The 450,554-nt window shown below is 64.3% G+C and carries 410 protein-coding genes and 6 pseudogenes (2 of these 416 running past the window's edge); 207 read left to right on the top strand and 209 right to left on the bottom strand.

The window, feature by feature from the left end:
* On the top strand, window positions 1–232 hold the 3' portion of the coding sequence (locus AC0Z35_RS10740; protein ID WP_046806857.1) for a porin. 878 nt of this gene lie to the left of the window's left edge; only the last 232 of its 1,110 coding nucleotides appear in the window; its start codon lies off the left edge, out of view; it ends in the stop codon at window positions 230–232.
* A 229-nt stretch (window positions 233–461) separates the two neighbouring features.
* Here the strand turns inward: AC0Z35_RS10740 and AC0Z35_RS10735 are convergent, their stop codons facing one another.
* From AC0Z35_RS10735 to AC0Z35_RS10710, 6 genes are all read right to left on the bottom strand, one after another.
* The gene (locus AC0Z35_RS10735; RefSeq protein WP_046806823.1) at window positions 462–1,271 is read right to left on the bottom strand and encodes an RsiV family protein; all 810 of its coding nucleotides are present in this window, start codon (window positions 1,269–1,271) and stop codon (window positions 462–464) included.
* A 32-nt stretch (window positions 1,272–1,303) separates the two neighbouring features.
* Entirely contained in the window at window positions 1,304–2,080 is a 777-nt protein-coding gene (locus tag AC0Z35_RS10730) for a lipoate--protein ligase family protein (protein WP_143215538.1), read from the bottom strand.
* Window positions 2,077–2,352: a lipoate-protein ligase small subunit gene (gene lplB / locus AC0Z35_RS10725; protein WP_046806825.1), complete on the bottom strand. Its 276-nt coding sequence runs from the start codon at window positions 2,350–2,352 to the stop codon at window positions 2,077–2,079. The genes AC0Z35_RS10730 and lplB overlap by 4 nt, the downstream gene beginning before the upstream one ends.
* A 31-nt stretch (window positions 2,353–2,383) precedes the next feature.
* Window positions 2,384–2,848 (bottom strand): GNAT family N-acetyltransferase, encoded by a 465-nt coding sequence (locus AC0Z35_RS10720; RefSeq protein WP_485131945.1) that lies wholly within the window; start codon window positions 2,846–2,848, stop codon window positions 2,384–2,386.
* Between the two features lie 14 nt (window positions 2,849–2,862).
* Window positions 2,863–3,564: a glutathione S-transferase N-terminal domain-containing protein gene (locus tag AC0Z35_RS10715; RefSeq protein ID WP_485131944.1), complete on the bottom strand. Its 702-nt coding sequence runs from the start codon at window positions 3,562–3,564 to the stop codon at window positions 2,863–2,865.
* A gap of 135 nt (window positions 3,565–3,699) precedes the next feature.
* The gene (locus tag AC0Z35_RS10710) at window positions 3,700–4,599 is read right to left on the bottom strand and encodes a DMT family transporter (protein WP_120155070.1); all 900 of its coding nucleotides are present in this window, start codon (window positions 4,597–4,599) and stop codon (window positions 3,700–3,702) included.
* A 123-nt stretch (window positions 4,600–4,722) separates the two neighbouring features.
* Here AC0Z35_RS10710 and AC0Z35_RS10705 point away from each other — a divergent pair, with 123 nt between their 5' ends.
* A complete protein-coding gene (locus tag AC0Z35_RS10705) occupies window positions 4,723–5,190 on the top strand; it encodes an Lrp/AsnC family transcriptional regulator (RefSeq protein ID WP_046806829.1) in 468 nt (155 codons plus the stop codon).
* Between the two features lie 45 nt (window positions 5,191–5,235).
* Here the strand turns inward: AC0Z35_RS10705 and AC0Z35_RS10700 are convergent, their stop codons facing one another.
* The 3 genes from AC0Z35_RS10700 to AC0Z35_RS10690 all read right to left on the bottom strand — a co-directional run bounded on the left by AC0Z35_RS10700 (window position 5,236) and on the right by AC0Z35_RS10690 (window position 8,579).
* On the bottom strand, window positions 5,236–5,727 hold the full coding sequence (locus tag AC0Z35_RS10700; RefSeq protein WP_120155072.1) for a glutathione peroxidase: 492 nt from the start codon (window positions 5,725–5,727) through the stop codon (window positions 5,236–5,238).
* 89 nt (window positions 5,728–5,816) lie between these two features.
* On the bottom strand, window positions 5,817–7,013 hold the full coding sequence (locus AC0Z35_RS10695) for a DUF1501 domain-containing protein (RefSeq protein WP_485131943.1): 1,197 nt from the start codon (window positions 7,011–7,013) through the stop codon (window positions 5,817–5,819).
* Between the two features lie 9 nt (window positions 7,014–7,022).
* Complete coding sequence (locus AC0Z35_RS10690; RefSeq protein ID WP_485131942.1) at window positions 7,023–8,579, bottom strand: DUF1800 domain-containing protein; 1,557 nt, start codon at window positions 8,577–8,579, stop codon at window positions 7,023–7,025.
* 226 nt (window positions 8,580–8,805) lie between these two features.
* On the opposite strand from AC0Z35_RS10690, the gene AC0Z35_RS10685 reads away from it, so the two are divergent.
* Window positions 8,806–9,138: a tetratricopeptide repeat protein gene (locus AC0Z35_RS10685; protein WP_104145663.1), complete on the top strand. Its 333-nt coding sequence runs from the start codon at window positions 8,806–8,808 to the stop codon at window positions 9,136–9,138.
* 27 nt (window positions 9,139–9,165) lie between these two features.
* Here the strand turns inward: AC0Z35_RS10685 and phrB are convergent, their stop codons facing one another.
* A complete protein-coding gene (phrB, locus tag AC0Z35_RS10680) occupies window positions 9,166–10,587 on the bottom strand; it encodes a deoxyribodipyrimidine photo-lyase (protein WP_485131941.1) in 1,422 nt (473 codons plus the stop codon).
* A 344-nt stretch (window positions 10,588–10,931) separates the two neighbouring features.
* Here phrB and AC0Z35_RS10675 point away from each other — a divergent pair, with 344 nt between their 5' ends.
* The gene (locus AC0Z35_RS10675) at window positions 10,932–12,383 is read left to right on the top strand and encodes a CoA transferase (RefSeq protein ID WP_485131940.1); all 1,452 of its coding nucleotides are present in this window, start codon (window positions 10,932–10,934) and stop codon (window positions 12,381–12,383) included.
* 76 nt (window positions 12,384–12,459) lie between these two features.
* Here the strand turns inward: AC0Z35_RS10675 and AC0Z35_RS10670 are convergent, their stop codons facing one another.
* From AC0Z35_RS10670 to AC0Z35_RS10645, 6 genes are all read right to left on the bottom strand, one after another.
* Window positions 12,460–13,008 (bottom strand): peroxiredoxin, encoded by a 549-nt coding sequence (locus AC0Z35_RS10670; protein WP_448706460.1) that lies wholly within the window; start codon window positions 13,006–13,008, stop codon window positions 12,460–12,462.
* 85 nt (window positions 13,009–13,093) lie between these two features.
* Window positions 13,094–14,503 (bottom strand): adenylate cyclase, encoded by a 1,410-nt coding sequence (locus AC0Z35_RS10665; protein WP_485131939.1) that lies wholly within the window; start codon window positions 14,501–14,503, stop codon window positions 13,094–13,096.
* Window positions 14,504–14,536: 33 nt separating this feature from the next.
* A complete protein-coding gene (locus tag AC0Z35_RS10660) occupies window positions 14,537–14,701 on the bottom strand; it encodes a hypothetical protein (protein WP_162941192.1) in 165 nt (54 codons plus the stop codon).
* A 258-nt stretch (window positions 14,702–14,959) separates the two neighbouring features.
* Window positions 14,960–15,367 (bottom strand): DoxX family protein, encoded by a 408-nt coding sequence (locus tag AC0Z35_RS10655; protein ID WP_046806835.1) that lies wholly within the window; start codon window positions 15,365–15,367, stop codon window positions 14,960–14,962.
* Window positions 15,368–15,581: 214 nt separating this feature from the next.
* Window positions 15,582–16,970, bottom strand: a complete 1,389-nt coding sequence (gene dbpA / locus AC0Z35_RS10650) for an ATP-dependent RNA helicase DbpA (protein ID WP_046806836.1) — start codon at window positions 16,968–16,970, stop codon at window positions 15,582–15,584.
* A 235-nt stretch (window positions 16,971–17,205) separates the two neighbouring features.
* Window positions 17,206–17,964: an IclR family transcriptional regulator gene (locus AC0Z35_RS10645; RefSeq protein WP_046806837.1), complete on the bottom strand. Its 759-nt coding sequence runs from the start codon at window positions 17,962–17,964 to the stop codon at window positions 17,206–17,208.
* Window positions 17,965–18,156: 192 nt separating this feature from the next.
* On the opposite strand from AC0Z35_RS10645, the gene xsc reads away from it, so the two are divergent.
* From xsc to AC0Z35_RS10625, 4 genes are all read left to right on the top strand, one after another.
* Entirely contained in the window at window positions 18,157–19,968 is a 1,812-nt protein-coding gene (gene xsc, locus AC0Z35_RS10640) for a sulfoacetaldehyde acetyltransferase (protein ID WP_314364146.1), read from the top strand.
* On the top strand, window positions 19,958–20,935 hold the full coding sequence (locus tag AC0Z35_RS10635) for a bifunctional enoyl-CoA hydratase/phosphate acetyltransferase (protein WP_485131938.1): 978 nt from the start codon (window positions 19,958–19,960) through the stop codon (window positions 20,933–20,935). The genes xsc and AC0Z35_RS10635 overlap by 11 nt, the downstream gene beginning before the upstream one ends.
* A gap of 127 nt (window positions 20,936–21,062) precedes the next feature.
* Window positions 21,063–21,455, top strand: a complete 393-nt coding sequence (locus AC0Z35_RS10630) for a nuclear transport factor 2 family protein (protein WP_120155085.1) — start codon at window positions 21,063–21,065, stop codon at window positions 21,453–21,455.
* A gap of 19 nt (window positions 21,456–21,474) precedes the next feature.
* Window positions 21,475–22,878 carry an NAD(P)/FAD-dependent oxidoreductase gene (locus tag AC0Z35_RS10625; RefSeq protein ID WP_485131937.1) on the top strand — a complete coding sequence of 468 codons (1,404 nt, stop codon included), beginning with the start codon at window positions 21,475–21,477 and terminating at the stop codon, window positions 22,876–22,878.
* 77 nt (window positions 22,879–22,955) lie between these two features.
* On the opposite strand, the gene pdxR is transcribed toward AC0Z35_RS10625, so the two are convergent.
* The 4 genes from pdxR to tauA form a co-directional block, all read right to left on the bottom strand.
* Window positions 22,956–24,488 (bottom strand): MocR-like pyridoxine biosynthesis transcription factor PdxR, encoded by a 1,533-nt coding sequence (gene pdxR, locus AC0Z35_RS10620; protein ID WP_485131936.1) that lies wholly within the window; start codon window positions 24,486–24,488, stop codon window positions 22,956–22,958.
* 177 nt (window positions 24,489–24,665) lie between these two features.
* Complete coding sequence (locus AC0Z35_RS10615) at window positions 24,666–25,493, bottom strand: ABC transporter permease subunit (RefSeq protein WP_104145673.1); 828 nt, start codon at window positions 25,491–25,493, stop codon at window positions 24,666–24,668.
* Window positions 25,486–26,328, bottom strand: coding sequence for a taurine ABC transporter ATP-binding protein (locus tag AC0Z35_RS10610; protein ID WP_046806843.1), 843 nt, complete (start codon window positions 26,326–26,328; stop codon window positions 25,486–25,488). Before AC0Z35_RS10610 ends, AC0Z35_RS10615 begins: the two co-directional genes overlap by 8 nt.
* 67 nt (window positions 26,329–26,395) lie before the next feature.
* Window positions 26,396–27,424 (bottom strand): taurine ABC transporter substrate-binding protein, encoded by a 1,029-nt coding sequence (gene tauA / locus AC0Z35_RS10605; RefSeq protein WP_485131935.1) that lies wholly within the window; start codon window positions 27,422–27,424, stop codon window positions 26,396–26,398.
* A 408-nt stretch (window positions 27,425–27,832) separates the two neighbouring features.
* On the opposite strand from tauA, the gene AC0Z35_RS10600 reads away from it, so the two are divergent.
* Both AC0Z35_RS10600 and AC0Z35_RS10595 read left to right on the top strand, forming a co-directional pair.
* The gene (locus AC0Z35_RS10600) at window positions 27,833–29,554 is read left to right on the top strand and encodes a methyl-accepting chemotaxis protein (protein ID WP_485131934.1); all 1,722 of its coding nucleotides are present in this window, start codon (window positions 27,833–27,835) and stop codon (window positions 29,552–29,554) included.
* A gap of 150 nt (window positions 29,555–29,704) precedes the next feature.
* Window positions 29,705–31,048: an amidohydrolase family protein gene (locus tag AC0Z35_RS10595; protein ID WP_046806846.1), complete on the top strand. Its 1,344-nt coding sequence runs from the start codon at window positions 29,705–29,707 to the stop codon at window positions 31,046–31,048.
* 44 nt (window positions 31,049–31,092) lie between these two features.
* On the opposite strand, the gene AC0Z35_RS10590 is transcribed toward AC0Z35_RS10595, so the two are convergent.
* The 4 genes from AC0Z35_RS10590 to AC0Z35_RS10575 all read right to left on the bottom strand — a co-directional run bounded on the left by AC0Z35_RS10590 (window position 31,093) and on the right by AC0Z35_RS10575 (window position 35,309).
* Window positions 31,093–31,785 carry a response regulator gene (locus AC0Z35_RS10590; RefSeq protein WP_046806862.1) on the bottom strand — a complete coding sequence of 231 codons (693 nt, stop codon included), beginning with the start codon at window positions 31,783–31,785 and terminating at the stop codon, window positions 31,093–31,095.
* Between the two features lie 679 nt (window positions 31,786–32,464).
* Window positions 32,465–33,010 (bottom strand): GTP cyclohydrolase I FolE, encoded by a 546-nt coding sequence (gene folE / locus AC0Z35_RS10585; protein WP_006219193.1) that lies wholly within the window; start codon window positions 33,008–33,010, stop codon window positions 32,465–32,467.
* A gap of 194 nt (window positions 33,011–33,204) precedes the next feature.
* Window positions 33,205–33,861 (bottom strand): response regulator, encoded by a 657-nt coding sequence (locus AC0Z35_RS10580; RefSeq protein WP_046806847.1) that lies wholly within the window; start codon window positions 33,859–33,861, stop codon window positions 33,205–33,207.
* A complete protein-coding gene (locus AC0Z35_RS10575) occupies window positions 33,858–35,309 on the bottom strand; it encodes a cache domain-containing protein (RefSeq protein ID WP_485131933.1) in 1,452 nt (483 codons plus the stop codon). Before AC0Z35_RS10575 ends, AC0Z35_RS10580 begins: the two co-directional genes overlap by 4 nt.
* A 310-nt stretch (window positions 35,310–35,619) precedes the next feature.
* On the opposite strand from AC0Z35_RS10575, the gene AC0Z35_RS10570 reads away from it, so the two are divergent.
* Together AC0Z35_RS10570 and AC0Z35_RS10565 are read left to right on the top strand one after the other, a co-directional pair.
* Window positions 35,620–37,701, top strand: a complete 2,082-nt coding sequence (locus AC0Z35_RS10570; RefSeq protein WP_046806849.1) for a carbon starvation CstA family protein — start codon at window positions 35,620–35,622, stop codon at window positions 37,699–37,701.
* A 19-nt stretch (window positions 37,702–37,720) separates the two neighbouring features.
* Window positions 37,721–37,933 (top strand): YbdD/YjiX family protein, encoded by a 213-nt coding sequence (locus AC0Z35_RS10565; RefSeq protein ID WP_104145677.1) that lies wholly within the window; start codon window positions 37,721–37,723, stop codon window positions 37,931–37,933.
* Between the two features lie 185 nt (window positions 37,934–38,118).
* On the opposite strand, the gene AC0Z35_RS10560 is transcribed toward AC0Z35_RS10565, so the two are convergent.
* A complete protein-coding gene (locus tag AC0Z35_RS10560; protein WP_485131932.1) occupies window positions 38,119–39,060 on the bottom strand; it encodes a hypothetical protein in 942 nt (313 codons plus the stop codon).
* Window positions 39,061–39,518: 458 nt separating this feature from the next.
* Window positions 39,519–39,941 (bottom strand): hypothetical protein, encoded by a 423-nt coding sequence (locus AC0Z35_RS10555; RefSeq protein WP_319301049.1) that lies wholly within the window; start codon window positions 39,939–39,941, stop codon window positions 39,519–39,521.
* Window positions 39,942–40,078: 137 nt separating this feature from the next.
* On the opposite strand from AC0Z35_RS10555, the gene AC0Z35_RS10550 reads away from it, so the two are divergent.
* Both AC0Z35_RS10550 and AC0Z35_RS10545 read left to right on the top strand, forming a co-directional pair.
* The gene (locus AC0Z35_RS10550; RefSeq protein ID WP_104145679.1) at window positions 40,079–40,879 is read left to right on the top strand and encodes a hypothetical protein; all 801 of its coding nucleotides are present in this window, start codon (window positions 40,079–40,081) and stop codon (window positions 40,877–40,879) included.
* Between the two features lie 242 nt (window positions 40,880–41,121).
* The gene (locus tag AC0Z35_RS10545; RefSeq protein ID WP_223265025.1) at window positions 41,122–41,367 is read left to right on the top strand and encodes a hypothetical protein; all 246 of its coding nucleotides are present in this window, start codon (window positions 41,122–41,124) and stop codon (window positions 41,365–41,367) included.
* Between the two features lie 59 nt (window positions 41,368–41,426).
* Here AC0Z35_RS10545 and AC0Z35_RS10540 read toward each other — a convergent pair whose 3' ends face one another.
* The 11 genes from AC0Z35_RS10540 to AC0Z35_RS10490 form a co-directional block, all read right to left on the bottom strand.
* The gene (locus AC0Z35_RS10540; protein WP_485131931.1) at window positions 41,427–41,999 is read right to left on the bottom strand and encodes a cysteine hydrolase family protein; all 573 of its coding nucleotides are present in this window, start codon (window positions 41,997–41,999) and stop codon (window positions 41,427–41,429) included.
* 276 nt (window positions 42,000–42,275) lie between these two features.
* The gene (locus tag AC0Z35_RS10535) at window positions 42,276–42,929 is read right to left on the bottom strand and encodes a DUF6708 domain-containing protein (protein ID WP_485131930.1); all 654 of its coding nucleotides are present in this window, start codon (window positions 42,927–42,929) and stop codon (window positions 42,276–42,278) included.
* Between the two features lie 304 nt (window positions 42,930–43,233).
* On the bottom strand, window positions 43,234–44,028 hold the full coding sequence (locus AC0Z35_RS10530) for a DUF6708 domain-containing protein (RefSeq protein WP_485131929.1): 795 nt from the start codon (window positions 44,026–44,028) through the stop codon (window positions 43,234–43,236).
* Window positions 44,029–44,113: 85 nt separating this feature from the next.
* A complete protein-coding gene (locus AC0Z35_RS10525) occupies window positions 44,114–44,632 on the bottom strand; it encodes a DUF6708 domain-containing protein (RefSeq protein ID WP_485133309.1) in 519 nt (172 codons plus the stop codon).
* Between the two features lie 348 nt (window positions 44,633–44,980).
* Window positions 44,981–48,187 carry a T6SS effector BTH_I2691 family protein gene (locus AC0Z35_RS10520; RefSeq protein WP_485131927.1) on the bottom strand — a complete coding sequence of 1,069 codons (3,207 nt, stop codon included), beginning with the start codon at window positions 48,185–48,187 and terminating at the stop codon, window positions 44,981–44,983.
* A 397-nt stretch (window positions 48,188–48,584) separates the two neighbouring features.
* Window positions 48,585–49,352: an aldolase/citrate lyase family protein gene (locus AC0Z35_RS10515; protein ID WP_485131926.1), complete on the bottom strand. Its 768-nt coding sequence runs from the start codon at window positions 49,350–49,352 to the stop codon at window positions 48,585–48,587.
* A 10-nt stretch (window positions 49,353–49,362) separates the two neighbouring features.
* Window positions 49,363–50,145: a 2-oxo-hept-4-ene-1,7-dioate hydratase gene (gene hpaH, locus AC0Z35_RS10510; RefSeq protein WP_332607725.1), complete on the bottom strand. Its 783-nt coding sequence runs from the start codon at window positions 50,143–50,145 to the stop codon at window positions 49,363–49,365.
* A 13-nt stretch (window positions 50,146–50,158) separates the two neighbouring features.
* A complete protein-coding gene (locus tag AC0Z35_RS10505) occupies window positions 50,159–51,028 on the bottom strand; it encodes a fumarylacetoacetate hydrolase family protein (RefSeq protein ID WP_485131925.1) in 870 nt (289 codons plus the stop codon).
* Window positions 51,025–51,972 (bottom strand): amidohydrolase family protein, encoded by a 948-nt coding sequence (locus AC0Z35_RS10500; protein WP_485131924.1) that lies wholly within the window; start codon window positions 51,970–51,972, stop codon window positions 51,025–51,027. The genes AC0Z35_RS10505 and AC0Z35_RS10500 overlap by 4 nt, the downstream gene beginning before the upstream one ends.
* 42 nt (window positions 51,973–52,014) lie before the next feature.
* On the bottom strand, window positions 52,015–52,395 hold the full coding sequence (locus tag AC0Z35_RS10495; protein WP_120155117.1) for a RidA family protein: 381 nt from the start codon (window positions 52,393–52,395) through the stop codon (window positions 52,015–52,017).
* 136 nt (window positions 52,396–52,531) lie between these two features.
* Entirely contained in the window at window positions 52,532–53,500 is a 969-nt protein-coding gene (locus tag AC0Z35_RS10490) for a Bug family tripartite tricarboxylate transporter substrate binding protein (RefSeq protein ID WP_485131923.1), read from the bottom strand.
* 248 nt (window positions 53,501–53,748) lie between these two features.
* Between AC0Z35_RS10490 and AC0Z35_RS10485 the strand changes: the two genes are divergently transcribed.
* The 8 genes from AC0Z35_RS10485 to AC0Z35_RS10450 all read left to right on the top strand — a co-directional run bounded on the left by AC0Z35_RS10485 (window position 53,749) and on the right by AC0Z35_RS10450 (window position 61,557).
* Window positions 53,749–54,381 (top strand): flavin reductase family protein, encoded by a 633-nt coding sequence (locus AC0Z35_RS10485; protein ID WP_485131922.1) that lies wholly within the window; start codon window positions 53,749–53,751, stop codon window positions 54,379–54,381.
* Entirely contained in the window at window positions 54,378–55,166 is a 789-nt protein-coding gene (locus AC0Z35_RS10480) for an IclR family transcriptional regulator (RefSeq protein ID WP_485131921.1), read from the top strand. Before AC0Z35_RS10485 ends, AC0Z35_RS10480 begins: the two co-directional genes overlap by 4 nt.
* A 661-nt stretch (window positions 55,167–55,827) precedes the next feature.
* Window positions 55,828–58,686 (top strand): hypothetical protein, encoded by a 2,859-nt coding sequence (locus tag AC0Z35_RS10475; RefSeq protein ID WP_485131920.1) that lies wholly within the window; start codon window positions 55,828–55,830, stop codon window positions 58,684–58,686.
* Window positions 58,687–59,154 (top strand): response regulator, encoded by a 468-nt coding sequence (locus AC0Z35_RS10470; RefSeq protein WP_485131919.1) that lies wholly within the window; start codon window positions 58,687–58,689, stop codon window positions 59,152–59,154. It abuts the gene before it with no gap.
* A complete protein-coding gene (locus tag AC0Z35_RS10465; RefSeq protein WP_485131918.1) occupies window positions 59,135–60,292 on the top strand; it encodes a phosphorylase family protein in 1,158 nt (385 codons plus the stop codon). The genes AC0Z35_RS10470 and AC0Z35_RS10465 overlap by 20 nt, the downstream gene beginning before the upstream one ends.
* 113 nt (window positions 60,293–60,405) lie before the next feature.
* Complete coding sequence (locus tag AC0Z35_RS10460; RefSeq protein WP_485131917.1) at window positions 60,406–60,867, top strand: hypothetical protein; 462 nt, start codon at window positions 60,406–60,408, stop codon at window positions 60,865–60,867.
* A gap of 448 nt (window positions 60,868–61,315) precedes the next feature.
* A complete protein-coding gene (locus AC0Z35_RS10455; RefSeq protein WP_485132134.1) occupies window positions 61,316–61,387 on the top strand; it encodes a hypothetical protein in 72 nt (23 codons plus the stop codon).
* 14 nt (window positions 61,388–61,401) lie between these two features.
* On the top strand, window positions 61,402–61,557 hold the full coding sequence (locus AC0Z35_RS10450) for an integrase core domain-containing protein (protein ID WP_485131916.1): 156 nt from the start codon (window positions 61,402–61,404) through the stop codon (window positions 61,555–61,557).
* A 48-nt stretch (window positions 61,558–61,605) separates the two neighbouring features.
* Here the strand turns inward: AC0Z35_RS10450 and AC0Z35_RS10445 are convergent.
* Window positions 61,606–61,869 (bottom strand): annotated as a pseudogene (locus AC0Z35_RS10445) (transposase domain-containing protein); the annotation flags it as partial.
* Between the two features lie 670 nt (window positions 61,870–62,539).
* Between AC0Z35_RS10445 and AC0Z35_RS10440 the strand changes: the two are divergent.
* Window positions 62,540–64,462: a hypothetical protein gene (locus AC0Z35_RS10440; RefSeq protein WP_485131915.1), complete on the top strand. Its 1,923-nt coding sequence runs from the start codon at window positions 62,540–62,542 to the stop codon at window positions 64,460–64,462.
* Window positions 64,463–64,587: 125 nt separating this feature from the next.
* Here AC0Z35_RS10440 and AC0Z35_RS10435 read toward each other — a convergent pair whose 3' ends face one another.
* From AC0Z35_RS10435 to AC0Z35_RS10380, 12 genes are all read right to left on the bottom strand, one after another.
* Window positions 64,588–65,562, bottom strand: a complete 975-nt coding sequence (locus AC0Z35_RS10435; RefSeq protein WP_485131914.1) for a hypothetical protein — start codon at window positions 65,560–65,562, stop codon at window positions 64,588–64,590.
* A 159-nt stretch (window positions 65,563–65,721) separates the two neighbouring features.
* Window positions 65,722–66,036: a hypothetical protein gene (locus AC0Z35_RS10430; protein ID WP_485131913.1), complete on the bottom strand. Its 315-nt coding sequence runs from the start codon at window positions 66,034–66,036 to the stop codon at window positions 65,722–65,724.
* Window positions 66,037–66,387: 351 nt separating this feature from the next.
* Window positions 66,388–67,236, bottom strand: coding sequence for a class I SAM-dependent methyltransferase (locus AC0Z35_RS10425; protein WP_485131912.1), 849 nt, complete (start codon window positions 67,234–67,236; stop codon window positions 66,388–66,390).
* Between the two features lie 106 nt (window positions 67,237–67,342).
* Window positions 67,343–68,518, bottom strand: coding sequence for a CMD domain protein (locus tag AC0Z35_RS10420; RefSeq protein ID WP_485131911.1), 1,176 nt, complete (start codon window positions 68,516–68,518; stop codon window positions 67,343–67,345).
* Between the two features lie 24 nt (window positions 68,519–68,542).
* The gene (locus AC0Z35_RS10415; RefSeq protein WP_485131910.1) at window positions 68,543–69,973 is read right to left on the bottom strand and encodes an acyl-CoA thioester hydrolase/BAAT C-terminal domain-containing protein; all 1,431 of its coding nucleotides are present in this window, start codon (window positions 69,971–69,973) and stop codon (window positions 68,543–68,545) included.
* Between the two features lie 3 nt (window positions 69,974–69,976).
* Window positions 69,977–71,560: an ABC transporter substrate-binding protein gene (locus AC0Z35_RS10410; RefSeq protein WP_314364201.1), complete on the bottom strand. Its 1,584-nt coding sequence runs from the start codon at window positions 71,558–71,560 to the stop codon at window positions 69,977–69,979.
* A gap of 109 nt (window positions 71,561–71,669) precedes the next feature.
* Window positions 71,670–72,686 (bottom strand): ABC transporter ATP-binding protein, encoded by a 1,017-nt coding sequence (locus tag AC0Z35_RS10405; RefSeq protein ID WP_485131909.1) that lies wholly within the window; start codon window positions 72,684–72,686, stop codon window positions 71,670–71,672.
* The gene (locus AC0Z35_RS10400; protein WP_485131908.1) at window positions 72,683–73,696 is read right to left on the bottom strand and encodes an ABC transporter ATP-binding protein; all 1,014 of its coding nucleotides are present in this window, start codon (window positions 73,694–73,696) and stop codon (window positions 72,683–72,685) included. The genes AC0Z35_RS10405 and AC0Z35_RS10400 overlap by 4 nt, the downstream gene beginning before the upstream one ends.
* On the bottom strand, window positions 73,693–74,610 hold the full coding sequence (locus tag AC0Z35_RS10395) for an ABC transporter permease (RefSeq protein ID WP_485131907.1): 918 nt from the start codon (window positions 74,608–74,610) through the stop codon (window positions 73,693–73,695). The genes AC0Z35_RS10400 and AC0Z35_RS10395 overlap by 4 nt, the downstream gene beginning before the upstream one ends.
* Window positions 74,607–75,581 (bottom strand): ABC transporter permease, encoded by a 975-nt coding sequence (locus tag AC0Z35_RS10390; RefSeq protein ID WP_120155148.1) that lies wholly within the window; start codon window positions 75,579–75,581, stop codon window positions 74,607–74,609. Before AC0Z35_RS10390 ends, AC0Z35_RS10395 begins: the two co-directional genes overlap by 4 nt.
* Window positions 75,578–77,065, bottom strand: a complete 1,488-nt coding sequence (locus tag AC0Z35_RS10385) for a SidA/IucD/PvdA family monooxygenase (RefSeq protein ID WP_485131906.1) — start codon at window positions 77,063–77,065, stop codon at window positions 75,578–75,580. The genes AC0Z35_RS10390 and AC0Z35_RS10385 overlap by 4 nt, the downstream gene beginning before the upstream one ends.
* Window positions 77,062–78,051, bottom strand: coding sequence for a LysR family transcriptional regulator (locus AC0Z35_RS10380; protein ID WP_046805849.1), 990 nt, complete (start codon window positions 78,049–78,051; stop codon window positions 77,062–77,064). Before AC0Z35_RS10380 ends, AC0Z35_RS10385 begins: the two co-directional genes overlap by 4 nt.
* A 227-nt stretch (window positions 78,052–78,278) precedes the next feature.
* Here AC0Z35_RS10380 and AC0Z35_RS10375 point away from each other — a divergent pair, with 227 nt between their 5' ends.
* Together AC0Z35_RS10375 and AC0Z35_RS10370 are read left to right on the top strand one after the other, a co-directional pair.
* The gene (locus AC0Z35_RS10375; protein WP_046805916.1) at window positions 78,279–78,701 is read left to right on the top strand and encodes a CopG family transcriptional regulator; all 423 of its coding nucleotides are present in this window, start codon (window positions 78,279–78,281) and stop codon (window positions 78,699–78,701) included.
* A 29-nt stretch (window positions 78,702–78,730) separates the two neighbouring features.
* On the top strand, window positions 78,731–79,906 hold the full coding sequence (locus AC0Z35_RS10370; protein ID WP_485131905.1) for an extracellular catalytic domain type 1 short-chain-length polyhydroxyalkanoate depolymerase: 1,176 nt from the start codon (window positions 78,731–78,733) through the stop codon (window positions 79,904–79,906).
* Between the two features lie 118 nt (window positions 79,907–80,024).
* Here AC0Z35_RS10370 and AC0Z35_RS10365 read toward each other — a convergent pair whose 3' ends face one another.
* Entirely contained in the window at window positions 80,025–80,750 is a 726-nt protein-coding gene (locus AC0Z35_RS10365; RefSeq protein WP_319300823.1) for a carbonic anhydrase, read from the bottom strand.
* Window positions 80,751–80,945: 195 nt separating this feature from the next.
* Between AC0Z35_RS10365 and fdx the strand changes: the two genes are divergently transcribed.
* Both fdx and AC0Z35_RS10355 read left to right on the top strand, forming a co-directional pair.
* Window positions 80,946–81,284, top strand: coding sequence for an ISC system 2Fe-2S type ferredoxin (gene fdx / locus AC0Z35_RS10360; protein ID WP_046805852.1), 339 nt, complete (start codon window positions 80,946–80,948; stop codon window positions 81,282–81,284).
* Window positions 81,285–81,509: 225 nt separating this feature from the next.
* On the top strand, window positions 81,510–81,716 hold the full coding sequence (locus tag AC0Z35_RS10355; protein ID WP_046805853.1) for a hypothetical protein: 207 nt from the start codon (window positions 81,510–81,512) through the stop codon (window positions 81,714–81,716).
* A 106-nt stretch (window positions 81,717–81,822) separates the two neighbouring features.
* On the opposite strand, the gene AC0Z35_RS10350 is transcribed toward AC0Z35_RS10355, so the two are convergent.
* Window positions 81,823–82,356 carry a hypothetical protein gene (locus AC0Z35_RS10350; RefSeq protein ID WP_485131904.1) on the bottom strand — a complete coding sequence of 178 codons (534 nt, stop codon included), beginning with the start codon at window positions 82,354–82,356 and terminating at the stop codon, window positions 81,823–81,825.
* Window positions 82,357–82,505: 149 nt separating this feature from the next.
* Here AC0Z35_RS10350 and AC0Z35_RS10345 point away from each other — a divergent pair, with 149 nt between their 5' ends.
* Window positions 82,506–82,907 carry an Imm1 family immunity protein gene (locus AC0Z35_RS10345; protein ID WP_485131903.1) on the top strand — a complete coding sequence of 134 codons (402 nt, stop codon included), beginning with the start codon at window positions 82,506–82,508 and terminating at the stop codon, window positions 82,905–82,907.
* Window positions 82,908–82,915: 8 nt separating this feature from the next.
* Here the strand turns inward: AC0Z35_RS10345 and AC0Z35_RS10340 are convergent, their stop codons facing one another.
* Both AC0Z35_RS10340 and AC0Z35_RS10335 read right to left on the bottom strand, forming a co-directional pair.
* On the bottom strand, window positions 82,916–83,881 hold the full coding sequence (locus AC0Z35_RS10340) for a 2-hydroxyacid dehydrogenase (RefSeq protein ID WP_485131902.1): 966 nt from the start codon (window positions 83,879–83,881) through the stop codon (window positions 82,916–82,918).
* A 76-nt stretch (window positions 83,882–83,957) separates the two neighbouring features.
* Window positions 83,958–84,953, bottom strand: a complete 996-nt coding sequence (locus AC0Z35_RS10335) for a Bug family tripartite tricarboxylate transporter substrate binding protein (protein ID WP_104143719.1) — start codon at window positions 84,951–84,953, stop codon at window positions 83,958–83,960.
* Window positions 84,954–85,131: 178 nt separating this feature from the next.
* Between AC0Z35_RS10335 and AC0Z35_RS10330 the strand changes: the two genes are divergently transcribed.
* Window positions 85,132–86,031: a LysR family transcriptional regulator gene (locus AC0Z35_RS10330; protein WP_104143721.1), complete on the top strand. Its 900-nt coding sequence runs from the start codon at window positions 85,132–85,134 to the stop codon at window positions 86,029–86,031.
* Window positions 86,032–86,041: 10 nt separating this feature from the next.
* Here AC0Z35_RS10330 and AC0Z35_RS10325 read toward each other — a convergent pair whose 3' ends face one another.
* From AC0Z35_RS10325 to AC0Z35_RS10315, 3 genes are all read right to left on the bottom strand, one after another.
* On the bottom strand, window positions 86,042–86,422 hold the full coding sequence (locus AC0Z35_RS10325) for a DCC1-like thiol-disulfide oxidoreductase family protein (RefSeq protein WP_046805857.1): 381 nt from the start codon (window positions 86,420–86,422) through the stop codon (window positions 86,042–86,044).
* A gap of 83 nt (window positions 86,423–86,505) precedes the next feature.
* Entirely contained in the window at window positions 86,506–87,927 is a 1,422-nt protein-coding gene (locus tag AC0Z35_RS10320) for an HdeD family acid-resistance protein (RefSeq protein WP_485131901.1), read from the bottom strand.
* A gap of 99 nt (window positions 87,928–88,026) precedes the next feature.
* Complete coding sequence (locus AC0Z35_RS10315; protein ID WP_485131900.1) at window positions 88,027–88,722, bottom strand: DUF2239 family protein; 696 nt, start codon at window positions 88,720–88,722, stop codon at window positions 88,027–88,029.
* Between the two features lie 296 nt (window positions 88,723–89,018).
* Between AC0Z35_RS10315 and guaB the strand changes: the two genes are divergently transcribed.
* From guaB to AC0Z35_RS10280, 7 genes are all read left to right on the top strand, one after another.
* Window positions 89,019–90,479, top strand: coding sequence for an IMP dehydrogenase (gene guaB, locus AC0Z35_RS10310; protein WP_485131899.1), 1,461 nt, complete (start codon window positions 89,019–89,021; stop codon window positions 90,477–90,479).
* A gap of 99 nt (window positions 90,480–90,578) precedes the next feature.
* Window positions 90,579–92,171, top strand: coding sequence for a glutamine-hydrolyzing GMP synthase (guaA, locus tag AC0Z35_RS10305; protein ID WP_046805861.1), 1,593 nt, complete (start codon window positions 90,579–90,581; stop codon window positions 92,169–92,171).
* A 201-nt stretch (window positions 92,172–92,372) separates the two neighbouring features.
* A complete protein-coding gene (gene hsdR / locus AC0Z35_RS10300) occupies window positions 92,373–95,750 on the top strand; it encodes a type I restriction-modification system endonuclease (RefSeq protein ID WP_319300806.1) in 3,378 nt (1,125 codons plus the stop codon).
* Window positions 95,751–97,217 (top strand): class I SAM-dependent DNA methyltransferase, encoded by a 1,467-nt coding sequence (locus AC0Z35_RS10295; RefSeq protein WP_319300804.1) that lies wholly within the window; start codon window positions 95,751–95,753, stop codon window positions 97,215–97,217. It abuts the gene before it with no gap.
* Window positions 97,214–98,557, top strand: a complete 1,344-nt coding sequence (locus AC0Z35_RS10290; RefSeq protein WP_319300803.1) for a restriction endonuclease subunit S — start codon at window positions 97,214–97,216, stop codon at window positions 98,555–98,557. Before AC0Z35_RS10295 ends, AC0Z35_RS10290 begins: the two co-directional genes overlap by 4 nt.
* A 5-nt stretch (window positions 98,558–98,562) precedes the next feature.
* Complete coding sequence (locus tag AC0Z35_RS10285) at window positions 98,563–99,480, top strand: restriction endonuclease (protein ID WP_319300802.1); 918 nt, start codon at window positions 98,563–98,565, stop codon at window positions 99,478–99,480.
* A 448-nt stretch (window positions 99,481–99,928) separates the two neighbouring features.
* Window positions 99,929–100,912, top strand: coding sequence for a Bug family tripartite tricarboxylate transporter substrate binding protein (locus AC0Z35_RS10280; RefSeq protein ID WP_314363693.1), 984 nt, complete (start codon window positions 99,929–99,931; stop codon window positions 100,910–100,912).
* Window positions 100,913–100,995: 83 nt separating this feature from the next.
* Here AC0Z35_RS10280 and AC0Z35_RS10275 read toward each other — a convergent pair whose 3' ends face one another.
* From AC0Z35_RS10275 to msuE, 3 genes are all read right to left on the bottom strand, one after another.
* Window positions 100,996–102,024, bottom strand: coding sequence for a methionine synthase (locus tag AC0Z35_RS10275; protein WP_104143727.1), 1,029 nt, complete (start codon window positions 102,022–102,024; stop codon window positions 100,996–100,998).
* Between the two features lie 30 nt (window positions 102,025–102,054).
* Window positions 102,055–103,038 carry a DUF1852 domain-containing protein gene (locus tag AC0Z35_RS10270; RefSeq protein ID WP_046805864.1) on the bottom strand — a complete coding sequence of 328 codons (984 nt, stop codon included), beginning with the start codon at window positions 103,036–103,038 and terminating at the stop codon, window positions 102,055–102,057.
* A 99-nt stretch (window positions 103,039–103,137) separates the two neighbouring features.
* Entirely contained in the window at window positions 103,138–103,719 is a 582-nt protein-coding gene (gene msuE, locus AC0Z35_RS10265) for an FMN reductase (protein ID WP_104143730.1), read from the bottom strand.
* Window positions 103,720–103,862: 143 nt separating this feature from the next.
* On the opposite strand from msuE, the gene AC0Z35_RS10260 reads away from it, so the two are divergent.
* A complete protein-coding gene (locus AC0Z35_RS10260) occupies window positions 103,863–104,795 on the top strand; it encodes a LysR family transcriptional regulator (protein ID WP_319300798.1) in 933 nt (310 codons plus the stop codon).
* A gap of 140 nt (window positions 104,796–104,935) precedes the next feature.
* On the opposite strand, the gene AC0Z35_RS10255 is transcribed toward AC0Z35_RS10260, so the two are convergent.
* The gene (locus AC0Z35_RS10255) at window positions 104,936–105,316 is read right to left on the bottom strand and encodes a MerR family transcriptional regulator (protein WP_120155188.1); all 381 of its coding nucleotides are present in this window, start codon (window positions 105,314–105,316) and stop codon (window positions 104,936–104,938) included.
* Window positions 105,317–105,404: 88 nt separating this feature from the next.
* Here AC0Z35_RS10255 and AC0Z35_RS10250 point away from each other — a divergent pair, with 88 nt between their 5' ends.
* From AC0Z35_RS10250 to AC0Z35_RS10235, 4 genes are all read left to right on the top strand, one after another.
* Entirely contained in the window at window positions 105,405–106,310 is a 906-nt protein-coding gene (locus AC0Z35_RS10250; protein ID WP_413815363.1) for an alpha/beta fold hydrolase, read from the top strand.
* Between the two features lie 6 nt (window positions 106,311–106,316).
* Window positions 106,317–107,432 (top strand): DMT family transporter, encoded by a 1,116-nt coding sequence (locus AC0Z35_RS10245; protein ID WP_319300794.1) that lies wholly within the window; start codon window positions 106,317–106,319, stop codon window positions 107,430–107,432.
* Window positions 107,429–108,145 carry a glutathione S-transferase family protein gene (locus AC0Z35_RS10240; RefSeq protein WP_319300791.1) on the top strand — a complete coding sequence of 239 codons (717 nt, stop codon included), beginning with the start codon at window positions 107,429–107,431 and terminating at the stop codon, window positions 108,143–108,145. The genes AC0Z35_RS10245 and AC0Z35_RS10240 overlap by 4 nt, the downstream gene beginning before the upstream one ends.
* Window positions 108,146–108,225: 80 nt before the next feature.
* Window positions 108,226–108,822 (top strand): TetR/AcrR family transcriptional regulator, encoded by a 597-nt coding sequence (locus AC0Z35_RS10235; RefSeq protein WP_046805869.1) that lies wholly within the window; start codon window positions 108,226–108,228, stop codon window positions 108,820–108,822.
* 126 nt (window positions 108,823–108,948) lie between these two features.
* On the opposite strand, the gene AC0Z35_RS10230 is transcribed toward AC0Z35_RS10235, so the two are convergent.
* The 3 genes from AC0Z35_RS10230 to AC0Z35_RS10220 are packed head-to-tail and all read right to left on the bottom strand — an operon-like array spanning window position 108,949 to window position 112,744.
* Window positions 108,949–109,992 (bottom strand): PDR/VanB family oxidoreductase, encoded by a 1,044-nt coding sequence (locus AC0Z35_RS10230; protein ID WP_319300789.1) that lies wholly within the window; start codon window positions 109,990–109,992, stop codon window positions 108,949–108,951.
* Between the two features lie 14 nt (window positions 109,993–110,006).
* The gene (locus AC0Z35_RS10225; protein ID WP_120155193.1) at window positions 110,007–111,179 is read right to left on the bottom strand and encodes an aromatic ring-hydroxylating oxygenase subunit alpha; all 1,173 of its coding nucleotides are present in this window, start codon (window positions 111,177–111,179) and stop codon (window positions 110,007–110,009) included.
* A complete protein-coding gene (locus AC0Z35_RS10220; RefSeq protein ID WP_104143739.1) occupies window positions 111,176–112,744 on the bottom strand; it encodes a BCCT family transporter in 1,569 nt (522 codons plus the stop codon). The genes AC0Z35_RS10225 and AC0Z35_RS10220 overlap by 4 nt, the downstream gene beginning before the upstream one ends.
* An 81-nt stretch (window positions 112,745–112,825) precedes the next feature.
* On the opposite strand from AC0Z35_RS10220, the pseudogene AC0Z35_RS10215 reads away from it, so the two are divergent.
* From AC0Z35_RS10215 to AC0Z35_RS10205, 3 genes and pseudogenes are all read left to right on the top strand, one after another.
* Window positions 112,826–113,116, top strand: a pseudogene (locus AC0Z35_RS10215) (helix-turn-helix domain-containing protein); the annotation flags it as partial.
* Window positions 113,117–113,185: 69 nt separating this feature from the next.
* A pseudogene (locus AC0Z35_RS10210) lies at window positions 113,186–113,581 on the top strand (PAS domain-containing protein); the annotation flags it as partial.
* A complete protein-coding gene (locus AC0Z35_RS10205) occupies window positions 113,555–113,932 on the top strand; it encodes a PAS domain-containing protein (protein ID WP_413815362.1) in 378 nt (125 codons plus the stop codon). The pseudogene AC0Z35_RS10210 and the gene AC0Z35_RS10205, both read left to right, overlap by 27 nt.
* A 45-nt stretch (window positions 113,933–113,977) precedes the next feature.
* On the opposite strand, the gene AC0Z35_RS10200 is transcribed toward AC0Z35_RS10205, so the two are convergent.
* Window positions 113,978–114,430, bottom strand: coding sequence for a MaoC family dehydratase (locus AC0Z35_RS10200; protein WP_046805872.1), 453 nt, complete (start codon window positions 114,428–114,430; stop codon window positions 113,978–113,980).
* 47 nt (window positions 114,431–114,477) lie between these two features.
* Complete coding sequence (locus tag AC0Z35_RS10195) at window positions 114,478–115,167, bottom strand: TetR/AcrR family transcriptional regulator (RefSeq protein WP_319300782.1); 690 nt, start codon at window positions 115,165–115,167, stop codon at window positions 114,478–114,480.
* Between the two features lie 239 nt (window positions 115,168–115,406).
* Between AC0Z35_RS10195 and AC0Z35_RS10190 the strand changes: the two genes are divergently transcribed.
* Both AC0Z35_RS10190 and AC0Z35_RS10185 read left to right on the top strand, forming a co-directional pair.
* Complete coding sequence (locus AC0Z35_RS10190; protein ID WP_485131898.1) at window positions 115,407–116,495, top strand: alkene reductase; 1,089 nt, start codon at window positions 115,407–115,409, stop codon at window positions 116,493–116,495.
* A gap of 61 nt (window positions 116,496–116,556) precedes the next feature.
* The gene (locus AC0Z35_RS10185; protein WP_485131897.1) at window positions 116,557–117,339 is read left to right on the top strand and encodes an SDR family NAD(P)-dependent oxidoreductase; all 783 of its coding nucleotides are present in this window, start codon (window positions 116,557–116,559) and stop codon (window positions 117,337–117,339) included.
* 89 nt (window positions 117,340–117,428) lie between these two features.
* On the opposite strand, the gene AC0Z35_RS10180 is transcribed toward AC0Z35_RS10185, so the two are convergent.
* The 3 genes from AC0Z35_RS10180 to AC0Z35_RS10170 all read right to left on the bottom strand — a co-directional run bounded on the left by AC0Z35_RS10180 (window position 117,429) and on the right by AC0Z35_RS10170 (window position 118,651).
* Entirely contained in the window at window positions 117,429–117,701 is a 273-nt protein-coding gene (locus AC0Z35_RS10180) for a hypothetical protein (RefSeq protein WP_104143743.1), read from the bottom strand.
* A 75-nt stretch (window positions 117,702–117,776) separates the two neighbouring features.
* On the bottom strand, window positions 117,777–118,181 hold the full coding sequence (locus AC0Z35_RS10175) for an Hsp20/alpha crystallin family protein (RefSeq protein ID WP_104143745.1): 405 nt from the start codon (window positions 118,179–118,181) through the stop codon (window positions 117,777–117,779).
* 29 nt (window positions 118,182–118,210) lie between these two features.
* Window positions 118,211–118,651, bottom strand: coding sequence for an Hsp20/alpha crystallin family protein (locus tag AC0Z35_RS10170; protein ID WP_046805876.1), 441 nt, complete (start codon window positions 118,649–118,651; stop codon window positions 118,211–118,213).
* Window positions 118,652–118,979: 328 nt separating this feature from the next.
* Between AC0Z35_RS10170 and AC0Z35_RS10165 the strand changes: the two genes are divergently transcribed.
* The 3 genes from AC0Z35_RS10165 (at window position 118,980) to groL (ending at window position 121,753) form a co-directional block, all read left to right on the top strand.
* Window positions 118,980–119,615, top strand: a complete 636-nt coding sequence (locus AC0Z35_RS10165; protein ID WP_485131896.1) for a diguanylate cyclase — start codon at window positions 118,980–118,982, stop codon at window positions 119,613–119,615.
* A 140-nt stretch (window positions 119,616–119,755) separates the two neighbouring features.
* On the top strand, window positions 119,756–120,073 hold the full coding sequence (locus tag AC0Z35_RS10160; RefSeq protein WP_219992338.1) for a co-chaperone GroES: 318 nt from the start codon (window positions 119,756–119,758) through the stop codon (window positions 120,071–120,073).
* Between the two features lie 57 nt (window positions 120,074–120,130).
* Complete coding sequence (gene groL, locus AC0Z35_RS10155; RefSeq protein ID WP_120155201.1) at window positions 120,131–121,753, top strand: chaperonin GroEL; 1,623 nt, start codon at window positions 120,131–120,133, stop codon at window positions 121,751–121,753.
* 200 nt (window positions 121,754–121,953) lie between these two features.
* On the opposite strand, the gene AC0Z35_RS10150 is transcribed toward groL, so the two are convergent.
* On the bottom strand, window positions 121,954–123,567 hold the full coding sequence (locus AC0Z35_RS10150) for an NAD(P)/FAD-dependent oxidoreductase (RefSeq protein WP_485131895.1): 1,614 nt from the start codon (window positions 123,565–123,567) through the stop codon (window positions 121,954–121,956).
* Window positions 123,568–123,628: 61 nt separating this feature from the next.
* Window positions 123,629–124,666, bottom strand: coding sequence for an MBL fold metallo-hydrolase (locus AC0Z35_RS10145; RefSeq protein WP_485131894.1), 1,038 nt, complete (start codon window positions 124,664–124,666; stop codon window positions 123,629–123,631).
* A gap of 156 nt (window positions 124,667–124,822) precedes the next feature.
* Here AC0Z35_RS10145 and AC0Z35_RS10140 point away from each other — a divergent pair, with 156 nt between their 5' ends.
* The 3 genes and pseudogenes from AC0Z35_RS10140 to AC0Z35_RS10130 form a co-directional block, all read left to right on the top strand.
* Window positions 124,823–125,440: a TetR/AcrR family transcriptional regulator gene (locus AC0Z35_RS10140; RefSeq protein ID WP_485131893.1), complete on the top strand. Its 618-nt coding sequence runs from the start codon at window positions 124,823–124,825 to the stop codon at window positions 125,438–125,440.
* A 93-nt stretch (window positions 125,441–125,533) separates the two neighbouring features.
* Window positions 125,534–125,779, top strand: a complete 246-nt coding sequence (locus tag AC0Z35_RS10135) for an AbrB/MazE/SpoVT family DNA-binding domain-containing protein (RefSeq protein WP_485131892.1) — start codon at window positions 125,534–125,536, stop codon at window positions 125,777–125,779.
* A gap of 19 nt (window positions 125,780–125,798) precedes the next feature.
* Window positions 125,799–125,954: pseudogene (locus AC0Z35_RS10130) on the top strand (VapC toxin family PIN domain ribonuclease); the annotation flags it as partial.
* Between the two features lie 62 nt (window positions 125,955–126,016).
* Here AC0Z35_RS10130 and AC0Z35_RS10125 read toward each other — a convergent pair.
* A complete protein-coding gene (locus tag AC0Z35_RS10125; protein ID WP_485131891.1) occupies window positions 126,017–126,649 on the bottom strand; it encodes a hypothetical protein in 633 nt (210 codons plus the stop codon).
* Window positions 126,650–126,977: 328 nt separating this feature from the next.
* Between AC0Z35_RS10125 and AC0Z35_RS10120 the strand changes: the two genes are divergently transcribed.
* The 6 genes from AC0Z35_RS10120 to AC0Z35_RS10095 all read left to right on the top strand — a co-directional run bounded on the left by AC0Z35_RS10120 (window position 126,978) and on the right by AC0Z35_RS10095 (window position 135,750).
* On the top strand, window positions 126,978–127,691 hold the full coding sequence (locus AC0Z35_RS10120; protein ID WP_046805883.1) for a gluconate 2-dehydrogenase subunit 3 family protein: 714 nt from the start codon (window positions 126,978–126,980) through the stop codon (window positions 127,689–127,691).
* Between the two features lie 6 nt (window positions 127,692–127,697).
* A complete protein-coding gene (locus AC0Z35_RS10115; RefSeq protein WP_046805884.1) occupies window positions 127,698–129,473 on the top strand; it encodes a GMC family oxidoreductase in 1,776 nt (591 codons plus the stop codon).
* A 12-nt stretch (window positions 129,474–129,485) separates the two neighbouring features.
* Complete coding sequence (locus AC0Z35_RS10110) at window positions 129,486–130,802, top strand: c-type cytochrome (RefSeq protein WP_046805885.1); 1,317 nt, start codon at window positions 129,486–129,488, stop codon at window positions 130,800–130,802.
* 222 nt (window positions 130,803–131,024) lie between these two features.
* Complete coding sequence (locus tag AC0Z35_RS10105; protein WP_082134545.1) at window positions 131,025–131,600, top strand: P-loop nucleotide/nucleoside kinase family protein; 576 nt, start codon at window positions 131,025–131,027, stop codon at window positions 131,598–131,600.
* Window positions 131,601–131,683: 83 nt separating this feature from the next.
* Window positions 131,684–133,483, top strand: coding sequence for a VRR-NUC domain-containing protein (locus AC0Z35_RS10100; protein ID WP_485131890.1), 1,800 nt, complete (start codon window positions 131,684–131,686; stop codon window positions 133,481–133,483).
* Entirely contained in the window at window positions 133,480–135,750 is a 2,271-nt protein-coding gene (locus tag AC0Z35_RS10095; RefSeq protein ID WP_485131889.1) for an ATP-dependent DNA helicase, read from the top strand. Before AC0Z35_RS10100 ends, AC0Z35_RS10095 begins: the two co-directional genes overlap by 4 nt.
* Here AC0Z35_RS10095 and AC0Z35_RS10090 read toward each other — a convergent pair.
* The gene (locus tag AC0Z35_RS10090) at window positions 135,728–137,263 is read right to left on the bottom strand and encodes an MFS transporter (protein WP_104143757.1); all 1,536 of its coding nucleotides are present in this window, start codon (window positions 137,261–137,263) and stop codon (window positions 135,728–135,730) included. The genes AC0Z35_RS10095 and AC0Z35_RS10090 overlap by 23 nt on opposite strands.
* Window positions 137,264–137,377: 114 nt before the next feature.
* On the opposite strand from AC0Z35_RS10090, the gene AC0Z35_RS10085 reads away from it, so the two are divergent.
* From AC0Z35_RS10085 to AC0Z35_RS10040, 10 genes are all read left to right on the top strand, one after another.
* Window positions 137,378–138,262 carry a LysR family transcriptional regulator gene (locus AC0Z35_RS10085; protein WP_485131888.1) on the top strand — a complete coding sequence of 295 codons (885 nt, stop codon included), beginning with the start codon at window positions 137,378–137,380 and terminating at the stop codon, window positions 138,260–138,262.
* 102 nt (window positions 138,263–138,364) lie between these two features.
* A complete protein-coding gene (locus tag AC0Z35_RS10080; protein WP_219992349.1) occupies window positions 138,365–139,846 on the top strand; it encodes an amidase in 1,482 nt (493 codons plus the stop codon).
* Between the two features lie 303 nt (window positions 139,847–140,149).
* Window positions 140,150–141,763 carry a methyl-accepting chemotaxis protein gene (locus AC0Z35_RS10075; RefSeq protein ID WP_046805891.1) on the top strand — a complete coding sequence of 538 codons (1,614 nt, stop codon included), beginning with the start codon at window positions 140,150–140,152 and terminating at the stop codon, window positions 141,761–141,763.
* 7 nt (window positions 141,764–141,770) lie between these two features.
* A complete protein-coding gene (locus tag AC0Z35_RS10070; protein WP_485131887.1) occupies window positions 141,771–142,304 on the top strand; it encodes a chemotaxis protein CheW in 534 nt (177 codons plus the stop codon).
* On the top strand, window positions 142,301–143,740 hold the full coding sequence (locus AC0Z35_RS10065; protein WP_485131886.1) for a CheR family methyltransferase: 1,440 nt from the start codon (window positions 142,301–142,303) through the stop codon (window positions 143,738–143,740). Before AC0Z35_RS10070 ends, AC0Z35_RS10065 begins: the two co-directional genes overlap by 4 nt.
* Window positions 143,733–144,419 carry a chemotaxis protein CheW gene (locus AC0Z35_RS10060; protein ID WP_485131885.1) on the top strand — a complete coding sequence of 229 codons (687 nt, stop codon included), beginning with the start codon at window positions 143,733–143,735 and terminating at the stop codon, window positions 144,417–144,419. The genes AC0Z35_RS10065 and AC0Z35_RS10060 overlap by 8 nt, the downstream gene beginning before the upstream one ends.
* Window positions 144,416–146,737 (top strand): response regulator, encoded by a 2,322-nt coding sequence (locus tag AC0Z35_RS10055; RefSeq protein WP_485131884.1) that lies wholly within the window; start codon window positions 144,416–144,418, stop codon window positions 146,735–146,737. The genes AC0Z35_RS10060 and AC0Z35_RS10055 overlap by 4 nt, the downstream gene beginning before the upstream one ends.
* Window positions 146,734–147,744, top strand: coding sequence for a chemotaxis response regulator protein-glutamate methylesterase (gene cheB / locus AC0Z35_RS10050; RefSeq protein ID WP_219992354.1), 1,011 nt, complete (start codon window positions 146,734–146,736; stop codon window positions 147,742–147,744). The genes AC0Z35_RS10055 and cheB overlap by 4 nt, the downstream gene beginning before the upstream one ends.
* 33 nt (window positions 147,745–147,777) lie before the next feature.
* On the top strand, window positions 147,778–148,803 hold the full coding sequence (locus AC0Z35_RS10045) for a diguanylate cyclase (protein WP_046805897.1): 1,026 nt from the start codon (window positions 147,778–147,780) through the stop codon (window positions 148,801–148,803).
* Window positions 148,804–149,153: 350 nt separating this feature from the next.
* Window positions 149,154–150,437: a cystathionine gamma-synthase family protein gene (locus AC0Z35_RS10040; protein ID WP_485131883.1), complete on the top strand. Its 1,284-nt coding sequence runs from the start codon at window positions 149,154–149,156 to the stop codon at window positions 150,435–150,437.
* Between the two features lie 54 nt (window positions 150,438–150,491).
* Here the strand turns inward: AC0Z35_RS10040 and AC0Z35_RS10035 are convergent, their stop codons facing one another.
* Window positions 150,492–152,012 carry an MFS transporter gene (locus tag AC0Z35_RS10035; RefSeq protein ID WP_485131882.1) on the bottom strand — a complete coding sequence of 507 codons (1,521 nt, stop codon included), beginning with the start codon at window positions 152,010–152,012 and terminating at the stop codon, window positions 150,492–150,494.
* Window positions 152,013–152,152: 140 nt separating this feature from the next.
* On the opposite strand from AC0Z35_RS10035, the gene AC0Z35_RS10030 reads away from it, so the two are divergent.
* The 6 genes from AC0Z35_RS10030 (at window position 152,153) to AC0Z35_RS10005 (ending at window position 157,229) form a co-directional block, all read left to right on the top strand.
* A complete protein-coding gene (locus tag AC0Z35_RS10030) occupies window positions 152,153–153,019 on the top strand; it encodes a LysR family transcriptional regulator (RefSeq protein ID WP_120155235.1) in 867 nt (288 codons plus the stop codon).
* Between the two features lie 139 nt (window positions 153,020–153,158).
* Window positions 153,159–154,151, top strand: coding sequence for a tripartite tricarboxylate transporter substrate binding protein (locus AC0Z35_RS10025; RefSeq protein ID WP_485131881.1), 993 nt, complete (start codon window positions 153,159–153,161; stop codon window positions 154,149–154,151).
* 28 nt (window positions 154,152–154,179) lie between these two features.
* Window positions 154,180–154,893 carry a class II aldolase/adducin family protein gene (locus tag AC0Z35_RS10020; protein ID WP_485131880.1) on the top strand — a complete coding sequence of 238 codons (714 nt, stop codon included), beginning with the start codon at window positions 154,180–154,182 and terminating at the stop codon, window positions 154,891–154,893.
* Window positions 154,894–154,991: 98 nt separating this feature from the next.
* Window positions 154,992–155,573 (top strand): TetR/AcrR family transcriptional regulator, encoded by a 582-nt coding sequence (locus tag AC0Z35_RS10015; protein ID WP_120155242.1) that lies wholly within the window; start codon window positions 154,992–154,994, stop codon window positions 155,571–155,573.
* Window positions 155,574–155,656: 83 nt separating this feature from the next.
* Window positions 155,657–156,760, top strand: a complete 1,104-nt coding sequence (locus AC0Z35_RS10010) for an alkene reductase (RefSeq protein WP_485131879.1) — start codon at window positions 155,657–155,659, stop codon at window positions 156,758–156,760.
* 82 nt (window positions 156,761–156,842) lie between these two features.
* A complete protein-coding gene (locus AC0Z35_RS10005) occupies window positions 156,843–157,229 on the top strand; it encodes a nuclear transport factor 2 family protein (RefSeq protein ID WP_104143781.1) in 387 nt (128 codons plus the stop codon).
* A 57-nt stretch (window positions 157,230–157,286) separates the two neighbouring features.
* Here the strand turns inward: AC0Z35_RS10005 and AC0Z35_RS10000 are convergent, their stop codons facing one another.
* The 7 genes from AC0Z35_RS10000 to AC0Z35_RS09970 all read right to left on the bottom strand — a co-directional run bounded on the left by AC0Z35_RS10000 (window position 157,287) and on the right by AC0Z35_RS09970 (window position 166,984).
* Entirely contained in the window at window positions 157,287–157,973 is a 687-nt protein-coding gene (locus tag AC0Z35_RS10000) for a GntR family transcriptional regulator (protein WP_046805930.1), read from the bottom strand.
* A gap of 204 nt (window positions 157,974–158,177) precedes the next feature.
* Entirely contained in the window at window positions 158,178–159,164 is a 987-nt protein-coding gene (locus AC0Z35_RS09995) for a tripartite tricarboxylate transporter substrate binding protein (RefSeq protein ID WP_046805901.1), read from the bottom strand.
* A gap of 81 nt (window positions 159,165–159,245) precedes the next feature.
* Window positions 159,246–161,177 carry an acyl-CoA synthetase gene (locus AC0Z35_RS09990; RefSeq protein WP_485131878.1) on the bottom strand — a complete coding sequence of 644 codons (1,932 nt, stop codon included), beginning with the start codon at window positions 161,175–161,177 and terminating at the stop codon, window positions 159,246–159,248.
* Window positions 161,178–161,194: 17 nt separating this feature from the next.
* Window positions 161,195–162,328 (bottom strand): acyl-CoA dehydrogenase family protein, encoded by a 1,134-nt coding sequence (locus AC0Z35_RS09985; RefSeq protein ID WP_485131877.1) that lies wholly within the window; start codon window positions 162,326–162,328, stop codon window positions 161,195–161,197.
* A gap of 9 nt (window positions 162,329–162,337) precedes the next feature.
* On the bottom strand, window positions 162,338–163,534 hold the full coding sequence (locus tag AC0Z35_RS09980; RefSeq protein WP_485131876.1) for an acyl-CoA dehydrogenase family protein: 1,197 nt from the start codon (window positions 163,532–163,534) through the stop codon (window positions 162,338–162,340).
* An 18-nt stretch (window positions 163,535–163,552) separates the two neighbouring features.
* Window positions 163,553–164,737 carry an acetyl-CoA C-acyltransferase gene (locus AC0Z35_RS09975; protein ID WP_485131875.1) on the bottom strand — a complete coding sequence of 395 codons (1,185 nt, stop codon included), beginning with the start codon at window positions 164,735–164,737 and terminating at the stop codon, window positions 163,553–163,555.
* 123 nt (window positions 164,738–164,860) lie between these two features.
* Window positions 164,861–166,984, bottom strand: coding sequence for a 3-hydroxyacyl-CoA dehydrogenase NAD-binding domain-containing protein (locus tag AC0Z35_RS09970; protein ID WP_485131874.1), 2,124 nt, complete (start codon window positions 166,982–166,984; stop codon window positions 164,861–164,863).
* Window positions 166,985–167,178: 194 nt separating this feature from the next.
* Between AC0Z35_RS09970 and AC0Z35_RS09965 the strand changes: the two genes are divergently transcribed.
* The 4 genes from AC0Z35_RS09965 (at window position 167,179) to sodC (ending at window position 171,611) form a co-directional block, all read left to right on the top strand.
* On the top strand, window positions 167,179–168,108 hold the full coding sequence (locus tag AC0Z35_RS09965; protein ID WP_485131873.1) for a LysR family transcriptional regulator: 930 nt from the start codon (window positions 167,179–167,181) through the stop codon (window positions 168,106–168,108).
* Between the two features lie 60 nt (window positions 168,109–168,168).
* Window positions 168,169–169,572 (top strand): AI-2E family transporter, encoded by a 1,404-nt coding sequence (locus AC0Z35_RS09960; protein ID WP_485131872.1) that lies wholly within the window; start codon window positions 168,169–168,171, stop codon window positions 169,570–169,572.
* A 124-nt stretch (window positions 169,573–169,696) separates the two neighbouring features.
* Window positions 169,697–170,941, top strand: a complete 1,245-nt coding sequence (locus tag AC0Z35_RS09955) for a DUF445 domain-containing protein (protein ID WP_485132133.1) — start codon at window positions 169,697–169,699, stop codon at window positions 170,939–170,941.
* A gap of 145 nt (window positions 170,942–171,086) precedes the next feature.
* Window positions 171,087–171,611 (top strand): superoxide dismutase family protein, encoded by a 525-nt coding sequence (gene sodC, locus AC0Z35_RS09950; RefSeq protein ID WP_046805909.1) that lies wholly within the window; start codon window positions 171,087–171,089, stop codon window positions 171,609–171,611.
* 95 nt (window positions 171,612–171,706) lie between these two features.
* On the opposite strand, the gene AC0Z35_RS09945 is transcribed toward sodC, so the two are convergent.
* The 9 genes from AC0Z35_RS09945 to AC0Z35_RS09905 all read right to left on the bottom strand — a co-directional run bounded on the left by AC0Z35_RS09945 (window position 171,707) and on the right by AC0Z35_RS09905 (window position 183,476).
* The gene (locus tag AC0Z35_RS09945; RefSeq protein ID WP_485132132.1) at window positions 171,707–172,462 is read right to left on the bottom strand and encodes a glutathione S-transferase family protein; all 756 of its coding nucleotides are present in this window, start codon (window positions 172,460–172,462) and stop codon (window positions 171,707–171,709) included.
* Window positions 172,463–172,830: 368 nt separating this feature from the next.
* Complete coding sequence (locus tag AC0Z35_RS09940; RefSeq protein WP_485132131.1) at window positions 172,831–174,096, bottom strand: MFS transporter; 1,266 nt, start codon at window positions 174,094–174,096, stop codon at window positions 172,831–172,833.
* Window positions 174,097–174,266: 170 nt separating this feature from the next.
* Window positions 174,267–175,058: a type I methionyl aminopeptidase gene (gene map, locus AC0Z35_RS09935; RefSeq protein WP_046805911.1), complete on the bottom strand. Its 792-nt coding sequence runs from the start codon at window positions 175,056–175,058 to the stop codon at window positions 174,267–174,269.
* On the bottom strand, window positions 175,059–175,301 hold the full coding sequence (locus AC0Z35_RS09930; protein WP_046805912.1) for a ParD-like family protein: 243 nt from the start codon (window positions 175,299–175,301) through the stop codon (window positions 175,059–175,061).
* A gap of 193 nt (window positions 175,302–175,494) precedes the next feature.
* On the bottom strand, window positions 175,495–177,408 hold the full coding sequence (locus tag AC0Z35_RS09925; protein ID WP_319300713.1) for a B12-binding domain-containing radical SAM protein: 1,914 nt from the start codon (window positions 177,406–177,408) through the stop codon (window positions 175,495–175,497).
* A 112-nt stretch (window positions 177,409–177,520) separates the two neighbouring features.
* Window positions 177,521–178,192 (bottom strand): DUF2894 domain-containing protein, encoded by a 672-nt coding sequence (locus AC0Z35_RS09920; protein ID WP_485132130.1) that lies wholly within the window; start codon window positions 178,190–178,192, stop codon window positions 177,521–177,523.
* A 148-nt stretch (window positions 178,193–178,340) separates the two neighbouring features.
* Complete coding sequence (locus AC0Z35_RS09915) at window positions 178,341–178,991, bottom strand: OmpA family protein (protein WP_046805914.1); 651 nt, start codon at window positions 178,989–178,991, stop codon at window positions 178,341–178,343.
* On the bottom strand, window positions 178,988–182,611 hold the full coding sequence (locus AC0Z35_RS09910; RefSeq protein WP_485131871.1) for a DUF802 domain-containing protein: 3,624 nt from the start codon (window positions 182,609–182,611) through the stop codon (window positions 178,988–178,990). Before AC0Z35_RS09910 ends, AC0Z35_RS09915 begins: the two co-directional genes overlap by 4 nt.
* Window positions 182,612–182,621: 10 nt before the next feature.
* Window positions 182,622–183,476, bottom strand: a complete 855-nt coding sequence (locus AC0Z35_RS09905; protein WP_485131870.1) for a DUF3348 domain-containing protein — start codon at window positions 183,474–183,476, stop codon at window positions 182,622–182,624.
* Between the two features lie 388 nt (window positions 183,477–183,864).
* Between AC0Z35_RS09905 and AC0Z35_RS09900 the strand changes: the two genes are divergently transcribed.
* From AC0Z35_RS09900 to AC0Z35_RS09880, 5 genes are all read left to right on the top strand, one after another.
* Window positions 183,865–185,094, top strand: coding sequence for a helix-turn-helix domain-containing protein (locus tag AC0Z35_RS09900; RefSeq protein ID WP_485132129.1), 1,230 nt, complete (start codon window positions 183,865–183,867; stop codon window positions 185,092–185,094).
* A gap of 32 nt (window positions 185,095–185,126) precedes the next feature.
* The gene (locus tag AC0Z35_RS09895) at window positions 185,127–185,759 is read left to right on the top strand and encodes a Vgb family protein (protein WP_046807488.1); all 633 of its coding nucleotides are present in this window, start codon (window positions 185,127–185,129) and stop codon (window positions 185,757–185,759) included.
* A gap of 281 nt (window positions 185,760–186,040) precedes the next feature.
* Entirely contained in the window at window positions 186,041–187,165 is a 1,125-nt protein-coding gene (locus AC0Z35_RS09890) for a TRAP transporter substrate-binding protein (RefSeq protein ID WP_046807489.1), read from the top strand.
* Window positions 187,166–187,184: 19 nt separating this feature from the next.
* Window positions 187,185–187,811, top strand: coding sequence for a TRAP transporter small permease subunit (locus AC0Z35_RS09885; RefSeq protein ID WP_104143796.1), 627 nt, complete (start codon window positions 187,185–187,187; stop codon window positions 187,809–187,811).
* On the top strand, window positions 187,808–189,901 hold the full coding sequence (locus tag AC0Z35_RS09880; protein WP_485131869.1) for a TRAP transporter large permease subunit: 2,094 nt from the start codon (window positions 187,808–187,810) through the stop codon (window positions 189,899–189,901). Before AC0Z35_RS09885 ends, AC0Z35_RS09880 begins: the two co-directional genes overlap by 4 nt.
* 149 nt (window positions 189,902–190,050) lie before the next feature.
* Here the strand turns inward: AC0Z35_RS09880 and AC0Z35_RS09875 are convergent, their stop codons facing one another.
* On the bottom strand, window positions 190,051–191,376 hold the full coding sequence (locus tag AC0Z35_RS09875) for a hypothetical protein (RefSeq protein ID WP_485131868.1): 1,326 nt from the start codon (window positions 191,374–191,376) through the stop codon (window positions 190,051–190,053).
* A gap of 224 nt (window positions 191,377–191,600) precedes the next feature.
* A complete protein-coding gene (locus tag AC0Z35_RS09870; RefSeq protein WP_485131867.1) occupies window positions 191,601–192,350 on the bottom strand; it encodes an SDR family oxidoreductase in 750 nt (249 codons plus the stop codon).
* 103 nt (window positions 192,351–192,453) lie between these two features.
* Between AC0Z35_RS09870 and AC0Z35_RS09865 the strand changes: the two genes are divergently transcribed.
* A complete protein-coding gene (locus AC0Z35_RS09865) occupies window positions 192,454–193,371 on the top strand; it encodes a LysR substrate-binding domain-containing protein (RefSeq protein ID WP_485131866.1) in 918 nt (305 codons plus the stop codon).
* 114 nt (window positions 193,372–193,485) lie between these two features.
* Here the strand turns inward: AC0Z35_RS09865 and gstA are convergent, their stop codons facing one another.
* Window positions 193,486–194,100: a glutathione transferase GstA gene (gene gstA / locus AC0Z35_RS09860; RefSeq protein WP_046807493.1), complete on the bottom strand. Its 615-nt coding sequence runs from the start codon at window positions 194,098–194,100 to the stop codon at window positions 193,486–193,488.
* A gap of 100 nt (window positions 194,101–194,200) precedes the next feature.
* Here gstA and AC0Z35_RS09855 point away from each other — a divergent pair, with 100 nt between their 5' ends.
* Complete coding sequence (locus tag AC0Z35_RS09855; protein WP_485131865.1) at window positions 194,201–195,148, top strand: LysR family transcriptional regulator; 948 nt, start codon at window positions 194,201–194,203, stop codon at window positions 195,146–195,148.
* Between the two features lie 162 nt (window positions 195,149–195,310).
* Window positions 195,311–196,111 (top strand): DUF169 domain-containing protein, encoded by an 801-nt coding sequence (locus AC0Z35_RS09850; RefSeq protein WP_104143803.1) that lies wholly within the window; start codon window positions 195,311–195,313, stop codon window positions 196,109–196,111.
* Here AC0Z35_RS09850 and AC0Z35_RS09845 read toward each other — a convergent pair.
* Window positions 196,108–197,169 carry a LysR family transcriptional regulator gene (locus AC0Z35_RS09845; RefSeq protein ID WP_485131864.1) on the bottom strand — a complete coding sequence of 354 codons (1,062 nt, stop codon included), beginning with the start codon at window positions 197,167–197,169 and terminating at the stop codon, window positions 196,108–196,110. The two genes, AC0Z35_RS09850 and AC0Z35_RS09845, sit on opposite strands and share 4 nt — an antisense overlap.
* A 162-nt stretch (window positions 197,170–197,331) precedes the next feature.
* Between AC0Z35_RS09845 and AC0Z35_RS09840 the strand changes: the two genes are divergently transcribed.
* Both AC0Z35_RS09840 and AC0Z35_RS09835 read left to right on the top strand, forming a co-directional pair.
* Entirely contained in the window at window positions 197,332–198,516 is a 1,185-nt protein-coding gene (locus AC0Z35_RS09840) for an MFS transporter (RefSeq protein WP_485131863.1), read from the top strand.
* A gap of 81 nt (window positions 198,517–198,597) precedes the next feature.
* On the top strand, window positions 198,598–199,266 hold the full coding sequence (locus AC0Z35_RS09835; RefSeq protein WP_485131862.1) for an HAD family hydrolase: 669 nt from the start codon (window positions 198,598–198,600) through the stop codon (window positions 199,264–199,266).
* 72 nt (window positions 199,267–199,338) lie between these two features.
* On the opposite strand, the gene AC0Z35_RS09830 is transcribed toward AC0Z35_RS09835, so the two are convergent.
* From AC0Z35_RS09830 to AC0Z35_RS09785, 10 genes are all read right to left on the bottom strand, one after another.
* Window positions 199,339–200,298, bottom strand: coding sequence for a DMT family transporter (locus AC0Z35_RS09830; RefSeq protein WP_485131861.1), 960 nt, complete (start codon window positions 200,296–200,298; stop codon window positions 199,339–199,341).
* A 162-nt stretch (window positions 200,299–200,460) separates the two neighbouring features.
* Window positions 200,461–201,339: an AraC family transcriptional regulator gene (locus tag AC0Z35_RS09825; protein ID WP_485131860.1), complete on the bottom strand. Its 879-nt coding sequence runs from the start codon at window positions 201,337–201,339 to the stop codon at window positions 200,461–200,463.
* 234 nt (window positions 201,340–201,573) lie between these two features.
* Window positions 201,574–202,926 carry an RNA polymerase sigma factor gene (locus tag AC0Z35_RS09820; RefSeq protein ID WP_485132128.1) on the bottom strand — a complete coding sequence of 451 codons (1,353 nt, stop codon included), beginning with the start codon at window positions 202,924–202,926 and terminating at the stop codon, window positions 201,574–201,576.
* On the bottom strand, window positions 202,845–203,288 hold the full coding sequence (locus AC0Z35_RS09815) for a VOC family protein (RefSeq protein ID WP_485131859.1): 444 nt from the start codon (window positions 203,286–203,288) through the stop codon (window positions 202,845–202,847). The genes AC0Z35_RS09820 and AC0Z35_RS09815 overlap by 82 nt, the downstream gene beginning before the upstream one ends.
* Window positions 203,289–203,328: 40 nt before the next feature.
* Window positions 203,329–203,739 (bottom strand): YciI family protein, encoded by a 411-nt coding sequence (locus AC0Z35_RS09810; protein WP_046807500.1) that lies wholly within the window; start codon window positions 203,737–203,739, stop codon window positions 203,329–203,331.
* Window positions 203,740–204,085: 346 nt separating this feature from the next.
* Window positions 204,086–204,505, bottom strand: a complete 420-nt coding sequence (locus AC0Z35_RS09805; protein ID WP_485131858.1) for a PIN domain-containing protein — start codon at window positions 204,503–204,505, stop codon at window positions 204,086–204,088.
* Window positions 204,502–204,753 carry a FitA-like ribbon-helix-helix domain-containing protein gene (locus AC0Z35_RS09800; RefSeq protein WP_046807503.1) on the bottom strand — a complete coding sequence of 84 codons (252 nt, stop codon included), beginning with the start codon at window positions 204,751–204,753 and terminating at the stop codon, window positions 204,502–204,504. Before AC0Z35_RS09800 ends, AC0Z35_RS09805 begins: the two co-directional genes overlap by 4 nt.
* A 96-nt stretch (window positions 204,754–204,849) precedes the next feature.
* Window positions 204,850–205,203, bottom strand: coding sequence for a YciI family protein (locus AC0Z35_RS09795; protein WP_046807504.1), 354 nt, complete (start codon window positions 205,201–205,203; stop codon window positions 204,850–204,852).
* A 158-nt stretch (window positions 205,204–205,361) separates the two neighbouring features.
* Window positions 205,362–206,417 carry an OmpA/MotB family protein gene (locus AC0Z35_RS09790; protein WP_485131857.1) on the bottom strand — a complete coding sequence of 352 codons (1,056 nt, stop codon included), beginning with the start codon at window positions 206,415–206,417 and terminating at the stop codon, window positions 205,362–205,364.
* Window positions 206,414–207,304: a motility protein A gene (locus AC0Z35_RS09785; protein ID WP_485131856.1), complete on the bottom strand. Its 891-nt coding sequence runs from the start codon at window positions 207,302–207,304 to the stop codon at window positions 206,414–206,416. The genes AC0Z35_RS09790 and AC0Z35_RS09785 overlap by 4 nt, the downstream gene beginning before the upstream one ends.
* A 287-nt stretch (window positions 207,305–207,591) precedes the next feature.
* Between AC0Z35_RS09785 and AC0Z35_RS09780 the strand changes: the two genes are divergently transcribed.
* From AC0Z35_RS09780 to AC0Z35_RS09770, 3 genes are all read left to right on the top strand, one after another.
* Entirely contained in the window at window positions 207,592–209,904 is a 2,313-nt protein-coding gene (locus AC0Z35_RS09780) for an NYN domain-containing protein (protein ID WP_485131855.1), read from the top strand.
* Between the two features lie 36 nt (window positions 209,905–209,940).
* On the top strand, window positions 209,941–210,447 hold the full coding sequence (locus AC0Z35_RS09775) for a 2-thiouracil desulfurase family protein (protein ID WP_485131854.1): 507 nt from the start codon (window positions 209,941–209,943) through the stop codon (window positions 210,445–210,447).
* 283 nt (window positions 210,448–210,730) lie between these two features.
* Entirely contained in the window at window positions 210,731–210,931 is a 201-nt protein-coding gene (locus AC0Z35_RS09770) for a hypothetical protein (protein ID WP_223264826.1), read from the top strand.
* 141 nt (window positions 210,932–211,072) lie between these two features.
* On the opposite strand, the gene AC0Z35_RS09765 is transcribed toward AC0Z35_RS09770, so the two are convergent.
* Together AC0Z35_RS09765 and AC0Z35_RS09760 are read right to left on the bottom strand one after the other, a co-directional pair.
* Complete coding sequence (locus tag AC0Z35_RS09765; protein ID WP_485131853.1) at window positions 211,073–212,050, bottom strand: Bug family tripartite tricarboxylate transporter substrate binding protein; 978 nt, start codon at window positions 212,048–212,050, stop codon at window positions 211,073–211,075.
* A gap of 123 nt (window positions 212,051–212,173) precedes the next feature.
* The gene (locus AC0Z35_RS09760; RefSeq protein WP_046807508.1) at window positions 212,174–212,797 is read right to left on the bottom strand and encodes a hypothetical protein; all 624 of its coding nucleotides are present in this window, start codon (window positions 212,795–212,797) and stop codon (window positions 212,174–212,176) included.
* Between the two features lie 172 nt (window positions 212,798–212,969).
* On the opposite strand from AC0Z35_RS09760, the gene AC0Z35_RS09755 reads away from it, so the two are divergent.
* On the top strand, window positions 212,970–213,584 hold the full coding sequence (locus tag AC0Z35_RS09755) for a TetR/AcrR family transcriptional regulator (RefSeq protein ID WP_319300655.1): 615 nt from the start codon (window positions 212,970–212,972) through the stop codon (window positions 213,582–213,584).
* Window positions 213,585–213,726: 142 nt separating this feature from the next.
* Here the strand turns inward: AC0Z35_RS09755 and AC0Z35_RS09750 are convergent, their stop codons facing one another.
* Together AC0Z35_RS09750 and AC0Z35_RS09745 are read right to left on the bottom strand one after the other, a co-directional pair.
* Complete coding sequence (locus AC0Z35_RS09750; RefSeq protein ID WP_485131852.1) at window positions 213,727–214,707, bottom strand: tripartite tricarboxylate transporter substrate-binding protein; 981 nt, start codon at window positions 214,705–214,707, stop codon at window positions 213,727–213,729.
* 191 nt (window positions 214,708–214,898) lie between these two features.
* On the bottom strand, window positions 214,899–215,294 hold the full coding sequence (locus AC0Z35_RS09745) for a hypothetical protein (protein WP_052946131.1): 396 nt from the start codon (window positions 215,292–215,294) through the stop codon (window positions 214,899–214,901).
* Between the two features lie 111 nt (window positions 215,295–215,405).
* Here AC0Z35_RS09745 and AC0Z35_RS09740 point away from each other — a divergent pair, with 111 nt between their 5' ends.
* The gene (locus tag AC0Z35_RS09740; RefSeq protein WP_120155308.1) at window positions 215,406–216,284 is read left to right on the top strand and encodes a LysR family transcriptional regulator; all 879 of its coding nucleotides are present in this window, start codon (window positions 215,406–215,408) and stop codon (window positions 216,282–216,284) included.
* A gap of 81 nt (window positions 216,285–216,365) precedes the next feature.
* Here the strand turns inward: AC0Z35_RS09740 and AC0Z35_RS09735 are convergent, their stop codons facing one another.
* The 7 genes from AC0Z35_RS09735 to AC0Z35_RS09705 form a co-directional block, all read right to left on the bottom strand.
* Complete coding sequence (locus AC0Z35_RS09735; protein ID WP_485131851.1) at window positions 216,366–217,760, bottom strand: M20 family metallopeptidase; 1,395 nt, start codon at window positions 217,758–217,760, stop codon at window positions 216,366–216,368.
* On the bottom strand, window positions 217,757–218,794 hold the full coding sequence (locus AC0Z35_RS09730) for an ABC transporter ATP-binding protein (RefSeq protein ID WP_485131850.1): 1,038 nt from the start codon (window positions 218,792–218,794) through the stop codon (window positions 217,757–217,759). Before AC0Z35_RS09730 ends, AC0Z35_RS09735 begins: the two co-directional genes overlap by 4 nt.
* On the bottom strand, window positions 218,791–219,780 hold the full coding sequence (locus AC0Z35_RS09725) for an ABC transporter ATP-binding protein (protein ID WP_485131849.1): 990 nt from the start codon (window positions 219,778–219,780) through the stop codon (window positions 218,791–218,793). Before AC0Z35_RS09725 ends, AC0Z35_RS09730 begins: the two co-directional genes overlap by 4 nt.
* Before the next feature lie 2 nt (window positions 219,781–219,782).
* Window positions 219,783–220,700, bottom strand: coding sequence for an ABC transporter permease (locus AC0Z35_RS09720; protein WP_485131848.1), 918 nt, complete (start codon window positions 220,698–220,700; stop codon window positions 219,783–219,785).
* A gap of 1 nt (window position 220,701) precedes the next feature.
* Window positions 220,702–221,619: an ABC transporter permease gene (locus AC0Z35_RS09715; protein ID WP_046807225.1), complete on the bottom strand. Its 918-nt coding sequence runs from the start codon at window positions 221,617–221,619 to the stop codon at window positions 220,702–220,704.
* Window positions 221,620–221,699: 80 nt separating this feature from the next.
* Entirely contained in the window at window positions 221,700–223,289 is a 1,590-nt protein-coding gene (locus AC0Z35_RS09710; protein ID WP_485131847.1) for an ABC transporter substrate-binding protein, read from the bottom strand.
* A 108-nt stretch (window positions 223,290–223,397) separates the two neighbouring features.
* Window positions 223,398–224,207 (bottom strand): GntR family transcriptional regulator, encoded by an 810-nt coding sequence (locus tag AC0Z35_RS09705; protein WP_046807223.1) that lies wholly within the window; start codon window positions 224,205–224,207, stop codon window positions 223,398–223,400.
* A 214-nt stretch (window positions 224,208–224,421) separates the two neighbouring features.
* On the opposite strand from AC0Z35_RS09705, the gene AC0Z35_RS09700 reads away from it, so the two are divergent.
* The 3 genes from AC0Z35_RS09700 to AC0Z35_RS09690 all read left to right on the top strand — a co-directional run bounded on the left by AC0Z35_RS09700 (window position 224,422) and on the right by AC0Z35_RS09690 (window position 227,813).
* Complete coding sequence (locus AC0Z35_RS09700; RefSeq protein WP_120155312.1) at window positions 224,422–225,618, top strand: pyridoxal-phosphate-dependent aminotransferase family protein; 1,197 nt, start codon at window positions 224,422–224,424, stop codon at window positions 225,616–225,618.
* A 31-nt stretch (window positions 225,619–225,649) separates the two neighbouring features.
* Window positions 225,650–226,714, top strand: coding sequence for a serine hydrolase domain-containing protein (locus AC0Z35_RS09695; RefSeq protein WP_046807221.1), 1,065 nt, complete (start codon window positions 225,650–225,652; stop codon window positions 226,712–226,714).
* Window positions 226,715–226,802: 88 nt separating this feature from the next.
* Window positions 226,803–227,813, top strand: a complete 1,011-nt coding sequence (locus AC0Z35_RS09690) for an aldo/keto reductase (protein ID WP_485131846.1) — start codon at window positions 226,803–226,805, stop codon at window positions 227,811–227,813.
* Here the strand turns inward: AC0Z35_RS09690 and AC0Z35_RS09685 are convergent, their stop codons facing one another.
* Window positions 227,814–228,407, bottom strand: coding sequence for a TetR/AcrR family transcriptional regulator (locus AC0Z35_RS09685; protein ID WP_046807219.1), 594 nt, complete (start codon window positions 228,405–228,407; stop codon window positions 227,814–227,816).
* 216 nt (window positions 228,408–228,623) lie between these two features.
* Between AC0Z35_RS09685 and AC0Z35_RS09680 the strand changes: the two genes are divergently transcribed.
* From AC0Z35_RS09680 to AC0Z35_RS09670, 3 genes are read left to right on the top strand one after another with little or no spacing between them, the layout of a single operon-like run.
* Window positions 228,624–229,829, top strand: coding sequence for an efflux RND transporter periplasmic adaptor subunit (locus AC0Z35_RS09680; RefSeq protein ID WP_120155318.1), 1,206 nt, complete (start codon window positions 228,624–228,626; stop codon window positions 229,827–229,829).
* A gap of 40 nt (window positions 229,830–229,869) precedes the next feature.
* Window positions 229,870–233,019 (top strand): efflux RND transporter permease subunit, encoded by a 3,150-nt coding sequence (locus AC0Z35_RS09675; protein ID WP_219992389.1) that lies wholly within the window; start codon window positions 229,870–229,872, stop codon window positions 233,017–233,019.
* A 5-nt stretch (window positions 233,020–233,024) separates the two neighbouring features.
* Window positions 233,025–234,530 carry an efflux transporter outer membrane subunit gene (locus tag AC0Z35_RS09670; RefSeq protein WP_485131845.1) on the top strand — a complete coding sequence of 502 codons (1,506 nt, stop codon included), beginning with the start codon at window positions 233,025–233,027 and terminating at the stop codon, window positions 234,528–234,530.
* Between the two features lie 49 nt (window positions 234,531–234,579).
* Here the strand turns inward: AC0Z35_RS09670 and AC0Z35_RS09665 are convergent, their stop codons facing one another.
* Together AC0Z35_RS09665 and AC0Z35_RS09660 are read right to left on the bottom strand one after the other, a co-directional pair.
* Window positions 234,580–235,920 carry an MFS transporter gene (locus tag AC0Z35_RS09665; RefSeq protein ID WP_120155324.1) on the bottom strand — a complete coding sequence of 447 codons (1,341 nt, stop codon included), beginning with the start codon at window positions 235,918–235,920 and terminating at the stop codon, window positions 234,580–234,582.
* Between the two features lie 144 nt (window positions 235,921–236,064).
* Window positions 236,065–237,702, bottom strand: a complete 1,638-nt coding sequence (locus AC0Z35_RS09660) for a GMC family oxidoreductase (protein WP_485131844.1) — start codon at window positions 237,700–237,702, stop codon at window positions 236,065–236,067.
* A 215-nt stretch (window positions 237,703–237,917) separates the two neighbouring features.
* Between AC0Z35_RS09660 and AC0Z35_RS09655 the strand changes: the two genes are divergently transcribed.
* On the top strand, window positions 237,918–238,829 hold the full coding sequence (locus AC0Z35_RS09655) for an IclR family transcriptional regulator (RefSeq protein ID WP_485131843.1): 912 nt from the start codon (window positions 237,918–237,920) through the stop codon (window positions 238,827–238,829).
* Window positions 238,830–238,914: 85 nt separating this feature from the next.
* On the opposite strand, the gene AC0Z35_RS09650 is transcribed toward AC0Z35_RS09655, so the two are convergent.
* Together AC0Z35_RS09650 and AC0Z35_RS09645 are read right to left on the bottom strand one after the other, a co-directional pair.
* A complete protein-coding gene (locus AC0Z35_RS09650; RefSeq protein ID WP_485131842.1) occupies window positions 238,915–240,096 on the bottom strand; it encodes a low temperature requirement protein A in 1,182 nt (393 codons plus the stop codon).
* A 215-nt stretch (window positions 240,097–240,311) separates the two neighbouring features.
* Window positions 240,312–240,740, bottom strand: a complete 429-nt coding sequence (locus tag AC0Z35_RS09645; protein WP_046807211.1) for a VOC family protein — start codon at window positions 240,738–240,740, stop codon at window positions 240,312–240,314.
* Between the two features lie 148 nt (window positions 240,741–240,888).
* Here AC0Z35_RS09645 and AC0Z35_RS09640 point away from each other — a divergent pair, with 148 nt between their 5' ends.
* From AC0Z35_RS09640 to AC0Z35_RS09595, 10 genes are all read left to right on the top strand, one after another.
* Entirely contained in the window at window positions 240,889–241,296 is a 408-nt protein-coding gene (locus tag AC0Z35_RS09640; RefSeq protein ID WP_046807210.1) for a carboxymuconolactone decarboxylase family protein, read from the top strand.
* A 9-nt stretch (window positions 241,297–241,305) separates the two neighbouring features.
* The gene (locus AC0Z35_RS09635; protein ID WP_485131841.1) at window positions 241,306–241,917 is read left to right on the top strand and encodes an LON peptidase substrate-binding domain-containing protein; all 612 of its coding nucleotides are present in this window, start codon (window positions 241,306–241,308) and stop codon (window positions 241,915–241,917) included.
* A 32-nt stretch (window positions 241,918–241,949) separates the two neighbouring features.
* The gene (locus tag AC0Z35_RS09630) at window positions 241,950–242,834 is read left to right on the top strand and encodes a ParB N-terminal domain-containing protein (protein ID WP_046807231.1); all 885 of its coding nucleotides are present in this window, start codon (window positions 241,950–241,952) and stop codon (window positions 242,832–242,834) included.
* 169 nt (window positions 242,835–243,003) lie between these two features.
* Window positions 243,004–243,684, top strand: coding sequence for an RraA family protein (locus tag AC0Z35_RS09625; protein ID WP_046807208.1), 681 nt, complete (start codon window positions 243,004–243,006; stop codon window positions 243,682–243,684).
* Window positions 243,681–244,883, top strand: a complete 1,203-nt coding sequence (locus tag AC0Z35_RS09620) for an aminotransferase class I/II-fold pyridoxal phosphate-dependent enzyme (RefSeq protein WP_485131840.1) — start codon at window positions 243,681–243,683, stop codon at window positions 244,881–244,883. The genes AC0Z35_RS09625 and AC0Z35_RS09620 overlap by 4 nt, the downstream gene beginning before the upstream one ends.
* 39 nt (window positions 244,884–244,922) lie before the next feature.
* Window positions 244,923–245,744, top strand: coding sequence for an ABC transporter substrate-binding protein (locus AC0Z35_RS09615; protein WP_485131839.1), 822 nt, complete (start codon window positions 244,923–244,925; stop codon window positions 245,742–245,744).
* Window positions 245,745–245,775: 31 nt separating this feature from the next.
* Window positions 245,776–246,465, top strand: coding sequence for an amino acid ABC transporter permease (locus AC0Z35_RS09610; protein WP_046807206.1), 690 nt, complete (start codon window positions 245,776–245,778; stop codon window positions 246,463–246,465).
* A complete protein-coding gene (locus AC0Z35_RS09605) occupies window positions 246,458–247,147 on the top strand; it encodes an amino acid ABC transporter permease (RefSeq protein ID WP_046807205.1) in 690 nt (229 codons plus the stop codon). The genes AC0Z35_RS09610 and AC0Z35_RS09605 overlap by 8 nt, the downstream gene beginning before the upstream one ends.
* Window positions 247,148–247,158: 11 nt before the next feature.
* Window positions 247,159–247,893, top strand: coding sequence for an amino acid ABC transporter ATP-binding protein (locus tag AC0Z35_RS09600; RefSeq protein ID WP_104143844.1), 735 nt, complete (start codon window positions 247,159–247,161; stop codon window positions 247,891–247,893).
* 34 nt (window positions 247,894–247,927) lie between these two features.
* Window positions 247,928–248,887 (top strand): LysR family transcriptional regulator, encoded by a 960-nt coding sequence (locus AC0Z35_RS09595; protein WP_104143846.1) that lies wholly within the window; start codon window positions 247,928–247,930, stop codon window positions 248,885–248,887.
* An 83-nt stretch (window positions 248,888–248,970) separates the two neighbouring features.
* Here AC0Z35_RS09595 and AC0Z35_RS09590 read toward each other — a convergent pair whose 3' ends face one another.
* From AC0Z35_RS09590 to AC0Z35_RS09570, 5 genes are all read right to left on the bottom strand, one after another.
* Window positions 248,971–249,384: an I78 family peptidase inhibitor gene (locus AC0Z35_RS09590; protein WP_046807203.1), complete on the bottom strand. Its 414-nt coding sequence runs from the start codon at window positions 249,382–249,384 to the stop codon at window positions 248,971–248,973.
* A gap of 157 nt (window positions 249,385–249,541) precedes the next feature.
* A complete protein-coding gene (locus AC0Z35_RS09585) occupies window positions 249,542–252,781 on the bottom strand; it encodes an error-prone DNA polymerase (RefSeq protein ID WP_485131838.1) in 3,240 nt (1,079 codons plus the stop codon).
* A gap of 10 nt (window positions 252,782–252,791) precedes the next feature.
* On the bottom strand, window positions 252,792–254,261 hold the full coding sequence (locus AC0Z35_RS09580) for a Y-family DNA polymerase (RefSeq protein WP_104143847.1): 1,470 nt from the start codon (window positions 254,259–254,261) through the stop codon (window positions 252,792–252,794).
* Complete coding sequence (gene imuA / locus AC0Z35_RS09575) at window positions 254,191–254,895, bottom strand: translesion DNA synthesis-associated protein ImuA (protein WP_046807200.1); 705 nt, start codon at window positions 254,893–254,895, stop codon at window positions 254,191–254,193. The genes AC0Z35_RS09580 and imuA overlap by 71 nt, the downstream gene beginning before the upstream one ends.
* A gap of 105 nt (window positions 254,896–255,000) precedes the next feature.
* Window positions 255,001–256,491: an amino acid permease gene (locus tag AC0Z35_RS09570; RefSeq protein ID WP_104143849.1), complete on the bottom strand. Its 1,491-nt coding sequence runs from the start codon at window positions 256,489–256,491 to the stop codon at window positions 255,001–255,003.
* Window positions 256,492–256,749: 258 nt separating this feature from the next.
* Here AC0Z35_RS09570 and ypfH point away from each other — a divergent pair, with 258 nt between their 5' ends.
* Window positions 256,750–257,454 (top strand): esterase, encoded by a 705-nt coding sequence (ypfH, locus tag AC0Z35_RS09565; protein WP_219992399.1) that lies wholly within the window; start codon window positions 256,750–256,752, stop codon window positions 257,452–257,454.
* A 7-nt stretch (window positions 257,455–257,461) separates the two neighbouring features.
* Window positions 257,462–258,271, top strand: coding sequence for an IclR family transcriptional regulator (locus tag AC0Z35_RS09560; protein ID WP_046807854.1), 810 nt, complete (start codon window positions 257,462–257,464; stop codon window positions 258,269–258,271).
* Between the two features lie 173 nt (window positions 258,272–258,444).
* On the opposite strand, the gene AC0Z35_RS09555 is transcribed toward AC0Z35_RS09560, so the two are convergent.
* From AC0Z35_RS09555 to queE, 11 genes are all read right to left on the bottom strand, one after another.
* Window positions 258,445–259,239 (bottom strand): SDR family NAD(P)-dependent oxidoreductase, encoded by a 795-nt coding sequence (locus tag AC0Z35_RS09555; RefSeq protein ID WP_485131837.1) that lies wholly within the window; start codon window positions 259,237–259,239, stop codon window positions 258,445–258,447.
* A gap of 1 nt (window position 259,240) precedes the next feature.
* Window positions 259,241–260,218: a Bug family tripartite tricarboxylate transporter substrate binding protein gene (locus AC0Z35_RS09550; RefSeq protein WP_485131836.1), complete on the bottom strand. Its 978-nt coding sequence runs from the start codon at window positions 260,216–260,218 to the stop codon at window positions 259,241–259,243.
* Window positions 260,219–260,373: 155 nt separating this feature from the next.
* Complete coding sequence (locus tag AC0Z35_RS09545) at window positions 260,374–262,101, bottom strand: thiamine pyrophosphate-binding protein (RefSeq protein ID WP_485131835.1); 1,728 nt, start codon at window positions 262,099–262,101, stop codon at window positions 260,374–260,376.
* A 20-nt stretch (window positions 262,102–262,121) separates the two neighbouring features.
* Window positions 262,122–262,955 (bottom strand): hypothetical protein, encoded by an 834-nt coding sequence (locus AC0Z35_RS09540; RefSeq protein WP_485131834.1) that lies wholly within the window; start codon window positions 262,953–262,955, stop codon window positions 262,122–262,124.
* Between the two features lie 309 nt (window positions 262,956–263,264).
* A complete protein-coding gene (locus AC0Z35_RS09535) occupies window positions 263,265–264,686 on the bottom strand; it encodes an efflux transporter outer membrane subunit (RefSeq protein ID WP_485131833.1) in 1,422 nt (473 codons plus the stop codon).
* A 63-nt stretch (window positions 264,687–264,749) separates the two neighbouring features.
* Window positions 264,750–265,667, bottom strand: coding sequence for an HlyD family secretion protein (locus tag AC0Z35_RS09530; RefSeq protein ID WP_319300581.1), 918 nt, complete (start codon window positions 265,665–265,667; stop codon window positions 264,750–264,752).
* Window positions 265,668–265,669: 2 nt separating this feature from the next.
* On the bottom strand, window positions 265,670–265,882 hold the full coding sequence (locus tag AC0Z35_RS09525; RefSeq protein WP_046807861.1) for a DUF1656 domain-containing protein: 213 nt from the start codon (window positions 265,880–265,882) through the stop codon (window positions 265,670–265,672).
* A complete protein-coding gene (locus AC0Z35_RS09520; protein WP_314365695.1) occupies window positions 265,879–267,954 on the bottom strand; it encodes an FUSC family protein in 2,076 nt (691 codons plus the stop codon). The genes AC0Z35_RS09525 and AC0Z35_RS09520 overlap by 4 nt, the downstream gene beginning before the upstream one ends.
* Window positions 267,951–268,424, bottom strand: a complete 474-nt coding sequence (locus AC0Z35_RS09515; protein ID WP_046807863.1) for a MarR family winged helix-turn-helix transcriptional regulator — start codon at window positions 268,422–268,424, stop codon at window positions 267,951–267,953. The genes AC0Z35_RS09520 and AC0Z35_RS09515 overlap by 4 nt, the downstream gene beginning before the upstream one ends.
* A 165-nt stretch (window positions 268,425–268,589) precedes the next feature.
* Entirely contained in the window at window positions 268,590–269,033 is a 444-nt protein-coding gene (gene queD, locus AC0Z35_RS09510; RefSeq protein ID WP_046807864.1) for a 6-carboxytetrahydropterin synthase QueD, read from the bottom strand.
* A gap of 28 nt (window positions 269,034–269,061) precedes the next feature.
* A complete protein-coding gene (gene queE, locus AC0Z35_RS09505) occupies window positions 269,062–269,694 on the bottom strand; it encodes a 7-carboxy-7-deazaguanine synthase (protein ID WP_046807865.1) in 633 nt (210 codons plus the stop codon).
* Between the two features lie 92 nt (window positions 269,695–269,786).
* Here queE and arfB point away from each other — a divergent pair, with 92 nt between their 5' ends.
* From arfB to AC0Z35_RS09490, 3 genes are all read left to right on the top strand, one after another.
* Window positions 269,787–270,203, top strand: a complete 417-nt coding sequence (arfB, locus tag AC0Z35_RS09500; RefSeq protein ID WP_046807866.1) for an alternative ribosome rescue aminoacyl-tRNA hydrolase ArfB — start codon at window positions 269,787–269,789, stop codon at window positions 270,201–270,203.
* A gap of 95 nt (window positions 270,204–270,298) precedes the next feature.
* Complete coding sequence (locus tag AC0Z35_RS09495; protein ID WP_046807867.1) at window positions 270,299–270,658, top strand: ArsR/SmtB family transcription factor; 360 nt, start codon at window positions 270,299–270,301, stop codon at window positions 270,656–270,658.
* A 7-nt stretch (window positions 270,659–270,665) separates the two neighbouring features.
* The gene (locus tag AC0Z35_RS09490) at window positions 270,666–271,718 is read left to right on the top strand and encodes an alkene reductase (RefSeq protein ID WP_120155353.1); all 1,053 of its coding nucleotides are present in this window, start codon (window positions 270,666–270,668) and stop codon (window positions 271,716–271,718) included.
* Window positions 271,719–271,852: 134 nt separating this feature from the next.
* Here the strand turns inward: AC0Z35_RS09490 and AC0Z35_RS09485 are convergent, their stop codons facing one another.
* Window positions 271,853–272,821: a CPBP family intramembrane glutamic endopeptidase gene (locus AC0Z35_RS09485; RefSeq protein ID WP_485131832.1), complete on the bottom strand. Its 969-nt coding sequence runs from the start codon at window positions 272,819–272,821 to the stop codon at window positions 271,853–271,855.
* Between the two features lie 206 nt (window positions 272,822–273,027).
* Here AC0Z35_RS09485 and AC0Z35_RS09480 point away from each other — a divergent pair, with 206 nt between their 5' ends.
* Complete coding sequence (locus AC0Z35_RS09480) at window positions 273,028–273,402, top strand: MAPEG family protein (protein WP_046807893.1); 375 nt, start codon at window positions 273,028–273,030, stop codon at window positions 273,400–273,402.
* Window positions 273,403–273,486: 84 nt separating this feature from the next.
* Here AC0Z35_RS09480 and AC0Z35_RS09475 read toward each other — a convergent pair whose 3' ends face one another.
* The 10 genes from AC0Z35_RS09475 to AC0Z35_RS09430 form a co-directional block, all read right to left on the bottom strand.
* Window positions 273,487–273,921 (bottom strand): carboxypeptidase-like regulatory domain-containing protein, encoded by a 435-nt coding sequence (locus AC0Z35_RS09475; RefSeq protein WP_120155357.1) that lies wholly within the window; start codon window positions 273,919–273,921, stop codon window positions 273,487–273,489.
* Between the two features lie 132 nt (window positions 273,922–274,053).
* On the bottom strand, window positions 274,054–274,824 hold the full coding sequence (locus tag AC0Z35_RS09470; RefSeq protein WP_485131831.1) for an NRDE family protein: 771 nt from the start codon (window positions 274,822–274,824) through the stop codon (window positions 274,054–274,056).
* Window positions 274,825–274,827: 3 nt separating this feature from the next.
* Complete coding sequence (locus AC0Z35_RS09465; protein ID WP_485131830.1) at window positions 274,828–276,810, bottom strand: FUSC family protein; 1,983 nt, start codon at window positions 276,808–276,810, stop codon at window positions 274,828–274,830.
* A 20-nt stretch (window positions 276,811–276,830) separates the two neighbouring features.
* Window positions 276,831–277,313 carry a YbaK/prolyl-tRNA synthetase associated domain-containing protein gene (locus AC0Z35_RS09460; RefSeq protein WP_046807890.1) on the bottom strand — a complete coding sequence of 161 codons (483 nt, stop codon included), beginning with the start codon at window positions 277,311–277,313 and terminating at the stop codon, window positions 276,831–276,833.
* Window positions 277,314–277,401: 88 nt separating this feature from the next.
* A complete protein-coding gene (locus AC0Z35_RS09455) occupies window positions 277,402–278,139 on the bottom strand; it encodes a response regulator transcription factor (protein WP_143215612.1) in 738 nt (245 codons plus the stop codon).
* 283 nt (window positions 278,140–278,422) lie between these two features.
* Window positions 278,423–279,892: an efflux transporter outer membrane subunit gene (locus AC0Z35_RS09450; protein WP_411266421.1), complete on the bottom strand. Its 1,470-nt coding sequence runs from the start codon at window positions 279,890–279,892 to the stop codon at window positions 278,423–278,425.
* Window positions 279,893–279,922: 30 nt separating this feature from the next.
* Complete coding sequence (locus AC0Z35_RS09445) at window positions 279,923–281,068, bottom strand: ABC transporter permease (protein ID WP_104143866.1); 1,146 nt, start codon at window positions 281,066–281,068, stop codon at window positions 279,923–279,925.
* Window positions 281,065–282,060, bottom strand: coding sequence for an ABC transporter ATP-binding protein (locus AC0Z35_RS09440; RefSeq protein WP_240434097.1), 996 nt, complete (start codon window positions 282,058–282,060; stop codon window positions 281,065–281,067). Before AC0Z35_RS09440 ends, AC0Z35_RS09445 begins: the two co-directional genes overlap by 4 nt.
* Window positions 282,057–283,037 (bottom strand): HlyD family secretion protein, encoded by a 981-nt coding sequence (locus AC0Z35_RS09435; RefSeq protein WP_485131829.1) that lies wholly within the window; start codon window positions 283,035–283,037, stop codon window positions 282,057–282,059. The genes AC0Z35_RS09440 and AC0Z35_RS09435 overlap by 4 nt, the downstream gene beginning before the upstream one ends.
* A 2-nt stretch (window positions 283,038–283,039) precedes the next feature.
* Window positions 283,040–283,837: a TetR/AcrR family transcriptional regulator gene (locus AC0Z35_RS09430; protein WP_485131828.1), complete on the bottom strand. Its 798-nt coding sequence runs from the start codon at window positions 283,835–283,837 to the stop codon at window positions 283,040–283,042.
* A 166-nt stretch (window positions 283,838–284,003) separates the two neighbouring features.
* Between AC0Z35_RS09430 and AC0Z35_RS09425 the strand changes: the two genes are divergently transcribed.
* The 3 genes from AC0Z35_RS09425 (at window position 284,004) to AC0Z35_RS09415 (ending at window position 286,508) form a co-directional block, all read left to right on the top strand.
* A complete protein-coding gene (locus AC0Z35_RS09425; protein WP_046805031.1) occupies window positions 284,004–285,041 on the top strand; it encodes an NADP-dependent oxidoreductase in 1,038 nt (345 codons plus the stop codon).
* A gap of 24 nt (window positions 285,042–285,065) precedes the next feature.
* On the top strand, window positions 285,066–285,746 hold the full coding sequence (locus AC0Z35_RS09420) for a type 1 glutamine amidotransferase domain-containing protein (protein ID WP_046805030.1): 681 nt from the start codon (window positions 285,066–285,068) through the stop codon (window positions 285,744–285,746).
* A 165-nt stretch (window positions 285,747–285,911) separates the two neighbouring features.
* Window positions 285,912–286,508, top strand: coding sequence for an HD-GYP domain-containing protein (locus tag AC0Z35_RS09415; protein ID WP_120155361.1), 597 nt, complete (start codon window positions 285,912–285,914; stop codon window positions 286,506–286,508).
* A gap of 75 nt (window positions 286,509–286,583) precedes the next feature.
* Here AC0Z35_RS09415 and AC0Z35_RS09410 read toward each other — a convergent pair whose 3' ends face one another.
* Together AC0Z35_RS09410 and AC0Z35_RS09405 are read right to left on the bottom strand one after the other, a co-directional pair.
* On the bottom strand, window positions 286,584–288,179 hold the full coding sequence (locus AC0Z35_RS09410; protein ID WP_120155363.1) for a glycerol-3-phosphate dehydrogenase/oxidase: 1,596 nt from the start codon (window positions 288,177–288,179) through the stop codon (window positions 286,584–286,586).
* Window positions 288,180–288,270: 91 nt separating this feature from the next.
* Entirely contained in the window at window positions 288,271–289,134 is an 864-nt protein-coding gene (locus tag AC0Z35_RS09405; RefSeq protein ID WP_485131827.1) for a DeoR/GlpR family DNA-binding transcription regulator, read from the bottom strand.
* Window positions 289,135–289,346: 212 nt separating this feature from the next.
* Here AC0Z35_RS09405 and AC0Z35_RS09400 point away from each other — a divergent pair, with 212 nt between their 5' ends.
* The 6 genes from AC0Z35_RS09400 (at window position 289,347) to AC0Z35_RS09375 (ending at window position 295,385) form a co-directional block, all read left to right on the top strand.
* Window positions 289,347–290,432: an ABC transporter ATP-binding protein gene (locus AC0Z35_RS09400; RefSeq protein WP_485131826.1), complete on the top strand. Its 1,086-nt coding sequence runs from the start codon at window positions 289,347–289,349 to the stop codon at window positions 290,430–290,432.
* Window positions 290,432–291,520, top strand: coding sequence for an ABC transporter ATP-binding protein (locus AC0Z35_RS09395; RefSeq protein ID WP_219992410.1), 1,089 nt, complete (start codon window positions 290,432–290,434; stop codon window positions 291,518–291,520). Before AC0Z35_RS09400 ends, AC0Z35_RS09395 begins: the two co-directional genes overlap by 1 nt.
* Complete coding sequence (locus AC0Z35_RS09390; RefSeq protein WP_314355602.1) at window positions 291,517–292,407, top strand: ABC transporter permease subunit; 891 nt, start codon at window positions 291,517–291,519, stop codon at window positions 292,405–292,407. The genes AC0Z35_RS09395 and AC0Z35_RS09390 overlap by 4 nt, the downstream gene beginning before the upstream one ends.
* Entirely contained in the window at window positions 292,400–293,212 is an 813-nt protein-coding gene (locus AC0Z35_RS09385) for a carbohydrate ABC transporter permease (RefSeq protein WP_046805024.1), read from the top strand. Before AC0Z35_RS09390 ends, AC0Z35_RS09385 begins: the two co-directional genes overlap by 8 nt.
* Window positions 293,213–293,224: 12 nt before the next feature.
* Window positions 293,225–293,533, top strand: a complete 309-nt coding sequence (locus AC0Z35_RS09380) for a DUF2160 domain-containing protein (protein WP_046805023.1) — start codon at window positions 293,225–293,227, stop codon at window positions 293,531–293,533.
* Window positions 293,534–293,654: 121 nt separating this feature from the next.
* Window positions 293,655–295,385 carry an ABC transporter substrate-binding protein gene (locus AC0Z35_RS09375; RefSeq protein ID WP_046805022.1) on the top strand — a complete coding sequence of 577 codons (1,731 nt, stop codon included), beginning with the start codon at window positions 293,655–293,657 and terminating at the stop codon, window positions 295,383–295,385.
* A 42-nt stretch (window positions 295,386–295,427) separates the two neighbouring features.
* Here AC0Z35_RS09375 and AC0Z35_RS09370 read toward each other — a convergent pair whose 3' ends face one another.
* Together AC0Z35_RS09370 and AC0Z35_RS09365 are read right to left on the bottom strand one after the other, a co-directional pair.
* Window positions 295,428–296,090, bottom strand: a complete 663-nt coding sequence (locus AC0Z35_RS09370) for an arylsulfatase (protein WP_485131825.1) — start codon at window positions 296,088–296,090, stop codon at window positions 295,428–295,430.
* Between the two features lie 181 nt (window positions 296,091–296,271).
* The gene (locus tag AC0Z35_RS09365) at window positions 296,272–297,168 is read right to left on the bottom strand and encodes an NAD(P)/FAD-dependent oxidoreductase (protein WP_485131824.1); all 897 of its coding nucleotides are present in this window, start codon (window positions 297,166–297,168) and stop codon (window positions 296,272–296,274) included.
* A gap of 246 nt (window positions 297,169–297,414) precedes the next feature.
* On the opposite strand from AC0Z35_RS09365, the gene AC0Z35_RS09360 reads away from it, so the two are divergent.
* Complete coding sequence (locus AC0Z35_RS09360; RefSeq protein WP_485131823.1) at window positions 297,415–298,542, top strand: acyl-CoA dehydrogenase family protein; 1,128 nt, start codon at window positions 297,415–297,417, stop codon at window positions 298,540–298,542.
* A gap of 121 nt (window positions 298,543–298,663) precedes the next feature.
* Here the strand turns inward: AC0Z35_RS09360 and AC0Z35_RS09355 are convergent, their stop codons facing one another.
* From AC0Z35_RS09355 to AC0Z35_RS09330, 6 genes are all read right to left on the bottom strand, one after another.
* The gene (locus AC0Z35_RS09355; RefSeq protein ID WP_485131822.1) at window positions 298,664–299,668 is read right to left on the bottom strand and encodes a tetratricopeptide repeat protein; all 1,005 of its coding nucleotides are present in this window, start codon (window positions 299,666–299,668) and stop codon (window positions 298,664–298,666) included.
* Window positions 299,669–299,693: 25 nt separating this feature from the next.
* Window positions 299,694–300,071: a DUF2784 domain-containing protein gene (locus AC0Z35_RS09350; RefSeq protein WP_046805018.1), complete on the bottom strand. Its 378-nt coding sequence runs from the start codon at window positions 300,069–300,071 to the stop codon at window positions 299,694–299,696.
* A gap of 37 nt (window positions 300,072–300,108) precedes the next feature.
* Complete coding sequence (locus tag AC0Z35_RS09345; protein WP_046805017.1) at window positions 300,109–300,684, bottom strand: restriction endonuclease; 576 nt, start codon at window positions 300,682–300,684, stop codon at window positions 300,109–300,111.
* Window positions 300,685–300,723: 39 nt separating this feature from the next.
* A complete protein-coding gene (locus tag AC0Z35_RS09340) occupies window positions 300,724–300,969 on the bottom strand; it encodes an RNA-binding S4 domain-containing protein (RefSeq protein ID WP_485131821.1) in 246 nt (81 codons plus the stop codon).
* A 29-nt stretch (window positions 300,970–300,998) separates the two neighbouring features.
* Window positions 300,999–301,757, bottom strand: coding sequence for a DUF502 domain-containing protein (locus AC0Z35_RS09335; RefSeq protein WP_485131820.1), 759 nt, complete (start codon window positions 301,755–301,757; stop codon window positions 300,999–301,001).
* 168 nt (window positions 301,758–301,925) lie between these two features.
* Entirely contained in the window at window positions 301,926–302,393 is a 468-nt protein-coding gene (locus AC0Z35_RS09330) for a winged helix-turn-helix transcriptional regulator (RefSeq protein WP_046805042.1), read from the bottom strand.
* 134 nt (window positions 302,394–302,527) lie between these two features.
* Here AC0Z35_RS09330 and AC0Z35_RS09325 point away from each other — a divergent pair, with 134 nt between their 5' ends.
* The 4 genes from AC0Z35_RS09325 (at window position 302,528) to AC0Z35_RS09310 (ending at window position 309,541) form a co-directional block, all read left to right on the top strand.
* Window positions 302,528–303,829, top strand: coding sequence for a D-amino acid dehydrogenase (locus tag AC0Z35_RS09325; protein WP_046805014.1), 1,302 nt, complete (start codon window positions 302,528–302,530; stop codon window positions 303,827–303,829).
* A 130-nt stretch (window positions 303,830–303,959) separates the two neighbouring features.
* Window positions 303,960–305,084 (top strand): metallophosphoesterase family protein, encoded by a 1,125-nt coding sequence (locus AC0Z35_RS09320; protein ID WP_485131819.1) that lies wholly within the window; start codon window positions 303,960–303,962, stop codon window positions 305,082–305,084.
* Window positions 305,081–307,708, top strand: coding sequence for an AAA family ATPase (locus AC0Z35_RS09315; protein WP_485131818.1), 2,628 nt, complete (start codon window positions 305,081–305,083; stop codon window positions 307,706–307,708). Before AC0Z35_RS09320 ends, AC0Z35_RS09315 begins: the two co-directional genes overlap by 4 nt.
* A gap of 951 nt (window positions 307,709–308,659) precedes the next feature.
* Complete coding sequence (locus AC0Z35_RS09310) at window positions 308,660–309,541, top strand: DMT family transporter (protein ID WP_485131817.1); 882 nt, start codon at window positions 308,660–308,662, stop codon at window positions 309,539–309,541.
* A 253-nt stretch (window positions 309,542–309,794) separates the two neighbouring features.
* Here the strand turns inward: AC0Z35_RS09310 and AC0Z35_RS09305 are convergent.
* Window positions 309,795–310,661 (bottom strand): annotated as a pseudogene (locus AC0Z35_RS09305) (hypothetical protein); the annotation flags it as partial.
* Between the two features lie 399 nt (window positions 310,662–311,060).
* Window positions 311,061–312,047 carry a Bug family tripartite tricarboxylate transporter substrate binding protein gene (locus tag AC0Z35_RS09300; RefSeq protein ID WP_046805010.1) on the bottom strand — a complete coding sequence of 329 codons (987 nt, stop codon included), beginning with the start codon at window positions 312,045–312,047 and terminating at the stop codon, window positions 311,061–311,063.
* Between the two features lie 556 nt (window positions 312,048–312,603).
* Between AC0Z35_RS09300 and AC0Z35_RS09295 the strand changes: the two genes are divergently transcribed.
* From AC0Z35_RS09295 to AC0Z35_RS09215, 17 genes are all read left to right on the top strand, one after another.
* Window positions 312,604–315,519 carry a monovalent cation/H+ antiporter subunit A gene (locus AC0Z35_RS09295; RefSeq protein WP_485131816.1) on the top strand — a complete coding sequence of 972 codons (2,916 nt, stop codon included), beginning with the start codon at window positions 312,604–312,606 and terminating at the stop codon, window positions 315,517–315,519.
* Window positions 315,519–315,863, top strand: a complete 345-nt coding sequence (locus AC0Z35_RS09290) for a Na+/H+ antiporter subunit C (RefSeq protein WP_046805008.1) — start codon at window positions 315,519–315,521, stop codon at window positions 315,861–315,863. The genes AC0Z35_RS09295 and AC0Z35_RS09290 overlap by 1 nt, the downstream gene beginning before the upstream one ends.
* Entirely contained in the window at window positions 315,860–317,491 is a 1,632-nt protein-coding gene (locus AC0Z35_RS09285; RefSeq protein WP_046805007.1) for a monovalent cation/H+ antiporter subunit D, read from the top strand. Before AC0Z35_RS09290 ends, AC0Z35_RS09285 begins: the two co-directional genes overlap by 4 nt.
* Window positions 317,491–317,973, top strand: coding sequence for a Na+/H+ antiporter subunit E (locus AC0Z35_RS09280; protein WP_046805006.1), 483 nt, complete (start codon window positions 317,491–317,493; stop codon window positions 317,971–317,973). The genes AC0Z35_RS09285 and AC0Z35_RS09280 overlap by 1 nt, the downstream gene beginning before the upstream one ends.
* On the top strand, window positions 317,970–318,257 hold the full coding sequence (locus tag AC0Z35_RS09275) for a K+/H+ antiporter subunit F (protein ID WP_046805005.1): 288 nt from the start codon (window positions 317,970–317,972) through the stop codon (window positions 318,255–318,257). Before AC0Z35_RS09280 ends, AC0Z35_RS09275 begins: the two co-directional genes overlap by 4 nt.
* Window positions 318,254–318,595 (top strand): monovalent cation/H(+) antiporter subunit G, encoded by a 342-nt coding sequence (mnhG, locus tag AC0Z35_RS09270; protein WP_046805004.1) that lies wholly within the window; start codon window positions 318,254–318,256, stop codon window positions 318,593–318,595. Before AC0Z35_RS09275 ends, mnhG begins: the two co-directional genes overlap by 4 nt.
* Window positions 318,596–318,873: 278 nt before the next feature.
* Window positions 318,874–319,380: a hypothetical protein gene (locus tag AC0Z35_RS09265; RefSeq protein ID WP_485131815.1), complete on the top strand. Its 507-nt coding sequence runs from the start codon at window positions 318,874–318,876 to the stop codon at window positions 319,378–319,380.
* Window positions 319,381–319,494: 114 nt separating this feature from the next.
* Window positions 319,495–320,343 carry an HAD family hydrolase gene (locus AC0Z35_RS09260; RefSeq protein WP_046805002.1) on the top strand — a complete coding sequence of 283 codons (849 nt, stop codon included), beginning with the start codon at window positions 319,495–319,497 and terminating at the stop codon, window positions 320,341–320,343.
* 10 nt (window positions 320,344–320,353) lie between these two features.
* A complete protein-coding gene (gene tadA / locus AC0Z35_RS09255) occupies window positions 320,354–320,845 on the top strand; it encodes a tRNA adenosine(34) deaminase TadA (RefSeq protein WP_046805039.1) in 492 nt (163 codons plus the stop codon).
* Entirely contained in the window at window positions 320,842–321,882 is a 1,041-nt protein-coding gene (locus AC0Z35_RS09250; RefSeq protein WP_120155386.1) for an LD-carboxypeptidase, read from the top strand. The genes tadA and AC0Z35_RS09250 overlap by 4 nt, the downstream gene beginning before the upstream one ends.
* A gap of 80 nt (window positions 321,883–321,962) precedes the next feature.
* Window positions 321,963–323,567, top strand: a complete 1,605-nt coding sequence (locus AC0Z35_RS09245; protein WP_046805000.1) for an ABC-F family ATPase — start codon at window positions 321,963–321,965, stop codon at window positions 323,565–323,567.
* A 190-nt stretch (window positions 323,568–323,757) separates the two neighbouring features.
* Window positions 323,758–324,987 carry an MFS transporter gene (locus AC0Z35_RS09240; protein ID WP_314355615.1) on the top strand — a complete coding sequence of 410 codons (1,230 nt, stop codon included), beginning with the start codon at window positions 323,758–323,760 and terminating at the stop codon, window positions 324,985–324,987.
* A 121-nt stretch (window positions 324,988–325,108) separates the two neighbouring features.
* Window positions 325,109–325,879, top strand: a complete 771-nt coding sequence (locus AC0Z35_RS09235; RefSeq protein ID WP_046804998.1) for an ABC transporter ATP-binding protein — start codon at window positions 325,109–325,111, stop codon at window positions 325,877–325,879.
* A 95-nt stretch (window positions 325,880–325,974) separates the two neighbouring features.
* Window positions 325,975–326,973: an ABC transporter substrate-binding protein gene (locus tag AC0Z35_RS09230; protein ID WP_219992424.1), complete on the top strand. Its 999-nt coding sequence runs from the start codon at window positions 325,975–325,977 to the stop codon at window positions 326,971–326,973.
* Window positions 326,970–327,743: an ABC transporter permease gene (locus AC0Z35_RS09225; protein ID WP_046804996.1), complete on the top strand. Its 774-nt coding sequence runs from the start codon at window positions 326,970–326,972 to the stop codon at window positions 327,741–327,743. Before AC0Z35_RS09230 ends, AC0Z35_RS09225 begins: the two co-directional genes overlap by 4 nt.
* 135 nt (window positions 327,744–327,878) lie before the next feature.
* Complete coding sequence (locus AC0Z35_RS09220) at window positions 327,879–328,709, top strand: transporter substrate-binding domain-containing protein (protein ID WP_485131814.1); 831 nt, start codon at window positions 327,879–327,881, stop codon at window positions 328,707–328,709.
* Window positions 328,710–328,744: 35 nt separating this feature from the next.
* A complete protein-coding gene (locus AC0Z35_RS09215; RefSeq protein ID WP_485131813.1) occupies window positions 328,745–329,332 on the top strand; it encodes an IMPACT family protein in 588 nt (195 codons plus the stop codon).
* A 60-nt stretch (window positions 329,333–329,392) separates the two neighbouring features.
* Here the strand turns inward: AC0Z35_RS09215 and AC0Z35_RS09210 are convergent, their stop codons facing one another.
* The 6 genes from AC0Z35_RS09210 to movA all read right to left on the bottom strand — a co-directional run bounded on the left by AC0Z35_RS09210 (window position 329,393) and on the right by movA (window position 333,700).
* On the bottom strand, window positions 329,393–329,767 hold the full coding sequence (locus AC0Z35_RS09210) for a thioredoxin family protein (RefSeq protein WP_006219735.1): 375 nt from the start codon (window positions 329,765–329,767) through the stop codon (window positions 329,393–329,395).
* A gap of 172 nt (window positions 329,768–329,939) precedes the next feature.
* On the bottom strand, window positions 329,940–330,962 hold the full coding sequence (locus AC0Z35_RS09205) for an LLM class flavin-dependent oxidoreductase (RefSeq protein ID WP_485131812.1): 1,023 nt from the start codon (window positions 330,960–330,962) through the stop codon (window positions 329,940–329,942).
* Window positions 330,963–331,175: 213 nt separating this feature from the next.
* On the bottom strand, window positions 331,176–331,700 hold the full coding sequence (locus tag AC0Z35_RS09200; protein WP_485131811.1) for a hypothetical protein: 525 nt from the start codon (window positions 331,698–331,700) through the stop codon (window positions 331,176–331,178).
* Window positions 331,697–332,428 (bottom strand): multinuclear nonheme iron-dependent oxidase, encoded by a 732-nt coding sequence (locus AC0Z35_RS09195; RefSeq protein WP_485132127.1) that lies wholly within the window; start codon window positions 332,426–332,428, stop codon window positions 331,697–331,699. Before AC0Z35_RS09195 ends, AC0Z35_RS09200 begins: the two co-directional genes overlap by 4 nt.
* 50 nt (window positions 332,429–332,478) lie before the next feature.
* The gene (locus tag AC0Z35_RS09190) at window positions 332,479–333,564 is read right to left on the bottom strand and encodes a multinuclear nonheme iron-dependent oxidase (RefSeq protein WP_485131810.1); all 1,086 of its coding nucleotides are present in this window, start codon (window positions 333,562–333,564) and stop codon (window positions 332,479–332,481) included.
* Window positions 333,565–333,631: 67 nt separating this feature from the next.
* Window positions 333,632–333,700 carry a methanobactin-like peptide MovA gene (gene movA, locus AC0Z35_RS09185; RefSeq protein WP_485132126.1) on the bottom strand — a complete coding sequence of 23 codons (69 nt, stop codon included), beginning with the start codon at window positions 333,698–333,700 and terminating at the stop codon, window positions 333,632–333,634.
* Between the two features lie 325 nt (window positions 333,701–334,025).
* Between movA and AC0Z35_RS09180 the strand changes: the two genes are divergently transcribed.
* Window positions 334,026–335,219, top strand: coding sequence for a hypothetical protein (locus AC0Z35_RS09180; protein WP_485131809.1), 1,194 nt, complete (start codon window positions 334,026–334,028; stop codon window positions 335,217–335,219).
* Between the two features lie 54 nt (window positions 335,220–335,273).
* Here the strand turns inward: AC0Z35_RS09180 and AC0Z35_RS09175 are convergent, their stop codons facing one another.
* Entirely contained in the window at window positions 335,274–336,566 is a 1,293-nt protein-coding gene (locus AC0Z35_RS09175; RefSeq protein WP_046804993.1) for an NCS2 family permease, read from the bottom strand.
* A gap of 111 nt (window positions 336,567–336,677) precedes the next feature.
* On the opposite strand from AC0Z35_RS09175, the gene tsaD reads away from it, so the two are divergent.
* Window positions 336,678–337,709, top strand: a complete 1,032-nt coding sequence (gene tsaD / locus AC0Z35_RS09170) for a tRNA (adenosine(37)-N6)-threonylcarbamoyltransferase complex transferase subunit TsaD (protein WP_046804992.1) — start codon at window positions 336,678–336,680, stop codon at window positions 337,707–337,709.
* Here tsaD and plsY read toward each other — a convergent pair whose 3' ends face one another.
* Window positions 337,710–338,354, bottom strand: a complete 645-nt coding sequence (gene plsY, locus AC0Z35_RS09165; RefSeq protein ID WP_046804991.1) for a glycerol-3-phosphate 1-O-acyltransferase PlsY — start codon at window positions 338,352–338,354, stop codon at window positions 337,710–337,712.
* A 180-nt stretch (window positions 338,355–338,534) separates the two neighbouring features.
* Between plsY and surE the strand changes: the two genes are divergently transcribed.
* The 10 genes from surE to rlmD all read left to right on the top strand — a co-directional run bounded on the left by surE (window position 338,535) and on the right by rlmD (window position 348,459).
* Window positions 338,535–339,293, top strand: coding sequence for a 5'/3'-nucleotidase SurE (gene surE, locus AC0Z35_RS09160; protein WP_046804990.1), 759 nt, complete (start codon window positions 338,535–338,537; stop codon window positions 339,291–339,293).
* A complete protein-coding gene (locus tag AC0Z35_RS09155; protein ID WP_046804989.1) occupies window positions 339,278–340,102 on the top strand; it encodes a protein-L-isoaspartate(D-aspartate) O-methyltransferase in 825 nt (274 codons plus the stop codon). The genes surE and AC0Z35_RS09155 overlap by 16 nt, the downstream gene beginning before the upstream one ends.
* 17 nt (window positions 340,103–340,119) lie before the next feature.
* Complete coding sequence (locus AC0Z35_RS09150) at window positions 340,120–340,980, top strand: peptidoglycan DD-metalloendopeptidase family protein (protein WP_046804988.1); 861 nt, start codon at window positions 340,120–340,122, stop codon at window positions 340,978–340,980.
* Window positions 340,977–341,756 carry a 3'-5' exonuclease gene (locus tag AC0Z35_RS09145; protein WP_046804987.1) on the top strand — a complete coding sequence of 260 codons (780 nt, stop codon included), beginning with the start codon at window positions 340,977–340,979 and terminating at the stop codon, window positions 341,754–341,756. The genes AC0Z35_RS09150 and AC0Z35_RS09145 overlap by 4 nt, the downstream gene beginning before the upstream one ends.
* Before the next feature lie 189 nt (window positions 341,757–341,945).
* Window positions 341,946–342,578 (top strand): hypothetical protein, encoded by a 633-nt coding sequence (locus tag AC0Z35_RS09140; protein ID WP_485131808.1) that lies wholly within the window; start codon window positions 341,946–341,948, stop codon window positions 342,576–342,578.
* Window positions 342,579–343,000: 422 nt separating this feature from the next.
* On the top strand, window positions 343,001–343,753 hold the full coding sequence (locus AC0Z35_RS09135; protein ID WP_104143884.1) for a TorF family putative porin: 753 nt from the start codon (window positions 343,001–343,003) through the stop codon (window positions 343,751–343,753).
* A gap of 214 nt (window positions 343,754–343,967) precedes the next feature.
* Window positions 343,968–344,405, top strand: a complete 438-nt coding sequence (locus AC0Z35_RS09130) for an Imm51 family immunity protein (RefSeq protein ID WP_223264833.1) — start codon at window positions 343,968–343,970, stop codon at window positions 344,403–344,405.
* 57 nt (window positions 344,406–344,462) lie between these two features.
* Entirely contained in the window at window positions 344,463–345,377 is a 915-nt protein-coding gene (locus AC0Z35_RS09125) for a LysR substrate-binding domain-containing protein (RefSeq protein ID WP_485131807.1), read from the top strand.
* Between the two features lie 105 nt (window positions 345,378–345,482).
* Window positions 345,483–346,763: an MFS transporter gene (locus AC0Z35_RS09120; RefSeq protein WP_485131806.1), complete on the top strand. Its 1,281-nt coding sequence runs from the start codon at window positions 345,483–345,485 to the stop codon at window positions 346,761–346,763.
* Between the two features lie 121 nt (window positions 346,764–346,884).
* Entirely contained in the window at window positions 346,885–348,459 is a 1,575-nt protein-coding gene (rlmD, locus tag AC0Z35_RS09115) for a 23S rRNA (uracil(1939)-C(5))-methyltransferase RlmD (protein WP_046804982.1), read from the top strand.
* A gap of 30 nt (window positions 348,460–348,489) precedes the next feature.
* On the opposite strand, the gene cueR is transcribed toward rlmD, so the two are convergent.
* Both cueR and AC0Z35_RS09105 read right to left on the bottom strand, forming a co-directional pair.
* A complete protein-coding gene (cueR, locus tag AC0Z35_RS09110; protein ID WP_046804981.1) occupies window positions 348,490–348,882 on the bottom strand; it encodes a Cu(I)-responsive transcriptional regulator in 393 nt (130 codons plus the stop codon).
* Window positions 348,883–348,898: 16 nt separating this feature from the next.
* A complete protein-coding gene (locus tag AC0Z35_RS09105; RefSeq protein WP_485131805.1) occupies window positions 348,899–351,178 on the bottom strand; it encodes a heavy metal translocating P-type ATPase in 2,280 nt (759 codons plus the stop codon).
* Between the two features lie 163 nt (window positions 351,179–351,341).
* On the opposite strand from AC0Z35_RS09105, the gene AC0Z35_RS09100 reads away from it, so the two are divergent.
* From AC0Z35_RS09100 to AC0Z35_RS09090, 3 genes are all read left to right on the top strand, one after another.
* Window positions 351,342–351,542, top strand: a complete 201-nt coding sequence (locus AC0Z35_RS09100; protein ID WP_120155402.1) for a heavy-metal-associated domain-containing protein — start codon at window positions 351,342–351,344, stop codon at window positions 351,540–351,542.
* Between the two features lie 179 nt (window positions 351,543–351,721).
* The gene (locus AC0Z35_RS09095) at window positions 351,722–352,450 is read left to right on the top strand and encodes a glutathione peroxidase (RefSeq protein WP_046804978.1); all 729 of its coding nucleotides are present in this window, start codon (window positions 351,722–351,724) and stop codon (window positions 352,448–352,450) included.
* 246 nt (window positions 352,451–352,696) lie between these two features.
* The gene (locus tag AC0Z35_RS09090; protein WP_046804977.1) at window positions 352,697–354,133 is read left to right on the top strand and encodes a dihydrolipoyl dehydrogenase; all 1,437 of its coding nucleotides are present in this window, start codon (window positions 352,697–352,699) and stop codon (window positions 354,131–354,133) included.
* Window positions 354,134–354,268: 135 nt separating this feature from the next.
* Here the strand turns inward: AC0Z35_RS09090 and AC0Z35_RS09085 are convergent, their stop codons facing one another.
* The 3 genes from AC0Z35_RS09085 to AC0Z35_RS09075 form a co-directional block, all read right to left on the bottom strand.
* A complete protein-coding gene (locus tag AC0Z35_RS09085; RefSeq protein WP_046804976.1) occupies window positions 354,269–355,159 on the bottom strand; it encodes a 23S rRNA (adenine(2030)-N(6))-methyltransferase RlmJ in 891 nt (296 codons plus the stop codon).
* A 13-nt stretch (window positions 355,160–355,172) separates the two neighbouring features.
* Window positions 355,173–355,922, bottom strand: coding sequence for a glycerophosphodiester phosphodiesterase (ugpQ, locus tag AC0Z35_RS09080; protein ID WP_485131804.1), 750 nt, complete (start codon window positions 355,920–355,922; stop codon window positions 355,173–355,175).
* Window positions 355,923–356,042: 120 nt separating this feature from the next.
* A complete protein-coding gene (locus AC0Z35_RS09075) occupies window positions 356,043–357,335 on the bottom strand; it encodes a M20/M25/M40 family metallo-hydrolase (protein WP_485131803.1) in 1,293 nt (430 codons plus the stop codon).
* Between the two features lie 366 nt (window positions 357,336–357,701).
* Between AC0Z35_RS09075 and AC0Z35_RS09070 the strand changes: the two genes are divergently transcribed.
* Window positions 357,702–359,666 carry a SurA N-terminal domain-containing protein gene (locus AC0Z35_RS09070; protein ID WP_485131802.1) on the top strand — a complete coding sequence of 655 codons (1,965 nt, stop codon included), beginning with the start codon at window positions 357,702–357,704 and terminating at the stop codon, window positions 359,664–359,666.
* A 48-nt stretch (window positions 359,667–359,714) separates the two neighbouring features.
* Here AC0Z35_RS09070 and AC0Z35_RS09065 read toward each other — a convergent pair whose 3' ends face one another.
* Window positions 359,715–360,365, bottom strand: a complete 651-nt coding sequence (locus tag AC0Z35_RS09065) for an arylesterase (RefSeq protein WP_485131801.1) — start codon at window positions 360,363–360,365, stop codon at window positions 359,715–359,717.
* Between AC0Z35_RS09065 and AC0Z35_RS09060 the strand changes: the two genes are divergently transcribed.
* Window positions 360,364–361,041: an ABC transporter ATP-binding protein gene (locus tag AC0Z35_RS09060; RefSeq protein ID WP_046804971.1), complete on the top strand. Its 678-nt coding sequence runs from the start codon at window positions 360,364–360,366 to the stop codon at window positions 361,039–361,041. The two genes, AC0Z35_RS09065 and AC0Z35_RS09060, sit on opposite strands and share 2 nt — an antisense overlap.
* Window positions 361,042–361,073: 32 nt before the next feature.
* Here AC0Z35_RS09060 and AC0Z35_RS09055 read toward each other — a convergent pair whose 3' ends face one another.
* From AC0Z35_RS09055 to AC0Z35_RS09045, 3 genes are read right to left on the bottom strand one after another with little or no spacing between them, the layout of a single operon-like run.
* The gene (locus AC0Z35_RS09055; RefSeq protein ID WP_120155411.1) at window positions 361,074–362,057 is read right to left on the bottom strand and encodes an ABC transporter substrate-binding protein; all 984 of its coding nucleotides are present in this window, start codon (window positions 362,055–362,057) and stop codon (window positions 361,074–361,076) included.
* 25 nt (window positions 362,058–362,082) lie between these two features.
* The gene (locus AC0Z35_RS09050) at window positions 362,083–363,729 is read right to left on the bottom strand and encodes an ABC transporter permease (protein WP_120155413.1); all 1,647 of its coding nucleotides are present in this window, start codon (window positions 363,727–363,729) and stop codon (window positions 362,083–362,085) included.
* 13 nt (window positions 363,730–363,742) lie between these two features.
* Complete coding sequence (locus AC0Z35_RS09045; protein ID WP_485131800.1) at window positions 363,743–364,819, bottom strand: ABC transporter ATP-binding protein; 1,077 nt, start codon at window positions 364,817–364,819, stop codon at window positions 363,743–363,745.
* A 245-nt stretch (window positions 364,820–365,064) separates the two neighbouring features.
* Here AC0Z35_RS09045 and AC0Z35_RS09040 point away from each other — a divergent pair, with 245 nt between their 5' ends.
* The 3 genes from AC0Z35_RS09040 to AC0Z35_RS09030 all read left to right on the top strand — a co-directional run bounded on the left by AC0Z35_RS09040 (window position 365,065) and on the right by AC0Z35_RS09030 (window position 367,210).
* Window positions 365,065–365,973, top strand: coding sequence for a LysR substrate-binding domain-containing protein (locus AC0Z35_RS09040; RefSeq protein WP_219992436.1), 909 nt, complete (start codon window positions 365,065–365,067; stop codon window positions 365,971–365,973).
* A 12-nt stretch (window positions 365,974–365,985) separates the two neighbouring features.
* Window positions 365,986–366,708 (top strand): phosphoserine phosphatase SerB, encoded by a 723-nt coding sequence (serB, locus tag AC0Z35_RS09035; protein WP_120155420.1) that lies wholly within the window; start codon window positions 365,986–365,988, stop codon window positions 366,706–366,708.
* A 196-nt stretch (window positions 366,709–366,904) separates the two neighbouring features.
* Window positions 366,905–367,210: a hypothetical protein gene (locus tag AC0Z35_RS09030; RefSeq protein ID WP_104143899.1), complete on the top strand. Its 306-nt coding sequence runs from the start codon at window positions 366,905–366,907 to the stop codon at window positions 367,208–367,210.
* A gap of 51 nt (window positions 367,211–367,261) precedes the next feature.
* On the opposite strand, the gene fabV is transcribed toward AC0Z35_RS09030, so the two are convergent.
* Window positions 367,262–368,452 carry an enoyl-ACP reductase FabV gene (fabV, locus tag AC0Z35_RS09025; RefSeq protein ID WP_485131799.1) on the bottom strand — a complete coding sequence of 397 codons (1,191 nt, stop codon included), beginning with the start codon at window positions 368,450–368,452 and terminating at the stop codon, window positions 367,262–367,264.
* Between the two features lie 132 nt (window positions 368,453–368,584).
* The gene (locus AC0Z35_RS09020; protein WP_485131798.1) at window positions 368,585–369,544 is read right to left on the bottom strand and encodes a DMT family transporter; all 960 of its coding nucleotides are present in this window, start codon (window positions 369,542–369,544) and stop codon (window positions 368,585–368,587) included.
* Window positions 369,545–369,611: 67 nt separating this feature from the next.
* Here AC0Z35_RS09020 and AC0Z35_RS09015 point away from each other — a divergent pair, with 67 nt between their 5' ends.
* From AC0Z35_RS09015 to AC0Z35_RS08985, 7 genes are all read left to right on the top strand, one after another.
* Complete coding sequence (locus AC0Z35_RS09015) at window positions 369,612–370,517, top strand: LysR family transcriptional regulator (RefSeq protein WP_046804968.1); 906 nt, start codon at window positions 369,612–369,614, stop codon at window positions 370,515–370,517.
* 412 nt (window positions 370,518–370,929) lie between these two features.
* Entirely contained in the window at window positions 370,930–371,976 is a 1,047-nt protein-coding gene (locus tag AC0Z35_RS09010; RefSeq protein WP_046804967.1) for a TRAP transporter substrate-binding protein, read from the top strand.
* A gap of 82 nt (window positions 371,977–372,058) precedes the next feature.
* Complete coding sequence (locus tag AC0Z35_RS09005) at window positions 372,059–372,679, top strand: TRAP transporter small permease subunit (protein WP_046804966.1); 621 nt, start codon at window positions 372,059–372,061, stop codon at window positions 372,677–372,679.
* The gene (locus AC0Z35_RS09000) at window positions 372,676–373,959 is read left to right on the top strand and encodes a TRAP transporter large permease (protein WP_485131797.1); all 1,284 of its coding nucleotides are present in this window, start codon (window positions 372,676–372,678) and stop codon (window positions 373,957–373,959) included. The genes AC0Z35_RS09005 and AC0Z35_RS09000 overlap by 4 nt, the downstream gene beginning before the upstream one ends.
* A 128-nt stretch (window positions 373,960–374,087) precedes the next feature.
* Window positions 374,088–374,771, top strand: coding sequence for a DUF2848 domain-containing protein (locus tag AC0Z35_RS08995; protein ID WP_046804964.1), 684 nt, complete (start codon window positions 374,088–374,090; stop codon window positions 374,769–374,771).
* A gap of 91 nt (window positions 374,772–374,862) precedes the next feature.
* Window positions 374,863–376,212, top strand: a complete 1,350-nt coding sequence (locus AC0Z35_RS08990) for an amidase (protein ID WP_485132125.1) — start codon at window positions 374,863–374,865, stop codon at window positions 376,210–376,212.
* 38 nt (window positions 376,213–376,250) lie between these two features.
* Complete coding sequence (locus AC0Z35_RS08985) at window positions 376,251–377,057, top strand: putative hydro-lyase (RefSeq protein ID WP_104143903.1); 807 nt, start codon at window positions 376,251–376,253, stop codon at window positions 377,055–377,057.
* A gap of 100 nt (window positions 377,058–377,157) precedes the next feature.
* Here the strand turns inward: AC0Z35_RS08985 and AC0Z35_RS08980 are convergent, their stop codons facing one another.
* The 4 genes from AC0Z35_RS08980 to AC0Z35_RS08965 all read right to left on the bottom strand — a co-directional run bounded on the left by AC0Z35_RS08980 (window position 377,158) and on the right by AC0Z35_RS08965 (window position 381,395).
* Window positions 377,158–378,228, bottom strand: coding sequence for a porin (locus tag AC0Z35_RS08980; RefSeq protein WP_104143904.1), 1,071 nt, complete (start codon window positions 378,226–378,228; stop codon window positions 377,158–377,160).
* 390 nt (window positions 378,229–378,618) lie between these two features.
* Window positions 378,619–379,920: a TRAP transporter large permease gene (locus tag AC0Z35_RS08975; RefSeq protein WP_104143905.1), complete on the bottom strand. Its 1,302-nt coding sequence runs from the start codon at window positions 379,918–379,920 to the stop codon at window positions 378,619–378,621.
* Window positions 379,913–380,413 carry a TRAP transporter small permease gene (locus tag AC0Z35_RS08970; protein WP_046804960.1) on the bottom strand — a complete coding sequence of 167 codons (501 nt, stop codon included), beginning with the start codon at window positions 380,411–380,413 and terminating at the stop codon, window positions 379,913–379,915. The genes AC0Z35_RS08975 and AC0Z35_RS08970 overlap by 8 nt, the downstream gene beginning before the upstream one ends.
* 7 nt (window positions 380,414–380,420) lie before the next feature.
* Entirely contained in the window at window positions 380,421–381,395 is a 975-nt protein-coding gene (locus AC0Z35_RS08965; protein ID WP_104143906.1) for a TRAP transporter substrate-binding protein, read from the bottom strand.
* A 278-nt stretch (window positions 381,396–381,673) separates the two neighbouring features.
* Between AC0Z35_RS08965 and nudC the strand changes: the two genes are divergently transcribed.
* The 3 genes from nudC to AC0Z35_RS08950 all read left to right on the top strand — a co-directional run bounded on the left by nudC (window position 381,674) and on the right by AC0Z35_RS08950 (window position 386,852).
* Window positions 381,674–382,444 carry an NAD(+) diphosphatase gene (nudC, locus tag AC0Z35_RS08960; RefSeq protein WP_046804958.1) on the top strand — a complete coding sequence of 257 codons (771 nt, stop codon included), beginning with the start codon at window positions 381,674–381,676 and terminating at the stop codon, window positions 382,442–382,444.
* Window positions 382,445–382,635: 191 nt separating this feature from the next.
* Window positions 382,636–383,145: a winged helix DNA-binding protein gene (locus AC0Z35_RS08955; protein WP_485131796.1), complete on the top strand. Its 510-nt coding sequence runs from the start codon at window positions 382,636–382,638 to the stop codon at window positions 383,143–383,145.
* Window positions 383,146–383,225: 80 nt separating this feature from the next.
* On the top strand, window positions 383,226–386,852 hold the full coding sequence (locus AC0Z35_RS08950) for a hydantoinase B/oxoprolinase family protein (protein ID WP_485131795.1): 3,627 nt from the start codon (window positions 383,226–383,228) through the stop codon (window positions 386,850–386,852).
* A 37-nt stretch (window positions 386,853–386,889) separates the two neighbouring features.
* Here the strand turns inward: AC0Z35_RS08950 and AC0Z35_RS08945 are convergent, their stop codons facing one another.
* Complete coding sequence (locus tag AC0Z35_RS08945) at window positions 386,890–387,924, bottom strand: C45 family autoproteolytic acyltransferase/hydrolase (RefSeq protein WP_485131794.1); 1,035 nt, start codon at window positions 387,922–387,924, stop codon at window positions 386,890–386,892.
* Between the two features lie 167 nt (window positions 387,925–388,091).
* On the opposite strand from AC0Z35_RS08945, the gene glnH reads away from it, so the two are divergent.
* The 3 genes from glnH (at window position 388,092) to glnQ (ending at window position 390,317) form a co-directional block, all read left to right on the top strand.
* The gene (gene glnH / locus AC0Z35_RS08940; RefSeq protein WP_104143909.1) at window positions 388,092–388,844 is read left to right on the top strand and encodes a glutamine ABC transporter substrate-binding protein GlnH; all 753 of its coding nucleotides are present in this window, start codon (window positions 388,092–388,094) and stop codon (window positions 388,842–388,844) included.
* 91 nt (window positions 388,845–388,935) lie between these two features.
* A complete protein-coding gene (glnP, locus tag AC0Z35_RS08935) occupies window positions 388,936–389,592 on the top strand; it encodes a glutamine ABC transporter permease GlnP (protein WP_046804953.1) in 657 nt (218 codons plus the stop codon).
* The gene (gene glnQ / locus AC0Z35_RS08930; protein WP_046804952.1) at window positions 389,589–390,317 is read left to right on the top strand and encodes a glutamine ABC transporter ATP-binding protein GlnQ; all 729 of its coding nucleotides are present in this window, start codon (window positions 389,589–389,591) and stop codon (window positions 390,315–390,317) included. The genes glnP and glnQ overlap by 4 nt, the downstream gene beginning before the upstream one ends.
* A 183-nt stretch (window positions 390,318–390,500) precedes the next feature.
* Here glnQ and AC0Z35_RS08925 read toward each other — a convergent pair whose 3' ends face one another.
* From AC0Z35_RS08925 to AC0Z35_RS08905, 5 genes are all read right to left on the bottom strand, one after another.
* Window positions 390,501–392,795: a RelA/SpoT family protein gene (locus AC0Z35_RS08925; protein WP_046804951.1), complete on the bottom strand. Its 2,295-nt coding sequence runs from the start codon at window positions 392,793–392,795 to the stop codon at window positions 390,501–390,503.
* Between the two features lie 21 nt (window positions 392,796–392,816).
* Window positions 392,817–393,020 carry a DNA-directed RNA polymerase subunit omega gene (gene rpoZ / locus AC0Z35_RS08920; RefSeq protein ID WP_006219679.1) on the bottom strand — a complete coding sequence of 68 codons (204 nt, stop codon included), beginning with the start codon at window positions 393,018–393,020 and terminating at the stop codon, window positions 392,817–392,819.
* 44 nt (window positions 393,021–393,064) lie between these two features.
* The gene (gene gmk / locus AC0Z35_RS08915) at window positions 393,065–393,697 is read right to left on the bottom strand and encodes a guanylate kinase (protein ID WP_485131793.1); all 633 of its coding nucleotides are present in this window, start codon (window positions 393,695–393,697) and stop codon (window positions 393,065–393,067) included.
* A gap of 115 nt (window positions 393,698–393,812) precedes the next feature.
* Window positions 393,813–394,832, bottom strand: coding sequence for a c-type cytochrome (locus AC0Z35_RS08910; protein ID WP_485131792.1), 1,020 nt, complete (start codon window positions 394,830–394,832; stop codon window positions 393,813–393,815).
* The gene (locus AC0Z35_RS08905; RefSeq protein ID WP_104143910.1) at window positions 394,829–395,539 is read right to left on the bottom strand and encodes a c-type cytochrome; all 711 of its coding nucleotides are present in this window, start codon (window positions 395,537–395,539) and stop codon (window positions 394,829–394,831) included. Before AC0Z35_RS08905 ends, AC0Z35_RS08910 begins: the two co-directional genes overlap by 4 nt.
* A gap of 227 nt (window positions 395,540–395,766) precedes the next feature.
* Here AC0Z35_RS08905 and AC0Z35_RS08900 point away from each other — a divergent pair, with 227 nt between their 5' ends.
* Complete coding sequence (locus AC0Z35_RS08900) at window positions 395,767–396,537, top strand: SDR family oxidoreductase (RefSeq protein WP_046804948.1); 771 nt, start codon at window positions 395,767–395,769, stop codon at window positions 396,535–396,537.
* A gap of 103 nt (window positions 396,538–396,640) precedes the next feature.
* On the opposite strand, the gene AC0Z35_RS08895 is transcribed toward AC0Z35_RS08900, so the two are convergent.
* Window positions 396,641–397,237, bottom strand: coding sequence for a C40 family peptidase (locus AC0Z35_RS08895; protein WP_485131791.1), 597 nt, complete (start codon window positions 397,235–397,237; stop codon window positions 396,641–396,643).
* 370 nt (window positions 397,238–397,607) lie between these two features.
* Between AC0Z35_RS08895 and AC0Z35_RS08890 the strand changes: the two genes are divergently transcribed.
* Together AC0Z35_RS08890 and AC0Z35_RS08885 are read left to right on the top strand one after the other, a co-directional pair.
* Entirely contained in the window at window positions 397,608–399,170 is a 1,563-nt protein-coding gene (locus tag AC0Z35_RS08890) for an AMP nucleosidase (protein ID WP_370512749.1), read from the top strand.
* A gap of 132 nt (window positions 399,171–399,302) precedes the next feature.
* Entirely contained in the window at window positions 399,303–400,862 is a 1,560-nt protein-coding gene (locus tag AC0Z35_RS08885; RefSeq protein ID WP_046804946.1) for an amino acid permease, read from the top strand.
* 27 nt (window positions 400,863–400,889) lie between these two features.
* On the opposite strand, the gene AC0Z35_RS08880 is transcribed toward AC0Z35_RS08885, so the two are convergent.
* The 3 genes from AC0Z35_RS08880 to AC0Z35_RS08870 all read right to left on the bottom strand — a co-directional run bounded on the left by AC0Z35_RS08880 (window position 400,890) and on the right by AC0Z35_RS08870 (window position 404,155).
* On the bottom strand, window positions 400,890–402,056 hold the full coding sequence (locus AC0Z35_RS08880; RefSeq protein ID WP_485131790.1) for an NAD(P)/FAD-dependent oxidoreductase: 1,167 nt from the start codon (window positions 402,054–402,056) through the stop codon (window positions 400,890–400,892).
* A 121-nt stretch (window positions 402,057–402,177) separates the two neighbouring features.
* Window positions 402,178–403,074, bottom strand: a complete 897-nt coding sequence (locus AC0Z35_RS08875) for a LysR family transcriptional regulator (RefSeq protein ID WP_046804944.1) — start codon at window positions 403,072–403,074, stop codon at window positions 402,178–402,180.
* Window positions 403,075–403,222: 148 nt separating this feature from the next.
* Window positions 403,223–404,155 carry a YicC/YloC family endoribonuclease gene (locus AC0Z35_RS08870; RefSeq protein ID WP_046804943.1) on the bottom strand — a complete coding sequence of 311 codons (933 nt, stop codon included), beginning with the start codon at window positions 404,153–404,155 and terminating at the stop codon, window positions 403,223–403,225.
* 181 nt (window positions 404,156–404,336) lie between these two features.
* Between AC0Z35_RS08870 and rph the strand changes: the two genes are divergently transcribed.
* Window positions 404,337–405,071, top strand: a complete 735-nt coding sequence (rph, locus tag AC0Z35_RS08865) for a ribonuclease PH (RefSeq protein WP_046804942.1) — start codon at window positions 404,337–404,339, stop codon at window positions 405,069–405,071.
* A gap of 84 nt (window positions 405,072–405,155) precedes the next feature.
* On the opposite strand, the gene AC0Z35_RS08860 is transcribed toward rph, so the two are convergent.
* Window positions 405,156–406,529, bottom strand: a complete 1,374-nt coding sequence (locus tag AC0Z35_RS08860; RefSeq protein ID WP_485131789.1) for an MmgE/PrpD family protein — start codon at window positions 406,527–406,529, stop codon at window positions 405,156–405,158.
* Between the two features lie 29 nt (window positions 406,530–406,558).
* A complete protein-coding gene (locus AC0Z35_RS08855) occupies window positions 406,559–407,719 on the bottom strand; it encodes an acyl-CoA dehydrogenase family protein (protein ID WP_104143913.1) in 1,161 nt (386 codons plus the stop codon).
* Window positions 407,720–407,952: 233 nt separating this feature from the next.
* Between AC0Z35_RS08855 and AC0Z35_RS08850 the strand changes: the two are divergent.
* A pseudogene (locus tag AC0Z35_RS08850) lies at window positions 407,953–409,392 on the top strand (methyl-accepting chemotaxis protein); the annotation flags it as partial.
* Between the two features lie 165 nt (window positions 409,393–409,557).
* Here AC0Z35_RS08850 and AC0Z35_RS08845 read toward each other — a convergent pair.
* A complete protein-coding gene (locus AC0Z35_RS08845; RefSeq protein ID WP_255444458.1) occupies window positions 409,558–411,405 on the bottom strand; it encodes an EAL domain-containing protein in 1,848 nt (615 codons plus the stop codon).
* A gap of 203 nt (window positions 411,406–411,608) precedes the next feature.
* On the opposite strand from AC0Z35_RS08845, the gene rdgB reads away from it, so the two are divergent.
* The 5 genes from rdgB to ntrC all read left to right on the top strand — a co-directional run bounded on the left by rdgB (window position 411,609) and on the right by ntrC (window position 417,827).
* Window positions 411,609–412,232: an RdgB/HAM1 family non-canonical purine NTP pyrophosphatase gene (gene rdgB, locus AC0Z35_RS08840; protein ID WP_046804938.1), complete on the top strand. Its 624-nt coding sequence runs from the start codon at window positions 411,609–411,611 to the stop codon at window positions 412,230–412,232.
* Window positions 412,233–412,250: 18 nt separating this feature from the next.
* Window positions 412,251–413,471: a radical SAM family heme chaperone HemW gene (gene hemW / locus AC0Z35_RS08835; protein WP_046804937.1), complete on the top strand. Its 1,221-nt coding sequence runs from the start codon at window positions 412,251–412,253 to the stop codon at window positions 413,469–413,471.
* A 184-nt stretch (window positions 413,472–413,655) separates the two neighbouring features.
* Window positions 413,656–415,068, top strand: coding sequence for a type I glutamate--ammonia ligase (glnA, locus tag AC0Z35_RS08830; RefSeq protein ID WP_006219661.1), 1,413 nt, complete (start codon window positions 413,656–413,658; stop codon window positions 415,066–415,068).
* 192 nt (window positions 415,069–415,260) lie between these two features.
* Window positions 415,261–416,325: a nitrogen regulation protein NR(II) gene (gene glnL / locus AC0Z35_RS08825; RefSeq protein WP_046804936.1), complete on the top strand. Its 1,065-nt coding sequence runs from the start codon at window positions 415,261–415,263 to the stop codon at window positions 416,323–416,325.
* Complete coding sequence (gene ntrC, locus AC0Z35_RS08820; RefSeq protein WP_046804935.1) at window positions 416,325–417,827, top strand: nitrogen regulation protein NR(I); 1,503 nt, start codon at window positions 416,325–416,327, stop codon at window positions 417,825–417,827. Before glnL ends, ntrC begins: the two co-directional genes overlap by 1 nt.
* Before the next feature lie 75 nt (window positions 417,828–417,902).
* Here the strand turns inward: ntrC and AC0Z35_RS08815 are convergent, their stop codons facing one another.
* Window positions 417,903–418,817 (bottom strand): LysR family transcriptional regulator, encoded by a 915-nt coding sequence (locus AC0Z35_RS08815; protein WP_046804934.1) that lies wholly within the window; start codon window positions 418,815–418,817, stop codon window positions 417,903–417,905.
* A 178-nt stretch (window positions 418,818–418,995) separates the two neighbouring features.
* On the opposite strand from AC0Z35_RS08815, the gene AC0Z35_RS08810 reads away from it, so the two are divergent.
* The 3 genes from AC0Z35_RS08810 (at window position 418,996) to AC0Z35_RS08800 (ending at window position 421,807) form a co-directional block, all read left to right on the top strand.
* Window positions 418,996–419,694 (top strand): pirin family protein, encoded by a 699-nt coding sequence (locus tag AC0Z35_RS08810; RefSeq protein WP_485131788.1) that lies wholly within the window; start codon window positions 418,996–418,998, stop codon window positions 419,692–419,694.
* 103 nt (window positions 419,695–419,797) lie between these two features.
* Window positions 419,798–420,703, top strand: a complete 906-nt coding sequence (locus tag AC0Z35_RS08805; RefSeq protein ID WP_046804932.1) for a pirin family protein — start codon at window positions 419,798–419,800, stop codon at window positions 420,701–420,703.
* 126 nt (window positions 420,704–420,829) lie between these two features.
* Window positions 420,830–421,807, top strand: a complete 978-nt coding sequence (locus AC0Z35_RS08800) for a Bug family tripartite tricarboxylate transporter substrate binding protein (RefSeq protein ID WP_485131787.1) — start codon at window positions 420,830–420,832, stop codon at window positions 421,805–421,807.
* Between the two features lie 60 nt (window positions 421,808–421,867).
* On the opposite strand, the gene AC0Z35_RS08795 is transcribed toward AC0Z35_RS08800, so the two are convergent.
* The 3 genes from AC0Z35_RS08795 to AC0Z35_RS08785 all read right to left on the bottom strand — a co-directional run bounded on the left by AC0Z35_RS08795 (window position 421,868) and on the right by AC0Z35_RS08785 (window position 425,477).
* Window positions 421,868–422,644 carry an ABC transporter ATP-binding protein gene (locus AC0Z35_RS08795; RefSeq protein ID WP_104143983.1) on the bottom strand — a complete coding sequence of 259 codons (777 nt, stop codon included), beginning with the start codon at window positions 422,642–422,644 and terminating at the stop codon, window positions 421,868–421,870.
* Between the two features lie 5 nt (window positions 422,645–422,649).
* A complete protein-coding gene (locus AC0Z35_RS08790; protein WP_314355644.1) occupies window positions 422,650–424,320 on the bottom strand; it encodes an ABC transporter permease subunit in 1,671 nt (556 codons plus the stop codon).
* A 113-nt stretch (window positions 424,321–424,433) separates the two neighbouring features.
* Complete coding sequence (locus tag AC0Z35_RS08785; RefSeq protein ID WP_046804928.1) at window positions 424,434–425,477, bottom strand: Fe(3+) ABC transporter substrate-binding protein; 1,044 nt, start codon at window positions 425,475–425,477, stop codon at window positions 424,434–424,436.
* Between the two features lie 262 nt (window positions 425,478–425,739).
* Between AC0Z35_RS08785 and AC0Z35_RS08780 the strand changes: the two genes are divergently transcribed.
* The gene (locus tag AC0Z35_RS08780) at window positions 425,740–426,516 is read left to right on the top strand and encodes a ferredoxin--NADP reductase (RefSeq protein ID WP_006219651.1); all 777 of its coding nucleotides are present in this window, start codon (window positions 425,740–425,742) and stop codon (window positions 426,514–426,516) included.
* Between the two features lie 79 nt (window positions 426,517–426,595).
* On the opposite strand, the gene AC0Z35_RS08775 is transcribed toward AC0Z35_RS08780, so the two are convergent.
* From AC0Z35_RS08775 to AC0Z35_RS08765, 3 genes are read right to left on the bottom strand one after another with little or no spacing between them, the layout of a single operon-like run.
* Window positions 426,596–427,561 (bottom strand): Bug family tripartite tricarboxylate transporter substrate binding protein, encoded by a 966-nt coding sequence (locus AC0Z35_RS08775; RefSeq protein ID WP_104143920.1) that lies wholly within the window; start codon window positions 427,559–427,561, stop codon window positions 426,596–426,598.
* A 42-nt stretch (window positions 427,562–427,603) separates the two neighbouring features.
* On the bottom strand, window positions 427,604–427,990 hold the full coding sequence (locus AC0Z35_RS08770) for an AtuA-related protein (protein WP_485131786.1): 387 nt from the start codon (window positions 427,988–427,990) through the stop codon (window positions 427,604–427,606).
* The gene (locus AC0Z35_RS08765; protein ID WP_485131785.1) at window positions 427,987–429,345 is read right to left on the bottom strand and encodes an acyclic terpene utilization AtuA family protein; all 1,359 of its coding nucleotides are present in this window, start codon (window positions 429,343–429,345) and stop codon (window positions 427,987–427,989) included. The genes AC0Z35_RS08770 and AC0Z35_RS08765 overlap by 4 nt, the downstream gene beginning before the upstream one ends.
* 96 nt (window positions 429,346–429,441) lie before the next feature.
* Between AC0Z35_RS08765 and AC0Z35_RS08760 the strand changes: the two genes are divergently transcribed.
* From AC0Z35_RS08760 to AC0Z35_RS08740, 5 genes are all read left to right on the top strand, one after another.
* Window positions 429,442–430,356 (top strand): LysR family transcriptional regulator, encoded by a 915-nt coding sequence (locus AC0Z35_RS08760; RefSeq protein WP_046804924.1) that lies wholly within the window; start codon window positions 429,442–429,444, stop codon window positions 430,354–430,356.
* A gap of 109 nt (window positions 430,357–430,465) precedes the next feature.
* Window positions 430,466–430,852 carry a Rid family detoxifying hydrolase gene (locus AC0Z35_RS08755; protein WP_046804923.1) on the top strand — a complete coding sequence of 129 codons (387 nt, stop codon included), beginning with the start codon at window positions 430,466–430,468 and terminating at the stop codon, window positions 430,850–430,852.
* Between the two features lie 38 nt (window positions 430,853–430,890).
* Window positions 430,891–432,981, top strand: a complete 2,091-nt coding sequence (gene recG / locus AC0Z35_RS08750) for an ATP-dependent DNA helicase RecG (protein ID WP_046804922.1) — start codon at window positions 430,891–430,893, stop codon at window positions 432,979–432,981.
* A gap of 82 nt (window positions 432,982–433,063) precedes the next feature.
* A complete protein-coding gene (locus AC0Z35_RS08745; protein WP_046804921.1) occupies window positions 433,064–434,014 on the top strand; it encodes a LysR substrate-binding domain-containing protein in 951 nt (316 codons plus the stop codon).
* Between the two features lie 193 nt (window positions 434,015–434,207).
* The gene (locus AC0Z35_RS08740) at window positions 434,208–434,708 is read left to right on the top strand and encodes a Dps family protein (RefSeq protein ID WP_046804920.1); all 501 of its coding nucleotides are present in this window, start codon (window positions 434,208–434,210) and stop codon (window positions 434,706–434,708) included.
* Window positions 434,709–434,881: 173 nt separating this feature from the next.
* Here the strand turns inward: AC0Z35_RS08740 and AC0Z35_RS08735 are convergent, their stop codons facing one another.
* Window positions 434,882–435,478 (bottom strand): RBBP9/YdeN family alpha/beta hydrolase, encoded by a 597-nt coding sequence (locus AC0Z35_RS08735; RefSeq protein WP_120157478.1) that lies wholly within the window; start codon window positions 435,476–435,478, stop codon window positions 434,882–434,884.
* A gap of 371 nt (window positions 435,479–435,849) precedes the next feature.
* Here AC0Z35_RS08735 and AC0Z35_RS08730 point away from each other — a divergent pair, with 371 nt between their 5' ends.
* On the top strand, window positions 435,850–436,977 hold the full coding sequence (locus AC0Z35_RS08730; protein WP_046806307.1) for a branched-chain amino acid ABC transporter substrate-binding protein: 1,128 nt from the start codon (window positions 435,850–435,852) through the stop codon (window positions 436,975–436,977).
* Window positions 436,978–437,142: 165 nt separating this feature from the next.
* Here AC0Z35_RS08730 and AC0Z35_RS08725 read toward each other — a convergent pair whose 3' ends face one another.
* The 4 genes from AC0Z35_RS08725 to ugpB all read right to left on the bottom strand — a co-directional run bounded on the left by AC0Z35_RS08725 (window position 437,143) and on the right by ugpB (window position 441,548).
* Entirely contained in the window at window positions 437,143–438,231 is a 1,089-nt protein-coding gene (locus tag AC0Z35_RS08725) for a sn-glycerol-3-phosphate import ATP-binding protein UgpC (protein WP_046806306.1), read from the bottom strand.
* A gap of 49 nt (window positions 438,232–438,280) precedes the next feature.
* Window positions 438,281–439,132 carry a sn-glycerol-3-phosphate ABC transporter permease UgpE gene (gene ugpE, locus AC0Z35_RS08720; protein WP_046806305.1) on the bottom strand — a complete coding sequence of 284 codons (852 nt, stop codon included), beginning with the start codon at window positions 439,130–439,132 and terminating at the stop codon, window positions 438,281–438,283.
* Between the two features lie 21 nt (window positions 439,133–439,153).
* Entirely contained in the window at window positions 439,154–440,035 is an 882-nt protein-coding gene (ugpA, locus tag AC0Z35_RS08715; RefSeq protein WP_046806304.1) for a sn-glycerol-3-phosphate ABC transporter permease UgpA, read from the bottom strand.
* Window positions 440,036–440,234: 199 nt separating this feature from the next.
* On the bottom strand, window positions 440,235–441,548 hold the full coding sequence (gene ugpB / locus AC0Z35_RS08710; RefSeq protein ID WP_046806303.1) for a sn-glycerol-3-phosphate ABC transporter substrate-binding protein UgpB: 1,314 nt from the start codon (window positions 441,546–441,548) through the stop codon (window positions 440,235–440,237).
* Between the two features lie 193 nt (window positions 441,549–441,741).
* Between ugpB and proC the strand changes: the two genes are divergently transcribed.
* The 7 genes from proC (at window position 441,742) to AC0Z35_RS08675 (ending at window position 448,532) form a co-directional block, all read left to right on the top strand.
* Window positions 441,742–442,575: a pyrroline-5-carboxylate reductase gene (gene proC, locus AC0Z35_RS08705; RefSeq protein ID WP_485131784.1), complete on the top strand. Its 834-nt coding sequence runs from the start codon at window positions 441,742–441,744 to the stop codon at window positions 442,573–442,575.
* Complete coding sequence (locus tag AC0Z35_RS08700) at window positions 442,572–443,126, top strand: queuosine precursor transporter (RefSeq protein ID WP_046806301.1); 555 nt, start codon at window positions 442,572–442,574, stop codon at window positions 443,124–443,126. The genes proC and AC0Z35_RS08700 overlap by 4 nt, the downstream gene beginning before the upstream one ends.
* 473 nt (window positions 443,127–443,599) lie before the next feature.
* Window positions 443,600–444,715 (top strand): high-affinity branched-chain amino acid ABC transporter substrate-binding protein, encoded by a 1,116-nt coding sequence (locus AC0Z35_RS08695; RefSeq protein WP_046806300.1) that lies wholly within the window; start codon window positions 443,600–443,602, stop codon window positions 444,713–444,715.
* A 190-nt stretch (window positions 444,716–444,905) separates the two neighbouring features.
* The gene (gene livH, locus AC0Z35_RS08690; protein WP_006222168.1) at window positions 444,906–445,832 is read left to right on the top strand and encodes a high-affinity branched-chain amino acid ABC transporter permease LivH; all 927 of its coding nucleotides are present in this window, start codon (window positions 444,906–444,908) and stop codon (window positions 445,830–445,832) included.
* Window positions 445,832–447,067, top strand: a complete 1,236-nt coding sequence (locus AC0Z35_RS08685) for a high-affinity branched-chain amino acid ABC transporter permease LivM (RefSeq protein ID WP_485131783.1) — start codon at window positions 445,832–445,834, stop codon at window positions 447,065–447,067. Before livH ends, AC0Z35_RS08685 begins: the two co-directional genes overlap by 1 nt.
* Window positions 447,064–447,831 carry a high-affinity branched-chain amino acid ABC transporter ATP-binding protein LivG gene (gene livG / locus AC0Z35_RS08680; protein ID WP_046806298.1) on the top strand — a complete coding sequence of 256 codons (768 nt, stop codon included), beginning with the start codon at window positions 447,064–447,066 and terminating at the stop codon, window positions 447,829–447,831. The genes AC0Z35_RS08685 and livG overlap by 4 nt, the downstream gene beginning before the upstream one ends.
* Window positions 447,831–448,532, top strand: a complete 702-nt coding sequence (locus tag AC0Z35_RS08675) for an ABC transporter ATP-binding protein (RefSeq protein ID WP_046806297.1) — start codon at window positions 447,831–447,833, stop codon at window positions 448,530–448,532. The genes livG and AC0Z35_RS08675 overlap by 1 nt, the downstream gene beginning before the upstream one ends.
* 77 nt (window positions 448,533–448,609) lie before the next feature.
* Here the strand turns inward: AC0Z35_RS08675 and cuyB are convergent, their stop codons facing one another.
* Together cuyB and AC0Z35_RS08665 are read right to left on the bottom strand one after the other, a co-directional pair.
* A complete protein-coding gene (gene cuyB / locus AC0Z35_RS08670; RefSeq protein ID WP_219992474.1) occupies window positions 448,610–449,353 on the bottom strand; it encodes a cysteate racemase in 744 nt (247 codons plus the stop codon).
* A 1-nt stretch (window position 449,354) separates the two neighbouring features.
* A protein-coding gene (locus tag AC0Z35_RS08665; RefSeq protein WP_485131782.1) for an N-acyl-D-amino-acid deacylase family protein crosses the window boundary here: on the bottom strand, window positions 449,355–450,554 show its 3' portion. It continues 282 nt past the right edge of the window; only the last 1,200 of its 1,482 coding nucleotides appear in the window; the start codon falls outside the window, past its right edge; its stop codon occupies window positions 449,355–449,357.

Genomic DNA, 450,554 nt, shown 5'->3' with positions numbered 1-450,554 from the left:
CGTGCCGTTGGGCGCCAGCAGCATCCTGGCGTCGTGGCAGCGTGCCGACCCGAACGGCAACCCGCTGACCGCCGGCAACGATTCGACGATGAACGTCTACAGCATCGGCTACACGTACAACCTGTCCAAGCGCACCAACCTGTACGCGCTGGGTTCGTACGCGACCGACTTCGCGTTTGTTGACGGCGTCAAGAGCACCGTCGGCATCGTGGGCGTGCGCCACCGCTTCTAAGCCATCGCGGCAGGCCGGCGACGCGCGCCGCCGGCCCGTTCTTGCCGCGGTTGCATTGAGCGGACTGGGCGTCTTACCCGGCCACAGACGCGAAAAAAGCGGCCACCTCCCTAGCTCCACTCTCAGTCCGCTCACCCGAACCTCGGCCTGCACAAGGCCTTGCGCCGCGCTGAGCACGCATCCTTGACCGGCATTGGGCCATGCGCCCGTTGCCGGTCTTGGCATTGGCCTATGACGTGGGCAGCAGTTCCGGCTTCAGGATGCCGCGCAGGTCGGCATAAGGGATGCTTAGTTCCGGTTCGCCGTGCGAGTAGGGCGCAATCGAATAGGCGTCGTATTTGACGACGATGCCGTCGCGCGTCAACGCAAAGTTGTCGCTTTCCTGGAAGGGCCACATCTTGTTGTAGGCGGCGGGATCGCGCTTGGCGTCGGGGTTGCCCGTCAGCCATTTGGCATGCGCGCGCTGCAAGGCCGCAACGTATTCCGCGCGCCGGCCTGGGATCAACGCTTCATCCAGACTCATGACGCGGCCGCGCGAACGCTCCCAGTTCAAATACTGCGTGGCCGGAATGCCGTGCGCGGCGCCCGTCAAAAATTGCTCGGTGTGCAATTCAATCGCCACGATGTCGCCCACCGTGTCTTTCACCGACGCCTTGAAATACGTGGCGTCGCGGGCGCGCGCGGTCGACCAGAAGTATTGGGTGTATTCCGACAGCGTGTTGTAGGGGCCACGCCGATTGGCATCGGTGCCGGTCATGTAGGCCAGCACGTGGTCCACCAACGCCGTCAATTTGGGTATGCCCGGAAACGCCACGCTGTCGATTTCAATGCGCGGGCAGTCGCCTTCGCAGCCCGGTTTGTTCGACGCCCATTTGATCCGCTCGGTGGACAGGTCGCCCACTTTTTCCGGGGTGGTCGAAGCGGGCGCGGCCAGGGTGATGTTGGCAGGCGGCGTACTGCCGCAGCCGGCCAGCGCCAACAAGGCCGCGCCCAGGATCAGACCGCTTATCCCGCCTGGCGGCGTGAATGTGCGACGCATTGAACTACCTCCACAAAATCAAGATCTTGCCGTCAAGGCACCACGCCCGTCCACTCGGGCGTCGAGAACTTTTCATCGGCTTGCTGCTGGGCGCGCGCCAGCGTGTCGCTGCCGATTTGCCCCGGAGTCAGACGATGCAGGCCGGCAAAAGTTTCCAGCATGCGCTCGATGATGACTTCGCGCGCCAGACCGGTCTGCGTGCGCAGCGGGTCCACGCGTTTCTTCGCGCTGGTGGTGCCTTTGTCGGACAGTTTCTCGCGGCCAATGCGCAAAACCTCGACCATTTTATCGGCGTCGATGTCGTACGACATGGTCACGTGGTGCAGCACCGCGCCCGCACGTCGGGCTTGCGCCGCGCCGCCAATCTTGCCGATGTCGGACGCGATGTCGTTCAGGGGTTGATACCAGGCCTTGATGCCCAGGCCCTGTAACGCCGTCAAAACCCAGGCGTCCAGGAATGCATAGGATTCCTGGAAGCTCATGCCGTGCACCAGGGCTTGCGGCGCGCTTAGCGAATAGGTAATGGAGTTGCCCGGTTCGATGAACATCGCACCGCCACCGCTGACGCGGCGCACGACTTCAATGCCGTGGCGCTTGGCGCCGTCGGGGTCCACTTCGTTTTTCAGCGATTGGAAACGGCCGATAACGACGGCGGGCGCCGCCCATTCCCAGATGCGCAGCGTGGGCGGGCGCTGGCCCGCGCCCACTTCATCGGTAATGACAGCGTCCAGCGCCATGTGCAGCGACGGCGCCTGCGGGCCTTCGTGGATCAATTGCCAGTCGTAATCGTTCCAGTCGGTGCGCGTCATGCAAGCGCCCTCCGCAGCACCACGGCCACGGCTTCGGCCGAAAAGCCGAACAGTTCGGCATCGGCGGGCAGGGCGGATTGCACCGCCACCGCCAATTCCAGTTCGCCGGCATCGGCCGGCATGCCGTTCAAGCCGCTGTTGATGGCTTCCAGCGCTTCGGGCGGCTCTAGAAAGAAGTCGCCGCTGATGCGTACGTTGGCCAGGCGGCCGTCGCGCACTTCCAGATCCGCGACAACCAATTTGCCGCCGGGGACTTTGTATTCGCCATGCATGGGCGCTCCTTGCGAAATCAATGAACAAAAACTACAGGTTCAGCTTCATGCCGTCGTGGCTGGCCGTAAAGCCCAGGCTTTCGTAGAACCGGCGCGCATCGGGGCGCGCGCGGTCGGTCGTCAGCTGGACCAGGCCGCAGCCCTGAGCGCGGCACTGGTCGATGGCCCATTCGAACATGGCGCGCCCCAGACCCTGGCCGCGCGCCGACGAGGCGATGCGCACGCTTTCGATCTGGCCGCGCCACAGGCCCAACCGCGACAAGCCGGGTATGAACGATAACTGCAAACAGCCGACCAGGTGTGGACCTTGCTCAACCACGGCAAGGAACTGGTTGGAATCCTGCGCGATGGCGGCGAAGGCGGCCGTGTAGCGCGGGTTCAGCGGCACCGAGGCGTCTTCGCGCTTGGCGCCCAGCTCATCGTCGGCCAACAGGGCCACGATGTGCGGCAGGTCTTCCCAGCGCGCGCGGCGAAAGACCAATTGCGGATCGGACATCGCAGGGCTCCTGGCTAGCGGGCAAGGTTCTGCGCGGTCTGGCCGAACAGAATGCGGCGCGATTCCTCATCGCTGATGGACGGCGCGGTGTTGACGCTGTCGGCCAACGCGTACGCGCGCTGCGTGGCGGGGCGTTGCGCGATGGCGTTGAACCAGCGTTGCAGATGCGGGAAGTCGTTCAGGTCCTGACCCTGCTTGGCATGCGGCACGATCCACGGGTAGGCCGCCATATCGGCGATGGAGTAGTCGCCCGCCACGAATTCGCGGTCGGCCAGACGCTTGTTCAGCACGCCGTACAAGCGGTTGGTTTCCTTGACGTAGCGGTCGATGGCGTAGGGGATGCGCTCTTGCGCGTAGCCCGAGAAGTGATGATTCTGGCCGGCCATGGGGCCAAGGCCGCCCATTTGCCAGAACAGCCATTGCGACACTTCCGCGCGGCCGCGCAGGTCGGCCGGCAGGAACCGCCCGGTCTTTTCGGCCAGATACAGCAGGATGGCGCCCGACTCGAACAGCGACAAGGGCGCGCCGCCGTCGGCCGGTTGCTGGTCGACGATGGCGGGGATGCGGTTGTTGGGCGCGATGGCCAAAAATTCGGGTTTGAACTGATCGCCGCGGCTGATGTTCACCGGGTGAATCTTGTAGGGCAGGCCGGTTTCTTCAAGGAACAGCGTGATCTTGTGGCCGTTGGGGGTGGTCCAGTAATAGAGATCGATCATGGGGTGCGTCCTGGGAATCAAGGCGCCGCCGGCCGTGCCGGCGGGTGGAAGGCCATGATAGCGGCAGGCATTGTCGCCGGCCCCGAATAACCGGGGCCGGGGGCGGGTTTCTTGGCCGCCACCAACCCCCGCGCCTTACACCACCCGGTGGGAGCCGCCCGGCAGCCGCCACGTCCAGTTCAGGCTGACGCCGGCGGCGGCCACGAAGATCATCGCCACGCCCACCACCTGCATGGGTTCCATGCGTTGGCCGTAGACGACGAGGTCCAGCAGGATGGCCACGGCGGGGTAGATGAAGCTGAGCGCGGCGGTGGACGTGGTCGGCAGCTTCTGGATGGCCGAATACATCAGGATGTACATCAGGCAGGTATGCACCAGCCCCAGCGCCACCAGATAACCCCATTGCAGCGGCGCGGTCGGGACGGCGCTGAAATCCGCCATCGGCAGCAGCATCACGGCGCCCAGCGTCACCTGAACCAGCGCCAGCACCTGCGGCGGCACGCCCTTCAAGCGCTTGACGATGACTGCCGTCACGCCATACAGCGCGGCCGCGCCCAGGCCCAGCAGCAGGCCCGACAGATAGGCCTGGCCGCCCGCGTGCGTGTCCGTCAGGCGCAGCACCAGCAGCAGGCCGGCAAACGCCACTACGGACCACGCCAGCTTGCCGCGTGACGGGCGTTCGCCCAGGAACAGCACGCCCAGCCCGATCAAAAAGAAGGGCTGCACGTTGTAGACCGCGGTGGCCAGGGAAATGGACGCCAGCCGGTAGGCCGAGAACAGCAAGACCCAATTCATGACCAGCGCGGCGCCGGCCACCAGCGCCAGGAACAGCGTCTTGCGCGTGAACAGGCCGGGCTTGAGCAGGCCGCGCGACCAGCAATAGATGAACAGCGCCATGGCCCCGAACAGGCAGCGAAAGAAAACGACGTTCCAGGCGCTTTGACCGGATTCCAGGACAAACACGCCCAGGGTGCCGGATAAGGTCATGGCGGCGGCCATTTGCGCCAGGCCAAGGCGTTCTGATGCGGGGGTCATGAGGGGGTCTCCATCGGCCGTCTGGCCACGTTCTTGATGGAGAAATTATCCCAGGCGCATCGATGCGGTTATATGATGAATGCGTGGCGCTTTCATCCGCTAACCTTCATTTAGGTGAATTTTATGCAGAACGACCTAAAAAACGAAAACCCGGTACTGGATGGTATTGATCGCCGCCTGGTGCAGACCCTGGCGGCCAACGCGCGGACCACCACGGCCGACCTGGCTCGGCAGGTAGGCATGTCGGCGCCTAGCGTGGCGGACCGGCTGCGGCGCCTGGAGGAATCCGGCGTCATCCGCGCCTACACGCTGGATGTGGACCCGGTGGCGCTGGGCTACACGCTCGAAGCCATCGTGCGCATCCGGCCGCTGCCGGGCCAGCTGCGTCACGTCGAAGGCTTGATCGAGGAAATCCCGGAATTCGTCGAGTGCGACAAGGTCACGGGCGACGACTGCTTTATCGCCCGTGTGGTGCTGCGGTCGATCTCGCACCTGGACGGCATCCTGGAACGCGTGACGGAGTTCGCTGAAACCAACACCGCCATCGTCAAGGCGCATACGGTGCGCCGCCGCCTGCCGCCGTTGCGCTAAGGGCGAAGTCCCGGCCGCGTCGTCCCAGCCGCGTAGTCCCAGCCCTTACACCGGGGCCGACAACGCCCGCGCCACGTCGTCCTTCAAACCCGCCGGCGTATCGGTGGGCGCGTAGCGCTTGATGACCTGGCCATCGCGGCCCACCAGGAATTTGGTGAAATTCCACTTGATGCCTTCGGTGCCGAAGACACCGGGCTTTTCGCCCTTGAGCCAGCGGTACAGCGGATGGGCGTCGGCCCCATTGACGTCGATCTTGGCAAACAGCGGAAAGCTGATGTCGTACTGCGTGGCGCAGAAATTACGGATCTCGGCTTCGTCGCCCGGCTCCTGGTGACCGAATTGGTCGCACGGAAAGCCCAACACCGTAAAACCGTCGTCACGGAACGAACGGTACAGCTCTTCCAGCCCCGCGTATTGCGGCGTGAAGCCGCACTTGGACGCCACATTGACGACCAGCAGCACGCGGCCGCGATACGTGTCCAGGGATTGATCCACCCCGTGAATATCGCGGGCGGTGAAATCGAAAATCGTGCTCATGCGGGCTCCTGTGTCGGGCGTTGCGACGCGGGCGCGTCGGTGCGCCAATTGGCTCGTGGAGTGTAGCGCCGCGTGCGCACGCCGGGGTATCAGACCAATCCGATATCCACGGGGGCCACACCCGGGAATACCTGCGCCAGGCGGGCTTTGTCCAGCCCGTACAAGCGCGCGAACAGGCCCGCGAAAACGGCGCGGTATTCGTTCAGAACAGGGTAGTCGCGGTCCTGGAACAGGGTGTCGTGGCGGACAGGGACCTGGCGTCCGGCAATCCGGCCACCGCGCACGTTGCCGCCCATCACCCAATACACGGTGCCGTGACCGTGGTCCGTGCCCTTGTTGCCGTTTTCGCGAAACGTGCGGCCAAACTCGCTGATGACCACGACGGTGGTCTGGCCCCAGGCCGGCCCCATCGCGTCGGCATAGGCCGCCAGCGCGCGCCCCAACTGCCCCAGCCGGCCGGCCAAGGCACCCGTGGCGGCGCCCTGGCCGACGTGCGTGTCCCAGCCGCCCACATCCACAAACCCGACGTTGTAGCGGTCGGTCATGAAGCGGGCGATGCGGCGGATTTCCTTTTCCAGCTTGTCGGTCGACACGGCGTTGCCATTCGCGGCCTGCATTTCGGCGTCCAGTTCCTGCCGGGTGGCGCCCATGACGCGCTGGCCTTCGTCCACGGCCGCGTGCAGGTCCGTGTCGCGGTACATCGCGGCAATGGCGCGGTTGTCGGCGTCGCTCAAGCGGGATTTTCTGTTCGCTCCGCCCAGGTCCACGTTGGGCACGCGGGCATCGCCACGCAAAATTTGCGGCACATCGGAGGTGAACGCGGCGGGGTGCGAACCGTTGGCGCCCAGGGCCAACGTCAAGCGGTTCAGAAACCCGGATCGGTAGTTGCCATCCTTGCGGGCGCCTTGGCCCAGCTCGATGCTGTTCTGCGTTTCGAAGTGGCTGCGGGTCAGGTCCTCGGTGCCGGCAAACGGGACAAAAGCCAGCTGCTTGTTGCGGTAGAACGGCAGCAGGCTATCAGCCAGCGCCGGGTGCAGGCCCCAGCCATCGGCCAGCGGCAGGGCGGCGCCATCGCCCGACCCGGGTCGGGCGATGGCAATGCTGGGGCGCGACTCGTAATAGAAGTCGCTGGACGTGGGCACCAGCAGGCTGGCGGCGTCGTACGCGCCGCGCATGAAGACGACCAGCAGGCGGTTGCCCGGCGCGGCGGGCGCCGCATACAAGCGGCTGCCGCCCAGCAGCAGCGGGGCGGTGGCCATCATTTGAAGCAAGCGGCGGCGGTCCATCGCGTTCTCCTAGCGGCGCATGAATTCTGGCGAGGCCAGCAGGTAGGTATTGGCATCCACGGGTTTTCGGGCCTGGCCCATGGCCTGGCGCGTTGCGGACGACAGGACGCGCAACAGATCCGGGTTGGCATCCAGCAGCGGCGTCGCCTTGGGCAGCGCGACCGGCTCCGGGGCCTCTGTCGTGCGATAAAACGGCTGCGGTGCGGCGGCAATGGCGCGCGCAATTTCAAACCGTTGTGTCATCTGCCCCGAACCCGCCCAGTCAGATTGCGACGTCGGATAGCCGTCGGGCGTGGGGCGTTGGTACATGCCCTGGCCCATCTGTTGCAGCATCGACAACACCGCCTTGGGATTGCGGATGGGCGGCATGTCCGCATAGGTCAATCGCAAAGCAGAAAACACGTAATGCACCGGGTCCTTGAACACGCCGGTCTTCAAGGACTTGGCGAATTCCGGCGAGGCGATCATCGTTTGCAGCGTGGCCGCGATGTCGCCATCTTGGGCCTGAAAGGTTTTGGCCATGCGCGCCACCAACGCGGGCGGCGGCGATTCCCCCACGAAGTACGCGGCCAGTTTGGTACTGACAAAGCGCGCGGTGGACGGGTGGCGCGCCAGCAGGTCGATGGCCTGATCGACCTCGTCCAGGCCGCCGCCGCGAATGGTGTGGCCCAGGAACACCTTGTCCCCGCTATCGTGGCGCGCGGGGTTGAACAAAAACAGCCCCTGCTGGACCAGCCCGGCGCGCAATTCGGGTTTGACCTTGGGCGGCTTGTCGCTGTTATGCACGCCCAGGCCGGTCAGGATGCGCGCCAGTTCCTGCACGTCTTTTTGCGTATAGCCGCCACCCACGCCCAGCGTGTGCAGCTCCATGATTTCGCGCGCATAGTTCTCGTTGATGTGCCCCGCCACATTGCGCGTGTTGTCCAGGTACACCAGCATGGCGGGCGACCTGACGGTGGCGCGCAGCATGTCGCGGAATTTGCCCAGCGCGTGTGGGCGAATGGCGCGCTCTTCGTATTGCGGCAGATACGTGCCCACGTCGCCTTTGCCCGCGAACACATTGAAGTGGTTCATCCAGAACCACGTCATCTGTTCCTGCAAGGGGGCGGGCGAATACAGCGCGCGCCACACGGCGCGGCTGGCGGCGTCCTGGGCGCGCTGCCGCGATATCGCGCGTGCTTCGCGCTGCGCTTGCAGCTTGGCCTGGGGATCCAGATCGCGCGCGTCTTGTCGCAGCTTGCGCTGCCGCGCCTGGGCGTCCTGTTCCGATTCCCGGTTGATGGGCAGTGCATCGATGGCCGACTGCACCTCGGCGGGTAACCGCGCGTGCGCGTCCGGGTGCAACTGCGCATGCAGGTAGCGCTGCGCGCCTATCTCGCGGATGCGAGCCAGCTCGGCGGGCGTGGCGCCCCAGGTGATGCGGTTGACCAGGGCGGCTTCATACGCGCGGGTGTCCTCTTGCGGGGCAGTGGCCGCGGCAGGGGAAGCAGCAGCCGCTGCCACGCTCGCCAGCGCCAGGCACAGCATTGGCACGGCGTTGGTCAGCAGCATTCGTGATCGCATCATGGCGCAAGACCCTGAAAGGGCAATAAGCGGTGTGACAGGATAATCCTCCGAACATTCCCGCGCCGGGCGGTCCTGAAACGCGCGGAAACCGCAATTTTAAGTTCGCTGCCGACCCGGCGCGGGCTGGGGCCATTGCGGCGCTTGGCGGCACGTCGTCCTATCATGGCCGCTTGCAGTCAATAACGCTGCACAAGACGATGCACAAGACGAACGCAGGAGCACGCCGATGGAAGGAATGATCGAACGCCTGGAGGCGATGTTGGCCAAGGGCACCGACAATATGTTGCTGCGATTTTCGCTGGGCAAGGCCTATGCCGAGCAAGACAGCTTTGAAAAAGCCGAAACCCATTTGCGCGCGGCGTTGGAGTTCGACCCCGCGTATTCCGTCGCGTGGAAATGGCTGGGCAAGGCTTGCCTGGGGCGGGGCGACGTAGAGCAGGCGCGCGCAGCGTGGGACCGGGGCGTGGCGGCCGCCCAGGCGCGCGGCGACAAACAGGTCGAAAAGGAATTGCAGGTGTTCATCAAGCGCCTGGACAAGCAGGCGGCGGCGGGTTCGTGATCGGCCGCGCGCCGCGCTTGATCGCATTCACCCCACCGCCGGCAAATTCCCAAACGCTTCCAACGCACGCAAGCGGCTTTGCGCCAGGTCGACGATCGGCATCGGGTAGCCCGCCGCCGCACGCTCCATCGGGCTGGGGTCGTGGATGGCCTTGTCGTCCAGGTCGGCCAGTTCGGGCAGCCATTCGCGCAGGAACACGCCGCGCGGATCGAAGCGGCGCGATTGCGATAGCGGGTTGAAGACGCGGAAGTACGGCACGGCGTCGGCGCCCGTTGACGCGCTCCATTGCCAGCCGCCGTTGTTGGCGGCCAGGTCGCCATCCACCAGCTGCGCCATGAACCACGCTTCGCCCAGCCGCCAGTCGATCAACAGGTTTTTCGACAGGAACATGGCGGTGACCATGCGCAGCCGGTTGTGCATCCAGCCCAGCGCCAGCAATTGGCGCATGGCCGCGTCCACGATCGGAATACCGGTCCGGCCTTGCTGCCACGCGTGCAGGTCATCTGGCGCGTCGCGCCACGGCACGGCGGCGGTTTCCGGCTTCATCGGCTGATGCATGGACAGCGAGGGGTAGGCGGCCAGCAGATGCTGATAGAACTCGCGCCACAGCAGTTCGTTGATCCATGTGGCCGCGCCCGCCTTGCCGCTATCGATCTCGCCGTGATTGGACGCCAGCGCCGCGCGCAGCGCCTGGCCGGGCGACAGTACGCCTGCCGCCAGATAGGGCGACAAGCAACTGGTGGCGGGCAAGGACGGAAAATCGCGTTCGTCCTTATAGGCGTCGATGATGCCGTCGGTGAAGGCGTCCAGCCGGTCTCCCGCGGCAGTTTCGCCGGCGGGCCATAGCGTGCGCACCGCGTCACTGGGCGCGGCGAAGCCGTCGAAGGCGTCCGGCAGCGGGTCGGCCGTCCAATCGGGCGGGGTTTGGGGGCGGGGGGCGGGCACCGCTACCACCGGCGCCGTGCGCAGCCGTTCGCGGCAGGTGCGCGCATACGGCGTGTACACGCGATAACAGTCGCCCTTGCCCGTGGTAACCGTGCCGGGCCGCAGCAGGGTCGCGCCGTGATGCAGCGTCCAATCCACGCCGATGCCGTCCAGCGCGGCGGCCACGGCGGCGTCGCGGCGGCGTTCGTTGATCGCCCATTCGGTGTTGGCGTGCACTTGGGAAATGCCGTGCGCCCGGCAGAAATCAGCAATCGCCTGGGGCGCGTCGCTCCAGTCCGACACCGTCAGCAGCTTCAGCGGAATGCCGCGTTCGCCCAGATCGCGCGACAGTTCACGCAGGTTGCGCAACCAGAAATCCACCTTGGCCGGCGCGTCGCCGTGCTGGCGCCATTGTTCGGGCGCGGCCAGGAACAGCGCAGTCACCGTTCCGTTTTCACGGGCAGCCGCCAGCGCGGGGTTGTCGTGCATGCGCAGGTCGGTGCGCAGCCAGAGCAGCGTATTCATGGAGGGCGATCCCAGGCAAAAAGTGGGCGAAGGGCGATGCCCTGCGTCGAGGCTGGCATTCTATATTGGCCCGCCGCATGGAAGACGATGTAAAAACTACGAGTAGATGTGACGGCGCGGAGTCGCGGAATCGGCGCTTGCCGAGCGCCCGCTCGCGTGACGCCCGGAACCCGCGCCTCTCCTGGGTAGCGTGGGGACGCGAATGACGTCACGCAGCATGTTGCGAGCCTGGCGGCATGGCCTATACCGGTCAAACCATGAAACACGCTGGCGCGAGGTTTGTATTGACGCGCCTGGGCCGCCGCCATGTAATCGATTCAACGACTGAAAAAAAGTTGAACGCTATGGGAAATCTGATGGACCTTCGCCCGTCCTTTCTACGGGGACGCACATCCGCCGCCACGACATCGCGCGACGTCCTGCAAAAGTTGTGGCGTTCTTTCGATTTACCCGACGAATCCCTCGACCACGTGATGCTGACGGGCGCCGAACCGGTGTTGCCGTCTTCGTTCGCTGTGGGGACGGCCGCGCAAGCCAGCATGGCCGCCGCAGCGCTGGCAGCGGCTGAACTCTGGTATCTGCGAGGCGGCTCGCGCCAGCAGGTCAGCGTAGACATGCTGCACGCGGCGCAGGAATGCCGCAGCCACTTCACCATCAACGGCGTCACGCCCAATATCTGGGACCCGATCAGCGGCGTCTACCAGTGCGGTGACGGGGGCTGGGTGCGCATCCATGCCAACTTTGCGCACCATCGAGACGGCGCGTTGGCCCTGTTGGGCTGTCCCGTCGGAGAGGGCACTACGCGCGACGCGGTCCAGGCGGCGTTGAGCCGCTGGAAAGCGCTGGACTTTGAACAGGTGGCCGCCGACGCGGGCCTGGTGGTTGCCGCGATGCGCAGCTTTGACGAATGGGACCGCCATCCGCAGGGCCAGGCCGTGGCGGCGCAACCCTTGATGACCATTGAGCGCATCGGCGATGCCGACCCGCGTCCCTTGCCCAAGTATGGGCACGACGCCCGGCCGCTGAAAGACATTCGCGTGCTGGACCTGACGCGCATCATCGCCGGCCCCGTGTGTGGCCGGGCGCTGGCGGCTTATGGCGCCGACGTGATGCTGGTGAACTCGCCGCAGTTGCCCAACATCGACAACATCATCGACACCAGCCGGGGCAAGCTCTCGGTGCTGGCTGACCTGGACACGGCCGACGGCCGCATCGCGCTGGGCAACCTGCTGCGCAGCGCCCACGTGTTTGTACAGGGCTATCGGCCGGGCGGGATGGCGGCGCTGGGCTTCGGGCCGGAAGACGCCGCACGTATCCGCCCGGGCATCGTGTATGTGTCGCTATCGGCCTATGGCAACGTGGGCCCGTGGGCCAACCGCCGGGGCTTCGATTCGCTCGTGCAGACCGCCACGGGCTTCAACCACGCCGAAGCGCAGGCAGCTGGCCAGGAAGCGCCCAAGCCCCTGCCGATGCAGATTCTTGACCATGCCTCGGGCTACCTGATGGCGTTTGGCGCGCAGGTGGCGTTGGCGCGCCAAGCAACGGAAGGCGGCAGTTGGCACGTGCGCGTGTCGCTGGCGCAGACGGCGCATTGGTTGCGCGGGATGGGCAGGGTGGAAGGCGGGCTGGACTGCCGCATGCCGGACTTTGACGGTTTGCTGGAAACGGAGGCGTCGGGCTTTGGCGAGCTGGTAGCCGTGCGTCATGGCGCGCGCTTTTCGGAAACGCCGGCCCGTTGGACCCGCCCGTCCAGCCCGCCGGGCACGCATCCGACCGTGTGGCCGTTTAACACGTAGGACGTTCCGCGCTCGTGGCCGGAAAATAACGAAGGCGCCGTTTGGCGCCTTTTTTCTTGCTTGCGGAAGTCGCTTCTTATTTGGCCTTTTCCTGCTTGGCCTTCCAGTCGCGCAGCGCGCGCATGGTGTTCGTCACGTGCGACTCGGGGTTCATGTCGGTGAATTCGTACAGGATTTTGCCCTGCGGCGAAATCACGTAGGAAATCCGCTGTGCGTATTCCGGGCGCTTGTCGTGCACGGCGTCATACGACTTCATGATCTTGCCATCGGCATCCGCCGCCACGGCGAACTTGCCACGGCATTCACTGACAGAGAATTTGTTCAGCGTGTCGATGTTGTCCGTCGATACGCCAATAACGGTGGCGCCCAGCGACTTGTATTCGTCGGTGGCTTCGGCAAAGTTGTGCGCTTCGATGGTGCAGCCCTGCGTGAAGGCGGCGGGAAAGAAATACAGCACGACCGGGCCTTGCTTCAGCGCGTCGTTCAACTTGAACGTGAAGACCTTGCCGCCCAGCGAGGCGTCGGTGCTGAAGTCGGGCGCGGGCGCCCCGACGTTCAAGGCGGCGTGGGCAGATGCGGCGGCCAGCAGGCCGCAGAGCATCAGGCTAGAAACAAGGCGCTTCATGGAAGTCTCCAATAATCAATCGTTGGGCGCGCGGCGGTGGGCGGCAAGTGGCCTACTGTAGTCCGCGCGCGGCCCAGGGTCCAGTTCAGTCACGGTTAGGGCCACCGCCTCGGCCGCCGCCATCGCCGCCACCGCCCGGCTGCCGCTGCGGCTGTTCACGCGCCTGCTGTTGCCGCGCCTGCTGCTGTTCGCGGCCTTGTTGTTGGCGGGCTTGTTGCTGCTGCTGTTCACGCGCCTGTTGCTGGCGCACTTGTTGTTGTTCGCGATCTTGCTGCTGCTGGCGCTGCTGCTGATTCCGCTGCTGCTGATCGCGCTGCTGAATCTGCTGCTGAACCCGCTCTACATCCCGCTGCTGCACGTCTTGCTGCTGGCGGTCGCGTTGCTGTTGGTCCCGCTGCTGCTGATCCCCTTGCGGATTTCGCTGCTGAATCTGCTGCTGAACCCGCTCTACATCCCGCTGCTGCACGTCTCGCTGCTGGCGATCGCGTTGCTGCTGGTCCCGCTGCTGCTGATCCCGTTGCGAATTTCGCTGTTGAATCTGCTGCTGGACCCGCTCTACATCCCGCTGCTGCACATCCCGTTGCGCCTGCGTCCCGACCACGGTCTGGCCCGGGCCTCGGCCTTGGTCCGGCCGATGCGGATTCCCGCGATTCGGGTCGGGGCGGTTGTTGTCGCCGCCCGGTCGCCCACCCTGTGGCCCGCGACCGTTATCGGGGTGATCCACAAACGCCTGCGGCGGGCGGCCCTTGTTGTGGTCGTAGAACTGCGCGCGGTTATTGCCCGCTTCGCGCACGTAGTTGCGCTGTAGGTCGGTCGGCGGCGCATGGCGGTCGTTGCGGGCGGCCAGCTCGCGCGGGTCCGCCGCGCGCCGGATGCCGTTCGGCCCGCCGTGATAACTGACGCGGCGGTTGTCGATGTTGTTGACGACCACGGTGTGGTTGTAGACGTTGGTGACCCGCGTGACGTTTACGTTCGTCACCGAGCGGTTGTAGTAGAAGCGGTCGCGCTTCCAGTAACCGCCCACATAGCCCAGCCCGACATAGCCGAAGCCATAATTGATGCCGCCATAGAATCCCACGTGGGGGCCCCAGTAACCGGGGCTCCATACGTACAGCCCATTGGAGAACCCCCAGTATCCGGGCGTCCACAAGGCGCCGTTATAGGGCGCCAGCACCCAGGCGCCGGGCACCCAGAAAAATCCGTAGCGGTTGCGGCTCCAGTAGCCTGGCACCCACAGATAGCCGTCGGCCGGGGCAGGCGGCTGCACATACTGGGGCAAGCGCGGCGGCGGTTCCGGGCTGCGGTCCACCAGCGCAAGATTCGCGGATGCCGGGTCGCCGCCATCGTAGTCAGGAGCGGCGGGCGCTCCCGGCGGGGGCGGCGGGGCGTCGTAGGTTTGCGCCACGGCGGCGCTGCCCGTCGCCAGCAAGGACACGGCAAGAGCGATATGGGCGGCGGCAGGCCGCAGGCGGGAAATCCGGGCTAGGGGCGTCATGGCAGTTCCTTCAGGACGCGTCGACGGCGACGGTCAATAACCGCGGTAGTAGTAATGCGGCGCGGGATACGCCGGGTAGTAATAGTGCGGCGTGTAATACACCGGCGCGGGGCGATAGTACGCCGGGCGGGCCGGCACCACGACGCATCCGGTCAGCGTGCTGGCGATCACCATCATCAACAAAAGGCGCTTCTTCATGTTCTTGACTCCCTACCTGCGCCAGGCGTGTCATACGCCCTTGGTGCGCTGGTAAGGATTAGGCCATACCGGATGGCAGTCGTTCGCCTCTTGTAATCGATCCGAAACAGCTTTCGCGTGACCGATGTTTGCGCCTGCGTGACGGCGCATGTCGTTGGTATCAAACGTTGCGGAAAAAAGAACGGGGCCGCCATGGCGACCCCGTTTTGCGTCACGCCGCGTCACGCCGCGTAACGGCGATGGCGGCAGTGGAGGCGATCAGTTCCAGCGTCCGCCGTTGCCGGCCAGGCTGAAACGGCCGGCGCCCATGAAGGCCAGCGCCAGCGCGGTGAACAGGAACATGCCTTGCAGTTCCAGTGCCCAGCCGCCATTGTTGGTCATGCTGCTGAGCTGCCCGGTGTGCGCCAACAAGATGGCAACCACCATATTGATGGCGATGATCAGGCCACCCAGGCGCGTGTACACGCCAACGATGAGCAGAACGGGCGCGATGATCTCGCCCACGTAGACGCCATAGGCAAGAAAGCCCGGCAGGCCGTGCGAAGACAGCATGCCGCTGATGCCGGTAACGCCATTGCCCATCAATTTGGACAAGCCGTGCAGCAGAATCAGGATGCCCAAAGCCAGGCGCAGGATCAGCTTGCCGGTATCGTCGGACTTGATCATGGTGAATTTCTCTTGTGATGGTTAAAGGAGGACAAGGCTACGTTGGAACCCACCGCGAACCATTGGTTCCAAGCCCACACCGCCGCGCATCCGACGGGGCGGCTGCGTCAAGCGGCGCCATTATGGCAAATGCCCTGCAAAATCATCAAGCTTTCGTCACGTCCTGGCGGTAATTGCTGGCGGTACCGCCGGGCGTATCGAACCCTGCCAAAAATCAGAATTCCTCAAGAAAGCGCATACGGAAGCGCCGGCCCTTGATGTTGCTGTTGGACACGCGCGAAAACGCCTGCTTGGCAATCTGGCGGTCCAGCGCCACGTAGGCGTTGAATTCCGTGATGTTGATCTTGCCCACCTGTTCAAACGTCAGCCCGCCGTCGCCCGTCAGGGCACCCAGCAGGTCGCCCGGGCGCAGCTTGTCTTTCTTGCCGCCCTGGATGCACAGCGTGACCATGGGCGCACGCAAGGGGCGGTCGGCCTTGGGTTTCAGCGATTTGATGTCGCCCCACTTCAAGGGCGAGCCCTGGTATTGCTCAACCAGGTTGGCCCAGCGCATCTCGTCGGGCGAACACAGGCTTAGCGCCAAACCCTTCTGATCGCCCCGGCCGCTGCGGCCGATGCGGTGCACGTGCACTTCGGTGTCCTTGGTGACGTCCACGTTGATGACGGCGCCCAGATTCTGGATGTCCAGGCCACGGGCCGCCACGTCGGTCGCCACCAGCACGGCGCAGCTCTGGTTGGCGAACTGGATCAGGATCTCGTCGCGTTCGCGCTGTTCCAGGTCGCCATTGAGCGCCTGTGCGCTGATGCCGTCGGCTTGCAGGCGTTCCACCAGGTCGTGGCTGCGGACCTTGGTGTTGCAGAACGCCAGCGTGGACACGGGGCGGTAATGCGCCAACAGGCGGGCCACGGCGTCCAGGCGGTCTTTTTCGTCGATTTCAAAGAAGATCTGTTCGATGCGGCTGGCGTCGTGCTGCGCCTCGACCTTGACCTCGGCGGGGTTGCGCAGAAACCGCGCGCTGAGCTTGCGGATGTTGTCGGGGTAGGTGGCCGAGAACAACAGCGTCTGGCGCTTGGTGGGGCAGTGCGAGGCAATGGCCACGATGTCGTCGTAGAAGCCCATGTCGACCATGCGGTCGGCTTCGTCCAGCACCAGCGTGGTCAGGCCGGCCAGGTCCAGGCTGCCGCGTTCCAGATGGTCCTGGATACGGCCGGGCGTGCCCACCACCAGATGCGCGCCGCGCGCCAGCGATTCGGCTTGGGGGCGGGCAGGCGCGCCGCCGCACAGCGTCAAGATCTTCACGTTGGGAATCAGGCGCGCCAGACGGCGCAGTTCCTGTGCAACCTGGTCGGCCAATTCGCGGGTGGGGCACACCAGCAACGCTTGCGGCGCCAGGCGGGTGGGGTCCAGCTTTTGCAGCACGCCCAGGCCAAACGCCGCGGTCTTGCCGCTGCCGGTCTTGGCTTGCGCGATGATGTCGCGGCCTTCCAGGATCAGCGGCAGGCTTTGCGCCTGGATAGGCGTCATTTGCTCAAACCCCAGGCTTTGCAGGTTATCAAGCAGGGCGGGCAGAAGGGGAAGGGTAGAAAAGGGCGTGTTGGTCACAATAGGGCGGTTCGCAAAAACCGCGAAAAAACGAAGTCGACCGACAGTGTAAGCCCTGGAGTGGGCGGACCCTAGCCCGCAGCCCTGGCCCTGGCCACAGCCCCAGCCCCACAGCCCCAGCCCCACAGCCCCACAGCCCAGTCCAGCCCAGCCCAACCCAGCCCAACCCAGCCCAACCGAGCCCAGCCCAGCCCCAGCCCCAGCCCAGCCGCCCGCTGTGCCGCTAGCCCCGCCGCTACCCTTCAGCGTCGTAGGTGCCGGCCAGCGCGCGGGCGGCCTCTTGCATGCGGGGCAGCCAGCCGCGCGCCCCGTCGATGGACAAGCGGGCCACCGGCGCGTGCAGCGCCACGGCGGCGATCACCCGCGAGCCACGCAGGATCGGCACGGCCATGCAGACGATGCCCAGGAGGAATTCCTCGCGGTCAAAGCTGGCGCCTTCCTTCTTGATGGCGCGCAGCTCGTTTTCCAGCGCGCCCACCTCGCACAACGTGTTCGGCGTGTAACGCGGCAGGGGCGCGGCGGCCAGCAGGCGCGCGCGCGCCTCGCGCCGCATGTGCGCCAGAAACAGCTTGCCGCTGGCCGAACAATGCAGCGGCACGCGCGAGCCCGTTTGCAGGTTCACCCGCAGCGGCCAGGCGGTTTCCACGCGGTCCAGGTAAATGACTTCGTCGCCATCCAGCATGGTGCAGTTACAGGTTTCGCCGATTTCGTCGACCAGGCTGTCCAGGATGCGATGGCGTTCACCGCGCAAGGGGGAATTAAGCAGCGTCTCGCGGGCCAGGGCGCTAAGCCGGGGGCCGCTGACATAGCTTTTGCCGGCGGGTTCGCGCAGCAGCATCCCGGCGTCGACCAGCCGCGTCAGGATGCGCAGCACCGAGGGCTTGGGCAGGCCCGTCGCGTCGGTCAGGGCCGCCAGCGACACCGGCGCGTCGGACCGGGCTACCTGTTCCAAGAGGGTCAGCGCGCGTAGCGCGGCAGAGGATTCGTCTTTCATCTTTCAATATTTGAAGATTCAGCTGCCAGGGCGCCATCGTCGTACGGATTTTGCAGAAAATGGAACGCAGTGGGATGGGAAACGCGGGATTTCTCCGGCAGTATCGATTCACCCCGGCCACGATGCAAGCACGATGCGGGCAACCGCCCCGCGTGCCACCTCCCACAGCGCCGGCCTGCCAGGAGAGACACCATGAGCAGCAAGCAACACATGACCCCCAGTGAAGCGTTCGTTGAAACGTTGGTCGCGCAGGGCGTCAAGGACGTATTCGGCATTGTGGGTTCGGCCTTCATGGACGCGCTGGACTTGTTCCCCGCCGCCGGCATCCGCTTCGTGCCCACCGTGCACGAGCAGGGCGCCGCCCACATGGCCGACGGCTATTCGCGCGTGACCGGCCGCCACGGCGTGTGCATCGCCCAGAACGGGCCGGGCATCACCAACTTCGTCACCGGCGTTGCCGCGGCGTACTGGGCGCACAGCCCCGTCGTGGCGATCACGCCCGAAACCGGCACGGCCGGCATGGGCCTGGGCGGTTTTCAGGAAACCGAGCAGCTGCCCATTTTTTCCCGCATCACCAAGTACCAGGCGCACGTGAACCGGCCGGATCGCATGGCGGAATTCACCGCCAAGGCCTTTGACAACGCGATGGCCGAACGCGGCCCGACGCAGCTGAACATCCCGCGCGATTATTTCTACGGCGAGATCGATGTGGCCATCCCCGAACCGCGCCGCGTGCGCCGGGGGCCGGGCGCCGAAGAAGACCTGGAAGCGGCGGCGCGGCTGCTGGCCGAGGCCAAATTCCCGGTCATCGTGGCGGGCGGCGGCGTGCTGTTTTCCCAGGGCCAGGCGGAATGCGTGGCCTTGGCCGAACTGCTGGGCGCGCCGGTCGTTACCAGCTATCTGCACAACGACGCCTTTCCCGCGAGCCACCCGCTGTGGTGCGGCCCGCTGGGCTATCAAGGGGCCAAGGCCGGCATGAAGCTGCTGTCGCAAGCCGACGTCGTGCTGGCGCTGGGCACGCGGCTGGGGCCGTTCGGCACCTTGCCGCAGCACGGCCTGGACTACTGGCCGCAGGGCGCGCGCATCATTCAGGTGGATGCCGACCACCGCATGCTGGGGCTGGTGCGGCCCGTGTCGGTCGGCATCTGCGGCGACGCCAGGCCCGCCGCCGCCGCGCTGACCGAAAAGCTGAAGTCGCGTGACGTCGCTTGCGTGCGCACCAAGGCCGCGCGCGGTGACGACATCGCCTCGCAAAAGGCCGCCTGGGAAGCCGAGCTGGATGGCTGGTCGCACGAACGCGACGACTGGAGCCTTGACATCATCGAACAAGGCGGCGGCCGCATGCACCCACGGCGCATGCTGCGCGAGCTGGAACGCGCGATGCCCAAGCATGTCATGGTGTCCACCGACATCGGCAACATCTGCTCGGTGTCCAACAGCTATCTGCGCTTTGACGAGCCGAACTCCATGCTGGCCGCCATGAGCTTCGGCAACTGCGGCTACGCGCTGCCCGCGTTGATCGGCGCCAAGCTGGGCCGCCCGGACCGCCCGGCCGTGGCCTATGTGGGCGACGGCGCGTGGTGCATGAGCTTTCAGGAATTGCTGACGTGCGTGCGCGAAAAGATCCCGGTCACGGCCGTGGTGTTCCATAACGGCCAGTGGGGCGCGGAAAAGAAAAACCAGGTGGACTTCTATGGCCGCCGCTTCGTGGGCAGCAATCTGCTGAACCCGAATTTTTCCGAGCTGGCGCGCGCCATGGGCGCCGAGGGCATCCGCGTCGAACACGCGGACCAGGTGGGCGCGGCGTTGCAGGCGGCGTGCCAGGCGCAGTCCGAAGGCAAGACCACGGTGCTGGAAATGATGGTCAGCCAAGAGCTGGGCGATCCGTTCCGGCGCGACGCGCTGAAGCAGCCCGTGCGCTTTCTGGATAAGTACAAGCGCTACGTCAACCAGCCGTTCCAGGCGGGCGAGGTGCCGTTGCCGATCGATCCGGTTGGGCGTTAGGGCCAGCCGCCGCCAGAGACCAGGAGCCCGCCGTATGGCTAGCGATCAATTGTTCGCGCCCCTGCGCGATGCCGCGCTGTCGGCGGGCCGTTTGCGCACGGCGGTGGCGTACCCCATGTCGGCCTCCAGTCTGGATGCCGCCGTGCAGGCGCAGCGCGCCGGCCATATCGAGCCCGTGCTGGTGGGGCCGGCGCGCAAGCTGCTTGACCGCTTGGCACAGGCGGGCTTGCGGCCGGGCGACTTCGACATCGTCGACACGCCCGATGACGAATGCCTGGCCGCGCAGACGGCGGCGGGGCTGGCGCGCGACGGCGCCGTGCAGATGTTGATGAAGGGCAGCCTGCATACCGAACACTTCATGGCCGCCGTGGTGTCGCGCGAATCCGGTTTGCGCACGAGCCGGCGCGTCAGCCATGCCTTTGTGATGGGCGTTGCCGCCTACGCCAAGCTGTTCATCCTGACGGACGCGGCGGTCAACATCGCGCCTACGCTGATGGAAAAGGCCGACATCGCGCAAAACGCCATCGACCTGGCGCAAGCGCTGGGCATCGACCGGCCCAAGGTGGCGGTGTTGTGCGCCACGGAATCCGTCAACCCGGCCATGCCCGCCACGCTGGACGCGGCGGCCCTGTCCAAGATGGCCGACCGCCAGCAGATACGTGGCGGCGACATCGATGGCCCGCTGGCATTCGACAACGCCATTTCGCGGCAGGCGGCGCACGAAAAGGGCATTGTGTCGCGCGTGGCGGGCGACGCCGACATCCTGCTGGCGCCCGACATCGAAGCGGGCAACATGCTCTACAAGGAGCTGACCTGGCTGGCCGGCGCGGACACCGCCGGGCTGGTACTGGGCACGCGCGTGCCGGTGCTGCTGACCAGCCGGTCCGACTCCGTGCAGGCGCGCGTCAACAGCTGCGCCATCGCGGTGCTGCACGCCCGTGCCTTGCTGGCAGCACGCGACGCTTGAACCCGGAAAATTCTGGTGCAAGCGATTTGCCGCGTCTGGTTCTAGACCCTGCCACCCCCGCCACGTACCTTGAGTCCAGACGCCCGCGCGCGCTTTGCGACGGGTATTTCGACACAGGGAGCAGGCAATGCCAAACACCGTCACCGCCGACATGCTGGCCGAATTCGCGGCCGCCTGGAACCGCCACGATATCGACGCGCTGATGCGCTTCATGACGCAAGACTGCGTGTTCGAGACCGTCGGCGGACCGGACGCCTGCGGCAGCCGGCACACGGGGGCGGAAGCCGTCCGCACGGCCTTCGCGGCGGCCTGGAAGAACTTCCCGGATGCGCAATGGAACAACGGCCGGCATTGGGTGGCGGGCGATCGTGGCGTGTCGGAATGCACATTCACGGGAACGGCGGCCGACGGCACGCGCGTCGAGGCCGACATGGTCGATATCTTCACCTTTCAAGACGGCAAGATCCGCGTGAAGAACGCGTTCCGCAAGCAGCGGCCCGCATTGCCCGCCCGGGCGTGAGACGCGCATGGATACCCAAATGTCCTTCGACACTACGCGCCCGGCGCCGGCCGCCGCCGCACGCGTGAACGCCTACAACCCCACGTACGACCCGCTGGTGTCGCCACCCGGCCAGGGGCAGGACTACGCGCCCACCTACTGGGTCGCCACCGCGGGCGCACCGCCCGAAGACGATGGCCCCATCCAGGGCGACGTGGATGCCGATGTGGTGATTGTGGGTTCGGGCTTCACGGGCCTGTCCGCCGCGCTGACGCTGGCGCGCGACTTCGGCGTGCGCGCGCTGGTGCTGGACGCCAACCGCGCGGTGTGGGGCTGCACCAGCCGCAATGGCGGGCAGGGGCAGAATGCCTCCGGGCGCCTGTACCGGTCGCAATGGATCGGCCGCTGGGGCATGGATACCGCCAAGCGCCTGGACGCCGAAATCCGCGAAGGGTTCGAATACTGGAAAAGCCTGGTGGCCCAGGTCGATTGCGACGCGCAGCCCGGCGGGCATCTGTACACCGCGCATCGGCAGAAGAAGATGGCGTTCCTGGCGAACGAGGCGCGCGTCATGCGCGAGGTGTTCGGCTACGACGCCCGCATGCTCAGCCAGGGTGAGTTGCGTGAACGCTATGTGCACGATCACGAGGCCGTCGGCGCCATGCACGAGCCCGACGGCGTGGGCGTGCATCCCTTGAAGCTGGCGTATGGTTATTTGCGCCAGGCGCGCGCGCTGGGCGTGCGCGTGCATCCGTCCAGCCCGGTGCTGGGCTGGCGCCGCGACAATGGCGCCATCGCCCTGCAAACCCCGGCGGGTGTAGTGCGTGCGCGCCGCGTGGCGTTTGCCACCGGCGGCTACACGGCGCAGGGCATCAACCCGTTGCTGGACAATCGCATCATGCCGGTGCTGTCCAATTCCATGGTGACGCGTGTGCTCTCCGACGCCGAGCGCGAGGCCGCCGGCCTGAAAAGCACCGTGTTCATCACCGACACCCGCACCTTGCGTTTCTATTACCGCCTGCTGCCCGACGGCCGCATGCAGATCGGCAGCCGTAGCGCCTTGCGCGGCGCCGACGCCCAGCACCCGCGCCACCTGGCCTTGCTGCGCGAGGGGCTGGCGCGCAAGTTTCCGTCGCTGCGTGATGTCGAGGTGGCGTATTCGTGGTGGGGCTGGGTCGACGTCAGCCACGACATGATGCCGCGCGTAACGCAGCCCGACCCGTCCCAGCCCGTGTACTACGCCTTTGGCTACGGCGGCAACGGGGTGGCGTTCTCGGCCCAGGCCGGCAAGCGGCTGGCCCAGCGGATGATGGGCCAGGACGGCGCGCCCTGGAACCTGCCCATCTACGATTCACCGCTGCCCGGGCACCTGTTCGCCCCGTTCAGGCGGCTGGGGCAGGGGCTGCTGTATCGCTGGTATCACCTGCGGGACGAGCATCTGTAGCGTGCACAGGTGTCGTGCATCGGTGGCGGGGCCCCCGTAGCGTGCAAGCTGAACCGCGTGCCGAACGCGGCCCGCGCCTACGCCGCCGCCCGCAGCCGATACCGGCGCACCACCTGCGCCAGTTTTGCGATGCCCGGTTCGATCAGTTCGGGCCGTATCGACGTGAATCCCACACGCAGGAAGTTGCGGGGCGCGTCGGCCCCGTTCATGAAAAAGACGTCGCCCGGTTCCACCACCACGCCCTCGGCCAGCGCCGCCTCGGACAGCTGCGCCGCGTTCAGCCAGGGTGGGCCTTGCAGCCAGCACGACGACGACCCCGTGATGGGCGTGGGCGTGAAGTCGGGCAAGTGGCGGGCCAGCGCGTGCGCCAGTTCCGCGCCGCGCCGCTGATACGCCTGCGATTGCTTGCGCAGCAGTGAATGGTGATGGCCCAGCGAAATAAACAGCGAAAACGCGCGCTGGATGTACGCGGACGGGTGCCGCAGCATCAGCCGGCGCAGCGCGCGCAGTTCGCGGGTCAGCTCGCGCGGGGCAACGATATAGCCGATGCGCAGGCCCGGCGCGAACGACTTCGCCAGGCTGCCGACATAGATCACCCGCCCGTCACGGTCCTGGCTTTTCAGCGCCGGAATCGCGCCTTCGCCCCAGCGGCTTTCGCTTTCGAAGTCGTCTTCGATAATCATGCTGTCGGCCTGTCGCGCCAAGGCCAGCAGGGTTTCGCGGCGTTCCATCGACAGCGTGACGGTGGTGGGGCATTGATGCCCCGGCGTCACAAACACATAGTCGCAGCCCAGCAGATGCGTGCCCGTGCACAGGCCGCCTTCGTCCACCGGCATCGGCAGCAAGTGGCGCGTATGGCTGGCAAAGATGTTGCGGGCGTCGGGGTAGCCGGGGTCTTCCATGCCGACCACGGTGTCTTCGTTGACCAGCAGGTCCGCCAGCAGATACAGGGCGTGCTGCGCACCCACGGTGATCACGATTTCTTCGGCATCCGCCCACACGCCCCGGCGCGGCAATACCTGCGTGCGGATCTGTTCGATCAGCGCGGGGTCGTCGTGCGTGATCAGGTCGGGCGCCCAACTGCGGATGTCCAGTACCGACAGCGCCTTGATGCAGCATTCGCGCCATTCGGCGGTGGGAAACAGGTCTGCGTCGAACTGGCCGTACACAAACGGGTAGGGCTGCTTCTGCCAGTCTTGCGGCTTGGTGATATTGCGCTGTTGCGATGGCCGAAAGCGCAAGCGCTCGTCCCAGCGCACGCGTTGCGGGGCCTCAACGTCCAGCATGGCGGCGGTCGGATCGGGCGCCGAACCCGAATGCCCCTGCATCACCGAATCGCAAACGAAATGGCCGCTACGTTCGCGCGACACCAGATACCCTTCGCTGACCAGCTGCTGGTACGCAAAGACCACCGTGTTGCGCGCAATGCAAAGCTGGTCGGCCAACTGGCGGCTGGACGGCACCGGCATGCCAGGCGGCAGGTGCCCGCTAAGAATGGCCGACACCAGCATCTGGCGCACGCGGCCTTGCAGGCTGAGGTTGGGCGCGCTTTCCCGTTCGAACAGGCGTTCCCACATCACAGGCTTTTGCATCGCGGCCTGGCTGGACATGACGGCTCCTTGTGATGGCGGCGCGGGGCCTCAAGGCAAGGGCCGCCGCGCGATCCGGTAGGTAGGATAGAGGACGCCCCTTTGGGGCGGAATGGGGGATTGCCCTGCCGGGCGCGTGCAGCGGCCGGGCAGGGCAATCGGGGCCGCGCCATCAGCCCGCCACATCGGCCCGTGCGGCTAGATGCGTCCCTTCCAGGGGATGGCAAATTTCTCCACGTATCGCACCAGCAGATCGAAGGCGAAGGCGAATACGCCGATCACGATGATGCCCATGATGACGATGTCGCTGGCCAGAAACTGCGCGGCGTTCAGCACCATGAAGCCCAGGCCCCGGTCCGCTGCCACCATTTCAGCGGCCACCAGCGTGGTCCACCCCACGCCGATGCCGATGCGCAGGCCCGTGAAAATCTCCGGCATGGCCGCCTTCAGGATCACGTGCCACACGATCTGCATCGGCGTGCCGCCCATGGCGTAGGCCGCATGGATCTGTTCGATGGATACCGACCGCACCCCGGCGCGCGCCGCGATGGCCATGGGTGCAAAGATCGCCAGATAAATCAGCAGGATCTTCGGAAATTCCCCGATGCCGAACCAGATGATGATCAGCGGCAGGTACGCCAACGGCGGCAGGGGGCGGTAGAACTCGATGGGCGGGTCGAAGATGCCGCGCGCGTAGCGGTTGACGCCCATCAGGATGCCGACCGGCACCGCCGTGATGCAGGCCAGGAAAAATGCCGAGAACACGCGTGTCAGGCTGGCCATGGCGTGTTCGGCCAAGGTGGAATTGGCCACGCCGTCGGTCATGGCCGACACGAACTTGTCGTACACGGCAAAGGGCGAAGGCAGGAACAGCGGCTTGACCCAGCCGGTGCTGGTCACCAGGAACCACAGCGCCACCAGCGCAATGCTGGTGATCAGGCTGATGTGGCCGCTGTAGCCCGCGCCGGGGGCGCCATAGACCTTGCCGGGGGCGGCCGGCTTGCGGCCCCCGCGCGGTTCACGCATGGGCCGGCTCGCGGGCGGGCTCGTGGGCGGCAAGCTCGTCGCCGTAGATGATGCCAAGGACTTGCTCGCGCATGGCGATGAAGTCGGGGCTGGATTTGATGCGGCGGCCATCGCGGGTCTCCAGGTAGCGCCGGTTGAAATCCGGCGTGAAGGTGTGCGTGATGCGCCCCGGGCGCGGCGACATGACGATGAGCCGCGATCCCAGGAACAGCGCCTCTTCCACGCTATGGGTAATGAAGAAGAACATCTTGTTGGTCTGGCGCCAGATATCCAGCAGCAGTTCCTGGATGGTTTCACGCGTCAGCGCGTCCAGCGCCGCCATGGGTTCGTCCATCAGCAGCATGGCGGGGTCGCAGGTCAGCGCGCGCGCAATGCCCACGCGTTGCTGCATGCCGCCGGACAGCTGGTAGATCATGTGACGGTGAAAGTCCTGCAAGCCCACCAGTTCCAGGTTGCGGCGGGCGCGGGCACGCCGCGTTTCCTTGTCCACGCCTTGCAGCTTCAGGCCAAATTCCGTGTTCTCCAGCACGTTCAGCCAAGGCAGCAGGGCGTGCTTCTGGAACACCACGCCCCGGTCGGCGCCCGGGCCAATGATGGGCCGCCCGCCCAGCGTGATCTGCCCTTCGGTAGGGGACAGAAAGCCGGCAAGCAGGCTAAGCAAGGTGGTCTTGCCGCAGCCCGACGCGCCCAGCGCCACGACGAACTCGCCGGGCTCGATGGTCAGGTTGACGTCTTGCAGCGCGATGACCGGCCCGCTGTCGTGCAAGCCGGGATAAGTGACGCTGACATGGTCCGCGCGCAGCGCCTGGGCGGCGGGCAGGGTCGGGTGGTTCATGCGGATTCCCCTTGTAACGGGACGCCCGCGTCTAGGCGGGCGTCCTTTCCGAAGACAGCCGGGCTACCTACTTGGCCGCCGCCTTCGCGTACTGGTCGGTCACGTGCGGGCTGTAGTCGGTCAGCGCCCGGTCGATCTGCTTCTGGTCCTTCAGGAACTTGGCGCTGGCGTCCAGCGCGCGCACCGCGCCGGATTCCTTGCCGCCACCCAGCCATGTCGGCGACGCCTGCTCTTGCGCGGTCGGGAACACCAGCAGCTTGAGCGCGCCGATGATGTCGTCCGGCTTGCCGCCGATCAGCCGCACGATGCCTTTGACCTGCGGCGAATCGGCCGTCCACTTGGCGCCGTTGGCCTGGTAGTCGGCATAGGACTTGGCCAGCACGCCCGTGAAGGCGGCCATGAACTTCGGGTTCTTCGCCGCCCAGGCGCGGTCCACGACGATGCCGTCGAACGTGGGCACGCTGGCGCGGCCGATGGCTTCGGAATCGGCAATCACCTTGCCGGTCTTTTCGATTTCAGTCAGCGCGGGCGGCCAGACGTAGGCGGCGTCGATGTCGCCGCGCTGCCAGGCGGCCACGATCTGCGGCGGCTGCATGTTCAGGATGCGCACGTCGCGCGGGTTGATCTTCCATACCTGGTCCAGGCCCACCAATAGGTGAAAGTGCGACGTCGATACAAACGGCGTCGCCACCCGCTTGCCCTTCAAATCAGCCGTGCTGTTGATGCCCGAGCCGTTACGCGCCACCAGTGCTTCGGACTTGCCGATGTTGTCCAGGATCCAGAACAGTTGCAGGTCCACGCCGCGCGTGGCGGCCGATGTGATGCCGGTCGACCCCAGCACCCCCACCGGCACATTGCCCGAGGCCAGCGCCGTGGAAATATCCCCGCCGGACGTGAACTGGCGCCAGTCGACCTGGTACCCGGCTTCCTTAAATGCGGCATCGAAACTGCCATCGGCAATGGACGACAAAAACGGGCCCACGATCTGTTGATAGCCCACCACCAGCTTGGTCTGGGCGTAAGCGGGCGCGGCCACCAGCGCAGCGGCAAGGCCGGCCAGGGTGCAGCGGCGGATGAGGCGGTAAATCGCGTTCATGGTGATCTCCGAAAGAGAGTGGGCCGCGCCCCGACGCGACCGGCTTTGTGCCGGTGCGGCCTGGTGCCAGTTTGCCCGGATAGGGCCAGAACGCTAGGTCCAGATGGGCGGTTCAGTAGGTGCCAAAGCGGCGACCCGAGCCGCGCGCGGGCGGGATGTGCCCATGGTGGTTCCCGGCATCGTCCAGCGGCTATCGGCCAAATGCCCGAGGCCCGCGCCAGCGCTCGTCGATAGCACCAAAGCATCGCTTTCGCGGTGACGGAAATGTCATTCATTTGTTAACGATTTGTCGGAGGCGCTGGGATACATTCGTTTCGTCCGACCCAGCGGGCGCGGTGGACACCCCAGGCCCTCAGTCCCCGCTGGCGCGCGTTGCTGCCCCGGGGTCATGAATTCCTTCGAGGTCGTATGTTCACTCACTTGAAAGTCCGCAGCTGTCTGGGCATTTTGCTTGCGCTGTTCTTCACCGGCATGCTGGTCGCCAACGGCGCGGCCTGGCTGGACACACGCTCCAGCAACGCCAAGCTGGGCCAGGTCAACGAAGCCTATTCAATGCGCGTCGTGCCCGTTTACGAGGCCTACACCCTGATGCTGCGCGCGCGCCTGGCGATGGACGCCGCGATGATCAACCGGCAGGTCGGCCGCACCACGGAAAGCGATGACGACGCCGCGCGTGCCGAAGACCTGTGGCGACGCTCGCGCGAGCGGTTCGATGCGTTCGCCAGCGAGGTGCGCGCGCCCGCGTTGCAGGAAAAAGCGGCCCCGGTGGCGGCCGCGTTCAAGCTTTACGACTCGTTGGCCGCCGAACAGTTCGAATCCATGCGCGGCCAGGACGCCCGGGCGTTCGCCTTGCAGATGGACGCGGTGCAGGGCGCCCACTTGGCGTTCGACCACGAAGTGGCCGGCTATCTGCGCTATGTCGACGCCCAGACCAACGGCTTTGTCGAAGCCGCCGCCACCCAGCACGTGCGCGCCAATACGCTGATCGCGGCGCTGCTTGCCGTGGCCGTGTTGCTCAGTATCGGCGCGGCGCTGTTTGTCAGCCGCTCGGTGTTACGCCCCTTGCTGCGCGCCGGCGCGCATTTTCAAAGCATCGCCGACGGCAATCTGACCAACCCGATCGAGATCAAATCGCACAATGAAATGGGTCAACTTTTTCTTGGCCTGCAACGCATGCAGGCCAGCCTGGCCAAGACGGTCGCCGCCGTCCGCCAAAGCGTGCACCAGATCAGCCACGGAACGCGCGACATCGCCGAAGGCAATGTGCTGCTGTCGTCGCGTACCGAACAGCAAGCCGCTACCTTGGAAGAAACGGCGCTGTCGATGGGCCGGCTGGCGGTAACCGTCAAGGAAAACGCCGACAACGCGCTGCGCGCCAACCAGCTGGCCGAAGGCGCGTCGCAGGTGGCGGGGCGGGGCGCGGCGGTGGTGGCCGACGTGGTCGGCACCATGCAGGACATCAGCGCCAGTTCGGCCAAGATCACGCACATCGTGTCGGTCATCGACGGCATTGCGTTTCAAACCAACATCCTGGCGCTGAACGCGGCCGTGGAAGCGGCGCGCGCGGGGGACCAGGGCAAGGGGTTTGCCGTGGTGGCCGGTGAAGTGCGGGCGCTGGCGCAACGCAGCGCGCTGGCCGCGCGCGAGATCAAGCAGCTGATCGCCGACTCGGCCGGCCGGGTGCAGGCGGGCGCGCAGCAGGTGGCGCTGGCCGGCGAAACGATGCGCGAAATCGAAAGCGCCGTGCACCGGGTGACCGACATCATGGGTGAAATTGCCGCGGCATCCAGCGAGCAGGCCCAAGGCATCGACCAGGTGAACCTGGCCGTGTCCAGCATGGACGAGGCCACGCAACAGAACGCGGCGCTGGTCGAGCAGGCCGCCGCATCGGCGCGCGCGCTGCGCGACCAGGCCGAAGGTCTGGCGCAAACCGTCGCCGTCTTCACCGTATCGCCGCGCGTGGTCATCGACATGCCCGATGCGCGTGTGTCGAATGCATCCACGGCAAACCAGACGAACCCGGCCCGGGCGGGGGCGCCGCGCAAGCGCGTGGCGTTGCAGCGCCCGGCAGCGGCGCCCGCGCCGGCGGGCCTGGGTGCGGCCGTGCAGGACGATTGGCAGGTGTTCTGACGAAGCGGCGCCGGAAGGAGGATCTGGCGCCCGCCCGGTAGTATCCGCTGGCCGGTTCCGTGGGGATAGGCCAGCGGTCGATCAACGCTACGCACGTGCGCAAAGCCGGGCAGCCGGTCGGCCGCGTGCCCTCACGACAAGAAGAAAACAATGAGCGATTTCGACATGGTGATACGCGGTTCGCTGGTCAACGCCGATAGCATTCTGGAAGACGGCTGGTTGGGGATCATGGACGGCAAGATCGCGGCAATGGGCAGCCACAGCCCGCCCGCCGCGCGGGATCTGGTGGACGCGCGCGGCTTGTGGGTGCTACCGGGCGCCGTCGACAGCCGTACGTATATCGGCGGCTGGGCCGATGGTTGCGGCATCCGCCGCGCCTCCCGGGCGGCAGCCGCAGGCGGCGTGACCACGCTGGTGGACATGCCTTACGAACACGCCGAGGTGGTCGCCAGCCGCGCGCAGCTGGATGCGATGGTCTCGCGCATCGGGCGTGAGGCGCATGTGGACGTGGCGGTGGCGGGCACCGTCAACACCCAGCACGGCCTGGATGCCGCTGACGCCCTGGCCAGCGGCGGCGTGTGCGCCTTTTCCATTCCCACGTTCGAGCACGAACGCAACCGCTTTGCCCATCACGAAAGCGATTTATTGCAGGCTTTTCAGGGCATTGCGCGCTTCGGCCTGGCGTGCAGCATGCACAACCACGCGCGGCTGACGGCCAGCCGTAACGCGCGGCGCTTGCTGGATGCCGGCCGGGCGGGCAGGGAAGTGCTGGCCCGCGCCAACCTGCCCCTGATCGAAGGCCTGACCACGCGCCTGCTGTGTCGCGTCGGCGCGGCGGCCGGGGTGCGCATGCAGGCGGCGGATGTGTGGTCCGAAGAAGGCTATGCCATGTGCGCCCGCTACCGCCAGGCCGGGCACTGGGTCACCATCGAAACCAGCCTGCGCAGCTTGGTCATGAGCACCGAAGATGCGATGCAGCAGTTTGGTGGATCAGCCGACGACTACCCCTTGCTGCGTCCCAGTGTCGAGGTCGACGCCCTGTGGCGGCGGCTGGCCACCGACATGTGCACCTTCGTGTCCAGCGGATACCAGGCGCGCGGCGACGACGCCGGTGATGACTCGGCCCCCACCGTGGACTACGGGCCCGACCTGCTCTTGCCCGCGCTGTGGTCCGGCTGCGAATCGCGCGGCCTGTCGCCCACGCTGGTGGTACGACTGCTGTCGCAAAAGCCCGCCGAACATTTCCTGCTGGACGACCGCAAGGGCTCGTTCGATATCGGCAAGGACGCGGACTTCGTCGTGCTGGCGCCCGGGCGGTCGGCGGCGCAGCCTGAGCAGGCGTTCGGCCGGCCCTACACCGTGCATGTGTTTGGCACGTGGCGCCGTGGCGAACTGGTGTATGACGGCAGCCAGGTGCAAGGCGAACCGGGCAAGGGCCGTTACCTGCGGCCGCGCGCCACGGTCCGTGAGGAGCGTGGCGCGATGATGATGTGACGCATGAGCCGATGCGCGCCGGGCGTGAGCGCGGCGCGCATTAATCAGTAGGGCGGGTCGCGTTGTTCCAGGACGTAGCCCAGGCCCCAGACGGTGTGCAGCAGGCGCGAACTGAAGGGGTCGTCCATTTTCATGCGCAGCCTGCGCACGGCCACGTCGATGGCGTTGGTGCCACGGTCAAAGTTGATGCCCCACACGTGCGCCGCCAGGTTCATGCGCGACTGCACTTCGCCATGCTTGCGCATCAGCCGTTCAAGCAGCGCGAATTCAATCGCGGTCAGCCGGATGCGTTGGCCTTCGCGCAAGGCCTTGCGGCTTAGCAGTTGCAGTTCAAGATCGCCCACGCGCAAGACGTGTTGCGTGCTGGGCTCGTCGGCCGGTGAGGATCGCCGGTTGATCGCCTTCATGCGCGCGACCAGCTCGCAGGTGGCATAGGGCTTGGCCAGGTAGTCGTCCGCGCCTTCGCTCAAGCCTTGCACGCGGGCTTGCAGTTCGTCGCGCGCCGAGACGATCAGCACCGGCACATTGCTTTCCTTGCGCAGTTCCCGCAGCACGGTGAAACCGTCCATCACGGGTAGCTGCACATCAAGCAGGATCAGGTCATAGGGAAATGTTTTTGCAATGCGTAGGCCGCTTACTCCATCGGTGGCAATGTGGACGATCTGGCCTTGCTCGGCAAGCGTATGGCTCAGTGCTTCCGCCGAGGTCTTGTCATTGTCGATTACGAGGACTTTCATGGGTTGCTGCATCGAATGGACGCCGCTGGCTTGCGGGGCCGCGCCAAGGCGCGAACCTGCAAATTGGCGGTCTTGTGCAAACGGACTGGCGCAACGATTGCAGCGATAAAGCGTGCACGCCAGGCGACCCGTCATGCTGACGGCTAATAACGCTCTTGTGAATTGGAAGAGTCTTAAAAATGCCCCGACCGGCAGGCCGGTCGGGGTAAAGCTGCTGCGAACGGTGTGTCAGATCGGGGGGGGGAAGGCGACGACACCGTTTTTGCTGCGACGACTGCAACTTCAAACAACAACTAGACATCTCACGACGTTCGCTTTCGGAGGCTGTGGCGGCTCCGATTGCTAGGCCGCGGTTCGCAGCGTAATGATTGTGAGGGGGCTGCGAATGACTTCAATGTAGAGCGCGTCGGCGCCCTCCGTTCGCTTGAAAACGGAGGCTTGCGGTGGGGATTTGGGGCGTTTCAATTGCCCGTGATAAGCCGGTCGATTCTGCGAATTCAGGCGGATATCCGGGCGGGTGCGCGCAGACGCTGCAAAACGAGGCGATGGGCTCGAAATGCCATCGCGCAATCCACCGAGCAAGGACGTCGGCGGGTGCTATCTCCGCGGATTCAATGCCAAGTGAAACGGGCGGTGCAGCCAGCTTGGCCGCACCGCCCGTTGTGGCGTGCTGGAACGATCAGCGGATCAGGCTGAGGAATTCGGCGCGGGTGGACGGGTTGTCATGAAATTCGCCCAGCATCACGGACGTGACCATGGACGAATTCTGCTTTTCAACGCCGCGCATCATCATGCACATGTGCTGCGCTTCGATCACCACGGCCACGCCGGCCGCGCCGGTCACCTTCTGCACGGCCTCGGCCACCTGGCGGCTGAGGTTTTCCTGGATCTGCAAGCGGCGCGCGTACATTTCAACGATGCGGGCCACCTTGGACAGCCCCAGCACCTTGCCCGCCGGCAGATACGCCACGTGCGCCTTGCCGATGAAGGGCAGCATGTGGTGTTCACACAGCGAATACAGTTCGATGTTCTTGACCAGGACAATTTCGCGCGTATCGGACGTGAACAGCGCGCCGTTCACGATTTCGTCCAGGTTCTGCGCGTAGCCCCGGCACAGGTGGCGCATGGCCTTGGCCGCGCGGGCGGGCGTATCGGCCAGCCCTTCGCGGCTTGGGTCTTCCCCTAGCGCTTCGAGAATGGCGGTGTAGTTCTTTTCCAATGACATGGGGGACTCCAGGGGCAACACGTTCATCGTGGCATTGTCGCGTGCCGCGTCGGCGACGCGGGAATGCAGGCAAGTCTACCGCAGCGCGCGCTTGCAATCATGGGTAACCCCACGCCATGGGCGGTTCATAGGTGGGTCAGGGCAGGGTAAAAGCCGCATTCATGCGCCGCCCGGTCCAGCCTTCGGTACGCTCGTCAAACCCCCCGGTTTTCCACCGCGTACTTGATCAGTTCGGCCTGCCCGTCGATACCCAGCTTGCGCTTGATGTTCAAGCGGTGCGTTTCCACGGTGCGCACCGACAGGCCCAGCGCGTGCGCGATCTGCTTGTTGGCCTGGCCGGTGGCGATGTGGCGAAGCACGTCGCGTTCCCGTTGCGTCAGCAAGGTGGCCGGTGCGCTGGCCTGCGACAAACGCACCGCGACGGACGCGCTGAAATAGCTGCGGCCTTCCATCACGGCGCTGATCGCCGTCACGATTTCCTCGGCCGGCTCATCCTTGAGCAGATAGCCGCGCGCCCCGGCCTTGACCGCCTGCACCATGTATTCCGGGTTGTCGTGCATGGTCAGCACCAGGACGGCAATCTGCGGATAGCGTTCGTGCAGTTGCGCCGTCAGTTCCAGCCCGCCGCCGCCCGGCATGTTCAGGTCCATCAGCGCCAGGTGGGGCAGGGTGTCGCCAAGCGGGGCTTCGGCCTGGCACGCGGCCAGGAATGCCAGCGCGGCGGCGGCGTTGCCGGCTTCGCCCACGACCTGAAGGCGGGGCACGGTTTCCAGCCGCAACCGCAGGCCGTCGCGTACCAGCGGGTGGTCGTCAACCAGCAACAGTCGAATGGCGTCGGGCGTGGAATTCATGCGGGGCTCGTTGAAGGGGGAGGGGCGGTCGGGGGAAGGGCGGCCGGGGGAAGGGCGGCCGGGGGCAGCGGCAGCCAGGCCTGCAAGGTGGTGCCTTGCTGGCTGGAATGAAAACTCAGGTTGCCTGACAGCGCGTTCAGGCGTTCGCGCATATTGCGCAGCCCGATGCCGCGTCGCGGGTCTTCCTGCACCTGTGCATAGTCAAAACCGCGTCCATCGTCGGTGATGGTCAGGCGCAGATCGTGCGCCGAATAGGCCAACGTCATGTCGGCGCGCGTGGCGTGGGCATGGCGGATCACGTTGGTCAGCGCTTCCTGCGTCACGCGGAACAGCGCGGTGGCGTAGGCGTCCGGCAGCTTCACAGGCTGGCCGGTGGTGGACAGGCGCACGGCCAGCGGCGGCGCGCCGTCCGTGCTGGGAATGGCGAATTCCCTGCCCAGATGTTCCAGCGCGGCGGGCAGGCCCAAGTCGTCCAGCAGGGTGGGGCGCAGATTATGCGAAATGCGCCGCACCTCGCCCACCGCCGTGTTCAGCCGGTCCAGCGCGCCGCCCAGCGGCTTGTCGATATGGGCATGGGCCTGGGGTTCGGCCGGCGGCGCCTGCCGTAATCTTTCCCGGGCGGCTTCCACCGATAGCTTGATCGATACGAGCACCTGGCTGATGCCGTCATGCAGCTCGCGCGACAGGCGCGCGCGCTCGTCCTCCTGCGACCGCACCACCTGTTGGGCCATCAGGCGCAGCTTGGCGTCGGACTGCCGGTGGTCGCTGATGTTCAGCGCCAGCCCACAGGCCGCCACAAACAGGATCGACACCACGGCAATGCCCGCCACCCAGGCGAACATGCTGCGGATGTTGGCCTGCGCGGCGGCATCGATACGCACCAGGGCCTGCTCCACGTCATCCAGATAGATGCCGGTGCCCAGCATCCAGCCCCACCGGTCCAGCACGACTACATAGCCCAGCTTCTCCACGGTCTGGTGCGTGGACGGCTTTTCCCACAGGTAATGCACCACCTCGCCTTGCTGCCCGCCCTGGCGCGCGGCCGCCAACAGGTTCTGGATGACGGCTTGCCCGCGCGTGTCGCGCAGGTTCCAGAGGTCTTGCCCCACCAGCTCGGGCTGGCGCGGGTGCATCAGGTTGTTGCCTTGCAGGTCGTAGACGAAGAAATAGCCATCGTGGCCGAACTCCATCTGCGCCAGCAGTTCCAGCGCTTTCTGGCGCGTGGCTTCGTCGTCGCCCGTGGCCTGCAACGGCGCCACGGCGCTGTAGGCCAGGCTGACATAGTGGCGCAACTCGCTTTCCTTGCTGGCCAGCCAGGCGCTTTCCACCACCTGCTTTTCGCGCTGGGCCAGCTGCAAGCCCTGCACGTAGACGGCCACGGTGATGGCGGCCAAGGCCACCAGCAACGGCACCGCTGCCAGCAGCAGGATCTTCAAGCGCAGCTTCATGGGAATTCTGTCTAAGGGGTAATTGGTGCGCCGCCGCATTGGGGCGGCCTGACGGAGGATGTTGATTAACAGCGAGGATTCACCGGATTCCGCCATTTTATGTTGCGGCGCATTGCGTAGTAATACGTACCCGGATTGCGTAGTTCCGCGCTTGTTGGCGGGGGGGCAAAACGAAATACTAACGCCCGCGTCCAGCAGGACGCAGCGCGGGCGCTTGCGCACCCGCCACCCCACAACAATGAGTCTGCCTTCCGCGAGACGAAAAAAGCGTTTCACGCCACAAGCATGGCGGGAGGCAAGAGGAGCACTTATGCAAACCAGCAGTAAGGGACTGGGTCAGCACCTGGTCTGGCTGGCGGTTGCGGTACTGGGCGCGTTTGCGCTGGGCACCGTGGCGCTGGCCAGAGGAGAGACCATCAACGCGCTTTGGGTGGTAATTGCCGCCGTCTGCGTCTACCTGATCGCATACCGCTACTACAGCCGCTTCATCGCAAAGAACGTGTTCCAGCTGGATGCCTCGCGCATGACGCCGGCCTGGAAGCACAACGACGGCCTGGACTACGTGCCTACTAATAAGCACGTGCTGTTCGGCCACCACTTTGCCGCCATCGCCGGCGCCGGCCCCTTGGTGGGCCCGGTGCTGGCCGCGCAGATGGGTTATCTGCCGGGCATGCTGTGGATTCTGGCGGGCGTGGTGTTCGCCGGCGCCGTGCAGGACTTCACCATCCTGTTCATCTCGACCCGCCGCGACGGCCGTTCACTGGGTGACCTGGTCAAGTCCGAGCTGGGCAAGATCCCCGGCGTGATCGCGCTGTTTGGCGCGTTCATGATCATGGTCATCATCCTGGCCGTGCTGGCGCTGATTGTGGTGAAGGCATTGACGCATTCGCCGTGGGGCACGTTCACGGTAGCCGCCACCATCCCCATCGCGCTGTTCATGGGCGTGTACCTGCGCTACATCCGCCCGGGCAAGATCGGCGAGGTCTCCATCATCGGCTTCGTCGGTCTGATGGCCGCCATCACCTTCGGCCAGGACGTGGCCGCCCACCCGGTGATCGGCCCCATGTTCGATTTCGACGGCAAGGGCCTGACCTGGATCCTGATCGTCTACGGCTTCATCGCCGCCGTGCTGCCCGTGTGGCTGCTGCTGGCCCCGCGCGACTACCTGTCCACCTTCCTGAAGATCGGCACGATTCTTGGCCTCGCGATCGGCATCGTGGTCGTGGCGCCGGAACTGAAGATGCCCGCGCTGACGCAGTTCGTGGACGGCACCGGCCCGGTCTGGTCGGGCAACCTGTTCCCGTTCCTGTTCATCACCATCGCCTGCGGCGCGGTGTCGGGCTTTCATGCGCTGATCGCCTCGGGCACCACGCCCAAGCTCATCGAAAACGAAATGCAGGCCCGCTACATCGGCTACGGCGGCATGTTGATGGAATCCTTCGTGGCCATCATGGCGCTGGTTGCCGCTTGCGTAATCGAGCCGGGCATCTACTACGCCATGAACAGTCCGGCCGCCGTCATCGGCACTACGCCGGACCAGGTTGCACAAGTGGTCTCCAGCTGGGGCTTCGTGGTCACGCCGCAAGACCTCATCCAGACCGCCAAGGACGTCGGCGAAAGCACCATCATTTCGCGCGCGGGCGGGGCGCCCACGCTGGCCGTCGGCATGGCGCACATTCTGCATCAGGCCATTGGCGGCCCGGGCATGATGGCGTTCTGGTACCACTTTGCCATCCTGTTCGAAGCGCTGTTCATCCTGACCGCCGTCGACGCGGGCACGCGCGCCGGCCGCTTCATGCTGCAAGACTTGCTGGGCACTTTCGCGCCTTCGCTCAAGCGCACCGATTCGCTGCCCGCCAACCTGATCGCCACCGGCTTGTGCGTGGCGGCCTGGGGCTACTTCCTGTACCAGGGCGTGGTCGATCCGCTGGGCGGCATCAACACCTTGTGGCCGCTGTTCGGCATCGCCAACCAGATGCTGGCCGCCATTGCGCTGACGCTGGGCACCGTGGTGCTGTTCAAGATGAAGCGCGACCGCTATGCCTGGGTCACGATCCTGCCCACGCTGTGGTTGCTGGCGTGCACGCTGACCGCTGGCTGGCAGAAGCTGTTCCATGCCGATCCGCGCGTCAGCTTCCTGGCCCACGCCAACAAGTACAACGCCGCCATCGCGCAAGGCAATGTGCTGGCGCCCGCGCATTCGCTCAAGGAAATGTCGCGGGTCGTGGTCAACGACTACATCAACGCCGGCCTGTGCGCGATCTTCATGTTCGTGGTGATCAGCATCGTGGTGTTCGGTGTGAAGTCGGTGCAGCGCGCCCGCGCCGAGAACAAGCCGACGTCCCGCGAGACGCCGTACGAAGCGCTGCCGGCCGCCGCCGGCGCCGACTGACCCCGAACGGAGACGCCGCATGCTGTTCAGCAACATGACCTCGGCAGCCGGCGCCGCCGGCCGCTACCTGGGCCAAACGCTACGGTTGATGGTCGGCGTGCCCGACTACGAAACCTATGTCGAGCACATGCGGCGCACCCACCCGGACCAAGAGCCGATGACCTACGAAGCCTTCTTCCGCGAACGCCAGGACGCGCGATACGGCGGCAAGAAGCGAATCGGCTGCTGCTGAGGTTGAGTGAAAACAGAAAACAAGCCCCCGTGTGGGGCTTGTTTATTTTGGGGTGGCGGTGGAAGGCAGGGGATGCCCGACAAGCTGCGGGGTCATTCAACGACCCGAACCTGGGCGCGAATTTCCACCTAGGTACACCGCCAGCCGCGCCTGATAGGCGAAAGAATCGGCATTCGAACTCATCGTTAACTCCGCACTCTGTTCAGGGTGTAAAGCACGTCGCGCCATTCCGCGGTATCCAGCGCCGCGAAAGAACCCAGTAGCCGAGCCTTGCCGGCCACCGCCTCTTGAATGCACTGCTGAATACGTGGGTGCGTTTCCAGATGCGGGTGCACCGTCAGATGCTTCAAGGCAAAGGTCACGCGGTCCGAGGCGTTGCGCAGCCCCAGCGCATGGGTGCGCCGCAGATGCGACAAGACCTTGGCAGCCGCGTGCGTGGCGGGGCCGGGCTTGTCCTGCATTAGGGGCGCCAGCACGCGCGCGTCGGCTGGCATCGGCTGATCGGCCAGCCGCTTCCACGCGGTCAACACGTTGCCAACCAGCGGCGCCAGGTGCTGCGCGTTCATGTCCGCCGTGTCGAAAATCGGCGTCGGCGTGTTGTTGTGGCTGCGCAGCTGCAACAAGCGGCCCGCGCTGTTCGGCACGATCCACTGCGTGATGGGGTTCAACCACGAGCCCATGCGCTCGCGCAAACTAACGGCCAACAACTCCAGCCGCAACGGTTCGAATAGGGGTATGACGCGCTGCGCATCCTGATCGGGCACCAGGCAGCGCTGCGCGAGGTCCTCGGCCAATACAGCCAAAGGCGAAGGGCTGTTCAGCCAACCGCACACCATGCGCTTGCCGCCGATGGGCTCGGCCAGCGCGGTGTTGACCGTCAGGCGCAGCACGTCCCGATCGAACCGTTGGCCCGCTTCAGCCAACGTGATCAGCTTGGGACAGGCGGACGTGTCGTGTGCCAGATCCGCACGCAAAACGGGCGCGATAGCCTCCGCTGCAAACCGCGCCAGCAGCTTGTCGGGATGCAAGGGGCTATCGTCGGCGCGATCAGCCTGGGGATCGATCAACAGATAAAAGCCCTGGTCGGCGTTTCGGGACCGGGCAAGCAAAGCCGCAAACGATGTCATCGTGGCGGCATCCGGCAAGAAGCCGGACAGCGGCAAAGTGCGTGCGTAGGCATAGCGTTGTCCTGGTTGCGCGGCGCGGCCACTAGGGCAGGGCGCCTTTCAAAAAGAAGTGCTGCCAGGCCTAATGCAATATCCATGCCATGCGCGGCGCTGGCACAAAACCCTCAACGCTATCAATGGCTTACGAACGTATCGTGTGTGGCAGCCAGCGTGGTGCAATGCCTGCGATTTGAAATTGACCGGGTTTTAAACGAGAACCGAGCCAGTTCTGGCCCGATAAAAACTAAGCGCCGCCTTATCAACGACTTACGACGGGCCATATTTGGCTCGATCGAGCCAAATGTGGCCCGACAGGTATCGTTTAAGCCCAAACGCGCGGGGCCCGGCTGCCGGGCAAGACTGGCCCGGCGCGCATCCCCGGTCAGGACAGTTTCAGCGCCCGTGCGCCTCCCGCGCGCCTATTCGTCCGACCGCCAAGACTTCCGGCGTGATTTGCGCGGTTTGGGCACCACCCCCAAACGCGGGTCGCGCGCCAGGGACAGCGTCGCCAGACGTGAAGCCAGCGCCTCGAACGCGTCATCCGACTGGGGCAGATACAGCCACTTGCCCAGCACGGGGTGCGGCAACAGGCTCGGCATCTCTTCGCACAGCGCCGCATGACGCTCGCGCGAAGTGCACACCATGACGCCATTCCAAGGCTCATCACGGTCGGCCACCACCAAATACAGCGCGCCATCCAGATACGCGGCATCGCAGCCGAACATCTTCCGTCGTTGATAATTGGCGTCGCGCTCCAGAGGCTCTAGCACCCACAGCAGCGAATTCTGGCGCGCAGCAAGTTGCTTTTTGGGCGGGGCAAAGAGGTCTGACGATGTAGGCATGATGGCAAGTTTATGCCGATCACGCGCGCCGTTCATCCTGGATTTTCATTTAGACTTTTGCGGCTGGCTGTGGCCCGCGAGACCTGGCATACGCTGCAACGTCATCCTTAGTCCCTAGCTAATAAGCGCACCGATCAATGTCTGAACACCACCAATTCATTTGCCCGCGCGACTTTCATTTGCCACCGCCGGATTGGCGCGCGCTGCAAGCGCAACTGCTGAAAGGCGGTTATGTGCTGGAACCGCGAGGCAAGCAAATACCGTATCGCGCCATTTCCAACCTGGTATTCGGGCTGGCCGGCTTGAACGAAGGCTCTTATCAAAATCCGGAAGGCGTTTGGTCAACCGGCGCACTGGTGGCGCGCTACATACAGGCCGGCTATCTGCCCGCCGACCTGCCAATTCGGTACGACGACACCTTGGAAGAAACACTGGCCCTGTTGGCGCAACACGGCATTACCCCCGATCCGCTTTTCGAAGACTACGAAAGCAGCGACTGGCACAGCCCGCAATACTGCCTGGGCCCGGCCGCGCGTCCGTACCTAGGCGCCGACACCCGCGCCGCCCATGACCAGGACCCACGAAATTTCCCGCTGATGCTGCTGGCGTTTGATGGCCCGAATCCGAGCGTTGCCGTCGGTGAAAACCTGTCGGAGCCCTGCCTGCCCGGATCGAACCAACCGCTGGGAGCCATGCCGCCGTTTGATTCGCACGTGGATTTTATCGGCGCAGCGTACAAGGACCCGGCCGCGAAATGGCATTGCGAACAAAACGGCATCGATTATCGAATTCTGGAGCTCGACTGGCGCTACAGCTTGGCAATGGGTTTTCGGATGGTACGCATGGAAGGGCTGGCCGAAGAAGACGCGCATGGCATCGCAGAGTTGATCGGTGATCTTACGGGCCAGGCAATGGTGTGGAGCCACCGGCATTTGTGAGGGCGGGCAGGGTGGCATCACCCATCTTGTGATAAAGGTGTCAGGCAGCATTTCCGGAAGTGTTATTTGCCGTCTGAATCCATTGAAAAGTTCAAGGTAGCTTAATGATAAAAAGTTCTGCACTCTTCGCTTTATCGACCGCGCTCTTGGCGGGATGCGGTCCAAACAAAATCATTGTGGATCTGCCTTCGCCACAGGGCCAATACCACGTAGAAGTTCGCAAATGCGCTGAGCCCGGCGCCATGTCATCGACTTCGCAAACCCAGGTCTCGGTCCTGAAGTCCGGCGTATCAGAAAACTGCCAGTCTGCGGTGAATGCGTTGGCGCAGTTCCAGTCGTATGCGCCCGACGATCAACTGCAACTGGAATGGTTGTCGGAGGCGGAGCTTCGGGCATGGCATCCCGGATTTGATCCAAAGTCCGGGCCGCGTTCCGCTTCGTATAAGGCGGACAACCCGGTCAAAGTGATATTTGCGCCGGCCAAGTGATTTACACCGCAATGTCGTCGCGCGGCGTCCATGGGGGCCGCCGTTCGCGGGCCTGCGCGCTACGTCAGCAACGCCAACGCGTCAACCAGCGACAGCACGGTGGTGCGCGACGCGAACGCGGTGGAAAACAGGTGCTCGTGCACAATCGAATCCGGGTCGTAGCAGCAGTCTTTGACGGTAAACAATCGGTAGTCTGCGTCACTGGCATGCGCAATCGACGACAGTATCACGCCAGTGGACGCAATGCCCACCATCAGCAGCGTATCGATGCCTTGTGCCGATAGCCGCAATTCAAGGTCCGTACCAAAAAACACGCTGGCGCGATGCGCGATGATGATCGGCTCGTCGGGCTGCCGGCCCAATTCAGGGGAAATCTGGTCGCCGGTGAAAAGGCCAAGTTGCTTGATGCCTTGCCCGTTCTTGTTTAGCGGACTGACTTCGGGATAGCCCGGACTGAACCGAATCTGGGCGAAATAGATTTTGATCCCTTGCCGCCGTGCCGCGTCGCAAAGCGCGCGCGTATTCGCTAGCAAGGTGGGCGCGACAGAAGGGAACAGGTTGATGATGTCGGTTTGATAATGCATGACCAACAACGCGCTGCGGGCGGGCACGAGGGTGTCTAGGGTGCTCATGGGCGCGAGCTCCACAAGGCGGACAGTTTCACCGCGGCATACCGCTTTGGTAGTGGCGTCATCGATATCAGGTTCCGGACGGGACTGTATTTTTTAGCACGAGGCGACGGAAACAAGGCAGCTAGACAGCTTACAAATGTCCAGCTAAAAAAGTGTCGGACCGCGTTATTCAGACAGCTTTAGCGGTTGTGCAAGTGAGTTGACTTGGACGCCAAGCTAGGTGCGAATTGGGGCGCGGTCACTGGCGCGGAACCCGGTATCAAGGTTTCCATCTTTCTACCTAGGCGCACTACGCGACTCCGCGTCGATTTGCGCCGGCCACCGGACTTTAGGCGCAAGACGCAGCGCAAGGTTGTAGGGCGGCACTTGGTCTGGATCGTTGAACGTCTCGACGGGAGGCAATGCGTCGGTTCCGTGCTGCATGTAGGCACGGACGTAATCCCAGGAGCTACCCTCGTCTTGCCCGACGCTTAGGGGGAAGCGATCAATAACCTGGTTCGTGCCGGGTTTGACGACGGCGATGGATACGCCCCACGTGAAGATCAGACCGCCTTGCGCGGTGGCGCCGCGTTGGCGCCAGACTTCGGCGCGCAGATGCTGCCAGGGGTAGACCTTTGTGGTGACGTGCCATCGCGACCAAGGTTTCCACCAAATATGGTGGAAGCTATTTACGTAGACATTTCGACGAAGGCGATTAAACCGAATCGGCTCGTCGCTCGGTGTGGATATGTCTATGCGAACAGTCAATGCCGTTATCCAAAGCGCCATTAGAAAACAGGGGATATCCATAAGAAAATATGACAGATCCGGTTTTCTTATCAGCAGAAAGGGTATCGCGAAGAACATCCAGATGAATGGGAAGATGGCCAGGAAAAGCAAAAGTCCACGCATGGTATTGCGCCGGCTCAATTCGAGGTAGATTCCGTTCATTGAGTTAACGACCGGTATCGGAGTGTTCCGCTTGGGCGACGCTGCTGAATCATCCGGCAATTGCAGATCCCGCACCCGCCCGCGATATGGCTTGTCCAGAGCAGGAGTGCTGTGATTAGGGCTTCTTTGCTGCGATGTCAATTCTGGCCTCTCTCGGAAAAAGGGTTCGCGATTGTGCAAGCCAGTTGATCCTCTCTGCGATTACGAACAAACGTCGCGTTAATTCTGTGACTGGACCGCTACGATCAAGGCGAATTTGGGCGCCGCGACGGGCGCGGGCATTGATATCGGGATTTTCATCGTTCTAGCTAGATCCACTACGCGACTCCGCATCCATTTGAGCCGGCCACCTGACTTTAGGCGCAAGACGCAGCGCAAGGTTGTAGGGCGGCACTTCGTCCGGATCGTTGAACGTCTCCACGGGAGGCAATGCGTCGGGCCCGTGCTGCATGTAGGCACGAACGTAATCCCACGAGCTGCCCTCATCCTGGCCCACGCTTAGGGGGAAGCGATCAATGACCTGGTTCGTGCCGGGTTTGACGACGGCGATGGATACGCCCCACGTGAAGATCAAACCGCCTTGCGCGGTGGCGCCGCGTTGGCGCCAGGCTTCGGCGCGAAGATCGTCCCACTTGTAGGCGCGGGTTGTGACGTACCAGCGGGCGAAGGGGTTCCACAATATGTAGTGGAAGCTGTAGACGTAGACCTTGCGGCGCAAGCGATTGAAGCGGATGGGTTCGTCACGGGGAATGGCGGTATCGACCCGGATCATAAAAATGGTCCACCAAAGCATTCCGACCGTAATCGGTATAGCTTTTATAAAGTGAGAAAACCCTGTCCTGCCTATGATGATTTTCGGCACTGCGAATACGAGCCACGCAATGCCGACCAAGGACAGGATGAGCATCAGCCCGCGCAATTTTTGCCCTCTGCGGCTGATTTCCAAGTGAATGTTGTTCATCGAATTGATGGGGGGCGGGGGATGGCGACCGTCAAACCGGAGTACCGCTTCGCCGGGCGGAGGAAGGTCGCGGACCCGGCCGGGATGTGGGGGTATCAAAGCAGGTTTGTCCTGCGTGGTGCTCTTCGCGATTGACATTGCCTTTACGAGAAATCCGGATAATATTTTTTCCGCGCGCTTGATATGCGTAGGTGTGGAGCGGTTCTTGCGAACCGTGCCTTATCTAATTGGCGTTTTGGGCAATAGCGGGGTCGTCTTGGCCACTACGCGACTCCGCATCGATTTCCGCCGGCCACCTGACTTTAGGCGCAAGACGCAGCGCAAGGTTGTAGGGCGGCACTTCGTCTGGATCGTTGAACGTGTCGACGGGAGGCAATGCGTTGGGTCCGTGCTGCATGTAGGCACGGACGTAATCCCACGAGCCGCCCTCGTCTTGCCCGACGCTTAACGGAAAGCGATCAATGACCTGGTTCGTGCCGGGTTTGACGACGGCGATGGATACGCCCCACGTGAAGATCAAACCGCCTTGCGCGGTGGCGCCGCGTTGGCGCCAGACTTCGGCGCGAAGATCGTCCCAGTTGTAGGCGCGGGTTGTGACGTACCAGCGGGCGAAGGGGTTCCACAATATGTAGTGGAAGCTGTAGACGTAGACCTTGCGGCGCAAGCGATTGAAGCGGATGGGTTCGTCACGGGGAATAGCAGTGTCAATGCGAACGCAGAAGAATATAAGGATCACATCCACGAGAAACGCCCCTATCGGCGTGACGGGACTGCCACTCCCAACGGTCCACCAAGCATGTAGGCGGGGTACAGAATCCGCCAGTAAAAAAAAGCCAAAACCCGATATGAAAAGCATCAGGCCGCGCATCTTCGTAGAGCGACGAGATATCTCCAGGAAAGCTCCATCCAACGCGTTAATGACTGGCTGAGAATGAGATCGAACTTCAGAGGTAAATTCTTCAGCGGGCGGCGGCAAGTCGCGCTGCCATCCCAAGTGGGGTTTGTGAAGATTGGGCCGCCTATGCGACATGGGTGGTTTCCATTATTATTTTCCTTACAGGCCGTCAACTCGATGTGCGCACCGATGGGACTATCGATACGCGGTATGAGTCAGGTCCGCGTAGAGTTCAATATCTGATTTGTCCGGCCAATACCTGACGCGCACCGTGGCAGATGTGATGTCACGTTCTAAAAATGCTAGAAGTAGCGTTCCTGCTATTACTGGATCAGCAGGTGAGGGGCCTGTCGTGGCATTGCTATCTACCTCATAGCTGGAATGCCGCTCCGGTGGAGACAGTTTGTGGATGGCCGAAGTGTGGAGTTGGCGTACAACCGCAATATGCTCGCCCTTATAGCTGTGCAGGCCGACGTACATTGCGTAGGCGGATCGAGTGAAATCCCAATTGGGCAAGCAGATTCGATATGCCACCGCTTGGCCCCATATCGAACTTTCACCAGGAATGTCGAGCGTCGGCTGGGGATTATTTAGGAACTTTGCTTCGGCTTCCAATCCCAATATTGCTGCATTAAGAGCGCTGATGGCTATATCTCGGTCACTATTTGCAGCACGGGATTTTTCTGTTGCTACTGTTGGGTCCGAATACGCTGGAATGGACGCGACAGTCTTTGCGCTATTCCACCAAACCGATGGTGTTTCGTCATGATTGCCGAAATAGCAGCGACGGCACCATTGTTCTAAGGCAGTCGATTCCAGCTTTCTTGCGCTTTGAGCCAAGGCATACGCGCAAAGGCCTAATGCGAGCGCGAGACCGAGAAATCCCAGTAGCGAGCTTGAGCCTACATACGCAGCCAAGACGCCCGCTGCGCCACCTAATGCGGCAGACCGGCTTGCCCACACGTGACGAGCGCTGGCGTCAGAGTCGCCGGCACGTTCGTTTCGTTGAGCCGCATACCGATACTGCACTCCCTCCACCACACCTGAGAGCGCAGTGGTCACTCCGCCAAACCGAATCAATCCCTTGCCCAGCGTCAACGCATTCACCGCGCGTACTTCGGCGACAGCGGCTTTCTCCATCGCCCGGGCCACGCTTCTTATTCCCAACCCCGTCGCTTCAATGCTGACGCCCACCACCCCCACCGCGCTTGCCGCCACGCCCGCCATGGCTTCTGGGTATTTGTCTCCCATCACGCGCTCCAGGTCTTGCAGGCTTCTTGCCAGCCCATCTTGCTGAAAGAACAACGCGCCCATGGACAACGCCAAATCCAAGTTCGCCATCCCGCGTATTCCAACAAAGGCGGTATGCGCCCGTAGCTTTGCATCCGCAGCAGTGGTCCGTAGTTGCCCGGCTATTGCATGTGCCTTCGGTTCCAGGCCGCCAATGCCCACCACCACGCTGCGCCAACCGCCTTCCAGGGTCTCCGCCGTGGCGTTGGACATTGCAGTTAGCTTGTTTTTCAGTCCTTCAGCGGTATCCGCCACCCAGAACGTGGCTTTGAATATGTGGTTCTGTGCCGGACCCGGCAGGGTCAGCATGCCGCTGAATATCAGCGCGCGAGCCTTCTTGCCGGTTTCCTTTGCGGCCTTGTCGTATTCCTGGCGCATCTGTTGGGTGAGTAATTCCTGATACTCGCCCAGCGTCAGTTCGATCTGAACTCGCAGCATTTGGACGCGCTCGCACAGCAGCAGGGCGGCTTGATGCACGGTGGCGGCCACGGGTAGAAGCTGTTCTTGCGCCCGTGCGTCCATCGTCAACATCGCGTTGATCATCGCGCCTTGCAGTTGGCCCACCGCGTCTTTCACGCTGCTGCGTAGGTACATCTCGCCTTCTTGCGAGGCCATCACGTCTTTGATTGCGGCATACAGCTTGCCGGAATCATTGGCCTTGAAGCCTTCCGTAAAAGTGGGACGCAGGCCTTCAAGCAGGCGTGCGTTCTTGGCTAGTAGCGCCTGGTACAGAATGCTGTCGGGGTTTTCCAGCAAGGCCTTCCACAGCTGCTGCGTGGGACCAAGATCCGCGCCACCAACCGGGGGCGCTTCGCTGGGGCCGCCGTCCAGGCAGGCTGCCACCATCTTGGTGTACGCCGCTGCCGAGTGCGGATCGGTAGCCGAGTAGTCGTATCGCGCGATGCGCAGCCAGGCCAGGGATTGCAGCCATGCGACATAGCGGGCCGCCATCGTATCTATCAGTCCTTGCCTGCGCTGCCATTCCTTATCGTGCATGTCCTGAAACTGCTTGCGACGCGGCTCGCTGTAGCGTTGTTCCAGGCGTTCGTGATAATCAGCCGTGATGCGCCTGGCTGCGATTTCCGTTTCTCGTGGGACATCCACCGGCGGCAAATGGGAACGCGTGCCCAGCACCGGATGCTCATTATGTTGTCGGCGGTATTCGATGTCTTTTTCGACTTCCTGTACCGCTTGGGTGTGTGCCCAGGTCTTCTCCAACTCTCTGATCTGCACCAGCGCCGCCGATGTAAAAAGCAGATACTGCCGTTCGGCATTGCCCGCCCATGCGAGCCGGTCGTTAATCAGCAAATGGCGTTGTTGATTGAATTCCAACACCGCGCCCACCGGATCGGGCAACGCCAATACCGGCACACCTTGCGGCAGGCCTTGCGTCTTTGCGATGTCGTCGACGTAATCATTCAACGGCACAAACCTGGGGGTACGTGTACGCACGGCATGTCGGCTGCCGAAATCCTCGCCGTCGTAACGGTATTCCCACACGCGATCGGTCAGAAACCCATCCGCGAATTTCAACCCGTGCAATACCGTTTGGGGCGTGTCACGCAACGTTGCCAGGTCCACTTTCAAGAACCGCGCGGATGGCGCCGTCTGCGCCTTGTAGGCATCCAACACCGGCTCAGGCCACCGATCTTGCGAGAACGCGATCCACGCTTCCTTGTAGGCCTTCGTGTCGACGTGTATGAACGAAGCGCGCACGTCGTGCCCTACACCCGTGCAAGCCTTGGACAAGGGGCGGGGCGTGCCCTCGGGCATTCGGTACGGATCATATTGGCGCATGTGCCCGTCGGCGGTGACTTGGTACGCGTGCCAGATTTCCTGATCCAGCAGCACATACACAAACCCTTCGCGCAGTAGGCGATAGTTGCCCGGCTGCATATCGATGCGTACGCGGTCTTGTTCAGGGTCGAACGGCAACGACGTTGACGAAGATGTCCAAGACGGCGAGGATCTTGGCGGCAATGGCGCATCGCGCAGCAACAAGATCGGCATTCCGCTGCGCTCGCAAGCGCGGCAAGTACCTGCTGGCACCGCCATCGTTTCCAACACCGCCAGCCGAGCCTGGTGGGCGAAAGAGCTTGCATGCGAACTCATCATCAACTCCGCGATCAATTCGGCGTGTAAAGCACGTCACGCCATTCACTAGCGTCCAGCGTCGTAAATGAATCGACCCGGCGCTTTCAAAACGAAGTGCTGTGAGGACTAATGCAATATCCGTGCCATGCCGACAGAGAAAAGTAAAACCGTCAACGCTATCAATGACTTATGGGCTATTTGCGCGACGCCGCCCGCGCTGCGTTGCGCCAAGCACCCGGAATTGCCGGAATTTCCAACGCAAAACGGGCCATATCTGGCCCGTTTAAAAATTAGCAGTGCTTTATCAATGAGTTATAGCGGGTCAAATTTGGCTTGATCGGGCCAAATGTGGCCCAGCGGGTTTGCTACGCCCAGAACGAGGCAGACAAGATCGCCGTGCCGATAAACACCCGCCTTAGATGCCTGCGAAGCGCTCCGCCAACGCATCGCAATGCCGCACCAAGATCGCCGCGTCCACGCCGACCGCCGTAAACAAACTCCCTGCCTCGATATAGCGCCGCGCCAGCGCCTCATCGCCCGTCAACACCCCCGGCGCCTTGCCTGCCGCGCGTACCCGCCGGATGGCGCTTTCCACCTGGGCCACCACCTTCGGATGCTGCGGCTCGCCGGGATATCCCAAGCTGGCAGCCAGATCCGCGGGGCCGATAAACACCCCATCGACGCCATCCACCGCAATCATGGCGTCCAGCTTCTCCAGCGCCTCGCCAGTCTCTGCCTGCACCAGCAAACACAATTCCTCTTCGCACCGGTGCATATAGTCCGCCACACGCCCATACCGAGTCGCGCGCATCGTGCCGCTAACGCCCCGCACGCCGCGCGGCGCATAACGCATACCCGCCACCGCGCTTTGCGCCTCGTCCGCGTTCTGCACATACGGCAGCAACAAGGTCTGCGCGCCGATATCCAGATACTGTTTGATCTGCACCTTGTCATTCCAAGACGGGCGCACCACCGGATGGCTCTTATACGCGCCAGCCGCCTGCAACTGCGCCATTACCGTCGGCAGCACCACGGGCGTGTGCTCGGTATCCAGCAGCAGCCAATCAAAGCCGCTGGCCGCGACCAGTTCGGTACTGTTCGCATTCCCAAGCGTGACCCACAGCCCGGTTTGATGACGCTGTTCACGCAGGGCGCGTTTGAACGTATTGATGGGGAGTTCCATGCGCGCCGCCTTATGAAAAATGCACCGAGATGCTGCCCAGCTTGCCGTAGTCGGCATGCAGCGTGTCGCCGCGTTTGACCGCAACGGTGCGTGTGAAGGACCCCGCCAGCACGATGTGTCCGGCTTCCAGCCCGGCGTCGTGCTGCGCAAGCTTGTTCGCCAACCACGCAATACCCAACGCCGGATGCCCCAGCACGGCCGCCGACACGCCGGATTCCTCGATCACGCCATTTTTCAGCAGTAGGGCGCCAACCCAGCGCAGATCAATATCCATCGGCCGCACCGGCCGGCCGCCCAGCACGATGCCGGCACACGCCGCGTTATCGGCAATGTTGTCCACGATGCGGCGCGGATATTTGCTGCGGCCGTCGATCAGTTCCAGCGCCGGCACCACGTAATCCGTGGCATCCAACACATCGAATAGGCTCACATCCGGGCCTCGCAAGGGCTTGCCCAGCACGAAAGCCAGCTCGACTTCCACGCGCGGCACGATCAGCTTGTCGGTGGGAATGGTCTGCCCGTCCTGGAAGAACATCGTGTCCAGCAAATGGCCGTAGTCCGGCTCGTCGATACCGACGGTGCTTTGCATCGCCTTGGACGTCAGGCCGATCTTGTGGCCGCGCAGCTTGGCGCCGTCGGCAATCTTCTGGTCGATATTACGTTGCTGGATGGCGTACGCATCCGCAATCTCAATACCGGGAAACGCCTGGTCCAACTGCGTGGTGGGCACGCCGCTGCGCTCGGCTTCAAGCAGCAGGCTGGCCGCGCGGGCGCGGTCGTCGTCGTTAAGCATGGAAGGCTCCTGATCAGTGCGCGGCGACTTCGTCGGCCACGGGGTTGGACAACACGCCAATGCCGGCCACTTCGACTTCAACCACATCGCCCGGCTTCAAAAAGCGCGGCGGCGTGAAGCGCACGCCTGCGCCGATGGGCGTGCCGGTGGAGATCACATCGCCGGGTTTCAGCGTGGTCCAGATGGAGATGTAGCGGATCAGTTCCGCGAACGGGAACATCAGGTTGTCGGTGGCGTCTTGCTGACGCAGTTCACCGTTCACGCGCGTGTTCACTGTCAGCGGTGCGGCCGGATCGAACTCATCGGCCGTTACCATCCACGGCCCCATCGAACCGCTGGCGTCAAAGTTCTTGCCCTGCGTGACGTTGAACTTGCCGTGTTTGATCCAGTCGCGCACCGTACCTTCGTTCAGGCAGGTCAGGCCCGCGATGTGGCTCCAGGCGTCCTCAGCCGCAATGCGGCGGCCGGCCTTGCCGATGATGATGGCGATCTCGCCTTCGTAATCCAGCTGCTCGGATTCCGGGGGGCGCAGCAAGGGTTCGCCATGACCCACGAACGAACCGGGAAAGCGCGGGAACACGCTGGGGTAGGCGGGCGGCGCGCTGCCGTCCTGGTATTCCTCGTTGCGCTTGCCGTAGTTCACGCCGACGCAGATGATTTTTTCTGGCTGCGGAATCGGCGGCAACAGCCGCACGTCGTTCAGCTTGTGCGTGGCGGGAAGCGAGTCCGCCAATTTGGCCAGCGCGGGCATGGCGTTGGCTTCCAGCGCGTCGCGCAGGCTGTCATAACCATGGCCATGTTGATCCAAGGCCACGATCTGGTCCTGGCCGCGCAACGCACCAAAGTGCGTGCGGCCTTCATGCGTATAAGTCAGCAGTTTCATTCGTCGAATCCAAACAAGCGAGCGGGGTTGTCCACCAGGATTTTCTTAAGCGTCGCGGCGTCGCCCGCATAACGCGCCAACTGGTCCACCAACTGGCCCTCGTCGGGCGTGGGTTTAGTGGAGACGGGATGCGGCCAGTCGCTGCCCCACACCACGCGGTCGGGGTTGGCGGCGATCAGCGCTTGCGCAAGCGGCGTCACGTCGTCCCAAGGCGGGCCGCTGCGTGAGATCTTTTCCGTCAGCGACAACATCACCCAGAAGTTGCCGCGACGTAGCAAGGACTCCAACAACTGCCGAGTCGGATCTGCCGCGCCCGCAGTGGGATCGGCACGCCCCATGTGATCCAGCAGCACCGGAATATCCAGCCGTTCAAACTGCGCCGCCTGCGCCATCATGCCGTCGGGCTCCGGCTGAAACTTGGCGTACCAACCCAGTTCACGAATGCGCGCAATGGCGCGGTCGAACACGGCAGGCGCCATGCTGATGCCCAAGCCCTGGCGCGTGAAGCGCGCCCCGCGCACGCCCGCATCGTGCAGCTTTTGTATGTAGGCGTCGTCACGCTCGGCCAGCACCACCGCATTCGCGCAACCGCGATACGACGGGCCGGCGGCGGCCAGGCCGTCCAACACCACCTGGTGATCCGCGCCATAGGTCGTAGCCTGCACGATCACGCCGCGCTCGATGCCCAGCAGGCGGTGCAGGCCCAGCGCGGTCTCGATGGTGGCGCTGGGCATCTCGTACGCCGCGCCGGGGCGAACCGGGTAACGGTCTGCGGAGCCAAATACGTGAAACTGGCTGTCGCAGGCCTTAGGCGGCAGCCGGATAGCGGGCGCAGTGGGGCGGGGATTGAAGGGTTGGTACTGCGAAGGGGAATGTTGCGGCGCTTGCTTCTGCGACGCTGGATTCTGCACGGCTTGATTCTGTGAACTTTGGCTTTGATTCATTTGGCTCTGAGTCATTTGGCTTTGAGTCATCGTCTGTCTCCCTTACCCGATCACGGCCACAAAATCGCATTCGATCAGCTTGTCGCCATCCAGATCGGCCTGCATCGTGTGCCGTGCCGGGCGGTTCTCCGCATCCGGAAACGCTTGCAGCCACACCGCATTCAGCGCCGCACGCTGGCTGCGGTCGCGCATCCACACCGTCATCTTCGCGATGTGATCCAGCGAGCCGCCGCCCGCTTCCACAATGCGCCGCACGTGGTCGAACATCAGTTCGCACTGGCGCTCCAACGTCGCGCCGTACGCGCCCGTGGCGGGGTCGGTGCCTTGGATGCTGCCCGAATACAGCATGGGCCCAATCCGGCACGCGGCCGGAATGGGGTTCTTGTGGCTGAAGCCTTCGGCGTAAATGCTGCGTCTGCTCATGGCGGGTTCCGTGTGGAAAGAAGAGGGTGGGGCGGCATCGCGGCCATGACCAGGCAAGGCCGCGATGCGTTCGGTTGTCAGGGCGTGGCTGCTGGCGGGTCAGGCCAGGCTGCGGTCCGGCGGCGGTGGTCTGCCCTTAGTTCGCCGTGATGCCCGCACGCTTGATGATCGGCGTCCAGCGCGCGTCTTCCGCTGCCAGATAGCGCGTGAATTCCTCGGGCGAGCTGCCGCGCGCCTCGGCGCCCAGCTCATCAAAACGCTGAATGATCGTCGGCTGCGCCAGAATCTTCGTCAGCGCTTCGCTCAAGCGCTTCTGCACATCCGGCGGCGTGCCCTTGGGCGCAAGCAGGCCCGTAAACGTGGCCGCCTCCATGCCCTGCACACCCGCTTCCGCAAACGTCGGCACGTCCGGCATCGAGGGCACGCGCTTGACCGTTGTCACCGCCAAGGCGCGCAAGCGGCCTTCCTTGACATACGGCAGCGCCACCGAAATCTGATCAAAGTTGAAATCCACCTGCCCGCCCAACAGATCGGTTGTGGCCGGCGCGTTGCCCTTGTACTGCGCCGTCGTCCAACGCGCGCCCGTCAACGACTGCAATAGCTCGCTGACCAGATGATTCGTGGTCCCCGCACCCGGAGACGCCATGTTCAGCTTGCCCGGCTCTTTCTTCGCCAGCGCCAGCAATTCAGCCAGCGTCTGCGCCGGCAAGCCGGGCTTCACCTGCAACACCAGCGGCGTGTACGACACCGAACTGATCGGCGCAAAGTCCCGGTCCCACTTGTACGCATCCCGCTTGAAAATCAGCGGCGAGAACAGCAGCGGCCCGTTCGCCGCCATGAACAAGGTGTAGCCATCGGGCTCGGAGCGCGCCACCTGCTCGCCGGCAATCATGCCGCCCGCACCCGGCTTGTTCTCGACAATAAACGGCTGCCCAAACGCCGCCTGCAAGCCCGGCGCAATCAGCCGCGCCGCCACATCCACATTGCCGCCCGGCGGATAGGGCACCACGATCTTCACGGGTTTCTCGGGCCACGCGGCGTGCGCCATGGAAGTCAGAACGGTCAGCGCCACCGTGGCGCAGGCGCGAAGCGCATTGCGATGCATGGGTTGTCTCCTGGTCGTGTCATCACGTTTTGTTTGTTGTGTTTGACGACACTCTAGAAATTCCCGCGCCGCTGAACAATCCGAATTTCAAGAAAAGTTCCGGATGTTGGACTCTTTTGGCAGGTTGCTTTGTGGGCGGCTTCTGGCCGCACCGCATTTCGCCGCAGAATTACCCTGGGCGCCTATTGCGCACGCGGTTTTATTCATTGTTGAATGTTCAATATCCGGACTACGGAGCCAGACCCACCATGCACTTTCCCGCCAGCGACCTGAACCCCGAACAAACCTACCGCCTGATGAGCGGCATCGTCGTGCCCCGGCCCATCGCCTGGATCAGCAGCGTCAACGCCCACGGCGGCGTCAACCTGGCGCCGTTCAGCTGCTACACCTTCGTCTCAAACAAACCCCCCATGATCGGCGTCAACATCGGCCGCAAAGCCGGCAAACGCAAAGACACCGCTGAAAACATCCTGGCCAACCGCCACTTCGTCGTCAACGTCGGCGACGAAACCCTGCTTGATCCCCTGCACGACAGCGCCCAAGAACACCCGCCCGAAGTCAGTGAAGTCGACGTGCTGGGTTTAAGCGTGCTTCCCGGCGCCGTTATCGACACCCCAAGACTTGCCGCCGCGCCCATCAGCCTGGAATGCCGCTTTCATAGCGTCACCCCGTTTGGCGACACCGGCGCGGAGTTCTTCGTGGGCGAAGTCGTGATGTTCCATATACGCGATGGCCTGCTGCAAGACGGCAAGATCGATACGGCATTACTACGCCCCATCTGCCGCATCGGCGGGCCGAACTACGCATCGCTAGGCCCCATCGTCACCAAGCGCGGTATTCAGCAGACGCCCAAATCCATTATCAAACCGGAGGCCGCGTGAGCGACTCAGAAGATAAAAGCGCGTCCGGCGCACAGACGGTACGCAGGGCCTTGGCGCTGCTGCGCCTGATTGCCTGCGGACAAGAGCGCGGGGTAAGGCTGGTGGATCTGGAACGCATGTCCGGCTTGAATCGGCCCACCGTGCATCGCTTGCTGAAGACGCTGGTGCAAGAGGGCGCGGTTGAACAGGATTCAGAAACGCGACGGTATTTGATCGGGCAAGAGATCAGTTTGCTGGGGTTGGCGCGGACAAGGCGCTTTCCGCTGCTGACACTGGCGGACCCGTATATGAGCGAGCTGGCCGATCAGGTGGGGGATACGGTGTTTTTGAGTATTCGACATGGGCACGATTCGATATGTATCGGGCGGCGGACGGGCAGGCATCCGATACAGGTGCTGTCGATTGAGGTGGGGGTTAGACGGCCGTTGGGCGTGGGGGTGTCGGGGGTGGCGTTGTTGGCTAGTTTGGGAAGGGAAGAGAGTGTGGAGTTGGTGCGGGGGAATGCGGCCAGGCTGGAGGTGATGGGGGAGCGGGTGGAGGATGTGATTGCGCGGGTTGAGGCGGCGCGGAGGGAGGGGATTGCGCATGCGGCAATGGGGTTAATGCCGGGGACTAGTGCGGTGGCGGTGCCGGTGTTGACGGAGGGTGGGGTAGCGCTGGGGGCGATTACCGTGACGGCGATGGCGGAGAGGTTGGGGGTGGAGAGATTTGGGATGGTGGTGGAGAGGATGAAGGCGGCGGCGGGGGGGATTGCGGGGAGGTGGGGGCGGGTGGAGGGAAGATGACAGTCCCCCCTCGGCAGTTACCAAACGAGACAACAGCACGGTCCATGCGTACGTATGGCCGCGCGCTCGGAACCTTAGATTTATCGTGGATCAAAACTAGTAACTAAGGTAACATTTAGAATCTTTGATCGATCTTTGCCTTTGGATCTTTGTTCGAGGCAACGCATTCCTGTTCGATTCGTTAAGCCAATATGTCTCCTTTGCAGTTTGCTTATGCATCTGCTGGGCTAGACTGGTAGAAGTTGCACAGTGACACCGAAAAAGCACGGAGCCGCACTATCCGCATCATCGATTTGGATCCAGAGTGTCACGTACGCAAGCGCTTTCCGAGGTAAAGAGTTTCTATCTTTCAACCTTAGAACGAGATTCGATGTTCCGTACCACTGTCGCGCCAGTAGATGGCCTCACTTTTGGCGCTTGCAGGGCCGTCACGCGCGCTACCATTTTTTAATATTTCGTGAGCAGGCTCCAGCGGCCTGCTCGCTATGGCCGCCTGTTAATTCCTAATTGGTCCAAGCCGGAAGTTCTGCGAAGGGGAAGTTGTGTATCCCTGGAAGGCGAGTGTTATACATCGGAATTCCTGTCGAGAATTGACCGGCGCAGCGATTGTTCGGAATTGCCCTGCATTCGTAGATATAAATACTGTAATTGAATAGAAAAAATGAAAAAAAATCCAAAAATTGGCGATCTCTCTTCAATTTCAGCAAGAAATTTATTACGGGGGATGTTGGCAAATACAGATGTCTCGGATTCAGTCAGACAGCTAGAGAAGATAAGAAGATCGTGTACCGAATCAGACTATAAAATCGCTATTGAGATCATTCGCGAGAGTCCAATATTTTCGGGAAGCTATGTTGGTAGAGATTTCAACAAGAAATTTACTAGGCTTGTGGGTAAGCAGGTCGTATCGGCCTTTTCTCCAGAAGTAATTCTAGAAAAATTCAGAAAAAACAAGAATAAGCTTCTTGATCTCTTGGATATATGTTCAAAAGTTATTGAGGCAACAGCGAGAAGAGATTTTTCTGAAGGGCTACGTCAATGTGGAATACTCGCTGATAATGGTGGTGCGTCTCTCTTCTTACTCAGGAATCTCCATTTCATTAAAAATCACGTCTCCGATGTAGATTTTCTTGGTGAGATCGAAGATGTGTTCAGAGTTTTGTCGGTCAATAATGTTCGCTACATTTCAAATGCGATGAAGGAGCTTAGCAGCGACAAAACCGATTATATAAACATATCTGATCGAGTTAATAGGTCTGAGCCAGGAGTAAGTGTCTTGGTTGCTCAGAGCTTTATCGATCATATTCCTAGAAGTGAGAATGTTTTCGCGCAGACTCTGAATAGCCATTACCTCATATCTCTGCTGGATGCGTTCCTGTACTTCTGCAGACTACAGACAGCACGCCTCCCGTTTGTGCCTCCAGTTGACGACGATATTGTCTCCGCCTATCGGGCGCTTTCGGAAATAAAAATAAAAATAGAAGATATTTATGATGCCTCTGATGAGGTAAAAGGGGCACTTGTATTTAGAGAAGCTTTTTTACTTATCGAGCTGAATCAGTTATGCCAATATAAAACTATTCATGCTGCTTTATACAATAACTTAGAAAATAAAGAAGAGCGAAGAACGCCATACGAGAGGCTATTACTCTGTGACTATTTTGCGAATGTTCGTAAGCTATCGGATATAGGGTCTGTGCCGTATTCGGGTGGGTTTGGAATCGATAGGTATTCTGCCGCGTCAGCATGTCATTTTCAGAATTCTACGGCTTTAATATACGCATTAGAAAGATCGGATGGGCAGCTTGCGGGTGATGATTTGGATTTCGTCCGGCTTATGTCCCGCACACGGGACATAGGGATAATATGTCCTACTCAACATATTGAGAGCATTAAGGCGCGCGCGGCAACAGATGAATTGAAAATAGTTATCCATTGTCTGGCCCATATAAAACAAAAAAGCCAGTTAAAAGAACACGAGCTCAGGGCGGTCTTACAAGGATCGGCTGAAAGAGATTTCGACGGAAAACTGACCGGTCTGTTGAGTTACATCTACAGTGTCTCCCCTTCAGTTGCGGAGCATCTTATTCAGACCGCAGACGAGACATTTTTGAGTAAATTATTTCAGATTATAAAAACGCCCAATGCAGCGATTCAAGAGCGCGCCAACATCTTAGAATGGTACGCGGAAAAAACAGGAGATGTAATTTTCCTGGAGCGAGCTAAAAATCTGAGAATTGATGTTCAAATAAACAAAGAAAGGGGAACGATCGATGATTCTAGAATTTACGTGGATCCGGTGAAATTCACTCAGTGGGTTAATGATCATGTGTCAGATGATTTTGCTATCTTGCTTGAGTCGCTTCCTCAGCCAATTGAGGCGGTTCTCCAGTCTTTGACCTGGGAGAAAGTAAAAACGGGCATTGGGATCTATGAACAGTTAGGAAGCCTAGTTGTTAAATGCTATGAAGAATTTTGTTCAAATAAGATCTATGGCGTCGCGTCGTATCTTGGCAGAAGAATTCGCCATGGAACATTGAAAGGAACGGGTTTCAGTGACGTCGCAAACTTTGTAAAAAATGAGCGGTTTTCAGCGTTATTCGAGCTGAGGGAAATTGAGGATGCTTATAGAGTATGGCTAAAAGGGTATGAGCTGGCACTGGATGAATTGAGAGATAAATATCTTCACATTCACCACAAAGACAAGCCAGAAGGCTTGATATTTCGAGACTTTAGGTCTGCCACTAAACGATTGGCCGCTAATCACCTGCTGTACGACATTATAAAATCGTTTGGCACCAATAAATCTTGCTTGGAGTTGCCTTACATAATTCTAGAGTACTGCTGGAGAATTTTGGAAGAGGATTTGTCCAATATTCGGAAATTCGTGATGGAGAAGAAGGCCAAGCATGCTGTATTCAGAACGGCTGTTTCATCAGCGCCAATTGCGAGGCAACGAGAGCTTCATGAGTTTGGGCAGGAACTGAACTCTTTAACCGCCGAGAGATTTAGGACGATCGCATCTTGGTTTAATAAGCCATCTATTGCATCTCCTAGCGCGGATATTTCCCTTCTATTCAAAGCGGTGGTGTCTGAAGTTAAATCATTGGAGCCTGATTACCACCCTGAAGTAATAGTGAACGACTCCGGATTTATATTAAATGGCGGCACGTATTTTGTTTTATATGATGCATTGTTTATATTGATATATAATGCTGCCCAAAAGGGAAAACCTGACGGGGTTTTGATAATGAATATTGGATTGGAAGAGATTGAAGGCAAGAAGAGGGTTTCTATTAGCCTTGCTTCTGAAATCCGTTCATATGATTGCATCGAGGTGGTCAGAGCTTCAATTCTTACTGCGCTGGAGGGTGATTGTGAAGATGCCCTAGTAGTGGAAGGGCGCAGCGGCATAAAAAAGCTTAGAAGAATGGAGCAGGAGGGCTATATTGAAGACGTCACTTTTAACTTTGACGTGCGCAAGGTTGCCGCTTCATTTTCATTCAAAGTTGATTATTAGATGAAAATTCTTGTTGTTGAAGATGATCTTTTTAAGTTTTCCCGTGTAGCAGAGTTGCTGAAGGAAATCTTTAGCGAGATTGATCTAATACACCACGATAATGTTTTTGGCGCTGTTAATTACCTTAGGTCTGAGGTCCCAGATCTTATTGTGCTGGATATGTCGCTTCCCAGTCATCCCGCAGTGGCTGGGGAAGGTAGCCCCGTATCGATGCCAGCTGGTGGCATAGAAATTATCCTTGAGTTGAAAATTCTTGGCAAGACTCTTATTCCGACGGTAGTGTTAACGCAATACCCGGATGTTGAAATTGAATTTGAATACTACTCGATAGAAAATGCTGCTGGGGTAATAAATTCACTATACGAAATAAAAAAGGTATGGGTTGTTCACTATGACAACGAATCTGCCGAGTGGCGAGAAACGCTAACCGAAGTGTTGAGAACGAAAAATGAAATATCTGTTGATTGAAGATGACCAGAATAAGTACAGAGAGATTTTTGAGTATATAAACTCTATCGATGCTGTCGCGCTGGTTGATGGAGTAGATAACTTATCCGACGCACGTCTTAAAATTCTCACGAAGTCTTATGATCTGATTGTTTTCGATATCTACCTTCCATTGATACATGGGCGGACAGACGAGCAGGACGTATCGGCTGATATTGTCGCGGAGTTTGCAAAAAGCAAGAATTATTATTCCGAGGCGATTGCTATTACGAAATATGAAGATGATGCATTGGTAAAGTCGCCACTCTTCAATGATAATGGGATTACTGTTGTCGCATTCGGGGCGGAAGATAGCCGATGGAAGCAAAGCTTGTTGCAAAAGTTCGAAAAAATAAAAAGTAAACGAAGATTGGACTTCATAGTTTTCTGTGCTCTAGCTAAGGAGAGAAACGGCTATAGATCTACCTCTGCAGTGCTAGGGGAGTTCAAGCAGATTGGGGGCTTGAATTGTCAAGAAATGGCGATCGGAAACTATCGAGGCATGTGTATAACGCCCTCCGGTATGGGGCTAGTAAATATGGCAATAACATGTGCGAAGGCAATTGAGTTGTTTGCGCCAAGAATTGTTTCTATGAGTGGGATTTGTGCTGGAGTGAAAGGCGAGTCTAATCTCTTAGATATAGTAGTTGGACAAGTCTGTTGGGAATACCAGACTGGGAAATATAAGGATGGAAAGTTCTGTCAGGAGCCATATCAAGTGCCGATGTCCCCAGTCTTTCGGACTGACTTGGAGCAACTCGTTGAGCAGCCTTTATTGCTGAAGCGTTTAAAAGAGGATCTTTTCGATACAGAACTCAAGGAGTCAATTGTTCGTATAGCTCCTGTTTCGTCGGGCTCGGTAGTAATAGCAGATGCCGAACGCATGGCCCAGATTGGAGAGCAACACAGGAAGTGGGGTGCATTAGAGATGGAGATGTACGCCATGTATGAAGCCGCGAATCAATCAGTGCTCGCGCCATTTTTCTTTGGAGCTAAAGCTGTGGTAGACATGGGAGATTCGGCTAAAGGAGATGCCCTACATGCTTCAGCATGCGTGATATCCGCGAGATTTGTAGTGGAGGTCATGAGTAATCAGCTTCCTAAGCTTATAGATCAATGAGGCGCTCTCAGCGAACAGGGATGCTGAATACGTAATCTTAAAAATTAATAAATCGGTTCTATAAGCGTGAAATCTACTTTGTTGCAGTAAATATATATTACTAGAGAGGGTGTATGCGTTTAGCGCACGACAAGTCTATAGAGCATGCATGGCGTTACTTTGAGCTCCACGCTAAGCAGCGTATGACAGTGTTTAATTTTTTTTTGGGCGCGACGGGGCTTTTAGCTGCAGGGATTGCTACCGCCATTCAAGGCGGCCGGAGCTTGAATTTTATTGGAATTGTTCTTGGTTTGCTTTTGTCTTTCATCGCATTTATCTTTTGGAAATTGGATCAGAGAGTGTGTGTGCTGGTGAAGCGCGCGGAGGCTGTCATTGCGGCCTTGGAACAGAGCTCCCTAGATTCGTCCTCGCATTTGTTTATTGACGAATCTGCTTTTTTCTTAAAGGATGCGCATACATCCAATGGGTGGAGTCGCCTCTGGACCTATGGGCGAGCATTTCGCACTACGTTTTGTGTGGCAGGGGTGTTCGGAATCTCCGCGTCGTTATTTTGCTCTTATAAATTGTGGTGCTAGCATAAGTTCGCCCTTGAGGTAGACACCAGGCTGTAGATTTTTTTGGATTTCCCTGAGTCGGAAGTTGCCTTCAACAAAGGAGGATTTACGGCTTTGACGTAGGCCTAAGGTACCGTGACACGGGTCTGAATTTGCCTCGACGCTGCAAAAGGCGGCTACCCGACCGACTGCGACAGCCATTGGATCTGGCCACAGAATCGAATCGTTGTTTGGCGGTCGACTTCATTCATGAGGTTCTCTACTGCGGCCGACGGTTTCGGACTCTGAACGTGACGAGGCGAACCGGGAGTGGTTGGCCATTGAGGTAGGCATGCCCTTCCCTTTGACGCTCCTGATTCAGGTCTTGAGCCGTTTGATCAACTGGCTATGGTCCTCCCGATGAAATACGGCTGAATAACGGTCTGGAGATGATCCTAGAGGCTTTACCGAATGGGCTGGCGGTTAAGGTATTGCGATTCGCTATATCCAGCCTGGCAAGCTAAAACAGAACACCTTTATCGAGCGCTTCAATCGAACCTAGCGTAACGTACCGAAGTGCTCGACGCGCCCCTATTCGACAACGTTGAGCGGGTCCAAGCGATTACCGATCAATGGTTGCTCAATTACAACCAAAAACGCCTGCGCGATTCGCTGGGCGCTCTCCCGCCGTTGCAATTCATGCCTCGGTTAACCCTTGCTTCGATCGTCTAATCGGTATGGGCCCGCCCAATACCGTCTTGACGACGGGGAGCAAGTTGCTCAGAACTTGACGTTCCAGGGCAGCAGATCGGCGACGCGGTTAACGGGATAGTCTGCGATCACCAAGAGTACATGACGCAGATAGGCCTCGGGGTTAATCCCGTTGAGCTTGGCCGTTTCCATCAGGCTGTACATCGTGGCGGCTCGTTCACCGCCGCGTTCCGAACCCATGAACAGATAGATTTTGCGGCCGAGAGCGACTCCGCGCAGCGACCGCTCTGCTGCGGAGTTATCGCTTTCAACTTCGCCGTTGGCAAGATAGCGGTAAGGCTACGCGGCTATTCCGGCAGGGAGGCGGTGGGAGTGGAAGAGAACACAGATCGATGCAGCATCGTTTTTTGGTCCTACGTGGCAGCCAGGCGGGTTGCCTGGTGTCGCGCCAGGACCTGGCCGCAGCGGAGCGGTCAAGGGGCAGCGCCGGCGAAGCCGCGCCGCCGGTGGAGGCGCCCTTGACGTCGAGAACGGTCAGGTACGATCGGAAAAAGCAGACAACTCCCCGGGATCTCCTCCTGGAACTTTCAGTACCGGTTCTTAAATGGCGGTCGACTTCAGGTATTCATCGCCCTGGAGTTTTGAGCGTTGAACGCTATTGGATGCAGCCCGTATGCAAGCGCGATGACCGACACATCGCACATACATTTCTCAGTTAAAACGTGGCCCGCATTCCCCGAGACCGGACGCAATGCCTACGCTGCGACGCGCTCTGGATATCGCCTGCCGACGTTGCTCCGGCGCTTGAAGCAGCTCTTCTAGTGAATGCCGTTGTGCGTTACAGAAACCATTCCACGGGTGCCGTAGAGCACTGGCGCTGCGCGGGTTTCTACCATCTTGTCATCGTCCACAGCACGAGCGCAGTATTTGCCGATATGATGGAACACACCGTCAGACGCGCCATGACCGGTGGGGGAAAGCACCGGCGCGGTGGAGCTCTAACATGAACAATAATGTTGGCTCGAAGACGCACGGGAAATTCCGCAAAGCATGGCTGGCCGTGCCTGGCGTCGCGCTTAGCCTCACGCTGACGAGTGTCGTAAACGGGCAAGTCGCAGCGCTGCCCCCAATCCCATTGACACAGTCTACCCATCTAGGGCAAGGCTACGCGCTGGGGGTCGGTTCTATGCGGGCCCAGGCGCTAGCGTTGCCCGAGGTCACCCCTTCCGAGTCAAACCGTGTCGAATATGACCTCCAATACGTAGACGACTATAGCGAGCTCGCCCGAGTGCTGAAAATCAGTGCGGCGGCGTCGTATGGCGCCGGCGGCGTTGGGGGCAATGCACGGGCAAATCTCATGCGTTCGAGCACATTGAGCCGTCGAAACGCATATGTGGCGGTCCGCGCGTTGGTGGAAATTCGGACGGACAGCATATCGACCTACCCCCTCAACGCGAACGCTGTAGCCGCCGCCAGTAGCAGTCCTGAAGATTTCTTTCAGGGATACGGAGACAGTTTCGTCCGCAGCATCAGCTACGGCGGTGAGCTAGCCGCACTGATGGAATTCGCCACGACATCAGCTGCAGAGTCACAGCAGCTGAGGATTGACGTTAAAGCTGCAGCAAGCGGGTTCGCAGGGGCAGGATCATATGATGAAGCCATTCGGACGCTGTCGCAGGGGCGCCGAGTGACGGTTCGCTACGTGCAAACGGGAGGCGATACAGGGCAATTGCTCGCCTTGCTGGCGATTGGCCATATGCCCGCAAGCGGTGGGGTCGATAGCACGGGCGGAGCCGTCGTCCTTACCCCCGAACAACTCATCCGAAGGCTCGGCGAGTTCCTTCCCGAGGTACGCAACTTCCCATCCCAGGCCAAGGCCCTGAGTGGCGAGCTATCGGATTACGGCGCCGTGAGCGGATGGCCGCCGGCAGTACCAAAACCAATCCCTGCCCCGAACAACGGCAGATTGACAGCGGCTGTCGCGACTCTAAGGTTGCTGGAGGAAGAGCTGGCCACGGTTAACGACGGGATGTCGACGAACGAATATCAAAACGCGGCCGCGCTAAATGAGGGTCTGATCCTGAGGAGCTATCTCGACTATGTCAGGCAGCTTGCGGATACTGCGGTGCGACAGATAGCCGCTACGCCGCAAGACAAGTCGAACTGGGTTATACCCACGCGCGACCAGTATTCTGACGAGGTGATGCTAAGCATGCCATCCAACGTTTGGCGTGGCAATGCGGGCGATCAATGCTCAGTCCTCGAACAAGACCTCAGTAGGTTCCGAACTTGCCTACTCGGTCAAAAGGGCGGGTGGACATTCGAGCGTTGGCCTAGAGTTAAGAGCTTTCGTGTCGAGCGTGCAGTGAGCGGTGAATTTATGGCAGTCCGTCAGAACGTGATTGTCCAACCTGGTATGTCGCTCAACTGGGCGGGTTCTATTCACCACCCTCTGCCCACCCCCCTAAATGTCTTTGCCGACCAGCTGTGCGGTAAAACTGGCCCGGATGATGGCCGTCTTGCTCTGTGGAGCGTTATATCTGAGACGAATTTTGGCGGAAATTGTTGCGGATATTCGGCCTCCAATTTCGCGTGCGTCGAATTTGAAAAACCCGCCGAAGCGGTGTATCCGCGACCGGTCTATACGCAGAAAGAAGGGGCCGCGCTTGATGGGGCGATCCGGACGGTTATGCAAGCCGGGGAGCAATATACCGAGTTTGATGTGAAACCGCCTTGTGCAAAGGGGTTTGGTGCATACCTCATCACACAACCCGTTTCAGAAGGGTTCCCGAAGAAAGATCGTGGCTACTATCGTTTCTCGAATGACGGCCTACAAACTGTACGCCACCCAGAAAGTAATGGCGCTGGAACAGAGGACGCCAGAACTCCCGCGATAATTCTTGAAACGGCCTATTGCGCCACATAGACGTAAGCGCCTACCGAACACACCTAATCGGCCCTAGTGTGCTTGACCGGGGCCCCACGTCCCTCGAAGGTCTATTAACCAAAAGTGCGGTTGGAAGGGGGCGAGATTAGAGCAAGTAAGCACAATCAGCCGGCGGGGAGATCGTTAGCTTTCGGCGCGGATTTGTAGTCGCAGCGTAGTCGAATAAAATCGGTCGGCACGTCAACTGATGCCTCGAAAAACGTTGAAAAATCGAAATCAGTCAATTTGTGTGGGGCGACTAATACAGACTCTTGATCGTTTCCCAGAAAGACTATTGGTTGACCCAGTGGCACATTAGCGCATTCATTCCAGTGGCTAAAGTCTAGCGCATATGCCATCAAATAAATTTTCTCCGGCACTCGGGAGTTTGATAGTTGATTGGTCGACCAACCCCAACCAAAATAAAGAATTACGGCTGATACGAATGCGGTTAGTAAAGAATACACCGGGAATAACTGGGTATCTTTGCCTTTAAATTTGGCCCAGCACCAATGCGCTCCGGTGAAGATATGTACCGAGAATAGAAATATCGCTACCGCCAGGACAAACGGAACCAGAAATTTAAGGACCAGAATTGCCGTTGTGAAGATCAATGTGATGGGGAATGCAGAAGCGTCAACGTGAAATATTTCGTTGATGTGTCCTGCAGCTTTTCCGCGAGCATAAAGAACCAATCCGGAAACGATGATGGACACCAAGAACTTGGTAATGGTGAAGCTCCACAGCGACCGTACCACTGCCGAACGCTCTAAGGATATCCCGACGAACAAAGTACACAGAACTACAGCACATAGTCGGAAAGTTAAGGTGTTTTCGCGTGCCCACTCCCAATCACTGCTGGCTGACCGGGTGATCGCTAACATAACTCCAATGACGCCGATTAAACCGAGAGTCCATGTGAGTTCGTATTTCTGCTGGTCTCTTTCGCGATCTTTTGCTGCTATCCACCTACTGAAATCACTATTAATTTCTCGAACGTAGAATTTCAGAGATCTCTGGCTTTCCCGATATAAATCCCTTTCGCTGCCGCTTAATTCTTTATTGATGTTCTCTAAAATATCTTTGGTTGTACTTTTCATTTTGGTCAGAGGAATTGCAAATTTTGTGTGGATTTCGTCGGCCTAGGGTTGTTTTTAAAATTTGCCGAAGAACAGCGAAAGCCTAGCTCAATCGATCTTTTTTGTAATTTCAGTCTCGCGCGTCCTTGGAAAGCCACGGTGGTTTAACTGGGTAAAGCTTTATCCGGTAGTTTGCGCTCGCTCTTTTGATCGCTGTTCGTTCGATCTAGCTTCTTCAAGTAGATCCGTAATCAGTTCGGAAACGGGATGGCAAAGGCTTTCCACCCCACCCATCAAATTTGACATTACGTCCGCGTTTATGGGCGACGCACCCGTCGCCCCCGGCTCATTCACACTATTCCCCACAATCCGAGCAATAGCCCAAATCCCTTGGCAAGCCCGCTCCATCTTCCTCAAATCATCGACCCGCACAAGCGCAAACTCCGGATCATCCGGCGTAGCCCAGCGGTCATAAGTAAAGGGGTGATCATTCATAGCAGCCTCTTTCGTCGTTAGACCCGCGCCCCGCTGTCAATCGGGGTGGGCGGGCGCAAGGCCGGGTTGACAGACCGGTGACAAAAGAAACCGGCGCACGCGAGCGTGCCCCAGCCAAGGCCCGCCCATAGCAGGGACGTGCGTCGGCCTACGGACGTAAAAATGCCGCTATTGCAGCGGCAGTCCGCCTTTTGTCATTTCCAGCTGTCAAACCGGACGGTCATTGGTGTGACCGCAGGGCGAGTATACGGCGGAACGCTACGGAAGCAGCAACGATGCGCGTGACGTTTTTGTCTCGCCCCAAACGACAGTCAAAAAGCACAAAGGACTCCGCAGAGCCCTTCGTCATATTCATGCAGCCACCGGCACAAAAAACCGATCCTTCAACTCCTGCAATCCAATCCGCTCCAACATCTCCGTCAACCTCTCCGCAGGCTTCCGGGTCGGCAAATCCTTAAACTGCGCCACGATCAGCTCATTCTTCATAGAATGCTCCCACCCGACCAACTCCGTCACACTAACCTGATACCCATGCGCTTCCAGCTGCAAGCACCGCAGCACATTCGTAATCTGGCTTCCAAATTCCCGCGTATGCAACGGATGCCGCCAGATCTCCGCCAGCGGATCAGCCAGCGCCGTGCCTTTATTCTTCCTTAGCACAGAAGCCACTTCCGCCTGGCAGCAAGGCACAACGACGATGTACTTCGCCTTCTTCTCCAACGCAAAGTGAATCGCGTCATCGGTGGCGGTATTACAAGCGTGCAACGCAGTGACCACATCAATCGTCGCCGGCAACTTATCCGACGTGATCGATTCCGCCACCGACAGATTCAAGAACGACATCCCGCCAAACCCGAGCCGCTTCGCCAGTTCCTCTGACGACTTCACCAGTTCCTCGCGAGTTTCAATCCCATAAATATGGGACCCATTCCCGACGGCATCTTTCTGTTCCTTGAAGAACAAGTCATACAAAATAAACCCCAAATACGACTTACCAGCCCCGTGATCCGCGAGCGTCACCGCGCCACGTTCTTGTTGCACGTCTTTCAGCAAGGGCTCGATGAACTGAAACAGGTGATAGACCTGTTTCAGCTTACGGCGGCTGTCCTGGTTCATCTTGCCGTCGCGGGTCAGGATGTGCAGGGCTTTTAGGAGTTCGATCGACTGGCCGGGGCGGATGTCGTGGGTTTTTTCTGACATGGGGGAAGGCAAAGCGCCCCGCACGGGGCGGGGCGCGTAGTGGCGCGGAAAGTGTCAGTTTAACGAAAACGCTGATGCGCCCGCAGGGCAGTACAAAAAGCGGGTCTTAGCCTACGGTGGCAAAAACCGGTTCGCCCAGGTTCAGCATCAAACGATTTGCCCAGGCGAAGATCGCGTCCGAGTGCAGCAGGTCCAGCACTTCGCCTTCGCTCAAGCCCGCATCCTTCAATGCCTGGATGCTGTTGGCGTTGACGTCGGCCTGGGCTTCGGTGATCTGGATCGAGAACTGGGCAATCGCCAGTTCTCGCGCCGTGGTGCCGGCGGTGTAGGGGTCTTCGAACACTTGCGCGATCACTTCATTACGCTTGGCCAGTTGTTCGAAGCGCTGTGCGTGGACGGATGCGCAGTACACGCAGCCGTTCACACGCGAGACGACCGTGGAGCCCAGCTCGCGTTCGGCGCGCGACAGGCCGCCTGGGGCGTACATGATGGCGTTGAAGGCGGTGGAGCGCTGGCGCAGGATTTCCGGTTGGTGGACCAGGAACAGGTAGTAGTCCGAGACCTTGGCCTTGGGGTGGCTTTCTTCCAGGACGGCGACTTGTTCCGGGGTGGCGGTGTCGACGTTGACGACGTCGAGCCATGCCTTCCACTCCAGCACTTCGTTGGTGAAGCCGTGGGCCTTGATGACGGCGCCGGGTTCGGTGGCGGCGGTGTTGGGTTCGAAGGGCGCGGGCGGGACGGCGGCGGCGCGGGGGGCTTGGCCTTCCAGGTCTTTCATCGCGGCCAGGCCGGCGACCAGACGGGTCTGGTACGACAGGAAGGCGATCAGTTGCGACAGGGTGACCACTGCGGGCGTGGTGACGCCTGCTGCGGGCAGGGTCTTCAGCGCGGCTTCGTCGCCTTCGACGGGGTTTTCGATCAGCTTGCGCGTGAATTCCAACACGGCAGCCAGGCGCGGGGTGGAGGCGTCTGACGGCGTGCCGGATTCTGCGACGGCGATGTCGGCGGGGGCTGCGTCGGTTTCCGCCAAGCGTGCGCGGTAGTGCGAGGCCAGCAGCGGCGACGGGCTGATGCGGGTGGCGTACAGCGCGACCAGCAGGCGTTCGGCCAGCGACAAGCCGGGCAGTGGCGGGTCGAACAGGGCGTCGTAGCTGCCTTGCGTGGCGGCGGCGACTTTTTCGCGTTGGTGGCGGACCTGAAAAGTTTTGCTGCCGGGCGTCAGGCCGACGAGCTTGTCGACCAGATCATTGACGGCGTCATAGACGATGGGTTGTTGTGCCATGGGGATGTTCTCCTTGGTGTCTGATCAGCTGGCGTTGCCGGAAGTGCTTGTTGACTGTGCGGCAGCCGATTGCGAGCTTGGGGAATCCGAACGTCCCGAATCCGCGCTAGCCGAATTAACCGCAGCCGCCCGCGCCTTCACCGCCGCGTCCAAAAACTTCTTCACGCCTTCCCACGATTCCTGGTCGGCGCGTGCGTTGTCTTTTGGATTCCCGCCGCTGGTGCTGATCTTGCCCGACACGGGGTGAGCGTAGACGAGCTGGGTGGTGGGCACGTACGGGAACAGGATCGAGTGGCCGCCATTTTCGTAGTCGAGCCATTCGACGGGGTAGGGGTGTTTCACTTCGACCAGCTTGTCCTGCACCATCTTCGAATACAGGCTCGACGGCCATGATCCATCGTCGGTGGCCGACAGCAGCATGACCGGGCCTTCGATGTCTTCCACGCGAATGCGGGCGCGGGCGACGGCGTCGGGGTCTTGCAGCGCGGTCAGGATGGCTTTCTCGTGACGATGCGGCGATGGGCCTTCATCGAACGGGGCCCAGGTGGCGGTGCGGTTGTTTTCCCAGACGTGGGGGATGGGCTTGCCGCCCAGCAGCCAGGTCGGACCTTCGCGGCCGATCTTGGGGTCGCAAGCGTTCTGGCCGCTGTGGACGACGGCGCCGGGTACGTAGGCGACGACGGCGGACACTTCCTTGGGGAAGGTTGCGCCCAGCAGCAGCACGAGTTCACCGCCGCGCGACTGGCCGCTGATGGCGACGAAGTCGTGCTTGGGCTGAACCTTTTTGCGCAGCCAGCGCAGGCCGGTCTGGAAGTATTCCAGCGGGGTGTTCGAGATGTAGTCGGACAGGCCCGGTGCCTTGAAGTACGCCAGCGCAAAGGCGGCGTAGCCGCGCGATGCGTATAGCGCCGCGCGGGGTTCGTTGATGCCGCCGCCCGAGCCGTTCAGGATCATGACGGCGGGGTGCGAACCGGGCTTGCTGCCTGCCGGCAGGTACAGCGTGCCGACCAAGCCTTCTTCGCGGACCTCGTGGCGCGTGACGCCGTCCAGCGCCAAGCGTTGCGTGAAGGTGGCTTGCGCCTGCATGTCGGCTACAACGCCGGCATCAGTGCCGCCTTCAACCGCACCCACACGCGCAACCACGTCGGTGACCAAGGCATCGGTCACCGGGTGGTTGAAGTGTTCGCGGCTGGGCGAGTCCACGGGGGCTTGCGACCAGATCAGGCCCATCGGCGACAAACCGGTGTAGTCGCCCGAGACGGGCGCGTCGCGGGTCAGGTCGACCACGCCGTCTTCGCCCGCCGTGTAGGCGGCCTGGGCTTGCCAGATCACGCCGTTGCGGCGGGTGCGCGCGGTGATATGCACCGTTTGGCCGGGTGCCACGTTTTCCACCCGGATCTGGCGCGGCACGTCGATCAAGGCGTCCGCGGGGGTGATGGTCAGGGTCGGCGCCATGGCTTATTTACCGGCCGCGGCGGCGGGTTCTTTGGTGACCATCATGGCGGCCGTGCGGTCGCTGGTCATCGGCGTCACCTTCAAGCCCTTCTTGGTGGCCCAGATGTTCTTGTAGTGGAACAGCGGGATGATGCCGACGTCGTCGGACACCAGCTTGACCGAGTCGCGCAGGATGGCTTCACGCTTGGCCACATCGAATTCCGACGTGGACTGTTCCAGCGCGGCGTCTACCTTGGGGTTGGTGTAGTGGCCCCAGTTGGACGCGCCCAGGCCCTTCTTGGCGTCGACGGTGGCCAGGATGTTGACCAGCGCGTAGCTGGCTTCGCCCGTGCCGTTGCCCCACGCCAGCATGCTGACGGCGAATTCGTTCTTGTTGGCGCGGCCCGAGTACACGGCCCATGGCACCACTTCCACTTGGGTCTTCACGCCGACGCGGGTCCAGAACTGCGCCACCGCCTGGGCCGTTTCCGGGCCTTGCGGGTAGCGGTCATTGGGCACGTGCATGGTCAGCTTGAAGCCGTCGGGAAAGCCCGCTTCGGCCAGCAGCTTCTTGGCTTGCGCGACATCGTTGGGGATGTCTTTGACGTCGGGGTTGTAGCCGAAGGTGCCCTTGGGCATCCACTGGTTGGCTTCAGTGGCCGCGCCTTGCAGGATGCGGTCGGAAATGGCCTTGCGGTTGATGGCCAGGTTCAGCGCCTGACGCACGCGCAGGTCCAGCAGCGGGTTCTTGTCCAGCGGCTTGCCGTTGTTGTCGGTGATGTACTGGTTGGGCGCGGGGTTGAAGCTGGGTTGCAGGATCATCACGCGCAGGCCGTCGTACGGGTACACCGCGATGTTCGGGGCCTTTTGCAGCTTGGCCAGGTCCGACACCGACACCTTGTCGATCACGTCCACGTCACCGGCCAACAGGGCGGCGGTGCGCGACGCGGCGTTGTTGATGTAGCGGTAGTTGACCTTGTCCCAGGTGGCCTTCTCGCCCCAGTAGCCGTCGTTGCGTTCCATGATGACGCGGTCGCCGGGGGTGTAGGACACGAACTTGTACGGGCCGGTGCCGACCATGGCCTTGCCCGAGTTGTAGTCTTCGGTGGTGGACTTTTCACCGACGTGCTTGCTGACGACGTGCACGGATGCCAGGTTCAGCGGCAGGTCGGGGTTGGGCGCCTTGGTCTTGACGATAAGGGTCAGCGGGTCCTTGGCGGTCATCGTGTCGATGGTGCGCAGGTAGCCGGCGTACGTTGCCACGCTGCCCGGCACGGCGCGCGCGCGGGTGTAGGAATAGATCAGGTCGTCGGCGGTAAACGGCGTGCCGTCTTGCCACTTGACGCCTTCACGCAGCTTGAATTCCCAGGTGGTGGGGTCCAGCGGTTTCCAGCTGACGGCCAGGCCGGGTTGAAGCTTGTTCCATTTGTTCTCGATCAGCAGGTCCCAGAAGTGCAGGGCCACCGAGCGGTCGCCGGCGTGGTTGTTCAGCTGCGGGTCCAGGGACGACAGCGGGTCGGCAAAGCCGATCGACAGGTTGTCGGCGGACGCGGCGGCAGAGGCGCCAAGGATGGCGGCGGTCAGGGTCGAAAGAATCAGGCGTTTCATGTTCGGGGTCCTTGGTAGGGGGGGAACGAGTTAAGTGTTCCGAAGGCTGCGTTGTCATTCAGGCCACTGAAGGAATTCAAGGCATTCAGGACAACGCCGCCAATTAGGTTCAGGCCATGTCGTTCAAATGACAGGCGCTTAAATGGTTGATGGCGATTCCCTTCAATGTGGGAACCTCGGTCTTGCAGCGCGGCATCGCATGCGGACATCGCGGATGAAAATGGCAGCCGCCGGGCGGGTTAAGCGGGCTGGGAATCTCGCCTTTGATCGCGGTAAAGATCTTGTGGCGCGACTTCAGGCTGGGAATTTCCGCCAGCAGCGCTTGCGTGTACGGGTGATTGGGGCGCTGGAACACTTCTTCCACGGTGGCCGTTTCCACGACGCGGCCCAGGTACATGATGACGACGCGGTCAGACAGGTGTTCCACCACGCCCAGGTCATGGCTGATGAACAGGTACGTCAGGTTCAGTTCTTCGCGCAGGTCCATGAACAGGTTCAGGATTTGCGCTTGGATGGACACGTCCAGTGCGGCCACGGCTTCGTCGCACACCAGCATGGACGGCTGCACGGCTAGCGCGCGGGCGATGCCGATGCGCTGGCGTTGGCCGCCGCTGAATTGGTGCGGGTAGCGTTGGCGCAGGGCGGGGTCGAGCCCCGCGCGTTCGAGCTGGGCGCTGACGTAGTCGTCAAAGCCCGCGTTGTCGACCAGCCCATGGATGCGGGCCGCTTCGCCCACGATCTCGTCCACGCGCAGGCGCGGGTTGAGGCTGGCGTAGGGGTCCTGGAAAATCATCTGCACGGTCAGGCGCGCGGCGTGGGCGGCGGCCGAGTTCATGTCGGACGGGCGCACGCCGTTGATGCGCACTTCACCGCCCGATGGCGTCAACAAGCCGGCGGCGATGCGGCCCAGCGTGGACTTGCCGCAACCGGATTCACCCACCAGGCCGACGACTTCGCCGGGGTTCACGATCAGGTCCACGTTGTCGACCGCGCGCGTGATGGCGGGCGGCTTGGACAAGCCCAGCTTTTGCATGGCGCGGCCGGCTGCGCCGACCTTTTTTTCGCCAAAGCGCTTGCTGACTTGAGCAAGGTCAATCAGCGGCGTGGGGGCGGCGGATACAGTCATGCCGTCACCTCGTTGTGGATCTGGATAGTCGGATGGAAGCAGCGCACGTCGTGTTCGGGCAGAGCTTGCGTGATGCCGGGTTGCTGGCCACAGGCGGTGGTGGCGCGCGAGCAGCGCGCCGAAAATGCGCAGCCGGCGGGCAGGTGCAGCAGGTTGGGCGTCATGCCGGGAATCTGGCGCAGGCGCTGGCCCCGCAGGTTATTGCTGGGCAGGCTGTCGATCAGGCCGACGGTGTAGGGGTGCTGCGGGCGGTCAAGCACGTCGTCGACCTTGCCGTGTTCAACGATGCGGCCGGCGTACATCACGGCCACGTCATCAGCCAAGCCTGCCACGACCGACAGATCATGCGTAATCCAGATCAGGCTGGTGCCGTGTTGCTGCGCCAGCTTCTGCACTTCAGACAGAATCTGCGCCTGGATGGTGACGTCCAGCGCGGTGGTGGGTTCGTCGGCAATGATCAGGTCAGGGCGGTGCAGCATGGCGATGGCAATGGCCACGCGCTGGCGCATGCCGCCGGACAGTTGGTGCGGGTAGGCCAGCAAGCGTTCTTCGGGGCTGGGGATGCCCATCATGCCCAGCGTGTCGCGGGCCAGCGTGCGGGCTTGTGCCTTGCTCATCTTGTTATGCGCGCGCACGGTTTCGATCATCTGCACGTCCACCCGCAAGACGGGGTTCAGCGTCATCATCGGATCTTGGAAGATCATGGCGATGCGGTTGCCTTGCAACTTGCGCAGTTCACGCGGGGCCAGCTTGGTCAGGTCGCGGCCCTGGAACAGGATTTCTCCGCCGACGATGCGGCCGGGGGCGTCAACCAAGCCCATGATGGAAAAGCCCGTCACGGATTTGCCCGAGCCGGATTCTCCGACCAGGCCCAGGATCTTGCCGCGCTCCAGCGTGAACGACACGTCGTCCACGGCGGGCAGCACGCCCGCGCGGGTGTGGAAGTGCGTGCGCAGGTTGCGCACTTCAAGCGTGGCCGGCGCGCCAGCGAAAGCGGTGCGGTCGGTCATTTGTGAGTCCTTGGGTTCAGCACGTCGCGCAGGCGGTCGCCCACCAGATTGATGGCGACGATGGTGATCAGCAGCGCGATGCCGGGGTAGAAGCTGATCCAGTATTCGCCGGACAGCATGTATTGAAAGCCGTTGGAAATCAGCAGGCCCAGCGACGGTTCGGTCACGGGCACGCCCAGGCCCAGAAAGCTCAAGGTGGCTTCCAGCGTGATGGCGCGCGCGATCTGCAAGGTGCCGATGACGATCAGCGGCGGCAGGCAGTTGGGCAGGATGTGCTTCAACATGATCCGCCAGTTGGGAATGTCCAGGCAGCGGGCGGCTTCGACGTATTCACGGCGGCGTTCCACCAGGGCCTGCCCGCGCGCGGTGCGGGCGTAATAGGCCCATTCCAGAATCACCAGCGTCAGCACCACGTTGCCCACGCCCTTGCCCAGGTAGGCCAGGATCATCATGGCAACCAGGATGGACGGGAACGACAGAATCAAGTCGACCAAACGCATGATGAAGGCGTCGACCTTGCCGCCCGCGTAGGCGGCCAGCAGGCCCAGCAGCGTGCCGACGATGCCGGCGATAACGGCCGAGCCCACGCCCACCATCAAGCTGATGCGCAGGCCGTACAGAATGCCGGACAGCAGGTCGCGGCCCTGGCCGTCGGTGCCCAGCCAGTAGTGGAAAGTGTCCAGGCCGTTCATGGAGCCCGGCGGCATGCGGGAATCCAGCACGTCGATTTGCAGCAGGTCGTACGGGTTCTGCGGCGAGATCCACGGCGCGAAGATGGCGGCCAGGATCAGCAGGGTGGCAACGGTCAGGCCAAACACCGCCGTCTTGGACGACAGGAATTCGGTCAGGTTGCGGCGCCAGGGCGATTCGCGGCGCAGGGCCGGAATCTTGTCAGGGGTTGCAGTGGTGCTCATGCCGAGCCCTCCAGCCGTACCCGGGGGTCCAGCACTTTATAAAGAATGTCGACGATCAGGTTCAGCGTGACGAACAGGCACACGACCACGATCAGGTAGGCGACGATGACGGGGCGGTCCAGCGCGTTCAGGCTGTCCAGGATCAGCTTGCCGGCGCCGGGCCACGAGAAAATGCTTTCCGTGATGACGGCGAACGCAATGGTCGAACCCAGCTCCAGGCCCAGCACGGTCACCAGCGGGATCATCGTGTTGCGCAGCACGTGCACACAGACCACGCGAAACGGCGACAAGCCCTTGGCACGCGCGAACTTCACGAAGTCCAGCGGAATCACGTCGCGTACGCCGGCGCGGGTCAGGCGGATGACAAGCGAAATCTTGAACAGCGACAGGTTCAGCGCGGGCAGGATCAAATGGCGCCAGCCGTCGGCGGTGAGCCACGACCACTGAAAGCCCAGGAATTCCACCGTCTGCCCCCGGCCGCTGGCGGGCAGCCAGCCGAGTGACACGCTGAACGTCATGATGAGCATCAGCGCCACCCAGAAGGTGGGCAGCGAGAAGCCGACGATGCTGCCGGCCATGATCATTTTGGAAAAGCGGCTGTCGGGGTACAGGCCGGCAATCAAGCCCAGCGGCAGGCCGATGATGACGGCCAGCAGCAGCGCGCTGATCGCCAGTTCCAGCGTGGCGGGCAGGCGCTGGATCACCAGTTCAATCGCGGGGATGTTGTAGACGAAGCTGTTGCCCAGGTTGCCGTGCAGCGCCCCGTTCAGAAAGCCCAGGTATTGCTGCCACAGCGGCTTGTCCAGGCCCAGTTCCGCGATGATGCGGGCGCGGTCCACCTGGTCCACGTCCTGGCCGATCAGGATGTCCACGGGGTTGCCGATGGCGTGCAGGCCTACGAAGACGATCAGCGTCATCAGCAACACCACCACCGCCGCTTGCGCGACACGGCGTATCAACCAACCGGTCATTGCGTGGTCTCCGCTTGCGAGGCCGGGGTGGCGATTGCCGCGGGCGGCGGGGCCGGCGTCCATTCATCGCCGAACACTTCCGGCTCGGAAAACGCTTCCATGTTCGCGTAGTACGTTTCGACGTCTTCGCGGTAGAACAGGCCGGCGATGCCTTGCGCCAGGCGCTTGGCGCCGTCGCTAATGGCGGGGATGTCGCCCGAGATCGTGCCTTGGGTCAGCGCTGCGGGGTAGGAAAAGCAGTGCACGCGGTCCAGGCCCGGGCAGGCGCCGGGCACTTTTTCTTGCAATTCAAAGACGGCGCCCAGGTCGGGGGAGTCATGCAGTTCCTGGTCTTCTTCGCCGGGGGGCGGGGTGAACCGGTCGCCCCAGTTGCGCACGTGGGGCGCCAGCGGGGCGAATTCCGGGCGCACGGTCCAGTCGATACGAAAGCCCGTCGAGAAGATCAGGAAGTCCAGCACGAATACGCCTTTGGGCGTGGTGACGTGGATGTCGTCGCCGACCAAGGCCAGATCTTGCACGCCACAGCCCAGGTTGAAGCGGGCGTTCGGGAAGCGCGACACGCGCAAGGTGCTGCCGCGCGGGGGCGGCACTTGGGCGGCGTTGATGTAGTGGCGGATCTTCCACTTCCATTCGTCGGGCAGGGTCAGGTGGCCGTGGGTCAGGCCGGGGTTGCCTGCGCCTTTGCCCTTGTTCACGCGCGGGATGTCGTTGCGGCGGATCAGCAGGTCGACGCTGGCGGCGCCGGCTTCCAGCGCGGTGCCGGCGCTGTCCATGGCGGACGCGCCCGCGCCAACGACGCCGACGCGCTTGCCGGCCAGCGTGGCGTAGTCCATCACGTCGGACGAATGCGCCCAGCGGTCACGCGGCAGTTTCTTGGCAAAGTCAGGCACATAGGCGCCGCCCAGGCCGTCGCGGCCGGTGGCCAGCACCACGCGGCGGGCCAGCACGGTGCTGCGCCCGGCGGGCGATTCGATGTCCAGTTGCACCAGGCGGTCGGCGCGGGGTTGCACGGACAGCACGCGATGCTTGTTGCGCACGTCCAGGTTCAGCACGCGGCGATACCAGCGCAGGTAGTCCATCCATTGCAGGCGCGGAATCTTGTCCAGCGCGTCCCATTCGGCGGTGCCGAATTGCGCTTCGAACCAGGCGCGGAACGTCAGCGCGGGCAAGCCCAGCGCGGGGCCGGTCAGCTGCTTGGGACTACGCAGCGTTTCCATGCGGGCGGTGGTGGCCCACGGGCCTTCGTAGCCTTCGGGCGCCTGGTCGAAGATGGGCGCGGTGATGCCCAGGTGCGTCAACGACGCGGCCGCGGCCAGGCCGGCCATGCCGCCGCCGATGACGACAACGTCCAGTACCTGTTGTCCATCAACCAGACGGGGCGCAACCCAGTTCTTGGCGGGAATTTCCAGCCAGGACAGGTCTTGCCGCAGACGCGCTTCCAGCGCATCCAGGCCTTGCGGCGGGGTGGCAATGGGCAGATTCATAGTGTGGGGGTGTCCAAAACAGGGGCGTCATCACCGTAGATCGACTGCAACAGCGCCGCGTGTTCGCAGGCGTCGTGCAGCACAAAACCGGGCAGCAGGGCGGCGGCGGCTTCGGCCAGGGCGTCGGCCATGGCCTGGCAGGCGGGCGTCAACGGTTGCGATTGCGGTTGCGATTGCGGGGTGATGACCCCGAAGAAAAAAGGAATGTCCAGGTCGATGGGGCGGATCGCCACGCCCGGCATCGGGACGCCGTAAGCGGTGATCGGTTCCAGCACCGACACGCCCAGGCCGGCGCGCACGGCGGCCAGGGCGTTGACGGAAGAATTGGTTTCGATGGTGCCCGGCGCATTGCCGTCCGGCGCCAGCGCGGCGTCCAGGCGGCGACGCAGCCGGTACGGGTTGGCCATGGTGATCAGGCGGCGGCCGGCTAGAAGATGAACGGGCACCACGTCGTGCGCGGCCAGCGGGTCGTCGTCGCGCAGTGCCACGACGCAGGGCGCTTGGGCAATCCAATGCACCGTCAAGCCGCGATGCTCCAGCGGCAAACTGGTGGCGCCCAGTTGCGCGGCGCCGGTCAGCACCGCGTGCACCACGCGTTCGGGCGAGGCGCTGCGCACTTGCACGCGCGTGGCGCCGGTTTGGGATTCGATGCGCTTGAGCGCGTCGGGCAGCAGGCCTGCGGCCAGCGCCGACGTTGCCGCCAGCAGCAACGGCTTGGCTTGGCCACGCGCAATTTCTTCGGCGCGGCTGCGAATCTGCTGCAAGCCGGCCAGCGCGCGTTCTACGTCGTCATACAGCAGAAAGCCCTGTTCGGTAGGCGTGACGCGCGGTCCGCTGCGGTTGAACAGGGCATAGCCGATCTCAGCTTCCAGCTCTTGCAACAGGCGGCTGATGGCCGGCTGCGAGCGCCCAAGCAGGCGCCCGGCAGCGGTGACGCTACCTGTGGACATGACGGCCGCGAAGGCCTCGAGTTGGCGAAGTTCCATCTGTGTTGCTTTATGCTCAGGGCGAATTCTTGCCCGGCAAGTATGCGCGCAGCAAATAGTTAAAAGGCATAAGCAAATTCCCTAATAGGGGATTTCCTTATGCTTTTTCATAACTACGCGTTATTTCAAGGGCTTAGGGACGGAGCGAATGCGCGGGTGTGGCGGGAAAGTCCGTCAAATTGAAACATCCATAGGCCATCCACTTGGATGGTTTTAAGATTCCGTCCATGCCTCCTCGCCCTCCAAGCCTCGCTTCCGCCCCTAAGCCTTCGGACGAAAAGATCACGATCAACCTCGGTTATGTCGACCTGGGGCAGATCGATCTTCTGGTCCAGGAAGGCTTCTACGCCAACCGTACCGACTTGATCCGCACCGCAATCCGCAACCAGCTTGCCGCCCATGGCGACGCGGTGCGGCAGGCGGTCAGCCGAAAAACCTTGGTGCTAGGCATTCAGCACTACACGGCCGACGACTTGCTGGCGGTGCAGGCTGCGGGCCAGATGTTGCAGATCCGAATCCTGGGGCTGGCGACCATCGCGCCCGATGTCACGCCCGAATTGGCGCTTGCCACGATTGAATCCGTGACGGTGCTGGGCGCGTTGCACGCCAGCCCCGCAGTCAAGGCCGCCCTGCGTCAGCGCATCCGCTGACACGTTATTGCCGCTTTAAAGGTCACCCCATGCATCCAGATTTTCAGCAGTTGATGAGCCAGGCCACGCGCCTTACCCGGTCCGGCAACCTGGCCGCGGCCACCGCCGCCATCCAGGCCGCCTTGATGGGCGCGTCGCCCACGGCGGCATCCGCCGCACCGCGCTATGACGAGGCCGATGTCATTGATGTCGAGGCGCGTGAGGTTCCTGCGTCGACGGTAAGCGCTGCCGCGTCGTCTGACTCCGGGTCCCATTCCACCCCCGCGCCGTCCCGGGCTCGGGACGACGACGTCGGGCAAAACCCCCACACCCCCGACACGCCCCGGGCGCCCGGCGAATCTTCGGCCACGCCGGGTGATTACTTCACGGCCGGCTCGTTTCGCAATAGCGCCGGCCAGCGGGCCTACAAGTTGTATGTGCCGCCCGGTGCAAACGGGCAAGCTCGGCCGCTGGTTGTGATGCTGCACGGCTGCACGCAGGATGCCGACGACTTTGCCGCAGGCACCGCGATGAATGAGGCCGCGCGCAAGCAAGGTTTCTATGTGCTGTATCCGGTGCAGCCGCGCGAGACCAATCCGCAAAAGTGCTGGAACTGGTTCAAGCACAATCACCAGCAGGCTGGCAAAGGCGAGCCGTCGATCTTGGCCGACATGACGCGCCACGTCATCGCCGAATATGGCATCGACCCGCGCCGTGTGTACGTGGCGGGTTTGTCAGCAGGCGGCGCGATGGCCGCGATTTTGGCCAACACCTATCCGCAGCTGTATGCAGCCGCCGGCGTGCATTCCGGCCTGGCGGCGGGCGCGGCCACGGATCTGCCGTCGGCCTTGTCCGCCATGAAGGGGATCGGCGTGCGCCCCGGCGCGGCGTCCGGCACGTCGGTGCCGACGATTGTCTTTCACGGCGACCGCGACGCCACCGTGCATCCGAGCAATGGCGATGCGGTCGTGGCCGCCAGCGCCGGGGCGAATGCCCAGGTCCAAAGCCAGCGTGTGGCGGGCGCTAACCGGGGGCGCGACAGCACCAAGCGCGTATATATGGACGCATCGGGCAAGGTGGTGGCGGAATATTGGGTGGTGCACGGCGCGGGCCATGCCTGGGCAGGCGGGTCGCCCAGGGGCTCGTACACGGATGCTTCTGGCCCGGATGCCACGCAAGAGATGCTGCGGTTTTTCTTCGAGCATCCGTTGGCGACGAAGCAGTAAGGGAATAAGGACCCCAGCACTGGGGGTCGTCATTCTTGCTATCCGGTCGCGGCCTTCCAACCGAGGAAGGCCGCGACCGTGCCCACACGGATGAGGCTGAACCATCAGCCCCGCGCGATCAAACCAGCGTCACCTTCCCAGTGGCCAAGTCGTACACGCCGCCCGCCACCATCAGCTTCTTTTGCTCGACCATGCTTTTCAACACCGGCTGCGCGCTCTGTAATCGCTGGACGGCCAAGCGGACGTTTTCAGCGATGGCGGCGGCCAGCAGGTTTTTCGGTTCGCCCTTGCTGGCGCGTTCCACGGCGGGCTTGATGGCGTTGACCAGCTCGGGCAGATGGCCGGGCAGCTCGGCGTTTTCTTTCAGCACCTTTACCGTGGCATCCACCGCGCCGCAATTGTTATGGCCCAGCACCACGATCAGCGGCACGTTCAGAAACTTGGCGGCATATTCAAAACTGGCCAAGCCATCGTCATTGACGAAGTTTCCCGCCACGCGAACGATGAATACATCGCCCGGGTTCTGGTCAAAGGCCAATTCCGGCGCCACCCGGGAATCCGAACAACTGAGTATCGCGGCAATCGGTTTCTGCGTTTTGACGCGAGCCGCCCGGCCCGCTGAAAAGTCCCGCATATTGGGTTTGTTGGCCGCATACCGGGCGTTGCCGGCCAGCAGTCGTTTCAACGCCTCTTCGCCACCAATGTCATTCGACGGGACTTCGGCATAGGCGGTTTCCGCCCAGCCCGTCGCGCCAAAGGCCGCCAGACCCGCCGCGCCCAACAGCAGGCGGCGGCGGGGGTTGTCCAGCGTGGAAGCAGTCAGGCAATCAGCACAGTCGCACATAGGTTTCTCCCAAAGGACAAATGTCCAGAGAATTCGTGCGCAATCATTGTGCGGCGATAACTGTGTTCTGACGCGGTAACCCGTGTGGACTTAACAATTGTTTTGGCTGGCCGGCGCTTGACCTTGCCAGCGTGGGCATCTTTAGACTGGGGTCCTGGTTTGAATGTTCCAAGACCACCCAATAAGGCGGGCCCTATGCCAAAAATCACTGTTCTTCCCCATCCCGATCTTGCTCCCGCCGGCGCAGAGCTGGACGTTCCCGCGGGAACGTCGCTTTGCGACGCGCTGCTGGACCACGGAATAGCCATTGAACACGCGTGCGAACAAAGCCGCGCCTGCACGACATGCCACTGCATCGTGCGCAGCGGTTTCGATGCGCTGAATGAAGTGGAAGAGGGCGAAGAAGACCTGCTGGACCGCGCCTGGGGAGTCGAGCCGCAGTCACGCCTAAGCTGCCAGGCCATCGTCGGCGATGAGGACGTGACGGTCGACATCCCCAAGTACACGGTCAACCATGCGAAGGAAAATCACTGAAGCCAGACGCGGCGCTGCCCGCCGATAGCTCGCCGGCTGAGCGAGGGTTCCCCCCTATTGAAGGGCTTGTTTTCGATCCCTTACATCGGTGTTACGACTCCAACGATAGGATTTGGATATTCGAAACTAGGAGTCCATCATGAATAACGAGAAGCCGACACCCGAACCAAATAAGCGTCGCTGGCCTTTCGGCTATGGGGACGAATCCAATCAGCTGGAGACGTCATGGACTGTTCGGTAGAAGGAAAGGTGGCATTCGCGGACGGCCATTCGTACCATTTCGCCACGGTGGACGCCGCGCTGGCATTTGCCGAATGCGTGAAAAGCTCGCAGCAGCCCGGTCAATGCGCGGCAGCCAATGGCTGTACGCAGACGGTAAAGCTGGAGGATGTGGCGGCGGCGGAAGAGCAGGAGCAGCGGGAAGACCGCTGATCAGCGGCCGGTTTCAGTCGCGCCCCGCTGGGTCATTGCACCCGGGGGCGCGACGTCGTTTGCGTTACCCCGTTTAGCTCACCCCGTTTAGGTCACTCCCTTCACGTCACGCCGTTTGCGACGCCTCTGCGTTAGCCGGACGCACGCTGCCGGGTTTGCCGTAGTACCAGTAGGCACAAAGAAAACCGGCAAGCATACCCGGCAGGCCACCCACAAATAACGGAAACACCATGTCGCGCACGGCGGCGTCGCGGCCGGAGAACGGCAGGAATGCACCCATTCCAAAGACCAGGCCGACCAGCGCTATCTTGCCCAAGGCTTTCCAGTTTGATTGCACCGGCCGTAGCGCGCCGGCCACGATCCCGCACAGCAGCGCGGGAATGACGCCAAACAGATAAAACCAGGGCAGGCCAAAGACCATGATCATCAGGTTTTGGGGCGTTTGCGACAGCACGCTAAGAACCAGCGTGACGGCGATGCCGCCAATGGCGGGCGCGATGAACGCAAACATCAAGCCGCCCGCGAAAATATCGCTGCGTATGCGGTGGCCGGTGTCATCCGGGCTGCGTTGGGTCACCCGATAAACCACGGATGCCACGGTGGCCAATAGCAAAATGGCGGCGGTGATGATCAATTTCATGGCGCCATTCTGGCATAAACCCCAGCTTGCGCCGGCACGCGTTAATGCCGGTAGACTGCTTGCTTTCGCGTCCCGGTTTTAATGGGGCAACGAACCGGCGCCGGCCCATGCGGGTGGCCAGGCGCCAATATCAAGGGGGCATCAACGCTGTGAAAATAAAAAAACTGATTGAAGAACGCCGTCTGGGCGAACGCGTCGCCGTCAGCGAACGCGACGACCCGACCCACGCCGATACGCTGGCCGCGCTGGACCAGCTGGACGGCGCGCAATACAGTTCCGTCGCCTTCGTGACGGAAGACGACACCGTCATGGCGATCGGGGGCGGCGATGGCGCGTTTGTCGTGTCCATTACGCTGGATGACGACGCGCGCATCTATACGCTGATCGACCCGTCGCGGTCCGAAGACCACGATCAGGAAGTGGTGGTGGGCGGGCAGGCGGGCAGCTACCAGCAATACCAATGCGTGGACCGCGACATGGCGAGGGCGGCGCTGCTGCATTTCCACCAGGAAGGCGCGCCGTCACCAGACTTGCAATGGGTTAGCGAGTAGGGCGGGCTTTACACCACCCGCGTCAGCACCTTTTCTTCCCGAAACCAGCCGTCCAGATTGGCCACCATCAACTCGGCCATGGCGCGGCGGGTTTCGTGCGTGCCGCTGGCGATGTGGGGTAACAGCACCACGTTGTCCATGGCGTGCAGGGCGGCCGGGGTCTTGGGTTCATGTTCGAACACGTCCAGCCCGGCGCCCGCAATCCGCTTGCCTTCCAGGGCGCTGACCAGCGCGGCCTCGTCCACGACCGTGCCGCGCGCGATATTGATGAGCCACCCATCGGGGCCCAGCGCTTCCAAGACACGCGCGTTCACCATGTGCTGCGTGGCGCCGCCACCGGGCACCGCCAGCACCAGGAATTCGCACTGCGCCGCCAGCGTTTCGATGTCCGGCACGTAACGGTATTCCGCCGGCGCATCCGGGCGCGGCTTGCGGTTGGTGTACAGAATTTGCATGTCGAAGGCGGCGGCGCGGCGGGCGATCTGCAAACCGATATTGCCCAGCCCCACGATGCCGCAGCGCTTGCCGCTCATGCGGGTGCCCAGCGGAAAGCCTTCGTTGGGCCAACGGCCGGCGCGCACGAAGCGATCGGCTTGGGCGATGCGGCGCGGGGCGGCCAGCATCAAGGCCAACGCCGTGTCGGCGACGCAGGCGTCCAGCACGCCGGGGGTGTTGGTGACGACCACGCCGCGTTCGCGGGCTGCCGCCAGGTCTATCGTGTCGTATCCCACGCCAAAACTGAAAATGCCTTCCAGCGCGGGCAGCGCGTTGATCAGGTCGGCGGTAGCACCAAAGCGTCCGCTGGTGGCGATGCCGCGTATGTTGGCGCCGTGTTCGCGCAGCAGCGCATCGGCGTCGGCGGCTTCCCACAGGCGATGCACGTGATAGCGCGATTCCAGGTCGGCGACCAGATCGGGCAGCAATGGGCCGACCATCAACAGGTGCGGGGCGGAGGAGGGCGTGGAATCTGTCATGGATGCGGCTTATTGGAAGGCTGAAAGAAAATGGCTAAATGAAAGCGACCGGCCCGACCATCGGGCCGGTCAACGATCAATTGGTCTGGATATTACGGGTCTTGATGATCTGCCCATAGCGCGCGCGTTCGCTGGCGGCCAGCTCTTGCAACTGCTGCGGGGTGGAGCCGTGCGCGACGGCGCCTTGCGATTCCAGCTTGGTCTTCATGACCGGATCGTTGGCCACGTCGCGAATGGCTTGCGACAGCTTTTCGATCACGGCGGGCGGCGTGCCGGCCGGCGCCAGCACGGCGGTCCACGAGCCGGATTGCGCGTTCTTCACGCCCGCCTCATCGATCGTGGGCACGTCGGGCATGGCGGGCGAACGCGTGGCGCCCGTGACGGCCAGCGCGCGCAGCTTGCCGCCGGTGACGTAGGGCATGGTTTCCAGTACGGACGCAAACAGCATGTCGACGCGGCCGGCCATCAGGTCGGTCATGGCGGGGCCGCCGCCTTTGTACGGCACGTGCATCAGGTCCACACCCGTTGCCTGTTGGAAAATTTCGCCGGATAGGTGCGGCGCGCCGCCCGTGCCCGAGCTGGCGAACGTGTGCTTGCCCGGTTCCGCCTTGGCCAGCTTGACCAACTCGCCTACGTTCTTGGCGGGCAGGGTGGTGGGCACGACCAGCACGAAGGGCAGGTCCGAAAAGAGCGACACGGGGGCGAAGGCTGTGGCCGGGTCCGAATGCAGTTTGTAGATCCACGGGTTGATCGCCAGCATGCCCGAATTGGCGAACAGCAGGGTGTAGCCGTCGGCGGGCGAACGCGCCACCAGGTCGGCGGCGATCTGGCCGCCCGCGCCGGGGCGGTTGTCCACGACCACGGACGACGCCAGCTTGTCGCCCAACGCCGCCGCCAACAGGCGCGCCGAGATGTCGGTGCCGCCGCCCGGTGAAAAAGGCACGATCAGGTTGATCGGGCGCTCGGGGTACCCGGCGGCCTGCGCGCTGAACGGCAATGCGGCGGTGGCGGTCAGGGCCAGCGCCGCGGCGATGAGCCGGACGCGGTGGCGTGCGATGGGGGTTGTCTCCATATCTTTTCTCTTTTTGGGGTGGGAAACGGCTTGCGCCGCGAAAAATTACCGTGCTGCGGTGATGCTCCTTTGGATCCCTGATGCCGTCGTGCGGCCATTTTTTGCGAGTATAGAAACGGCTTTCGATGGATAGCCGTTCGAGCTATAAATAGCATTGATCAATTCAAGGATTGAATCGATGGAGTTTCGTCAGCTGGAGTGTTTCATTGCGGTAGCCGAGGAATTGCACTTCGGCCGCGCGGCCGAACGGCTATGCATGACGCAGCCGCCGCTGTCGCGCCAGATCCAGTTGCTGGAGCAGGACCTGGGCGTGACGCTGTTCGAGCGCAACAGCCGGCAGGTGTTGCTAAGCGCCGCCGGACGCCGCTTTCTGCGCGATGCCCGTCATTTGCTGGAGTTCTCGGCACGGGCCGCCGCCACGGCGCGGCGCACCTCGGGCGGCGAGGCCGGACATATCACCCTGGGCTTTACCGCCGTGGCGTCCTACCGCTTGATGCCGTCGATGATCATGCGGGCGCGCAAGCTGCTGGCCGATGTTGAAATCCAGCTGCGCGAAACAGTTAGCACCGATCTGGCGCGCTTGCTGGTGGCGCGCGAACTTGACGCGATTCTGGCGCGCAGCGTGCCGCAGCAGGCGGGCATCGAATCGCGTTTGGTCGAGCGCGAGCCGCTGGTGCTGGCCTTGCCCGTGGGATCGCCGTTATGCGAACACGAGACGGTGCCGCTGCGCTTGTTGCAAGGGCAGCCCTTCGTGCTGTATTCGCCGCGTGACGGCAAGTATTTTTACGACCGTATCGTGGGCGCGTTTGGGCTGGCCGATGTGCAGCCGGACTATGTGCAGCGCGCGGGGCAAACCCATACCTTGCTGGCGCTGGTGCGGGCGGGGCTGGGCGTGGGCATCGTGCCGGATTCCGCGCGTGAATTGCGCTTTGAAGGCGTGGAGTTTCGTCCGATCGGCCAGCGCGATCTTTACGCGGATATGTATTTGGCGTGGCACGCCCAGCATGACAATCCCGCGCTGGACGCGTTTCTGGAACGCGTGGTGGGGGTGGATGGCGCGGGGCGCCGCGCGCCGTAGGCCGCCGTGGCTACAGCTGCATCTTGCGCTTGCCCAGCAGCGTCAACGCCAAACTACGGCCGGTACGCATGAACGGGTACAACGCCGTGGACAGGCAGGGGTTGCGGAACACGGCGGCGTTCACGCTGTTGAACAGGTCGTTGCTGGTGCTGATCAGGGCCAGCCGGTTGATGCAATCGGCGCCCCAGTAGTCTTGCCCGTCCAGGTGCAGCAGCATGCCCTGGTTCAAGTCGTAGCCTTGCGCCTTGTAGGCCACGGCCAGGTCCGGGTGGTCGCGCATGTTCAGCAGGTCGATCGGGCCTACCGCTTTCTGCAATTGCAGCATCCGCACGTAGTTCGAGCAGAAGGGGCAGTCTCCGTCGTACAACAGGAAGTTCTTGGAGATGGACATGATGCACCTTGGGTTGAAAACACAGGTCCATTAAAGCGCAATGCGTGCCGCTGTGCGCGGGGCGTTCTGCCAGCCCCCGGCCTTCACCCTTGCGCGGGCGGGCGGCGCGTGGCGGCGTCGCGATCCTGGTCGCGCCAGCGCGCGCGCAGCTGTCCGATCTGGCGCAGCGCCGCTTGCGACATTTTCCACCAGCCGAACGGCCGGGGGTCGGCCAGCATGCTCATGGCGCGCGCGTAGTCCAGCGTCAGCCCGGGCGTCCAGGCCATCGTCAGGGCACGTTTACGAATCTGCGAGGCCACCCACAGTTCCGGCGTCAACAGCAGACGCAGCAATACGCGCCAGCCGGCCTGGCTGCCATGCAGCCGTCCCACCACGCCGTCCAGCGCGGCATCCAGCGCCCGGGCAACCGAGCTTGAGCAGTTGCGGTGAGTCAGGTTGTAGGTGCTGTCCTGGCGATACTGCTGCCAGAAATCGGCCAGCTTCTGCGCGTCGTAATTGCGAAACCGCACGCGCACGGTGGACGGGCACCAGGCCTTGGATTCCGTGGGGTAGTCGGGTTGATACACGCCGGGGATATCGTTTTCGGCGGTGGCGCGCAGCAGGTTGCCGAATTCATCGGGCGAGCGGTCGATTTCGTCGCGCGGGTACAGGCTGATGTAGATGCCTTCCGGCGATTCCAGGGCGGCGTGCCCGGTCGAGATGACGCCGTTGACATCCACGGCCGCAATGTAGCGGTCCACCAGCGGAAGGTTGCGTGTTTGCGCCTTGGCCGAGCCGGACGGCGTCCACACGTGTACCGTCAGCGCGGGCTCGGAGTCGGCGGGCGGGCCATCCCACATGGTGGGGCCAAGGGGGCGGGGCGCCAGTGTCGACCCTGCCTGTGAAGCCGCCGCAGAAACGGGCTCCGACGGCATGAAGTCCGGCGACGGGTTGGAGGCGAACGCCGGGTTCGATGCCAGGTGCCTGACGCGCCGCGCCAGCCACAGCAGCTTCAGGCCCGCGATGCCCAGGAACAGTCCCACGCAATACGGCAGCGTGCCGACATAGTTGGTGGGGTAGGGCTGGAAGAAGAAAATGGCCAGCAGGATTTCTGCAATGCCCCCCGCAAAGGCGTAGCGCCAACGCTGGTAGCGCACCACATACGCGGCCAGGCACTGCAATACGCCGTCGGTCAGGAACAAGGCGCCAAAAATCATCGACAGGGCAAAGTGCCCGTGGTGGTGGCCCGCCAATATCAAGCTGCCGGCCAGCAGCACGAACAGCCCTTTCACATAGCGCAGCACACGCTGCCCGCCCACGCCGCTGGACGCGATCATCAGCGTGGCCAGCCCTTCGATGATGAAGAGAATGGCGAAGGCGTTCAGCGGAAAGTACAGCGCGTTGTCCAGCGCGTCGATGAAAACGAAGATGCCCGCAACCAAGAAAAACAACCCGGCCGCGAACAGGCCCTTCCAACGCTTGCGCAGATAGGGGACTCCCAAGAGCAGCAATACAAGTTGTGGCATGCCTGTGTTTTCCGGTTCAAGAAGGGCGAAGGACGAAAACCGAATCGTACAGAAACTTGATGGCTTTTTTTACCTTTATGGCTGCTGCTGGGGCGGCGCCTAGGGCTGCGGCCGGGGCGTCGTCGGCGCATCCCACGCCAGGCCCATCGCGTAGCCGCGCACGTCTTCCGGCCACGCGGCGACACATTGCGCGTAGCGGTCGCGGTCATCGGCGTACAGCGCGCGGGTGGCTTCTTCAAAGCCGGGCAGGTTGCCGGCCATGCCGGACATGAACCGGTACGCGGCTTCCTGGCGCTGACGTCGCCGACCTTGCGCGTCGTTGTCACGGCGAGCCTGTTCCACCAGCTTGCGCAACGCCACCGACGCGCCGCCCGGCTGCGCGCCCAGCCATTCCCAATGCCTGGGCAACAGCGTCACTTCGCGCGCCACCACGCCCAGCTTGGGCCTGCCGCGCCCGCGCGGCGCCAGGGCGGCGCTGTCGGAGATCTCATTCGATTCGGGGGGGCCGCCGACGGGTGTCACGCCATCGGGCGCCGCGCCAGCGGGCGCCGCGCCGACGGGCGCCGCGCCAACGGGCGAACCGTAGCGGTCGGCAACCTGCGCGTCGGACCCGGACAGGTTCAGGTCCGTCTGCGTGCCGCTGCCGTCTTGATAGACAAGCAGCGCTTGCGCCGCATCGGCGTCCATGGCGCGCTTGACGGCAAGCGCCACGTCGGCCAGCGGCCCGGCGGCAAGTATTCGGTAGCCTTCGAAGGCGGTGTAGGTGGGGGTGGGCGAGTGGTCAGAGACAGTCATGGCGTATGGGTTCCGGTGGCCAATATCGGCTTGGATGCGTCCAACGCCTTTTGTGAAACGGCGGCGGAAACGTGGTGCAATTATGACCCGGGTAAAAATAACCTGTCAATAATATCCGGATAAAAACAGTTGTGGGATTCATGTGTCGGGGCTATAACCCGGGCACTGATTCCGGCACCCATGCGTGCCGGCCTGGCTGCGCCGTACCCTGTAAAAAACCCTGCATAAACCTAGGGTAGACACCTAGAAAAAATCAGCGGGCGGCGTATAATCTTGCTTTGCGCCCGGAGTTACCCATGCGTCTCGTTCAAAAAGCGCTCACCTTCGACGATGTGTTGTTGGTGCCTGCGTATTCCGAGGTGTTGCCGCGCGACACCTCCCTGTCCACCCGCCTGACCCGCAATATCAGCCTGAATATTCCGCTTGTGTCCGCCGCCATGGACACCGTCACCGAGTCGCGCCTGGCTATCGCCATGGCCCAAGAAGGTGGCATCGGCATCATTCACAAGAATTTGACCGCCGATCAGCAAGCCCGTGAAGTGGCTCGCGTCAAGCGCCACGAATTCGGCATCGTGATCGATCCGGTCACCGTCACCCCCCAAATGAAAGTGCGCGACGCCATTGCGTTGCAGCGCCAGCATGGCATTTCGGGTCTGCCGGTCGTTGAAGGCCGCAAGCTGGTCGGCATCGTGACCAATCGCGATCTGCGTTTTGAAGAAAACCTGGATCAACCCCTGCGCAACATCATGACGCCGCAGGAACGCCTGGTCACCATGAAGGAAGGCGCCACGCTGGACGAGGCCCAGGCGCTGATGCACAAGCACCGTCTGGAACGCGTGCTGATCGTGAACGACGGCTTTGAGCTGCGTGGCCTGGCCACCGTCAAAGACATCGTCAAGAACACCGAACATCCGATGGCCAGCAAAGACGGCCAAGGCCAGTTGCGCGTTGGCGCAGCGGTTGGCGTGGGCGCGGGCACTGAAGAACGCGTGGAAAAGCTGGTTGCCGCTGGCGTTGACGTCCTGATCGTCGACACCGCGCACGGCCACTCCAAGGGCGTGCTGGAAGGCGTGCGCTGGGTCAAGCAGAACTACCCCAAGGTTGAAGTCATTGGCGGCAACATCGCCACCGCCGCCGCCGCGCGCGCGCTGGTTGAGTACGGCGCCGATGGCGTCAAGGTCGGTATCGGCCCCGGCTCCATCTGCACCACGCGTATCGTCGCCGGTGTGGGCGTGCCGCAAATCCATGCCATTTCCGAAGTGGCCAAGGCGCTGGAAGGCACGGGCGTTCCGCTGATCGCCGACGGCGGCATCCGCTACTCGGGCGACGTCGCCAAGGCGCTGGCCGCCGGCGCGTTCTCGTGCATGATGGGCGGCATGTTCGCCGGCACGGAAGAAGCCCCGGGCGAAGTCGTGTTGTTCCAAGGCCGCTCGTACAAGTCGTACCGCGGCATGGGCAGCCTGGGCGCCATGACGGACGGCTCGGCCGACCGCTACTTCCAGGACCCGGCCAACAACGCCGACAAGCTCGTCCCCGAAGGCATCGAAGGCCGCGTCCCCTACAAGGGCAGCGTGCTGGCCATCATTTACCAATTGGTCGGCGGCATCCGCGCCTCGATGGGCTACTGCGGCGCCGCCACCATTGACGACATGCGCACCAAGGCCGAATTCGTGGAGATCACCTCCGCCGGCGTGCGCGAGTCCCACGTACACGACGTGCAGATCACCAAGGAAGCGCCTAACTACCGCGCCGACTGATCCGTACAGTCAACTACAATGTCATGCATCACGCACCGGCAGAATCGCATTAACAATCGCGGTTCTGCCGGTGCGGTTTTATTTAATCGGTAGAGCTCAATGCACCAGCGCATCCTCATTCTTGATTACGGTTCGCAAGTCACCCAACTGATTGCCCGCCGCGTCCGCGAAGCCGGCGTCTATTCCGAAGTGCACCCGGGCGACGTCGACGACGCCTTCGTGCGCGACCAAATGGCGCAGGGCTTGAAGGGCATCATTCTGTCCGGCAGCCACGCATCCGCGTACGAAGAAGGCTCGATGCGCGTGCCGCACGCCGTGTTCGAACTGGGCGTGCCGGTGCTGGGCATCTGCTACGGCATGCAGTCCATGGCGCAGCAACTGGGGGGCGTGGTCAGCTTCTCGGACCACCGCGAATTCGGCTACGCCGAAGTGCGCGCGCACGGCCACACCAAGCTGCTGGAAGGCCTGGACGACTTCACCACGCCCGAAGGCCACGGCATGCTGAAGGTCTGGATGAGCCACGGCGACAAGGTCACCGAGCTGCCCCCGGGCTTCAAGCTGATGGCGTCCACGCCGTCGTGCCCCATCGCCGGCATGGCCGACGAAGACCGCCGCTTCTACGCCGTTCAGTTTCACCCCGAAGTCACGCACACCGTCCAAGGCAAGGCCATGCTGGCCCGCTTCGTGAACGAGATCTGCGAATGCCAGGGCGACTGGAACATGCCCGACTACGTCGCCGAAGCCGTCGCCCGCATCCGCGAGCAAGTCGGCACCGACGAAGTCATCCTGGGCCTGTCCGGCGGCGTGGACTCCTCGGTGGCCGCTGCCCTGATCCACAAGGCCATCGGCGACCAGCTCACCTGCGTGTTCGTCGACCACGGCCTGTTGCGCCTGGACGAAGGCAAGCAGGTCATGCAGACCTTCGCTGAAAACATGGGCGTGAAGATCATTCACGTCGACGCCACCGCCCAATTCATGGGCAAGCTGTCTGGCGTTGCGGACCCCGAAGCCAAGCGCAAGATCATCGGCCGCGAATTCGTCGAAGTGTTCCAGGAACAAGCCGGCAAGCAGCAAAGCGCCAAGTGGCTGGCCCAGGGCACGATCTACCCCGACGTCATCGAATCCGCCGGCGCCAAGACGGGCAAGGCCACGTCCATCAAGTCGCACCACAACGTGGGCGGCCTGCCGGACACGCTGAACCTGCAACTGCTGGAACCCCTGCGCGAACTGTTCAAGGACGAAGTCCGCGAACTGGGCGTTGCGTTGGGGTTGCCGCCGCAGATGGTCTACCGCCACCCGTTCCCGGGTCCGGGTTTGGGTGTTCGGATTCTGGGCGAAGTGAAGCATGAATATGCTGAACTGCTGCGCCGTGCCGATGCGATCTTCATTGAAGAATTGCGGAACACCAAGGATGAGGCTAGTGGTCTGACTTGGTACGAGCTGACCTCGCAAGCGTTTGCCGTGTTCCTGCCGGTGAAGTCGGTGGGCGTGATGGGCGATGGACGGACTTATGAGTACGTTGTGGCCTTGCGTGCCGTGCAGACGTTTGACTTCATGACCGCTGACTGGGCGCCGCTGCCGCACCCGCTGCTGGCTCGCGTTTCTTCGCGGATCATTAATGAAGTGCGCGGGATTAACCGCGTGGTTTATGACGTGTCGAGCAAGCCGCCGGCGACGATTGAGTGGGAGTGATCCTGCTTAAGGGTTGAGGTAAGAGAAAAGAGCGCTTCGGCGCTCTTTCCGTTGGGGCATTATTGTCGATTGTGTGGTTTCAGAGACGAGTTATTATTCGAGCCTGGTTTGGTGGCCGATATGTTGCGCTCACACGGGTAATAAATGTAGTTGGATACCGGAAGCGTGTGCATAGTCACTTGATAATGGACTGGGGGGAAGGTGGATTCGTTGAACTTCGGTTTCTTGGCACCGCACAATAAGCAGTTAGTGACCCTCGGTGGCCTTGCAGAGAGCTATTTCCCTAGCGATCCCTCTACAGCAATCGTCAAGCTGCGCCAGTTTGCTGAATTGACGGCGAAGCTAGTCGCTGCCCATCACGCTGTTTATCGTGATGAGCGTGAAACATTCGAAGGAACTCTGCGGCGCCTGTCATACGACCGCCTTATACCGAAGGAGGCCGCTGATATTTTTCATGCGTTGCGGAAGGCCGGCAATAGCGCTGTGCATGAAGCAACTGGCGACCACTCGACCGCTCTTACGGCGCTGAAGTTCGCTTGGTCGCTCGGCATCTGGTTTCATCGGACCTATGGCCGCGCTCCCAATTTTCAGTCCGGTGCTTTTGTGCCACCGCGCAAGCCTGCCGATGCGACGGTTGCCCTGCGCGAAGAGATTGAAAAGCTCAGGCAGAGAGTGGTTGAAACTGAGGGTGATGCGGCTCGCGCTCGCCTTGAAGCTGAGGAACAGGCCCACGCGCGCGAGGCGGTAGAAGCAAGGCTTTTGCGGGAGGCCGAGGAGCGTGCCGCGTGGGAGGAGATCGCCCAGAACATCGATGCCGAGAAGGCAGAGGTCGCAAGTAAGCTCGCCGCACTCCAAGCCAAGGCGGAAGGCGCTCCTCGCTCCGAGGCAGCGCAATTGGTTGAGCGGGGTGAAAAGGCTGCGGAAAAGATCGATCTCGACGAGGCGGAAACACGCGCGCTCATAGACCAGCAACTGCGCGACCGCGGTTGGGAGGTCGACACCCGCGACCTTCGATACAGTAATGGCGTGCGCCCAGCCAAAGGCCGTAATCTCGCCATCGCTGAATGGCCAACAGAAAACGGTCCCGCTGATTACGCTCTGTTTGTTGGCAACACCCTTGTCGGCGTCGTTGAGGCGAAGCGGCGGCGGAAGAACGTGTCCGCTGCGATCGACCAGGCTGAGCGCTATTCGACCGGTATCAAGGACAGCGCTGATTTTAGTTATGCCGGTGGCCCTTGGAGTGAGCACAAGGTGCCATTTGTGTTCAGCGCGAATGGCCGATCCTATCTCAAGCAGATTGAGACGGAGAGTGGCATCTGGTTCCGCGATACCCGCCGCGCCGCAAACCATCGTCGCGCATTGGTCGACTGGCCCACACCGGAAGGCCTGACTGGTCAACTTGAAGTCGATCAGGATGCTGCCCATGTCGCCCTGCAAGCGCAGCCATTCGAGTTCGGATTTCCGCTCCGCCATTATCAGGAAAGCGCGATTCGCTCGATAGAAGCAGCCTTGTCTGCCGAGCAACGCGCCGTGCTGGTCGCGATGGCGACGGGCACCGGAAAGACTAAGCTAGCCATTGCCATGTTGTACCGCTTGCTGTCAGCCAAGCGGTTCCGGCGCATTTGCTTCGTCGTCGATCGCAGCGCCCTTGGTGATCAGACTGAGGGAGAGTTTTCGACCACCAAGGTCGTCTCTGGCAAGACGTTTGCGGAAATCTTTGGCCTCAAGGGGCTAGGCGACGTCACGCCCGATGTCGAAACCAAGGTCCATATCTGCACGATTCAGGGGCTGGTGAAGCGTGTACTGTTTGCTGCCGATGCAACGTCCGTGCCGCCTGTCGACCAATATGACCTGATGGTCATCGACGAATGCCATCGCGGCTACCTGCTTGATCGCGAAATGTCCGATGCCGAGCTGAGCTTCCGTGGGCAGGACGATTACATCTCCAAGTATCGGCGCGTGCTGGATTATTTCGATGCGGTAAAGATTGGCCTGACGGCCACGCCGGCGCTGCACACCACTGACATTTTTGGCGATCCGGTCTTCACCTATTCCTACCGCGAGGCAGTGGTCGATGGGTTCCTGATCGACCATGAGCCACCGATCCGCATCGAAACTGCTCTGGCGCGCGCCGGTATCAAGTTCGAGAAGGACGAGGAGGTTGAACTACTCAACCCACGGACGGGCGAAGTCGATCTAGCCCACGCCCCAGACGAAATTCGTTTCGAGGTCGAGGCATTCAACCGGCAGGTCATTACACGGGAGTTCAATCGGGTGGTCGCGGAGGAGCTGGCGCGGCATATTGATCCGGCGCTACCCGGCAAAACGCTGATCTTCGCCGCCACCGATGCCCATGCGGACATGGTGGTCAGCGCCATCAAGATCGCATTCGCTGAAGCCTATGGCGGCATCGATGACGCAGCTGTGAAGAAAATCACCGGAAGCGTGGACAAGGTGAAGAACTTGATTCGTTCGTTTCGCAATGATGCCAATCCGCAAATAGTGGTGACGGTCGATCTGCTCACCACCGGCATCGACGTGCCGAAAATCACGAACCTCGTGTTCCTGCGCCGGGTGAACAGCCGCATCCTCTATGAACAGATGATCGGCCGTGCGACGCGGCAGTGTCCGGAAATAAGCAAAGAGGTCTTCCGAATTTTCGACGCCGTCGATCTCTATCCGCATCTTCAGCACATGACCGAAATGAAGCCTGTCGTCGTCAACCCGTCGATCAGCTTCGCGCAGCTAATCCGGGAGATGACGGAAGCCGAAAACGATGAGCAGCGGGAGGCCATTCGCGAACAGCTCGCGGTGAAACTGCGCCGTCGGATCCAGAAGCTGACCGACGAAGCAAGGCAACAATTCGAGGCCGACGCGGGTGAAACGCCGGAGGCTATGCTGCAACGGGTTGTGTCGGGCGGTGCAGAGGGTCTTGCTGCATGGCTAAAGGAACGCACCGCAATCGGCCCGATCCTCGATTGGCGGACTGATGGCGACAATCCTGCCCATGTGCCTATTTCCAAGCACGCGGATCAGGTAGTCGATGTGTCGCGCGGTTATGGGAGTGCCGCGAAGCCAGAGGATTTTCTGGACAGTTTCGCCGCCTTCGTGCGCGACAATATAAACTCGATCGCCGCGTTGAAAGTCGTCGTGCAGCGCCCTCGTGATCTGACTCGCGCCGATCTGAAGGCATTGCGCCTTGCCCTCGACTCCAAGGGCTTTTCCGACGCCAATCTGCGCCGTGCCTGGGCCGACGCACGTAATGAAGAGATCGCTGCCTCGGTCATCGGCTTCATCCGTCAGGCCGCACTAGGCGACCCTCTGATTCCATATGAAGACCGGGTACGGGACGCGATGCGCGCGATTATGGCGCGCCGCGCATGGACAGACCCGCAGAAACGCTGGCTCAAGCGGATCGGCGAACAGATTGAAAAAGAAATCGTGGTGGACCGTAGCGCCATCGACAAGGAGCCATTCATCGCCGATGGTGGCTTCAATCGGCTTAATAAAGTGTTCGGCGGGGAGCTGGAAAGCATCCTTGCCGGAATTAATGAAGAATTGTGGAAGAAGGCCGCATAAATGAAAACAACCACCGATATCGTCGCCAAACTCTGGGGACTGTGCAACGTCCTGCGTGACGATGGCGTCACCTATAACGAATATGTGACGGAGCTGACCTACCTGCTGTTCCTCAAGATGTTGGAGGAAACCAGCAAGGAAGATCGGCTGCCGGAAGGGTGGCGCTGGGGCCAGCTCGCCAAGCTCGAGGGCATGGAACAGCTCAATTATTACAAGGCGATGCTGCTGGAACTTGGCAAAGCGAAGGATGAGTTGGTCAGCGCGATTTTCATCGATGCGCAGACCCGCCTGCGCAAGCCGACCAACCTCAAGGCGCTGACGTCGAACATCGATCAGCTCGACTGGTTTTCAGCCCGTGAAGAGGGGCTCGGCAACCTCTATGAAGGCCTGTTGGAAAAGAACGCAGCCGACAAGAAATCCGGCGCTGGGCAATATTTCACGCCCCGGCCGCTGATCGACTGCATCGTGCGCCTGATGCAACCGCAGCCGGGGGAAGTGATCCAAGACCCGGCAGGGGGAACGGCGGGATTCCTCGTCGCTGCCGATCGCTACATCAAGGATCACACAGACGATCTCTATACGTTGACCGAGCAACAGGCCTTCTTCCAGCGGCACAACGCCTTCTCAGGGGCGGAGCTGGTGCCCGATACCCATCGCCTGAGCATGATGAACCTGCTGCTGCATGGCATCGAAGGCGGGATGAAAAATATCGACACGCTCTCGCCCGATGGCGAGGCGCTGCCCAAGGCCAACCTGATCCTGACCAATCCGCCCTTCGGCACGAAGAAGGGCGGGGGGCGTCCGACCCGTTCCGATTTCTCGATTACGGCAGATACGTCGAACAAGCAGCTTGCCTTCGTTGAGCATATCGTGCGGGCACTGGCCCCAGGCGGCCGTGCCGCTGTAGTCATTCCTGATAACGTGCTGTTCGAAGATAATACCGGTCGCCGCCTACGCACATGGCTCATGGACCTGTGTGATCTGCACACGATACTGCGCCTGCCAACCGGCATTTTCTATGCGCAGGGCGTCAAAACCAATGTGTTGTTCTTCCGGCGCGGCAAGAGCGACAAGGGGAACACCAAGGCCGTCTGGGTCTATGACATGCGGGCAAACATGCCCGCCTTTGGCAAGACCCGTCCGCTGACGGTTGCCGACTTCGCCGATTTCGAGGCCGCCTATGGCGCTGATTCCAATGGCAACGCCACACGGCAGGACCAGGGCGAAGACAGCCGCTGGCGCAAGTTCGACCGCGCAGCCATCACCGACCGCAACGACAATCTCGACATAAGCTGGCTTCGCGATACCGAGGCGGAGGCCGAAGAGACGCTGACCGAACCGGAGGATATTGCAGCGGCCATCATCGGCCATTTGAAGGCTGCATTGGAGGAAATTGAAACGCTGTCGGAGGAGTTGGAGCCGGATAGCGTTGACGAGGCTGCTGTCATTGCGGAGGCAGCGCAATGAGTGATTTGCCGCAGGGATGGGCAGAAGCCTGCATTCAGGATATCGCCGAAGTCAATCCGGGACGACTCGGAGATATTGCTGTCGACGCGCAGATTTCATTCGTTCCGATGCCAGCTGTCAGCGATATCGACGGAGAGATAGTCAATCCGTCCATCCGCTCCTATGGCGAAGTGTCGAGAGGCTATACGCAGTTTCGTGAGGGCGACGTGATCTTTGCGAAGATCACGCCATGCATGGAAAATGGCAAAATCGCTATCGCACGTGCATTGGAGGGTGGGGTGGCCTGCGGCTCGACCGAGTTCCATGTCGTGCGGCCATCCGGCGGTATATCTTCCGATTTTCTTTGGCGCTATTTGCGGCAAAAGTCATTTCGGAACGACGCCGAAGCGTCAATGACGGGCGCGGTAGGTCAAAGGCGCGTACCGGCGATTTTTCTCAAAGAGCACAGTGTTGCGCTTCCTCCTCTCCCCGAGCAGCAGCGGATCGTAGCGAAGATCGACAGCCTCACTAGCAAATCCAGACGCGCCCGCGACCATCTCGACCACATCCCCCGCCTCGTCCAAAAATACAAACAGGCCATCCTCGCCGCAGCTTTTAGAGGGGAACTGTGTGTTGAAACTCGGCCGCCGAAACTATTGCCGTTGTCAGAATTTGTAGACTCACTAGATCAGGGTTGGAGCCCCAAGTGTGCAAGCGAGCCAGCGGACGCTAATGACTGGGGTGTCATAAAAACGACAGCGATTCAGCCCGTTCAATTTTTACCGCATGAGAACAAGCGCCTCCCTGCTAGTCTTACGCCTCGGCCGGGGATTGTCATCAACGCTGGTGATGTGCTCATAACCCGCGCGGGTCCGCGCAGCCGGGTCGCCATTTCATGTTTTGTAACCGAAAACTATCCTAAGCTGATGTTGTGCGACAAAGCCTATCGCCTTCGCACCAATCCCGAAATGGCTGATCCCGCGTTTTTGACCTATATGCTTAATACACCTCAGTGTCTTTCAGAATTGGAGGTCATGAAAACAGGCATTAGTGACAGCGGCCTGAACCTCACGCAAGGCAAATTCATGGCGTTGGAAATCCCCGCATTTTCTCTGTCAGAGCAGTCTGAAATTATCCGACGCATTAAATCCGCTTTTGCTTGGATCGACCGGCTCGCCGCCAATACGAGTAGCGCGCGCAAGTTGATCGACCATCTCGATCAAGCCATGCTCACTAAAGCCTTCAAGGGTGAACTGGTTGCGCAAGACCCGGCCGACGAACCCGCCAGCGCCTTGCTCGATCGTATAAGGGAACGCGCCGCCGAGCCAAAGGCCAAGCGCGGTCGCAAGGAGGCTGCCTGATTCCCATGCCCATCCCCGATTACCAAACATTGATGCTGCCGGTCCTGCACCTTGCTGCCACTGGCGAACAGCGCGTAGCCGACGCCGCTGAACGCATTGCCAACGATCTCGGCCTCAGCCCCGCTGAACGCGAGGAGATGCTGCCTAGCGGGCGGCAACGCCTGCTTCACAACCGCATCCATTGGGCAAAGTTCTATATGTCCAAGGCGGGCCTTGTCACCTCTCCGAAGCGGGGGAAATTCATCGCGACGGATGCGGGGCGGGCGCTGCTAGCATCCAATCCCGCGCAGATCGGCGTGAACGAGCTGAAGGAGTATGAGAGCTTCCGCGAGTTTTACAGCGGGCAGAAATCGGCCGATGTCGATGCTCCGCCCGCGGTCATCGTCCCGTCATCCGAAACCGGGACGCCCGAGGAGCAGATTGAGGCGGCCTATCAGGCCGTGCAATCAGCCCTTCGCGCGGAACTGCTTGAACGTATCGTCCAGAACAGCCCGGCCTTTTTTGAGCAACTGATCGTCGATCTATTGATCGCCATGGGCTATGGCGGATCGCACAAAAATGCGGCCACACAGCTCGGCCGTTCAGGCGATGGCGGCGTGGATGGCGTCATCAACGAGGACAGGCTGGGGCTGGACCGGGTCTATGTGCAGGCCAAACGCTATGCAGATACGACGGTCGGCCGCCCCGATGTGCAGGCCTTCGTCGGCAGCCTGGTCGGCCATGGCGCCACCAAGGGCGTGTTCGTCACCACCTCCACCTTCACCGGCCACGCGCGGGACTATGTCAAACACCTTGCCCAGCGGGTCATCCTGATCGACGGGGACCGGCTGACCGACCTGATGATCGAATATGGGGTCGGCGTCCGTGTTAGTCGCAGTATCGAGTTCAAACGGCTGGACGAGGATTTCTTCGCGGACGAGTAACGCGACAGTGCGCACTCGAAAGAGCTTCGGAAAACGCGAGGCCGATGAGTGATGTCCAGCGACAGAAAGCGTTCTCTCGCCTTTTCGCTTATGACCTTCTCGTCCGGGAAATCCGGGTGAGTCTAGTCTGACACCATCGCGAGGTCGACGGTCAGCGGCTGTTGCTGATCAGCTAAGCCGCTTGGCGGTAGACCTTGCAATTAAAAACGGGAGGACTCGAATTCGAGTCCTCCCGTTTTTAATTTGGACTTACGCGGTCTTGCCAGACCGTGCTTGTCGTCACCAGCAAACTAGGGTTATCCGGGATTCTTTATGCTTAAACTTTTGTGAAGAATAAGCGCCAGATGCAGGGCTCCGCCGCGATGAGGCATCAAGGTGGTTCACCGGGGTGCGGCACCTGACGCACCGTACGCAGGATCGCGCGGTGGCGGCCCAGAAGGAGAATCGGATGCTGTTGCGTAGACATTGCCTGGCCGTGATGATGCTGGCGCTGACTGGCTGGGCGACGGGCAGCCAGGCTCAAACGGCGCCTCAGGCCTGGCCCACCAAGCCGGTGCGTCTGGTTGTGGGATTAGCCCCTGGCGGGCTGGTTGATGTGCTGGCGCGCACGGTTCAGCCGCATTTGGCCGAGGGCTTGAAGCAGACCGTTATCGTGGAGAATCGGGGCGGGGCGGGCGGCAACGTGGCGGGCGCCGAGGTGGTGCGTAACGGCGGCGACAACCATACCTTCTTGCTCAATCCTTCGACCACCGAATCGGTCAACCCGCTGATGTTCACCAGCATGCCGTTCGATCCGCAGCGGGACTTGCGGCCGGTTGCCTTGTTGGCCAACAGCCAGTTGTTCCTGTTTGTCCGGTCCTCGCTGGGCGTCGACACGCTTGAAGCGTTCGTCGAATACGCGCGCAAGCAGCCCAATCCACTTAACTACGGGTCGGCCGGCAACGGCACGACGCCGCATCTGGCTGGCGAGCTGCTCAAGCAGGCGACCGGCATGCAGGCCACCCATGCGCCATATCGCGGCGTGGCGCCGGCGATACAAGACTTGGCTGCGGGCCAGATCGACTTTGCGTTTGGACCGGCCACGGTTTTTCCCATGGTGCAAGCGGGCAAGCTGAAGGTGCTGGCGGTGGCGAGCCGGCAACGGGCCGCCGTGGCGCCGGACATACGAACCTTTTCTGAGGCGGGCATTGACGGCGTTTTCGCGGACAGCCTGTTCGGCGTGTATGCCGCCGCTGGTACCCGCGATGATGTGGTCGATCGCATGAACGGCGAAATCAACAAGGTGCTGGCACGGCCGGAGATCAAGGCGCGATTCCTGGACGCCGGCGCCGAGGCGCTACCGCTGAGCGTGGCCGACTACACCGCGCGTGTGCAGGACGAGAAGAAATTGTTCGCCCCATTGATGAAGTCATTGGGGCTGAAGGAACAGTAGAGAAATAAGAAATAAGGAGTCAGACTGCAATTTCGCCGATGCCAGCGCAAAAATGCAGTCTGACTCCATGGTGCAGCTCAGTATCAGCCCAACAGTTCCTTGCGAACGATTTCCGCGCCTTCGCTCAAAGCCAGCAGCTTGCCCTTCGCAATAGCCCGCGACAACGGCGCCATGCCGCAGTTCGTGCACGGATACAGCTTGTCGGCATCCACAAACTTCAGCGCCTTTCTCAGCGTATTGGCCACTTCTTCGGGCGTTTCCACCTTATCGCTTGCCACGTCAATGGCGCCGACCATCACCTTCTTGCCGCGAACCAGTTCAAGCAGATCGATCGGCACGTGCGAGTTGTGGCATTCCAGCGAGATGATGTCGATATTGGATTGTTGCAGCTTGGGGAACGATTCCTCGTACTGACGCCACTCGGACCCCAGCGTTTTCTTCCAGTCGGTGTTGGCCTTGATGCCGTAGCCGTAGCAGATGTGCACGGCGGTTTCGCACTTCAGGCCTTCGATGGCGCGTTCCAGCGTGGCGATGCCCCAGTCGTTGACTTCGTCGAAGAACACGTTGAATGCCGGCTCATCGAATTGGATGATGTCCACGCCCGCGGCTTCCAATTCGCGGGCTTCCTGGTTCAGGATCTTGGCGAATTCCCAGGCCAGTTTTTCGCGGCTCTTGTAGTGGGCGTCGTACAGCGTGTCGATCATCGTCATGGGGCCTGGCAGCGCCCATTTGATGGGTTGCTTGGTTTGCTGGCGCAGGAACTTGGCGTCTTCAACAAACACCGGCTTTTGACGGCTGACGGCGCCCACCACGGTCGGCACGCTGGCGTCATAGCGATCACGGATTCGAACGGTTTCGCGCTTTTCGAAATCGACGCCGTCGAGATGCTCGATGAACGTCGTGACAAAGTGCTGACGGGTTTGCTCGCCGTCGCTGACGATATCAATGCCCGCATGCTGTTGTTCTTGCAGCGCCAGGCGCAAGGCGTCTTGTTTGCCCTCGACCAGCTCTTCGTCTTGCAGTTTCCAAGGCGACCAAAGTTTTTCAGGCTGTGCCAGCCACGAGGGCTTGGGCAGGCTGCCGGCGGTGGAGGTGGGCAGTAGTTTTTTCATGGTCAGGGGTCTCGTCTGTTTTTTGAGTGATTAGTGCGCGTAGTTGGCGGCCCAGCTTTCCAGCACGTGCTTGTAGGGTTTGATGAAGTGCTCTTCCGTGAACTTTCCCTGCTTCACGGCAAGCTGGCTGCGCTCATCGCGGTCATAGACGATCTGCGTCAGCGAGTAATCCTGATTCTTCAGGCTCGGTTGATAGACCTTGCCCGCGGCGGAATTGGCGTTGTAGATCTCGGGGCGGTAGATCTTCTGGAACGTTTCCATCGTGCTGATGATGCTGATCAGCTCAAGGTTCGTGTAGTGGCCAAGCAGGTCGCCCTGAAAGTAAAAGGCCAACGGCGCGGCGCTGCCCGGGGGCATGAAGTAACGGACCTGCAAGCCCATTTTTTCGAAGTACTGGTCCGTTGGCGAGAATTCGCTTTGCTGATATTCAACACCCAGGATGGGGTGCTGATTTTCAGTACGCAGGTACGTCTTGCTGCTTGAGGCGCTGATGCAGATGACCGGCGGCTTGCTGAATCGCTCGGTGTAAGCGCTGGAACCGACAAAGTGCTTGAACAGCTTGCCGTGCAAGTCGCCGAAACCGTCGGGCGAGCTAAAGCTGGATTTGTTCTTGTTGTGCTCTTGCAAAAGCACGCTGAAGTCGTAGTCGCGCACGTACGAAGAGAAGTTATTGCCGACGATCCCATCGATGCGTTCGTTGTTGTGGCGGTCGACGATATTGGTCTTCAAGATTTCAATCAGCGGAAACGCATCACTGCCGCCGTTGGCGGCAATGTTCATTTCAACCGAGATGATTTCAAGTTCGACCGTGTAGCGATCTGCCTTGGGGTTGTCCCAATGCGCCAGACTATTGAAGCGCCTGTCGATCATCTTCAGCGTGTTGCGAAGGTTCTGTTGGCGACTCGCGCCCCGCGCCAGATTGGCGAAGTTAGTCGTGATGCGCGTGTTGTCGGACGGCTGATAATTTTCATCAAAAGGAATGCTCTTGATGTTGAAGGTGAACGCGTTGCTCATGGTGATGGTGTGCTGATTTTGGCGAATGGAATACGGAGCCGGCTGCCGCCAGGCGACGGACGCTATGGCCGCTGCGGGCGGCGTTGAATTGGCTTTGCTTCAGGCTGCTACCGGTTCTTGTGCGGCGGCGGTGCTTGGGTGGCGCATCAATTCGATCAAGGGCAACGCGCGCTGGACCGCCAGTCTGGCCCGTTCGATCAGGGCCATGTCGTGCAGGCGGTAGTCGGCAAAATCCTTGTCGGTCGCGTAGACGCCCAGCGGCAAGGTGCGCGCCTGGAAGAAGCTGAACAAGGGCCGCAACTGGTGATCGATGATCAGGGCATGGCGTTCGCTGCCGCCGGTGGCCGCCAACAAGACGGGCTTGTCGATCAGGGCGTCTTGATGAATGAAGTCGAAGAAGTGCTTGAACAGCCCCGTGTACGAGCCTCGGTAGACCGGGGTGGTCACCACCAGGACGTCCGCTTGTTCGACCGCGCCAAGCTCGCGCTCCACCGTGTCGGGCAATTGAGAGCGCCAGACGGCGCCGGCCAGTTGCGGGGCGAGCTCACCCAGTTCAACCAGGTGTTGTTCGCACGGAATATGGTCGGCGATCAGGTCCAGCAGGTGTTCTGCCAGGGCCGCTGACTTCGAGGGGCGTTGCAGTCCGCCGGAAACTGCGACTAGACGGAGTGGACGTGTCATCTTTGCTTCACATGAATAGAGCTGCCCGGCGCGGCATCTGTCTTTGTGCAGTTGCAGCATCAAGCTGGAACCGCATGCTAGAGGAGGGTAACGATGAAGTAAAATGGTTTTATTTCACCTATCCATGAGCAGGAATCATCTGAATGCTTGAACGCATCCACCTCAGCATCGTCCAGCAGGTCGAAAAGCAAGGGTCCTTGACGGCCGCTGCGGGCGTGTTGAACCTGACCCAGTCGGCACTGAGCCACAGCATGAAGAAGCTGGAAGTGCAGCTGGGCACCGACGTCTGGCTGCGCGAAGGTCGAAGCCTGCGCCTCACCCAGGCCGGCCAATACCTGCTGGCGGTGGCGAACCGCGTGCTGCCGCAACTGGACCTGGCCGAAGAGCGACTGGGCCAGTTCGCGCAGGGCGAACGCGGCGCGCTGCGCATCGGCATGGAATGCCACCCTTGCTATCAATGGTTGCTGAAGGTGGTTTCACCGTATCTGGCGGCGTGGCCCGACGTGGATGTGGACGTCAAGCAGAAGTTCCAGTTTGGCGGGATCGGCGCGCTGTTCGGCTACGAGATCGACCTGCTGGTGACGCCCGACCCGCTGTTCAAGCCGGGCCTGAAGTTCGAGCCCGTGTTCGACTACGAGCAGGTGCTGGTCGTGCCCAAGGGCCATCGCCTGGCAACGGCTGCGTACGTGAAGCCGCAGCAGCTGACGCAGGAAGTGTTGATCAGCTACCCCGTGGACATCGAGCGCCTGGACATCTACAACCAGTTCCTGCTGCCGGCAGGCGTCACGCCCAAGCGCCACAAAGCCATCGAAACCACCGACATCATGGTGCAGATGGTAGCCAGCGGACGCGGCGTGGCCGCGCTGCCGCGCTGGCTGGTCGAGGAGTACGCGGCCCGGATGGACGTGGTGCCGGTACGGCTGGGCGCGCGCGGCATCGCCAAGCAGATTTTTCTGGGTGCGCGCGAAGCGGACAGCGCCATTGACTACGTGCGGGCATTCATTGAACTGGCCCGCCACCCGGGCACCGACGCGCCGACCGCTGTGGCGCAAGAAGCCAATGGACAATCACGGTAGCGCTACAGTGAATGTCGCGACTCCAGCGGGCACGGGATCGTCCTGACAGTCCCAGCTACATTAGAAAGTCACGCAGCGGCGCGGGGTAGAGTACGCATGCATCGAAGATCTGGATGTCGCAATAAACGAAAGCCGAAGGCTCACTCGTGCCTGCCCCCCTCGATCAGCATGCCTCGCAACCGCTGGCGCTGTCTTTCCAGCGCCGCTATCTGCTTCTCCAAGATCGCCAGCCGTTTGCGCTTCGCATCCTTCATATCCGCGCATGCCTTCGCCCCTTCAATCAGCAACATGCAACCCGGAAAGCTGCGAATTTCTTCCAAACTGAAGCCGGTGGCGATCAATCGCTGAATCTGCTTGACCTGAGTGACGGCCACTGCGTCAAAGGCGCGGTAGCCATTCTGGGCACGCGTTGACGCAAGCAAGCCGTGCTGATCGTAGTGACGAATCGAACGTACGCTGACGCCGGTTGCTTGCGCCAGCGCGCCGATCTTGAGCAGGGTGGTGGACTCAGTTTTATTCATGGATCGAACCTTATCACCTAGTGCTTGACTGTGACACTAATGTCAGGCTTTAGCCTGGGCTCTTTCCATTCGAAGGAGCTTCAACATGATGTCTTTCAGCGCTTTCATCCATTGGCGCAAGGGGTTTGCCGCAATGGCCCTGATGGTTCTATCCACGCTGGCGCGGGCCGCAGTAGATCCATACACAGTGACGGCGCCTGATGGCGTGCGCATCGCGGTGCAAGAGGCCGGTGACCCGAACGGTCAGCCCATCATCTTTATTCACGGTTTGCTTGGCAGCCACCTTAGCTGGGAAAAGCAGGTCAACAGCCCTCAGTTGCAGCGCTACCGCCTGATCACTTTCGATATGCGGGGGCATGGCCTGTCCGGGCAACCTGAGCGTGCCGATGCCTACCGTGATGGACGCCGTTGGGCGGATGATCTGGCTGCGGTGATTGCGGGGTCAGGCGCCCGGCAGCCCGTCTTGGTGGGATGGTCGCTAGGCGCAGCAGTTACCACGAATTATCTGGCTGCCTATGGTGACGAGAAAATCGCCGGTGCTATGTACGTGGGGGGTGTCATCGAACTGACACCGGAACAAATCGTGTCGCAGCCGCATGCTTACAAAGGAATGGCATCGCCAGATCTCAAGACGCATCTCGATGCTGAACGCGAATTTGTGGCCCTGTGCTTTGCCACCCAGCCTGACGCGCGGACGTTCCAGCGTTTGCTGGCCAATGCCGCCATGGCTTCCCAGAGCATGCAGAACGCCGTGCATGGTATGTCGCTGAATGCGCCCAAGGGTTTGGGGGCCATGCACAAGCCGCTGTTGTTGATTTATGGCGCGCGTGATGCGTTGGTGCAGGCCCAACCGTCCTTCAATCGCGCCAAGGCCTTGAACGCCGGCGCCATCGGCAAGTTCTACGCAGACTCGGGGCACGCTCCCTTTCTGGAGGAGGCCGAGCGTTTCAACCGCGATCTGTCCGCCTTTGCTGACGCCGCGACGCGGCGTTAGCCGTTCATGTGCCCAGCGCAAATATCAACGCTGGCATGTTTTATGGCGATCGATATAAAATTCCCGGACGTTCTCGGGTACCTGCCACGCACGTGCCTTCGTCAACCCGCTTGCCCCACGGAAGGCCACCGCATGACGCAACTTGCCGACCCCGTCCAGGATGCCCCCGTTGGACCCGTGTCCGTACCCCGACTTCCGCGACCCTCCCGCAAAACCCTCCACGGGCTTTGCTGGGCGGGCATCAGCGTGTTGATCTTTGCCGGCTGGTTTGTGGTGACGCGCTTTAGCGTGACGCGCGAACTGCGGTTGTGGGATGTCACCGCGCTGCGGTTCGGTATCGGCGCTGTAATTCTTTTTCCGGTGCTGCTGCGGGGTTCCGGGCGCATATCCGGCAAACAATGGGGTGAAGGACTGTTGTACGCCTGTCTGTGGGGCATGCCTTTTGTCCTGGCGGTAGCTCTGGGACTACAGCTCACGTCAGCCGGGCGGGCGGCGGCAGTCGCGCCGACATTGATGCCCGTTTTTGTCGGGCTTTTTGCCTGGGTCTTCCTGAAAGAAAAGCAGGGCTGGAGCCGCTGGCTGGGCTATCTGGCCATCGTCATCGGATTGGTCTGCATGATTGCGGGCGGCGCCTCGGCGCACGGGGTGGCGAACCCCGTGGGGATCCTGGCGCTGATTACCGCCGCCGCGATGTGGGCCGTCTATACGCTGCTGTTTCGGCGCAGCGCGCTGACGCCGGTGCAGGCGGCGGCGTTGATCTGCTTGTGGTCGGCCGTGCTGTTTCTGCCGATCTACCTGATTGCCGGCCTCAGCCGCCTTGGTTTGGCGTCGCCCGGCGAAATTGCTTTGCAGGCGTTTTACCAAGGCGTCTTGATGAGCGGCGTGGCCATCGTGTCCTTCAACAGATCCGTTGCGCTGCTGGGGCCGTCCGCCGCCACGGCCATCATTGCCTTGATCCCGGCGGTTGCCGCGCTGACCGCCATTCCCGTCCTGGGCGAGCTGCCGTCGTGGGAAGAGGGCATTGCCCTTCTTGCCGTCGTTGGCGGCGTGCTGCTGGCGGCCCGTCCCAAGCGCAAAGCAGCAGTCCCATCGACCACTACGACAGCGAGACAACAGCCATGATCTGTTTTTACTTTCATCCGACGCCTAACCCCGCAAAGATCGCGCTTTTCCTGGAAGAGACCGGGCTGGAGTACGAAGCCGTGCCGGTCGATACCAGCAAAGGCGAGCAGCACACGCCGGCGTTTCGGGCCATCAACCCGAACGGCAAGGTGCCGGCCATTGTTGACACTGACGGCCCTGGCGGCAAGGAAGCGCGCGTGTTCGACTCGACGGCCATCCTGATCTATCTGGCCGACAAGACCGGCCAGCTTACGGGCACGCCCGAAGATCGGCCTGAGCTGCTGTCGTGGCTGCTGTTCATTGCGTCCGGCCTGGGTCCGTTTTCCGGCCAGGCGGTGCACTTTCAGTTTGCCGCGCCGGATGGTCTGGACTACGCCGTCAACCGTTACCGCCGCGAAGCCGATCGGCACTATCAGGTGCTGGACGAGCATCTGAAGGGGCGCGAATTCATCGTGGGCAACCGCTTTACCATCGCGGATATTTCGGCGTGGGGCTGGCTTGATCGGGCCTCGCGCGTGCGCAAGGGCGCGGAAGATCCGCTGGCGCCGTTTCCGGAATTGAAGCGCTGGTTCGCCGGCGTGGATGCACGCCCGGCGGTTGCGCGCGCCCGGGCGCTCAGCAAAAGCCACCAATGGAAAACCGTCAACGACGACGAGACCAAGCGGGCCTTGTTCCCCTCAAATTTCGCGCCTGCGTCGTCGCAAGCGATTTGAAATGAAGATGCAGAACGAGCGTAATAGAACGACGTCACCATCGTCTGTTTGTTGCACGACACAGCCGCGTAGGGTTGCACATGGCGCGCCCCAAAGAGTTTGACGAAGCGGCGGCGCTTGATGCCGCTATCGAATGCTTCTGGTCGCGCGGCTATGAAGCCACGTCGGTGCGTGATCTGGCCGCTGCCATGGGCATCGTGGGCCCCAGCTTGTACAACACGTTTGGCGACAAGCGCCGGCTGTACCAGCGGGCGCTCGCGCATTACGTCGAGCGCGGCTTTTGCGAACGGGTCAGGCGTTTTGAATCGCAAATGACACCCCGCGAGGCCATCGGCGCGTTCTTTGACGAGATCATCGAACTATCGTTGGCGGACGAGCAGCGCAAGGGCTGCATGATCGTGAACTCGGCGCTGGAGTTGTCTGCGCACGATGCCGAGTTCCAAGAGGCGCTGGCGCTTGTGCTGCGGGATATGGAGGCTTTCTTCCTGCGCTGCGTGCAGGCGGGCCAGCAAGCCGGCACGATCAACGCCACGCAGCCGGCGGATGACCTTGCGCGCATGCTGCTCGGCTTGCTGATGGGCCTGCGCGTGCTGGCGCGCTCGCGGCCGGAACCGGAGTTGCTGCGTGGCCTGGTTCGGCCCGCGCTGGCCTTGCTTGATGACGCCCGCCCGCGTTGATGGCAAAGCCGGACAAACCGGTGGGCTCCCCGCAATAAACCCGGCATTGGCCGATAACCTGGAACTCGCCTACGGAAGCTGGCCGCACGGGCGGTGACGTGTTGAGGCTGTCCGTGCCGTGCTGCCTTATAAATCCAGCACGAGCCTGCTGCCCTTGGCGCTGGACACGCAAATCAGCATCGTCTTTTGCGCGGCCTTTTCCGCGTTGCTGAGATATTGGTCGGCGTGTTCGGCTTCGCCTTCCAGAATGCGGGTCTCACAGGTGCCGCACACGCCCTCGCGGCACAGGCAATCCACCGGCACGGTGCTGTCGCGCTCGATGGCGTTCAGGATGGACTCGCCGGCGGCCACCTCTACGGTCTTGCCGGACTTGGCCAGCACCACCGTGAAAGCGCCGCCGGTTTGCTTGGGCGCGGCGAATTGTTCGACGTGCACGCGCGCTGACTCGATCCCGACCGCTTGCGCGGCGCCGCGCACGGCATCGATCAGTGGGGTGGGGCCGCACACGTAGGCGTGCGCGCCGGGTTCCATGCCGCCCAGCAGGCCCGCCAGATCCATGCGCTGGCCTTTGCTGTCGACATAGAAACGGACGCCATTCCCGCAAAGCCGGGCAAGCTCGTCCCGAAAGGCGCCGTGTTCGTCAGCGCGAAAGGCGTAGTGCAGTTCGTACGAACCACCGCGCCGGTGCAGGTCATGCAACTGCGACATGAATGGGGTGATGCCGATGCCGCCGGCGATCAGGACGTGGTGGCGGGCGGCCTCGTCCAGGGCGAATAGGTTGTTGGGCGCGGTGATGTAGAGTGCGTCGCCTTCGGCCACCTTGTCATGCATAAAGGCAGACCCGCCTTTGGACGGCGTTTCGCGCCGCACGCCGATCTGGTAGTTGCCCAGGGCGTTGGGCGAACTCATCAGCGAGTAAGCGTTGTTGTAATGGCGACTGCCGTCGCGCAGCTGCACGATGATGTGGCTGCCGCCCGTGAAGGGCGGCAACGCGCCGCCGTCCATGGCTTTCAGCGTGTAGCGCTTGACCAGCGGGGTGACGTGCTCGATGCGCGCGACGCGCACGAGCAGGGCCGCTTGGGCGCCAAGGGTGCCGGCGGTGCCGGCGGTGCTGGCGGTGCTCTCCGTGCTGGCGGTGCTCAGGCTGCTCAGGTTGCTCATGTTGCTCATGTTGCTCACGGTCCTCATGCTCGCGCCGTGGCGCGATGGAGCGCGGGCGGGGAAGTGTCGGCAGACAAGGCTTCCTGGTATTCCGTGGCCAGCTTGCGATGAAAATGCACGATGCCGTGCTCGCTGATTCCGCTGCGCTGGCGGTCGACCATGATGCGGCCTTGCCCGCGATAGCCGCGCGACTTCAATCCCTTCTGCACGCTTTCTACCAGTCGCAGGTCTTCAGGCCGAAAAACGTCGCGATACCAGTCCACCAGCTTCTGCTGTTCCTCGGTCAATTCCTTGTTCAGAAAGTAAATGTCGTAGTGCTGCAACGTGACGCCCGCGCTGGCGGGAAATTCGTAGATGACGGTCATGAAGTCGGCGCCCGGTGGCACGTTGAACATCGTGCAGGGCCAGGCCCAGAAGCCTGCAAAGCTGGGGTCCTTCACCGAGGCATCAACCTTGAAGGATTTTTCGGACGATTTCGCCAAGCCGAATTGCAACGTCCAGTTGCCGTGCATCGTGTGGGTGTATTTGTCGACCTGGACAGAGTCCGCAAAGCTGGGGTGCACCGGGCCGCAGTGATAGCACTCCAGGTAGTTGTCGACGATGGACTTCCAATTGGCGGGGGTTTCGGTGACGAAGCGCGCGGCCAGTTGCAGCGTGTCCACCACCGGGCAGGCGGCGCGCAGGCGGGCTTCGAAGCCGGGGAGTTGGTCTTCTACCGACCCCGCGCGCGGGTTCAGGTTGATGAAGACAAAGCCCGCGGCTTCTTCGACCTTGATCGGGACCAGCGTGGCCTTGTCGCGGTCAAAGTTGGGCACGTTGTCGCAGTTGCGGGCGAAGGCCAGCTCGCCATCCAGCTTGAACGTCCAGGCGTGGTACGGACAGGTGATGACGTTTTTGGCTTTGCCGCTGCCTTGCAACAGCTGGTGGCCGCGATGCGGGCACACGTTGTAGAACGCGCGCAGGATGCCGTCGCGGTCGCGCAGCACAATGATGCTTTCACCGATGATGTCGCGCGTTACGTAGTCGTTGGGCTCGGCTAATTCGCTACGATGGGCCACGCAGATCCAGCTGTGGGCAAAGATCTTTTCCTGCTCGTACTGGAAGACGGCGTCCTGGGTGTAATACGGGGCGGGCAGCGTCCAGGCGTTTTCTTCGTCGGCATTGAAGTCGGCGGGCAGCTTGGGGATGCGATTCATGATGATCTCCTGGGAACAAAGGCCGGTTGGGTGGGCGATTCAATCTGATGCGCCGGGATATCTCCGTAGTCCTGCATCAACCAGCGGAACAGGCCGAACAGCTTGATGCCCAGAATGAAGACAAAGGGGATGGCGGTCAGCACCACGGCCGTTTTCATCGTTTCCAAAGACGCCTTGGTGAACAGCATTGCCAGCGGGACCAGCGTCAGTGCAATGCACCAGAAGACGCGGCTGGCGGGCGTGGGGTCTTCGCCTTCCGACAGGTTGCGCGTGGTGGTGGCGGCGACGGCGTAGGCCACGGCGTCGACGTGGGCGGCCAGAAAGACCAGCATGGTTGCCAGGTACAGCGCCAAAAACAGCTTGCCGGCCGGCAGCGCGCTTAGCAGCATTTCCACTGCCGTTTCGCCGCCTTGTTCCTGCAAGACGCGGGGCACGTCGATGGCGCCCGTCATGAACTGGTGCATTGAATAGCTCTCCAGCGCGCCGAAGAAGAACCAGCATCCGGCGCTGCCGCCCAGCAGCAGCGCATAGATCACTTCCTTGATCTTGCGGCCCTTGGAAACGCGCGCCACAAACATGGCCACGCCCGGCGAATACGACACCCACCACAGCCAATAGAACACCGTCCAACCGCGGTTGAAGGCCCCGTCGCCGGCGGGGTCGGTGAACAGGCTCATGCGGACGTAGTTTTGCAGCATCAGGCCCAGGCCATTGACGATGTTGTTGCCGGAAAACTGCGTGGGGCCCACGACCAGCACGACGGCAGCCAGCAGCAGCGCGCCCCAACAGACCAGATGGCTCAGGCGCTTCATGCCGCTGGCGATGCCGATATAGGCGCTGGCCGAAAACAGCGCGGACACGCCGACGATCACGATCACCTGCATGGCGAAGGTGTCGGGCGTGCCGACCAGGCTGGTCAGGCCGCGCGTGAAGGTGGATGCCGTCAGCGCAATGGACACCGTCAGTGCGCCGAACATCGTCAGCAGGAAGATCAGGTCCGCCAGACGGCCGACGGGACCCGTCGCACGAAAACCCGTTATCGCTTGGAGGATAGATGCCAGGTTCAGCCCCGCCTTCTTGCGCACATGAAAGTGGTAGGCCATGGCCAGCGAGGGCAGTGCGTATACCGCCCACGCGCTTAACCCCCAGTGGAAAAACGAATAGCTGATGCTGGTTTCCAGGGCCTCGCGCGTGCCCGACGCGACGTTGAGCCCGGGCGTTTGGTAGTAGTAGGCCCACTCCATCACGCCCCAATACAGCGTCGACGAGCCCATGCCGGCACAGATGAACATGAAGATCCAGGACAGCGTCGAGTATTCGGGCTTGCTGTCACCGAGGCGCACGTTGCCGTATTTGCTGAACGCCAGGCCAATGCAGGCGATGACGCAGCCGAAGACAAACACCTGGATCAGCGAGCCGAATGAACGCGTGGTCCAGTCGAATAGATCGGCCGCGGTGGCGGCGGCTTGCATGGGCCACAGGACCATGGCGATGACGGTGAGCAGCACGGCGGTAAGTGTGCAAAGCGTCAGGAACCCGTCGCGGCGTGGCGCGGCTATTTTCACGTTGTCTCCTTCCTTGCGTCGTTGCGCACGGTATCTTGTCGTGTGTTAACCAGCGGTTTACATTAACCATTGATTAACCCAATGATTGACCCGGACTGTAGGAAGAACCTTGCCCATGCACAAGCTTCAATCGGAAAACGGCGCGTTTGTAACGGGTGGTTTTTGTTTTCGCTGTGTCGGCCGGACGCGGTCGTCATGAAAGAAGACAGCTTTGCGTTCCGCTTGAAAGAGCTGCTTGAACACAAGCAACTGACCCTGCAAGCCGTGGCCGGCGCGCTGAACGTCTCGCGCCCCGCCGTCCATAAATGGACGAAGGGCGGCGAGATCGACTACGAAAAGCTGCGCAAGCTGGCGGCGTTTCTGGGGGTGAACTGGATCTGGCTGCGATACGGCGAGCAAGCGCGGGAAGAGGCCGGTGCAGCAAGCGCCGTGGACATCCCCATGACGGATACGCGCCGCCGCTACATGGCCGACATCATGGAAAGCGAAGCGCGCATGAAGCTGGCGCAAGAGGGCGCGCGCATCGTTACGTGGGAATGGAACCTGATCACGGACGACGTCAGCTACTCGCCCAACGTCCAAGCCGTATACGGCTGGCGCATCGTCAGCAACGACAGCTTCTGGTTGCACGTGCACCCCGACGACGTTGCCATGATGCAGGCCGTCTACGACGAATCCCTGCGCACGGGCAACGCGCACGAATTCGACTTTCGCGTGATCCAGCCGGATGGCGCCCTGCGCTGGATCTCCTCCCGCGCCACGCCCGTGCGCGACTTTGACGGACGCATCGTCAAGGTGGTCGGCATCAGCATGGACAACACCGCCCGCAAGCTGGCCGAGCAATCCCTGCGCGATCAGCAGGCGCGCTTTGAAGCGGTGTTTGAGCTGACGTCGCAAGGCATGGCGCTGCTGGACGCCAACCTGCGCTGCGAATCCGTCAATGGGGTGCTGGCGAGGATGCTGGGGGCCGACCCGAAAGCGCTGCTGGGCGATGGCCTGGCCGGGCTGCTGGCCGATGGCGGCGCGCGCCTGAAGAAGATGCTGCACGGCAGGCCCACCGCCGCGTTTGGCGCAAAAATGCGCGGCAAGGATGGCCGCTGGCTTGCAGTGAACGTGCGGGCGGTGTTGACACGCGGCACGGACGCGGGGGCAGCAGCGTACTTTGCGTTGGCGGTGGAGCAGGGGTGAGCGGGGGAAAGACGCTGCCAGCCCGCCCCGCGCAAACGCCGGTCATCACCCCCCGCGACTCTTCACCACCAAATTGCTCACAAACACCTGCACCACTTCATCTTTCTGATTCAAGGTGGTGGTGCGCGCTTTCACCAAGCCCTGTTCCGGCCGGGTTTTCGATGGCCGCACTTCCAGCACCTCGCTTTCTATCCGCAACTCGTCGTCCGGACGCACCGGCAGCGGCCAGCGCATTTCTTCCACGCCCGCGCCGATGATGCCGCCGGCGGGTTTGAAGTCGCTGGCGACCAGCAGTTGCATGGTCAGCGCGGCGGTGTGCCAGCCGCTGGCGGCCAGGCCTTTGAACAGCGTGACGTTGGCCGCGTCTTCATCAAGATGGAACGGCTGCGGGTCGAATTCCTTGGCGAAGGCCTTGATGCGTTCGCGCGTGACGCGCACGCGGGCGGTGCCGATGAAGCGTTGTCCGGGGGTCAGGTCTTCCAGGTAGTGCACGGCCATGTTGGTTTGCTCCGTCGGTGGGCGTGGCAGGCGTGAATAAGGAAAAATCAGCGGGGGGATTCCGAAGCCAGGGACGCCAGCAATTCACTGCGACAGGCTTCGAGGATTTCGTCGGCCAGCGGCGAGTCATCAGGGCAGGCCCGCGACAGCGCGACGGCGCCGATCACGTGGGCCAGCAAATCGATGCGCTTGGCGCGCGCGCGCTTGGCGGATAAAGGCGGGTCTATGTTCGGGTTTGAATCGGGGTTTGAATTCGCACCCGAATGCGCACGCGAATGCGCGCCCGAATGCGCGCCCGAATCCGGGTCCGCGTTCAGGCCCGAATCTTGCGGCGCAACGTCGTCCTTGGCCAACGCCGCCAGCATGTTCTCGATGCCTGCGGCAAAGGTGGTCTTGACGTCGTCGGACTGGCGCGCGGCGTCGCCGCACAGGGCGGCCATGGTGCAGCCCGCGCTGCGGCCGTCGCGATGGGCGCGGGACAAGTAGATGTTGACGAACTTGGCGGGGTCCATGTCGCCCGTCATCGCCAGGGATTGCGACAACCCAGACGCGGCCGTTTCGGCCATCAGGTCGGCCTTGGAGCGGAAGTGCTTGTAGAACCCGCCGTGGGTAAAGCCGGCAGCGGCCATCAGTTCGGCCACGCCCACGCCGTCGTACCCGCGTTCTCGAAACAGGGTCGATGCGGTCTCGACAATGTGCGCCCGGTTTGCCTGCGCCTGCGCCTTGGTGACCCTCATTTTTGCAACCTCGTTTGATGACACGCCCGCGCGTGCCGGTCTGTTAATGCCATGTGCAGGTGACAAATATACATTGATGTCGATCATCATCAAAGTGCTTGACGATTTAGATGTTGATCATCATCATTAACGCCGTTGGCCGCCCGGCCCGGACCGTAATCCGGACCTGGCCCTGCCGCGATCAGCCCAAGGCCACCGCCTTGCGCACCGCAATCAACCCCTATTTATGGAACCCGACCATGACCGACAACGCTTTGTTCCAGCCCTACACCTTGGGAACCCTGACGCTTTCCAACCGCATCGTGATGGCGCCGCTGACGCGCAATCGCGCCGAAGCGGGCTTTGTGCCCAGCCGCCATGCCGCGACGTATTACGCCCAGCGCGATTCGGCGGGTTTGTTGATTGCCGAGGCGACGCAGATCTCGCAGCAAGGGCAGGGGTATCAGGACACGCCGGGTATTTACACGGCAGCGCAGGTCGAAGGCTGGCAGCAAGTGACGCAGGCCGTGCATGCCAAGGGCGGCAAGATATTCCTTCAGCTGTGGCATGTGGGCCGCGTGTCGCACGTGGACCTGCAAGAGAACGGCGCCGCGCCGGTCGCGCCGTCCGCCATCCGCGCCGAGACCAAGACGTTTGTCAACAATGGCTTTGAGCCGGTGTCGATGCCGCGCGCCTTGGCGCTGGACGAGCTGCCCGGCATCGTCGACGACTTTCGCCAAGCAGCCGCGAACGCCATTGCGGCGGGTTTCGATGGCGTGGAAATCCACGGCGCCAACGGCTATCTGCTTGAGCAATTCGCCAAGGACGGCGCGAACCATCGCGACGACGCGTACGGCGGTTCGGTGCAGAACCGTGCGCGGCTGTTGTTGGAGGTGACGCAGGCGGTGGCCAACGAGGTGGGCGCCGACCGTACCGGCGTGCGCATTTCGCCGGTGTCGCCGGCCAACGGCATTACTTGCAGCGACCCGCAGGCGCAGTACGACTACATCGCTGACCAGCTCAATGCGTTGGGCGTGATCTACCTGCACGTGGTGGAGGGCGCGACGGGCGGGCCGCGTGATGTGGCGCCGTTCGACTACGGTTCGCTGCGCAGGCGCTTTACGAACACCTATATCGCCAACAACGGCTATTCGCTGGACCTGGCCGCCACCCAGCTTGCCCAGGGTCATGCAGACCTGTTTGCATTCGGCCGTCCGTTCATCGCCAACCCCGATCTGGTGCAGCGCCTGAAGACGGGCGCTGCGCTGGCGCAGCTGGACCCCGCCACGCTGTATGGCGGCGGCGCACAAGGCTATATCGACTACCCGGCGCTGGCCGACGCGCGCTGATTGGCGGGCTATCGCCGTTTTCGCGGCGTGCCATCCGCGGACTTACAACGAGAACTGCAAAATGAATTCCTCTACTGTTTTGATTACCGGCGCGTCGTCGGGCATAGGCGCAACCTATGCCGAGCGCTTTGCGCGGCGCGGCCACGACCTGGTGCTGGTGGCGCGCGACCTGACCCGGCTGGAGACGCTGGCTGCGCGATTGCGGCAGGACCATGGCGTGGCGGTTGACGTGCTGGCGGCCGACCTGACGCGCAATGACGACATTGAAGCCGTCGAGGCCAGGCTGCGCGATGATGCCCGCATCCAGATCCTGATCAACAACGCGGGCGCTGCGCAGACCGGCAACTTTGTGGCGCAGACGCCCCAGGCGGCCGGCCAATTGGTGGCGCTGAACACGACCGCGCCCACGCGGCTGGCCAGCGCCATCGCGCCGCGGCTGGTGCAGGCCGGCACCGGCGCCATCGTGAATGTGGGGTCGGTGGTGGGCTTCATGCCGCAGTTCGGCATGGCGGTGTATGGCGCCACCAAAGCCTATATGTTGTTCTTGTCGCAGGCCTTGCATGAAGAGCTGGCGCCCGCCGGCGTCTATGTGCAGGCGGTGCTGCCCGCCGCCACGCGCACCGAGATCTGGCAACGCGCGGGCATCGATATCAATGCGCTGCCGGAAGTGATGGACGTGGGTGAATTGGTGGATGCGGCGCTGGTCGGATTCGACCGCCGCGAGACGGTGACGATCCCGCCGCTGCACGAGGCGTCGCGCTGGGATGCCCTGGACGGGGCGCGCCAAGCGCTGTTGGGCGACATCAAGATGGCCAGCGCGGCCGCGCGCTATCAGGCAGCCTGAGGCGACGATGGGCGGGCGTCGGTGCCGACATGCCCGCCCATCTTTGCGATCGTGGGTGCGCAAGCGACGTCTTGGTGCCCCAGCCAAGGCTATTGAAGCATCGGCGCGCCCAGTCCGATCGCGCCCGTGTTGATCAGCCGTTGCAGATACTGCGTGCCTTCGCGCAACGCCTCGGCGGGGGTTTCCCAGGGCGTGTGCGGGCACGGCATGCACCAGTCAACCAGGATGTCGGTGCATCGCACCACCTGCACCAGCGAAATGAAACCGGCCGGCAACGCGCCTGGTTTTTCCAGCGCGCGCAACGGGATGGCACGTACGCTAAGGACGTAGCCGCGATACTGCGTGATGACGGAATGCTCCATAAGGCCTCCCCCACATGGTGGCTAAAACGCGAAGGCGCCCGGCATACACCGGGCGCAACGTTTCAAGCCTGCCGATCAAGTCACGGTGACAGAGATCTTGCGGGGCTGCGCCTCGCGCAGTCGCGGAATCTGCAAGGTCAGCACGCCGTGCTTCAAGTTGGCGGTGATGTTGTCCTTGTCCAGATCGTGGCCCAGCGTGAAGCTGCGGCGGAACAGCGGTTCGCGCAGTTCGTTATGCACCAGCCGCACCTCGGCCGGCACCTGCACCGCGGCTTCGCCTTCGATCAGCAATTCGTTCGACTGCACCTTGATCGACAGCCTGTCCTTGGACACGCCGGGCAGGTCGGCCAAGAGCGTAATGCCCGTGGCGTTCTCGTAGATGTCCACGGCGGGCAGGGTGGCGGGGCGGTTGGTGTCGTCAGCGACCTTGGCCAGGGATTCCGAGCCGCGCGTGGCGGCTAGTTGGTTGCGTTCTTCCATGATGATCCTCCTGTGTCGTCGGCCAGTGTTCATTGGATGGAAATCAAACGCGGCTTGGCGGACTCGCGTTTGCCGATCGAAATGCAAAGGCAGCCGTCGGTGTAGCGCGCCTGGATGTTCTCTGGATCGGCGTCGGCAGGCAGTTCCACCACGCGGCTGAATCGGCCGCGCGCGCGTTCGCGTGCATACAGGGTGGTTTGCCCGGAAGGTTCTTCTTCGCGGCGTTCACCCGAAATGGTCAGCAGGCCTTTTTCCATGGTGACTTCAAGCGCGTCCGGGTCTACGCCGGGCACAAACGCCACGACTTCAATCGAGTCAGCGCACGCGCCTACGTTCACGGGCGGAAAGTCGCCGCGCGCCGTGGACCGCAGGTTGGAAGGCGCGGTCGAGGATCGCAGGATTTTGTCCAGCTGTTGCAGGGTGTCCAGGGCGGAACTGATGCCGCTATCGAAAAATGGATAAGTTGCCATGTTCGTCTCCCGATAAGGTCTGGTTCAGACGGGCGTAGGGCTTGGCGGCATGGGGTGTCTACGCTGCGCTGCCCCGCCATAGCGCAAATGTGGCATCGGGTTTGCGGGTTTCAAGAGAGGGGGCGATTGAATTCTTCAATCAAGGCGGCGGGAAAAATTGCGGATTTTTAGCGCGGGTGGTGGCCCGCGGGCGGCGTTGAACGGCCGTGGCACGATGCGCCTTTCCCCGCCGGTTGAGCGCCCTGTGAAGACGCGATAAATTCATTCGACACGTTGGTTCGATGGGCATGACCCCACGCGAAATCCGCTTTTGGCAAACGGAGATCCCATGGACATATTCACGACTATCCACACGCACATCGCCGCGCTGGGCCTGCCGCTGTATGCGGTCAGCGCCAGCGCGGTGCAAAAGGCAGACACCCCCATTTTGTTGACGCTGCACTGGCATGGCTTCAAGCCTGACCGGACGGCGATTGCACAGCCGCTGCGTTCGGTGGCGGCGTCGGCCTTGCAGTTGAATCAGCGCTGGAACCACTACGCCGAAATCGACGAAGCCGTGCTCGAAGCCGGATGGCGCTTGGGCGCCTGGGACGTGGAACGCGTGGCGCATCCCGGTTGGTGCCGCCTGAATGCGCCGCTGGAAGAAGCCGTGGCTTGCCGTCGGGCGTTTGCCGACTATTCCGATCTGCCCGGCGGGCAGGAACGCGTAGCGCTTGAGGCGCCGGACCATTCGGCGCTGATGGAGCTGGCCGCGCGCAAGGGATATCTGCGCTGGATGTTCCGGCCGCGCAAGAACGGCATCTGGAATCAGACCGACGCGGATGACGCCACGGTGGACGCCGAGGGCGGCCGTACGCAACCCTGTCCCGTGCATGCCGCGCCCGCCGCCAAGCTGCAAAAGCGCGTGACCTTTCGTCTGGGAAAGGCGGTCGGCATCTGGGTCTGCGGTGATGTACGTCGGTGATGCACGTCGGTGATGCACGTCTCTGATGCAATTTGATTCAATTTGCGGGTCTTGAACTTGCGCGGCCCCGCCCATAAATCCTGATGCGCGCCCGCGAAGGCGCAGTGTTTGGTGATCTGAATTGTTCAGGAGATTGAGTCATGAAGATCCGTCCCCTCTATGACCGGGTAATCGTCAAGCGCATCGAACAGGAACGCAAGACCGCATCCGGCATCGTGATTCCCGATTCCGCGGCGGAAAAGCCCGAGCAGGGCGAAGTCGTGGCGGTCGGTACCGGCAAGGTCGGTCGCGACGGCGCCGTGCAGAAGTTGCAACTTAAAGTGGGTGACCACGTCCTGTTCGGAAAATACGCCGGGCAGACCGTCAAGGTCGACGGCCAGGAACTCTTGGTCATGCGCGAAGACGACGTGCTGGCGGTGCTGGAACCCACGCGCGACACGTTCAAGAAAGCGGCATAACGCGCTTGCCCGAGCCGCTATCAGGAATCTACCCAAGAAATAGCAGGAGCCTTAGAAATGAGTGCCAAGGACATTCAATTTCACGATAACGCGCGCGCCCGCGTGGTAAAGGGCGTCAACATTCTGGCCGACGCCGTCAAGGTCACGCTGGGTCCGAAGGGCCGGAACGTGCTGCTGGAACGCAGCTTCGGCGCGCCCACCATCACGAAGGACGGCGTGTCTGTCGCCAAGGAAATCGAGCTGAAGGACAAGTTCGAAAACATGGGTGCGCAGATCGTCAAGCAAGTGGCCTCGAAGACGGCCGACGTGGCAGGCGACGGCACCACCACCGCCACCGTGCTGGCGCAGGCCATCGTGCAAGAGGGCATGAAGTATGTGGCCTCGGGCATGAACCCCATGGACCTGAAGCGGGGCGTGGACCAGGCGGTGCAGGCGGTGGTGGACAAGCTGAAGGATCTTTCCAAACCCATCTCGACCAGCAAGGAAATTGCGCAGGTCGCGTCCTTGTCGGCCAATTCCGACGAGACCATCGGCCAGATCATCGCCAAGGCCATGGACAAGGTGGGCCGCGAGGGCGTCATCACGGTGGAAGACGGCAAGTCGCTGGACAACGAACTGGATGTGGTCGAGGGCATGCAGTTCGACCGCGGCTACCTCAGCCCGTATTTCGTGACCGACCCCGAGAAGCAGGTGGCGCAGCTGGATGAGCCGCTGGTGCTGCTGCATGACAAAAAGATCTCGAACATTCGCGATCTGCTGCCGGTGCTGGAAATTGCCGCCAAGGCGGGCAAGCCGTTGATGATCGTGGCCGAGGATGTGGACGGTGAAGCGCTGGCCACCTTGGTCGTGAACTCGATTCGCGGCGTGCTGAAGGTGGTGGCGGTCAAGGCCCCCGGCTTTGGCGACCGCCGCCGCGCGATGCTGGAAGATATCGCCATCCTGACGGGCGCCACGGTGATCTCGGACGAGACCGGCATGCAGCTGGAAAAGACCACGCTGGAACAACTGGGCAACGCGCAGCGCGTCGAGGTCCGCAAAGAAGAGTCGGTCATCATCGGCGGCGCGGGCAAACAGGCGGACATCCAGGCGCGCGTGGCGGTCCTGCGCAAACAGGCGGACGAGGCCACCAGCGACTACGACCGCGAAAAGCTCCAGGAGCGCGTGGCGAAGCTGGCGGGCGGGGTGGCGGTCATCAAGGTGGGCGCCGCGACCGAGGTCGAGATGAAAGAGAAGAAGGACCGCGTGGACGACGCGCTGCACGCCACGCGCGCGGCCGTCGAAGAGGGCATTGTGCCCGGGGGCGGCGTGGCGTTGCTGCGGGCGCGCACGGCCATTCACGGCTTGAAGGGCGCCAACGCCGATCAGGACGCCGGCATCCGCATCGTGTTGCGCGCGCTGGAGGCGCCGTTGCGCGCCATCGTCACGAACGCCGGCGACGAGCCCTCGGTGATTGTAGCCAAGGTGCTGGAAGGCAAGGGCAACTACGGCTATGACGCCGCCACCGGCAACTATGGCGACCTGGTGGACCTGGGCGTGGTCGACCCGACCAAGGTGACGCGCACCGCGTTGCAGAACGCGGCGTCTATCGCGGGCCTGATCCTGACCACCGACGCCACCGTGGCGCAGCTGCCGGAGGAGTCCAAGGCACCCGCCGCGCCCACGCCTGAGATGTCGTTCTAAGGGGGATCGGGGTGCCCACCCCGATTCAGTGCGAAAAAAGGGCGCCGGGCAGCAAGGTCAACCTTGCCGTCTGGCGCCCTTTGTCGTGGGGGCTTTGACGTGCGGGGGGGCTTTGGCTCGGAGGGCTTAGCTATCCGGCCTTAGCTTTGGCTATTCGGCCTTAGCTTTGGCTATTCGGCCTCAGCCTTGGCTATTCGTTCTCAGCCTTGGCGGCCCATGATGCTTAGCGCCACGGCTTCGGCAATCTTGATGCCGTCCACGCCCGCCGACAAGATTCCGCCCGCATAACCGGCGCCTTCGCCGGCCGGGAACAATCCCTTGGTATTCAGGCTTTGCAGCGTGTCGTTGTCGCGCTTGATGCGCACGGGCGACGACGTGCGCGTTTCCACGCCGGTCAGCACGGCGTCGTGCATGCCGAAGCCCTTGATGGTCTTGTCGAACGCGGGCAGCGCTTCGCGGATGGCCGTGATGGCAAAGTCGGGTAGCGCGGTGGCCAGGTCGGTCAGGTGCACGCCGGGCGTGTACGACGGCAGCACGGACCCGAATTCCGTGGACGCCTTGCCCGCGATGAAGTCGCCCACCAACTGGCCGGGCGCGCTGTACGTTTCGCCGCCCAGCACAAAGGCCTGCGATTCCCACTTGCGCTGGAAGTCCACGCCGGCCAGCACGTGTTCCGGGTAGTCTTCTTCGGGCGAAATCCCGACCACGATGCCGGCGTTGGCATTGCGTTCATTGCGCGAATACTGGCTCATGCCGTTGGTGACGACGCGGTTCGGCTCCGACGTGGCGGCCACCACCGTGCCGCCCGGGCACATGCAAAAGCTATAGACCGACCGCCCGTTGCTGGCGTGATGCACCAGCTTGTAATCGGCCGCGCCCAGGATGGGGTGGCCGGCGCTGGGGCCAAAGCGCGCCTTGTCGATCAGCGACTGCGGGTGTTCGATACGGAAGCCGATCGAGAAAGGCTTGGCTTCCATGAACACGCCTTGCTCGTGCAGCATCTGGAACGTGTCGCGCGCGCTGTGGCCGATGGCCAGCACCACGTGGTCGGCTTCGATGTGCTCGCCACTGGCCAGCGTGACGCCGGTGACCTGGCCGTTTTCGCGATGCAGCGTTTCCACCTTGCTGGAAAATCGCACTTCGCCGCCCAACTTGGTAATGGTGTCGCGCATGACTTCCACCATGCCCACCAGCCGGAACGTGCCGATGTGCGGCTTGCTGACGTACAGGATTTCTTCCGGTGCGCCGGCCAGCACGAATTCCTTCAGGACTTTTTCGCCGTAGTGCTTGGGGTCTTTGATCTGGCTGTACAGCTTGCCGTCCGAAAACGTGCCCGCGCCGCCTTCGCCGAACTGTACGTTGGACTCGGGGTTCAAGATGCGCTTGCGCCACAGGCCCCAGGTGTCCTTGGTGCGTTCCCGCACCGCCTTGCCGCGTTCCAGAATGATGGGCTTGAACCCCATCTGCGCCAGCACCAGGCCGGCGAACAGGCCACAGGGGCCGGTGCCGATGACGATGGGGCGCTTGGTCAGCGTGGCGGGCGCCTGGGCGACGAATTTGTATTCGGTGTCGGGCGTAGGCTTGACGTGGCGGTCGTCATGAAAGCGCGCAAGCAGCGCGGCCTCGTTTTCCACGTCGATATCCAGCGTGTAGGTCAGCAGGATATTGTGCTTTTTGCGCGCGTCGTAACTGCGCAAAAAAATGGTGAAGCCATGCAGGTCGCTGGCCGGTATGCCCAGTTTCTTGAGAATCGCGGCGGGCAATTCCTCGGGCGTGTGGTTCAACGGCAGCTTGATTTCGGTCAGTCGCAACATGCTTCGGGTCCAGAAGGTGGGCGATCACAACGTCGCCAAACGCGGGATTGTACTGGAGCGATCAGGCGGCGGCGTCGCCGATTCGCCACCAGGGGGAACCCACCTCCGGGGTCTCTATCGCCACCCGGTCCCCCATGACCGGCGTCGTCAGCGCGACGCCTTTGGCCGCTGCCAGCGCGGCAATGCGTTCAAACGGGTCTTCCCATGGGTGCAGCGCCAGATCGAATGTGCCGTTATGAATGGGCAGCAACCAGCGGCCGCGCAGGTCCAGGTGGGCTTGCAGGGTTTCTTCGGGCTGCATGTGTACGAAGGCCCAGCGCTTGTCATAGGCGCCGGTTTCCATCAGCGTCAGGTCAAAGGGGCCGTAGGTGTCGCCGATGGTTTTGAAGCCGTCGAAGTAGCCGCTGTCGCCGCTGAAGAAGACGCGCAGGTCGGCGTCCTGGATGACCCACGAGGCCCACAGGCTGCGGTCGGAGTCGGTCAGGCCGCGTCCCGAAAAGTGCTGGGCCGGCGTGGCGGTTAGCCGAAGGCCGTCGACGTCGGTGGATTGCCACCAGTCCAGTTGTTCGACGCGCGCCGGGTCCACGCCCCAGGCGATCAGTTGGTCGCCCACGCCCAAGGGGGTGATGAAGCGGGCGGTCTTGGCGGCCAGCTTGTCGATGGCGGCGCGGTCCAGGTGGTCGTAGTGGTTGTGCGACAGGATCACGCCGGCAATGGGCGGCAGGTCTTCGATGGAAATGGGCGGGGCGTGAAAGCGCGCGGGGCCGGCCCATTGCACGGGCGAGGCGCGCTTGGAGAACACCGGGTCGGTCAGCCAGAAGCGGCCGCGCAGTTTCAAGAGAATGGTGGAGTGGCCCAGGCGGTACAGGCTGCGGTCGGGCGCGGCTTGCAGGTCGGCCAGGGTGAGGGGGCGCACGGGAATGGCTTGCTCGGGGACCGTGCCACGGGGCTTGGCGAAGAAGAACGTCCACATCAGTTTCACGCCTTGCCAGAAGCCCAGCGACGGGCGCGGCAAGGGGTTTCTAAAACGGCCCTCGTGGTGTTGGGGCGACTGCGGATAGCGGGGCTGGGCAGTGGGGCAGGAGGTGAGGGCGGTCACGGCGGGTTCCAGGGGGCAAAAAATTACACTGCGCAGTGTAGTTTTGTTTTTCTGAAAAGTACACCGATCAGTGTAAAATTTTTCGCACTCCGATCCGCGCATTCCGTCCGCGTATTCCGTCCGCCTATTCCACCTTCCAAAAAGCCGAGCCTGTTCATGTCCAGCCCCCCGACCCGCCTCACTGACCGCAAACGCCAAGCCATCGTGCGCGCGGCGGTGGAAGAGTTTCGGTCGGCCGGGTTTGAGGCCACCAGCATGGATCGCATCGCGGCGGCGGCGGGGGTTTCCAAGCGCACCGTCTACAACCATTTCCCCAGCAAGGAAACGCTGTTCTCGCTGATTCTTGAAGAGCTCTGGGCCACCATTGCGGACAGCGTTTCGCTGGCCTATCAGCCCGACGTGGCGCTGGATCAGCAGTTGCGGCAGCTGCTGATGCAAAAGCTGGACCTGCTGGCGGACCCCAACTTCATCGATCTGGCGCGCGTGGCCATGGCCGAAATCATCCATTCCCCCGAACGCGCCCAGGCCATCGTGTGCCGCATGGGCGAAAAAGAGGGCGGCGAAACGGCGTGGATACGCGCGGCGATCCAGGACGGGCGGCTAATGGACGTGGACCCCGAGTTCGCCGGCCACCAGTTGCAGGGGCTGGTCAAAAGCTTCGCGTTCTGGCCGCAAGTCACGCTGGGGCAACCGCCATTGAGCGCCACCGAGCGTAAGCGCGTGGCGGATTCGGCGGTGGAGATGTTCCTGGGGTGCTACGCGCGGCGCGGATGACAGGGCGCATAGGGTTGCTGCAATCCGATGGCGCAGCCTTGCGCAAGCGCGTGCCTTACATTTTGGTAAGGCACACTTCCAAGGAGCCAGCCAATGCCTTCCGCCACCTTGACTTCCAAGGGCCAGATCACCATTCCGGTCGATGTACGGAACCATCTGGGCTTGCCGACTGGCGATAGAATCGAGTTTGTTCTAAACGAGGCAAGCGGCCGTTACGAAATGGTGCCGGCAACGTACTCGGTTACGGCGCTCAAAGGCATCATCGCGAAACCACGCAAACCCGTCACGATTCAAGAGATGAACGACGCGATCGCCGAGCAGGGCAAGTCAGCGCGATGATCGGCCTGGATACCAATGCGAGACGGTATGGAAGGCAGTGCGTTTGTACGCCGCCTCCACAGCGGATTTTGCAGATTGTCTGATCGAGCGCACCGGACACGAGGCGCTGTGTGAATACACGGCGACGTTTGACGTGAAGGCGGCAAAAGCCACCGGCATGCGCCTGATCAAATAGTCCGTGCGTGATGCATTGGCGGACGCAAAGCACTCGTGTCGTGTTGCGCGACGGCAATCGCCCTAAAACACATTCAACGCCCGCGCCACCCAAAGCGCCAAGCCCACGGCGATGCCGATTAAAAGCGCGCGCCGCAGGCCGCCGCTTTTGGGCACGGCGCCGGGGGACGCGGCGGGGTCCATCTCGACGCGCGCGCCCTGCGCGGCGGCAGTGCTTGGGGGCCTGCCGGTTTCAGCGGCGTCCGGCGCGTCAGCCACCGGCGCAGAGGTTGCCGCTATCGCACCCGCGCCATCACCGTCCGTCTCAATCGTAAACGCAGGTTTGCCAGTGCGCGCAACGTGATCACCCGGCATATCTTCAATCTGCACCCCGGCATTTTTCAGCATGTCCCACAGGCCTTTCATGCCTTCGCCGTCGCGCAGCGCCTCGATGCGTTCGCGGGTGGCGCGCGGAACCTCGTCCAGGCTGTCGTAGTGCCGGCCGTTGACGGTGACCGCGCCGTTGTCGATATCGACCTTGAAGGCTTCGCCGTTTTCCGTGCCGGCGTAGCTCCATTTTTCTTGAACGCTGACGCTGCCCGGCGCGCCGCCCAACAGTTCTTCGATGCTTGCCTGCTGCTCGGGCGTCAAGTTCGTTGTGGAACTCCAGCTGCGCGTTGTCGTCGAACTTTTCCAGATCTTGGTCTTGTCGTTCATGCCTGCCATCCGTGGTGTTCCATGCGCGGAATATACAGAATCCGTTCACCCAGTTGTCAGAAAAGCCCGCATTTTCGGACTTCTTACTTTGTCCTTAAAGCAAAAGACTTTTCCATGTCAAGAATTTTGATCTGATCCGCTCCAATGAGCAGATCAGATGCCTGAATAGGCGCATAATGCAGCACCTTCTCTTGCGTCCCCCATGAAGAGAAGGTTCAGCTTGTTTCTGTAAGTACAGAGCGTGTTGTCACTAGCTCGGCAGTTCGTGTTTCCAGGGTTCATGTTCGGTAGCGCGCTAGGACAACTTGGAAAATTCACGGAGATGTCTATGACAGATGATGCAAAGCCGCGTCGTCGGTTTCTTCAGGCGTTGGCTATCGTGCCGGCGTCGACATTGGCGGTTGGTGCACTGACCACCGGCTGTACCAACGCTGCGGACACCAAGACCGCCGCGCCCGCCAAGCCCTACGAGCCCACCTATTTCACCAAGCCCGAATGGGACTTCATCGTTGCCGCGGTGGATCACCTGATCCCCGCCGACCAATACGGTCCTGGTGCGATTGAAGCCGGTGTGCCCGAATTCATCGACCGTCAAATGGAAACGCCGTTCGGCCACGGCAAGCTCTGGTACATGCAGGGCCCGTTCCACACCGACCAGGTGCCTGAACTGGGCTATCAGCTGAACCAAAACCCGCGCGAGGTCTATCGCCACGGCATCGAAGCCTGCAATGCCTGGTGCGTGAAAACGCACGGCAAGGTGTATGCCGAGCTGGACAAGGCCTTGCAGGAACAGATCCTGAAAGACCTGCAAGGCAACAAGATCAAGCTGGAAACCGTTCCCGCATCGACCTTCTTCAGCTTCCTGCTTTCCAACACCAAAGAAGGCTTCTTTGCCGACCCGATCTACGGCGGCAACAAGAACATGGTGGGCTGGAAGATGGTGGGCTTTCCCGGCGCGCGCGCCGACTACATGGACTGGGCCGACCAGCCCAACGTCAAGTATCCCTATGGCCCCGTGTCGATCTCTGGGGAAAAGGGTTAATCAATCATGGCAATCAAGAAAGACAAAGTTGATGCGGTCCTGGTCGGGTTCGGCTGGACCGGCGCGATCCTGGGCCAAGAGCTGACCGAAGCCGGCCTGCACGTGCTGGCGCTGGAACGCGGCGGCATGCAGGACACCCCCAAGGACGCCGAATACCCCAAGGTGATCGACGAGCTGGCCTATTCGGTGCGTGGCAAGCTGTTCCAGGACCTGTCGAAAGAAACCGTGACCATCCGCCACGGCGTGGACGATGTGGCCGTGCCGTATCGGCAAAATGGTTCGTTCCTGCTGGGCACTGGCGTGGGCGGCGCGGGCTTCCACTGGAACGGCATGCACTACCGCGTGCTGCCCGAAGAACTGGAACTGCGCACGCGCTACGAAACGCGCTACGGCAAGAACTTCATCCCGGAAGGCATGACCATCCAGGACTTCGGCGTGACCTACGACGAACTGGAACCATACTTCTCCAAGTTCGAATACGTGTGCGGCACGTCGGGCAAGGCCGGCAACCTGAACGGCAAGATCGTGGAAGGCGGCAATCCGCTGGAAGGCAAGCGCAGCAAGGAATTTCCGCTGCCCCCGCTGACCACCACCTACGGCGCGCAGTTGTTTGAAAAGGCCGCGCGCGAAGTGGGCTTCAACCCGTATCCCGCGCCTGCCGCCAACGCGTCCGGCCCATACACCAACCCGTACGGCGTGCGCCTGGGCCCCTGTAATTTTTGCGGCTTCTGCGAAAACTACGGCTGCTACATGTATTCCAAGGCATCGCCGCAGACGACGATTCTGCCGGTGCTGCTGAAGAAGACCAACTTCGAACTGCGCACGCATTCGCAGGTCATCAAGGTCAATCTGGATTCGACCGGCAAGAAGGCCATCGGCGTGACGTATATCGACGCCCAGGGCCAAGAGATCGACCAGCCGGCCGACCTGGTGATCCTGTCGGCGTATCAAATGCACAACGTGCGTTTGCTGCTGCTGTCGGGTATCGGCAAGCCGTATGACCCCAAGACCAACGAAGGCGTGGTCGGCAAGAACTACGCCTACCAGATGAACGGCGCGGTCAACGTGCTGCTGCCCAAGGGCACGCAACTGAACCCCTTCGTGGGCACGGGCGCGGGCGGCGTCGGCATGGACGACCTGAACGGCGACCAATTCGATCACGGCCCGCTGGGTTTCGTGGGTGGCGCCAGCATTCGCCACGTGCGTTACGGCGGTCGTCCGATCAAGCAGACGCCCACCACGCCGGGCACGCCGTCGTGGGGCACGGCCTGGAAGGCCGGGGTGCAAGACGCGTACCAGCGCTTCATGACGATCGGCATCTCGGGCTCGGTGATGTCGTACCGCGACGCCTATCTGTCGCTGGACCCGACGTACAAGGATGCCTTCGGCCAACCGCTGCTGCGCATGACGTTCGACTGGCACGACAACGAATTCGACATGCTGGGCTACATGGGCAAGCGCATGGAAACCGTGGCCAAGGCCATGAATCCGGAAAAGCACTTCGTGGCGGTGCGCAAGAAGGGCGCGCGCTATGACACGCGCGTCTACCAAAGCACGCACAACACCGGCGGCGCGATCATGGGCTCGAACCCCAAGGAAAGCGTGGTCAACAAGTACCTGCAAAGCTGGGATGTGCCGAACGTGTTCGTGATGGGGGCCTGCGTGTTCCCGCAGAACATGGGCTACAACCCGACCGGGCTGGTGGGCGCCTTGGCCTATTGGGCCGCGCAGGCGATCCGCGATCAGTACTTGAAGAACCCCGGCCCGCTGGTCCAGGCATAAGGAGACGGAACAATGTTCAAGCAAACCATTGTTGCGGCCTTCTCGGCCCTGGTCGCCAGCGCCGCTTTCGCGGCGGACGGCACGCCGGCCTCGAACGACGCGCAGATGATCAAGCAGGGCGAATACCTGTCGCGCGCCGGCGATTGCATTGCCTGCCACACGGCTGGGGGCGGCAAGCCCTTTGCCGGCGGCCTGGGCATTGAATCGCCGCTTGGCACGATCTATTCGACCAACATCACGCCCGACAAAGAAACCGGCATCGGCAACTACACGTACGAGGACTTCGACCAGGCCGTGCGCCACGGCAAGGCCAAGGACGGCCATTCGCTGTATCCGGCCATGCCTTACACCGCCTACGCCAAGGTCACGCCCGAGGACGTCAAGGCGCTGTACGCGTACTTCATGCACGGGGTCGAGCCGGTCAAGCAGGAAAACAAGGACACGGATATTTCGTGGCCCATGTCGATGCGTTGGCCGCTGACGGTGTGGCGCTGGATGTTTGCGCCGGATGTCGTGAACGGCCCGGCCGCCAGCGACCTGAAGGGCGCGGACCGCGCGGCACTGCTGCGCGGCCAGTACCTGGTTGAAGGCCTGGGCCATTGCAGCACCTGCCACACCCCGCGCGGTTTTGCCTTGCAGGAAAAGGCGCTGAGCGACGCGGACGGCTCGGCCTTCCTGTCGGGCGGCGTGGTCGAAGGCTGGCTGGCCAAGAACCTGCGTGGCGACATGGTCGACGGCCTGGGCAGCTGGACCAAGGAAGACATCGCCGTCTTCCTGAAGTCCGGGCGCAACGGCCATTCGGCCGCGTTCGGCGGCATGGCACAGGTGGTGCAGGACAGCACGCAGCACCTGACCGATGACGACCTGAACGCCATCGCCGTGTATCTGAAGAGCTTGCCGCCGGTGAACAAGGACGCCGCCACCAAGCCCCTGGCCTATGACGAGACCGTGGCGCAAGCGCTGCGTACCGGCAAGGACAAGGGCGATGGCGCCATGGCCTTCCTGAACAACTGCGCGGCCTGCCATCGCAGCACGGGCAAGGGCTACACGGAAACGTTCCCGCAGTTGGCGCTGAGCTCGACGGTGAATTCGGCGGACCCCACGTCGCTGATCCACATCGTGCTCAAGGGCGCGCAGATGCCGGGCACGACGGCGGCCCCGACCGCCTACGCCATGCCGGGCTTTGACTGGCGCATGACCGACAAGGAAGTAGCCGACGTGGTGACCTTTGTGCGCTCCAGCTGGGGCAACAAGGGCGCGGCGGTCAGCGCGGCCGACGTAGCCAAGGTCCGCAAGGACGTCGGCGCGGCAGCGCAGCCGGCGCGCTAAGGCAGTGTGGGAAGTGGCCGCTTTTCGGAGCGGCCATTGACAACAAAGCGCGCCAGGCGCACTGTTGTGCCCATGCGCCAAACCCTGAACGCGTTCGCCGTGATTATTAGCCGCCTTGTCACCAAGGTGGGTTAGCGCGCATCGGTACATCGCCACATAAACCCGCCAACCGGCGGGTTGTTTGTTGGCTCGCCAGGCATGGATTTCCCAGGAGAGCCTTGCATGACGCCGCCGTCCCCGACCCCGACCCCCGCCCAACCCCAGGCCGAAGCCGCAGCTCAAACCGAAGCTCAGGCCCGAAGCCCGTCCTTCACGCCTGCCACCCTGCATTTTCTGTGTGGCAAGATTGCCGCCGGCAAGTCCACCCTGGCCGCGCAGCTTGCCGCGCAACCCCATACGGTGCTGATCAGCGAAGATGCGTGGCTGGCGGCTTTGTATCCCGGCGAGATCCTGGGCATCGCGGATTACGCCCGCTGCGCGGATAGGCTGCGCAACGCCATGGGCAGCCACGTGGCGGCATTGGTGGGGGCAGGGGTGTCCGTGGTGCTGGACTTTCCGGCCAATACGCTGGCGGGTCGGCAATGGCTGCTGGACGTGGCGCGGCAAGCGGGTTGCCCGCACCAGTTGCACTACTTGCGCGCGTCGGATGCGCTGTGCAAAGCACGGTTGCGCGCGCGCAACGCGTCCGGTACGCACGCATTTTCCACATCGGATGCGCAGTACGACGCCATCACCGCCTATTTTGTCGAGCCCGGTCCGCAGGAAGGGCTGACCATCGTGACGCACGCGCAAGGCTGAGAACCGACGCAAGAATGTCCCGGTGCAACGCCGGGCCGCCTGCTATGATTACTGGATAAAACCACAGCTATCCGGCCCGGCCGATGTTTCCCCCGCACCGCTACTACTACCTGCACAATTTTCTCTGCGCCCTGGCGTGGGTCGGCGACCGCTACGCCGACCTGCTGGACGCCGACGAACGCCGTTTCCTGGCAGACTTCCAGGCCTTGCCGCAAGCCTCGCAGGCGTTGATGGCGCGCATGCTGATGCGCCGTGGGCCTTGGTTTCGGGCCAGCCGGCTGGTATACGAGGAAATCGGCAACGCCGCCGACGCCGCCGGGCCGCTTGCCGCGCTGGGCTGGCTGGATGCCGCAGCGCCGATGACGCTGGATGAATTGTTCGATCTGCATACCAAGCCCGAGCTTTGCCGGCTGTTTTTCGGCGCAAGTTCGGGCTCAACGTCGGGCGCAAGTTCGGGCTCAAAGTCGGGCGCAAGTTCGGGCGCAAACTCGGGCGCAAATCCGGGATCAAATCCGGGATCGAATCCGGGCTCAAATTCGGAATCAAATTGCGGCCCAAGCACAGGCCCGCATCACTTCGCCTGCCTCAAACCCTCCGCGCGCAAAGCCGATCTGCTGATCGCGCTGCGTGCCGTGCACGACGCGCCCCGGCCTTATGCCGAATGGAACCCCGCTGCGCAAGAACCCGTCTGGCGCGTCATGGTCGGCGACTTGTGCGAACGCTTGCGCCTGATGTTCTTCGGCAATCTGCACCAGGACTGGTCGGAATTCGTGTTGGCTGACCTGGGCGTCTTCCAGTATGAAACCGTACCGTTTGATGCCTCGTCCCGCGCGTTCCAGACGCGGGCGGACGTAGACGCTTATCTGGCGTTGCACGCCTGCCGGACGGCATTGGAAGAAGGCGCGAACATGCCCGACCTGCTGGCTCGAGTGCACGGCTGTGTCAGCCAGAACCCCTGGCTGGAAAAGCGCCGCGCCAAGGTGCTGCTGCGCATCGGGCAGGCATGTGAACGCGCCCGCGACTGGCCCACGGCGCAAGCCGCCTATGAGCAATGCGCGTACCCCGGCGCGCGCCATCGCCGCATCCGCGTGCACGAGCGCATGGCGCGGTATGACCAGGCGCTGACCCTGGCGCTGCAAGCGCGCGACGCACCGGAAAGCGAAGAAGAAAGCCAGCGCGTGGCGCGCATGTTGCCGCGCCTGTATCGGGCGGTGGGGCAGGGCGGGCCGGCCCGCCCACCCGTCCATGCCGTGCCGCGCACCGATCTGACGCTGCAACGGCCGCCGACGCCGGCTTCGGTTGAATTCATCACGCGCGACCACCTGCATCAAGACGACGCGCCCGTGCACTACGTGGAAAACGCGCTGCTTAATTCCCTGTTCGGCCTGCTGTGCTGGCCCGCCGTGTTCGCGCCGTTGCCGGGCGCGTTCTTTCATCCGTTCCAACGCGGCCCGGCCGACCTGGACGCGCCTGATTTTTACCAGCGCCGCCAAGACCTGTTCGCCGACTGCCTGGCGCAACTGGACACGCCCGAATATCGCGACGTGATCTTGCAGCGCTACGCCGATAAAGCCGGCCTGCAATCGCCATTTGTGTTCTGGGGCGCCTTGTCCGAAACCTTGCTGACGCTGGCGCTGGATTGCCTGCCCCCCGCGCACCTGAAATTGGTTTTCACGCGCCTGCTGCGCGACGTCAAGACCAACCGATCCGGCTTGCCGGACCTGATCCGCTTTTGGCCGGCGCAGCGCCGCTATGAACTCATCGAAGTAAAAGGCCCGGGCGACAAGCTGCAAGACAACCAGATTCGGTGGTTGCAATACTGCGTGTCGCACGGCATGCCGGTGCGCGTATGCCACGTCAGCTGGCAGGAGGGCGCGGCATGAGCTATGCCGTGGCGGTGCGCGCGCTGTGCGAATTCACGGCTCGCGCCGGCGACCTGGACCTGCGCTTTACCCCCGCGCCGACCGGCCTGGAGGGTATGGCCGGGCACGCGGTGGTGACGGGGCGGCGCGGCCCGCAGTACGAGACCGAAGTGTCTTTGTCCGGCGAGCACGAGGGCCTGCTGGTGCGCGGGCGCGCCGATGGTTTTGACCCGGTCTTGAACCAGCTTGAAGAGGTCAAGACGTATCGCGGCCAGTTGGACAGCGTGCGCGACAACCACCGCGCGGTGCATTGGGCGCAGGCGCGGGTCTATGGGCATCTGCTGTGTGAATCGCGCGGGCTGGAGCAGGTGCGCGTGGCGCTGGTGTACTTCAACGTGGTTACCGAAGAAGAAACGGTGCTGACCGAAACGCATGACGCCGCCGCGTTGCGCGCGTTCTTCCAGGAACAGTGCAACCGTTTCCTGGCCTGGGCCAAGACCGAACTGGCGCATCGGCAGGCCCGCGACGCGGCGCTGGAAAAACTGGCGTTTCCCCATGGCGAATTCCGTGCCGGGCAGCGCGACCTGGCCGTGGCCGTGTACCGCACCGCGCGCGACGGCCGTTGCCTGATGGCGCAGGCGCCCACCGGTATCGGCAAGACGCTGGGCACGATTTTCCCGTTGCTCAAAGCCAGCCCCGGCTCCGGCCTGGACAAGATTTTCTTCCTGGCGGCCAAGGGCTCGGGCAGGGCGCTGGCCGTTCAAGCGCTGGACACCGTCAACGCGCAACCCGCCGCGCCCGGCCTGCGCGTGCTGGATCTGCAAGCGCGCGACAAGACCTGCGAGCATCCGGATTTGGCGTGCCACGGGGATTCCTGCCCCTTGGCGCAAGGCTTCTATGACCGCCTGCCCCAAGCGCGCGAGGCGGCGGTGCAGCACGCACGGCTGGATGCGCCCACGTTGCGAGCCGTTGCCCGGGATCACCGCGTTTGCCCGTATTACCTGTCGCAAGAGCTGATCCGCTGGAGCGATGTGGTGGTGGGCGACTACAACTATTACTACGACGCGTCGGCCATGTTGTACGCCATGACGCAGGCCTATCAATGGAAAGTGGCGGTGCTGGTGGACGAGGCGCACAACCTGGTGGACCGGGCGCGTCGCATGTACACGGGTGAGCTGGATCAGGCGTCGCTGTCGGCGGCGCGATATGCCGCGCCCAAGGAATTGAAAAAGCCGCTGGATGGCTTGCAGCGGTCCTGGAATGCGCTGAACAAGAAGCAGGCGGAACGCTATCAGGCGTACGACGCGGTGGCGGCCGGTGTGCTGTCGGCGGTGCAGAAAGCGGTGGGCGCCATCATGGAATACATGGGCCAAACTCCCTTGCCGCAAGACGACCCGGTGTTGACCTTCTACTTCCAGGCGCTGCAATTCATGCGACTGGCGGAACAATTCGGTTCGCACGCTTTGTTCGACGTGACGCTGTCTGACGTGGGCGTGGCCAGCGCCAAGACCCGGCCGTCGACCCTGTGCGTGCGCAACGTGATACCCGCCCCGTATCTGGCGGCGCGCTACGCCGCGGCGCATGCCACGGTGCTGTTTTCAGGCACGTTAAGCCCGCAGCAGTTCTATCGCGACACGCTGGGCTTGCCGCGCGACACGCCCTGGATCGACGTGGCCGCGCCGTTCCAGGCCGAACAGTTGGCGGTGCGGGTGGTGGGCAACGTGTCCACCCGCTATCGCGACCGCGAGCGCTCGCTGGCGCCCATCGTCGACCTGATCGCCACGCAGTACGCCGAACGACCGGGCAATTACCTGGGCTTTCTCAGCAGTTTTGACTACTTACGGCAGGTGTCCGACCTGATGCGCGAGCGCCATCCTGCGGTGCCGATCTGGTTGCAGACACCGGGCATGGACGAAGCGGGCCGGGCGGCCTTCCTGGCGCGCTTCACCGAAACGGGGCAGGGCGTGGGTTTTGCGGTGCTGGGCGGCGCGTTCTCGGAAGGGGTGGACCTGCCGGGCAAGCGGCTGATCGGCGCGTTCATCGCCACGCTGGGCTTGCCGCAGGTCAACCCCGTGAACGAAAACATGAAGCGGGCAATGGACCAGCGCTACGGCGAGGAAAACGGCTACGACTACACCTACCTGTATCCCGGGATGCAAAAGGTGGTGCAGGCGGCCGGCCGCGTTATCCGCACCGAAAACGATGTGGGCACGGTCCACCTGATCGACGACCGTTACCGCCGCGCGAAGGTGCGCGGCCTGCTGCCTAGCTGGTGGCGGGTGGACTGAGCGGCGCGGCAACCGGATCACGACGGCCCAGCAGCAGCGTTATCGCCAGCGCGGTCAGCACCGCGATGACGGCCAGGGCATGCAAGACGTGGCGAAACGCGTTGTCGTAGGCGTGATGCAGCAGCGGCAGCGCATCGGTCAGGGATGCCGGCAGCCGCGCCGCCGCGTCGTCCAACTGCCCCAGCGCCGCGCGGTTGGCGGCCGCGGCCAAGGCCTGCGCCTCGGGCATCGCCACCGTCAACTGCGTCTGGATCAGCAACGCCAGCAGCGCGCCGACCACGGCGATGGCCACGCCGTCCGCCGACACGCGCACCGTATTGAAAATGCCGGTCGCCATGCCGACGTTGCGGGCGTCGACCACGCTGACCGCCATTGCGTCCATCAACCCCCACGGCAAACCGATGCCACACCCTATCAACAGCATCGGCATCCAGAGCGCCGCCGTGCCGGTGTCCAGGATGCCGGCCAGCCACACCAAACCCGCCGCCACCGCCAACAAACCCAGCGCCGACAGCACGCCCGGCCGGAACCAGCGTGTCAGCAACGCGGCCACGAAAGGCACGACCAGCAAAGGCGCGGCCAGGCCGATCATCAGTTGCCCTGCTTGCAGCGCGCTATGGCCGTCGATGCCGATAAAGCGGCCGGGCAGCAGCGCGACCAGCACAATGAACAGGAATGCGGGGGATGCCGCCAGCACCTGCACGCCGACAAAGCGCGGGCTGCGGAACAGGCGCAAGTCCAGCATGGGCCGAGCTACCCGCCGTTCAATCCGCACGAAGGCCACGGCCAGCAGCACGGACGCCAGCAGCGCGGCCAGGACGTGCGTGTCCGTCCAGCCCGCTTCGGGCGCCAGCAGGATGCCGTAGGTGAACAGCCCCAGCGCGCCGGTAAAACTGATGGCGCCCGGCCAGTCGAGCCGGCCTTGCACGGCGCGCGCCGTGGGACGCACGCTGACGGCGACCATGGCGGCGCCCAACACGCCCACCGCACCGGTAGCCAGGAACACCCACTGCCAACCGGCCGCGTCCACCATCCAGCCGGCGGCCAGTGGCCCGAACGACAGGCCCACGCCAAACGTGGTGCCCAGCAGGCTGAACGCGCGGGTGCGCGCCACGCCGTGGAAAAGCGGCGCCAGCGACGACATGGCGGCGGCGAAAGCGGCCGCGCCACCCACGCCCTGCATCAGGCGCAGCAAGTTGATCCAGCCCGTTGTCGGCACGAACGCAATGGCGAAGGTCGTGACGCAAAAGCCCACCAGGCCCAGCAGCCATACGCGTCGCGGCCCGTACAGGTCGGTCAGGCTGCCCGACACCATGATGACGCTGCCGTACGCCAGGATGTAGCCGTTCAAGATCCAATTCAGTTGCACGGGCGTGCCGCCCAGGTCGTGACTGATGGACGGCAGCACCACGGCGGGGCCGGTAAAGCACAGCGGAATCAGCAGTGCGGTCAGGCAGGCCGACAGCAATTGCAGCCAGCGGCGGTAAGGGGGTAAATGGTCGTGGGTGGGCATGGAACGCGCCAGGGAAAACGAAAGGACGGCCAGCTTAGGGCGCGATACATAAAAGAAAAATAGGCTAGGATTCCCGACATTCCGGACACCTATGTCCGTATTGGAGTGCGTCAAATGGATAGCCTTAGCGGCATAGGGGTGTTTGTGCTGGTGGCGCAGGCGGGCAGCTTTGCCGAGGCAGGGCGCGCGCTGGGGGTGTCGCCGTCGGCGGTGGGCAAGAGCATCGCGCGAATGGAAGCGCGCCTGAAGGTGCGACTGTTTCATCGCAGCACACGCCAACTGGCGCTGACGCCGGAAGGCGAGAAATTTCTGGATCGCTGCCGCCGCATCCTGGCCGAGGTCGAAGCGGCAGAGCTGGAACTTTCCGCCGCCTCGGACGCGCCGCAGGGCAAGCTGCGCGTGAGCCTGCCTCGCTACAGCGGCCTGTTTGACGCCGCCGTGGCCAGCTTCATGCGGCAATACCCGCTTGTGAAGCTGGACCTGGACTTCACCGACCGCATGGTCGATGTCATAGGCGAGGGCTACGACGCCGTGGTCCGCACTGGCGACATGGAAGACTCCGGCCTGAAGCGCCGCCGCCTGGGCCCGTTCCGCCGGGTGCTGGCGGCTTCGCCTGACTATCTGCGTCAGCACGGCACGCCCAAACGCGCCGCCGATCTGCTGGGCCACGCCTGCCTGCATTACCGCTATCCCGCCACGGGCCGCCTGGAAAAATGGCCGTTCAAACTGGGGCAGGACGCGCAGGCGCCCGAGCTGCCGTTGACGCTGGTGTGCAACAGCGTGGAAATGCGGATTGCGCTTGCCGTGGGCGGGCAGGGCATTGCCTGCCTGCCGGACTTTACGATCCGCCGCGAGCTGGCGGCGGGACAGTTGCACGTGGTGATGGAAGACCGCACGCGCGGCAGCGGCACGATGTGGGCGTTGTGGCCCGCCAGCCGTCAGGCGTCGCCCAAGCTGCGCGTGTTCATCGACCACCTGGCGCAGCATTTGTTTCCGTAGCGGCGCTGGCCTGCGCCCGCCCAGGTTGCGTAGTATGTGGCCTGGGCGCACTGGCACTGCCTGCCAGTGTGACAACCATCACGATCCTCCGGAGCCTCTCGCATGCCTCTCGCCACGCCGGCCGACGCCGCCAGCCTGAACCCCATCGTCGCCATGTCGGCGCATGCCTTGTCGGACGCGATCCGGCGCCGCGAGCTCTCCTGTGTCGAGGTCATGCGCGCCTATCTGGCGCATATCGACAAGGTCAATCCCAAGGTCAATGCCATCGTCGCGCGCCGCGATGCCGATGAACTGCTGCGCGAGGCCGCTGAACGCGATGCGCAGCTGGATGCCGGCCAGTGGCTGGGCTGGATGCACGGCATGCCCCAGGCGCCCAAGGACCTGACCGCCGTGCGCGGCATGGTCACGTCGATGGGCTCGCTGGTCTACAAAGACCAGGTTACGCAGCACGATTCGATCATCGTCGAACGCATGCGGGCGGCGGGCGCCATCTTCATCGGCCGCACCAACGTGCCGGAATTCGGGCTGGGCTCGCACACGTACAACCCGGTCTATGGCACCACGGGCAACCCCTACAACCCCACCAAGACGGCCGGCGGCAGCAGCGGCGGCGCGGCGGCAGCGCTGGCCGCGCGCATGCTGCCGGTGGCCGACGGCAGCGACTTTGGCGGCTCGCTGCGCAACCCCGCGGCGTTCTGCAACGTGTACGGCATGCGGCCGTCGGCGGGGCGCGTGCCGTTTGGGCCGTCGCCCGAAGTGTTCTTGAAGCAGCTCTCCTACGAAGGCCCCATGGGTCGCACCCCGCGCGACGTTGCAATGCTGCTGTCCGTTCTGGCTGGCTATGACAAGCGTTCGCCCTTGTCCTTGCGTGACGACCCGGCGCAGTTCACTGCCGCGCTGGATGCGGATATGCGCGGCAAGCGCGTGGGGTGGTTGAGCGACTGGAAGGGCTATCTGCCAATGGAGCCGGGCATTCTTGACGTGTGCGCGCAGGGCCTGGCCACGCTGGACACCGTGGGCTGCGACGTGGTCGATTACGACGTGCCGTTCGCCGGCGACCGGCTGTGGCGCATGTGGTTGACGCATCGCCACCTGATGGTGGGCGGGCAGTTCCAGGCGTTGGTGCAGGACCCAGCCACGCGCAAGCTGGTCAAGCCGGCGCTGATCTGGGAAGTGGAAGGCCTGGACGGCATGACGGCGCTGGATGTCTATCAGGCCACGCAGGAACGCAGCGCGTGGTACCAGACGGTGCTGCGCATGTTCGAAGACGTGGACTTTCTGGCGGTGCCGTCCGCGCAGGTGTTTCCCTTTGACGCCACGCTGGATTGGCCCAAGCACATCGACGGGCGCCCCATGGACACCTATCACCGCTGGATGGAAACCGTTACGCCGTGGACGCTGGCCGGCTGCCCGGTCATCAGCGTGCCGGTGGGCTTCAGCCCTGACGGCCTGCCGATGGGCATGCAGTTGATCGGGCCGCCGCAAGCGGACCTGGACGTGTTGCGCCTGGCCCAGGCGTACGACCAGGCCTGCGATTGGGTTGCCGCGTATCCGCCTGCTGCGCTGTGGTCCGCGTCGACGTAGGCGCGGGAACTTCCGATCGGCCGGTCGGCCGTGCGGCCCCAGCCCCGTGCGCCCGTGCCGCCATAGGGGCCTGACCGGCGCCACGCCGCGCCCCAACCGCGCTACGCACCGTCATCCAGAAAAGACAAGCTTTGTAAGCGATCTTTGCTTTTTTCTGACGAATGCCCCATTTTTGCGGGGATTTCCCTAGTTTTTCATGGCTGGGTGGACCGGGCTTTGCAATAATCAGCCAAATTCCCCACATCCTGTCATGGGTTCAGGGTCGGGCGTTGTCGTGTGGCACCACCACAAAGGTCTTCCAGTATGAATAATCTGACTCTTCGCCAGCGCATCTTGGCCAGCTTCATGGTGATCCTGGCCATCATGGCCTTGATGGTGGTGGTGGATTACCGGCGCCTGCTGCACATCGAAGACGAAGTGGTGATGATCAACACCGATGCCGTGCCGGGCATTTACTACAGCACGTCGATCCGGGCGTCGTGGTTCGCGGGCTTTGTCGTGGTGCAAGACGCCTTTAACAGCGACACCGAGCAAGAGCGCCGCGACACGCTGGAAACGCTGCCCAAGAACGATCAGCAGCTGCAAGAAAACGTCGATTTCTACCGCCGCACAATTGCGCGCGACGACGACCGCGCGATGTTCGCGGATTTTGAAAAAGACTTGCAGGAATACAAACGCATCCGCGCCGACATCCTGGCGGCGACGGCCGATCCGCTTGTATCGCGCATGCGGGTCAAGAACGAACTGCGGCCCGCCTTCTACAAAGGGCGCGACATCCTGGCCAAGATGGTGGCCGAAAACAAGAAGCAGGCCGATGACGCCGCCGTCAGCATCAAGTCCGCCGTGGATTCGGCCGAAGTCGGCATGCTGGTGTCGCTGGCGTTCGCCATCGCGGCGGCGCTGGTGTGCGGCTTCTTGCTGATGCGCGCCATCGCCAACCCCATGCGCGACATCGTCAAGACGCTGGAAGCGACCGGCGGGGGTGACCTGACCCGCCGCTTGTCGCTGGCCCGCAAAGATGAATTCAACGCTATCGAAACCGGCTTCAACGGCATGGTCGATGAGCTGACCGGCCTGGTGGGCAAGACGCAGCGCTCGGCCGTGCAGGTCGCGACCTCGGTCACGGAAATCGCCGCCACCTCCAAGCAGCAGCAAGCCACGGCTTCCGAAGTGGCGGCCACCACGACCGAGATCGGCGCAACCTCGCGCGAAATCTCGGCGACCTCGCGCGAATTGGTGCGCACCATGACGGAAGTGTCCAGCGCGGCCGAGCAGACGGCGTCGCTGGCGGGCAGCGGGCAGGTGGGCCTGGCGCGCATGGAAGACACGATGCGCAACGTGGTGGGCGCGGCGGGTTCGGTCAACGCCAAGCTGGCCATCCTGAACGAGAAGGCCGGCAATATCACGCAGGTGGTTACGACGATCACGAAAGTGGCGGACCAGACGAATCTGCTTTCCCTGAACGCGGCGATTGAAGCCGAGAAGGCCGGCGAATACGGCCGAGGCTTTGTGGTGGTGGCCACCGAGATCCGCCGTCTGGCCGACCAGACCGCCGTGGCCACCTACGATATCGAACAGATGGTGCGCGAGATCCAGTCGTCGGTGTCGGCCGGTGTGATGGGCATGGACAAGTTCTCGGAAGAAGTGCGCCGGGGCATGGCCGACATGCAGCAGGTGGGCGATCAGCTGTCGCAGATCATCCAGCAGGTGCAGACGCTGGCGCCGCGCGTGCAGATGGTCAACGAAGGCATGCAGGCGCAGGCCACGGGTGCCGAGCAGATCAACCAGGCCTTGCAGCAATTGAGCGATGCGGCCCAGCAAACGGTGGAATCGCTGCGACAGTCCAGCCTGGCCATCGAAGAACTGACGCTGGTGGCCAACGACCTGCGCAGCGGCGTGTCGCGCTTCAAGATCTGATTCTTCCATGCTGGAAACTGCGTCCTTGCCCAAGCCCAGCGTCGCCCTCGCCGCCAACGCGGCGGCCAGGCGGCTGTATCTGCTGTTTCGCATCGGCGGCGACCGCTATGCGCTGGACGCGGGAGATGTGATCGAGGTGCTGGGCCTGCGCGTCTTCAAGCAAGTGCCGGGCGCCCCGTCGTGGGTGGCGGGCTTGTTGCAATGGCGCGGCGCGGCGGTGCCCGCCATCGACATGAGCGCGCTGGCCGGCCACGCCGACGCGGCGCGCGTGACCAGCACCCGCCTGGCGCTGGTGCGCTATCGGGCAGCCGGGGCGGCGGCCGAGCATGTGCTGGGCCTGATCCTGGAACAGGCCACCGAAACCGTGCATTACGACCCCGCCGCGTTCCAGCCGTTTGCGCTGGATAACGCCAATGCGCGCTACCTGGGGCCCGTGCTGAACGACGGGCAGGGCATGGTGCAGGCGGTGGGCGTGAACGAACTGCTGCCGCCGCCCGTGCGCGCGATGCTGTACCCGGCGGACCGGGAGATCACGCCATGATGCTGGTCGACGAATTCAGCGCCTTGCTCAAACGCAAGATGGGGCTGGATAGCGGCTCCATCGGCAAGGCCGCCGTTGAACGCGCCGTGCGCCATCGGATGGGCGCGGCGGGCGTGGCCGACGAACACGATTACCTGACGCGCCTGCACACCACGCCGGCCGAGATGCAGCAGCTGATCGAAGCCGTGATCGTGCCCGAGACCTGGTTCTTTCGGTATCCGGAATCGCAGACGGCGATGGCCGCGCTGGCGCGTGAACGCCTGTTCGCGGCGGGCGCGCCCGATGACCGCGTGCTGCGCGTGTTGAGCATGCCTTGTTCCAGCGGCGAAGAACCGTATTCCATTGCCATGGCCTTGCTGGACGCCGGGGTGCCCGCTGCGCGTTTCCAGATCGATGCCGTGGACATCAGCGAACGCATGGTCCAGTTTGCGCAACGCGCCGTGTATGGGCGCAACTCGTTTCGCGGCGACGACCTGGCGTACCGCGACCGCCACTTTGCCGAGACGGCCGACGGCCATCAACTATCCGCGCAGGTGCGGGAACGCGTGTGCTTTCGGCAGGGCAACGTGTTCGACAGCCAGTTGCTGCTGGGCACGTCGCCGTATGACTTCGTGTTCTGCCGCAACCTGCTGATCTATTTCGACGGGCCGACTCAGGAGCGCGCGGTGCAGGTGCTGCGGCGCTTCACGCGCGCCGACGGCGTCATCTTCGTGGGTCCGGCTGAAACCAGCTTGCTGACCGCGCGCCGCCTGCCGTCGGTGGCAATGGCGCGCTCGTTCGCCTTCCGTAATCAAGCCATGCCGCCCCAAGCCGATTTGCCCGCGGCGTCCCGGCCGATCGTGCACGCGTGGACGCCGCCCCGACGGCCGGTGGCGCAGGTCCCAACCGGACACCTGCCGGTGCCGCATGCGGCGATTCCGCCCGCTTCGGGGGCGTCGCCGATGCGCTCATCCGTGGCCGGCCCGACCGCGACGTCCGGGTCGACGTCCGGGTCGACGTCGGGGGCGACAAACGCCGCTAGCTGGCAGGCATCGCCCAGCGCGGCGACCGGCGCATCGACCAGCGCATCCCCCAGCCCATCCACCAGCGCATCCCCCAGCGCATCCCCCAGCGCATCCCCCAGCGCCGACGCTTCCCTGCGCCAGATCGCCGCGCTGGCCGACCGGGGCCGCGTGCAAGACGCGCTGGCGCAGTGCCGCGCGCATATCGACATCCACGGCGTCAGCGCCGACGCGCTGCATCTGCTTGGCCTGTTGCAGGATGCGGCGGGCGACTCGCGCGAGGCGCAGGCGTCCTACCGCAAGGCGCTGTACCTGGACCCCACCCACCGCGAGGCGCTGCTGCACCTGGCCGCGCTCATCGCGTCGGCGGGCGATATCGAAGGCGCGCGCCGCCTGCAAGCGCGCGCGGCGCGACAGGAGGCCAGACGTGGTTGAACCCATCGCGCTGCTGTCCGACGTGGACGACTGCTGGAACCGCATCGGCATCCGGGGCGACAAAACCTGCCCGCAATTGCCCGAGCACGTGCATTGCCGCAATTGCCCCGTCTACGCCGCCGCCGCCAAACGCATCCTGGACCGCCTGCCGCCGCAGATGGACGCGTTTGATGGTGATTCGCCAGACGCCGACCACGACAAACCCCATGAAGACGTTCAGATGTCTTCGCTGCTGGTCTTCCGGCTGGGCCGCGAATGGCTGGGCCTGTCGACGCGCGCGCTGGACGAAGTGGCCGGCACGCGCGGCATTCTGGCGCTGCCCCATCGCCGCGACCCGGCAGTGTTGGGCGTGACCAATGTGCGCGGCACCTTGACCGTCTGCGTGTCGCTGGCGCGTTTGTTGGGGCTGGACATGACGCCGGCCCCGCTGGATGTGCGCGAACGCTCGGGCGCCGCGCGCATGTTGATCTTCGGCGGCGCGGGCCGGGCCGTGGTGTTGCCGGTGGACGAGGTGGAAGGGATACACGCCGTCGACCTGGACCGGCTGGAACCGCTGCCGTCGACGGTGCAGGGCGCGGGCCTGAAATATTCGCGCGGGGTGGAGCGCTGCGGCAGCCGCAGCGTGGGCGTGCTGGACGAAACCCAGTTGATGCAAGCTTTGGAACGGAGTCTGGCGTGAACCCGGACGAAATGCGCGACGCCTCGCTGCTTGAGCTGTTTCAGCTTGAGACCCGCACCCAGGTGCAGGTGTTGAACAACGGCCTGTTGGCGCTGGAACACGACCCCACCTCGGCGGCGCAGCTGGAAGCCTGCATGCGGGCGGCGCATTCGCTGAAAGGGGCCGCGCGCATCGTGGACCTGCACCCGGCTGTCCGCATCGCGCACGCCATGGAAGATTGCCTGGTGGCCGCGCAGGAAGGGCGGCTGCGCTTGCAGGCAGACGATATCGACGCCTTGCTGCTGGGCACCGATTTGTTGCAGCGGGTCGCTACGCCGGGCGCGGAGCTGGGCGGTGAAATCGACGAGGTGGTGGTGCGCCTGAGCAGCGCGCCCAACGCGCCGCCGGCCGTGCCGCCGCGCGCGCCCCGGCCGTCGGATTTCCTGCCGCCCATCAAGCGCGTCGAGGACGAGCCGCTGACGGCAACGCCGCCGAGGTCGCCCGATCCGATGCCCTTGGGCGTGCCGGTCTCACCCGCATCGCCCACCCCGGCGCCGGTGCGCCGCAGCTCCGACCAGGGGCTCTCCGAAGGCGAACGCGTGCTGCGCGTCACGGCCGACACGCTGAACAAATTGCTGGGCCTGTCCAGCGAAACGCTGGTGGAATCGCATTGGGTCGGGCCGTTTGGCGCGTCCATGTTGCGGCTGCGGCGCATGCAGGCGGGCGCCGCGCAAGCGCTGGACGGCGTGCGCAGCGCCCTGGCCGGACAGCAGCTGGACGCGCGCGCCCAGGCGGCGCTGGACGACGCGCAGCGCATCGTGGACCAATGCCAGCAGGAACTGATTGAACGCACCAATGAAGTGGATGAATTTGGCTGGCGCATGAGCCATCTGGCGCAGCGCTTGTACGACACCGCGCTGACGTGCCGCATGCGCCCGTTTGCCGACGGCGTGGGCGGCATGGCGCGCATGGTGCGCGACCTGGGCCGATCGCTGGGCAAGCAGGTGCGGCTGGAAATAGACGGCGACGCCACGCAGGTGGACCGCGACATCCTGGAAAAACTGGACGCGCCGCTGATGCACCTGCTGCGCAACGCCGTGGATCATGGCATTGAAATGCCGATGGACCGCATGGACGTCGGCAAGCCGCCCGAAGGCTTGATCCGGCTGTCGGCGCGCCATTCGGCCGGCATGCTGGTGATTGAACTGAGCGATGACGGCTCCGGCATTTCGCTGGATCGGCTACGCGTTGAAGTCGTGCAGCGCAAGCTGACCACGGCGGAAACGGCCGCCCGTCTAAGCGAAGCCGAGCTGCTGGAATTCCTGTTTCTGTCCGGCTTCAGCACGCGCGGCGAAGTCACTGAAATTTCAGGACGCGGCGTGGGGCTGGACGTGGTCCAGACCATGGTGCGCCAACTGCGCGGCGCCGTGCGTGTGCACCAGACGACCGGGCAGGGCACGCGTTTCGTGCTGGAAATGCCGCTGTCCCTATCGGTGGTGCGCAGCCTGCTGGTCGAGGTGCAAGGCGACATCTACGCGTTTCCGCTGGCCTATGTCAGCCATGCCTTGCAGGTGCGCTCGCAAGAGATCGAGCAGCTGGAAGGGCACCAGCACTTTCGCTTCATGGGCCGGCAGGTGGGCCTGGTGTCCGCGCGGCAGATCCTGCGGGGCGGCGAGCCCGCGCCCTCGACCGAGTCCATGGCCGTGGTGGTCGTGGGCGACCACGACAAGCGGTACGGCATCGCCGTTGACCGCTACGTCGGCGAGCGCACGCTGGTGGTGCAAGCGCTGGACCCCCGGCTGGGCAAAGTGCAGGACGTGATGGCGGGCGCGCTGATGGACGACGGCACGCCGCTATTGATCCTGGACGTGGAAGACATGCTGCTGTCGGTACAAAAGCTGATCGAAGGCGGGCGGCTGGCGCGGGTGGACGGCGGTGGCCCCATCGCCCAGGAGCGGCGCCGCAAGCGCGTGCTGGTGGTGGACGATTCCCTGACCGTGCGCGAACTGGAACGCAAGCTGCTGGTGAACCGGGGCTTCGACGTGGCCGTGGCGGTGGACGGCATGGATGGCTGGAACATGCTGCGCGGCGAGGATTTCGACCTGGTCGTGACCGATGTGGACATGCCGCGCATGGACGGCATCGAACTGGTGTCGCGCATCAAGGCCGACCCCAAGCTGCAGGGTTTGCCGGTGATGGTGGTGTCGTATAAGGATCGCGAAGAAGACAGGCGGCGCGGGCTGGATGCCGGCGCTGATTACTATCTGGCCAAGGGCAGCTTCCACGATGACGCGCTGTTGGACGCTGTCGAGGACTTGATCGGGAAGGCACTGACGTGAGAATCGGCATCGTCAACGATATGCAGATGGCGGTGGAAACCCTGCGCCGCGCCATCGCGCTGGAACCGGGGCTGGAAGTGGCGTGGGTGGCGTCAAACGGCGAAGAAGCCGTGGCGCAATGCGCGCGCGACCGGCCCGACGTGGTCTTGATGGACCTCATCATGCCCGTCATGGACGGGGTAGAGGCCACCCGCCGCATCATGGCGGAAACGCCGTGCGCCATCGTGGTGGTGACGGTGGACGTCGCCCGCCATACGGCGCGGGTGTTCGACGCCATGGGCCACGGCGCGCTGGACGCGGTGGACACGCCGGTGGTCAGCGGCGGCGACATGCGTGCCGCCGCCGCGCCCTTGCTGCGCAAGATTCGCAACATCGGCTGGCTGATCGGGCGCTATGGCAACCGGCCCACGCTGACGCCCGTGCCCAAATCGGCGGCGCGTGCCGACGCGCAACGCCTGCTGGTGATCGGCGCGTCGGCGGGCGGCCCGGCCACGTTGGCCCAGCTGCTAGGCGACCTGCCGCTGGATTTTCCCGCCGGCATCGTGCTGGTGCAGCACGTGGATGCCTCGTTCGCGGCAGGCATGGCGGACTGGCTGAACGACCAGGTGCAGCTGCCCGTCAGGCTGGTGCGCGAGGGCGAACGGCCGATGCCCGGCCAGATCTTGCTGGCGGGCACGGACGACCATCTGCATCTGCTGCCCGACGGCACGCTGCGCTACACGCAAGACCCAAAAGAAAGCCTGTATCGGCCTTCCATTGACGTGTTCTTTCACAGCGTGGCGCAGCACTGGCGCGGCACGGCGGTTGGCGTGCTGCTGACCGGCATGGGCCAGGACGGCGCGCGTGGCTTGAAGGCCATGCGCGAGCGAGGCTGCCTGACCATCGCGCAAGACCAAGCCACCAGTGCCGTCTACGGCATGCCCAAGGCGGCCGCCGCCATGCAGGCCGCGGTGGAAATCAAACCATTGGACCAGATCGCGCCGCGCTTGATTCAGGCCTTGGCCTAAGCGCTCGATCCCGTTCGACATCAAGGACTTACCATGCACCCACCTTTCGACAGCGCAGCCTCGGCCGACCTGAACGCGCACGCAGCCATGGTGCTGCTGGTTGACGATCAGGTGATGGTCGGCGAAGCGATCCGGAGGGCGCTGGCCACGGAAGGGAACATCGATTTCCACTATTGCTCGGACCCGTACAAAGCGCTGACGGTGGCGATCCAGACGCGGCCCACCGTGATCCTGCAAGACCTGGTGCTGCCGGGCGTGGACGGGCTGAGCCTGGTCAAGGAATACCGCAGCCATCCGGTGACGCGCGACATTCCCATCATCGTGCTGTCCACCAAGGAAGACGCAGCCATCAAAAGCGCCGCGTTTTCCGCCGGCGCCAATGACTATCTGGTCAAGCTGCCGGACGCCATCGAACTGGTGGCGCGCATCCGCTATCACTCGCGTTCGTACCTGGCGCTGGTGCAGCGCGACGAGGCCTACCAGGCGCTGCGCCAAAGCCAGCAGCAGCTGCTGGAAAGCAATATGGAGTTGCGCCGCCTGACCAATTCGGACGGGCTGACGGGCCTGGGCAACCGCCGGTATTTCGATGAATACCTGAATGCCGAATGGCAACGCGCGCGTCGCGACCAACGCGAAATCAGCATGTTGATGATCGATGTGGACCACTTCAAGGCCTACAACGACACCTATGGCCACATCGCGGGCGACGAGGCTTTGAAGCGCGTGGCCAACACCATCTTCGCCAGCTGCGACCGGTCCACCGACCTGGCCGCCCGCTTTGGCGGCGAGGAATTTGCGCTGGTGCTGCCAGGCTCGCCGGCGGGCAGCGCCAGGCTGGCGGCCGAGAAACTGCGGCGCGCCGTCGAGGCCATGCAGATTCCGCAAAAGGACACGGGCTCAGGCCCTTGGCTGACCGTCAGCATCGGGACGGCCACGGCCATTCCGGTGGCCGACCAACCCTGCACCGACCTGATCCAGGTGGCCGATCGCGGCCTTTACCAAGCCAAGCGCGACGGCCGCAACCGCGTCGTTCCCGGGCAGATGCAAGCGCCTGCCTAGGCGCCGCGACAGGTGAAGCGGGGTTGACGACTTCGCTTCATGCGCGCAAGGCGCTCCAGGCGCGGTAACCGTTTCCAGCAGGGCGAGGGCCGATAGCGACACGCGCTCGGCCAGCTCGGCCTTGCTGAGCCGGCCATCTTCCGGACGGATTTTCATGGTTTTCCAATCGATCGCGTCCAGTTGATGTAACAAGGCAGTGTCTTTCAGGGACAAGTGCGAATGGGAAACAAAGTTTCTCATCAGTATTTCTCATTAATACTGCAAGACATCCCGAGGCGGCTGGCGCTATCGTCGCAGCATGCGACACGCGCCTGCCCGGTCGGCTGGAACCCCGAAGAAAGAGGCACACCATGACGTATTCGACCTATCACAAGAAAGATATCTTTGGCCGTCCGCTGCATGCGGAAACGCAGATGATGTCGTACGGCTACGACCCCTTCCTGTCCGAAGGGGCGGTCAAGCCGCCGGTATTCCTGACGTCCACCTTTGCCTTCCGGTCCGCCGAGGACGGCGCGGCGTTTTTCGACCTGGTGTCGGGCCGCAAACCCTTGCCCCAGGGCGAATCCGCCGGGCTGGTCTATAGCCGCTTCAACCATCCCAACCTGGAAATCGTGGAAGACCGGCTGGCCCTGCTGGACGGGTCCGAGGCGGCGGCCGTGACGGCCAGTGGCATGGCCGCAATCAGCGCCGTGCTGATGGCCTTTTTGCGCCCGGGCGACCAATTGGTGCAATCGCTGCCGCTATACGGCGGCACGGAAACCCTGATTGCCAAGATTTTCCCGGAATGGGGTATTGGCTCGCACCCCATTCAGGACGGGCTGTCGCCCAAGCACATGCGCGCGGCGCTGGAAGCGGCGGCGGCCAAGGGGCCGGTGCGCGTCTTCTACGTGGAAACGCCCGCCAACCCCACCAACGCGCTGATCGATTTCGAAGGCATGAAGAACGAGCTGGACGCCTTCGAAACGCGGCACGGCTATCGCCCGGTCTCGGTGTGCGACAACACGCTGCTGGGGCCCATCTTCCAAAAGCCGGCCGAGCATGGCGTGGACCTGTGCGTGTATTCGCTGACGAAATACGTGGGCGGTCACAGCGACCTGGTGGCGGGCGCGGTGACGGGCAGCAAGGACCTGATCAAGAAGGTGCGCGCGATACGCAGCGCGTTCGGTTCGCAGCTGGACCCGCATTCGTGCTGGATGATTACGCGGTCGATGGAAACCGTGGTGCTGCGCATGAAGCAGGCCGCGCGCACGGCGACCAAGGTGGCGCAATGGCTGGCCGGCAACCCCTACGAAAAGGTCACGCTTTTTCATCCCGAGATGATTGCGGATCGCACGTATCTGGAAGTCTACAAGCGGCAGTGCACGGGGCCGGGCTCGACGTTTGCGTTCGTGCTGGACGGTGGCCGCGAACGCGCCTTCCGCTTCATCAACGCGCTGCATCTGTTCAAGTCGGCCGTGAGCCTGGGCGGCACGGAATCGCTGGTGTGCCATCCCGCGTCCACCACCCATTCCGGCGTGCCGGCCGCCGAACGCGAGGCGGCGGGCGTGTCGGAAGGGCTGATCCGCATTTCGATCGGGCTGGAGCACGAAGAAGACCTGATCGCGGACATGGACAACGCGTTTCGCACGCGCTGAACGCTTGGATGCTTAGGGCGCAGGGGACGGGTTGCGCCACCATACGCAGCCACCCTACGCAGCCACCGCCTGCCGCCGCGACCGGTTCAGCAGCACGAACGCGGCGGTGGCCACCAGCATGACCGTGGCGGTGGCGATGACCGCGGCGTAGCCCGTGTCGAACGCCGTCCGGGCCAACTCGGTCAGCGTGGCTGCCAGGTCGGTGGGCAGGCCTTCGGCCACGATCAACGCTTCGTCCAGGCTGTCGCGCAGTGCGGGGGCTGCTGCCAACGCCGGCGGCACGTCCAGCGTGTTGGCGTACACGCCCGACAGGATGGACCCCATCAGCGTCACGCCCAGCGCACCGCCCAGCTCGTACGACACTTCCTCAATCGATGCCGCCATGCCCGCGCGTTCCGGCGTGGCGCTTTGCATGATGGAGCTGGACGCCGCCGTCATCGTTGCACCGATGCCCAGCCCCAGCACGCTCAGGCTGACCATCTGCGGCAGCACGGCGCCGTCATAGCACAGCAGGTAAGCGCCCATGCCCGCCGCCGAGACGGCCAGCGACAGGAACATCAGCCGAGGTCCGCGCACGTAGGCCAGCAGCCATCCTGCCACGGGGCCGGCCACGAAGGCGGCCAGCGGCAGCGGCAGGATGAACAGCGCGGCCTGGATGGGCGACATGCCCAGCACCAGCTGCAAGCGCTGGCTGAAGACCAGTTCCAGGCCCAGCAGCGCGGCGCCGGCGAACAGCGCGGCGGCGACGCCCGAGCTGAAGGTGGCGTTGCGGAAGATGGCAAAGTCGATCAACGGATAGGGGCGGCGGCGCTGGCGGCGCACGAACACCGTCAGCATCGCGACCCCGGCGGCGCAGGCCAGGCCCGCATGCAGCCACGACGTAGACGCGCGACCCAGTTCCTTTAGCGCATAGGCGCACAGGATCAAGCCGGCCATGACTTGCAGCGACCCGGTCAGGTCCCACGGCCGCGCGGTGGCGGGGCGGCTGGCCGGAATCAGCCGCCAGGCCAGCGGCAGCGCCAGCAGCACAATCGGCACATTGATCAGGAACACCGACCCCCACCAGAAATGCTCCAGCAGCACCCCGCCCACCACCGGCCCCAGCGCCGCGCCGCCCGAGGCCACCGAGGCCCAGATGCCGATCGCCACGGCGCGCTCGCGCTCTTGCGCGAAAGTCAGCCGGATGATGGACAGCGTGGCGGGCATCATCATGGCGGCGCCCACGGCCAGCAGCACGCGCGCCGCGATCAGCGGGGCGGCCGCCGGCGAATACGCCGCTGCCAGCGAGGCCACGCCGAACACCACCAGCCCCATCATGAACAGCCGCTTGTGGCCCAGCCGGTCGCCCAGCGTGCCCATGCCCAGCAGCAGGCCCGACACCACCAGGCCATACACGTTCACGATCCACAATTTTTCAGACGCGGTGACGCCCAGCTCGTGCGTAAGCCGGGGCAGGGCGGTGTACAGCACCGTCATGTCCACCACGATCAATAACAAGGCGATGGACACAATGCCCAGCACCAGCCAACGGCGCGGATCGGCCGTGGCGACAGCGTTCGAATGAGTCCGCTGCATAGTTCTACTCCCTTGAATCCACGCTTGGGTTGTTGCGCCGCAAGGGCGGCTGCCAAGCGCAAGGCACGCATTATCTATCTGTTTATTTGCCTTAAAAAGTTTGATTCCATCTATAAAATAGATGAATTAAGGAGACGCTCATGCAATGGACCCTGGACCAACTTCGGCACTTCGTCGCGGCGGCCGACGCCGGCTCTTTCTCGGCGGCGGCGCGCGGGCTGGGGCGGGCACAGTCCGCCATCAGCACCTCGGTGGGCCTGCTGGAGGCCGATCTGGGTGTGGAACTGTTCGACCGGTCGCGCCGCAACGCCACCCTGACGCCCGCCGGCGAAGTCATGCTGCAAGAAGCGCGCGAACTGCTGCGGCAGGCCGGCGGGCTGGACCAGCGGGCGCTGTCGTTTGCCGCCGGGCAGGATGCGCGCCTGTCGATCGCGCTGGACGAAGCACTGCCGTATCAGGTGCTGGGCGCGCTGGTGGTCGAAGTGGCCGACCGCTTTCCCGCCCTGGAATTGACGCAGCTGAACGGCACCGCCACCGAGGTGGCCGACTACGTGCAGCAAGGCCGCGCCAGCCTCGCGTTCCACTTTGACCGGGGCGACCCGGGCAGCGCGTTCGCGCACCGTTACCTGGGCAATGTGGCGCAGGCGGTGTTCGTGGCGTCGGGGCATCCGCTGACCGAACTGGCAGAGGTCACGCGCAGCGATCTGGCCCGCTATCGGCAACTGGTGATGCAGATGGAAGGCGTGGAAGAGGTGGTGCTGAGCCCGACGGTGTGGCGCACGGACAGCTTCTACAGCATCGCCGGCATGGTGGCGGACGAGCTGGGCTGGGCGATCCTGCCGCTGAACATCGCGGAATACGAAAGCTTTCGCCGCACGCTGGCGCGCGTGCCGTGCGCGGGCCTGTCCTTGCCGATGCTGTCGGTGCGCGCGCTGTGGCTCCAAGGGGCAACGTTAAGCGCGACCGAGGTTTGGTTGCAGGAACGGATGGGGCAATTGTTGGGGTGATGCGAGCTCGGTTCGATGGTGGTCGAAGCGAGCTCAAGCCATACAAAAAATGGCATGGCTAATAAGATAATTTCATTGGAAACGCCATGCCCGCCTGCCGACAATAGCTGCACATAAAAACTCATAACGGAGACAAAACGTGCGACATCCAACGCTCGTCAGGCGCTTGTGCGCGCTCAGTTCCTGTTTTTTGATGCTAGGTTTTGCGACGGCCAGGGCGGATGACTCCTATCCCAACCGGCCGATCACGGTAGTGGTGCCATTCGCGGCGGGTGGAGGCGCCGATGTCGTGGCGCGGTTAATCGCCGCCAAGCTGCCAGCCCATCTGGGAGGGCAGACGGTGATCGTGGACAACAAGCCGGGCGCATCGGGCAACATCGGTGCCAACCAGGTCGCGCGAGGCACGCCCGACGGCTATACCTTCTTGCTGACGAACAGCACGCTTACCATCAACGCGGCCCTGACGATGCGCGGCACGCCGGATGTAAAAAAGAACCTTGCACCGATTTCCTTGCTGGTTTCGGCACCGGTCGCCTTGGGCGTGAACCCGGCAATCGCCGCGAACAACGTACCGGAACTGGTCAGCTATATCCGGCAGAACAGTACCAAGCTGAGCTACTCGTCATGTGGCAACGGCACGCCTCAGCATTTCGCTGGAGAGTCGTTCAAGCGGATGGCGCAGCTGGATTTGGTACACGTGCCCTACAAGGGTTGCGCCCCGGCGATCAACGATGGCCTGGGCAACCAGGTGCCTATCCTGATGAGCACCATCCCGAATCTGGCGCCGCACGCCCAAGCGGGCAAGTTAAGGCTGATCGCCGTGGCCTCTAAAAACCGGGCCTCGTTCCTTCCCGACGTGCCCGCCGTCGCCGAGACCGCGCCTTTCGGCGAACTGGACATCTCCGTGTGGTTCGGCTTGTTCGCCCCGCAGGGTCTGCCTGCGGCCGTGAAGGAAAAATTCCAGGATGCCGTCGTCGCCACCATGGCAGATCCGGCGGTGCGCAAGGAGTTCCACGAGCGCTACTACGAAACCTCGGAAACGGGGGGCGCGGCCATGGCGCGGCAGCTGGACTCGGATATCGAACTGTATGGAGCCGTGGCAAGGAAGGCCAACATTTCGCTCGACCAATAGTCGGATCCCGGCAATCAAAGGAGCCCTTATGAACGACAAATCGCCCATCAATGCCCTCATCGAAGACTTGGTCGTAGCCAACCGCATCCTGGCCCGTTTCGGCGTTCTGGATGGGTTCGGACATGTCAGCGTGCGTCATCCCGACAACCCGGGCCATTTCCTGTTGTCGCGCTCGCTTGCTCCCGAATTGGTGACGGCCGACGACATCATGCAGTTCAACGAGGACTCCGAGCCCGTTGGCGCTGACACGCGCAAGCCATACTTGGAACGGTATATACACGGCGAAATCTATCGCGCGCGGCCCGACGTGCAGGCGGTGGTGCACAGCCATACCCCCTCCGTCATTCCCTTTGCGGGTTCCAACGTGCGGTTGCGGCCGATTTACCATATGGCCGGTTTCCTGGGCGCAGGCGCACCGGTCTTCGACATCCGCTGTTGCTTCGGCGATACCGACATGCTGGTACGCAATCGCGACCACGGTCGAGAGCTTGCCAGTTCGCTGAAACAAAGCCACGTAGCGCTGATGCGAGGGCACGGCTTTGTCACCGTGGGCAACGGCCTGCCAGTGGCCGTCTATCGCGCCGTCTATACCGAAATGAACGCTTCGCTTCAGCAGAAGGCTATCGGGCTGAACGGTGAAATCACCTTTTTGTCGGACGCCGAAGCCTCAATGGCCGACGAGATGATGGCCGGCGTGATGGGCCGGCCATGGGAGCTGTGGAAGAAAAAGGCGTTCGAATGACGGTGCCGCTTCGCGCTGGCTGACCTGACGACCCCGTACGCCGCGCGGTCGTTACACAAACCTAGACGACTGGTCGGTTTTTTCTGTACACTCGCAAAATGAAAAAACCAGCAGCAGAGACGCGACAGCACATTCTTGATGTGACCCGAGCCCTGATGACCCAAAAGGGCTACACCGCCGTCGGCCTGGCCGAGGTAGTGGCGGCGGCGGGGGTACCAAAAGGCTCGTTCTACTACTACTTCAAGTCGAAGGGGGAATTCGGCCAGGCGTTGTTGGACGAGTACTTTGCCGACTATCTGCGGACGGTGGACGGCCTGCTGGCAGCGGATGGCTCCGGCGCAGAGCGATTGCTGGGCTACTTCAAATACTGGGCTGACACGCAAGGCACGGACCTGCCGGACGATAAATGCCTGGTGGTCAAGTTAGGCCCCGAGATGTGCGACCTTTCCGAGGACATGCGCATCGTCCTTCAACGCGGGACAGACGCGATCATTGAACGGATCTCGCGCTGTGTGCGGCTAGGGCAGGACGATGGCTCGATCACGTCAGCCGTGCCGGCCGAGGCTCTGGCCCAGTCGCTTTACGAGCTTTGGCTTGGCGCGTCGCTTCTTGCCAAGCTGAACAAAGCCACCACGCCTTTCGATACCGCTTTCGCAACTACCCAACGTCTGGTCGGGTAGTTTTTTTTGGCTGCCTTGTAGACGACTGGTCAACTATTTTCCGCAGCCGTATCCGACAACTTATGACTTATGACTTATGACCTATGACTGATAACAGCACGCGCACCGATTTGTTTTCCCCTGCACGCTTTGGGGCGATTGAACTGAGCAACCGGATTGTTATGGCGCCTGTCACCCGCAGCCGCTACGGCGAGGACGGCGTCCCGCACGACTTGCACGCCACCTACTACGCACAACGCGCAGGAGCCGGACTGATCATTGGCGAGGCGACGAATATTTCTGCCCAAGGCCGCGGCTATGCCGCGACGCCCGGCATATGGAACGACGAACAGGTAGCGGGCTGGAAGAAAGTCACCGATGCGGTGCACGCCGCTGGCGGCACGATCGTCAGCCAGCTTTGGCATGTGGGTCGCTTTTCCAGTGTGCAGCTGCAACCCGATGGCCAAGCCCCTGTCGCGCCCTCGGCCATTCCGGCGGAAGGCAACACGTATACGGTCGACGGCTTTGTACCGGTTTCCATGCCCCGCGCACTGGAAACCGAGGAAATCGCCGGGATCATCCAGCAATACAAGATCGCGGCGATGAATGCTCTACGTGCCGGTTTCGACGGGGTGGAAGTCCACGCCGCCAATAGCTATCTGCTGGATCAGTTCCTGCGCGACTCCACCAACCATCGCACCGATCGTTACGGCGGCTCGATCGAAAACCGAGCGCGCCTGACGCTGGAAGTCACCGAGGCCGTCGTCAACATCTGGAGTAGCGACAGGGTCGGCATCCGGCTATCGCCAGTGACGCCGGATGCGGGCAACACGCCGCCCGACAGCAACGTGATGGCGATGTACGGGTATTTGATCAAGCAACTGAACCGGTTTGGCCTGGCCTATCTGCATGTTGTGGAAGGCGCGACCGCCACGTCGCGGGAGGTGCCCGCCGGTGTGGATCTGGACGCGCTGAGCGGACTCTTTGCCGGGCCTTTCATCGGCAATAACAACTATGACCTGGAAATGGCCATCAAGCGGCGCGCACAGGGAAAGATCGGTGCCGTGGCTTTCGGTCGGCTGTTTATCGGCAATCCGGACCTGGTCGAGCGCCTGCGTCGTGGCGCGGAGCTGACGGTCGCGCCGCGCGAATCGTATTACGGCGGCGGCGCGAAGGGCTACATCGATTGGCCCAACGGTTCGTATTGAGCGGACCGTCGTTCCTTCCCTTCCGTCGTTCCTTCCCTTCCTTCACCTGCATTTTTCCCACCCCGACTCAAAGGACAACATCATGAGCAAGAACATCAAACCCGTCGCGACCCAAGACTACGATGCCGTTATCGCAGTCGCCCAGAAATACGTCGATGGCCTGCGTCTTGGCAGCGCCGAAGGCGTTGCTCAAGCCTTTCATCCCGACGCCGTGATGTACGGATTCACCAACGGTGCGCTGCTGGGTGGCCCCATCGGCAACCTGTTCGATTTTGTGAAGAAGAATGGTCGGGCGCCTGACATCGCCACGCGCCTGGACGTGCTGGCAATCACGCCGACCACGGCCGTGGTGCGTGTTGATATGGAGAAGGACGCGATCGGCGCGGATTACAACGACTTTCTGACGTTGATCAAGATCGATGGCGGCTGGAAGGTCATCGCCAAGGTCTACCACCAGTTCGAAGGCTGAACCGCCGTGCCGAACTAAGCGGGCGGCGTAGCTGGGAGACGGCCTTGGAAACAGGCTTTAGCTAAGCAACGCCGTCACCAGATCGCTGCCGCCCTGGCTGTCGTCGGTGAAGTTCAGCGCTGTCTGCACGTGTTCCAGATGCTCGTCCATCAGCGCGCAGGCGCGTTCGGTGTTGCCCGCGCGGGCCGCCTCGATGAAGGCGTGGTGCTCTTGCGACGAGCAACTGGCGTCGTGCGAACTTTGGTACAGCACGGTAATCACGGCACTGCGCGCCGACAGCTCGCGCAGCATGCCGGTCAGCACCGAATTGCCCACGGCTTCGGCCAGCAGGATGTGGAAATGGCCCAGCAGCTGGTTGCGCTTTTGCACGTCGCCAGCTTCAAGCGCCGCGCGTTCTTCGGCCAGATGGGCGTCAATGCGGCGGTAATCGGCAGCTGTGGCGCGCGCCACGAATTCCTTGGCCAGCGCGGCTTCCAGGATGCGGCGCACGGCGTAGACCTCGCGCGCTTCGTTCGCGTCGGGCTTGCTGACGAACGCGCCCTTGTCCGGAACGATATTGATCAGCTTGTCCTTGGACAGCATCAGCAGGGCCGCGCGGATCTTGGTGCGGCTGACCTTGTAGACCCGCGCCAGCGCCTCTTCGCGCAGCCGGGTGCCGGGCGGAAGCTTGTGCGCCACGATGGCGGCGGAAACTTCGCGGGCGATATCGTCGGCGCTGGGGTCTGTGGAAACTTCCTGGGTCATGGGACGCGGCTGCGGCGGCCGCAGGGCAAAATCTTCGGGCAGCCAGTCTATCAAAAAGCCGGACAGGAAAGACAAACATTTTTTGCATACAAAGCGCGGATGCAAAACCGCGTCCGGGCGCGCGTTGTGCTTGCATACGCTTTGCCCCCCAGGCCGTCATACCGAGGTGCGCGCAGCCTTATCGCCCGCGCGCACCCCCCGGCGTCAGTCCTTGGCCATCAGACCCAGGTATTCGATCAAGCCCTTTTCCTTCACATAGGTCGCCTGCGCCCACGCCTTGTAGTCTTCGCTGTTGCGATAGGCCGGCTCCTGGTTCAGCTGCTTCATCACGTCCATGCTGGCCTGGTCGAACAGCGCTTTCTTGAACGCATCGTGCAAGGTCTTGACCACGGCCGGGTCCATGCCCTTGGGGCCGGCCAAGCCATACGGGGACGTGGACACGACCTTGTAGCCCAGCTCTTGCGCCGTGGGCACGTCGGGCCAGCGCGTGGTGCGCTTTTCGCCAAAGGTCACCAGCAGCCGCATCTTGCCCGAGTCCACGAACTGGTCCCAGCCCGTGGCGTCGCTTTGCGCCATGACGTGGCCGCCCAGCAGCGCTTGCTGCATGTCGGCGTTGCCCTTGAACGGCACGTGGTTCAGCTTGACCTTGGCGTTGATGGCGATTTCTTCAATCAGCAGATGCGGCGACGAGCCGATGCCCGTGGAGCCGTAGTCGATGGTGCCCGGCGCCTTGCGAGCCGCCTCGATGTATTCGTTAAACGTCTTGTAGGGCGAATCCGAGCGCACGGTGAAGCCGAACGTATAGCCCGACAGCCCGATGATGAAGCTGAAGTCGTTGATCGGGTCCCAGCTGCTTTTCTGCATGTAGGGCATGCGCAGCATAGCCAGCGTGTACAGCGCGATCGTGTAGCCGTCGGGCTTGGCGGTGCGCGCCATGGTGGCCGTGCCCAGCGTGCCGCCCGCGCCGGGGCGGTTTTCCACGATGACCGGTTGCCCCAGGTACTTGGAGGCGTCCTGCGCCACGATGCGCAGGTGGCGGTCGGTCGAGCCCCCGGCCGGGAACGGCACGATCAGGGTGATGGGCTTGGTGGGAAAAGCGGCTTGCGCGCTGGCGGCCAGCGGCACGGCGGCGCCAACGGCGGCAAGCAGCAATGCGCCCAGGCAGGCGCGGCGCAAAGGCATCTTCAGCATGGGTTGTCTCCTGTGGTGTTGTTGTGGTGTGTTGTGGTCGGTCGTCGGTTGTCGCTGAAAGGGCGGGGGGGCGGCGTCGGTTCAGTCGCGCAAGGCGACCTTGACCGGCAATCGCGCCAACGCCTCGCGCAGCTGCTCCTTCAGCGGCGTGGGCGCGTCGGCGTCCGCCTGGACGGCGACATCCGGTTGTGCATCGGCCAGCACGCGGAAGATCTTGCTGTCTTCCGTCAGGCCGGCCGCTTGCAGGGTGCGCGCCACCACGGCCTCTACCGAGACGGCAGTGGCCAGGCGGCGCAAATCGGGTTTGTAGATCTTGCCCACATTGGTCATGGGCATGGCGTCCAGCACGATCACGCGCTTGGGCCGCGCCGGACCTTCGTCCACATGGGCGGCGGCGTAGGCAACCAGTTCGGCCTCCGTGACCTGCATGCCGTCCATCAGCGTGACGAAGGCCACGGGCAGCTCGCCGGCGTAGGCGTCCGGCGCGCCGACCGCCGCGCACAGGTGCACGCCGGGGTGCGTGGCCAGGGCGTCTTCGATGGTCTTGGGATCGATGTTGTGGCCGCCCCGGATGATCAGGTCCTTGGCGCGGCCTTGCAGGTGCAGCCGGCCTTCGTCGTCCATGAAGCCGACGTCGCCGCTGATCAGCCAGCCGTCTTCCGTGAAGGCGCGGGCGGTGTCTTCCGGGTCCAGAAAGCCGGGGATCACATTGGGTGCCTTGAACAGCACCATGCCCGGCGTGCCGGGCGGCAAGTCGCGCGCGGCCTGGCCCGAGGGCACGTCCAGCCCCACGATGCGTACCTGCACGTAAGGCAGCGGGTAACCCACGCAATTGACCGGGAATACCGAGCCGGGCGGGGTGATGGACGATATGCCCGCCATTTCCGTCATGCCCAGGCTTTCGTTTACCTGCAAGCCGAACAGCCGCTTGAAGCGCGCGGCCAGTTCAGCGGGCAAGGGCGCGGCGCCCGTGCGGCAATAGCGTAGCGATGAGATATCGGCGCCGGCCAACGGTATGTCTGCCAGGGCCGCCAAAATCGTCGGCACGCCTTGCAGCGAGGTCGCGCGGTGCTTTTCCACCAGCCGCCAGTAGTTGCGCAGCACCTCGCGGTTGCGCAGCAACATGGGCGTTGGGATGACGGTTTCCACGCCCGCCGACAAGGCCGCCAGCGACGCCGGCAATACGCCCGCCACGTGAAAAAGCGGATAGCCGTTGATGACCACGTCCGTCGGCCCGGCGTTCTGCAACTGCACGGCGGCCCAGGCGGTAAAGACCTGGTTGGCGTGCGTGTGGATGGCCAACTTGGGCGCGCCGGTGGTGCCGCCCGTGTGGAAATACGCCGCCACGTCGCTGGCGCGAATAACGCGTTCGCTAAGCAGGCGGCTGGCGGGCTGCGCGGACCGGTTGGCGTTGAAGTCCAGCGCGTAATCGGGCAGGGCGGGCCGGTCGGACAGCGCTTCGGTGTGGGGCGCCACGCGCAGGATCGTCTGCAAGGTCGGTACGCGGTCGCGCAGGCGCAGGGCCTTGGTCCACATCTCGCATTCGGCCTCGGCACCGTAGGCGATCAGCACCTTGGCGCGCGCCGCCGTCATCAGGGACGCGAGCTTGTCTTCGGTCAGCATCGGGTTCAGCGGCTGGACGATGCCCGCCGCCTCGCCGCCCCACAGCGCCAGGTGGTATTCCAGGCAGCCGGGCAGCATGACCGCCACGGCGTCATCCGCGCGCACGCCCAGGTCGTGCAGCAGGTTGGCCGTCTGGTGGATGCCGTCCAGCAAGTCGCGGTAGCTCCAGCGGATGCCCTCGTCGTCCGGGTCGGCGGATCGCAGGAAGGTCAGCGCGGTCTTGTCGCCGAAGGCCGCGGCCGAGTTGCGGAAGATCTCGTAGGTGCTTTGCACCGTCAGCGTTTCCGCCAGCGGCCGCGCTTGCAGGCGCTGCACGTCGGCGGCGCTGCGCACGGGGAACGGCGCCGAGAATGGGGGCGACAGGGGCGGGGCGGCGTGGGCCTGCGTCATGGTGTGCCGGCCTCCGTTCACGCCTGTGCCAGCGCGATGTAGCGGCGCAGGTGGTGGTCTTCGTCGCCCAGTTGGTGGTCGATCATGACGAGGCGCTTGGCGTAGTGGGCCAGCGGCAATTCCCAGGTCATGCCGATGCCGCCATGCAGCTGGATGCTCTCTTCGGCCACCAGGGTGCCGATGCGGCCGATGGTGAACTTGGCGGCGGACAGCGCGCGTTCGCGGGTGGCGCGGTCCGGGTGGTCCAGCGCGGCGGCGGCGTTGATGACGGCCGAGCGCGCCTGTTCGATTTCCAGCAAGACATCCGCCATGCGGTGCTGCAAGGCCTGGAAGCTGCCGATGGGCGTGCCGAACTGGCGCCGCGTGCGCAAGTATTCCAAGGTGGCGTCGCGGGCGCAGTCCATCGCGCCCACGGCTTCGGCGCACAGCGCCAGGATGCCGCGCCCCACGGCGCGTTCCAGCACCGCATGGCCCGCATCCACATCGCCCAGCAGCGCCTCGGGGCCCAGCTTGACGTTGTCCAGCGTGACTTCCGCCGCGCGCCCGCCGTCGATCAAGCCATAGCCGCGCACGCCCAGCCCGGGCGTGCCGGCGCTGACCAGGAACAGGCTGATGCCCGCTTCGTCGTCTTGCGCGCCCCAGGTGCGCGCCGACACCAGGAACAGGTCGGCATGTTCACCCGCCGTGACAACGGCCTTGGCGCCGTTCAGTACCCAGCCGTCGCCTGACCGTTCGGCGCGCGTGCTGACGCGCGACAGTTCGTAGCCCGAGTCCGGTTCGGCCTGCGCCAGCGCGGCCGTGATGCTGCCCGCGATCAGGCCGTCCACCGCTTCGCGCTGGGCGGGCGTGCCGGCGGCGGCAATCGCGCTGCCCACCATCAAAGCGTCCAGAAAGGGTTCAACAACCAAGCCGCGCCCCAAGGCCTCGAAGACGACGGAGATATCGAAGCCCGCGCCGCCCAAGCCGCCGTCGGCTTCGGTGAACAAGGCGCCGATCGCGCCCAGCTCGGCATAACGGCGCCAGAACTGCTCGCTATAGCCTTGGGGCGATTGGGCATTGCGTTCGCGGGTCGCAAAGTCGTACTGCTCGGTGACAAAGCGGCGCAGCATGTCGGAAAGCATGCGCCGGTCTTCGGTGTGTTCAAAGTTCATGGCCGGCCCTTACAGTCCCAGGATCATCTTGGAAATGATGTTCTTTTGAATTTCGTTGGAGCCGCCGAAGATCGACAGCTTGCGGTTGTTGAAGTACTGCGCGGCGGCGCTGTCGGCGCCTTCGGGGCCGATGGGGGCGGCCTCATGGCCGTCATGCAGCGCTTCGGGCACGAAGGGGCGCGCGTACGGGCCCATCGCGCGGCGGTTCAACGCCGTGATTTCCTGGCGGATCTGCGTGCCGCGTATCTTCAGCATGGAGCTTTCCGCGCCCGGTGCACCGCCGCCTGCCACCGCCGCCACCACGCGCAGGTTGGTGGTGCGCATGTTGGCCAATTCAATTTCCACGCGCGCCAGTCGGGCGGCAAAGTCCGGGTCTTCGGCCAGCGGGCGGCCGTTCTTTTTTTGCTTGGCGGCCACGGCCTTCAAGCGTTCCAGCGCGGCGGTGGACTGGCCCACGCCGGCAATGTTGGTGCGTTCGTAGGTCAGCAGGTACTTGGCGCAGGTCCAGCCGCGGTTCTCTTCGCCCACCAGGTTGGCCACCGGCACGCGCACGTCCGAGAAGAACACCTCGTTGACTTCGTGTTCGCCGTCCAGCGTGATGATGGGGCGCACTTCAATGCCGGGGCTGTTCATGTCGATCAGCAAAAAGCTGATGCCTTCCTGGCGCCGGCCTTCCTGCGACGTGCGTACCAGGCAGAAGATCATGTTGGCGTACTGGCCCAGCGTGGTCCACGTCTTCTGCCCATTGACGATGTAGTGATCGCCATCGCGCACCGCCGTGGTCTTGACCGAGGCCAGGTCGGACCCCGCGCCCGGTTCCGAATAGCCCTGGCACCACCAGTCGCTGCCGTCCAGGATGCGGGGCAGCCAGTACTGGCGCTGCGCGTCGTTGCCGTACTTGATCAGCACCGGCCCCAGCATGCTCAGGCCGAAGGGCACGATGCGCGGCGCGGCGGCCAGCGCGCATTCGTTGTCAAAGATGTACTTCTGCGTGGCGCTCCAGCCGGTGCCACCGTATTGCACGGGCCAGTGCGTGGCCAGCCAGCCTTGTTCATTCAGGATGGCGTGCCACTGGACCATGTCGTCCTTGGTCAGCAGCTTGCCCAGGTTGACCTTGTCGGACAGGCGGCGCGGCAGCTTGGCCGCCAGGAACGCGCGCACGTCGTCGCGAAAGGCGTTTTCTTCGGGGGTGAATTCCAGGTCCATGACGATCCTCAGGCGATATCAAGCATAGATTTCAAACAGGCCGGCCGCGCCCATGCCGCCGCCGATGCACATGGTGACCACGGCGTAGCGGGCGCCACGGCGGCGGCCTTCGATCAGTACATGGCCGGCCAGGCGCGCGCCGGTGACGCCAAACGGGTGGCCCAGCGCGATGGAGCCGCCGTCCACGTTCAGGCGGTCCATGGGGATGCCGAGCTTTTCCTGGCAATACAGCGCTTGCGACGCAAACGCCTCGTTCAGTTCCCACAGGTCGATGTCCTGGACCTTCAAGCCGTGGCGCGCCAGCAGCTTGGGCACGGCGTAGACGGGGCCGATGCCCATTTCGTTGGGCTCGCAGCCGGCAATGGCCAGGCCCCGGAACGCGCCCAGCGGGCGGATGCCGGCGCGCTGCGCCTCGGCCGCTTCCATCAGCACGCAAGCGGCGGCGCCGTCGGACAGCTGCGACGCGTTGCCGGCCGTGACGAACTGGCCTTCGCCACGCACGGGTGCCAGGCCCGCCAGGGCTTCGTAGGTGGTGCCGGGGCGGTTGCAGGTGTCCTGGTCCACGGTGACTTCGCGTTCGCTGACCACGCCGGTGGCGCGGTCGGTGACGGACATGGTGGTGGTGACGGCGATGATTTCTTCGCGATAGCGGCCGGCGGCCTGTGCGGCTTCGGTGCGCGCCTGGCTTTGCGCGGCAAAGCGGTCTTGCGCTTCGCGGCTGATGCCGTAGCGCGCGGCCACGATGTCGGCCGTTTCGATCATGGGCAGGTAAAGCTCGGGCTTGTTGGCCAGGATCCACGGGTCCATGCCGCTGACGCCGTCATCGCGAGTGCGAATCTGGGACACCAATTCCACGCCGCCCGCGATCACGGCCGGCGCGCCGTCCATCACGATGTGGCCGGCGGCCGACGCAATGGCTTGCAGGCCCGACGCGCAATAACGGTTGATGGTGGCGCCGCCCACGCTGACGGGCAGGCCCGCGCGGATGACGGCTTGGCGGCCGATGTTGCGGCCGGTGGCGCCTTCCGGGTAGCCGCAGCCGATGAAGGCGTCTTCGATCATCGCGGGGTCGATGCCGGCGCGATCAACGGCGGCGCGCACCGCGTGCGCGGCCAGCGTGGGCCCGGCAATCTGGTTGAATTCGCCGCGCCCCGCCTTGGTGATGGGGGTGCGGGCGGTAGAGACGATGACGGCTTCGCGCATAAGAGTTCCAGTAAAAAGTAAGGGGCCGTGATCAGGCAGCCGTGCTAAGTGGCTGCGATCCGGTGCAGCGGCCCGGCGCGGCGATCCTGGGCGGCGATCGGGGCTTGCATGGATTGCCCGCGTTCAAGCGCCTTGGTTCAAGCTGGCGAAGGTGCCGCCGGATTCGGCCAGGCGCACCAGCAAGGGCGACGGCTTCCAGAACGCCGGGTCTTCCTTGGCAAAGGCGCGGATGTCGGCCAGCACCTGCGCCGCGCCCACGCTGTCGGCGTAGTGCATCGGGCCGCCGCGATGGCGCGGAAAGCCGTAGCCGGACAGAAACACCACATCCACGTCCGACGGCCGCAGCGCGATGCCTTCGTGCAGCACGTTGGCGGCCTCGTTGACCATGGCGGCCAGATACCGGCGCAGGATGTCCTCGTGGGTAAAGGCGCGTGGCGTAACGCCGACGCGGCGGCGTTCTTCGTCGATGATGGCCAGCACCTCGGGGTCCGGCGTGCCCACGCGCGCGCCGTCGGGATATTGGTAGAAGCCCCGGCCCGTTTTCTGGCCGAACCAGCCGCGTTCGCACAACCGGTCCGGGATCTGCACATAGCGCAGCGCCGGGTCGCGGGTGGCGGCGCGGCGCTTGCGCGTGGCCCAGCCGATGTCGCCGCCCGCCAGGTCCGCCATTTGATACGGGCCCATCGGGTAGCCGAATTCGCGCGCGGCGGCGTCGATGTCATAGGGCGACGCGCCGTCTTCCATCATCATGTCGGCGGCCTGGCGGTAGACGGCCAGGATGCGGTTGCCAATGAAGCCGTCGCACACGCCGGCGCGCACCGGCGTCTTGCGCAGGCGGCGCGCCAATTCGAAGCCGGTGGCCACCGTGTCGGGGGCGGTATGTTCGCCCACCACGATTTCCAGCAGCTTCATGATGTTGGCCGGTGAAAAGAAGTGCAGGCCCAGCACGTCGGCCGGGCCGCGTGTGGCCGACGCGATGCGGTTGATATCCAGGTAAGACGTGTTCGTGGCCAGCACCGCGCCGGGCTTGGCCACGCGGTCCAGCTGCGCGAAGACGGCCAGCTTGACGTCCATGTCCTCGAACACCGCCTCGATGATCAGGTCTGCATCGTCCAGCGCATCGTAGGTGGTGGCGCCGGCCAGCCGCGCCAGCCGAGCATCGCGTTCCTGCGCGCTGATGCGGCCGTTTTTCACCAGTCGGTCGTAGACCTGCGCCACGCGGGCGCGCCCACGTTCCAGCGCGGCGTCGTCCTGTTCCACCATGACCACCGGCAGGCCCGCGTCCAGCACCGACACGGCAATGCCGGCGCCCATCGTGCCGCCGCCCACCACGCCGATCTTGTCCAGGCGGCGCGGCTTGGCTTCCTTTAGTTCGGGGATTTTGGTGGTTTCGCGTTCGGCAAAAAAGGCGTGCACCAGGCCGGCGCGTTGCGGGCTGTCCAGGCATTGCAGAAACAAGGCGCGTTCGGTACGCAGGCCCTCGTCAAACGGTTGTTCGATGGCGGCGCGCACGGCTTCGACGATCTTCGCGGGGGAATACAAACCGCGCAGGGTCTGGGCGACGCGTTCGCCGGCGGCGGCGGCTTGGGCCAGCGCGGCGGCCTTGTCGGCCAGCGCGGCGGTGGCGTCGCGGCTGCGGCGCGGGCCGGCGCCCTGCGCCAACAGCTGGCGGGTGTAGGCCAGCCCGGCCGCCAAGGCGTCGTCGCCGTCGGCCAGCGTATCCACCAAGCCCGCACGCAGAGCGGCGTCGGCCGACAGGTGCTTGCCGGACAGCATCAGGTCCAGCGCCGCCGCCGCGCCGATCAGGCGGGGCGTGCGCTGCGTGCCGCCGGCGCCGGGCAACAGGCCCAGGTTCACTTCGGGCAAGCCCAGCTTGGCGCTGGCCAGCGCCACGCGGTAGTGCGCGGCCAGCGCGACTTCCAGGCCGCCGCCCAACGCCGCGCCGTGCAGCACGGCGACGACGGGCTTGGTGCTGGCCTCAATGTGGTTGCACACGTCGGGCAGCGCGGGCGGCTTGGGCGGTTTGCCGAATTCGCGGATGTCGGCGCCCGCGATGAAGTTCTTGCCCGCGCCCACCAACAGAATGGCGCGCACGGATGTATCGGCCTGGCCTGCCTGGATGGCGTCGGCCAGGTCGCGGCGCACATCGGCGCTCAGGGCGTTCACGGGAGGGTGGTCCAGGGTGATGACCAGGATGTCTTCGTCGCGGCGCGCGTGGGCGGCGCCGGCAGGGCTGCTGTCCGTCATGGGGTCCTTGTCTCCGGTAAGGCGTCCGCCGGGGCGGCGCCTGGGCAAGCCGGTAACGGCTTATCGCTGATCGCTTGTCGCGTATCGCTGATCTCTTATTTCTTTATTCTTTCGCAGTAAAGATGTCTTGACAATGACATCTGGAATTGACACTACGGATAATAAAATTTGACAATGCCGCGCAAGGAGACACCATGGACACCAAATCCCTGACCTTGCTGGTCGACATCCTGGACGCCGGCAACCTGAGCGAAGCGGCGCGCAGGCTCAAGATGACGCGCGCCAACGTCAGCTATCACCTGAACCAGCTGGAACGGTCGGTGGGCATGCAGCTGGTGCGGCGCACGACCCGGCACGTTGAGGCCACGGAGATCGGCCTGAAGCTGTATCAACATGGCCGCAGCATTCAGGACGAGCTGGTGGCGGCGCGCGAAGCCGTCGATACGCTGGGCAAGACGCCGCAGGGCAAGGTGCGGCTGAGCGTGCCCAGTGGCTACGGGCAATTCGTGATGACGCCCTGGCTGCTGGAATTCAAGGCGGCCTATCCCGACATCGTGCTGGACGTGCTGTTCGAGAACAGCGTGGACGATCTGCTGCGCGACGAGGTCGACATCGCGGTGCGCATCATGTCCGAGCCTCCGCAAAACCTGGTGGCGCGCGAATTGGGCCTGGTGCGCTACGTGGCATGCGCGTCCCAGTCCTATGCCGACGCCCGGGGCTTGCCCGAACGCCCGGAAGACCTGGCGCAACTGCCGGTCATCAGCGCCGCCGTGATCGGCAGGCCGCTGCGGCTATCGGCGTATTACGACGGCCAGCCGCGCCAGCACGTGGTGCTGGAACCGACGGTGATTTCCCGCAACTACGCATTTCTGCGCGATGCCATCCGGGCCGGGCTGGGCGTGGGCGTGGTGCCCGATTACGTGGTGCACGACGACATTGCGCGGGGCGAACTGCTGCCGGTGCTGACACCATGGCGTTTAAGCATTTTTGGACGCGGCATGTATATGCTGTACATGCCCAACCGACACCATCCGCGCGCGATTTCGATGCTGATCGAATTCATCCTGGAACGCGCGCAGCGCAGTCACGAAGGGCAGGCCGGCCTGCTGGCGGTGAAGGGCTGACAAGCGCCGGGCACGATACTTGCTGACCACCTCAACCAAAAAACGGAAAGTGGGGGCGGGATGGATAGCGCGACACCGGCGAACAAGACGCCGGACAACACGCGTGACAACACGCGGGATGACACGCGGGATGGCACGCGGGATGGCACGCGGGACGGCACGCGGGACGGCACGCAGGACAGCGCGCGGGACCGCACGCGCGACACCACAGTGCCTGACACGGCAGGCCGCGCAGCGGGCGCCGCCCAGGCGAAGGCCGTGGCGGTTGCGGCCGGCGCGGCCGAGCCAAAATCACCCGAAGAACGCGCGGCGGAAAAGTCGGGGCCGGATGATCGGGCCTCGGACGAAAAAGCCACGGTCCAGGACGCCGGCATCGTCCCCGAGCCCGCGCCTGACGTCACGCACGTCTGGGCCCGCGGCGCCTGTCTGACCACGCTGACCGTGCTGGCCGTGCTGTTCTCACTGAAGATGGCGCAGGAATTCATCGTGCCGGTGGTCATGGCCATCGTGGTCTCGTATGCGCTGGACCCGGCCGTCGCGCTGATGGAGCGCGTCCGCGTGCCGCGCCCCATCGGCATCGTCATCCTGATGGCCGTGATCGCCTTCGGCCTGGCGGGGCTGGTGTATGCCACGCAAAGCCAGGTCACTTCCATCGTGGACGCCTTGCCCGAGATCTCGGGCAAGATCTCGCGCACGCTGGGCGGCTTTGCCAGCGGCGACGGCTCCATCATCGAACGCATCAAGGGCGCGGCCAGCGTGCTGCAGGAAACCGGCGGCATCCCGCCCGGCCGCCAGGTTGTGGTGACGAAGTCGGACGCGGGATTCAGCGAATTCCTGCTGTGGGGCTCCAAGGGCCTGGCCACCTTCCTGGGCCAGGCGACGATGAGCGTATTCCTGGTGTTCTTCCTGCTGCTGTCGGGTAACGCGTTCAAGCGCAAGTTCGTCAAGGTGGCGGGCAAGACCTTGTCGCAGAAAAAGATCAGCGTGCACATGCTTGACCAGATCAACAGCTCGATCCACATGTACATGGCGATGATGCTGGTGACCAATGTGGCGCTGGGCGTGCTGTCGTGGGGGGCGTTTCGGCTGCTGGGCCTGGAAAACGCCGCCACCTGGGCCGTGGTGGCGGGCGCGCTGCACATCGTCCCGTACTTCGGCCCGCTGCTGACGGCGGTGGGCACGGGGGTGGCCGCCTTGATTCAGTTCGGCGAGATCGGGCCGGCGCTTCAGGTGGCGGGCAGTTCGGTTGTGATCGCCTTGCTGATCGGCGTGCTGGTCACCACGTGGATGTCGGGCCGCATTGCCCGGATGAACTCGGTGGCGGTGTTCATGATGCTGCTGCTGTTCACCTGGTTGTGGGGCATCTGGGGCACGCTGCTGTCCGTGCCCATTGCCTTTATCGCGAAGGTGGTGGCCGACCATATCGAAGGGCTGGAGGCCGTGTCGGAGTTCCTGGGCGAATAGCGCTGTTGGTATGCTGACGCCTCGCCACGCCGGAACCGCCATGCCCGAAACTTCCTCGCCCGCCGCCGCGTTCGCCACGCATTCGTCCCTGGCTTCCGATGTGCGCCGCACACAATTGCGGCGCATGAAAATCGCCGCGCTGGCGTTGCTGGTGGCCATGGTGTGCGGCTTCGTCACCAGCCACGTCATGGGCGGACAAGGCGCGTGGGCCTGGGTGCGGGCGTTCTGTGAAGCCGCCACCGTGGGCGCGCTGGCCGACTGGTTCGCGGTAGTGGCGCTGTTTCGCCGCCCGCTGGGCCTGCCCATCCCGCACACAGCAATCATCCCCAGCAACAAAGACCGCATCGGCGACAACCTGGCGGTGTTCGTGCGCGACCACTTCCTGGATCCGGACACCTTGATGGAAAAGCTGCGCGTCTTTGATCCCGCCGCGCGGCTGTCACGCTGGCTGGTGCGGCCCAGGCAGGCGCAGGCTTTGAGCGACGGCGCGCGCCGCGTGGCGCTGCAAACGCTGGACATGCTGGACGACCACGCCGTGCGTGGCGTGATCCAGGAGTTCGTCGTGAAGAACCTGCGCCGTTGGGACGCGGCGGGCACGGTGGGCGAAGTGCTGGGCCTGCTGACGCGCGACGGCCGCCATCAGGAATTGCTGGATGCCGCCATGGAACGGCTGGGCGGCTATCTGGGCCAGGACGAGGTCAAGGATCGCGCGTCGACGCTGTTGGTGAAATTCGCGCGCAAGGAATGGCCGCGCATCATCGCGGCCGTGAACGCGGTGAAGTCGGTGGACGGCATCGCCGACAACCTGGCCGACCGGCTGGCGATGGCGTTGATGGACGAGCTGCGCGACGTGCTGTCCGAACCCGACCATCCCGTGCGCCGCGACTACGAGGCGTGGGTGTTGAACTACATCGAACGCCTGAAGGCCGACCCGGCCTTGTCCGCCCAGGTTGAAGAACTGAAGCAGCGCGCCATTGACCACCCCAAGGTGCAGGAATACGTGCAAGGGCTGTGGGACGACATCCACGCGGCGCTGCGGCGCGATCTGTCCGACGAAGGCTCGGCGCTGGCGGCTCACCTTGAAAGCGCGTTGCTGGCACTGGGCCGCAAGCTGGGCGAAGACCCCGGCCTGCGCGAAGCCATCAACAGCCACGTGCTGGGCAGCGCGCGGCGGCTTACGGGGCGGCTGCGCATCGGCGTGACGGAGCACATCTCGCGCACGGTCAAGAACTGGGACGAACGCCATCTGGTCGATGAACTGGAACTGAGCGTGGGCCGCGATCTGCAATACATCCGTTTCAACGGCACGCTGGTGGGCGGCTTGATCGGCGTGGCGTTGCACGCATTGGTGCTGCTGCTGAATCGTTAACAAGCCTGATGGCTTGTATCAGGAAGGAAGAGTGCTGGCGCGCGTTGGCGCGCCGGTGCTATTGTTTTCTGCGCCATCGGCCAGGCGGCACGGTCGCCGTGGCTGGGCATCCGCACCTTGCGTGCATGATTCCAGGAGGCACTTCATGAAGAAAATCTCGATGCTGGTTGCGGGCCTGACGTTGGCGGGCGCATCCAGCGCGGCCTTGGCCGAAGACGTCACGATGTCGTTTCTGACTGCCGAGGGCCTGGGCAAAAGCGCCGGCACGATTTCCCTGAAGGACACCAAGGGCGGCTTGCAGATCACGCCCCACCTGAAAGGCCTGCCGCCCGGCGAGCATGGGTTTCATGTGCATGAAAAAGGCTCGTGCATGCCAGGCATGGTGAACGACAAGATGGCGCCCGGCGGCGCGGCGGGCGGGCACCTGGACCCCAAGGGCACCAAGGCGCACAAGGGCCCCATGGCCACCGACGGCCATCAAGGCGATCTGCCTTTCATCGTGGTGGCCGCCGATGGCACCGCCAAAAAAGCCGTGGTGGCGCCGCATCTGAAGCTGGCCGACGTGAAAAAGCATGCGGTGATGGTGCACGTGGGCGGCGACAACTACAGCGACACCCCGGCGCCCTTGGGCGGCGGAGGCGGCCGACTGGTTTGCGGCGTGGTGAAGTAGCGCGGACAGGGCGTCAGGGCTGGGCGTCCGGACAGGCTGTGCGGACAGGGCGTGCGGACAGGGCATGCGGGCGCGGCGTCGCCCGCCTGCCAGGGTCAGGCCACGCCGTTGCGGCCGTACAGCCGATAGCCGTCGCGCTCGGTAAGGCGATCGTAGTAGGCCTGCACCGCGGGCAGCGCGGGCTTGTCGAAGGCAGGCAATGACGCCGCGGCGGACAGCGAGGCGGGCGGCGTCGTGGTCGGTGTGGCCGTCGGTGCGGCGGACGGTGCAGCGTTCGTAGCAGCGGGCGCTGCGGCGTTCGGCGCCAGGGACGGCAAAGCGAAGGGCGTGGCGAACCAGCGGTTGACGGACAAGCCGATGGCGATGTCCGCCAGCGTGAATGCGTCGCCCGCCACGTAGGCCTTGGTCGCCGCCAGTCGCGCGTCCAGTATCCCCATATAGAACGCCCATGCCCGGCGCGAGGCGTCGATGCTTGCCGCGTCCTGGTGTGCCTGGGAATGCCGCGCCAGCGCCATGAAAGCGTAGCTCCATGACCGGTTCAGGTCAGTGGCCTGCCAGTCCATCCATTGGTCCACGCGGGCGCGTGTCTTGGGATTGGCGGGGTAGAGCGCATCGCCGCCATATTGCGCCGCCAGGTAGCGGATGATGCTGTTGGACTCCCACAGCACGAAGTCGCCGTCTTCAATGACGGGCACCATGCCGTTCGGGTTCAGCGCCAGAAATTCCGGGTCGCTGGTGGGCCGAAAGCCCGCGCCCCAATCTTCGCGGATGAAAGGCAGGTTCAATTCAGCACAGGTCCAAAGCACTTTGCGCACGTTGATGGACGAAGCTTTACCTAGAATTTTCAGCATCATGCGGGGGCGGCGTATTGGTGGGGGCAGCGCAAATGAAGTGGGCGCAGATGAAGTGGGCGCAGATGAAGTGGGCGCAAATGAAGTGGGCGCAAATGAAGTGGGCGCAGATGAAGTGAGGGCAAATGAAGTGAGAGGCAACTAATGGGGTATGCCATCGGCTTACCGGCGCGAGGACAGGGGCGAGTCTAACGGGCCGTGTCGTGCCCCGCCAGATACAGAAACGCCCACCGACGACCGCAACAGCCCGCGTGGCATTCGTCGTAACGTCCGGCCGGCCAGCTAGCTAGCCACCCAGCCCGCGTGGCATTCGTCGTAACGTCCGGCCAGCCCGCCAGCCCGCCAGCCCGCCTGATGGCAACGCCGCGCTAGGCGCCCGCGCCGACGCTTTCCGGCTGACTGCGCAGCCGCAACACCGGCGACGCGAACAGCACCAGGAACTGAATCACGAACCCCGCCGTGGACGCCCACAGGCACGCTTCGACCCCCACGCGCGCCGCCAGGCCCGCACCGATCAGCGCGCCGACCGGGCGGGCGCCGAACGTGGCGGTCAGGATCACCGCCGACACGCGGCCCAACAGCGCATTGGGCGTGACGGCCTGGCGCAGCGTGGTGGTGGTGATCGTCCACAGAATCGGGCCCGCGCCGAACAGAAAGAACCCCAGGGCCGCCCACACGCTGGACGGGTAGGCCAGGGTGGACAGCAAGATGCCGCTTGCCACCAACGCCGTCAGCGGCCCGGCCGCGATCATCGCGCCGAAGCTCAGCCGGCGCGCCAGCCACGGCGCCGCCAACGCACCGGCCAGCATGCCGGCGCCATACACGCCCAGCGTGATGCCCACGCCCGTGGCGCTCAGGCCCAGCCGGTCGATGGCGTACGCCACGTACACGGCTTGCAGGATGAACCAGGCGGTGTTGAAGAACACGGCGGTGATCAGCACGGGACGCAGCAATGCATGCGCCGCGACAAACGCAGCGCCTTCGCGCAATTGCGCCAGGATGCCGGGGCGCAAGGGGGCGGCACCGGGCGGCGCATCCCGCGCAGGCGCTTCTGCATCAGACCCCGCCTCTTGCGGTAAGCCCGCCAGGCACACCGCCGCCAGCAGCGACAAGGTGGTGGCCAGCACATAGGCGATGGGCGCGCCCATCCAGCCCACCAGCGCGCCGCCCGCCGCCGGCCCGGCCGAGAACGCGCAGCTGCGCGCCAACTCCAGCCAGCGGTTGGCATTGGCCAGGTCGCCGGCCCGCACCAGGCGCGGCACCAGCGCCGGGGCCGATACGTTGTACGCCACGGTGCCCACTGCACCCAGGAAACCCAGCGCCGCCAGCCACGTCAGGTTCAGCGCGCCCATCCAAAGCAGCGCCAGCAAGACCAACAGGCTGGCCGCGCGCACGCATTCGGCCCCCGTCATCAGCGCCTTGCGCGACATCCGGTCGGCCAGGACGCCCGCCGGCAGCGACAGCAGCAGAAACGGCAAGGTCTGCGCCGCTTGCAGCGCGCCGGTCTGCGCGGCCGTGGCGCCCAGCGTCAAAACCGCCACCAACGGGGCAGCGGCCAATGCCATCTGTTCGGAAAACTGGGCGGCCAGGTTGGACGCGGCCAAGCGGCGAAAGGCGGCGGGCAGGGAAGACAGGACGGGCGGGACGGGCATGAAGGGATGGGGCAGGGGCTGCAATCGCGCCGGAAACGGCAAGGGCACGATCATGATCGTGCCCTTGATGGCCTGCACTCCGGTCCTTGCCATGGACCCCGCGACGTTGAGGCGACAGGCCGCGCGGCCCGCCGCAACGGTCACACTTCCCGTCAGGGTATCGGCGGATAGTCGCCGTAGCCGTCGGGCCAGGGCGTCAGCACCTCGTAGCCGGTGTCGGTCACAACCACCATGTGTTCCCATTGCGCCGACAGCGAGCGGTCTTTGGTGACCACCGTCCAGCCGTCCGGCAACTGCTTGGTGGCCGGCTTGCCGGCGTTGATCATCGGTTCAATCGTGAACATCATGCCGGGTTGCAATACCAGCCCTTCGCCGGGGCGGCCGTAGTGCAGCACTTGCGGCTCGTCGTGATAGATCTGGCCGATGCCGTGGCCGCAATATTCGCGCACGATGCTGAAGTGTTCGCGATGCGCCACCGTCTGGATGGCGTGGCCGATGTCGCCCAGCGTGGCGCCGGGCTTGACGGCCATGATGCCGGCGCGCGTGGCTTCGTACGTGGTGTTGACCAGGCGGCGCGCCAAGGGGCTGGGCTGGCCCACGTAGTACATGCGGCTGGTGTCGCCAAACCAGCCATCCTTGATGACGGCCACGTCGATGTTCAGGATGTCGCCGTTTTTCAGCACCTTGGCCGACGGGATGCCGTGGCAGATGACGTGGTTGACCGACGCGCAGATCGTTTTCGGAAAGCCGTGGTAACCGACGTTGGCCGGAATGGCCTTCAACACGTTGACGATGTATTCGTTGCAGATGCGGTCGAGCTCGTCGGTGGTGACGCCGGGGCGCACGTGTTCGCCGATCATGTGCAGCACTTCGGCCGCCATGGCGCCGGCCTTGCGGGCCATGGCGATATCAGCGGCGGATTTGATGGAAACCTTGCGCGCCATTTACGCAACCTCCTGGGCGGCGTCCGGCGTGCGCCGGGACAGCGATGCAATCGTGAAGCCTTCGCTTTGTTCGATGCGGATCAGCAACTGGCAGATGTCCGCGTGGCACATCTCGGGGTAAAGCTCGGACAGCATGCCGATGCGCATCCAGTGTTCAGCTTGGGAATTGATCGAGCGGCTGAGCGCGCTGCTGGCGACACGCAGATTCTCATGCATCTGCTCGGAAATTTTGACGAGGCCCATGAAGGAATGATCCGTATATGGTTTGTATATGGATCGTATAGTACTGCGCGCGACGATCACGTGCAAACGGGGCAAACGGGGCAGACGCGGCAAACGGGGCAAACGGGGAAGACGGGGCAACCGGGGCAATCCGGGCAAATCGGAGCAAACCGAAGCCACCCGGCGCCGGCCCTGGCCGGCGTTCGCCCCGGCTTCAGCCTTGCTGGCTGAGCGCGCGGGCGATGCGGTTTTTCGACACGGTGGTCTTGGGCACCTTGAACGGGAACCACGTACGCACGTCTTCGTCCAGGCCGATGCCATGCATGAAGTTGTAGATAGCTTTTTTCAGCGCGCGGCCCAGCGCGTCGTGGTCCACGCCCGTGGGGTCATGAAAGCCGATGTCGTTCTTGGCGAACGTGACGGGCGGCAGGGGTTGCAGCGTGACGCCGTATTCCTCGGGGTTCTTGCCCACCGGCGAATGCACCGTACAGGCAAAGCGGTGGAAGAAGCCGCTTTGGATACAGTCGTTGGCGAACAGCTGGCGCACGTATTCCAGCGCGTCCACGGTGTCTTGCACCGTTTGCGTGGGAAAGCCGTACATCAGGTAGGCGTGCACCAGGATGCCGGCGTCGGAAAACGCCCGCGTGACGCGCGCCACCTGATCCACCGACACGCCTTTCTTCATCAGGTTCAACAAGCGGTCGGACGCCACTTCCAGGCCGCCCGACACTGCAATGCAACCGCTGTCGGCCAGCAGTTCGCACAATTCCGGGCTGAACGTTTTTTCAAAGCGGATATTGCCCCACCACGAAATGCCCGCGTTGCGGTCGATGAGTTCGGTGGCCAGCGCCTTCAGCGATTTGGGCGGCGCGGCTTCGTCCACGAAATGGAAACCGGTCTGCCCGGTTTCTTGCACGATGGCTTCGATGCGGTCGGCCAGCACCGAAGCGGATGCGCCCTCGTAACGGCCGATGTAGTCCAGGCTGACGTCGCAGAAGCTGCATTTTTTCCAGTAGCAGCCATGCGCCACGGTCAGCTTGTTCCAGCGCCCGTCGCTCCAGAGGCGGTGCATGGGGTTCAGCATGTCCAGCAGCGACAGGTAGCGGTCCAGCGGCAGGCCGTCCCACGTGGGCGTGCCCACTTCGGCAAAGGCCACGTCCGGTTCGACCAGGTTCACGTATTGGACGGCGCCGCTGTCCTTGTCGCGCAGAAACGTGCGCACCAGACGCTGGCGCGAGCGCTTGCCTTGCACGTGTTCCAGCAGCGCCAGCAACGGGCGTTCGCCGGCGTCCAGGCTGACGAAGTCGAAGTAGTCGAACACGCGCGGGTCTTTCAGTTCGCGCAGTTCGGTGTTGACGAAGCCGCCGCCCAGCACGGTGATGATGCCCGGGTCCTGCGCCTTGATGGTTTGCGCAATGCGGAACGCCGCGTATACCGCGCCCGGAAACGGCACCGACAGCAGCACCATCGTTGGCTGATGGCGGGCCAGGGCGTCGATCGTCAGGCCGTGCAGCGTGTCGTCCACCAGCGTGGGCGCGCCGGCCAGGGCGTTGGCCAAAGGGTCGAACGTGGGTTGGCTGCCGGCCAGCGATTCGGCGTAGCGCACGAATTCAAAGCGCGAGTCCACCGCGTCGCGTAGCACATCCGCCAGGTCATTCAGGTACAGCGTGGCCAGGTGCTTGGCCCGATCTTGCAGCCCCAAGGCGCCGAACGCCCAGCCCAGCGGGTCGCCACCGTCTTCGTCCATATAGACGTCCAAGGTGCTGAAACGCGGGCCTTCCGGCAGAAAGTGACGGCCCACGATGCGGTGCGCCAGCGTGGAATCGCGGCCTTGCAAAAACGCGATGGTCGGGCCGATGGTGGCCAGGTAGCGCGGCTGCATCGCCACGAACGCCTGGATGGCGGGCGTGTGCTTTTCAAGCGGCAACGTGGCGATCCGGTCCGCCACGGCGCGCAGGCCGTCGCCCGACAACAGGCGCAACACCAGCGCAAGCGCCAGGTCTTCCTGATAGGCAGTGACCCCCCGCGACCGCAAAAAGCCGGTCAGATAGGCGGTGGAGGGGTAGGGCGTATTGAGCTGCGTCATCGGGGGGATGATCGACAGCACACGGATAGGCAAGGTGGACATGAGGCACGGCGACGGGGCCGTCAAAGCGGGTGGGGGCGATGGGTGGCCGGACGGGGTGGCCGGATACGGATGGGCTTAATTATAGGCAGGGCCGGCAACCCGGGCGCACGGGCTAGCCTTGCCGCGCCTTGGCCCGCGAGGTCTTTTTCGCGGCGCCCGAGCGCGTGCTTTCCTTGGGCGCGGGCGCCGTGGCCGCGTGGATCTGTTCCATCCACATCAGCGCGTCCGTGTACGACAGGAACTGTTGCAGGTAACCGGGCGACAGCTCGCGCATGAGCGACAGCGCGCGGTGCACCAGCTGGTTGGAATTGAGCGGGCCGGCGTTCTTGTGCACCTGCTCTTGCGACTGGCGCACCTGCCGGTCGGCGCTGACGCGCGACCAGACACCGCGAAAATACTCCAGCATCTGCACGTCGGGATACGCCTCGCGCAGGCCAAGCGCATCGCGGTCCCAGGTCGGGTCGTTGTCCGGGGCGTCGGGGTACGTCAGGTAGGCCAGCAGCTGGGTCAGCGCGGCGGGAGCGGATTGGGGGGTGGCAGGGGCGGCAGGCGATGCCTCGGCCGAATCCATCGTCGAAGCGTCCGGCTCCACTGCCTCCAGCAGCTGCGCATAAGCGCGCAGATGCGTGTCCAACTTGTCCTCCAGCTGTTGGCGGGCAAGGCCTTGCAGGGCGGCGGTGCGCCGCGCCATGGATTGAAGAAAGCGAAAGCGCACCGGGTCGAGGCGGTCGGCACCGCTGTCGCCCCAGGCGTCCAGGGTGGCTTGTGCCGCCAGCGTGGGCACGTCAACGCCCGCTGCGTCCGCCGCGTCGGCGGCGCCCGCGGTATCCACGGCGTGGGCGGCCTGGACGGCATTGATTGGGTCCACGGCATCCGCCGCGTCCACGCCGTCCACGCCATTCACGGCATCCACCGCGCCGCCGACATCGTCGTTACTGTTCACGCGGCTTTCCCGGCTCATTGGACGGCTTGGGGATGGGCGTGATTTCCACGCGGCGGTTCTTGGCGCGGCCGGCTTCGTCGGCGTTCGATGCCACCGGCTGCTCGGACCCAAAGGCGGCGGCGAACACGGTGGCGGACGGCACGCCTTCGTCGATCAACGCGCGCGTGACCGTCAGCGCGCGCTGCGCCGACAAGTCCCAGTTGTCCGCAAAGCGGCGGTTGCCTTCGCGCACCTGCTGGTCGTCGGTGTAGCCGCTGACCATCAGGATTTCGTCGTGCGTCTTCAGGTACGCGGCCAGCGGTTCGATCAGTGTCTTCAAGACCTCGCGCCCTTCGGGCTGCAACTGGTCCGAGTTCAAGGCGAACAGCACGCTGCCGCTGATGCCGATGCGGCCGTTGATCAAGGTCACGCGGCCGGCGGCCAGCGGCCCCGCCAGCGCCTGCTCCAGCGTTTCGCGCCGCTGCGTTTCTTCCTGGCGTTGCTTGACCTCTTCTTCCAGCTGCGTCGACAGTTGCAGCTGCACGCCGATCACGCTGACCAGAATCAGCACGAACGCGCCCAGCAGCACCGACATCAAGTCGCCGAAGACGGCCCAGGCCGGTGCGGAGGCTTCGACGCCGCCGTCGATGTCCTCGCTCATGCGATCTGCTCTCCGGCGGTGGCGCGCTGGGTGGCCAGCTGTTGCAGGTTTTCAATGATCTGCTTTTGCGACATCAGGCTCAGGTCCACCACTTCGCGCGCCTGCGCGACGTAGTACGACAGTTGCTCGTCGCCGCGCGCGATGGACTTGTCCAGCGCGGCTTCGATGCGTTGCAGGTGCGCCACCAGCTTGTCGTTGGACTCGCCGAACAGCTGCACCGCCGCGCCGAACGATTCGCCCAGGCTGGCCACTTCCACGGCGCTGCTGGTCACTGCCGCAGCCACATCGGTCAGCTTGCCGGTCTCGGCTTGGACGCGGTCGGTGAACTGCGTGCCCACGCGTTCCAGCAGCTCGGCCGACGAGGCCACCAGCGCATCCACGGCCGTGCGCTGTTCGGCGGCGGTGTGGTTGACGGCGTTAAGCAAGGTGTCCAGCGTTTCCAAGAGGCGGTTGCGCTCTTGCAGCATGTCGTTGTCGCGCACCATGCTGTCGGAAAGCTTCTGGCGCAGTTCGCCGATGACGTCGGCGGCGGCCTTGGGCGCTTCCGATGCGGCTTGCACCAATCGGCCGATTTCGGTGATGGTCTCGCTGGCATGCGCCTGCGTTTGCGCGGTGATGTCGTTGGCGGTTTGCGCCAGCGTGTCGGCAACGGCGGCCAGCTTGCCGGTCCACGCGGCCAAGCGTTCTTCGTCCTTGGCGGCCAGCGCCGCTTGCAGATCGGCGTGGGATTGGTCAAGCGTTTGCAGCAACGATGCCGAATGCTGTTCGAACGTGGCGGCGGCGGCCTCCAGCGCCTGCTGGTTGCCGTCGGCCAGTTGCTGGTTGACCTGCTCCTGGCGCGCCTGGGCGTCGGTCCAGGCCTGGGTGACCTGGCTTGCCGCCGTCTCCAGGCGGGTGGACGCGGTGTCCAGCACGCTTGCCTGCGCCTCGGCCTGCGCCGTGATTGTTTGCGTGGTGTGCGCCAGCGCCTGCGTCAATTCCTGCTGGCGGGTGGCGGCCTGCGCGCCCGCCAATTCCCATTCCTGGCCCAGCGCATCGGCCAGCGCGGCCAGCTTGCCGGTCCAGGCAGCCAGGCGCGCTTCGTCCTTGGACGCCAGCGCGGCTTGCAGATCGGCGTGCGATTGATCCAGCTTTTGCAGCAGCGATGCGCCGTGCTGCTCGAACGTGGCGGCGGCGCTCGTCAGGGCTTGCTGGTTGTCGGCGGCCAGCTTGGCGCTGACCTGTTCCTGGCGCGCCTGCGCCTCGGTCCAGGCCTGCGTCACGCTGCTGGCGGCGGTTTCCAGGCGGGCAGACACGCTTTCCAGCAGGCGCGCCTGCGCTTCGGTCTGGCCGGTGACGTCCAGCGCCGTCAGCGCCAGTGCGTCGCTGATCTCCTGCTGGCGCGCCACGGTATGGTCGCCCGCGGCCTTCCACTCCTGCCCCAAGGTGGCCGCCATGGCGGTCAGCGTGCCGGTCCAGGCAGCCAGGCGTTCGTGGTCCTTGACGGCCAGCGCCGTTTGCAGATCGGCGTGCGACTGATCCAGCTTTTGCAGCAGCGATGCCGAATGCTGCTCGAACGCAGCGGCGGCGGTCGTCAAGGCTTGTTGGTTGTCGGCGGCCAGCTTTTCGGCCACTTCGCTCTGGCGATCCAGCGCGGTGTTCCAGCGGTCCGACACGCTGTTGGCGGCGGATTCCAGGCGGGTCGATACGTTCTGCAGCAGCTGCGCCTGCGCTTGGGCTTGCGCGCCGATGTCGCGCGCGGTGCCGGCCAGCGCGGCGCTGATGGCTTCCTGCCGAGTCGCGGTCTGCGCACCGGCCTGTTCCCATTCAGCGCGCAACGTGGCAGCCGTAGCGGCAAGCGATTCGGTCCAGGCGGCCAGACGCGCTTCGTCCTTGGACGCCAACGCCGCTTGCAGGTCCGCATGCGACTGGTCCAGCGTGCGCAGCAGCGATGCAGAATGCTGCTCGAAGGCGGCGGCGGCGGTGGTCAGGGCTTGTTGGTTGTCGGCAGCCAGCTTTTCGGCCACTTCGCTCTGGCGATCCAGGGCAGTGTTCCAGCGGTCAGACACGTTATTGGCGGCGGCTTCCATGCGGGCCGACACCGCTTCCAGCACGCTGGCTTGCGCGGCGGCCTGGGCGTTGATGTCGCGCACGGTCTGCGCCAGCGTGTCGCTGATGGCCTGTTGCCGGGTGGCGGCTTGCGTGCCGGCCTGTTCCCATTCCTGGCGCAGCGTGGCGCCCATGGCGCCCAGCGTTTCGGTCCAGGCGGCCAGGCGTTGCTGGTCGCGCGAGGCCAGTTCCGATTGCAGCAAACTGTGCGAATCGTTCAGCGTGCGCAACAGCGATGCCGAGTGCTTTTCGAAGCTGGCGGCGGCAGCCGTCAGCGCTTGCAGATTGTCGCCCGCCAGCTTTTCGCTGACGTGTTCCTGGCGCGACAACGCCGCCGTCCAGGCCTCGGACAGGTTGCCCGACGACGCTTCCAGCCGCGCCGACACACCGTCCAGCAAGGCGGCCGAGCGCTGTTCAAAGGTTTCGGCAAAGCGGTCCAGCGAGGCACGCAGATCTTGCGCCAGCGTCTCGCTGGCGCGTTGCTGGCCGGCCAGCGCCTGGTTCCAGATGTCGGCCACATTGCTGGTGGATGCCTGGAAGCCCGAGGTCAGGCTGCTCAGTTGCTGCTGCACGGCCTGTGCCACGGTGTCTTGCAGGCTGGCGGTTTCGCGCGACAGGCTTTCCATCGTGGCTTGCACCACTGGCTGCAAGGCCACGCCGGCAGAGCGCGCGCTTTCGGCCACGCCTTCTTTCATGGACTGCTCCATCACGGCAGCCAGGCGGGCGTACGCCGCCTCGGCCTTGCCCTGGAATGCGTCCTGGCTGGCCAACTGGCGTTCGTTCAGGGAACGCGTCTGCTGTTCCATGCCCTGCATCATGGCTTGCAGGCGGTCAACCAGCGTGGGCATGGCTTCGGCCTGGCGCTGCATGACTTCGGCCTGGCGTTGCAGCAGCTTGAACGATTCTTCGCGCTGATAGCTTTGCGAGTACACGCGCAGCGTGGTGGCGATCTTGGCGTCAAGCAGCTGCGCGGCCTGCACGCGTTCGCGGCGGCACAGCGCGGCCAGCAGGCCCAGCATGGCGGACGTGGCCACGCCGGCAATCGAGGTGCCGAACGCAAAGCCCAGGCCCTTGACCGGCGCGGCGAGCGAGGCGCGGATGGCGCCCAGGTCAGTGGCGCTTTCCAATGCCATGCCGGTGCCGCGCAGCGTCACAACCATGCCCAAAAAGGTGCCCAGCATGCCCAGCAAAACCAGCAGGCCGACCAGATACGGGGCCAGCGCCGGGCCGGGCAAACCCACCCGTTCGCCTTCCACGCGCAGCCGGACGGCGTTGCGCAGGCTGGCCGGTAATTGGTCCAGCCACGAGGCCAGGCTGGCAGGCGGTTCGTTCAGCGAGGTGCTGGCGCGCGCCAGCCCGCTGGTGGCTTGCTGATAGCGCAGCAGTTCCCAAGCGCCCGCCAGATAGCAGACGCCGATCAGCAGCGTCACGGCCAGCGCCAGCGGGTTCGTCCCCGCATAGCCCGCGCCAATCCAGCCCACAACGGCCAAGCCGGCCACAAATACAACGAAATTGATCAGAGTCTTGGACATGGTGTCCTGGTTAGCTGGCGCGAAGGGCGGCAAGCAGCCCTTCGACCGGTTGTAGTCGAACATCCAATTCGGCAAGCAGGACGCTGCGCATATCCTTGCGGAAAACGTCCAGCCAGGCGCCGGGGGTGACAGGCGGTGTTGCGGTTGCCGGCACGGGCGCCTTGCCGTTGCCGTCCTCCAGCTTGGCGGCGCGATCGGTGGGCGGTGCAGCGTCGGCTTCGGCAGCGGGTGCGTCCACGGGTGCATCCACAGACGCATCCACGGGCGCCAACGCCGCCGCCTCGGCCAGCCGCAAGCGCTCGAAATGCCCCTGCAAAAGCTTGGGGATCGCGCCGAACAGCGCGCGTTCCTTGGGCAGCAGCGCCCGGTCCATGATGGCGTCCACCACGGCCAGACGGGTCATCTCGCCATTTTTGGCCGCGACCATTCCGCGCAGACGGCTGCGCAAGTTGCCCACGCTGGTCTCCATCGTGTGCTGCAACGACAGGTAGCGCTGGCGAAAATTCGAGTAATCGGCCTCGGCCTGCTCGACGGCTGCCGACTTCTTGGCCGGCGCCTGTCCCGGCACGATCCGCTTGGCGCTTGTGGCTGCCGTGTCGCTGGCGATGGCGTCGGCCAGCGTCGTGCGCACGCGCGCGCATTCCCGCTCTTCGGCGCTACTGAACATGCGCGCGCCGGGGGCGATCACCGGCGGGCTCGTGTTCAGGGCCGCGGACAGTGCGATCGCGTCCGTCCAACCAAGCCACTGGCTCAAATGGTCGGACAACGATTGCCTGGATTCCGGAACGTCGACATCCGTCAGGCGAGTCAGCAAGCGAATGAGCGTCGGGCCGCTTAAACCTGTGCGCTGTGGGGCTTGCAACATACCACCAGAGTCAAAAAGGGGGGAGTTTACACGCTGGCGGGCCGCCCAAGGGTGGGGGAATCATGGTGACCATGTAAATGGGGTCGCATCCCTTGCCCCCACGCACGCGTCGTGCTTGCCACCAGCGTCGCGCCTGGGCCGAAGGCGCGGGCCGGCAGGGCGGCAGGTGGCGGGCGGCAGCGGCAGGGCCGGGGCTGGCGGAACAGGAGATCAGGCCACGGCCAGCGGTGGTAGATTGATGCGCGGCCGAAGCCAAGGCCGAAGCCCGGACCCAGGCGAGACCGAGGCCAATGCCAAGGCCAAAGCCAAAGCCAAAGCCAAAGCCAAAGCTGAAGCCGATGCCGAAGCCCAAGCCCATACAGGGAAACTTCAGTTGCCTGAGCACTCCATCGATTTGCCGATCACCCGCGCGGCGCGTGCCTTGGCCGCCGGCGACCCGTTGACGGCGCTGAACCAGGTGTCGCTGCGTGACGATGCCCCGGCGCTGGCCTTGCGCGGCATCGCCATGGCGCAACTGGGCGACTTCGCCCGGGCCAACGCGCTGTTGCGCAAGGCCGCGCGTGCCTTCGGGCCAGCCAACCCGGCCGCGCGCGCCCGTTGCATCGTGGCCGAAGCCGAAGTCGCCTTGGCCTCGCGCGATCTGGCGTGGCCCGAAAAGTCGCTGGCCGCCGCTCGCACCGCCTTGTCCGTCCACGGCGACCCCGTCAACGCCGCGCACGCCGCCTACTTGCAGGCGCGGCGGCTATTGCTGCTGGGTCGCCTGGACGAAGCCGACCGGGCCCTGGCCGGCGTGGACGCCCCGGCCATGCCTGCCGCGTCCCGCGCGATCCACGAATTGATCGCGGGCGGCATCGCGCTGCGCCGGCTGCGCGCGCACGACGCCGCAGCGGCGCTGGCCCGTGCCGAGCACGCCGCGCGCCAGGCCGGCGTGCCCGCCTTGGTGGCCGAAGTGGACCACGCCGTGCAGGCGCTGCACGCGGTGGCCGCCCGTCACGTCACGCCGGACGGCACGCGCGACCTGACGCTGGCCGACGCCGAGGCGCTGCTGGCGTCCCCGGCGCTGATCGTCGACGCGTGCCGCAATGCCGTGCGGCAAGGCGAACGGATCGTGCCTTTGGCCAGCCGCCCGATTCTGTTTGCCTTGGCGCGGTTGCTTGCCCAGGGCTGGCCACACGACGTCAGCCGCGAATTCCTGATTGCCCGCGCTTTTCGCACCGGCTTTCAAGACGATTCGCATCGCGCCCGCCTGCGTGTGGAAATCGGACGCTTGCGGACCGCGTTGCGGCCATTGGCGGCGGTGACCGCCACGCGTGACGGCTTTGCGCTGCGACCCCACGCCGATCTGGGCGTCATCGTGCTGGCGCGTCCGGTCGACGTGGCCGACCGGGATCACGCCGCAGTGCTGGCTTGCCTGGTTGACGGCCAGGCCTGGTCCAGCTCGGCCCTGGCGCTGGCGCTGGGCGCCAGTCAGCGCACCGTGCAGCGGGCGTTGGATGCGCTGGCCGCGTCGGGCCAGGTGCTGCCGCTGGGCCAGGGCAGGGCGCGCCGCTGGACGACGCCCAGCGTGCCGGCGTTCACGACAAGCTTGTTACTCCCCACTCTCATGCCCGGTCAGTAGGATGAAGTTTCCCCTCTTTCAAGGAAGCAACCATGAAACGAAGCCAAGCTGAAATCGTCCGTGAATACGGCCCGTTCCCCGGTGCCGACGCCGTGCATGGCGTCAGCTACGACGGTCGCCATGTGTGGGTCGCGCTGGGCGAAAAGCTGATCGCGCTGGACCCTGAGTCCGGCGAAACCCTGCGCACGCTGGACGTCGTGGCCAACGCCGGCACGGCCTTCGACGGCAAGCATCTCTATCAGATCGCCGAAGGGAAAATACAGAAGCTTGACCCGGTCAGCGGCAAGGTGCTGGCAAGCATTCCCGCGCCGGGCGGCGGCGATGACTCGGGCATGGCCTGGGCCGACGGCTCGTTGTGGGTCGGGCAGTACCAACAACGCAAGATCCACCAGGTGGACCCGGAGACGGGCCGCGTCCTGCGCACCATTGATTCGAACCGCTACGTGACCGGTGTCACGTGGGTGGACGGCCAGCTGTGGCACGGCACCTGGGAAGAAAACGCACGCGAACTGCGGCGTCTTGAGCCCGACACGGGCGCCGTGCTGGAAAGCATCGACATGCCCGAAGGCGTGGGCGTGTCGGGTTTGGAATCCGACGGCGCCGACCGCTTTTTCTGCGGCGGTGGCAACGCGGGCAAGGTGCGCGCCGTGCGCCGCCCGACCTGATCCACCCGCACGCCGAACGACGTTCTTGCCCGCGCGCCGCCATGTCCGCACATGGCGGCGCGCTTGTTTATCGCGGCCAAACGCGCTAGGTCCTTCGGCTAGGGTAAGTCCTGACAAACAGCTGATTGTCAGCCGTTAGTCAGGAAGGTTTAATCAGCAAAAAGTTGCAACGCAGTCGTAGCCCCGACACCGGGAAGCTCGCAGCAGGCGTTTCCCCGCGTCCCCCGCAGGTGCAGTTACTACACGCTGGTCCATGTAGTCCACCAAGGAGACAAGTAGCCATGCAACACGTCACAAAGCCCCGCCGCAAGTTCATCTCGGGCGCTGCCGTCGCCGGCGCCGCCGCACTGGGTTTCCCTGCCGTGACACGGGCGCAGAATGCGCCGGTTTCATTGCGGTTCCAAAGCACCTGGCCCGCCAACGACATTTTTCACGAGTTCGCGCGCGACTATGCGCAAAAGGTCAACGACATGGCCGGCGGCCAGTTGAAGATCGAAGTCTTGCCGGCCGGCGCGGTGGTCAAGGCGTTCGACCTGCTGGACGCGGTATCGGCCGGCACGCTGGACGGCGGGCACGGCGTCGTGGCCTATTGGTACGGCAAGAACACGGCCGTGGCGCTGTGGGGCTCGGGGCCGTCATTCGGCATGGATGCCAACATGTTGCTGGCCTGGCATGAATACGGCGGCGGCAAGGAATTGCTGACCGAAATCCAGAAGGCCATGGGCGTGAACGTGGTGTCGTTGATGTACGGCCCGATGCCGACGCAGCCGTTTGGCTGGTTCAAGCGCCCGGTCACCAAGGTGGAAGACGTCAAGGGCGTGAAGTTCCGCACGGTGGGCCTGGCCATCGACATGTACACGGCCATGGGCGCGGCGGTGAACGCCTTGCCCGGCGGCGAAATCGTGCCGGCGCTGGATCGCGGGCTGCTCGATGGCGCCGAGTTCAACAACGCGTCGTCCGACCTGGCGCTGGGCTTTCAAGACGTGTCCAAGATCTGCATGCTGCAAAGCTTTCACCAAAGCGCGGAGCAGTTTGAAGTGCTGTTCAACAAGGCCAAGTACGACTCGCTGCCGCCGCACTTGAAGCACGTGCTTAGCTACGCGGCGCAGGCCAGCAGCGCCGATATGTCGTGGAAGGCGGCAAACCGCTATTCGCAGGACTACATCAAGCTGCAGAAGGAACACAACGTCAAGTTCTACAAGACGCCGGACGCCATCTTGCAGCAACAGTTGAAGATCTGGGACGAGATGATCGCCAAGCGTTCCGCCGAGAATCCGCTGTTCAAGAAAGTGCTGGATTCGCAGCGCGCGTTTGCCGAGCGGGTGGGGCGTTGGCACGGGGATACCTCGGTCAATTACCGGATGGCCTACAACCATTATTTTTCGCGCACCAGCAAGCCGGCCTGACCTTATCCCAGGCCCATCGATGCTTCGTCTTATCCGCCTGATCGACCGCGTCTCCACCTTCGTCGGCAAGACCTTTGCCTGGCTGATCGTTGTGCTGACCCTGCACGTGTGCTGGGAGGTGGCGGCGCGGTATCTGCTGAACCAACCCAGCGCGTGGGCGTTCGACATGCAGATGATGTATTACGGCGTGCTCTTCATGATGGCCGGCGCCTACACGCTGGCCAAGAACGGGCACGTGCGCGGCGACATCCTCTACGGCTTTCTGCCGCCGCGCGTGCAGGCGGGGTTGGACGTGCTGCTGTACCTGGTGTTCTTCTTTCCCGGCGCCATCGCGCTGGTCTGGGCGGGCTGGTATTACGCCGGCTACTCCATCGCCATCGGCGAGCATTCCTCGCTGATGGCCAACGGACCGCCCATCTATCCGTTCAAGGCGTTCATCCCCGTGGCGGGCGCGGTGTTGCTGCTGCAAGGCGTGGCCGAGGTGCTGCGTTGCGTGCTGTGCCTGCAACGCGGGGCGTGGCCATCGCGCGAGGAAGATGTCGAGGAAGTGGACGTGGACAAGCTCAAGAAAATGGTGCACGTCAAAGACGAGGACATCGTCCAGCTTGACCGCTACGTGACCCCGCCCGGGGAGCCGCGCCGATGAAAATCCACAAGGCCTTGTGGTTCGGCTTGTCGTGCATCGGAATCGTGCTGCTGATGATCGCGTTCCTGACGCCGTGGGGCGAACTGACCACGGGGCACATCGGGCTGTTGATGCTGGCGCTGATCGTGGTGGCGATCATGCTGGGCTTTCCCACGGCGTTCACGCTGATGGGCATGGGCGTGCTGTTCACCTTCCTGGCGTACTACATGCAAAGCGCCGACGCGGGTCGGTCGGTGGGGCAGACGCTGGACCTGATGGTGCAGCGCACGTACGCCACGATGACCAACGATTCGCTGATTTCGATTCCGCTGTTCGTGTTCATGGGGTACCTGGTCGAACGCGCCAACCTGATCGAAAAGTTGTTCCGGTCCATGCATCTGGCGCTGGCGCGCCTGCCGGGCGCGCTGGCGGTTGCCACGCTGGCCACGTGCGCGATCTTCGCCACGGCCACCGGCATCGTCGGCGCGGTGGTGACGCTGATGGGGCTGCTGGCCATGCCCGCCATGTTGAAGGCGGGCTACAGCGTGCGCCTGACGGCGGGGTCGATCACGGCGGGCGGCTGCCTGGGCATCTTGCTGCCGCCGTCGGTGATGCTCATCGTCTACGGCGCGACCACCGGCGTGTCGGTGGTGCAGCTGTACGCGGGCGCGCTGTTTCCCGGCATCATGCTGGCCGGCCTGTACATGCTGTATGTGATCCTGGTGGCCAAGCTGCGTCCCGACATGGCGCCGCCGCTGCCCGTCAGCGAACGCGGCGTGCCGCTGTCGCCCGAAGCCAAGACGCTGGCCGCCGCCGGCTACACGCGCGCGTTGTCGGGCATGGTGGCGGCGCTGTTCAAGGGCCGGCGCAATCACGGGGTGCCGTTCGGCTTCATGCTGCGCAACCTGGTCACGGTGCTGGCGCCGCTGGCGCTGACGGTATTGCTGGTGGCCGTGGTGCATCACGGCGTGACGCGTCCGATCGTGGAATACGACATTCCGGCGGAATTGCAGTTGGGATCGGGCGGGTTTGATTCCGGCCTGAGCGAGCCCGGGGCGGACGGCTTGGCAGAGCCGCCGGGCGGGGGACTGGCGGAGCCACCCATCGGGGGATTGGCGGAGCCTCCCATCGGGGGACTGGCGGAGCCACCCATCGGGGGACTGGTGGAGCCACCCATCGGGGGGCTGGCGGAGCCACCCGTCGGGGGACTGGCGGAGCCACCCATCGGGGGACTGGTGGAGCCACCCGTCGGGGGACTGGCGGAGCCACCCGTCGGCGGGTCGGCGGCGCCTTCCGCTGGTCAATTGGCGGAACCGCCATCGCCCGGCGCCGCGGACTCGTCCGCCTCTGCGTCCCGCCCCGCACCCACCGGGTTTTGGATATTCGTCGCCGTCTGCGCGGTGGTGCTGGCCGTGTTCTATGCCGCCCTGACGTGGGCGCGGCTGGAAATCTTCAAGATGCTGATGGGCTCGTTCTTCCCTTTGGCAGTGATGATTGCCGCCGTGCTGGGCTCGATCGCGTTCGGCCTTGCCACCCCCAGCGAAGCGGCCGCCATGGGGGCCATGGGCGGGGCCTTGCTGGCCTTGGCCTACCGCCGGCTGAACCTGCCCGTGCTGCGCGAATCCGTATTCCTAACCGCCAAGACCACCGCGATGGTGTGCTGGCTGTTCGTGGGCTCGTCGATCTTTTCCGCCGCGTTCGCGCTGCTGGGCGGCCAGCGCATCATTGAAGAATGGGTGCTGTCGCTGGGCTTGACGCCGATTCAGTTCCTGTTGCTGGCGCAGGTCATCATCTTTTTGCTGGGCTGGCCGCTGGAGTGGACCGAGATCATCGTGATCTTCATGCCCATCTTCGTGCCCCTGTTGAATGCCTTTGGTATCGACCCGCTGTTCTTCGGCCTGCTGGTGGCGCTGAACCTGCAAACCGCCTTTCTGTCGCCGCCCGTGGCCATGTCGGCGTTCTATCTAAAGGGCGTCTCGCCGCCGCACGTGACGTTGAACCAGATCTTCCTGGGCATGATGCCGTTCATGGGGATCCAGGTAGTGGCGATTTTCCTGTTGTACGTGTTCCCGGGCATCGGCATGTGGCTGCCCACGGTGCTGTATCGCTAGGCCGGACGATCCGTGGTGGCGGAATGTGCCGGCGCTGTGTCGGCGCTGTCTCGACGCTGTGTCGGCGCATTGCCGGTGCTTTGCCGGCGCTGTGCCGGTGCTTTGCCGTGCATTGCCATGCCCACGCCTTGCCGATGCTTCAGTCGCGATTACTCGCGCACCAGATACGCCTGCCCACCCGGTGCCAGATACGGCGTCAGGTCCTTGAACGGCACCGTGGCGTGCGTGCCCAGGCACACGCCCATCGCGTGGCCCACGCCGGATACCGACAAGGTCAGCACGCCCGGCGCCTCGGTTCCCAAGGCCAGATAGCTGGGCCAGAGGTCCGAGCATTCCTTCAGCGAATCGTCGTCACCGCCCTCGATCTTCATGTCGGCTTGCGGCGCGCGGGCCTTGTCGATCAACGCAAGCAGCGCGGGGCTGGCTTCGCGCCATCCGTTTTCGCCCGGCACGTACGCATCCAGCACGCGGTTCCAATCCAGGTATTTGCCTTGAAGCAGGTCGAAGGTGTAGGGCTCGAAATGGTTGTTGGGGTGCGCGCCGCCGCAGTACAGGCTGCCGGATTCGGTCACGGTCATCAGCGCGGTGGATAGCCATTGCACGGTGATGGCTTCCTCGTCATAGCTGCCCAGCGTGCCGGCGGCCGGATTGTCGTTGGTGTAGGCAGACGCCTTGCAAGCCAGCGCCGCCAGGCTCATCTGCCAGTGGCGCTGTTCAAGCAGCGCGTTGACGCGGGCCATCACCTGAGGATCGGGGTGGCGGCTCAGGCGCGGGTAGCTGAACTGTGTGCGGGGGTCGCGCCACATGCGGTAGGCGACGGCGCCGGTGCCGCTGTCAGCGCCGACCGGCACGGCGTGGCCGGCCAGCTTCAAGGTCTCGTAGGGGGCGTTGTTGGCGTTGATGCTTACGCCGTGATCGATGCCGCTGCCCATGCCGCCGCTGATCGCATCGGTAACGGCCTGCCCGCTGCCCGGCGCCAGCGCGCGAGGGTCGTACCGCGCCACGCGCCGCAGCGCGAAGGCGCGTTGTTTGCCCGTGCGGGCATCGACCCAGTGGCCGCGATACCCGTCGCCGTCGCGGTGCCCTTGCCAGGTGGCGGCTGCGGCGGCCTCGGCGTCCGGGGCAATGCCCGCTTCCTGTAGTTCATAAAACGGTCGCGGTTCCGCCAGGGCTTCGGGCGGGCCTTGCAAGGGGATGTCGACGCCGTGCTTCGGATAGAAATACCGGCCCGTCCCGGGGCTGCCGTCCGCCCCTTGACCCTCCAATTCCATCACCACCTCGCCCGCGCCTTCAAGCGTGCCGACGTAGACGGTGCGTAAGCGGGTTTCGGCGGGTGCGGCCGCCACGGCACCGGCCGCCGCGGCATTGGCCGCCACGGCACCGGCCGCCGCGGCACCGGCCGCCTCAACGTAGAGGGGCGATGCGATCAGCGCCAGTGCGGCAAGCATCAGACGGACAAGCGGGATAGGGAACATGGCGCAGTGTGGAAGACGGATGACAACGGGATGATAGCGGCCGCGTTCAGTCCGGATCACCGGCAGTGTCAATATCGTCACTTGCCAATCGGTGTGACGCCAGCAAAAACCGGCCCGCCTGGCTGCGCGAGGTATGCGCACGGCGGCTGGCGGGCACGCCGACCGCCGCGACCGAACGCCTGTGCAAGCGCGCACTGCGGTCGGTCGGGCCGTAGCGGCTGCGTTCAAAGCTGGCTCATGCCGCCATCCACGATGATTTCGGTGCCCACGATAAACGCGGATTCCGGCGCCGCCAGATGCAATACGGTCGAAGCCAGTTCCTGCGGTGTGCCGAAGCGGCCCAGCGGGATCTGCGCCTGGATGCCGGCGGCCGTCTTTTCCAGGGTGGCTGCGTCCAGGCCCAGCTTGCCGTAGATCGCGGTCGCGATCGGGCCGGGGCTGACCACGTTCACGCGGATGCCTCGGGGCAGCAGCTCGGCCGACAGCGTCTTGGCCAGCGAGATCAGCGCGGCCTTGCTGGCGGCGTAGATACTGGAGGCCGGCATGCCGATGTGGGCGTTGATCGAGCCGTTCAGCACGATGGACGCGCCCGGGTTCAACAGCGGGTCCAAGGCCTGTAGCTGAAAGAACACGCCCTTGATGTTGGTGTTGAAAGTTTGGTCCCACAGGTCTTCGGTGGCCTCGGCCAAGGTCGCAAACTTGGCGATGCCCGCGTTGACGAAAACGGCGTCCAGCCGCACGTCCGCGTCTTTCAGTGCCTGGGCCAGCGCAGCCGAGGCGCCCGGCGCGCCGGCCACATTGCGGATGGCCAGCGTGTTGTTGCCCAGCGTGGCCCGCGCGGCTTGCAGCGCGGCTTCGTCGCGGCCCGTGACGATGACGCGGGCGCCTTCGGCCGCAAACGCTTGCGCTGCCGCCAGGCCGATGCCGCTGGTGCCGCCGGTGACCAATACGGTCTTGTGTTCAAAACGGTTCATGGTGATCTCCTTGGGAGTCGTTCGATAAGGTGTAGCCATGTTGCGCCTGGGGCGGCGCTTTGTCGTACCATCTTTCGAACGAACACGTTCGAAGGAATTGCACATGTTGACCGCCCATGAACTGGCGCTGCTGGAAGCCATCCGGGACAGCGGCAGCCTGTCTCGCGCGGCGGTAAAGCTTGGCCGAGCGCCATCGTCCGTGTCGCACGCGGCCCGCCAACTGGAAGAGCGCTTTGACGCGCTGCTGTTCGACCGCCGCCGCTACTGGCTGCAATTGACGCCCGCCGGGCAGCTGCTGGCGGACGAAGCCGCGCGGCTGATGCTGGACGTGTCCCGGCTGACGCAACGCGTCAAGCAGGTAGCCAGCGGTTGGGAAGATCGGCTGCATATCGTCAGCGACGAGATCCTGGAATTTGAATTGATGTCGCCGTTGATACATGCGTTTGATCGCCTGGATTCCGGGGTGAGCCTGCGCTTGACGCATGAGGTGCTGGGCGGCACGTGGGAGGCGCTGCGTGAAGGCCGGGCCGACCTGATTGTGGGAGCGACGAACGAGCCCCAAGCTATGCCGAATCTTCAGTGGGCGCAATTGGGGGCAATGGAATGGTTGTTCGCGGTGGCGCCGCGCCATCCCCTGGCCAAGCTGAAAACGCCCTTGCGGCAGGACCAGATTCAGCAGTACCGCGCGGTGGTGGTGGCGGACACGTCGCGCGGGGCGGCGGCGCGCGGCTATGGCCGGGTCAGCGGTCAGCCGGTGCTGGCCGTGCCCAGCATGCGCGCAAAGATCCTGGCGCAGCGCGACGGCCTGGGCATAGGCTGGGTGCCGCGCCACCGTGTGGCGTCGTTGCTGGCGCGCGGGGAATTATTGGAAATGGCCACCGAGACACCGCGTGAACCGAACATGCTGTACCTGGCATGGCGCGGCGGTCACGAGGGCCGCGCGTTGAAATGGTGGCTGGAGCAGTTGCGCCAGCCCACCATGGCGGCGGCGCTGATGCGGGGCGTGGATGCGTTTCGCTGATGTGCGAGTCCCGGCCCGTTAATCCGGCACATCACAGGGCACATCACAGGGCACATCACAAGGCACATCACACGGCACATCGCGCTGGCATGACACGGCGCGCCACATCGTCCGTCAAACTGCGCGGGCGATGCCTTCGGCCGCCAGCGCCGCCTGCACACTCGGCCGCATTTCAATGCGCGCCATATAGTCAGCCAGCACGGGTCGGCCCGCCAGATCGATGTCAAAAAACCGGGCCCATCGCAGCACGGCATACAGGTAAGCGTCGGCCACGCCAAAGCGGTCGCCAAGCAGGAAGGGCACAGATTGCAAAACGCCCGCCAGATAATCCAGCCGCTTTTCCACCCGGGCCTGCCACCACTGGCGCGCCTCGGCGGGCAGGGCCCGGTTGAACAGCGGGCCAAAGCCGCCATGGATCTCGGTGCTGATGAAGTTAAGCCATTCCTGCAAGCGGCTGCGGTCCCAGGTGCCGTTGGGCGGCGCCAGCCCGGCTTGCGGGTTCAGGTCGGCCAGATATTGCACGATGGCGGGTCCTTCGGTCAGCACTTGCCCGTCGTCCCGTTGCAGCGCGGCAACGTAGCCCTTCGGGTTGATCGCCAGGAAGTCGTCGCCGTCCTCGGTGCGCTTGGTTTGGTTGTTCACCCGCACCAGGGTAAAGGGCAGATCCAGCTCGCGCAGCACGATGTGCGGCGACAGCGAGCAGGTGTCGGGGGCGTAGTACAGCTTCATCGGTCGGTCCTTCGGTTCAGCAAGAAGGGCAAGCATGAGGCCGCGCCAGGCATGCGTAAAATTACTTCTTCAAAAATGTGAAATAAGCAGAGCTGATGCCATGATGAACCTGATGCACTGGCGGCTGGTGTTGGCCGTGGTGGACGCCGGCAACATCACGCACGCGGCGGCCGACGTGGGCATGACCCAGTCCGGCGCCAGCCAGGCCATCGCCAATCTGGAAGACATGCTGGGTGCGCCGCTGTTCACGCGCGACCGTCGGCAGACGCTGCCCACGGCATTGGGCCTGCGGGTGGCGGACGAGGCGCGGGCCATGCTGGATGCGCTGGGGCGCATTCAAAATATGGCGCAAGACGCGTGCGGCACGGCGCGCGGCACCTTGCGCCTGGCCAGTTTTCCGATGGTGTTTTCCACCATCCTGCCGCCGGTGCTGCGGCGTTTTCGGCAGCAGCATCCGGGCATCGACGTGGTGTCGCTTGAAGCCTCGGATGACGAAGTCGAAGCCCTGCTGGCGGCGGGCACCGTGGATGCCGGCGTGGTGTTGAACGCCGCGCCCGGGCGGCACGTGTGCCCGCTCGGGCAAGACGAATGGATGGCGGTGCTGCCCGCCGCGCATCCGCTGGCCCGCGCGGGTAACGCGGTCGACCTGGCGGCGCTGGCGGCGCAGCCTTTCGTGCTGGCTACAGGCGGATGCAGCGTGCACGCGCAGAGCGTGGCGCAGGACGCCGGCCTTGCCATCGATGACGTGCGCGCCACCGTGCGCGACTGGAGCAGCGCCTTTGCGCTGGTGCGTGAAGGCGTGGGCGTGGCGCTGGTGCCCGCGCTGACCCTGCCTGAAAACCGTCGCGGCCTGCGCGTGCTGCGGCTGGCGCAGCCCTTGTACCGGTCGTTCGGGCTGGCGGCATCGGCGCAAGCGGCCGACAGCGCGCCGGTTCAGGCCTTGTTTGCAATGTTGCGATCTCAACAGGAGGACCGGCCCGCGCCTGCGCCTTTGTCCGCGCCTTTGTCCGCGCCTTTACTCGCGCCTGTGCCCACGCCTTTGCCCTGAGGCCTTTTCCTGATGATCGTGGTCGTCATGCGTGCCGAATTTGCCACATGCTTGCGGCGCGCCGATGCGTGTTTGCCTTTAAGCTGCGACGGATAAGCGGATCGCCACCAACGTCGATGCGCCAAACTCGATGCGCCAAACACAACAGTCCCAAGGACGGATATGGAAGAGACAACAACAAACGCGGCCATGCACTGGCCGCAACTGGTGGACGACCTGAACAAGCTGCTGCGCTTGAAGACCACCGTCATCGGCATGAAGCTGTTCGAAGACGAGGCCGACATGGCCGGCATCAAGGGATTGCGCCGGCCGCAAGCCACGCACACCACGGATCAAATCGTGGGCATGGCCGCGCGGCTGGGGTGGACGGTGGGCATCACCGGCAACGATCTGGTCGGTGCGCAGTGCCGCGCGGTGATCGGGCTGGGCCCGCAAGACGAAGACTGGAAAAGCGGCAAGGATTACGTGGGCGTGTGGCACGCCACCGAAGCCGATGCGCGGGCACGCCAGGAAGCCTTGTCCTGTGTGCCGGCGGGCAAGTATCGCGGGCTGGTGGTGTCGCCGCTGGCGTCGGGCCGGCTCAACCCGCCCGACATCTGCCTGATCTACGCCACGCCAGGGCAGATGATTATTCTTATCAACGGCTTGCAGTGGAAGAACTACCGCCGCTTTGACTGGAGCGTGGTGGGCGAGACCGCCTGTGCCGACTCCTGGGGCCGGGCGCTGGCCACGGGTGAACCCAGCTTGTCCTTGCCCTGTTTTGCGGAACGCCGCTACGGCGGCGTGCCCGACGAAGAGATGCTGATGGCCCTGCCGCCGCGCTACCTGCCCATTGCCATCGAAGGCATGAAGGCACTGGCCGCCAACGGCTTGCGCTATCCGATTGCCCCGTATGGCATCCAGAACGACGTGCGGGCCGGCATGGGCGTCAGCTACGCACAGCCGCCCGCGCGCGGCGCTTAGAGGGGGTGGTGCAGCGCATCGGCAAAGGCGCGGGCGGCGGGCCCCAATGGCATGTCGATGCGGTGCGCCAGGTACGTCTCGGTCTCAACCTGGCTGCCGCGTCCCAGGCTGTGGGTGGGCAGGCGCACCAGCCGGCCTTCGGCCAGGTCGCGCTCTACCTGCCACAGCGGCAGACGGCCCCAGCCCAGGCCCGACAAGATCAGTGCGTGTTTGGTGTCCTGGCCGCTGACGCGGCAGGTCTGCGGCGACAGCACGGCAAAGTCGCGTCCTTCACTTAAGCCGGACGGATCGGCTTGCACGATCTGCAAGTGGTCGGCCAATTCCGGGGCGCCCAGCATGGCGTTGCCCGCCGGGTTGCTAGCCGGGTTGCCGCTCGGGTTGTCGCTCGGGTTGCTAGCCAGGTTGCTAGCCAGGTTGCTAGCCAAGTCGCCGGCTGCGTCGCCGGCTGCGTCGCCCGCCGCGTTGCCCATCGCGTTGCCCATCGCGTTGCCCATCCGGTAGCCCACCACTTTGCGCGCCAAAGGATGGCCGGCGCCGACCACCGCCACCATCTGCACCGACGACAAGGCCTGCACGGCGATCCGTGGATGGCGGAAGTGCTCGCCCGCAATGATCCCAAGCGTATGGTTGCCCGACAGCAGCGCGTCGATGGGACCACCCAGCGGCAAGACCGCCACGCGCGTGGCCACTGTGGGATAGGTGGCGCGCATGGCCTTCAGCGCCGCGCCCACGTCGGCAATGGGAAACAAGGTGTCCACGACCAGTGACAGTTCCAGTTCGACCCCCGTGCCCATACCCTGAGCACGAGCGCGCATGGCGTCCACCCGCAGCAGGATGTCGCGCGCGTTGGCCAGCAGCGCCTGGCCTTGGGGCGTCATCACGGGGCGATGGCCGGCGCGGTCGAACAACGTCACGCCCAATTGCTGTTCCATATTCGCAATGGCGTGGCTGACCGCCGACTGCACGCGGGACAGGCTGCGCGCGGCCGCGCGAAAGCTGCCGGCATCGGCCACGGCGACGAACACACGCAATTGGTCCAGGGTCAGGGCATCTATCATCGGGCGGGCCGGTGGCCGGTTCGGTTCGGTTCGCTTCGCTTCAGGCCGGCTAAATTGGGCGGCTTGATCTAATCGATCGATCATTCTCATCGAAAAATAATCACTTCTCAAGATCGCGCGGGGCGGGCATGCTGGCGCCTTCGCATGGGTAATGAGGCAGGCATGAGCCAGGTTGAAACCCGTTGGGCCGGTGTGGGGGCCATTGTGGGCGCGGGCGTGGTGGCGTCGCTACAGGTGGGCAAGGTCATCATTGCCGCGCCGCTGTTGCGCCAGGACATGGGCCTGGATCTGGCGTCGATCGGCACGCTGACCGCCGTGTTTTCCCTATTAGGCGTCGTGGGAGGCATCGCCGCCGGCGGCGTGATCGCGCGTTTCGGCGCGCGCCGCATGCTGCTGCTGGGCTTGTTGGCCACGGCGCTGGGCACGGCCACGGGCGCCATCGCGCCCAGCTACGCGCTATTGCTGGCGTCCCGCGTGGTCGAAGGCCTGGGTTTTCTGATGATTACCGTGGCCGGCCCGGCCGCCTTGCAGCGCCTGGTGTCGGCGTCCGGTCGGGATTTTGCCTTTGCTCTCTGGAGCTGCTACATGCCCACCGGCATGGCCATTGCCATGCTGGCCTCGCAGGCGTTCGAGCATTGGCAGGCAGTTTGGTGGTGCGCGGGCGCGGCAGTGATCGTGTCGCTGGCCAGCGTGGCCGCGCTGCTGCCGGCCGGGGAAGCTGCTGCGCCCGCGCCCTTGTCCTGGCGCGGCATGCGGCAGGATACCGTTGATACGCTGAGCGCGGCCGGGCCGGTGCTGCTGGCCTTGTCGTTCACGCTCTACAGCCTGATGTTCTTCGCGCTGTTCACCTTCCTGCCGGTGCTGCTGATGGATCAGCTTGGCCTGACGCTGGCCCAGGCGGGCCTGTACAGCGCCATCGCCAGCGCCGCCAACATCGTCGGCAACCTGAGCGCGGGCGTGCTGCTGGCGCGCGGCTGGCGGCGATCCACCTTGATTGCCTGCGCCAGCGTGACGATGGGCGTGGTGGCGCTATTGATTTTCCGTTCCGTGCTGCCGGCCATGCCGACCTTTCTGCTGTGCGTACTGTTCTCGGCAGTCGGTGGCCTGATCCCCGCCACCTTGCTGGGCACGGCGCCGCTGGTCGCGCCGCGTCCGGCGTTGACGGCGGCGTCGGTCGGGCTGGTGATGCAGGGAAGCAACCTGGGGCAGGTGATCGGGCCGGTCACCGTGGGCGGCGTGATCGACCGCTACGGATGGAGCGCGGCGTCGACCATCGTGCTGGCGGCGGGCCTGGGCGGCGTGTTGATCGCGGCCGCGTTGCGGCGCGTGCGTGCGGCACGCTTGTAGGGCGCCTATCATGATGGCCATCCCGTGCACGCCAAACCCATGCACGCCAAACCCATGCACGCCAACATTGCAGGAGCCGATATGCAGCCGTCGACCCCCCGCCTGGTCATCTTTGATTGCGATGGCGTTCTGATTGATAGCGAAATCATCGCCGCGCGCGCGCAGTCACGCGCGTTGGCCGAACATGGCATTGTGATCACGCCCGAAGAGGCCGCCCGCCGCTTCGCCGGCATCCCCGATGCCGACATGTGGCAGACGCTGCAAACCGAAAACGCGTGCACCTTGCCCGACGGCTTCGCCGGGCAGTATGCCGACCGCCTGGCGCATACGTTTCGCCAGGAACTGCGCGCCTTGCCGCATGTGCACGAAACAGTGGCGGCGTTGCGAAAGCGCGAGCTGGACCTGTGCGTGGCGTCCAGCAGCACGCCGCCCAAGTTGGAAGCGGCGTTGAAGCTGGTCGGCCTGTGGGAAGCCTTCGCGCCCCACGTATTCAGCACGGCGCAAGTGGCCAAGGGCAAGCCCGCGCCCGACGTGTTCCTGTTCGCCGCGCGCCAGATGCGCGCGGCGGTTCTGGACTGCGTGGTGGTGGAAGACAGCGTGCCCGGCGTACGCGCCGCCCGCGCTGCGCGCATGCGGGCGGTGGGCTACGTGGGCGCGTCGCACAACGGGCCGGACCAGCGCCAGCGCCTGCTGGACGAAGGCGCGTTTGCCGTCATCGACGATCTGAGCCAGCTGTCGGATCTGCTTTAGCGGCACGGGCACACGCGCGTCGGCCCCGATCCGCGATGGCGTCGCGGCCACCCTGCAAGCGTGCCGGACCCGCTATAGCGCCACGGGGACCGGCACCGGCTTGACGCGCACCGCGCGCAACACGCCCACGATCAGGCACGCAATGCCCACCATTGTCAGCGGCTGCGGCATCGTGCCGCGCAGGATGAAGGCGTACGCCAGCGCGGCCAGCGTTTCGAAGACGATGAGCTGGCCGGCCAGCGCGGTGGGCAAGCGCTGGCTGGCTTCGTTCCAGCACAGCGTGCCCAGCCAGGAGGCGAACAGCCCGATGGCAATCATCAAGCCCAGGAAGCGTTCCGGGTTGGGACCCAGCGGCATGTCAAAGCCGCTATCGGCGGCGGCCATGCCGATCCACAGCAACCCGTAGCCAGCCAGCGCCAGCGGCAACGTCGCCAGCCCTTGCGCGGCGGCCCAGGTGCTGGGGCTGCGGTCTGGGTGCGCCCGCAGCCAGTCGGCATTGCGCAGCGGATACCAGGTCCAGCAGGCGACGGCCACCAGCGCCAGCAGGGCGCCCTCTGCGTAGCGCGACAAGTCGGCATCCGCGTCCTGGCGCAACGCTTGCAGCTCTACCTGGTTGACGCAGCCGATGCCGAACGCGATCAAGGCCAGCGAGGGGGCCAGCCGCTTCCACGGCAGTTTGCCGTCGCGGCGCGCGTTACGCAGGTTGGCGCACACGGCAATCACGACCGGCAGCGTGCCGATGATCATCGTGGGCACTGGGCCGCCCGCGCGTTGGATGGCGCTGGCCAGGCACAGGTAGTACAGCAGGTTGCCGATGGCGGCCAGTTTCAGCGCCTCGATCCAGTCGGCACGGCGCAGTTGCCGCAGCCGGTTGCGGTCCAGCCATGCCAGCGGCAGCGCAATCAGGCCAAAGGCCAGGTAGCGCGCCACCGATTGCAGCGCGGCCGGATATTCCGGCAGCAGCAATGGCCCCACGAATACCAGCCCCCACATCAAGCCCGCGGCCAGCGCGTAAAGGGTTCCTGCCCACATGCCTAGCTCTCCTGCGTATCGATGGGGCAGTCTAGCCAGGGCGGGCCGGTAAATCTTGTACCAGATTGCGGTGCGGCCGGCGCGTGCGCGCAGCCGCTGGGCGCTTGGCGCTTGCGGTGGGTCCTTATCCTGTTCCGGATTCGAAGGTGGGCGCGCGCCTGCCTATCGGCGCACCTGCTTCTGATAGCGGGCGGGCGTCACGCCGTAGCGGCGTGAAAATGACCGGGTCAAATGCGCCTGGTCGGTCAGACCCGCTGCCAGCGCCACCTGCGCCGGCGCAATGCCATCGGCCAACAGGCGCTTGGCTTCGAACAGCCGCAGTGCCATCAGCATCTGCTGCGGCGTGGCGTGATAGTGCGACTGAAAGCGTCGCAGGAAATGAAAGGGGCTGAGTCCGGCCACCGCCGCCAACTCGTCCAGCGTCAAGCGGCGCGAAAGGTTTGCCCGCAGATAGTCGATGACAGGCGCAAAGCGCGGCGCGCCCTCGGTCGGTGCGTTACTCGGCACCCGGGCGTGACGGCGGAATTCATGGACCAGCGTATACAGCGCGCTGTCGAAAGCCAGCGGTTCATGTGCCAGCCATAAGCGGTCGAGCAGGGCGGTGACGCGCTGCGCGCTGCCCGCGTCATGGCCGACGGCCGCGTTGAACCACCAGCCGCTTTCGCCAGATACCCGCGCCACCACGTCGGGGTCGATGTACGCCATGCGATAGCGCCAGCCGCCCACCGTTTCGGCGCGGCCGGTGTGCAGTTCGTCGGGGTTCATCAGCACGACCGAGCCCGAAGGCGCCAGGTGGTCCGCACCGCGATACCGGAAGCGTTCGACGCCGGATTCGATGGCGCCCAGTCCATAGGCTTCGTGCGTGTGGGGTTCGAAGGCGTGGCGGATGATGTGCGCGCGGTACAGCTCCACGCCGGGCTGATGCGCGGCGCGGCGGAATTCGGCGCGGTCATTGGGATGATCGAACGCCGCCGGCACGCCCGTCAGCGCGGGGGCGTCGGGGGTGGGGGAAGACGGGGAGGCGGCGAGCGGGGAAGCCATGGTTCGGATTTAAGCACGGTCCGGAATCGGTGGATGCGTCGGCGTGTATGGAGCCAATGCAGGCCCCGGGCCAAGGGGAAGTCGGAGCCGAAGTCGAAGTTGAAGCCGGAGCCGAAGTCGAAGTCGAAGTCGAAGTCGAAGTCGAAGTCGAAGCTGTAGCCGTAGCCGTAGCCGAAGCCAAAGTCGAAGCCGGAGCCGAAGTCGAAGCCCGAGCCGAAGTCGAAGACAAAGCGGCTAGTCCCGCATCGCTTTCGCGCGCCCCAGCAACAGTTCGCGTTCGCGAGCATTGCGCGTCATGCCTGCCGCGCGCTCGAATTCTCCGTGCGCTTCCGCTTTGCGGCCTAATTTGGCCAGCAGGTCGCCGCGCACGCTGGGCAGCCAGTGGTAGTTGGCCAGCGCGGGCTCGCCGGCCAGCGCGTCGACCAGATCCAGCGCCGCTTGTGGCCCGAACGCCATGCCCACAGCCACGGCGCGGTTCAGCGCGACCACGGGCGAGGGCACCAACTGCACCAGCGCGTCATATAGCGCAACGATGCGCGGCCAGTCGGTGTCGCCGGGCGTTGCCGCGCGCGCGTGGCAGGCGGCAAGTTCGGCTTGCAGGACGTAAGGGCCGGGCAGCCCGCCCAGCGCGGCGGCGCGGGCCAGGGCGGCCAGCCCGCGCCGGATCAGCAAGGGGTCCCAGCGGGCGCGGTCCTGGTCCATCAGCAGGACGGGCCGGCCCTGGGCGTCCGTGCGCGCGTGCAGGCGCGAGGCTTGCAGTTCCATCAATGCCGCCAACCCGTGCACCTCGGCCTCGTCCGGGCTCAGTTCGGCCAGGATGCGCCCCAGGCGCAGCGCCTCGTCGCACAGCGCCGGGCGCGTCCAGTGGTCGCCGGACGTGGCCGAATAACCTTCATTGAAGATCAGGTATATGACTTCCAGCACAGAGGCCAGCCGCGCCCCGCGGTCTTGCGCGGCGGGGACTTCAAACGGCACGTTGGCCGCCGTGAGGTTGCGCTTGGCGCGCACGATGCGCTGCGCAATGGTGGATTCCGACGCCAGGAACGCGCGGGCGATCTCGGCGGTGGACAGCCCGCCCAGCAGCCGCAACGTCAATGCCACGCGCGCGTCGGTGGACAGCACCGGGTGGCAGGCGGTGAACAGCAGGCGCAGCAGGTCGTCGCCGATATCGTCCTGGCGCGCGGCGTCCAGCGCATCGACAAAGTCGGGCTCCACGTCCGCCTGCAAGGCTTCAAGTTCGTGGCCGATCTGCTCGTGCTTGCGGGTGTGCAGCGCGTCCAGCCGCAAGCGGTCGCGGGCGCGGTTTTTTGCGGTCGTCATCAGCCAGGCTCCCGGGTTGTCCGGCACGCCGGTGTCGGGCCAGCGTTCCATGGCGGCCACCAGCGCATCCTGCGCCAGTTCTTCGGCCAGCCCGACGTCGCGCACCAGCCGCGCGACGCCGGCGATGACGCTGGCGGCCTCGATCCGCCAGACCGCCTCGATAGCGCGATGCGTGGCCGCTTGTGTCATGCCTGTCCGGTCTGATCGGTTTTGTCGGTTTGGCCGGATTGCTCGACGTGGCCGGGCTCCATGTAGACCAGCTCCCAGATATGGCCGTCCAGGTCCTCGAAGCCGTGCCCGTACATGAAGCCGTGGTCCTGCGGTTCGCGCGGCGCGGTGCCGCCAGCCGCCACGGCGCGGGCCACCAGGTCATCAACTTCGGCGCGGCTTTCGCAAGACAGGCAGAGCAGCACTTCCGTTGCCTGGGTGGCGTCCACCAGCGGCTTGCTGGTGAAGCCCTTGAAGAAATCGCGCGTCAGCAACATGGCGTAGATGTCGTCGCTGATGACCATGCAGGCGCCCTGGTCGTTGGTGAACTGCGGATTGAAGCTAAAGCCCAGTTGCTTGAAAAAGGCTTGCGATTTCTGCATGTCGCCGATGGCGAGGTTGACGAATATCTTCTTGGGCATGGGGGGTCTCCGGGAAGGGGCGGTGGGATCAAAGGCGGGTTCAGCGGGTGGGGCCGGTCAAGTCACGAAAGCGTTCCACTTCCTTGCTGGGTTCGAATTCGTCCAGCTCAAAAAGTTGGCGCACTTCAATCTCGCAGGGCTGGCCGGGAAAGGGCTGCGGAAAGCGCAGCGCCCATTGCATCGCTTCCTCGCGCGAGCGCACTTGAATCAGGGTGTAGCCGGCAATCAATTCCTTCGTTTCCGCAAACGGCCCGTCGATGACCTGGCGCTGGCCGTCCAAGTACTGTACGCGCCAACCTTTGGACGTGGGGTGCAGGCCGTTGGCATCGAGCAGCACGCCGGCCTTGGCCAAGGCTTCGTGGTACGCCAGCATCGAGGCCAGCAGGCTTTCGTCGGGCATCATGCCGGTTTCGCTGTCGGGCGTTGCCCGGACGAGGATCATGAAACGCATGGGTCTCTCCTTGATGGGGTGGGTATCAAGACGACGAACGGCGTTCCTTCAAATCGACATCGATCGACATCAATCCGCAAATATTCGGGTAACTACCAGGATCAACAGCTTGTTACCAAGGTGCAGCCCTGGTTGCAGCCTGTCCCCATACACTGCCAGCGTTTCAAACCCCTTGCCTTGAATATCGACATGAGAATGCTCTGTAGTTTTGCCTTGCTGGTTTCGCTGCTGTCCGGCTGCGCCGTTTACACCCCCAGTGGGTCCGTGGTGGTTGATCCGCATGACGGTGGTGGCCGGGGCGGCTTCTGTCCGCCGGGGCAAGCCAAGAAAGGCAATTGCTGACGCGCTACGACTGCCAGGGATCGATCACTGAAACGCCCGCCGCCGTAAAAGGCGCCACGTCCCGCGTGGCGACGCTCATGCCGTGCGCAGCGGCGGTGGCGGCGATGTATACATCCGCCGCGGCAATTGCCTGACCCGAGGCCCGCGCACGCGCCATTAAAGCCGCATATTGCTGGCTTGCGGCGGTGTCGAAAGACAGCACGCGCCCGGCAAATAACGCCAGCACTTGTTGCTCCAGGCTGTCTTGCAAGACGTTGCGGCGTTTGCCGGCAGGCATGCAGGCCACGCCAAAGCGCAATTCGGCAACCGTGACCGCCGATAGAAACAGGGTTTCCAGCGGCTGCCTGTCGATCCAGGCAATGACGGCATCGGATGGCGCCTGGCGCAGCGGCTCGGAGATGACGTTGGTATCCAGCAGAATCATTCGAACCTCGGCGGCGCGGCAGGCGTTTTGTCGCGTTGGTCGAACAGGGCGGCTTCCTGGTCTGTCAGTTTGGCTTGGTTGCCGATACGCGCAAGCAGCGAACCCAGCTTGACCCGACCTTCGGGTTTGACGGCATCTTCCAGAATGGCGCGCACCTCGGCTTCGGTGCTGCGGCCATGCTGGGCCGCCCGCACGCGCAGCGCGCGGTGCACTTCGTCGGAGATATTCCTGACAGTCAACATAGGCATGATGCGTTACGTCCATATGCATTCGATGCATGCAGTTTATGTAAGTGCAGTCATTCGTGCAAATGGTGGGGGTGTCGTAATGACGACACTGCGTGTTCACATGAAACACGGCCCAAGCTCCCGGACTTCCACCGTGGCCCATTCGGCCGCCGGGCACTCGGCCGCCACGGCCAGCGCTTCTTCGCGCGTGTCCACCGTCAGCAGGAAGAAGCCGCCGATCATTTCCTTGGCTTCGGCAAACGGGCCGTCCATCAAGGACCGCTCGCCGTTGCGGACCTGTAGCCGGACGCTTTCGGATTCCGACTTCAGCGATTCGGCGCTGACCAGCAGGCCCCGGCCTTTCAGGTCTTCGGCGTAGCGCACCATTTGCGCGTAGGCCTCGCGGCCTTCGTCGGGCGTGCGCTGGGCGCGTTGGCCTACGGGTTCTACGATCAGCAACATATAGGACATGGTTTTTCCCGGTTCTGGCCGACAGGCCGATGGGGCGAGCTTAACGCCGCCGCGCGGCGCCACGCCACCCCAGGCGTGAGGCTTTTGTCAGCCTTTGCGCCGGGGAATCAATGGCAAAAAAAAACCGGCTGGGCCGGTTTTTCTTTGACAAGACACGCTCAGGATCGCGCGGCTGCGCTGTCCGCCGTGGCGGCCGGCTTGGGTGCTGCCGGCATAGGTGCGGCCGGCTGAGGCGCGGCCGTTTTCGCAGCGGGCACCGTCGCAGCCGTTGCCGCCTTGTCCCCGGTCGCCGGCGCCGAAGACGGCGCGGCCTTGGCGGCGATCTGCTTGGGCGCAATGTCCATGATCAGCTCGACGCGGCGGTTGGCGGCGCGGCCGGCCGGCGTGTCGTTCGATTCGATGGGCCGCGTTTCGGCATAGCCCACCGCGCGCAGGCGGTCGGCGGCCACGCCGTCGCGCACCAGCTCGCGCAGCACGCTGGTGGCGCGACTGCTGGACAGTTCCCAGTTCGAAGCGAACTGGCGCGTCTGGATCGGCACCGGGTCGCTATGGCCTTCCACCGACACCTGGTACGCGTTCTTGTTCAGGATGGTGGCCAGGCGCTTGATCACGTCCAGACCGGACGGGCTCAGCGTGGCCTGGCCGGACGGGAACAGCAATTCATTGCTGATGCGGAAGCTGACCGACTGCTCGTTGATGATCACGTCCACCGACTTGGCCAGGTCGCCCAGGCCCAACGATTCCTTGGACGGCGCCTTCAGCGGCGGCGCGGCATCGGCCACTTTCTCGCCGTCCTCGGCGGGGGCGGCGTCAGCCGTGGCGGCAGGGGCGGGCGGCTCGGCCCAGCTGGCCGGAATGGCGACGGCGTCGAACTCGGCGTATTCGCCGTCGTACTTGGGCAGCCCGGCCGTGGCCAGCGTGCCCACCAATTCAATCGGCTTGCCCGATGCTTCCGTCGGCTGGCCATGCAGGCGCGAGACGGCCAGCATCACCACCAGCATCGCCAGCAGCAGGGTGATCAGGTCCAGATAGCTCAGCAGCCAGTTCTCGGCGTCTTGCTCGGGCGTTTCGTCCACGTGCCAGCGCGCGTAGCGGTCCTTGCGGTCGCTTTTGCTGGGGCGCCAGCCGCTGTTGTCCGCCGCTTTCTGGGCGCGCAGTTGGGCCTGGCGGGCCTGTTCGATCCGCTGCGCCAGGGAAGGTGAAATCAGGCTCATTGACGCACGGCGGCCGGACGGGTGATGGACACGGGCTGCGCGGCGGCTTGGGTGGACGCGGGGACCGGCTTGACCTGGCCTTCCGTCTTGGCCTTGGCCTTGGCTGCGCCCTGGCCGCCGTCATAGATTTCGTCTTCAACGTGCAGCACGAACGAATTGAGCGTTTCGCGCACCATGGCCGGGCCGCGCTTCTCGCACATCATCGAGATGCCTTGCAGCACCATGTTCATGGATTCGACGCGACGGGCGGTGCGGCGTTCCAGCTTCAGCGCGATGGGCTTGCAGATCAGGTTGGCCAGCAAGATGCCGTAGAACGTCGTCATCAGCCCCACGGCCAGATGCTGGCCGATCATCGTCATGCTGCCGTCGCCCAGCACGGCCATCAGATTGATCAGCGCCACCAGCGTGCCCAGCATGCCGAAGGCGGGCGCGAACGTGGCCAAGACGCGGAACATCTGCGCTTCGGCCTGCTCGCGGGCGCGCAACCGCGCCACGCGCCATTTCAGCACTTCAATGATCTGGTCTTCGGGGGTGTTGTCGATAATCAGCTGCACGCCCGTGCGCAGAAACGGGTTCGACACCTTCTTCAGTTCCTGCTCGACCTTGTGCACATCCGTGTTCATCCACAGTTGCGCCATGGACACCAGCTCTTCGATGTCGCGTTGCTGGTCGTGCTGGTCGTTGCGGAACACGGTGCGCACCAGCTTGAAGATACGCAGCACTTCCGGCAGCGGATAGGCGATGAAGAGCGCCGCGCAGGTGCCGCCCAGCACGATGGCCAGGCCGGGCAGGTTCAGGTACATGCTGGCGTCGGTGGCGGACAGCGCCACGACGATGACAAGGGTAAGCAGGCCGACGGCGGCGCCGATGAGGGTAGACGGATTCATGGATCTTGCCCGAAGGGAATGGCACGCCGAGCCGGAATGCCGGATTGTCGGGAATTCTAGCCAGCGCGCGGCCGAGTCAATCCACCGGAAAGCGGGGGGAAAGGGCCGGTAAGCGCCGGCTTAAGGGATGCTGTCAGGAACCCGATCGGCCGCGTTGAAAATAGGGCCGGGTCGAGGTGGCGCGTGGGGAAAATTGCGCCAAGGCGGGGGGGTGAAGCCGGATATGTATATCATGAGCGCTATCTGGCGGCCCGAAGCACGTGGCCGCCGCGGCTTTGGAGAAGAAAATGACTACCCCCAACGAAAACGTCAGCATGGCGCTTTTCTGCGACTTCGAGAACGTGGCGCTGGGTGTGCGGGACACCAAATACCAGAAGTTCGACATCCGGCCCGTGCTGGAACGGTTGCTGCTCAAGGGCAGCATCGTGGTCAAAAAGGCCTATTGCGACTGGGAACGCTACAAGGAATTCAAGGCCCCCATGCACGAGGCGAACTTCGAGCTGATCGAAATTCCGCACGTGCGCCAATCGGGCAAGAATTCGGCCGATATCCGGCTGGTCGTGGACGCGCTGGACTTCTGCTACACCAAATCGCACGTCAACACCTTCGTGATCATCAGCGGCGATTCCGACTTTTCGCCGCTGGTGTCCAAGCTGCGCGAGAACAACAAGAAGGTGATCGGCGTCGGCGTCAAGCAATCCACGTCGGACCTGCTGATTGCCAACTGCGACGAATTCATTTTCTATGACGACCTGGCGCGCGAAGGCCAGCGCACCGCCGACGCCCGCCGCGACAATCGCGGTGGCGCCGCCGCAGGCGCCGCGCAGCGCCGCACGCCTGACGAAGAGATTCGCCGCAAGGAAGAACTGGAAGCCCGCAAGACCCAGGCCGTCGACATGGTCGTCGAGACCTTCGAAGCGCTGATGGCTGAACGCGGCGACAGCGGCAAGATCTGGGCGTCGGCGCTGAAAGATGCGCTGAAGCGCCGCAAGCCGGATTTCAACGAGTCGTACTACGGCTTTCGCGCCTTCGGCAACCTGCTGGATGAAGCGCAGTCGCGCGGCTTGCTGGACGTGGGCCGCGAAGAAAAATCGGGCACGTACGTGTATCGCGACAGCATCGACGCCGCGCCGCCGGTGAACCGCGCGGCCAATGGCAACGGTGGGCGCAACGCGCCATCGCGCCAGGCTGTCGTGGCGGATGCCGACGACGCGCAAGGCGACGCCGCCCAGGAAGAATCTCAGTCCCAATCCCGCTCTTCCCGCAAATCGCGCGGGGGCCGCCGGTCGGGCCGTGGCACCGGCTATTCGGCTGAGCAGGGCGCCAACGATGCCGGCGGTGAGACGCTGGCGCAGGACGAGTCTGCTTCGTTTGACGCCGATTCGGCCTCGCCCGTTGCCGCCGACGCCGATGAAACGTTTGCCGCGCCGCAGGCTTCGCCGGTGGCGGGTGTGTCCACAGAGGATGATGCGTCCACTACCGAGCAAGCCCCCGTCGCCACGCGTGAGGGTGAGCGCGAGGGTGAACGCCAAGGTGAGCGCGATCGGAGCCGTGGCGGACGCGAAGGCGGGCGAGATCGCGGACGCGATCGTGGCCGGGACCGTGGGCGCGATCGCGCCCGTCACGGCACGCACGTAAACGCCCTGGCCAGTGAGTCGGCGGTGGGCGAATCGTCGCCGGGGAACCCGTCGGACGACGTCCAGGCCAATACTGCCAAGGCCGCCGACGCCGCCGCTGCTGCGGCCACCGCGGCAGCGGCTACCGCCGCAACCGCCGCCGCCGCCGAGCAAGCCGCGCAAGCCGCCGCTCTTGAAGCCGCCAAGGTTGACGCCATGCGCGCCGATGCGCTGGCCCGTGCCCAGGCGTCCAAGCCTGTGCAGCCGTCGCGCCTGCCGCCCATGCCGACGCCGTTGCCGCAAGCACGCCAACCGCTGCCGGCCGTGAATATTGCCGAGTGGACGTTTGTTGAAGCGCCCGCCGAGGCGCGCCGCGAGCCGGGCAACAAGGCGCCGGCCAAGGTCACCGACCCGTTCGAGGGCGCCGTGCTGCGCCGGATCACCGAACCGGCTGCGCCCACGTCCGCTTCCGCATCGGAATCGTCCAAGCCGCAAGCCAAGCCTGCCGCCAAGTCGGCAGCGAAGACGCCGGCCAAGTCGGCGGGCAAGTCAGCGGCCGATACGACGGCTGAGACGGCGTCGGACAAGGCCGCCGGTAAGGCAAGCCACACGGCAAGCGATACGGCAAGCGATACGGCAAGCGATACGGCAAGCGACACGGCAAGCGATACGGCAAGCGATACGGCAGCCAAGTCCGCGGCCAAGACGGCAACGAAGACGCCGTCCAAAACCGCAACCGGGACCGCAACCGGGACCGCAACCGGCACCGCAACCGGCACCGCAACTAAGACCGCAACGAAAACCGCAGCCAAGACCGCAACGAAGTCGGCCTCCAAAACCGCGGCAAAAACGGCAGCCAAGCCAGCCGGCAAGCGCGCGGCGCAGTCGGCCGATAACGCCGCGCCGGCCGACGCGGATGCCGCGCCCGCCAAGTCGGCCAGCCGTACGCGCCGCACGCGCAAGTCGGACGACTCGGCGTCCTGATTCGTCAGGGCGTCATCGTCAGCCTGGGGCTTGCCCATGCAATATGTGCTCATCAGTTGGTGCCTGTTGGGCAACCCCGTGCGCTACGACGGGCGCGGGGTGCCTCACGGTGACGCGGTGCTGGCGCGCTGGCGCGACGAAGGCCGGGTCGTGCCCGTCTGCCCGGAGGTGGCGGGCGGCATGCCCGTGCCGCGCCCGCCCGCTGAAATCGAAGCGGGCAAGCGTGCCGCCGACGTGTTGGCCAGCGGCGCGCGCGTCATCGCGGTAACGGGGCAGGATGTCACGGTGCCTTTCGTGCAGGGCGCCCATGCCGCGCTGGCGCTTGCCCGGCAACACGGCATTCGCATTGCCGTCTTGAAGGAAGGCAGCCCGTCTTGCGGCAGCGGCTATGTCTACGACGGTCATTTTGCTGGCCGGCGCCAATCCGGCGTGGGCGTCACAGCTCAATTGCTGACCCGCGCCGGCGTGCGCGTCTTCAGCGAAAAGCAATGGGCGGACGCCCAGGCGTGGCTGGCACAGCTGGAGGCCCAGAATGTGGGCTAGCGTTGGCGTTCTGCTGCTGCTGGGAGGGCTGGCGTTGGTGGGTTTGGTGGGGTTGGTGGCGGCCTCAGCTGTCCGCGCATCCCGCAAACGGCTCGGAATGCAAGCCGGCAGCGATTCCGGCGCAACGCAATCCGCCGCTGGGCGCCGGTCGCTTTGGTGGAATTCGTCGCTTTGGTCGAATTGGCCGCGTCGGTGGAATTCGTCGCGCTCTTCGCATCCCTTACATTCATCACGATCGTCACATTCATCACGATCGTCACGTCCACTGCCGCGCCTTGCCGCCGTGCTGTGCCTGGCCCTGTCCGCATTCTTCTTTTACGCCTGGTATGCGTTCTACTGGAAGTGGGACTTCAATGAGTTGGGCCGCTACTACGATCCGGTCGAGCAGGTGGTCTACACGTCGTCCGGCTTTGTCTGGATACTGCCGGCGACTTTGCTGCTGGCCGCCGGCGTGGCCTTCATCTGGCGCGGTTGGCGGCGCTGAGCGGTCCGCCTTGCATGCGCGAGGTGGCCGCCGTTGCGGCGCGTATGCCGCAATTCCATGGCATACGTTCGGCATATGTTCGGCATGCGTTCGGCATGCGTTCGGCATAGGTTCGGGATTTTTTCCGCGTTCTTTCCCCGCCTATTCCGCGCGGATGTTCGCCGCCTTCACGATCTTGCCGTTGTCCACGTATTCGCGTTGCACCTGAGACGCGAATTGCTCGACGCTGCCCGGCGACATGATGTTCAGCGCATCCGTCAGCGGCTTGCGGATGTCGGGCATGGCCGCCACCTTGTTGATCACCGCGTTCATGCGCTGCCGAAACTCCGCGCTGGTGGACGCCGGCGCAAAAAAGCCGAAGGTGGACGTCATGTTCGCCATCGGGTAGCCCAGTTCGGCAAAGGTCGGCGTCTCGGGCCAGCAGGGCAACCGCTTGGGCGATCCCACGGCCAGCAGCTTCAGCTTGCCTTCCTGGATCAGCGTATTGACGGGGGCCGACGCGTTGACCAGCATCAGCGTGAATTGCCCGCCCAGCGCATCGGGCACCATCTGCGCCATGCCCTTGTAGGGCACGTGCGTGATGCGCACCTTGGCCTGCCCGTTGATCTGTTCCAGCATCAAATGCCCCAGCGACCCCACGCCCGCCGTCGCCAGCGACAAACCGTCCGGGTCCGCCTTGGCCTGGTCCACCATGTCCTTGAAATTCTTGCCCGTGAACTTCGGCCCGCCCACCAGGTACACCGGCGAATACATCACGGCGGCCACCGGCGCCAGGTCCTTCAAGGGGTCATACAGCGTCTTCATCACGTGCGGCGACAGCGTAACCGGGCTGACGGCGGTAAAGCCCAGCGTGTTCTCGTCGTGGGCGCGGGCAACGGCATTCATGCCGATCATGCCGCCCGCGCCGCCCCGGTTTTCAACGACGACCGGCCGCGCCAATTCCGTGGCCAGCTTCTGGGCAAACGCGCGCGCGGTGTTGTCCACGATGCCGCCCGCCCCGTAAGGCACGACGATGGTCAGCGCCTGTGGCTTGGCGTCGGCCTGGGCCAGGGCGGTGGATGAGACGGCGCAGGCCGCGCTGAATGCGCAAAGCCCCGCAAGCCGCTTGAAATTCAACATGGCTTCCCCTTGGTGTCGCGGCTGGGTCGCCGCGGATGTCGACGGCGCGGTAAAGCAACGCGCCGGCATGCAGTGTGTGCAGGCCGGCGCGCGGGGACAATCGGGATTACCCGGAAAGCGGCATCAGTTGGCGCGGTAGCCCCGGCTGCTCATGCACGAATCCAGCGAATGGTTGTAGGTGTCCACCATGACTTGCGTGGTCCATTGCGTGATGGTGGCCGGGTCGTACCCGCTTTGGTTCATGGCCCAGCGCTGGCATTCGGCTGTGGCATTGGCCTGCGCCGAACTGACCTTGGGCGCTGCTTCGTACTGCACCGGCTTGTATTGCGGCTCGGGTTGCGCATAGGCAACGGGCGGTTCGGCGTACAGCGGCGCGGACGTCAGCGGGGCCGAATACACCGGCGGCGCTGCGTAGACCGGCGCGCCGTACACCGGGCTGGTGTAGGCCACGCCGGGCGACGCGTAGACGCTGGTTTGTGCGTAGGTCGGGCCGGAATCGGCCGCCAGCAACAGGCCCACCGCAGCCAGCGCAAAGGCGCCGCCGACCCACCATCCGGCCGAGCTGCTGCCGCCACCGCCGTGGTGGTGGTAATTATTACCACCGTAGTAACCGCCGTGATAGCCGCCGCCGTGGTATCCACCACCGCCGCCACCCCAGCCGCCGCCGTGTCCGCCCGCCATCACGGGCGCACTTGCCACGGCAAGCGCCAACGCTACGACACGCATCCGGCCTGTAAACCGTTTCATGATCTTGCTCCTGTCCGCCGCGCGCGGGATTACGGTCAATATGCACACGGCGATAGCGTTACTTTACTGCTGCGCGGGCACCAAAAGTTGTTGCAAAAGCTACGGGGATTTCAACTGACTTCAAAACGATTCAGTGGCGAAAAGCGGGGAAGCGGTGTACTTTCTCGCGATGATGACGGCACGACCCCTTTCTACACCGCAAGACAAGCGTCTTACCAAAGGCGAACGCACCCGCCTACAGCTACTTGAAGTTGCCGCGGCCGAGTTCGCGGAGCGCGGTTTCCAGCACACGCGTATCAGCGACATCGTGGCTCGCGCCAGCGTGACGCAGCCGGTGTTCTACCAGTACTTTTCCAGCAAGCAAGCGGCCTACGATGAACTGGTCGGCATGTTCGCGCAACGCTTGCGCCAGGCGATTACCGAAGCGCGCTTGCCCGCCGGACTGGAAGGCGCCGAATTGGCCGAGCGCATCCAGGGCGGCGTGCTGCGTTTGCTGGGCATCTTGCAGGAAGACTCCAACCTGACACGCATCGGTTTCTTCCAGGTGGCCGAGGCGGAAGCGCTCAAGGATGAGCTGGTGACGATGATTGCCGACAACGTCCGCGCCGAGCAGCAGGCCGGCCTGTTCCGGCCCGAAATATCCCCCGACTGGTTGGCGCAGTCCTTGATGGGCATCATCGAACGTTTTACGCGCCAGATGCCGGATGCGCCCCAGCAGCATGCGATAGCGGAATTCATTACCCGGCTGCTGCTCGATGGCATCCGGCATCAACGACCAGCCTCCTGACGGGGGTTTTTTTTTGGCGCCCGTTTTTATCGGCCCCGGTTTTTTTGGGGCCACAGTTACACCTGGCTCTGTGCGCGTGCAAGGGGATTGTCCTGGCATTCGCGGTGGCGGCGCCGGGCAGTGCGCCGCCCCGCGCCCGCCGTCATTCCACCCGAGCGCCCGAGGCCGCGACCAGCTTGCCCGCCGCTTCCCAATCCGCCTTCAGCAGATCCTGAAACTGCGCGGGCGTCTTGGCGTCGGCCTCCACCCCCAACGAGGCCAGGCGCGCCTGCACCTTCGGGTCCCCCAATACCTTGTTCACCGCCGCGTTGATCTTGTCGCGTTCGGCGGCGGGCAGGCCGGCGGGCGCCAGCAGTCCCAGCCAGGAATCGAAGGCGTAGCCGGGCAGGCCGCTTTCGGCGACGGTGGGCAGGTCGGGCGCGAAGCGCGAGCGGGTCTTGCCCGTGTAGGCCAGGAACGTCACGCGCGGGTCGTTGCGATAGGCGGTTACGCCGATGGTGGCGGCGGTGACGGCCTGGACGCGGCCGGCCAGCAGTTCGGTGACGGCGTCGCCGGTGGACTTCATGGGAATGTGCTGCATCTGCGCGCCCGAGGCGGCCAGGAACGACGCCATGCCCAGGTGCGACGCGCTGCCGTTGCCGGCCGAGGCATAGTCGTACGCGCCGGGTTTGGCCTTGATGGCCTGGATGAAGTCGGCGGTGGTCTTCGCGTTCAGGCTGGAGGACGCCAGGATGATGTAGCCGGTGTTGCCCAGGTACGCCACGCCGGTGAAGTCTTTGTAGGGGTCGTAGCTCAGGTTCTTGTACAGATAGCCGGCAATGTTGTGGCTGGCGGCGGCCAGCACCAGGGTGTTGCCGTCGGGGGTGGCGCGCGCCACCTGCGAGGTGCCCACCGTGCCGCCCGCGCCCGCGCGGTTTTCCACCACGATGGACGCGCCCAACGCCTGACCCAGTTCGTCGCCGATGGCGCGTGCAATGGTGTCCTGCACGGCGCCCGTGCCGTAGGGCACGACGATGCGGACAACGCGCTGTTCGGCGTGCGCGGCGCCGGCGCCGGCCAGCGCCAGGGACAGGGCCAAGGTAGTCAGGGTGGTGCGGCGTACGGCTTGGAATCGGGTAGGCATGACAGCGGCTCGTTGGGATAGGCCCGCACCCCGTGTTGAGGCGGGCGAAGGCGTTGGACTCTAAAGAATCGCGTGGCGCCCGCCAACGATTTATTTGCCGCTTGTTTATAGCCGCCGGGGATATAGCCTCCAAGGGAATAGGCGCCGAGGAATAGGCGCCGAGGAATAGGCGCCGGGGATATAGCCCCCCGTCAGGCCCAGGTCTCATGCAGATGCGCCCATTGCGGCTGCCCATCGGCGCCCGCCATGAACAGCGCGCTGGCGCGCCGCTGTGTGGCGCCGCCGTTCCAGGCGTGGCGTTCGCGATACGTCAACAGCGCCGCGCCGGCGTCCGCATGGCGCACGGCCAGCTCGTCGATCTGGATCTTCAAGCCGGGGCGCAAGCCGCGCAGTCCGGCGAACAAGGCGGGCAGGGCGCCGGGCGGCAGCCGCTGCCCGTCTGCGGTAATCATGCTGAACTCGGGCGCAAAGGCGTCCAGCAGGGCGGCCAGCACCGGCGGCGGGGTATCGGCGTTGCCGATCCATTGCTCGATGCGGGCGTGGGCGTCCAGCGCCAGGCGCAGGCTAGGGGTAGACAGGTCGGTCATGAATAAGGCCGTGTAATCAACAAAGAACGCCATTCTAGAAATTTCGATGTCGCGGAAACACCGCCAGTGGGCCGATATACTGTTCGTGTTTTTTTGACAATGAAGCGGGCCATGATCAATCTGAATCGTCTGTCGATGTTCGTCGCCGTGGTCGATGCCGGTTCGTTCACGGCGGCGGCCGATGCGTTGGGCACGACCAAGGCCGTCGTCAGTTTCAACGTCAAGCAGCTGGAACAGGAATTGGGCGTGGCGCTCTTGACGCGCAGCACGCGCCGGTTGGCGCTGACGCAAGCAGGCGAGGGCTTTCATGCTGACTGTGTGCGCCTGCTGCAAGACGCGGACGCGGCCGTGGACCAGGCAAGATCCGGCCAGGCGGCTTTATCGGGCAGCTTGCGCGTGACGGCCTCGGTGGACTACGGCAACCGTGTCGTCGTGCCCGCGCTGGCAGCGTTCGCGCGTTTGCACCCGGCGCTTCGGGTGGGTTACCAGGCCAGCTCCACGCAAGCGGATCTGATCGGCGAACGCCTGGACGTGGCGATCCGCGTGGGGGCGCTGGCGGACTCCAGCTACCGCGCCACGCGCATCGGCGAATTCAGGCTGCTGTTGGTGGCCAGCCCGGCGCTGCTGGCCGAACATGGCGCGCCGCGCTCGCTCCCGGCGTTGGCCGCCTTGCCTTGGCTGGCCAACCGGCCGGGTCGCATCGACCATTGGCGGCTGACGGACAGCAAGGGGCGCGACCACGCGCTGCGCGTGGCCCCTGTGGCGCATGCGGATACCGCGTCGGCGCTGTTGGCGTTTGCCGAGGCCGGCTGCGGCGTGGCCGCCTTGCCGGATTGGTTGCTGGAAGAGCCGTTGGCGCGTGGCACGTTGCAGCGGGTGATGCCGTCGTACACGTTGCCGCGCCAGCCGGTGCACGCCGTCTATCCCGACACCCGCCACGTCAGCGCCAAGGTGCGGCGGTTCATCGATTTCCTGCGAACGGGGAAGTAACGCGCGGCCCACCCGAAGCCCAACCCCAAGCCCAACCCCAAGCCCGCTCCAAGCCCGCCCCGCGCCCAGTCTCGGAAAACCTCAGCGCGACAGCGGTGGCGTGTCGCCCGCGCCCAGGTCCCAGTACAGGCCCGTCATCAATCCCAGCGCCTGGCGCAGCAGTTCGGGCGGCAGGTGTTCGTTGGGCGCGTGCTGCGAGCAACCGGGGTAGGAATGCGGCACCCAGATTGTGCGCAGGCCCAGCACATCCGTGAAGATGTCGTTGGGCAACGAGCCGCCCAGGTTGGGCAGCAGCGCCGTCTTCTGGCCCGACGTGCGTTCCAGCGAATCCACCGCCCATTGCACCCAGGCATCGTCCGGATCGATGCGCGTGGCGCGGAACATGGATTCGCGCGTCAGCGCAATCTTGACCATCGAAAAGCCGTGGCTGTCCAGATGCCGGCGCAGCGCCGGGATCAGGTCGTCCGGGTCCACGCCGACCACAAAGCGCAGCTGGCAACGCGCCCAGGCGCGCGGCGGGATGGCGTTAACGGGCGTTTCCGGGTTGCCGGTCTTGTAGGCCAGCACTTCAAACGAGCACCAGCCGAACACGCGCTCGGCGGGCGACAGGCCAGGTTCGCCCCAGTCCGGTTCGATCTCGGGGCCGTCCGAGCCGCCGTCCACCTGGCAGTCGGCCAAGGCGCGGCGCACGGCGGCGGGTAGTTCGGTCGGCACCCATTCCGGAATACGGATCTGCCCGGTGGGCGACACGATGGTCGATATGGCGTGCGCCAGCTGAATGCCGGGGTTGGAAATCAGCCCACCCCAGTTGCCCGAATGGTGGCCGCCGGCCCGTGCCTCGATAGACAGATCAATGTTCAGGCTGCCGCGCGCGCCCAGAAAGATAGTCGGGCGCTGGGGGGCAAGACGCGGGCCGTCGGACGCAATCAGCAAGTCGGCCGCCAGCATGTCGCGATGGTCGGCGCACAGTTCGCGCAAGCCCATCGAGCCCGTCTCTTCGCCCATTTCAATCAGATACTTGGCGTTGAAGCCCAGCTTGCCGCGCGCTTCCAGCACCAGCCGCAGCGCTTCCATGTTGACGGTGTGCTGCCCCTTGTTGTCGGCAATGCCCCGGCCATACCAGCGGCCTTCGGCTTCGGTCAGCGCCCAGGGCGTCAAGCCTTCCTTCCATTCCTTTTCCAGCCCACGGATAACGTCGCCGTGGCCATAGCCCAGCACGGTGGGCAGGGCGGCGTCTTCGATGCGCTCGGCGTACAGGAAGGGCGCCAGCGCCTTGGGATGCGTCAGGGTGCGGCAGGTGAATCCCATCGCCTCGAAGGCCGGGCGGATCTCGGATTCCAGGTAGTCGGCCAGCACGGCGGCGCGCTCGGGGTTCTGGCTTTCGGTGGGCAGCGCCAGGCGCCGCGCCAGCAGGGCGCGGAAGGCGCCCGAATCAAAACACTGTTCTGCTTGGGCGATGGCTTGCTCGCGGGTCATGAGCGGGCTCCGGTGGAGTTGGGAATTGAAGAGGGGAGGGACGCAGAAGTAGACATGGAAGCAGATGCCGCGGTCGATGCAGCGCCGGATTCAGGATACAGATGGCAAGCCACCACGGACCCGTCACGCAGCGTCAGCGCGGGCCGCTCCACCTTGCATTGCGGCATGGCATGTTGGCAACGCGGGTGAAACGGGCAACCGGGCGGCGGATGCAAGGGGTCGGGGAACGACAGGCCCAAGCCCATGTCCGGAATGCCCAGGCCCGGTTCGGGCGTCAGCACCGACGCCAGCAAGGCCTGCGTATAGGGATGGTGCGGGTCGTGAAACAACTTGGCCGTGGGCGCCGATTCCACCACACGCCCCAGGTACATCACCGCCACATGCGTGGCGATGTGTTCGACCACCGCCAGGTTATGGCTGATGAACACATACGTCAGGTTGAACTCGCGCCGCAGTTCCATCAGCAGGTTCATGATCTGCGCTTGCACGGATACGTCCAGCGCGGATGTCGGCTCGTCGCAGATGACGATTTCCGGGTTCATGACCAGCGCGCGCGCAATCGCCACGCGCTGGCGCTGGCCGCCGGACAGCTGCCCCGGCGTGTTGTGCGCCAGCCGGGGCGGCAGGCCCACGCGTTCCAGCATCTCGATGGCCTTGTGCATCTTGGGGTTGGCGATGCCGTGCACCTCCAGCGGCAGCGACACGATGGACGCGATGGACCGGCGCGGGTTCAAGGACGAATACGGGTCCTGGAAAATCGGCTGCACCCGGCGCGCCAGCGCGCGGCGGTCCATCTGCCGGATGTCTTGGCCGTCCAGCTTGATGGCGCCGTCGCTGGGCGGCGTCAGGCCCAGCAGCATGCGGGCCAGGGTGGATTTTCCGCAGCCCGATTCGCCCACGATGCCCAGCACCGCGCCGCGTTCCACGGCCAGGTCCACGCCGTTGACGGCGTGCAGCGTGCTGCGCGGCCGGAACATGCCCGAACGGATCGAAAATTGCCGGCTGACGGCTTCGGCTTGCAACAGCGCGCTCATGCCAGGACTCCTTCTTCAACGCGGATGCAGCGCCATTGTTGATGCGGCGGCTGGCCGTGCACGGGCACGGTGTCGCGGCATTGCGGCTGCACGTAGCGGCAACGGTCGGCAAAGGCGCAGCCGCGCAGCTCGCCCACCAATGACGGCACCACGCCGGGTATCGTGCCCAGCGATTCGCCGGGCGGGGTGCGGCCGGGCACGGGGATACAGCCCAGCAAGCCCTCTGTATAGGGATGGCGCGGCGTGGCGAAGATCTCCTTGACCGGGCCTTCCTCGACGATCTGCCCCGCATACATCACCGCCACCTGCTGTGCAATGCGCGCCACCACGCCCAGGTCGTGGGTGATCAGCACCATGGCAATGCCAAGCTCGGCCTGCAAGTCCGCCAGCAAGCGCAGGATTTGCGCCTGGATGGTGACGTCCAGCGCCGTGCTGGGCTCATCGGCAATCAGCAGTTCCGGGCCGCACATCAGCGCCATGGCTATCATCACGCGCTGGCGCAGGCCGCCGGAAAGCTGGTGCGGATATTGCGTCAGGCGTTGTCCGGCCGAGGCGATGCCCACCTTTTCCAGCAGTTCCACCGCGCGGTCGCGCGCCTGTTGCTGGCTGGCATGGCGATGGTGGATGTAGTGTTCGGTCAGTTGCTCGCCGATGGCGTAGGCGGGGTTCAGCGCCGTCATCGGTTCCTGGAAAATCATCGCCATCTTGCTGCCGCGCAGCGCATTGATACGCCGGCTGCGCGCGGTGGACAGGTCTTCGCCCAGCACCGCCAGCCGGCGTGTCGTGCGCTTGGCCGCCTTGGGCAACAGGCCCATGATGGCCAGCGACGTCATCGATTTGCCGCAGCCCGATTCGCCCACCAGGCACAGCGTTTCGCCGCGCTTGACCTGGAACGACACGTCGCGCACCGCGTGCAGCGGCCCGCGCGGCGTGGCGATGTCGACCGTCAGCCCTTGCACGTCCAGCACAATTTCTTTGTCGGCCATGGTCAGGCCCTCTCTTCAGGCGTCAGCAGTTGATGCAGCCCGTCGCCGGCCAGGTTGATCGCAAAGATCAACACCGCCAGCGCCGAACCCGGAATGGCGATCAGCCAGAACGAAAAGAACATGTACGCCTTGGCTTCGGAAATCATCAGCCCCCAGGACGGCAGCGGCGGCTGCACGCCCAGGCCCAGGAACGACAGCGAGGCTTCCAGCAAGATGGCGCTGGCCGCTTCCAGCGTGGCAATCACGATCAGCTGCGGCACCACGTTGGGCAGCACTTCGCCCCACACGATGCGCCACGTGGACGCGCCAGCCGCCTGCGCCGCCGCCACGTATTCCAGCGACCGCACCTGCTGCGTGGCGCTGCGCATGACCACGGCGTAGCGGTCCCATTTCAAAAAGCCCAGCACCAGGATCACCACCCACAGCGAACCACCGACGATGGCCACCGTGGCCAGCGCCACCAGGATCACGGGCATGGACAAACGGGTGGTGATCAGGAACGACACGGCCATGTCGACCTTGCCGCCGAAGTAGCCGGCGGCCATGCCCATGGCGGTGCCGATGATTCCGGATATCAACGCCACGCTGACGCCGATCAACAGCGAAATGCGCGCGCCGTAGAACAGGCGAGACATATAGTCGCGGCCCAGCTGGTCGGTGCCCAGCGGATGCAGCCACGTGCCCTTGGCGTACCAGACGGGCGGCGCGGTGCGGTAGGCCAGGTCCTGAAAGTACGGGTCGTGCGGGGAAATCCACGGCGCCAGCAGCGCGATCAGCACGATGATGAGCAGGATGCCGCCACCGGCCAGCAGCGCCTTGTTGCGGCGCAGCCTGCGCCAGCGCAAGGTGGAGGCGGACAGTTCCAACGCGGCGGGGGCGGGCGCGCCGGGAACGGAGGGGGTGAGAATAGGCGTGGTCATGTCAGGACACCCGGATGCGCGGATCGAGCCACGCGTTGGCGATATCGGCGGCTAGCGTCAGCAGCACGTACAGCACGGACAGCAGCAGCACAATCAGCTGCATCACCGGATAGTCCTTGTACGTAATGCTCTGGTAGGCCAGATAGCCCAGGCCGTCCAGCGCGAAGATGGTTTCGATGACGACCGAGCCGCCCAGCAGGTAGCCCAACTGCACGGCGGCCAGCGCCACAACCGGCACGATGGCGTTGCGCAGTGCGTGCTTGAAGATGATCTTGCGCGCGGGCAGCCCCTTGGCGCGGGCGGTGCGGATGTAGTCCGCGCCCAGCACTTCGATCATGCCGGCGCGTATCAATCGCATGAAGGCCGGCGCCACGTAGTAGCCCAGCGCAATCGCGGGCATCACGAAATGCTGCCAGGTGCCGCTGCCCGACACCGGCAGGATGCGCAGCGATATCGAAAACAGCATGATCAAAATCAGCGCAAAGAAAAAGTTTGGCAGCGCCTGGCCCAGCACGGCAATCGCCAGGCACACGCGGTCGATCACGCTGCCCTTGTAAATGGCGGCCAGCACGCCCAGCGGAATCGACACCAGCAGCGCAAAGCCCAGCGCGCCCATGCCCAGCAGCAAGGTGGTTTTGAGCTTGGACAGAATCAACGGCCCGGCCTCGGTCTTGAAGTACACCGACGTGCCGAAATCGCCCTGCATGATGTGCCACAGCCAGTCGGCGTATTGCACCACCAGCGGCCGGTCCAGCCCGTAGGTCTTGCGGATCATGTCGATATCGGCCTGACGCGCGCCTTCGCCGGCCAGCGCCAGCGCCGGGTCGCCCGACAGGTGCAGCAGCAGGAACGCCAGGATCGATACGGTCAGCGCCACCAGCGCCGCCAGGCCCAGGCGCCTGATCGTGAAATAAAGCATAGGACTTCCTCTAACGTTTCAGCCCGCCGGACGGGCGTGGCGCCCGCCCGGCGTTACCCCGCGCGTGACTTCCCGCGTGGCTACTTCCAGCTCATGTCCCAGAAGCGGACCAGTTCGTCGGAATACGGCTTGAAGTTCACGTCCTTGGTGGCGACGTAGTAGGCGGGCAGCGTCCACAGCGGCACCGCGTAGGCCTTTTGCGCGATCAGGTCCAGCGCTTCTTTGTAGGCGGCCTTGCGCGCCTCGCTGTCGATGGTGTGGTCGCCCTTGTTGAGCAGGTCGCGCACCTTGGGGTCGCGCGTGATGTCGTCATTGCCGAAGGCGAAGTACACGGGGGTGGACGCCGACACGTCGTTGACCAGGTTGGAACCCCAGGTCTGGTGGGTCAGCGACGCCTTGTTGGCGCGAATCATGTCGCGCATGGCGGCGTACTGCAAGAAGTTGAGCTTGGCGCGGATGCCCACGGCTTGCAGGTAGTTGATGATGGCTTCGGTCTGGTTGCGCTCGCGGTAGGCCACGATGTCGATGTCGAAGCCATTGGCGTAGCCCGCATCGGCCAGCAGCTTCTTGGCCAGCGCCGGGTCGTACTTGTAGGTGGGCGCGCCGTCTTGCGTGCAACCCACTTGCGAGGGCGTGCAGATGGTGTTGATCAGCCCGCCGCCTTCGCCCACGATGTTTTTCAACATGGATTCGCGGTCGATGGCGTGGATGATGGCCTTGCGCACGCGCTCGTCTTTCAGTTGCGGCGCGGGGGTGCCGTCCTGGATGTTCATCTGCATGAACACGATGCGCATGGTGTTGCCGGTGACCATTTGCAGGTTAGGCATCTGGCCCAGCTGTTCGGCCTGGTCCTTGGGCACGCTCATGATCAGGTCTTCGCCGCCCGAGATGACTTCGGCCATCTGCGTCTGGCGGTCGGGGATGAAGCGGATGACCACCTTGCCAATCTTCGGCTGCGCCTTGGGCGAGTCCTTGAAGTAGTCGGTGTTGCGTTCCAGCGTGATGGATTTGCCGGGCTGATAGTCCACCACCTTGTACGGGCCGGAGCCCACCGGCTTGGCGTTCATGCCCTTGGGGCCGACTTCCTGGTAGTACTTGGCGGGGTGGATGGCGGCGGTGGTGGACAGGTATTCCTTGGCGCCAGGGAAGGGTTCCTTGGTGGTCAGGCGCACCTTGTATTTGTCGATTTTCTCAACCTTGTCGATCCACGACACGTTCTGCTGCGTGACCGCTTTGTTCTTCGGGTCTGCCACGTAGTTCAGCGTGTACACCACCGAGTCGGCATCGAACTCTTCGCCGTTATGGAATTTCACGCCTTCGCGCAATTCGAATTCCATGGTCTTGTCGTCGATCTGCTTCCAGCTTTTGGCCAGCTGCCCCTTGTACTCGTTGGTGACGGGGTCGCGGTACAGCAGCGTGTCCCAGACGTTGGCGGCGATGATGACGCCGATACGCACGTTGTTGAAGTACGGGTCGACGCTTTCAGGCGCCTGGTCGTACGCCATGCGCAAGGTGTCGTCTTTCTTGCCCGCCAGCGCGGGCTGGGCGGCAAGGCCGGCGCAGGCGAAGAGGGCGGCGGCGACGGCGGCGCGTAGTGGGCCGTGCAGCGGAAGGACGCGGTGGGTGCGGGGTCGGGCGGGTGAGGCAGGTGTGAAGCGACTATCAGCCATGGTGAAGGCTCCTGTGGAAGGCACTACATGTACTGCGTATCCATCATCTCGCTCCGGGCCGCGCCACCCTGGTTTTATCGTTATCGTCCTTGCGCTGGGAGGGCAGGCTCAACCAGAGTCGGACGACGGCGCGGTCTTGGGCGCCGCATTGGCGTTGATGCTTGCATCGGCGTTGATGCTTTTCAGCGCGGCCTCGCACTTGCGCTGCAAGTGCTGCCGCATGATGCCGGCCAGCCGGTCGGCGTCGCGCGCGTCCAGGGCCTCGGCCATGTCGATGTGTTCGCGCATGGCCAGATCCCATTTCTGGCGGTTCTCGTTCGACACGAACCGCAGGTTCTGGATGCGCGCGTTCTGCGCGTCGTACAGCTGCTTGAGCAGGCTGTTGTGCGAGGCCAGGCTGATGCGTTCGTGAATTTCGCGGTTGGTATGAAAGTACGTGGGCAGGTCATGGCGTGCGTGGCTAGCCATCATTTCGTAGGTCAGCGCACGGATCTCGGCAATTTCAAGATCGGTGGCGCGTTCGCACGCCAGCCGGCACGACATGGCTTCGAGCCCGCCGATCACTTCAAACGCTTCACGGATATTGGCTTCCGACAGCGCCACCACCTGCGCGCCACGGTTCGGTTCGATCTGCACCAGGCCCTCGGCCGCCAGCACGCGAAACGCTTCGCGCATCGGTGTGCGGGACACGCCCAACAGGTCGCACAGCGCGCGTTCGTTCAGGCGGGAGCCGGGGGGGAATTCCCCTTGGATGATGCGTTCGCGCAGCGCCCCGGCGACGGCCCCGGGCAGCGTGCGGCCGTTGCCGGCAACGCGCGGCGCCGGCGACACGGCCCCTTGCGGCGGCGCGTCGGGCAGGGCGGAATCGGCGTGTGCCGACCCGGCCAGATCCGGCAAGAGGCTAGGATTGCTGCTCATTGGTATACCAACTTTTCCCCGAATTTTTTTAGACTATAAACCCCGCGCAGCGACTTCAATCATGGGTGTATACCCTAGGTTATCGGTGCAAAAACAATGGGATAGAGTGGCGCATGCCGCAAGTCCGCCTGCTCGGCCGGGGCTGTGTCAAAAGCCGTTTGAATCGCCGCGCATCTTTCGTTGGTATACAAATAATTCCACTGTGGGGCTACGCATGCTTTCCCTGAATTCCCATTTGTCCGGCCGGCACTTCTTGCAGATTCCGGGGCCCACCAACGTGCCCGACCGCGTCTTGCGCGCCATAGACCAGCCCACCATCGACCATCGTGGCCCCGAGTTTGGCGAGCTGGGCCGCGCCGTGTTGGAAGGGTCCAAAGCCGTTTTCCAGACGCAGTCGCCCGTGGTGATTTTTCCGTCGTCGGGTACCGGCGCCTGGGAAGCCGCGCTGGTCAACACGCTGTCGCCCGGAGACCGCGTGTTGATGGTGGAAACCGGCCACTTCGCCAGCTTGTGGAAGAAGCTGGCGGGCCGGCTGGGCCTGGACGTGGACTACATCGAAAGCGACTGGCGCCACCCCGTGGACCCCGATGTGATCGGCGCGCGGCTGGCCGAAGACACGCAGCAGCGCATCAAGGCGGTGTGCGTGGTGCATAACGAAACGTCCACCGGCGTCACCAGCAACATTGCCGCCGTGCGCGCCGCGATCGACCGCGCCGCGCATCCCGCGTTGCTGATGGTGGACACGATATCGTCCTTGGGCTCCATCGATTACCGCCACGATGAATGGGGCGTGGACGTTACCGTGGCCGGCTCGCAAAAGGGCTTGATGCTGCCGCCCGGCCTGGCGTTCAACGCCGTCAGCGCGCGCGCGCTGGCCGCCGCCGATACCGCCCGGCTGCCCCGTTCGTATTGGGATTGGCGCGAAATGCTGACGGCCAATGCCAAGGGCTATTTCCCCTACACGCCGTCGACCAATCTGCTGTATGGCCTGCACGAAGCGCTGGCCATGTTGCAGGCCGAGGGCTTGCCGCGTGTCTTCGCGCGCCACGAACGCCATGCCCGCGCGACGCGGCTGGCGGTGGCCGCGTGGGGGCTGGAACTGTTAAGCCTGGACCCGGCTGCCCACAGCCCCGCGCTGACCGCCGTGATGATGCCCGAAGGCCATGGCGCCGACGCGTTGCGCAAGGTCATTCTTGAACGCTTCGATATGTCGCTGGGGCAGGGCCTGGGCAAGCTGTCCGACCGCATCTTCCGCATTGGGCATCTGGGCCACTTCAATGACTTGACGCTGTGCGGCACGCTGGCCGGCGTTGAAATGGGGCTGGCCGCCGCCGGAGTACCGCACCAGGCGGGCGGCGTGCGGGCCGCGATGGAATTCCTGGCGCGCGCCCCGGATGGCGTGGCGGCTTAAGACCAAGACAAACACAACGACGAGGGAAACCATGAACACGCTGATGCAGCAGGCGATCCAATTCGCCAATGAACACGAATCCACCTGGGACCGCAGCGTCAAGGGCAACTTTGGCGTGCACCTGAACGACCCGCCGCCCTGGAACCGCCTGCTGGGCCCCATCCATGACCGTGGCCCAGTGTCGGGCGTGGTGGTGGTGGACGGCAAGACGGTGGCCGAATGGGGCGAGCCCGAACGCGCCGACCTGACCTTCAGCGTGGCCAAGCTGTACCTGGCGATCCTGGCGGGCGTGGCACATGACCGTGGCCTGTTGCCCGACGTGGACGAACCCGTGGGCAAGCGCGTGCCGGGCATCGGCTTCGATGAAGGCCAGAACGCCGATATCACCTGGCGCCACCTGCTGCAACAGACCAGCGAATGGGAAGGCGAACGCTTCGGCGTGTCCGACCAGGCCGATCGCTATCGCGCCGTGACTTTCGGCGTGCCGCCCGATGGCAAGAAGGGCGATGCGCGCCCCTTGCAGCGCCCCGGCACGTATTGGGAATACAACGACGTGCGCATCAACCAGTTGTCGTACGCGCTGCTGCACCTGTTCCGCAAGCCCTTGCCCGACGTGTTCCGCGAAGCCGTCACGCGCCCCATCGGCGCCAGCGAAGATTGGCAATGGGTGGGCTACGACACCGCCTGGGTCGAGATCGACGGCCAGCGCATGCCGTCCGTGCCGGGCGGTTCGCATTGGGGCGGCGGCATGTCCATCAGCGCGCGCGACCAGGCGCTGATCGGCCAGATGCTGCTGAACGACGGCCAGGCCAACGGCAAGCAGATCTTGTCGCGCGAATGGATTCAGGCCATGCGTACGCCATGCGCCATCGCGCCGTATTACGGCTACCTGATCTGGCTGAACGATCAAGGCCGCGTGTTTCCCAGCGTGCCGGCCACAAGCTTCTTCGGCGTGGGCGCGGGCAGCTCGTTCACGTGGGTGGAACCGGAACGCAAGATGGTGGTGATTGTGCGCTGGCTGAATTCCGCCCACGCGGATGCACTGTTCGGCAAGATCCTGGCGGCGGTGGATGCGGACAAGGAAACGCAGGTGTAGGATAAACGCCGCGCGAACCGCCGCCACGGGGTTCGCGCCGCGTCGACTTCATCCGCGTCGACTTCATTGATCAGAAAGGAATCGCCCCATGAAATACCGCCGTCTGGGTTCCAGCAACCTGCGCGTTTCGCCCCTGTGCCTGGGCACCATGATGTTCGGCGAACAAACGCCGGACGACGAGGCCGCGCGCATCGTTGCGTCGGCGCGTGACCATGGGGTGAACTTCATCGATACGGCCGACGTCTACAACGAAGGCCGCTCGGAACAGGTGGTGGGCAAGCTGCTGCAAGGGCAGCGCCACGACTGGGTGCTGGCCAGCAAGATCGGCAACGTGGTGGGCAAGGGCCCGAACCACTCGCATTATTCGCGTCAGTGGCTGATGCGCGGCGTTGAGCAAAGCCTGATGCGCATGGGCACGGATTTCATGGACATCCTGTACCTGCACCGCGACTTTCACGAAGAAAACCTGGAAGAAGCGCTGTGGGCGCTGGGCGACCTGATCCGCGCGGGCAAGCTGCGCAGTTTTGGCCTGTCGAACTTCCGGGGATGGCGCATTGCCGAGGTGATGCGGCTATGCGAAAAGATGGGCGTGCCGCAGCCGGTGGTGTGCCAGCCGTACTACAACATGCTGAACCGCGGCCCGGAAGTTGAAATCTTGCCCGCTTGCAAGCACTACGGGCTGGGCGTCGTGCCCTACAGCCCCATCGCGCGCGGCGTGCTCACGGGCAAGTATCTGCCGGGCCAGGCGCCTGCCGCCGATACCCGTGCCGGGCGTGGCGACCGCCGCATGCTGGCCACGGAATTTCGTGAAGAGTCGCTACAGATCGCCCAGCAGCTGGTGCAGCACAGTGCCACGCGCGGCGTGCAGCCGGGCCATTTTGCCACCGCCTGGGTGTTGGCGAATCCGATCATCACCGGCGTGATCGCCGGCCCCCGCACGGTGGCGCAAATGGAAGACTATTACGCCGCGCTGGACGTCACCATCACGCCCGAAGACGAAGCTGTCGTAGACGGCTGGGTCATTCCGGGCCACGCGTCCAGCCACGGCTACAACGACCCGAACTACCCGTTCTTCGGTCGCCCCGTCGCCGGCGCCTGATCAGGCCGGCGCTGCCGCAACCGGTGCGCGCACCGGTTCGCCGGCGATGCCGTGCAGCATCATCTGCTCGACCACGGACGCAATGCCCAGCCGCGCGACGCGCCCGCGTCGTTCGGCGTCCACCATGCTGGTCAGCACGCCAATGAACATTTCCGTCAGCGCCGCCGCCGTGATGTCCACGCGGAAGGCGCCTTCGCGCTGCCCGCGCAAAAAGAACGCATCCAGCGATTCCTGGTAGCCCGACCAGCTGTTCATGATGTCGGGCTGCTGCTCGTTGTCGGGCTTCCAGTTGTACATCAGGAACGCAGTCAGTTCCTTGTGCGCCATGTTCTGGTGGATCAGCGTGTGCAACGCCTCGCGCGGCGGCGCGGTATCCAGATGCGAATCCGCCAACGCCTTCTTCATAACGTGCGCGCAATGCGTGGTAAGCCGCAGGACCAGTTGGTCCCGCGTCTGACAGAAGCGGTATAGCGTCGCCTTGCTGACGCCCACGGCCTTGGCCAGTTCCTGCAACGTGGCGCGCGGCTGGTCCACCATCGCCAATGCCAACGCCACTAAAAACCGCTCGTGCCCTTGCCCAGCTTCGTCCGCCATTGTTCGCCCCTGTCTGTGTGTCCAATCCCCATTGCCGCGTATTGGAGCATGCGAGATTCAGCTTGTGCAAACTTTTGCGATTTTGACAAGTCAGGCCTTTTAAAACCTTCTTAATGATCTTTTGATAATCAAATGAATCTTTATTGATTCAAATCAATCGTTCAGGTAGCATCCGCAGCTTGGTGAAAAAACAGTGCCGCGGGCGCAAGGTAAAAAATGAAGAATCAATTGAAGCGGCGCTTGCCCTTGACGGTATTGGGTTCGGTGTTGGCGATGGCCTTGGGCCTGGCCGGTTGCGGCGGTGAAAACCCCAGCCAAGCCCAGGCCGACACGCCACGCGCGGTGCAGGTGGTGCAGGTGCAACCGCAGCGCTACGCGCTGTCCAGCACCTTGCCGGGTCGCGTGGAGCCGGTGCGCGTGGCCGAAGTGCGTGCCCGCGTGGCCGGCATTGTGCTGTCGCGCAACTTCGAGGAAGGCGCGGATGTGAAGGCGGGCGACGTGCTGTTCCGCATTGACCCGGCGCCGTTCAAGGCCGCGCTGTCGCGCGCCCAGGGCGAACTGGCCAAGGCCGATGCCGCCGTGGCCGACGCGCAAGCCATCCTGAAACGCTATACGCCGCTGGTGAAGATCGAAGCCGTCAGCCAGCAGGACTTCGACACCGCCACCACCACGCTGAAAAGCGCGCAGGCCGCGCGCCGGTCCGCGCAGGCCGATGTCGAAACCGCCCAGCTGAACCTGGATTACGCCACCGTCAAGGCGCCGATTTCCGGCCGCATCGGCCGGGCGCAGGTGACTGAAGGCGCGCTGGTCGGCCAGAACGAAGCCACCGTCATGGCAAAGATCCAGCAGCTGGACCCCATCTACGTCGACTTCAACCAGCCCGTGGCCGACATGCTGCGCATGCGCGCGGCGTTGCAGAACGGCAGCCTGGGGCAGGGCGAGGGCGCAAGCATCTCGATCACCGTCGACGGTACGGACCAGAAACGCAGCGGCAAGCTGCTGTTCTCGGATATCGCTGTGGACCGAACAACCGGCCAGGTGTCGGTGCGCGGCGAGTTCGCCAACCCCGATGTGTTGCTGTTGCCCGGCATGTATGTGCGGGTGGAAACACAGCAGGGCGTGGACCCCAACGCCATCCTGGTGCCGCAGCGCGCGGTCACGCGCAGCACCGACGGCAAGCCGCAGGTGATGTTGGTGGGCAAGGACGACGTGGTGGAATCGCGCCCCGTGCAGACTGGCACGATGCGCGGCTCGGACTGGCACATCGTCGACGGTCTGGCGGCGGGTGACCGCGTCATCGTGGGCGGCGCGTCGGCCGCCGTGCCGGGCCAGAAAGTCAGCGTGGCACCGGCGGCCGAACAAGCACGCGTCGCGGCCGCCAAGCCGGCTACAGACCCGGCTTCCGCCCCGGCCGCGAACTAAGCAGCCGCCCGTGCCCCGCGTGCATACCCAAAGGTAAATCATGTCCAAGTTTTTTATTGGCCGCCCCAATTTTGCATGGGTGGTGGCCATCTTCATTTCGCTGGCGGGCCTGTTGGCGATTCCGTCGCTGCCGGTCTCGCAGTTTCCGGTGGTGGCGCCACCCCAGGTGACGATTGCCGCCACCTATCCCGGCGCGTCGGCTTCGGTGCTGGTCGATTCGGTGACCAGCGTCATCGAAGAAGAGCTGAACGGCGCCAAGAACATGCTGTATTACGAGTCGTCCAGCAGTTCCAGCGGCAGCGCTGAAATCACCGTGACCTTCGAACCGGGCATGGACCCGGACCTGGCGCAGGTGGACGTGCAGAACCGCATCAAGAAGGCCGAAGCGCGCCTGCCGTCGGCGGTAACGCAGCAGGGCTTGCAGGTGGAGCAGGCCAGCTCGAACTTCCTGATGATCTACGCCCTGACGTACAAAGGCGAAGACGCGCACAAGGACGTGGTGGGCTTGTCCGACTACGCCGCGCGCCACATCAACAACGAAATTCGCCGTGTCAAAGGCGTGGGCAAGGTGCAGTTCTTTGGCGCCGAAGCGGCCATGCGCGTGTGGATCGACCCGCAGAAGCTGCTGGGCGTGGGCCTGTCGGTGGCGGACGTCAATGCGGCCATCGCGGCGCAAAACGTGCAGGTGCCGGCCGGCAGTTTTGGCAGCCGCCCGGGGTCGCCGGAGCAAGAGCTGACGGCCACGCTGGCGGTGAAGGGCATGCTGGATTCGCCGGAAGAGTTCGGCAACATTGTGCTGCGCGCAAACGCGGACGGCTCGGTGGTGCATCTGTCGGACGTGGCGCGGCTGGAAGTCGGCCGCCAGAGCTATGACTTTGAAACCCGCTTGAACGGCAAGAAGTCGGTGGGCGCGGCGGTGCAGCTGGCCCCGGGCGCCAACGCTATCGACACGGTCAAGGCCGTGAAGGCGCGCTTGCAGGAATTGTCCGCCTCGTTCCCCGAGGACGTTGAATTCTCGGTGCCGTTCGATACGTCGCAGTTCGTCAGCGTGGCTATCACCAAGGTGGTGCACACCTTGCTGGAAGCCATGGTGCTGGTGTTCCTGGTGATGTTCCTGTTCTTGCAGAATTTCCGCTACACGCTGATTCCCACCATCGTCGTACCGGTGTGCCTGCTGGGCACGTTCGCGGTGATGTCGGTGCTGGGCTTCTCGGTCAACATGATGACGATGTTCGGCATGGTGCTGGCCATCGGCATCCTGGTGGACGACGCCATCGTGGTGGTCGAAAACGTGGAACGCATCATGGCCGAAGAGGGCCTGCCGCCGCGTGAGGCCACCATCAAGGCGATGGAGCAGGTGTCGGGCGCCATCGTCGGTATCACGTTGGTGTTGTCCGCCGTGTTCCTGCCGCTGGCCTTCATGAGCGGTTCGGTCGGCGTGATCTACCAACAGTTTTCGCTGTCGTTGGCGGTGTCGATTCTGTTCTCGGGCTTCTTGGCGCTGACCTTTACGCCCGCCCTGTGCGCCACGTTCCTCAAGCCCATCCCCAAGGGGCACCACGAAGAAAAGAAGGGCTTCTTTGGCGGCTTCAACCGCATGTTCAACCGCCTGACCGGCCGCTTCGAAGCCTTGAACTCGCGCCTGGTCAAGCGCACCGGCCGCTATATGGTGATCTACGTCGCGATCGTGGCGGTGCTGGCCGTGCTGTATGTGCGCGTGCCGGAATCCTTCGTGCCGGCCGAAGACCAGGGCTACGTCATCGTGGACGTGCAGTTGCCCCCGGGCGCCACCTACAAGCGCACCGACAAGGTCGTGGCGGACGTCGAGCAGCACCTGATGTCGCTGGACGCAATGGGCGACGCCTTCACCGTGATGGGCTTCAGCTTTTCGGGCACCGGCCAGAACGCGGGCATTGCCTTTCCCACGCTGAAGGACTGGTCCGAGCGCGGCAAGGGCCAAGCCGCGTCCGATGTGGCCGCAAGCGTGAACCAGCGCTTCGCGGCGATTGATGACGGCTCGATCATGGCGGTGAACCCGCCGCCCATCGACGGCCTGGGTAATTCGGGCGGCTTTGCGCTGCGCCTGCAAGACCGGGGCGGGCTGGGACGCCAGGCGCTGACCGATGCGCGCAACCAGCTGCTGGCCAAGGCCAACAGTTCGCCTGTTATCGCGTACGCCATGATGGAAGGCCTGGCCGACGCGCCGCAGTTGCGCCTGGACATCGACCGCCAGAAGGCCGAGGCGCTGGGCGTGGGTTTTGACACGATCAGCACCGCGATCTCGTCGGCGTATGGCTCGGCCACCGTCAACGACTTTGCCAACGCCGGGCGCTTGCAGCGCGTGGTGGTGCAGGCCGACGTGCGCGACCGCATGACGCCCGAAAGCATCCTGATGCTGAACGTGCCGAACAAGTCGGGCGGCATGGTGCCCTTGTCGGCCTTCGTCAAGACCGATTGGGAAAATGGCCCGGTGCAGATTTCCCGCTACAACGGCTACCCGGCGTTCAAGATCGCGGGTGACGCGATGCCGGGGCACAGCACGGGCGAGGCCATGGCCGTCATTGAAAAGATCGTTTCCGAATTGCCCAATGGCATCGGCTACGAATGGACGGGCTTGTCCTATCAGGAAAAGTTTGCCGGGGCGCAGGCGCCCATGTTGTTTGCGCTGGCGTTCCTGGTGGTGTTCCTGCTGATGGTCGCGCTGTACGAAAGCTGGGCCATTCCGGCATCCGTGATGCTGATCGTGCCGATCGGCGCGCTGGGTTCGGTGTTGGCGGTGACGGTGCTGGGCATGTCCAACGACGTGTACTTCAAGGTGGGCCTGATCACCATCATCGGTCTGGCGGCCAAGAACGCGATCCTGATCGTGGAGTTTGCCAAGAGCCTGCTTGAACAGGGTCACTCGCTGGCGGACGCCGCCATCCAGGCCGCCAAGCTGCGCTTTCGCCCCATCGTGATGACGTCGCTGGCGTTCATCCTGGGCGTGGTGCCGCTGGCGCTGGCCAGCGGTGCGGGCGCGGCCAGCCAGCGCGCCCTGGGCGTGGGCGTGATCGGCGGCATGCTGACCGCCACCTTGCTGGGTGTGATTTTCGTGCCCATTTTCTTTGTCTGGGTGCTGTCGCTGCTGCGCAAGAAAGGTGGGCAGCCCGCCCCGGACGCCTTGCCCGCCCAGCGCGCGACCCAGGAGTGAACGTGATGATGCAAACTTTTTATCCCCGCAGCCTGGGCGCGCTGCTGTTGACGGCGGCGCTGGCCGGGTGCTCGATGGCGCCGGTCTACCAACGGCCGGACGCGCCGATTCCGACCCGGTTCCCGGCTGACGGGAACCCGGCTGGCCAGGCATCGGACGGAGCTTCGGCCAATGCCGCCCCCTCAGCCGCCGGCACGCTGGATTGGCAGACTTTCGTCACCGACGATGCGTTGCGGCATCTGGTGGCCCTGGCATTGGACAACAACCGTGACCTGCGCCAGGCGGTGCTGAATATCGAAGCGGCCCGGGCGCAGTACCGCATCGAGCGCGCCGACCGGTTGCCGGGTATCAACGCGCAAGGCTCGGGCACGCGCCAGCGGGTGCCGGGCGACCTGAACAGCACGGGCAGTTCCGCCGTGCAAAGCAGCTATCAGGCGGGCATCGGGCTGACCTCGTTCGAGATCGACCTGTTTGGCCGTGTGCGCAGCCTGTCGGATGCGGCGCTGCAAACGTATCTGGCCACCGAGGAAACCGCGCACGCCACGCGCATCAGCCTGGTGGCCGAGGTGATCCAGGCGTATCTGACGCGTGACAGCGCGATGCGCAAGATGCAGGTCACCGAACAAACGCTGGCCAGCCGCGAGGCGTCGCTCAACCTGATCGTCAAGCGGCGCGAAGCCGGCACCGCCACGGCGCTGGATTATCAGGAAGCGCTGGGCCTGACCGAGCAGGCGCGCGCCGAACGCGAGCGCATGGAACGCGAAGTGCGCCAGGCAGGCAACGCGCTGGGCCTGTTGGTGGGCGTGAACGACCTGCGTCCGTATCTGCCCGCGCAGCTGGCCACGTCCAACGTGTTGGTGCAGGACATCGCGGCGGGCGCGCCGTCCGAATTGCTGGAGCGCCGGCCGGACATTCTGGCCGCCGAACACGAGCTGCGTTCGCGCAATGCAAGCATCGGCGCGGCGCGCGCGGCGTTCTTTCCCAGCATTACGCTGACCGGCCTGTACGGCTCGTCCAGCGCGGATCTGTCCAACTTGTTCGACGGCGGGCAGCGCGCGTGGTCGTTCATGCCGCAGATCACCTTGCCGATCTTCTCGGGCGGGCGCAATGTGGCCAACCTGGACCTGGCGACGGTGCGCAAGGACATCGCGGTGGCCAAGTACGAAGCCACCATCCAGACGGCATTCAAGGAAGTGGCCGATGCCCTGGCCGCCACCGACACCCTGCAACGCGAGGCCGCGTCGCGCCGCGCCTTGGCCGAGTCCAGCCAGGAAGCGATGCGCTTGTCTGAAGCGCGGTATCGCGGCGGCGTCGACAGCCATCTGCGCTATCTGGATGCGCAGCGCAGCGCCTTCACCGACCAGTTGACGTACATCGACATCAGCACGCAGCGGCAGATTGCGCTGGCGACCTTGTTCAAGGCGCTGGGCGGCGGCTGGCCCGGCGTGCAGGCGCCGCATGCCGGCGCCGGCGGGGCGGCGGCCACCAGCGCCGACCCCGCTGTGCGGTAGGCAACGCAATCAGGCCGCCTGGGTCGACCGTATCCCAGGCGGCCTGACCTCACGCCTTGCGCCATCCCGCGCCGGGAATCGGCGGCGCCGTGTTGCCGGTGGCTTCGGTCACCGGCTTGCCGCGTCCGATCAGCCAGGCGCACCATGCCGAGACCGCGCCGGCGAACAGCACGTACAGGCAGATCAGCCACGGCTGCCCGCCGCCCGTCTTGAGCAGCGCGGTGGCGATGATGGGCGTGATGCCGGACGCGAAGATACCCGAGAACTGATAGACGAACGAAATCCCGGTGTAGCGGACCTTGGCGTCGAACAGCTCGCAGAACAGCGCTGCCTCGGGGCCGTACACGGCGGCGTAGAAGATGCCGAACGGGATGATGATGGCCAGCCAGATCAGCATGACGCTGCCCTGGCTGTTCAGCATCAGCCAGAAGCCGGGGAAGGACGCCAGCGCGGTAATCAGCGAGCCCCAGAAGTACACGCGGGTGCGACCGATGCGGTCGGACAGGCGGCCGAAGAACGGAATGAAAAAGCACATCACCAGCGCCGCGGCCATCACACCCGTCAGCGCCTCGGTGCGCGTGATCTGCACGGTTTGCGTCAGGTACGAAATTGAAAACACGCCGAACACGTTAAAGAACACGCCGTCGATATACCGCGCGCCCATGCCTTTGAAGACGTTGCCCGGGTAACGCTTGAGCATGTCGAAAAACGGAATGCGGCTTTCGGCATTGTTGGCCTTTACCGCCGTGAACTCGGGCGTTTCCTTGATGTTCAGCCGGATGTACATGCCCACCATCACCATGGCGGCGGACGCCAGGAAGGCAACGCGCCAGCCCCAGGCCATGAACTGTTCGTCGGTCAGCAAGGTGGACAAGAGCGCCACGGTGCCCGAGGCCAGGCACAGGCCGATTGCCAGGCCGATCTGCGGCAGCGAGGCGTAAAAGCCCTTTTTGCCCGGTGGCGCGTATTCATAGGCCATCAACACCGCGCCGCCCCATTCGCCGCCCAGGCCGATGCCCTGGAACACGCGCAGCAGCAGCAACAGGATGGGCGCCCATAGCCCGATGGTTTCGTAGGTGGGCACCAGGCCGATCAGGAAGGTGGACACGCCCATGATCATCAGCGTCATCACCAGCATGCTCTTGCGCCCGATGCGGTCGCCAAAGTGTCCGAAGATCAGCCCGCCCAGCGGCCGCGTCACAAAGCCCACCGCGAAGGTGGTGTAGGCCAGCATGGTGGATACCAGCGGGTCGCCCGTGGGGAAGTACAGCTTGTTGAACACGATGCCGGCCACGACACCGTAAAGAAAGAAGTCGTACCACTCGATGGTGGCGCCGATCAACGATGCGGTGACGACCTTGCGTACCGCGGCTTCGTTTTGCTTGGACATTGCAGTCTCCTTTGGTGAAGGCGGGGGCGCTTCTGTTGTCGCCCGCGTGCCGGTCTGACTTCAGGTTCGTCGTTCACATCCTTGTTGATTGCTTAAAACACGCGGCCGCAAAATCAGCCGCCAGTACAGCAAGTCGCCAGTACATCAAGCAGCGACCAGATCCGCCCGCCGCCGCGCCAGCTTGAAATCCTCCAGCATGAAATCCGCCGCGCGTTCGGCCAGCATCACCACGGGCGCGTTGGTGTTGCCCGATACCAGCGTGGGCATCACCGAACAGTCCACCACCCGCAGGCCCTGCACGCCGTGCACGCGCAGGCGTTCGTCAACCACCGCCAGCGGGTCGCTGCGCGGACCCATCTTGGCGGTGCCCGATGGGTGAAAGATGGTGGCGCCGTATTCGCGGCAGAAATGCAGGATCTCGTCGTCGGTGCGTACGTTGGGGCCGGGCCGGAATTCGCGCTTCATCAGCGACGCCAGCGGTTCCGTTGCCGCCAATAGCCGCGCATGCTTGACGGCGGCCACGGTCATGCGGCGGTCCAATTCCGTGGACAGGTAGTTGGGTTGCATCGAGGGCGGTTCGAACGGGTCGGCCGCGCGCAGCCGCACGTAACCGCGCGATGACGGGCGCAACTGGCAGACCGAATACGTGCATCCGGAAAAGGGGTGCACCTTGCCGCCGGCCATGTCGGCGGACAAGGTGGCGAAGTGGTACTGCGTGTCCGGCGTGCGGCTGGCGGGGTCGACCCGGCAGAACAGTCCGCCCTGGTTGATGCCGACCGCCAGCGGGCCGCTTCGGAACAGCAGCCATTGCAAGCCCATGCCCACGCGCCCGTGCAGGCTGCGCAGCTGGTCGTTGGTGGTGATGGGCCGGGTGGTTTCGTAGATCAGGCGGATCTGAAGATGGTCTTGCAGATTTTCGCCCACGCCGGGCAGGTCGCGCACGACGCGGATGCCGAACTGGCGCAGCAGCGCGGCCGGGCCCACGCCGGACAGTTGCAGCAGCTGGGGCGATTGCAGCGCGCCCGCGCACAGCACCACTTCGCGCCTCGCGCGCAGCGTGCGCACTTGCCCGCCTTGCCGGTATCGCACCCCGCAGGCGCGTCCGCCTTCGAACAGGATGGCCATGGCATGCGCACCGGTTTCCACGCGCAGATTGGGCCGGTCCCGCGCGGGCCGCAGATAGGCCACGGCGGTGGAGCAGCGGCGGCCGCGCCGCGTGGTCAGCTGGTAGTAGCCCACGCCTTCTTGCTCGCCCGTGTTGAAGTCCTGCACGGGGGGCACGCCCATGGTCCGCGCGGCGGCGATCATCGCTTCGACCAGCGGGTGGGGCGTCTTGATGGACGTGGCGCTCAAGGGGCCGTTCACGCCCCGGGTCGGCCCCGCGCCCAGGTCGTTGTCTTCCAGTTTGCGAAAGTAGGGCAGGCAGTCGTCCCAGCCCCAGCCGGGGTTGCCCGCGCGTTGCCAGGCGTCGTAGTCGGCACGCTGGCCACGAATGTAGATCAGGCCGTTGATTGCGCTGGAGCCGCCAAGCGTGCGGCCGCGCGGCCAGTAGATGCGCCGGCCCAGCATGTTGGGATCGGGGTCGGTGTAGTAGCCCCAGTTCACCACTTTGTGGAACATGGTCTTGCCGTAGCCGATGGGGATGTGGATCCACGGGTAGGTATCCCGGGGGCCCGCTTCCAGCAGGCAGACGGCGTGCGCGCCATTGGCGCTAAGCCGATTGGCCATCACACATCCGGCCGAGCCGGCGCCCACCACGATGACATCCACGGTATCGGACATATCGCCTTGTCTCCCTGTCGTCGCATCGCCGTCGCGACTGACGTCACCGTGTTCGCAAGCAATGGTGACGGCGCGTTTTCCCTGCTTGTCGCGGCGGGACGCACTTATATACTGGTTTGATGCGGCCGGTTTGCGTTGCGCACCCGGCTGTCATCTGTGGCGATTCTAGGAAGCAGGCGCGTACAACAAAGCACAACACGCGTGGGGGCGGACAAATGGAACGGAACATGCAACTTCGGTTTCAAAATCGCAGTGCAGCATCGGCGCCGGAGCCGTCGGCGTCCGGGCATCCGGCGTCCGGGCATCCGGCGTCCGGGCAGCCGGCGTCCGGGCACCAGCAACAGCAGCACCAACATCAACAGCAAGAGGCAGCACGCTCGTTACGGGCGTTGCTGGTGCTGGACCATCTTGCGCGCGCCCAGCATCCGCCCACGTTGGCGCAGCTGGCACAGCGGCTGGACATGCCCAAGACCACCTTGATGCGCTTGCTGGCGGCGATGCAGCGCGCCGGCTTCGTGGCGGCCACGCCGACCGAGCAGGGCTATGTGCCGGGGCCGCAAGCCACATCGCTGGCGCTGGCCACGCTGAGCGCCTCGGCGTTCACCCGAGCCTGCCGTGCCGTGCTGGCGCAGCTGGTGGGCACGCTTGGCGAAACCTGCAACTTGACCGCGCCTGACGGCGACCGCGTGGTCTATATGGAACGCGTGGAAACGTCGGAGCCCCTGCGGCTGTTCTTCGCGGTGGGCAGCCATGTGCCGATGCACTGCACCGCCAGCGGCAAGCTGTTTCTGGCGTCAATGAGCCGGCTGGAACGAGGCCGGGTGCTGGCGCGGCTGCCGCTGACGCGCAACACGCCGCGCACCTTCACGGACCCGACGAAGCTGGACGAGGAACTGGAGCGCCTGGCCGCGCGCGGCATCGGCATCGATAACGAGGAATTCGTGCGCGGCATGAGCGCGGTGGCGGTGCCGATAAGAGACGCCGAGGACCGCGTGGTGGCGGCGGTGGCCTGCCACGCGCCCACGGCGCGCGTGATGCTGGATGACTTGCTGCGCGCCGTGCCGGTGCTGCAACGCGCGGCGCAGTCGCTGCACGAGGTGCTGGCGCTGCATCGCCCGGGCGTGTGACGCTGCGTTGCGGCATCGGTGGACGCGCGGGTCTGTGCGGCGACAGCCCCGTCGCAAGGCCCTTCGATGCTTGCGCGCTGGACGGCTACACGGTGACGGGCGAGGCCGCCCGGCGCCGCGACACGCTTTCCCACACGGCCACCAGCACCATGATCAGCGTGGTCAGCCCGCCCACCATCAGGTTGTCGGTAACGGTAGACACCGGCGCCAGCACCGCCAGCAATACCAGCCCGGCCAGGTGCGATAACGGAAAGCGCGCGTACACCACCGTCTTGTAGATGCCGTTGCCCAGCAGGTACAGCGCCGGCCCGCCCAGCAATGCGGCGGCCGCTGGCGTGGTGATGCGGCCATCGGGGTGCAGGATGACCAATTCGTTGGCCACCGCCGACACGATCACGCCCGCGATCAAAATCACGTGCACATAGTGAAAGATGGCGCCCATGCGGCCCGGGTCGCTGGAATGCACGATGGCGTGGCTGCCGTCCTTGCTGCTGGTGTCGAAATACACCCACCACATGGCCGCCGTTCCCAGGAAGGCGGCCAGCAGCGCGATCAGCGTGGGGATGTCCCAATGGCCACGGTCGCCCAGCGTGGCGCCCGTGATCAACAACGTTTCGCCCAGCGCCACGATGACGAACAGCTGGCAGCGTTCGGCAATATGGCCGCCCTCGATGGTCCAGTCGCTGGTGTAAGAGCGCCCCAGGCCGGGCAGGCGGAACCCGAACATGGGCGAAATATATTCGCAGGCCACGGCCACTATCCACAGCACCAGGCGCGCTTCGCCGGACGCCAGGCCGCCCGCGATCCACAACACCGCCGAGATGCACAGCCAGCCCAGCATGCGGCGGAAGTTGTCGGCCAGCGGATGGTTGCGCCCCAGGTGCAGCACGATGAACACCGTGCGCCCGACCTGGATCATGGCATAGCAGATGGCGAAGATCAGCCCGTTTTCGCCGAACGCGTCGGGCAGCACGGCGGCGGCGATCAGGCCGACCAGCATCACCGCGAACAGCATGACGCGCATGGGGATGGCGTCGGGGTCGAACCAGTTGGTGACCCAGCACGTGTACTGCCATCCCAGCCAGACGGCGAACCACAGCACCAGCGCGTGCACCGCGCCCATCAAGGTCAGGTCATGCAGCAGGCTGTGCGAGAGCTGGGTGACGGCAAAGACGTAGACCAGGTCAAAGAACAGCTCGACGAAGGTGACGCGGGCTTCATGGCCGTCTCGGCGGCGAAGCAGCGTGGCGCTGGCTAGAAAAGTCATGGCGGGCGCTTCCTGTAAAAAGGCGCGCTGCCAGAGTACTGCAAGGCTCGGCGGGCAATTGCAAAACTTATCAAAGGCGGCCCCGGCCGGCGGCCCGGCGGCCCGGCGACCCGGCGACCCGGCGGTCCTGTGGCCAGGATCATGGCGTCGGTGCCGGCGTACGGGTGCCTTCGCGCGTCCGTGCGCCGGTGCGTCCGCCCGCGCGCCGCTGCGGATCAGTGCGTCATCTTGCCGCCGCTGACCATCCAGCGCGTACCGTAGCGGTCCACCAGCGCGCCGTATGCCTCGGCCCAGAACGTTTTTTGCAGCGGCATGGTTACGTTGCCGCCTTCGGCCAGTTGGTCAAATACCCGCTGGGCATCCGACACTGTCGGGTACAGCAGCGCCAGCGCCATGCCTTTCTTGCCTGTGTACGGGTGGCCGCTGGTGGCGTCGCTGCCCAGCAGCGTCTGCTCGTCCAGCGCCAGCCGGGCGACCATGATGCGGTCGGCGTCCTCGGGGGACAGGGCGGGCATGGCGGCATCGGCGGGCGCGTCGGCGTAGCGGATCAGGGCGTCAAGGCGTCCGCCCAGCACACGCTCGTAAAAGCGCATGGCGTCGGCGCAGTTGCCGTCAAAGCTGAGATAGGCGGATAGCTGGGGCATGATGGTTCCTGGTTCTACGGCGGACAGCTGCAAGAAACGCCGTCGCACTATGATGGAAGGCCCGACCCGCAATACCGCACGGCCCGGCAACCTACGCACTGTAGCCGGTTGGGAAGGATGCCGGGCGGCTTCATAAAGGAATGGCGACATGAGCACGGTAAAACTGCTGACGGACGACGAGGTCCGCAAAAGCCCCGAAGCATGGGCGGTGTTTGAAGACATCCGATCCACGCGCAAGTCGGACTTCGTGAACAACTTCTGGCGCGCGCTGGCCAACGACCCGGCGCAATTGCAGCGCGTGTGGTCGCAACTTAAACAGGTCATGGTCGCCGAGGGCGAACTGCCGCCGCTCGTGCGCGAGATGATCTACATTGCCGTGTCCACGGCCAACGGCTGCTCTTACTGCGTGCATTCGCATACGGCGTCGGCCAAGGCCAAGGGAATGACCCCCGGCCAGCACGCCGAACTGCTGGCGGTGATCGGCATGGCGGCGCAGACCAACGCCATGGTGACGGCCATGCAGGTGCCGGTGGACGCCGCCTTCGACATCAAATAGGAGCCGGCCATGGCGCTGATTCCGCTGTTTCCCTTATCCAACGCGCTGTTTCCCGCCGGCGTGCTGCACCTGCGCATCTTCGAGGTGCGCTATCTGGATATGATCCGCCGCTGCATCGCGGAGGGCAGCGAGTTTGGCGTGGTGGGTTTGCTGGCCGGCAATGAAGTGCGTTCGCCAGAGGGCGTTGAGACCCTGGCGCCGGTCGGCACGCTGGCGCGCGTGGTGGCGTGGGAGGCGCCCATGCCCGCGTTGCTGCAAGTGCGCTGTATTGGCGGCAGCCGGTTCCGGCTGTTGTCCAGCAAGGTGGCAAAATACGGCCTGTGGATGGGCCAGACCGAGCCCATCGCCGACGACCCGCCCACGCCCGTGCCGGCGTCCATGCAGCCCAGCGCCGATGCCTTGGGCCGGCTGGTGGCGCAATGGCAGCAAGAGGGCGTGCCGCCAGACAGGATGCCGCTTGCGCCGCCGTTCCGGCTGGACGACAGCGGCTGGGTGGCGGATCGCTGGTGCGAACTGCTGCCCTTGCCGCCGGACGACAAGGCCCGGCTGCTGGGCCTTGCGGACCCGGTGGCACGGCTGGCGGCGGTTCAGGATCTGCTGCGTGGCCAGGGGCTGACGTAGCACTGCTTGGCAAGATAAACCAATTGGACACCATGGAAATCAGGATTGACGAGGGCCTACGCGCCTATATAGACCCTTTGACCGAAGACGAGCACGAGGCACTGGAGCGCAGCCTGCTTGCCGAGGGCTGCCGCGATGCGCTGGTGCTGTGGGGCGACCTGCTGGTGGACGGCCACAACCGTTATGCCTTGTGCAAGAAGCACGGCATCGAATTTCAGACGCGTCAGAACACCACGTTCAAGTCGATGGAAGACGTGCACCTGTGGATGATTGAAAACCACCTGGGCCGACGCAGCGTGTCGGACTTCCAGCGCGGCGTGCTGGCGCTGCGCAAAAAAGAAATCCTGCTGGCGCGCACGCCGCCGGAAGCCGCGACGCCGCCGGAAGGCGAAGCGGAGGACGGGTCCCCGCCTTGGGACGAATCCGACGCGCCGCCCAGCGTGGATGGCGCGCCGCGCCTGCCGCCCAATATCTCGTGGACGCCGCCCGTGCCCAGCCGCCAGGCATTGGCGCGCGCCGCGCGCATCAGCAGCAATACGCTGGGCCAGATCGAAAAAATCCAGAAGGACGCCGCGCCCGAACTGGTGCGCGCCGTGAAAGAGGGCGCCATTTCGATCAACGCGGCGGCGGCGGTGGCCTCGTTGCCGCCCGAGCGTCAGGCCGCAGCGGTGGCCGGCGGCAAGAAAGAGCTGCAACAGGCCGCCCGCGAAGTGCGTCTGGCCAAGGCCCCGCCGCCGCGCGAAGCCCCGCCCGAAGTCCCCATCGAGCACATCGCGGATCTGCCCGCCGAAGTGGCCCGCCTGCGCGGGGTGTTGGCGCGCGTGACCGAAGAACGCGATCAGCTGAAAAAGAAGGTCATGCACCTGACGATCGCGCTGTCCGAGGCGCGGGGCGCCAGCAATGGCGGGGATGATTGACGGGGATTGGCCCGGGTTGATCAGGGGAAGGGATAACCCTTAACGTCCGGATATAAGAAAAAAATTCGTGGTCGGCTGGGAATTTATATCGTTTTGAGGAAAGGCGGCCGGGGCCTTGTAATGCGTATTCGCTTAACCGCTAGACGCATCCACCCCCATCGACTTTCTTATGACTCCCATCGGATTTCGCATTCTTTCCCGGTCGGCCCCGGCCGTGGCCGCCGACGTACTGGCCGGCTTTGCCGATATCGGCTCGGCCCAGATCAGCGACTGCATGAACCGCCTTTACGGCGTGGCGGACTTGCGTCCGATGCACGGCGGCACGCGCCGCATGGTCGGCCTGGCGCTGACCGTGAAGACGCGGCCGGGCGATAACCTGATGATCCATCAGGCAATTTCCATGGGCGGGGCAGGCGACGTCATCGTGGTCGATGGCGCCGGCGACACCAGCAACGCGCTGGTCGGCGAACTGATGATGATGGATGCGCAGTCGCGCGGCATCGCTGGCTTTGTCATCGACGGCGCGGTGCGCGATGTGGACGTCTTCGGCCAGGGTGAATTTGGCTGCTTTGCGCGCGGCGTTGCGCACAAAGGCCCCTACAAGGACGGCCCGGGCGAAATCAATGTGGCGGTATCGGTCGGCGGGCAGGTCGTTCACGCCGGGGATGTCGTCGTGGGCGATGCCGATGGCGTGGTGGTAATTCCCGCCGAACACGCGGCCGCCGTGCTGGCATTGGCGCAAAAGAAAGAAGCCGACGAAGCCGTCGCCAAGGAAAAGCTGCGCGCGGGCACGTACACCAAACCCTGGTTGGCCAAGACCATTCTTGAAAAAACCGGGGGTGCACAATGAGCATCATTGCCGACCGCATCAAGCGCATCAAGCTGTCGCCCAGCGTTGCCGCGCGCGCCATCATTGCGCAGCTGCGCGAACAGGGCCGCCGCATCATCGACCTGACCATAGGCGAGCCTGATTTTTCAACGCCCGAACATATCCGCCAGGCGGCCACGGCCGCGATGAACCGGGGCGAAACCAAGTACCCGCCCGCGCAGGGCACCGTGGCGTTGCGCCGGGCCGCGCGCGCGCAGTTGCTGGATGCGACCGGCGTGGACTATCCCGTGGCGCGGATCATCGTCAGTACCGGCGCCAAGCAAGTGATTTTCAACGGCCTGGCCGCCACGCTCAATGACGGCGACGAGGTTCTGATTCCCGCGCCGTTCTGGGTGTCTTACCCGGATATGGTGCTGGTCAATGGCGGCGTGCCGGTGGCGGTGACGACGTCTCCCGCGTCGGACTACAAGGTCACGCCGCAGGCGCTGGAAGCCGCCATCACGCCGCGCACCAAGTGGCTGATGATGAACGCGCCCAGCAACCCCACGGGGTCGGTCTATACCGCCGAGGAATTGCGCGGGCTGACCGATGTGCTCAAGCGCCATCCGCACGTGTGGTTGATGACGGACGACATCTACGCCCGCCTGAATTTCACGGGCGAGCCCACGGTGCATCCGTTGCAGGTGGCGCCCGAGCTGGCTGACCGCACGCTGGTGGTCAACGGCGTGTCCAAGGCGTACGCCATGACGGGCTGGCGCATCGGCTATGGCGCCGGGCCCGACGAATTGATCAAGGCGATGGCGATACTGCAATCGCAAAGCACGTCCGGCGCGTCGTCCGTCAGCCAGGCGGCGGCGCTGGAAGCGCTGTCCGGTCCGCAGGATTGTGTGGCGGAATTTGCGCGCATCTTCCAGCAACGCCGCGACCTGGCCGTGGCCGAGCTGTCCGGCGCGCCGGGGCTGACCATCGTGGTGCCGCAAGGCGCGTTCTATGTGTTCCCGGATTGCTCGGGCCTGCTGGGCAAGAAGACGCCCTCGGGCGAGGTGATCGCCACCGACACCGACTTGACGCATTACCTGCTGCGCGAAGCGGGCGTGGCCGTGATCGACGGCAACGCCTATGGCGCGCCGGGCACGTTCCGTTTGTCGTTCGCGGCATCGATGGACGATATCAAGCAAGGATGTGCCGCGATCCGCGAGGCCTGCGCCAAGCTGTCGTGAATGCCGTTTGACCAACACAACATACAAGGGGAATCATCCATGAAACGTCATACTTTTTTTGCAGCTTGCCTGGGCCTGGCCACGTTGGCCGTCGGCGCTGCCGCGCAAGCAGATCAGGTCGAGGACATCAAGGCGCGCGGCGAACTGGTTTGCGGCACGCTGGGCACGTCGCAGCCGTTCAGCTTCCAGGACGGCGCCACGCGCCAGTTGGTGGGCTATGACGTGGACGTGTGCAAACTGGTTGCCGACAAGCTGGGCGTGAAGATCAGCTACAAGCTGCTATCGGTGGCGGCGCGCGTGCCGGAGCTGAACGAAGGGCGCGTGGACATCCTGGCCGCCAACCTGGGTTATTCGCCGGATCGCGCCGAACAGATCGCGTTCAGCCACGCCTACTACGTCAGCCCGCAAAAGCTGCTGGTGCGCAAGGATTCGGGCTTTGATTCGATTGACGCGCTGAACGGCCGCCGCATCGGCGCCACCAAGGGTTCCAGCTCGGAACGCGAGATCAAGCGCATCCTGAACAAGTCGCAGGTGATTGGTTATGGCGACAGTTCGGCCACGTATCTGGCCTTGCAGCAAAAGAAGGTGGACGCGCAGTTTGCCTCTGAACTGGTGCTGGTGCGGCTGGTGCTGCAAAGCCCGCCCACGGCGCCCGTCAGCGTGATTGCCAAGTCGGTGTTCGACGAACCCTGGGGCCTGGGCGTGCGCAAGTCCGAGCCGCGCATGCTGCAAACGGTGAACCAGGCCCTGGACGAAGCCGAAAGCTCGGGCGCGGCCGCCAAGCTGTTCGACAAGTGGTTCGGCCCGACCACCCCCTACAAGCTGGAGCGCGGTTTCAAGATCGGCCCCATCGCCGGCTGATGCCCGCGCAACCGCCAGGGGCCGACGCTTTATGAGCCTGCTAGACGCTTCCCAATACCAGCTGCTGTTCAGCGGCATGGTGGTCACCGTGCAACTGTTCTTCGTTGCGTGGGTCATGGCCTTCGCCATCGCGGTGACGCTGGTGGTGGTGCGCGCCACCAACCTGGCGCCGTGCCGCTGGGTGGTGGACGCGTATGTCGAATACCACCGCAACGTGCCGCTGTTGGTGCAGGTATTGTTCTGGTATTTCGGCATGCCCGAGCTGCTGCCCGAAGGGCTGCGAATGTGGCTCTACGATCACAACGCCGAGATGTCGCTGGCGGCGATTGCGCTGGCGCTGGGCTCGGCCGCGTACATCGCCGAGGACATCCGCAGCGGCCTGCGCGCCATACCGTGGACGCAGTTCGAGGCGGCGCGCGCGCTGGGCGCGAGCTACCTGCAATGCATGCGCTTCGTGATCGTGCCGCAGGCGCTGCGCATTTCCATTCCGCCCTTGGTCGGCCGCGCGTTGCTGCTGTTCAAGAACACCAGCGTCGCGATGGCGATCGGCGTGATGGAGCTGACCTACCAGGCGCGCGAGATCGAAAACGAAACCTATCGCACCTTCGCCACCTTCGGTGCGGCAACGATCATGTACCTGCTGGGATCGTTCCTGATCATGGCGGTGGGGTCGCGCATCTACGCCCGTTATCGTTTGAATCGCGGAGGCCACGGTGCTTGATCTGCTGTCGCAATACTGGCCGACGCTGCTGGTCGGCCAATACCCCAACGGGCCCCTGGGCGGTCTGGCGCTGACGCTGATCCTGGCGGCGCTGGGGCTGCTGATGTCCTTGCCGCTGGCGCTGCTGATTGCGCTGGCCCGCGTCAGCCCGTTCGGCGCGCTGCGCGTAGCCAGCAAGGCGCTGGTCAACATGGTGCGCGGCATGCCGCTGCTGATGCTGATCTTCTGGGCGTACTTCGTGGTGCCCAAGCTGACGGGGCAGGTGGTCAGCGGTTTCTGGACGCTGATTTTTGCGCTGGTCGTCTACGAAAGCGCCTATCTGTCGGAGGTGATCCGGTCGGGCATCGAGGCGGTGCCGCGCGGCCAGATCGAGGCGTCCCGGTCGCTGGGCGTGGGTTACTGGACCACGATGCGCAAGGTGGTGCTGCCGCAGGCGCTGTTTAACGTGTTGCCCAGCATGACCAGTCAGTTCGTGTCCACGATCAAGGAAACGTCGCTGGGCTACGTCATCAGCGTCAATGAACTGACGTTTGCCGCCAACCAGATCAACAACCTGGTGCTGACGCAGCCGCTGCAAGTGTTCGGCATCCTGGCCATCATCTATTTCCTGGTGTGCTTCAGCCTGAGCCGCGGCTTGAGCTGGCTGGACCTGCATATCCGCCGCTCGCGCGCCATGGCTTAACGGAAAGAATCATGATCAAGCTTGAAAAAGTGAACAAGTGGTATGGCGAACATCACGTGCTCAAGGATGTCGACCTGTCGGTGGCGCGTGGTGAAGTGCTGGTGGTGTGCGGGCCGTCGGGTTCGGGCAAGTCGACGATGATCCGCACGGTGAACCGGCTGGAACCCATCGAAAAAGGCCGCATCCTGATCGATGGGGCCGACATCTACCAAAAGGGCGCCAACTTGAATGCGCTGCGCCAGAAGATCGGTTTCGTGTTTCAGCAGTTCAACCTGTTTCCGCACATGAGCGTACTGGAAAACGTGATCTTCGCGCCGGTCAACATCCGCAAGCAGCCACGCAAGCAGGCGGTGGAACTGGCGCGTGCCTTGCTGGAACGGGTCGGGTTGTTGAACAAGATCGATGCCTATCCGGGTTCGCTGTCGGGCGGTCAGCAGCAACGCGTGGCGATTGCCCGTGCGTTGGCGTTGCAGCCGCCGGTGATGTTGTTCGACGAGCCGACCAGCGCGCTGGACCCGGAAATGGTGGGCGAGGTGTTGCAGGTGATGAAGGGCCTGGCCAAGGACGGCATGACGATGGTCTGCGTGACACATGAAATGGGTTTCGCGCGCGACGTCTGCGACCGCGTCGTTTTCATGGATGGCGGCGAGATCCTGGAGGTCGACACGCCCGAGCGCTTTTTCAGCGCGCCGTCGCATCCGCGCGCGCAGCGCTTCCTGGCCGACATCCTGCATCCGCGCGGCTAGCGCCGCCTGCCGCGATGGTAATGTGAGGGTTTCCATGCGTTTCGCCTCGACCGCCGCGATGTACACCCTTAAACAGCTAGAGGCTTTTTACTGGAGCTCCGAACTGGGCAGCTTCAGCGCATCTTCCCGAAAACTGCACACGACCCAATCGGCGGTGGCCAAGCGGGTGGGCGAACTCGAAGCGTTTGCGGGCTCGCCCTTGTTCGAGCGGCGCGCCAAGAAACTGGTGATGACGCCGCAAGGCCGCAAGCTGTTCGAACTGGCGCGCGAGATGCTGGACCTGAACAGCCGCATCGTGCAGAACATGGCCGACCCCGCCAGTTTCGAAGGCGTGGTGCGGCTGGGCGTGACCGAACTGGTCGGCATGACCTGGCTGGCGCGGCTGATCAACCAGATCAGCCAGCGCTATCCGCGCGTGCAGCTGATGCCCGAGATCGACGGTGGCATCACGCTGTACGAACGGCTGGAACAAGACCAGTTGGACCTGGCCATCATGCCGGGGCCTTTCTGGAGCTACCAATACGACTGCACGCACCTGGGCGCCGTCACCAACGTCTGGATGGCCAGCCCCGCGCTGGACATTGATTTCCAGGCGCGCTTGTCACCCCAGGACCTGGCGCCGTATCCGGTGATTTCGCAGCCGACCAATTCCGCGCTGTCGCATCTGTATGACGCCTGGTTCGCGGAACAGGGCTTGCCCGTCAAGCGGGTGTTGACCTGCAACAGCCTGGGGATGATGGCGCAGTTGACGATGCTGGGGCTGGGCATCAGCTATCTGCCTGGCGCCTACTTTGCGCCGCTGGTCGAGCGCGGCGCGCTGTGCCAGTTGAATGTGCAGCCCGATCTGCCCACGATCAATTACTACGCGGTGCACAAGAAAAACATCGTCAACCCGATTGTGTCGCGGGTGATCGACATTGCGCGCGAGGAATGCGCGTTCGAAGTGGCGGGGGCATTCCTGCCCCACGTGCCACCCACGCCGCCCGCGGCCTGAGGCGGCCTGCCGGGGCGGGGATGGCGGAATGGGACGGGGATGGGCGCGACGGCCGGCGCCGTCTTGCCTTGGATGCCGCCGGATCAGCCGCAGCGAATCGCGGTCATGACGTCTTTGTCATCCACGATCAGGTTCAAGCGGGTGGCGTTGTATTCCATGGTCACGAGTTGACCGGGGCGCAAAATGCGCGCCGTGCTGCTGCCGCTGCGGGTACGCAGGTCTTCCATGGTAGAGGTCGTGGCCTTTTGGCCGATCTGCGATTGCAGCGCGGCCGCATCGCAAGTCTTGGTGCCGTAGCCCGGCATGGCCGAGCCGCCTGCCGACCCGCCATAGGATGAGCCGCCGAAAGTAGAGCCACCGGACGCGCTGGATGCGCCGGAAGAGGAAGACGCGCTGGAGGAGCTGGATGCCGACGACGCGCCGGACGAAGACGTCCCGGTATTGGCGCATGCGGTCAGGCTGGCAATCAGAAGGAAAGGGATCAGCTTGCGGATCATGTAAAGCTCCTTACAACTACTCGACGACGAAAAAGCCATGATAGACCAGCCTTGGCGCGCTGTAATCAGGGATCAGCGAGCACCTGAAATCTGATCGGTTTTGGCGTTGGTTTGCCCCGTGGGCATGCCGATTCGGGAACTTGACAAGCGCGTGACGTCAATGAAAATTCCGGCTATGCGCCGCCAGGCCGCCCAGCAGGTCGGACAGGTCCACCAGGCGTTGGGCGATCAGGTGGCGGATGCCGTCGACGCTTTGCCAGGTGCCGTAGACGCCCAGCAGTTTGGCCCCGAGTAGTTCGCGGCGTTGGCGTTCGATCAGGTCGGGGCGGACGACGACGTTGACGGGGCCGGTTTCGTCTTCCAGGGTTACGAAGATGACGCCCTTGGAGGTTTGTGGCCGTTGGCGCACGGTGACGATGCCGCAGGCGCGGGCGACGCGTTTGTCGGGGTAGCCGTTCAGGACCTCGGCGGGTTGGAAGTTGCGAGCGGCCAGTTGGGGGCGTAGCAGCGCGACCGGGTGGCTGTGCAGCGTCAGGCCCAGGCTGCGGTAATCGGCGGCCACGGTCTGGCTTTCGGACGGGGCCGACAGCTGGGGGGCCTGCGTTTCGACGATGGCGGCGTCGCGCAGCAGGTCGCGGCTTTGTACGCTGGCGGCGGCTTCCCAGCTGGCTTGGCGGCGGTGGCCGGCCAGCGTGCGCAGCGCGTCGCCGGCGGCCAGCACGTTCAGGTCGTGGCGGTTCAGGGTGGCGCGGCGGGCCAGGTCGCCGGTGTCGGCAAAGGGCGCCTGTGCGCGCGCCTGTTCGATGCGCCGGGCGGCGTCTTCGCGCATGCCTTGCAGCAGGTTCAGACCCAGCCGCACGGCCGGGCGCGCCTGGTCGGCAGGCGGCGAATGCGGGCGGGGGCGGCGCCGGGCGCCGGGGTGGTCGGCGGGCAGGGCTTCCAGCGCGGATTCCCAGCCGCTGACGGTGACGTCGGCGGGCAGCACACAGACGCCGTGGCGGCGGGCGTCCTGCACCAGTTGGGCGGGGGCGTAGAACCCCATGGGTTGGGAATTGAGCAGGGCGGCCAGGAAGGCCTCGGGTTCGTGGCGCTTGAGCCAGGAACTGAAGTACGCCAGCAGGGCGAAGCTGGCGGCATGGCTTTCCGGGAACCCGTATTCGCCAAACCCCTCGACCTGCCGGAACAGCGCTTCGGCGAATTCCAGCTTGTAGCCGTGCGCCAGCAGGCCACCCACCAGCTTGATGCGGAATTTGTCCACGCCGCCCTTGCGTTTCCAGGCGGCCATGGAGCGGCGCAACTGGTCGGCCTCGCCCGGGGTGAAGCCGGCGGCCACCACGGCAATCTGCATCACCTGTTCCTGGAAGATGGGCACGCCCATGGTGCGGCTGAGCACGCCTCGGACCTTCTCGCTGGGATAGGTTTCGGCTTCCTTGCCCTGGCGGCGGCGCAGGTAGGGGTGGACCATGCCGCCCTGGATCGGGCCGGGGCGCACGATGGCCACTTGCACGACCAGGTCGTAGTATTTGCGCGGGCGCAGGCGGGGCAGCATCGTCATCTGCGCGCGTGATTCGATCTGGAACACGCCCACCGTGTCGGCCTCGCAGATCATGTCGTAGGTGGCTTCGTCGCCTTCGGGTATGTCTTGCAGCGCCAGCGGCCGGCCCCGGCGCTGGCCGGCCAGTTCCAGCGTGCGGCGCAGGGCGGACAGCATGCCCAGCGCCAGCACGTCCACTTTCAGCAGTTTCAGCGCGTCCAGGTCGTCTTTGTCCCATTGCACGACGCTGCGGTCCTGCATGGCGGCGTTTTCAATGGGCACCAGCCGCGACAGCTTGCCGCGTGAAATCACAAAGCCGCCGGGGTGCTGCGACAGGTGGCGTGGAAAGCCCATCATGGTTTGCGCCAGCGACGCCCATTGCCGCGCCACGCGCGATTCCGGGTCCAGCCCGCAGGTGCCCAGCGTGCGCAGCATTTCCTTTTTGCCGTCCCACCATTGATGGGCGCGCGCCACCGCGTCGATGACGCCCAGGTCCACGCCCAGTGCGCTGCCGGTGTCGCGCAGCACACTGCGCGGCCGGTACGAAATGACCACGGCGGTCAGGGCGGCGCGGTCGCGTCCGTATTTGTCGTAGATGTACTGGATGACTTCTTCGCGGCGCTGGTGTTCGAAGTCCACGTCGATGTCGGGAGGTTCGTTGCGTTCCTTGCTGATGAAACGTTCAAACAGGTTGTTGCCTCGGGCCGGATCGACGGCGGTGATGCCCAGGCAATAACAGACGGCGGAGTTGGCGGCGGACCCCCGGCCCTGGCACAGGATGCCCTGGCTGCGCGCGTACTGGACGATGTCGTAGACGGTCAGGAAATACGCTTCGTAGTGCAGCTCGCCGATCAGGTCGAGTTCTTTTTCGATCTGGGCTTCGACGTTTTCCGGGACGCCGGCAGGAAAGCGGCGGGCGGCGCCGGCCAGGGTTTCCTGGCGCAGATAAGAGGCGGGCGTGTGGCCGGGCGGCACGACCTCGTCGGGGTATTCGTAGCGCAGTTCGTCCAGCGAAAACGCGCAGCGGCGCGCCACCACCAGGGTCTGCGCCAGCGCGTCGGGCGGATACAGGTTGGCCAGGCGCATGCGGGTGCGCAGATGCTGCTCGGCATTTTCGGACAATTCGTAGCCGCACTGGGCGACGGTCTGGCGGGTGCGGATGCCGGCCAGCGTGTCGTGCAGGGGCTTGCGCGACCGCACATGCATCTGCACCTGGCCCACCGCTACGACGGGCAGCTCGGCCTGGCGGGCGGCGTGTTCGACGGCGGCGCGGTGCTGGTCGTCGCGCGACCGGTACAGCAGGTTCAAGCCGACCCAGGCGCGGTTGGCAAACACGCGTGCCAGCCAGCGCGCCTGCTCGGCCAGGCGGTCGGCGTCGGTGCCGTAGGCGGGCGTCAGGATGGCCAGGCATTCGGGTAACTGGCGCAGGTGTTCGTAGCCCTTGGGCGGGTGGGTCAGGTCTTCGGGGGCCAGCTGGTATTCGCCCTTGGGGGCGCGGGTGCGGGCCAGCGTGATGAGTTCGGACAGGTTGCCGTAGCCTTCGCGGGTTTGCGCCAGCAGGGTCAGGCCCAGCGGGGCGGCGTCGGGCGCGGCGCGCAGCTGGAACGTGGCGCCGATGATCAGCGGCAGCTTCTGGGTCTTGGCCTCCATGTGGGCGCGAACCACGCCGGCCAGCGAGCATTCGTCGGTCAGCGCCAGCGCGGCGTAGCCGAGTTCCGCCGCGCGCGCGACCAGTTCTTCCGGGTGCGAGGCGCCTTGCAGGAAGGAAAAGTTCGACTGGCATTGCAGCTCGGCGTAGCCGGGCAGGGTGGCTAACGCAGCGGGGTCGGCCGGGTCGGACGGGTCGTAGGGATCGTCTTGCATGGGGCCGGCCTTAAGCGTACAGCCCGTGCAGGAACCAGCGCGCGTGTTCGGCGTCGCGTTCGCGGTAGATCCAGTAGCGCGCCGCCGCCGCGTCTTCGGCAACGAAGTAATCGCGCACGGTCAGGGCCGGGTCCCACCAGCCGCTTTCGATGCGTTCCGGCCCGCGCACCAGCCGCAGCGGCTGGCCGCCGTACTGGGGGCGATGACCCGACAGCTTCAAGGCCAGCGGCGTTTCCAGCAGCCAGAAGGGGCGGTCAAGCAAGGGCGGCAGGGGCTGGGGCGGGCGCGGGGTGGCCAGCGCATCGCCCCAGGAATTGGCGGCTTCGGGGCGGTGGTCGGGCGTGGGATGGGCATGGCGCACCTGGTCGCGACCCAGCCGGGCCACCAGCAGATCCAGCAGCCGGGCGTGGTCGGCCGCAGTGCCGCCGGGCTCGGGAAACAAGGTGGTGCTGACGGCGGGCTGTTCCACGGTGTCGGGCGCCAGCAGCGATACGGCGATGACGGGCGCTTCCAGCGTGACGTGGTTCAGCTTTTCGCGCAGCAGGTGCAAGATCTGCGGCGCCTGCCAGACCGGTTGCGCCAGCGCCAGTTCCAGTTCGGTGGGCGGGCGGGCATGGCGGCCGCGTTCGTGTTCCATGCAGAGCACCACGCGGCGCACCGCCAGTTGCCGGGCGGTAAGCCAGCCGCCCAGCTGCTCGGCCAGGCGGCGCGCCACTGCCAGCACGGCGTCGGTGTGCTCGACGTAGTCCATGAGTTCGATGCGCCGGGAAAACTGGTTGGGCGGTTCGATCCAGCGATACAGTTCGGGCGCCTGGCCATAGGCGGCGTCCAGGGCCGGCAGAAGGTCGGGCGCGCTGCGCCGTTGCAGGCCGGCGCGCGGCAGGGCGCGCAGGTCGGCCAGGGTATGGCAGCCGATGTCGCCCAGCCAGTCCAGCCGCGCCTGCGCCTGGGGCAGCAGCGCCACTGGCAGGGCGTCCAGCCGGCGGGCCAGCGTGGGCAGGGTGAGCGTGCGCCGGGGCATGCGGCGGCCGGCCCGATGCGCCAGCAGCCAGGCGCCCCGGGCCGTGGGCGCCATGCCCAGCGACACGCGCAGGTCCAGCGCTTGCAGGGTGGCGCGTATGCGCCGGGCAAGCGCGCGCGGGCCGCCAAAGAACATCAGGCTGGCGCCCACGTTCAACAGCACGGTGTCGGCATCGCCCAGGGCAATTTCAGGGGTGTATTGCAGCAGCGCCAGCGCCGCGCCGTGCAGGGTGTCGGCTTCGGCTTGGGGCTGGCGGGGCAAGAGCTCGACCTGGGGGGCGATAACGGCCGCGCCGGCGCGGCGCATGCCCGGTTTGACGCCGGCCTGGCGGGCGGCGGGGGTGAGGGCGGCAACGCGTTCCTGGTCCAGGACGGCGAACGCGTGCCCCTCATGCGGCCAGTGCGGGCGTAGTACGTCCAGCGGCAGGCAGCGCAGGAAGGCGGCGATCCAGAGGCGCATGGCGGGGAGAAGACGGCGTAAGCGCGCCGGGCTCCAGGCCCACGTACAGCGGGGTGTCGCAGACAGGCCCCCGGCGCTTCAGAATATGAACGGATAAACCGCCCGGGGCCGGCGCAAGCGCCAGCCGCAACGGGGCGGGGGTGGCGTTTTGCGCGGCGCTGGCCGGGCGGATGGCAATGAACAGCAGGTCGCTGGCCTGGGCCGCCAGATGCAGGCGGCGCAGGGATTCGGGGCGCACGTGCGGCAACCAGCAGATCAGGGCGCCGCAACTGCCGTTTTTCAGGATTTGTTCCGTTGCCCACAGGGTGTCGACGGGTTTTTGCGGCGCCACCCACAGCAATTGCCGGGGGTCCAGCCGCCAGCTCATCCAGCTGGCGATGTGGGGCACGTGCGGCGGCTGGACCAGCGCAATGGGGCGGCGCGTTTCCAGCTGGGCCAGCGCCGGGCGCAGCAGGCGGATTTCGCCCACGCCCGGATGCGGCGTCAACAGTTCGATAAGAGACCCCAGCGGCCAGCCGCCGTCCGGCAGCTCGGCGGAAAGCGAAGCGTGCCCGGTAGGCAGGTTGCGCGCGGCGCCTTTAGCCAACTGGGTGGCGCGCCACAACGCGGGATGGATGCGTTCAGGAGTCATCATTACTGTATGAATATACAGTATTGTAGCTTCCTTTTTGTCGCCCTTCGGTGATCCCTTTGCTGCCCTTTTGTCACCCTTTTCGGGTGTCGGTCCGTCCGGCCAGGCCTATCCCCGATCCAGATCCAGCCCGTAAAAGCGCATGTCGCCGTAGCGCACCCAGCGCGATTTCTTCACCACGCGATGCCCGATCCACAGCGCCAGGAACAGCGGAATGGCCAGATACGTGGACACCACCCCGATCCAGTCGATGCGATCCTGCAAGAACGCCTGGTAGTTCTGGCCCAGCGTCACCACCAGGCACAGCACAAAGGCCAGCACCGGCCCAAACGGGAACAGGCCGGCCTTGTAGGGCAGGTCGGCCGTGTCGTAGCCGTGCCGCACGTAGCCCCGGCGAAAGCGGTAATGGCTGATCGCGATGCTTAACCAGACGATGAATTCCGTCATGCCCGCAAAATTCAGCAGCCAGATATAGACGGCCTTGGGGCTGTAGACCACGCTGAACAGGCACAGGCAGGCCAGTGCCGTGGTGGCCAGCAGCGCGTATAGCGGCACGCCGCCAGGCGTCAGCCGCTTGAACAGCGCGGGCGCCTGGCCCTCGGCCGCCATGTTGAACAGCATGCGGGTGGCGGCGTACATGCCCGAATTGCCGGCCGACAGCACCGACGTCAGGATCACCGCGTTCATCACGGTGGCGGCCGACAGCAGGCCGGCATGCTGGAACACCAGCGTGAAGGGGCTGACGGCAATGTCTTCCACTTCGTTGCGCAGCAGTTGCGGGTCGGTATAGGGCAGCAGCAGGCCGATGATCAGAATGGCCAGCACATAGAAAAGCAGGATGCGCCAGAACACGTTGTTGATGGCGCGCGGCACGTTGCGGCGCGGGTTTTCGGATTCGCCGGCGGCCACGCCCACCAGTTCGGTGCCCTGGAAGGAATAGGCCACCACCATGGCCACGCCGACCCAAGTGGCCGCGTTGCCCACGAAGGGCGCATCGCCGATGGTCCAGTTCACCAGGCCGACCTGATCGCCGCTGTGGATGATGCCCACCAGCATGCCCAGCCCGACGGCGATAAAGCACAGCACCGCCACCACCTTGATGATGGCGAACCAGTATTCGGCCTCGCCGAAGCTGCGCGCCGAAAACGCGTTCAGCCCGAAGGTCAGTGCCAAAAAGGCCACGCTCCATATCCAGCCCGGCGTGTCCGGCAGCCAGTACGCCATGACCAATTGGGCGGCCACCACGTCCACGGCGACGACCGTGGCCCAGCTGATCCAGAAATTCCATCCCAGCGCGAAGCCGAAGCCGGGGTCTACATAGCGCGACGCATAGGTGCAGAACGACCCGGACACCGGCATGAAGGTGGCAAGCTCGCCCAGGCTGGTCATGATGAAGTAGACCATCAGGCCGATCACCAGGTAGACGAGCAGGGCGCCGCCCGGCCCGGCTTGCGCGATGGCCGCGCCCGAGGCCACGAACAGGCCGGTGCCGATGGCTCCGCCCAGCGCTATCATCGTCAGGTGGCGCGCCTTGAGCACGCGGTGCAGCTGATTCCGGCTAGCGGGAGTCGCGCCAGAATCGGGGGTTTGTGTTTGCATTGCAGGGGGTCAAGGGGCCGCCGTGGCGGCATTCAGGCAAGGGGTGGGCGGGGTCTGGTCACGCTGGTGGCGACCAGGCAGCCAGGCGACCAGGCAGCCAGGCGACCAGGCAGCCAGGCGACCAGGCAGCCAGGCGACCGTCAGCCGGTCGCCACGCGGCCGCCAACGCCAAGCAGGCCGCCAACGGTAAAGCCGCGCATTTTACAATGCGGCCATCGCGGCGCAGTCCAGCGGCCCGGGCCAGCACGGAGCAGTTTCATGGCATCTACCGAATCTCTTGAATTCCTACCCGAGGCGGGCGTCGACGTGCGCCAGTTGTTCATCCTGCTGCACGGCGTGGGCGGGTCGCCCGATAACCTGCGGCCCTTGGCCCAGGCCGTGCGCGCGGCCTTCCCGACGGCGGCGGTGCTGGTGCCCGAGGGTTTCGAGCCCTTTGACGGCGGCAACGCCGGGCGCCAGTGGTTTTCGGTACGCGGCGTGACCGAAGATAATCGCGCCGAACGCGTGGCGGCGGCCATGCCACCCCTGGAAGCCTATGTGCGCCAGGCGCAGGCCCGCTTCAAGCTATTGCAGTCGGACACGGCGATCGCGGGCTTTTCGCAGGGCGCGATCATGGCGCTGGAACTGGTGCAGGCCCATGACGGCATGGCCGGCCGCATCATTGCGTTTTCGGGGCGCTATGCCCAATTGCCCAAGACCGCCCCGCAATTCACCACCTTGCACCTGCTGCATGGCGCCGACGACCCGATCATGAACGTGTCCCACATCCAGGCGGCCCAGGCCCGGCTGGAGGCGCTGCATGGCGATTCCACTATCGATATCGCCAGCCACGTCGGCCATGAACTGCATCCTGCGTTGATCGAACGCGCCATTGTCCGCTTGCAGACCTGCGTGCCGCTGCGCAGCTGGGAAGCGGCGCTGGGCCTGAACCAGACGCCGCCCGACGGCACTACGCTGCACTGATCGCGCGATGAGCACCGCGCGTTCTTCCGTGCCGGCCTCGCCGCGCGCCGCCGATTCCGTGGGTGGCGCGCAGAGCATTTTCCGGGTGCTGCGCCTGTTGAAATACGTGGGCGCCGCGCCCGCGCGTGGCGTGGGCTTGAGCGATGTCGTGCGCGACATCGGCCTGACGCCGCCCACCGCGCACCGCATGCTGTCGGCCTTGCTGCAAGAGGGTTTCCTGTCGCTGAACCCCAAGCTAAAGACCTATAGCCTGGGGCGCGAGTCTTACATCCTGGGCCTGGCAGCCGAAAGCCGCCATGGCATCAAGGCCATCGCCGAATCGGCCGTGTTGCGGCTGGCGCAGTCTACGGGCGATACCAGCTTTCTATCGGTGCGCTCGGGCCACGAAGCGGTGTGCGTGGACCGCAAGACGGGCGACTTTCCCATCAAGATCCTGACCCTGGAAGTGGGCCACCGGCGGCCGCTGGGCGTGGGGGCGGGCAGCCTGGCGCTGCTGGCGTTTTTGCCCAATGACGATATCGACCGCGTGCTGGCTCGTTACGACGCCACCACCGCGCCCGACCTGCCGTCCACCGACATGCTGCGCGAGGACATCGCCGCCGCGCGCAAGCAGGGCTATGCGCTGAACCCGGGGCGCATCATCCCCGACATGCTGGGCGTGGGGGTGCCGGTATTCGACCGTGAACAGAACGTGGTGGCCGCGCTGAGCGTGGCGGCGATCCGCTCGCGGCTGTCGGGGGCACGGCTGCATGATGTGGTGGCCGCGTTGCAACGCGCCGCGTCCGAACTGTCGGCGGATCTGCTGCCGCGCGCCTGAGCGCAGGCAGGTCGCAGCCCCAGCCACAACCACAGCCCCGACCCCAGGCACAACCACAACCACAGCCCCAACCCCAGGCACAACCACAGCCACAGCCCCAACCACAGCCCCAACCACAGCCCCAGCCACAACCACAGCCCCAGCCCCAACCCCATCCGGCGCCACAACCCCGGCTATCGCCCCGCGCACGCCTTGCCGCCATCGACCGGCAAGCACACCCCGGTGATGTATTTGGCCTCGTCGCTGGCCAGGAACAGGGCGGCATGCGCCACGTCCCAGGCGTCGCCCATCCGGCCCATCGGGCTGGCGGCGTTGCGGCGGCGGCGCATTTCCTCCACATCCTGGAACTGGCCGGCAATCTGCTGGTAGATCAGCGGCGTATCGATCACGCCGGGCAGCACCGCGTTGACGCGGATATTGTCCGGCGCGTAGCGCACCGCCAGCGACCGGGTCAGGTGGTTCAGCCCCGCCTTGGCCGCGTAGTAGGACGTGTACGGATAGGTGTTGACCTGAATCGAGGCCAGCGACGAAATGTTGACGATGCAGCCGCCGCCTTGCGCCAGCATGGCCGGCAGCACGTGCTTGCAGGTCAGGAACACGCCGGTCAGGTTGGTGTCCAGCACCCGATGCCAGCTTTCCTCTGACGCCTCGATGGGATCGCCCATTTCCGTAATGCCCACATTGTTGTGCAGGATGTCGATGCGGCCGGCCTCGTCCAGCACCCGCGCCACCACGGCCTGGATCTGCGCCGACTGCGTCACGTCGGCCACCAGCGCGCGGCACTGTCCGCCTTCGGCCTGGATGACGCGTTCGGTTTCCTGGGCGGCCTCTGCCCGCACATCCACCGCGTACACGCGTGCCCCTTCGCGTGCGTAGAGGGCGGCGGCGGCCTTGCCGTTGCCACATCCCGGCCCCGACGACCCCGCGCCGAACACCAGCGCGACCTTGTCCTTGACGCGTTGTCCCATGTCATTGCACCGAGATGTGGGCGAAGTCGGCCACCTTCTTCCACTTGGACACGTCCGCCTGGATCATCGCGCCGAACGCATCCGGCTTGTCCGCCACCACATAGGCGCCCACGCCCGCGTACTTGGCCTGCACGTCCGGGTCGGTCAGCGCCTTGCGCGATGCGTCGTTCAGCTTGGCCAACACATCCCTGGGCAGGCCGGCCGGGGCCAGCAGGCCGTTCCACATTTCGGCGTCGTAATCCGGCAGGCCCACTTCGGCAAAGGTGGGCACGTCGGGCAGTTGCGGCAGGCGCGCCTTGGCCGCCACCACGATGGCCCGCAGGTTGCCCGACTGGATGTGCGCCATGGACGAGGCGGCGGTGTCCCACAGTATCGGCACCTGTCCGGCGATGACGTCGTTCAAGGCCGGCCCCGTGCCGCGATACGGCACGTGCATCATGTCCAGGCCCGACAGCGATTTGTAGTACTCCATGGCCATGTGCGTGGCCCCGCCGTTGCCGGATGACGCATACGAATACTTGCCCGGCGCGCCCTTGACCAGCGCAAAGAACTGCGCGTAGTCCTTGGCCGGAAAGTTCTTGTTGACGACGATCACACCCGGCACACGGATGATCTGCGTGACGGGAGTGAAATCCTTGACGGCGTCGTAGGGCAGGTTCTGGTACACGGCCGAGTTGGTGCCGTTGGTACTGGATGTGCCCAGCAGCAGCGTGTAGCCGTCGGGCGCGGCGGACGCCACCGCGCGCGTGCCTACCGTGCCGCCCGCGCCGCCCCGGTTTTCCACCACCACCGGCTGGCCCAACTGCTTGCCCAGCGCTTCGGCAAAGATGCGGCCCACCACGTCGGACGTGCCGCCCGGCGGGAACGGAACGATCAGCCGCACCGGGCGGTCGGGGTAGTTGGACTGCGCGGCGGCCGCGCCCGACAGCGATACGGCAAGGGCCGCGGCCGCCAGGGTGATCCAGGTTCTTCTCTTCATGATGTTGTCTCCTTGCTTGATATTGTTGTGCGTCCGGTATTTGCGCGGATACCAGGCCTTGTGCCGGCCTGTGTGTCCGCTACGGGGTTGCTGCTACCTGCGTTCTGCTATCTGCGTTCTGCTGTATGCGTTCCGCCGTGTGCCCAGGCCGAAGATCATGCGATGCGGTCGCCGGGCTTGATCTTCGCCGCGCGGCTGTCCACCCCTGGCAGCATGTGCGCCGGGTCGCGCGTCACCACAACGTCCAGGATGGTGGGGCGGTCCTTGCACGCGTACGCGCTGGCCAACGCCGCCTGGATGTCGGCGGGGTCTTCCACGCGGATGCCGTTGCAGCCCAGCGCGCGCGCCACATTGGCGTAGTTGGTTTCCACCAGGTCCGACGATTGATAGCTGCCGCTGCCGTACATCAGATGCTGAAGCGCCTTGATATACCCCGACGCCGCGTTATTCACCACCACCAGCGTGAAGGCCAGGCCCATGCGCACCGCCGTTTCCAATTCGCCCAGCGACATATTGCAGCCGCCGTCCCCCGTCAGGCTGATGACTTGCCGACCCGGCGCGGCGGCCGCGGCGCCGATCGCGCCGGGAATGCCGTAGCCGATGGACGCAAAGCCCCGGTCCGGCACGAAGCCGCGCCCGGCGCGCTTGGTGTCGAACAGCAGGCCGCCCCAGTGCGCGGCAAAGCCGCCGTCCGCCACCAGGATGCCGTCTTCGGGCAGCGTCGCGTTGATCTCGTGCATCAGTCGCGCCATGCCGATGGGGCTATCCGGCGACGTCAGCTTGCTCTGCACGGATTCGCGCCACGTGTGCATCGCCTGGCCGACTTCGTCCGCGTAGGCTTGGCGGTCCGTTTGCAGCGGCTGGTCGGCCATGCGCTGGGCCAGCTCTTGCAGCGTGGCGCGGGCGTCGCCCCACAGACGCAGGGCGGGCGTGGTCGTGCGGTCAAATTCCTCGGCCACGATGTCCAGATGAATGACGGGGGCGCCGGCGCTCAACAGCTCGTAGCGGCGCGTGGCCACTTCGCCCAGCTTGCAGCCCACCACGAACAGGCAGTCGGCCTTGGCGATGAAGTCGTTGGCGATGCGGCTGTAGCGGCCGAACAGGCCGGCGTTAAGCGGGTCGCTGCACGCGATAGCGCCTTTGCCGCTCATGGTGTGGGCCACCGGGATGTTGAAGCGCTGCGCGAAGGCCTGCACTGCCGACGCGGCGTCGCTGATGTGCACGCCACCGCCGCACAGCATCAAGGGCCGCGCGGCGCCGGCCAGCATGCTGGCGGCTTGCGCCAAGTCGTCCGCGTCGGGACGGCAGCGCAGCGCCGGCGCGCGGCGGGTGTTGGCGCTGGCGTAGAACGCGTCGGCATCAAAGGCGTGGACCGCATGCGCGATGTCTTCGGGCACGTCCAGCACCACGGGGCCGGGGCGTCCGCTGGTGGCGACGGCGAAGGCGCGCCGTACCAATTCCGGAATGCGCTCGATCATCTCGATGCGCAGCACATCTTTCACCACCGGCCGCAGCACTTCCAGCTGGCGCGCTTCCTGCGTCATGTTCTTCCACGAATGCAGACGGTGCGAATCGCCCACCAGCGCCACCAGCGGCGTGCCGGCGTTGAAGGCTTCGGCCAGGCCGGTGACCAGATTCGTGGCGCCCGGCCCCAGCGTGGCGTCGCACACGCCGGGCCGCCCGGTGACCTTGGTGTAGGCGTCGGCGGCGAACACGGCGCAGCGCTCGTCGTTGATCAGGTGATGGTTCAGGTTCAAGCGACGCACGGCGTCGTAGAACGGCAGCAGCTGAAAGCCGCCCATGCCGAACATCAAGCCGACATCGTGCGCGGCGAACATGCGTGCGATGGCTTCGCCGCCCGTGATTTCCAGTTTTTCCGACATGCGAGGTGTGCTCCTGAGTCTTAAGTGTTGGCGCGCCCGTTGAGCAGGGCATCGATAAAGGTTTTCAGTGGGGTGCCGACGCGGCCGCCCAGATCACGGGCGCGCGCGTTGGCTGACGAGATCACGCCTTCGTCGTAGCAGGAGCGCGCGTCGCCGATGCAGGCGCTATCGGCCGACACGGTCAACGCGGCGATACCGCGCTGCTGCAACAGCGGCAGCCGGCCGGTGCCCGCGCCGTCACGGCCCATGCCGGCATCGTTGAAGGTGACCAGCCGGGGCGCGGCCCTGACGCCGTCGGTTTGCAGGCCGGCCAGGCGTTCGCCGTGCGATGCCGTGACGGCAATGCGGCCATCGTCGCGTTGATCCAGCAGCGATACGGAGTCCGCGCCGATGACTTGTGGCGTGCCATCGGCCGCCGCCCGCAACACCATGCGGGACTCGTTTTGCAACGTGGGCAGCGGGTAAACGGCTGACGACAGGGCCAGCCGCGCGGCGGCCTCGGCCACGCGCATGCCGGGCACGCAGCCCAAGGCCTGCGCCCGTAAATTGACGTGGCTGATGACGCCGCGGCGCAGCATGTCCGCGCCGTCGCCGATGCGGCAACTTTGATAGTCGGCGGTGGCGGCGGGCACGCCCCAGCGTTGCAGGTCCGACAGGCCGGCAATGCCCGCTTGCCGCAGCCCCAAGCCGGCGTCGTTCAGGATCACCGCCCGCACCCGGCCGCGCGCGGCGCAATAGGCGGCATAGCGTCCGCCGTGGGACCCGGCGATCACCACGCGGCCGGCGTCCGCGCTGCCGAGCTTGGTGATGCTGTCGAGCACACTGGCGTCGATTGTCGTGCCGTTTGATTCCATATTATGGATTTGTTTTATCGCGTTGCTGCCCCGGCGGGGCGAAGGCGAAGGGCGGGAGCCCCAGCTTGTCTCGTATCTTGATGTAGGTATGCACCGGATTCTACGGGCGCGAAAAGCCGTACGGCAATAATCCATCCATATTATGGAAATGGATTTGATGGGCGTGGCGAATCGGGATGGGCATCGCGGCCCGGCGCTGGCTCGGCGTGCTTCCGGCCGGCCGCGACAGGACGAAAAAAAGCGCCCGGTCGGGCGCTTTGGAATGCCGCCGCCTGCCAGGCGGGGCGTTTGTGCGAGAGGCGCGTCGGGCTACTTTTCCCAGCCGCCGCCCAAGGCCAGGAAAACGGCGATCTGGTCGCTGCTAAGTTCGGCTTGCGAGGCGGCCAGAGCGCTTTCGTTGGTGGCCAACGTACGTTCGGCGTCCAGCACGGTCAGGTAATCCGTCTTGCCGTACTGGAACAGGCGGCGCGCTTGCGAGGCCGCTTCGGCGCTTTGGTCGCGGGCGGCGCGCAAGGCGGCGTCACGGTCCAGCTGGCGGGCGTAGACCACCAGCGCGCTTTCCGTTTCGCGCAGCGCGTTCAGCACCGTGGCGTCAAAGCGCGCCACCGCCGCCTTCGTGCTGGCTTCGGCTTCGGCGATGCGGGCCTGCACCGCGCCCGTGTTCGGCAGGGTCCACGAGATCAGCGGACCCACGCTCCAGCTGAACGTGCCCCGGTCGCCGAACATGGCGGCCGGGCCGCCCGATGCGGCGGACAGGCCCAGCGTGACCTTGGGATACAGGTCGGCGGTGGCCACGCCGATGCGCGCGGTAGCCGCCGCCAGCGTGCGTTCGGCCTGGCGAATATCGGGGCGGCGGCGCAGCAGCTCGGCGCCATCGCCCACGGGGATGGTGTTGGTCAGGCGCGGCGCGGCGGCGCATTGCAGCAAGGATGCGGGGATGTCGTTCGGCGTTTGTCCCGTCAGCGCGGCCAGGCGGTACAGCGCCGTGCGCTGCTGCGCCTGGAAGGGCGGCAGGTTGGCCTGCAATTGTTCCAGCTGGCTGCGGGCACGCGTCACGTCCAGCGTGGTGCCCCGGCCGGCGCGCTGCAAGCGGCTGACCGCGTCCAGCGATTCCTTTTGCACCTGCACGGAGTGCTGGGCCGAGGCCAGCTGCATGCCCGCCGCGCACATGTTGGCGTAGGCGCGCGCGGTTTCGGCGGCCACGGTCACGCGGGTGGCATCGTAAGCGGCCTGGGCGGCTTGCGCATCGCCGGTGGCGGCTTCGATGGCGCGGCGGATCTGGCCGAACAGGTCCAGCTGGTACGACACGCTGGCGCCCGCGGAATAGGCCCAGTGGTTGGGCGGGTCGATCCCGGGTTGCAGCTCCTGCAAGCCGGACACATGGCCGAACGTGGGCGACGCATTCACGCCGATGCCGGGTTGCTGCTGCGCCTGCGATTCCTGCACGGCGGCCTGGGCACGCTCCAGATTGGCGCTGGCCACGCGCAGGTCGGTGTTGGCGGACAGTGCCTTTTCCACCAGCCCGTCCAGCACGGGATCGTTATACAGACGCCACCAATGGCCGGTCACTGCTTCCTGTGCAAACACCTTGGAGCCTGCCTCGACGAAGGGGGCGGCCGCGCTCTGTCGCTGGGCGACCGACGCGGCGGGCACCTGGTAATCAGGGCCCACGGTGGTGCATCCGGCCAGCGCAATGGCCAGCGTCAACGGCAGAAGAAATTTGGTGTTCATGGCAGCTACGGCTTGGCGTTGATATGAGAAGAAAGAAGGGTTGATGGGCGCGCGGTGCGGGGGTCAGCGGTTGGCGGTGTCGGCGGCGGCTTGCCGCGGTGCGGGCGTGGGGTCCACCGACACGGTGGCGGTCTGGCCGGCGACCAGTCGCACGCCCTCGGGCACGTCGTCGATCTTTACGCGCACCGGAATGCGCTGCGCCAGGCGCACCCAGTTGAAGGTCGGGTTCACGTTGGGCAGCAGGTTGGCGCCGGTGCTGCGGTCGCGGTCGGCAATGCCCATCGCGATGCTTTCGACGTGGCCGCGAATGTGGCGCGAATCGCCCATCAGCGTCACCGTGACGGGCGCGCCTTCGTGGATGCCGGGCAGCTTGGTTTCTTCGAAGTAGCCTTCGACGTAGAACGAGCCCGCGTCCACCAGCGCCATCACGCCGCGGCCCGCCGTGGCGTACGACCCCGCGCGCAGATCCAGGTTGGTGATGCGGCCATCGCTGGCGGCCACCACGCGGCTGCGTTCCAGGTTCAGGCGCGCCGTGTTCAGTTGCACCTGCGCCTGCGCCAGCGCGGCCTCGGTCTGCTGCACCTTGGTCTGGCTTTGCTCGACGGCTTCGGCGGCGACCAACTGGCCCAGCGATCGGTTGCGCTTGGCGTCGCGCAGCGCCTGCTCATGCGCCACCTGCTGCGAACGCACCGACGCTTGCGCCTGATCAAACGCCAGCTGGAAGCGGGCACGGTCAATTTCAAACAGCAAGTCGCCCGCCTTGACGTCCTGGTTGTCGTGCACGGGCACGCTGGTCACCAGTCCGGATACGTCGGGCGCCACTTGCACCACGTAGGCCTTGACCCGGCCGTCACGCGTCCAGGGCTCGACTTCATAGTGCACCCACAACTGCCAGCCGGCGTAGGCCGCGGCAGCGACGACGATGGCCGTCACCGCGAACTTGCCGATGGCGGCAGGGCGAAGGGCGTTGGGAAGTTTCATACCTATCTCTGAAGAAAATAAGGGGAAATGAGCGACACGCCATACAGCAGCACCACGAACAGCGCCAGATCAAAAAGCGCGGGGTGCCACACCAGGCGATACAGTCCGATGCGCGCCAGCACGCGGCGCAAGGCCCAGGCCACGCCCAGCGTGACCACGCCCAGCACCAGCAGCCAGGGGAAGTAAATGCCGTACAGATTGAATTCGCCGATCATGATGCGTGGCCCTCCATGGTGGGATGGGCGGGTTGGTAGTCGGGGGCGTCGGGAAAGAACGCGCGGCGGATGCCCACCAGCGCCACCACCGCGCGGTCGCGCGCGGCCACCCCTTGCGGCGTGGCGGCCACGCTGGACAGCGCGCGGTCGATTTGCGCCAGGAACTCCGGCGTCTTTTCCCCCACGCGCCATGCCGAGCGCGCGCGGAAAAACTGCGCCAGGCTGTTCAGCACCGGCTGGATCGTGGCCTCGGCCATCGGCAGGTGACGACGCGCGCGTTGCAATTCGGTGATGTCGCGGCCCACGCGCAGGTCCTTCAACGCGTCGGCGGCAACCAGGTCGTCGGGCCGCTCGGCCAGCGCCAGGCGCGGCTGCAACAGGCCGATGCGATCCAGCATGCGGGCGGTGTAGGTATGGCGCGACGGCGCGCGCGGCGAGCTGGCCAGCGTGGCCAGTTCTTTCCAGTTGGCGGCCTGGATGCGGCGGGCGCTCCAGTCGGCGCTGACCGTGCGGAAGATGGCGGCGATGATGGCCGCCGTGGCCACGCCCATGCACTGCGCCACCTGCGTATCGATAAACGACACGATGTCGGCGGTGTTGGTGTCTTGCAGCGCCATGGTGCCTAAAAAGCCGAACAGCATCGCCATGGCCTTGCCGGTACTGGCGGGGCGCGCGATGAAAATGCCCAACACGAAGGCGGTGGGCAGCATCGACAGCGCCAACATTTCAAACGAATGTATGGCGGGCATGATGCCCAGCAGGTACAGCGCCGACAGCGGAATCGAATACACCGTGTAGGTCAGGAACTGCATGATGCCGGGCACCGGGTTGTCCTGCGACGCAAAGAAGCAGCTGAAGATGGCGGCCATCAACGCGGCCGTGGCGCCGTTGCTCCAGGCCGTGCCGATCCAGAATGCGCAGCACACCGAAATGGCCACGCCCGCGGCCAGTGCCGACAGCAGCGCCATGCCGTGGTCGCGGTGCAGCGCGGCGTTGGGGTCGCGGGCAGGGCGGGCGTGGTGCATCCCGCCCCGCATCGACCCGCGCCGTGGCGCGCCTTTCAGGCCGGCGTGGATTTCGCGGCGCAGCGCCAGGCATTCGTCGTAGGTATCGATCAGCTCGCGCAGCCGCGTCATCAGGCTGGCCAGCAGGGCGTCGCGCCAGGTGGAGTGGCTGTCGATGGCGGGCGTGGCATGCGAGACGGCCGCGCGCAGTTGCACGGCGGTGTCGTGCGAGGCCTGGGCGCCGGCATTGATCCATTCTGAAATATCGTTCAGCAGCGCGGACACCGTGTCGGGCAAAGGCTGGTCATTGGCCTGAAGCGCGCGCAGGCGGTCTTCCACGGCCGAGACGGCCGGCGTCAACGCCGAAATCTGGTCTTGCATCGCGCGCACCGCGCCGGACGTCCAGCGCAGGTTGCTGGTGTCGAACGGCACGTGGGTGGACAGCAGGCGCAGCTGGGTGATGTCGTTGGCCAGCACGCGGCGATCGCGGTCGCGCTGTTCGGCGGTCTTGCCGCTTAGCGTGTCGTGCATCCAGTTGCGGGCGTCGCGCACGGCCTTGTCCAGTTGCAGCGTCAGCGCGGGCGCCAGGCCACGCGGCAGCACAATGCTGTGGACCAGCGTGGCGCACACGATGCCCAGGCTGATCTCTTCCACGCGGGCCAACGCCGTGTCGAACACCAGCGACGGGTCCGTCACGCTGGGAAACCCGATCATGGCGGCGGTGTAACCGGCCAGCATGAACAGGTACGACCGGGGCGTGCGGTCCAGCACCGACATGTACAGGCAGGCGCCTACCCACATCACCATGGCGGCCGTCATGACGACGGGCGAATTCGACAGGCGCGGCACCATGTAGACGGTGGCGGCCGACCCGGCAAACGTGCCGACCAGCCGGTACAGCGCCTTGGAACGCACCGCGCCCGACCAGGGCTGCGCCACGACATAGGCGGTGGTCATCGCCCAGAACGGACGCGGCAAACCAATGCTGTAGGCCAGATAAAGCGCCATGATGGCGCTTAGGTAGCTCTTGAGCGAAAAAATGGTTTCGCGGACGTTCGGCAATTTCACGATGCGTTGTCCTGTTGATGGGCCCCGGCGCCGCGTCCCAGCGACACACTCAGCGCGTCAAATACGCGCAGACAGGCTTGCAGGTCGGATTCGCTGACGCCGTTGAACAGACGCCGGCGCAGTTCCACCAGCACGTTTTCGACCTGAGCCCGCAGCGCATGGCCGGCTTCGGTCAAATGCAGGGTTTTGGCACGGCGGTCATGGGTGTCTTCGCGGCGTTCCATCAGGCCGGCGGCCACCAATTGATCCAGCACGCGAACCAGGGACGGGCCCTCGACGCCCAGCGCCTCGGCCAGCGCGCCCTGGCGCACGCCGTCTCCCAGGCGGCCGGCCAGGATGACGGGCCAGGCGGTGGCCTGCGACAAACCGTAGTCGGCCAGCGCCTTGTCGGCAGCGCCACGATAGGCCCGGGACAGCACCATCAGGTTGGCGGTGGTGGCCATGAGTTGGGAGTCGGAAGGAGTGTTCATGGAAATCGATTGTATCCTATCTATTAGCTTACTAATAATTGAATATGGCGAATATCTCCATTGATTTTTCCAATCGGTCAGATCAGTGCGGACTTTTCCATGGGCGGAAAAATGGGGCCGCAAAGGCGGCCCCAGGCCATTCAGCCGGGCAATGACCGGCGCGGATTACGCCGCGCAGTCCGCCCAGCAGTTGGGCGTTTCGTACAGGCGCACGCGGGTCAGGCGCAGGTCGGCGCCATAGTGGCCGTGGTAGTGCGGGGCCAGCGTGTCGAAGACGATCTTGGCCAGGTTCTCGGCCGTGGGGATGCGGTCCAGCACCACGGTCTTGTGGTCGGGCAGGGTATCCAGAAAACCGCGCACGGCGGCATCGCCCTCGAACACCAGGAAGGCGTGATCCCAGACGTCCACGATGTGGGTCTTGGCGATGTGCTTGATCTCGGAAAAATCCATCAACATGCCGTTGTCGGATTCGCCCGGCGCCTGCACCACGTCGCCCGTCAGGGTGATTTCAAGCACATAGCGGTGGCCATGCAGATTGCGGCACTGGCTGCGGTGGTCGGGGATGCGGTGGCCGGCGTCGAATTCCAGCCTGCGGGTCACGGAAATCATCGCGCGGTCCGCCGCGCGTGGGGGTAAATCATGGAATGCCTATGTATTTGTGGGTCTGCAAACTCAGCCGCCATTGCGGATGCTGCATACAGTACTGAACGGCCTTCTCGGTGTTGGCCACGCGCGCGGGGCCGTCCATGGGTTGCAGGAAAAAGTGTTCGAAATCCAGGTGCGCAAAGGTCTCGGGCAGGGCGTTCAGCTGCGGGTAGACCAGCTTCAATTCATGGCCGCGGTCAATGACGATGGGCGCGGTGCCCTTGGGGCTGACACAGATCCAGTCGATGCCGGCGGGCGGCTTGACGGTGCCGTTGGTTTCGATGGCCACGGTAAAGCCGCGTGCGTGGATGGCGGTCAGTAGCGGCGCGTCCAGTTGCAGCAGCGGTTCGCCGCCGGTGAAGACGACGTAGCGGTCTTCGGTGCCGGGGCCCCACGTGGCGGCGATGGTGTCGGCCAGCAGGTCCGGCGTGGCAAATTTGCCACCGCCTTCGCCGTCGGTACCGATGAAGTCGGTGTCGCAGAACGTGCAGGCGGCGCTGGCGCGATCGCTTTCGCGGCCGGTCCACAGGTTGCACCCCGCAAACCGGCAAAATACCGCCGCGCGGCCTGCATGGGCGCCTTCGCCTTGCAGGGTCTTGAAGATTTCTTTGGCGGTGTAGGTCATAGAGGTTGCTGGCTAGGGGTTGCTAGCCACCCAGGGTCAGCATCAGAATCGGGCAAAAGCGGAATATTTTACTTGGTATAGACTCCCGGCCTATGTTTCATGTCCAAGATTCCCTGTATATCGACGAACGCGACCTGACGTTCAGCATGATCCGCGCCCAGGGCGCGGGCGGCCAGAACGTCAACAAGGTGTCCAGCGCCGTCCACCTGCGCTTTGACGTGCGGGCCTCGCATCTGCCGCAAGAGGTGCAGGACGCGCTGTGCGCCGTCAGCGATCACCGCATCTCGAAAGACGGTGTCATCGTCATCAAGTCGCAGTCGTTTCGCAGCCAGGAAAAGAACCGGGCCGAAGCCATCGAACGGCTGGTGACGCTGGTGCGCAACGCCATCCAGGTCGACAAACCGCGCCGCGCCACCAAGCCCACCCGCTCATCGCAACGCCGCCGTGTGCAGCGCAAAGTGCTGCACGGCGAGGTCAAGCGCCTGCGGGGCCGCGTGCAGGGCGATTAAGCAAAAACAAAGCCGCAAAACCTTGTTGCCCGAAGGGGCATGACTACATATCGAACTTCTTCGATTTAAGATTCGATAAATTGCGATATACCAATATGACCCAACCCGCTTCCGCTTCCGCATCGTCCGCAGGCCAGACCGGCGCAGAGCCCGGCATTGATGCCGACGCCATCATCAAGGCGTTGGCCAATCCGGTGCGGCGCGACATTCTTGCGTGGCTGAAGACGCCGCATGCGTACTTCGAGGAACGTCCGGGCCACACCTTCGAACACGGGGTGTGCGCGGGCCACATCGACGACCGCTGCGGCTTGTCGCAGTCAACCGTGTCCTCGCACCTGGCGGTGTTGCAGCGCGCGGGCCTGATTACGTCGACCAAGGTGGGGCAGTGGGTCTTTTTCCGTCGCAATGAAGTTGTGATTGCCGCATTCCTGCGGCAGTTGAACCAGGATATGTAGGAACTTCATGAGCAAGCTGTTTGAACCCCTGCGCGTCGGCGCGTTGACCCTGCGCAACCGTATTGTCATGGCCCCCCTGACGCGCCAGCGCGCCAGCGAAGGCCGCGTCCCCAACGACCTGATGGTCGAGTACTACACCCAGCGCGCGGGCGCCGGCCTGATCTTGTCGGAGGCCACCGCGGTGACGCCGCAAGGCGTGGGCTATGCCGACACCCCGGGCCTGTGGTCGCCCGAGCAAGTGAAGGGTTGGCGCAAAGTCACCGCCGCCGTCCACGACAAGGGCAGCCTGATGGTGGCCCAGCTGTGGCACGTGGGCCGCATTTCCGACCCGATCTTCTTGAATGGCGAGCTGCCCGTTGCGCCCAGCGCCATCGCCGCCGAGGGCCACGTCAGCCACGTGCGCCCCAAGCGCGCCTATGTCACCCCGCGCGCGCTGGAAACGGCCGAACTGGCAGGCGTGGTTGACGCCTACCGTCACGGCGCGCAAATGGCCATGGAAGCCGGTTTCGACGGCGTTGAAGTGCACGCCGCCAACGGCTATCTGCTGGACCAATTCTTGCAGGACAGCACCAACCACCGCACCGACCAGTACGGCGGATCGCTGGAAAACCGCGCCCGCCTGCTGCTGGAAGTGGTCGATGCCTGCGTGGCCGTCTGGGGCGCCGACCGCGTGGGCGTGCACCTGTCGCCGCGCGGCGACGCGCACACCATGGGCGATTCGGACCCCGCCGCGACCTTCCTGTACGTGGCCACCGAGCTGGGCAAGCGCGGCATTGCGTTCGTGTGCGTGCGCGAGCATGAAGGCCAAGACAGCCTGGGACCGCGCATGAAGGCCGCGTTCGGGGGCGTCTATATCGCCAACGAGGGCTACACGCGCGAATCGGCCGAAGCGGCCATCGAAGCGGGGCGCGCCGACGCCGTGGCTTTTGGCGTGCCGTACATCGCCAATCCGGACCTGGCGCGACGCTTTGAACTGAATGCGCCGCTGAACACGCCGGTACCGTCCACGTTCTACGCGCAGGGCGCCACCGGCTACACGGACTACCCGGCGCTGCCGTAAGTCCCGGTGCAGGTTGCGCTGTTGCGCTGCCCGCGCCTACATCCGCGCCATCCCCCCGCGCCATTCCCCGGGCCATCCCCGGGCCATCCCCCGGGCCATCCCCCGGGGCTGTCAACGTCTCAGGCGCGGGCCGGCTAGAACACCGCGCGCATCGGGTAGGTAAACAGCCCGAAGTGCGCGGCGTTCAGGCCCAGGTGCGCCAGCACCGCCGCTGCCAGGCCACCGTAGCGATAGGCGACGCCGTAAGCCACGCCGGCCATCGTGGCCAGCAACATCCATTGCCAGCCGCCGGCAAAGTGCGCCAGCCCGAACAGCAGCGCGGCAACACCCAATGCCGCCCAGCCGCCCCAACGCCGATTCCTCCAACACGTGGCCAGTTGCTGCTGCACATAGCCGCGAAACAGTGCTTCCTCGGCCACCGTCACCAGCAGCGCGTTATTGATCAGCCAGATCCAACCGGTGTCGGGCCACTTGGGCGCCCAGCCCACCACGCCCAGCGCCAGCGCAAGGCCCAGGCAGACCAGCACGGCCGCCGCGCACGCCAGCAGCGCTGCTGCCAAAGTCCGGCCGACTATGAGGACGGCAATGCCCCCCGCATTGCCGCCCGCGTGGCTTCGCGCGTCGCTGCCGACAGCGCGGCCCGCGTCCGCGCCCACGTAGCCGCCCACGTAGCCGCCCACCATGGGCGGCGCCAACACCAAGATCACCCAGAACGCGACCAGCGGTTTATCCAGATTCAAGTACATGCCAAACGCCACGGCATCCGCGCTAAGCGGGGCGGGCGCGATGACTTGCGGGTTGTGAAAGCCCGGTATCAGATGCAGAAAAAGCGCGGCGGCCAGCAGCACGAACAGTAGATGGCCGAAAAGGCGCAGGGCGGGCGGGGGCGTGGCGGGGGAATTGGCCTGGAAAGTCGGCCTGATGCAGACGGCGGCCAAAGCCAACAGCGCGGGCGCGGCCAGCGCCACCGGCTCGATCACCCCATCCTTCCACGCCCACGCCCAGGCCGCCGCCAGGGGCAGCAGCGCCCAACGCCGCGTGGCGGGCGGCCAAAGCATCAAGGCGGCAAAAAACAAGGCGGGCCACGGACTATACAAAGGCATGGATGCGTTAGGGCGGGGAATGCGAAGCGCAAAGTGTAAGGCCCGAGCCGGCGGGCAAGCGCGACATGGCACTAAGAACCCACGCAACGCTGCACCGGCCAACACCGGCCTTTTCATTTAGCCGCATTCGGGCGACCATGCCGCAGCGGCGGCGACGTGCCCGCCCCGTATCCGGCCCGGTTCACGTGGCCGCAACAGGAGTCGATATGAAAATGATTGCGTGGTTGATGTTGGCGGCGGCCATTTTGCCGTTCGTCTCAACAATTGTGGCGAAGGCGGGCGGGCAGAAGTTCGACAACAACGACCCCCGGGCCTGGCTGGCGCGCCAGGAAGGATGGCGCGCGCGCGCCAATGCGGCCCAGATCAATACGTTTGAATCGCTGCCGTTCTTCTACGCGGCCGTGCTGTTCGCGCTGTACACGCAGGCGCCGCCCGCCCACGTTGCTACGTTGATGGCGTGCTGGTTGGGCGTGCGTCTGGGTTACCTGGCGATGTACCTGGCAGGCTGGGGCGCGCTGCGTTCGGTGGTGTGGACGATCAGCGTGGGCTTTGTCATCGCGATCCTGTTTTCCGGCGTCTGAGCGGGGGGGGCTGGTCGTGACGGGGGCATCACTTCCAGGCCTTCACTTCCAGACCGTCGCTTCCAGACCATCACTTCCAGACCATCACTTCCATTCAAATACCGCGCGCCCGCTGCCCGCGCCTTGCACGTTCACTTCGCGCTCTTGCGCGCGGCCTTCGTACGTTGCCGAGACCTTGTAGGTGCCCGCGGGTAGCTTGATCAGCATGTACGGGCCTTCGGCCGTGGTCTTCAAGACTTCCTTGCCTTGCGCATCGCGGATGACCACGGCCACGCTGGCCACGTAGTCGGCCTTGCCCTCGCGCTGCGCCGCGAAAGTCAGCGACAGCGGGTAATCCTTGGCGGCGGCCTTCATGGCTTCCGATTCATCAATGCCGATACCGCCGCTGATGTACTGCACCGAGCCCTGGTGTTGGACCGCCGGCAGCGCAGCCTGCGCCGTCGACAACACGCCCGCAATCGCCATGCTGCCCAGCGCCATCATGGCCGACATGGTGCAGCGTTCAATGCGTTTGTTCATCTGATTCTCCTGAAGTGGACGAGTACGTTTCGACCTGGGCGCCGGCAAGGAGTTCGCAGCGGTGCGTCTGCAAGATCAACCGATTGTTTCCGCCGCGCGGCCGGCAAGCCCGGCCAGCATATCCCCGCGCGCTTAGGCTTTCCAGTCGAACGCCAGGCGGCTTTCGCCGCTAAGCGTGCCGTCAGGTGAAAAGCGGCGTTCGTCCAGCTGACCCGAGCCCCCGTCGAACAGAACCAGCACGCTGGAACTGCGCGTTCCGTAGTCGGGGCTGACGATGAACGGGCTGCTCAACAGCCTTTCGCGGTCGGGCGGCAGGCCGGTGGCGGGCATGTCGTCGTCCGTGGCGGTCTGGCGGTCGGCCAGCGCGTCGAACAAGGCCGGCAGATCGGGTTGCGGCGAGCGGCCCAGCACATCGGTAAACGCCGTCTTGGTCCGGGCGAGCTTGGGCCAGGGCGTATCCAGCAAATGGTTCGACAAGGCGTAGATGCCGGGGTCAAGCGCGCGCGGCGGGCCGTCGCGGTTGCTCAGGTACCAGGCCTGGCGTGTGTCGCCCACGATCAGGTTGAAGCCGTTGTACGCCTGGTCCGATTCATGCGTGCGGGCCAGGTAAACATCGGGCGGCTCGTCGCCACGCAGATAGTCTTCAACCAGCGCTCCGCGCGACGGGGCCGGGTTCAGGTGTTTGCCCGGTTCGCGATAGTTGGTCACCAGTGCGAAGCGGCCGCGCGTGGTCACGCCCATCCAGGTGCCGCCCGCCAAGCCGTCGCGGCCCGCGTAGACGGTGGGCGCATCAGCCCATTGCGCTATCGGATGCGTGGGCCGCGCGTGGAATTCGTCGCGATTGGCGGCGATCAAAACGGGAATGCCCGACAAGGCGTGCAGGGCCAATACGGCAAGACACATGGTTCAAACCTGGTGGGAAGTTGGGTGGGGTGGGCGCACGCCCGGCGTTGTTGCAGCAAATTCCGGACCAGTCAGCGCGGCGCGCAGGTTCTCGATCTCGGCGGCCACGTCGGCCAGGGCGGGCGTTGGCGCGGTGATGGCAGCGTCCGGCGGCGGCGTGCCGTTGGCCACCGCCACGCTTAGCGCATGCAAGGCCTGCGCAAGCAGCCCGACCTGGGCGGCAGTGGGCGCGGGCTGGCCGGGCGGCAGCGACCAGGCGGTGTCGGACACCGCGTTGGCCACGCGTTCCAATGCGACCTCAACCGGCCACCACGCCAGCGCCCGGCGGCTGACCAGGCGGGGCTCGGACAAGCCCCGTTGCAAGGCAATGCGCAGGTCCGACAAGCTGGCGTAGGCCCGCGCGCGCAACGCATGGCGGTTGGCGGCGTCCGCCTGGAACACGGTGTTGACGTAGGCGGCCAGTGTGTCCATCGCGGCGGAAACCGCGTGGTCCAGGTTGTTGCGTTCGATGCGTATCCAGGGCAGGTAGCCCACCAGCAACACGATGCCGGCGGCCACGCCCACGTCGATCAGCCGGGCCAGCGCGATGGCCCACGAGCCTGGCTGCAAGGCCCCGATCAACAGCATCAGAATCGGCACCAGAATGGCGGAAAACAGGCCGTAGTTGCGCCGGATGGACCACGGCAGCAGCGACGCCAGCACCGCCACCGTCAACAGGCTGGCGACGCCGTTCTGGTCCACGGCCAGCACGGTGGCGCTGATGGCCACGCCCACCACGCTGCCGCCACAGCTTTGCAGCGCGCGCGCAAATACCGAGCCAAAGTTCGGCTTGAAGATCACCACGACGATCAGCGGCACCCAGTACGAACGCGGCAGCGATGCGGCCAGCGCCACGGCTTCCGCCGCGATCAGGCACAGGCCCAGCCGGACCAGGTAACGCACGGTCGTCGGGCCGGGGCGATAGGTGCGGGCCAGCACGCGCCACGGCGTGCGCGGCGGCGCGGGCGTCAAGCCATCCAGCGGGTCCACGTCGGCCGGCTTGACCCCTTGCATCAGGGGCAGCGCCTGGGCCAGGGCATCCGCCAGCTGCGGCATGCCGGCCTGGCGCAAGGCGGCGATGTCGTCATCCGGGGCGGGCTCGCGGTCATTTTCGACACGGTCGGCCAGGTGGTTCATCACGCGCGCGCAGGTGGGCGGCAGCGGGCGCCCCGCACGCGCCAGCGCCAGGGCGGCATTGGTCAGCGGGGTGCAGGCTTGCAATTGGGCCGCCAGCCGGGCCAGGCGCGGCGATGGGCCGGCGGCGCGCCCGCGTGCCGCCAACACGGTGTCGTAGGCGGTGGTCATGGCCGCTTCCATGTCGCGCCGCGCGATCATCGTGCGCGACGTGCCAATGGCGGAAAACAAGGCGGCCAGCTTGCGGTAGGCCAGCGCGACGGCGGCGCGTTCCGGAGCGATCGGGTTGATGACCCAGCCCACCAGCGTCAACCCCAGGCCGAACAGCCCGCCCGTGCCGACCAGCACGGACGGCAGCCACGGCGGCAGGGTGGACGTCAGGCTGGAGCCGACGATGACGTACACCGCGAATTGCAGCGTGGCCACCGCCGCGATGTTGTTGAAGGTGCCGACCAGGCTGGCAATCAGCACCAGCACCGTCATGGCGGCCGATGTCCACAGCCCGTGGCCGGCTACCAGGTTGCCCAGCAGGTAACCCAGCGCGCCGCCCAGCACGGTGCAGCCGATGGACAAGGCGCGGTTGCGATACGGGCCGCCGTTGTCGCCCGTGATGGCCGGCAGCGCGCCCAGCGCCACCAGCGCAGCGGCCGCGCCTTGGCCCAGTGCCAGCCCCACGGCGCAGGGCAGGCCGATGGCCAGCGCCGCGCGCAGCGCCACCCAGCGGCTGACGGGCGAAGGCTCCATGTGCGCCAGGCTCATCAGCCAGCGCATGTTGGCGCCGCGCGCGCCGTGGCGGGTCAGGGGGCGTGACACGGTGGCCTCATGGCGGGGCGTCAGGGCTTGATCAGCGGCGCGACGTCGGGCGCCGCCAGCCGGAAGTAGTCTTCCGTGTTCAGCAGGATGGATGCGTCCAGGCGCCCTGCGTTGAACACGATTTCGTCGTGGCGGCTGCGCAGGCTGGGGTCCACCAGCAGGTGCAGGTCGGGGTTGAACGAGAAGGGCGGGATGGCGCCGATTTCGCAGCCGGTCAGTTCGCGGGCCAGTTCCTGCGAGGCCAGCGATGCTTTCTTGCCGCCCGCCGCGCGCGCGATGGCGTCCAGGTCGGCCTGTTTGTCGGCCGGAAACACGGCCAGGACGTTCTTGCGCAGGTTTGACGAGATCTTCACCCGGCAGACCAGCGCCTTGGCGCCCTGGCTGACTTCGGTGCCACGGATGGCGGCCACTTCGACCGAGCGGCCGGCGGCGGGGTGGTGGATCAGGCGATGGCGGGCCTGGTGCTGGGCCAGCAGGGCTTGCAGGCGTTCAAAGACTTCCATATCGATGGCGGCAAAGGGGGTGGGGATGGACGGCGGGCCCGGGCTTGGCGCACCCGCCCCGCAGTCGCATGATACGCCCGCGCCGGGGTCAGATTTCGCCGGTGAAGGCGTAGCCCCAGCCCCACACGGTGCGAATCGGCAGCTCTACGTTCACGTCCTGCGCCTTGCGCCGCAAGCGGCTGACCACCACGTCGGTGCGGCGCACCGATTCACGGCCCGCCTGGGCGTCCGAGCCGGACGCGTCGCCACGCGGCAACCGCTTGTCGGCCGACGTCGTCAACCTGAGCAGGAATTCGCGTTCGGCCAAGGTCAGCGACAAGCGCGTGCCTTGCGGGCTGACCAACGTCCAGGCGGCGTCCAGAAACTGCCACTTGCCGGGAGGTTCGGGCGCGGCGGGCGCCGCGGGCGTGGCAGCGAAGCGGGGTTCGGCCTCGGCCGCCATGGGGCGGCGGCCGGTGGCGGGCACGCGCCGCACCAGGGCTTGCAGCGCGGCGGCGATCTCGGCGGTGGCCACGTCGTGCTGAAAACACGCGTCGGCGCCGCAGTGCAGGCCCAGGATGCGGTTTTCGGGCGAATCGAAGCTGGACACCGCGATGATGCCGGCGGTGGTGTCCATGGCGCGCAGGCCCGCAACCGCCATGCAAAGATCGGTCAGCTCGGCTTCCATCACCAGCAACGGCGTGCGGCGCGCCTGAAACAGGCGAAACAGGCCGTTGGAATCCTCGCACCGGCGGGGCGAGAAACCCATGTCGGCCAGTTCGTCGCTGCGGCGCGCGCGTTGGTCGGGATCGGGTGAGAAGACGATCAGGTCTAGTAGGTCGTTCATGAATCGTAGTGATCTTTGCAGCTTCAGCGCATGCATGATGCTACGAAAACAAGGGTTTCCTAACCCCGCTCAACGCCACTTTCGTACCCGAATTCTCAGACATGATTGCCCGGCAGCAACACGGCGCGCGCCCCGGTGTGGAGCAAACAATGTTTGAATCGCGCGCCAGGGCGTATTGGCGCGCCCCGCCCGCTGACATGGGGTTGAACAACAGGTGTTAAAACGGCCCGAAACCGCACCCGAACGGTGCATAAAAGGGCCCTGCGGCCGCGTTAAAACCGCTCTACGGGTTTTGTGGCTCGTTCCACCAGCCGCCGCCCAGCGCCTGCAACAGCGCCGCCGTGTCGGCGTAGCGTGCCGCATCGGCTTCGCTGCGCGCGATGCGGGTTTGCAGCAGTTGGCGTTGACTATCCAGCAGGCTTTGGTGGCTGATGCCGCCCGCCTGAAAGCGGCCTTGCGCAATGCGCAGCGCGTCGTCCGCGCGACGCCAGGCGTCGTCGTAGGCGTTGAACGCGTCCGCGTCGGTCTGCACGGCGCGCAGCGCGTCGGCTACCTGGCGGAACCCGTCCAGCACCGTTTGGCGGTAGGCGGCAGCCGCCGCTTCGTAACCCGCTTCGGCCGCACGCTTGCGCGCGCGCAGTTCGCCGCCGCGAAACAGCGGTTGCACCAGCCCCAGCCCAAGGCTCCATACATTCACGCCGTCCGATAGATCGCCCGCGCGCGTGCGCTGGGAACCGAAACTGGCGGTGAGTGTGAACTGCGGATACTGGTTGGCGGTGGCCACGCCCACGTCCGCCGACGCCTTGTGCCACAGCGCCTCGGCGGCAAGAATGTCCGGCCGCTGGCGCGTCAGTGCGGAGGGCACGCCGGTGGGAATGTCGGGCGGCAAGGTCAGTTCCGCCAGGCGCAGGGGCGGCGTACGCAGCGCGGCGGGCGGCTGGCCCAGGTACACGGCCAGCTGATGCGTGGTCTGCGACAGCTGCTTTTCCAGCGGTGGCAGCGTGGCGCGGGTTTGCGCCACCAGCACTTCCTGGTTGCGCAAATCGGCCTCGGCCACGCCGCCCAGCGCCACGCGTTGCCGCATGATGTCCTGCTGGCGCTGCTGGGCGTCCAGCAGGTCGCGGGTGGCGGCCAGGCGCTCGGACAGGTCAGCCTGGCGGATGGCGGCGGTTACTACGTTGGCCGCCAGCGACATGCGCGCGGCTTGCAATTCGTGGGCCTGGTAATTCACCTGCGCCGCCAGGCCTTCCAGCGCGCGCCGGTTGCCGCCAAAGACGTCCAGCGTGTAGGACACGTCGATTGACGCGTTGTACAGCGTGAAGGGCGCAGGCGGCTGCGTCACCGGCACGCCGAACGCCGATGGGTCGACCTTTTGCCGCGTGGCGGACAGGTTGGCATCGGCCGACGGCAGCAGCCTGCCGCCGGTTTCGGCGTCCAGCTCTTCGGTAGCCTGCCGCAGCGTGGCGCGCGCCTGGGCCAGCGTGGGGCTGGCTTCAAGCGCCTGACGCACCAACTGGTCCAGCGCGTCCGAACGGAACAGCCGCCACCATTGCGCGGGAATGTCCGCGCCGGGTTGCAGGCGTTGTGCGCTAGTGGCGCGTTGCGCGTTGTCATCGGCCGTGTAGGAAGCCACGGCGGGCGGGTTCGGTGAAGTGAAATCAGGCCCGACGGTGCAGCCGGTGGTGGTCAAGGCCAACAGGCTGATCGCCGCCGGCGGCATCGCCAGCACCACCGCACGCAAACGAAAAATCATAAAGGGACGGGGAAAACGTGGCATGGCGCGTCAATCCAGAGTGCGGCGGTAGAACTTCACGGCGGCGGTCATCACGACCGCGGTGAACAGCATCAGCGGCCAGATGCTGGGCCACAGATCCCACCAGCCGTTGCCCTTGAGCAGGATGCCGCGGATCAGCCGGTTGAAGTGCGTCAGCGGCAGCAGGTTGCCCAGGTACTGCGCCCACATGGGCATGCCCTGAAACGGGAACATGAATCCGGACAGCAGCATGTTGGGCAGAAAATAAAACATGGTCAGCTGCATGGCCTGCAACTGGTTCTGCGCCAGCGACGACAGCGTGATGCCCACCGTCAGGTTGGCCGCCACGAACAGCAGCGCCGCAAGATACACCGACAGCAGGCTGCCCAGGATCGGCACATGGAAAACGAAGTGCGCGGCCAGCAGGATGATCGTGGCCTGGATCAGCCCGATGGCGATGTACGGCACGATCTTGCCGGTCATGACCTCAAGCGGGCGCACCGGCATCGACAGCAGGTTTTCCATGGTGCCGCGCTCGCGTTCGCGCGTCATGGCCAGGCCCGTCATCATCACCAACGTCATCGTCAGGATCACACCCATCAGCCCGGGCACGGTGTTGTATTGCGAGATCTGCTCTTCGTTGTAAAGCCGGTGCACGCGCACGTCGAAAGGGGGTTGCCCGCCCGCCAGCTTGGCCAGCGGGCCGGTCAGGTCCTTTTGCGCCACGGCTTGCGTCAGCTGCGTGGCCGCGCCAATCGCCATGCCGGTGGCCATGGGGTCGGTGGCGTCGGCTTCGATCAGCAGCGCCGGCCGTTCGCCGCGCAGCAGGCTGCGTGAAAAATCCGGCGGTATGGTCACCACGAACAGCACGCGGCCCTGCGCCAGCGCGGCGCGGCCAGCTTCTTCGTCGCGCAGTTCTTCGGTGATGTGGAAGTAGTCCGACGATTTCATCGCCGCGATGAAGCTGCGCGTGAACGGGCTGTGGTCGGCCGTGATGACGGCCGTGGGCATCTGCTTGGGGTCGGTGTTGATGGCGTAGCCGAACAGCGCCAACTGCATGATGGGCAGGCCCACGATCATGCCGAAGGTGATGCGGTCGCGGCGCAGCTGCAAGAATTCCTTCAGCACCATGCTCCACCAGCGCGCCCACGAAAAGCCTTGCAGATGGCGCATCATGCGGGGCTCGCGAAGTTGTCAGTGGACCGGTTCATCAAAAAGATGAACACGTCTTCCAGGCTGGTGTCGATGCGTTCCAGACGCAGGCCCTGGCCGCGTATCGCGTCCCGCAAGGTGCGTTCCAGCAACTCGGCGTTCTGGCCGCTGACGTGCAGCGCCGACCCGAACGCCACCGTCTGGTCCACGCCCGGCGCGCTGCGCAGGCGTTGGCCCAGCGGCACCAGGTTGTGGCCATGGATGGCCCAGGTGGACAGCCGCTGCTCGGCAATCACCTGCTCGGCGGTGCCTTGCGTCAGCAGCTTGCCGTACGAGATATAGGCCAGCTTGTGGCAGCGTTCGGCCTCGTCCATGTAGTGCGTGCTGACCAGCACCGAGATGCCGCGCGCCGCCAATTCGTGCAGCTGTTCCCAGAAGTCGCGCCGCGCGGTGGGGTCCACGCCCGCCGTCGGTTCGTCCAGCAACAGCAGGCGCGGTTCGTGCAGCAGGCAGGCGGCCAGCGCCATCCGCTGCTTCCAGCCGCCCGACAACGATCCGGTCAGCTGGTTGGCGCGGCTGTGCAGGCCCAGGTCTTCCAGCGCGCGGTCCACGGTCTGGCGGCGTTGCGGCATGTCGTACATGCGCGCCACAAAATCCAGGTTTTCGCGGATCGTCAGATCGTCCCAGTACGAGAACTTCTGCGTCATGTAGCCGACATGGCGCTTGATCTGCGCGCTGTCTTTCACAATGTCGTAGCCCAGGCAGGTGCCGCTGCCGGAATCCGGCGTCAGCAGGCCGCACATCAAGCGGATGCAGGTGGTCTTGCCGCTGCCATTGGGGCCCAGGAAGCCGAAGATCTCGCCTTCCTGCACGCGCAGCGATACGTCGTTGACGACGTGCTTGTTGCCAAAGCGTTTGTTCAAGCCTCGCACGTCGATCACGGCCTTGCCGGAATCGGGCGCGGCCGGCTGAAGGTCGGCGGGGTGATCAGCGGGGTGGTTGGGGGGCGCGGTCATTGCAGCGTGGCCTCGACCGGCTGGCCGGGATGCAGCCGCGCCGCCGCGTCGGGCGTCGGGCGCGCTTCCACCATGTACACCAGCTTGCTGCGGTTTTCGCGGCTGTAGATGACGGGCGGCGTGTATTCGGCCTGGTCCGACACGTAGTCGATATGCACGGGTATCGGATCGCCGCAACCGTCGCAGCGCAGGCTGGCTTGTTGGCCCGCTTTTAACGAGCCGACCACGGTTTCGGGTACGAAGAAGCGCACCTTGATGTTGCCGGGCGGCAGCAGGCTGACCACGGGGCTGCCCGCCGGCACCCATTCGCCCACGCGGTACATCGTGTCGAACACGCGGCCGGCCGCCGGCGCGGCCAGTTGTTTTTGAGCAAGCGTCCAGTCGGCCTGGGCCAACGTGGCGCGGGCCGCTTCAACCGTGGCCGCCTGGGCCACGCGCTGATCCTCGCGCCCCGGCAGGTTGGCCACTTCCAGCTGCGCGCGCAATTCGCGCACGCGGGCGGCGTCCGACTGCGCTTGTTCGCGGCTGTCATCCAATTGCGCACGGGCGATGCCGCCGACGCGAAACTGGGCGTTATCGCGTTGCAGTTGTGCGGCGGATCGCCGGCTGGCGGCCTCGGCCTGCGCCAGCTGCGCGCGGCTGACATCGATTTCCGCCGGGCGCTTGCCCGTACCGATGTCTTCCAGTTGCGCGATGGCGGCGGCAAGCTGCGCGCTGGCCTGGTCGCGGGCGGCGCGTTCGCGCGTGGCCTCCAGCACGAACAGCGGCGCGTTGGCGTCCACCTGTTGCCCGCGCTTGACGGTCAGCGCGTCCAGGCGGCCCGCTTCGGACGACGCCACATAAACGTAGTCGCCTTCCACATAGCCTTGGTAGAACGGCGTGGCGTCCTGGCCGCAGCCGGCCAGCAGCGCGAGCGCCAGCGTCGGCAGGGCGAAAGCGATACGAAAAAGGGCAGGGCGGGGGCGCAGGGTGGGCATGGTCAGGTCGCGTCGGCGGGTTGGGCGGGCGGCGAGAACAGACCGCCGGTCAGCATGGCGATGGCGTGGTCCGCGATCGCGTCGGTATCAATGGCCTGCATGGGCGGGTTGCCCTGCCACAGGCGGCGCCACAGGTTCGACGTGGCAAGAGGCAACAGCGTCAGGCCCAGGATGGACAAAAACACCAGGCGCGGCTCGACACCCGGCGTGATGGCGCCGCGTTGCTGCGCCTGACCGATCACGGCGGCGAAAGCGGCCAGGCGTTCGGTGGGGACATGAGGCAGTACGCGTTCTCGCAGTTGACCGCCTTCGTTGACCACTTCATGGATCCACAGCGCGGGCAGCCAGGGCCGGTCGGTGGCGCTTTGCACGATGCGCTTCACGATTTCCACCAGGTAGCCGCGCGCGGCAGCGGCCGGGTCGGCGCTTGCGGCAGGCGCCGGCTTCGTAGACTTGCCGTCGTCGCCACTATCGGCGCCGCCGCCTTTGGCATCCGACGCCAGCGGGACGGGCGACCACACAAAACCGATCACCGGCACGACGCGCTCAAGCACCACGGCGTCGATCAATTGGTCGCGGCTTTTGAAGTAGTAATGCAGCATGGCCGGCGTGACGGCCGCGCGCTGGGCGATGTGCGCGATGGTGGTGGCGGCCACGCCCTGGGCCGCGAACAGGCCCGTGGCGATGTCCAGCAATTGTTCGCGCATGGCGGCGGCATCGGGTCGCGCCGGGCGGCCGGGGCGGCGCGCGCGCGGCGCGTCAACGGGGGAGGGGGCAGACGTGGACAGCGATTTGTTCATGTCGCGCAGTTTAATTAATCTTTTAATTAATTAAAAGGGGGGGCGAGCATCAGGGTTACGAAGCAGGTCGGCCGACATCGATGGTGTAATGGCTCGGTTCCCCATCTTGCTGCCCCGGGCATTGCCTGCAAGACCTTGGGCGGCTTCCCCAGGAGGCTGGACTTCAATGACGCAATCCTCGTCAATCAACCGCCGCATCGTGCTTGCCGCGCGCCCGCACGGCGAACCCACCGACAACGATTTCCGCCTGGAAACAGGCGACGTGCCGCAACCCGGCCCCGGCCAGGTCTTGCTGCGCACGGTCTACTTGTCGCTTGACCCCTATATGCGCGGCCGCATGAGCGACGCGCCTTCCTACGCCGAACCCGTCCAGATCGGCCAGCCCATGGTGGGCGGCACGGTCTGCCGCGTGCAGGCGTCCAACCACCCCGAATTCAAGGCCGGCGAATGGGTGCTGGCGCAGTCCGGTTGGCAGGACTACGCGGTGTCCGACGGCACGGGCCTGCTGCGCCTGGGCGCCAAGCCGCAGCATCCGTCGTATTCGTTGGGGGTGCTCGGCATGCCCGGCTTCACCGGCTACATGGGCCTTCTGGACATTGGCCAACCCAAGGCGGGCGAAACCGTGGTGGTGGCCGCGGCCAGCGGCGCGGTGGGCGCGGTGGTGGGGCAGATCGCCAAAATCCACGGCTGCAAGGTCGTGGGCATTGCCGGCGGCGCGGACAAATGCCGCTACGTGGTGGACGAACTCGGCTTTGACGACTGCCTGGACCACAAGGCACCCGACCTGGCCGGCCGACTGGCGCGTGCCGTGCCGCAAGGCATCGACGTCTATTTCGAAAACGTGGGCGGCGCGGTGTTCGATGCCGTGCTGCCGCTGTTGAACCCACGCGCGCGCGTGCCGGTCTGCGGCTTGATCTCGGCCTACAACGCCACCAGCCTGCCCGACGGCCCCGACCGCCTGGCGCTGTTGATGCGCACCATCCTGACCAAGCGCCTGAAGGTGCAGGGCTTCATCATCTTCAACGAATACGCGCATCGCTATGGCGAATTCCGCGAGGCCATGGAAGGCCTGATCGCGCAAGGCCGCATCAAGTACCGCGAAGACGTGGTCGACGGGCTGGAGAACGCGCCGCGCGGCCTGATCGGCCTGCTCAAGGGCGAAAACGCGGGCAAGCGCATCGTGCGCGTCGGCCCGGACGAATAAGCGCGCAATCAAACGGAGCGCAACATGAAAATTCTGATCGTGCTGACATCCCACGACACGCTGGGCAACACCGGCCGCAAGACGGGCTTCTGGCTGGAAGAGTTTGCCGCGCCTTATTACGCGTTTTTGGACGCGGGCGCGGAAGTGACGCTGGCCTCGCCCAAGGGCGGCCAGCCGCCGCTGGACCCCAAGAGCGACGACCCCGACGCCCAGACCGACGCCACGCGCCGCTTCCGCCAGGACGCCGAAGCCCAGCGCGTGCTGGCCAACACGCAGCGGCTGGCCGACATGCAGGCCGCGGATTACGACGCAGTGTTCTATCCCGGCGGCCACGGCCCGCTGTGGGATCTGGCGGAAGACACCAAGTCCGTTGCCTTGATCGAAACCATGCTGGCGGCGGGCAAGCCGGTATCGGCGGTGTGCCATGCGCCCGGCGTGCTGCGCCATGCCAAGACGGCCGACGGCAAGCCGCTGGTGCAGGGGCGTCAGGTCACGGGCTTTACCAATAGCGAGGAAGCGGCGGTGCAATTGACCGACGTGGTGCCGTTTTTGGTCGAAGACGAGCTCACGCGTCTGGGCGGCGTGTACAGCCGTGGCCCGGACTGGCAGCCGTACGTGATTTGCGATGGCTTGCTGGTCACGGGGCAGAATCCGGCGTCGTCGGTGGCGGTCGCCGAGGCCCTGCTGGAGCGGCTCAAGCGCTGAAATCGTCCGGTAAGCGGCGCGGGCCGGGGCCGCTCCTGGCCAAAGCTTTGATCTGCGCCGCTTGCACGCCCATCGGCTGCTTGGTCAGGGGCGGGGCACATTGTGTCAGAATTGCGACTTTCCGATACAAATGCGGCGTCCCAACCCGGTGCCGCGCCTTCCTTGATGCCCCCAGACGTACCCCTAGATTCAGGTTCCTGCGAGGCCGCATTGTTCGCGGCCATGCAGGCGCGAGACCCGGCCACCGGCCGGCACTGCGACCGCGTGGTTGCCCTAAGCGTGGCGTTGGCCCAGGCGTGTGGTTTGACGCAAGACGAGCAGCGGGCGGTGGCGGTTGCCGCGCGCCTGCACGACGTGGGCAAGATCGGCACCCCCGACCGCGTGCTGTACGCCCCGCACCGATTGGAAAAAGACGATTGGGACATCATGAAAGCGCACGCCACGGTGGGCGCCGACATCCTCATGCACAGCGATATCCCGCAGCGCGAGCTCATCGCGCAGGCCGTACGCCACCATCACGAACATTTTGATGGGTCCGGGTATCCCGCGGGGCTGGCGCACCACGCGATTCCGATGTTGTCGCGCATCATTTCGCTGGCGGATTCCTACGATGCGCTGGGGGATACACGCCCTTATCATCCGGCGCGCTCGCACGCTGAAATCATGGCCATCCTGCATCGCGAGGCCGGCGCAAAATGCGACCCCGACCTGCTGCGTGTATTCGAAACCATGATTCAGCACAGCCGGCTGAAAGTGCCGTAAAGCTGCGTCAAGGCGGCGCAAAGTTGGCGCAAGGGCGGGCGGGGCGTGGTTTTGCGCCCCGGCCGGCCACCCGTTCTACAGGCGATACGTCGCGGCAACGACCGCCAGTTCCTGCAACGTGCGTTGTTGCCAGGCCGCGTCGTGGCCCAGTTCTTCGGCCAGGATGCGGGCCACTTCGGGGGCGGCCAGCATCGCGGCTTCCGCGTCCAGGAACAGCGCGCGGTTGCGACGCGCCAGCACGTCTTCGGCGCTGCGCGCCAATTCAAAACGCGCCGCAAAGCGCACATGCGCCTCGGACAGCCCGCTGGCCTTGACCAGCATGCGCTCGGCACCCGGCAGGGCCTTCAACGTGGCCAGATCGCTGCCGTAATAGCTGTCCGGCGTGCCCGCGTGTTCCTGCGACGGCGCCAGCCCGGACGCGCCATGCAACGGCAAGGACTCGGTGCGGCACGACGCCTGCGTCAGCAACTGATGCTGGATCGCGGTGTCCACCACGTCCTGCGCCATGCGGCGGTAGGTGGTCCACTTGCCGCCCGTCACCGTCACCAAGCCGGCGTTGGACACCAGGATGGTGTGCTCGCGCGACAGCTGCTTGGTGGCGGCCTCGCCGGTGGCCTTGACCAGCGGACGCAAGCCCGCCCACACGCTGGTGACGTCATCGCGTGTGGGTTTGCGGCTGAGGTAGCGCGCCGCCGTGTTCAGGATGAAGTCCACGTCCTGCGCACCGGCTTGCGGGTCCAGCGGCAGGTCGCCACGCGGCGTGTCGGTGGTGCCCACGATGGTGTGGCCGTTCCATGGCACCACGAACAGCACGCGGCCGTCGTCGGTCTTGGGGATCAGGATGGCGCGATTGCCCGGCAGGAATTCGCGCGGCAACGTCAGGTGCACGCCCTGGCTGGGCGCCACCATCGTGGCCGCGTTCTTGTCTTCCATGCGGCGCACCGCATCCACCCACACGCCGGTGGCGTTGATCACGCAGCGCGCGCGCAGCGAAAAGCTGGCGCCGCCGATCACGTCCTGCGCGGTCACGCCGTCGACCTTGCCGTGGGAGGTGGTCAGGCCGGTGGCGCGCACGTAGTTGACCGCCGTGCCGCCCAGGTCGAACAGCGTGCGCATCAGGCTCATCGCCAGGCGCGCGTCATCGAACTGGCCGTCGTAATACAGCACGCCGCCCTTCAGCCCGCGCCCGTTGACCTTTTCAGCCAGCGTCGGCGCGTTCGCCAGGGTGTCACGGCGCGACAACCAGCGGCTGGGCGCCAGGTTCAGCTTGCCCGCCAGCATGTCGTACATCTTCAGGCCGATGCCGTAGAAGGGCTGGTCGAACAGGTTGTAGGCGGGCACCACAAAGCCCAGCGGCCACACCAGATGCGGCGCGTTGCGGTTCAAAAGGCCGCGTTCGTGCAGCGCTTCTCGCACCAGGCTGACGTTGCCCTGCGCCAGGTAGCGCACGCCGCCGTGCACCAGCTTGGTTGCCTTGCTGGACGTGCCCTTGGCAAAGTCCGCGCCTTCGATCAGCAACGTGCGGTAACCGCGCGATGCCGCGTCCACGGCGGTGCCCAGGCCCGTGGCGCCGCCGCCGATGACGATGACGTCCCAGGACGGCGTGTTGTCCAAGGTGGACAGCAGGCGGTTGCGATCGGGCGGAGTGACGTTGGCTAAGGGTTGGTTCATAAGTTGTCGCGGCCGGGCCGCCAGGTAAAAGCAGGGTGGTTTCGTGCGAAGCGCGGGTGGCGGGGGATGAGCCCGGGTCCCGCGCGTTTTTTCAAGCGTTGGGTGCCGAGGTGTTCGTGGAGTCTTGCGCGCCGGCCGCGATGGAGGTGCTGGAAGTGTCGGGCGCGCCGGCCGCGTTGGCTGCATGAGGTGCCGCCGCCACTTCGCAGCGCACGCCCGAATCCAGCAGTACCTGGGCCAGCGGTTCTTGCGGATGCGCGTCGGTAAAGAAGCGGTCGATCTGCGAAATGTGCGCCAGTTCTACCATCGCCTGGCGCTTGAACTTGCTGCTGTCGGCCGCCAGCCACACTTCCCGCGATTGCTCGATGATGGTCCGGGCGACGCGCACCTCGCGGAAGTCGTAATCGCGCAGCGTGCCGTCGGCTTCGATGCCCGAAATGCCGATCAGGCCGATATCGACCTTGAACTGGCGGATGAAGTCCATGGTGGCTTCGCCCACGATGCCACGGTCGCGCGACCGCACCACGCCGCCGGCCACGATGACTTCGCAGTCGGGGTTGTCCGACAGGATGTCCGCCACGTGCAGGTTGTTGGTAATGACGCGCAGGCCGCGATGGCGCAGCAGGGCGCGCGCGATGGCCTCGGTGGTGGTGCCGATATTCAGGATCAGCGAACAGCCGTCCGGCACGGCGCGCGCCACCGCTTCGGCAATACGCTGCTTGCCGGCGGCGTGCAGCCCCTGGCGCTTGCGGTAGGCAATGTTCTCGATGGTCGACGCTTCGATGCGCACGCCGCCATGAAAGCGCGACAGCATGCCGGCTTCGGAAAGGATGTTCACGTCTCGCCGCACGGTTTGCAGCGTGACGTCAAAACGTTTGGCAAGCTCTTCGATCGTGGCCGAGCCTTGGGCTCGCACCATTTCGACCAAGGCGCTTTGTCGTGGATTCAGTGTCATGTTCGCATGATAAAACAACAAAAGCGAAAAATAATGCCGCAGTGCAAGATTGTTTTTTGTTCGCTTCTTGAGTAAAACGCACAAAAAACGAAAGCCGTCTGAAAGAGTATGCTCATTGCGTGGCGCGTTCGCGCGCTGCGGTTGGAACGCTGTACCGATTACCGAAGTCCGTTGAAAAAAACAGGGACGTATAAGTAGGTAGAGGAGACACCATGCAGCTGACCTTGGACAGGATTGCCTTGCGGGCCGGCTCGCAAACGCACCTGACTCCTATGAGCCTGGCGCCCGTGCCAGGCGCCATGACGGTGCTGCTGGGGGCGACCCTGGCGGGAAAGACGTCGCTGATGCGCATCATGGCCGGGCTGGACCGGCCCACCGAAGGCCGCGTGCTGGTCGATGGCGCCGACGTTACCGGCGTTCCGGTGCGCCAGCGCAACGTGGCGATGGTCTACCAGCAGTTCATCAATTACCCGTCGATGTCGGTCTACGACAACATTGCCTCGCCCTTGACGCTGCGCGGCGAAAAGGACATCGGCGAAAAAGTCCGCGCCATGGCGGCGCGGCTGCATATCGACCATCTGCTGGCCCGCTATCCGTCGGAATTGTCCGGCGGCCAGCAGCAACGCGTGGCATTGGCCCGGGCGCTGGTCAAGGATGCGCCGCTGATCCTGCTGGACGAGCCCCTGGTCAACCTGGACTACAAGCTGCGCGAGGAATTGCGCGACGAGCTTTCGGAATTGTTCGCCGAAGGGCGCTCCACGGTCGTCTACGCCACCACCGAACCGGGCGAAGCCCTGTTGCTGGGCGGCCACACGGCGGTGCTGGACGCTGGCGAACTGCTGCAATACGGCCCCACCGCGCAGGTATTCCACCGCCCCAACTCCATCCGCGTGGCCCGCGCCTTCAGCGACCCGCCCATGAATCTGTTTGCCGCGCGGCGCACCGACGCCGGTTTCCTGCTGCAAGGGCAGTTGGCCGTGGACCGCGCGCTGCCCGGCAACGCGGGGGCCGATATCACGGCGGGCCTGCGCGCGGGGGCGCTGGACGTGGAGCCGCGCCCCGGCCACATCAGCCTGCCCGGCGTGGTGAAGCTGGCCGAAATTTCCGGCTCGGACACTTTTGTACACGCCAGCACGGCAGCGGGCGACGTGGTGGCGCAACTGCCCGGTGTGCACCGCTACACGCTGGACGAACGCGTGCAGCTGTATTTTGACCCGGCCCAAACCTACGCCTTTGATGCCGGCGGCGCCTTGCTGGCCGCGCCGCGCCAACCCGCCGGCGCGGGGGAGGCGGCCTGATGGCGCAGATCGAGCTGGACCTTTCCCATTCCTATGTGGCCGACCCCAAGGCCGATGAGGACTACGCGCTGCTGCCGCTGACCTTCACCTTTCGCGATGGCGGAGCCTATGCCTTGCTGGGGCCGTCGGGCTGCGGCAAGACCACGCTGCTGAACTGCGTGTCGGGCTTGCTGCGGCCGTCGCATGGGCGCATTTTGTTCGACGGCCAGGACGTCACCGCCAAGAGCCCGCAGGCGCGCAACATCGCGCAGGTGTTCCAGTTTCCCGTGGTCTACGACACGATGACGGTGGCGGACAACCTGGCGTTTCCGTTGCGCAATCGGGGCGTGCCACCCGAGCGCATCCGCGAACGCGTGGGCCGCATCGCCGAAATGCTTGAGATGTCGCATGTGCTGGACCGCCGCGCCAGCGGTCTCACGGCCGATGCCAAGCAGAAGATTTCGCTGGGTCGCGGGCTGGTGCGCAGCGACGTGTCGGCCATTCTGTTCGACGAACCCTTGACGGTGATCGACCCGCAGCTGAAGTGGGAACTGCGGCGCAAGCTCAAGGAAATCCATCACGAATTCAAGCTGACACTGATCTACGTGACGCACGATCAGACCGAGGCGCTGACCTTTGCCGACCAGGTAATGGTGATGGCGCGCGGCCGCGCCGTGCAGGTCGGCAGCGCCGACGACCTGTTCCAACGGCCGGCGCATACCTTTGTCGGGCACTTCATCGGCTCGCCGGGCATGAACTTTCTGCCGGCGCAATGGCGCGATGACGCGCTGTGGGTCGGCAACACGCGCGTGCCCGGCGCCGCGCCGAACCTTGCGACAAAGCTGGCGGGCACGGGCGCCATCAAGCTGGGCGTGCGACCCGAATACCTGCGGGTGGAGCAAGCCAACGCGCCGGGCGCGCTGGCCATGCGCGTCGACCGTGTGCAGGACGTGGGCACCTACACCTTGCTGGTGGCCGATTTTGAAGGCACGCCCGTGCGCGCCCGGCTGGGCAGCAATATCGTGCCGGCGGCCGCTGGCGGCACCGTCTGGCTGTCGGTGCTGAACCCGCACACCTGTTTTTATCGCGACGAGGTGCTGATCCCATGAAGCCTATCGATCACCGGGCCTGGTTCCTGGTCCTGCCCGTGGTGCTGTGCGTGGCGTTCTCGGCCATCCTGCCGTTGATGACCATCGTCAACTATTCGGTGCAGGACATCATCTCGCCCGAACGCCGCGTGTTCGTCGGCACGGAATGGTTTGCCGCCGTGCTGCAAGACGAAGAGCTGCACGGCGCCTTGTTTCGCCAGATCGGGTTTTCGCTGGCGGTGCTGGCCATTGAAATCCCGTTGGGCATCTTGCTGGCGCTGTCCATGCCGGCCGGCGGCTGGCGCGCGTCGGCCGTGCTGGTCATCATTGCGCTGTCGCTGCTGATTCCGTGGAACGTAGTGGGCACCATCTGGCAGGTGTTCGGCCGCACCGACATCGGGCTGCTGGGCGCGACGCTGTCGTGGCTGGGGGTGGACTACAACTACACCGGCAACGACGTGGACGCCTGGGTGACGGTGCTGGTGATGGACGTGTGGCACTGGACGCCGCTGGTGGCGCTGCTGTGCTATGCGGGCCTGCGCGCCATTCCCGATGCCTACTACCAGGCCGCGCGCATCGACGGCGCGTCACGGCTGGCGGTGTTCCGCTACATCCAGCTGCCCAAGATGCGCGGCGTGCTGATGATTGCCGTGCTGCTGCGCTTCATGGACAGTTTCATGATCTACACCGAACCTTTCGTGCTGACGGGCGGCGGCCCCGGCAACGCCACGACGTTCCTGTCGCAATACCTGACGCAAAAGGCCGTGGGCCAGTTCGACCTGGGCCCCGCCGCGGCGTTTTCGATCATCTACTTTTTAATCATCCTGCTGCTGTGCTTCATTCTCTACAACTGGATGCAGCGCGCGGGCACGGCCGGCAGCGCCGACGAGGAGACGACCCATGCGTGACTCGTCCACCTGGTGGCGTTCCGCCTTCCTGCTGCTTTACCTCGCGTTCGCCATCCTGCCGCTGTATTGGATGCTGAACATGTCGTTCAAGACCAATACCGAAATCGTCAGCACGCTGACGCTGTGGCCGCGCGACTTCACGTTCGAGCATTACCGCACCATCTTCACGGACCCGGCCTGGTATTCGGGCTACATCAATTCGTTGATCTACGTCGTCATCAACACGGTGATTTCGCTGGCCGTCGCGCTGCCTGCGGCCTATGCGTTTTCGCGCTATCGCTTCATCGGCGACAAGCACGTGTTCTTCTGGCTGCTGACCAACCGCATGACGCCGCCCGCCGTGTTCCTGCTGCCGTTCTTCCAGCTGTACAGCTCGTTCGGGCTGATGGACACGCACCTGGCCGTGGCGCTGGCGCACCTGGTGTTCAACGTGCCACTGGCGGTGTGGATCCTGGAAGGCTTCATGTCCGGCGTACCGCGTGAAATCGACGAAACCGCCTATGTGGACGGCTATTCCTTCCCGCGCTTTTTCCTGACGATCTTCCTGCCGCTGATCAAGTCCGGCGTGGGCGTGGCGGCGTTTTTCTGCTTCATGTTCAGCTGGGTGGAATTGCTGTTGGCGCGCACGCTGACCTCGGTCAACGCCAAGCCCATCGTGGCCACCATGACGCGCACCGTGTCCGCCTCGGGCATGGACTGGGGCGTGCTGGCGGCAGCGGGTGTGCTGACCATCGTGCCGGGGGGCATCGTCATCTGGTTCGTGCGCCACTACATCGCGAAGGGTTTCGCGATGGGCCGCGTGTAGAAGGGGGCCGCCATGTTCAGCTGGATGGTTTGGACCACCCCCGTCGCCGTGTTCTTTTCCTGCATCGTGCTGATGCTGGTGGGCATGACGGTGTGGGAATTGAAATCGCCCACGGTCGAGCGCAAGGGCTTTCTGCCGCTGCGCACCACGCGTGGCGACAGGCTGTTTATCGGCCTGATGGCCGCGGCCTGGCTGAACCTGGCGTTCCTGGGGTTTGGCCAAAAGGCGGTGGAATGGTTTTCGCTGGATGAGCCGCCATCGGTGTGGATCAGCTTTGTGGCGTCCATGCTGTTGCTGGCATTCATCATGAGAAAAGGCTGAAGGGGCGCACCGACCCCTGCCGAATCGGGATGGAAGGTTTTGAAGGACTACGGGCCCGCATCTTCCCCGGCCAGAGGTCCGCAGCAGAACATAAGGGGAAGGGTATTCGAGGAGACAGGTCATGAAATTGCGCATGCACGCCATGGCGGCCGCTATCGCCCTGATCGGAACATCAGGGGCTTGGGCCGGCGAGCCGGAAGCGAAGAAGTGGGTGGATTCCGAGTTCCAGCCTTCCACGCTGTCCAAAGACCAGCAGATGGCCGAAATGAAGTGGTTCATGGACGCGGCGGCCAAGCTTCGTGCCAAGGGCGTCAACGAGATCAGCGTGGTGTCGGAAACCATCACCACGCACGAGTACGAATCCAAGACGCTGGCGAAGGCGTTCAGTGAAATCACCGGCATCAAGGTCAACCACGATCTCATCCAGGAGGGCGACGTTGTCGAAAAATTGCAGACGTCGATGCAGTCGGGCAAGTCCATCTACGACGGCTGGATTTCCGATTCGGACTTGATCGGCACGCACTACCGCTACGGCGCCATCCTGCCGCTGTCGGACTACATGGCCGGCGCGGGCAAGGAATGGACCAACCCCGACCTGGACATCAAGGACTTCATCGGCACCAAGTTCACCACCGCGCCCGACGGCAAGCTGTACCAGTTGCCTGACCAGCAGTTTGCCAACGTCTATTGGTTTCGCGCGGACTGGTTTGCCCGGCAGGACTTGAAGGACAAGTTCAAGGCCAAGTACGGCTATGACCTGGGCGTGCCCACCAATTGGTCCGCCTACGAAGACATTGCCGATTTCTTCTCGAACGACGTTAAGGAAATCGACGGCAAGAAGGTCTATGGGCACATGGACTACGGCAAGAAAGACCCGTCGCTGGGATGGCGCTTTACCGATGCATGGCTATCGATGGCGGGCGCGGCCGACAAGGGCCTGCCCAACGGCATGCCGGTGGACGAATGGGGCATCCGCGTGGCCGACGACAAGTGCACGCCGGTAGGCGCGTCGGTCTCGCGGGGCGGCGCCACCAACAGCCCGGCCGCCGTTTACGCGCTGACCAAGTACATCGACTGGATGAAAAAGTACGCGCCGCAACAGGCCATGGGCATGACGTTTTCGGAATCCGGTCCGGTACCCGCCCAGGGCCAGATCGCCCAGCAGATCTTCTGGTACACGGCCTTTACCGCCGACATGACCAAGAAGGGCCTGCCGGTCGTTAACGAGGACGGCACGCCGAAATGGCGCATGGCGCCGTCGCCCTATGGCCCGTACTGGAAGGACGGCATGCAGAACGGCTATCAGGACGTGGGCTCGTGGACGTTCTTCAAGTCCACCAACCCCGACAAGATGGCCGCCGCCTGGCTGTACGCGCAGTTCGTCACGTCGAAATCGGTGTCCTTGAAAAAGTCCATCACGGGCCTGACCTTCATTCGCGACAGCGATATCCATAGCGAGTTCTTCACCAAGAACGCGCCCAACTACGGCGGGCTGATCGAGTTCTATCGCAGCCCGGCACGCGTGGCATGGACGCCCACCGGCAACAACGTGCCCGACTACCCGAAGCTGGCGCAGCTGTGGTGGAAGAACGTGGCCACGGCGGTCACCGGCGAAAAAACGCCGCAGGCCGCCATGGACAACCTGGCCAACGAGATGGATCAGGTGATGGCGCGCCTGGAGCGGGCAGGCATGGCGCAATGCGCGCCCAAGCTGAACGCCAAGAGCGACCCGTCCAAGTGGCTGTCGGACCAGCACGCGCCGTGGAAAAAGCTGGCCAACGAAAAGCCCAAGGGCGAGACCATTCCGTATGAAAAGCTGCTGGCGGCCTGGAAGGAGGGCAAGGTCCGGTAAGGGGGCAGGGCGGCAAGCATCGCCCACGGACGGCCGTAGCGCTTATCCGTGGGCGATGTTGCTTGAGCGGGTGGGCAGTTGCAACGCGGCCTGCAAACCCGCCCGTGCCGCGTCCAGGGGCAGGCGTTGTCCCTGCACCATCGCCGCGGCGTCGGCCATCCAAGGATGTGCAAACGCCACCACGTCGGCGCCTTGCTCATAGGCCTGTTGCGCCGCGCTTGCGCAGGCTTGCAGGCAGGCCGGCATATCGCCGCCCTGGAACAGCGCCCAGGCCTGCGGTACCACGTGCACGGCCACCGTTGCCCCGCTGGCCTTGGCATGGCGCTCGAACAGCATCCGGTTGGCGTCCACGGCGGAAGGGGCCGCGCAAAGCACGACGATATATCCGCCATCGCGGGTGGCCGCCATGGCCAGCGCCACGTCGGCGCGGATCACCGGCAGTGGAAAGTCGGGCATCTGGTCAATCACCGGCCCCAGCGTGGCGCACGTGACGAGGACGGCGTCCGCATCGGTGGCCAGGTTCTGTACGGCGTCGCGGATGGCATCGCGCAACGCGCCATCCGTTGCCAACCCTTGGTCGATGGCTTGCCGCAGATCTGGGCGCACATCGTGGCGCAACTGCGCGGCATTCACACCCGCCTGGGCTGCCGCATGCTCAAATACGGCCCGGTTGCCGTCAATGGTGTGCAAGAACGAAATACGCATTCGAAGCCATCCTGATATTCATGGTGAGCGCGCATTGTTCTGCCATTGCGCCGCCGCAACAAGGCAAGTCCGAATACCGGTACTGCGTGTACCCGGTTTTTCCTTCCCGTTCGTTTGACCGCGCCCCTGCATCCCGTACTGCGCAGCGCCGCTTGCGGCGTGCAGGGCGGCTAATGCCCGCTTATTCCATCACCAGCGAGCGATGCGCGCACACGCCCGCCATCACCCCCGACGCACTGGCCAGCGTGGCGTTGCTCATGGGGATGGCGGCGTCGCCTGCGGCGAAGACGCCGGGCACCGAGGTCTGGCGCAGGTCGTCCACGCCAATGATCGGCCCCAACGGGCCATCGTTAAAGGCGCAGCCCAGTTGCATGGCCAGCGGGCTGGCCATGTGCGTTTTGCTGGCGACGAACAGCGCGTGGATGGCCAGGCGTCGGCCGTCGGCCAGCTTCACGGCGTCCAGGCCGGGTGATGTGCCCATCAATTCAACGATGGGGCTGCGTTCGATGCGCACGCCGCGCTTGGCCATCAAGGCGGCCTGTTCCGCGTCCGGTTCAAACTGGCCTTGCGTGAAGTACGTGGTGGGGCCCCAGTCGGGCAGCAGCACGGCCTGATGCGCGGACATGGGGTGCGCCGCCATTACGCCCAGCGGCCGATCGGCCGTTTCATAGCCGTGGCAATAGGGGCAATGCAGGACCGTCTGCCCCCAGCGTTCCTGCAAGCCGGGCACGCCGGGCAATTCGTCGCGCAGGCCGGTGGCCAGGATCAGGCGTTTGGCCCGCAACGGCTGGCCGTCGGCCATCAGGACTTCAAAGCGACCCGATTCGCCGCCGGCATTGAGCGCGTCGCCGTCCACGAATGTCACGCTGGGATATTGCGCCAGCTGTTCGCGCGCTTGTTGCACGATGTCGTGCGGGGCCTTGCCGTCCTGGCCCAGAAAGCCGTGCGAATGCGCGGCGAAGCGGTTACGGGGCTGGCCGCCGTCGATCAGCACAATGCGTCTTCTGGCGCGCGCCAATTGCATGGCGGCGGACAGGCCGGCAAAGCTGCCGCCCACGATGATGACGTCGTAATCCATCAGCGGATTCCTTATTGGTGGTTATCAAGATACTTAATAAGTTGCATGATAAAGCGGCAATCGGATTTCACGCAATCTGAAATGTTCTTTGATGCCGAATCGATGCACCAGGGCTGGCTCGCCCGCGCCCACGGACGGTGTATTCTCGATTCCGAGCCGCGCCCCATCCCCCGCGCGGCGCGTAAAACTAAGGCACCCGGCGCCCATCCGGCGCCCGCGTGCCACCGCCACCCCAGGAGACAAAACATGTTGTTGAACGAAGAGCAGCTCAGTATTCAGGATATGGCGCGCCGCTTTGCGCAGGAACGGCTGGCGCCCCATGCCGAACACTGGGACCGCGATCACCACTATCCCGCCGACGCCATCCAGGAAATGGCGCAGCTGGGATTCTTCGGCATGCTTGTGCCGGAAGAGTGGGACGGCAACGCCAGCGGCTATGTGTCCTACGCGGTGGCGCTGGAGGAAATCGCGGCGGGCAGCGGCGCGTGTTCCACCATCATGAGCGTGCACAATTCGGTGGCGTGCATGCCCATTCTTAAATTCGGCACCGACGCGCAGAAAGACCAGTTCCTGCGCCCCTTGGCAAGCGGCGAGCACATCGGCGGGTTTGCGCTGACCGAGCCGCAAGCCGGTTCAGACGCCAGCAGCCTGCGCACGCGCGCGCGCCGCGATGGCGACGACTACATCCTGAACGGCGCCAAGCAATTTATTACGTCCGGCAAAAGCGGGCAGACGGTCATCGTTTTCGCCGTTACCGATCCAGACGCGGGCAAGCGCGGCATATCCGCGTTCATCGTGCCGACCGACACACCGGGATACCAGGTGCTGCGCGTGGAAGACAAGCTGGGCCAGCACGCGTCGGACACCTGCCACATCGCCTTTGAAGACATGCGCATTCCGGCCACCTACCGCTTGGGCGCGGAAGGCGAGGGCTACAAGATCGCGCTAGCCAATCTGGAAGGCGGCCGCATCGGCATCGCGTCGCAATCGGTAGGCATGGCGCGCGCCGCGTTCGAATGCGCGCGCGACTACGCACGCGAGCGCCAGGCTTTCGGCAAACCTATCTTCGAACATCAGGCGGTGTCGTTCCGCTTGGCGGACATGGCAACGCAGCTGCACGCGGCGCGCCAGATGGTGTTGCACGCGGCGGCGCTGCGCGAAGCGGGCAGGCCGGCGCTGATGGAAGCGTCGATGGCGAAATTGTTCGCATCCGAGATGGCCGAAAAAGTGTGTTCGGCCGCCATTCAAACGCTGGGTGGATACGGCTATCTGAAGGACTTTCCAGTCGAACGCATCTATCGAGACGTACGCGTTTGCCAGATCTACGAAGGCACCAGCGATATCCAGCGCCTGGTGATTGCGCGCGGGCTGTAGGGTAAGCGGGGCGCGCGGGGATGTTGCCGCTGCCGGTCGCGTCCGGCGAAAGCCCCCAAGACACCGACTAGACACCGTCAGGACACCGTCACCACACCGTCACGACACCGTCACCACCCTGTCAGGGGGCGCTGCCGCTGGCGCCGCGCTGTGCTTGCAGCCGGGCCAGTTCCGCATCCCAATATGCCAGGTGTTCCTTCCATTCCGGCTGCCCCAACGCGTGCAGCGCATCCAGAATGTGGCGGGCGGGGTCGGGCTGACCCAGCAGCAAGTAGGCCTTGATCAAGTTATTGCCGACCTGCGGGCCGTGCGCCGCGGCACGATAGTGCGGGGCGGCCAGTTGCACGATATCGGGAATGCGCCCCGCATTGCCCAGGTCGCCCGTCATCTGCATGAGCAGGTCGCCGGGCACCGGCTCGCCCGCTTGCACCAACGCTTCCCGATACAGGGCCAGCGCGCCTGCATAGTTGTGCGCGCCCAATTCGCCGCGTGCCAGCCACAAGCGCGCGCGCCAGCTGCCGGGCAGGGCCGCAACCCGCTGCATGGCGCCCACGCCGGCCGCGTCCCCGCCGACGTCGCGATGAATGGCTTCGTACCAGCCCAGGCCGTTGTCCTGGTTCGGGTCCCGTTGCAGCGCGCGCCACAAGGTGTCCAGTGTCTTGTCGTCGTCGCCGCGTTCGGCGTGCACCTTCGCCAGGTTCGTCAGCACGATGCCGGTGACACCGTGCCGCGCGCAGAAGTCCGCCAACACGCGCTCGCTGTCGTCCAGGCGGCCTTGCTTCAGGTAGACGATGGCTTGCAACACCACGGCGCGCTCGGTGTTCTGGTCCAGTTGCACCAGCCGATCTGCGGGGCCGACCATGTCATCGATGAAGTCGTCGTTCAAGGATTGGATGATCAACGCCGCCAACGCGTCGGCATCGTTCCAGCGCTGTTCGATGGCGCCCGGCAATACCTTGTCGCGCCATTCATCGCGCGTGATCAGCACTTCACGTCCGTCGGCGTCAAAGGCACGGATCAGGCTGGAAGGGTCGGCGGGGGCGTTGTCGGATTGGGGCGTCGGGTTCATGTCGATAGGCTCGGTCATGCGGTTCGTGCGGGTTCGTTCGGGTTCGTGCGGGCTCATACACGCTCATCGCCGCGCATAGGCTTTATGCGCGCGCGGTGGCGCGGCGGCGTCGGCGCGCCCAGAGGGTGTAGATGACGATGTTGCCGATGATCAGCACGGCTGCCAGCATCATCTGCGTGTCGCGCGTGATGCCTTCGGGGTAGATGACGCCAAGCAGGTAGTGTTCGATGAAGCCGCCCGCATAGCCTTCCTGCCCGGCTTGCTGGCGCAGCGACACCTCCAGCGGCGTCAGCGGGCAGATCAGCCCCATGCCGACCACCACCGCGCCCCAGGCCAGGGCGGGCAGGTGCCAGTAGGCCATGCGCGGCCGCCACAAGGCCAGCAGGCCGCCAAACACCACGAAGGCGACAAAAAGCCCGTGCGCGACAAGGACCAGGTCGGCCAGGATGCGGTAGATCATTGCAAGGTCCGGATGGGAATGAAAGGCCTGGGCGGGCTCAGGTTTTCAAGTCGCGCAGCAACTTGGTCAGTTCGGGCGCCGTCATCAGCGACACGCCTTGCGCCTTGGCGTAGGCCCAGGCGTTGTCCGACACGTCGCCCAGTGCAATGTAGATGGCTTCGCGCGCCCCGCGCTTTTCACGCGCAGCTTGCAGTTCGCGCAGGGGTTCAACGCCCACGCGGGCGGCCTTCCAGCGCTTGGCGCTGACGATGGCCACGTGGCCGTCCTTGCTTAACGCAAAGTCCGCACCCGGCGTTTGCAGGCGTTGGACCTCGCAGCCGTCGCGCTTGAATCCGGCTTCGACGGTGTTGGCAAAGTCGGCCCAGGTCATGGCGGCCGCGGCTTCGGCCACGGCTTGCACGCGCGTGCCCGACGGCGCGCGCAGTTGCTTGTAGGCAGCCATGATCGCAATCACCGCGAACGGCACCGCCGCGAAGACGCCCATCGCGGCATATTCCAGCGGCAAGGCGGCAAAGCCACCCGCGCTTAACACCACCGCCACCCCCGCGCTCATCCACCACGGCGAACGCAGCAGGACGGCAAAGATGGAGTTCTGGGACATCTTGAATTTCATGAGGGCTCGCGGTGTGGCGGGTTGGGAAAAGGGTGCGGCTCAGGCGTCGGGGGCGGGCGCTTGCGGGGCGCGCACCACGATGCGGATGTCGCCGATGGTGACGATCTGGCCGCCACGGATTTTCGCGGTCTTGCGGGTTTCAACCACGCCGCCCACGCTGACGTGGCCGTCGGCCACCATCATCTTGCCCGCGCCGCCGCTGTCGCAAACGCCGGTGGCTTTCAAGAGCTGGTTGATTTCAATATAGGGGCTGCCGTCGGCAAGCGTGAATTCGATCAAGGGCATGGATTGCGCGTATCAGGAAGTAGGGCGATTCAGCGAGGGCCGCCAGCGGGCGGGGCGTCGGCGGCCGGCATACCGGCTTCGGGCGTACCGGCTTCGGGCGTACCGGCGGCGGGCGTACGGGCGGCCGGCGTACCGGCTCCCGGCGTTTCAGCTGCGTCCGGCGCGACGGTGGGCTCGACGACTGTAGGCGCAGCGGGGCGGGGGTGTTCGGCGCGCGCCATCCAGGCGATCAGCGACGAACGCATGGCTTCTTCCACCGACATATCAATGGGCTGCACCCAATCTTGCGGCACAAACACCGTGTAGCCCCCGATCATGTAGCCCATCGGCAGATAAACGGCCACGCGGTCGCCCTGCGTGAATCCTTCGGGCAGGCCTTCCATGCTGCGGCGGGTCACCAGGCCCACCAGTTCCAGTTGTTGCCCCGGCAAGCGCAGAATCACCACCTGTTGCGCCGTGTTCTTGGAGCTGGGCGAAAAATAATCGGCAAAGCTCTTTAGCGACGAATAAATGCTTTTGACCACCGGCAGGTTGGTGAAGGGCATTTCCACCACGGTCAAGAAGCGCTGCACACGTTGCTTGGACACCAGATAGCCGATCGCCAGAATCCCCAGGATGCCCAGGGCCAGGCCCATGCCCGGCACGTAGAAGCCGCCAATGAACGGGCGCAGGAACGTCAGCGCCACGGCTTCCGTCCACGCCAGGAAGATGTACAGCAGGTAGATGGTCAGGGCCAGCGGCAGGACGGTGATCAGGCCACGGAAAAAGTATTTGTAGAGACGAGTCATAGGCAGGGACTAAAGAATTGGGGTCGGACAGGGCCAGCGGCGCAAGTCGGAGGGCCGCCAGCATAGCAGCCGCCAACGCGCGCGCCCGTAACAAACCGCATGCCAGGCAGGGCCGTGCCGGCCGGCGCCACGCGGGTATGCGCCACGCCGGTCAGCCGCGCCGAACGGCTAGCGATCCACGGGCAGATACAAGGTTTCCTTGATTTCTTCCATGACGACATAGCTGCGCGATTCCGCCGACGCCGGCAGGCGTTTAAGGATCTCGCCCAGCAGTCGACGGTATTCATTCATCTCGGTCAGCCGGGCTTTCACCAGGTAGTCGAAATCGCCGGACACCAGATGGCATTCCATCACTTCCGGCACGTACAGCAGTTCTTTCTTGACCTTGTCGAACACGTCGCCCGACTTGGCGGACAGCTTGATTTCCAGGAAGACCAGCAGGTTCTTGCCCAGCGCCGCCGGATTGACGCGCGCATGGTAACCCGTGATCACGCCTTCGCGCTCCATCCGTTTTACCCGGTCTGAACAAGGCGTGGCCGACAGGCTGACTCGCTCGGCCAGATCCGTGACGGAAATGCGGCCTTCGCGTTGCAGGATTTCCAGGATTTTCAGGTCAATTCTATCTAGCTCGCGCATTTCACTTTTGGCGATCAAAAAAGAGGGGGTGCCCGAGAAAAAGCGCTGCCAAAGCAAAATAATCAGTGCTTTTCACTGCGAGGAGGCCCATAGACTACCGAAATTACTGAGCAAATCCAAATACGGAAAGAATCATGCATGTGATCGTCCTAGGCAGTGGCGTAATCGGCACCACCACCGCGTATTACCTGGCCCGTCAGGGCGCCCGGGTAACGGTCCTGGACCGCCAGCCCGCCGCCGCCCAGGAAACCAGCTATGCCAACGCCGGCCAGGTGTCGCCGGGCTATTCCACGCCCTGGGCGGCGCCCGGCATTCCCCTGAAAGCCATCAAGTGGTTGTTCAAGAAACATGCGCCGTTGGCCATTCGCCTGGACGGCAGCCTGTATCAGCTGAAATGGATGGCGGCCATGCTGGCCAACTGTTCGGCCGACCGGTATTCCATCAATAAAGAGCGCATGCTGCGCCTGGCCGAATACAGCCGCGACTGCCTGCGCGAATTGCGCGCGTCCACCGGCATCCATTACGAAGAGCGCACGCGTGGCACGTTGCAGCTGTTTCGCACCGACGCGCAGCTGGAAGCCGCCCGCCGCGACATCGCCGTGCTGGAAGAAGTGGGCGTGCCGTACGAGCTGCTGGACCGCAATCGCCTGGTAACGGCCGAGCCCGCCCTGGCGCGCTCGATCCATAAGCTGGCTGGCGGCTTGCGGCTGCCCAATGATGAAACCGGCGACTGCCGCCTGTTCACCACGCGCCTGGCCGAGATGGCCGCGGCGCTGGGCGTGGACTTTCGCTACAACCAGACCGTTTCCGGTCTGAACGTCGCGGGCGGCCAGATCACGGGCGTGCGCGTGGGTAACGACGTGCTGACGGCCGACCGCTACGTGGCCGCCTTCGGCAGCTACACGCGAGGCTTGCTTGAACCGCTGGGCCTGGACTTGCCGGTGTACCCCGTCAAGGGCTATTCGCTGACCATCCCCATGAAGGATGACGCCGCCGCGCCGGTGTCCACCATCCTGGACGAAACCTACAAGATCGCCGTGACCCGCTTCGATGACCGCATCCGCGTGGGCGGCATGGCGGAATTGTCCGGCTTCGACTTGCGCCTGAAAGACGCGCGCCGCAAGACGCTTGAATTGGTCGTCAACGACCTGTTCCCCGACAGCGGCCATGTGGCGCAGGCGGAATTCTGGACGGGCTTGCGCCCGATGACGCCGGACAGCACCCCTATCGTCGGGCCGACCCGCTACGGCAACCTGTTCCTGAACACCGGCCACGGCACGCTGGGCTGGACCATGGCTTGCGGCTCCGGCAAGCTGGTGGCCGACCAGGTCATGGGCCAGCGGCCCGCCATCAGCACCGACGGGCTGGGCTTGTCCCGCTACGAGCGCGGCGCGTCGTCCAACCCGTCGTTGGTGCTGGGCGGCAAGGGCGCCTGAGGGTCGCTCGGCCCGCGCGAACAAGCCATCGCGGGAATCATCGGGCGGTGCCCGTTGATGTGATCATGCGGCGTGATCAATTTGGCATTGTGCTTTTTTGATGTGCGCCGGCTTATGCCAAAATCGCCGCATGACTCATTTCCTGCATACCGCCGATTGGCAGATCGGCCGTCAGTACGGCCAATTTGAAACCGACGACGCCGCCTTGCTGGCCGAGGCGCGGTTCGACGTGGTGGCGCGCCTCGCCGCGCTGGCCACCGAACGCGGCGTCGATGCCGTACTGGTCGCGGGCGACGTCTTCGACACGCAAGGCGTTTCCGACCGCACCATCCGCCGCCTGTTCGCCGCCATGGCGGCCTATGCCGGCCCCTGGGTCATGATCGCCGGCAACCACGACGCGGCCTTGGCCGACAGCGTCTGGAGCCGCGCGGCGCAGTTGGATTGCATCCCCGCGAACGTGCACGTACCCACGCAAATCGGCGTGGTCGACCTGCCCGCCATCAACGTGGCGGTGCTGGCCGCGCCGCTAACGCAACGCCATACCTACGACGACGTCACGCAGGCGTTCGATTCCCTGGATACCGAACCTGGGCGCGTGCGCGTAGGCCTGGCGCATGGCAGCGTGGCGGGCCGCTTGCCCGACACCATCGACGCCACCAACCCCATCGCGCCTGACCGCGCCGCGCGCGCCCGCCTGGACTATCTGGCGCTGGGTGACTGGCACGGTTGTTTGGCTATCGATACCCGCACCTGGTATGCCGGCACGCCGGAACAAGACCGCTTTCGCAACAACGAGCCCGGCTACGTGCTGGACGTGCGCATCGATACACCGGGCGCCACACCCGTGGTGGAACGCGTGGCCATCGGCAAATACCGCTGGTCGGCGTGGGCCGAGACCATCAGCCTGCCGTCCGACGCGCACGCGCTGGCTGAAAAATTGTCGGCCTTGCGCGCCGAAGACGTGCTTCGCCTGGATGTGCAAGGGCACGTCAACATGGAAACCTGGGACGCGCTGCAACGCGCCATGGACCAGGCCGCCGCCCAGGTGCGCGCACTGTTGCCCGACTTGTCCGGCTTGCGGCTGGAGCCTGACCAGGCCGATTTGGCCGAGCTTGGCGCAAGTGGGTACGTGGGCGAAGTGGCTGCGCAACTACAGGCCTTGCAGGCGGACGGCGAACAAGCCGCCATTGCCGCCGAGGCCCTGCGGCTACTACTAAGATTTCAACGCGAAAGCGCCACGGGAGCCGCCAAATGAAGCTGTCCCGTATCGCGCTTGAAGAATTTCGCAAGTTCCGCCAGCCCTTGGTTCTGGATGGGCTGCAAGACGGTTTGAACCTTTTCGTGGGTGCAAACGAGGCCGGTAAAAGCACGGTGGCGGCGGCCATACGGGCGGCGTTCCTGGAACGCTACAGCACCAGCAAGGTGGCCGACCTGGCGCCCCACGGCGAGTCCGGCGCGCGGCCAACCGTTGAGCTGTCGTTCGCGCATGGCGGGCATCAGTACGTGCTGAAAAAGCAGTTCCTGTCGCGTGCGCGTTGTGAATTGCTGATCGACGATGGGGCTCAGCGCCTGGATGGCGAAGAGGCCGAAAACGCCCTGGCGGCGCTGCTGGGGTTTGAGCTGCCGGGCAGGGGACAAAGCAAGCCGGATCTGGCCGGCATCCCCGGTTTGCTGTGGATACAGCAAGGAGACGGCCACAACCTGCAAGCCGCCGCGTCTTACGCCGGCACGCATCTGCGCGACGCCTTGACGCAACTGTCAGGCGAGCTGACGGCCACCGATGGCGACCGCCTGTTTGAACGCGTGTCGACGGAACGCGCCGCCTTGCTGGACGCGCGCAATGGTCGCCCCAAGGGCATTTATAAAGAGGCCGAAGACGCGTTGGCGCGCGCCACGGCCGAGCGCGACGACTGCGCCCAGGCCATGGCGCAACTGAACGCCGATGTCGACCGCCTGGCCAGCCTGCGCCGGGATCACGAGCGCGCCCAGGCCACTGAACCCTGGAAGGACTTTGAAGCGCGCGCCACTGACGCGCGCGCCCGGCTGGCCGCGGCGGCAAAACAGCGCGAAGCGCTGGAAGGCCTGCGCCGCGAGCAGGCCCAGGCGGTGCAAACGCTGGCCTTGCTGCAAGACCAGGTGCGGCGCGACCAACAAGACGAAGCCGACCATCACGCGCTGGTCAAGGAAGCCCAGGCCGCGCGCGCCCGCGTCGATGCCGCCCAGGCGCCGCTTGTGCGGGCCCAGCAGCAACAGCAGGCGCACGCCGCCGCGCTGGATGCGGCCCGCTTGCGCGTGGCGGCGGTTCAAGCCGTGTCTGATCGGCGCGACCTGGAACATCAGCTAGCCCAGCTGAACGCCGAAATCGAACGGCTGGACGACGCGCTGCGTGCCGTAACCACCCTGATCGAACAAGGCTCGACGCTGAAGACCGAGGCGTTGCGCATTGAGATTGCCGATGGCGATATCGACGCGCTGCGCAAAGCCGAACGTGAACTGGCCAACCTGCAACTGCGCCAGCAAGCGGTGGCGACGCGTTTGTCATACCAGCTGGAAGCCGGGCGTGAGGCCAGCATGGACGGCCGCGCCATCAGCGGCGCGGGGCAGGTGCTGCTGACGGCTGCCGCTGACATCGATCTGCCCGGTGTGGGCAGTTTCCGCATCGAGCCGGGCGGCCAGGATCTGCCGGCGCTTCAGCGTGAGCTTGGCGGGCTGCAATCCGCCTGGAATGGTTTACTGGAACGTCTGGGCGTGGCAACGCTGGCCGATGCCGAACAGCGCCACGCGCGCTATACGGCCTTGCAGCGCGAGCTTGACGGCATGCGCAAGACGCTGGCCATCCACGCGCCCAAGGGGCTGGATGTATTGCGTGGGCAGCGTGACGAGGCCCTGGCTCGCCGCGTGGCGTTGCAAGAGCGGCTGGCCAAGTTGCCGGCGGTGATGGGCACCGATCAAGACGATCTGCCTGCCGCGACCCAGGCGCTGCGCGACGCGACAGCGGTGGTCGCGCAGGCGGACGCGTCGTTGGCGGCGGCGCAACGCGCGCTGGACGCCGACCTGGCACGCGCGCAATTGCTGGAAGGGCAGGCCGCCGCGCGCGCCTCCGATATGCAGTCGTCCGAGCGCGCCGCACAGCGTCAAGCGCGTGCCGGCCGTCTGGCCGAAGCGCGCAGCGCGCACGACGACCTGGACCGCCGGGTGCGCGAGGCCCAGGCCGCCTTGGCGGACCACCGGCCCGAGTTGGCCGAGCAAGACGTACAACGCTATGAAAAATCGGCGGCCATCGAACGCGACGCGCAGCACAAGCGTCACGGCGACATTCTTCAGTTGCAGGGCAAGCTGGATCAGGCGGGCGCGCAGGGGCTGGGCGAACGCTTGTCGGAAGCTTCCGCCGCGTGCGAACGGCTGGCGCGTCGGCGCGATGAATTGGCACGCCGCGCCGCTGCGCTGGACCTGCTGCAAAAACTGCTGACCGACAAGCGTGCTGCGGCCACGCAACGTTTGCAGGCGCCCCTGGCTCGCCGCCTGAACCATTATCTGGCGCTGCTGTTTCCAGACGCGGCGTTGCGCTTGGACGACGCGTTGCTGCCCACGGCGCTACGCCGAGAGCAGGGCGAAGATCTGCTGGATGCGCTAAGTTTCGGCACGCGCGAGCAGCTGGGCATTCTGGCGCGATTCGCCTATGCGGACTTGCTTCGCGAAGCCGGTCGGCCCACCTTGCTGTTGCTGGATGACGCGCTGGTGCACACCGACGACGCCCGCCGCGATTTCATGAAGCGCGCCTTGTTCGATGCGGCCACCCGCCATCAGATTCTGATGTTCACCTGCCACGGGGACGCTTGGCGTGACATGGGGGTGGAGCAGCGGCGCATCGGCGCGTGAGCGGGGCGATCCAGGAGCCGGCGTCTTGGGGGGGTATTGGGACAGGCTTGCGTCGCGCGCGCCTATTGACGGCAAAAGCAACGGTCGGTAGCCTGCGCGAATGCCTGCTTCCAAGCCGTCCTTCGAAACCCTTGTCGGTGCCTCTGCCGTGGCGACTGCCGCTGCCGTCGCGAGGGCCGGCATGCGTTGGCGCAGGAAGCATGGGGCAGGCCGCGGATATTGCCGCGCGCGGTTTCCCGTATCGTCGCTGGCTGCTTCGTCGCTGGGTGCTTCGTCGCAGGGTGCTTCGTCGCAGGGTGCTTCGTCGTCGGCTGCTTCGTCGCTGGCTGATTCGTCGCTGGCTATCTCGTCGCCGGCTGTTCCGTCGTCCGCTATTTCGTCGCCTGCTACTTCGTCGCCTGCTACTTCGGCGACCGCTTTACCTCTCTTTTCTTCCGTCATTTCCCCCGTCGTTCCTCCTGTCATTTCGGGCGTCATTTCGGCTGTCATTTCGGCTGTCATTTCGCCGGTCGTCTCAGCGGTCGTTCGCGCGGTAGTTTCGCCGCCGGTATTCCCGTCTGCCTCGCCGCCCGTCGGCGTGGTCCGGGCCGCGAACCCGCCAGCCGTGGTCGTGTTCGGCTGATTGCCGATCCGCCATTCCCGGCTCCAGTTCTCAATCATCGTCAGTCCATCCGTACGCTTGATGCGTGCGCGAGTCGGCCGCGTACGTCGCGGTTGACCCGCGCGTGGCCGATTTGGCCAAGCTAGCGGCCGTAGCGATCGCGATCCCGATCGCGATTCCGATTGCACGCGATTGCGACACGTGATGGCCATGGCAATTGCCATCGCCTAGCCATCGCCCCGCCATCGCATCGCATCGCATCGCATCGCATCGCATCGCGACGCCATCGCCAAGCGATCCACGGAAGGACTGCCGGTCTGGAGCCTGTGCTTACCTTGACAGGTGTAAACATGTCTCTGAATCGAAATACCTGGGCCGCCTACGGCTCCACAACCTTGTTCGTGCTGCTGTGGAGCGGCGGCGCGATCTTTGCCAAATGGGGGCTGTCGCACGCGTCGGCCTTTGCCTTCCTGTTGCTGCGCTTTGTGCTGGCCTTATCCGTGTTGGGGCTGGTGGCGTGGCGGCGCAAACGATGGTTGCCCGCGCCGGGCACGCGCGGCAGCGTCGCGGCAACGGGCCTGCTGCTGATCGGTGTCTATTCCATCTGCTATCTGCTGGCGCTGGATCACGGCATCACGCCGGGGGTCCTGGCCACGTTGCTGGGTGCGCAACCCATCCTGACCTTGGCGGTCATGGAGCGGCGCTTTGACAAGGCCCGCATCGCGGGGCTGCTGCTGGCCTTGGCCGGGCTGGTGATGGTGGTGTACCAGAGCATCGGCATGGCGCGCTTTTCCGCGGCGGGCATGGGCTTCGCGTTCGCGGCGCTGGGCAGCATGACGCTGGGCGCCATGCTGCAAAAGCGCATCGAGCAGCCGCCGCTGGACGTCATGCCGTTGCAGTACGCGGTAAGCCTGGCGCTGTGCCTGCTGTTTGCCCCGTTCCAGCCGCTGACGGCGCAATGGAGCATCGGGCTGATCCTGCCGCTGCTGTGGATGGGCCTGGTGATTTCGGTGGGCGCGACGCTTCTGTTCTATCGCCTGATCCAGGCCGGCAACCTGGTGAACGTCACCAGCCTGTTCTATCTGGTGCCGGCAGGCACGGCTGCGCTGGACTATCTGGTGCTGGGCAACCGCCTGTCGGCGTTGAGCCTTGCCGGCATGGGGGCAATCTTGCTGGGGCTGATGCTGGTGCTGCGGCATCCGGCCCCAAACATCAGGCCAGCGCGACGCTAACCGGAAGGGAGCGGGGCGGGGCGGATGCGATGGAACCTGCAACGGAACCTGCACCCGTCCCCGTGACGGTTCCGGCGACGGCGGACCCCGCAACGGACCCCGCAACGGACGCCCCAACAGAACCTGCAACCGTTCCGGCAACGGAACCTGCACCCGTCCCGGCAACGGAATCCGCAGCCGACGCCGCCACAGTCCCGACACCGCCATCGGCGCCCACGCTGGCGGCCACCTCCACCTCGTCCACGCCACCCCCGGCATCCTGCCCGGCCCAGTAGCCGCTGACCAACTGCGCGGGCCGTTCCTTGGCCACGACGCGGGCGCATACCGACCAGGCATCCAGTCGGACGCTCAGGCCCGCGTAGACCCCGTGGCCGTCGCCGGCCTGGATGACGCCGTCCGCGCGCACGCCTTCACCGGCGCGGATGGAGCCGTCGGCCCGGATGTCTCCGCCGGCGATCATGCCCCAGCCCGAGGCCAGGTGGTCGCCGCAGTGAATGGCCCCGCCCGCCTGAATGCCCGAGGTGGCGTTGATGGCGTGGTCGGCGCGTACATCGCCGCCCGCCTTGATTCCCTGACCACATTGGATGGCGCCTTGCGCGCGCACGTCCTGGCCGGCGTGCAAGTGGCCGGTGACGGCCAGGTCCTGGCCCGCGCAGATGTCCCATTTGGCGCGCACGTTGCCACGGCATTCCAGGCGCGAGGCGGATTCGATGCCCCAGTCGGCGCTGATGTCGCCGCCCGCGTGGATCTCGCCACCGCTTGCGATATTGGCGGCGGCCGTGATGTTTTCGCCCGCCATGATGGTTTCTCCGGCGCGGATGCCGCCGCCCGTGATGATGCTGCGCCCGGCGCGCACCACCGTGTCCACATTGATGCCCATGCGAATTTCCAGCGTGCCCGCGAAGACGATGGCGTTGGCATCAAGCGAGTCCAGCCTGAGCACGGCATCGGTCGGGCCAAACTGATCCAGCAGCCAGTTGGCGTCGCTGATGCGGCCATCGGCGACCAGGGCGTCAAGCACGGCCTGGTAGTCCCCCTGGCCGTTGTGATCGCGGATAAACCACTTGTAGCCGCCCGCGCAGGGGTTCTTGGCTTTGACGAATTTTTTGGTGAGTTGCATGGCGCTGGATGAAGATCAATGCGTGGCCGGGCCGCCCGCCAAGAGGCAAGCGACGAAGATTCATGGGACGAGCGTTGCGCCCGGCCACGCGGCAGGGCGTACGCCGGCGTGCACCACGGCATCGGCACGGATGTGCAAAAGCCGCCGGCGGCAGGCCGGAATCAAAAATGGGGGTAGCGGGAAAGCCGGGGAATCAGCCGGGCTTGGAGCGCGCGTAGGCGGAACGCGCGGCGACTTCCTGCGAGCTCAACAAAGTCGAGCGCAGGGCGCAGAGAACGCAGGCAGCGGGAGGGAGGGGAGAAAAATTGGATCGCACGGGGGCAGATGCTAACACCCGGGCATCGCTAGTCAAGTCGGCAAGCTGTCCCCGAGACCGGGGGCAGCTTGCCGCGCGAGCGATCAGTTCGTCGAAACGATATTGCGTTCCTTGGCGATGCGCTGGCGCAGTTCCAGTTCACGCTTGATCTGGTCGGCGTATTGGGCGGGAGTATTGCCGTCCACCAACGATCCGCCATCGGCCAGGCGCTGGACAATCTTCGGGTCTTGCAGCGCCTTCACGGCCGCCGCGTGCACGCGCTCGACCACGGCCGGCGGCGTGCCGGCCGGGGCCACCAGCCCGTACCAGGCCATGTTGTCCATTTCTGGCAGGCCGCCTTCCTTGAACGTCGGCACATCGGGCAGCGCGGGTAGGCGCTTGGGGGCGGCCACGGCCAGCGCGCGCAGCTTGCCCGCCTGGATGTGCGGCATCGAAGACGGCAGGTTGTCGAACTGGGCGTTGACTTGGCCGGCGATGACGTCGTTCAGCGCCGGACCCGAGCCGCGATAGGGCACGTGCACCATGTCTGTCTTGGTCAGCGACTTGAACAGTTCGCCGTCCAGATGGCCGATGCCGCCCGCGCCGGACGATGCGTAGCTGTACTTGCCCGGGTTGGCCTTGAGCAGGGTGATGAATTCAGCCAGCGTCTTGGCGGGCACCGCCGGGTTCACCGTCAGGACGTTCGGCACGTTCACCAGGTTGGTGATCGGCGTGAAGTCCTTGAGCGGGTTGTAGGGGTTTTTCGGGTTGGTGGCCGGGTTGGTGGCCATCGTGCTGACGGTGGCCACACCCAGCGTGTAGCCGTCCGGGGCCGAACGCACCAGCGCGTCGGCGCCGATCGAGCCGCCGCCGCCGCCCCGGTTTTCCACCACGACAGCCTGGCCCAGTTCGCGGCCCAGGCCTTCGGCAACGATGCGCGCCACGATGTCGGTGGTGCCGCCAGCGGCAAAAGGCACGATCAGGCGGATGGGTTTGTTGGGGTAGGGGTCGGCGGCCAGGGCCGACGAACTAAAGCAGACGCCTGCAATGGCGGCGGCCAGGACGGCCTTGGCATGAGACAGCACGGTCAAGAGTCTTCTCCATATTGTTGTTCCGAGCCGACCGGCTTCTTGGGCCGGCGTCGGTGAAGCGTGCCTTGCCTGGATGCTGGCTTGGTCGATGCTTCGTGGGCGCAATTCCACACAGGAATCCCCCTACGGTCAACTCAGGATTCACCCTGTAGGGCCCGAAAACTTTTTTCGGCCCCTTTGACGTTGCCGGAACATGCCGGCAGTTCGGCGAAAATCCCAAGCCTGACAACAACATGAACGTTTTCATCCCGTTTTTCAATGCGCAATGATTGCGCAGTCATCGTGCCGTCATTAGCCGGGTAAATGCATAAAGTTCTGCATAACTTACAAGAATCTGATATTTTTCGGGGGAGATTCTTGGCCTGTCCTGCAAGAAAGCTATTGCGTTTGTTTCTGTCTGCGCCGTTCAATGGGGCGTTGGTTGATGTCCCCGCGGGGCAACGTGTAGTGCAGCGACGCACCGGGCCAGGGTTCCGTCCGTCTTTCAATCCCCGGTCTGTTTCGTCTTTCGCTGCCACGTGCTGGCGGGAGGGGGCCCGGACATTCTCGGAACGCCATGTCGCTGATCCTGATCCTCGCTCTGCCGTTTGCCGGCAGCCTGTGCGCCGCGCTGCTGCCTTCCAACGCCCGCAATGCCGAGGCGTGGTTGGCCGGCCTTATCGCGCTGGCCTGTGTGATCTTGATAGCCAGCCTGTACCCCGACGTGGCCAACGGCGGCGTGATCCGCGCCGACATGCCCTGGGCGCCTGCCCTGGGCCTGCAATTTACATTGCGCATGGACGGCTACGCCTGGCTGTTCGCCTTGATCGTTTCCGGCATGGGCGCGCTGGTCGTGCTGTATGCGCGCTACTACATGTCGCCGGAAGACCCGGTCCCGCGCTTTTTCTCGTTTTTCCTGGCCTTCATGGCCGCCATGCTGGGCGTGGTGCTGTCCGGCAACCTGATCCAGTTGGTCATGTTCTGGGAAATGACCAGCCTGGCTTCCTTCATGCTGATTGCCTATTGGCACCACCGCCTGGACGCCCGGCGCGGCGCGCGCATGGCGTTGACGGTGACGGGCGCGGGCGGCCTATGCCTGTTGGCCGGCGTACTGATCCTGGGCCATATCGTGGGCAGTTACGACATGGACCGCGTGCTGGCCTCCGGCGACCTGGTGCGCGCCGACCCCTGGTATCCCGCCGTGCTGGTCCTGGTGGCCCTGGGGGCGCTGACCAAAAGCGCCCAGTTCCCGTTCCATTTCTGGCTGCCCAACGCAATGGCGGCGCCGACCCCCGTGTCCGCCTACCTGCACTCGGCCACCATGGTGAAGGCAGGCGTATTCCTGCTGGCGCGCTTCTGGCCGGTGCTGGCCGGCACCGACCAATGGTTCTGGGTGATCGGCGGGGCAGGGCTGATCACGTTGGTGCTGGGCGCCTACGCGGCCATCTTCCAGCAGGACATGAAGGGCGTGCTGGCGTATTCCACCATCAGCCACCTGGGCCTGATCACGTTGCTGCTGGGGCTGAACAGTGAATTGGCCCTGGTGGCCGCCATCTTCCACATGATCAACCACGCCACGTTCAAAGCGTCGCTGTTCATGGCGGCGGGGGTGGTGGACCACGAAACCGGCACGCGGGACCTCAGCCGGCTGTCCGGCCTGTACAAAGCCATGCCGATCACCGCCACGTTGGCCATGGTGGCGGCCGCGTCGATGGCGGGCGTGCCCCTGTTGAACGGTTTCCTGTCCAAGGAAATGTTCTTCGCGGAAACCACCTTTGTCAGCGGCGACCGCTGGACCCAGGTCGGCCTGCCGTTGCTGGCCACGATCGCCGGCGCGTTCAGCGTGGCGTATTCGCTGCGTTTCATCCTTCAGGTGTTCTTCGGCCCCCCGGCCACGGACCTGCCGCGCGCCCCGCACGAGCCCCCCGGCTGGATGTTGTTTCCCAGTGCCTTGCTGGTATTCATGTGCCTGCTGGTGGGTGTGGTGCCCAGCCTGACGGTCGGCCCCTTCCTGGCGGCCGCCGCGCAGAGCATCCTGGGCGCAAACATGCCCGAATACAGTCTGGCCGTCTGGCACGGCGTGAATCTGCCGCTGGTAATGAGCATGGTGGCGACGACGGCGGGCGTGCTGCTGTACCTGGTTCTGCGTGCGCACCAGCGCGCCAACCCGGGCCGCGTTCCTTTCATCTACCGGCTGGACGGGCGGCGCACGTTCGAAGCGCTGCTGGACGGCTCCAGCGTGGCGGCCGCGTGGCTGCTGCGCTGGGTGGCCTCGTCGCGTTTGCAGGTGCAGATGCTGTTGATTGTGCTGGGCTCGTTGTTCGTGGCCTGGCTGCCGCTGCGCGCGGGCGGGTGGCTGGAAGGCACCGGCCGCATGACGCCCGTGGACCCGGCGTTTGCCTTGCTGTGGCTGGTGGGCGGCGCGTGCGCGCTGGGTGCGGCGTATCAGGCCAAGTACCACCGTCTGGCGTCCCTGGCGCTGGCGGGCGGCGCGGGGCTGATCACCTGCCTGACGTTCGTCTGGTTTTCCGCGCCTGACCTGGCGCTGACCCAGTTGTCGGTGGAAGTGGTGACGGTGGTGCTGTTGCTGCTGGGCCTGCGCTGGCTGCCGCGCCGGATCGCGAAGGACGACGAAGAGCCCCTGAAGGCCACGCTGCTGGCTCGCGGCCGCCGGCTGCGGGATCTGCTGCTGGCCACCGCTGCCGGCACCGGCATGGCCGCGCTGGCGTATGCGGTGCTGGTGCGCCCGCAAGGCGACACGATTTCGTCATTCTTCGTTGACCGCGCTCTGCCTGACGGCGGCGGCACCAACGTGGTGAACGTCATCCTGGTGGACTTCCGCGGCTTTGACACCTTTGGCGAAATCACGGTGTTGGGCATCGTCGCGCTGACGGTCTACGCACTGCTGCGCCGCTTCCGCCCCGCCGCCGAAAGCGCGGACCTGCCGCGCCAGCAGCAAGAGCAGGACGGCGGCGTGCCGGCCGCGCCGGACATCAAGTCCCTGGTGCCCAGCGGCTCGATGATGGTGCCCACCGTGCTGGTGCGCCTGCTGCTGCCCACCGCCGCGTTGATTTCCGTGTATTTCCTGCTGCGCGGCCATAACCAGCCGGGCGGGGGATTCGTGGGCGGGCTGATCTTCGCCACCGCCGTCATCCTGCAATACATGGTGGGCGGCGTGTACTGGGTGGAATCGCGCAGCCGCCTGAATCCGCAGAATTGGATCGGCATCGGCCTGCTGGCCGCCGGCATCGCCGCCGTGACCGCATGGCTGGCCTACAAGCCGTTCCTGGCCGCGCTGGCCTGGGACGTGGCGCTGCCGCTGATCGGCCATGTGCATTTGTCCAGCGTGCTGCTGTTCGACCTGGGCGTGTACATGCTGGTGGTCGGCTCTACGGTGCTGGTGCTGGTGGCGCTGGCCCACCAATCGCTGCGCGCGCAACGCAAGGCCGCCGCCGAGATGCAGGCGGCCGCCATACAAACAGGGGAAGCCTGATGGAATTGATTTATGCCATCGCGATTGGCGTGTTGGCGGGCTCGGGAGTCTGGCTGCTGCTGCGGCCGCGTACCTTCCAGTTCATCATGGGCCTGTCGCTGGTTTCCTACGCGGTGAACCTGTTCATTTTCGGCATGGGCCGTCTTACGTCGGCTCGTCCGCCTGTCATCGACCCGGGCATGGCGCATGACCCGTCCTGGTACGCCGACCCGCTGCCGCAGGCGCTGGTGCTGACGGCCATTGTGATCGGCTTTGCCACCACCGCGCTGTTCCTGGTGGTGCTGTTGGCCTCGCGCGGCCTGACCGGCACCGACCACGTCGATGGACGGGAGTCCCAATCTTGAGTTTCTGGCTGCAACATCTTCCTGTCCTGCCCATCATCGTGCCGTTGTTTGCCGGCGCGGCCATGCTGCTGCTGGCCGACACCAGCCGTTATGCGCGCGGGGCAATTTCCATGGCGTCCACGTTGGCCCAGCTGGCAGCCGCCATCGCCTTGCTGGTGGTCGCGGGCGGCGGCGTGCCGGGCGTCTGGCCGCAAGGCGTGGGCGTTTATCTGGTGGGCGACTGGCCCGCGCCCTTCGGCATCGTGCTGGTCGTGGACCGGCTGGCGGCGGTGATGCTGACGCTGACGGCCGTGCTGGGCCTGGCCACGTTGACCTATTCGCTGGCCCGCTGGGACCGCGCCGGGGTGCATTTCCATTCGCTGTTCCAATTCCTGCTGATGGGCCTGAACGGCGCCTTCCTGACCGGCGACCTGTTCAACCTGTTCGTCTTCTTCGAGGTGCTGCTGGCGGCGTCCTATGGCTTGCTGCTGCACGGCTCGGGCGTGGCGCGCGTCAGCGCCGGCCTGCAATACATTGCCGTGAACCTGGTGGCGTCGTTCCTGCTGTTGATCAGCATCGCGCTGATCTATGGTGTGACCGGCACGCTGAACATGGCGGACCTGGCCTTGCGCGCCGGCAACCTGACGGGCGCCGAACGCATGCTGTTCGAAGCCGGGGCGGCCATCCTTGGCATCGCTTTCCTGGTCAAGGCCGGCGCCTGGCCGCTGAACTTCTGGCTGGTCAAGGGTTACGGGTCGGCCAGCGCGCCCATTGCCGCCATGTTCTCCATCATGACCAAGGTCGGCATCTATGCGCTGCTGCGTATCGGCTCGCTGCTGCTACCGTCGGGCGCGCCCGCCGCGTTCAGCCTGGACTGGATGTTCGCGGCCGGTCTGGCCACGCTGCTGTTCGGCGCGCTGGGGTTGCTGGCGACCCAGCAGCTGGAAAAGATCGTGGGCTATTGCGTGATCGTCTCGGCCGGCACCTTGTTGACCGCGTTGGGCATGCCTGGCGTCACGCTGACCGGCCCCGCGCTGTTCTACCTGCTTAGTTCCGTCCTGACGACCGGCGCGTTCTTCCTCTTGGCCGAATTGATCGAACGCACCCGCAGCTTTGGCGCCAACGTGCTGGCCGTGACGCTGGACGCGTTCGACCTGGACGACCCCACGTCGGTCAACCGGTCCGACGATGTGGTCGGCGTGGCCATTCCGGCGGCCATGGCCTTTCTGGGGCTGGCGTTCATCTGCTGCGCCTTGCTGGTGACCGGCCTGCCGCCCCTGTCCGGCTTCGTGGCCAAGTTCTCGCTGTTGTCGGCCGCCGTGTCCGCCGCCACGGAATCGGCGCCGCCGATGGACGCATGGATTTTGGTTGCCGCCGTGCTCGTCTCCGGGCTGGCGGGCCTGGTGGGGCTGGGACGCACCGGTATTCGCGTCTTCTGGGCCAGCGACGACCGCAGCACGCCGCGCTTGCGCCTGATCGAAGCCGGGCCGGTTGCCGTGCTGTTGCTGTTGTGCGTGGGCCTGGCGGCGGGCGCGGGCCCGGTGTCGGCCTATCTTGACGACGCGGCGCGCTCGCTGGACCAACCCAAGTCCTACATCGAAGCCGTCATGTCCGCGCAAACCGTGCGCGGCCTGAAAGGGGGAAGCTGATGCGCCGCGTTTACTTCCTGTTCCTGCCCGTTTTCCTGTTTGTCTTGTGGCTGGTGCTGAATGAAAGCCTGTCGGCCGGCCAGATTGCGCTGGGCGCCGCGCTGGCCTTGTGGTTCACGTGGGCGGCCTCGCGCCTGCGCCCGCTGCACGCGCGCCCGCGTCGTCTGTGGAAGGCCGTGCCGCTTTTCCTGCACGTGACGGCGGACATCATCCGGTCCAACATCGCCGTGGCCAAGCTGATCCTGAGCCCCCGGCGCAATGAATTTTCACCCGGCTTCATCATGATTCCGCTGACCATGCGCGACCCGCACGGGCTGGCGATGCTGGCTTGCATCGTGACCTACACGCCGGGCACGGTCTGGGTGGACCTGACCGCCGACCACCGCCTGAAGCTACACGTGCTGGACCTGCAAAACGAGCAGCACTGGGTCGACCTGGTGCAGCAGCGCTACGAGCGCCCGTTGATGGAGATGTTTGAATGACGATAAATACCGCACTGTATTGGGCGGCATCCTTCGCCCTGGTGTGCTTTGCGCTGGGCATGGTGTGCGCGACCATCCGCCTGTTGCGCGGCCCCACCGCGCAAGACCGCGTGCTGGCGCTGGACACCCTGTATATCAACGGCATGCTGATGATGCTGGTCTTCGGCATCCGGTCCGGCTCCTCGCTCTATTTCGACATTGCGCTGCTGATTGCGCTGTTCGGTTTTGTAGGGTCCACGGCGATGGCGCGTTTCTTGTTGCGCGGCGAGGTCATCGAGCCATGATGAACGCCGCCATTCCCTTGTGGGCCGGCATCCCCGCCTGCGTGCTGCTGGTGCTGGGCGGGCTGTTGGCGCTGACCGGTTCGGCCGGGCTGCTGCGCTTTCGCAGCTTCTATGCGCGCATCCATGCGCCCACGCTGGGCAACACGCTGGGCTGCGCCTGCGTGCTGCTGTCCTCCATCCTGGTGTTTTCGGCGTGGTCCGCGCGACCGGTTTTTCACGAGGTCATCATCACCTTGCTGCTGGTGGTTTCGTCGCCCGTGACCGCCATGTTGCTGATGCGTGCGGCCACCTATCGTCATCGCCTGACGAAGGCCGACGCGGACCAGGACGCGCGCTAAGGCTGTAACAAGCGACACGGCATGTGAACGCCGGAAATCGTGCTGCAACGCGGCAATATCACTGACAGGGGCCAACCGCCCCTGTTTTTCTTTGTGCGGCGACAGCGGGGCGGCGGGGGGCTTGAAGCGGGCTTGAAACGTAACCTTACGAAATCACGTCGCTGGTCATGTGCCCGGCGCACAGTCGTGGGATAGTGGTTTTCAACAAGCGGCGCAGCGGTACTGAAGACGGCACCGCTTCGGTTCAATCTCGGTTCAATTCTAGTAAGGAGCTGGCCATGAACGTACGACCCATGCATACGAAACGCCTTGCGGCATCCCTTTGCGCGGCAGGCTTGATGCTGGCTGCGGGGGCGGTCCACGCGGCAGATGCGATCGGCCGCGCTGCCATCCAGTCCCAGTACGAGCAGGACGTGGCGAACTGCAAAAACGGCAATACCAATCAGGACCGCGCGACCTGCATGCGCGAAGCCGGCGCGGCGCGGGATGAAGCCCTGCGCCAGAATCTGAAGGCCGGCTCGTCCGACCAGCTTCAGCAAAACATGGTGGATCGCTGCAACCGCCTGCCCGCGGGCTCGCGCCAGGATTGCCTGACCCAGATGACTTCGCCCACCAACGTGCGCGGCAGCGTGCAGGGCGGTGGCGTGCTGCGTGAAACGGTGATCCAGGTGCCGGCCGGCACGGTCCCGCCCGCCGGCACCATGCCGTCGACCGGTGCGATGCCGCCGGCTACATCCCCCGGCATGGCGCCGCCGCCGGTAGCGCCGGGCGCACCGATGCGCTGATCAGCGCGCGCCGCAAGCCTATCGGCCCGGCCGAGGCGCAACAGCCGCCACATTCAGGCAAAATGGCGGCTGTTGCGCCTTGCGCGCTTTTACGCTTGCCCCCATCACGCACCCATGTCCGACGTCATTGCCCTGATTTTCGACTTCGACGACACGCTGGCCTCGGACAGCACGTCCGGTTTCCTGGAAAGCATCGGCGTGGACACGGCCTCGTTCTGGAAGGACGAGGTCGACCCCTTGCTGTCCAAGCAAGACTGGGACCCGGTGCCCGCCTATCTCTACAAGATGATCCAGCTGTCGCAGGCCGGCAAGCACGGCCTGATCACGCAGCAGCGCCTGAAAGAGTGGGGCGCCAGGCTGGATCTGCATGATGGCGTGCCCACCTTGTTTTCCAGGCTGCGCGCGGCGGTGCGCGCCGAGCAGCCGCAGGTTCAGCTGGAGTTCTACCTGATCTCAAGCGGCATCGGCGACGTGGTCCGCTCGACGCCCATTGCGCACGAGTTCACCGAAATCTGGGCTTCCGAATTCGTCTACGGCGACGATGGCGGCATCACCTTCCCGCGCCGCATCGTCAGCTTCACCGACAAGACGCGTTATCTGTTCCACATTCAGAAAGGCATCATCGGCCGCGACTTTCGCAACAAGCCCTTCGAGGTCAACCGCAAAGTGCCCGAAGACCGGCTGCGCGTGCCGTTCGACCAGATGGTGTTCGTGGGCGATGGCTACACCGACATCCCTTGCTTTTCGCTGATCCGCCGCGCGGGCGGCTTCGCCTTTGGCGTCTGGGACCCCAAGCACCGCGACAAGCGCAGCCGCGCCTGGGGCTTTATCGAAGAAGGCCGCGTGTCCAACCTGAACCAGGCCCGCTACGACGAAGAAGCCGAGCTGTATCAATGGCTTGAAGAAGCCGTGACCAGCCTGGCCGGCCGCATCGCCCTGAAGTCCCGGGTGTACCGTGGTTGAGGCCGGCCCGCTGGCGGCAGTGCCCGCCTGGACGGCCGAAGACGCGCGCTACATCGAACTGGCGCTGCAAGAAGCCCAGGCCGCTTATGACATCGGCGAAGTACCCGTGGGCGCGCTGGTGGTTTCCGCGCAAGGCGAGATCCTGGGGCGCGGCTATAACCGCACCATCATTGACCACGACCCCACCGCCCACGCCGAAATCGTGGCGCTGCGCAACGCGGCGCGGCGCCTGGAAAATTACCGTTTGCCCGGCATCACCGTCTACGTCACGCTGGAACCGTGCGTCATGTGCATCGGCGCCATGCTGCACGCGCGACTGGCTCGCGTCGTCTTCGGCGCCTACGACCCCAAGACCGGCGCCTGCGGCAGCGTGCTGGACGTGGGCGCCGTGCCGAAACTCAACCATCACACTTCAGTCACCGGCGGCGTGCTGGCGGAACCTTGCGGCGATTTGCTGCGCCGGTTCTTCCGTGAACGCCGCGCCAAGGAATCCATCGCATGAGCACCCGCAAACCCGCCAAATCCGCCTCCAAAAAGGCGGCTACCTCGGCGGCCGCCGCCCACGATCATGACCATGGGCTCGCCTGCGGCGAGGACTGTGGTCACGATCACAGCCACGATCATGCAGACGGGCAAGTCATGCCGGACGCCCGCGGCATCTACCTGATCTCGCCGTCCTCCGCCGTGCGCGACCCCGCCACGGTTGAATTGGCGCGTGAACGCTTGCAGCAGCAAGGCTTCAAGACGGCGGTGGACCGCAGCGCCTATGCGGTGCATCAGCGTTTCGCGGGCACCGACGCGCAGCGCGCCGCCAGCCTGGTGCGCGCCACCAAGCAAAAGCTGCCCATCGTCATGGTCACGCGCGGCGGCTACGGCATGGGCCGCCTGCTGGACCAGATCGACTGGACGGCCATGGCCGACAGCGGCAAGCGCTTTGTCGGCATGAGCGACTTCACGGCTTTCAACCTGGCGCTGCTGGCCAAGACGGGCGCCGTCAGCTACAGCGGCGCCACCGCCGTGGCGGACTTTGGCGGCAAAAAGGTCGACGACCTGACCGAAGCCCTGTTCGGTGAAGTCATGCGCGGCGAGCTGGAAATCCTTAGCTTCGAAACCCAGGACGCCGACCCGGTGGATGCCCGCGGCATCCTGTGGGGCGGCAACCTGGCCATGGTGGCGTCCTTGGTCGGCACCCCGTATTTCCCGAAGGTGCGCGGCGGCATCCTGTTTCTGGAAGACGTGGCCGAACATCCGTATCGTGTCGAACGCATGCTGATCCAGCTGGCGCAGGCCGGTGTGCTGGCCAAGCAAAAGGCCATCGTGCTGGGCCGTTTCACCGACTACAAGCTGGCCCCGCACGACAAGGGTTACGACCTGCACGAAGTGGTGGCGTGGCTGCGCAAGACGGTCAAGGTGCCGGTGATTACGGGCCTGCCGTACGGCCATGTGGCCACCAAGGCCACGCTGCCCATTGGCCAGAAGGTCGGCATCGCCACCGAGAAGGGCCTGGCCCATCTGGTGCTGGACGAACACCACCACTGATCCGGGCAGGCGAGCGCCCGTTTGCTACACTATCGGGTTTCCTCGCATGCGTCTTCGGACGCCTACAGACTCAAAATACCGTGATATCCACAGCCAATCTCACCATCCAGTTCGGTCCCAAGCCCCTTTTCGAGAACGTCAGCGTCAAGTTCGGGGAAGGCAACCGGTACGGGCTGATCGGGGCCAATGGGTCCGGTAAGTCGACGTTCATGAAGATCATCGGCGGCGACCTCGAAGCGTCCGGCGGCAACGTGTCGCTGGAGCCGGGCGTGCGCCTGGGCAAGCTGCGCCAGGACCAGTTCGCGTTCGAAGACCTGCGCGTGCTGGACGTCGTCATGATGGGCCACACCGAAATGTGGGCCGCCATGTCCGAGCGCGACGCTATCTACGCGAACCCGGAAGCCACCGAAGACGACTACATGCGCGCGGCCGACCTGGAAGCCAAGTTCGCCGAGTACGACGGCTACACCGCCGAAGCGCGCGCCGGTGAACTGCTGCTGGGCCTGGAAATCGCCGTGGACCAGCACAACCTGCCCATGCGCGAAGTGGCCCCGGGCTGGAAGCTGCGCGTGCTGCTGGCGCAGGCGCTGTTCTCGAACCCCGACGTCCTGCTGCTGGACGAGCCCACCAACAACCTGGATATCAACACCATCCGCTGGTTGGAAAACGTGCTCAACAGCTACCAGAGCACGATGATCATCATCAGCCACGACCGCCACTTCCTGAACCAGGTGTGCACGCACATGGCCGACGTGGACTATGGCGAAATCCGCATCTACGCGGGCAACTACGACGACTACATGCTGGCTTCGACGCAGGCCCGCGAGCGCCTGGTGTCCAACAACGCCAAGGCCAAGGAACGCGTCGCCGAACTGCAAGACTTCGTTCGCCGCTTTGCCGCCAACAAGTCCAAGTCGCGCCAGGCCACCTCGCGCTTGAAGCAGATCGACCGCATCAAGGCGGACCAGGTCGTGGTCAAGCCGTCGTCGCGCCAGAACCCGTACATCCGCTTTGAACAGAACAAGGTCATGCACCGCCTGGCGGTCACGGTCGAAAACCTGACCAAGGCCTACGACGCGCCGGTCATCACCAAGTTCTCGGCAATGGTGGACGCGGGCGAAAAAATTGCCATCATTGGCGCCAACGGCGTGGGCAAGACCACCTTGCTGCGCTTGCTGGCCACGGAACTGCAACCGGATTCGGGCTCGGTGAAGTGGTCCGATAATGCCGACCTGGGCTACATGGCGCAGGACGTTTCCGACCAATTCCTGCAAACCGACATCAACTTGCTGGACTGGATGGGCGACCATCGCCAGCCGGGCGACGACGACCAGTCGATCCGTTCGGTGCTGGGCCGCCTGCTGTTCTCGGCGGACGACCTGCCCAAGGCGCCCAAGGTGCTGTCCGGCGGCGAAAAGAACCGCATGACCTTCGGCCGCCTGATGCTGGGCCGGCACAACGTCATGCTGCTGGACGAGCCCACCAACCACCTGGACATGGAATCGATCGAATCGCTTCAGTTCGCGTTGGAAAAGTACGAGGGCACGCTGGTGTTCGTGTCGCATGACCGCGAATTCGTGTCCGGCCTGGCTACCCGCGTGATCGAAATCCTGCCCTCGGGCGAGATCATCGATTACCGCGGCGGCTACGAAGACTATCTGGAATCGCGCGGCATCGAAGCCTGAGCCCGCTGGGAGGCATGTCGGCCTGACGGTGGCCGACGTGTCAGCCACCCATCCCGTCCATCACGGCGCGCCTCTCGGGGCGCGCCGCGTTGTTTTCAGCCGTGCCGCTGTTCAGCAAGCTGCAATATTGATTGCGCTATCATCGGGTTTACCCTGAGCCGCTCGGCCAGGCATTTTTTTTCCCAGACCAATGTCCCCCACACCGCACAGCACGCCGGACGGCGCGCCGATCAGCACGTACGCGCTGACGTTTCGCATCGTCGCTATCGCCTTCTTCACCTTCATCTGCTACCTGGCCATCGGCTTGCCGCTGGCGGTGTTGCCTGGCTATGTGCACGACAAACTGGGCTATGGCACGGTGCTGGCCGGGCTGGCGATCAGCGTGCAGTACGTGGCCACCTTGCTTAGCCGCTCGCACGCCGGGCGCATGGCGGACACGGTGGGCCCGAAGCAAACCGTCGTGATCGGCATGATTGCCTGCGCGGCAAGCGGCGTTTTCCTGCTGCTGGCTTATGCCTTCGAACGCAGCGCGTGGTTGAGCATGACGGCAATCATCGTCAGCCGGCTGGCGTTGGGGTTCGGGGAAAGCTGGGTGGGCACGGGGTCGGCCACGTGGGCCATCGCGCGGGTCGGGCCGCTGCACACGGCGCGCGTCATCTCGTGGAACGGCATCTGCACGTATGGCGGCTTGGCGCTGGGCGCACCGCTGGGTGTGACGCTTGAGCGGGAATGGAGCATGGGCGCGCTGGGCGGGGCGGTGTTGCTGCTGGGTCTGGCCGGCTTGGGGCTGGCCGTCAGCCGTGCGGCGGTGTCTATCGTCGGCGGCCACCGGATGGCCTTCAAGAGCGTGGTGCTGCGCGTCTTCCCGCACGGCATGGCGCTGGGGCTGGGTTCGGTAGGCTTCGGCACCCTGGCTGCCTTCGTGGCGCTTTACTACACCAGCATGTCCTGGGAAGGCGCGGCGCACGCGCTCAGCGCCTTCGGGTGCGCGTTCATCGGCGTGCGGCTGCTGTTCGCCGGCACCATTACGCGCTATGGCGGTTTTCGCGTGGCGCAGGTTTCCTTCCTGGTGGAAGCGGCGGGCCTGCTGTTGCTGTGGCTGGCGCCCAATCCTACGGCCGCGCTGCTGGGCGCCGCGTTGACGGGATGCGGGTTCGCGTTGATTTTCCCTGCCATCGGCGTCGAAGCCGTGGCGCGCGTGCCGGCGGGCAGCCGAGGCGCGGCGCTGGGTGCCTATTCGGCGTTCCTGGACCTGGCGCTGGGCGTCACCGGCCCCATCGCCGGCTATATCTCCAGCGGCTATGGCTACCCGCCTATCTTTCTGTCCGCCGCCCTGGCGGTGGCGATCGGGTTCGTGATTGCGTACGGGCTGCAACGCCACGCCAGCCGGCAAGCCGTCGCCCAGACCGCAACCCGCTAGGCCTTCCTGTCTTTATTCATATAACGGGAAGCTTTAAAGACATTCAATATTGATCGTTTGGTTTCATATAACGAATTGTTAGATTTAGGCCTCGTCTTCACGCGCGCCCACGATTCGTTCCATGAACCTGACCTTCGATCACGTCCACAAGCACTTCGGCGACCTGCCCGTGGTGGACGACTTCACCAGCGACATCAAGCCCGGTGAACTCGTCGCCCTGGTCGGCCCCTCTGGCTGCGGCAAGTCCACGCTGCTGCACCTGGCGGCGGGCCTGGAACAGCCCACGCAGGGTCGCGTCCTGGCCGACGGCAAGCCCGTGTCCGGCCCGCACCCCAGCCGCACGCTGGTATTCCAGGAACACGCGCTGTACCCGTGGCTGACGCTGGAAGACAACGTGGCGTTGGCGCTGGAATTTCAAAACATCCCCAAGAAGCGCGCCCGCGAAGGCGCTCGCCAATGGCTGGCGCGCGTCAGCCTTGCCGGCTTCGAACACTACTATCCGCATCAGGTGTCCGGCGGCATGCGGCAACGCGCTGCACTGGCGCGCGCCTTCATCGCCCAGCCCCAGACCATGCTGATGGACGAGCCGTTCGGCGCGCTTGACGCGCTGACCCGCCTTAGCCTGCAAGACGTGCTGCGCCAGCTGATCGCCCAGGAAAAGCCTACCGTCCTGCTGGTTACGCACGATGTCGACGAAGCGCTGTTCCTGGCCGACCGCATTGTGGTCTTCAGCCCGCGTCCGGCGCGTGTGTTGCGCGAATTCAACCTGGCGCATCGTGCCAAGACGCACGACCTGTCTGACCTGGCCGCTGAAAAGCGCGAGATCCTGCGCCTGCTTGGCATCGCCGTGGACGGCTCGCAAGCCCATGCCGACATGGCGCTGGCTGCCTGACCCCATCCTGGCCTGACCCCATCCTGGCTTGAACCCACCCTTATCCGTCGCGGCGTTTTCGCGCCGCCACCTTTGAATTCCCTGGAGCTTTACCCATGAAATTGAAGCAATGGCTGTCCCTGCCGCTAGCGGCCGCGCTGCTGGCCGCGGCCCCCGCGATGGCCGCCGAAAAATTCCGCGTGGGCTATCTGCGCGTCATGGACGACGCGCAAGCCATCGTCGCGCAAGAGGGCGGTTTTTATAAGAACGCGGGGCTGGATTCCGAGCTGATCGAATTCAAGTCCGGCACCGATCTGATCAAGGCCATCGTCGGCGGTCAGCTGGATATCGGCGTCCTGGGCTTCACCAACGCTGTCGCGTGGGCCTCCAAGGGCGCCGACCTGAAAGTGGTGGGCGGCGCGCAGCAGGGCTATCACTCGCTGATCGTGCGCGACGATTCCGGCATCAAGGACATCGCCGGCCTGAAGGGCAAGACGCTGGCCTCGCAAGCCGAAGGCAGCACGGCCGACGTGGTGTTGAAGGGCGTGGTGCTCAAGCAGGGCAACCTTAGCGCCGACGACGTCAACATCATGGGCGTCAGCCCGGCCGTTGCCGTGCAGTCGCTGGTGGGCAAACGCGTGGACGCGGCCTTCCTGTTCGAGCCCTATGACCGCATCGCGCAACTGGTGGCGCCGGTCAAGCAGATCTACGAAGTGGGCCAGGCCTGGCCGTTCCCGTGCATGGTGGTGATCACCTCCGGTGAGACGCTGGCCAAGCGCAAGGACGATGTCTGGAAGGCGTTGGACGCGCAGAACCAGGCCATTACGCTGCTGCAGAAAGAGCCGGCGCAGGCGTCCAGGCTGATCGCGTCGTACTTCATTGCCGAGCCTACGCTCAAGACGCTGTCGCGGGGCGAGCTGCCGCGCGAAACGGTGATCGCCGAGGCCATCAGCACCCAGGTCTTCACGCCCAAGCTCACGCAGAAAGACACGGCGCGCATGCAGGAAATCGCCGATATCCTGCAAGCCCAGGGGTCGCTGAAAACGCGTGACGGCAAGCCGTACGACGTGTCCAGCATTGTTGATCTGTCCTGGCAAGAGGCGCGCAAACTTTGAGCTCGTCTACCCGAGTGACCGGCGCCCGCAAGCATCTTGCGGGCGTTTTGGGCGTCCTGTTCATTCTGTTGTTGTGGCAGCTGGCGGCGTTCGCCTTGCCTGATTTCCTGATGCCGGGCGTGCCGGCCGTGGTCCAGCGCCTGTTCGAGGACCTGGGCAAGCAGTCGTTCCATCAAAGCCTGATGGGCACGCTGGGCCGGCTGGGCGCGGGCTACGGACTGGCGCTGGTGGCAGGGATCGGTTTCGGCCTGGTGGCCGCCGTGCTGTTCTTCTTTCGCGAAGTGCTGCGCAGCGCCATCGTCATCCTGCAATCGATTCCGTCTATCGCCTGGGTGCCGCTGTTCCTGATCGTGATGGGCTTTGGCAATACGCCCATCATCGTCGTGGTCGCGCTGTCGGCGTTTTTCCCCGCCGCGCTCAGTGTCATGAACGCCACCGAATCCGTGCAGCGTGTGCACGTGTCGGCCGCGCGCGTGATGGGCGCGACCCGGTGGGGCCTGGTCAAGCGGGTGTACCTGCCCGCCGTCATGCCCGAACTGATCACCGGCGCGCAGCTGGCCTTCGGCAACGCCTGGCGCGCGCTGATCTCGGCTGAAATGCTGATCGGTTTCGGCAAGGGCCTGGGACGTTCGCTGGCGTACTCGGGCGAAATCGCCGACATGACGGGCGTGATGACGAACATCCTGGTCATTGCCGTCCTGGCCGCGCTGATCGACCAGTTTGTGCTTGAAAACCTGAAGCACCGTCTGCTTCGGTATCAGTACGTTTGACTGAGTATTGGCTGGGTATTGGCTGAGTATTGGCGCCTGAATTCAAGGTTGCCGATCAGCCAGCGTTGCAGTCCAAACCCAAGTCCAAACCCAAGTCCAAAGCCAAAGTCCCAGTCTTAGTTCAAGTTCCAGCCCATGTTCCAGCCCACGCGACTCTTGCGCCGCCTTGCCCTGACCACAGCATGCATGCTGCTGGTCGGCACAAGCGCGGCGCATGCCCAGCCGGCGCCCTTTACCGCAGCCCATGCGCGCGGGGAACTGGTGGTGGGCGTGCCGTATCTGGCGCCGCCGCCCGTGGCCGGCGCCAAGATCCGCACGCCCGACGGGCTGGACGCGAACATGGCCGAACGCCTGGGCGCCAGCCTGAAGCTGCCCGTCCGTTTGCAACAGGTGACGGCGGAGGAGGCCGAAGCGGCACTGGCGGCCGGGAAAGTGGACGTGGTGCTGGCCGATGATGCCGACGCCCAGCCCGCGCCGGCTACCGTCGCCGTGCAACCCACGGGCTACCGCGCGCGCCCCAAGGCGGTGATACGCAGCGACACCCGCCTGCGCAAGCCGGCCGACGCAAAGGGGCACACCGTCTGCATGGCCGAAGCGGACACCCACGCGCGATCCCTGGCGGCAAGCTGGGGCGCGGCGGTGCGCACGTACCGCGTGCCGTCCGATGCGCTGGTAGCGGTGCGCGAAGGCGCTTGCGATGTCGGCCTGGTGGATGACGCCGTCTGGGAACCGCTGGTGCGCTTTCCAGAGTGGAAGAAGTTCTCGTCAACGCTGGCCGCCGACGGCGAGACCCGTGAAAGGGTGTGGCTGCTGCCCGCCTCGGACACGGCCAGCCGGGCCTGGATGGCGAACGAAATGCGCGCCTGGAGCCAGGCCGGCGCCTGGAAGGCGATGACCGCGAAATGGGCGCGCGATGTGGCCTTCGACGTCTATCTGGACCAGGAAGTGCCCGACTGCCACGGCTAGCGGCGGGCCTTGGCCCAGCACTTACAATGCCGGGCATGACGCACACGTTGACCGCTTCCTGCTCGTATCAGGAAGACATCAAGAAAAGCCGCTTTGTCGCCTACGCCGCCCCGGTTGCCACCGTGGACGAGGCGATGCGTTTCTTTGCCGAACACAGTGATCCCGAGGCTACCCACAATTGCTGGGCCTATCGCATTGGGCAGGAATATCGGTTCAACGACGATGGCGAGCCCGGCGGCACGGCCGGCCGCCCCATCCTGCAAGCCATCGAAGGGCAGGACATGGACCGCGTGGTGGTGCTGGTGGTGCGCTGGTATGGCGGCATCAAGCTGGGCGCGGGCGGGCTGGTGCGGGCCTATGGCGGTTGCGCCGCCAATTGCCTGCGCCTGGGGCAGCGTACCGAAATCGTGGACCTGGCCACGGTGACATGCACCTGCGGTTTCGCGGAATTGGCGTTGTTGAAGTCGCGCCTGGCGCAAGCCGGGGCGCTGGTGCAACAGGAAGACTTCAACCAGGACGGCGTGTCGCTGTGCTTCGTCGTGCCGCGCAGCACGCTGGGTGACCTGGAAGTCACTGTCGCCAACATCACGCGCGGACGCTCGGCGTGGGAGCTCGTGTCCTGAGCCGCCGAATAGACCGCGCACCACAATGGAAAGGGGCCCGCTGTGGGGCCCCTTTGTCATTTACGCGTTCTGGCTGTCTTGCGCCGCGGCGATTTCCTGGTGGACCTTTTCCATGTCCACCTCCTTGATCTTGGCCAGCAGCTCGTTGAGCTGCCCGCCCGACAAGGCGCCGGGTTGCGAGAACAGCAGAACTTTCTCACGGAAGACCATCAGCGTGGGAATCGAGCGGATTCCCAGGGCGCCAGCCAGTTCCTGCTCGACGTCGGTGTTCACCTTGGCGAACGTGACATCGGTGTGCTCGGTCGCGGCCTGCTCAAAAACAGGAGCAAAGCCACGGCACGGGCCGCACCACGGAGCCCAGAAGTCGACGATCAGGGTACCGTCCGGCGTGATGGCGTCCTGGAAGCTTTCTTTGGTGAGTTCAACAATACTCATTTTGGATCCTTGCCGCGGAGCGCGGCGCAAAAAGTCGGTGTCGAGATCCGGGGTGTGCCCGCCCCGGCCTGATTCGGCGACGCTTTATGTGCTACGCGCTCTGGCGTAATAGTAGAGCCGGCGATGGCAGCGTCGCAATGGTTGGCGCTGTGGAGAGCGCAGTCAGCGGTGCTTAGACCGCGGTTTTTGTAGAGACGCCGGCATCGTTCTTCAACGACGCGACGATCTCGAAAGAGCGCAGGCGATCCGCGATATCGAAGAAGTCGGACACGATCATGACCTCGTCGGCTTCGGTTTCGGCCACCAGGGCCTCCAGCCGCCGCTTGACGGTGTCCGGCCCGCCCACGATGGAAGCGCCCAATCTTTGATTGACCGCTTCACGCTCCCATTCGTTCCACAAACCATCCATGTTGTCGACCGGCGGCTGCAATTGCAGGCGATGGCCGCGTACCAAAGACAGGAATTTAAGCTGCTGCGTGGTCGCCTGGCGCCGGGCGGCTTCATCGGTTTCAGCCGCCACGACCGGCACGCCGATCATCGCGTAAGGACGCGACAGCGTGGCCGACGGCTTGAACAGGTGCCGGTACAGGCGCATGGCCGCCATGCCTTCGGGCGAGAAATGCCCCGCAAACGAAAACGGCAGGCCGAGCTCGGCAGCCAGGCGGGCGCTGAAATCGCTGGAACCCAGCAGCCAGATCGGAATGTCCAGCCCTTCGCCGGGAATGGCGCGCACGGGCTGCCCAGGGCGGGAAGCCGCCAGGAAACCGCGCAATTCTTCCACCAGCGCCGGAAATTCCAGGCCGCTGCGGGGGCCACGGCGCAGCGCGTGCTGCGTGGCGCCATCGCTACCGGGCGCGCGGCCCAGGCCCAGGTCGATGCGGCCGGGGTAAAGCGTTTCAAGGGTGCCGAACTGCTCGGCAATGATCAAGGGCGCGTGGTTGGGCAACATGATGCCGCCGGAGCCAACCCGCAGCGTGCTCGTGTGTCCGGCCACATGGCCGATCAGCACGGCCGTCGCGCTGGAAGCGATGCCGTTGATGTTGTGGTGCTCGGCCAGCCAGAAGCGGTTGTAGCCCAGCTTCTCAACGTGCTGGGCCACCGCCACGGTGTTGCGAAACGCGTCCGCGGCATCGCGGCCCTGAACTATCGGGGCCAAATCCAGGACCGAAAGCGGGATGCGGGCAAGGGCGCTCATGCGGACGTCTCCTGGTTCAAGGCAACGGCACGACAGGACGGCAACACGGGGACAAAGCGGGTAGGGCGCAAGGTGAACTCCATACGAGATACATGGGGAGTGTATCGACGAATTCAACCGAAGCAGGCAGCAACCTTGCGGCCGGGCGGGTTGTATTGGTCGCCAACGCAACGCTGGTTGGCGTGGGGCTCCGCGTACGCCCCATCGGCAAGTTCAAATGCCGAAGTGGCGCTCCAATTGCGCCATCTGAGGAAAGGCGAGGTACGACATTTCCGTGACTAAACTCGAATGGGCCTGGAGATCATAGTAGAAAACATCCCTTTCTTCGTAGGCCACAGTAGCCTTTGTCGCCACGAAGATCCTTCCCGGAGAGAGGTTCGTCCACGCTGCGATGCACACGTCGGACGTGCGATCCGTGAAGGTCCATTGCGACACTGCGTAGGACATGAGCTGACTGACCAAAGGTTGAGATGGACATTGATCTTTCGATATATAGCTCAACAGGGAGATGCCAGTCCTCCAGTCTAAGCTCGCTCTGGACTTGAAGCTCCAGGAAATAAAATCGTCGAGGGTCGAGACATCGTCGAGATTACAGAACTGCGCTGCGATCGGCGCGGCCGCCAAAATATGATCACGCATTGCATCCTTCACGAGCGAAACGTACGACAGGGCCACCCCGGAGAGATTCATAGGCTGACGAGCTGGATCGACGATGGCACCATAGGCTCTTGAAATCATAGTTGCAGGTTCCGAACACGTTCAATCTCGCAAACCCAGTTTTCGACGTCGAAATTGGAATCCCTTTCAACGCATATAGTGATTTCCGTACGGTCAGCCAAGATTGCTTTGGCACGCTGGATGCTATCCGGGTCAATATTGCAGTCGTGGGTGTCCACGAGAAAATGGGGAATAAGTGTGGTCTCGGCATAGCCGCCAAGGTGAAAGTGCGAGGTATTCGTAGTGATTGGTTTCCACTCCACAATGCTCTCACCGACGTTCATTTCTGCGATAGTCGCATTGGAAATGTCGAATAGAACGTTGCATGATGAACGCTCTATTAGCTGTTTGAAAAATTCCGCCTGTTTGTGCGACTGAGGAATGATGGAAGGATAGTTCTCGATAAATATGTCTGCTCCGAGTGTTCTTTGCCAGCGTGCCAACTTCTCCGAACAGTTGTCTAGGTCACGTGAATAGTCCACCTCCACCATTTGCGGAAAGTATTGACCGTCATAAAAGAACTTACCGAGGTGGTCGGATATATAAATCGGGCTGAGAGCGCCCCGAAAATAGTTTATTTTTTCGGCAATTTGCGTAAGGACATCTTCATCCTGATGAAGAAACCTGGAATTCATGATGTGAAATGCGCATGGCGTTCCGGCCAGTACTGACGCTAGGGACCCTGCGCTGCATGACAAAAAATTGTCTATCATTATTTCGACAAAATCCACCTCGCCCCGGGCAATCATCTGCCTCACAGCCGGTAGGTCGCGAGTGCCAGTCCAGTTTATTCCGACTTTCATTTTGTCTTTAAATTTACGAAATCGGAAAATGAGTCTATGAAATAGACGGACGACTTTTTCATTTCACTGTCCAGCTCTTCTTCAGACAAGGAGATACGTTTTTCTTGCTTGTCTATATAGGTCAGCCAGTCGCTCAATAGCTGGGTTTCAGATCTACCGTCTTCCTCCACAATTTCCGGCCAATTTGAAATCGTGCTTTTCAGAATCTTCTTGAGATAATTTTCCGCATATCTCGTGCTGTGGTCGATAACCTCTTTCTCGGGGCCGGTCGCGGTTTGGATGCGTCTTAAATTGTCGAAGTCCGCTTTGTATCTCGCGACGCTGTGCTCCCATTCTTCATCGCTGTGTTCGATATTCGCGTAGGTGGCCTCAGAGATCAGGCGGCTGGATAATAGTTCTTCGAGAAGTTTCCAAGCGGCAGAAGCCACCGGCGTTCCGTGGCTATCATGCATAGCTCCATCTTTCCCGGTGATAATTCCGGATAGATGCACTTCCACTACTTTGTCCCACGGTATCAATCCGATTGCAGCCTCGGCGGGTATCCTTGCGTTGTGAGAATCAATGATTAGATGGCTGAGGTCGATAATTAGTCCGGCGTCGCTCTCATCGGTAATTGCAGCTATGCTCTTCCATGTCTTGAAAATCTCCCGTGCGGACTTTGAATAAAAATTAGCGTTTTCTATCCACACTTTTTTCCCTGAATCGTTGCGGATGGACGTTATGAACCCCACCGCTTGACGCTCCGCCACATCCGTCGCGTTGTAATGCGATGAAAACCCTAGTTTTCCGATGTCGTTGCGGCGTTCCCCACATAGATGGAAGCCAATGCTGATGACTCGGTCGTCGTCGTACAAAGGGGCCAGCTTTTCCTCTATAAAAATATCTTGAGCGTATCGCGCTTCGGTAATCGGGGAACGAGAGATGTGCACAGAAATATCATTTTCGTATGACAGGTTGAATTGCTTCTCACGAGAAAATACGCGGCGGTATGCGGTCAACCCGACTTCCATTAGCTCCACGTCAGGTTGGAGCAGGTCGTCGGAGATAATGAAGTTGGGATTGTAGCTGCATGCAATTTTCATTCTGTCCCCTAGTTGTTCGCAAGGCGGCCAACGATTTCAGTCGTCGGCCGCCTACTCAACGCCTTATTTACTTGTTATAGCTACCGCAAGTTGCGTCTTTATCGTTCACTTTGACTACAATTTTCTTTGTCTTCATGGTAATTCCTTTGGATGTTGAGGTTAGCGCCTCAGGAAGGTTCGCTTGCTAGGCCGGAGCCAACCCGGGCAATAGAAAATTAGCTAGGTAAATACATGGCAGCTATTCGTGAAAACCCTTTCGGATAATTACGATTTTTTTCATGCGTAGGCGCATGTCGATTTTCCATGATATTTTTCTCCCGATTAATCCGTGTGGATTTCACGCGTGATTAACGTCCATTAAGTTTCGCGCCCTGTCGGTCGCCGAGGGAGGAAGAGTGAATTATTGGGCCCTGATCCGCCAATCCCTGACTATTTCCGGGTCCCGTTTGGTGGCTCTGTCAATGGTGTCCCTGGACTTAATGATTCTGGGCAGATTCTCTCTGGCAGAAACCGCGGACTTTGCGCTTGCAGTGCAGTTTTCCCAGGTCTATATCGTTCTTGGGCTCGGGCTCACGGTAGGGGTGAATATTGCGTTCAACATGAAAAAGTCGTCTTCCAGCTCCATCGCAGGGTCAGTTGTTGGCTATGCATTGCTGGTCGGTTCTCTGCTCTTCCTGATGTCGATGGCAATGGGAGTCGCCATGCAGGTCTCGGTAAATGCGCGTGACAGTTATTACGCGCTTGCTGTCGGGATCATTCCCGTGACGATATACATCGCGCTTTGCGCGCTAATTGAAGCATCAGGAGGTGCTGGGTGGGTATTCAGGCTTACCGCTGGGGCAGCGGTTGTAAACGTCATTCTTGACGTGTTCCTGATCAATCTTGGCTGGTCCTCACCTGCTGTGGCGGTGGCCTGCGCGACCACGCTAGTCAGAACTCTCCTGTTGGGCTTCGTCGTGCATGGCTGTTTGGTTCGGCATCGAATCGCGATCTGGCCGAATCTCGATCTCCCAGAATGGAAAAACCTGTTTAGCTACGGGCGGTCAGAGGCCCTGGTCGGGCTGATATTCACCGGTGGCATGTCGTTGCTGTTCGCTTATGTCAATTCGCGGGGGCACGAGCAGCTGGTAGCGCTGCTCGCCATTGGAATCAATTTCCTGAACATTGCCTCGGTGATCTACATAGGGATGACACGCGCCGTGGGGAACGCTGCGTCCGAACGTTCGGCCAGCATTCTTGGGGATATGAAGGGGCTTGCGATGTTCGGGTTGGCTTATGTCGCCATAAGCAGTGTGGGGCTACACGTTGCGTCCCCGTTGCTTTCATGGCTTTATCTCGGGACTATTTCCACGCAATTGCTCAGTATTTTCTTTCTTGCGATATGGATCGTCGCATTTGATGGATTGGCGATGCTGTTCATTACGTTGCTTAGGTTGCTTGATTGGAGGGCGATCCCGCCGTTGCTGCGCCTTTCGTTGATTGTGGTGGGCGTTCCCCTATCTCTAAGCTGGTTTGATCCTGCGGAACTTGGTCCCGTCTTTAACGGTTTGCTGATTGGCAACGTTGTGGCGGCTGCGCTGGCGGCCGTTCTGTTGGTACACGCGGTGGCGGACCGCATGCGCAGAGAAGTTGCTGCCGCGCAAGGCGGCAATTAAAAAAGCCGCCGCGGCGGTCGCCGGGCGGCTTACTGAAGCCATTTGTGGGTCCGGCTATTCCGGAAAGAACGCGTACCGGATCACGAACAGCACGGCCACCAGCCACGTGGCCGGGTGCACGTCGCGGACCTTGCCCGTGGCGGTTTTCAGGACCACATAGCTGATGAAGCCGAAGGCGATGCCGTTGGCGATCGAGTACGTGAACGGCATGACCAGTGCGGTCAGCGCGGCCGGGGTGGCTTCGGTGACTTCGTTCCAGTCGATATCGATCAGTTCGCGCATCATCAGGCCGGCCACGTAGAGCAGGGCGGGCGCGGTGGCGTAGGCGGGGACGGCGCCGGCCAGCGGCGAGATGAACAGGGCGGCCAGGAACAGCAGCGCCACGACCAGTGCGGTCATGCCGGTACGGCCGCCGGCCTGCACACCCGATGCGCTTTCCACGAAAGCCGTGGTGCTGCTGGTGCCCAGGGCCGAGCCGGCGACGATGGCGGTGCTGTCCGCGAACAGAGCGCGGCCCAGGCGGTTGGGCCGGCCTTCGGGGACCAGCCCGGCGCGCTTGGCCACGCCCACCAGCGTGCCGGTGGCGTCGAACACTTCAACCAGCACGAACACCAGGATTACGTGCACGAAACCGCTGTGCAGCGCGCCCATGACGTCCAGTTTCAGGAAGGTGGGTGCCAGGCTGGGCGGGGCCGAGAAGATGCCTTTGAATTCGTTGTAGCCCAGCGCCATCGACAGCACGGTGACCACGATGATGCCGATCAGGATGGCGCCGCGCACGCGCAACGCATCCAGCGACGCAATGATGAAAAAGCCCAGGATGGCGAACAGCGGGCCGTGGGTGGTCAAGTTACCCAGGGAAACCTTGGTGGCCGGGTGGGCAACCACGATGCCGGCGCTGGACAGCGCGATAATTGCCAAAAACAGCCCGATGCCCGCCGCAATCGCGCTGCGCAGGGAATGCGGAATGCCTTTGACCAGCCAGACGCGGATGCCCGATATCGTCAGGATCAAGAAGATCACGCCCGAAATGAACACGGCGCCCAGCGCTTGTTCCCAGGTGTAGCCCATGGTCTTGACGACGGTGAACGCGAAGAAGGCGTTCAGGCCCATGCCGGGCGCCATGCCGATCGGCCAGTTGGCGATCAATGCCATCACCAGCGAACCCAGCGCGGCCGCCAGGCAGGTGGCCACGAAGACAGCGTCGCGGTCCATGCCGGTGGACGACAGGATGTCCGGATTGACGAAGATGATGTAGGACATCGTCAGGAACGTCGTCAGACCGGCCACGATCTCGGTGCGCGCGTTCGTGCCGTGTTCACGCAGCTTGAATAACTTCTCCAGCATTCCAGTCCCCAGTGTGTTTGCAGGCTTGTCGGTTGTTGTAGGCGGCGCCCCACAGGTGCCGCACCATTTCAAAACTCGCGTATTTTCGCATCAGTTGTAAACTCTGCCGCCATGATTATCCTCGGCTTTGAAAGCTCCTGCGACGAAACCGGTGTCGCAGCCGTCTGTACGGAACGCGGTCTGCTGGCGCACGCGCTGCATACCCAGATCGCCATGCACCAGGAATATGGTGGCGTGGTGCCCGAACTTGCCTCGCGCGACCATATCCGGCGCGTGGTTCCCTTGACTCGCCAGGTGCTGCAAGACGCGGGCCTGCAAATGTCGGATATCGGCGCGGTGGCCTATACGGCCGGGCCGGGCTTGGCCGGCGCCTTGCTGGTAGGCGCCAGCGTGGCGCAGTCCTTCGCGTGGTCACGGCATTTGCCGGCCATCGGCATCCATCACCTGGAAGGCCACCTGCTGTCGCCCATGTTGGCCGACCCGCGCCCCGACTTTCCTTTTGTGGCGTTGCTGGTGTCCGGCGGCCATACGCAGCTGATGCGGGTGGACGGCGTGGGACGCTACGAACTGCTGGGCGAAACGCTGGACGACGCCGCGGGCGAAGCCTTCGACAAATCGGCCAAGCTGATGGGCCTGGGCTATCCCGGCGGCCCGGCGCTGGCAAAGCTGGCGGGGCAGGGCGATGCCAGCCGTTTCGACCTGCCGCGCCCCATGTTGCACAGCGGTGACCTGGACTTCAGTTTCAGCGGTTTGAAAACCGCCGTGCTGACCCGCGTGAAGGCGGCGGAAAAGGCGGGCGGGCTGGATGAGCAGACGCGGGCCGACCTGGCGGCGGCTACCCAAGGCGCGATCGTGGACGTATTGGCCGCCAAGGCAATCAAGGCGTTGAAGCAGACGGGATTGCGCCGTCTGGTGGTGGCCGGCGGCGTGGGGGCCAATCAGTTGTTGCGGGCCAAATTGGCCGCGGCGCTCAAGCCCTTGCGGGCCCAGGCGTATTTTCCGCCCTTGGAGCTGTGCACCGATAACGGCGCGATGATCGCCTTCGCGGCGGCTGAAAGGGTCAAGGCCGGGCTGGTGAAACTGGACGCCGATGCGCACAGCTTCACGGTCAAACCCCGCTGGGATCTTGCCGATATTGCCTGATCAACCGGGCTTTTTCTTGCCGCCGATCTTGCTTTCGGTGCCCTGGACCAGGCGCGTGATGTTGGCACGGTGACGATAGAACAGCAGCACGCCGATCACCGCCAGCGCCACGCCCATGGCCGGCTGCGCGTACCAGGCCAGGCCCGAGCCGAACACGTAGTAGACCGGCGCGAAGAATGCCGCCACCAGCGAAGCCAGCGACGAATACCGGAAGAACACGGCAACGATCAGCCAGGTGGCGGCGGTGGCCACGGCCAGCCAGGGCTGGATCGCGACCAGCACACCCAGCGCCGTTGCCACGCCCTTGCCGCCCTTGAAACCGAGAAAAACCGGATACAGGTGGCCCACGAAAGCGGCCAGCGCCACCAGCGCCAGACCGGCCGGCGCGATGCCGGGGGCCAGTCTTTCGGCCAGCCAGATGGCGAACCAACCCTTGGCCGCGTCGCCCAGCAAGGTCAGCGCGGCGGCCGTCTTGTTGCCGGTACGCAGCACATTGGTCGCGCCCGGGTTCTTGGACCCGTAGCTGCGAGGGTCCTGCAGCCCCATCAGCTTGCTGACGACCACGGCGAACGGCACGGAGCCGATCAGGTAAGCCAGCAGGATGAGCGCGGCGGTGAACGCCAGGGAGGGTTCGGTAATCGCCATGGAAAGGGAGTCCGTTGTTGTCGTAATGGCGCGGATTCTACCGCGCCGCGCGCCACCCCTGGCTACGGGTTATCGAGCGTGGCGTCCAAGCCCCGTGGTTGCACGCAGTCATACAGGGCGGGACGGCGGACGGTACAATCCGACACGTCCTTCCGCGTTTTATTTTCTTTCGGATGCACAATGCGAATTCTGGTTTCGAACGATGATGGTTATTCGGCCCCTGGGCTCGAAGCGCTGGTAGCGGCGCTGCAAGGCCTGGGCGATCTCACCGTCGTTGCGCCCGAGACCAACCACAGCGGCGCTTCCAATTCCCTGACCTTGAACCGCCCCTTGTCCGTGCGCACGGCCTCGAACGGCTTCATCGCCGTCAATGGCACGCCGTCCGATTGCGTGCACGTGGCGCTGACCGGCTTGATGGATACCCGGCCCGACCTGGTCGTGTCCGGCATCAACAACGGCGCCAACATGGGCGACGACACCTTGTATTCCGGCACGGTGGCCGCCGCTAGCGAAGGCTATCTGTTCGGCATTCCCGCCATTGCGTTTTCGTTGGCCGAAAAGGGCTGGGAACACATCGAGTCGGCCGCCCGCGCAGCCCGCCAGGTGGTGGAACGCCATCTGGCCCAACCGCTGGCCGCGCCCGTGCTGCTAAATGTGAATATCCCGAACCGCCGCTTTGAAGACCTGCACGGCTTCGCGGTTACGCGTTTGGGCAAGCGGCATCCCTCGCAGCCCGTCGTTCGCACCACCACGCCTTATGGCGACACGGTGTACTGGATCGGCCCGGTCGGCTTGGCGGCCGACGCCACGCCCGGCACCGATTTCCATGCGGTGGAGCAGGGCACGGTATCGGTCACGCCCTTGCGGCTGGACCTGACCCAGCACAGCCAGCTGGACGAAATCAGAACCTGGGCGGAGCCGTTATGCGCAAACGCGTAAGCCAACCCGATGTCTCGCAGGCCGTGCCCGGCCGGCCCAGCCCGGCCCGCTACGACTCGGGTCGCCTCAGCCCCGGCGTCACGGCCACCAACAGCAACACCCGTATTTCAGCCGCCACGCTGCCCCGCCAGACCCAGGCGCCGGCGCCTGCGGCGGGAAACAATCTTGGCTTGAATTCGGACCGGCTGCGCCAGGCGATGGTGCAGCGCCTGCGGGGCCAGGGCATCACCGACGAGCGCGTCTTGAACGCCATGGCCGCCGTGCCGCGTCATCTGTTTGTCGACGAAGCACTGGCCAGCCGCGCATACGAAGACGCCGCGTTGCCCATCGGCCATTCACAAACCATCTCGCAACCGTGGGTGGTCGCGCGCATGATCGCGGCGGCTTGCGAAGACCGCGCGCCGACCCGCGTGTTGGAAGTGGGCGCGGGTTGCGGCTATCAAGCGGCAGTGCTCGCGCAGTTCGTGCGCGAGGTCCATTCCATTGAACGCATCCGTGGCCTTTACGAGCTTGCGCGCGAGCATTTACGCGCCTTGCGGCTGACTACGCGTATCCGCCTGATCTATGGCGACGGCACGCTGGGCCTGCCCGGCGTGGCGCCGTTCGATGCTATCGTTGTGGCTGCCGCTGGCCTGGCCATTCCGCAAGCGCTGCTTACGCAGCTGGCGCCGGGCGGACGCCTGATCGCTCCCGAAGGGGGCACGAACCAGCGCTTGGTGCTGATCGAACGCACCGGCGCGGCCAGCTGGAAACGCACTGAATTAGAGGCCGTGCGCTTTGTGCCGCTACGCGCCGGAATACAATCTTGAGCAAACAGGAGAAACGTATGCTCAACGGGCAGTCGCAACTGACCGATATGACTATGGGCGCGTCCATGACGCGCCTGCGCCGCCCGCTCTTTATCGTGGGGGCACTCAGCCTGGCTATTTTGGCCGGCTGCGCATCAAAAGGAACTCGCGCTCCGGTGGTCGACATGACCGCCGGACAGCCAGCGTCAACGGCTCAGCCCGGTGGCAGCTATGTGGTCAAGCCGGGCGACACGCTTTACAAGATCGCCCGCGCCAACAACGTGGATATCGAAAGCGTCAAGCGCTGGAATAACCTCAGCGACCCCAACCAGATCTCGGTCGGCCAGGTGCTGAAGATGTCCGGCGGCTCCAGTACGGGCGCGCAGCCCGCACCGATCGCCAGCGTCAAGCCGCAACCGCGTCCGCTTGACCAGCCGGAAACCCCCGCTGCCACGACGACCACGCCGCCGCCCGATGCAACGCCCGCGCCCGCGCCGGTCGACGTCAAGCCCGCCCCGCGCGCGGCGGACGCCAGCGTCATCAACTGGGCATGGCCGGCCAGCGGCGCCATCGTGCAGACCTTTAACGCCAGCAGCAAGGGCATCGACATTTCCGGCGCGCTGGGCGACCCGATCACCGCCGCGGCGGATGGCCTGGTCAAGTACAGCGGCAACGGCGTGCGCGGCTTGGGTAACCTGATCATCGTTGAACACCAGAACGGCTTCATTACCGCTTACGCGCACAACCGCGCGCTGCTCGTGAAGACGGGCCAGAACGTCAAGCGCGGCGCCAAGATCGCCGAACTTGGCCAAAGCGACACTACGTCGCCGCGCCTGCACTTTGAAATCCGTCGCCAAGGCACGCCGGTCGACCCGATGCAGTACCTGCCCACGCGATGACGCCCACCCTGGTATTCGACCTTGAAACCATCCCCGATGCCGATGGGCTGCGCAAGCTCAACGGCTGGGGCCAAGAGGTCTCGGACCTGGAAGTGGTGGAACGCGCGCTGGCCGCGCGCCGCGAAGCCGTCGGGCACGATTTCCTGCCGCTGCATCTGCACAAGGTTGCGGTGGTGGGCTGTGTGTTCCGCGACGACCAAGGCTTTCGCGTCAAGACGCTGGGCCAGGCGGACGACCCTGAAGCCGCCTTGCTGGCCGGTTTCTTCAAGACGATCGAACGCTATACGCCCAAGCTCATCAGCTGGAATGGCTCGGGCTTCGACCTGCCCGTGCTGCACTACCGCAGCCTGATCCTGGGCGTGCCCGCGCCCCGCTATTGGGACATGGGCGAAGAAGACCGCGATTTCAAGTTCAACAACTACATTGCCCGTTATCACACGCGGCATCTGGATTTGATGGACGTGCTGGCCAAGTACAACGGCCGCGCCAACGCGCCGCTGGACGACCTGGCCAAGCTGTGCGGCTTTCCCGGCAAGCTGGGCATGGACGGCAGCAAGGTCTGGGAAGCATGGCACACCGGCCGCGCCGACGAGGTCCGCGCCTATTGCGAAACCGACGTCGTCAACACCTGGCTGGTGTACTGCCGCTTTCGCTTCCTGCGTGGCGAGCTGGACCGCACGGCGTATGACGCCGAGATCGCCCTGGTGCGCGATACGCTGTCCGCCAGCGACGCCCCGCACTGGAAGGAATACATGGCGGCGTGGGACGCTACCTGACGCCACCCGGCGCCGCCCCGAGGCGAGCTTCGGCGTGGTGGATCAGGATCAGAACGGGGCCTTCCAAGGCTCCGTTTTCACGTCTGGCACGCACGCAATCGACTGAAACATGGAACGCGACGGCGAAACCCCGTTGAAACCGGGCCGACAGCACAATGGCCTCGCTTTCTTCACTTTCAGGAGACACACATGTCCCGATTCGCTATTCGCTCCAATTTGGCCGCTCTTGCTTTTGTCGCCGCGACGGGCGGTTGGGTGGCTGGCTCCGCCATGGCTGCACCCCCGGCGCCGGCCGACGGTGGCCTGGCCGCCATGCATCACCAAGGCCCGCGTGGTGGCGAGTTCCACAAGGGCATGCGCGACGGATTGTTCATTCCGGGCCTGGGTCCGGTTTCCAAGGCGCAGGTCGACCAGCTGAAGTTGGACGACAAGCAACAAGCGCTGTTCAAGACCGCGCAGGACGGCCAGCGCAGCCTGCACGAGGCGATGCGCGCCGCCGGCGCCAAGCGCCACGACCTGCTGAAGTCGCAACTGGACAGCGGCAAGCTGGACCCGCGCGCGCTGGCGGCGCAGTCCGAGCAGTCGCACGACGCGTTCGGCCCGCAAGCCAAGCAGGTGCGTGACCAATGGCTGGCGGTGTGGGACAGCCTGAACGACACGCAGCGCGGCCAGGTGACCAAGATGGTCAAGGACCGCGAAGCCAAGATGCAGGAACGTCACGCCAAGATGGAAGGGCGCCACGGCAAGGGCAAGCCGGGTATGCCGCCGCCTCCTGCGGCCGGTGCGGATGCTCCTCCGCCGCCCGCGCCCTCGGCTAACTAAGCCAGTCCCGTCCGCCGCCTTTGTGGGGTGGACGCGGGCAAGACCAACCCCGACACGCCACGCGGCGTGCCGGGGTTTTTTATTGGGCTTGGATTCGACTCTGCCAGGATCGGCTCTGCTTGAATTCGACGCTACGTCCCGCGCCCCAACTTGATGCATGGCGCGCCGTTGGCATGTCGGCGCTTGCCCGCTTGTAGTGCACGCACCGCGCCATCTTGAACCATGACGGGCGGTGCAGGACGCGCCGGGCGGGCGCACCAGCCTGTCTATCAGCTTGCAGCCAGCGGTTTGTCACCCGAATGAAACCTGGCATGGACATTGCTTGAAGGGAATAGAGCCGGCACCTACCGCAGCAAAGCCGGCCAGACGGATGCGCCAACGGCCGTCCTCCTCCTCGTTAAATCCGATCAGGACTCCGCACCATGAAGAAGACGTTGCTAGCCTTGCCTTTTGCGCTTGCCGCTTGTTTCGCCTCGACGGCCCAGGCCGAACCCACCGATCTTGGAGGCGGTTTTTCTCTTAGCGGTAACGCCACCATCGCCAGCGACTATCGCTTCCGCGGCTATTCCCAGACCGACTTTCGGCCCGCCGTGCAAGTTGGCATCGACCTGACCCATAGTTCGGGCTTCTACCTGGGCAACTGGAACTCCAACGTCTCCGACTTCGTGTTTACCGACGGCAACCTGGAAATGGATTTCTACGGCGGCTGGAAGGGCGACGTGGGCGGCGGCTTCACGCTGGACGCCGGCGTGCTGCATTACTACTACCCCGGCTCCAGCTCGCCCAAGGGCGGCAATTACAACAACACCGATCTCTACCTGGGCGCGTCCTACGGCAACTACTCGCTGAAGTATTCCTACACGCCCAGCGACTTTTTCAGCACGCCCGACAGCAAGGGTACGTGGTACCTGGACGGCACGGCCACGTTCGACCTGGGCGATGGCTGGGGCCTGCTGGGACACCTGGGCTATCAAAAGCTGAAGAACCAAACAAACATGGACGGCGATTCCATCGGCCACTACGTGGACTACAAGCTGGGCGTCACCAAGGACATCAAGGGTTGGGTGCTGGGGCTGGCGGCCGTGGGCGCCACCAAGGACAACTGGCTGCCCACCAAGTACGGCCACCCGTCCGGCCGACTGGGTGCGGTGTTCTCGGTGGCACGTACGTTCTGATCGGTAATCCGTGGCGGCGCTTTGATGGGCGCCGGCGTTTGGGGGGATTGATGGAGACTGCCTGATGGGGCAGTCCCCTTCAATTCCCCCTTTTTTTATCATTGGCCTGCGCGCTTTTGAGCGGTTGCAGCGGGGCTGTCAGGCGGGCCGGCACGCGCGCCCCAGGTCGGGGCAAAAATCGCGCGCGTTGCACACATCGCAATAATTGCCTCTAATGGGCGCGCACAAGATGCGGCGGGCACGTTCCGCGCATCAGCCCGGCCGCTATTGTTGGCGGCCGGCGATTCAAGGAGCTTTGAGCGCAGTGACTATCGATTTCGAAGAAGCAATCAAGCCTTTTTCCTGGATGGAATACGAAGGCAACTTCTCGGTAAGCCTGAATGTCGGGGAATACAAGGAAGAAGTTTTCCGCCGCAGACGGGTAGAGGGTTTCCTGGGGACGGGCTACGACTGGACCTCGCTGGCGGTCGTTTTTCTGACCGAGAAACAGCCGGACCTGGATGAGTCGATCGATTTCGATCCGGAAGCCGATACGTTCTGCGCTTATTCGTCCGATAGCGAAGCGCTTAAGGCCTTCGCCCTGGCGTTCAAGGCTGCGTGCGAAGACAAAAAGCTGATTCAAGATCTGTTTTCTCGCGCCGAGCTGGACTGATCCGCGCCCAGGATAAAAATATACTCACGGCGTCAGAACAATATCCTGGGCGTCTTGATGATCGAAACCCGTTTGTTGCGGCAATTTGTCGCCGTGGCGGAAACCCTGCACTTCAATCGCGCGGCGCAGCGCCTGCACATGGCGCAGCCGCCGCTCAGTCAGGCTATCCGCCGGCTGGAAGCGGAGATCGGCGCGGCGCTGTTTGTACGTACCAATCGCAGCGTGGCGCTGACCCCGGCCGGCGCGGCGTTCCTGCAATCAGCACGCAGCATTCTGGACGCGCTGGACGACGGCGTCGCCCACACGCGGCGCGTCGCCCAAGGCATGGACGGCCACCTGACGCTGACGTTCATCAACATTGCGCCGTATCCCGCGTTATTGCGCGCGTTGCGGGACTTCCGTGGCGCGCATCCCGCCGTGGCCTTCACGCTGCAAGAGGCCACCACGCAAGAGCAGGTGCTGGCGCTTGAGGCCGGCCACGCCGATATCGGCTTCATGCGGCCGCCCGGTACCACGACGCCCAGCCTGCGATTCGAATCGCTGCTGCAAGAACCCATCCAAGTGGCCTTGCCCGCCGGGCATCCCCTGCAAGCGCGCGCGGTGGTCGAGCTGGCTGCATTGAAAGACGAGGACTTTGTGGCGTCGCCCCGACGGCTGGGCCAAGGATTTCACGATCAGTTGATCCAGCTTTGCCAGACGGCCGGCTTTGTTCCCCGGGTGGCGCAGGAAGCGCGCCAGTTGCAGACTGTGGCGGCGCTGGTCGCGGCGGGCTTCGGGGTGGCGTTGCTGCCCACATCGGTTGCTCAGGCGGGACGCGCCGACGTGGTGTTCCGGCCACTGGCGGCCGATGCGCCGGCTGCCTTGTTGCAGGTAGAACTGTTGATGGCGTGGAATCCCGCGCGGGATTCTCCAGTGCGGGATCGCCTGCTGGACGTTGTCCGTTCAGTGACGCAAGACGCGCAGCGCGAGTAAATCGGTAAGACGTACACAGTCTTATTCGTGCATGAATAAGATATTTTACGAATAGTAGGCGGCGCCCTAAGCTCGGCAACTGTCATTGTCGAGCCCGGAAGCCTCATGCCCATCGCCGTCTATCTCTTCTCTGTTTGCACCTTCGCTTTTGGCCTGTCGGAGTTTGTTGTCGCGGGCCTGGTGTCTGCGATGGCCGATAGCCTGCACGCCCGCATTGAAGCGGTGGGCACGGCGATCGCGGCCTACGCTTTTGGCGCTGCTATCGGCGCACCGCTCCTGACTGCGTGGGTGGCGCACTGGCGAGACCGCCGCATTCTGGCCTGCGCGATGGCGATATTGGCAGTGGGCAGCGGCTTGATGAGCGTGTCAGCGACGCTGCCCGTCTTGCTGGGCGTGCGTTTCGCCGTCGGCTTGGCGCATGGCGTCTTCATGGCCGTGGCGTCCGATGCGGCGACGCGGCTGGTGGAGCCGGCACGCGCGGGCCGCGCCGTCGCCGTCGTGTGGATCGGCCTGACCGTGGCGCTGGCGCTTGGCGTGCCGTTGGGCACGTTCCTGGGCAGCCTGTGGTCCTGGCGCCTGGTGTTCCTGGCGATTGGTGTGTTGGCCTTGGTGGGGCTGGGCGGGCTGCTGTGTTGCATGCCGGGTCGGTCGACTGCGCCGCAGCCGGATGCACAGTCGGGCTCACAGTCGGGCTCAAAGTCGGGCTCACAGCCGGGGCAATTGGCAGGCCAGGGGCCAAGCCGACGGGGCAGCGTCCCGCCGCGACCCCAAGCCGGCTCCGGCATGGCCGCAGGCTTGCGCGCCATTGCCCACCCGCGCATGTTGATGACGGCCGGCGTCGGTGCGCTGGTCAGCGTGGCGACGTTCTGCTTTTTCACCTACGTGTCGCCCTACCTGTTGCAGGTCACCGGGGCCGGCGTGCGGCAACTTAGCACGGCCATGCTGCTGTTCGGCCTGTTTTCCATCGGCGGCAATCTGCTGGGCGGGTATCTCGCGGACCGCATGGACCCCGACCGCGCCGCCATGCTGGCGTTGGCGGCCCTGGTGGCAACCATGCTGGCCCTGTTCCAGTTCCGCGCCTCGTCTTGGGCCGTGCTGGCGCTGGCGGGGGGGCTGGGCTTGGTGTTCTTTTGCATCGTGACCGTGCTGACGCTGCGACTGCTCAAACAGGCCCAGCATTACGTGCCGGCGTTCACGGCGGTGGCGGCGGGCTTGAACATCGCCTCTTTCAACCTGGGCACCGCTGTGGGCGGCGGGCTGGGCAGCCTGACCATCGCCTGGGCAGGACTGCCCGTGTTGCCGCTGGCGGGAGCCGCGGCAGCATTGGCCGCCATGACGGCGTTGTGGTGGCAATCGACTTGCGCCGACATCACGCGGACGGCTTGACGGCGCACCTTGGTGCACCGGGCCGTCCGCCCCGGCCTTCCGGCCCCGTCAAAGACCATTTCCGGGAATGGGCGCAGTCCTTCTACAATCATGGGTTGCGTGTAATTCTGGACTGCGTGAGATGTCAGACGTTTTGAGTATTGAGTCCCTGGATCTGGAAGCCAGGGGAATCGCCCGCCGCGACGGCAAAGTCGTGTTCGTGGAAGGCGCGCTGCCGGGTGAACGGGTCACCACCGTGACGCTGCGCCGCAAGCCATCCTACGAAATCGCCCGCGTGGACGAGGTCATGCGCCCGTCGTCGCAACGCGTCCAGCCGCGCTGCCCGCACTTCGGGGTCTGTGGCGGCTGCGCCATGCAGCATCTGGAACCCAGCACGCAAGTGGCCATCAAGCAACGGTCGCTGGAAGATACCTTCTGGCACGTCGGCAAGCTGCGCCCCGCGCTCATCCTGCCGCCGCTGCAAGGCCCCACCTGGGGCTATCGCTACCGCGCGCGCCTGTCGGTGCGCGTCGTGCCCAAGAAGGGCGGGGTGCTGGTGGGCTTTCACGAACGTAAAAGCAGCTATGTGGCCGACATGCGCGAATGCCATGTGCTGCCGCGCCACGTCAGCGACCTGCTGTTGCCGCTGCGCGAGATGATCGGCTCAATGTCGGCGCCCGACCGCATGCCGCAAATCGAGGTGTCGTTGGGTGAAGGCGTGACGGCCCTGGTGCTGCGCCATCTGCTGCCCCTGACCGACGGCGATATCGCCATCCTGCGCGCCTTTGCCGCCAAGCACGACGTGCAGTGGTGGTTGCAGGCCAAGGGCCCGGAAACGGTGCACCCGCTAGAGCGCGAGCATGCCGACACGCTGTCGTACACCATGCCCGAATTCGGGCTGCGCATGCCGTATCGGCCCACCGATTTCACGCAGGTCAACCACGCCATCAACCGCGCGATGGTCTCGCGTGCGCTCAAGCTGCTGGACGTGCAGCCCACCGACCGTGTCGCCGACCTGTTCTGCGGCCTGGGCAACTTCACCTTGCCGCTGGCAACCCAGGGCCGCGAAGCCGTGGGCGTGGAAGGCAGCAAGGCGCTGACGGATCGTGCATTTGACGCGGCGGCGCGCCATGGCCTGGCCGAACGCACCAGCTTTGCCACCTTGAACCTGTTCGAGGTCGACGCCCACTGGCTGCGCAGCCTGGGCTATTTCGACCGCATGCTGATCGACCCGCCGCGCGAAGGCGCGCACGCGGTGTCGCAGGCGCTGGCGGAATTGTCCGTGCAAGAGCGCCCGCGCCGCATCGTCTACGTGTCCTGTAACCCGGCCACGTTGGCGCGCGACGCGGCCATTCTGGTGCACGAAGGGGGCTATGAATTGAAGAGCGCCGGCGTCATCAACATGTTCCCGCACACGGGCCATGTGGAATCGATTGCGGTGTTCGAATCGTTAGACGCCGAGGGCGTGGCCGAAGTCAAGGAACGCGCACGCCAGCGCGCCATCCAGGCCGAAGCCGACGCCATCGCGGCAGAAGAGGCCAAGGCGCTTGCCGCCGCTGAAAAAGCGGCCGCCAAGCAAGCGGCAACCGATGCCTACCACGCGCGCGTTGCCGCCGAGGCTGCCGAAGCGGGCGTTGTCGGCCAAGCCTCCGAAGCCGACGTTGCGCAAGCCGACGCCGACACCGTCGCGGAACCCGTCGCGCCAGTAAAAGACTGATAGGCGCCAGTGCGGGTAGGGGCGGCGCTGCTAGTGCGAGCGCCCCAGCGTTTCCAGGATGGGGCAATCGGGCCGGTCGTCTCCGTGGCAGTTCTGCGCCAGATGCTTGAGCGTGGCGGCCATGTCGTGCAGGGCTTCGGCCTTGCGCTCAAGCTCCTGCACATGCTCCAGCGCAATGCGCTTGACGTCCGCGCTGGCGCGGCTGCGGTCCTTCCATAGCGCCAGCAACTCGTTCATTTGCTCAACAGAGAAGCCAAGGTCACGCGCGCGGCGCACAAAGCGCAGCGTGTGCAGGTCGTGGTCGCTGTAGACCCGGTAGCCGGAATCCGTGCGCACCGCCGGCCCGATCAACCCGATGCTTTCGTAGTACCGGATCATCTTGGCCGAGATGCCCGAGCTTTTTGCGGCTTCGCCGATATTCATGGTCAGGCTCCTGGTATCAAACGTGAGCGGTGCGCGGCCGGAACGCTTTCAAGCGCAACGCGTTGCCCAGCACGAAGACGCTGGACAGGGCCATGGCACCGGCGGCAAAGATGGGCGACAGCGACAGGCCGAAGGCGGGGTACAAGGCGCCGGCAGCCAGCGGGATCAGCGCGGCGTTGTACGCAAACGCCCAGAACAGGTTCTGCCGGATATTGGCCAGCGTGGCGCGGCTGAGCGCGATGGCGTTGGGCACGCCGTGCAGGTCGTCGGCCATCAACACGACCGAGGCCGCCTCGATGGCCACGTCCGTGCCCGTGCCGATGGCAATGCCGGTATCGGCGGCGGCAAGGGCCGGTGCGTCGTTGATGCCGTCGCCCACGAAGGCGACCTTGCGGCCGCCTTCGCGCAGCGTTTCAATCGCCTGCACCTTGCCGTCCGGCAGCACTTCGGCGCGCACCTCGTCAATGCCCAATTGACGCGCAACGGCGGCCGCGGTGTAGCGGTTGTCGCCGGTGATCATCGCGGTCTTCAAGCCCTGCGCATGCAGCGCGGCAATGGCTGACACGGCGGACGGCTTGATCGGGTCGGTCACGGCCATCATGGCTGCGGCCTTGCCGTCGACCGCCACGTAGATCGGGGTCTTGCCTTCGTTGCCCCAATCGGCGGCCTGCGCGCCAAATACGCTGACATCCACGCCGCGTTCGGCCATCAGCCGCGCCGCGCCCGCCAAAACCTTGTGGCCCGCCACGGCAGCTTCCACGCCTGCTCCGGTAATGGCGGCAAAGCCATCGGCGGGCAGCAGCGCCATCTTGCGATCCTTGGCGGCCGCCACAATGGCCAGCGCGATGGGATGCTCGGAACGCGCCTGCACCGACGCCACCCATTGCAGGACGTCGTGTTCGGTGTAACCCGCGGCCGGCGTCAATTCGGTCAGCGTCGGCTTGCCCAGCGTCAGCGTGCCGGTCTTGTCAAACGCCACCACGTTGACGTCGCGCAGGGTCTGCAAGGCGTCGCCCTGGCGGAACAGCACGCCCATGTCGGCCGCGCGCCCGGTGCCCACCATGATGGACGTGGGCGTGGCCAGCCCCATCGCGCAGGGGCAGGCGATGATCAGCACCGCCACCGCATTAACCAGCGCGTGCGACAGCGCGGGCGTGGGGCCAAGGAAGAACCAGGTCAGGAAGGTGAGCAGGGCGGCCGCCATCACGGCCGGCACGAACCACGCGGTGACCTGGTCAACCAACGCCTGGATGGGCAGACGCGCGCCCTGGGCGGCTTCAACCATGCGGATGATGCGGGCCAGCATCGTGTCGGCGCCGGTATGCGTCACGCGCAGCGTGAAGCTGCCCGACGTGTTCAACGTGCCGCCGGTGGCTTGCATGCCTGGCTGCTTTTCGACGGGGACGGGCTCACCCGTCAGCATCGACTCATCCACATACGAATTGCCTTCGATGATGTCGCCGTCCAGCGGGATCTTTTCGCCGGGGCGCACTATGACGACGTCGCCCGTCTTGACCTTTTCGATCTCGACATCAAAGGCCTGCCCGTCACGCATGACACGCGCCGTGCGCGGCTGCAAGCCGATCAAGCGCTTGATGGCCGCGCCGGTCTTGCCCTTGGCGCGCGCTTCCAGCATGCGGCCCAGCAGAATCAGCGTGACGATGACTGCCGCCGCTTCGAAATAAACGTTGCGTGCCGACTCGGGCAGCCAGCCGGGCGCGAACGTTGCCACCACGGAATAGCCCCACGCGGCGCCGGCGCCCAACGCCACCAGCGAATTCATCTCGGGCGCCCGCCGCCACAGCGCCGTAAAGCCCTTGGTGAAGAAGTGACGGCCGGGCCAGACCAGCACGGCGGTCGTCAACGCAAACTGCAACAGCCAGCTATTTTGCTGGCCTATCGTGCCCAGCACCCAATGGTGCATGGCGGGAATCAGGTGCGATCCCATTTCCAGCAGGAAGACGGGCAACGTCAGCACCAGCGCCACGGTGAATGCTCGTTGCAGGCGCTGGGCTTCGGCATCGCGCGCTTGCGATTGGCGTTCGGCATGGTCGTCCTGCGCGGCGATGGGCCGGGCTTCGTAGCCCATCTTCACAACGGCATCCACCAACGCCTGCGGCTGCGCGGCGTTGGCATCAAACGACACCAGCGCGCGCTCGGTGGCCAGGTTGACCTGCGCCTGGGCCACGCCGGGCACCTGGGTCAGGGCCTTTTCCACGCGTTTGACGCACGACGCGCACGTCATGCCTTCAATGGCAAGTTCCAACTGAGTGGAGGAGGGGCTGGCAACGCTCATGGCTGTTCTCTGATTGAAGGGGAGCTTGCAGTTTCATCCTTCCCATGGTGGGAAGGTCAAGGCGGATTTTACGCTTGACCTTGCCATGATGGGAATGTTTAAGCTGCGAAGCATGGCGTGCGAAATCTGTTGCGCGCCGCCCCTGACTTTACGGAGAACCACCATGAGCATCGAATTCCAAGTCCCGGATATGACCTGCGGCCACTGCGTCAAGACGATCACCGGCGCGGTGACGCAAGCGGCACCTGGGGCCACCGTTACCGTCGACCTGCCGACGCACCGCGTCACGGTGTCCGGCACGGACCAGGCCGACAAGGTAGAAGCCGCCATCCGCGACGCCGGCTACGAGCCTGCCCGGGTCTAAGCCACTGAGCCAACGAAGGGCGGTTATGATAGGAACCGCTTTTCGATTCTCAATGTCTGATTGCAGAAAACTATCGATCAATTAAGTTTATTAAATTTGATTAATTGATAGCCGGCATTTATCATTCTTTCCATGGTGGTTAAACAAACCCCGCTACCGCTACCCAAGGAGAGATTTGAATGCTGCAAAACCGCGAAGGCCAACGTGTCCCGAACGTAACGTTCCCCGTCCGCGAGGACAACACGTGGAAGAAGGTCACGACCGACGATCTGTTCAAGAACAAGACGGTTGTCGTCTTCTCGCTTCCCGGCGCTTTCACGCCGACCTGCTCGTCCACCCACTTGCCGCGCTACAACGAACTGGCCCCCGCGTTCTTCAACGCCGGCGTCGACAGCATTGTGTGCGTGTCGGTCAACGACACCTTCGTGATGAACGAATGGGCCAAGGACCAGGAATCGGCCAACATCACCTTGCTGCCTGACGGCAACGGAGCTTTCACCGAAGGCATGGGCATGCTGGTCGACAAGAGCGACCTGGGCTTCGGCAAGCGCAGCTGGCGCTATTCGATGCTGGTCAAGGACGGCGTCGTGCAAAAGATGTTCATCGAACCGGAAAAGGAAGGCGACCCGTTTGAAGTGTCGGACGCCGACACCATGCTGGCGCACGTTGCACCGACGGCCAAGAAGCCTGACCAGGTGGTCGTGTTCTCCAAGCCGGGCTGCCCGTTCTGCGTGGAAGCCAAGGCACTGCTGGACGAAAAGGGCTACGCCCCGATCGAAATCCCGCTGGAAAACAAGGTGCGCGGTCGTGTGATCGGCGCCGTGTCGGGCAAGGGCACCGCGCCCCAGGTGTTCATCAACGGCACGCTGATCGGCGGCCTGGAAGACCTGAAGGCGCACTTCGCCTAAGGGCTTCGGGCAACCGCCCAAAGCAGCCGGGCTGGGGCAGCGCCCCGTGCCCGGCCGGTGAGGGCAGGCGGTAGCCGAAAGACCGCCTGGCCCGCACCGGCCCGAGCTTCCCTTTTTACGCACCCTTACTGCATTCCTTTTGCGACCCCGAAGCGGCGTCGCCGGACGGTGTTCGTCCCAAGGATGCGCAACAAGGCGGAACTCGCCTTTAGAAACCTTGCTACCCGCAACAGGGGAACCACAGTCATGAAAACTCTGCATACCGATATCGCCATCATTGGGGCCGGCACGGCTGGTCTGGCCGCTTATCGCGCCGCAAAGGCGGCGGGCAAGCGCGCCCTGCTTATCGAAGGCGGCCCCTACGGCACGACTTGCGCCCGCGTGGGCTGCATGCCTTCCAAGCTGTTGATCGCCGCCGCGGAAGCGGCGCACAACGCCGCGCACACCGACGCCTTTGGCGTGCACGTGGGCGGTGAAATCACGGTGGACGGCGCGGAAGTCATGGATCGCGTCAAGCGCGAACGAGGCCGCTTCGTGGGCTTCGTGCTGGATGGCGTCGAGAACATTCCTGCTGAAGACAAGCTGCGTGGCTATGCCCGCTTTGTCTCGGATACCGTGCTGCGGATCGACGATCACACCGAGGTGCATGCATCCCGCGTGGTGATCGCCACGGGTTCGCGGCCGTCGGTCCCGCCGCCTTTCCGCGCGCTGGGCGACCGCCTGGTGGTGAACGACGACGTCTTTGCGTGGGACGACCTGCCGCGCCGCGTGGCGGTGTTTGGCCCCGGCGTGATCGGGCTGGAACTGGGCCAGGCGCTGGCGCGGCTGGGCGTCGATGTACGCGTGTTCGGTGTCAGCGGCAGCCTGGGTGGCATCAGCGATCCGCAGGTCCGCCAAAGCGCCCGCAAGATCTTCCAACGCGAGTTCTATCTGGACCCGGATGCCCGGGTGCTGGAGACCACGCGGGTGGGCGACGAAGTGGAAGTGCGCTACGTCACGCTGGATAACGCCGAACGCATCGAACGCTTTGACTACGCGCTGGTCGCCACCGGCCGCCGCGCCAACGTGGACGGTCTGGGCCTGGAGAACACGTCGTTGGAACTGAACGTGCACGGCGTGCCGGTGTTCAACCGCGAAACGATGCAGGCAGGTGATTCCGCCATCTTCATCGCGGGTGACGCCAACGCCGACGCGCCGTTGCTGCACGAAGCCGCGGACGAAGGCCGCATCGCCGGCGAAAACGCCGCGCGCTTTCCCGATCTGCAAAACGGGCTGCGCCGCGCGCCGCTGGCGGTGGTGTTCTCGGACCCGCAGATTGCGTTGGCGGGGCAGGGTTATGGCCGTCTTATCCCCGGCACGTTCGTGGTCGGCGAGGTGGACTTCAGCGACCAGGGCCGTTCGCGCGTCATGCTCAAGAACAGGGGCCTGCTGCACGTGTACGCCGACATCGCCACGGGCCGTTTCCTGGGCGCTGAAATGGTCGGCCCCAGCGCCGAGCACATTGGCCACCTGCTGGCCTGGGCGGTGCAGCAGGAACTGACGGTGGCGCGCATGCTGGAAATGCCGTTCTACCACCCCGTCATTGAAGAGGGCCTGCGCACTGCGCTGCGCGACGCGGCCGCCAAGCTGGCTGCCGCCCGTGAGTCCGTGTGCAGCGAAACGCAGGAACAAGAAACGGTTTGACTGTGCGAAGCAGGGGCGGCGGCCCCTGAATGAGAAAGGCCCGATCCATCAGGATCGGGCCTTTTTTTTCAAGTCGCCGAAGACCGGGCCGGCGTAGCCGACTAGGTCTTGGTCGCCTTGGTCGCCTTGGTCGACTTAGTCGTCCGATTGCTTCTTCGGCACCGGGAACGGGTTTTCGCGGTACTGCAAGGTGAAGCCGGCGCGTTCGTCCTGGCCCAGTTCGCGGGCAAGGTAGGGCATGGCTTGCTTCAGGCCTTCGTGCAGCGTCCACGGCGGGTTGATCAGGAACATGCCGCTGCCATGCAGGCCATAGCCGTCAATGGTGGCCTTCTTGACCGTCAGCGTGGCATGCAGCCAGCTCTTGACCTTCAGGTTTTCAAAGTGACGCGCCATTTCGCTGGCTTCGCGACGCTGCACCAGCGGGTACCAGACAGCGATGGTGCCGGTGGCGAAGCGCTTGATGCATTCCTTCACGGTGATCAGGGTGCGGCGATAGTCGTGCTTGTCTTCGTACGACGGGTCGATCAGCACCATGCCGCGCCGCGTGGGCGGGGGCAGCAAGGCCTTCACGCCCTCGAAGCCATCATCGCCATAAATCGTGGTCTGGCGTTGCGCCGTGCGGCCCTGGTGTTCCAGGTTGACGACCAGCGTGTCGATTTCGGTCGGGTGCATTTCAAACAGGCGCAGGCGGTCGGACGGGCGCATCACATCCAGCGCCAGCCACGGCGAGCCGGGATAGCGCTTCAAGCGGCCATTGGTGTTGTAGTCGCGAATGCGGGCGACGTAGTCGGCCAGCAGCGGCGGCAGGTCCTTGGCTTCCCACAGGCGGCCAATGCCTTCCTCGAATTCCGAGGTCTTGTTTGCCCAGTCGCTTTCCAGGTTGTACAGGCCGGCGCCGGCGTGGGTGTCCACGACCCAGTAGGGCGCGTCTTTTTTGTTGAAGTAGTCCAGGGTGTGGACCAGGATGGCGTGCTTGAGCACGTCGGCGTGGTTGCCGGCGTGAAAGGCGTGGCGATAACTGAACACGGGGCGTTCTGCCTCAGTCGGCCGGCCGGATCGCGGCCAGCTCGTCGGTGAAAATGCCGTCGATGCCCCAGTCCAGCAGCAAGCGGGCGCGTTCGGGGTCATTGACGGTCCAGGCCGCGATTCGATAGCCGGCGGCGTGCACGGCGTCGATCAATTCGCGGGTTGCGTCTTTTTGGTTGATGTTCAGCGCAACGCACTTGTATTTGGCAAGGCGTTCGCGCCAGTCGGCGGGCACCTTTTCCACCAGCAGGGCGCGCGGCAGTTCGGGGGCGGCTTCCAGCGCCGCTTGCAGTGCTTCTTCAGCAAACGAAGACAGCAGCGGGGGCACGCTTGCGGCTTGCCACAGCTGCTTGCAGGCCAGTGCCACGGCGGCGCCGGTTTCGGCTTCGCGACCCGGGCAGGGTTTGATCTCGACGTTGCTGGCAATGCCGTTGGCCGCGGTGTAGCGGGCCACGGCGGCGAAGGTGGGCAGGGGCTCGCCCGCGTAAGCGGCCGAGTGCCAGCTGCCGAAATCCAGTTGCGCCAGTTCGCTGTAGGTCTTGGCGGCGGCCGGGCCGGTGCCGTTCGAGGTGCGGTCGACGTCGTCGTCGTGCATCAGCACCAGCACGTTGTCGCGGCTCAGTTTGACGTCGTATTCGAACATCGTGAAACCGTGCTCGGCGCCCACGCGCATGGCGGCCAAGGTGTTCTCCGGCGCCAGACGACCGCCGCCGCGATGCGCGATGTAACGGGAATAGGGCCAGGAGGGTAGATTTGCGGTCATGTTGGTGATGCTTGGGGTTCTTGGGGACAGGGTTGCAAGGATACTCCTTCTTGGGGGGCGATTCGGCGCTGGGCCCCGCCGCTGGGCGCCAGCCAGGCGCTGCGGCGGGGTGGCCCCTTTTTACTTGGACGCCACTTTGCCCTGGGACACATCCATGATCATCCGGCTGGCCAGGTACAGGCGCGGCACGATGCTATTGATCTGAATGTATTCCGCGTCATTCGAGTGCGCACCGAAGCCGCTCAAGCCCATGCCTTCAACGACCGGGCCGCGCGCCTTCAACGCCGCGAACGCCGCGTCCGTGCCGCCGCCGCTGGCCCGGTCCACCACCTTCAACGGCAGGTCCAGTTCCTGGTAGACCTTGACGCCATGCTGAGCCAAAGCGCGCGATGCGTCGGTGGCTTCCAGCGGCGGGCGGCGTACTTCGAACTTCACGCTGACCTTCGATTCGGGCAGCAGTTTTTTCTGTACGCGTTCTTCCAGCGTTTTCGCCAGGGCGTCAAAGTCGGACACGCGCAAGGCGCGCGCATCGGCCTGCGCGCTGGCCTGGCCCGGGATCACATTGCGATTGGTGCCGGCCTGCGCCACCGTCCAATTCAGCTTCAAGCCTTCTTCGGGTTTGGACAGCTTGTCCAGCTGCAGCAGTTGGTGCGCCAGTTCATAGAGCGCGTTGACGCCGCCCTCGGGCCGCGCGCCCGCGTGCGAGGTCTTGCCTTGCACCGTCAGGTATGCCGCGCCGATACCACTGGTGGCCAGGGTCAGGCGGGGTTCGGTGCCGCCGCCTTCAAACGAAAACACCGCGTCCTGGTCGGCGCCCAGCCGCGTGATGGTGCTGCGCGCGCCCGGCGAGCTGATCTCTTCGTCGCCGTTGATCAGCACGGTCAGCGTGCCGAAATCTTTAAATCCCAGCTTTTGCAGCATCGTCAGCGTGTGGATGATCGTCGCCACGCCGTGCTTGTCGTCGGCAATGCCCAGCCCGTAGGCCTTGTCGCCGTCAACGCGGAACGGCTGGTCTTTCAGCATGCCGTTGCGGTAGACGGTGTCCATGTGGGCGATCAGCATGATCTTCTTGGTGCCGCTGCCCTTGAACTCGGCATGCACCATCGGGCCGACCTTTTCCGGCGTGTCGTCCAGGCGGAACACATCGGTGGCGGGAATGATCTCTACCGTGCCGCCCAGCGCCTTCAGGCGGTCGCGGATCAATTCGGCGATGCGTTCGACGCCTTCCACGTCTTTGCTGCCCGATTCAATGTTGACCAGGTCGCGCATGGTGTCCAGCATGGCTTGTTGCTGGGCTTTGGCAGCGTCGTGCACGGCGGCCACCGGCGCGGCCAGCGCCCCGTGCGCCCCGCCCAGGAAGGCGAGAGCCAGGCAGGCGGGCAGGACGTGCTGGCGGAAAGAGGTAAGCGGCATTGATGGAACCCTTTATAAAGTTGCACAGGAAAGGGCGTCGGCGAACGGCCGGCGTCGGGGCGTGGCACGGTGATCGGCTGGCCCCACGGGGCAAGATACGGGTGGCCACGGGGGGCGGGAACGGGAATTTCCCGGGTTGACGGTGCGGCGCTTCGGTGGGAAGCGGCGCGTCGGCGCCCGCCTGGGAAGAACCTGAAGAGAATCTAAAGGCCCGATGCAAGTGAGAAATGCTAAAATCCGCCCGCTGATCCGGTAATAACCGGTATGGGAATAGGGCGAATCAAGTTCGCCCTTTTTTTTGCGTTTTCTTTTGCGTTTTCGTGCGGCTTTGGGTGGACACCCCCGAAGCGCGGCAACAGGGATTCCATGTTCGAATTTATTCGCAGCCATCGGCGCTGGATGCAGCTCATCCTGCTGCTTCTGATTGTGCCGTCCTTCTTCCTGGTCGGAATTCAAGGCTATGACAGCTTCATGCGCAAAGAGCCGGAGCTGGCCACGGTCGCTGGCCAGCCGATTTCTCGCGCCGAGTTTGATCAGGCGCACCGCAACCAGCTTGAGCAGATGCGTCAGCGTCAGGGCGCCCGCTTTGACCCGGCCGTCTCCGACACGCCCGCCTTGCGCGAAGGCCTGCTGAACCAGCTGATCAATCAGCGTTTGCTGGCCAACGTTGCCGTGGACAACCGCTTTAACGTGTCGGACGAAACGCTGCGCAACACCATCGCCGCGATCCCCGAAGTCCAGGACAACGGCCGCTTCTCGCCCGAGCGTTATCGCCAGGTGCTGGCCGCGCAGGGCATGTCGCCGACCTCGTTCGAAGCCGGTCTGCGCCGCGATCTGGCCGTGGGCCGCGTGCTGGACCCGGTGGGCCAATCGGCCCGCGCACCCGCCGAAGTGGTCGCCTCGCTGGAATCGGCGTTGACGCAACAGCGCACCGTGCAATTGCGCCGCTTCGCCGCCGAAGACTATCGCTCGCAAGTGACCGTGACGCCGGCCGATATCCAGGCCTGGTACGACGCCAACAAGCAGCAGCTGCAAATTCCCGAACAGGTCCAGGTGCAATATCTGGTGCTGGACGAAGCCGCCGCCACGCAGGGCATCCAGGTCAAGGACGAAGACCTGACGGCCTATTACGAGCAAAACAAGAACCGCTTCGGCCAGCCGGAACGCCGTCGCGCCAGCCACATCATGATCGAGCTGGCTCCTGGCGCCTCGGAAGACGCTCGCAAGGCTGCGCGCGCCAAGGCCGAAGATCTGGCCAAGCAAGCCGCCGCCGATCCGGCCAAGTTCGCCGAACTGGCCACCAAGAATTCGCAGGATGCGGGCTCTGCCGCCAAGGGCGGCGACCTGGGCTGGTTAGCGCCGGGCATGTTGTCCGGCCCGCTGGAAAAGGCCATTTTCAGCCAAACCAAGGACCAGGTGTCCGGCGTGGTTGAAAGCCCGGCCGGCCTGCACATCGTCAAGGTCACCGAGATCCAGCCCGCCGCCATCAAGCCGCTGGCCGAGGTCAAGGACCAGATCACCAATGAAGTGCGCAAGCAACTGGCCGCCGTGCACTTTTCGGAAATGGCCAGCCAGCTGAACAAGCAGGTCTACGACCAGCGCGACAGCCTGCAACCGGCCGCCGACGCGGTGGGCCTGAAGCTGCGCACCGCCTCGGGCGTCACCCGCGAAGGCCTGCTGCCCGCCGACAAGGCCGGCCCCGGCTCCGCCGCGGACAGCCCGGATGCCGAACTGCTGGACAACCCGCGCGTTCGCCAAGCGCTGTTCTCGGCCGAAGTGCTGCGTGAAAAGCAGAACTCGGGTGTGATCGAACTGTCGCCCGCCGTCATGATGGCGGTGCGCGTGGCCAACATCGAACCGGCCCACGTGCCTGTGTTGGACAAGGTCAGCGATTCCATCCGCGCCCGCCTGCTGCAAGAGCGTTCGGCCGAAGCCGCCAAGAAAGCCGGCGAAGCCGCGCTGGCGGCCGACAAGGCCAATCCGGCCGCCGCGCCGGAAGGCTTCTCGCCCGCCGTGACAATTTCGCGCCAGGACCCCAAGGACTTGCCGCAGCCGGTGGTGGATGCCGCGATGCGTCTGCCGTCCACGCCGCTGCCGGGTTACACCGGTGTGCAATCGGGCGCCGACTACACGCTGGTTCGCCTGGAAAAGGTTGAAGCCGGTTCGGTCGACGCTACCGCCAAGGACCGTCTGGCGCAGCAGTTGTCGGGCGGCCTGGGTCAGGCTGAAATCGAAGCGCTGCTCAAGATGCTGCGCGAACAGTACAAGGTGCAGGTGCTGCCCAGCGCCGCCGACGTCATTCGCGGCGATCAGCCGCAGGCAGCGGGCTGATCCGTCAGTACCCGGGGCCTTGTCGGTAAGGCCCCGGCCCTTAGGTTTTTAGTTCAAGAGTGGCTGTAACGTCGGCCACACGTTGTCCAGCAATTGGGCCTGTGCATCCTCGTTAGGGTGGATGCCGTCAGCCTGGAACATCGCCCGGTTTGTTGCCATTCCCTCCATCAGGAATGGCACCAGCCGGGCGTTTTCATTTTGGGCAACCGTGGAAAACAACTGCGCAAAGCGTTGCGAGTAGTCCCGGCCGTAGTTGGGCGGGATCTGCATGCCCACGATCACGACCTTGGCCTCGGCTTGCTTGGCAGCCTGCGCCATGGTGCGCAGGTTTTGTTCAGTCATCGTCAGCGACAAACCACGCAGCGCATCGTTCGACCCCAGTTCCAGCACCACGACGGCCGGCGCATGCTGGCGCAGCAGTGCCGGCAAGCGCGCCACGCCACCGCTGGTGGTGTCGCCGCTGATGCTGGCATTGACGACCTGGTACTTAGGGTATTGTTCGGAAACCCGCGCTGCCAGCAGCGGCACCCAGCCCGTGCCGCGCTTGATACCGTATTCGGCGGCCAGGCTGTCGCCCACCACCAGTACCGTGCGAGGCGCGGAACCCTGGGCTGGCACGGCGGTCTGAGCGTGGGCGGGAAGCGCCATGACGGCGAGACTCAGGGCGGACGTAAGACGCAGAAGGGAAAATAGGCGCATGGATAGCAAGAATTCGATCGAGGTGAAAGGGCTGGGCAAGCGGGTCGCCGATGCCGGCGGGACGCTTTCTATCCTGGAAGGCATTGATTTTACGGTCCAGGCGGGCAGCGCCGTCGCAATCACCGGAAGTTCCGGCTCGGGCAAGTCTACGTTGCTGGGACTGTTGGCCGGGCTGGATGTTCCCAGCGTCGGCAGCGTCCATCTGGCCGGCCAGGACCTGTTCGCGCTGGACGAAGACGGCCGCGCGCGCTTGCGGGCGAACCATGTGGGCTTTGTCTTTCAGTCATTCCAGCTGTTGCCGAACCTGACGGCGCTGGAAAACGTGATGCTGCCGCTGGAGTTGGCGGGCCAACCCGCGCGCGAACCGGCCCAGGCCATGCTGGAACGCGTGGGCCTGGGTGCGCGCTTGCACCATTACCCGCGCACGCTGTCGGGCGGCGAACAACAGCGCGTGTCGCTGGCGCGCGCCTTCGTGGTCGAGCCCGACCTGCTGTTTGCCGACGAGCCCACCGGCAGCCTGGACGCCGCCACGGGCGTCACCGTCATCGATCTGATGTTCGACCTGCACCGCGAACACGGCACCACGCTGGTGCTGGTCACGCACGACCCGCAATTGGCCGCGCGCTGCGCACGCCAACTGGTGTTGGCGGCGGGCCGGATGGTGCAGGGCGACTGACGCGCCCGGGCGGCCCCGGCCCCGGCCTTGCCTTACTTGGCCTTCGACACCGCCTGGTTCCACGCTGCAACCACCGCTTCGTACTCGGTGGCGGCCGCTTCCTGGCTGACCGGGAAGATCTTGATCGACGCCAGGTCGGGCAGGGTGGTCAGGCTGGCCACGGCCACGTCCGTGCGGGTCGGGCGGCGAAAGTTCTTCACCAGCTGCGCTTCCTGCGATTCCTTGCTGAGCAAGCCGTCGTACAGCGCCTTGGCCGCGTCCAGGTTCTTGGCGCCCTTGATGATGAACATGCCTTCGGGCGCCAGGTAGCTGCCCTCGGTCGGGTAGACCAGCTTGATCTCTTTTTGCCCGCCCGCCACGTATTCCTGCGCCGCGTATTCCAGCGTCATGCCCACCGCATATTCGCCCGCCGCCACGCCCTTGTAGGTGGTTCCTGACGACGCGGTAACGACGGCATTGGCGGCGATCTTGTCCAGCCCGGGCTGACCGAATTGCTTGTACAGCCCGTACACCAGCATGTACGCCGTGCCGCTTTTCGACGGATCGGTAATCGCAAACTTGTTCTTCCACTGTGGCTGCATCAGGTCCGACCAGGTGGCCGGCGCGGGCAGGCCCTTCAACTGGCGTTCGTTGACCATCATCACCATCACGTGCACGTTCGTGCCCACCCACAGGTCGTCCGGGCCACGGAACTCGGCCGGAATCTTGTCCAGGTCCGCCGAACGGTAGGGCTGCAACTGCTGGCGATACGCGCCCAGCGTGCCAAAACCGCCGCTCCAGAAAAGGTCACCGCGCGGGTTCTGCGATTCGGCTTCGATACGCTTCATCATCGTGCCGGTGCCGCCGGTGACGGGCTGCACGTTCAGCTTGGGGCTCTTCTTTTTGACCGCGTCCAAGGCGGTCTCGATGGTTTCCGTATTGTTCGACGAATACAGCACGACGTTCTGGGCGTGCGCCGCGCCGGCGGCCAGGGTTGCGGCCAACAGGCTGGTCTGGATCAAGTGCTTGATTTGCATGGGTAACCTTTAGAGCTTTAGGGGGTTATTTGCCGGAGAACAGCTTGATGCGAAACGCCTTGACCGACACGATGATGGGCAGCACGATCACCGTGACCAGCGCCGCGCCATAGGCCGACGCCATGCCCAGCCTGCCGCCGTCAACCTGGCGGAAGATGGCGATCGGCATGGTTTCCAGGCCGCCGCTATAGGCCACGATGGACGCGGACAGTTCCGAGATGGTCGTCAGCCACATCAGGATGGCGGCGGAAATGATCGATGCCTTCATGGCGGGCAGGATCACCTTGAAAAACGTCATCAGCGGCGACACGCCCAGGCTGATCGACGCCTCTTCGATGGAATCTGGAATGTTGAACAGCACGGACGACGCGTTGCGTACCGCGAACGGCAGGCGTCGCACCGTGTAGCACAGCACCATGATGCCGGCGGTGCCCGCCAGCACCAGCCAGCCCGTGTTGAACGTCTGCACCAGCGCAATGCCCAGCACCGTGCCCGAAATCGTCAGCGGCAGCACCACGATGTAGTCCAGCACCTGCGTGAAGGCGCTGCGTTTCTTGATCGTCAGGTAGCTGACCAGCACCGCGAACGCCACGCCCAACACCGTCGCCAGGGAGGCGAACTTCAGCGAATTCAGGATCGGTTCGGGCGCCCCGTGCAGCGCGCGCTGCATGCTGGCCAGCGACCACTGGCCCCATTGCATGACCGGCCCGCTGGTCTTGGTGAACGCGGCGATGAACACGATGATCAGCGGCAACATCGACACCAGGATCACCAGGCCCACGCCACCCGCGTACAGCACCGCCGTCCAGGAACGCACCCGCACGGCGGCCGGCGCGCGGCCCTGCGTCATGGTGTAGACCTTGCGTTCCACCACGCGCTTCTGAAAAAACAGCACGATGGCCACGATGGCAATCGACACGACCGACATGGCGCTTTGCAGCGTGGGGCTGCCGCCCATTTCGCTGACGAAGGTGTTGTACGTCATGACGGACAACAGCGGCACGCGGCTGCCCAACAGCATCGCCAACGCAAAGTTGCCCACCACCAGCGTGAACACCACCAGCGCGTTGACCAGCACGGCGGGCAGCAGCACCGGCACCAGTACGCGCAAGCGCGTCAACAATGGCGGCGTGCCCAGGCTGAGGCCCGCTTCTTCAAGCTGTCCGTCAAAGCCGCGCAACGCGGCCAGCACGCCCAGGTAAATGTAGGTGTAGTAGACGAGCGTCATGGAAAACACCATGCCCGTCCAGCCGTAGAACGATGGCAGCGAAATACCCACGTCGCCCAGCAGATTGGTCAACAAGCCGTTATTGCCCAACAGCAGCAGCCAGGACTGGCCCACGATGATCTCGGGAATCACGATGGTCAGCACCGGCAGGATCGCGACAAGGTTCTTCAACGGAAAGTCGTAGCGCGCCACCAGGTACGCGAACGGCACGCCCACCAGCACGGTGCAGGTAGTGACGGCCAGGCCCAGGATCAGCGTGTTGCCGAACGCCTCCAGGTATTGCGAATCGGCCAGCAACGCCTTGAAGCCGTCCAGCGTGAAGCCGCCATCCTGACCCGTGATGCTGTTGCCGAACAGCACTCCCAGCGGATACAGCACAAAGAAAAGAAGCAGGACCAGGCTGATCGCGGTCAGGATGCCCCAGGGCCACCATTTGATTTTCATGGCGCGCGCGTCCTCAGGCGTTGACGACGCGGCTGTCGGCGGGGATCAGCACCTGCACCGACTCGCCGGGCTGGAACTGCGCCACCATGTTGCCGGCGTGCAGCTCGACGCGGATCTCCGTGCCGTTGTCCAGCGCGATGCGGTAGGCGGTCTTGAAGCCGAGGTATTGGCGGCGCAGCACCTTGCCGGGCAGCGTATTAGGCACGTAGGGCGTGGGGGCCATCAGCGCCAGCTCTTCGGGGCGCGCGATCAGCACGCCGTTGGCATCCAGCCGCGCGCTGCCTTGCACCCCATCAAAGCCCAGCCCGCACAGTTCATAGCGCACATGCCCTTGCGGGGCGCCGGCCAGCCCGGTTTGCGCGGGCACCGGGATGACGTTGGCCGACCCGATGAAGTCGGCCACGTAGGCGTTGACCGGCGTGCCGTACAGGTCTTCCGGCGTGCCCAGTTGTGCAATGTTGCCGTGGTCCATGATGGCGATGCGGTCCGACATGGCCAGCGCTTCTTCCTGGTCATGCGTGACAAATACGGTGGTGATGCCCGCTTCCCGCACCAGGTCCAGGATGACGTCGCGCATCTGCAAACGCATCTTGGCGTCCAGGTTGGACAGCGGTTCATCCATTAGCAGCACGCGCGGCCGGATCACCAGCGCGCGTGCCAGCGCCACGCGCTGGCGTTGGCCGCCGCTCATCTGGGCGGGGTAGCGGTCAGCCAGTGCCAGCAGGCCGACGTTGTCCAACGCCTCGTTCGCGCGCCGCGTGATCTCGGCGCGGGCAACGCCCCGGGCGCGTAGCCCATAGGCCACGTTGTCGAACGCGGTCTTGTCCGGGAATAGCGCGTAGTCCTGGAACACCATGCCGATGTCGCGGCGGTGCGCGGACACGTGTGTCACATCGTCCTGGTCGAACAGCAGGCGGCCGCCATCGGGCGCATAAAAGCCCGCAATGCAGCGCAGCAAGGTGGTTTTGCCGCAGCCGCTGGGTCCCAGCAGCGTGTAGAGCGCGCCGTCGGGTATGTGCAGTGACAAATTGCTCAACACCTGCTGTCCGCCAAATGTCTTGGCGATGCCGTCTACCGTAATCGATGCCATGTCAGTTCCTGCTTGGGTTCCCGGCATCATAGGAACGCGCCCCGGCCGCGACCAGCAGTGTTTTTTAAGGCATGGCGTTAGATTTTCTAAGAGGTCGGCCACGCCGCTATCCCATAGAATGCGGCAGAACAGAACAGGACAGGTGTGGCCCGGCCACGCCGCCAATAATTAGACGACAAGGGAAATCGTGGGAAAGAGCAGCACACACTGGCGCCCGGCGGGCGTGCGGGCGGGCGGCCGCTGAAATGGCGGGGCAAATCCTGCCGCCGCTCAAAGCCCTGCGCGTGTTCGAAGCCGCGGCGCGGCTGCGCAGCTTTACGGCCGCTGCCGACGAACTCAGCATTACGCACAGCGCGGTCAGCCAGCAGATACGCGTGCTTGAAGACTATCTGGGGCAGCCGCTGTTCGCCCGCGAGGCGCGTGGCGTGGCGTTGCTGCCGGGCGCGCAGGCATATTTTCCTGAAGTGCAGGCCAGCCTGGAACGCATCGCCGCCGCCACGGCCAAATTCAAGGCGCCCGCCTATGGTGGCGTGCTGCGTGTGTGCGCCACGCCGTCGCTGACCATGAAGTGGCTGATCCCGCGCCTGTCCACCTTCCAGGGGCAGCACCCCGGCATCGATGTACAGCTGACGACACAGGCCCGTCCTTATCTGGACCGGGGTGGCGACACGGGCAGCGACGTGTTGATCCGGCACGGCTTCATGGCGCATTCCGAGCTGGCATGCGTGCACTGCCTGGACGACTTTCACGTGCCCGTGGCCTCGCCGCGCTTTATCGAGCGCAACCGCTTGCGGGCGCCCGCCGATTGCCTGGGCCATCCGCTGCTGAAGATATCGGGCGGCATGGACCACTGGCCCCGCTGGTTCGCGCTGGCCAAGGTGGATGTGCCGCCGCAATTGCCCGGGCCTGTGTTCGACCACCAATTCCTGTGCATGCAGGCGGCCATGAACGACCTGGGCATCGCGCTGGCGCCGTGGTGCCTGCTTGAAGACGATATACGCGCCGACCGATTGCGCCCCTTGTTCGAGCAGCCCCATCTGCCCAACGCCGGCATCCACGCGCTGTACCGTCAGGACGGCCCGGCCGCCGCCGCCGCGCAGCTGTTCATCGCGTGGCTGTGCGCGCAATCGCCCAGCCTGCCCACCTCCACCTGAACCGAGGCACCCATGTTTGAATCGTCCGCCGTACCCGGCTTGCATTGGCGCGGCATCACGCCGCCGTTGTCCCTGTCCGACTACCAGGTCATTGCGTTTGACATGGACTCCACGCTGATTTCCATCGAAACGCTGGATGAAATGGCGGACCTGATGGGCAAGAAGGCCGAGGTGGCGGCGCTGACCGAAGCCGCCATGCGCGGAGACCTGGTGGACTACAAGCAAAGCCTGCGCGATCGCGTCGCCTTGCTGGCCGGGATGCCGCAAGCCTGGCTGGATAAGGTCTACGACGAACGCGTACGCATCAATCCCGGCGTTGAAACCTTGATCGCGGCCTGCAAGGCGGCGGGCTTGACCTGCCTGCTGGTCACCGGCGGCTTCACCTGTTTCACCGACCGGCTGCGCGCCCGGCTGGGGTTGGACGACGTGCGCGCCAATGTGCTGGAGGTGGTCGACGGGAAACTGACCGGCAGGCTGCTTGCGCAGCCGTGGGGCGATATCTGCGACGGCGAGGAAAAGCGCCGCAAACTGGAGCAGGTGTGCGCGCAGCGCGGGGTAGGGCTGGACCGCGCGATCGCGGTGGGAGACGGCGCGAATGACCTGCCGATGATGCGCGCCGCCGGGCTGTCCGTCGGTTATCGGGCCAAGCCCGCCGTGCGCCAGGTCGTCAATGTGGCCATCGACGAGGGCGGATTGGACCGCTTATTAGAGATCCTGACGAAAAAGGCGAAGTAAGCGGCGTTTTTAGACTTAATCCAAATTGATACGAAAAAATCTTCAGAGTAGTCTGATTGACAACCGAGACATGGAATTGAAAACGGCGCATTGCGATACGCGCCGCGATGCCAAGGGGATACCAAGGTGATGTCTGGGGAGTGCCCTCTGGCGGGCAAACGCGCTTGCCAGACGTTGCCAACGCCCTGGAGCCGCCATGATGATTCGTTGTTCAGCGTTTGTTGTGTTTGTCGTCGCCATGCTTGCCCCCATGGCGGTCAGCGCCGCGGGGGGCATCATCCGGTTCTCCGGCATGATTGTCGAACCCACCCGTTGCCAGGCCAGCCCGTCGCGCGAAGCTGCGCGGACCACGCCGCGCATCGTCTGTGCGGCTGCCGCCGGCCGCCCGGCCACCGCGACCGACAGCGTCGTCAAGGTCAGCACGAAGGCATTGCAGCCCTTGCCTGGCAGGGGCGGTGCGCGCGATGTGCCGCACCGGCTGGTCACACTGGAGTATCTGTGATGCGATGCGCGCGGCCGTAGCACGGCCGGCGCGCGCACTGAACGCCCCTGATCAGATCAGGCCGCGTATTTCCACGGCGGGGTCAACGTCGGCCTCGTAGTCCACGCCATCGATCTCGAAACCGAACAGGCGCAGGAATTCCTGCTTGTAGCCGGCAAAGTCGGTCAGCTGATAGATGTTGTCGCTGGTGACCTGGTGCCAAAGCGCCTGCACGGCTTCTTGAACCTTCGGATCAAGTTCCTTGTAGTCGGCGCGCAGGCGGCCCTGGGCGTCCAGGATCGGCGTGTCGCTGCACAGGCTGTCGCGGTACAGGCCATACACCTGTTCGATGCAGCCTTCGTGCGTGCCTTGCTCTTTCATGGTCTTGAACAACAGCGACAGGTACAGCGGCATCATCGGGATGGCCGAGCTGGCCTGCGTGACCACCGCTTTCAGCACCGACACCCGGGCGTCGCCGCCGCGCGCGGCCAGCTTGGCGCGGATATCCAGCACCTTGTCGTCCAGGTCTTTCTTGGCGGCGCCGATCGAGCCGTTCCAATAGATGTCGTGGGTGATCTTTTCGCCCAGGTAGGTGAACGCGGTGGTCGTGGCCCCTTCGGCCAGCACGCCCGCTTCAAGCAGTGCGTCGATCCACATCTGCCAGTCTTCACCGCCCATCACGGCCACGGTGGCGTCGATCTCGGCCTGCGTGGCCGGCTCCAGCACGGACTCCTTGACCACTTCGCGGTCGGTGTCCAGGCCGCGCAGGTTCACGGCGTGGCCGATGGGTTTGAGCGTGGAGTTGAACACCTGGCCCGTCTTGGGGTGCGTGCGGCGCGGGGCGGCCAGGCTGTAGATGACCTGGTCAACCCGGCCCATGCCTGCCTTGATGGCGGCAATGGTCTTTTGCTTGATCTCGTCCGAGAACGCGTCGCCATTGATGCTTTGCGCCGCCAGGCCGTGCGCCTGGACCGCCTTGTGGAAAGCGGCGGTGTTGTACCAGCCCGGCGTGCCGGCCTTGGCGGCGTCTGCCGGGCGTTCGAAAAAAACGCCCAGCGTTTCCGCGCCACAGCCGAAGGCCGCGCTGATGCGCGCCGCCAGTCCATAGCCGGTGGACGCGCCCAGCACCAGCACGCGCTTGGGGCCCCCGGCGATGGGTCCTTGCGCCCGGACGTAGTCGATCTGCTTGTTGACGTTGGCCTCGCAGCCTACGGGGTGGGTGGTAACGCAGATAAAGCCGCGCACGCGGGGCTTGATGATCATGAAGACCTCGTTCGGGGAAATGCCGGATGCCGGGAAAGCCGATGCGCCAAAGCGCAAAAAGCGTCGAGCATTGTACGGGAGCGGCTTCGCGCGCGCTGGCGGGCGGGGCGGGTGGGCAGGAAAGGCCCGCGCTTAGCGGGCGCCCGCGCGGGCCGCCGCGGCGCTGATCACCATGCTGCGCCGCCATTCGATCAGGCCGATGCCGATGCCGCTGGCGCAGATGATCGCGATACCCAACCACGTAAGCGGGTCGGGAAAGTGTCCCCAGACCAGCCAGCCCACCGACGTGGCGCTGATGATTTGCAGGTAGATGAAGGGCGCAAGCGTGGATGCCGGCGCGCGGCGGTAGGCGGCGATCTGGAATAGATGTCCAACCCCGCCCGTCAGGCCGGTCGAAATCAGCAAGAACCAATCGAATGTGGATAGTGATTGCAAAACGGGCAGGGCGGCCGGCAACACGAAAGGCAGGGTCAGCGTGAGGCAGGTGGTGCCCACCGCGCCGCTCCAGATCAAGGACGTGAACGGGTCATCGCCCGCCACGCGCCGCGTGGCAATGAACTGCGCGGCGAAGCAGCACGCGGTCAGCAGGCCAAAAATGGTGCCGATGGGATGCAGCCCGCCGCCGGGACGGATCACGATGATGACGCCGATAAACGCGATGCCCGCCGCCACGAAGCGCGACAGGCGGGCGGGCTCTTTCAGAATCCAGGGTGCCAGGGACAGCACCAGCAGGGGCGCCAGGAAGTTGATGGCCGTGGCCTCGGCCTGCGGAATGTAGCTGAGCGTCGTGAAGAACATCAGCGTGGCCAGGAACATGGAGCCGCCGCGTATCAGTTGTTCGCGCGGCTTGTTGCTGCGCAGCACACGCAGCCCGCGCGCCGGCAACACCAGCGCCAGCACCAGGATCAGGTGCACCACGTAACGGAACCACGACAGCACCAGCAGCGGCACGCCCGCGTTCATGACCCACTTTCCGCTGGCGTCCAGACAGGACAGCGTCCACATCGATAGCACCAGCAGCAAGATCCCGACGAGCGGGCCGCGCGAGGCGGGAGCGGGGGCTTGTGGGCGACCTGGATCGGCCGGGGGCATGGACGGGCTCCTGATGGGGAAATGGGCGGCTGCCATGATACGCTCATCGCGCCGGGGGAACAGGCCAATGATCGAACTACGTAACGTCGAAACTTTTTTTTGGGTCGCCACGCTGGGCAGCTTTCGCGCCGCGTCCGACAAGCTCAACACCACGCAACCTGCCGTGTCGCAGCGCATCGCCTCGCTGGAAGCAGACCTGGGCGTGCGGCTGTTCGAGCGTGACGCGCGCGGCGTCAAGCTGACCGCCAAGGGGCACGAACTGCTGTCGCACGCCGAACGCATGCTGCAAGTGCGGCGCGATATGTTCGAGGCGGCGCGCGAGCAGAACGTCATGACCGGCACGGTGCGTATCGGCGTGGCGGAAACCATCGTGCAGACGTGGCTGCCCACGCTGATCGAACTGATCCATTCCACCTATCCCGCGCTGGTGCTCGAGATCGAGGTGGATACCACCCACGTGTTGCGCCCGCACCTGATGTCGCGCCAGATCGACCTGGCGTTCCTGATGGGGCCGGTGCTTGAGGCCCGTGTCGAAAACCTGCCGCTGTGCAGCTACCCGCTGGCCTGGGTGGCCAGCCCCACGCTGGACCTCGGCCCCGAGCCGCTGACGCTCGAACGCATCGGCAAGCTGCCCATCATCACGTATCCGTCCAACAGCTCGCCGTACCGGGTCGTGCGCGACATGCTGACGCGCGCGGGCGTGGCCTCGCCGCGTATGTATGGCAGTGCGTCCATGTCCATGGTGGTCCGAATGACGCAGGACGGCATCGGCACCAGCGTGATCGCGCCGGTGTTCCTGGGCAAGGAACTGGCGCGGGGCGAACTGCGCATTCTGCGTGTGCAGGCCGACCCCTTGCCTGAACTGAGCTTTACCGCAACCTGGGTGCAGGGGCCGGATAGCCACGCGGTCAGGGTGATTGCGCAGATGGCGCAAAAGGTCGCGGCGCAGGCCGGAGACGGCATTCCCGCCTAGGTGTTTTCCCCCAGAGGGGGCACGGAGCCATCCCGCGTTCCGGGCAGCCGGACACCCGTCCCTGCCTGCCCAACCGCCTGAAAAGCCGCGCCAGGCCGTCGTTTGCGTAAACGGCCCGACAACGATTCGGCGAGACCCAAGAAATATTTATACCCCCACATCGCAACATACGATTGGACGCTTGCCGCCCCGGACGATGCAATGGCGAAACAGCAAAAATGCAACGCCTGGATACACAGTGCGGGGGAAAAGCATGAACCATCTTTCGAGCCTATTCCGGACCTTGGCGCCCAGCCCTCGGCCGCGCCTCGCACGCGATCTTCGCGCCTGATTACCTGAACCAAACCGCGCGCGACACGGGTAACGGGATCCCGCGCGCGACAGACCATCCCGCCAGCCAGGAGTTTTGTCCATGAAGAAGTCTCTTGTTTTTGCAGCCGTCGCCGCCAGCATGCTTGCCGGCGCCGTCCACGCACAGGACCTGCCCAAAACCCAGTTGAAGGTCGTGGGAGGCCTGTCCAACCTGACCGCCTATAACGACTACGAAAAGCCGTTCTGGACGAAGACCATTCCCGAGCTGTCCAAGGGCCAGGTCACGGCGGAAATCAAGGGCTTCAACGAAATGGGCCTGAAGGGCCCCGAGTTGCTGCGCCTGATGTCGCAAGGCGTGATTGAATTCGGCACCGCCACGCTGTCGTACTTCGCCAGCGACAACCCCATCAACGAAGCCATCGACCTGGCCGGCCTGGCGCCCGACGTCAAGACCGCGCGCGCCGTGACCGACGCGTTCGAACCCGTCTACGCCAAGCTCTACGGCGAAGGCAACAACGTCAAGCTGCTGGGCATCTCGACCTATCCCGCCCAGGTGCTGTTCTGCAACGCAGACATCAAGGGCCTGGCCGACATCAAGGGCAAGAAGGTTCGCACCAGCAGCCGCACCACGGCCGAATTCGTTGAAGCGCTGGGCGGTTCCAGCGTGACGATGGCCTTCGGTGAAGTGGTGCCGGCGCTGCAAAACAAGGTGGTCGATTGCGCCATCACCGGTTCGTTGTCGGGCTACTCGGCCAAGTGGTACGAAGTGTCCACCCACCTGGTGGCGCTGCCGATCAACTGGAACCAGCAGATTCACGCCGTCAACCAAAAGGCCTGGGACAAGCTGGACCCCGCCGTGCGCACGTTCCTGCAAGCCAACGTGAAGACGCTGGTGGACAACATTTGGGAAGCCGCTGCCCGCCAGACGCAGGAAGGCTATGACTGCAACACCGGCGCCGCCGCTTGCCCGTTCCCGGTCAAGGGCAAGATGGTTCTGGTGCAACCGTCGGATGCTGACCGCGCGCTGCTCAAGAAGGTTGCGCAAGAAGCCGTGTTGCCCAAGTGGGCAGCCCGTTGCTCGGCACAGTGCGTGAAGGACTTCAACGCCACCATCGGCAAGACGCTGGGCCTGACCGCCAGCAAGTAAGCGCTGGACAGCGCCGCCGCATCGCGCGGCGGCGCGCTTTTCCGCAAGTCATACCGGGCGCTAGCCCGCAGAGGTTCTATCCATGACCCAAACCGAACACTTCCGCCTGCTGGGCGGCCTGTTGCGGCGCGCCGAGAGTTTTTCGCGCGTGGCCGTATGGGCCGGCGGCGCGTTGACGGTGGCCAGCGTGCTGCTGATCTCGTTCGACGTGCTGGCCCGCAAATTCCTGGGTTTCACCACCGGTGGCGCCGACGAGTTGTCCAGCTACGCATTTGCCATCAGCACGTCCTGGGCGCTGGCGTTCGCCACGTTGCAACGCGCCAACGTGCGTGTCGACGTGCTTTATCAATACCTGCCGGTGCGCCTGTCGGCCGTGCTCGACTGGATTTCCATGGTGTCGCTGGCCGTCTTCATGGTGTTCCTGACGTACTACGCCTACGACGTGGTGCAGACCTCATGGGCCCAAAAGTCCGCCGCCAACACCCCGCTGGCCACGCCGCTGTGGGTGCCCCAAGGTTTGTGGCTGTTGGGCCTGGCCTGGATGTGCATCACGGTGGCCTTGATGCTGGCGCGCGCCTCCGCCGCGCTGGTCACGGGCGACATCGAACTGGTCAAGCAGATCTGCGGCGTGCGTTCCGCGCAAGAAGAAGCTGAAGAAGAAGCCGCCGCCGGCGAGCGCATGGTCAAGGGAGACGCAGCATGATTTCCACCGCATTGACGTTGTTGCTGGTGCTGATCGGGCTGTCCATTCCCGTGGGCGCCGCGCTTGGCGTGTTGGGTCTGATCCTGGACCCGCTCTTTTCGATGTTGCCGCTGTCGCGCGCCATCGGTGAAATTTCCTGGAGCTCGAACAACGAGTTCCTGCTGGTGGCGATTCCGCTGTTCATCATGCTGGGCGAAGTGCTGCTGCGCGCGGGCTTTGCCGAACGCATGTACAGCGCGATGAGCCTGTGGCTGTCGTGGTTGCCGGGCGGCTTGATGCACGCGAACATCGGCGCGTCCACCTTGTTCTCGGCAACCTCGGGATCCAGCGTGGCAACCGCCGCCACCGTCGGCACCGTGGCCATTCCGCAAATCCGCAAGTATGGCTACAACGAGCCGCTGTTCCTGGGCAGCCTGGCCGCGGGCGGTACGTTGGGCATCCTGATTCCGCCGTCCATCAACCTGGTCATCTATGGCGTGCTGACCAATTCGTCCGTGCCCAAGCTGTACCTGGCCGGCATCATCCCCGGCTTTGCGATGGCCGCGTTGTTCATGCTGACGGTGGTCGTGGCTTGCGTGGCCAAGCCGTCCTGGGGCGGCAAGAAGATCCATGCAACCTGGGGCCAGCGTCTTGCCAGCCTGGTGCACCTGGCGCCGCCCATGGGCATCTTCTTCCTGGTGGTCGGTTCCATCTACGCGGGCCTTGCCACGCCGACGGAAGCCGCCGCGCTGGGCGTGCTGGGCGCCTTCATCCTGGCCGCCTGGTTCCGCCGGCTGTCCTGGAAGATGCTGCGCGAAGTGATGGAAGGCACGATGCGGTCCACGGCGATGATCATGCTGATCGTCATCGCGGCCAGCTTCCTGAACTTCATCATGTCGGCCACCGGCCTGACGGATGCGCTGACCAAGTCGATCACCGGCCTGGGCTTGTCGCCGGGCTGGATGCTGCTGATCGTGGTGATCTTCTACCTGGTGCTGGGCTGCTTCATGGAAACGCTGTCCATGATGATCACGACGATTCCCATCGTGGCGCCCATCATGATCGCGCTGGGCTACGACCCGATCTGGCTGGGCATCGTCATCATCATCCTGGTTGAAGCCGCGTTGATCACGCCGCCGGTGGGCCTGAACCTGTTCGTGGTGCAAAGCCTGCGCAAGAACGGCTCGATGAGCGCCGTCATCATCGGCAGCCTGCCGTTCGTGGCCGCCATGTTCGTGATGCTGGGGTTGCTGGCGTTCTGGCCCGACATTGCGCTGTGGTTGCCGCGCGCGTTTGGTTGATGGATTGATCAATTGATTGATTGATCGATTGATTGATCGATTGATCGAATGAAGAGACTTTTTGTTTGAACCGGGTGCGGCCCACAGCGGCCGCACCGTTTCCCACCCGTTATTTCCGCAGGACTGATATGAAAGCCGTATTCAAGATCGACGACGCCAATCCCCGCCAGGTGGAAGTGGACTTCAACACCCTGATCGTGGCCGGCTGGGCCGGACGCGACATGGCCGCCATCGAGCACCACATCGAAGAGCTCGCCGCCATCGGCGTGCCGCGCCCGACCAGCGTGCCGCTGTACTACCGCATTGCCGACAACCAGCTGACCCAGGCCACGCAAGTGCAGGCCGTGGGCGAGGATTCGTCGGGCGAAGTGGAAACGTTCGTGTTCGCCGTGGACGGCGAGATGTACGTCAGCATCGCGTCGGACCATACCGACCGCAAGCTGGAAACCGTCAGCGTCGCCATGTCCAAGCAGGTCTGCGTGAAGCCGGTGGCAAGCGAAGCCTGGCGCCTGGCCGACGTGGCCGACTACTGGGACGAATTGGTCATCCGCTCGTACATCGTCGAAAACGGTGAAAAGGTGCTGTACCAGGAAGGCCCGCTGTCCACGCTGCGCACCCCGCAGGACCTGATTGCCGGGTACACCGGCGGCGCCGCCGTGCTGCCGCAAGGCGCGGGCATGACCTGCGGCACCGTGGGCGCCATCGGCGGCATTCGCGCCGCGGCGGACTTCACCATGGAATTGTTCGATCCGCGCCGCCAACGCACGATCAGCCATCGCTATCATGTCGAATCGCTGCCCGTGGTGGCCTGATTCCGTTTCTGCATGGCATTGAACGCCGGGCGCGCCTATTCAGGCTGCGCCTGTCGGCACTTTTACGCCGCTAGGCGGCACGAGGACAATGATGGTTTCGACCTTGAATGATCTGACCTTGGCCCTGAACGAGGGCCGTACCAGCTCGGTCGCGCTGACCGAACTGGCGCTGGCGCGCGCGCAGGATGCGGCGGGCGAGGGCGCCCGCGTTTTCACCAAGCTGTATGCCGAGTCGGCATTGGCGCAGGCGCGCGCCTCCGACACCCTGCGGGCGGCGGGCATCGTGCGTTCGGCGGTGGAAGGGCTGCCGATCAGCATCAAGGACCTGTTCGACATCGAAGGCGAAACCACCATGGCCGGCTCGGTCGCGCGCGAAGGCGAGCCGGCGGCTGACGCCAACGCCGACGTCGTGCAGCGCCTGATCGCGGCCGGCGCCGTCATCATCGGCCGCACCAACATGACCGAATTCGCGTATTCGGGCCTGGGCATCAACCCGCACTACGGCACGCCGCTGAACCCGTACGACCGCGCCACCGGCCGCATTCCGGGCGGCTCGTCCTCGGGCGCGGCGGTGTCCGTGGCCGACGGCATGGCCGTGGCCGGCATTGGTTCCGACACCGGTGGCTCGGTGCGCATTCCGGCCGCGCTGTGCGGCCTGACGGGCTTCAAGCCCAGCGCCTGGCGCGTGTCGATGCAGGGCGTGCTGCCCTTGTCGGCCAACCTGGATTCCATCGGCCCCATCGCCGCCAGCGTGCGTTGCTGCGCCGAGCTGGACGCCATTCTGTCAGGCGACGGCGGTCCCGTGCCCGAGGCCATGGCGCTGCGCGGTCTGCGCCTGGCCGTGCCCACCACGCTGGCGCTGGACGCCATGGACAAGCACGTGGCCGACAGTTTCGCCGCGGCCGTGGCGCGGCTGAAGGAAGCCGGCGCGCTGGTCGACGAAATCGCCATTCCCGAGTTCGCCGAAGTTGGCGGCATCAACAGCAAGGGCGGCTTCACGGCGGCCGAAGCCTGGGCCTGGCACCGCGACCTGATCGCGCGCGCCGGCAAGCGCTACGACCCGCGCGTGGTCTCGCGCATCATGCGTGGCCAGGACATGAGCGCCGCGGATTACATTGATTTGCTGGATGCGCGCGAAGCGTGGGTGGCGGCGGTGGATCGCCGCATTGCCGGCTACGACACGCTCATCATGCCGACCACGCCTATCGTGGCGCCGGCGGTGGCCGACCTGGTCGCTTCCGACGAAGCCTATTACGCGGCCAATGGCCTGATTCTGCGCAACCCCACGCTGATCAACTTCCTGGATGGCTGCGCGCTGTCGCTGCCTTGCCATGCGCCGGATACGGCCCCCGTGGGCTTGATGATCGCCGGCAGCAACGGCGCCGACCGCCGCATCCTGGCCGTCGGCCTGGCCATCGAGGCGCTGCTTGCCGGGCACTGATCGCCCGGTGCTTCACAACTGCATCAAGAGGATTTTTCATGTCGCCCGTCGACGTCGTACGCAATAGTGTCCAACTGGCCCGCCAGGCGCGTCTGGACGCGCGCAGCGGGCGCCTGACCGGCCCCACGGCCAATCTGGCGCCGGGCCACGTCCAGGCCAACCTGGCCATCCTGCCGCGCGCGCTGGCAGCGGACTTCCTGCATTTCTGCCAGCGCAACCCCAAGCCTTGCCCGTTGCTGGCCATGTCCGAACCCGGTAACCCGGCCCTGCCGGAACTGGGTGCAGACATCGATATCCGCACCGACATCCCGCGCTACCGCGTCTGGAAGAACGGCGAGCTGGTGGCCGAACCCACCGACGTGCGCGATATCTGGCGCGACGATCTGGTGTCGTTCCTGATTGGATGCTCGTTTTCGTTCGAAGAGGCCATGCTGGATAACGGCTTGCCGGTGCGTCATATCGAGCAAGGCTGCAACGTGCCGATGTACCGCACCAACATCCCGACGCATCCGGCGGGCGCCTTCAGCGGGCCGCTGGTGGTGTCCATGCGCCCCTTGAAGGCGGCGGATGCCATCCGCGCCATTCAGGTCACGTCGCGCTTTCCGTCGGTGCACGGCGCACCCGTGCATATTGGCGACCCGGCGCTGATCGGCATTGCCGACATCAACCAGCCCGACTACGGCGACGCGGTCGAAATCCGGCCGGGCGAAATGCCCGTGTTCTGGGCCTGCGGCGTCACGCCGCAATCGGTGGTGTCGTCGGTGCGTCCGGAGTTCTGCATTACGCATGCGCCGGGGCACATGCTGGTGACCGATCTGGTCAACAGCCGGATGGCGATGCTGTAAACAAAAACCCCATCGCAGCCTGTGTGCTGCGATGGGGTTTTTGGGTTTGTGGTCTGATTTGTGCATCGGGCGTTTCGAAAACGCCCGACCCGCGTGCCGCTTAGAAAATGTGGCGGAAGCCCACGGCGGCGCCGATCTGGTGGTTCTTGCCGGCGATTTCGTCGCTGGCGGCGCTGCTGACCTTGTTCCAGTCCACCGTGCCGTACACCTGCGAGCGCTTGGACAGCGAATATTCGGCCACCGCGACCAGGGCGTAACGCTTGCCCTTGTCGCCGTCTTCGACCACGTTCTTGCTTTGGTCGTAGTAGCCCGCGCCGGTAATGGCCCAGCGCGGCGTGGCTTGCCACGTGGCGCCCACGAAATAGCCGTTGTCCTTGCGGTCCAGGTTGGCGGTGGTGGTGCCGCCCATGACGGCGTTGACCCAGCCCGTTTCGTCGCGGCCATTGAAGTAGCCGGCGAACACCTTGGTGGTTTCAAACTGGTAGGACGCGTTCAGGTTCCACACGCGCTGGCGCAGGTCGGAATCCAGGCCGTCGTAGGTCTGCTGGTAGGCCGCGCCCAGACCCAGCTTGCCGATCATGTAGCGCAGGCTGGCGCCGTACTGCTGGCCGGCCTTGTGGTCTTCCCAGCTTTCGCCGTTGGCCCACGACAACGCCAACGACAGGTCGCCGATGGTGTTGGAATACTTGGTCATGTTGTTGGTGCGCACGCGCGACATCGCGGCGGGCAACCAGGCGTTCTGATCGTAGTTACCCACGGTCAGCGGATCGAAGTAGTCGGCCAGCAGATCGAACATCGGCGTGTTTTGCAGACCCAGCGTCAGCTGGCCGATGTTGCCGCCGTCCAGGCCCACGTAGGCCAGGCGGCCGAACGTCTTGCCCGTAGCCGACGAATTGCCGTTCTGCATGTTGAAGCCGTTTTCCAGGCGGAAGAAGGCACGGTTACCGTTGCCCAGGTCTTCCGAGCCGCGCAGGCCCCAGCGGCTGTTCGAGATGGCGCCGTTTTCCATCGACACACGGCTGCCGTCTTCGCCCACGCTGCCGGCGCTGGTGCTCAGGTAGCGGATGCTGACGTCGGCGATGCCGTACAGGGTGACGCTGGTTTCCGCCGATGCGGCGCCCGCGGCCAGGCCCAGGCCTGCGGCGGCGAGCGTAAGAGTGATGCGTTTCACTGAGGACTCCTCCTGTGTAGCTGTTTTGTAGTGTGTGACCTGGCTTGTGGCCGGGTTGACCGCGCCGGGCGGATCGTCCGACGTTGGGCCGTTGCACCGACGCTGCTTGATGGCAGCGCGGGTCCGGAGCATTGGCCCAAAAGGTTGGCTGCCACGGCATTGCGCCAAACTGGTGCAAGGGGGCAGCGCCTGGGGATTCTAAAAAAGTTACGGGATGTGCAGGGCCAAATTGTTTTTGGCGTTTTCCCTGGTTTACAGATCAAAAAAATAGTCGCGCGCCGGGATAATGGTGCGATGGTTCCAAAAAAAACCCCGGTCCAGGACCGGGGTTCTTGAAGGTCGGGCCCGGGTGTCCAGGCAGCGACATCACGGCATTACAGCGTCATAGCGTTACAGCGTCATGTGCAAGGGCAGCCATGTGGCAATGCCCGGAATGAAATACAGCAGCAGCACCGCCACAATCATCAGCAGGAACATGGGCATTGACGCCCGCGCGATGTAAGGCAATTCACGCCCGCTCATGCCGGACAGCACGAACAGGTTGAAGCCCACCGGCGGCGTGATTTGTGCCATTTCCACCACGAAAACGATGAAGATGCCGAACCAGATCAGGTCGATGCCGGCAGCCTGCACGGTGGGCAACAGCACGCCCATGGTCAGCACCACGATGGAAATGCCGTCCAGGAAGCAGCCCAGCACCACAAAGAAGACCATCAGCGCCATGATCAGGCCGAACTGCGACAAGCCCAGTCCGCCGATCCATTCCGCCAACGCGCGCGGCAGGCCGATATAGCCCATTGCCAGCGTCAGGAACTGCGCGCCCGCCAGGATCAGCGCGATCATGCAGTACAGCCGGGTGGCGCCCAGCAGCGATTGCATGAACGTCGAGCGGTTCAGCGAGCCTTGCAGCGCCGACAACAGCAGTGCGCCCACCACGCCCACCGCCGCCGCTTCCGTGGCGGTGGCGATGCCGCTGTAGATGGAGCCGAGCACCGCGCCGATCAGCACCATGACCGGAATCAGGTGGCGCGATTGCGACAGCTTCTGCATGAACGACATGCCGGGGTCCGCCGCCGGCACCTGCCCGGGGTTGCGGATGGCCCACCAGCCGATATAGCCCATGAACAACAGCGCAAGCACGATGCCGGGGAAGATGCCCGCGATGAACAGCTTGGCGATCGACACGTCGGCCGCCACGCCGTACACGATCATGATGATCGAAGGCGGAATCAACAGGCCCAGCGTGCCGGCGCCCGACAGCGTGCCCAGGATCTTGTCTTCGGGGTAGCCACGGCGCGTCAGTTCGGGAATGGTCATTTTGCCGACCGTCGCGCAGGTCGCCGCGCTGGAGCCCGACACCGCCGCGAAAATCGCGCAACCGATCACATTGGTGTGCAGCAGCCGACCCGGCAATCGGTTCAGCCACGGCGCCAGACCCTTGAACAGGTCTTCGGACAAGCGCGTGCGAAACAGGATTTCGCCCATCCACAGGAACAAGGGCAGGGCGGTCAGCGTCCAGCTGGACGAAGCGCCCCAGATGGTGACGGCCATGGCGTCGCCGGCCGGACGGCTGGAGAAAATCTCCATGCCGATCCACGCCGTGCCTGCCAGCGTCAGGCCGACCCAGACCCCGCAACCCAACAGCGCGAAGATCGAAACGACCAATAGGGTGATGACAAGAAGTTCATTCATGGGTTTGCTGCGAAGTAGCGGCGGCCACGCCGCGAGAACGACGGATCAATTCGTCGACAAGGGCGACCAGGAACAACACCGTGCCCACCGCCATGCTGATCTGCGGAATCCAGAGCGGCGTGGCGTCGTTGGACGTGGAGATGTCGTTGTACAGCCAGGAGTCGTACGTCAGCTTGATGCTGAAAAAGGCAAAGGCCGAGGCCAGCAGCGAGCCCACGGCCAGCGCAAAAATGTCCAGGCGGCGGCTGCCCGCCGGTGCCAACGAATTGAGCAACAGCGTGACCCGGATGTGTTCGCCGTGCTTGAACGTGCTGGATAACGCCAGGAAACCCGCCGCGGCCATGAAGTAGCCTGCGTACGCATCGGTGCCAGGAATGTTCAGGCTGAGCTGGCGGGCGATGATCGCCGCCAGCACTGAGACCAGAACGCCGATCGTGCACAAGCCGGCCAACAGGCCGGCCGCGCCGTAAAGACCATCTAGAAAGCGGCGCATAAAAAGATCACTGCTTCTTGTAGGCGTCGATCATGGCCTGGCCGTCGGCGCCTGCCTTCTTCAGCCAATCATCCAGCATGCGCTTGCCGATCACCGACAGGCCTTCCTTCAGTTCCACGGTCGGCTTGATGGTTTCCATGCCGTTCTTGGCCAGCTCTTCCTGGTACCACTTGTTCTTTTCCTGCGACAGCTTCCAGCCGCGTTCCTCGGCTTGCGCGGCGGCCTTCTTCAAGGCGTCTTGCGTAGCCGGGTCCAGCGCGTCAAACGCCTTCTTGTTGACGATGATGGCGTTCTTGGGCAGCCAGGCCTGCGTGTCGTAGAACTTCTTGATGTACTCGTACGTCTTGGTGTCGTAACCGGTCGAGGCCGACGACATGTACGAATCGATCACGCCGGTAGCCAGCGCCTGAGCCAGTTCCGCCTGCTGCACCGTGACCGGCTGCGCGCCGACCAGTTCGGCAATCTTGGCGGTGACGGGGCTGTAGGCGCGCCACTTCAGGCCCTTCATGTCGCTGATCTGCTTGATGTCCTTGTTGGCGAAGATGCCTTGGGGCGGCCACGCCACGGCGTACAGCAACGTCATGCCTTGCGATGCCAGCTTCTTTTCCAGGAAGGGCTTTTGCGCCTGGTACAGCTTGAACGAGGCTTCGTAGCCGGTGGCCAGGAAGGGCAGGCCGTCCAGTTCGTAGATCGGGTCTTCGTTGGCGAAGTTGGTCAGCAGGATTTCGCCGATCTGTGCCTGGTTGCCTTGCACCGCGCGCTTGATTTCCGGCGCCTTGTACAGCGAAGCGTTGTTGTGCAGCTGGATCTTCAGCTTGCCTTGCGACAGCGTGTCCACGTCCTTGATGAACGTGGTCAGGTTTTCAACGTGGAAGTTGCTGGCGGGGTAGGCGCTGGGCAGGTCCCATTTGGTTTGGGCCTGTGCGCCCGCGCTGAACGCCAGGACGATGCTGCCGGCCAGCAATGAGATTTTCTTGTACATGGAAGGTCCTTCTGTGCGAATGGTGAAGACGGGTTTTGCCCGATAGGCATTCTTGAAAGAGACTGCTGCGCGGATGACGCGCGGCCTAAAAGCCGTGCCATTCTATGGTGCTGCGCGGCAACAACGCGCACAAAAAATGGGGTTTTACGGGTTAATCCTAGGCCCGGACGCGACACATCGTTGAAGGCTAAAACTTTGCGCGCGCACCGCCCGCGACACCTTTACGCACCGATTTTTCTTCTAAGATTGCGGGATCGAAGCGTGCTGCAGAGGCTCTAGTGAATTTCGTTTTCCGCCGTGATGAATTGCTGGTCGAAGAAGCGTCCAGCGTGTTGCCGGATTTGGCGTTGTGCGAACGCATCGGTCTGGCGTCGCCGGCCTTGCAAGCCATTTGGTCCGTACCCGATTCGCCGTATCGCACGGCGCACGTGGATCCCACGCTTGAAGCGCCCGAGGGTTACGCGTTCAAGAAGCTGCGTTCGCTGTTCGGCGTGCTGGACGATGAACGCATGGCCCTGGCCGGCCGGGCGTATCAAATCGCCGAATGGGCTCGCACGCACCGGTTCTGCGGCGCCTGCGGCACGCCCGCCGAGCGCGTGCCGCACGAGTTCTGCCTGCGCTGCCCCGCCTGCGGCTTTTCCGCGTACCCCCGCATTTCGCCCGCCATGATGGTGCTGATCCGTAAAGGCGACAGCATCCTGCTGGCGCGGCACACCACGACCGCGACTTCGCGCTATACGGCGCTGGCCGGTTTTGTCGAACCGGGCGAGAGCATCGAAGAGACCGTGCACCGCGAAGTCTTCGAGGAAGTCGGCCTGAAGGTCGGCAACCTGCAGTACTTCGGCAGCCAGCCCTGGCCCTTTCCGCATTCGCTGATGGTGGCGTTCACCGCCGACTACGTGTCGGGTGACATCCGCGTGCAGGAAGACGAGATTGCCGATGCGCGCTGGTTCGGCCCCGGCGACCCCATGCCGGACATCGCGCCGCGCATTTCGATTGCCGGCTGGCTGATCCGGGCCAATCTGCCGCAGGGCTGGACGGCGCCATAACGGTGTCATAGCGGCGTCATAACGGCCGCCCAGTGCCCACGTTCCCCCCGCTGGAACGTTCGAACCGCTAGGGGATTTCCCTTGAAATGGCCGTTTACGGCCGTTTTCGGCCGCCCAGGTCATATTTTTTATGGATGAAATACACATAAATTATTAGTATTTCATCCATATAAACTTGGCTTGAGCGTTCCATGAGCCCCACGTTGATCGCCTCGTCAGCCCACTTGGCTGGCGGCAGCGCGCCCGATTTGTCCGAGCTCGAATTCGGCCTGATGATCGCCAGCCACGCCTTTGACCGCTGGACGGTGCGCTGCATGGCAGCCGCCGGCCTGCCGGACCTGACGCCCACCGACGTCATGGTGTTTCACCACGTCTACCACCGGCAACGCGCCAAGAAGCTGGCGGACATCTGCTTCACGCTCAATGTCGAAGACACGCACATCGTCAGCTATGCGTTGAAAAAGCTGGAGCGGCTGGGCGTGGTCAAGGGCGAACGCAACAGCAAGGAAGTTTTCTACAGCGTTACGCCCGACGGCGCGGACATCCTCAAGCGCTACGGCGACATCCGCGAACAATGCCTGACGTCCGGCCTGGATGGGCCGGGCGGGGGCGGGCTGGATTTCAGCCGCCAATTGGCCCACGCCTTGCGCTCGCTGTCCGGCCTGTACGACCAGGCCGCAAGGGCGGCAACCTCACTCTGAACCTGATCGGGCCTGGCCCGGCACACCGCAACCCGACCGCGGCGGCACCCGCCGTGGCCGTTTGTTTTCAAGGATCACGCATGAAGAAGTGGCAATTCTGGATCGATCGTGGGGGCACCTTCACCGATATCGTGGCGCGCCGCCCCGACGGCACCACCACCACGGCAAAGATGCTGTCGGAAAACCCCGAGCAGTATCGCGACGCGGCCGTGGCCGGCATCCGCAAGCTGCTGGGTGTGGCGCCCGGACAGCCGGTGCCCGTGGACCAGGTTGAATGCGTGAAGATGGGCACGACGGTGGCCACCAACGCCTTGCTGGAACGCAAGGGCGAACGCACGCTGCTGGTGACCACGCGCGGGTTCCGCGATGCGCTGCGCATTGCGTATCAGAACCGGCCCCGCCTGTTCGACCGCAACGTCGTGCTGCCCGAAATGCTTTACGAATCCGTCGTTGAAGCCGACGAGCGCGTGGCCGCGGACGGCGAAGTCATTCGCGACCTGGACGAAGCCGGCTTGCGGGCCGGCATGCAAGCCGCCTACGACAGCGGCATCCGCGCCGTGGCCATCGTGTTCATGCACGCCTGGCACGCCACGGACCACGAGCAGCGCGCGGCGCGCATCGCCCGCGAAGTGGGCTTCACCCAGGTGTCGGCCTCGCACGAGGTCAGCCCGCTGATCAAGTTCGTGTCGCGCGGCGACACGACGGTGGTCGACGCGTATCTGTCGCCCATCTTGAAGCGCTATGTGGATCAGGTGGCGGGCGAACTGCCCGGCATCCGCCTGATGTTCATGCAATCGAGCGGTGGCCTGACGGACGCGCACCGTTTCCGCGGCAAGGACGCCATTTTGTCCGGCCCGGCCGGTGGCATCGTCGGCATGGTGCGCACCAGCGAGATCGCGGGGTTTCCCAAGGTCATCGGCTTTGACATGGGTGGCACGTCGACCGACGTGTCGCACTACGCGGGCGAATTCGAACGCGAATTCGAAACCCAGGTCGCCGGCGTGCGCATGCGCGCGCCCATGATGAGCATCCACACGGTGGCAGCAGGCGGCGGGTCCATCCTGCATTTCGACGGCGCGCGCCTGCGCGTCGGCCCGGATTCGGCGGGCGCCAACCCCGGCCCCGCCTGCTATCGCCGTGGCGGCCCCCTGGCCGTGACGGACTGCAACGTGCTGTTGGGCAAGATCCAGCCCGACTTCTTTCCCAATGTGTTCGGCCCCGATGCGAATGAAGCGCTGGACCGCGACGCGGTGGTCGAGCGCTTCACCGCGATGGCCGATGAAGTGCGCGCGGCCACTGGCCGCGAGATGACGCCGGAGCAATTGGCGGAAGGCTTCCTGGAAATTGCCGTGGGCAACATGGCGGAAGCCATCAAGCGCATTTCGGTGCAGCGCGGCCACGACGTAACGGAGTACGCCTTGACGGTGTTCGGCGGTGCCGGCGGCCAGCACGCCTGCCTGGTGGCCGACGCCTTGGGCATGACGACGGTGTTTGCGCATCCGCTGGGCGGCGTGTTGTCTGCCTACGGCATGGGCTTGGCCGACCAGACCGACATGCGCCAAAAGACCGTTGAAAAGGTGCTGGACGCCGGCCTGATGGGCGAGCTTCAGGACGAACTGGATGTGCTGGCCGGACAAGCCGTGGGCGAACTGCGCCGCCAGCATGTGCCCGACGGCGATATCTCCGTGCAACGCCGTCTGCATCTGAAATATCGCGGCACCGACACCGCGCTGGAAGTGGCGTTTTCCACGCTGGAGCAGGCACGCAGCGACTTCGAGGCCGCCTATCGCCAGCGCTATTCCTTCTTGATGCCCAACCGCGAATTGGTCGTGGAGACCATTTCGGTGGAAGCCACGGGCGGCGGCGAACGAGTCAGCGAAGCGGCCGTGCCGCGTACCCGCGACGGCGCCTTGGCGGCCCGCCGAGTCGTCAGCATGTACAGCGCGGGCGAGTGGCGCGACACGCCGCTGTACGTGCGCGAAGACATGGCGGGCGGTGACGTGGTGACGGGCCCCGCCATCATCTCCGAGCCCAACCAGACCACGGTGGTGGAACCGGGCTGGCAAGCGGAATTGACGTCGCAAGACCATTTCGTGATCCGCCGCATCGAAGCGCGCGCGGATCGTCGCAGCATCGGCACACAGGCTGATCCGGTCATGCTGGAGGTGTTCAACAACCTGTTCATGTCGATTGCCGAGCAGATGGGCTACCGCCTGCAGAACACGGCGTACTCGGTGAACATCAAGGAGCGGCTGGACTTTTCCTGCGCCATTTTCGATTCGCAGGCCCGCCTGATCGCCAACGCGCCGCACATGCCGGTGCACCTGGGGTCGATGGGCGAGTCGGTGCGCACGGTGATGAACGCCAACGCCGGGCGCATGATGCCGGGCGATGCCTATGTGGTGAACGATCCTTACCATGGCGGCACGCACTTGCCCGACGTGACGGTCATCACGCCGGTGTTTGATCACGCCGGCCGCGAGATCCTGTTTTACGTCGGTTCGCGTGGTCACCACGCGGATATCGGCGGCACCACGCCGGGCTCCATGCCGCCGGACTCCAAGACGGTGGAAGACGAGGGCGTGCTGTTCACCAATTTCCAATTGGTCAAGAACGGCGAATTCCGTGATCAGGCCGCGCGCGACATCCTGGGCTCGGGCCGTTGGCCCGCGCGCAATCCGGATCAGAACATCGCCGACATGCACGCGCAGATCGCCGCGAATGAAAAGGGCGTGCAAGAGCTGCTGCGCATGTGCAACCACTTCGGGCTGGACGTTGTGCGCGCCTACATGGGCCACGTGCAGGATAACGCCGAAGAAGCGGTGCGCCGGGTGATTTCGGTGCTGAAAGACGGCAGCTACGAATACCCGCTGGACAACGGCGCGGTGATCCGCGTGGCCGTCAAGGTGGACACGCAGGCACGCAGCGCGGTGGTCGATTTCACCGGCACGTCGCCGCAGCTGGACAATAACTTCAACGCACCCGGCGCGATTGCCGTGGCGGCGGTGCTGTATGTGTTCCGCACGATGGTCAACGACGACATTCCGCTGAACGACGGCTGCCTGGCGCCGCTGTCGATCATCTTGCCGGAAGGCTCGATGCTGCGTCCCAACCCGCCGGCCTCGGTGGTGGCGGGCAACGTGGAAACGTCGATGTGCATCGTGAACGCGCTGTATGGTGCGTTGGGCGTGCTGGCGGCCAGCCAGGGCACCATGAACAACTTCACCTTCGGCAACGCGCGCCATCAGTATTACGAGACCATCTCGGGCGGTACGGGTGCGGGACCGGTTCGCATCGACGCGGCGGGCCCGCACGACGAAGGCTTCGCCGGCACGTCGGTGGTCCAGGCGCACATGACCAATTCGCGCCTGACGGACCCCGAAGTGCTGGAATTCCGGTTCCCGGTGCGGCTTGAATCTTACGAAATCCGCAAGGGTTCGGGCGGTGCGGGGCGCTATCCGGGCGGCGAGGGCGGCGTGCGCCGGATCCGTTTCCTGGAAGACATGACGGCGGCCATCCTGTCCAACAACCGCCGCTACGCGCCGTTTGGTCTGGCGGGTGGGCAACCGGGCGCGATGGGCCGTAACTTGATCGAACGGGTGGACGGCACGATTCAAGAGCTTGGCCCGCAAGACAGCGCCCAGCTGCATCCGGGCGACATCTTCGTTGTCGAAACCCCCGGGGGCGGAGGCTACGGCGCGGTGTGATGGCGGTGGGTGTGATGGCGCTGACTACAGAGCCGGGTCATTCCGGCTCTGACATCACATCCAACGCAATGTCCGCCATCGTGCGACGGTCATAGACGCGCAGCGTCACGTCATCGTCGCGGATTTCGAACACGGCGGTGGCCAGTGTGTTTTCGCCGTCCGGATCCGCGGCGTCCTTGCGCAGGATGGGCAGGGCGCCCAGCGTATCGTGCAGCGCGGCCAACAGGTCCGCGCTGCCGGTCTGCGGCGACCAGCCGTCCACGATGCCTTCGATTCTGTTCTGCCGGTCGCGCGATGACTCGGTCACCACCTGGGGTTGCGCCCGGGTCTTGGCGTGAATCATATGGTTGGCATGGCCGTAGCGCGTGCCGATGTCCAGCACCGACACCGCGCCCGGGGTCACTTCGGCGCTGATCAGTCGCGGGTCGGTTGCGCTGCCCAGCGTGTGGTGAAAGCCGCCGGAATGGGGCAGGTCGCGCAGCAGCGCAAGGGCCTCGTCCAATGTGGCGCAGTCCAGCACCGCACGCGCCAGGAACATGCGCGGCACGCCGGGATGGCGTTGGCGGGTGCGCAGGTTGTTGATGGTCTGGACGAGCCCCGCGCGGTTGGCGCCGAAAGTGTGGCCGGGCAACGACCCCGGGTAATAAAAGCTGACGTAGCCGGGCGCGTCGTCCAGCGCCACGTCGACCAGATGGCAACGTCCATACAGATAGGGGTCGCCGTCTTCGTTGTGGCCGATCCACCGGGCGCCGTCCGCGCCTTTTAACGCGACGGTCGTGCAACCGTCGTTCGTGCTGTGCAAGAGATCGCCACGGCAGTTCCAGAGCAGCACGTCCTGGACCGGCATGCGCAGCCCTTCCGCCATGCCTTCCAGTTCTTCCCATATTGCCGGCAGCGCAGTCCGCGCATGCTGGGCCAATTCTTCCACGTATCGATGATCGCGCCAGCGCCGCAGCGCTTCCCAGGTGCTGCTTTGCGCCAGGTAGACCGACATCAGCGGGCGGGCCAACTTGCCCAGCGCCAGGCCGACCTGACGCCGGTTTCCGGCAATGCGTACATATTTGTAGGGCATGGGGATTCTCCGGGGTGTCATGCGGATTGTAATTTTTCTAAGCTCTGCCGGGTGGGGACGGATGCGTTAAGATCGCCGATAAGCCGCGCCGGAGACCCCGGCGCCGCCCAGGAATCATGCCCCTACAACAACCCCGGGGTGCCGACGGTCCCCAAGAGGAGAGTTTCATGATCAAACGTAAAGTCGCCGCCGCCTTGGTCGGCCTGTCCGTGGCCATGTTCGGCGCTGCCTCCGGCGCGCAAGCCCAAGGCAAGGAATTGGTGGTGGCCACCGATACCGCTTTCGTGCCGTTCGAGTTCAAGCAGGGCAATACCTACGTGGGCTTTGACGTAGACCTGTGGGCCGCGATCGCCAAGGAACTCAAGCTGAAGTACAAGCTTCAGCCGATGGACTTCAACGGCATCATCCCGGGCCTGCAAACCAAGAATATCGACGCTGCGCTGGCGGGCATCACGATCCGCGACGACCGCAAGAAAGTCATCGACTTCTCGGACCCCTACTATGAAAGCGGCCTGGCCATTCTGGTCAGCGAAAAGAACACCGACATCAAGGACGCCAAGTCCCTGGCCGGCAAGACCGTCGCCGTCAAGACCGGCACCGCCACCGTCGACTTCCTGAAAGCGCAGGTGCCGGACGCCAAGTTGAAGCTGTTCCCCAACATCGACAACGCCTACCTTGAACTGGCCACCGGCCGGGTCGATGCCGCCGTGCACGACACCCCCAACGTGCAGTACTACGCCAACTCGGCCGGCAAGGGCCGCGTGAAGGTCGCGGGCACGGTCAAGAGCGGCGACTTCTACGGTATCGCCTTCCCCAAGGGCAGCGAACTGGTGCCGCAGGTGAACAAGGCGCTGGCCGCACTGAAGGCCAATGGCCAGTACGACGCCATCTACGAAAAGTGGTTCGGCAAGAAGCCGTAAGCAGATAGGCGTTTTTGGCGCCGCCCGTGGGAATTGCCCGCGCGCGGCGCCGCCATGATGCGGCGCCCGTCGGTGCCTTGGGGGGAAGATCGTGGAGTTTGACTGGACTGTAATCGAGGGCGCGTTACCCAATCTGCTTGAGGGTACGCTGATGACCATCAAGATCACGTTCTGGGGTTTGTTTGGTGGTTTTCTGCTGGGCGCGCTGTCGGGCGTGACGCGGGCCTACGGCAATATTGTCCTGTCGGTCATCGCGCAGGTTTATGTGGCGGTCATTCGCGGCACGCCGATTGTCGTGCAGGTGATGTTCATCTACTTTGCCTTGCCGTTGCTTGCCGATATCCGGGTGGATGCGGAATGGGCGGCCATCGTCACATTGATCATCAACTCGGGCGCCTATATTTCTGAAATCGTGCGCGGCGCGCTGTTGTCGGTGCACAAGGGGCTGAAGGAAGCCGGGCAGGCAATGGGCCTGCCGTTTCACAAGATCTTGTTCCACATCATCGGACCGGTGGCGTTTCGCCGCATGATCCCGCCGCTGGGCAACCAGTGCATCATCAGCTTGAAGGATTCCTCGCTGTTCATCGTGATCGGTGTGGCTGAACTGACGCGCCAGGGCCAGGAAATCATGGCCAGCAACTTCCGCGCCGTCGAAATCTGGTCCGCCGTGGCGATCGTCTACCTGATCCTGACCGGCCTGATGGCGCTGACGCTGCACATGGTGGAAAGAAGGATGCGCATATTATGAGCATGGTTGAATTTCATAACGTCACCAAGAACTTCGGCGAATCGATGGTGCTGAACGGCATCTCGCTGAACATCGATGCGGGCGAGGTCGTGGTGGTGGTGGGGCCGTCGGGTTCGGGCAAGTCCACCTTCCTGCGGTGCATCAACGTACTGGAAACCATCAACGATGGCGATCTTCTGGTCGATGGCCTGAGCGTCAAGGGCGACGCCGCGCAGGTGCGCGAAATTCGCCGTGAAGCGGGCATGGTGTTTCAGCAGTTCAACCTTTTCCCGCAAATGACCGCGCTGCAAAACGTGATGTTCGGCCCCGTGCACACGCGTGGCCAAAGTCGCGACGAAGCGCGCGAGCTGGCGATAGGCTTGCTGGACAAGGTGGGCTTGGCCGAACGCATGAACCACTTTCCGTCCGAGCTATCCGGTGGGCAGCAGCAACGCGTGGCCATCGCGCGCGCATTGGCCATCAAACCCAAGCTGATGCTGTTCGACGAACCCACCTCGGCGTTGGACCCGGAACTGCGCCACGAAGTGCTGAAAGTGATGCGCGACCTGGCGGAAGAGGGCATGACGATGGTGGTCGTCACGCACGAGATGGAATTTGCGCGCAAGGTGGGCAGCCGCTTGATCTTCATCGACGCCGGCAAAATCGCGCACGACGGCCCGCCGGCCGAATTGCTCAGCAATCCGCCCAGCCAACGCTTGAAGGACTTTCTGCAACACGTGGCCTGATGGCGGTCGCGGTGGGACGGCGCGGGAATTGCGAATTGAGCATGGCGAATGGCTGCCCAGGCGCCGCCTGAAAGTTCGAAAGCCCGAGTTGCTACGCGAGAGCCATTCAGCATTCAGCATTCAGCGCACATAAAAAAACCGGCATCTGCCGGTTTTTTTATGTCGTGCGGTGTGGGTCCGGCTTCAACCCTTTACCCGGACGATCTTCTGCACTTGCGGCACATGCCGGATGGCGCGGATGACCTGCGCCAGATGCTTGCGGCTGTCGACCTGGATGGTCAGGTGCAGAGACACCGTGGACACCGCGTCATCGTGCATGGTTACGTGCATGATGTTGGCGTCGGCGGCGGTGACTTCCGCCGCCAGCCGGCCAAGCACGCCGCGTTCGTTGCGGGTGATGATGTCCAGGCGGGTGGCCAGGTGCTTGGCCGTGTGCGCGTCCCAGGCCACATTGATCCAGCGTTCGGGTTCGCGCAGGCGCTGGCGCATGGCGACCGGGCAGTCGGCGGTATGCACCACCAGCCCGTGACCCATGCGCATGCCGGCCACGATGGGGTCGCCGGGCAGCGGGCCGCAGCAAGGCGCCAACTGCACGGCCTGGCCTTCGTTGCCCTGGATCAGGATGGGCGCGCTACGCGCCGAGGTCAGTTCGTCGACTGCCGCCGCCGTGGTGGCAACCAGTTGATGTTCAGGCGCGAAGCGGCGGGCCACCACGGCGGCCAGTCGCTTGCCCAGCCCGATATCGGCCAGGATCTCTTCGCGCGAGCTTGCGCCCGTGCTGCGCGCCAGTTTTTGCCAGGCCGGGTCGTCGGTTGCCGGCATCGGCATGTGCAGTTCTTGCAGCGCCTGGCTTAGCAGCCGTTCGCCGAACGCCACGGATTCCTCGTACTTGACGGTACGCAGGTAATGGCGGATTTCGGAACGGGCGCGGCCGGTGCGCACGTAATTGAGCCACTGCGCGTTGGGGCGCGAGGCCGGCGACGTCACGATTTCCACCGTGTCGCCGCTGTTCAGTTCAGTGCGCAGCGGCACGAATTCGCCGTTGACCTTGGCCGCCACGGCCTGGTTGCCGATGTCCGTGTGGATGGCGTAGGCAAAGTCCACCGGCGTTGCGCCACGGGGCAGCGAAATGATCTTGCCGCGCGGCGTGAACACATAGACCGCGTCCGGGAACAGGTCGACCTTGACGTGCTCAAGGAATTCGCCGGAATCGCCCGTCTGGCTTTGAATGTCCAGCAGCGATTGCAGCCATTGGTGCGTGCGCTTTTGCAGGTCGTTCAGCGTCAGGTCGGCGCCCTTGTACAGCCAGTGCGACGCCACGCCTTCTTCGGCCACATGATGCATGTCGCGCGTGCGGAACTGGAATTCCACCGGCGTGCCGTACGGGCCAACCAGCGTGGTGTGCAGCGACTGATAGCCGTTCACCTTCGGGATGGCGATGTAGTCCTTGAACTTGCCGGGCACCGGGCGATACAGCTGATGCAGTGTGCCTAGCGCCAGATAGCACTCGGGCAGCGTGTGCACGATGACGCGAAAGCCATAGATATCCAGCACGTCGGAAAACGATTTTTTCTGGTCCACCATTTTGCGGTAGATGCCATAAAGCGTTTTCTCGCGGCCGGTGACTTCGGCTTCGATGCCGGCGGCGGGCAACGACGCCCGCACCGAATCGGCAATTTTGGTGATGACTTCGCGCCGGTTGCCGCGCGCGGCTAGCACGGCCTTGTACAGCACCTGATAGCGGTTCGGGTACATCGCAGCGAAACACAGGTCCTGCAATTCGCGGAACAGCAGGTTCAGGCCGAGGCGATGGGCAATGGGCGCGTAAATATCCAGCGTTTCGCGTGCAATGCGCCGGCGCTTTTCGGGGTTGACCGCGTCCAGCGTGCGCATGTTGTGCAGGCGGTCGGCCAGCTTGATGAGGATGACGCGCACATCGCGCGCCATCGCCAGCAGCATCTTGCGAAAGCTCTCGGCCTGCTGCTCGGCCTTGGTGGCAAAGTCCAGGCGGTCCAGCTTGGACAGCCCATCAACCAGCTCGGCAACTTCAGGGCCGAATTTTTCGGCAAGCTCGTGCTTGGCGATGCCCTGGTCTTCCATCACGTCATGCAGCAGGGCGGCCGACAACGCGTTGACGTCGAGCTTCCAGCCTGCGCAGATTTCCGTGACGGCGATGGGATGCGAGATGTAGGGCGAACCGCTGGCGCGGAACTGGCCCAGGTGTGCCTGGTCCGCGAAGCGATAGGCTTCGCGCACGCGCTCTACATCTTTGGGATCGAGATAGCTGCCGATGATTTCGGTCAGCGGTGCCAGCGAAGCGACCGGCGAGGCGGTCGCGTCCGCCGCTTCTTGCGCGGCGACGGACGGTGGCGTAGCGGGGTTTTTGCCTTTCTTACCCGTGCGGCGCCCAAGACGGGAGCCGGCACGTAGCGCGGCAAGCAGACCAGATGAAGCGTACTTCAGCCCGGGAAAAGCCATACTTGCCGCCCCCCGAGACTATCAGGTGGGAACTTTACGCAGCATTTCCACGCCGGTTAGGCCGCCCGCGATTTCGCGCAGTGCAGTGACCGTGGGCTTGTCTTTGCTGTCCAGGCGCGGGGCATGGCCTTGCGCCAACTCGCGGGCGCGATACGTCGCGGCCAGCGTGAGCTTGAAACGATTGGGGATTTGATTCAGACAGTCTTCGACAGTGATGCGAGCCATTAGGACACCTGGTGCTGATGGATGATAGGGAGAATGCAGTCGGCTCAATGCTCGGCAGGGATGCCAAGTTGCGAGAACAACTGAGCGTGCCGGGCGGCCTGAGACGAAAAGCGCAGCCTTGCGGCACTGACGATTTGTATCAGCTCCGACAAGGCTACGCTAAATTCTTGATTAATAATAACATATTCGCATTCAGGCGCGTGGGCGATTTCGCCGCCCGCCGCCATGAGCCGCCGCGCGATTACTTGCGGCGCATCCTGGCCCCGCGCCTTCAGGCGGCTTTCCAATTCTTCGATCGACGGCGGCAGCACGAAAATGCCGATTGCGCCCGGAAAACGCTGCTTTACCTGACGCGCGCCTTGCCAATCGATTTCAAGCAGCACATCGCGGCCTTCGCGCGTTGCGGTGTCGATACGGTCGCGCGGCGTACCGTAAAAATTGCCATGTACTTCGGCCCACTCCAGCAGGTTTTGCCCGTCGCGCATCTTTTTGAAATCGTCCGTCGAGACAAAGCGATATTCGCGGCCGTCTTCTTCGCCGGGGCGAGGCGCGCGCGTGGTGCACGAGATGGAAAGTTCGATGGAAGGGTCTTGCGCTAGCAAGGCCTTCACCAGGCTGGATTTGCCCGCGCCGCTGGGAGCGACGACCATGAAGACGTTTCCGGGATTGGCGTACATGAATAGAGACCGGCGTGTGATGCTAAGACCGGAAGTCTAGCAAATCAGACGGCAGGGCAGGGGAAAACCCGCTGTCACGCCGCCTGATCGCCGTTGCGGTGGCGCCTGGACCAGCCTAGCTGGCCGGTTTGGTCGCCGCCTGGATCAACTTGCCGCCCGGTGCCGGGGAATCGCTACCCAACAGGTGCCCGTTGACTTCGATGCCGTAAAGCGAGTCGTCGGAGTCATGGTATTTGGCCCGGGTTGCCGCAACCGAATCCTTGTAACGCGGGTCTTGCGGCCGTTCGTGCGCATTCATGAAGTAGGCCACGTCCCAGGCTTCTTGGTCGCTCAGCATGCCGGCTTGCCCCAGCGGCATGTTGGCCTTGATGAAGCCGGCCGCGTTGCCGATCTGGTGCATGCCCGCGCCCCAGTTAAACGAATCGGCGCCCCACAACGCCGGGAAGACCCAGTGCTTGCCGTTCTTTTGGCCCTGGCCTTCTGCGCCATGGCAAACCGCACAGTACTGCCCATAGACCTCGCTGCCGCGCACGTAGTCGGCCTTCTGCGCCGGCGCGGGCAGTTTGCGATATCCCTGGCCTTGCAGGACGACGCCCGTGGGCGCTTTGCTGGCCAGCCAGAACATGTAGCTTTGCAACGCGACCAGCGTGGAATCGTCCGCCGCCGGGGCCTTGCCGTTCATGCTGAAACGAAAGCAGCCCTGCAGGCGTTCCGCGAGGGTGTTGACGTGTTCGTTCTTGGCGCGATAGGCCGGATACAGCACGTACGCGGCCCACATCGGCGCCGAGTCCGGGCGGCGGCCGGCATCCAGATGGCAGCTGGCGCAGGTCAAGTCGTTGCCCACGAATTTGCCTGCCATTTGCGGGGTGTGCAGGAAAATCTGCTCGCCTTGGCGCACGATCTTGCCGAATTCGGTGTCGGGCAGCGACGATGCCGAGGGCGGTGTGAAGTCCGGGCGCGGTTCGGCGGCCGGCGCATTCGCGGCGGCAAGCAGCCCCAGCGCGGCGGCGCCCGCAAGCACGGCGCGGCGAATTGCGCCCGACGTGATGGCGCCGGACGTGATGGCCGACTCGGCCTTGATGGCGGGTTCGCGCACGTTGTCGGACGTGGCAGTCCGGGTGGATACAGGCGTCATGGGCGGGCTCCCGGCGCGGCCGGTGCTTGCGCGGCCAGTAAATCAGCGGCCTTGGGCAGGCCGGCGTAGTAGGCCGAAACGGCATCGATTTCGGCATCGGTCAGCCGTGTTGCCACCGCCGGCATCAAGGCAAGCGGTCCGGGCGGGCGTTGACCTTGGCGCCAGGCCCGCAATTGACCCGCGATGTACGCGGCCGGTTGGCCGGCCAGACCAGGGAAATTCTCGCCCACGCCGATGCCGCCGGGGCCGTGGCACTGATTACAGGCCGGGACGTTTTTGTCCCACGCCCCACGCGTCGCCAACCAGGCTCCCGTGTCGGCCGGCGTGACGGGATTCATCGCCGTGGCCGCCAAACGGTCGATGTTCAAAGGCGAGGGCAATGACGCGTAATAGCGCGCCACCGCCGCCTGCTGCTCGGCGTTCAGCGCCTTGGCGGTTGCCGCCATGACCGGGCTTACTCGCGACCCGTTAGCCATGGCTTGCAGTTGTTCGGTCAGATACTTGGCGCCGATGCCCGCCAACTGCGGGAACCCCGCAGCGGGGTTGCCTTCACCGCGTGCGCCGTGACAGGTCACACAGGCAGGCGCGCCGTTCGCGCCTTGCATACTGATCTGCTTGCCGTCGGGACCAGCCGCGCCCTGCGCCTGTGCGGCAGCAACGCCCGCCAGACTCAAGAGCAACGCGGCGGGTAAAGACCGTGGGGTCATGGTTGCCTGCTCCGATATTGTTATTGACTATGGGTAATAAGCTAATTGCCGCAGATTATATAAAGACTTGTGACAGATCTGCGCATTTGTCTGATTGCGCGCGCGTCTTCCAGTCGCTTCCTCTCGCAGGAACCGAGCCGGAACTGTGTCTGGTTTGGAAACTTTGCTTGCAGCATCGCGCTAATGATTGCGGTAGCATCTCGCCGATTGATAACAAGGAGAATCCGATGCACGCAAACGAGATCGAACCACCACGCGTGGCCCTGGTAACCGGTGCAGGGACGGGAATTGGCCGCGCCGTGGCGCTGGAATTCCTGGCGCAGGGCTATCGCGTCGTGCTGGCGGGACGCCGCCGCGACCCGCTGGAAGCTACCCGCACGGCTGCGGGCGAAGACGGCGTGCGAGCGCTGGTGGTGCCGACCGACGTCTCGGACGAGCATGCGGTGCGTGATCTTTTCGACACGACGCAGCGTGAATATGGCCGGCTGGATGTGCTGTTTAACAATGCCGGCCGCGGCGCGCCCGCCATGCCCATCGAAGAACTGCCCGTGTCGGTGTGGCGCGAAGTCGTCGACACCAATCTGACCGGCATGTTCCTGTGCGCGCAAGCGGCTATCCGCGTGATGAAGGGGCAAACGCCGCAGGGCGGTCGCATTATTAACAACGGGTCGATTTCGGCGCATGCGCCGCGTCCGTTCTCGATTGCCTACACGGCAACCAAGCACGCCGTGACCGGCCTGACCAAATCGATTTCGCTGGATTGCCGGCCGTATGGCATCGCCTGCGGGCAGATCGACATCGGCAATGCCGCCACCGACATGACCGAGCGCATGGCCAACGGCATCTTGCAGGCCGACGGCAGCACCAAGGTCGAACCGCGCATGGACGTCGCGCACGTGGCGCAGGCCGTTGCCGCCATGGCGCGCCTGCCGCTGGACGCGAATGTGCAGTTCATGACCATCATGGCCACCAACATGCCCTTCGTGGGCCGGGGCTGAATGCGGAACAGCCTGTCGGGAAATTCCCGACGGGCTGCTTGGCTTACCCCTGATCGTCAGGCGCCCGGCAGGCGCCTTTTTTTCGTCGGCGGTTTGGCGAGATTTATCGCGACGCCTGGGCCAGCATCTGGCCCTGCGTGGTGTCCAGATAACGGCGGGCGCCAACGTAGCGCTTGGTCCAGTACGGGTTCTTCATCTCGTCAACGCGCACTTTCGTGCCACGGCGGGGAGCATGAACGAATTTGTTCTGGCCAATATAGATGCCGACGTGCGAGGTGACGCCGCGACCGCGCGTGGCAAAAAATACCAGGTCGCCAGGACGCAGTTCTTTTTTGTTGGGCACGGATTTGCCCTCGCTGCGCTGGGCACGCGCCGTGCGGGGCAGTTCAAGACCGGCGATTTCGCGGAATACGTACAGCACCAGGCCGCTGCAATCAAAACCTTCGGCGTCGTCACCACCCCAGCTGTAGGGGGTGCCAATGGCGTCCAGGCCGGCCTGCACGACGCGTTCACTCAGGGTGGGAACGGTGGGCTCTTGCGCCAGGCGCAGGCCGCTAAGCGTCGGGCGGGCTTGTTCGGTGGGCAGTGACGCCTGGGCGGCGTTGGGCAGCCACGAAAGGGTCAGTGCAAAGAGGGGGGCTGACAGGAAAACGGGAATGCGGAAACGGGCAAATCGGACTTTTCGCGTGGGCGGAGTCATTACGTCACTTCAAAAATCGGAGTAGGCGGCATGGCTTTGCCTAAGGGGGCAAGCCGGCGGAAAGGGGGCGTCCCGGGCCACGCAAGCCACGGAAGCCGTTGAATTATAATGGAATAAAGTTTCATTACATTTGTAGTGCAATGCAGCATTATCGGTGCGTTGTCGTTACTTTCCGCCCGGGAACCGATGTAACGGTCGCAGCAATTTCGGCTGGACGCGGTGACCGGCCCGCCCGAACGGGGCAGTGGCAAATATGACGCTTCATGCGCGAACGCCTCGGGCATAATCGACCGCATCGGCGCTGGCGGGCCTGACAGACCCCGGGCGCCGAGCAAACCGATAAGACAGATAAGAAGCGGAGCAGAGCTCAATGATGAATGCAGTACACCCCGTGTCTTCCATGAACCGGCCCGATGCCTTGCCCTTTGAACCCTTTCAGGACGCCCGCGCCGCCGTCGCCCGGCTGGCCGAGATCTACGCGCGCAACACGGCATTCCTGCGGGCGGCATTTCGCGAGGTGCTGAAAGAAGGGGCGAAAGAGCACGCAAAGGAAGGCGCAAAGGAAGGCGCCAACGAGGGCGCGAAGGAAGGCAACGGCAGCGCGCCCGAGCGTGCGCGGGCCTACTACCCGGCCATCCGTATCGTGGTGGAAACCTACGACCCCATCGACACTCGCTTGTCCTACGGCCACGTGGCCGAACCCGGCATCTACCAAACCACCATTACCCAGCCCGAACTGTTTCGTGACTACCTGATCGAGCAGGTCGGCCAGCTGCTGCAAAACCATCGCGTGGCAGTCGAAGTGGGCGAGTCCGATTCGCCCATCCCGCTGCATTTCGCCTTCCCGGAAGGCGCGTATGTCGAGGGCGAGCACCTTGAAGCCTTAAAGCGCCCGCTACGCGACCTGTTTGACGTGCCCGACCTGGCCGTTACCGACGACGCCATCGTCAACGGTTCCTGGCGCGGCAAGGACGGCGAGCCCAAGCCGCTTGCTCCGTTCACCGCCCAGCGCGTTGACTACTCTTTGCATCGTTTGCAGCACTACACGTCAACCGCGCCGGCGCATTTTCAGAACTTTGTGCTGTTCACCAATTACCAGTTCTACGTCGACGAATTCTGCGCGCGCGCCCGTGCGCTGATGGCCAGCGGCAACGAGGACTACGAGATGCTGGTAGAGCCCGGCAACCGTATTACCCGGCGCGGCGAAAACGGCCCGGGCGACGAAGGCCAGGGCGTGCGCCTGCCGCAAATGCCCGCCTATCACCTGGTGCGCGGCGACCATTCCGGCATCACGCTGGTCAATATCGGCGTGGGCCCGTCCAACGCCAAGACCATCACCGACCACATTGCCGTGCTGCGTCCGCACGCCTGGCTGATGCTGGGCCATTGCGCCGGCTTGCGGGATTCCCAGCGTTTGGGCGACTACGTGCTGGCGCACGGCTATGTCCGCGAAGACCATGTGCTGGATGCCGATCTGCCCACCTGGGTGCCGGTGCCCGCGCTGGCCGAAGTGCAGGTGGCGCTGGAACAGGCGGTGCAGGAAGTGGCGGGGCTGTCGGGCTGGGACTTGAAGCGCATCATGCGCACGGGCACCGTCGCCACCATCGACAACCGCAACTGGGAACTGCGCGACCACGTTGAACTGGTGGAACGTTTTGCGCAGTCGCGCGCGATTGCGCTGGACATGGAATCGGCCACCATTGCCGCCAACGGTTTCCGCTTCCGGGTGCCGTATGGCACGTTACTGTGCGTGTCAGACAAGCCCCTGCATGGCGAACTGAAACTGCCCGGAATGGCCAGCGTGTTCTATCGCCGGCAGGTCAACCAGCATCTTGAAATTGGCATCCGTGCCCTGGAGCGCCTGCGGGACATGCCGCCGGAACGCCTGCATTCCCGCAAGCTGCGCACCTTCATGGAAACGGCCTTCCAGTAGGCGCGATCCGTCCCCAAACGGCCGCCATTTTTCGAGGCGAGCCCGTTTGCGCTATTCTCGCGCGTTGCTCGGTAATCCCAGGCTTTCGCGAGATGTCCGCGCGGACGCCTTCAAGACGTGAAGGAATGCATTTTGGCTCCATCGGAACACGATGATCGCCGCTCTGGCGGCACGCGCGCAGCGAAGGCGAATCCGCCTTCGGAACTGCGGCGCACCTTGTCCGCGCGCCATCTGACAATGATCGCGGTGGGCGGGTCCATCGGCACCGGCCTGTTCGTGGCGTCCGGCGCCACCATTGCTCGCGCCGGCCCCGGCGGTGCGCTGCTGGGCTATGTGCTGATCGGCGTCATGGTCTATTTTCTGATGACCAGCCTGGGCGAACTGGCCGCCGCCATGCCCGTGTCGGGCTCGTTCTCCACCTATGGCGCGCGCTACGTCGAAGACGGTTTCGGCTTCGCGCTGGGCTGGAACTATTGGTACAACTGGGCAGTGACGGTGGCCGTGGATTTGGTGGCGGCGCAGCTGGTCATGGCCTACTGGTTTCCCGACGTGCCCGGCTTCTACTGGAGCGCCTTGTTCCTGGCCATCACCTTCGGCTTGAACGCCATGTCGGCGCGCGGTTTCGGCGAAGCGGAATTCTGGTTCGCGCTGATCAAGGTCGTGGCGGTGCTGGGTTTTGTCGCGATGGGCGTGATGATGCTGCTGGGCATCATCCGTGGCGGCGAAACGGGAGGGTTGGCGAATTGGACGGTGGGCGACGCGCCCTTCGCGGGCGGCTTTGCCGCACTGATCGGCGTGGCGATGGTGGTGGGCTTTTCGTTCCAGGGCACCGAATTGATCGGCATTGCCGCGGGCGAATCCAAGGACCCCGCGCGCAACCTGCCGCGCGCCGTGCGCCAGGTTTTCTGGCGCATCCTGCTGTTCTACGTCATGGCCATCCTGGTGATCGGCCTGCTGATCCCGTACACCGATCCGCACCTGCTGCGTAACGATGTCGAAGACATCAGCGTCAGTCCGTTCGCGCTGATCTTCGAACGCGCCGGCTTGCTGGGCGCGGCCTCCGTCATGAACGCCGTGGTGCTCACTTCGGTGCTGTCCGCGGGCAATTCGGGCATGTACGCCGCCACGCGCATGCTGTACAGCTTGGCCCGCGAGGGCAAGGCACCGCGCATTTTCGGTCGCATTTCGCGTAACGGCGTCCCGCTGTGGGCACTGCTGGCGACCACCGTCGTGGCCGCCTTGTGCTTCTTCACGTTTATCTTCAGCCCGAACGCGGTCTACATCTGGCTGCTGAACACCTCGGGCATGACGGGTTTCATCGCGTGGCTGGGCATCGCCATCAGCCATTACCGGTTCCGGCGTGGCTACGTCAAACAAGGTCACAGCCTGGCCGACCTGCCGTACGTGTCGCCGTTCTTTCCCTTCGGTCCGATTTTTGCCTTTGTACTGTGCCTGATCATCACGCTGGGCCAGAACTACCAGGCGTTCCTGCAGGACCGTATTGACTGGGGCGGCGTGGTGGCCACGTATATCGGCATCCCGCTGTTCCTGTTGATCTGGCTGGGGTATCGGGTCACGCGCGGCTCGCGTTTCATCAGCTACCGCGACATGCGTTTCCCGGATGCGCGGGCTCGCAGCGAATATCTGGATTCCGCCTTGCGAGGCGAACCAGCGGCAGGCGAGGCGCGCTAGTCGCTCCTTGCCCCAGGACAACCGCCCTTAGATGATGTTCTTTTCAAGCAGGGGGCGGTTGTCCAGAACGCGCTGGAACGACAGGGCAGACAAGTCCAGGCTGCGGTAGGCGCCGTACCGTAGCAGCTCTGCGATGCCTCGTCCGGTAGCGGGCGCTTGCTGAAGCCCATGGCCCGAAAAGCCGTTGGCGAAATACAGGTTGGGGCAATCGGGATGGGCGCCGATGATGGCGTTGTGGTCGAACACGTTCATTTCGTAATAACCGGCCCAGGCGCTGCGCACGCGCACGGCCTCGAACGCGGGCACCCGGGCCGCAAGCGCCGGCCAGACGTGGTTGTCGAACGCATCGAGCTGGGCGTCAAGCGGCAAGTCGTCGGCGTCGTCCGCCGCGTCAGGCGAATAACCGCACAGAAATTTGTCGCCGTCCGGACGAAACCAGATGCCCGACGGGTCGATCAGCAAGGGGCAGTGCGGCAGCGCCTGCGGGCAGCTGAAGCTGAACACGGTACGCCGGCGGGCGCGCACGGGCAACGCTATGCCAGCCCATTGGGCCACGCGTGCCGCCCACGGGCCTGCCGCGTTGACGGCCACATCGCAGGGCAGCGCGGCGCCGTCGCTTGTCCAAACCCCGTTCACCCGTGCGCCGTCGCGCAGCAAGCCCACCGCTTGCGCGCGCCGGTACGTTGCGCCTTGCGCGATCGCCTTCTTGCGTAGCGCCTGCATCAACCCGTAGCCATCGAACCAGCCTTCGCCGGACAAGCCCAGCGCGCCCAGCGCCAAGTCGGCAGTATTGAGCCACGGGAATCGCGCTTGCAATTGAACCGGCTCGAGCAAGGCGACGTCGACGCCTTGCGAGCGCTGCGTGTCGTAGTTGCTACGCAGCGTGGCGCAGCCGGCGGCGCTGGCCAGGTACAGATAGCCGGGCTCGGTCAAGCCGATATCGGGCGCCGGATCGTCCACATACAAGGTAGCGGCCAGGTCGCGCAGGAACGCTATGCCCATTTGCGACATGCCGATATTGACGGGCGTCGAGAACTGCTGACGAATGGAACTGGCCGATAGCGCGGACGAAGCCTGGGCGTACGTCGGGTCACGTTCCAGCACCGTGACGTCAAAAGCGTCCGGAGTTTGGCTTAGAAAGTAGGCGATAGAGCTGCCAACGGCACCTCCGCCAATGATGACGACGCGTTGCAAGGCTTGTAGTCCCGTTTTGTATCCAGGGCCAGTTCGGCTTAGCGGCAGCTTGACGGCTTCTGTGCAGCGGCGCAAGCCCCTGCGCGTGTGGCGCCAACCTGCCCACCGGGTGGGGCGGCGCTTACGGCGCCACGCGGCACTGCTCCAGCATCCAGGCGCCAAATTCGCGCACCAGCGGCGATTCGGCCTGGGTATGGGGATAGACGAAGTAGTAGGCGTCGGCGCTGCTGAGCGCTTGGGGAAACAGCTGGATGAGTTCGCCGGTGTCCAGTTCGCGTTCCACCAGAAAGCGCGGCAACAAGGCCGCGCCCAGGCTGGAGGCGGCCGCTTGCGCCAGCATGGAGGCCTGCTCGAACTGAGGGCCCTGCATGGCGCGCGCCGCGCTGGCGCCGTGTTGGTCAAACCACGAGGCCCATTGTGCGGGGCGGGACGTCTGGTGCAGCAGCACGACGTTGGACAAGTCCGCGATGTGCCGGATACCGTGCAAGCGTTGATAGCGCGGGCTGCTGACGGCGATGACCTCTTCGTGCATCAGGTACTCGCACACGGCGCCGGCCCAGTAAGGCGCGCCGAAATGGATGGCCGCGTCAAACGGCTCTTGCGAGAACTCAAAGGGCAGGGTGCGCGACGTGAAGTTGATGGTGACTTCGGGCTTGCGGGCCATGAAATCCCCCAGGCGCGGAATCAGCCAGCGGGTGCCCAGCGTGGGCAGCACCGCCAGATTGAGCTGGTCGCGGCGCGTGCAGGCCATGGTGCGGCGGGTGGCTTCTGACAGCTGGTGCAACAGGATGCGCACCTCGGACGCGTAGGCGCGGCCGGCATCGCTTAAGACCACGCGCTGGCGCACGCGGTGGAACATCGTCACGCCCAGCTGGGTTTCAAGCTGGTGGATCTGGCGCGATACGGCGCTTTGGGTCAGGTGAAGTTCGTCCGCCGCGCGCGACACGCTGTTGCGCCGGGCGACTGCTTCGAAGGCCAGCAGGTTGGCGACGGGCGGCAGAAAGGTCTTGCGGAACATGGGGCTTCCTAATGGATACAGCCTTGGAATACAGCCTTGACGTAAACCCCCCATGACAACACGCCCTTGCGGCCGACCCTATAGGAAAAGTCTGGAATGCAAAGAGGCCGCTTGCGCGGCCCCCCGGATCGCATCAAACCGCCATGGCTTATTCGATGTTCTGCGCCTGTTCGCGCATCTGCTCGATCAGCAGTTTCAGGTCCATGGCGGCGCGGGTGACCTCCATGCTGCCTGCCTTGGAACCCAGCGTATTGGCTTCGCGGTTCATTTCCTGGAACAGAAAATCCAGGCGCTTGCCCGCGCTGCCGGCGTTTTTCTTACCCGATGCGGACTTGCCGCCGCCGTCGGTCAGCAGGTGACGCAATTCTTCCAGGTGCGAACGCAGCCGCGACAGTTCTTCCGCAACGTCGATACGCAGCGCAAACAGGTTGGCTTCTTGCGACAGGCGTTCGGACAGCTCGGTGCCGGAGATGTGCGTGAAGCCGCCAGGGAAGGCCGATTCCACACTTTCGCGAAGCTTGGCGGCCAGCTTGTCGCGGTGGTCCGACAGCAGTTGCGGCAGATGCGCCTGCACGATGTCGACCACGCGGGCGACGCCGTCGGCGCATTCGCGCATCATGCCCGCCAGGCGTTCGCCTTCGCGCGCGCGGCCCTCCTGCAATTGGGTCAGCGCTTGCTGCGCCGCTTGCAGGCAGGCCGCGCCCCACACCTGCGGGTCCAACGCGTCGTTGCCGCGTTGGCCGGGCCAGTTGAATAATTCCACCAGCCGGGGGGGCGCGATGTCGGGAACGATGCGGCGGGCGGCCTGCAACTGCTCGGCCAGGCTTTCCAGCCACGTCGGGTCCAGCTTGGACAGGTCGGTGCTGGCGTTGCGCGTGAATGACACCCGGATCTCGACCTTGCCGCGCGCCAGGTTGGCGGTCAGCAGTTCGCGCAGCGGCGTTTCAACGTGCCGCAACTCGTCGGGCAAGCGGAAATACAAATCAAGGAAGCGGCTGTTGACGCTGCGCAGTTCAATGGCAAGCGTGCCTTGTTCTAGGTCTGCTCGGGCGTTGCCGAATGCGGTCATGCTGCGAATCATGGTCGTGTCCTGGTAAAGCTTGGGTAAGAGCCGGTTGCGCCGGGGCCCGCAGCGCCCCGGTAAAGGGGGGCGGGTCTGTGTTTTCAACCGGATATATCGCGGCAGGATACTCCAAGCGGGAATTTCCTGCGGCGCCTGCCCGTACAATGCCGCGAACCAATATCTAGACTGGAGTTTGCCTGTGACCACTACGCCCACCATCGCCCGTCCGTCCGGCCGCGCTGTAGACGAACTGCGGCCGTTCAGCCTGGAACGCGGCTTTACGCGCTATGCCGAAGGCTCGGTGCTGGTCAAGGCCGGCGACACCCACGTGCTGTGTACCGCCAGCGTGCTGGAAAAAGTACCGCCGTTCCTGAAGGGCAAGGGCGAAGGCTGGGTCACGGCGGAATACGGCATGCTGCCGCGCGCCACCCATACGCGTGGCGACCGCGAGGCGGCCCGGGGCAAGCAAAGTGGCCGCACACAGGAAATCCAGCGCCTGATCGGCCGCAGCCTGCGCGCCGTCTTCGACATGCGCGCACTGGGCGAGCGCACGCTGCATCTGGATTGCGACGTGTTGCAAGCCGACGGCGGCACGCGCTGCGCCAGCATTACCGGCGCGTGGGTGGCGGCGGCCGATGCCGTCGCCTTGCTGATGAAGCGTGGCGACCTGGCCGTCAACCCGATCCGCGATGCGGTTGCCGCCGTGTCGGTGGGCTTGGTGCAAGGGCGTTCAGTGCTGGACCTGGACTACCAGGAAGATTCCGCTTGCGATGCCGACGTCAACGTCATCATGACGGGCAGCGGGGCCTTTGTTGAAGTGCAGGGCACCGGCGAAGGCGCCACGTTCACCCGCGCGGAATTGGACACCATGCTGGTGCTGGCCGAAAACGGCATCGCCAGCCTGGTCCGCGCCCAGCGCGCGGCGTTGGTGTAAGCAGCAGTCGTAAAAAGGGATCCGGGCAACGTCTGCGCGGATCCCATAAGTAGGCGGGCATACCGGTACCGGTTCCCGCCCGTCTCAGCCGGGCAGCAACGCGCCAAGCTTGTCAATTTTCTCCAGGCCCCAGATCGACGCGATCAACGTGCGCAGTTCCGCTTCCGTTGCGGCGTCGGCGTAGCGGCCCAGGCTTAGCGTCTTGTCCTCGATTTCCGCCCGGCTCAAGGTATTGCCCGGGTCGCCCTTCGGCTCGTCAACGCGGCCTTGCAGCGTGCGGCCATCTTGCGTGGTGACGGTGACCTTGCCGATCCAGCGTTGCGGATAAGCCTTGTCCACTTCCTCGTCCAGCACCATCTCGACCTTGCCCCGGAACGCCGCCACGGCCGGGTCATCCAGGCCGGCATCAAATTCAGCCAGCCCGGCGCGCCCCTGGCGGGCGATGAGGCCCAGCACCGTTCCCATCGAAAACTTGGACTGATGCACCGTCTGCGGGTTGACGACGGGCCCCAGCACGTCGATGGCGCCTTGATGCACATGCGCCACCACGCGCGCCACGTCGGACTCAGCCAGCTTGTGTTCGCGCAGCACCTGTTGCAGCGCATCCGCTGCCGGATGCGTATGACGGCACGACGCATGGAACTTGAATGAGGTTTCGGCCAGCGCCCAGCGTTCGCCCAGGCGGTCGCACAGCTTGGACGGGTCCGCATCGGACGACATGCCCGCCGCCATCCCCTGCGGACCTTCCAGGATGTGGCGCGCGCCCGTGAAGCCCTCGCGCGCCAGATAGGCGGCGGTGATGCCGTCCGCCGCCGCCTTGGCCGTGTGCAGTTGTTTGGAGTCGGCGGCATCGCGCAAAAATTCCCACAGCCCGGCGGCCTGCGTGCCCGCCGAACCCAACGCATGCAGCATCTGTTCAGGCGTCAGCTTCAGCAAGTGGCCGGTAGTGACGGCGGCGGCCAGGGTGCCGGCCGTGCCCGTCGTGTGGAAGATCTTGTAGTGCGAACGTCCTAAAAATTCCCCCACGCGAATGCCGACTTCGTAGCCGGCCACGGCGGCCACCAGCACGTCGCGCCCCGAACTACCCAGCGCCTGGGCCACGGCCAACGCCGGCGGGAACACCACGGCGGCAGGGTGGAACACCGAGCCATTGTGCACGTCGTCCTGCTCCACCACGTGGGCGGCGGCCGCGTTCACCATGGCGGCGAACAAGGGCGTGGTGCGGCGCCGCGTGATCAGCACTTCGCTGGGGCCGTCGGTCGGGCCCATGGTGGCGGCGTAGCGGTCGATGGCTTGCACCGCGCGCGCGGAGGCGCCGGCAAGTATCGACGCCAGGCAATCCAGCAGCAGGTCTTCGGCGCGGCGCAATACGGGCGCGGGGATGTCTTCGTAGCGCAGGTTGGCCGCAAAGGCGGCAAGCTCGGCGCTAAGGTGGGGCGTGTCGTTGGCGGCGGTCATGGTCCGGGGCAGTTGGTGGTGGCGTCGGGTCAGAACGAGCGGGGCAGACCCAGGATGTGTTCGGCGACGTAGGACAGGATCAGGTTCGTCGAAATCGGCGCCACCTGATACAGCCGCGTCTCGCGGAATTTGCGTTCCACGTCGTACTCGGTGGCAAAGCCGAAACCGCCGTGAAATTGCAGGCAGGCGTTGGCTGCTTCCCACGATGCGTCGGCGGCCAGCAGCTTGGCCATGTTGGCCTGCGCGCCGCAGGGCTGGTGCGCGTCGAACAGGCGGCAGGCTTCATAGCGCATCAGGCTGGCGGCTTCGACGTTGATGTGGGCGCGCGCGATGGGAAACTGCACGCCCTGGTTCTGCCCGATGGGGCGGCCGAACACCATGCGTTCCTTGGCGTAGGCGGTGACCTTGTCCACGAACCAATAGCCGTCGCCGATGCACTCGGCGGCGATCAGCGTGCGTTCGGCGTTCAGGCCGTCCAGGATGTACTTGAAGCCTTTGCCTTCTTCGCCGATCAGGTTTTCGACGGGAATTTCCAAGTTGTCGAAGAACAGTTCATTGGTCTCGTGATTGACCATGTTGGGAATCGGCCGGATCGTCATGCCGTGCTTGACGGCATGATGCAGGTCCACCAGAAAGATCGACATGCCTTCGGACTTTCGGGTCACCTGGTCCAGCGGCGTGGTGCGCGCCAGCAGGATCATCAGGTCGGAATGCTGTACGCGCGAGATCCAGACTTTCTGGCCGTTGATGACGTAGCGGTCGCCACGGCGCACGGCGGTAGTCTTGATCTTGGTGGTGTCGGTGCCGGTGGTGGGTTCGGTAACGCCCATCGATTGCAGGCGCAGCTCGCCGGCTGCGATGCGCGGTAGGTATTCGCGCTTTTGCGCTTCGGACCCGTGCCGCAGCAATGTACCCATGTTGTACATCTGGCCGTGGCAGGCGCCGGAGTTGCCGCCGCTGCGGTTGATTTCTTCCATGATGACCGACGCTTCGGTCAGCCCCAGGCCCGAACCGCCGTATTCCTGCGGGATCAGCGCGGCCAGCCAGCCGGCCTCGGTCAGTGCGCGGACAAAGTCTTCGGGGTAGCCGCGTTCTTCATCGATCTTGCGGAAATACTCTGACGGGAATTGCGCGCAAAGGTCGCGCACGGCTTCGCGGATGTCCTGATAGTCGTGTGAGGCGTGGGGCATAGGGCTGCTGTGATAGGCAAAGGGATGGTTCGGTTCAGCATCGAATGTGCCGCATGGGCGCGGTGCTGCCAATTCACAATTGCTTAATACGGGGTTCCTGTTCGCAAAAGCGCATTCATGACGGGCGTGCGTTCGCCCATCGGGCGGCGGCCCCGGCAGTTGTGTCAAGAAATTGCCAAACTGCGTGTCCATAATCCGAGGCACTGCGCCCCAGGGCGCCTGGTTATAGATGGATGGATATGCGTAAAAATCTCAGGGTCACCACGGCGGTATCGGCCATTCTGGCGTTATTCGTGCTGCTGTTTGCCATAGCGGCCGGCGCCGGCATCGCCGTCCTGCGCGAGAACCGGGCGGATATCGAAGCCTTGGGCCGGGGCAGCGTGGAACGCGCCAGCGACCTGGCCGAACTGACCAGCCGGCTGTTCCAGGCACGCGCGGCGTTGACCGACGCCAAGACCAGCATGGAAGGCGGGCTTGAAGACGCGCGCAACGCATCGCTGGCGCAGGCGGACGCGCTGCTCAAGCAGGCCGGCGCCAGCCTGGCGCGCCTGCGTGCCAACCCGGACACCAGCGCGGCAGGCGGTGCGCTGTTCGACCAGATGCTGGCCGCCCACGCCGCGTTCGCCGACCAGACCTTGGCGCCCATGCTCAGCGCCATCCAGGGCTGGAACGGGATCGAGGTCAACCGGTTGGTGGACAAGGTGCTGCCCGCCAGCGGCGCGGCCTACGTGAAGCAGGCCGACGGATACCAGCGCTATGCGCGCGAGCAGGGCCAGGCCGCCGTGGCCGATGCCAGCCGCACGCTGGAGCGGGTAAGCGCGGTGGCCGCCGCCGTATTGGCCGTGGTGTTGCTGCTGGCCGTGCTGATCCGCTTGGCGTTTCGGCGCGGCATCCTGCGGCCGCTGAACGAAGCCGGCGCGCATTTTGACCGCATCGCCGACGGCGATCTGACGGGCGCCATTGCCATGCGCGGCGACAACGAGATCGGCGTGCTGTATTCGGCGATGCGCCGCATGCAAACGGGGCTGTCGGCGGCGGTGGCCTCCGTGCGCCGGGGTGTCGAAGAGATCCATACCGGCTCGGGCGAGATCGCGGCGGGTGGGGCCGATATGTCGGACCGCACCGCGCGCCAGGCCGGCTCGTTGCAAGAGGCCGCCGCCAATATGACGCAGTTGGCGCACACCGTGCAGGTCACGGCAGGCAACGCCGACCTGGCCAGCCGGCAAGCGCAAAGCGCCACGCAGCTGGCCAAGCAGGGCGGCCGCGCGGTGGATGAAGTGGTGCAAAGCATGCAAGGCATTGCGGACAGCGCGCGCCGCATCGGCGAAATCGTGGGTGTGGTCGACAGCATTGCCTTTCAGACCAATATCCTGGCGTTGAACGCGGCGGTCGAGGCGGCACGCGCGGGCGAGCAGGGCAAAGGGTTCGCGGTCGTCGCGGGCGAAGTGCGGTCACTGGCGCAACGCAGCGCGCAGGCCGCCAAGGAAATCAAGGGCTTGATCGACGACTCGGCCCTGCGTGTCCAGGCCGGCGTGCGCCAGGTGAATCTGGCGGGCGACACCATGCGCGACATGGTGGTGTCGGTGGATCGCGTGACCCAGATCGTCGCCGAGATTTCCAGCGCGACGGCCGAGCAGGCCGCCGGGATCGCCTCGGTGAACGACGCGGTCGCGGACATTGAGCGGTCCACGCAAGAAAACGCCGCCATGGTCGAGCAAACGGCGGCTGCGGCAGCCGCCTTGGAAAGCCAGGCGCAAGGGCTGCGCCGCGCGGTGGCCGTGTTCCAGATCGAACAGGCGGTGCGCAATGCCACCGCCGTCGAGGCGTCCGTGGGCGAATTAATCGGACAGCTGGGACAGGATGCCGCCGCTGTAGCGCTCGATCACCAGCGACAGGTTCCCATGCTTGACCTTGTGCTTGACGTGCGCGGCAGCCGACGCGATGTCTTCCGGGCGGATGCGCTCGCATAGCGACGGCGTAACGGTCAACGCGCCCACGCCCAAGGTCACGAACGGGAAGAAGCGCGGCACGCCGTAGCGGTCTTCGGCCTCGATGCCGCCGTTCTGGCGGCCTTGGTCGTCGTACAGCGCCGTGGCCTGTTCGTTGAATTCGGCGATGATGCGCTGGACGCGTTCAGCCCAATCGGCGCTGCGAAACAGCACCACAAAATCGTCGCCGCCCACGTGTCCGACAAAGTCTCGCAGCGGGTCGCAATGCTGCTTGATGACTTCGGCGGTGAGCATGATCATGTCGTCGCCGCGCCAGTAGCCGTAGACGTCGTTGAACGGCTTGAAGTTGTTCAGGTCGCCATAGCAGACGGTGAAGTCGGCGGCGTCTTCCAGCAGCGTGGCGATGTGGCGGCTGATGGGGATGTTGCCCGGCAGCGAGGTCAGCGGGTTGGCGTAGCGCGCAGCCTCGATTCGCATTTCGGTCACCGAACGCACCAGGGTCTCGCCGGTAGCCAGGCCGTCGTAGCGGCCGTCGCGCGTAATGATCAGGCCGTCCATCAGGTAGCGCTGGTCTTCCGAGATCAGCACATGGCTGAGCTGGTCGATGGACACGTTCAGGTCCACCAGTACCGGTTCCGCATTCATGAAGGTGGAGCAACGGTCGCGGCCGAACAGTTCGCGCGTATAGCGCTGCGCATAATGTTCGGAAAAATCGCGGCGGTTGATGATGCCGACGGGGCGGTTTTCGGCGTCCACCACCGCCACGGCGTGCATGGTCTTGTGTTCGATGAACAGCCGGTGCACGTCATCGTTCGTGTGCTTGTCCAGCAGCGCGGCCGGCGCTTCCACGCGCAGGCTGGCCGCGGTGCCGCCCGCCGCGCGCTGCGACAGGGGCGCCGAGCTGCGCGCGCGCAACGAGTCGCGCAGCGGCGGCGTCAGTTCGGTCAGCAACGTTTCTTCCGGGCGGCCCAGGAACCAGCCCTGCGCATAGCGGATATCCAGCTCGCGCACCATGGCCAGGTCCTCGGCGGTTTCGATGCCCTCGGCGACGATCGCGGTGCCCAGGTGCTGCGCCACTTTCAGAATGGCGCGCACCATGCTTTGCTTGCGGTCGTCGTGGCCGATGCCATCGAAGAAATAGCGGTCGATCTTGACCAGGTCCGGCTGCATTTCCGACCACAGCTGCAAATTGGAATTGCCCACGCCGTAGTCGTCCAGCGCGATGCGCATGCCGTGTTCGCGCAGGCAGGCAAACGCGCTGCCCAGTTCGCTCATGTGGTCTGACAGCGGGTCCTGTTCCGTGAGTTCGACGATGATGCTGGAGGCGGGCAGGGCGCAATCTTTCAGCAGCCGCTCCGGCATGTCGGCGCCCCACAGCGTCCAGAAGTGAATCAGCGCCGACCCCGACAGGTTCAGGAACAGCTTGCCGGGGGCGTCCTGAAAACCCTGGGCGCCCGCCCGAAAACTGGCCAGTTCCAGTTGCGGGTGCAGTCCGCGTCGGCGGGCTTCGGCAAACAAGGCATCGGGAAAGTGCAGGGCGGTGTCGGCAGGGCCGCGGATCAGGCTTTCATGCCCATAGATGCGGCTGTGGGACAGATCCACCACCGGTTGATAGCGTGGCCGCAGCAGGCGGTCACGCAAAATGCCGGCCAGGCCGACGGGTGCGGGCGCATCGCCCGGGATGGAGTGGGGCGCGCGGGCCGTGGCCTGCCGTGGCATAGCTTGTAGGGAAGTCATCGCCGGGGGCGTCAGATACGTTCAGTGACAAGATTCGTCATGTTGACAACAAAATATGTCTGCGTTGTTGCCGCTACCGGCGACGCGCCATATTCAGCCGCTGTTACATAGCTGTCAACCGAGATTTCCCCTTGCTTTGCTTGCCGACGCGGCGCAGTGGCGACAGCCGCCGCGTACCCCTTGCGCCCTATACAATTTGCGCTATGACTTCCCCCAAGATTCCCGAATCCCTGCGTCGTATCGTGCTGGCGTCCAACAACCCCGGCAAGCTGCGCGAATTTTCCGCCTTGTTTGCGCCGCTCGGCATCGAACTGGTGCCCCAAGGCGACCTGGGCGTGCCCGAAGCCGAAGAGCCCCACGTCACCTTTGTTGAAAACGCCTTGGCCAAAGCGCGGCACGCCAGCCGCCTGACCGGGCTGCCGGCGTTGGCCGACGACTCCGGCCTTTGCGTCGCCGCGCTGGATGCCGCGCCCGGCGTGTATTCGGCCCGCTACGCCAAGATGCACGGGGGCGAAAAATCAGACCAAGCGAACAATGCCCTGCTGGTACAGAACTTGGCCGGGGTTACCGACCGCCGCGCCTGGTATGTGGCCGTGCTGGCTTTGGTGCGTTCGGAAAACGATCCTTGCCCGATCATCGGAGAAGGGTTGTGGCATGGCGAAATCATCGACGTGCCGGAAGGGGTGAATGGCTTTGGCTACGACCCGCACTTCTATCTGCCCGATATGGCACTGACCGCGGCGTCGCTGGACCCCGAGGAAAAGAACCGCGTCAGCCACCGCGCCCGCGCGCTGCGCGAATTGTTGAGCAAGCTTAGCCACGCCTAGGCGCTTAAGCGAAACCGCATGTCCATCACTATTCCCATCCGCAACGACATGGGCGCGTCGCCGTCGCGCGTCCGTGTCCCCGCAGGCGCCACGCTGACCAGCCTGCCCCCGCTTTCCCTCTATGTGCACGTGCCCTGGTGCGTGCGCAAATGCCCGTATTGCGACTTCAATTCCCACGCCGCGCCCGGCGAAATCCCGGAACGCGCCTATCTGGACGCTCTGCGCAGCGACCTTGAACAGGCGTTGCCGTCCATCTGGGGCCGGCAGGTCGTGTCCGTTTTCATCGGAGGCGGCACGCCCAGCCTGCTGTCGTCGGCGGGATTGGACGAACTGCTGGCCATGTTGCGCGCCTGTCTGAACCTGTGGCCCGACGCCGAAATCACCATGGAAGCCAACCCCGGCACGGCCGAAGCCAGCCGGTTTCGCGACTATGCCGCCAGCGGCGTCACCCGCTTTTCGTTGGGCATCCAGAGCTTTGACGACGCGCAGCTAAAGAAGCTGGGCCGCATCCACGACGCCGCGCAGGCTCGGGCGGCGATCGACATGGCCCAGCGCGCGGTCTCGCGCGTGAACCTGGACATGATGTTCGCCTTGCCGGGCCAGACGCTGGACGCCTGTGTGGCAGATCTGCGCCATGCCATTTCGTTTGGCACGGAACACCTGTCGCTGTACCACCTGACGATGGAGCCGAACACCGTCTTCGCAAAATTTCCGCCCGCCGAATTGCCCGACGACGACACCAGCGCCGCCATGCAAGACGCCGTTGAAGCCGAATTGGCGGCGGCGGGGTTGGCCCGATACGAAGTGTCGGCCTACGCACGGCCGGGCGCGCGGTGCCGCCACAACATGAACTACTGGGAATTTGGCGACTACCTGGGCATCGGCCCTGGCGCGCACGGCAAGCTGTCATTTCATGACCGTATCGTGCGCGAGGCGCGGTTGCGCAACCCGGATTCCTGGATGCAGGCGGCCATGGCGCGCGACGGCAGTCATCTGGCCGAAAGCCGCCAGGTGGGGCCGGACGAGCTGCCCTTTGAATTCATGCTCAATGCACTGCGCCTGAAAGAGGGCGTGCCCACCACAACGTTCAACGAACGCACCGGTTTGTCGCTTGCCGCCATCGCGCACCAATTGGAGGCAGCCTCGAAACGGGGCTTGCTGGACCCGGACCCGACGCGTTTGAAGGCTACGCCCTTGGGGTGGCGCTTCTTGAACGACCTGCAGGAAATGTTCCTGTAGTTGCTTTTGCACCAAAACGGGGCAATCATGCCCCACGCTTTGCACCATACCGGTGCTACATTTTTCCGTGACCGTGCAGCCTTCCCCTGGGAATCCCTGGGGTAAAACCTGGCACGCTTATTGCTTCCCTCTTTATGCCAGTCGAGCGGCAAAGCCCTCGACCCTTTTATCTAATGGAGATGACATGGCAAGCCCGAAAGACGTCCTGAAACAGATCGCCGATAACGAAGTCAAATTCGTGGATTTCCGCTTTACCGATACGGTTGGCCGTGAGCACCACGTGTCCGTGCCCACCAGCCAGATCGATGAAGACAAGCTGGAAAGCGGCCAGGCTTTCGACGGTTCGTCGATTCCGGGTTGGAAGGGTATCGAAGCTTCCGACATGCTGCTCATCCCCGATTGCGCTACCGGCAACCTGGACCCGTTCCGCGAAGAGCCGACCCTGATCCTGTCGTGCGACGTCGTCGAGCCGTCGGACCTGAAGGGCTATGACCGCGACCCGCGTTCGCTGGCCAAGCGCGCCGAAGCCTACCTGAAGTCCTCCGGCCTGGGCGACACCGCCTACTTTGGTCCGGAACCCGAATTCTTCGTGTTCGACGGCGTGACGTGGAACACCGACATGTCGGGCACGTTCGTCAAGATCAAGTCCGAAGAAGCCTCGTGGTCGACCGGCCTGGAATTCGAGGGCGGCAACACCGGCCATCGTCCCGCCGTCAAGGGTGGCTACTTCCCCGTTCCCCCGGTTGATTCGTTCCAGGACATGCGTTCGGAAATGTGCCTGTTGATGGAACAAATGGGCGTGCCGGTTGAAGTGCACCACCATGAAGTGGCCGGCGCCGGCCAGCTGGAAATCGGCACCAAGTTCAGCACGCTGGTTCAGCGCGCCGACTGGACGCAGATCGTCAAGTACGTGGTGCACAACGTTGCCCACGCTTACGGCAAGACCGCCACGTTCATGCCCAAGCCCATCGTTGGCGACAACGGTTCCGGCATGCACGTGCACCAATCCATCTGGAAGGATGGCCAGAACCTGTTCGCGGGCAATGGCTACGCCGGCCTGTCGGAATTCGCCCTGTACTACATCGGCGGCATCATCAAGCACGCCCGCGCCCTGAACGCCATCACCAACCCGGGCACGAACTCGTACAAGCGTCTGGTTCCGCACTACGAAGCCCCGGTCAAGCTGGCTTACTCGGCCCGCAACCGCTCGGCTTCGATCCGCATTCCGTACGTCGGCAACCCGAAGGGCCGCCGCGTCGAAGCGCGTTTCCCGGACCCCCTGGCCAACCCGTACCTGGCGTTCTCGGCCCTGATGATGGCCGGCCTGGACGGCGTGCAGAACAAGATCCACCCGGGCGATCCGGCCGACAAGAACCTGTACGACCTGCCGCCGGAAGAAGACGCAAAGATCCCGACCGTGTGCTCCTCGCTGGAACAAGCGCTGGAAGCCCTGGACGCCGATCGCGAATTCCTGACCCGCGGTGGCGTATTCAGCAACGACATGCTCAACGCCTACATCGACCTGAAGATGGGCGATGTGAACCGTCTGCGCATGACCACGCACCCGGTCGAATTCGACATGTACTACAGCCTCTGATCGTTTAGAGGCTGTGGCGGGGGGGAGCGCGATGATGGCGGCAGAAACCAGGGCCCACACATCGCGCACCACCAGGTCGCGGCTCGACGGTTTGTCCGCCAGGCGTTACGCCTGGCGGGCAGGGCGCCGGGTTCCGGCGCCGCCGTCGCGGGCGCGTTCCGCTTTTCCCCTGTCATTCGGGTACGTTGAAAAATGAATGTAGAAGCTCTCGATCTGCTTGCCACGTCCGTTTTCCTGGTCAACGAGCGCGGTCACATTGAGTATGCCAACGCCGCCGCCGAAGATCTGTTCGGCCGCTCGCGCAAGCAACTCTGCGGGCACTCCGCCGCCACGCTGTTCGACACCCCAGAAAACATCCAGTCCTCCATCGACCGCGCCGCTGCCGGCAGGTACGCCGACGTCAGGCAATTGGCCTCGTTGCGCCGCGCCGCCGAATCCGTCGAAGTCGCCGTCACCACGGTGGGGCTGACGGGCCAACGCTGGCCGGTATTGATCGAGACGCGCGAGATAGAACAGCGCGTGCTGGCCGACCGCAACCATCGCCTGGTTGACGAGATCGAAGCGCATCGTGAACTGCTGCGCAACCTGGCGCATGAAGTGAAGAACCCCTTGGGCGGTTTGCGCGGCGCCGCGCAATTGCTCGAAGCCGAGCTGCCCAGCGCAGCGCTGGCCGAATACACCCAAGTCATTATTTCCGAAGCCGATCGCTTGCAGGCGCTGGTGGACCGCTTGAGCGGCCCGCAACGTGTGCCGCTGAACGCGCGGCCGGTGAACATCCACGAGATCTGCGAGCGCGTCTGCGCCCTGATCCAGGCTGAATTCCGCAACGACGTGACGATCCTGCGTGACTACGACGCGTCGGTGCCTGATTTGAAGGGCGATGCGGCCCGCTTGATGCAGGCGGTGCTGAACGTGGCCCGCAATGCCGCACAAGAGTTGGTCGCGCGCCCGCAGGGGCCGCAGACGGAGCCCGGCGTGGTAACGCTGCGCACCCGCGTGGCCCGCCAGGTCATGCTGGCCCATCGGCAACACCGGCTGGCGCTGGTGCTGTCCATTATCGATAACGGTCCCGGCGTGCCGGACCACATCCGCGACCGCATTTTCCACCCGCTGGTCACGGCCAGGGCCGGCGGTACCGGGCTGGGCTTGAGCCTTGCCCAGGACTTCGTGCAACAGCACGGCGGCATCATCGAATTTGAATCCCGACCCGGGCGTACCGAGTTTCGCCTGGTCCTACCGATGGAGCCCGCACACTGATGAAACCCGTATGGATCGTCGACGACGACCAGGCCATCCGCTGGGTCCTCGAAAAGGCCCTGGCCCGCGCTGGTGTCCCCACCCGTAGTTTTTCCCAATCGGCTGATGTGCTGGAAGCGCTGTCGCGCGAAACGCCCGTCGCCTTGGTCTCCGATATCCGCATGCCAGGCGGCAACGGCCTGGAGCTGTTGCGCCAACTGAAGGAACGCCACCCCGGCCTGCCGGTCATTGTGATGACCGCGTTTGCCGATCTGGACAGTACCGTGTCCGCCTTCCAGGGCGGCGCGTTCGACTACCTGGCCAAGCCGTTCGACGTGAACGAGGCGGTGGCGCTGATTCAACGCGCCATGCAGGAATCCGCGCAGCCCGAAACGCCCGAAGGGCAGGGCGAGTCCGCGCAGAACAACGAACGCTGGATGATGACGCAGTCGTCATCGACGGCAATGCAGGAAGTGTTCCGCGCCATTGGCCGGCTGGCCCAGTCCAAGGTCACGGTGTTGATCACCGGCGAATCGGGCACGGGCAAGGAACTGGTGGCCCGTGCGCTGCATGGCCACGGCGTGCGTGCCAGCGGCCCCTTCGTGGCGCTGAACGCGGCGGCCATTCCGCGTGATCTGCTGGAAGCCGAACTGTTCGGCCACGAGCGCGGCGCCTTTACCGGCGCCAACAACCTGCGTCGTGGCCGCTTCGAAGAAGCGCATGGCGGCACGCTGTTCCTGGATGAAATCGGCGATATGCCGATCGAATTGCAGACGCGATTGCTGCGTGTGCTGGCCGAAGGCAGCTTCTATCGCGTCGGCGGCGCGCAGCCGGTGCGCGTGGACGTGCGCATCGTGGCAGCGACCCACCAGCCGCTGGAGCAACGGGTCGAGCAGGGCTTGTTCCGCGAAGACTTGTTTCACCGTCTGAACGTGATCCGCCTGCGTCTGCCGCCTTTGCGCGAGCGGGTCGAAGACATCCCTGCGCTGGCACAACATTTCCTGACCGCCAGCGCCCGTACGCTGGGCGTGCCGGTCAAGCGCTTGACCCCGGACGCCTTGGCCGTGCTGACCAAGTTCGACTTTCCGGGCAACGTACGCCAACTGGAAAACTTTTGCCATTGGCTGACGGTGATGGCGCCCGGGCAGACGGTGGATCGGCAAGATCTTCCGCCGGAAATCCGCGCACTGGAACATCAGCAGCAACAGCCCGCGATGGCGCCGTTGCGTCCGGCCGCGCCCATCTCGGGTATTGGCACCGTGGTGCAGGCCGGGCAGGGGCAGGGCGTGGACGACGGCGCGCCGCGCAACTGGCAGGACTCCTTGCTGCGCGATGCCCAGTATCGTTTGGAGCGCGGCGAGCCGGCCGTCATGGCAACGCTGACCCGCCAGTTTGAAAAAATCCTGCTGCAAAGCGCGCTGGACGCCAGCCGCGGGCGCCGCGTGGAAGCGGCGTCGCGGCTGGGAATTGGCCGCAACACCATCACGCGCAAACTGCGCGAACTGGGTATTGAGGACGAGTGATGTGACGGGGCGTGATGTGGCGCGGACGCCAGCCCATCACCCCCGTCACCCTTCATCCCTTCACCGCTTCACCCGCTACCCCAGCCCCAGCAGGCTTTCGCACAATCGCGGCGACTTCAGCTTCTGCAACCACCACTTCAGCGCTTCACCCGGCGCTTCCGCGCGCCAGGCGTAGGCCACGTGCTCGGTCAGCGACATCCCCTCATCGGTTTCGCACACCACCAGCAAGCCTTGCGACAAGTACGGCGCCGCCATCGTCATCGGCAAGTAGCCGCAACCCAGCCCGCGCACCTGCGCGTCGATCTTGGCCTGCATCGACGGCATCACCAGCGTGGCTTGGTCGGCCAGAATGCCGCGCGATTGCGGCGGCAGGTTGCGTGACGTATCCGCAACCACCACGGCACAGTATTGCGTGATGTCGCCCCGGCTTAGGGGCTGCGGCAACGACGCCAAGGGGTGATGCGCGGCCACGCAGAACGCAAACTGCGTCGTGCCGATGGCTTGCGACCGATACGGCCCCGTGGGCTCGGCATTGGCGCCGGCGCCTATCACCAGGTCGGCGCGGCCCGACGTCAAGGCGTCCCAGTTTCCACTTAGCACTTCGCTGGAAAAACGCAGCGTCGTCGCGCTTTCCAGCGTCTGGAATTCCTCGATCAGGTCATACAACGGCCGCCAGGGCAGTACGGCGCTGACCGCAATCCGCAATTCCACTTCCCAGCCCGTGGCGATGCGTTTGACGCGGCACGCCAGGTCGTCCAGCGACTGCAACACGTGCCGGCCATCTTTCAGCAGCGTTTCGCCGGCCGGCGTCAGCAGCGCGCGGTGGCCCGAGCGATCGAACAACAGCACATCCAGCCCGTCTTCCAGCTTGCGGATGGAATAAGTAACGGCCGAGGGCACTTTGCCCAACTCGCGCGCCGCCTTGGCAAAGCTGCCATGACGGGCAATGGCGTCCACCAGGATGAGCAATTCGGGGGTAATGGGCTGCATGAGGGGCATCGCCAGGGGCGTTCAAAAAAGTTGAATGATCTCGTCAAAATATAGCGCCAAACGGCGGTTCCAGCGCGCGCAGAATATCACTCATGCCAGGGATGCAGCACACAGGCAACACCAAGAAACCAGGCCCGCACCCCTACAACCATTCATATTATTGAAACAGGAGTCCACAATGCTTACGATTCGCCGCGCTAACGAACGGGGTCATGCCAACCACGGATGGCTGGATTCTTTTCATACCTTTTCCTTCGCCAACTACTACGACCCCGCTCACATGGGCTTTGGCTCGCTGCGCGTGATCAACGATGACCGCATCGCCGCCGCTCGCGGTTTTGGCACCCACGGTCATCGCGACATGGAAATCATTACCTATGTGCTGGATGGCGCCATCGCCCACAAGGACAGCATGGGCAGCGGCTCGACCATCAAGCCGGGCAATGTGCAGCGCATGAGCGCCGGGCGTGGCGTGATGCACTCCGAGTTCAACCCGCTGTCGGATGCCGAAACGCACATGCTGCAAATCTGGATCGAGCCCAACGTCACCGGTATTGCCCCGGAATACGAAGAGCGCGAGTTCAGCGATGCGCAAAAGCGTGGCCGCCTGCAAGCCCTGGTGTCGCCGGATGGTGATGACGGGTCGATGAAGATTCATCAAGACGCGCGCCTTTACGGCGGTCTGTTTGATGGCGAGGAATCGGCCACGCTGACGTTGGCGGCCGGCCGGCGCGCCTGGGTGCACGTGGCGCGTGGCAGCGTGACGGTCAACGGGGTTGAACTGTCCGGCGGCGACGCCGTGGCGATCACGGACGAAACCCGTGTCGAGCTGTCCGGCGGCAAGAACGCCGAAGTGCTGGTGTTTGACCTGGCGTAAGCCTTGAGCGCCGGGCGGAAATGGATTCCGCCCGGCGATTTGTTTTGACGAGGCCGCTGGGCCTTAACATGGCCCTTGGCCTATTCATGCGGAGTACTGCACCATGTCCACCTTGTCTGAAGCCGGCGAAAGCCAGATCGAAACCGTCGTTGTGCCGCGCACCACCGACTTGGGCGGTTTTTCCGTCCGCCGCGCCATCCCGTCGGCGCAGCGTCGCACGGTAGGTCCGTTTGTTTTTCTGGACCACATGGGTCCCGCCGATTTCGACGTGGGGTCTGGCATTGATGTGCGGCCGCATCCGCATATTGGCCTGTCTACCGTCACCTATCTGTACGAGGGCTCGATGGTGCACCGCGACGGCGCGGGCAATACCAAAACCATTCTTCCGGGCGAAGTGAACTGGATGACGGCAGGGCGCGGCATCGTGCACTCCGAGCGTTCGTCGCCCGAGGCGCGCCTGGCGCCGCAACGCCTCTGTGGCCTGCAAATCTGGGTGGGCCTGCCCACCAAGTACGAAGAGACGGACCCCGGCTTCACGCACTACGGCCTGGATGCCCAGCCCGTGATCGAAGGCGAGGGCGTGCGTGCGCAAGTGGTGGCGGGCTCGCTGTTTGGCAAGACGTCGTCGGTCAAGACGCTGTCGCCGCTGTTCTATGGCGACCTGCAGTTGCAGGCGGGCGCCACGACGGTGCTGCCGGCGGAATACGAAGAGCGCGCGGCGTATCTGGCGCAAGGCACGGTCGAAGTCGACGGGCAGGTGTTTGAAAGCGGGCGTCTGGTGGTCTTTGCGCCCGGCCGGCCGGTTCAGATACGCGCCATCACGGCAGCCCGCTTCGCCGTCATTGGCGGCGAGCCGCTGGATGGTCCGCGTTATGTCTGGTGGAACTTCGTGTCCAGCAGCAAGGACCGGATCGAGCAAGCCAAGCAGGATTGGCAACGCACCCGTTTCGACCAGGTCGTGCCTGGCGACGAGACGGAATTCATCCCGCTGCCCGAACCGCGCGCCTGACCGCGTAGTCGTCGCGAATAGACGTCGCGAATAGACGTCGCAAATAGTCTCGACGCCCCTGCCGCGCAAGCCCTGCGCGGCAGTATGATGCGCCTCCAATCTTTGACAACAACAGGATGGAGACACATGCATCGCTATACGTTCAATCTGGTGCGCGGCGTGGCCGCGCTGGCGCTGGTGCACGGCGCGTCCGTGTCGGTGGCCGCGGGCTACCCGGCCAAGCCCATCACCTTCATCGTGCCGTACACGGCCGGCGGCACCACCGATTTGGTGGCGCGCACGGCGGGCCAGAAGGTCGCCGAAAAACTGGGGCAACCGGTCATTGTTGAAAACCGCCCCGGCGCGGGCGGCAATATCGGCATGGACGCGGTGGCCAAGGCCGCGCCGGACGGCTACACGATCGGGTTCGGCGCCATTTCGACCAACGCGTTGAACCCCTTCGTCTATCCGAAGATGCCGTTCGATCCCACCAAGGACTTCACGGGCGTCAGCATGTTGGGCGCGTCGTCCGTGGTGCTGGAAACGGGCCCGGCCTTGAAGGTCGACAGCGTGAAGGATCTGGTCGCCTACGCCAAGCAGCATCCGGGCACGTCGTTCGGCACGCCGGGCACGGGCACGTCCATGCATCTGGCCGGCGCGATGTTCGACCAGCTGACTGGCGCGGGCATGCAGCACATTCCGTACAAGGGCAGCGCGCAGGCGCTGAACGATTTGCTGGGCGGGCACTTGCCTGTGATGTTCGACAACCTGCCGGCGTCCCTGCCGCACATCAAGTCCGGCAAGGTGCACCCGCTGGCGGTTACGGGCAGCAAGCGCGCGCCCGCGTTGCCGGACGTGCCGACGCTGGCCGAACTCGGGTACTCGGGTGCGGTGGTCGACCCCTGGTTCGCCGTGTACGGCCCGGCGAACATGTCGCCGGAAGCCACGCGCGCCTTAAGCGAAGCTTTCCAGTGGGCGTTGGCGTTGCCCGAAGTCAAGGACAAGCTCGAGCAAGCTGGCTTCATGCCCTATGGCTCGACGCCGGAAGAAGTGCAACGCCTGACCGCCAGCCAGTACGAGTCGTTCAAGGCGCTGTCGCAAAAGGTGAAGCTGTCGGCGGACTAAGCGCCGACGCGTGTCGCCACGACTGCGCGCCGAATGCGGGATGGAAATGCAGAATGGAAATCAGCGCCCGCGGGCGAAAGCCTGCTCGCGCTGTTCTTCCAACGCTTCGCGGCGGATGAAGTCGCGCACGAAATCGTTGCTGGGCTGATGGTGCAGGTTGTACGGGGTGTCCCATTGCGCGATGCTGCCCCGCGTCATGACGCCGATGCGGTCGGCAATAGCGAAGGCTTCGGCCTGGTTGTGCGTGACGAGGATGGCCGTGTGGCCGGTCGTTTTCAGGATGTCGCGCACTTCAAACGCCAGGCGTTCGCGCGTGTCCACGTCCAGGTTTGAGAACGGTTCATCCAGCAACAGCAGGTCGGGCGAGGGCGCCAGCGCGCGCGCCAGCGCCACCCGCTGCTGCTGCCCGCCCGAGATTTCATGCGGATAGCTGGCGGCGGCGTGGGCCAGGCCCACCAGTTCCAGCATTTCTTCGACGCGCCGCGCACGCTCGGCACGCGGCAGCTTGCGCAGGCCAAAAGCCACATTCAGCGCCACCGTCAGATGCGGGAACAGAGCGTAATCCTGGAACATCATGCCCACGCGCCGGTGCTCGGGCGCGACCTGCTCGGTGGCCGACGAAATGACGGTGCCGTCCAGCAGGATGCGGCCCGCGCGTACCGGCTCGAAGCCGGCAATGGCACGCAGCACGGTCGTTTTGCCGCAGCCCGATTCACCCAGCAGGCAGCCGATATGCCCGACAGGCAGGCCCAGCGACAGGTCTTGCACCACGGGCTTCAGGCCCTTGGGCGTGTCGTAGGCCAGGGAAAGATGTTCGATTTCTAGCAGATCGGGCACGATGATCAATGTCCCATTTTCAGATTGGTGCGCGCCAGCAGGATGACGGGCAGAAGGCCGGCCAGCACGATTGCCAGCGCCGCGACGGCGCCTTCCTCGTACGTGCCGCGCGCGGCTTCGGCGTAGAGCCAGGTGGCCAGCGTGTCGAAATTCATGGGGCGCAGCAGCAGGGTGGCGGGCAGTTCTTTCATGGCGTCCACGAACACCAGCAGCGCGCTGGCCGCCAGGGCGGGGCGCAGCAGGGGCAAGTGCACGCGGCGCAGCGTGCCGCCGGATGTCTCGCCCAACAGGCGCGACGCCTGTTCCAGCGAAGGCGGAATGCGGGCGAGTCCGGCTTCCAGCGCGCCGGTCGAAATGGCCAGGAAGCGGATCACATATGCGCACACCAGCGCCGCCATGGAACCCATCAGGAACAGGCCCGTTCCGCCAAAGACCTTGGCCACCGCCGTGTCGATCCAAACGAACGGCGTCAGCAGGCCAATGGCCAGCACGGTGCCCGGCACGGCGTAGCCCAGGCTGGCAATGCGGGCGCAGGCGCGGCCGGGGTTGAAGCCGGCACTTTCGCGCAGGGTGCGCCCCGCCCAAGCCACGATCAGGCCGCATAGCAACGTGACGATGGTGGCGCTGAACGCCACGATCAGCGTGTTCGACAGGCCGTTAATGAGCTGGTCCGATACGCCACCGACCTGGTCCAGGCGCTTGTAGGTTTCCACGATCAGATAAAGCGCGGGCGCCACAAAGCCCAGCACCACGGGTATCCACCCCAGCAGCGTAGCGATGGCGGCGGCCGGGCCACGCAGGCGGCGCGGCTGCATCGGGCGCATGCGTTGCGTGTTGGCATAACGCTGGCGTTTGCGGCCGTGCCGTTCCAGCAGGATCAGGCCGATCACGATGGCCAGCATGGTCAGCGCGATCTGCGCCGCGCCGGCCAGGTCGGAACGCGTGACCCAGGTGGTGTAGACCGAGACGGTCAAAGTCTGCACGCCCAGGAATTCCGAGGCGCCGATGTCGTTCAGCGTTTCCAGCAGCGCCAGGCTCACGCCGACCACGATGGCGGGCCGTGCCAGCGGCAAGGCCACGCGGCAGAACACGGCGATGCGGCCGGCGCCCAGCGTGCGCGCGGCTTCCAGCAGACTGGCCGCCTGTGTCATGAACATCACGCGGGTGCTGAGGTAGACGTAGGGGTACAGCACGAAGCCCAGCACGAAAATCGCGCCATAGATGGAACGCAGGTCGGGCAAGCGGAACTGGCGCGGGCTGTCATAGCCTAGCAGCGCGCGGATGGCGGTCTGGATGGGGCCGATGGGGTGCAGCAGATCCAGGTAGGCGAACGCGATGATGTAGGTGGGCACCGCCAGCGGCAGCAGCAGCGCCCAGGTCAGCACGCGACGCGTGGGGAAGTCGTAAGCGGTCACCAGCCAGGCGGCGCCCGTCCCCAATAGCGTAACGACCACGCCCACCCCGGCAAGCAGAATGGCCGTGTTCGCAAGCGCCTGCGGCAGCACGTAGCTGGCCAGATGCTGCCAGTGCGAAAGTTCCCCGCCCAGCGCCCACCAGCCCAGCGTCAGCACCGGGGCCAGGACGGCCAGGGCAATCAGGCCCGCGCCCGCCAGCCAGCCGGCGCCGCGTTCGGTCCAGCGCAGACGCATCGGCCGGGGCAAAGATTCAGTGTGCATGCTTCAACGTTGATGGCATCAATGGCAAGGCCTGTTCCCTTCAAAAAAGGGAACAGGCCCAATACTGTTCGATGGCCACTGGACGCTTGTGGCGTCAGGCGGCCATCCAGGGATCAGTTGTCGAAGCCGACCTTGTCGACCAATTCGCTGGCTTGCTTGCGATGCTTGGCGATTTCGGTCAGGGGCAGGGGATCCACCTTCAATTCACCAAAGCTGGCGATGACCGGGTCCAGCTTCACGCCCTTGCGCACGGGGTATTCGTAATTGGCCTGGGCGTACAGCGCCTGGGCCGGTTCGGATACCAGGAAGTCCAGCAGCTTGATGGCGTTGGCCTTGTTGGGCGCGTGCGCGGCCACGGCGGCGCCGCTGACGTTCACGTGCGTGCCACCGCTTTTTTCGCTGGCGAACGTGGGGCGGATGACCTTGATGGCGTCGCCCCATTTGCGGGCGTCGGTGCCGGGTTCGGCGTTCTTCATGTGGCCGACGTAGTAGGCGTTGGCCAGGCCGATATCGCAAATGCCGCCCAGGATGTCACGCGCCACGTCGCGGTCGCCGCCGGCAGCCTTGCGGGCCAGGTTGGCCTTGACGCCACGCAGCCATTTTTCAGTGGCCTCGGCGCCGTCATGCGCGATCATGGAGGCGACCATGGCGGTGTTGTAGGGATGCTGGCCCGAACGGATGCAGACCTTGCCCTTCCACTTCGGGTCGGCCAGGTCTTCGTAGCGGAAAGATTCCAACTTCAAATCCTTTTCCACGTACAGCACGCGGTCGCGCAGCGACAGCGCGTACCACTTGCCGTCGGCGCCGCGCAGGTTGGCGGGGATCACCGACTCCAGCGTTTGCGACTTGACGGCCTGCGTCACGCCGCCATCAACCAGGTCCAGAAGGTTACCGATATCCACGGTCATCAGCACGTCGGCGGGCGACTTGGCGCCTTCGGCCTTGACGCGTTCCAGCAGGCCGTCCTTAACAAATACCGTGTTGACCTTGATGCCGCTTTCTTTGGTGAAGGCGTCCAGCAACGGTTGGATCAGCTTGGGTTCCCGGGTGGTATACAGGCTGACTTCTTCCGCGGCGTTGGCCGATACGGTGAAGGCGGCGGCGCCGGCCAGCGCCAGGGCGCGCAGCAGCGAATTCAATTGGGGACGCTTGGTCATGTCGGGAAACTCCGGCTAGGGCTGCAGCGGAAAGGGCAGGGTCTTGCAAGCCTTTCCGCTGCTTAAAACAGTCTGCTAACGAAAATGATTATCAACTGAGAACGCGACAATAACAGGAAGCAAAGACGCGTTCAACTCTTCGTAAGCGGCACTGTTCCAGCCTTGATTCCTATCAATACGTCATAAGCGTATTACGGAATAATGAGACAAGTTCCCAACAAGACCTGTAGAATAGGGACAACCCTAATAAGCGAATTCCGACATGGCTGCTTTCAACACAGAGCGCGTACTTAGCGTGCACCACTGGAACGACACCCTGTTCTCCTTCACCACGACGCGTGACGCGGCCTTGCGGTTCCACAACGGCCACTTCGTCATGATCGGCCTGGAAGTTGAAGGCAAGCCGCTGCTGCGTGCCTACAGTATCGCCAGCGCCAACTACGAAGAAAACCTCGAATTTCTCAGCATCAAGGTGCAAAACGGCCCGCTGACGTCGCGGCTGCAGCATCTGAAAGAAGGCGACACCATCCTGGTCAGCCGCAAGCCGGTTGGCACGCTGGTCGTCGACGACCTCAAGCCCGGCAAGCATCTGTTCCTGTTCGGCACGGGCACCGGCCTGGCGCCATTCATGAGCATCATCAAAGACCCGGACATCTACGAACGCTTCGACAAAGTCATTCTGGTGCATGGCGTGCGTTGGGTCAGCGAACTGGCCTACGCCGACTTCATCGAGAAAGAGCTGCCGAACAATGAATTCTTCGGCGATGTCGTGCGCGAAAAGCTGGTGTACTACCCCACCGTCACGCGCGAGCCGTTCCGCAACCAGGGCCGCATCACCGAGCTGATGGAAAACGGCAAACTGTGCGATGACATCGGCATCCCCCAGATCAATCCCGAAACCGATCGCGCCATGATCTGCGGTAGCCCGCATATGCTGGCCGACATCAGCGCCATGCTGGACAAGCGCGGCTTCACCGTGTCGCCGGGCGTGGGTCAGCCGGGTGACTACGTGGTTGAACGCGCATTCGTGGACAAATAAGTCACCGTCTTGCGGCAGTAAAAAGCCCCATCGCATGCGATGGGGCTTTTTTATGTTCGTCAGGCGGAGACGTCGCGGATCATTCCGGTTGAATGCCGGCCTTTTTGATGATGTCGCCCCACTTCTTCGATTCCGCTTGCTGGAAGGCAGCCAGCTCGTCCGGCGTGGACGTGGCGGCGTCGGTGCCCGTCTGTGCGTAGAACTGCTGGGCCGGCTTGGTCTTGGTGGCCTTCACCAGCAATTCGTTCAGACGCTTGACGACATCGGGCGGCGTGCCGGCCGGCGCATAGGCCGCGAACCAATAGCCCATTTCGTAACCCGGCACACCGGCTTCCGCAATTGTCGGCACGTCGGGCGCCAACGGCGAACGCGCGGTGCCCGTCACGCCCAGCGCGCGCAATTTGCCCGACTTGACCTGCGGCAGGCCGGTAGCGGTGTCGGTGATCATCATGTCGATCTGGCCGCCCAGCAGGTCGGTGACCGCCAGCGGGTTGCTCTTGTACGGCACATGCAGCAGTTGCACGCCCGCCATCTGCTGCAACAGTTCGCCTGCGATCCGGCTGCTGGAGCTGCCGCTGCCAAAACTCAGCTTGCCCGGTGACTTCTTGGCTTGCGCCAGGAAGTCTCCCACCGTCTTGGCCTGCGAATTGGGGTTCACCACCATGATCTGGCCGCCTTTGCCCAATAGCGAGATCGGCGCAAAGTCCTTGACCGGCTGGTAGGTCAGCGATTTGTACAGATGTTCGTTGGCGGCGTGCGTGGTATTCGTGGTGATGAGTACGGTGTAGCCGTCCGGCGCGGCGCGTGCGCCCGCCGCGGCGCCGATCATTGCGCTGGCACCCGGCTTGTTTTCAATGACGACCGCCTGACCGGTCTGCTCGGTGACACCCTGGCCAATCGCGCGGCCGATCTGGTCGGTGGCGCTGCCGGCCGCAAAGGGCACGATGAACGTGATCGGCTTGGTGGGGAACGACTGGGCCAGCGCGGTCAGGGGCAGGGCGGCGGCCAGCAACAAGGCCAGGCGGCCCTTCGATGAAATTCGCATGTTGTGTCTCCTGTGATGCTTTTTTTATAAGGGGTGGAAAAATCAGGCGGCCGCTGGGCGGTCACCGGGTACGTCTGGCAGCCGGCGTGCCAGTTCAGGGCTGACCTCCACCGTCAGGTCCAGCAATCGAAAAGACAGGCTCTTGCCGTGCGTGTCCAGGTTCAGGGCATCGTTTACACCGCCGTCCAGCACGCCTTCCAGTACGAAATTCATGGCGTGCAATGTCGGCAGCAGATAGCGCGTGACGCGCGCGGGGTGGCGATACGCAAACCACTCGGCCACGCGCGCTTCAGTCACTTGGGACACCAGCACGTCGTAGCACTCCGGGTCCCAGGCGATCAGGCTCAGGTTCGAGATGTCGCCCTTGTCGCCCGAACGGCTATGGGCCAGGCGGTACAGCGGCACGGCCCGCATGTGGGAAGAATTCATGGCGCGATGGCCTCCAGGAAAGTCCAGCCGCTGTGCACGGCATCGCGGGCGATGGTGCAGGACACCATGTTCAGACGCGGGCGCAACGCGGTGCGCACGCCGCCGCCGCCAGCCGGGCCGCAGGTGTACAACGCGGTCACTTCGCGCAGGATGCGTTCGGCTTGGGCGCGGTCGGCGTGTTCGCCAGCCAGGCGCAGGCGCACGTCGCGCGCATGCGAGTCGGGCAGCGAGCGCCGCATTTCGCCCGCGTCATCGCCAAGGATGCTGATCGCGCCGATCAGGTCGGCGCGTAGCGTAAAGCCGGCCCCAAGCCGCTTTTGCACGATGTCCGCAGCCAGGCGCGCGCGGGCTTCCGCTTGCACTCCCGCGTAGGAAATCTCGGCTTCGGCCAACCAGCCGCCTCGGTAGCAGACGTTGACCTTGAGCTCGTCCGGGCGGGCGTGGCCCGTAATGCCGTGCACCGCGACGCGGTTGCCGCCCAGTTCCACAACGCGAGCCTGGCTCAGGTCCGCCACCACATCGGGTGTCAGGTAGCGCGCCGGGTCGTGGACTTCGTACAGCAGTTGTTCCTTCACCGTGCGCGCGTCCACCGCGCCGCCCGTGCCATCCGCCTTGCTGATGACGAATCCGCCGTCGGCATGGATTTGCGCAATCGGAAAGCCTGCCGCGTGCACGTCGGGCACTTCTTTCAAACCGGGCACGCAGAAATAGCCGCCCGTCACTTGCAAGCCGCACTCCAGCATGTGGCCGGCCATGGTGGCGCGACCCAGGCGCGGCCAGTCCGCCGCGTCCCAGCCAAAGTGAGCCAGGGCGGGGCCCAGCGTCAACGAAGGGTCCGCCACACGGCCCGCCACGACGATCTGGGCGCCGGCCATCAGCGCTTGCGCGATCTCGGTGGCCCCCAGATAGGCGGTTGCGCTGACGACATCGTGTCCGGTCAGCGCGTCGCCCAGCCGCTCTTGTAGCAGCGCGCGTTGCTCCGGCGTGTTCAACGCATCGCCGTAGACGACGGCGATGCGCGGCGTGGGCAGGCCCTGTTCGCGCGCAATGGCGGCAATGCGCCGGGCGGCGGCTTCCGGGTTGGCCGCGCCAAAGTTGCTGACAATGTTGATGCCATGGCGCAGGCAGTCGGCCAGCACGGGGGACACCAGGTCGTCCAGCAGCGGCTCGTAGCCTCGGTTGGGGTCGTCGTTGCGTGCCAGTTGCGCCAGCGCCAGCGTGCGCTCGGCCAGTGTTTCGAAGATCAGCGTGCCGCCGCCCTGGGCGGCCAGCGTGCGCACCACGGCGGCGGCGCCGTCGCTGCGGTCGCCGGAAAAGCCAGAGGCGCAGCCGATAAGCAGGGGAGATTGAGGCATAGGGGGTCCAGTCGGGCCTTGCGATGTCAAGCCACTATAGGCATGCGCCCATCATCCGTAAAATAGAAAGATCGGATCAATTGATAGAGAAAAGCCATGAATCTATCCGCCCGGCAGTTACGCGCGTTTGTCGCCCTGGCCGACGAACGCCATTTCACGCGCGCAGCCCAGCGCTGCCACCTGACGCAGCCGGCGTTCAGCGCCCTGATCCGCCAGCTGGAAGACAGCGCCGGCCTGCGGCTGTTCGACCGCAATACCCGCCACGTTGAATTGACCGCCGAAGGGCGGGTGCTGGACGCCTCGGCCCGCCGACTGCTGGCGGATATGGACCTGGTCATGGAAGACATGCGCGACCATGCCGCGCGTCGACGCGGGCGGGTCGCCTTGGCCGCGCTGCCGTCGCTGGCGGCCGGCTGGCTACCGGGCCTGCTGGCGCGCTTTGGACAAGCACACCCCGGTATCGTGGTGGACCTGCGCGACGCCTTGCTGGACCCGTGCCTGGACATGGTCCAAAGCGGGCAGGTTGATTTCGCCCTGGCGTCGCGGCGCGCCGACATGACCGACCTGGACAGCGAATTCCTGCACGCCGACCGCTACTTCCTGGTGTGCCGGGCCGACCACCCGCTGGCGACCCAGCCCCGCGTCCGGCTGCGCGATATCGCAAAATATCCTGTCATCCAGCTTGCGCGCGGCAGCAGTGTGCGCAAACATCTGGACGAAGCGTTCGGTGCCGACGCGCCTTTGCCAGTGTTTGAAGTCGAGCATCTGGCCACTGTGACCGGCCTGGTCCGTGCCGGCCTGGGCGTATGCGTTGTGCCCGCCATGACGCTTTTTCACTTTGCCAGCAATGACTTGCGCGTGGTGCCTCTGGCGGGTCGCGCATTGACCCGGCCGCTGTACCTGGTGCAGCGCCGTGGCCGCAGCCTGTCGGTTGCGGCGCAGGCGCTGGCCGACTTGCTGATCGCGCATCGTGGCGATATTGGCGGGGCCGGCCATCAGCCGTCTGCATGAAACCGGATTTCGTCCGTGCCTGCGTCATCCGGCCACTTTCGCAAATGTCTATTGCTGGATAAACTTCGATAGTTGTAGCTTTCTATCCGTCAACCGAAGGATTCCGCCCATGAGCAAGCAAATCATCCATACCGACGCAGCGCCCGCCGCCGTTGGCCCTTACTCGCAAGCGGTTGCCGTTACCGGCACCAAGACTGTCTACTTGTCGGGCCAGATCGGCCTGGAGCCGGGCACGGGCGATCTGGTCTCTGAAAACTTCGACGCGCAAGTGCGTCAGGCCTTCGCCAACATGCAGGCCGTAATCACCGAAGCCGGCGGCACGCTGGACAACGTCGTCAAGCTGACCTTGTTCCTGACCGACCTGGGCAAATTCACCGCCGCCAATTCCATCATGGCCGAGATCATTCCGCAGCCGTTCCCGGCCCGCTCGACCATTGGCGTGGCCAGCCTGCCCAAGGGCGCGCAGTTTGAAGTCGAAGCCATCATGGTTCTGTAAGGCGGCCCCGTACGCAGCATTCCGAGGTTCGTTTCTTGATGCCGGCCGCGGCCGTGGCTTCCAAGCGACCCGGCGCCGATAAGAACGGCGCCGGCAAACCGATGACGGATACCGAGCGCAAGCTTCGGAATCTGGGTCTGGTGCTGCCCGAGGACTTCGTGCTGCATCTGCCACTGCGCTACGAAGACGAAACCCGCGTTGTGCCCATCAGCGCCTTGCGGCCCGGTTATGCCGGACAGGTCGAAGGCGAGATTACCAAGTCCGAGGTCCAGTACCGGCCTCGGCGCCAACTTACTGCGACGCTGGCGGACGAGACCGGCGAAATCCAATTGCGCTGGCTGAACTTCTACCCCAGCCAGCAAAAGCAGATCAGCGTGGGCAAACGCCTGCGCGCCCGGGGCGAAGTGCGCAGCAACCTGTTCGGGCGCCAGATGGTGCACCCGCGCATGACCAATGCCGACGCGCCTTTGCCCACGGCCCTGACGCCTGTGTATCCCACCACCGAAGGCCTGCCGCAACTGACGTTGCGCCGCGCCATCGCCCAGGCGCTGGACCGCGCCGACTTGTCCGACACCTTGCCGCCCGAAGCGCTTGAACGCTACGACCTGCCGCCGTTCGAGCCCGCCATTCGTGCGCTGCACACCCCCGCGCAAGGCGAATCGGAACAGGCGCTGCTGGACCGGGTGCATCCCGCATGGCGCCGCATCAAGTTTGATGAATTACTAGCCCAGCAGTTGTCGCTGGCCGCCGCGCGCGCCGCCCGTCGCATCAAGGAAGCGGAATCGCTGCCCGTGCGCAATGAGCCGGGTGGCCTGGTCGCCAAGCTGTATGCGAATTTGCCGTTCAAATTGACCGCCGCACAAGAACGCGTTGTGCAGGAAATCTCGGCCGACCTGGCCAAGCCCTATCCCATGCACCGTTTGCTGCAAGGCGATGTGGGCAGCGGCAAAACCGTCGTCGCCGCCATTGCTGCCGCGCAGGCCATCGCGGGCGGGGCGCAGGTTGCGCTGATGGCTCCCACAGAAATCCTGGCCGAGCAGCACTTTCACAAGCTGGTGTCGTGGTTGCAGCCGCTGGGCGTGAACGTCGCGTGGCTTAGTGGCAGCTTGACCGCCAAGGCGCGCCGCGAGGCCGCCGCTGCTGCGGCTGACGGCAGCGTGCAACTGGTCGTCGGCACTCAGGCCATTATTCAAGACCACGTTGAATTTCATCGACTGGGCCTATCTATTGTTGACGAGCAGCACCGCTTTGGCGTGGGGCAGCGCCTTGCGCTGACCAAGAAGGGCGAAACCGTGCGCGGCCGCATCGTGCCGCATCAGCTGAACATGAGCGCCACGCCCATTCCGCGCACGCTGGCCATGACGTTCTTTGCCGACCTTGACGTGTCCGTCATTGACGAACTTCCGCCCGGCCGCACGCCTGTGTTGACCAAGCTGGTGTCGGACGCGCGGCGCGAAGAAGTCATCGCCCACGTCGCCCAGGCGGCTCGCGGCGGCCAACAAGTGTATTGGGTATGTCCGTTGGTCGAAGAAAGCGAAGCGCTGGAATTGCAAACGGCGGTGGACACCTACGAAGGCATGCGGGTCGACCTTCCCGATTTGCGCATCGGCCTGGTTCACGGCCGCTTGCCGCAAGCGGAAAAGGCCGCCGTCATGCAGGCATTTCGCGAAGGCGAAGTGGACCTGCTTGTCGCCACCACCGTCATCGAAGTGGGTGTGGACGTGCCCAACGCCTCGCTGATGGTCATTGAACACGCCGAACGATTCGGGCTGGCGCAGTTGCACCAGCTGCGCGGGCGGGTAGGGCGCGGTACCGCTGAATCGGTTTGTGTGCTGCTGTACCAGACCCCGTTGTCCCAGGTTGCGCGCGAACGCCTGCGTGCCATGTTTGAAACGTCGGACGGCTTCGAGATTGCCCGGCGCGACCTGGAACAGCGCGGCCCTGGCGAGTTCCTGGGTACGCGCCAATCGGGCATGGCGCTGCTGCGCTTTGCCGACCTGGAAACTGATGCCTCTATCGCGGAAGACGCGCGCGATGCCGCGGTGTGGTTGCGCGCCGAACATCCCGCCGCCGTCCAGGCGCACCTGGCCCGCTGGATGCGCGGCCGCGAAGACTTCCTGCGGACCTGATGCGATGCGGCCCGTCCTACACCTGACTCATTCAAGCGCCGGCCCCAAGGCCCGCGCGTAACTTCCGGGGGCGCAGTCCACCATGACTCTCACCGAACTCAAGTACATCGTCGCCGTCGCGCGTGAACGCCATTTCGGGCGGGCGGCCGAAGCCTGTTTCGTCAGCCAGCCCACGCTGTCGGTCGCGATACGCAAGCTGGAAGACGAGCTGGGCGTGACGCTGTTCGAACGCGGCGGCGCCGAGGTCGGTGTTACCCCCATCGGTCAACGCATCGTCGCGCAAGCCCAGAAGGTGCTGGAAGAAAGCGCCAGCATCAAAGAGATCGCGCGGCAAGGCCACGACCCGCTGGCCGGGCCGTTGCGCGTCGGCGTCATCCATACCATCGGCCCTTACTTGCTGCCCAAGCTCGTCCCCGTGCAAATCGGCCGCACGCCGCAGATGCCATTGCTGCTGCAAGAGAACTTCACCGTGCGTCTGGTGGAACTGCTGCGGCAGGGCGAAATCGACTGCGCCATCATGGCACTGCCGCTGCCCGAGGCGGGCTTGGTGATGCAGCCGTTGTACGACGAACCCTTCATCGTCGCGGTACCCAATGACCACGAACTGGCGCAAAGAAAATCCATCGATGCGCAGGACCTGAAGCAGCAGACCATGCTTCTGCTAGGCAGCGGCCACTGCTTTCGTGACCAGGTGCTGGAGGTCTGTCCAGAACTGTCGCGGTTCTCGGCGGCCAGCGACGGCATCCAGCGCACCTTCGAGGGCTCGTCGCTGGAGACGATCCGCCACATGGTGGCCGCAGGCATCGGCGTGACCGTGTTGCCGATCACCGCCGTCCCCGAGCATCCGCCCAGCAACAGCCTGCTGCGCTATCTTCCGTTCGACGGCCACGTGCCCGAGCGCCGCGTCGTCCTGGCATGGCGCCGCAGCTTCCCACGCCTGGCCGCCATCGAAGCCTTGGCGCAAGCGGTGTACGAGTGCGAGTTGCCGGGCGTGAAGATGCTGTCTGACGAGGCGGCGGCGGTGCAGGACTGATCTTTGCCTGGCGCGTTGCCCGCGTCGCCGCCTTACCGCCGTAGCGCCGTAGCGCCGTCCGCGGCTCCTTGCGGCACATTTGCGCAGGGTCAAAGCGGCGGCCCGCAAGCCCTTGTTTTATGCGGATTCCCCGCCATTTCATCATCTTTGCAGTGGTATCCTTCTTTCGTACTTTTCCCAATAGGAGCTAGCAATGGCCAAGTCCCCCAAGAAGACCCCGAGCGTTCCGCGCATCAACATCGGCATTTCGGACAAGGACCGCGCGGCCGTCGCCGGCGAATTGTCCAAGCTGCTGGCCGACTCGTACACGCTGTACCTGATGACGCACAACTTCCACTGGAACGTCACGGGGCCCATGTTCAACACGCTGCACCAGATGTTCATGACGCAGTACACGGAAGAGTGGACCGCGCTGGACAGCATCGCCGAACGCATCCGCGCCCTGGGCCACTACGCGCCGGGTACGTACCGCGAATATTCGAAGCTGTCGTCGATTGCCGAACCGGAAACCGTGCCGGAAGCGCTGGAAATGGTGCGCCTTTTGGTTAGCGGCAACGAGTCGGTTGCCAAGACGGCACGTTCGGCGTTCGAGAAGGCCGACGCGGCTAACGACCAGCCCACGGCTGATCTGCTGACGCAGCGCTTGGATGTGCATGAAAAGAATGCATGGATGCTGCGGAGCTTGCTGCAGTAAGCTCCACATCGGATCTCTTGGGGATTTGATCGGACGGACATAGCCGTCCAGCAAGTCTGACAAAAGCTGAATCGGGACCACAAACGGCCGCCTACTGGCGGCCGTGTTCATTCTGTGCCGTTTTGTTACGTGGCTTTCCCGCGAACCACCTACGTCTATCTATCAAGGCAAGTTCAAAATATCCCACACGCCGGCACCGGCGGGATTCTCTTCGCCGGCGTCGGGATCCTCCAGGACGCCCGGCGTCTCAGCGCCCCAAATATCTTCAACCCCTGCGGCCATTCCTCCAGCCCGCTTTCCGCGTTGATATGCCCCGCACCCGAAAGCACCACGACCCGACTGCCCCAATCCTCGGCAAACTTGCGCGCGCGTTCCAATCGGCAGTAGGGGTCGTCGTCGCTGGCCACGACCACGCTTTGAAAGGGCAGGGGTTGGCGGGGGATAGGTGCGAAGGCGCGCAGGCAGGCGGGGGCGTCGGGGCGTTCGACGTCGGCCGGGGCGACCAGCAGCGCGCCGGCGACTTTGGCGCGCAGGGGGATGGGCAGGGACGCGCTGATGAGGCAGCCCAGGCTATGCGCTACCAGCAGGACGGGGCTGCGCGCGCGGTCGACTTCGGCGGCCAGCGTGGACACCCATTCGGCGGGCGACGGGTTTTCCCAGTCGCGTTGTTCGATGCGCACGGCATGGGGCAGCGTGGCTGCCCAGCGGGATTGCCAGTGCTCGGGTCCGGAGTTTTTCCATCCGGGGACGATGATCGGTTGGAGTCTCATGGCGGCCATCTTGCCGCGCGGCGCTTGTAACTCAAACGAATAAATCGTCTTTTGCATATACCGCACCGGGTATAAGGCCAGGCCAGCCCGGAATGCGGCCTGCCTGTCCGACCTCGCCCTACCGGAAGGCAGCCCTTTCTATCAAACGTCGCCCGGGCTGAAGCGGGCGCCGCGTATCGAAGAAGGCTTTGCACGATGCGGCACCACCGCGCCCGGACCCCGCCGGAAGTCGGGCCGGATGGGCATAAAAGCCGCATTCTTTCGGTGTATGCTTGCCGTGCAAAAGCACCGTGGCGGGGCGTGAACTTATTGGTATCCGGCGTCCGCCCGCTACGAAAACCAATGATTAAAGCGATTAAAGGAGTCCACTCATGAAGCCAGTATTTCGTCTGACCCCGGTCATCGCGGCGCTGGGAGTCGCCGCTGGCCTGACGTTTGCCGCGGGAGCGCACGCGCAAACCATCAAGATCGGCGTGGTCGGCCCCACCACGGGCGCCGTTACGCAATATGGCGACATGGTCCGCGAAGGGGTGGATACCGCCATTGAACGCATCAATGCCGCGGGCGGCGTCAACGGCAAGAAGCTGGAAGCCGTGGTGATCGACGACGGCTGCGAGCCCAAGCAAGGCCCGGTTGCCGCGAACCGCGTCGTGAACAGCAAGATCGGTTTCGTGGTGGGCCACGTGTGCTCGGGCGCGACCATCGCTGCCGCCGATATCTATAACAACGAAGGCGTGGTCATGGTGACACCGTCGGCCACGGCGCCCGCGGTCACCGACGGCAAGAACTACGAGTTCATCTTCCGCACCATCGGCCGCGATGACCAGCAAGGTCCCGCCGCCGCCAAGTTCGTGCTGGAAAAGATCAAGCCGAAGAAGGCCGCCGTGCTGCACGACAAGCAGTCGTATGGCCAGGGCATCGCCACCGCCGTCAAGAACGACCTGGAAAAGGGCGGCGTGCCCGTCGCGATTTTCGAAGGCGTCAATGCCGGCGACAGCGACTACTCGGCCGTCATCACCAAGCTCAAGGCCCAAGGCGTGGACTTCGTCTACTACGGCGGCTACCACCCCGAAATGGGGCTGTTGCTGCGCCAGGCCGCCGAGCAAGGCGTGAAGGCCAAGTGGATGGGTCCGGAAGGCGCGGGCAACCCGGACATCAACGCCATTGCCGGCGATGCCGTCGAAGGCATGTTGCTGACCCTGCCGGCCGACTTCACCCAGAACGCCGCCAACGCAGACATCGTCAAGGCGTTTGAAGCCAAGAAGCGCAACGCGGGTGGCGCGTTCCAGATGACGGCTTACACGGCCACCCAGGTCATTGCCGACGGCATCAAGGGCGCCGGTAGCGACGACCCGACCAAGGTTGCCAAGTACCTGCACGCCAATTCCTTCGACACGCCGATCGGCAAGGTGTCGTGGAACAAGCAGGGCGACCTGACGAACTTCCAGTTCGAGGTCTTCACCTGGCACAAGGACGGTTCCAAGACCGTCTATAAGTAATACCCGGCAAGTAATACCGGGAAGTCATGCGCGGGCGGGCGCAAGCCCGCCGCTGCATAAGAAAACGGACCGCAAGCCATAAGGCGCGCGGTCCGTTTTTTTATTGCCGGGCAGGCGGGGGAACGCGGCGGCCGAATGGCCGGCCGGGGGCGCGCCCCGATAGGCTTACAGCCCCTGTACGCGGCGACCGGTGTCGGCTTCGAACCAGTGCAGCGGGTGGCGGCCGTCCGGGCCGACGTTGACGCGGTTGCCCACCTTGGCGGACGACTCCGACAATTGGCGCGTCGTGCAGCGCACGACCAGCGTGGTCTTGCCGCAGCGGCAGTGCACCAGCTGTTCCGAACCCAGCGTCTCGACCATTTCAACTTCAGCCGGCACGCCTTGCGTGTTCAGCAGCATGTGCTCCGGACGCATGCCCATGATGATCTTGCGGCCGCGCACTTGCGAGGGCACTTGCAGCGGCGAGATTTCCAGCGGCGTGCCGTCGGCCGTCTGCACGGTACCGTCGCCTGCCACCTGTACTTCCATCAAGTTCATCGGGGGCGAGCCGATGAAGCCGGCCACGAACGTCGAGGCGGGCTTTTCGAACACTTCCATCGGCGTGCCGATCTGCTCGGGCACGCCTTGGTACATGACGATCATGCGGTGCGCCAAGGTCATGGCTTCGACCTGATCGTGCGTCACGTACAGGCTGGTCGTGCCCAGGCGGCGGTGCAGCTTCATGATTTCAAGGCGCATCGCCACGCGCAGCTTGGCATCCAGGTTCGACAACGGTTCGTCAAACAGGAAGACCTTGGGCTCACGCACGATGGCGCGGCCCATGGCCACGCGTTGGCGCTGGCCGCCGGACAGCGCGCGCGGGCGGCGGTCCAGCAGGTGGCCCAGTTCAAGAATCTGCGCGGCGATGTCAACGCGCTTCTTGATCTCGTCCTTGGAGAACTTGCGGATCTTCAAGCCATAGGCCATGTTTTCAAACACGGTCATGTGCGGGTAGAGCGCGTAGTTCTGGAACACCATCGCGATGTCGCGTTCGGCGGGTTCCAGGTTGTTGACGACCTTGTCGTCGATGACGATGTCGCCGCTGGTCACGGTTTCCAGGCCGGCCACCATGCGCATCAGCGTGGATTTGCCGCAGCCGGACGGGCCGACGATGACGATGAATTCGCCGTCTTTGACATCCATGTCGATGCCATGGATGACCGGCACATTACCGGCATAGGTTTTCTTGACGTTACGGAAGCTGAGAGTAGCCATGTTTATTCGTGTTCGGAGTCGTGTTCGGGTAGGCGAGGGCGGGCAAGCGTCACTTTTCAGTGTCGACCAGACCCTTGACGAACCATTTCTGCATCAGGATGACGACGAGCGCCGGCGGAATCATGGCCAGCATGGCGGTGGCCATGGTGATGTTCCATTCGGTCACGCTGTCGCCGCCGCTGATCATCCGCTTGATGCCGATGACGACGGGGTACATGTCTTCCTGCGTGGTGATGAGCAGCGGCCACAAGTATTGGTTCCAGCCGTAGATGAACTGGATCACGAACAGGGCGGCGATGCTGGTCTTGGACAGCGGCAGCAGGACGTCGAAGAAGAACCGCACGGGGCCCGCGCCGTCGATGCGCGCGGCTTCGATGAGCTCGTCCGGCACCGTCAGGAAGAACTGGCGGAACAGGAAAGTGGCGGTGGCCGAGGCGATCAGCGGCAACGTCAGACCGGCGTAGCTATTGAGCAGCCCCAGGTCTGCCACCACTTTGTAGGTGGGCGCGATCCGGACTTCGACGGGCAGCATCAGCGTGACGAAGATCATCCAGAAAAAGAACATGCGGCCGGGGAAGCGGAAGTACACGACCGCGAAAGCCGACAGCAGCGAGATCGCGATCTTGCCGATGGAAATCGACAACGCCATGATCAGGCTGACGTACATCATGCGGCCGACGGGCGCGCCCGACGAACCGCCGGACGAGCCGCCGAACAGCGCCTGCATGTAGTTATCGACAAAGTGCGGGCCGGGAATCAGCGACATCGGCGCTTGCGCCACTTCCTGAGCAGTCTGCGTGGACGCGACGAAAGTGATGTAAAGCGGAAATGCCACCATCGCCACGCCGCAGAGCAGAATGAAGTGGGCCAGAATATCCAGCCAGGGACGGCGTTCAACCATTGTTATTAGCCTCGAACAAAATCAATACTGCACTTTGCGGTCGACGTAGCGGAACTGTACGACCGTCAAGGCAACCACAATGAACATCAAGATGACCGACTGGGCAGCGGACGAACCCAGGTCCAGGCCACGGAAACCGTCGCTGTACACCTTGTAGACCAGGATCGAGGTCGACGTGCCGGGACCGCCTTGCGTCGTGGTGTCCACAACGGCGAAGGTGTCGAAGAAGGCATAGATGATGTTGACCACCAGCAGGAAGAACGTGGTGGGCGACAGCAGCGGGAACACGATGCTCCAGAAGCGGCGCGCCGGGCTGGCGCCGTCGATCGCGGCGGCTTCAATGAGCGAGCGCGGAATCGATTGCAGGCCTGCCAGGAAGAACAGGAAGTTGTACGAGATCTGCTTCCAGACGGCGGCGACAAGCACGAGCATCATGGCCTGGTTACCGTCCAGGCGCGGGTTCCAGTCCACGCCGGACTTGCGCAGCGCGACAGCCAGAATGCCCACGGAAGGCGAAAACATGAACAGCCACAGCACGCCGACCACGGCGGGCGCCACGGCGTAAGGCCAGATCAGAAGGGTCTTGTAGAGCCCCGCGCCGCGGATCACGCGGTCGGCCATGACGGCCAGCAGCAAGGACACGCCCAGACCGACAACGGCCACCAGCACCGAGAACACGGCGGTGACACGGAAGGAATCAAGGTAGGCCTGTTGCGAGAACAGTTCCATGAAGTTGTCGAGGCCGACGAACTCGGACGACAAACCGAAGGCGTCTTCCAACCGCATGGACTGCCACATGGCTTGTCCGGCGGGCAGGAAAAAGAAGACCACGGTAATGATCAGCTGCGGCAGAAGCAGCAGATAGGGCAGGGTCTTATGCCCGAATACAACGCGTTTTTCCATAGGGGGTACCCAAGGTACAGAAAAGCGGCGGTTGGATTAACCGCCGCTTGAAACCGCTTTCATAAAAATACGATAGGCTTAAAGCCCTAAAAAAACCAGGGCTTTAAGCCTTGCGCTCGTATCCGGATTGGCCGTTAAGTCATTGTCACGCTTGAGAAATGCGCGAAGGCAATCGACTGACGGAATCCCGGAAAGGGCGCTACTTTACACTCTTCTCGAACTTTTCCAGCAACTCGTTGCCGCGCTTGACGATGTTCTCGGCGCCGTCCTTGGCCGCAACCTTGCCGGACACGATGCGTTCGATTTCAGCGTCTTCGATTTCGCGGATCTGCGGCAGGAAGCCCAGGCGCAAACCACGCGATTGCGCGGTGGTTTCGACGTTCAGCTGCTTGACGCCAACTTCGGTACCCGGGTTCTTTTCATAGAAGCCGTCTTTCTTGGTCAGTTCGTAGGCGGCCTTGGTGACCGGCACGTAGCCGGTCTGCTGGTGCCAGCGAGCCGCGATTTCCGGGCTGGCCAGGAACTTGAAGAACGCGGTCACGCCCTTGTAGGTTTCCGGCTTCTTGTTGGCGAAGACCCACAGCGAAGCGCCGCCGATGATGGTGTTCTGCGGGGCGCCTTGCACGTCGGCGTAGTAGGGCACGGTGGAAGTGCCGAATTCGAACTTGGCGTTCTTGGCGATGTTGGCGCGCAGGCCCGACGAACCGGTGATCATGGCGCACTTGCCGCTGATGAACAGCGAGTTCGGCTCGTCGCCGCGACCGCCATACATGAAGATGCCTTCCTTGCCCAGCTTGGCCAGGTTTTCCAGATGGCGCACGTGCAGCGGGGTGTTGATCGCGATGCGGGCGTCCAGGCCACCGAAACCGTTGTCCTTGGTGGCGTACGGCACGTTATGCCAGGCCGAGAACGTTTCCAGTTGAACCCACGACGGCCACGACGTGGTGTAGCCACATTCCTGGCCGGCGGCCTTGAGCTTCTGACCGGCGGCGGCCAGCTCTTCCCAGGTCTTGGGCGGCTTGTCGGCGTCCAGGCCGGCCTTCTTGAAGGCGTCCTTGTTGTAGTAGAAGACAACGGTCGAGCTGTTGAAGGGCATCGACACCAGCTTGCCGTCGGCCGACGAGTAGTAGCCGGCCACGGCGCCGATGAATTCCTTCGGATCGATCGGGTTGCCGACTTCTTCCGACATCTGTTGGACCGGCTTGATGGCGCCCTTGGCGTACATCATCGTGGCGGTGCCGACTTCGAACACTTGGAGGATGTCCGGCGCATTGCCGGCGCGGAACGCGGCGATGCCGGCATTCATGGATTCGCCGTAGTTGCCCTTGTAGATCGCCTTGACCTGGTAGTCAGGGTTCTTCTTGTTGAACTCGTCAACCAGACCGTTGACGCGGTCGCCCAGGGCGCCTTCCATCGAGTGCCAGAACTGGATCTCGGTGGCGGCATGCGCGGACGCGCCCGCGAACGCAGCCATGACGGCGGCGAAGGTTAAAGCAATACGGTGTGATCGCATGGTGAAGTTCCTCCTGATGGGCGTGTTGTGACCGGGTAGTCCGGACACGGAAAACACGACACCTTATGAATTGTTTGTGACAAAACCGTGACTTTCACATCACTCCAAACGCCTGTCAAATTGCGCGTTTCAGGCGCGAACGAACATTTTCTTTTTTTTCCCCAACGTAGTTGACCGATTACAATGCTGCGCTATGAAAAACGAACTTTCGATTGCGTTCATTGGCGGCGGCAATATGGCGGCCGCTTTGGCCTCCGGTCTTGCCGGCAAAGTATGCCCCGCCGGGAACATCCATGTCATTGACATTAATAAGGATAGCCACGCGGCGTGGCAGGCGCGCGGCATGACCACTGCGGTGGCTCCCGACGAAGCCCTGGCGCGGTGCCGCGTTTGGGTGTTCGCGGTCAAGCCACAGAACATGAAAGATGTTGTGGCTTCCACACGTCAGTGGCTTCGGGACGACACCTTGGTGGTAAGCGTTGCCGCCGGCATTCGCGCCGACACCCTGGCCGGCTGGCTCGGCACCCCCAACGCGCCGTTCAAGCGGCTGGTGCGCTGCATGCCCAATACGCCCGCGCTGGTGGGCGCCGGCATGACTGGCCTGGCCGCGCTGGACGGCGTGGGTGAGGCCGACCGCGAACTGGCTGCGCAGTTGCTGTCCAGCGTGGGGCAGGTGGTGTGGGTGGCCGACGACGCCGCGCTGGACGGCGTGACCGCGTTGTCGGGCAGCGGGCCGGCCTATGTGTTCTTGTTCCTGGAAGCGCTGGTGTCCGGCGGGTTGAAGGTCGGTCTGACCGAAGCCCAAGCCAAGCAGTTGGCCTTGGGCACGCTGGCCGGCGCTACCAAGCTCGCGGCGGAATCTGACGAACCCTTGTCCGTGCTGCGCGAGCGCGTCACGTCCAAGGGCGGTACCACGGCGGCGGCGCTGGCGGCATTCGGCGCGGCCGGGTTCACCGGCATCGTTGAAGACGCCATGGCCGCCGCGGCCCGCCGGTCGGGCGAGCTGGCAGAGGAATTTGGGAAATGATCAAGGCAAGCCGGGGCTTTCCCGCCATGAGCCGCACGCAATTCGGCATCGCCGTGTTGTGCATGCTGCTGGTGGTGGTGGGCTCCAACATTCTGGTGCAGGTGCCGCTTAACGATTGGTTGACGTGGGGCGGGCTGTCGTACCCCATCGCCTTCCTGGTGACCGACGTGCTGAACCGCCGTTTTGGCCCGGGCGCCGCGCGGCGCGTGGTCTGGTTCGGCTTTGCGGCCGCATTGGTGGTGTCGTTCTGGGTGGCCTCGCCGCGCATTGCGCTGGCGTCCGGCCTGGCTTACATCTGCGCGCAGCTGGTTGACATCCAGGTGTTTGACCGCCTGCGCGACCAACGCTGGTGGCGTGCGCCGCTGGTGTCGGGCGTGTTGGGCGCCATTCTGGATACGGTGGTGTTCTTCAGCGTGGCGTTCGCGGCTACGGGTGCGCCCTGGACAACCTGGCTGATGGGCGATCTGGCCATCAAGCTCGTGGTCAATATCAGCATGTTGGCGCCGTTCCGTGCACTGATGTGGAACCTGGCCAGGCCCGCCAACGCCTGAAGGTAACGGCCCGGATCGCAACGTCGGTTCGCCGTGCCAAAAAAAGCGCGTATGGACAGCGGTTTCTCCGCTTGCCATACGCGCTTTTTTATTAATCGGATAATCATTATTCGTAAGTCCGGCGTAAGCAGTGTATTTAAATGCGAGGCCGCCCGTAATTCGAACGCTGTATTAATGATTATTCATATATCCGCAGGTGGCAGCGGTGGCGCGAAGCAGCCCCCATCCCGCCTGTAAATTCCGCGATTTCCCCAGCGATTTCATGGGCTTGCAAACCTGATCCGTCACGATTAAACGTTTGGCGCTAAATATTGGGGATTACACGCAGTGACAGTATGGCGGCTTGCTTCCAGAATACCGCCCACACCGTGTTTTTGCCCAAGAAGCCGGCGACGCGCGATACGGACTGCGGGGTATCCACCCGACTAACCGTTTCGATCAGAGCCGCTCAAAACCTCGCTGGAGAACTCCGCATGAAGTTTCTGAATCGCCTTACCCCGGTTGCCATGGCGCTTGGGGCACTTGCCTTGGCTGGCGCCGCGCACGCCGCCGACACGATCAAGATTGGCATTCCCCAGCCTATGACCGGCCCCAACACCCAATACGGTGACCAGATCCAGGCCGGCGCCCTGACCGCCATTGAAACCATCAACGCCAAGGGCGGGGTCAAGGGCAAGAAGCTTGAACCCATCCTGATCGACGACGGTTGCGAACCCAAGCAGGCCGTTCCGGCCGCCAACCGCGTGGTCAACTCCGGCGCCAAGTTCGCCGTGGCCCACGCTTGCTCGGGCGTGACCGTGGCCGCCGTGAAGGTCTACGAGGAAGAGGGCATTGTCGGCATCACCCCGGGCGCCACGTCGCCGCTGGTTACCGACACCATCAAGCCGCATTTCTTCTTCCGCACGATCGGCCGCGACGACCAGCAAGGCCCGTACGCCGCCGCGTACATCGCCAAGACGCTGAAGCCGCAGAAGGTTGCCGTGCTGCACGACAAGCAGACGTACGGCTCGGGCGTGGCCACGCAAGTGAAGGACGCGCTGGCCAAGCAGAACGTCAACGTGGCGATGTTCGAAGGCATCAACGTTGGCGACAGCGATTACTCGGCCATCATCACCAAACTGAAGTCGGCGGGGGTGGACCTGGTTTACTTCGGCGGCTACCACCCCGAACTGGGCCTGCTGCTGCGCCAATCGCGGGAACAGGGCCTGAAGGTTCAGTTCATGGGTCCGGAAGGCACCGCCAACCAGGATCTGGTGGCGATTGCCGGCCCGGCCATCGAGGGCCTCTTGGTCACGCTGCCGGCTGACTTCACCAAGCTGCCCGGCAACGAAAGCATCGTCAAGGCCTTCAAGGACGCCAAGCGCGATCCGGACGGCGCCTTCCAGATGCCCGCGTACGCAGCCGTGCAGATCCTGGCCGACAGCATCAACGCCGTGGGCGAAGATCCCGCCAAGGTCGCGGACTACATGCACAAGACCACGTTCAACACCGGCATCGGCAAGGTCGAATACGACGCCAAGGGCGATTTGAAGAACTTCGAATTCGCCGTCTACAAGTGGGACAAGGACGGAAAGAAGACCCAGCTGTAAACTCGCGATCCCGCCGGCACGGTGCCGGCGTGTAGGGCCTGTCGTCTTCGTTGTGCCGTAATCCGCGTAGCGATGCGCCAAAAGCGCTGTGCGGCCGGCAAGCGGTGACCACAGGCCCTTATGAAATACGCCCAGGTTTCCGGCTCCGGGTCTTCTCACCGGGGCCGGAACCATTTGGAGCAAGAGAATAATGTCTGACCTCATACCCCAACTTACCCAGCAATTCTTCAACGGATTGTCTCTGGGCGCGATCTACGCGTTGATCGCCATCGGCTACACAATGGTCTACGGCATCATCGGTATGATCAACTTCGCCCACGGCGAAATCTATATGATCGGCGCCTATGTCGGCCTGGTCACCTTGACGTCCATCGGCACCAATAGCGGGCTGCCGGTGCCGTTCATCATTGCCGCCATGCTGCTTGTGGCCATTACCGTGACCGGCATCTACGGCTTCTCGGTCGAACGCGTGGCGTACCGCCCCGTACGAGGCAGCCCCCGCCTGGTGGCGCTGATCTCGGCAATCGGGATGTCGATCTTCCTGCAGAACTGGGTGGCCCTGGGCCAAGGCGCGCGCGACATGGCTGTGCCCTCGCTGGTATCCGGCGCCGTGCAGTTCCACATGGGATCCGACTTCGACGTGACGGTGCCGTATTCGCGCATCATGATCATCGTCGTGACGGTGGTGCTGATGGTCGGCCTGACGCTGTTCATCAAGTATTCGCGCATGGGCCGCGCGTCGCGCGCCTGCTCGCAAGACATGCACATGGCCAACCTGCTGGGCATCGACACCAACCGCGTGATCTCGTTCACGTTCGTGATGGGCGCGATCCTGGCGGCGGTGGGCGGTGTGCTGATCGCCATCACCATCGGCAAGCTCAACCCGTTCATCGGCTTTCTGGCCGGCATCAAGGCCTTTACGGCGGCGGTGCTGGGCGGCATCGGCAGCATCCCCGGCGCGATGCTGGGCGGCGTGCTGCTGGGCCTGGCCGAGACCTTCGCGGCTGCCTATATCTCGTCACAGTACAAGGACATCGTGGCGTTCTCGCTGCTGGTCCTGATTCTGCTGTTCCGTCCCACCGGGCTGCTGGGCAAACCTGAGGTGGAAAAAGTCTGATGTCCAAAAACAATATTAAAAACGCCACGATGGCGGCCGTGCTGACGGCGGTTATCGTTACGCCGGTGTTTGGCCTGCAACTGATTCGTCAGGGCGCGCGCACATCGATGGAATCGAACTGGGGGCTGGTGGCGCTTGCCGCCGCCGTGGTGTTCGCCTTCCAGTTGCTGCGGCCCTGGATCGCCGTGCCGTTCCGCAAGCTGAAGACGTCGCTGCCGACCTTGCCGGCGGCGCCCGCCAAGACCCACAAGGGGCTGATGCTGTTGCTGCTCGCGATAGCGGTGGTGTGGCCATTCTTTTCGGGCCGCAGTTCGGTTGACATTGCCACGCTGGTGCTGATCTACGTGATGCTGGGCCTGGGCCTGAACATCGTGGTGGGTTTTGCCGGCTTGCTGGACTTGGGCTTTGTTGGCTTCTATGCGGTGGGCGCGTACACGTACGCGCTGCTGTATCACTGGGGCGGCTGGAGCTTCTGGGAAGCGCTGCCGTTTTCGGGCGCGATGGCGGCCTTGTTCGGTTTCGTGCTGGGCTTTCCGGTGCTGCGGCTGCGCGGCGACTACCTGGCTATCGTGACCTTGGGCTTTGGCGAAATGATACGCCTGCTGCTCATCAACCTGAACACGCTGACGGGTGGCCCGGACGGCATTTCCGGTATTCCGAAGCCCACGGTGTTTGGCCTGGAAATGACGCGCCGCGCCAGCACGGAAGGCGGCACGACGTTCCATGACTTCTTCGGGCTGACGTTCAACAACCAGCACATGGTGATCTACCTGTACCTGATGGCCTTGCTGTTGGCGCTGATTACGCTTGCCGTGTCTACGCGCCTGATCCGCATGCCGGTCGGCCGGGCCTGGGAAGCGTTGCGCGAAGATGAAATCGCATGCCGCTCGCTGGGGCTGAACCCCACGCGCATCAAGCTGTCGGCGTTCACGCTGGGCGCCACGTTCGCCGGTTTTGGCGGCGCGTTCTTCGCGGCGCGCCAAGGCATGGTGAACCCGGAATCCTTCACTTTCATCGAATCCGCGTTGATCCTGGCCATTGTGGTGCTGGGCGGCATGGGCTCGCAGGTGGGTGTGATTCTGGCGGCCATCCTGCTGACCGTGCTGCCCGAGCTGGCGCGCGAGTTCGCCGAGTACCGGATGCTGATGTTCGGCTTGGTGATGGTGTTGATGATGATGTGGCGTCCGCAGGGGTTGTTGCCCATGAAGCGTCCCCATGTGGAGCTGTCTAAATGAGCGAGGCATTGCTGAAAGTATCCGGGCTCACCATGCGGTTCGGCGGCCTGTTGGCCGTGGATAGCGTGGGGTTCGAAGTCCAATCCGACGAGGTCTTCGCCATCATCGGCCCCAACGGGGCCGGCAAGACCACCGTGTTCAACTGCGTGGGCGGCTTCTATGCGCCCACGGCCGGCGACATCATCATGGACGGCAAGCCAATCACCGGTTTGCCCAGCCACAAGGTGGCGCGCCATGGCCTGGTGCGCACGTTCCAGAACGTGCGCCTGTTCAAGCAGCTGACCGTGCTGGAAAACCTGCTGGTGGCGCAGCACACGCAGGTGGAATCGCGGCTGCTGCCGGGCTTGTTGAAGCTCAAGGGCTATCGACAGTCGGAAGCCGAAGCGCTGTCGCGCGCGGCGCAGTGGCTGGATTTCATGGGTTTGCGCGAATTCGCCAACCGCGAAGCGGGCAACCTGGCCTATGGCCACCAGCGCCGTCTGGAAATCGCGCGCTGCATGATCACCAAGCCACGTCTGTTGATGCTGGATGAACCGGCAGCCGGCCTGAACCCACAGGAAAAGCGCGATCTGCAATCGCTGATCGACCAGCTGCGCCGCGAGTTCGGCGTGGCGGTGCTGCTGATCGAGCACGACATGAGCCTGATCATGGGCATTTCCGACCGTATCCTGGTCATGGAACACGGTAAGCCGATCACCACCGGCACCCCCGAGCAGGTGCGCAACGACGAGCGCGTCATCAAAGCGTACCTGGGGGAGGAATGATGCTTAAGCTGGAAAACATACACACCTTTTACGGGGCCATCCAGGCGTTGAACGGCGTGTCGGTAGAGGTCAACAAGGGCGAAATCGTCACCTTGATCGGCGCTAACGGCGCCGGCAAGACGACGCTGTTGATGACGGTCTGCGGCAACCCGCGCGCGCGTGAAGGCAAGATCACGTTCGAAGGCGAGGACATCACCCACAAGGACACGCACCACATCATGCGCAATGGCATCGCCATTTCGCCTGAAGGCCGGCGCGTGTTCAAGGACCTGACCGTTGCTGAAAACCTGATGATGGGCGGCTTTTTTTCCAAGCGCGCTGAAATCGAAGAGGGCATCGATCACGTCTACGGCCTGTTCCCGCGTTTGAAAGAGCGTTCGGCCCAGCGCGCCGGGCTGATGTCGGGCGGCGAGCAGCAGATGCTGGCGATCGGCCGCGCCTTGATGACGCGCCCGCGCCTGCTGCTGCTGGACGAGCCCACGCTGGGGCTCGCGCCGCTGGTGATTGCGCAGATTTTCGACATTATCCGCGAAATCCGCGAGCAAGGCGTGACGGTATTCCTGGTGGAGCAGAACGCGAACAAGGCGCTGGGCGTGGCCGATCGCGGTTATGTGCTTGAAAACGGCCGCGTCGTGTTGCAAGACACGGGCGCCAATTTGCTGGTCAACGATCAAGTCCGCAAGGCGTACCTGGGCGGATAAGAACCGCGTTGACACATTCCCCGCGAAGGGAAATTCGGGCGCATCGAAAGATGCGCTTTTTTTTCCGCCCGTTTCGGTCAGGCCGCGATCAGCTGCTTGGCCAGATCCGCTTCGTAGTGCGCGATGGCGGCGCGCGCCAAGGCGTCGATGGAGTCCGTCAGCGTCACGCCCAGACTGGCGCGCAGCGCGTGCGGCACGGCCAGCGGCAGTTCAGTGCACCCCAGCACCACGGCGTCGGCGCCGCGCGCTTTCAGGCGGGCAATGCATTCCGCGGCGGGCGCGAACGCGTCTTCCAGGCGGTTGCCTTTGACGGCGCGAATCGAACCCATGCAATAGCGTTCGACCTCGTCGTCATCCGGCACGATGCACTCGTAGCCTTGCGCCAGCAAGTGCTTCTGGTACAGGCCCAGCTTCAACGTAGCAGCCGTGCCCATCAGCCCGATACGCCCGCCGGGCAAGCCCAGGCGGCGCAGGTCGTCGATGACGGCCTGGATGATGTGCAGCACCGGTACGCCGGTAGCGGCCGCGATGTCGTGGTACCAGAGATGCGCCGTGTTGCAGGGGATGGCGATCAGTTGGGCGCCCGCCTGTTCCAGAAAGCGCACGCCTTCGACCATATGGGGCAGGGGGCTTTCGCCGCCGGCCATGTAGGCGCTGGACCGGTCGGGAATGCGGGGATCGTTGCGCAGCAGCGTGGGGATGTGCTGCTGGTCAATCGCGGCGGGCGTCAGCGCCGCCAGGCGTAGGGCAAAGGCCGCGCCGGCCATGGGACCCATACCGCCCAATACACCCAGGTAGCATCCCTGGGAAAACGTCTTCACTTTATACACTCCGGGCTAAGGCATCACCGGGCGTCAAAACCTGGCCCGGGCGTTGCGTGGTGGTCCGTTCCCCATCCCACACCTGGCGGCCATTGACCCACACCGCGTGGATGCCCTGGCTTGCCTGAATGGGAGCTGAAAAAGTGGCCACATCCGTTACCGTGGCAGGATCGAACAGCACCAGGTCAGCATGATACCCCTGGCGCAGCAGACCGCGTTCGGCGATGCCATATTGGTCAGCCGCCAGGCCGGTCATCTTGTGGATGGCGGCTTCCAGCGACAGTAGCTGTTGTTCGCGCACCATCGTGCGCAGCACATTGGTGAAGGTGCCCCATTGGCGGGGGTGCGGGTGCGGATCGAACGGCAGGCCGTCCGAACCGACCATCGTCAGCGGATGCGCAAAAATGCGGTTGACGTCGGCGGGGTCCATCAAAAAGTAGATGGCGCCAGCGGGAGCCAGGCGCGCCACGGCGGCCTCATCGTCCAGGCCCAGCTCTTGCATGACGTCGCTGAAGTCGCGGCCCGTGGCGTCGGGGTAGCCTTTGGACCACGTGATCATCGTGCGGCTGGCCAGCCGCGCGCGGTCCAGGCGCAGCATCGTGGACGTGGCGGGGTAGGGATGGCAGTCCAGGCAAACGGGCTGATTGGCGGCGGCGCGGTTGATCAGGTCCAGCGTTTCGCGCGTGCGGCCATGGTTGCGTTCGCCGGCCAGCTTGTGGTGCGAGAAGACCACGCGGCAGTCCAGTTCACGGCCGATCAGCAGCGCCTCTTGCATGGCGGGCACGATATGGTCGGCCTCGTCGCGCAGGTGGGTGGCGTACAGGCCGCGCCGGCCCGCGTTATGCGCGGGAAGCAAAGGCCGGCACACGTCGATGATTTCGTCGGTGGGCGCGGCGCTGGCGGGCGGATAGAACGTTCCCGTCGACACGCCGAAGGCGCCCGCGTCCAGCGCTTCTTGCAGCAGCGCCCGCATGGCGGCGCGCTCAGCGTCGTCGGCGGGGCGCGAGGTGTCGTCCATGACGGCCACGCGCAAGGTGGTGTGGCCCACCAGCGCAATGACGTTCACGGCGGCGGGCGTGTCGCGCAAGGCGTCCATCCACGCGCGAAACGTACCAAAGCGGAACAGCTCGGGCGGCCCCAGCAGGTCCAGCGGTTGGGGAATGCTGTCGCATTCCAACGGCGCCAGGCTGATGCCGCAGTT

Source organism: Achromobacter sp. 1L-A-4-B-C2 (genome assembly GCF_057291955.1).
This window is presented reverse-complemented; position numbering and strand designations above follow the sequence as displayed.

Excerpts from the sequence above, each read along its gene's own strand:
- AC0Z35_RS10735 (WP_046806823.1), bottom strand. The coding sequence starts at position 1,271 with ATGCGTCGCACATTCACGCCGCCAGGCGGGATAAGCGGTCTGATCCTG.
- AC0Z35_RS10730 (WP_143215538.1), bottom strand. The coding sequence starts at position 2,080 with ATGACGCGCACCGACTGGAACGATTACGACTGGCAATTGATCCACGAA.
- lplB (WP_046806825.1), bottom strand. The coding sequence starts at position 2,352 with ATGCATGGCGAATACAAAGTCCCCGGCGGCAAATTGGTTGTCGCGGAT.
- AC0Z35_RS10720 (WP_485131945.1), bottom strand. The coding sequence starts at position 2,848 with ATGTCCGATCCGCAATTGGTCTTTCGCCGCGCGCGCTGGGAAGACCTG.
- AC0Z35_RS10715 (WP_485131944.1), bottom strand. The coding sequence starts at position 3,564 with ATGATCGATCTCTATTACTGGACCACCCCCAACGGCCACAAGATCACG.
- AC0Z35_RS10710 (WP_120155070.1), bottom strand. The coding sequence starts at position 4,599 with ATGACCCCCGCATCAGAACGCCTTGGCCTGGCGCAAATGGCCGCCGCC.
- AC0Z35_RS10705 (WP_046806829.1), top strand. The coding sequence starts at position 4,723 with ATGCAGAACGACCTAAAAAACGAAAACCCGGTACTGGATGGTATTGAT.
- AC0Z35_RS10700 (WP_120155072.1), bottom strand. The coding sequence starts at position 5,727 with ATGAGCACGATTTTCGATTTCACCGCCCGCGATATTCACGGGGTGGAT.
- AC0Z35_RS10695 (WP_485131943.1), bottom strand. The coding sequence starts at position 7,013 with ATGGACCGCCGCCGCTTGCTTCAAATGATGGCCACCGCCCCGCTGCTG.
- AC0Z35_RS10690 (WP_485131942.1), bottom strand. The coding sequence starts at position 8,579 with ATGATGCGATCACGAATGCTGCTGACCAACGCCGTGCCAATGCTGTGC.
- AC0Z35_RS10685 (WP_104145663.1), top strand. The coding sequence starts at position 8,806 with ATGGAAGGAATGATCGAACGCCTGGAGGCGATGTTGGCCAAGGGCACC.
- phrB (WP_485131941.1), bottom strand. The coding sequence starts at position 10,587 with ATGAATACGCTGCTCTGGCTGCGCACCGACCTGCGCATGCACGACAAC.
- AC0Z35_RS10675 (WP_485131940.1), top strand. The coding sequence starts at position 10,932 with ATGGGAAATCTGATGGACCTTCGCCCGTCCTTTCTACGGGGACGCACA.
- AC0Z35_RS10670 (WP_448706460.1), bottom strand. The coding sequence starts at position 13,008 with ATGAAGCGCCTTGTTTCTAGCCTGATGCTCTGCGGCCTGCTGGCCGCC.
- AC0Z35_RS10665 (WP_485131939.1), bottom strand. The coding sequence starts at position 14,503 with ATGACGCCCCTAGCCCGGATTTCCCGCCTGCGGCCTGCCGCCGCCCAT.
- AC0Z35_RS10660 (WP_162941192.1), bottom strand. The coding sequence starts at position 14,701 with ATGAAGAAGCGCCTTTTGTTGATGATGGTGATCGCCAGCACGCTGACC.
- AC0Z35_RS10655 (WP_046806835.1), bottom strand. The coding sequence starts at position 15,367 with ATGATCAAGTCCGACGATACCGGCAAGCTGATCCTGCGCCTGGCTTTG.
- AC0Z35_RS10645 (WP_046806837.1), bottom strand. The coding sequence starts at position 17,964 with ATGAAAGACGAATCCTCTGCCGCGCTACGCGCGCTGACCCTCTTGGAA.
- xsc (WP_314364146.1), top strand. The coding sequence starts at position 18,157 with ATGAGCAGCAAGCAACACATGACCCCCAGTGAAGCGTTCGTTGAAACG.
- AC0Z35_RS10630 (WP_120155085.1), top strand. The coding sequence starts at position 21,063 with ATGCCAAACACCGTCACCGCCGACATGCTGGCCGAATTCGCGGCCGCC.
- AC0Z35_RS10625 (WP_485131937.1), top strand. The coding sequence starts at position 21,475 with ATGTCCTTCGACACTACGCGCCCGGCGCCGGCCGCCGCCGCACGCGTG.
- pdxR (WP_485131936.1), bottom strand. The coding sequence starts at position 24,488 with ATGTCCAGCCAGGCCGCGATGCAAAAGCCTGTGATGTGGGAACGCCTG.
- AC0Z35_RS10615 (WP_104145673.1), bottom strand. The coding sequence starts at position 25,493 with ATGCGTGAACCGCGCGGGGGCCGCAAGCCGGCCGCCCCCGGCAAGGTC.
- AC0Z35_RS10610 (WP_046806843.1), bottom strand. The coding sequence starts at position 26,328 with ATGAACCACCCGACCCTGCCCGCCGCCCAGGCGCTGCGCGCGGACCAT.
- tauA (WP_485131935.1), bottom strand. The coding sequence starts at position 27,424 with ATGAACGCGATTTACCGCCTCATCCGCCGCTGCACCCTGGCCGGCCTT.
- AC0Z35_RS10600 (WP_485131934.1), top strand. The coding sequence starts at position 27,833 with ATGTTCACTCACTTGAAAGTCCGCAGCTGTCTGGGCATTTTGCTTGCG.
- AC0Z35_RS10595 (WP_046806846.1), top strand. The coding sequence starts at position 29,705 with ATGAGCGATTTCGACATGGTGATACGCGGTTCGCTGGTCAACGCCGAT.
- AC0Z35_RS10590 (WP_046806862.1), bottom strand. The coding sequence starts at position 31,785 with ATGAAAGTCCTCGTAATCGACAATGACAAGACCTCGGCGGAAGCACTG.
- folE (WP_006219193.1), bottom strand. The coding sequence starts at position 33,010 with ATGTCATTGGAAAAGAACTACACCGCCATTCTCGAAGCGCTAGGGGAA.
- AC0Z35_RS10580 (WP_046806847.1), bottom strand. The coding sequence starts at position 33,861 with ATGAATTCCACGCCCGACGCCATTCGACTGTTGCTGGTTGACGACCAC.
- AC0Z35_RS10575 (WP_485131933.1), bottom strand. The coding sequence starts at position 35,309 with ATGAAGCTGCGCTTGAAGATCCTGCTGCTGGCAGCGGTGCCGTTGCTG.
- AC0Z35_RS10570 (WP_046806849.1), top strand. The coding sequence starts at position 35,620 with ATGCAAACCAGCAGTAAGGGACTGGGTCAGCACCTGGTCTGGCTGGCG.
- AC0Z35_RS10565 (WP_104145677.1), top strand. The coding sequence starts at position 37,721 with ATGCTGTTCAGCAACATGACCTCGGCAGCCGGCGCCGCCGGCCGCTAC.
- AC0Z35_RS10560 (WP_485131932.1), bottom strand. The coding sequence starts at position 39,060 with ATGACATCGTTTGCGGCTTTGCTTGCCCGGTCCCGAAACGCCGACCAG.
- AC0Z35_RS10555 (WP_319301049.1), bottom strand. The coding sequence starts at position 39,941 with ATGCCTACATCGTCAGACCTCTTTGCCCCGCCCAAAAAGCAACTTGCT.
- AC0Z35_RS10550 (WP_104145679.1), top strand. The coding sequence starts at position 40,079 with ATGTCTGAACACCACCAATTCATTTGCCCGCGCGACTTTCATTTGCCA.
- AC0Z35_RS10545 (WP_223265025.1), top strand. The coding sequence starts at position 41,122 with ATGTCATCGACTTCGCAAACCCAGGTCTCGGTCCTGAAGTCCGGCGTA.
- AC0Z35_RS10540 (WP_485131931.1), bottom strand. The coding sequence starts at position 41,999 with ATGAGCACCCTAGACACCCTCGTGCCCGCCCGCAGCGCGTTGTTGGTC.
- AC0Z35_RS10535 (WP_485131930.1), bottom strand. The coding sequence starts at position 42,929 with ATGAACGGAATCTACCTCGAATTGAGCCGGCGCAATACCATGCGTGGA.
- AC0Z35_RS10530 (WP_485131929.1), bottom strand. The coding sequence starts at position 44,028 with ATGTCAATCGCGAAGAGCACCACGCAGGACAAACCTGCTTTGATACCC.
- AC0Z35_RS10520 (WP_485131927.1), bottom strand. The coding sequence starts at position 48,187 with ATGAGTTCGCATGCAAGCTCTTTCGCCCACCAGGCTCGGCTGGCGGTG.
- AC0Z35_RS10515 (WP_485131926.1), bottom strand. The coding sequence starts at position 49,352 with ATGGAACTCCCCATCAATACGTTCAAACGCGCCCTGCGTGAACAGCGT.
- hpaH (WP_332607725.1), bottom strand. The coding sequence starts at position 50,145 with ATGCTTAACGACGACGACCGCGCCCGCGCGGCCAGCCTGCTGCTTGAA.
- AC0Z35_RS10505 (WP_485131925.1), bottom strand. The coding sequence starts at position 51,028 with ATGAAACTGCTGACTTATACGCATGAAGGCCGCACGCACTTTGGTGCG.
- AC0Z35_RS10500 (WP_485131924.1), bottom strand. The coding sequence starts at position 51,972 with ATGAATCAAAGCCAAAGTTCACAGAATCAAGCCGTGCAGAATCCAGCG.
- AC0Z35_RS10495 (WP_120155117.1), bottom strand. The coding sequence starts at position 52,395 with ATGAGCAGACGCAGCATTTACGCCGAAGGCTTCAGCCACAAGAACCCC.
- AC0Z35_RS10490 (WP_485131923.1), bottom strand. The coding sequence starts at position 53,500 with ATGCATCGCAATGCGCTTCGCGCCTGCGCCACGGTGGCGCTGACCGTT.
- AC0Z35_RS10485 (WP_485131922.1), top strand. The coding sequence starts at position 53,749 with ATGCACTTTCCCGCCAGCGACCTGAACCCCGAACAAACCTACCGCCTG.
- AC0Z35_RS10475 (WP_485131920.1), top strand. The coding sequence starts at position 55,828 with ATGAAAAAAAATCCAAAAATTGGCGATCTCTCTTCAATTTCAGCAAGA.
- AC0Z35_RS10470 (WP_485131919.1), top strand. The coding sequence starts at position 58,687 with ATGAAAATTCTTGTTGTTGAAGATGATCTTTTTAAGTTTTCCCGTGTA.
- AC0Z35_RS10465 (WP_485131918.1), top strand. The coding sequence starts at position 59,135 with ATGAAATATCTGTTGATTGAAGATGACCAGAATAAGTACAGAGAGATT.
- AC0Z35_RS10460 (WP_485131917.1), top strand. The coding sequence starts at position 60,406 with ATGCGTTTAGCGCACGACAAGTCTATAGAGCATGCATGGCGTTACTTT.
- AC0Z35_RS10440 (WP_485131915.1), top strand. The coding sequence starts at position 62,540 with ATGAACAATAATGTTGGCTCGAAGACGCACGGGAAATTCCGCAAAGCA.
- AC0Z35_RS10435 (WP_485131914.1), bottom strand. The coding sequence starts at position 65,562 with ATGAAAAGTACAACCAAAGATATTTTAGAGAACATCAATAAAGAATTA.
- AC0Z35_RS10430 (WP_485131913.1), bottom strand. The coding sequence starts at position 66,036 with ATGAATGATCACCCCTTTACTTATGACCGCTGGGCTACGCCGGATGAT.
- AC0Z35_RS10425 (WP_485131912.1), bottom strand. The coding sequence starts at position 67,236 with ATGTCAGAAAAAACCCACGACATCCGCCCCGGCCAGTCGATCGAACTC.
- AC0Z35_RS10420 (WP_485131911.1), bottom strand. The coding sequence starts at position 68,518 with ATGGCACAACAACCCATCGTCTATGACGCCGTCAATGATCTGGTCGAC.
- AC0Z35_RS10415 (WP_485131910.1), bottom strand. The coding sequence starts at position 69,973 with ATGGCGCCGACCCTGACCATCACCCCCGCGGACGCCTTGATCGACGTG.
- AC0Z35_RS10410 (WP_314364201.1), bottom strand. The coding sequence starts at position 71,560 with ATGAAACGCCTGATTCTTTCGACCCTGACCGCCGCCATCCTTGGCGCC.
- AC0Z35_RS10405 (WP_485131909.1), bottom strand. The coding sequence starts at position 72,686 with ATGACTGTATCCGCCGCCCCCACGCCGCTGATTGACCTTGCTCAAGTC.
- AC0Z35_RS10400 (WP_485131908.1), bottom strand. The coding sequence starts at position 73,696 with ATGACCGACCGCACCGCTTTCGCTGGCGCGCCGGCCACGCTTGAAGTG.
- AC0Z35_RS10395 (WP_485131907.1), bottom strand. The coding sequence starts at position 74,610 with ATGAGCACCACTGCAACCCCTGACAAGATTCCGGCCCTGCGCCGCGAA.
- AC0Z35_RS10390 (WP_120155148.1), bottom strand. The coding sequence starts at position 75,581 with ATGACCGGTTGGTTGATACGCCGTGTCGCGCAAGCGGCGGTGGTGGTG.
- AC0Z35_RS10385 (WP_485131906.1), bottom strand. The coding sequence starts at position 77,065 with ATGAATCTGCCCATTGCCACCCCGCCGCAAGGCCTGGATGCGCTGGAA.
- AC0Z35_RS10380 (WP_046805849.1), bottom strand. The coding sequence starts at position 78,051 with ATGGAACTTCGCCAACTCGAGGCCTTCGCGGCCGTCATGTCCACAGGT.
- AC0Z35_RS10375 (WP_046805916.1), top strand. The coding sequence starts at position 78,279 with ATGCCTCCTCGCCCTCCAAGCCTCGCTTCCGCCCCTAAGCCTTCGGAC.
- AC0Z35_RS10370 (WP_485131905.1), top strand. The coding sequence starts at position 78,731 with ATGCATCCAGATTTTCAGCAGTTGATGAGCCAGGCCACGCGCCTTACC.
- AC0Z35_RS10365 (WP_319300823.1), bottom strand. The coding sequence starts at position 80,750 with ATGTGCGACTGTGCTGATTGCCTGACTGCTTCCACGCTGGACAACCCC.
- fdx (WP_046805852.1), top strand. The coding sequence starts at position 80,946 with ATGCCAAAAATCACTGTTCTTCCCCATCCCGATCTTGCTCCCGCCGGC.
- AC0Z35_RS10355 (WP_046805853.1), top strand. The coding sequence starts at position 81,510 with ATGGACTGTTCGGTAGAAGGAAAGGTGGCATTCGCGGACGGCCATTCG.
- AC0Z35_RS10350 (WP_485131904.1), bottom strand. The coding sequence starts at position 82,356 with ATGAAATTGATCATCACCGCCGCCATTTTGCTATTGGCCACCGTGGCA.
- AC0Z35_RS10340 (WP_485131902.1), bottom strand. The coding sequence starts at position 83,881 with ATGACAGATTCCACGCCCTCCTCCGCCCCGCACCTGTTGATGGTCGGC.
- AC0Z35_RS10335 (WP_104143719.1), bottom strand. The coding sequence starts at position 84,953 with ATGGAGACAACCCCCATCGCACGCCACCGCGTCCGGCTCATCGCCGCG.
- AC0Z35_RS10330 (WP_104143721.1), top strand. The coding sequence starts at position 85,132 with ATGGAGTTTCGTCAGCTGGAGTGTTTCATTGCGGTAGCCGAGGAATTG.
- AC0Z35_RS10325 (WP_046805857.1), bottom strand. The coding sequence starts at position 86,422 with ATGTCCATCTCCAAGAACTTCCTGTTGTACGACGGAGACTGCCCCTTC.
- AC0Z35_RS10320 (WP_485131901.1), bottom strand. The coding sequence starts at position 87,927 with ATGCCACAACTTGTATTGCTGCTCTTGGGAGTCCCCTATCTGCGCAAG.
- AC0Z35_RS10315 (WP_485131900.1), bottom strand. The coding sequence starts at position 88,722 with ATGACTGTCTCTGACCACTCGCCCACCCCCACCTACACCGCCTTCGAA.
- guaB (WP_485131899.1), top strand. The coding sequence starts at position 89,019 with ATGCGTCTCGTTCAAAAAGCGCTCACCTTCGACGATGTGTTGTTGGTG.
- guaA (WP_046805861.1), top strand. The coding sequence starts at position 90,579 with ATGCACCAGCGCATCCTCATTCTTGATTACGGTTCGCAAGTCACCCAA.
- AC0Z35_RS10295 (WP_319300804.1), top strand. The coding sequence starts at position 95,751 with ATGAAAACAACCACCGATATCGTCGCCAAACTCTGGGGACTGTGCAAC.
- AC0Z35_RS10290 (WP_319300803.1), top strand. The coding sequence starts at position 97,214 with ATGAGTGATTTGCCGCAGGGATGGGCAGAAGCCTGCATTCAGGATATC.
- AC0Z35_RS10285 (WP_319300802.1), top strand. The coding sequence starts at position 98,563 with ATGCCCATCCCCGATTACCAAACATTGATGCTGCCGGTCCTGCACCTT.
- AC0Z35_RS10280 (WP_314363693.1), top strand. The coding sequence starts at position 99,929 with ATGCTGTTGCGTAGACATTGCCTGGCCGTGATGATGCTGGCGCTGACT.
- AC0Z35_RS10275 (WP_104143727.1), bottom strand. The coding sequence starts at position 102,024 with ATGAAAAAACTACTGCCCACCTCCACCGCCGGCAGCCTGCCCAAGCCC.
- AC0Z35_RS10270 (WP_046805864.1), bottom strand. The coding sequence starts at position 103,038 with ATGAGCAACGCGTTCACCTTCAACATCAAGAGCATTCCTTTTGATGAA.
- msuE (WP_104143730.1), bottom strand. The coding sequence starts at position 103,719 with ATGACACGTCCACTCCGTCTAGTCGCAGTTTCCGGCGGACTGCAACGC.
- AC0Z35_RS10260 (WP_319300798.1), top strand. The coding sequence starts at position 103,863 with ATGCTTGAACGCATCCACCTCAGCATCGTCCAGCAGGTCGAAAAGCAA.
- AC0Z35_RS10255 (WP_120155188.1), bottom strand. The coding sequence starts at position 105,316 with ATGAATAAAACTGAGTCCACCACCCTGCTCAAGATCGGCGCGCTGGCG.
- AC0Z35_RS10250 (WP_413815363.1), top strand. The coding sequence starts at position 105,405 with ATGTCTTTCAGCGCTTTCATCCATTGGCGCAAGGGGTTTGCCGCAATG.
- AC0Z35_RS10245 (WP_319300794.1), top strand. The coding sequence starts at position 106,317 with ATGTGCCCAGCGCAAATATCAACGCTGGCATGTTTTATGGCGATCGAT.
- AC0Z35_RS10240 (WP_319300791.1), top strand. The coding sequence starts at position 107,429 with ATGATCTGTTTTTACTTTCATCCGACGCCTAACCCCGCAAAGATCGCG.
- AC0Z35_RS10235 (WP_046805869.1), top strand. The coding sequence starts at position 108,226 with ATGGCGCGCCCCAAAGAGTTTGACGAAGCGGCGGCGCTTGATGCCGCT.
- AC0Z35_RS10230 (WP_319300789.1), bottom strand. The coding sequence starts at position 109,992 with ATGAGCAACATGAGCAACCTGAGCAGCCTGAGCACCGCCAGCACGGAG.
- AC0Z35_RS10225 (WP_120155193.1), bottom strand. The coding sequence starts at position 111,179 with ATGAATCGCATCCCCAAGCTGCCCGCCGACTTCAATGCCGACGAAGAA.
- AC0Z35_RS10205 (WP_413815362.1), top strand. The coding sequence starts at position 113,555 with ATGGACAACACCGCCCGCAAGCTGGCCGAGCAATCCCTGCGCGATCAG.
- AC0Z35_RS10200 (WP_046805872.1), bottom strand. The coding sequence starts at position 114,430 with ATGGCCGTGCACTACCTGGAAGACCTGACCCCCGGACAACGCTTCATC.
- AC0Z35_RS10195 (WP_319300782.1), bottom strand. The coding sequence starts at position 115,167 with ATGAGGGTCACCAAGGCGCAGGCGCAGGCAAACCGGGCGCACATTGTC.
- AC0Z35_RS10190 (WP_485131898.1), top strand. The coding sequence starts at position 115,407 with ATGACCGACAACGCTTTGTTCCAGCCCTACACCTTGGGAACCCTGACG.
- AC0Z35_RS10185 (WP_485131897.1), top strand. The coding sequence starts at position 116,557 with ATGAATTCCTCTACTGTTTTGATTACCGGCGCGTCGTCGGGCATAGGC.
- AC0Z35_RS10180 (WP_104143743.1), bottom strand. The coding sequence starts at position 117,701 with ATGGAGCATTCCGTCATCACGCAGTATCGCGGCTACGTCCTTAGCGTA.
- AC0Z35_RS10175 (WP_104143745.1), bottom strand. The coding sequence starts at position 118,181 with ATGGAAGAACGCAACCAACTAGCCGCCACGCGCGGCTCGGAATCCCTG.
- AC0Z35_RS10170 (WP_046805876.1), bottom strand. The coding sequence starts at position 118,651 with ATGGCAACTTATCCATTTTTCGATAGCGGCATCAGTTCCGCCCTGGAC.
- AC0Z35_RS10165 (WP_485131896.1), top strand. The coding sequence starts at position 118,980 with ATGGACATATTCACGACTATCCACACGCACATCGCCGCGCTGGGCCTG.
- AC0Z35_RS10160 (WP_219992338.1), top strand. The coding sequence starts at position 119,756 with ATGAAGATCCGTCCCCTCTATGACCGGGTAATCGTCAAGCGCATCGAA.
- groL (WP_120155201.1), top strand. The coding sequence starts at position 120,131 with ATGAGTGCCAAGGACATTCAATTTCACGATAACGCGCGCGCCCGCGTG.
- AC0Z35_RS10150 (WP_485131895.1), bottom strand. The coding sequence starts at position 123,567 with ATGTTGCGACTGACCGAAATCAAGCTGCCGTTGAACCACACGCCCGAG.
- AC0Z35_RS10140 (WP_485131893.1), top strand. The coding sequence starts at position 124,823 with ATGTCCAGCCCCCCGACCCGCCTCACTGACCGCAAACGCCAAGCCATC.
- AC0Z35_RS10135 (WP_485131892.1), top strand. The coding sequence starts at position 125,534 with ATGCCTTCCGCCACCTTGACTTCCAAGGGCCAGATCACCATTCCGGTC.
- AC0Z35_RS10125 (WP_485131891.1), bottom strand. The coding sequence starts at position 126,649 with ATGAACGACAAGACCAAGATCTGGAAAAGTTCGACGACAACGCGCAGC.
- AC0Z35_RS10120 (WP_046805883.1), top strand. The coding sequence starts at position 126,978 with ATGACAGATGATGCAAAGCCGCGTCGTCGGTTTCTTCAGGCGTTGGCT.
- AC0Z35_RS10115 (WP_046805884.1), top strand. The coding sequence starts at position 127,698 with ATGGCAATCAAGAAAGACAAAGTTGATGCGGTCCTGGTCGGGTTCGGC.
- AC0Z35_RS10110 (WP_046805885.1), top strand. The coding sequence starts at position 129,486 with ATGTTCAAGCAAACCATTGTTGCGGCCTTCTCGGCCCTGGTCGCCAGC.
- AC0Z35_RS10105 (WP_082134545.1), top strand. The coding sequence starts at position 131,025 with ATGACGCCGCCGTCCCCGACCCCGACCCCCGCCCAACCCCAGGCCGAA.
- AC0Z35_RS10100 (WP_485131890.1), top strand. The coding sequence starts at position 131,684 with ATGTTTCCCCCGCACCGCTACTACTACCTGCACAATTTTCTCTGCGCC.
- AC0Z35_RS10095 (WP_485131889.1), top strand. The coding sequence starts at position 133,480 with ATGAGCTATGCCGTGGCGGTGCGCGCGCTGTGCGAATTCACGGCTCGC.
- AC0Z35_RS10090 (WP_104143757.1), bottom strand. The coding sequence starts at position 137,263 with ATGCCCACCCACGACCATTTACCCCCTTACCGCCGCTGGCTGCAATTG.
- AC0Z35_RS10085 (WP_485131888.1), top strand. The coding sequence starts at position 137,378 with ATGGATAGCCTTAGCGGCATAGGGGTGTTTGTGCTGGTGGCGCAGGCG.
- AC0Z35_RS10080 (WP_219992349.1), top strand. The coding sequence starts at position 138,365 with ATGCCTCTCGCCACGCCGGCCGACGCCGCCAGCCTGAACCCCATCGTC.
- AC0Z35_RS10075 (WP_046805891.1), top strand. The coding sequence starts at position 140,150 with ATGAATAATCTGACTCTTCGCCAGCGCATCTTGGCCAGCTTCATGGTG.
- AC0Z35_RS10070 (WP_485131887.1), top strand. The coding sequence starts at position 141,771 with ATGCTGGAAACTGCGTCCTTGCCCAAGCCCAGCGTCGCCCTCGCCGCC.
- AC0Z35_RS10065 (WP_485131886.1), top strand. The coding sequence starts at position 142,301 with ATGATGCTGGTCGACGAATTCAGCGCCTTGCTCAAACGCAAGATGGGG.
- AC0Z35_RS10045 (WP_046805897.1), top strand. The coding sequence starts at position 147,778 with ATGCACCCACCTTTCGACAGCGCAGCCTCGGCCGACCTGAACGCGCAC.
- AC0Z35_RS10040 (WP_485131883.1), top strand. The coding sequence starts at position 149,154 with ATGACGTATTCGACCTATCACAAGAAAGATATCTTTGGCCGTCCGCTG.
- AC0Z35_RS10035 (WP_485131882.1), bottom strand. The coding sequence starts at position 152,012 with ATGCAGCGGACTCATTCGAACGCTGTCGCCACGGCCGATCCGCGCCGT.
- AC0Z35_RS10030 (WP_120155235.1), top strand. The coding sequence starts at position 152,153 with ATGCAATGGACCCTGGACCAACTTCGGCACTTCGTCGCGGCGGCCGAC.
- AC0Z35_RS10020 (WP_485131880.1), top strand. The coding sequence starts at position 154,180 with ATGAACGACAAATCGCCCATCAATGCCCTCATCGAAGACTTGGTCGTA.
- AC0Z35_RS10015 (WP_120155242.1), top strand. The coding sequence starts at position 154,992 with ATGAAAAAACCAGCAGCAGAGACGCGACAGCACATTCTTGATGTGACC.
- AC0Z35_RS10010 (WP_485131879.1), top strand. The coding sequence starts at position 155,657 with ATGACTGATAACAGCACGCGCACCGATTTGTTTTCCCCTGCACGCTTT.
- AC0Z35_RS10005 (WP_104143781.1), top strand. The coding sequence starts at position 156,843 with ATGAGCAAGAACATCAAACCCGTCGCGACCCAAGACTACGATGCCGTT.
- AC0Z35_RS10000 (WP_046805930.1), bottom strand. The coding sequence starts at position 157,973 with ATGACCCAGGAAGTTTCCACAGACCCCAGCGCCGACGATATCGCCCGC.
- AC0Z35_RS09995 (WP_046805901.1), bottom strand. The coding sequence starts at position 159,164 with ATGCTGAAGATGCCTTTGCGCCGCGCCTGCCTGGGCGCATTGCTGCTT.
- AC0Z35_RS09990 (WP_485131878.1), bottom strand. The coding sequence starts at position 161,177 with ATGACGCAGGCCCACGCCGCCCCGCCCCTGTCGCCCCCATTCTCGGCG.
- AC0Z35_RS09985 (WP_485131877.1), bottom strand. The coding sequence starts at position 162,328 with ATGAACTTTGAACACACCGAAGACCGGCGCATGCTTTCCGACATGCTG.
- AC0Z35_RS09980 (WP_485131876.1), bottom strand. The coding sequence starts at position 163,534 with ATGGACCTGGAATTCACCCCCGAAGAAAACGCCTTTCGCGACGACGTG.
- AC0Z35_RS09975 (WP_485131875.1), bottom strand. The coding sequence starts at position 164,737 with ATGCGCGAAGCCGTCATCGTCTCTACCGCCCGCACCCCCATCACCAAG.
- AC0Z35_RS09970 (WP_485131874.1), bottom strand. The coding sequence starts at position 166,984 with ATGACGGACAGCAGCCCTGCCGGCGCCGCCCACGCGCGCCGCGACGAA.
- AC0Z35_RS09965 (WP_485131873.1), top strand. The coding sequence starts at position 167,179 with ATGGACACCAAATCCCTGACCTTGCTGGTCGACATCCTGGACGCCGGC.
- AC0Z35_RS09960 (WP_485131872.1), top strand. The coding sequence starts at position 168,169 with ATGGATAGCGCGACACCGGCGAACAAGACGCCGGACAACACGCGTGAC.
- AC0Z35_RS09955 (WP_485132133.1), top strand. The coding sequence starts at position 169,697 with ATGAAAATCGCCGCGCTGGCGTTGCTGGTGGCCATGGTGTGCGGCTTC.
- sodC (WP_046805909.1), top strand. The coding sequence starts at position 171,087 with ATGAAGAAAATCTCGATGCTGGTTGCGGGCCTGACGTTGGCGGGCGCA.
- AC0Z35_RS09945 (WP_485132132.1), bottom strand. The coding sequence starts at position 172,462 with ATGCTGAAAATTCTAGGTAAAGCTTCGTCCATCAACGTGCGCAAAGTG.
- map (WP_046805911.1), bottom strand. The coding sequence starts at position 175,058 with ATGGCGCGCAAGGTTTCCATCAAATCCGCCGCTGATATCGCCATGGCC.
- AC0Z35_RS09930 (WP_046805912.1), bottom strand. The coding sequence starts at position 175,301 with ATGGGCCTCGTCAAAATTTCCGAGCAGATGCATGAGAATCTGCGTGTC.
- AC0Z35_RS09925 (WP_319300713.1), bottom strand. The coding sequence starts at position 177,408 with ATGTCCACCTTGCCTATCCGTGTGCTGTCGATCATCCCCCCGATGACG.
- AC0Z35_RS09915 (WP_046805914.1), bottom strand. The coding sequence starts at position 178,991 with ATGAGCGAGGACATCGACGGCGGCGTCGAAGCCTCCGCACCGGCCTGG.
- AC0Z35_RS09910 (WP_485131871.1), bottom strand. The coding sequence starts at position 182,611 with ATGTCCAAGACTCTGATCAATTTCGTTGTATTTGTGGCCGGCTTGGCC.
- AC0Z35_RS09905 (WP_485131870.1), bottom strand. The coding sequence starts at position 183,476 with ATGTTGCAAGCCCCACAGCGCACAGGTTTAAGCGGCCCGACGCTCATT.
- AC0Z35_RS09895 (WP_046807488.1), top strand. The coding sequence starts at position 185,127 with ATGAAACGAAGCCAAGCTGAAATCGTCCGTGAATACGGCCCGTTCCCC.
- AC0Z35_RS09890 (WP_046807489.1), top strand. The coding sequence starts at position 186,041 with ATGCAACACGTCACAAAGCCCCGCCGCAAGTTCATCTCGGGCGCTGCC.
- AC0Z35_RS09885 (WP_104143796.1), top strand. The coding sequence starts at position 187,185 with ATGCTTCGTCTTATCCGCCTGATCGACCGCGTCTCCACCTTCGTCGGC.
- AC0Z35_RS09880 (WP_485131869.1), top strand. The coding sequence starts at position 187,808 with ATGAAAATCCACAAGGCCTTGTGGTTCGGCTTGTCGTGCATCGGAATC.
- AC0Z35_RS09875 (WP_485131868.1), bottom strand. The coding sequence starts at position 191,376 with ATGTTCCCTATCCCGCTTGTCCGTCTGATGCTTGCCGCACTGGCGCTG.
- AC0Z35_RS09870 (WP_485131867.1), bottom strand. The coding sequence starts at position 192,350 with ATGAACCGTTTTGAACACAAGACCGTATTGGTCACCGGCGGCACCAGC.
- AC0Z35_RS09865 (WP_485131866.1), top strand. The coding sequence starts at position 192,454 with ATGTTGACCGCCCATGAACTGGCGCTGCTGGAAGCCATCCGGGACAGC.
- gstA (WP_046807493.1), bottom strand. The coding sequence starts at position 194,100 with ATGAAGCTGTACTACGCCCCCGACACCTGCTCGCTGTCGCCGCACATC.
- AC0Z35_RS09855 (WP_485131865.1), top strand. The coding sequence starts at position 194,201 with ATGATGAACCTGATGCACTGGCGGCTGGTGTTGGCCGTGGTGGACGCC.
- AC0Z35_RS09850 (WP_104143803.1), top strand. The coding sequence starts at position 195,311 with ATGGAAGAGACAACAACAAACGCGGCCATGCACTGGCCGCAACTGGTG.
- AC0Z35_RS09845 (WP_485131864.1), bottom strand. The coding sequence starts at position 197,169 with ATGATAGATGCCCTGACCCTGGACCAATTGCGTGTGTTCGTCGCCGTG.
- AC0Z35_RS09840 (WP_485131863.1), top strand. The coding sequence starts at position 197,332 with ATGAGCCAGGTTGAAACCCGTTGGGCCGGTGTGGGGGCCATTGTGGGC.
- AC0Z35_RS09835 (WP_485131862.1), top strand. The coding sequence starts at position 198,598 with ATGCAGCCGTCGACCCCCCGCCTGGTCATCTTTGATTGCGATGGCGTT.
- AC0Z35_RS09830 (WP_485131861.1), bottom strand. The coding sequence starts at position 200,298 with ATGTGGGCAGGAACCCTTTACGCGCTGGCCGCGGGCTTGATGTGGGGG.
- AC0Z35_RS09825 (WP_485131860.1), bottom strand. The coding sequence starts at position 201,339 with ATGGCTTCCCCGCTCGCCGCCTCCCCGTCTTCCCCCACCCCCGACGCC.
- AC0Z35_RS09815 (WP_485131859.1), bottom strand. The coding sequence starts at position 203,288 with ATGCCCAAGAAGATATTCGTCAACCTCGCCATCGGCGACATGCAGAAA.
- AC0Z35_RS09810 (WP_046807500.1), bottom strand. The coding sequence starts at position 203,739 with ATGCGTTTCATGATCCTCGTCCGGGCAACGCCCGACAGCGAAACCGGC.
- AC0Z35_RS09805 (WP_485131858.1), bottom strand. The coding sequence starts at position 204,505 with ATGATTCTGCTGGATACCAACGTCATCTCCGAGCCGCTGCGCCAGGCG.
- AC0Z35_RS09800 (WP_046807503.1), bottom strand. The coding sequence starts at position 204,753 with ATGCCTATGTTGACTGTCAGGAATATCTCCGACGAAGTGCACCGCGCG.
- AC0Z35_RS09795 (WP_046807504.1), bottom strand. The coding sequence starts at position 205,203 with ATGTCCTATATGTTGCTGATCGTAGAACCCGTAGGCCAACGCGCCCAG.
- AC0Z35_RS09790 (WP_485131857.1), bottom strand. The coding sequence starts at position 206,417 with ATGAGCCTGATTTCACCTTCCCTGGCGCAGCGGATCGAACAGGCCCGC.
- AC0Z35_RS09785 (WP_485131856.1), bottom strand. The coding sequence starts at position 207,304 with ATGAATCCGTCTACCCTCATCGGCGCCGCCGTCGGCCTGCTTACCCTT.
- AC0Z35_RS09780 (WP_485131855.1), top strand. The coding sequence starts at position 207,592 with ATGACTACCCCCAACGAAAACGTCAGCATGGCGCTTTTCTGCGACTTC.
- AC0Z35_RS09775 (WP_485131854.1), top strand. The coding sequence starts at position 209,941 with ATGCAATATGTGCTCATCAGTTGGTGCCTGTTGGGCAACCCCGTGCGC.
- AC0Z35_RS09765 (WP_485131853.1), bottom strand. The coding sequence starts at position 212,050 with ATGTTGAATTTCAAGCGGCTTGCGGGGCTTTGCGCATTCAGCGCGGCC.
- AC0Z35_RS09760 (WP_046807508.1), bottom strand. The coding sequence starts at position 212,797 with ATGAAACGGTTTACAGGCCGGATGCGTGTCGTAGCGTTGGCGCTTGCC.
- AC0Z35_RS09755 (WP_319300655.1), top strand. The coding sequence starts at position 212,970 with ATGACGGCACGACCCCTTTCTACACCGCAAGACAAGCGTCTTACCAAA.
- AC0Z35_RS09750 (WP_485131852.1), bottom strand. The coding sequence starts at position 214,707 with ATGCCTACCCGATTCCAAGCCGTACGCCGCACCACCCTGACTACCTTG.
- AC0Z35_RS09745 (WP_052946131.1), bottom strand. The coding sequence starts at position 215,294 with ATGACCGACCTGTCTACCCCTAGCCTGCGCCTGGCGCTGGACGCCCAC.
- AC0Z35_RS09740 (WP_120155308.1), top strand. The coding sequence starts at position 215,406 with ATGATCAATCTGAATCGTCTGTCGATGTTCGTCGCCGTGGTCGATGCC.
- AC0Z35_RS09735 (WP_485131851.1), bottom strand. The coding sequence starts at position 217,760 with ATGACCCGCGAGCAAGCCATCGCCCAAGCAGAACAGTGTTTTGATTCG.
- AC0Z35_RS09730 (WP_485131850.1), bottom strand. The coding sequence starts at position 218,794 with ATGAGCGCGCTGTTGCAAGCCGAAGCCGTCAGCCGGCAATTTTCGATC.
- AC0Z35_RS09725 (WP_485131849.1), bottom strand. The coding sequence starts at position 219,780 with ATGGCCGACAAAGAAATTGTGCTGGACGTGCAAGGGCTGACGGTCGAC.
- AC0Z35_RS09720 (WP_485131848.1), bottom strand. The coding sequence starts at position 220,700 with ATGACCACGCCTATTCTCACCCCCTCCGTTCCCGGCGCGCCCGCCCCC.
- AC0Z35_RS09715 (WP_046807225.1), bottom strand. The coding sequence starts at position 221,619 with ATGCTTTATTTCACGATCAGGCGCCTGGGCCTGGCGGCGCTGGTGGCG.
- AC0Z35_RS09710 (WP_485131847.1), bottom strand. The coding sequence starts at position 223,289 with ATGGCTGATAGTCGCTTCACACCTGCCTCACCCGCCCGACCCCGCACC.
- AC0Z35_RS09705 (WP_046807223.1), bottom strand. The coding sequence starts at position 224,207 with ATGAGCAGCAATCCTAGCCTCTTGCCGGATCTGGCCGGGTCGGCACAC.
- AC0Z35_RS09700 (WP_120155312.1), top strand. The coding sequence starts at position 224,422 with ATGCTTTCCCTGAATTCCCATTTGTCCGGCCGGCACTTCTTGCAGATT.
- AC0Z35_RS09695 (WP_046807221.1), top strand. The coding sequence starts at position 225,650 with ATGAACACGCTGATGCAGCAGGCGATCCAATTCGCCAATGAACACGAA.
- AC0Z35_RS09690 (WP_485131846.1), top strand. The coding sequence starts at position 226,803 with ATGAAATACCGCCGTCTGGGTTCCAGCAACCTGCGCGTTTCGCCCCTG.
- AC0Z35_RS09685 (WP_046807219.1), bottom strand. The coding sequence starts at position 228,407 with ATGGCGGACGAAGCTGGGCAAGGGCACGAGCGGTTTTTAGTGGCGTTG.
- AC0Z35_RS09680 (WP_120155318.1), top strand. The coding sequence starts at position 228,624 with ATGAAGAATCAATTGAAGCGGCGCTTGCCCTTGACGGTATTGGGTTCG.
- AC0Z35_RS09675 (WP_219992389.1), top strand. The coding sequence starts at position 229,870 with ATGTCCAAGTTTTTTATTGGCCGCCCCAATTTTGCATGGGTGGTGGCC.
- AC0Z35_RS09670 (WP_485131845.1), top strand. The coding sequence starts at position 233,025 with ATGATGCAAACTTTTTATCCCCGCAGCCTGGGCGCGCTGCTGTTGACG.
- AC0Z35_RS09665 (WP_120155324.1), bottom strand. The coding sequence starts at position 235,920 with ATGTCCAAGCAAAACGAAGCCGCGGTACGCAAGGTCGTCACCGCATCG.
- AC0Z35_RS09660 (WP_485131844.1), bottom strand. The coding sequence starts at position 237,702 with ATGTCCGATACCGTGGATGTCATCGTGGTGGGCGCCGGCTCGGCCGGA.
- AC0Z35_RS09655 (WP_485131843.1), top strand. The coding sequence starts at position 237,918 with ATGGAACGGAACATGCAACTTCGGTTTCAAAATCGCAGTGCAGCATCG.
- AC0Z35_RS09650 (WP_485131842.1), bottom strand. The coding sequence starts at position 240,096 with ATGACTTTTCTAGCCAGCGCCACGCTGCTTCGCCGCCGAGACGGCCAT.
- AC0Z35_RS09645 (WP_046807211.1), bottom strand. The coding sequence starts at position 240,740 with ATGCCCCAGCTATCCGCCTATCTCAGCTTTGACGGCAACTGCGCCGAC.
- AC0Z35_RS09640 (WP_046807210.1), top strand. The coding sequence starts at position 240,889 with ATGAGCACGGTAAAACTGCTGACGGACGACGAGGTCCGCAAAAGCCCC.
- AC0Z35_RS09635 (WP_485131841.1), top strand. The coding sequence starts at position 241,306 with ATGGCGCTGATTCCGCTGTTTCCCTTATCCAACGCGCTGTTTCCCGCC.
- AC0Z35_RS09630 (WP_046807231.1), top strand. The coding sequence starts at position 241,950 with ATGGAAATCAGGATTGACGAGGGCCTACGCGCCTATATAGACCCTTTG.
- AC0Z35_RS09625 (WP_046807208.1), top strand. The coding sequence starts at position 243,004 with ATGACTCCCATCGGATTTCGCATTCTTTCCCGGTCGGCCCCGGCCGTG.
- AC0Z35_RS09620 (WP_485131840.1), top strand. The coding sequence starts at position 243,681 with ATGAGCATCATTGCCGACCGCATCAAGCGCATCAAGCTGTCGCCCAGC.
- AC0Z35_RS09615 (WP_485131839.1), top strand. The coding sequence starts at position 244,923 with ATGAAACGTCATACTTTTTTTGCAGCTTGCCTGGGCCTGGCCACGTTG.
- AC0Z35_RS09610 (WP_046807206.1), top strand. The coding sequence starts at position 245,776 with ATGAGCCTGCTAGACGCTTCCCAATACCAGCTGCTGTTCAGCGGCATG.
- AC0Z35_RS09600 (WP_104143844.1), top strand. The coding sequence starts at position 247,159 with ATGATCAAGCTTGAAAAAGTGAACAAGTGGTATGGCGAACATCACGTG.
- AC0Z35_RS09595 (WP_104143846.1), top strand. The coding sequence starts at position 247,928 with ATGCGTTTCGCCTCGACCGCCGCGATGTACACCCTTAAACAGCTAGAG.
- AC0Z35_RS09590 (WP_046807203.1), bottom strand. The coding sequence starts at position 249,384 with ATGATCCGCAAGCTGATCCCTTTCCTTCTGATTGCCAGCCTGACCGCA.
- AC0Z35_RS09585 (WP_485131838.1), bottom strand. The coding sequence starts at position 252,781 with ATGCAAGACGATCCCTACGACCCGTCCGACCCGGCCGACCCCGCTGCG.
- AC0Z35_RS09580 (WP_104143847.1), bottom strand. The coding sequence starts at position 254,261 with ATGCGCCTCTGGATCGCCGCCTTCCTGCGCTGCCTGCCGCTGGACGTA.
- imuA (WP_046807200.1), bottom strand. The coding sequence starts at position 254,895 with ATGATGACTCCTGAACGCATCCATCCCGCGTTGTGGCGCGCCACCCAG.
- AC0Z35_RS09570 (WP_104143849.1), bottom strand. The coding sequence starts at position 256,491 with ATGCAAACACAAACCCCCGATTCTGGCGCGACTCCCGCTAGCCGGAAT.
- ypfH (WP_219992399.1), top strand. The coding sequence starts at position 256,750 with ATGGCATCTACCGAATCTCTTGAATTCCTACCCGAGGCGGGCGTCGAC.
- AC0Z35_RS09560 (WP_046807854.1), top strand. The coding sequence starts at position 257,462 with ATGAGCACCGCGCGTTCTTCCGTGCCGGCCTCGCCGCGCGCCGCCGAT.
- AC0Z35_RS09555 (WP_485131837.1), bottom strand. The coding sequence starts at position 259,239 with ATGGGACAACGCGTCAAGGACAAGGTCGCGCTGGTGTTCGGCGCGGGG.
- AC0Z35_RS09550 (WP_485131836.1), bottom strand. The coding sequence starts at position 260,218 with ATGAAGAGAAGAACCTGGATCACCCTGGCGGCCGCGGCCCTTGCCGTA.
- AC0Z35_RS09545 (WP_485131835.1), bottom strand. The coding sequence starts at position 262,101 with ATGTCGGAAAAACTGGAAATCACGGGCGGCGAAGCCATCGCACGCATG.
- AC0Z35_RS09540 (WP_485131834.1), bottom strand. The coding sequence starts at position 262,955 with ATGGAATCAAACGGCACGACAATCGACGCCAGTGTGCTCGACAGCATC.
- AC0Z35_RS09535 (WP_485131833.1), bottom strand. The coding sequence starts at position 264,686 with ATGAACACCAAATTTCTTCTGCCGTTGACGCTGGCCATTGCGCTGGCC.
- AC0Z35_RS09530 (WP_319300581.1), bottom strand. The coding sequence starts at position 265,667 with ATGAAACTTCCCAACGCCCTTCGCCCTGCCGCCATCGGCAAGTTCGCG.
- AC0Z35_RS09525 (WP_046807861.1), bottom strand. The coding sequence starts at position 265,882 with ATGATCGGCGAATTCAATCTGTACGGCATTTACTTCCCCTGGCTGCTG.
- AC0Z35_RS09515 (WP_046807863.1), bottom strand. The coding sequence starts at position 268,424 with ATGAACACTCCTTCCGACTCCCAACTCATGGCCACCACCGCCAACCTG.
- queD (WP_046807864.1), bottom strand. The coding sequence starts at position 269,033 with ATGATTTCCGTGACCCGCAGGCTGGAATTCGACGCCGGCCACCGCATC.
- queE (WP_046807865.1), bottom strand. The coding sequence starts at position 269,694 with ATGACCTACACCGCCAAAGAAATCTTCAAGACCCTGCAAGGCGAAGGC.
- arfB (WP_046807866.1), top strand. The coding sequence starts at position 269,787 with ATGTTTCATGTCCAAGATTCCCTGTATATCGACGAACGCGACCTGACG.
- AC0Z35_RS09495 (WP_046807867.1), top strand. The coding sequence starts at position 270,299 with ATGACCCAACCCGCTTCCGCTTCCGCATCGTCCGCAGGCCAGACCGGC.
- AC0Z35_RS09490 (WP_120155353.1), top strand. The coding sequence starts at position 270,666 with ATGAGCAAGCTGTTTGAACCCCTGCGCGTCGGCGCGTTGACCCTGCGC.
- AC0Z35_RS09485 (WP_485131832.1), bottom strand. The coding sequence starts at position 272,821 with ATGCCTTTGTATAGTCCGTGGCCCGCCTTGTTTTTTGCCGCCTTGATG.
- AC0Z35_RS09480 (WP_046807893.1), top strand. The coding sequence starts at position 273,028 with ATGAAAATGATTGCGTGGTTGATGTTGGCGGCGGCCATTTTGCCGTTC.
- AC0Z35_RS09475 (WP_120155357.1), bottom strand. The coding sequence starts at position 273,921 with ATGAACAAACGCATTGAACGCTGCACCATGTCGGCCATGATGGCGCTG.
- AC0Z35_RS09470 (WP_485131831.1), bottom strand. The coding sequence starts at position 274,824 with ATGTGTCTTGCCGTATTGGCCCTGCACGCCTTGTCGGGCATTCCCGTT.
- AC0Z35_RS09460 (WP_046807890.1), bottom strand. The coding sequence starts at position 277,313 with ATGGAAGTCTTTGAACGCCTGCAAGCCCTGCTGGCCCAGCACCAGGCC.
- AC0Z35_RS09455 (WP_143215612.1), bottom strand. The coding sequence starts at position 278,139 with ATGAACGACCTACTAGACCTGATCGTCTTCTCACCCGATCCCGACCAA.
- AC0Z35_RS09450 (WP_411266421.1), bottom strand. The coding sequence starts at position 279,892 with ATGATTTTTCGTTTGCGTGCGGTGGTGCTGGCGATGCCGCCGGCGGCG.
- AC0Z35_RS09445 (WP_104143866.1), bottom strand. The coding sequence starts at position 281,068 with ATGATGCGCCATCTGCAAGGCTTTTCGTGGGCGCGCTGGTGGAGCATG.
- AC0Z35_RS09440 (WP_240434097.1), bottom strand. The coding sequence starts at position 282,060 with ATGACCGCGCCCCCCAACCACCCCGCTGATCACCCCGCCGACCTTCAG.
- AC0Z35_RS09435 (WP_485131829.1), bottom strand. The coding sequence starts at position 283,037 with ATGCCCACCCTGCGCCCCCGCCCTGCCCTTTTTCGTATCGCTTTCGCC.
- AC0Z35_RS09430 (WP_485131828.1), bottom strand. The coding sequence starts at position 283,837 with ATGAACAAATCGCTGTCCACGTCTGCCCCCTCCCCCGTTGACGCGCCG.
- AC0Z35_RS09425 (WP_046805031.1), top strand. The coding sequence starts at position 284,004 with ATGACGCAATCCTCGTCAATCAACCGCCGCATCGTGCTTGCCGCGCGC.
- AC0Z35_RS09420 (WP_046805030.1), top strand. The coding sequence starts at position 285,066 with ATGAAAATTCTGATCGTGCTGACATCCCACGACACGCTGGGCAACACC.
- AC0Z35_RS09415 (WP_120155361.1), top strand. The coding sequence starts at position 285,912 with ATGCCCCCAGACGTACCCCTAGATTCAGGTTCCTGCGAGGCCGCATTG.
- AC0Z35_RS09410 (WP_120155363.1), bottom strand. The coding sequence starts at position 288,179 with ATGAACCAACCCTTAGCCAACGTCACTCCGCCCGATCGCAACCGCCTG.
- AC0Z35_RS09405 (WP_485131827.1), bottom strand. The coding sequence starts at position 289,134 with ATGACACTGAATCCACGACAAAGCGCCTTGGTCGAAATGGTGCGAGCC.
- AC0Z35_RS09400 (WP_485131826.1), top strand. The coding sequence starts at position 289,347 with ATGCAGCTGACCTTGGACAGGATTGCCTTGCGGGCCGGCTCGCAAACG.
- AC0Z35_RS09395 (WP_219992410.1), top strand. The coding sequence starts at position 290,432 with ATGGCGCAGATCGAGCTGGACCTTTCCCATTCCTATGTGGCCGACCCC.
- AC0Z35_RS09390 (WP_314355602.1), top strand. The coding sequence starts at position 291,517 with ATGAAGCCTATCGATCACCGGGCCTGGTTCCTGGTCCTGCCCGTGGTG.
- AC0Z35_RS09385 (WP_046805024.1), top strand. The coding sequence starts at position 292,400 with ATGCGTGACTCGTCCACCTGGTGGCGTTCCGCCTTCCTGCTGCTTTAC.
- AC0Z35_RS09380 (WP_046805023.1), top strand. The coding sequence starts at position 293,225 with ATGTTCAGCTGGATGGTTTGGACCACCCCCGTCGCCGTGTTCTTTTCC.
- AC0Z35_RS09375 (WP_046805022.1), top strand. The coding sequence starts at position 293,655 with ATGAAATTGCGCATGCACGCCATGGCGGCCGCTATCGCCCTGATCGGA.
- AC0Z35_RS09370 (WP_485131825.1), bottom strand. The coding sequence starts at position 296,090 with ATGCGTATTTCGTTCTTGCACACCATTGACGGCAACCGGGCCGTATTT.
- AC0Z35_RS09365 (WP_485131824.1), bottom strand. The coding sequence starts at position 297,168 with ATGGATTACGACGTCATCATCGTGGGCGGCAGCTTTGCCGGCCTGTCC.
- AC0Z35_RS09360 (WP_485131823.1), top strand. The coding sequence starts at position 297,415 with ATGTTGTTGAACGAAGAGCAGCTCAGTATTCAGGATATGGCGCGCCGC.
- AC0Z35_RS09355 (WP_485131822.1), bottom strand. The coding sequence starts at position 299,668 with ATGAGCCCGCACGAACCCGAACGAACCCGCACGAACCGCATGACCGAG.
- AC0Z35_RS09350 (WP_046805018.1), bottom strand. The coding sequence starts at position 300,071 with ATGATCTACCGCATCCTGGCCGACCTGGTCCTTGTCGCGCACGGGCTT.
- AC0Z35_RS09345 (WP_046805017.1), bottom strand. The coding sequence starts at position 300,684 with ATGAAATTCAAGATGTCCCAGAACTCCATCTTTGCCGTCCTGCTGCGT.
- AC0Z35_RS09340 (WP_485131821.1), bottom strand. The coding sequence starts at position 300,969 with ATGCCCTTGATCGAATTCACGCTTGCCGACGGCAGCCCCTATATTGAA.
- AC0Z35_RS09335 (WP_485131820.1), bottom strand. The coding sequence starts at position 301,757 with ATGACTCGTCTCTACAAATACTTTTTCCGTGGCCTGATCACCGTCCTG.
- AC0Z35_RS09330 (WP_046805042.1), bottom strand. The coding sequence starts at position 302,393 with ATGCGCGAGCTAGATAGAATTGACCTGAAAATCCTGGAAATCCTGCAA.
- AC0Z35_RS09325 (WP_046805014.1), top strand. The coding sequence starts at position 302,528 with ATGCATGTGATCGTCCTAGGCAGTGGCGTAATCGGCACCACCACCGCG.
- AC0Z35_RS09320 (WP_485131819.1), top strand. The coding sequence starts at position 303,960 with ATGACTCATTTCCTGCATACCGCCGATTGGCAGATCGGCCGTCAGTAC.
- AC0Z35_RS09315 (WP_485131818.1), top strand. The coding sequence starts at position 305,081 with ATGAAGCTGTCCCGTATCGCGCTTGAAGAATTTCGCAAGTTCCGCCAG.
- AC0Z35_RS09310 (WP_485131817.1), top strand. The coding sequence starts at position 308,660 with ATGTCTCTGAATCGAAATACCTGGGCCGCCTACGGCTCCACAACCTTG.
- AC0Z35_RS09295 (WP_485131816.1), top strand. The coding sequence starts at position 312,604 with ATGTCGCTGATCCTGATCCTCGCTCTGCCGTTTGCCGGCAGCCTGTGC.
- AC0Z35_RS09290 (WP_046805008.1), top strand. The coding sequence starts at position 315,519 with ATGGAATTGATTTATGCCATCGCGATTGGCGTGTTGGCGGGCTCGGGA.
- AC0Z35_RS09280 (WP_046805006.1), top strand. The coding sequence starts at position 317,491 with ATGCGCCGCGTTTACTTCCTGTTCCTGCCCGTTTTCCTGTTTGTCTTG.
- AC0Z35_RS09275 (WP_046805005.1), top strand. The coding sequence starts at position 317,970 with ATGACGATAAATACCGCACTGTATTGGGCGGCATCCTTCGCCCTGGTG.
- mnhG (WP_046805004.1), top strand. The coding sequence starts at position 318,254 with ATGATGAACGCCGCCATTCCCTTGTGGGCCGGCATCCCCGCCTGCGTG.
- AC0Z35_RS09265 (WP_485131815.1), top strand. The coding sequence starts at position 318,874 with ATGAACGTACGACCCATGCATACGAAACGCCTTGCGGCATCCCTTTGC.
- AC0Z35_RS09260 (WP_046805002.1), top strand. The coding sequence starts at position 319,495 with ATGTCCGACGTCATTGCCCTGATTTTCGACTTCGACGACACGCTGGCC.
- AC0Z35_RS09250 (WP_120155386.1), top strand. The coding sequence starts at position 320,842 with ATGAGCACCCGCAAACCCGCCAAATCCGCCTCCAAAAAGGCGGCTACC.
- AC0Z35_RS09240 (WP_314355615.1), top strand. The coding sequence starts at position 323,758 with ATGTCCCCCACACCGCACAGCACGCCGGACGGCGCGCCGATCAGCACG.
- AC0Z35_RS09235 (WP_046804998.1), top strand. The coding sequence starts at position 325,109 with ATGAACCTGACCTTCGATCACGTCCACAAGCACTTCGGCGACCTGCCC.
- AC0Z35_RS09230 (WP_219992424.1), top strand. The coding sequence starts at position 325,975 with ATGAAATTGAAGCAATGGCTGTCCCTGCCGCTAGCGGCCGCGCTGCTG.
- AC0Z35_RS09220 (WP_485131814.1), top strand. The coding sequence starts at position 327,879 with ATGTTCCAGCCCACGCGACTCTTGCGCCGCCTTGCCCTGACCACAGCA.
- AC0Z35_RS09215 (WP_485131813.1), top strand. The coding sequence starts at position 328,745 with ATGACGCACACGTTGACCGCTTCCTGCTCGTATCAGGAAGACATCAAG.
- AC0Z35_RS09210 (WP_006219735.1), bottom strand. The coding sequence starts at position 329,767 with ATGAGTATTGTTGAACTCACCAAAGAAAGCTTCCAGGACGCCATCACG.
- AC0Z35_RS09205 (WP_485131812.1), bottom strand. The coding sequence starts at position 330,962 with ATGAGCGCCCTTGCCCGCATCCCGCTTTCGGTCCTGGATTTGGCCCCG.
- AC0Z35_RS09200 (WP_485131811.1), bottom strand. The coding sequence starts at position 331,700 with ATGATTTCAAGAGCCTATGGTGCCATCGTCGATCCAGCTCGTCAGCCT.
- AC0Z35_RS09195 (WP_485132127.1), bottom strand. The coding sequence starts at position 332,428 with ATGATTGCCCGGGGCGAGGTGGATTTTGTCGAAATAATGATAGACAAT.
- AC0Z35_RS09190 (WP_485131810.1), bottom strand. The coding sequence starts at position 333,564 with ATGAAAATTGCATGCAGCTACAATCCCAACTTCATTATCTCCGACGAC.
- AC0Z35_RS09180 (WP_485131809.1), top strand. The coding sequence starts at position 334,026 with ATGGTGTCCCTGGACTTAATGATTCTGGGCAGATTCTCTCTGGCAGAA.
- AC0Z35_RS09175 (WP_046804993.1), bottom strand. The coding sequence starts at position 336,566 with ATGCTGGAGAAGTTATTCAAGCTGCGTGAACACGGCACGAACGCGCGC.
- tsaD (WP_046804992.1), top strand. The coding sequence starts at position 336,678 with ATGATTATCCTCGGCTTTGAAAGCTCCTGCGACGAAACCGGTGTCGCA.
- plsY (WP_046804991.1), bottom strand. The coding sequence starts at position 338,354 with ATGGCGATTACCGAACCCTCCCTGGCGTTCACCGCCGCGCTCATCCTG.
- surE (WP_046804990.1), top strand. The coding sequence starts at position 338,535 with ATGCGAATTCTGGTTTCGAACGATGATGGTTATTCGGCCCCTGGGCTC.
- AC0Z35_RS09155 (WP_046804989.1), top strand. The coding sequence starts at position 339,278 with ATGCGCAAACGCGTAAGCCAACCCGATGTCTCGCAGGCCGTGCCCGGC.
- AC0Z35_RS09150 (WP_046804988.1), top strand. The coding sequence starts at position 340,120 with ATGCTCAACGGGCAGTCGCAACTGACCGATATGACTATGGGCGCGTCC.
- AC0Z35_RS09145 (WP_046804987.1), top strand. The coding sequence starts at position 340,977 with ATGACGCCCACCCTGGTATTCGACCTTGAAACCATCCCCGATGCCGAT.
- AC0Z35_RS09140 (WP_485131808.1), top strand. The coding sequence starts at position 341,946 with ATGTCCCGATTCGCTATTCGCTCCAATTTGGCCGCTCTTGCTTTTGTC.
- AC0Z35_RS09135 (WP_104143884.1), top strand. The coding sequence starts at position 343,001 with ATGAAGAAGACGTTGCTAGCCTTGCCTTTTGCGCTTGCCGCTTGTTTC.
- AC0Z35_RS09130 (WP_223264833.1), top strand. The coding sequence starts at position 343,968 with ATGGGCGCGCACAAGATGCGGCGGGCACGTTCCGCGCATCAGCCCGGC.
- AC0Z35_RS09125 (WP_485131807.1), top strand. The coding sequence starts at position 344,463 with ATGATCGAAACCCGTTTGTTGCGGCAATTTGTCGCCGTGGCGGAAACC.
- AC0Z35_RS09120 (WP_485131806.1), top strand. The coding sequence starts at position 345,483 with ATGCCCATCGCCGTCTATCTCTTCTCTGTTTGCACCTTCGCTTTTGGC.
- rlmD (WP_046804982.1), top strand. The coding sequence starts at position 346,885 with ATGTCAGACGTTTTGAGTATTGAGTCCCTGGATCTGGAAGCCAGGGGA.
- cueR (WP_046804981.1), bottom strand. The coding sequence starts at position 348,882 with ATGAATATCGGCGAAGCCGCAAAAAGCTCGGGCATCTCGGCCAAGATG.
- AC0Z35_RS09105 (WP_485131805.1), bottom strand. The coding sequence starts at position 351,178 with ATGAGCGTTGCCAGCCCCTCCTCCACTCAGTTGGAACTTGCCATTGAA.
- AC0Z35_RS09100 (WP_120155402.1), top strand. The coding sequence starts at position 351,342 with ATGAGCATCGAATTCCAAGTCCCGGATATGACCTGCGGCCACTGCGTC.
- AC0Z35_RS09095 (WP_046804978.1), top strand. The coding sequence starts at position 351,722 with ATGCTGCAAAACCGCGAAGGCCAACGTGTCCCGAACGTAACGTTCCCC.
- AC0Z35_RS09090 (WP_046804977.1), top strand. The coding sequence starts at position 352,697 with ATGAAAACTCTGCATACCGATATCGCCATCATTGGGGCCGGCACGGCT.
- ugpQ (WP_485131804.1), bottom strand. The coding sequence starts at position 355,922 with ATGACCGCAAATCTACCCTCCTGGCCCTATTCCCGTTACATCGCGCAT.
- AC0Z35_RS09075 (WP_485131803.1), bottom strand. The coding sequence starts at position 357,335 with ATGCCGCTTACCTCTTTCCGCCAGCACGTCCTGCCCGCCTGCCTGGCT.
- AC0Z35_RS09070 (WP_485131802.1), top strand. The coding sequence starts at position 357,702 with ATGTTCGAATTTATTCGCAGCCATCGGCGCTGGATGCAGCTCATCCTG.
- AC0Z35_RS09060 (WP_046804971.1), top strand. The coding sequence starts at position 360,364 with ATGGATAGCAAGAATTCGATCGAGGTGAAAGGGCTGGGCAAGCGGGTC.
- AC0Z35_RS09065 (WP_485131801.1), bottom strand. The coding sequence starts at position 360,365 with ATGCGCCTATTTTCCCTTCTGCGTCTTACGTCCGCCCTGAGTCTCGCC.
- AC0Z35_RS09055 (WP_120155411.1), bottom strand. The coding sequence starts at position 362,057 with ATGCAAATCAAGCACTTGATCCAGACCAGCCTGTTGGCCGCAACCCTG.
- AC0Z35_RS09050 (WP_120155413.1), bottom strand. The coding sequence starts at position 363,729 with ATGAAAATCAAATGGTGGCCCTGGGGCATCCTGACCGCGATCAGCCTG.
- AC0Z35_RS09045 (WP_485131800.1), bottom strand. The coding sequence starts at position 364,819 with ATGGCATCGATTACGGTAGACGGCATCGCCAAGACATTTGGCGGACAG.
- AC0Z35_RS09040 (WP_219992436.1), top strand. The coding sequence starts at position 365,065 with ATGGCGGGGCAAATCCTGCCGCCGCTCAAAGCCCTGCGCGTGTTCGAA.
- serB (WP_120155420.1), top strand. The coding sequence starts at position 365,986 with ATGTTTGAATCGTCCGCCGTACCCGGCTTGCATTGGCGCGGCATCACG.
- AC0Z35_RS09030 (WP_104143899.1), top strand. The coding sequence starts at position 366,905 with ATGATGATTCGTTGTTCAGCGTTTGTTGTGTTTGTCGTCGCCATGCTT.
- fabV (WP_485131799.1), bottom strand. The coding sequence starts at position 368,452 with ATGATCATCAAGCCCCGCGTGCGCGGCTTTATCTGCGTTACCACCCAC.
- AC0Z35_RS09020 (WP_485131798.1), bottom strand. The coding sequence starts at position 369,544 with ATGCCCCCGGCCGATCCAGGTCGCCCACAAGCCCCCGCTCCCGCCTCG.
- AC0Z35_RS09015 (WP_046804968.1), top strand. The coding sequence starts at position 369,612 with ATGATCGAACTACGTAACGTCGAAACTTTTTTTTGGGTCGCCACGCTG.
- AC0Z35_RS09010 (WP_046804967.1), top strand. The coding sequence starts at position 370,930 with ATGAAGAAGTCTCTTGTTTTTGCAGCCGTCGCCGCCAGCATGCTTGCC.
- AC0Z35_RS09005 (WP_046804966.1), top strand. The coding sequence starts at position 372,059 with ATGACCCAAACCGAACACTTCCGCCTGCTGGGCGGCCTGTTGCGGCGC.
- AC0Z35_RS09000 (WP_485131797.1), top strand. The coding sequence starts at position 372,676 with ATGATTTCCACCGCATTGACGTTGTTGCTGGTGCTGATCGGGCTGTCC.
- AC0Z35_RS08995 (WP_046804964.1), top strand. The coding sequence starts at position 374,088 with ATGAAAGCCGTATTCAAGATCGACGACGCCAATCCCCGCCAGGTGGAA.
- AC0Z35_RS08990 (WP_485132125.1), top strand. The coding sequence starts at position 374,863 with ATGGTTTCGACCTTGAATGATCTGACCTTGGCCCTGAACGAGGGCCGT.
- AC0Z35_RS08985 (WP_104143903.1), top strand. The coding sequence starts at position 376,251 with ATGTCGCCCGTCGACGTCGTACGCAATAGTGTCCAACTGGCCCGCCAG.
- AC0Z35_RS08975 (WP_104143905.1), bottom strand. The coding sequence starts at position 379,920 with ATGAATGAACTTCTTGTCATCACCCTATTGGTCGTTTCGATCTTCGCG.
- AC0Z35_RS08970 (WP_046804960.1), bottom strand. The coding sequence starts at position 380,413 with ATGCGCCGCTTTCTAGATGGTCTTTACGGCGCGGCCGGCCTGTTGGCC.
- AC0Z35_RS08965 (WP_104143906.1), bottom strand. The coding sequence starts at position 381,395 with ATGTACAAGAAAATCTCATTGCTGGCCGGCAGCATCGTCCTGGCGTTC.
- AC0Z35_RS08955 (WP_485131796.1), top strand. The coding sequence starts at position 382,636 with ATGAGCCCCACGTTGATCGCCTCGTCAGCCCACTTGGCTGGCGGCAGC.
- AC0Z35_RS08950 (WP_485131795.1), top strand. The coding sequence starts at position 383,226 with ATGAAGAAGTGGCAATTCTGGATCGATCGTGGGGGCACCTTCACCGAT.
- AC0Z35_RS08945 (WP_485131794.1), bottom strand. The coding sequence starts at position 387,924 with ATGCCCTACAAATATGTACGCATTGCCGGAAACCGGCGTCAGGTCGGC.
- glnH (WP_104143909.1), top strand. The coding sequence starts at position 388,092 with ATGATCAAACGTAAAGTCGCCGCCGCCTTGGTCGGCCTGTCCGTGGCC.
- glnQ (WP_046804952.1), top strand. The coding sequence starts at position 389,589 with ATGAGCATGGTTGAATTTCATAACGTCACCAAGAACTTCGGCGAATCG.
- AC0Z35_RS08925 (WP_046804951.1), bottom strand. The coding sequence starts at position 392,795 with ATGGCTTTTCCCGGGCTGAAGTACGCTTCATCTGGTCTGCTTGCCGCG.
- rpoZ (WP_006219679.1), bottom strand. The coding sequence starts at position 393,020 with ATGGCTCGCATCACTGTCGAAGACTGTCTGAATCAAATCCCCAATCGT.
- gmk (WP_485131793.1), bottom strand. The coding sequence starts at position 393,697 with ATGTACGCCAATCCCGGAAACGTCTTCATGGTCGTCGCTCCCAGCGGC.
- AC0Z35_RS08910 (WP_485131792.1), bottom strand. The coding sequence starts at position 394,832 with ATGACGCCTGTATCCACCCGGACTGCCACGTCCGACAACGTGCGCGAA.
- AC0Z35_RS08905 (WP_104143910.1), bottom strand. The coding sequence starts at position 395,539 with ATGACCCCACGGTCTTTACCCGCCGCGTTGCTCTTGAGTCTGGCGGGC.
- AC0Z35_RS08900 (WP_046804948.1), top strand. The coding sequence starts at position 395,767 with ATGCACGCAAACGAGATCGAACCACCACGCGTGGCCCTGGTAACCGGT.
- AC0Z35_RS08895 (WP_485131791.1), bottom strand. The coding sequence starts at position 397,237 with ATGACTCCGCCCACGCGAAAAGTCCGATTTGCCCGTTTCCGCATTCCC.
- AC0Z35_RS08890 (WP_370512749.1), top strand. The coding sequence starts at position 397,608 with ATGATGAATGCAGTACACCCCGTGTCTTCCATGAACCGGCCCGATGCC.
- AC0Z35_RS08875 (WP_046804944.1), bottom strand. The coding sequence starts at position 403,074 with ATGTTCCGCAAGACCTTTCTGCCGCCCGTCGCCAACCTGCTGGCCTTC.
- AC0Z35_RS08870 (WP_046804943.1), bottom strand. The coding sequence starts at position 404,155 with ATGATTCGCAGCATGACCGCATTCGGCAACGCCCGAGCAGACCTAGAA.
- AC0Z35_RS08860 (WP_485131789.1), bottom strand. The coding sequence starts at position 406,529 with ATGACCGCCGCCAACGACACGCCCCACCTTAGCGCCGAGCTTGCCGCC.
- AC0Z35_RS08855 (WP_104143913.1), bottom strand. The coding sequence starts at position 407,719 with ATGCCCCACGCCTCACACGACTATCAGGACATCCGCGAAGCCGTGCGC.
- AC0Z35_RS08845 (WP_255444458.1), bottom strand. The coding sequence starts at position 411,405 with ATGACTTCCCTACAAGCTATGCCACGGCAGGCCACGGCCCGCGCGCCC.
- rdgB (WP_046804938.1), top strand. The coding sequence starts at position 411,609 with ATGACTTCCCCCAAGATTCCCGAATCCCTGCGTCGTATCGTGCTGGCG.
- hemW (WP_046804937.1), top strand. The coding sequence starts at position 412,251 with ATGTCCATCACTATTCCCATCCGCAACGACATGGGCGCGTCGCCGTCG.
- glnA (WP_006219661.1), top strand. The coding sequence starts at position 413,656 with ATGGCAAGCCCGAAAGACGTCCTGAAACAGATCGCCGATAACGAAGTC.
- glnL (WP_046804936.1), top strand. The coding sequence starts at position 415,261 with ATGAATGTAGAAGCTCTCGATCTGCTTGCCACGTCCGTTTTCCTGGTC.
- ntrC (WP_046804935.1), top strand. The coding sequence starts at position 416,325 with ATGAAACCCGTATGGATCGTCGACGACGACCAGGCCATCCGCTGGGTC.
- AC0Z35_RS08815 (WP_046804934.1), bottom strand. The coding sequence starts at position 418,817 with ATGCAGCCCATTACCCCCGAATTGCTCATCCTGGTGGACGCCATTGCC.
- AC0Z35_RS08810 (WP_485131788.1), top strand. The coding sequence starts at position 418,996 with ATGCTTACGATTCGCCGCGCTAACGAACGGGGTCATGCCAACCACGGA.
- AC0Z35_RS08805 (WP_046804932.1), top strand. The coding sequence starts at position 419,798 with ATGTCCACCTTGTCTGAAGCCGGCGAAAGCCAGATCGAAACCGTCGTT.
- AC0Z35_RS08800 (WP_485131787.1), top strand. The coding sequence starts at position 420,830 with ATGCATCGCTATACGTTCAATCTGGTGCGCGGCGTGGCCGCGCTGGCG.
- AC0Z35_RS08790 (WP_314355644.1), bottom strand. The coding sequence starts at position 424,320 with ATGCACACTGAATCTTTGCCCCGGCCGATGCGTCTGCGCTGGACCGAA.
- AC0Z35_RS08785 (WP_046804928.1), bottom strand. The coding sequence starts at position 425,477 with ATGACCAAGCGTCCCCAATTGAATTCGCTGCTGCGCGCCCTGGCGCTG.
- AC0Z35_RS08780 (WP_006219651.1), top strand. The coding sequence starts at position 425,740 with ATGGCTGCTTTCAACACAGAGCGCGTACTTAGCGTGCACCACTGGAAC.
- AC0Z35_RS08775 (WP_104143920.1), bottom strand. The coding sequence starts at position 427,561 with ATGCGAATTTCATCGAAGGGCCGCCTGGCCTTGTTGCTGGCCGCCGCC.
- AC0Z35_RS08770 (WP_485131786.1), bottom strand. The coding sequence starts at position 427,990 with ATGAATTCTTCCCACATGCGGGCCGTGCCGCTGTACCGCCTGGCCCAT.
- AC0Z35_RS08765 (WP_485131785.1), bottom strand. The coding sequence starts at position 429,345 with ATGCCTCAATCTCCCCTGCTTATCGGCTGCGCCTCTGGCTTTTCCGGC.
- AC0Z35_RS08760 (WP_046804924.1), top strand. The coding sequence starts at position 429,442 with ATGAATCTATCCGCCCGGCAGTTACGCGCGTTTGTCGCCCTGGCCGAC.
- AC0Z35_RS08755 (WP_046804923.1), top strand. The coding sequence starts at position 430,466 with ATGAGCAAGCAAATCATCCATACCGACGCAGCGCCCGCCGCCGTTGGC.
- recG (WP_046804922.1), top strand. The coding sequence starts at position 430,891 with ATGCCGGCCGCGGCCGTGGCTTCCAAGCGACCCGGCGCCGATAAGAAC.
- AC0Z35_RS08745 (WP_046804921.1), top strand. The coding sequence starts at position 433,064 with ATGACTCTCACCGAACTCAAGTACATCGTCGCCGTCGCGCGTGAACGC.
- AC0Z35_RS08740 (WP_046804920.1), top strand. The coding sequence starts at position 434,208 with ATGGCCAAGTCCCCCAAGAAGACCCCGAGCGTTCCGCGCATCAACATC.
- AC0Z35_RS08735 (WP_120157478.1), bottom strand. The coding sequence starts at position 435,478 with ATGAGACTCCAACCGATCATCGTCCCCGGATGGAAAAACTCCGGACCC.
- AC0Z35_RS08730 (WP_046806307.1), top strand. The coding sequence starts at position 435,850 with ATGAAGCCAGTATTTCGTCTGACCCCGGTCATCGCGGCGCTGGGAGTC.
- AC0Z35_RS08725 (WP_046806306.1), bottom strand. The coding sequence starts at position 438,231 with ATGGCTACTCTCAGCTTCCGTAACGTCAAGAAAACCTATGCCGGTAAT.
- ugpE (WP_046806305.1), bottom strand. The coding sequence starts at position 439,132 with ATGGTTGAACGCCGTCCCTGGCTGGATATTCTGGCCCACTTCATTCTG.
- ugpA (WP_046806304.1), bottom strand. The coding sequence starts at position 440,035 with ATGGAAAAACGCGTTGTATTCGGGCATAAGACCCTGCCCTATCTGCTG.
- ugpB (WP_046806303.1), bottom strand. The coding sequence starts at position 441,548 with ATGCGATCACACCGTATTGCTTTAACCTTCGCCGCCGTCATGGCTGCG.
- proC (WP_485131784.1), top strand. The coding sequence starts at position 441,742 with ATGAAAAACGAACTTTCGATTGCGTTCATTGGCGGCGGCAATATGGCG.
- AC0Z35_RS08700 (WP_046806301.1), top strand. The coding sequence starts at position 442,572 with ATGATCAAGGCAAGCCGGGGCTTTCCCGCCATGAGCCGCACGCAATTC.
- AC0Z35_RS08695 (WP_046806300.1), top strand. The coding sequence starts at position 443,600 with ATGAAGTTTCTGAATCGCCTTACCCCGGTTGCCATGGCGCTTGGGGCA.
- livH (WP_006222168.1), top strand. The coding sequence starts at position 444,906 with ATGTCTGACCTCATACCCCAACTTACCCAGCAATTCTTCAACGGATTG.
- AC0Z35_RS08685 (WP_485131783.1), top strand. The coding sequence starts at position 445,832 with ATGTCCAAAAACAATATTAAAAACGCCACGATGGCGGCCGTGCTGACG.
- livG (WP_046806298.1), top strand. The coding sequence starts at position 447,064 with ATGAGCGAGGCATTGCTGAAAGTATCCGGGCTCACCATGCGGTTCGGC.
- AC0Z35_RS08675 (WP_046806297.1), top strand. The coding sequence starts at position 447,831 with ATGCTTAAGCTGGAAAACATACACACCTTTTACGGGGCCATCCAGGCG.